Consider the following 461,373-nt stretch of genomic DNA (forward strand, 5'->3'; position numbering starts at 1 on the left):
TTCGAAAAAGTGTTTAACCTCCCTAAAAATCCATGGATAACCAATGGCAGCTCTACCAATCATCATTCCATCTACGCCGTATTCTAATCGCCAGTTGGCAGCTTTTTCTGGGCTATCGATATCGCCATTACCAAAAATTGGAATTTTAATACGTGGATTGCGTTTAATCTCTCTAATCAAAGTCCAATCGGCCTCGCCTTTGTACAATTGTGCTCTAGTTCTGCCGTGAATAGTTAATGCTTGTATACCGATGTCTTGTAGGCGTTCGGCAACTTCTTCAACGTTTTTAGTGTTATCGTCCCAGCCTAAACGTGTTTTTACCGTAACAGGAAGGTGGGTTGCTTTCACAACAGCTTCCGTCATTTTTACCATCTTGTCAATGTCTTGCAAAAGGGCAGATCCCGCACCTCTACAAGCTACATTTTTTACTGGGCAACCGTAGTTAATATCCATCAAATCGGGGCCAGCAAGCGTTGCGATTTCTGTAGCTTCACGCATACTTTCAATATCGCTCCCAAAAATTTGGATACCAATTGGCCTTTCGTACTCAAAAATATCAAGCTTTGCTCTACTTTTTGCCGCAGAGCGAATTAAGCCTTCCGAAGAAATAAACTCCGTGTACATCATGTCTGCTCCACCTTGCTTGCACACATAACGGAAAGGAGGATCGCTCACATCTTCCATCGGTGCCAATAACAAAGGGAACTCTCCCAAATCAATATTTCCTATCTTTACAGACATTTTTCTATCTTCAAAGCCAATTAAAACATTGCAAAGTTACACATAAAAATAAAAATGCTTCAAAGTAGCCCACACAAGCCCGAGAATAGCCCATTTGTACAAATGCTATTTTTAATGTTGTTCGCCATTGGCGGATTAATTGTTTTCGCAATTATTGGAATGGTCTTGGTTTTATTAACCAGTGGATTTGAAGGATTAAGAGCAGCGGCAATGGGCGACTCCAACCATGTATCCTCACTAAAAATCTTGGTAGTGGCGCAACAAATTGGCCTATTTTTAACCCCAGCTATTTTATTGGCTGTAATAGAACGGAAGAAATTAACCAACTTCTATGGTTTTGAAGCCCCAAAAGTTAATTGGTTATTATTAATTGCGGTGCTGTCTGTCTGCTGGATGCCAATTATGGGTTTGTCTATGGAATGGAACCAAAAGATGGTTTTCCCAGAGTTTTTGAAAGGCATAGAAAAGTGGATGAGGACGATGGAAGATTCTGCAGCTAAAACCACCGAAGCCATTTTAAAGATGAGCAACGTTGGAGATCTGTTGGTAAACCTTCTTGTAATTGCAGTAACTCCAGCCATTTGCGAAGAGCTTATTTTTAGAGGAGCCGTACAGCGTACCATCTTCCGTATCAAATCTAATCCACATGTGGCAATTTGGTTATCAGCAGCTATTTTTTCGGCAATACATTTTCAGTTTTACGGTTTCTTGCCACGCTTACTTTTAGGGGCCGCTTTTGGTTATGTTTACTATTTTACCGGAAGCATTTGGTATGCCGTTTTTGCACACTTTTTAAATAATGCGTTTGCCGTTTGCGTAGCGTATTATCTGCAAATGAACAATCAGCCCTACACCAATGCCGAAGATATTGATATGCCTTGGTACGGTTATTTAATTAGTGCGATATTAACCTTAGCTTTGTTCGTACAAATAAGTCAAAAGTTTAAAGTCAAAAGTGAAAAGTCCGATGATGAGCAGTTACAATCTGGAGTTCAAGATAACGCCTAATATGTCTCACATCTCAATATTCACATCTCAAATCTAATCATGAAAACCAGAGCAATTACCGCATTCTTTTTTACTATTGTGATGTTGGGTTCAATCTTTTTAGGGGCCTACACTTTTTCTGCTTTTTACTTGTTGCTGAGTTTGGTGGCCTTGTTAGAGTTTTACAAAATGGTAAAAATAGGAGGGATACGTCCGCACAGAAATATTGGTGTAGCAGTAGCTGCGCTGATATTTTTAACTACGGCTGGCTATCACTTTTTACAATTTGAACTTAAATATTTGTTGCTGATTATTCCTTTGGTTTTTGCGGTGTTTATCGCAGAGTTGTACAAGAAAAACAAAATTCCGTTTGCCAATATTTCTTACACATTCGTGGGATTTATTTATATCACTGTTCCCTTTTGTTTCTTCTACTCTTTAGGTTTTATCATCGATTTTAATACCTACAGTTTCCATTTTCCACTTGCTTTTTTACTGATGCTTTGGGCAAATGATACAGGAGCTTATCTGTTCGGAATGAAGTTAGGCAAGCGTAAACTTTTCGAAAGACATTCGCCTAAAAAATCGTGGGAAGGTTTCTTTGGAGGTGTTTTTACCAGCTTGGTGGTATCGGTTATTTTAGCCTATCAGTTTACAGAAGTAGAACCAATTGTTTGGGCTGGAATGGCAGCAATTATTTCTTGCTTTGGTACACTTGGCGATTTAGTAGAATCGATGTTGAAACGTAGTTTAGATGTGAAAGACTCAGGAAGCTTTTTGCCTGGTCACGGTGGTTTTCTAGATCGTTTTGATGGGTTGTTGATTGCAGCACCAATCGTTTACGTTTATTTGTATTTGTTGATTCATTAGCACAATGAAATTTGTTTTTTTTCTAACTTCCATACTATGCGCTTTGGGCTGTTCCTTAGATAGTATTAAACGAAGGAAGAAACAAAATCATTTTTAAATTCTGAGGTAGAAAAATTTGATAAATTATTAGAAGAAGCTATAATAGAACCCACAGCTGTAATCAATTTAGATACTACCAAAACCTCTTTTTTAGGATTTAAGATTGAAACAAGAATACTCAATGATAAGTTGGTTCTTCTTTTAAATGACGAAAAAATTGACTTCGCTAAATTGGAGACTTTAAATGAAGTTTGGGGAAAAAGGGATAGTTTAAACTTTGGTAACGCTATAAGTCAAATCAAATACTACAAGTATCACAACTTAATGTCTTTTCAATTTGAATATACTCCGTGTACTGGCTTGGGTTGTGGAGTAAATTATCAAATAATCTATAATTTAAAAACTAAGAAAGTCTTTCCTTTTGGAAGGTTTAGAACGGGATTTGATATGGATATTTATAGCTTCGAAAAAAATAAAACTCATTATTTAAGCAAATCTTTTACGGGTAGAAATGCTGAGCTGAGAGATACAATCACCTTTCAAATTTATCAGCTAGATGAAAATGACGGAAAATTCTTAGAAAAGTATTATGCAAAATATTTTTACCAAAATGAAGACTACGAAAAACCAGTTAAGTTCATCAAAAATTGGATAAAAGATTAGGTTAATTACTCGGTCCTTCCTCTTAGCTCTTCGTTAATTTTCTTCAACTGCGATGAAAATATAATCACTAACGGTAAAAATGCGATACCGGTAATGCTTAATGCACTAAAACCTTTTTTAATAGATAGAATTATGCCCGAAGTTGCCATGATAATCATTGAAGCGGCAATAAGTCCTACTGCAAGCTTCATGAGTTTTGCTTTTTTCTTTAATTCTTCTGTAGATAATTTGGTTAAATCTTCTTGTGCCATGTTGCTAAGCTAGTAAATAAATCAAAGCAATCAATTTTCTCTAATAGATTTATGAAAGAAAAGCCACGAATTGCTCGTGGCTTTAGCTGTTAGGTTAAGGTTTCTTTTGATCAACAAACTCAATTTGCTTGCTCAGCTTATTGATTTTTGCTTGTACTTTTTCAATATCCTTTTCAATTTTTTTCTCTTTCCTAGTACTTGCTTCCAATCTTCTGTTAGCTTTCTCTACATTCTTAAGGAGTTTGGCAGTTTCGGCGGCTTGTTTCGCGGTACTATTAGGGTTAGATGCAGAAAACTTGTCAGTTTTTTTGTTTGCTTCTGCATTTAAGCTCTGCACATTCTTTTTCAACTGCGCATTATTCGCTTTTTCTTTTTCTAAATCAATTCTTAATTGATTCCTTTTTGTACTTAATTCTAAGACCTCTTTTCTGGCTTCTAACTTTTGTAATTCAGGCGATTTGGTGGTAGCACATGAGGTTAACAAAAGACCAGCATATAGCAAGGCAGATAATATTACTTTTTTCATATTAGGTGTGTTTTAACCTAGATTTAAACAAAAACTAGACCAAAGGTGTGATAAAAGGTTATTTAATCACTGCCGTTGGCTTTTTGTTGGCATCCAGTGCTACAAAAGTAAAATCGCCGTGTATGGCCAATTCTCTACCTTCGGCGTACATCTGTTCAATGTAAATTTCTACGTTAACCTTTAAACTGGTATTGCCCACATGGGTAACTTTACCAATCAGTTCAACAAACGTTCCGCCGGGAATAGCTTTTTTAAAATCGATACGATCACTACTAACGGTTACCATCACCTGACGGCTAAATCTTGTAGCGGTAATAAAAGCAACTTCATCCATCATGTGCATTGCTGTACCACCAAAAAGGGTATCGTAGTGGTTGGTGGTATTTGGGAATACGGTTTTAAATATACTGGTTTTCGATGCAGCAATTCTTTCTTCTAGGGTCATCTTCAAAGATAGGTTAAAGACTTGCGAAGTTTCGAAAACTTCGCAAGTCTGGGTTAAAAAAATAGATTAATTATTTCTCATGGTTTTTGCTGCCTCCACCATTTCTATCAAGGCTTTCTTGGTTTCATCCCAGCCTCTCGTTTTTAGGCCACAATCTGGGTTTACCCAAAGCTGCTCCCTAGGAATAACCAAAGCTGCTTTTTTCAGCAAATTTACCATTTCGTCTTTGTTGGGAACTCGTGGCGAATGAATATCATAAACACCCGGACCAATCTCGTTTGGATATTTGAAATCGGCAAAGGCGTTTAGCAGTTCCATTTGCGAACGTGAAGTCTCAATGGTAATTACATCGGCATCCATTGCAGAAATGCTATCAATAATGTCATTAAATTCAGAATAGCACATATGCGTATGAATTTGAGTTTCGTCTTTTACGCCACTCGCAGAAATCCTGAAAGCTTTTACTGCCCAGTCTAAATAAGTTTTCCAATCCGCTTTGCGTAAAGGTAAACCTTCTCTTATGGCAGGCTCATCAATTTGGATGATCTTTATTCCAGCTTTTTCCAAATCAACCACTTCATCTCTTATGGCTAGCGCTATTTGATTACAAGTTTCTGAACGAGGCTGATCGTTGCGAACAAATGACCATTGCAGAATAGTTACTGGCCCTGTTAACATTCCTTTCATGTAATTTGATGTCAGAGATTGTGCGTAATTGGTCCATTTTAATGTCATCGCTTCTGGTCTGGTTACGTCGCCGTAGATGATAGGAGGTTTTACACAGCGAGAGCCGTAGCTTTGTACCCAACCGTTCTGAGAAAATGTAAATCCATTCAATTGCTCGCCAAAATATTCTACCATGTCATTGCGTTCAAACTCGCCATGCACCAAAACATCTAAGCCAATTTCTTCTTGCCAACGCACAGCTTTTTCAGTTTCGATAGCTATCAATTGGTCATATTGGGCCTGATTTAGGCTTCCTTTTTTCAATTTTGCCCTCCAGCTTCTCACCTCTGGCGTTTGCGGAAAAGAGCCAATGGTGGTTGTTGCAAAAGCAGGTAGATTTAAAGCATCCTGTTGTAGCTTACGTCGTTTTGTAAAACCATTTAAGCGTTCCGAGTCACTTTGTTTAATGTCATTTATTCTATTTTTTACTTCCACATTGTGGATTAAAGAAGAACTTTTACGACTTTCTTGTGCTGCTTTATTTTGTGCGAGTTCTGCTTTAACAGCAGTTGAGTTTTCTTCGTTTGCTAATCGTTTTAAGGTTGTTAACTCGCCAACTTTTTGTTTAGCAAAAGCCATCCATTGCTTTATTTCTGAAGTTAAAACGGCTTCATTTTTTTCTAATGTTAAATCGCATGGGCTATGCAGCAAAGAGCAAGAAGTGGCAATCCAAACGCGGTCTTTTCCTAAGGTTTTTACAGCACTATTAATGATAGATAGAGAATTTTCAAAATCGTTTTTCCAGATATTTCGTCCATCAATTACACCTAAGGAAAGTATTTTTTCTGTGGAGATTTTACTAAGTACTTCATCCAATTGTTGCGGCGCTCTCACTAAATCTATATGCAATATTTCTACAGGTAAAGCTGTGGCTAATTCCACATTATCTTGCAAAGCACCAAAATAGGTCGCCAATACAAACTTAAGCTCTGGAAAAGCCTTTTTTAATTGTTGATATGCTGATTGATAGGCCTGTTTTTCACTTTCAGATAAGTCTAAGACCAAAAACGGTTCATCAAATTGAACGTGTGTTGCACCTAAAGATTTCAACCTTGTTAAAATATCGATGTAAACTGGAAGCAGGTTTTTAATCAAATCAATTCTATGGAACCCAGCTTCTTTTTCTTTGCCTAAAAGGAGATAGCTAATCTGGCCAATCAATACGGGCTTGGTAATAATTCCTAACTGTTTCGCTTCATAAAACTCATCAATAATTTTGGTAGAAAAAAGGCTGAAAGATTGATTTTTGTAGAATTCGGGAACAATATAATGGTAATTGGTATCAAACCATTTCGTCATTTCCATGGCGATAATATCTAGCCCTTCTTTTTGATAACCTCTCGCCATTGCGAAATAAAGATCTAATTCGCAGTTATCTTGTTTTGTAGCTACTGGGTTGTAACGCTGCGGAATTGCACCAAACATTAAAGAATGGTCTAGCACTTGGTCGTAAAAAGAAAAATCGTTAGATGGAATAAAATCTACACCTAAGTTTTTCTGTAGCTCCCAGTTTTCCTTACGGATGTTTTTTCCCACCTGAAGTACATTTTTGTAACCAGTGGTGCCTGCCCAGTAGCTTTCGCAGGCCTTTTTCAATTCTCTTTGACTACCAATTCGCGGATAGCCTAAAATTTGAGTTTGCATTTTAAAAGGGTTTAAATGAAAAAATTTAAATCCCAACTCTAAGTAATGCCCTGAAATAATTTTTGTGGATAGGAATAGTTAAGCCATAGAGAAAATCTATACGCTAGCTAATCACACCTGACCCATTGTCTTATTTCGCGAAGACATTGTCAATTCGATTGTGGCAGGTCTCCTGACTTATCCCCAGTGCTACCGCCTTCCCATCTCGACCTAAGTCGTAACAGTGGCATTATGGTAACGCTGTTTTCCTAAAAGAAAAGGATTTACAGTTGCGCGACAGCTCATGATTTTCACATGATTCCCTATTAATTCCGATATTACTCGGAAACCATCATCGGTTTGATTTGAAATAAAGTTAAGAACTTACTGAGAGCGAAGTTATGCAATAGCACCGAGGAAATGAAACCTTATTCGCCGAGTGTAACAAATTTAATGAGGTCTTACATCGCTACTTTATCTGTCATATATTTGATATAACCTTCAAACAATAAAACAGTATGATAAAAAGATACTTAAAAAAGGGCGTTTGGATGTTCTTGTTGGCAACTAGTTTCAATGCCGTTGCGCAAGAAGTTCAATCTCCTAAATCGCATTTTGGATTTGATATTGGTGATAATTACCAATTGGCCAATTACACCCAAACCGAAGCTTACTTTAAAAAACTAGCCGCTAGCTCAAAACGAGTAAAGTTGGTTGATATTGGCAAAACCGAAGAGGGTAGAAGCCAGTATATGCTCATTGTGACTTCGCCAGAGAACCACAAAAATTTGGAGAAGTACAAGTCTATTTCGCAAAAATTAGCTAGAGCCGAAGGACTTTCTGAAAAAGATGCCAAAGATCTGGCTCAGCAAGGTAAAGCGGTAGTTTGGATTGATGGCGGCTTACACGCCAACGAAACCGTAGGAGCGCACCAACTCATTCAAACTGCTTATAATTTGATAAGTAGAACTGATGCGGAAACTACCAAGATTTTAGATGAGGTTATTATTTTGATGACGCATGCTAATCCAGATGGACAAGAATTGCAAACCAATTGGTACTTGAGAGAAGCAACGCCTGAGAAGAGATCTTTAGCGGGTTTACCAAGGATGTACCAAAAATATGCAGGTCACGATAACAATCGCGATTTCTTTATGCTGAATTTGAAGGAAACGCAGAACATGGGGCGTCAGTTGTTCATTGAGTGGAACCCGCAAATTATGTACAACCACCACCAATCTGGTCCTGCCGGAACAGTTGTGGCCGGGCCTCCATTCCGTGATCCACATAATTATGTCTTCGATCCAATTATTCTGACAAGTGTAGATGCAGTTGGTGCGGCAATGCACAACCGTTTAAACGTGGAAGACAAGCCCGGCTACACCCAGCGTAATGGTTCTGTTTTCTCTACTTGGTACAATGGTGGTTTAAGAACCACAACATACTTCCATAATATGGTGGGCTTGCTAACAGAAATTGTGGGTAGTCCAACACCAATGGAAATTCCTTTAGTACCATCGCGTTTGTTGCCAAATAGCGATTCTCCAAATCCGGTTACACCGCAAAAATGGTATTTCAAAAGCGCTATAGATTATTCAGTTTCGTTAAATTATGCGGTGCTGAATTACGCACAGCGTTACCACGATGAGTTGTTGTTCAACGTGTATAAAATGGGTAAAAACTCAATCGACAGAGGAAGTAAAGATACTTGGTCTTTCTCGCCTCAAAAGATAGAAGCCATTAATGCGGCGGCAAAGAAAGATAAATCTGATAACTCTGGTGCTTCGAGAAGAGGCATAGATCCGAAATTCTTCGATGAAGTAATGAAAGATCCTAAGTTGCGTGATGCTAGAGGTTATATTATTTCTGCAGATCAGCCAGATTTTACTACTGCAATTCGTTTCTTAAATGCATTGATTAGAACCGGTGTGGTGGTGCAAAAAGCAACCGCTGCATTTACGGTAGAAGGTAAAAAATATCCGGCAGGCTCTTATATCGTGAAAACAGACCAAGCTTTTAGACCACATGTGCTGGATATGTTTGAGCCGCAAGATCACCCGAATGATTTTAAGTATGAAGGTGGGCCTCCAACAGCACCCTATGATGCTGCAGGTTGGACTTTGGCTTATTTAATGAACGTGAAATTCGATCGTATCGTAAACGCTTTTGATGGACCTTTCCAAAAAACAACTTATGGCGAGTTATTAAAAGCTACGCCACAAGCTTTGCCTAGCGCTAGCGGTTATGCATTAAGTGCACAGGCTAATGAGAGCTATTTGGCGGTGAACGAATTATTAAAAGCAAAGGTAGAAGTATTGAGAAATCCTGCTGATGGTTCGTTTTATGTTCCTGCTTCGGCTGCGGCCAAAACTGCCTTAAACAAAGCAGAGCATAATTTTGGCATGAAAGTAACGGCGGCAAGCAAGCCAAAGGGAGCAGTGAAGGTTAAACCATCTCGTATCGCACTTTGGGACACTTACGGCGGCTCAATGCCATCAGGTTGGATCAGGTATATTATGGAGCAATACCATTATGATATTACGGTGGTTTATCCGCCAGATATTGATGCTGGAAAATTGAAAGACCAATATGATGTGTTAATTATGGTTGGTGGTTCTGTGCCTGCACTTACAGCTGATGGTGCAGGAAGAGGATTTAATCCGCCAGTAGTTGAAAACATTCCCGATGAATTTAAAGGCAGAGTGGGTAGAATGACGGCAGAAAAATCTGTTCCTCAATTGAAAGCTTTCTTAGAAAACGGCGGAAATATTGTAGCTATTGGTTCTGCAACAAACTTGGCAGCGCACTTAGGTTTGCCGGTTAAAAATGCCTTACTAACCGCTGATGGCAAACGTTTACCTAACGATAAGTACTATGTTCCAGGAAGTGTGTTGAGTGTGAAAACTGATGCTAAATTAGCGGCAAACTGGGGCTTAGATGAAAATACAGATGTGTATTTTGATAATAGTCCGGTATTTAAAATCACTGACGACAAGGCGAAAGTAAAGCCTTTGGCTTGGTTTGCTACAGACAAACCGTTACGCAGTGGTTGGGCATGGGGACAAGCTTATTTGAAAGATGGTGTAGCTGTATTCGAAGCAGATTATGGCAAAGGAAAGTTATACGCTTTCGGACCAGAAATTACTTTCAGATCGCAAACTCACGGTACATTTAAATGGCTGTTTAATCAGCTGTATAAATAAAGAAACTATATTAGTTTATAGTGTTTGATTTTAACGGGCAGTTCTAGTTTGGGCTGTCCGTTTTTTTCGCACACAATTTTTGTTGTCGTCATTGCGGGGGAACGTGCATATTTTACCTTCCTGAGACTAAGCTTTTTTAACAAGTGCCTACCTTCGTATTATTAAATAGAAAGAAATGAAAATAGAAATATGGTCTGATGTAATGTGTCCTTTTTGTTATATCGGTAAAAGACATTTAGAGCAGGCATTAACAGAACTTCCTTTTAAAGGTGAAGTTGAGATCAATTGGAAAAGCTATCAGTTAAACCCAGAATATAATAACGAAGGAGGTGAAAGTCTTTACGATTACCTTTCTAAAAATAAAGGGATAAGCTTAGAGCAAGCTAAGCAAATGACAACGCAGGTTTCGGCTATGGCAAATAATGTGGGCTTAAATTTAGATTTTGAGACCAGTATTCCAGCCAATTCATTCGATGCACATCGATTAATCCATTTCGCTGCTAGTAAAGGGAAACAAGACTTAGCGGAAGAGCAGTTATTTAAAGCTCATTTCGAACAAGGCAAAAACATTAGTGATAACCATGCGCTTTTAGAAATTGCTTCTTCTTTGGGTTTAGACGTGGAAGAGGCCAAATTTGTTTTAGAAAGCGATGCTTTTACAGAGGAAGTAAGATTTGATATTTATGAAAGTCAACAATTAGGGGTTAGGGGCGTTCCGTTTTTTGTGATGGACAGAAAATACGCACTATCGGGAGCACAGCCTGTAGATGCGTTTAAACAAGCAATTACGCAAAGCTATAATGAATGGAAGGTGGCGCAAGAAAATTCATCCTTAAAAAGCTTAAATACAACGAAGGATAATAGTTGTGATGAAAATGGTTGTGAGATTTAGAGACCGACGTTAATGATTCGTGCCTTGCAATGACGGCAGAATATAAACAAAAAAGGCGATTAGAATTTCTAATCGCCTTTTTTTATCTCTTGCTTCTATTATTTATTCAAAGGAGACAACTTATTTGTGTTTTTAGTCAGCTTCGAAGTTTCCGTTTGCTTCATGAAATCAACCATGATGTTCATGCTTTCATCCTCAATAAAATCAGAAGCCTCTTGTTTAGGTGTTTTTTCGCCTTTCTTAAGCGGTGCTAAACCTTTTTCTGCTCTCACCTGATTTAATCTCGCTAAAGATTTAGCTTCAAGCGCTTCGCGTTCTGCTTTTAATTTAGCTTCATTTAAAGTTACCGAAGTTTCGTTTTCTCTTTTCTTGCTTTCAGCGATATCCTCTTTCAGCATTTTATAATCTAACGATTTAGTCATTCTCTTTTCGTGAAGCTTAATCAAATTTGATTTTACCGCATTTAAATCATAAACCGTAGCATAAGCCGATGGATTTACCACATCGAAAGGTAAAGCAGATGGTTCTGTATCTTCTCCAATTTTATCTAAAGGATAAATTGAAGGGAAATTGATATCAGGAATTACACCTTTATGTTGTGTACTGTTACCGCTAACACGGTAAAACTTAGCCATCGTTAAGTTAATTTGGCCTAACTGAGGCACACCGTTTTTATCTACGATAGTTACTGTAGGCGAGTTAAGATCTTTCTTAGCTGCTTTTTTCTCGTCTTCGTTCTTTTTAAACAATGCAGCCAATTTTTGCAACATCGAAGAGTTCATTAAAGAGTTTAGATCGATAGAAGACTGTACAGTACCTTTTCCATAAGATTGGGTTCCCATTACAATGCCACGACCGTAATCCTGTATCGCACCAGCGAAAATTTCAGATGCTGAAGCACTTAATCGGTCAATCATTACACCTAGAGGACCATCCCAAGTAATTGCATTATCTTCATCTTTATAAACTTTTACGCTATTTCTGTAATCTTTAACCTGTACCACTGGGCCTTTGCCAATAAATAAACCAGAAAGTTCAATAGCTTCATTTAAAGAACCGCCACCGTTTGCTCTAAGGTCAACTACTATAGCATCAACCTTATCCATATTTTTAAGCGTATCGATCAATAAACGAACATCTCTTGTTGTGCTCTTATAATTTGGATCTCCAGCATTTGCTGCCTTAAAATCTGCATAAAAAGCAGGGATTTTGATTACACCAATTTTATAAGGTTTGCCATCGTTCTCCACAGTTTTCACAATCTTTTTCGCAGATTGCTCAGCTAAGATGATCTTCTCTCTCACCAAAGTAATAATTTGTGGTTTAGAAGAAAGTTCTTGTCCCGAAGGAATAACTTTTAAACGAACAGTAGTTCCTTTTGGACCTTTGATTTTAGAAACTGCGTTGTCAATTCTCCAACCGATGATATCCTCAAACTCACCATCGGTACCTTGTGCTACAGCAATAATTTTATCGCCAGCGTTAAGCTTTTTACTTTTAAAAGCAGGGCCTCCAGGCATTACAGAAGCAATTTTAGTTACTTCATTTTCAGATTGTAAAACAGCACCAATACCTTCCAACGAACGAGACATTTCTTGGTTAAAAGCCTCTGCATTACGTGGGTTAAAGTAGTTTGTATGCGGGTCAATGGCTTCGGTAAATGAATCCATCAAAATTTGAAATACATCCTGATTGTTGAATTTTGCTGCTTGCGATTTTAAGTTGGTATAACGCTTGGTTAGCGTTTCAATATTTTTTGCTTCATCTGTGCCCGCAATTTTAAGATTTACCAACTCATATTTCACACGCTTTTTCCAAATTTCATCTAGCTCAGCTTTGTTTTTTGTCCAAGGAAGTTTTTCCCTATCGTAAACATAGGTGTCATTTTGAGTGAAATCGTATTTGTTTTTAATCTGGGAAACAGAAAAATCTACACGCTCGTTATAGCGTTTCAAGTAAACATTAAAAATGTAGAACGGTGCACTAAGGTCACCAATTCTTAAATCGTCGTCCAAGCTGTGTCTATTAGCTTCAAATTCTTTGATATCACTTTCTAAAAAGTAATATTTCGAAGGGTCTAGGGCCTTAATATATCTATCAAAAATAACAGATGATATAGAATCATTCAGCTTTATCTTTTTGTAGTTATAATTCTCAATTAAACCCACCACTTCTTTGGCTACCAAACTTTGTTGTTCGTCTGGTTTTATGTTCGAAATACCATCTACCGGTTTTTGAGCCTTTGGAGAGGCTGTGCAGGCTAACACTGCAGCGGTAAAGGTAATGGCAAATATTCTTTTCAGCATTTCTCTAACTGTTTTAAAATCCATTCTTATAAAATCATTATCCAATATGATACCAATTTCTTAAATAAACAAAAAAGATACAGTTTTAGTCTGTATCTTTTTTGTAAAGATTGTAAAAAGAATGGAATCTATCTTACCAAATTATTTTTCATTGCTAAAACAACAAGCCCCACAATACTTTTCACCTTTGCTTTTTTAAAAATATTCTTACGATGTGTTTCTACCGTTCTCTTACTAATGTTTAAATGTGTAGCAATATCTTGGTTGCTATACTCTTGGGTAATTAAACGAATAATTTCTAATTCGCGAGCACTTAACAGCGCCGCAAGGTTTGTTTTAGGTTTCATGAGAGAGGTTTGTTTAGATGAAAATAGGAAAAGAAAAAACGAAGCTAATACCCAGAAATAGGTATTTTACTAAGGTTTAAACTATCTATCCCTTTTTTATAGCAGTTCTTTCAGCTATGATAGCTCTAGAGCTTTTGATTAGCTGATTGTACTGTACAGTATTGTTATTCTTTGAAAGAAGTTCGGCAGCATTTAGATCTTTAACAGCCAATTGGTAGTCTTTCTTTTTGATTTTAACGGATGCAATGCCCAAAACAGATTCGATGTAGGCATTGTTATCTTTAAGTTGTTGGGCTAAGATACCGTGTTGAGTATAAAACCAAAGTGATTGAGGCAATTTATTGGCAGCAAAATATATTTTGCCCAACTGTTGATAAGCTGACATTTGCCCTGCTTTATTACCAATTCTACTATAATTTTTTAACACTTGTTTTAAAACAATCTGCTCAGCTTCGTTGTAGTTAGAAAGCAGCACGTGAATGTTGCTTAAGCGAATCAACGTTGTGCCGTAACGGTTATATTTCTTGTCTTGTTTGTACTCTTTCGCAGCTTTGTTAAAAGTAACTATGGCAGCATCAAAATCTCCAAAACGTTCAAAACGCTCTGCATCTTCAAAAAACTCGTCGGCAGCGGTACGACTAGAATTGCCTAACACAGCCAAGTTAACAGATAATTGAGGTTGATGGTTTTGATCTGCATTTGGTCCAACAACGTTTTGTGCATTTGCAAAACCAACAGACAGCATTAAGAGCATCGAGAGTGCTGCGAGAGTTGAGCGTGTGAAGATCTCAAGTAGGTAGATTTTTTTCATCTATTTATATTTTCATTGGCTTGGAAACCGTCATGGCTTGGTTTAGGCATCAACATCCAAGACAATTCACTTTACAAAGATATAACTTTTTAAGTTACAATAGCTAAACACCTATTTTTCACACACTTTAGCTCTGTTAAGTTGCCATTTATAATTACATCTCGATGAAAATTTATGGTAATGATGTAACAAATCGTAATTCAAACCATCGAATCATAAAAAACTTAAAGCTATGTTAGTAACCACAACCAATAATGTAGAAGGCAAAAAAGTAGTTAAATACATTGGTCTTGTAACAGGAGAAACAATTATAGGGGCAAACTTTTTTAAAGACATCTTTGCCGGAATTAGAGATATTGTAGGCGGACGCTCAGGCTCGTATGAGCAGGTGTTGCGTGAAGCAAAAAACACCGCAGTTAGCGAAATGCAACAGTATGCTGCGGCAATGGGAGCAAATGCCATCATAGGTGTTGATTTAGATTATGAAACTGTAGGAAGCGGGGGCAGCATGTTAATGGTAACTGCTAGCGGAACTGCGGTTGTTTTAGAAGATTAAACCCCAACCCCTAAAGGGGCTTAGAGACCGAACATAAAAAAGCCCGAGACACTTAAACGATATCTCGGGCTTTATTTTTTGAGTTTTAATCCCGATGCTTCGGGTTTTCAATACATTTAACTTTTATTAGCGTTGCGGCATTTTTGGCATGTTGCGCATCATTTTTGCAGCCGCCGCCGGATTAGAGAACTGCTTCATTACCTTTCTCATATCCTCAAATTGCTTTAAAAGCTTAGTTACATCCTCAACCTTGTTGCCAGAACCTTTTGCAATTCTAACCCTACGGCTTTGTTGTATCATATCTGGATTTTCCTTTTCGTAAGGAGTCATCGACTGGATGATCGACTCAATACCCTTAAAAGCATCATCATCAATATCTACGTTTTTCATCATCTTTCCAACACCAGGTATCATGCCCATCAAATCTTTCATGTTACCCATTTTCTTGATTTGTTGGATCTGACCGTAGAAATCGTTGAAATCGAATTTATTTTTACGGATTTTCTTTTGAAGTTCGGCCGCTTCCTTCTCGTCAAACTGTTGCTGAGCACGCTCTACCAAGGAAACAACGTCACCCATGCCCAAAATACGAGAAGCCATCCTGTCTGGATAGAAAACATCCAAAGCTTCCATTTTCTCGCCAGTACCAATAAACTTAATTGGTTTATCAACTACCGATTTAATAGAAAGTGCCGCACCACCACGAGTATCACCATCTAATTTGGTTAATACTACACCCGTAAAATCTAAACGATCGTTAAATACTTTGGCTGTATTTACCGCATCCTGACCAGTCATCGAATCTACTACGAATAAAATCTCGTGTGGCTTAGTCTGTGCTTTAACCTCCGAAATCTCGTTCATCAAAGCCTCGTCAATAGACAAACGACCGGCAGTATCGACAATGATTACGTTATTGTTATTCTTTTTACCTTCAGCAATACCTTCCAAGGCAATTGCTACAGGATCTTTCGATTCTTTATTAGCGTAAACCGGTACACCAACTTGCTCGCCTAAAACCTGCAATTGGTCAACAGCCGCCGGACGGTAAACGTCGCCAGCAACCATTAACGGTTTTTTGCCTTTGCTCTTTAAGTGCAATGCCAATTTACCAGTGAAAGTAGTTTTACCAGCACCATTTAAACCAGCAATTAATATTACGGTTGGGTTATTTTTAAGATCTAACTCCGTTGCTTCACCACCCATTAAGGCAGAAAGCTCGTCGTTCATAATTTTGGTAAGCAATTGCCCTGGCGAAATGCTGGTCAATACGTTTGAGCCCAAAGCCTTTTCTTTCACCTGATCGGTAAAAGTTTTGGCGGTTTTATAATTTACGTCCGCATCAAGTAAAGCCTTTCTAATCTCTTTCATGGTCTCTGCCACGTTGATTTCGGTAATGCTTCCCTGTCCTTTTAGAACTTTAAACGCCCTGTCTAACTTATCCTGTAAATTTTCAAACATTGCTTGATAATTAAATTTTTAAGATTGCAAAGGTAAGGAAATTTACGATTTTATCCCGTACGTACGGAAACGATTTTAGATTTTTGAGCGCAAGCTGTTGCTTTAAGGTTTTTGAAAAGCAGTAATAGTTAAAATCGGTTTCAATAGTCCCGCTTTACACTGTAGCCCTCGTTCGCTATCGCTGTCTCGGGGCTGCCGTTTCAATCGGGTTTAACTAACTTAAACCTGTGCTAATCGCCAGCTTTGACAAACCTCTGGCAAACGGGATAGAGGTTTGTCAAAGCGGTTTTGCATTATGACTGTTTCCCGCGTCGTCGTCCTCACCAACGTGTAATTCGGAAATGGTTTGCCATTTATTTTTAACCGACGATTTAAACGTGGGCTAGGTAGAAATGAAAAATATTAATCGTTAAATAAAATTCGTTGGCGAGGACGCCAACAAGAGCAAACAGCCTTCTTTCTTGGTGTGCTTTGTGCCTTGGTGGTTATGATAAGATTTAAGCGGCTTTCAATTCTATTTTTCTTAACTAGCCCCGACAGCAGTGGAAATACTTTTTGATGTGCTTCCGTTGAAGTTATGCATACGACTACAAAAAGATTGTAACGAATGGCGGGACTGCGGTTAAATAGGAGCAATGTCCTTGCGCTTCAAATGAATTATCTAGGAAAGGCAAAACTTACACCGAGTGCCAAAGCCTGACTGCTCTGCACTTTTAAATCCATGTCCTTATCGTATAAGATAACACCAGTAAGTGAAACGTTCAAAAAGCGGTTCAGTTTGGCGGTAACCACCACGTCTAAACGATGATCAATCTCACCAAAATCTTCGTAAGGGATGAACATATTGTATTTCGCCTTTAAAATAGTGTTCTTCATGATTTCTTTTTCCAAGTTACTTACTACCTGAAAAGCGAGCTCATTTTTAACTCTTTTTCCAACTTCTACACCAAAGTTTTTAGGGTTAGTTTTGTAAATGGTGGTATCTAAAACGAAAGTTTGACGAGCCGTACCTGTACCAATACGAGTAGAAAATACCTTACTTGGCTTGTACTCGAAACCCATAGATTCTGTTAAATAACCAGGAGCCATAAACCTAGAAAGTAGCTTCGGAATTTCGTTGCCTTGGGCATCTCTACTGTAAGAAAAACCTTTGTCAAACTGCGATTCGAAACTTAAAGAGGCGAAGAAATACCAATTCTTTGATAATTGTACGGCGGCTTTATTATCCCAATAAATACGGTCGTTGGTTTTCTTTTGCAGCTGATCTTTGTTCTTTACCTTTCCATATTGCAAAATAACCTCGCTGGTGTAACTGTAGCTCTCTTTGCTGTACTCTGCTTTATGGTTTAACAATGCACCAATGGCGATAGAGTTGGTACCACCACCTTTCCAGTTATCACTAAATGAAGCTTGATTGGCGTTGATGCCAACGGTAGCTTTTGTTTTCCAGTAGTTAATTTTGGCTTGCACCAAAGCAGGCTTAAGCTCTACCGGTTGGAAAGTGATTGTACCTAGCCTAGATGGCAACGGATTTCGCTTCAACTTGATCTCCATATCTTTTAAGGGAATCGGAACGGTGTCTATTTCTTGGGCAGAAGTAGCAAGGCAAAATCCTGAAATCGCAAAAAGGGTTAGTATTAAACGCTTCATTTTCTACAAAATAACGCAAAATTTTATGAAATATTGATAAGGGAAATAGCTTTGTGCTACAAATGCTACAAAATTAGGGTGTTATTAATTTGAACCAATTATATCTTTTCCGTTTGGATAGGTAATTAAGTTCACACTCGTGTTGATAAGCTTCTTTTTCGAATACGATGTTTAAATAAGCTTTGTAATGAGACCTGTAAATTAGCAGGTTAACTAGGTAATTGAGCAAATAAAACAGATAAAATGGAATTAAGAGCAGTTCCAACTGTTGTTGGTGATGTATTTTCTCGTGATTAATTAATACCGCATCGTTTTTGTAAGCCTTACTTTTAACCAAAATAAAGGGGTAAATAGCCATAGCTGCTGCGGGCAGTTTTTTAAAAACGATAAAAAGTGCCATTACTGTTGATCTATGGTTAGCTTGGGCAAAGTTGGCAAACGAAACATTGATGGGTTACGCTTGTAAGAGGCGTAGCTATTTTTTACGAACTGGATAAACTGGTATTCTGATGCGTTCAACACAAATTGATAAGTTGGGCGGTACTGCGTCATAAAGTCTTGCAGGTTCTCTTCTTTAATGTCAATTAACGCTGAAACATAGTTTGGTCGGTAACGATAGTCAATCACTTCCTCTTTGTAATCCTTTTCGAGGATTTTTTGCAGGTGACGAGCGTTTTTGCCTTCTCTGCTCAATAGGTTATAAATAGCATCGATGCCTAAACCAACGCCGCCCATACCGAGGTTTAGCAAATCTTTACTGCTTCCCTTATCTAGTTTGTATTTGTATTCTTCTAACTTAGATTTATAAAGCTCTTGCGGAGTTTTGGCCTTTCCGTAAATACTAACTTCTTTTAATCGGATACCCATTGAACGCAGCTGAAAAATAATAGCACTTTGTCCGCGGTAAACCACTGTATCCATGGCGTGGCCACTTAATGCAGCAAAAAGGGTGTCACCTAATTTTACAGGTGCAGTAAATTCTCCTTTGGTGTTATTGTAAAAACCTTCGTCAACAGATGAGTTGTAGATGTAAACTTTTGCCAATCGCAGTTTGGTATCTTTATCTACCACAAAACCAGGAACCGTTTTTTGTTGCGCAAACGTGTTTAGGGCACTCAGAAATAATATGGACCAAAGTAGTATTCTCATTAATTAAGCAAAGCTACAATTTATAAAAATTGAGCTATTTATCTTAACATTATTTAACTACCTGCAGTTTTTGCCCAATTTTAATATTATTGTCTGGCAATTGATTGATAGACTTTAGTTCATCTACCGAAATTTTATAGAGCTGACCGATCTTGTACAATGTTTCGCCCTGCAATACTGTATGGAATTTACCGTTTTCTAGACTTGCTGGCGGATCTTTTGGTGCAACGCTAACCGGTGTGTACAATTTCTTTTCGTTGGGGATATTGGCATTGATTTCTTTAAACACCTTATCTTCCCGTGCTAATTTTTCACGCTCACTTTCAGATTGGTCGTACTGGTAGAGCTTGTACTTATCAATAATGTTAATGAGCAGTTCCGGATACCTTGGATTGGTAGCATAACCAGCATTTTTTAAGCCAATTGCCCAATTTCTATAATCGTTTTTGTCTAGCTCGAAAAGTGCCGCATAGCGTTTACGTTTTAAAAATTCCGAATGATCTTTGTAAGATTCCCGAGGATCTTTGTACACTCTAAAGCAATCGTCGCGGTTATCGTCGTCTTTGTAATAAGCTTTGCCTTTCCAGTCTGAGGTACATTTAATGCCGAAATGATTGTTGGCGTATTTGGCCAAATCGCTGCTGCCGCTGCCAGATTCTAAAATGCCCTGTGCCAAGGTGATACTTGCAGGAATACCGAATTTGTTCATTTCTTCTATCGCAATACCCTTAAAGGCATCGATATAAGATAATGTGGTATAAGAAATAGGAGTAGGATTGTCCTTTCTGGCGTTTTTTTCAATTTGCTTGTTGTTTTTACTGTATTGTCTGGTTTTACAAGCGCTGGTAAAAACCATAAAAAAAGCTAAGAAAAGGAGTTGTCTAGTTTTACTCATGTTGCGGCATTAAAGTTTTAGTTTTTGTCCAGGTTTTAAAGCAGATGATTTAAGTCCATTTTTGTTCATCAGTGCTTTTGCGGTTGTTTTGTTTCGCTTGGCTATGATGCTCAAATTGTCTCCCTTTTTTACGGTATAAGTTCTACTGCTTTTCTTTTTAGGTCGATAAACAGGTTTTGGTTCAACAGGTTCTATATAATCTTCTGGACGATTGTCGTATTGAAAAAGTTCGTATTTGTTAATCAGTGCAATTACTTGCGAAGCCCATGTTTTGCTGCGGGCATATCCTCCGCGTTGTATACCTCTTGCCCAAGCTTTAAAATCATATTGGTCATGCTTGTCGAAAAGCGTGTTAAAATGGTTGCGGCTTTTTAAGAAGGTTATGAAATGATTATAAGACGAATCTACCGTTGGAAAATCTCTGTACGCAGAGCGAATTTCGGTGTTGGAATTTTTGCCCTTGAAACCAAAATGGTTTTTGAGGTGACGGGCAATTTTACTTTTTCCTGCTGCAGATTCATGGATGGCTACCCCTAAGATAATGCTAGCCGGAATATGATGTTCTTCCGAAAGGTCTTGTGCAATGTCTGCATATTCTTCGATGTATTCTTCTGTGCTTTGTGCCTTCGCAAAAGAGAAAGCGGTAGCCAGAATAAAGAGAAGTAGAGTTTTTTTCATTGTTAAATTGTTTTATTGTAATGTTAGCAGCGCTAAAATTCAACTGACAATTGCCAACTGACTTATTTTTTCCTGATGACGAACAAGCCATCTCTAACGGGTAAAATCAACTTTTCTACCCTAGTATCTTCATTTATTTTATCGTTAAAAGAACTGATATTCTTTGTGTCTTTGTCTTGTGCGTTGTTTACAATTTTGCCGCTCCACAGTACATTATCTACAATGATTAGTCCACCGGGACGAACTTGATCGAAAATTAAATCGTAGTAAGTTCCATTGTTTTTTTTATCTGCATCGATAAATACCAAATCGAAAGTTTCATTAATTTCTTTTAAACTTTCTTGGGCATCTCCAATGGTGTATTTGATTTTTGAGTTTAACGGAGATTTAGCAAAATTTGCACGCACCATGTCTTCTAACTCGGCGTTAATATCTAAGGTATAAAGCAAGCCGTCTTCGGTTAAACCTTCTGCTAAACACAGCGTAGCATAACCTGTAAAAGTACCAACTTCTAATATCCTTTTAGGGGAAATCATTTTACTGAGCATACTTAAAACCCTGCCTTGGTAATGGCCACTCAACATGCGTGGCATTAGTACTTTGAGATTGGTTTCCCTGTCAATATGTTGCAACAGTTGGCCTTCTGGTTCGCAGTATTTTAATAATAGTTGTTGTAATTCTTCGGTTACCATTGAGCTTATAAACGGTTTTGTTCCATAAAATATTGCAGAATTATTGTTGCAGAGATGGTGTCTACTCTTTCTTTATCTCTTCTGTCTGTTTTTTTCAGCCCACTTTGCATGATAGTTGCATGCGCCATTTTTGAGGTAAAACGTTCATCAACCCAATGCTGCGGGATAGTTGGAAAGCTCTTTTTTAAAATGGTAGAAAATCCTTTAACGTGCTGGTAGCTTTCTGAAGGCGTGCCGTCCATTTGTTTAGGTTCGCCCAGTACAAAAGCATCAACTTGTTCGGTAAGCAAGTATTTTTTGATGAATTCTACCACGTCTTTTGGGTGTATGGTATCTAATCCTGTTGCTATAATTTGCAAAGGGTCGGTAACAGCAATGCCGATACGTTTGATGCCATAATCGAAAGCCATGATACGTGCCATTGGGGCAAAGATAAGGTTTTTACCCCCAACCCCTAAAGGGGAGTTATTTTATTGTGCATTTGCATTCTAAACCCGATTGAAGAGAATGCCGATTTTATCGGCAGCAACGGAAAGCGGGGCTACCGAAAATAGTAGCATTGAAATGGCTTTTCCTAATACAAAAAAAATATTTTTGCAGCATGGTGCAACGTTTTGAAAATCACGTTGTCTTTTAATCAGAACGCTTTAAAGATTTGGAAACAGTTTACATAGACAAGCATGCAGATTTAGTAAACGAATGCCGCAGCGGCAGTCGGAAGGCACAATTTGAGATATACAAGTTGTATGCTACAGCTATGTACAATGTTGCGCTGCGAATTGTGAATGACGACGCGGAAGCTGAAGATGTTTTGCAAGAGGCTTTTTTGGATGCTTTTAATCGCATCGCGGATTTTAGACAGGAAACAACTTTTGGGTTGTGGTTAAAACAAATTGTGATTAACAGGTCTATTAATTATTTGCGGAAGCGAAAAATGGAGATGGTAAGTGTTGATGGGGTAGAAATTGCAGACGAACAAGAGCCAGATTTTGAAGAGACACATTTAAAAGTTGAAGCCATAAAAAGTGCAATGGCCGAACTGCCAGATGGTTATAGAGTGGTGTTGAGTTTATACCTTTTTGAGGGATATGACCACGAAGAGATTGCACATATTTTAAAAATAACAGAGAATACATCGCGTACACAATTTATGCGAGCAAAAAGAAAGTTGAATAGTTTATTAGTAACGAAGGGAGTAGCAAGATGAGCAATAAATTAGAGGGGTTTGTTAGAGACAACAAAAGAGAATTTGAGGCAAAAGGTCCATCGGATGCGTTGTGGAGCAAAATAGAAGCAGAATTAGATAAAAAAAAACCTGCTAAGAAAACCTTTGGCCTATACCAATGGATGAGCGTGGCTGCAATGTTGGTGCTAACTGTTGGGATGTATTTTGGGTATCAGTATAAAAAAATGAATGCCGAAATTATGGTAGCCGATATTAACCCAAAAATGGGCAAAAAGGAAGTAAGGTTTACCAGTTTGATAGAGGAAAAGAGAGACAGTCTACAGGTTTTAGCTGATGCAGACCCAGAACTTTACAAACAGTTTACGGCTGATATGGGCAAACTGGATAAGGATTACCAAGAACTGAAAAAACAACTGCAAACAAGTCCTAATAAAGCTTTAGTGGGCAAAGCGATGATGAAAAATCTGGAAATACAATTACAGATGATTAGTCAGCAGTTATACATTATCAATCAAGTCAATCAATATAAAAAAGAGGAGAACTCTATTTAAGAACTTATTTCTTTCGACGTCGGTTGTAAGGTAATTAAATGGGTTTGCTCTAAAACAAACAAACGGGCAGGAAGCTCAAAAAATTTTAAAGCAAATGAACAAAATCATATTTAGCATATTGGCCTTAGGTTGGGTTTCTATGCAAGCAAATGCACAAGTGGGTGGGACGTTGCCTACGCCATCGACACCTCCAACACCGCAAGTAGAGGCTTATAGTAACAGTACTTCAAGTCATAGCTCGAGGTCTACCGTAACTACACGAACCAGAACTACAAAGAATGGTAAAACCGAAGTTTTTACGGAAAGCTATTCTACATCGAACCCTCAGCAAGGGCAGTACGACGACCCGCAAAAAAGCAAGTCGTTTTCAAAATCGTTTGGAATTGGTAGGGGAGATAAGGTGAACATCTCTAATATTTATGGCAACATTATCTTTAAAACTTGGGAGAAGAACGAAGTAAAAGTTGATGCAGATATTAGAGCCTTTGCAAATTCTGATGACGAGGCGCAGAAGTTACTTGATAATGTATCTATTTCGGCTTCGAAAAATGGAGATGAGGCAACTTTTAAAACGCAGACGGAAGATAAAAATGGAAATTGGTTTAATAGCAACAGAAATGGAAAAAGGTCGAGAAGAGAAATTAAAATTTTCATGACGGTTTATCTGCCTTCGAATGTTGCGCTAACTGCTTCTCAGCAATATGGAAATGTAGAACTGCCAGATTTTTCTGGACCAACATCACTTAAAGTACAGTATGGTAAGATAACTACCGGAGATTTGAACAATGCCAATAATTTTATTTCTGCACAATATACTACTGTTAATTTACAGAATGTAACCAAAGCAACCATCAAGCAGCAGTATGGTAACGGCTTAACAATTGCTTCTGTAGGAGATTTGAATTTGAACGCTCAGTATGCTACAGTACGTATTGGGGATGTGAAAAGAAATGCAAGTATTAGACAGCAATATGGTAATGGTTTAACTATCACATCTGTAGGTGGTAATTTAGATTTAGATGCGCAGTATGCTTCTGTGAAAGTGGGGGCTATTAAAGGCGACGCGGGAATTAAAGTGCAATACGGCAATGGCTTAAATATTGAGCAAGTTGATAACTTAAGCCTTACCTCGCAATACGCAAGTGTAAGAGTTGGTCGGTTGTTGGGTAATTTGACTGCAAAATCTCAATATGGTGGCAGGTTTTCTGTAGAAAAAGTAGAAGCTAGTAGCAGAATAGTTAACGTAGATACTGATTATTTAACCGTGAATTTAGGTTTTGCTTCAAACTATGGCGGTAATTTAAATATAGATACGCATCACGCAAGTTTTAAAACAGGAGAGAACATTAATGCCAAAAGAGTGGGAGATGACGATAGAGGAAGCTCGACCAAGGAATATACTGGTACCATTGGTAGAGGCGGAGCTTCTAATGTAAAGGCGAGTGTGAGGTACAACTCGGTGACTTTAAGGGTTAATTAGAACTAATCAATCATAACAAAAACGGGATGTTCAATTGAGCATCCCGTTTTTTTATGTTATTATATTTTTGCAGGTTCTGCAACTGTTTCTAAAGTGTTATAAACCTGATACAACGCTCTTGGAATGTGGAAACAACCCTTCCATTTGCCACCCTTAGCAGGGATAGAAACTTCGCCTCTGCGGTTTAAATAACCGTACCACTCGCCACCGTTTTCTGCATCTCTGAAATTCTTCCAAGTGTAATCATGAAGTTTCTCGAACCAAACTGCACACTTTTCGTTTTGGGTAATGGCATAACCTTTCGCCATGGTTACCAAAGCTTCTACGTGTACCCACCAAAGTTTCTGGTCCCACTCTAATTGTTGTACCGGATGACCTTTAATGTCTTTGAAGTACAAAATGCCATCATGCTTCTCATCCCAGCCAAATTCTAATGCTGTAAATGCAATTTCAAGCGCTTTGTCAACTAAAGCTTTGTCGTTTTTCCTTACCGCTAAATCCATAATAAACCACATCGCTTCGATAATGTGACCAGGGTTTACCACTCTACCTTCGTAAGAATTAGAGAAGCTTCCATCTTGGTAAACATTCTCCAAAATCAACCCAGTTTGTGGTTGATAAAATACAGACATCACTTCGTGTAAAACCTCGTCAATTAAACCATCAACGGTCGATTTATCTAGCAAGTGCTCTAACTCTAAAGAAAGGTTACACAAAATCATCGGCAAAGAGAAGTTCTTTAAATCTCTGGTGCCAGGAAAACCTTTGCTGTATTTGCCTTTTGGGTTGTTTCTTCTTTCTAAAATTCTGTTGAAAGTCTTTAGCGCAATGTCTGCATCTTCGTTGCTATTGTTGATTTTACAAAGCGCTCCAAAGCCCATCGTAGCGAAGCAATCAGAGAAAATGTTGTAAGGTTGCACCAACGGTTTTCCTTCTTTAGTGAAAGAAAAATACCAATCGCCATTGGCGTCTCTACCATGTTTTCTCATGAAAGAAGCACCTAATTCGGCAATATCTTTCCATTCTTGTTTGGCTTCTACTTTATCAAAAAGCATCGAATACGTCCAAATTTGGCGGCCTTGCAACCATGCAAATTTATCGGTGTCGTAAACATTTCCTTTGGCATCTAAACAGGTAAAATATCCCCCTGCATCTCTATCTAAAGAGTTTTTGCTCCAAAAAGGAACAATCTCATTTAGCAATTCGTTCTTGTATATATCTATGTACTTGTTCATATTATAAAGTCTTTGCGTATTCTTGGTATCTATTGTAAAGGTGTTGTGCTTGTAAATAAGCCGATTGTGGGCTCATAAAGTGAGAGAATTCGAAAGTGATGGCTTTATCGTAACCGGCTTTTCTTGCCGCTTCTAGTTTTAATCTTAGTTTTTCAAATTTGATGGGAAGGAACTTGATAGGCATATCGCGGTCAAAACTTTCTGCGTTGGTCCAGCATTGCAAACCGAATTTGTCTGCCATTTTCTTGTTCACTTCAAAGAAATCTTGCAGCTCGTGGTAATCTACGTGGCCATCTTGAAAAGCAACGGCATCGATAGAACCTTTTAAGCCAGCAAAAATCTCCGACCATTCGTCTTCGTGTTCTTTTAACGACACTGCATTTTCTTTGGTCAAAGTTGCTTCTGCAGCCATTACCGCTTTTTTACCGTCAATCCATGGGGAGATGAACGTTGGCAAACCATTGCTTACGCCTTTGCATTGCAAGCCCAGAGTGTTAAAAGCTTCGGTTGCCCCTTTAGTGCGGCGACTGATTTCCATGCTTAAATACCAACCACCGAAACTTTTGTGATGTCCGTATCTTGCCCATACTTCGTCGATAACGTAGCGATTAGCATCAATTTCGTGCTGTAAATTTCCTGTATCCCAATAATGGCCACTATCGTATAAGCCGAAATAGAACTTCATATCGTGTTCATCCGCCAGTTCTAAATACAGTTCTACCAAATCGATAGGTGGTTCGTAGCAGCCAAATTTATTTTTTAGGTAAACCGATGGATAGGTAATAAACCTGCGATACCCACTTCTAATGAGAATTACAGTGTCAATCCCCATTGCTTTCATGTGCGCAAAGTCCTTCGCCCATTCTTCTCTTCCCCAGTTTTGGTGTGGGATATCGTGAGAAATCTCATCAATAAAAGTTCCCGTTATTCTCATTCTTTTTCTTCTTAATTATGTTGATGAAAGGTTTTTTTGACGAACCCTACAAATACTTTTTATCCTTTAAAAATTTTACCCAGTCGATGTACGCTGCGGCCTTTAAATGCACACCATCCATCGTAAATTCTTGCTTCAATACACCTTTATCATCCTGAAATAACGGACAGATATCGATGTAAGTCACGCCTTCTTCTTCTGCCAATGCCTTAATTTTTTTATTGAGCGCCGGCACCAAAACATTGCGGTCTTTGGTGTAAGCCTCTTTGGTCATGCTTTCGTTAATTGGTAGGCAGCTTTCCACGTAAATTTTCGTGTTTGGCGATTGCTGTTTAATCTTTCTGATGATGCGTTTGTAGTTGTACACACTCACGTCATGAGGCAACTTGCGGAACTGGTCGTTAATGCCATCCATCAAGTAAATTGCTTTTGGTTTTGCAGCTACAATTTCGTCCATCCTTGCTAAAATGCCGAAGGAGTTATCGCCGCCAATGCCTCTATTTACTACCGGATATTTGCTATCTGCCAATAATTCTTGCCACTCGGCTCTTTCGGTAATGCTGTTTCCTAAAAAGATAATGGCGTTTTTAGGTATAGGCGTTTTAGCGAAATACTCCATGCGTTGTTGATAATACCAATTGGCATAATTGCTATCAATTTTTACGGTTTGCGCTTGTGCAGTGCAGAAAAGAGCGGCGGCTATGATAATTAAACTTAACTTCTTCATCCTTAAATAACCTTTAATCGTTTCAATTCCTCAGTCCAGTACACGTAAGAAGCGTGGCGCAAGTGTAAACCGTCTAAGCTCAATTCCTTTTTCATATTTCCTTTTTCGTCAGCAAAGGCTGGATGTAGATTGATGTAAAACACGCCCATTTCTGTGCAAAGCGCTTCTAATTTTTGGTTCAAATCATTGATTTTACTGTTTTTAACCTGAGCGTAAGTGGCTGGCAACATTGCTTCGTTAACCGGCAGCAAGCTTTGCATATACAGCTTGGTTTTCGGCGACTGTGTTTTTACCATCACAATCATGCGTTTGAAGTTGGCCAAGATTACATCATTTGGTGTGCCGCGTTTCATGTCGTTTACACCGCTCAACAAAAATATTTTCTTAGGTTTCGATGCTAGAACTTCATCCAAGCGGGCTAAAATGCCGTAAGTTACATCGCCACTAATTCCTCTGTTAATGATGTTTTTCTTGCGGATAAGCTCCTGCCATTTTCCGCCTTCGGTTAGACTGTTACCTACAAAAGCAATTTCGCCTTTGCGGTTCGGCATCTTTCTAAAAAAATCTAATCGTTGCGTATAGTGGCTGTTTAAATAGCCACTATCTATCGCAACAGTTTCTTGCGCATTCAGCGAATGGGCAGCAACGACTAAGCAAAATGTATAAATCAGTTTCCTCATGTTATTCTTTAATCAATTCTCCCTCGTTGGTATCGTCTGGTTGTTCTTCAGATTTCTTTAAAGGCACAATCCAAGTGGCAATAAAAGCCGGAATTGTTGCAAAAAGCACCCAAATGAAAAAATCTTTGTAACCCAAATAATCACTGATAGGACCGCTAATCATACTGGCCAAAGTGTAACCGAAATAAGTAATAGCGCTACCAAAAGCGTAGTGTGCCATTTGATACTTGCCTGGCGCAATTTGTTGCATGATAAACAAGATGATACCAATGAAACCAAAGCCGTAACCAAAATGCTCGATTGCTACCGAACTGCCAATGATAAACAAGTTGGAGGTTTGCGTAAATGCCAAATAGGCGTAAGTAATAAACGGCAGGTTAAAACAAGCACAAAGCAACAGCAAGGTTTTGCGGTTCAATCCTTTGTTCGAAACAAAGTAGCCAGCAGTTAGGGAACCCAACACGAAAGCAATGGTGCCGTAAATTCCGGTAAGCATTCCTAAAGTAGCTTCGCTAAGTCCCAAGCCCCCAACATCTTTAGCGGCTTTAAAAAAGAGCGGCATAATTTTAATGGCTTGTCCTTCCGCAAAGCGATATAAAACGATGAATAAAATGCCAAACCAAATGTGCTTCTTTCTAAAAAAGCTAGTAATAACGTCGCTTAGCGTTTGCCAAACTTGTGCCGTAGTTTGCACCTGAACTTGCGTTTGTGTTTGCGGCAAAACTTTCTTGTTGTACAAGCCAAGCAAGAACATTACCGCTGCGTAAATCAAAAGGATAGTAGCCCAAGCTTTGGTGTTGCCATAAAGTGGAATAAGGACACCTACTAAAAATACCATCCCGCCGTTGGAGAACAGTTTAGCGAAATTGTAGAACGTTCCTTGCCAACCTACGTATTGCGCTTGGAGTTTATTGCTTAAAGATTGAAGGTACAAACCATCGGCTGCGATATCTTGCGTAGCACCTAAAAAGGCAATCAATAAAAAGACAACTACCGAAGCAGCGAAGAAATTATCTAGAAACAATAAACCAGCCGCAACAGCGAATAGCAAACCGCAGAGTATTTGCGAACCATAGATGTAAAACTTCTTGGTTTTGTAAAGCTCCATAAATGGCCCCCAAAGCGGCTTAAAGCTCCAAGGGAGGATGATAATTCCCGTATAAACGGTAATCTCGGTATCTGAAAAACCCATGTTTTTGTACAAGAGCGATAACAATGTACCGCCTAATACCAAGTTGGGTAAACCCATGGCAAACCACGTGCTCGGTATCCAAAGAATGGGGTTAATATTTTTAGTTTTTGTTGGTTCCACTGTGTGTATATTGATTTGTTAGGTTTTCCAGAAAAATTTAATGCGTGTAAATAGAACGGTAATTAGCGCAACTATACCTGTAAATATAATACCTCTGGTAAAGCCGATGAAGGCACTGGTATTCATTGCATCTAAAAATGTGGAGAGCGTAGTAATTTTTAATAATGGGATGAGCAGTAAATTTCCTGCGGTGTAGGCAATCATCGGGTTTTTACCATTGGCTGCTAAAAAGTTCGTCATCGGTTTTAGGTAACCTAACTTCTCAACTAAACTGAAAGCTAATAAAGTTAGAAACGATAGCCCCGAACAAACAAAATAATAGCTGTAGGTAGAGAAATCCTTTTTAATTCCGCCTTCGTAAGCTTCAAAAAATAAGCCTAATAAAAGTAGATATGCTCCAGCGGAAATCATATTGTTAATGAGTGCGCTTTGTTTTACATCTCTAGCTAGAAGTAATAAAGATGCGCAACCTAAAATGTTAAGCAAAAGGTTTGCTTCTAGGTTTCTAGTAAATAATCCCCATAGGTTTACAAAAACGATGATAACAGCGATTAACGCAATAAGCGACAATACTTTGTTAGGCGCAGTTTCTGGGGTTTCACTTTTACTTTCTTTGATAAACCATTCGCCGGCAAAAGTGCCTGGAATAATGATGAACAGATATTTAAGATAATAGAACTTGTAAATCCAATCGGCGGGAGTGCTGTTAAAAATCAATTCGTTAATGCTACCATCTTCTTTAGATGCCAAAAATATGGCCATTACAAAAGGCAGTACAGCAATTCTCCAAAGTGGTTGCTTACGTGTAAAGTACCAAATCAGCCCACCGAAGAAAGCCATATTAGCTAACACAATGATGATGATATCGCTTTTAGCCAAACTGAAATCGCCGTAGGCAAAAGCATAAAAAGCTAAGAAAGCAACAGCTAAACTAATGCCGATAATTTTTAACGCTGAGGCAATTTTGCTACTCACAAAGGCATTCCAATTACCGTAAATAAGGAATAGACAGGCAAATGCCGCAATAGAGATGAGATGTGTAAATGTGCTTGGTGTTTTTTCCATTACCCAAGCCCTAGCGTGAAAGGTAAAAATTGCGAAAAGCACTAAAAGTGCTAATCGTGTAAACAGTTGTATAAATATCTTATGGAATGGCTCAGCTTCAGCTTTTTTACTTAACGCCAAAGGAATTGCAGCACCCATAGAAAACAAGAAAAACGGGAAAACTAAGTCTACCCATGTAATACCCGGTAAGTTGGGATTAAATACATGGCTTGGCGGAGGTACCTGTGCATGAAACATCCAAGCCGGCATAATTTCGCCAAAAGCAATGCTACTAGAGAGCACCATACAAAGTATGGCAAGCCCTCTAAAAGCATCGAGACTATTTAAACGTTTAGTCATGTTTGGGTAAACCTTTAAAAGTTATTTAACGGTTACTGTAACTTCTCTTACTATTTCTTTAACGTTGCCGTTAAGTGCATTTTTACCAACAAAAGTTACGGTGTAAGTACCAGGCGCATTGAACTTATATTTGTAATTTTTCATTCTGTCTGTGTAAGCTTTTATGTTTGCACTTACATCTGGAGAAACAGAGTTAGGAAATAAAGCTTTTGATACCGCCCAGTCTTCAGATTCTAATAAGGTACTAGCGGGTGCAAAAAACAAAGCTGGATCTGCAGATTGTATAGTCCACTTGTTTACTGTGTTTTTTACATCGATACCTAACCAGCCTGCCGAATTTACATTTGCAATCGGCACAGCTGCCGAAGTGGTTTTGTTGGTTAAATTAAATGCGTGGATACGCCAAGTTCTGCCTCCTAATGCAGCTGTGGTACTGGCTTGCCCTACCCATCTCCATGCAAAGTAAATTGGTTTGCCGCTTACAGGTAAATCAGACAAATCAATATCAGCAGATGGGGTAATTACCCCCAAACCTCCCGCCGCTGCGGTAGAGTAAGTAAAACGATTGGTAATATCTTTCCATGTAGCTGCTGCAATACCAGCCGGAGTGTATACATTATCAAAATCTGTAGAATACATCAAAGCTAAGTTGTTAGCTTGAGTGCCGTATAAAACCCTTGTAGAGATGTTTAAATGCAATTTTCCATCATTAGATTCTAAACGGTTTCTATGGCGATATTCTTTGCCAGCTTCTCCAGAATAAAAGCCAATAATATCTGCATAACCATCAATTTTGAATTCTACAGAATCTGCTACATTATATTCTGTTTTTACAGCAGCAACATTAAAGGTAGGTTCGTCTGGCGTGTCTTTTTTACAAGCGTAAATAGCAGGAATTAAAAGTGCGCCTAGTATATATTTTAATTTATTCATGACGATATTTTTTTGAGTGAATAATTTACCAGCCGTTATTTGGAACGATCAATCTATTTAAGATCAGCTCATTTGCTGGAATGGCGAAAAGCACATCTTTATCCGATACATTTTGCGCAGACTTAGCAGCATACTTGTAAGCATCAGGAGCTCCAGTGGTGATCTCGTTTGCTAATGCTTTCATTTCTTGTACAAATGTTCCCCAACGTATCAAGTCAAATCTTCTTAAGCCTTCGTAACCTAATTCCCAAGATCTTTCATTTCTCACCTTAGTTTGGAAATCTTGTTTTGTTGGCGTGTTTGCCAAGGTTAAGTCGTGGTTTGCAGTTTGTGTATTTGTAAGAACTGCTGTAGCAACAGCGCCAGAACCAGGTCCAGCGAAAGTTACCGTAGGTGCAGAGGTATAACCCGTACCCATATCGGTAATATATACCGCAGTTATTCTTCCAGAAGCGATAGTTGCGGTAGCTTTAGCGCCAGTGCCACCACCTCCTGTAAGGGTTACAGTAGGGATAGCAGTATAACCCGCACCGCCATTGCTAACAGTTACAGATTTTACCAATTCTCCGTTAGTTAAAGTTTTACCGAAAGCACGACGGCGAACTTCGTTGATGGCATCAAAAGCTTTTTGAGAAGGAGTCGAGCCCATTTCATTTTCAGCTTCAGCAAGCATCAATAGTACATCAGAGTATCTTAGTAAAGGAAAATTGATAGTAGTACTTCCGTTAAACTTAGGTGTTGTTGTTTCGTACTCACGACGCCATTTAGCATCGTAACGGTTATAAATTTGTGTTGGCCCGTAACCTACTCTGCCACCATCTGTGCCATAGTAGTAAGGGCTGATATTCCAATCTCTACGTAAATCACCATCTACAAAGCTATGATAGTATCTCTCTGTTGTGTGTTTCGCTCCGTAGCTATATCCAATACTAGCATTTGCACCAATACCATTAATAGAACCTACTGCTCCATCTTCTTCTTGAGTTCCGTTTTTTCTATTGAATTCTGCTTCCCAAAGAGATTCTCTTGTATCGTATTTATCTTGGCACATGTTAATGAAAACCTGAGAATAGCTTGGATTTAAGCTGTGGCCGGCAGCTTTTACCTTCTCTGCCCATTTTACCACTTCTGCATATCTCGTTGCATCGTTAAGTGGTAGGCCAGCCATTTTTAGATTTACACGAGCCAAAATACCCCAAACTACAGACTTTGTAACACGGCCCGCATGTGCGTAGCTAGAGATTGGGTTTACAAGCTCAGCAGCAATTTCCATATCCTTTACAATTTGCTCATAATTGGTTTTGTAAGGGCTATTTGGGAAGTGGGTATCTTGAGGTGTTTTGGTTGAAGCAAGCCTCAAAGGAACGTTTCCCCAATTGCTAGTTAAAATGAAGTGGTAATATGCTCTTAAAAATAAAGCTTCTCCTCTAGCTACTTCTTTTTTAGCAGGATCCATGTTTGCTTTATCGATATTTTCTAAAAGCATATTTGCTCTGTTAATACCATTATAAAATGTAGCCCAAGTGTCAGTAAGTTTGGTGTCTGACGGATTGTAATTGTACAACCCGATGTCTTGTGTCCAAGAAGAAAGTGCAATGAAAGAGTCATCGGCAACATCCATTTCGAAGTATAGGTACCTGCCATAGGTTGCGGTTTTACCCAATACATCGTAAACACCAGTTAAAGCAGCATTAATATCGCTCTCTGTATTATAATAAATTGCGGGCGCTATAAAATCTGCAGGTTTTGTATCTAGGAACTTTTTGCAAGAACTTAGTGCAAAGGCCGATACAAATAATAGAGTTAAAATACGTTTCATCATCTTTATATCTAATTAAATAATGATTAAAAAGTTGTGTTAATACCAAAAGTGATTGTTCTTGCTCTTGGGTAGGCCGAATAATCGAAACCTGGAGTTAATGCGCTATTTCTAACTGATACCTCTGGATCGTAACCAGAATAGCTGGACCAGGTATACAAGTTTTGCGCAGCTACGTAAACTCTACCAGTTTTAAATACTTTAGATCTTTGTACCCATCCAGAAGGTAATGTGTAGCCCAATGAAACTGTTTTTAGCCTCAAGAACGATCCATCTTCAATAATACGAGTTGAATATGCCTTTAAAGATGAACCTCTGCCAGCTGCAACTCCTGGCATATCAGATGTTGGGTTTTCTGGCGACCATCTCGTAGCGTAGCTTGCATATTGGTTGTAACCATATTTGTAAGATGATTCGAACATGATACGGTTAGCGTTAATAATATCGTTGCCATAAGACCATTGAAAGAAAATTCCTAAATCGAAACCTTTGTAGTTGAAATTGTTAGAGAAACCGCCAATGTGTACTGGATTTGGATTTCCAATAACCGTTTTATCTGCTTCAGTAATTTGTCCGTCGCCGTCTAAATCTATATATTTTACGTCTCCAGGTTTAACGTTTGTTCTAGAACCGCCATTAGAAGGCACATTGTTTTTTAAGGTATATACTCCCCCTAGCAAATCAAAATCTTCGTATTTGTAGGTTCCAGCATAAATCAATCCATAGAACTGTGCAATAGGATTATCTAACTTAGCAATGTATCCTGGGATATTTCTCCAATCATCACCCCAACCCTGTGCGGTAAGCAGGTGCAATTGATTGTCAGTTAGTTCTAACACCTTATTGCGGTTAAACGCAATATTAAATGAACTGGTCCAAGTAAAATCTTTAGTTTGTATTGGAGTTCCGCCAATGGTAATTTCTAGACCTTGATTTTGAACCTTTCCAATATTTCTCATCACTCTGTTATATCCAGAACTAGGAGACATGCTCGCGTTTAAAAGAAGATCTTCTGTTGATTTTCTGTATACGTCGATTTGCATAGTTAAGCGTTGCTTGAAAAATCCTAGATCTAAACCTATATCGGTTTGTTTAGTAACTTCCCATTTAAGGGCTGCATTTCCTAACGAAGAGTACATAAGACCTTTACTATCGGCACCACCAAAAGTATAGCTAGGGAAGTTGTTTATAGGATAAAAATCTGGGTTAGCAAAGCTGATGGCTGGATGCGCAGCAAAAGGACTAACCCCATCGTTACCAGTTTCACCATAAGAAATACGAAGCTTTGCGTTAGAGATTGTTTTGATGTTTTTCATGAAACTTTCGTTGTTGATGTTCCAAGCAAAAGCTCCAGAAGGAAAAAAGCCCCATCTGTTCTTTCCAAAGAATTTCGAAGACCCATCTACCCTAGCGCTCATCGTAAGCATATATCTATCGGTGAACTTGTAGTTTGCTCTTCCAATAAAGCCCATAAAAGCACGGTGGTTAGCAGTCATTGCAGTAATGCTAAGTGGGTTTCCTTCATCAAGACCACTAAGCCCAAGACTTTCGTTTGGAAGCAAAACCGCTGTAGCGCCAAATGCCGAGTTATTGCCTTTTTCAAGCGTTAAACCTCCCATTACATCGAAATAATGATTTTTGTTAAAGCGCTTGTTGTAGGTTAGTGTATTGTAGTTTTGGAAGGTAGCATTGTTGAAATAAGTTTGGCTACCATTTACCAAGTAATTGCCTGTAATACCACTTCTAGACATCGAGCCGTTGAAAAGGTCGAAACGCCTTGCTCCTCTATTGATACCAACTGAACTTTTAAATTTTAAGTTGCTCGAAAATGTATACTCAGCAAAAGCGTTAGCGGCTAAGTTTTCTCCAACATTTTCTCTCAGCTCGTTTTTAAGTGTTAATAGTGGGTTAAAAGTAAAGTTAGCTGCTTGCTCTACTTCAGGGTCATTGGCCAAATCTAATAAGTTTACATTTGGATCTACTGCAATTGGTCTAAAAGCCCAAACGCTGAAAAGTAGGTTGATCTCGTTACTAAAATTACCAGTAGAGGTAGGGCTACCATAATTCTTTATGCCAGAATAAGTAGCTGTTAATCCAACTTTTAATTTGTCTGTTACTTCTTGGTCTAATGAGAATTTTCCTATTAGACGGTTAAAGCCAGTGTTTCTCAAAATACCGTCTTGGTTGTTGTATGAAAATGAAGCACTGTACTTTGTTTTCTTTGTACCTCCTGTTAAGCTGATGTAGTGATTTTGCATAGGTGCTACACGTGTCACTTCATTTTCCCAGTTAATCCCTTTAACACCAGCATAGCTCTCTAAAGTCTTATTATCTCTAAAATAGAGACTTTTAGATCTTACAGGGTCAATTTCGTTCTGTAGTTTTACAAACTCATAAGGTGAGAGCGACTCAACTCTTTTAGTGTTTTCTTGCATACCAAACCATCCATTATAGGTAATGGTCGGCGTGCCTTCTTTACCACGTTTTGTGGTAACCATAATTACACCGTTAGCACCTCTAGCTCCAAAGATCGCGGTAGAAGATGCATCTTTAAGAATGCTAATCGACTCGATGTCATTAGGGTCGATGCTATTTAATGGATTAACAGTGGCTGCAGATCCTTCAAGCTGATCAAACATAATCCCGTCAATTACAACCAAAGGAAAGTTACTTTGGGTTACTGAGTTATTACCACGAATAGTAATGTTGATGCTTGATCCTGGCTGTCCTTCGCTTGAGGTTACTTGTACACCCGCTACACGACCAGCTAATGCTTCGTCAAATGATTTCACGGGCGCTTTCTGCAAATCAGAAATGCTTACGGTACCTACAGAACCTGTTAGATCCTTTTTAGTAGTTGTGCCGTAACCGATAACAACCACATCGTTCAGTGTAGAAACACTTGATTTTAACGAAATATTTATAACGTTTCCTGCAACAGCAGCTTCTTTTGTTTCGTAGCCCAAATAGCTAAATAATAATGTATTTGAACCAGCTGGTACGGTAATCTGATACTTACCATCCTTATCAGATACAGTACTCATCTTAGTGCCTTTTATCAACACACTTACACCGGTTAAAATTTCTCCCTGATCGTCTTTTACCGTTCCGCTAACTTTAGTCTGCGCCATTACTGAGGCAGAAAAAGCAAGCATTAGTAAAGCAAGCATGGCGAGAAATCTTCCTTTCATAATCGAAAATCGTTTCTTCATGGTTAAAAAATATTAATTGTTAGGTTGTTTAATTCTTATTTGTTGCTCCAGTAAAATCTATTTCCACATTAAATGGATTTAAGAAATGATCTAAAGCGTGTGCTACCATTCTTCTTGTAAGCATGCTTTCTGGAGTTATATTTTTAAAATTGTTCTGTTTCAGAAAATCGATTACCTGAGTTTCGCTCATGTCTTTTTTACCGATTTCTTTAATTGCACCAGCTAAATAGCTAGCGGTAACTAAATTTCCCGATGGATGTAGTTCGCCGAATGAAGGATAAAAAGATTTCAATCCATTAACGAAATCCCACTCACTAACTGGAAGTTCTGGATAAAACCAAGTTTGATTTGCCCATTTGTAAGAAAGCCCCGTTCCTTTTAAAATTCCTGTAGCTCCAATTTTTTGAATTACTTTGAAAGAAGCGTCGTTAGGCTTAACGTCTATAAAAGGCATCAAATAGGCATTACTTTCTAACAAGGCATTTTGTACCGCTCTGATATTGATATTGGAAGGATCTGTATTGCTTAAGACTGCGGTTGCAGCCAAAGCTCCAGCTGCTTGGCCAATTCCTAAAACTACAGGCTGCAAACGACTAGCGCCATTCACAATATTAGTTACGCTGATACTTTTTTCTGCAATGATTATCCCTTCGGCATTTTTTGGCACCAAAGCACCCAAAGGGATATTGTAAGAAGGCACTTTTATTTTCACAAAATCAATTTGTGGTGCCTCTGGATTTTTAAGATGGTGATGATCTATGGTGTAATCGCCTACAGCAACGCCAGTTCTATAAAGCGAAGTTTTCTGAGCATAAGGAGCGCTAACATCATTCAATGTTAACGTTACTTTTCCATCCAAACGACGCGATTCTCTATGATAAGCAATCATTGGTAATTTATCTGCCGTTGGAAATTCGTCATCGGCTATGCCCAAATTTTTAAAACCAAGCTTGGTTTGCAAATGATAGATGAAACGTAAACTATGCAGTTTTGCTTTTTTCAAAGCTTCTTTGCGTTCAGCATCGCTCATTTCAATAACGTTCATGTAAATGTCGTTACCACATTTTGGCCAATTGATCATGTACTTTCCGTTTGGCAATTTGCCGTAGGTAATCATTTGGCTGCAGTCAATTTTTGGAGTATTGTCATGCGAAGCAGGATCTTGCACATCGCAGCAGCAATCAAATTCCTTCGGGTCGTATCCCGCAGGTTTTTTGATAGTTTTGTTTGCTTTTGCGCCAAAATCCTTTAAAACCACTACATAAGTTAAGTCTTGGACAATGTTATTTGCTTTCTCAGGAGCGTAACTTTCGCCTGTATCGTGACGGCTATCCATACCCACACGGTAAGGAATTTTTAATCTCCCCATCACATCGCCAAGCTCGGTAGCATCGATTACAATCTTCGCTTCAATATTTTGTTTTTTGCCTTTGTTGCTAACTTCGGCTGCCCAAAGCTTGCCATTTTTAGCGATGTTAGTCAACCCACTGTTATACCAAATGGTAATGTTTGGGTGGTTTGCCATGGTTTTTAGTGTCTTATTACCAAACGATGGTTCGAATAAGGTGTTGCTCACCCAGCCAGTTTCTACTGCTTTAGGCCCGCCATAATAATCATAAAGGTGTTGTCTAAATTCGCCCCACAAGCCAGAGGGCATATTGTGATTGCCATCTATTGCCGAAACACCAGCCGACGTAAGCATGCCGCCCAGCCATTCGGTTTCTTCTACAACAAGCACTTTAACGCCCATGCGTGCAGCTTGAACGGCTGCCGTTGTGCCACTGGCACCACCGCCGATAATGAGCACATCTGTTTTATGTGCAACCTGTGCAAATGCTTGACCGCAAGTAATTAGTAAGGAAAAAAGAAGAAGTTTGGTAAAATTCAAATTCATACTCGGTTGTTTTTTGGAGAGGTACGAATTTCTCTCCTATTTATAAGTTAGTAGCACGGTAAATATAAATACTTTTTTAAAAAAATTAATAAGTTTAATTAGTTTTTTAATTTTTTGTGTTTTAAGGTTGGCTAAAATCGATAAAAAAGTGAGGTTATAGTAGGTTAAATGAGATATTATTTTATTTTTGATTTTTAAAATTTCTTAAGAAGATGACATTTTTCGCCGAGTTAAGCAATGAAAACACTACGGGTGTTGCCTATAAAAACCTCACACTAAAGAAGGCTATTGTTGCTTATTTTAGTAAAAATGGCAATTGTACTATCGCAGATTTGTGTGCGGAGCTAGGATTAAGCACGCCTAAAATCAACAATATTTTAAACGAATTAATCAACGAAGGTTTGGTTAAGGATTTTGGTAAATTGCAGTCTAGAGGTGGCAGGAAACCAAATATTTACGGTTTGGTAATGGAGTCGGGTTACTTTCTAGGGGTTGATGTAAAAAAATCGCATATCAATATTGGTCTTACAGATTTGCAGAAGAACCTGGTACATGTAAAAGCTAATATCCCTTACAGTTTAAACAATAGCGAAGAGTCATTAAATCAGCTTTGCGAGCTTATTAATAATTTTATAAAAGAAGCCCCTGTAAAGAGAGAGAAAATTTTAGGAGCAGGATTAAATTTATCAGGACGCATCAACTATTCTACAGGCTATAGTTACAGTTTTTTCCACTTTAATGAAGAGCCGCTTAGCCGAGTGATAGAAAGAAATATCGGCATGCGCATCTTTTTAGAAAATGATTCAAGAGCGATGGCCTTTGGTGAATTTTCGGCTGGAGTAGTTCATGAAGAAGAGAATGTACTTTTTCTAAACATGGATTATGGAATGGGTATCGGTATCATGATTAACAGTCAGCTTTATTACGGTAAGTCTGGCTTTGCTGGAGAGTTTGGTCACATTCCGTTCTTCAACAATGAAATTTTATGTAGCTGCGGTAAAAAAGGATGTTTAGAGACTGAAGTTTCTGGTTGGGCTTTGATAAGGAAGTTTAAAGAGAAATTAGCGGAAGGTTCTACTTCTGTACTTTCTTCTATGCCTGTAGATGAAATAAAGTTGAATGATATTATTGAGGCTGCAATAAAAGACGACGTTTTAGCAATTGAGTTAGTGGCCGAAGTTGGCGAGAGACTAGGAAAAGGCATTGCAGTTTTAATCAATATCTTCAATCCAGAAATGGTGATTTTGGGAGGCAGTTTAGCCGAAACGGGAGAGTATATTCGTTTGCCTATTAAAAGTGCTTTGAACAAGTACTCGTTAAGCTTGGTTAATAACGATACGCAGCTTAAAATGTCGAAATTAGGCGAAAAAGCAGGAGTAATCGGTGCCTGTTTATTAGTGAGGAACCGATTACTCGGGCTAGTTTAAAGTTTTGCTCTTTTCTTAAGTTCAACAATAGGAAGTTTTACTATTCGGCTTTTCTGGGTATCACCTCGATAGCTAACCACTCTTATATTTTTAGCTCCTTTGGGTATAGCAATCGCTTGCCCTTTATATTTTGGGTAAAACTGATCTGGATCGGTATCATCAAAAGCGTAGTAAACCGCAACATCTGGAACTTCGGTATCGATACTTAGCATAACATCTCCATTGTCACCTTTCTTAGCAATTACAATCGGATCGTAAAAATAAGCACTATAGTTGGTGCTATCTAAAGTTAATAAAGGTAGGTGAGTTTCTATTTTTTTAAGAAAGATAGGCCAGTTAACTTTAGCTGTCGTAGACCAAAGGTTTTCGGCCAACGTTAGCCCTCTTGGCCAAGTCATAAATTGTAGTTTACGTTCGTTCGGCACTTGTTCCGTCCACAAACTCCCTTGCCCACCTAATACGTTTTTAACATTAATACCTTCTGGCAGTGGATTAAACTTATAGCTGTTGCTTAATCTATTTACCGTAAAAGGCGCATTTTCTAAATAGGGATCTCCCTGATAAAAATCTAAATAGGTTAAAAAGGCTGGTGTTAAAATCACTTTCTGCCCTGCGTTAGAAGATTTTACAGCACCTTTTTCATCTTTCCAGCTCATTTGTACAATGCCTGTATCTAAGCCTTTTTCTAGTGTTTCATACCAGCCAATTGGTGTTTTGCCTTTAGCTTTAACCATCTTGGCAACGCGATTAACGAAGTAACTTTGTAGCTCATCAACATTTTTAAGACCTTCGTCTTGTATGCGTTTCTGGCAAACTTTGCAATTACTCCAATAGTTTCTGGTTACCTCATCTCCACCAATGTGGATGTATTTAGAAGGAAAAATCTCAGCTAACTCGCCGATAATTTGATCTATTTTGGTATAAGTAGAATCGTTGCCTACACAAACTACGTTGGTTCTTTTTGCATTCCATGGGTCGCCGGCTAAAACCTGCTGTGGCGTTTTGGTACACGAAACTTCTGGATAAGAAGCCACGAAAGCCAAACTATGCCCAGGTAAATCTACCTCTGGAACGATATCCACAAAACGTGTGCTGGCATACTTTACCAAATTCTTGATGTCGTCTTGAGAGTAAAAACCTCCGTAAGTGGCAGCTTCGCTTGGCTCGGGAGCAGGCATTCCACTCCAATAACCAGTTCTAGGCACACGCCACGCACCAACGCTAGTTAACTTAGGCAATTGCTTTATTTCAATCCTCCAACCTTGGTTATCAGTTAAATGCAAATGCAAAACATTCAGCTTGTATTTAGACATTTGATCGATGTATCTTTTCAGCACAGCCTTATCAAAAAAATGTCTGCTTACATCGATCATTAAACCACGCCACTCAAATTTTGGTTCATCAGTAATCATTACTTCTTGAATTTGGTTGCTATTTCCGTTTTGATGATTTAGCCTCACAATTTGCATTAGCGTTTGCCAGCCATAAAACCAACCCGCAGGTTTAGCAGCACTTATTTCAATTTTTTGCTTGCTGACCTGCAACCTATAAGCTTCCTTCCCTAAATCTTTATTTAAAGAAAATTGAATAAAGTTTTTACCGCTTACTTTCGCTGTCGTTTTAACCTCATGTTTTAAGATTTCCGAAAGCTGTTCGCTAAAATTATTAATCAGCGCAGTGTGTTCATCGCCTTTTGGCAACAATAAAGAAATTTGCTTATCGAATTTAAAAATAGAAGTACCCAGCTTTACCGATGATGGCTGTGGTATTAAAGCCAAGTCATTTTTTTGTTGAGCTTTTACAAGTGAAATGGATGTAATGAGTAAAAGCAGTGCGTTAGGTAATGTTTTGGAAAACGATCTCTTGAGCGCTCCCTTGAACGTTTTCGAGAGTGTGTATGAGAGCATATTTTTGAATATTTTCATGGTATTATTTCTTTAGATGTTCTGAAAAGAATTCGAAATGTGTTAAAATAGATTTGCTCCAATAACCACCTGTATGACCTCCAGGCTGGGCAATGTAGGTCGCTTTTATTTTAAGGTCATCGCATTTTTGCCTAAACTGTTTACTGGTGATGTATAAATAGTCTTCGGTTCCAGTATCAAAAATTAGCGCCTTATTTAAGCCTTTGAGTGACTGTAAATTATTTACAGGAGAGTAGTCGTCGTAAAGTTTGTTCTTTTCATCGTAGGTGCCAATTAGGTAAGCAATAGTTGTTTTCCTAAAGGCCGAATAACGAAGGTTCAAAACTCCGGATGTACTTCCTGCGCCAGCAAATAAAGTCGGATGTTTAGTAATCATATACATCGCTCCGAAGCCACCCATACTGGCTCCTGTAATGAAAACCTTACTTTCATCTACTTTGTATTTTTGATTAATGGCAGGCATCAACTCCTCTAAAAAAAAGGATTCATACTGTAAACTATCTTTATTTGGTGAGTTAAGGTACCAGCTCTTCTTTAATCCATCGGGACAAACCACAATAAACTGGTATTGATTAGCCAGTTTTTGCAAGTCGGCTAGTTTGCTCCAGCTTTTGTAGTTGGCATTATGCCCATGCAATAGATAAATAACTGGTAGTTTTTCTAAGGAACTTTGTAGCGGAGTGTAAATAAAAACGGAGTCTGTTCGCTTTAGGTTTTTTTTGGAGGAGATGGTTAGAAGATCTTGAGCATATGTATTAGACACGCTCAAGATCAGTATCGTTAAGATGAGTTTTATAGCCCTCATCACTATGGATTTAAGTCAACCGGAACAAGAATTAAAGGAGTTGGCAAACATGAAGCTCCCGGAGGTGAGTAGGTTAACTTGATGGTTTGTTCTTCGCCATTTCCAGTTGGTTTAAAAACTTGGATCAATACCGCTTCAGGTGCGGCTTTAGTTACCAATTGGTCTTTTGGCAGTTGAATAATTCCTTCGTTAAACTTTCCACCGCTAACTTTCATTGCTGCCGCCATTCCGCTGCACCATTGGTTGTCTGCCGAACGTGAGTTCCAAGTAATTAGCGCTAAACCTTTGCCATCTGTACTTTTCCATTTAAGCTCGATATCGTACATTACGCCGTAGTTACCCGCCAATTTAGCGATTTGACCAGTAGTGCCTTCACGACCGATAATCCAAGGATCAGTTTCGCCATCGGCAACAACTAAAGCAGAAGTTCCGTTTTTTGTATCTATTACCGAAGTGTTGGCTACGTGATAATTGCTCACGCCATAAAGCCCTCTACCAGCACCACTCTTCGTTTTTGGAGGCAATACATTCGTAATTCTTTTCAAAGCATCTTTGCCACTTGTTTTAAGATCTGTTTGTAAAACGGTAATTTCTGCAGGTTGATCTACCAAGAACTCGTAAAAGCCATGCACAAGTTCATCATACTTTACCACATATTGTTCTAGTTTTTCGTCGATAGGAACAGCTTCTCCAGGTTTTACAATACGTACTTCTTCGCTAGGTTGTGCGGCTAAAAATGAGGCTAATCCTTCTTTTCCCAGTTTGAAGTAATTGGTGCTAGGCTTTTGCGTAACGTATTTCAACATCTTGATACGCATTGGAGCCTTGCCCGTGTTTTTAATCATGGCAATAATCTTTCTATCTATCTTTTGAGGCTCTTTAATGCCGTTTACATTATATAGGTAAAAACGAACTGCTCCAGGAACAACACTTTCTTTGAGTGCAATGGCTTCTGGTACTCTAATGTATTCAGGATCGTCGGAGATGATATACTGTGGGCCTGGCGTAGGATATTTTTGATAAGGTATCTGTGTGGTTTTTTCTGTCAAAAATCCATCTAACCTAACTATTGCTCCCTGTTTAGCTTTTAGTAACTCATCATTTTGCGCTTTAGTAAGCTGTTGTGCATAACCATTCGTGCCAACAAAGCAAATGCCCGCAACGAATAGTGTGATCTTGGTCAGTTTCATCATTTTATATTATGGTTTCATTTGTTAATGGAGTGAAGATAGGAAAAAACACTAATTAAAAAAATTTAATAACTAAATATTGATTAAATAAAAATATTATAAACATCCTGTTGTGTTGCCCGGCTTTAATCGCAAGAATTTGAAATGTGTTAAAAAAACAAAGCCCTCCCGAAACTCGGGAAGGCTTTTCAATCAATCAATATTAAAAAGGAGAACCTTTCTAATTACTTTACAATTACGGCACCTTTTGCCATGAAGACAATCTCTTTTTTAGGCTCAGTAATTTTAGCTATTTCTTCTGGAGATTTTTTTGCGTCTTTTGCATAGTGTTGTAGGTCTTCAACAGAAGTAACTTTTCTTTCTGCAAAACCATCAATTACTACTTTTGTGCCAGGAGCCATATCCTTTGGCATAAAAAAGCCATAATCTTTAAATTTTACGAACATAGTTTCTTTGTCAGAAATTTTAACGTTCATGAAGCAACCTTTTTTCTTGCAAACGTTAACTACTTCGCCCTCTACCTTCATTTCTGCTTTGGTCTCTTTGCCTAATTTAGCATTAACCTCATTAGCCGAAATAATATTTCCTTTGGTAACGCCTTCGCCGAAAGATTGACCTTCAACTTTTTCTTGTGCAAAGCCAACAGTTGCCAAGGCACAAAATGCTAAACTTAATATTAATTTTTTCATACTTATAATTTTATCTAGTTGATGATTTGCACAAAGATATTTAAAATCTTTCTAAATAAGATGTGTTCTTCGTCAATCTCTTACAACACCTTTCCGGTATTTGTCCCAATAACGCTTCCACTAGAGTTTCTAGTATATCGTCCGTTGATTATGACATTGCAAGTACCGACAAACTCTATGGTTCCGTTTAAATCGAAATCGCCATTAACAACTAAATTGGTATTTACCAAACGAAGGCGACCGCTGCTGTTAATGCTTAATTTGTTGCTGATCTGTAAGCTGCCGTTATTAATTTCGGCCAATCCATTAACATTGAAGTCGCCGTTTATAGGGTAAATTTCTCCATTTACTTTTGGCAGTAATTTCAGTTTACCATTGCTATTAACTGTAAGTGTGCTCTTGAAGTTTGCACTGCCGACTACCTCTGCAAAAGCATTGATGTTGAACTGCAGGTTAGATACGAAGGCGCCATTCACTAAAAACGCACCTCCGGTATTAATGTTAGCACCGTAGTTTAAAGTAAGGGCACCGCAAAAATCGAATATGGCATTGGTATTAACGTTTAGTCCGGCAATGGTAGTAATGCCAGTTCCAGTAAAATACTCCTTAACACCTGTATTTAAGTTTCTCCACCCATTAGCATCAGATGCTAAAAAATTTCTGTTGCTGCAAGCCACAGTAGAGCTACTGTTAGCAATTGCCGTCATCTTTAAGATTTTCAAGCCGCCTGTACCTGTTGCCACAAAAATTAGGTTGCCACTAGATTTAACGTAGTTGGTTGATGCACCTAAGCTAGCCTTACCTAAAAGCACCAATGTATTCCCTTCTAACTTTGCAACATATAAGCCTGCCGCTCCATTGGCAATGTAAATCAGGTTATTGTTGATAGAAACATTATTCGTAACAATATCTTCAGGGTCTACTCCTGCAATTACTGGAACAGGGATGTTATCAATTAGCGAACCTGTACTGCTCAAATAATTCAATCCCGCTCTTCCTGCCGCATGTAGAAAGTTATCATTTATCGTTTCGATATGCGATGCAGTTTCTGGTAAATCTGTTGCTAAATTAATGGTTTTTGCTATGCTCAAATCACTGGCATTTAAACCCAATATTTGGCCTGGCTTGTTTTTTAATATGAAGATATTACTTCCACTTGCATTGCTCGCCAAAGCCGTAGATCCTGTGATGGCTATAGACTTTTCCTCTTTGAAATCTGAAGGATTAACAACGCTTAATCCACCTTGTGTGCTCGAAACTACATAAATCTTATTGTTTTTAGCCAAGATATTTTTTCCTACAAAGCCTTTAAGCTGTACACGGCCGCTTGTACTTGTCAGTACGCCGTTGCTCAAAGCAATTCTATCTAACACTGCTGGAGCTGTTAATGAAGCATCTTTATCAACGTCGGTAGCTGAGGCTAAATAAACAAAGTTATTGTTGAAAACAACAGATGAAATATCGGTATTAGGCATGATCGCCTGAGAGATTAATCTTGGTTGCGCTTCATTACTTACATCGAAAACGTCGATGCCACCTAAATAGGTTTCGCCACGGGTATTGTAAGAAACGTAAACTTTGTTGCCAGAGAAATCAATATGCGTAGCTTGCAAAGTTTTCCCTTGATGGGTGGGAGCAGCAACCTCGGCGATCAGCTGTAAATTGTATTGACTAAAGTCTTCTCTAAATTCTACCCCTTTTGTACCTACATTCATTAAAGATACCGCAGTATTTGGATAGCTTACCCTCGCATTTAAAGCACTTTCATTATTATTTAAAACAACTTCAGGACCTTTTTTATCTAAAGTTGGCTCTTCTCCGTCTTTTGGTGTTGATTTTTTACAGCCGATGGTGGCTACAGTTAGCGCTATTATACAAACCTTTATTAAGTAATGTTTTTTCATACTGCTGTGTATTCTTTTTTAGAGTAAAGCAAATTTAATGAAAAAGTACAAGGCTCAAAGTTATTTCGCTTTAAATCAGTAGTTTATTTTGTTTTGTATATTTTCTGCCAAAGTGTTTTCGAATTGTTGCAGGAAATGTTTTACTCGTTTTGAGAATGTCGCTTCACGCTTTATCCAAATAATGCCGAAAAAACTTCTTCAATTTTAGCAACGGTAACCAGTTCAATTTTAAACTTATCTTTGTTAATCCCTTTTAGGTTATAACTTGAGATGAATATTTTTTCGAAGCCTAGCTTTTCTGCTTCAGAAATGCGTTGCTCAACTCGGTTAACGGCTCTAATTTCACCAGATAGACCAACCTCGGCAGCAAAGCAAATTTTTGAAGAAACTGGTATATCCTCATGTGAGGAAATGATAGCTGCAACAATAGACAAGTCGATAGCTGGATCTTCCACCTTAATGCCTCCAGCGATATTTAGGAAAACATCTTTAGCGCTTAGACGGAAACCGCATCGCTTTTCGAGTACAGCCAGCAGCATATTCATTCTTTTGGTATCAAAGCCCGTAGCCGAACGCTGAGGAGTACCATAAGCAGAAATACTTACCAATGCCTGCGTTTCTATCACCATAGGTCTGGCGCCTTCAATAGTTGCACCAATGGAGATGCCGCTCAACTCTTCATCACGTTGTGAAAGCAATACTTCCGACGGGTTGGAAACTTCCCTCAGTCCGTTACCATGCATGGCATAAATACCTAATTCTGCAGCTGCGCCGAACCTGTTTTTTATAGAGCGCAATATGCGATAAATATGGTGTCGATCTCCCTCAAATTGCAGTACGGTATCCACCATGTGCTCTAAAATTTTCGGACCGGCAATAGCGCCGTCTTTGGTAATATGACCAATCAAGAAAACTGGAGTAGCGGTTTCTTTGGCAAAACGCAGCAGCTCGGCGGTGCACTCGCGTACCTGTGAGACACTTCCCGGCGTAGATTCGATGTGTGCAGAATGTAAGGTCTGTATCGAATCAATCACCAAAATTTCTGGTACTAACTGCTCCAGCTGTTTAAATATATTTTGGGTTGATGTTTCTGTTAGAATAAAACACTCTGCTTGTGGGGTTTTGGTAATGCGTTCTGCCCGCATTTTAATTTGCTGCTCACTTTCTTCTCCTGAAACATAAAGTACCCTTTTCTGCTTAATATTCAGTGCCAATTGTAGCATTAAGGTTGATTTTCCAATGCCTGGCTCGCCACCAATCAACGTAACCGATCCAGGAACTAAACCTCCGCCTAGCACTCTATCTAACTCAATATCTCCAGTTAAAATTCTTTCTTCAGTAGCGCTTTCAATTTCTTCAAGCTTGCTCGGTTTATTTACTCTTTGAGTACCTCCAGTTGTTGTTTTCCACACAGCAGCGTTTCCTGCAGATGGCTTTTCTACTACCTCTTCTACAAAAGTATTCCATTGGTTACATGAAGGGCATTTGCCCAGCCACTTTGCCGACTCGTAGCCGCAACTCTGACAGAAATATGCTGATTTGATTTTAGCCAAGATATTTTAGATTTTAGATTTACGAATTTAGATTTAATCGTTTGGAAATACTAGGTAAGTTTTAAACAAAGGGTCATAGTTGCAGCAGGACTATTTATCGAAAAAAATCTTATATGCCTTATACGGTCAATATTTTTATCCATATATAAACAAAAAAAGTCCCGATTTGCATCGAGACTTTAGAATTTCTGAGGGTTTACAGCTTAATTTCTTCGTCTTTAGCAGACAAGAAGTGAAACTCTGTTAAGTGATAAGAAGAAGACTCTCTCACCTTTACCCACTGCCCAAATTTGAAGTACCATTTCCATTGTAAGGAAATCAATCCTTTTTTAATAAAGGCTGCTATGTAAGGGTGTACACATAGCGTAATATTTTTTTCATTCTGCTCACGCAGGATATAGGTCATATTGCTTTCAATGTCATCCATTAACACAATACTTGCCTTTATCTCACCAGTTCCGTCGCAGGTAGGACATTTTTCTACCGTTACAATGTTCATTTCTGGCCTTACCCTTTGACGGGTAATTTGTACCAAACCAAATTTGCTAGGAGGCAGAATGGTATGTTTAGCTCTATCCAAAAGCATCAGCTCTCTCAAGTGGTCAAACAATACTTTTCTGTTGGCAGGTTTGTGCATATCGATAAAATCGATGACCACAATACCGCCCATATCTCTTAGCCTTAATTGGCGGGCAATTTCTTTTGCTGCTTCTTTATTAACCTGCAGCGCATTTTCTTCTTGGTTTTCTTTGCTAGCGGTTCTATTTCCACTATTTACGTCTATAACGTGCAAAGCTTCGGTGTGTTCTACCACTAAGTAGGCACCACCGGCCAAGTTCACAGTTTTTCCAAAACCGTTTTTAATTTGTTTTTCAACCCCAAAGTGGTCAAAAATTGGGTCTTTGTGCTTGTAATGTTTTACAATACGTTCCATTTCCGGAGAAATTTCGTGCACATAAGAACGAATGTCTTCAAATAATGCTTGGTCGTTTACATATACGTTGGTGAAATCGGTACTTAAAATATCGCGGATAAGCGTTGATGTCCTATCCATTTCACCCCAAACACGCTTAGCAGGTTCTGTTTCTGGAAGCTTTTTCATAAAGCTCTCCCATTTGGAAATAGAATCAAGTAAGTCTTTTTGTAATTCGGCAACGCCTTTTCCCTCAGAAACTGTTCTAATGATTACCCCAAAATTTTTAGGCTTAATACTTTCGATAATCTTTTTTAAACGATTACGTTCGGTATTACTCTTTATCTTTTTAGAGATGGAAATTACATTAGAAAAAGGAACCAATACGGTGTATCTTCCTGCAATAGAAAGATCTGAACTTAGTCTTGGACCTTTAGTAGAAATGGGTTCTTTGGCAATCTGTACAGGTACCAATAAATTTTTGCTAACAACTTCCGAGATTTTTCCCGCTTTGTTAATGTCAGCTTCTAATTTAAAGTTATCTAGTAAAGTGCCCGGTGTGCCGTTACGTCTAATCTTCGTTAGCTTTATCAAAGATTGAACCTGTGGGCCTAAATCAAAGTAATGCAAAAATGCATCTTTTTCGTAGCCAACATCCACAAACGCAGCGTTTAGGCCGGGCATAATTTTCTTAATGCGGCCTAAATATATATCGCCTACAGCGTAGTTGTTGTTAACGTGTTCTTTGTGAAGCTCAACAAGTTGTTTGTCTTCGATTAAAGCTATGGTTACTCCCGTAGGAGTAGAATCTATTATTAATTCTTTTACCAAAGCTACAGATTTTAAGGCTGTTACGCCTTATTAACACATGGACCAAAAAACTTAGAATCCAAAAGTAAACACCTTTAAAAAAGCATTTACTTTCGGCCATACTATCAAGAAAAATTATTTTTTCTTGTGTCTGTTTTTTCTTAAACGTTTTTTGCGTTTGTGGGTAGCCATTTTATGTCTTTTTCTTTTTTTACCGCTTGGCATAATTTTAAAATTTAAATGTTGTTAATTCTTTTATTTTTTCAACTCAGCTACCTTTTTATCTACGAAACTAGATAAAGTTGGGTTAGCTGCAAGTTTTTTGCTTTGTAAGTAAGCATCAATAGCTTCTTGATTTTTTCCTAAGCTTTCATATGCAAAAGCTAAGTTAAAATAAGCGTCTGGAGTTGCTTTAATGTTTTTAATGATGTCTTGAAAACGAGTAATCGCCTTATCAAATTGACCAGATTTTATCGCAAACATACCTAAGTTCATGTTGGCTTTAAAGTTTTTCGGGTCTTTCTTCACTACGTCCAATAGCATTGTAATACCTGCCATTGGAGCACCACCGCCGTTTACCATTGTAATTCCCATTCCTGTTTTTGCATCTAGGTCTGTAGAATCAATAGCAATGGCTTTTTCATAAGCATGATTTGCTTTTTGCAACATCACAGGTTTAACCAAGCTATCTCTAGTAATATCAAATACTTCTAGAAACTTATCGCCTGCTTTCAACCAGTTTTTTAATGAAGATTCGCCAATAGCAGCATCTTCCAAATAAAATGCACTAGGAACAGATTGTCCTAAATCATCCCATCTTTGAGCCAAAGACTTAGCTTGAATCACCTTCTCTTCGCCTTTTGCTTTTTGATAAGTAGCTTCTAGAGAAGTAAGTTCTTTAGAGGCAGCATTACTAATTAGATTTTTGGCAGTTGCAGATACTTCTTCTATGCTTAAACTAGGAGCTTGCGCTTCTTGTGGCATTTCAGTAGGTGCTGCTTCTTGTTTGGGCTTTAAGCCTTTAATATCTTGGCTAAATAAAAAGCCCACAAGCAATACAATGCCTGCAATAATTACAATTTGTGTTGTGCGTGGGCTTTTCATAACAATCAAATATTAAGCCTCAGCTTTAACTTTTTTAGTGTTGTTTTTTACTTTGTCAACAAATACTTTTGCTGGCTTAAAGCTAGGAACAAAATGCTCTGGAATAATGATGGCTGTGTTTTTAGAGATATTTCTAGCAGTTTTTTGAGCTCTTTTTTTCACTACAAAACTGCCAAAACCTCTTACGTATACATTTTCGCCAGCAATCATGTTGTTTTTGATTACCTTGAAAAATGCCTCTACTGTTTCTTGAACGTCAACTTTCTCGATCCCTGTCTTTGTTGATATTTCAGCAATAATATCTGCCTTAGTCATATTTCTAAAATTAATTAATTATTGTGTGTGTTTTTTAATTACATGTAATTTGGGGTTGCAAAAGTATTGCTTTTTAGTGAGATAGGAAAATAAAAGATGATTTATTTGTGCGTTCAACCATCATCTTAGTGCAACTTTTGCCTTTTTAAACGCTTTTGTTGTACTTTTGGTACAATGTCTTTTCAGTCGGAAATAGTTGCTTGGTACCTAAAAAACAAGAGAGATTTGCCTTGGCGGGGCACTACAGATCCTTATGTGATTTGGTTATCGGAGATTATTCTACAACAAACAAGAGTAGAGCAGGGAATGCCGTATTTCCTTAAATTTCTAGAAAATTTTCCCAACGTTGCCGATTTTGCGAATGCTCCAGAAGAAAGAGTTTTAAAACTTTGGCAGGGTTTAGGCTATTATTCTAGGGGAAGAAACATGTTGTATACTGCGAAATTTATAGTCTCAAATTACAACGGCGTTTTTCCATCAAGCTATGATGAACTTGTTAAATTGAAAGGAATAGGAAATTATACAGCGGCCGCCATTTCCTCGTTTTCTAGCAATGAACGCCGTGCAGTTGTAGACGGAAATGTTTACCGTGTGTTGTCTAGGTATTTTGGAATAGAAGAGGCCATCAATTCAGGTGTTGGAATTAAATTTTTCGCACACTTGGCACAAGATTTAATTGTGGATCAGCAGCCATCAGTTTATAACCAAGCGATAATGGAATTTGGCGCTTTACAATGCAAACCAAAATCTCCACTATGTGCTATTTGCCCTGTGAAAACTGGCTGTTTTGCTTATAAAAGCAACAAAATAGACCTTTTGCCTGTTAAGTTAAAAAAGGTAAAAGTTAAAAAGCGTTGGTTTAATTATTTTGTTGGTGTAACCAATGATGAGATACTTACCAAGCAAAGAAAACCAGGCGATGTTTGGCAACACTTATATGATTTTCCTCTAATCGAGACACAAGAGGAGGTGTCTATCGAAAGTGCGGAGTTCTTATCAGAAGTTGAGAAGCTATTTGGCAATGGTTTAGAGCTAAGGGTTTTAGAAAGTAAAAAACACATACTTACTCACCAAATTATATATGTTCAATTTTTTGCAATAGATAATTATATTGTTAACTTTAATCAAGACGCCGACATTAAATCGGTGAAAATTGAAGCTTTTAAACAATTACCTCATCCTAAAATTATAGGGGATTTTATTGAAAAACATATAGACTAATCAAATATATTTATGTCAGGTATTAACAAAGTAATCTTAGTGGGCCACTTGGGAAAGGACCCCGAAGTTAGGCATTTAGAAGGAGGCGTTACCGTAGCGAGTTTTCCATTAGCCACCTCAGAGACATTTAACAAGGACGGAAAAAGAGTTGAACAAACAGAATGGCACAATATTGTGTTGTGGAGGGGCTTGGCCGAAGTAGCCTCTAAATATCTGCAAAAGGGCAAGCTCGTTTACATTGAAGGCAAATTGCGTACCCGTTCTTTTGAAGATAAGGAGAAAGTAAAGAAGTACGTTACAGAAGTTGTTGCGGAGAATTTCACGATGTTGGGTAGAAAAAGTGATTTTGAACCTGCTCAAAACAATGGAAATTCAACAACAAATAAGATAGAAGATGATTTCTCTACCTCTATAGATGAGACAGGAGATTTGCCATTTTAATCACCCATATAAACTAACTAACTTAAATAGCAAACGAGAAAGCCCCGGACAATTACTGTTCGGGGCTTTCTCGTTTATGTCAAATTTCAGCTGATTTTACTCAACCGTTACAGATTTTGCCAAATTTCTAGGCTGGTCTACATTACAACCTCTCATTACTGCTATATGGTAAGACAATAACTGTAGCGGAATTGTAGCTAAAAGAGGTAAGAATGCTTCGCTAGCGTCAGGTATCTCGATGCAGTAGTCTACCATTTTCTTTACCTCAGTATCGCCTTCAGTAACAATGGCAATTACCTGGCCTTTTCTTGCTTTTACTTCTTGTATGTTACTAATCACTTTTTCATAAGATGAGTTTTTAGTAGCGATAAATACCACCGGCATTTCTTCATCTATCAACGCAATTGGGCCATGTTTCATTTCTGCTGCCGGATATCCTTCTGCATGGATATAAGAAATCTCTTTTAACTTCAAAGCACCTTCTAAAGCTACAGGGAAACCACTGCCGCGACCTAAGAATAAGCAGTTGCTTGCATCCTTAAACTTTGCAGAGACCTCTTTAATGATGTCGTTAGATTGTAGTGCAGTTTGTATTTTATCTGGAATGCAATCTAACTCGGTAAGTAGTTCTGTTAACTTAGAATTGGTAAGTGTGCCTTTTTGTTGTGCCATGTAAAAAGCCATCAACGTAAGTACGGTAACTTGTGCCGTAAATGCTTTGGTAGAAGCTACGCCAATTTCCGGACCTGCGTGCGTATAAACACCAGCATGTGTAATACGAGGAATTGATGCGCCAACAACGTTACAGATTCCAAAAATGGTAGCGCCTTTTTCTTTTGCCATTTCAATAGCGGCCATGGTGTCGGCAGTTTCACCAGATTGTGAGATAGCAATTACCACATCCTTTTCTGTAATAATTGGATTTCTATATCTAAATTCTGAAGCATATTCTACTTCTACGGGGATACGAGCGTATTCCTCAATAAGATACTCGCCAACTAAACCAGCGTGCCATGAAGTACCGCAAGCTACAATGATAATTCTATCAATGTTCTTCAACTTATCTGCAAACTCCTTAATTCCGCCTAATTGTACTTTTCCTTCTTCTGGATAGATCCTTCCTCTCATACAATCGCGGATAGAACGAGGTTGCTCATAAATCTCTTTCAGCATGAAATGTTCGTAGCCACCTTTTTCTAGCATCTCCAGTTTCAATTCTAGTTCTTGGATATATGGAGTTTGCACCACATTATCCAGACGCTTAATTTCTAGCTCGTCTCTTTTCAAGAAAGCAATTTCGTTATCGTTTAGGTAAATTACGTTTTTGGTGTACTCTACAATTGGTGTCGCATCTGAAGCGATAAAGTACTCTCCCTGACCAACGCCAATTACCATCGGACTACCTTTTCTTGCGGCAATTAGCTGGTTTGGATTTTCTTCGTCCATAATTACTATTGCGTAAGCTCCAGTCACCTCATTTAAGGCCAAACGTACCGCTTCGGTAAGATCAATGTTGTTGTTTTGATAGATGTCTTCGATCAGATGAATCAGTACTTCTGTATCTGTATCACTATTGAAAGAATGACCTCTAGAAATGAGCTCTTCTTTTAAGGTTGCATAGTTTTCTATGATGCCATTATGAATGATACTAAGGTTTCCTTTTTGCGAAGTGTGCGGGTGGGAATTTCTGTCTGAGGGTGCGCCGTGAGTGGCCCAGCGGGTGTGCCCCATGCCAATTGAGCCATAAAGATCTTTTCCGGCAGAAAAATCTTCGAGCTCTTTTACCTTCCCTGCTTTCTTATAAATATTTAAATTATCATTGTTAATCAACGCAATTCCGGCGCTGTCATAACCTCTATACTCCAGTCTTTTTAGACCTTTTAATACTATCGGCCAAGCCTCTCTAAAGCCTATATAGCCTACAATTCCACACATAAATTTCGGGGGGTTAAAAAAATAAATCACCCTAAATTATCTTTTTAGGGTGATTTAATCAAACGTTTGCGTGAAATTTAATCTAATTCGATTTCGTATAGTAAATGTTGAGTTTCAAAAGGTTATCTCCGGCTGCGGGATTCTTCTTGAAGCTGCCGATAACTGCACGAGAAGCAGTGTTAAATGAAGGTGAAACTTGAAAAACTGCTGCTGGAGTTACAGCTAAAAAAGTACCATAATCTTCGGTCTTTCCATCTAGCAAATCTTGAATATACGCAGTTATTGAAAATACATAGCGCTTGTTAACCGAGTCGAAATAACCACCGAATGTAGCAGGATTAGCTCTTGGATCCCCAAAAGACGTTTGCCCATCTCCTGCATCGTTATCTGGCAAGTTTTGTCTCTGTCCAGCAATGTCAAATCTGTAAAGGGCTAAGCGAGGTGCAACTCTAAATGGAGCTACATCTGTCCCGCTTCTTAAATCAACAATAAGTTCGGCTTTATTTACCACCATTTTACCAACTTCAGCTTTTAGCTTTTTCAAATAAGGAAAGCTAAGTTTGTTTCTTAATCCGCCAAGAGGTTTCAGGTAGGTGTAACTAAACTGCTGAGTTGCCGGAGCATTTAATTGTGCTTGAACTTCTGTAGAATAGGTGTGTGTAACAGTGGTAGCAACTGGAGCTATCGTATTGCTAACAGGGAAGTTTATAGAAACCGTATCAGTTTGGGTGGCTGTAGTAGCATTTTGTTTTTTGTAATACAAAACCAATCCAGAAGTCGAAACGCTACTAGTTGCATTTGAAAAATTGAAGAACATCATACCTCCGCTGCCCATTGCCGCCGTAGAACTCGGTCTAATTTGTACATGTAAGCCCTTAAATGCCTGTTGAAAATAAGAGTTATATTTCTTAGTTGCAGCAGGCAAAGCAACCACGTTATTAGTGACAAAGCTGTTATTTAGCTTAAGACGAATTTGCGGTGTAACAGTTCTTAAGGTATCTGGCGCCCCTGCAACAACGTCTGTTATTTTATAAGGCGTAGTAGGGAAAACCTTGCCGTTATAGGTGGCCAACAGGCTACTTTCTTTTGCATAGGTTTTAGAACTTAAAAAGGAAGTTTCTTTCGCTAAGTTGTTGCTTAACTGATGAACATCAATATTGTAATTCACAGTACTATCACCATAAAAATCAGAGCTGAAATTCATAACCAAAACCGCCGAGTCAAGAACAGCATTTGTTCCGAAGTCGTATGCGTCATTTGGTAGGTTTACTGCAAGTGCTAAGCTAGCATCTGTAGAGCCCAGTAACGGATCATTAAGATGTCCAAACGGATAACGAGCAAGTCCGCCTGTTGCGGCAGCATCCTCTTGTACGGTTCTAGAAGAAATTGTTGCAGTATCAATCAGGTTGCCCTGAATGGCACTGCCAGGATCTACTTCCAATCCTATGGTAGAAGTACTTTCGCATGAGGCGAAAAGAAAAAGACTTATCAACAGGGTTAATAAGTCTAATTTTAAAAATCTCATATTTATTCTTAAATAAAGCTTTTTATTATGCTATAGAAACCAATTCATCACTAGTAACTTCCTCGTAAAACGAATAGAAGTTGTCGTAATTTTCGGTTAAATTAAAGGCTAAAGTTGGTTTATTAGAATCTTTAACAAATTTTAACACCGCATCATCAACCTTCTCATCAGCAAAAACTACCGCATCAGAGTGGGTAATAGCGCCAATATGTAAACTGTTGCAATCGCCTTCGGTAAAAGCCTTAGTATCGTCAGCAGTCATGTGGTTCATAATCGCCTTCTTGTGGAAATCAGCATTCAGTTTTTCGCCGAAGCAGTTTTCATAAACCGAGTAAACAACCTTAGCATTTTTAAACGTTGGGTCGTTTTTGTAAGTAGTTTTAATATAAGCAGGAACTAGTGCAGTCATCCAACCGTGGCAGTGTACCACATCAGGTGACCAGCCTAATTTCTTAACTGTTTCTAAAGCTCCTTTACAGAAGAAAATTGTTCTTTCGTCGTTATCTGCGTAGAACTTGTTTTCTTTATCCCTAAACACGTACTTTCTGTGGAAATAATCTTCATTGTCCAAGAAATACACTTGCATACGAGCCGCTGGTATAGACGCCACTTTGATGATTAAAGGGTTGTCATTGTCATCAATAATGATGTTCATCCCTGATAATCGGATCACCTCGTGTAACCTGTTTCTTCTTTCGTTAATGTTACCAAACTTCGGCATCAAGATGCGGATTTCGAATCCTTTTTCTTGCATTGCTTGCGGTAATTGGCGGGTAATTTCAGAAATTTTGGTGAGTTCGAGGAAAGGCGACATCTCATGGGTAATAATCAGTAGCTTCGTTTTTGCCATCTCCATATATTATTAAATTACTGTTAATTTAAAGATTATCAAGGGGCAAAGGTACGGAAAATATTAATATTTATCAATATCTTGCTATTACCGCTTTGTAAGTTATGCAGAAATGTACAATTTAGCGGTTTCAAAACACCACAAGATATTGGAAGTAATAACCACCGTTGCTCAACTCGAAAGCTCACTAAAGCCTTTGAAAGCAAAAGGATTAAAAATAGCCTTGGTACCTACTATGGGTGCGCTACATAACGGACACCTTTCGTTAATTGCTGAAGCGCAAAAACAGGCAGATATTGTAGTTTGCAGCATTTTTGTGAACCCCACACAATTTACCGACCCGAAGGATTTGGAGAAATATCCCCGTCCGTTGGAGCATGATATTAAAATGTTGACTGAAGCTGGCTGCAATTTTGTATTTATGCCAGCGGTTAAAGAAATGTATCGTAACTATCCAACACCAGAAAGTTGGGCAATTGATTTAGGAAGCGCAGAATTTGTATTGGAAGGCGAATTTAGAAAAGGACACTACCAAGGCGTTACCCAAATTGTATTTAAGTTGTTCGATGCCGTAAAACCAAATGTAGCTTTCTTTGGTCAAAAAGATTTCCAGCAGGTGCTGATGATTAAGAATATGGTAACCGCACTAAACCTCAATGTGCAGATCGTAACCTGTCCAATTATTCGGGAAGACGACGGTTTGGCCATGAGCTCTAGAAATATCCACCTCAGCAAACCAGATAGGGAGCACTCGTTGGTTTTAAGCAAAGCTTTGTTTTTTATAGAAGAGAATTACAATAAATATACACTTGCAGATTTGTTGGAGCAAGCAAAACATATTATCAACGAAATTCCGGGTGTAGCTTTAGATTATTTGACCATTGCAGATGGCGATACGCTTTTACCTATTGCAGAAAAGGCACATCAAAATACCGTGGCATTGGTAGCGGCAAAAGTTGGCGAAACTAGACTGATAGACAACATAATTATTAATTAGTTTTCTCCTATCGCCTTAGGTATCTAAGAAAACCTGGGGCTTAAATGAGCTAAGGCAGCTTAGGTGGTTTAAATGTGACGTTAAACTGAAAACTGTATAGTGCAAACTGAAAACTTAATCCTTAACTTTGCGCCATGATTATCGAGATTCTAAAATCGAAAATACACCGTGTAAGGGTAACCCAAGCCGAGTTGAACTATGTGGGTAGCATCACTATCGATGAAGATTTAATGGATGCAGCCAACATTATTGCAAATGAGAAAGTGCAAATCGTTAATAATAATAATGGCGAGCGTTTCGAAACGTATGTAATAAAAGGCGAAAGAGGTTCGGGGGCGATATGCTTAAACGGCGCCGCGGCAAGAAGAGTTCAAATTGGCGATATTTTGATCATTATATCTTACGGTTCATTGCCGATAGAAGAGGCTAAGAAATACGAACCAATCTTGGTTTTTCCAGACGACAACAACAGGTTGTTAAAATAAAATTTAAGCTATTTCTTTATAGGCTTCATTTTCATTAGAAAATGTTTGTTGGAGCATTATGGTCTCTCCAGTCCCGCTTTACGCTTCTCCCGATGAACTTATGCAACATGCAAGCATACCTTTGAAAACAATAAAACAGATGCTTAAATCGGGATCCGCTACAATCGGGTTTAACTAATCCAAACCTTTGCATGTAACTAAGTACATCTGTTCGGTGCGAAAGAAAATCTTTGCTACAAAATTGTTATGTTTGCATAGTATTATGTCAAATAATGCTATATTTGACATCAACCAATATACCTTAAAATACTATGCATTTTGAACTGAGCGAAGAGCAGCAAATGATTAGACAAGCTGCTAGGGATTTTGCCCAAAATGAACTGAAACCAGGAGTAATCGAAAGAGATGAGCATCAGAAATTTCCTGCCGAGCAAGTAAAAGCCATGGGCGAACTGGGCTTCTTGGGAATGATGGTTGACCCCAAATATAATGGCGGCGGCATGGATGCAGTGTCTTATGTATTAGTAATGGAAGAACTTTCTAAAATAGATGCCTCCGCTTCTGTGGTTGTCTCGGTAAATAATTCTTTAGTTTGTTACGGTTTGGAACAATACGGTTCCGAAGCGCAAAAAGAAAAATACCTTAAACCGCTAGCGACTGGAGAAAAGATCGGCGCCTTCTGTCTTTCTGAACCAGAAGCTGGTTCTGATGCTACTTCGCAACAAACCACAGCAGAAGATAAAGGGGATTATTACCTGCTAAACGGAACCAAAAACTGGATCACCAATGGAAGTACAGCCAGCACTTATTTGGTAATTGCACAAACTCACAAAGAACTAAAGCATAAAGGCATTAACGTATTTATTGTAGAAAAGGGAACTCCCGGTTTTACCATTGGACCTAAAGAAAATAAATTAGGCATTAGAGGTTCTGATACACACTCGCTAATGTTTAACGACGTAAAAGTGCCAAAGGAAAACCGCATTGGTGAAGATGGCTTTGGCTTCAAATTCGCCATGAAAACCCTAGAAGGGGGAAGAATTGGCATCGCAGCTCAGGCACTAGGCATTGCGGCGGGAGCTTATGAACTAGCCTTGGCCTATTCACAAGAGCGTAAAGCCTTTGGTAAGCCTATTGCAGACCACCAAGCTATTGCCTTTAAACTGGCTGACATGGCTACACAAATTGAAGCGGCCAGGCTATTGGTACACCGAGCGGCTTGGTTAAAAGACCAAGGTTTGCCTTATACTTTAGAAGGTTCTATGGCTAAACTATTTGCCAGTAAGGTTGCTATGGATGTTACTGTAGAAGCCGTGCAAATACATGGTGGCTACGGTTTCGTTAAAGAATATCACGTAGAACGATTAATGCGTGACGCAAAGATTACGCAGATTTATGAGGGAACTTCCGAGATACAGAAGATGGTAATTAGCAGAAGTATTTTAGCGTAATTTAAATACCACCTTAGACACTTAAGAAATCCTAAGTTTTCATTTTGCCAATAGCAGGAGCTCAGGTCCGCATCAGAAAATATCTCAAAGTAATTTTCGATCATATAAGACATATAAGTTCATTTAAGCCTAACGCTAACTTATATATCTTATATGGTTATTTAAGGTGTTTTATCCGAAACCAAAACTAAAGTGAACTCAGGCGTCTAAGGTGATGAGATATTTTTAAACTAAGATTTCTCCATCCCAAATGCAGCATCCAATATCATTTTAATAATGGTAACCACAATAGCTAAAATTGCTGCAGATAAAAATCCAGAGGTGTTAAAGCCTTTCATCCAGCTATCAACCAACAAAATCATCAACACCGAAATAATAAAAGAGACTAAGCCAAGCGTGAGGATGTTTAACGGAAAGGTAAAAAATCTCAACACTAAACCTATTGTAGCGTTAGCAAGAGCCACCAAGATGGCTGCGATAATTGCGCTTCCGTAACCATCTACAGAAACACCAGGAACTAAAAATGCGCCAATCATCATGGCCAAACCCATTAATAGTACTTCAAAAATTAGTTTAATCATAGTAACTTAGTTAAATGTTTAGCAAGATAACATTATTCGCAGCTTGTTGTTTATTTTTTGCTTCCTGTACTTTTAACAAGGAAAAGGATTTAAGCATCGCTTTTTCCAGCGATAGCAGTAAAATTGTTTTCACAGGAATTGAAGAAGCCAATTTATTCCAGCTAAAGCAAGCACTTAACAACAAGGCTGTTGATGCTAATTTAGTCAATATCGTTCAGATAGATGACGACTTCCCTGATAAGGATAAAGATATTGATGGAAAGCTTTCGGTAGTTGGAGCCGACCTGCTTTTTACGCCAGACAGCGCTTTTGTTAAGAATCGCAAATATTTAATTAGAACTGTACTGCAATCATCTTTCGGTAAAACCAGCGATATTTTAAAATCAGATTTGGGGCACAACATTAAGTGGAAAGAAAAAATATTGCGGCGATAGGTTATCTTTGCGCTGCAATCCCCAATAAATGTCAACAAAGCAATCGAGTACTTTTTCTGCCTATCAAAAACTTGTTATTTTTTTACTGGCAGTAACCCAATTTACCGTTATCTTAGATTTTATGGTCATGTCGCCATTGGGCGATATTTTGATGAAGTCGCTAAGCCTAAGCCCAACCGATTTTGGAATTGCAGTTTCGGCTTACGCCTTTAGTGCAGGTCTTTCGGGCCTATTAACCGCTGGCTTTGCAGATAAATTCGATAGAAAAAAGTTGCTACTTTTCTTCTATATCGGTTTTATTTTAGGAACCGCTTTTTGTGGTTTAGCACATACCTACATTCAGTTAGTTGCTGCCAGAATTATTACCGGGCTTTTTGGTGGGGTAATTAGCTCTATATCTATGGCCATAGTTACCGATTTATTTAGTTTGCAACAACGTGGCAGGGTAATGGGCTTTGTGCAAATGGCTTTTGGTGCCAGTCAGGTTTTGGGTGTGCCCATTGGACTTTACCTTGCAAACATTTGGGGTTGGGAAGCGCCTTTTTGGTTGGTAGTTGGCATAGCTATAGTAATTGCCATACTCATCGCCTTTCAATTAAAACCTGTAAAAGAACATCTATTGATCCAAAGAAATAAATCTGCAATTGCACATTTATGGCATACGGTAATCCAGAAGAAACACAGAATTGGCTTTACGTCAACTGCGCTACTTTCTATTGGTGGCTTTATGATGATGCCTTTCGGAAGTGCTTTTGCCATCAACAATTTAGGAATTACCGAAAGTCAGTTGCCGATGTTGTTTATGGTTTCTGGTGTGAGCTCGCTACTTATATTACCAATGGTAGGCAGGCTTAGCGATAAAATAAGCAAGCTGAAAATATTTGCTGTAGCATCTATTTGGATGATGGTGATGTGCGTAATTTATACCAACCTTTCGGTTACGCCATTTATTTGGGTAATGATTTTAAATGTGTTAATGATGGCCGGAATTATGAGCAGAATGATCCCGTCTCAGGCATTAACTAGTGCTATTCCAGAGCCAGAAGATCGTGGAGCTTTTATGAGTATCAACTCTTCGCTACAACAAATTGCGGGCGGTGTTGCTGCTACTGCTTCCGGCTTGATCGTTACGCAGTCTGGTAAAGGACAACCACTACAGCATTACGATATGGTAGCTTACATCATTGTGGTCATTACGATCATCAGTATCTGGTTAATGAGTAGGGTAAGTAAAATTGTAAGAGCTAAAGGAGATAAATTGGCAAGTAGCCCACCAATTTTAGAGCATTAATTTTTTGTTTGCAATAAACCTATTCTCTATCTTCACAACAACTATTTAAAATCATCTAAATTATAAAATGAAGAAATTATTTTTTTTGCTACTCACTGCAGTAGTAATTAACGCAAATGCGCAAAATGCTACTGAACAAACAATAAGCGGTCAACGTTTTCGTATTGCGCTACAAGGAGGCTTTAGTCAGTTGTTAGCAAAAACCTCTGATGCAGTACCTGCTGAGCTTCGAAACCATGTTTCTGAACTAAAATCAGGATATCATTACGGTGGCGATGTAACTTATTTTGTTAGACCAACTTGGGGGTTAGGGTTGAAGTTTAACCAATTTAGGTCTTCAAATAGTACTATGTTTTATGATGAAATGATGATAGCTCAAGGCATTGAAGAAACTAGACTTGTCAATACCTTTATAGGGCCAAGCTTTGCTACAAAGTATGAAAGCCCTAGCCAAAAGCACATGTTTCTTTTTAATTTGGCTATTGGTTATATGGGATACCAAAGTAATACCGGTATGCGAATTGAAACTACAGGGGGCACGGTGGGTTCTGCTTTAGATGCAGGATATGATTATCAGATTACTAAACATTTTGCATTAGGCGCACAGCTATCTATAGTTGGAGGTGTGTTGAGTAAACTTACTTATAAAAGTGGAAATATGTCGGTTACAGAAACTTTGCCAGACAACCAAAAAGAAAGTATGGCTCGCTTAGATGTTTCTTTTGGAGCCCGTTTTAACTTCTAATACATTCACGCTAAGAGTGATTTGATTCTTTAAATTAAAAATATTTTTTTACCTTTGCAGGGCAAAACAAGAAAAGAGGGGACGAGTGTCCCCTCTTTTTATTTAGCAATAATTTATACTATGCAGGTAGAAAAGATAGTTAGAGAGCTGGTAGAAGAAAAAATTGCAGATAGACCAGAGCTGTTTTTGGTAGCTGTGAAAATGTTGCCGAACAATAAGTTAATCATCCATGTTGATGGTGATCAAGGGATAAGTATACAAGATTGTGTGGCCATCAGCAGGCACGTTGGCTTTCATTTAGAAGAGGAGAATACCATTGAAACCGCTTATAATTTAGAAGTTTCTTCTCCCGGCGTTGGCGAGCCCTTGGTGTTAAATAGGCAATACGCAAAGAATATAGGCAGAACCTTGGCTGTAAAATTAGCTGATGGTACTACTAAAGAAGGAAAGCTCACTGAGGTTAATGAAAATCACGTTACCATCGAAGAAGCAGTGAAAGAAAAAGGTAAAAAAGTGCAAATGGTAAGTAGCCAAATTGCATTGAATGATATAACAGAAACAAAGGTTTTAATTTCATTTAAGTAAAAAATGAACAATATTAATTTAATCGATTCTTTTCAAGAGTTTAAAGACTTTAAGAACATCGACCGCCCTACGGTAATTAGCGTGTTGGAAGAGGTGTTTCGTAGTATGTTGCGTAAAAAATACGGAACAGATGAAAACTGCGACGTGATTGTGAACCCAGATAATGGAGATTTGGAGATCTGGAGAACCAGAAAGGTAATGGAAGATGGTTTCTCGGAAGACGACGACCTAGAGATTGAGTTAGCTGAAGTACACCAGTACGATGCTGATTTGGAAGTTGGCGACGATTATATCGAGCAAATTACCTTAGAAAGTTTTGGTCGCAGAGCGATATTAGCTGCTCGCCAAACATTGGTTTCAAAGGTTTTAGAACTGGAGAAAGACGAAATCTTCAAGAAATATAAAGACAGAGTTGGTGAAATTGTAACTGGTGAGGTTTACCAAGTTTGGAAAAAAGAAACTTTGGTATTAGACGACGAAGGAAACGAGTTGTTAATGCCTAAAACAGAACAAATTCCTGCGGATTATTTCAAAAAAGGCGATTCGGTTAAAGCGGTAATTTCTAAAGTAGACATGATTAATGCTACGCCGAAAATTATCATTTCAAGGGTAGCTCCAGAATTTTTACAACGTTTATTCGAATTGGAGGTGCCAGAAATTTTCGACGGTTTAATTACCATCAAGAAAATTGTTCGCGAGCCAGGAGAGCGTGCTAAAGTTGCTGTAGAGTCTTACGACGATAGAATTGATCCAGTAGGTGCTTGTGTGGGTATGAAAGGTTCTCGTATTCACGGTATCGTTAGAGAATTGAAAAACGAAAATATAGATGTAATCAACTTTACGAACAATATTTCGTTATATATACAACGTGCTTTAAGCCCTGCAAAAATCACATCTATTAAATTAGATGATGAAACTAAACGTGCTGCGGTTTACTTAAAGCCAGATCAGGTGTCATTAGCAATTGGTCGTGGTGGTCACAATATTAAATTGGCTGGTAAGTTAACCGGTTATGAAATTGATGTATATCGCGAAGCTGATGAAGAAGATGAGGATGTGGATTTGGAAGAATTCTCAGACGAAATTGAAAGCTGGATTATTGACGAGTTAAAAGCGATTGGTTTAGATACAGCGAAAAGTGTACTAGCGCTTTCTTTAGATGAATTGGTAAAACGTACCGATTTAGAAGAAGAAACAATTAAAGAGGTAGTCGCTATTTTGCAGTCTGAATTTGAATAAGAGCTAGATACTTGAATTAATAAGAATAAACGTTACTTTTGTATAATTAGAAAAAATAGAGGATAATCAATGTCAGACGACAAAACCATAATGTTATTAAAAGCAGCAAAAGAGCTTAACATAGGACTCGCTACCGCGGTAGAATTCCTTGGTAAGAAGGGCTATGCTGTGGATAATAAGCCTAATACCAAGCTTTCGGGCGAGCAATACAATGTCTTGTTGAGAGAGTTTCAAGGAGATAAAATTGTTAAAGAAGAGGCTAACCAAATAGTTATTGGCAAAATTCGTCGCGATGAACCTGAAGTAACAATAGAAAAAACTCCTGAACCTGCGAAGAAAAATCAGGATTTTGAAAGTGAAGGCGTTCTAATTAAGAACCTTAATCAATTTACACCAGCAGAGAAACCTGTAATTGAAAAGCCTGCGGCAGAAAAACCTGCAGAGCCAGTTAAAGAAACTCCAAAGGTTGAAGAAACTAAACCTGCTGATACAACAGAGGAATCTTCTCGTCCTGGAGTTAAGGTAGTGGGTAAAATCAATCTTAATGATTTAAACCCTAAGACACGTCCTGCTAAGAAAGAAGAAGCACCTACGCCTGCACCTGCACCCGCTCCTGTTGTGAAAGAGGAGAAGCCTGTTGCGGAAGCGCCTAAAGTGGAAGAGCAACCTGTTGCTAAGCCCGTAGAGCCTGTTAAAGTAGAAGAAAAAGTTGAAAGCAAGCCTGTAGAGGTAGCTAAACCTGTAGAAGCGCCTGCTGCAAAATCTGTAGAGGCACCGAAAGACGAAGTGATCAAAGCTCGTTCGGTGAAGTTATCTGGTCCAAATATTATTGGTAAAATTGAATTGCCAACTACACCAGATAGAAGAAACCAGCCTGTGGCATCTTCTTCTAGTGACGCTGATGCTAGACGTAAGCGTAAACGCAAGAAAACACCGGGTGCTCCTGGTGCTGGCGGACAGCAACAAGGTCAGCCTGGAACTGGTGCGCAAGGCGGTGGTAACCAACAAGGTGGAGGTCAAAGAACGCCTTATCAAGGTAATCGTCCTGGCGGTGGTCAAGGTGGAGGCTTTCAAGGTAACAGAAATAATAACCGTCCAGGTTATCAAGGAAATAGAAATGCTGCTGGTGGAAATACTCCAAAAGAGGAACCAACAGAAAAGGAAATCCAAGATCAAATCAAGGCAACGCTTGCTCGTTTAAGCGGTGCGGGTAAATCTGGTAAATTTGCACAGAGAGCTAAACTTCGTCGTCAAAAACGTGATGATGTGGCGCTTTCGGCAGAAGAAGCAGCATTAGAGGAAGAATTGCAATCGAAGGTGTTGAAAGTAACGGAATTTGTTACTGCCAACGAATTGGCGAACATGATAGACGTGCCTGTAACCAAAATTATTGGAACTTGTATGAGCTTGGGTATGTTCGTATCAATTAACCAACGTTTAGATGCAGAAACATTAACCATCGTTGCTGATGAGTTTGGTTACGAAATCCAATTCGTAAAACCAGATGAAGAGGAAGATATCAATATTGAGGAGGAAGATTCTGAAGAGAATTTAAGTCCGCGAGTTCCTGTGGTTACCATCATGGGTCACGTAGATCACGGTAAAACTTCATTACTAGATTATATTCGTAAAGCAAATGTGGTAGCTGGAGAAGCAGGTGGTATTACACAGCACATTGGTGCATATAAAGTAACTACCAGTGCCGGAAAAGAAATCACTTTCTTAGATACTCCGGGACACGAGGCCTTTACAGCGATGCGTGCTCGTGGTGCTAAAGTTGCGGATATTGCAATTATTGTAGTAGCTGCCGATGATGCGGTGATGCCACAAACTAAGGAGGCAATTAACCACGCACAAGCGGCGGGTGTTCCTTTAGTATTTGCATTTACTAAAATTGATAAACCAGGAGCAAACTCAGATAGAATTCGCGAGCAGTTATCTGTAATGAATATCTTAGTTGAGGATTGGGGTGGTAAATATCAATCACAAGAAATCTCAGGTAAGAGCGGTTTAAACGTAGACTTACTATTAGATAAAGTATTATTAGAAGCTGAATTATTAGAGTTAAAAGCTAATCCTAACAAACGTGCTACTGGTACTGTGATTGAGGCTACTTTAGATAAAGGACGTGGTATTGTAACTACGGTTTTAGTACAAGGTGGTACTTTAAGAGTTGGAGATCCAATTTTAGCAGGTAGCTACAGTGGTAGAGTAAAAGCATTATTTAACGAACGTGGTGCTAAGGTAAACGAAGCAGGTCCATCTGTACCAGTACAGGTATTGGGTATGCAAGGTGCACCAACTGCAGGAGATAGATTTAATGCTTTAGAAAGTGAAACTGAAGCTAGAGATATTGCGAACAAGCGTTTACAATTAATGCGTGAGCAAGGATTGCGTACGCAGAAACATATCACTTTGGCAGAGATTGGTCGTCGTTTAGCGATTGGTAACTTTAAAGAGTTAAACTTGATCATCAAGGGTGACGTGGATGGTTCTATCGAAGCATTAGCAGATTCATTGTTGAAACTTTCTACTCCGGAGATACAGATCAATGTAATCAGCAAAGCAGTAGGTCAAATTTCAGAAAGTGATGTATTGTTAGCTTCTGCATCTGATGCGATCATTATCGGTTTCCAAGTACGGCCATCAACAGGTGCACGTAAGTTAGCTGAGGCAGAGCAAATCGATATTCGTTTGTACTCAATCATCTACGATGCAATCAATGAGATTAAAGCGGCTATGGAAGGCATGTTGGCACCAGAATTCGAAGAGAAGATTGTTGCTAACGTTGAAATTCGTGAGACGTTCAAAATCACTAAAGTTGGTACTATCGCAGGATGTATGGTATTAGACGGTAAAATCACTAGGAATAGCAAAATCCGTATCGTACGTGATGGTGTGGTAATCTACACAGGTGAATTGGCTTCATTGAAACGTTATAAAGACGATGTGAAAGAGGTTTCTAAGGGTTACGAGTGTGGTCTGAATATCCAAAACTTTAACAATATTGAAGTTGGAGATATTGTAGAAGCTTACGAACAAGTAGAAGTAAAACGTAAATTGTAATTTAATTTACTTAAAATAAAAATTTAAGAGGCTGTAATTGATATCAGCCTCTTTTTTTGTATCATACCGTCAGTTAAAAAAGAAATAAACCAGAAACTTTAATTTTCAATACCTCATGGGACTTAGAACTATAATTGCTGAGAAAATTCGAAAATCTAAAATGTCTAAATTAGAAGTTGAACTACAACGAATTCGCAATTATGAGCAATTCGCAACTGGTTATGCTAACGTATTTGATAGACCATTTAAGTTTAATGACGGGATCAGTTTCGCTGTTACTTACGAGGAGATTTTCATTAATAAAGTATATAATTTTAAATCGCAGCCGAATAAGAAAATTATTTTGGACTGTGGTGCAAATATGGGTCTCAGTGTCCTTTACTTTGCACAAAACTATCCTGAACACCAAATACTAGCTTTCGAGCCAGATACAAAGGTTTTCGAGATACTGAAGGAGAATGTGGCTACATTTGAACTGAAAAATGTTAGCTTGTTTAATAAAGCTGTTTGGGATAAAGAAGAAGTTTTGAAATTTTATACCGATGGCGGTCTGGGAGGGAGGGTAGAATCTTCTTATAAAGAACAAGTTCCAGTAGAAGTAGAAACTGTACGATTGTTAGACTACCTATCGGAAGATGTTGACTTCCTAAAATTGGATATAGAAGGCGCAGAAAATGTGGTACTAAACGATTGCAAATCTAAACTGTCTGCACTTGGTTCCTTTTTCTTTGAATACCACAATGATGTAACCAACCCACAAACGCTACATGAGCTTTTAGATATTGTGAGGAAGGCTGGGTTTCATTATTATATAAAAGAATCTAGTGTAAGGGCTAATCCGTTTAACGATACTTTTTTAATCTGCGAAAGGTTCGATATGGCATTAAATATCTTTTGCTATAAACAATAAAGGTTTATTTCTACCGCTATCCTAGTATTGTTAAATAACATGGTGTGATAGCATTAAGATCGTTTTATGATTTCTATAATAATCGCCTCTGCCGATAAAGAACTATTTAAAAATGTCTCACTCAACATTGCTAGTACGATTGGAACCGAGTATGAGATTATTTCGCTTGATAACTCAAACGGAGAAAAAGGGCTTTGTGACATCTATAACTGGGGTGCCGAACAAGCACGGTTTGAGTATTTATGTTATATGCATGAAGATATCTGTATCGAAACGCAAAATTGGGGAGAGAAAATACTAGATATCTTTGGTAGAAATGAGGATTTTGGCATTATTGGTCTAGCTGGCTGCAAGTATAAATCAGCAGCCCTGTCGGGTTGGGGAGCCGAATATCAACATGAGGACATCGTATTTATTAACTACATTCAAACTTACAAATATGCCAATAAGCCTCGAGAAAGGGTTTACTTTAACCCAACCAACGCTAGCCTAGAAGAAGTTGCAACAGTAGACGGGATGTGGTTTTGCACAAAAAAGAATATTGTTAAACAACATCCTTTTGATGAAAACACGTTTAATGGATTTCATGCTTACGACCTAGATTTTTGTATAAATGTAGGATTGAGATATAAAGTTGGCGTTACTTTTGAAATTCTTATAGATCATTTTTCTGATGGGAATTTCAGTAAAGAATGGTTAGTCGAATCATTAAAGCTACACAGAAAGTGGATAGATGTTTTGCCGATCGATAAGTTAGAAGCCAGCAGCAGCTTACCATCTCAAATAGAAAAAAAGACATTTAAAAAAGCCATTTTACTCTTAATAGATAATGGATATCGTTTAAACGAGATAAACTCTGTTATTTCGCAATATTACAAACATCGTAAAATAAGTCTTAAATCTTATCTTAAACTTACCTTTTTTTCACTGAAGCATTACCGAAAAAGGCAGAGAAAATAAACAATTTATTGCCAAAGGTTTTGGTTTTAAAAACAGAAAATTCAAACATCAAACTTCCTAAAAAGAGTTTCAGCGACAAAAGCTGGGAGAGAAAATATCCTAATAGTTTTTATAGTTTTCTGCCATATTATGCAGGCCAGAAGTCTTGTATTTTTCTATTTCTCTATCTAAATGACCATACTCTTTTGCATAATGCGGACCACATGCGTGTAAGCAATAATGGTCTTTTATAATTCCAGATTTTAGTTTTAGCTTCTTGGCAAATAAACTAGCTATTAGCCCATCTTCGCTTTTAGCCATATTAAGATTGGTAAATAAAAAGCGAAGCTTAATTTTGCTATAATTGCTCTTTTTAAAGCAAGCACACCAGCCTCCTGTGGGTCCAAACTCTATGTGTTTACCATTTCTGGTTTCGGTAGTATAGTGTTCTTCGGTTGGTTTAGCTCCGTTTGTAAGTTCATTTTGAATAACATTTAAAGCTATAAAACCGTAATCAGGAAATTCTTTCAGGTAGTCGATAAATAACTCGCTCAAATTTTCTGGAAAATTTAAGACATCATCATCTACAATTACGATATACTCTCCCTTAGTGACCGAAAACAGCTTTTTGTATGCGTTTAGGCCATAATTCTTCGTCCTCGTAATAATCTTCACGACCGGATTAGTTCGGTATTTCTCCAAAACTTCAGGCGTACGATCAGTAGAGCCGTTATCCATTACGATAACTTCAGATTGGTGAGTTGTACCAATTGCAGGTAGTAATTCAGATAAGCATTTATCAAGGAATTTGTACCTGTTCCAAGTAAGGATTACGAAGCTAATTTTCATGGTTGCTATTAATTGACTTATAAAAACTAATTTTTCTTATCTTATTTAAACGGCTTAACGGTGGTTTTTTTCTGTTTGCGCTAAAGTAGAAAAGTAAATAATAATACTTAAGCATGAAGAAAAATAATTTAAAACCCCGCTCGCCCTTCCTATATGCTTTTAATTGCTTGTAAATCTTTTCAATTTCTCTCTTGTTTTTCAATCCCGGAAAAGTCAGACAATGTTCAATCCAAGGCAGTTCGAAATATAAATCGTCATTTGCGATGATTTCTTTGCGTGGAGATTTTAAACTTAAAGAGTCGGTTACACTAAGGCCATGTTGCCTGTACATCACCAATACATTCGGTACAGCTTTAATTTTGCCAATTGTAGCCGCAACAAATACAATCCACCAGTCGTGATAAAACCCTTCTTTCAAGGGAAAAATGCCTTTCAGCAATGTTTTTTTGAAAAGCATGGTATGCCCTGGAACACAATTTCCGATCACAAAAGGTAGATTAGATTCGCCATCATATACACCATAGTGCTCACTCATTTTTTTATACTTGATCGGCTTATCATTTTCATCAATGAAACAAGAGTCGTGATAGATAAGATCCTTATCTGCAATCTGATCTGCCAATACACTTAGTTTCTCGGGTAACCAAATATCATCTTGATCGCACAAGGCAATTAGATCACCAGAACAAAGTGATATCGCTTTTTCAAAATTTTTAGTAAACCCCAGATTTTTTTCATTCCGATGAACTTTGAAGAAATTATACTTTGCTGCATATTCGTTCAAAATCTCTAGGGTCTGGTCTTGAGAAGCATCATCGGTTATCACAACTTCAATTGGACGATAGGTTTGCGACACCAAGCTATCAAGCTGCTGCTTAAGGTACTTGTCGCCATTATAGGTGCATAATGCGATAGAAATCAAGGGTTTTTCCTCAGATATCATTTAGGTTGCTCTGAATAATTGTTATTTTTGCTTGGACGGTATCGCTTTTAGTCATTAAAGGTTTGCATCTCAATTAACCGATGATACAACCCTTTTTTAGCTAAGAGCTCACTATGGCTGCCCTCTTCTACTACTTCTCCCTTGTCGATAACAACAATGGTATCTGCGTGCTGTATAGTACTTAACCTATGTGCAATCACGATAGAAGTTCTGTTTTGCATTAAATTATTGAGGGCATGCTGAACTAACTTTTCTGATTCTGTATCCAAGGCGGAAGTAGCTTCGTCTAATAGCATAATTGGCGGATTTGCAAGTACTGCTCTAGCAATACAAACACGCTGTCTCTGCCCACCAGACAATTTGTTACCCCTGTCGCCTACGAAAGTTTGATAACCGTCTTCAGCGTTGATAATGAACTCATGGGCGTTCGCTATTTTAGCAGCGTTAATTACTTCTTCTTCTGTAGCATCGGGTTTGCCATAGGCGATATTGTTAAAGATAGTGTCGTTAAACAAAAATGATTCCTGGTTTACGATACCCATCTGATTGCGAAGACTTTCAACGGTTAAATCTCTATAGTCGTGCCCATCAATTTTAATGGTGCCGTTTTTTGGATCGTGAAAACGAGGTAGTAAATCCATTAACGTGCTTTTTCCCCCTCCTGAGGGTCCTACAAGTGCCACTGTTGTCCCTTTTTTAATCTCCAGATTTATATTCTTAAGTACGTCCTTGTCAGCATAAGAGAAACTAACATTTTGTAATGAGATGCTTTGGCTAAAATTTCCCAAAGGTTCTGCTTCAGTTTTATTTGCGAATTCAGGTTTGGTATCTATAAGGTCTAATACTCTTTCGCCTGCTGCGATGCCCGAATGTATACCACTAAAAGAATTTCCTATCGCTTTTGCAGGACGCATTACTTGAGAGAAAATGGCAATGTATGCAATGAAATCAGCCGCAGCTAATGCACTTTCGTCATTGTTTAAAATTAGGGTTCCGCCGTACCAAACTATAAAAGCAACCATTAAAACACCTAAAAACTCTGAAACCGGAGAAGCCAATTGTTGGCGTCGCACCATTTTACGGTTTAAGTTAGAGTAAAAGACGTTCTCATCGTTAAATTTTTCCTTTGTCCGTTCGGTAGCATTAAAGGCTTTGATAATTTTTATTCCCCCAAGAGCTTCATCTAAAAATCCAATCATTTTGGCAAAAGACTCGTGCGCCTCTTTTGCTTGTCTTTTTAACCGTTTTACAATTTTGCTGATGATAAAGCCTGCAATAGGGATGACGATTAATGAAAGTAGGGTAAGCTCAACAGAAATGTTAAACAACAGCACAATGTAGAAGATCAGTTGAAGGGGTTCTTTAAAGACAACTTGAAGCGTATTGGTTACAGTAAACTGCACAACTTGGACATCAGAGGCTACCTTAGATATGATATCGCCTTTGCGTTCATTGTTGAAGTAGCTAATATGTAGGTTCATCACATTGTTAAAGACAGTTCTTCGGAAGTTTAGTAGCGTATGCACCCTGAGGTCTTCCATTGTTCTTTGAGATAAGTATCTAAATATATTAGAAAGTAGAACGGAAATCACAATAACAATACAAACGTAAACCAGTGTGCGCTCTGTACCATTAGAATTGATAGAATTGTTAACGAACTCTCTAAATGTTCCTAAAATATCAAAACCTGAAGACGACTGGGCATCAATGCTACTCATTAATGTCGATTGCTTTGCATTCAATAAGGTTTCAAACAAAGGGGATAAAAGGGCTAGATTCAATGTGCCAAACAGAACCGACAATAGCGTTGCGATAACATAAGGGATCGCAAATTTCTCAATGGGTTTAGCAAATGATAATAATCTAAAATATATTTTCATCTAAATGTATAAGAAAACAAAGTTACGGATTTAAAAAAATCTTCTGTCATTATAATATATTAAAGCATTCTATTACATCTAATTGATTAATTGTGTTTATTTGCCAATATGGTTTCTAGAAATATTGATATCGAGAAATTAGGGAAGGAAATTAATGATGGTAATTTTCTGTCGTTGGCTAGAGCTTTAACACTGGTTGAAAATAACATTCCTCCAGCTGGAGAGTTGTTAAGATGCCTTGCCATAAAAAGCGAAGTTCCAGTAATTGGAATTACAGGACCTCCTGGAGCAGGAAAAAGTACATTAGTGAATGCGATAATAGCGGAGTTTTCTAAGAAAGACAAAAAAATTGCTGTGCTGGCGGTAGATCCAACTTCCCCATTCAATTTCGGGTCGCTGTTGGGAGATAGGATTCGCATGAATAAACACTTCAACAATACAAATGTTTTTATTCGATCCGTTGCTACAAGGGGTTCGTTGGGCGGCATGTCTGCCAAAACGATAGAAATGGTTGACGTGCTTAGATCCGCTAATTTTGATCTCATTATTATTGAAACAGTTGGTGTAGGACAATCTGAAATTGAAGTGGCTGGCTTGGCTGATAAGACAGTTTTAGTTTTGGTGCCGGAAGCTGGAGATGAGATACAGCATATAAAATCTGGCTTGATGGAGGTAGCACAAGCTTTTGTGGTTAACAAGGCAGACAGAGATGGTGCTGATGCTTTTGCAAATAGGCTGAAGAAGATGGTTAATGACCAGCATCAAAAAATTCCGGTGTTTAAAACGGTCGCTGATAAACAATTAGGAATAGACCTGCTTTGTGAATGGATAGAAAACACGAAACCTGAAAATTTCGGAATTGACAAAAACTATCTTTTGGCAGAGCATGCATATAAGCTAATTCAAACAAGACGAATGCTTGGTCTTGATAAAATGGAACTACTACACGAAATTAAACAAAGTAGGTTAGAGGGTAATTTTAACTTGTATAGTTTTATAGAAAAATGGATTTGATGTACTATATTCATTGTATATATTTTAGGACTGATGCTACATAGTGTGTTTTGTACAATACAATATTTTAAACTATTTAGTTAATATTAGAACAGTTGGGCTGTTGTGTTTCAAAGTATTGATTTACAGGTTAAAACCATAGGTTTTAAGAATTATTACTAAAACTGCGTTTGTTTGGAACGGAGTTTGTACAAAGGTTTTGAGATAATAAAAATTTGTTTAATTTTGTAAGACAAAAAATTATACAATAAAATATTTTGTTTAACCTTAAAAAGAAAATTATGAATTATTCTACTTTAAAAAAGGGCGTTGCAGCTTCTTTAGTAGCATTAGTAGGAGTTTCTTCTCTAGCTAGCGCTCAAGATGCACCTGCAACCAACTCTTCTGCCAAGGTATTTGGTGGTAGAGCGCAGTACAGAACTTGGTCATTGGGTGTTAACGCGGGTGTTTTAGCTCCTGTTGTTGTAACTGGTGGCGCTAATGATTTCTCTAACTGGGATGTTAATTTAGGTTATGGTCTTTCTTTGCGTAAGCAATTAGGTCATGCTTTTGGCTTAGAGGGTAATGTTTTCCGTGGTAAAGTTTCTGGACACAACGAAAAAGCTGGTCGTCCGAACGAGAAATTTGAAACTGAGTTACAGTACGCTGTAGATTTAAGAGGTGTTGTAAATGTTGCAACTGTTGACTTCTTACGTCGTGAAAATTCAGTAAACTTCTTCGTAACAGCTGGTTATGGTGTTGCTGCTTACAATCCAATTGTAACTAACAATGCTAACGTAACAACTAACTGGAAAGATGTTAAAGAAGCTACTGGTGGTGATTCTTATGTAAAACAAGCTTATATCCCAGTAGGTGCTGGTATTAAGTTTAAAGTTTCTGATCGTGTATCTTTCAACTTAGCTTATACAATGAACTTTGTTGATGGTGATAACTTCGATGGAACTTATGCTAAAATGCCTTCTAACGATAAATTCTCTTATACTTCAGCTGGTTTAGAATTCTCATTAGGTTCTAAAGCAAAACCAAACTTGGATTGGGTTAACCCATTAGCTATGATGTATGATGAATTGAAAGATCCTTCATTACGTCAAGAAGTTGAGGCTTTGAAAAACCGTGTTGCTAACGTTGAAAAATCAGTTGATGATTTGAAAAAAGATAGCGATGGTGATGGTGTTGCTGATATGTTTGACAAAGAGCCTAATTCAGCTCCAGGTGCTGTAGTTGATGGTTCAGGTCGTACAATCAAATTCCCTGAGCAAGTTGTAAACAACAATAACGCTGGTACTGGTGTTACTGGTTTCGAAACTATCGGTTTTGAATTCAATAGCTCAGTTTTGAAAACAGAATCTTACCCAACTTTAGATAAATTATCTTCAGTATTGCGTGAAAACGGTGGTAAAGTAACAGTTGGAGGTCATGCTTCTAGCGAAGGTACTGCTGCATACAACATGAAGTTATCTAAAGACAGAGCTAACTCTGTTAAAACTTACTTAGTGAACTCTGGCGTTAGCGCTAGCAGTGTAGCTACTAAAGGTTTTGGCGAAACTAAACCAATTGCTTCTAACGATACAGAAGAAGGTCGTATCCAAAACCGTCGTGTTGAAACTTCAAGAAACTAATCTTTCTTAAAAGTATAACATTATAAAAAAAGTCCCGACATAGCGTCGGGACTTTTTTTATATCTAAATTTGTAGAGGTATTTATAGCCATGTTATCCTTACATGGTCAAAAATTTAATCAATCTAAAAAGTTAAAATGAGAAAAGTTATTTATACATCTAATGCTCCAGAACCAATAGGCCCATATAGCCAAGCTATTGTTGCTAACGGTTTCTTATTTGCATCTGGTCAAATTGCTATTAACCCAGAAAACAGCGAATTAAACAACGCTACTTTAGAAGAAGAAACTCATCAAGTAATGCGAAACATTAAAGCCGTTCTAGTAGAGTCGGAGTACGAGTTTGAGCATATCATTAAGACAACTATCTTCTTATCTGATATGTCTTTATTCGCAGAAGTAAATGAAATTTACGGTTCTTATTTTAAAAGCGATTTTCCAGCTAGGGAAACAGTTGCGGTAAAAGGTTTACCTAAAGGAGTTAATGTAGAAATTTCTATCACTGCATTTAAAGGATAATCTTGGTCGCGAGTAAATCAAAATATTTATTTTCTGGAGTTTTATCTGCCATTATTTGGGGTTTCTTTGCCATCCCTTTAAGAAACCTCAAAGCTTATCCTTCGGAGCAGATTTTATATTACCGCATTTTTACTTCGTTAGTGGTAATATGGTTGGCGATATTTTTATTTAGAAGGAAAGAGCTTAAAAAAGATATCGGCTACTTTAAACAAATTACGGCTCGTGAAAAAAGAATAGTATTAAGTCAGGTTATTGGCGCCACCATACTATTGGTGCTCAATTGGTACACTTTCATTTATGCTATCAATAATGTCAGTATCAAATCGGGAGCTTTTGCTTATATGGTTTGCCCGTTGATTACGGCTTTTGGTGGTTTTGTTATACTGAAAGAACATCTTTACAGAATTCAAATTATCGCGTTAGTATTAGCTACGGTTAGTATTCTAATGTTAGCCACTGGTTCACTGGTAGAGGTAACATGGTCGGTGGTTATTGCAGCGCTATATGCATTTTACTTAATCATCCAGCGTAAGATGCAGAACTTAGATAAGCTGAATGTGTTAGCGATACAAATTTCTATTGCAGTATTGTTGATGTTGCCTTTCTTCATCTATCAGCATACAGGCTTACCTATGGAAACTGGCTTTTGGCTGAACATTACTTTAATTGCGGTACTGTTTACGGTTATTCCTTTATTTTTAAGTTTATTCGCCTTGGTGGGCATCCCATCGTCTACCTTGGGCATCATTATTTATATCAATCCTATCATCGCTTTTACGGTAGCTATTATTTATTTCAATGAGAAAATAGACCCGCATCAGTTAATGGCTTATTTGATATTGCTGTTTGCTGTTTTTCTATTTAATTGGAACATGATTAAAGATATGCTTACTTTTAAAAGAAAATAGTACGTTTTGTTCGCATCCAATTTAGAAACACCTCTTGTTTATTTGAAGGGCGTTGGGCCTAAACGAGCCGAGTTGCTACAGAAAGAGCTGGGTGTTTTTACCTACGAACAACTTTTGCATCATTATCCTTTTAGATATATAGATAGAACTCGTTTCTATAAGATTAATGAGCTAAATCCAGAGATGCCTTTGGTGCAGGTGATTGGAAAAATCATGACCAAGGAAACCATTGGGGAGAAACAAAAAAGAAGAATTGTAACAAGATTTGGAGATGAGACAGGAACGATGGAGCTGGTTTGGTTCCAAAGTTTAAAGTGGGTGGAGGAGAATATTTATCGAGGCAATACCTACATCGCCTTTGGCAAACCTAATTTCTTTAACGGCAGCTTTAGTATTTCCCATCCAGATTTAGAACCATATCCAAGACAAACTTCTGGTGGAGTAACAGGCAATTTGACTTTACAGCCAATTTACAATTCTACCGAAAAACTTAAAAAAAGCTTTTTAGATAGTAAGGGAATTCAGAAGCTGATTTATCAAATTCTTGAACTTCATGTGAACGAAGTGAGAGAAACCTTGCCAAAATATATCCTAGAAAAGTATAAGCTGATTGGTAAAAAAGAGGCAATCATTAACATCCATTTTCCTGCAAATACAAATGCATTGCAACAGGCAGAACGCAGGTTAAAGTTTGAAGAGCTTTTCTTTATTCAGCTGCAATTACTTCACAATAAACATCTGCGGAGCTTGAAATTTAAAGGCGCTGTTTTTAGCAACGTGGGTGAGCGAGTAAATAAATTTTATAACGAAATTATCCCTTTTGATTTAACCAATGCACAAAAGCGAGTGGTTAAAGAAATTAGGATTGATACGCAACGCGGCGCCCAAATGAACCGCTTGGTACAAGGCGATGTTGGTAGCGGGAAAACTGTAGTGGCGCTAATGAGTATGCTGTTAGCGAACGATAATGGTTGCCAAGCTTGTATGATGGCCCCAACGGAAATTTTGGCTCGTCAGCACTACGAGTCGCTGGTTAGTATGCTGAAAGGTGAGTTGGTGAATGTGGGGATTTTGACAGGAAGTTCTACGAAGAAACAACGCACCATTTTGCACCAGCAATTGGAAAGTGGTGAAATTGATATTTTGGTGGGTACCCATGCGCTAATTGAAGACAAGGTTCAGTTCAAGAATTTAGGCCTGGTAGTAATAGATGAACAACATCGTTTTGGGGTAGAGCAGCGAGCTAAACTATGGAGAAAGAATGTTGTTCCGCCACATATTTTGGTAATGACTGCCACACCAATTCCAAGAACTTTAGCGATGACTTTATACGGCGATTTGGATGTTTCTATTATAGATGAATTGCCTGCCGGAAGAAAGCCGATTGAAACGCTTCACTTTGTGGAAGGTAGACGGATGCGCATGTTTGGCATGATGAAGGAGGAGATTGCCAAAGGACGACAAGTTTACATTGTTTATCCCTTAATTAAAGAAAGTGAAAAACTAGATTTGCTGCATTTGGAAGCTGGTATTGAGCAGCTGAGTTATCAATTTCATAGGCCTCAATATCAGATTAGTATTGTACATGGCAAACTCAGCAATGCTGATAAAGCTTACGAAATGCAACGTTTTATTGATGGTAAAACTCAAATTATGGTGGCTACTACGGTAATTGAAGTTGGTGTAAATGTGCCAAATGCCTCGGTAATGGTTATAGAAAACGCAGAGCGATTTGGGCTTTCTCAGTTGCACCAATTACGTGGTAGGGTTGGGCGTGGGGCAGAGCAATCTTTTTGTATTTTAATGTCAAAGGATAAGTTAAATCCTACTTCTAAAAAACGATTGGAAACAATGGTGCGCACCAACAATGGTTTCGAAATTTCTGAAATTGATTTGGAGCTGCGTGGCCCTGGAGATATTACTGGAACTATGCAAAGTGGTACGATAGAATTGAAAGTAGCGGATTTAGTTAAAGACCAAGTAATATTGCAAGAGGCGAGGAATACTGTAATAGAGCTGTTGGACAAAGACCCTCACGTAGAAAACCCAGAAAATAGTTTGTTAAAGGGTTTCCTTTCGAAGAAAAATGTGGGTATTAGTTTTGATAAGATTTCTTAGCCGTCGGTTTAAACCGACGGTCATGAATTAAACAAATCCAACTGATTACTCGGTTTCTGTGCTTTTCCAAAAACCGTTCTGCCACCATACTTCCATGAGCTAGCTCTTTCTTCAGCTATCAGTTCGTCAAAGTTTCCATTCGGGATAAAATCTTTTTCTACCCGAGCGGCAATTTGCGAAAGCGATTGTATCGCCTGTGCTTTATCGCTATTTCCAATTTTCGATTTTTGGATAGCATCGTTCAAGGTCTTTATCGTTTCATCGTAAACATCCACAGGAACTGGAAATGGATGTCCATCTTTACCGCCGTTCGCAAACGAAAACCTAGCTGGGTCTTTAAAGCGAGATGGTGCACCGTAAATTACTTCGCTCACTAGCGCTAAAGATTGCAACGTTCGTGGCCCTAATCCTTCTAAAAGTAGTAACTCGTCGAAATTAGAAATATTATTGTTTTGCGCCAGCCAAAGGATTGAGCCCAGTCTTTTTAAATCCACATCTTTTGCTCTCACATCGTGATGTTTGGGCATCACCAATTTGCTAATTTCTGCCAACATTTTCTGCGGCGGTTCCGCTATCATTTCCAACATCGATGTCTTTATCGGCTGTGCTTTTTTATCAGTAAGATTTAAGATTTTACCTTGGTTCTGTCCGTAAATGAAAGTGTGTGGTGCATCTGTGAAAGACTGCACATTTGCCGAATGCCAGTGGTACCTACGAGCGGTAGAGCTGGCGTCGCTCATGCCCTGTTGCACTACCGTCCAATTGCCTTCGGTACTGACAATAAAACTATGTTGGTAAAGCTGAAAGCCATCCTGAATGGCAGTATTATCTACTTTTGCAGAGAGCTTGCTGCTGCGTACCAAGTTATCGCCGTCTAGTCCGTTGAGCTGGGCAAATTTTGTAAGTTCCTTTGGAGTTTCTCTGGAGAGTTTCCCCTTGCCGCCGCAAACATACAAACCAAAAGTAGCTGCATTTGGATTGATGGCTTTTTTCAAAGCGCCCATTACAGAAGTGGTAATTCCCGAAGAATGCCAATCCATGCCCATTACAGCTCCCAAGCTTTGGAACCAAAACGGACTACTCATTCTGCTCAGAAAATCATCCTTGCCTTTATTGGCTAAAATTTGTTCGGTAATTGCCAAACCCAATTTAGCCATCCGTTCTGCTAACCACGGCGGAACGGCTCCATAATGTAAAGGTAAATCGGCAACTCCTGCTCTTTTCATTTACTAACAAATTTAGCAAAATGTTTTTTATAAAGTGCTAATTGAAGGATTTTATATAATTTAGATACGATGAAAGAAGCCAAAAATATAGTTATACCAATTAATGCGGGTATCGTGTTGGTAATAGTGATAATCCTAAATATTTTGGCTTATGGTACAAATGAAGCCAAAGGGATTGGCTATATGTATTTTGCTGTTATTTTTCTTTCAGTCAACGTATTGATTTTAATAATGTTAGCTGTGGCGAGTTTTTTGATGAAGAAAAGAGAGTTAGGGAAAAATTATATTTTCTCTATAATGATTTCATTGGTCATATTCGTTTTGACATTTGTCTCCTTTTGGTTCATAAGTACTATTTAATTACCGCAAAGATTTTGGAAGTTTCCGCAAAGGAGACGAAGCTTCGTACTTCTATTTTAGAATTTTTGCGAGGAACACGAAGTAACTTGCACAGCATTTTGTTAATAGCCCCGACAGAAGTGATATCCTTTTTGTAGTGTCATTTCGACGAGGAACGAGGAGAAATCTGTTTCATAGAAGCAATTAACTTCTAGACCTCTATCTCCGTTCGGAATTACGGAAACAGGACACAAAAAGATTAAACGGATGGCGGGAACAACGTAAAATAGAAGCACAAAATCTGCGCTTCTAAATCTATATATAAAAGTCTTTAATCCTCATCAGTACCCGGAGCAGCACCTGCACCAGTGTATGCACCTTTACGGATAATCGGCATCTTCAAATATTTGTATAACTCATCTAACTGCATCAAGCTGCCGTTGGTTACGTTACCCAGAAAAATCACAACAATATCTTTCTCTAAATCTCGCACATAAATATGGCGGAAACCATGCCACCAACCCGTATGATAAGCAACTCTAGCCTTGCCTTTATCTTCGAACAAGCGCCAGCCGTAGCCATAGTTAAAGTGACCTTTTAAAGGTTTGTTTCTACCTACGTAGGCAGAGTCTAAGCTCGAATTTTTAAGCAATCTTTCATTGCGCAAATATTTGTCGAACAACACCAAGTCATGGATGGTACTGTAAATTCCTTTATCGCCAACCGGACCATCTAAGAAATTTTGAACTACCGAATATCTAAAGCTGTTGCGGTCGTGACCAACCACATCTACTGGAATTTTTTCATACTCCGCTTTAGAATAAACATGGGTGTTTTTCATTCCGGCAGGTTTAAAAACATGTTCCATCATATATTGCGAATAGCGCATTCCGGTAACCTTTTCTACAATGGCGGCCAACACCATATAGTTAGAGTTATTGTAATGAAAAACCCTATCGGGTTTCGTATACGGATTGGGTTTCTTCTCGGCAATTACCTGCATTACCTCTTGGTTAGAAACCCCTTTTTTCATGTTTTTCTTCTCTTTACGCCAAATATCGTCGATGAAGTAAACGTAGTTCATCATGCCGCTGCGGTGTGGCAGTAAAAGCTTAACCGTAATGCTATCGTAAGGGAAATTAGGGAAGAATTTTTTAACATTATCGTTCAAGTTTAGCTTGCCAGTTTCTACCAATTGCATAATTGCCGTGCCGGTAAAAGTTTTGGTAATAGATGCTAATTCAAACTCCGATTTAATTTTTAAGCTATCGCGATGCAGGTAATCTGCCCAACCTTTTGCACCTTGGTAAATGATTTTACCTTTTTTTGCTACCAACACGTTTCCGTTAAAGTTGTACTTTTTGTGCAAATTATTAACAAAATCAGCAATCCACTTGTCCTCTCTTTTCTTGTCGTAAACTAATAAAAGGCTGTCCGCGTTATCGTCCTCGGGCTTTCTAACTTTCTTGTCTTCGGCAACTTTTTTTTCTTTTTCTTCCTTGCTGGTGCAAGCGTTTAACGAAAATATGGATAGGGTTATAGCGGTTAGTAGTATTCTAAATTTCATTGGTGTGTGCAACGTGGTTATAAAAGCTGGAAAATTACGTAATCTTAAAAAGATAACGGCAAAAGAGTTTTAAACATTGTTTTGGGGAAACACAAATTGCTCTTTTTTGAAAAGCAGTGATGGTGGGAATTTTTAACGGCTAGTCCCGCTTTTCGTTAAAACCTTTTTGTTGGTAGTGCTGTTCACGCTTGTCATGCTGAGCTTGTCGAAGCATAAGCAAATTAACCTGCAATCCTTCTCCGCCGACTGGCGGTTCAGGATGACACCTACAAAAGGGTTTCCACTACAATCGGGTTTAAAACCGAAAAACCAGTGCCTACCACAACATAACAAACCGCCTAAAGCTGTTGCAAAGCCAGCTTCACCACTTCTTTGTTAGGTTTCGAAATAGGAATTTTCTCTCCTGAAGTTAAAAGCAACACGCCACCATCTTCTTTAAGCCAACTCTTCACAAACTTTGGGTTTACCAAATGACTTTGGTGGGTTCTCAAGAAACCCTTCGGAGTTAATAAATCTGAATAGCCTTTTAATGGTTTAGAAACGAGTACCTTTTCATTATTTGACAGATGAAAAATGGTATAATTGTTATCAGCTTCGCATCTGACTATTTCCTCATATTCAATATATCTTGTTTCATTATTTAACGAAAGAACTATTCGAGAAGGAGAGAAGCGGAAATTTTCGTCATTTATTAACTCGTTATCCGTGTTGTTTGTTCTATTGCTTATGGACTGGAAAATGCTTCTAATAATTTTGTATGATAAATAACCTATGCCAATTAAGAAAGCGAACGGTATGATAATCTGCATGATTGCAGTTTGCCATATCTCCTGATGTGACATCTTTAAATTAATTATCATAAATACTATTAGCGATAGCCAAAGTATTATTCTGATAAGTGTTGGACGGCTTATTTTCATCTTTTTTAGTTACGGACTAAGCTAATGAATGTTGATTGTAAAAAAAGCGACAAATGCTATTTAGCTGTTTTCGAAGAGGATTTTTTATGCTTCAACAAGTATCTCGAATTACAAAAGGTCATTAAAATAATAGTAAACCGCCTAAAGCTGTTGCAAAGCCTGTTTTACCAAGTCTTTGCGACCTTCGCGTATCTTTTTAACCTTTGCGTTGAAAAAATGACCGCAAATAAATCGCAAAGAACGCAAAGGTTTTCGCTTATGGGGAGCAAGCTTTGACAAACCTCTAGCGAACGGGATAAAGGTTTGTCAAAGCTCATAGTAGCACATATTGGTGTCAATTAAACCCGATGAAAGTGATAATACTTTTTTGATGGTGTCATCCTAAGCGCAGCGAAGGATTGTAAGTTAATTTGCTTATGCTTCGATAAACTCAACATGACACAAGGCAGTGATGGCGGAACACAAAAAAGATTAAAACGAACAGCGGGGCTACCCTTTCCAAAGCACCACTTGCAATGTTTTTCTAATGTTTATGTAACGTTTCTAAATATATTTCCTTTACGAGGCAAAAAGGTTAAATTTGGGGCAAAAATAATTTTCAAATACCATGAGTTTTAGAATAGAACACGATACCATGGGTGAGGTACAAGTACCTGCCGACAAATATTGGGGAGCGCAAACTGAACGCTCTAGAAACAATTTCAAAATTGGACCAGAGGCGTCGATGCCTAAAGAAATTATCCATGCTTTTGGCTACTTAAAAAAGGCTGCAGCATTGGCAAATAACGAATTAGGCGTACTTTCTAAAGATAAAACCGACTTAATTGCTAAAGCTTGCGACGAAGTAATTGCTGGACAATTAGACGACCAATTTCCGTTGGTGATTTGGCAAACTGGTTCGGGTACGCAAAGTAACATGAACGGTAACGAGGTAATTGCTAACCGCGGTCACGTAATTGGCGGTGGCGCGCTTTCAGATGATAAAAAATCGTTACACCCAAATGATGATGTGAATAAATCGCAATCATCTAACGATACTTACCCAACTGCAATGCACATTGCGGCTTACAAACAAGCTGTTGAGGTTACAATCCCAGGTTTACAGAAATTGAGAAACACTTTAGCTAGCAAAGCTGAAGGTTGGGGCGATATCGTAAAAACTGGTCGTACGCACTTTATGGATGCTACGCCTTTGACTGTGAAACAAGAATTTTCTGGTTATGTACAGCAAATTGACAATGGTTTAAGAGCTATCAACAATGCGTTGGAGATGATTAAAGAATTAGCGCTTGGCGGAACTGCTGTAGGTACGGGCTTAAATACGCCTGCAGGTTACGATGTTTTGGTAGCTCAGAAAATCGCTGATTTAACTGGCTTGCCTTTCGTAACTGCTCCAAATAAATTTGAAGCTTTGGCTGCTCACGATGCTATGGTTGAGCTTTCGGGTGCTTACAAAAGAGTGTCTGTTTCGCTAATGAAAATCGCTAACGATATCCGTATGTTAAGTTCTGGCCCTCGTTGTGGTATTGGCGAAATCATCATTCCTGATAACGAGCCAGGTTCGTCGATTATGCCGGGTAAAGTGAACCCTACGCAGCCAGAAGCATTGACAATGGTTTGCGCACAGGTAATGGGTAACGATGTTGCGGTAAGTATTGGTGCAAGTAACGGTCATTTCGAGCTGAACGTTTTTAAACCTGTAATTGCGGCCAACGTGTTGCAAAGCGGTCGTTTAATTGGCGATGCTTGTGTGTCTTTCAACGATAAATGTGCTGAGGGAATTGAGCCAAACCGTCCGGTAATTCAGCAACACATGGAAAACTCATTGATGTTGGTTACTGCTTTGAACCCTCACATTGGTTACGAAAATGCTGCTAAAATTGCTAAAAAAGCACATAAAGAGAATAAAACATTAAGAGAAGCTGCTATTGAAACTGGTTTGCTAACCGACGAGCAATTTACCGCTTGGGTTAAACCAGAAGAAATGGTGGGCAGCTTAAAATAAGGTTTTTTGAAAAGCAGGGCTGGTGGCTTCGATGTTCGTCAGTCCCGCTTTTCGTTACAATCTTTTTGTTTGTTCTGCCAATTAACTTTGTCATGCTGAGCCTGTCGAAGCGTAAGCAAATTAACAAACAGTGTCGAACAAAAAGTATTACCACTACAATCGGGTTTAGTAAATAACTGCTAGAGAAATATGAAGCGTTAAAATGAGTGAATTATTAAAAACAGTATTTTATAGCTTAACGTTGATAATTACACCGCTTGGTATGTTTATAGCAACTTGTATCTACATTTCTAAAAAAGTAAAAGCAGACTCCATACTTTTATTTATTGGTTCTCTTGTTGGTTTAATGGTTTCTGTAATTAGCGTAGTTGTAGTCCCATACTTAATGCGTTCTGGAAGTTATTCTTCTCTAGAAGTTCAAAAAATATATATGGCAATTGGTGTTGTTAGTTTTTTTGGAGGAATTTGCTTCGTTGTAGGCTTTTTTATGTTGATAATAGACGCGATAAAAAGTAAAAGAACAAATCAAAATGGCTTTCCCGATAGTAATATATTATCATAATGCAGTTTATTAAGGAGGTAAAATCATACAGGAATATCCAACCAAAAAAGGTGTTCAATTTTGGAGCTTTATTCATTTTTCTGTGTCTATTATTTGCATTAAGCTGTAGTCGCTTACCTAACGTACAAGGTAAAGGAGAAACTTTTTTGCAAGGTGTTTGGATGCAAGATAGCATCCCAAACAAAGAAAAATTAAAGTCGTACACCCAGCACCATTTTAAATTTAGCTGCGATTCTTTTTACGTAGACTACGTTACTCATTCTAAAGTGAATTACTATAATGAAGAGTGCTTTAATAACGGAGTTTGGAAAGAGTATGCGAAAGGAACTTATCAAGTAAGAAACGATACACTGATATTGGTGGGCGATTTTACCAAAGCAAATTACCGACAAAAGGTTTCGGGTTGCTATAGAAATGGACATTTTATCAGTAACTTTAAATTGAAGTCGTGGAGTGCAGAACAGTTACAATTGGAGAATTTAAGCGACCAAACTGACGTTACACTTAATTTAAAAGAAAAAATACCTTGCGTACAGAAGGCTCTTTAAGCGTTTTACTTCATGGCGATGCACAAATGAAAAACAATATTTAAACAGAATGAAAAACTTAAAAAAATTAATCTTGGCTTGTGCCTTTATTTATGCACCAATTGCGGCTAACGCTTGGGGCGTTTTAGGCCACCGCATTGTAGGCGAAATTGCTGATAGCTATTTAACACCAAATGCTCGCAAATCTATCAAACAGATTTTAGGAAATGAAACTTTGGCCATGAGCGCTAACTGGGCAGATTTTATTAAATCGGATACGAGCTACAGATATTTGAACAATTGGCACTATGTAAACTTGCCAGAAGGTTTAGATAAAGGAGGTTTGAGCAATTTCTTGGATGGTTTTAAGGAAGCAAACATCTACAGCAAATCCAACGAAATGATTGCTTTGCTAAAAGATCCAAAAACACCAGCAGACAAGAAAGTTTTCGCAATGCGTTTATTGGTTCACCTAATTGGTGATATGCACCAGCCAATGCACACGGCCAGGAAAGAAGATTTAGGCGGCAACAGAATTTCTGTAATGTGGTTTGGTTCAAAATCTAACTTGCACAGAGTTTGGGACGAGCAGTTAATCGATTTCCAACAATTAAGCTATACGGAATATACTAAAGCCATTAACTTTGCTACACCGCAACAATTAACCGAGTGGAACAAAGCCAGCTTGAAAGATTGTGTTTTCGAGTCGTACGAAATATGCAACAAAATCTATGCAACGGGCATTAAAAGCGATGATAAATTAAGCTACAACTACAACTTCGATTGGATTGAAACATTAAATAGCCAGTTGTTAAAAGGCGGTGTGCGTTTAGCAAAAATATTGAACGAGATTTATAAGTAATCCGTTAATTGTTTGAATTGATAAATTGTTTAATTGCTCGGGTTTGACGACTAGTCTTTGCTCTTTAATCCTTTATCCTTAATCTGCGAATGAAAATCCTCATGGTTTGCTTAGGTAATATTTGTCGTTCGCCGCTAGCGCATGGCATGTTGCAACATTTGGCCGACCAAGAAAATTTAGGTTGGCAGGTGCACAGTGCGGGCACGGGAAATTGGCATGTTGGTAATCCGCCAGATAGAAGAAGCGTTTTAGCTGCCCGTAATTTAGGTTATGATATTGGTGCACAAAGAGCAAGGCATTTCAATGCAAGTTTCTTCGACGAGTATAATCACATCTTAGTGATGGATAGAAACAACTTAAGCGATGTACTGCAATTGGCAGAAACGCAAGAACATCGGGATAAAGTAAAGCTGTTTCTTGCAGATGATGAAGTTACAGATCCTTATTACGACAACGATTTATTTGATCCGGTAAGCAGACAAGTGGAGCTGCGATGTAAAGAAATATTAGAGGAGCTACGTGGTTAGCTCCTTTTTATTTAATGAAGTTTAGTTCTATTTACTTATTTAGCTCGCCGCCGCTGGGCTCTTACTTTTTGACCGCAAAAAGTAACAAAAACTCTCGGTTGCTTATTTTTCTTTCAAAGTAAATGCTTCGGCTTATTGCTGCAACCCGAAAAATAAGAGACCGAAAATTAGCTGAACGTAGAAATTTTGCGGCTATCGCCCTAAAGCAAAAATCTTAACCAAACTACATTATACTAATACCGCGTTAGCATCACTTGGATTTTCATTCTTACCCAACGTTGCAACACTCGCCAATGTACTAGCGGCAATTTCTGTTAATGCTTCTTCCGTAAAAAATGCTTGGTGTCCAGTTACCAAAACATTAGGAAAACTCATTAATCGTTGGATATCATCATCGCCAATAATACTTCCAGAAAGGTCTTTGAAGAATAGCTTTTCCTCTTGCTCGTACACGTCAATTCCTAGTCCTAAAATATGTCCAGTTTTTAAAGCTTCTATCGCATCTTTTGTGTTTATCAACGCACCACGGCTGGTATTGATAAGCGTAACATTTTTCTTCATTTCTGCCAAGCTAGCCTCATTAATCAAGTATCTGTTGTCTTCTGTCAAGGGGCAATGTAAAGAAATAATATCACTGGTTTTAATCGTCTCGTTAAATGAAACGTAAGTTACACCTAATTTCTTTAGTTCCTCATTTTCATAGGGGTCGAAAGCTATAACTTTACAGCCAAAGCCTAACATGATTTTACAAAAGGCAGCACCAATTTTACCTGTTCCAATTACGCCAACAGTTTTTTGGTAGAGATTAAATCCCATCAAGCCATTTAAAGAAAAATTTTGCTCTCTGGTTCTATTGTAGGCTTTATGTGTTTTTCGGTTCAGCGTTAGTAACATTGCCACCGCATGTTCGGCAACTGCTTCTGGAGAATAAGCCGGCACTCTGCATAATCTTAATCCATGTTTTTTAACCGCATCTAAATCAACATTGTTAAAACCGGCACAGCGCAATGCGATAATTTTTATACCTTTTTCGGCAAGCGTAGCAATTACCTCGGCAGTAAGTTTATCGTTTACGAAAACACATACAGCATCAAAAGTGTTTTTTTTTATCGCATCTACAATGTGTGGCCCTAGGTGTGTTTCCCAGAATTCTAGTTCAAATCCATAAGTTTTGTTGCTTGTTTCAAAAAATTGACGGTCGTAAGGTTTGGCGGAGAAAAATAAAATCTTCATGTGCTCAAAATACAAAAATTAATTATCCCCTGGTTGATAATTCGGTACGTTTTTGTTGCGTAAGATAGATGTAATTAAACATACAGTAAGTTGCTATTGCACCGAAACTATGCCATAAGAAATGTGTTCCGAAACTTGCCCACTCCCATTTATCCGCTATGCGAAAAGTAAGCGCAAAAGCAAAAGACAGCAATGCAAAACCAACCCATTTTCCTGCTTTCCATTTGGTGTAAATAAGGTGAATTAATACTGGAACTAAAACCAACAATGCCATCATTGCATAATTAATATTGATGAAAAGATGTGCGTTTTCTGCGCTAAGTAAATCTCTAAGTGCAAATTGCAATCCGGCGTAGCCGAAAACCATTAAAACAGCATAATACCAACGGGTGCTTTGTACTAAAAAATAAATGCCAGCAGATACGCAAAGTAGCATAATAGGTAGCCAATCCATCATTATAAAAACTGACCATTGCCTAAGCGAGTGATAAACTGTACCGCCAATACCACCAATATAAAGCAAAATTATACAGTAGGTTAAAAACGGATTTGCCTTAAAATTTCCCTTAATTTTGATAGTCCAAAATATAGCAATGAATAAGAAAAATACTGCGGTTATAGCATTAAGTGGCTCAGGAAAAAGTTGAGCCATATTTGTTTCAGTATAGAGTATTCCGCCATCTGGAGGGAGTTGGTTAATAGACATGATTTACTTTTTCTTCTTAAAACGTGAAGGTAATTGTTTTTGTTTTAGCTTAACTTTATGCTTCTGTTAAAACTAAAGTAACCACATAGACATATAGTTTTGCTATTTAAGTTTATTGTAAAGCTAGGTGTCTATGTGGTTAAAATCTAAAACAAAACAAACATGACAAAACCAAAGCTATTTATGATTTTGCTGGGCTGTAAACCACAAGGCAGACATACCGAACAACACGATATTTTCTTCGCTATTGCAAATGAAGTGAAAGAATTGGTGTCTGCAATTAATGACTTCTGGCCAGAAGCAAATGGTAAAATTCATTTAGATGCTTACCGGATTGTAAATAATGTTAATGGTTATAAAGTAGAAGTTGTAGAGAGAAACAGCAAAGCTGATGCTGCAAATCGCTTATTCTTTATGAATTTGGGAGGATATCAAACTAATGTTTTTGAAGAGCTACATTATAAAATGCTGATGGTAGCTGATGAGAAATCCATAGCTATTAAAAATGCTAAAGAAAGCGAATTCTTTACACAATATTTTAGTCCGCATATTGATGATAAATATGGTGTAGATGTGGATGATGTTTTTGAAATTGAAGATGTGCTGCCAAAGGAGATGAAAGCTAAGTATCAACTCGTATTTACATCAACGGATGGTTTGCCAGAAGATGAGATTGTATTAGGTTATATGCCTATCAGTAAATTGTAGCCTTATTTTATAAGAAAGCGGTCAATGCATCCACATTGAGCCCGCTAAAACTATAAGGAATTAAGAAGTGCTTGTTAACAACCCAAACATAATTCCTGTAAGTACAATTTTTTGCAAAGTATCGGTAAAAAGCTGACATCTGTCGTCCGTTGACTTTGTCATTAAATATTCACAACTTTTTAGAAGGGTAATTGTTGCTTTTTTACTTCTTAAATTGCATCAAAAACAACAACATGTCATTACTTTTTTCCCCAATAAAAATTAAAAAGATCACCTTAAAAAATCGCATTGTAGTTTCTCCAATGTGCGAGTATTCTTCTGTAGATGGTTTCGCCAACAATTGGCATTTGGTGCATTTGGGCAGTAGAGCCGTTGGTGGTGCGGGTCTCGTGATTACAGAAGCTACGGCTGTATCGCCAGAAGGCAGAATTTCTATTGTAGATTTGGGTATCTGGAAAGATGAGCAAAAAGACAAGTTAAAGGAAATTGTTGATTTCATCCATGAAAATGGTTCTGTGGCTGGTATCCAACTGGCACATGCAGGTAGGAAGGCCAGTTTTGATATCCCTTGGGAAAACCCTGCGCAAGTTGATAATGAAAAGGGCGGTTGGGATACAGTTGCCCCAAGCGCTATTCAATTTAACCCGAAAGATAAAATGCCTATCGCTTTAGATAAAGCTGGAATTGAAAAAGTGAAAGCAGATTTTAAAGCAGCTACAAAAAGAGCTTTGGAAGTTGGCTTTAAAGTAGTAGAAGTTCATGCGGCCCATGGTTATTTGCTGCACCAGTTTTTATCGCCATTAAGCAACCAACGTAACGATGAGTACGGTGGAAGTTTTGAAAACCGTATAAGGTTGGTACTAGAAGTAGTTGAGGCTGTTCAAGAAGTTTGGCCACAAGAAAACCCCTTGTTTGTGCGTATATCTGCGACAGATTGGGTTAATGGTGGGTGGAATGCAGAAGAGTCTGTTGCGCTTTCGAAGATTTTGAAAGAGAAAGGAGTAGATGTAATTGATACTTCTACTGGTGGTTTGGCTAGAGAACAACAAATTCCGGTTGCGCCAAATTACCAAGTTGGTTTCGCAGAACAGATCAAAAAGGAAGCTGGTATTTTAACAGGTGCTGTAGGTTTAATTACAGAAGCAGAACAGGCAGAACTTATTTTGCAGAATGAAGAAGCAGATTTGATATTTCTTGCCAGAGAACTGCTCAGAAATCCTTATTTCCCGTTGCAAGCAGCAAAACAATTGGGCGATGATGTAAAATGGCCAGTACAATATGAGCGAGCTAAGTAACATTCTTATACAGAGTGAATTTTAACAATGCAGCTATTTTGTAAAGAATGAAGTTTTTCTATCTTTATAATGCCAAATGTTAAACGTATATGCTTTATAGAGGATTCCTATTAATCCTGTTTTATATCTCACTTTTTGCAACTGAAGCTGCTGCACAAAAAAGAAAAACCACTAGTTTTTTCTTCGATACCGATTTAAGCGTGTTGGATGACAAACAGAAGGAAGCTTTTGCACAGTTTGTAAGTGAAATGGAGGCTGAAGAGATTGTATCTATTTCGATACTCGGTTATTGCGATGACAGGGGGCGAAAGGGGTATAACGATACGCTTTCTGTAAATAGAGCAAACTATGTTAAAGACTTGCTGCACCAACGAGGAATTAATACGGATAAAGTTAAATTACTTACTGGCAATGGAAAAGTAGATCTTGCAGCGCAGAATAATGTAAACGAGCAAAGGGCTTACAATAGAAGGGTAGATTTGGTGATTGGTTATGTGAAAAGAAAGTTTGCTACCGATAACTCTATTTTATCAGATACACTAAAAGTTGGTGATAAAATCATTCTAGAAAATATTCTATTTGAAAACAGTAGGTCGGTACTTTTAGAAGAATCTATTCCAGTTTTGGAAAGGATAACTAATATCATTAAAGAGAAAAAACAGTACAATATTGCCATATTAGGCCATATTTGTTGCAATCCACCGGGTAGAGATGTTAAAGATTTCGAAACTGGAGATTATAACCTATCGCAAGCCAGGGCAAAAATTATCTACGATTACCTCATCTATAAAGGTGTAGACAAAAAAAGATTGACTTATAAGGGCATGATGGCAAATTTCCCGTTAGGAAAGGGCGAGAAGAACGACAGAAGGGTTGAATTGCAGATAACGGGTATCAATACTAAATAAAGAATTTTAAAACCTTTTGATAAACCTCTTAGTTTAAACTTTGGGGTTTTTATCTTTTATTAGCAATTTGATTTTTACTTTTGGAGCGAGCTTCATCGCTTGTTAATACATTTTAAATATAATAACATGTTTGATAAATTAATGGCTGCACAAGGCAAGGCCGAAGAAATTAAGAAAAGATTAGATACCATTTCTGTATTTGGTGAGGTAGAAGGTGGTGCAATTAAGGTTACTGCTACCGCAAATAAGGCAATTACTGCTATTGCAATTACCGATGAATTTTATGAAAAAGCTGACAAAGAAGAATTAGAGGAATTGCTACAAGCTGCGGTTAACAAGGCTTTGGCGCAGGCTGAGCAAGTGAGTGCTGTTGAAATGCAAGCCGCTACTAAAGACATGTTGGGCGGATTAGGCGGTCTGTTTGGCAGTTAAGCCTTTTTAGACCGAAGACCAAAGCTGAAAGATTAATAGCTTTATAATAAACCGAATTACCATATCTCAAAGAAATGAAATACACATACTACGGGCAGTCATGCTTTTTATTAGAAACATCATCTGCAAAACTTTTATTCGATCCTTTTATTAGCGGAAATCCATTAGCGAAAAATATTGATATCGCTAAAATTGAAGCTGATTATATTTTGGTAAGTCATGGTCATGCCGACCACGTGGCAGATTTGGTAGACATTGCTAAAAGAACTAACGCTAAAGTAATCTGTATGCCAGAAATAGCTGGGTGGTTGCAAAAGCAGGGCGTAACCAATATCCATGATATGAACATTGGCAAGTTTAAGTTCGATTTTGGAACGGTGCGTATGGTTACGGCAACACACTCTAGCAGTTTGCCAGATGGTTCTTATGGCGGTAATCCTGCTGGATTTGTTCTAGATGTGGATGATAAACAGATTTATTTTGCTGGAGATACAGGCTTGACTTTAGAAATGAAACTTTTGGCCGAACTGTACCAATTAGAATACGCGATTTTACCAATTGGTGGTAATTATACCATGGATGCAAGTGACGCCGCAATAGCTGCAGAATACGTGAACTGCAATAAAGTAATTGGGGTACATTATGATTCTTTTCCAGTAATTGAGATTGATAAATACACTGCTGTTGAAGTATTTAAAAGAGCACAAAAACAATTGTTATTGCCTACAATTGGCGAAACGATAGAATTGTAACCAATAAAGGAATTTAGTTAGACTTGCGAAGTTTTTTAACGGCAAAGCCCTCATCTTTACCGTTAAAATGATAGTATACAAAAGTTAAACTTTTGTAAGTGTTAAATAAAAAAGTCCCGACATTACGTCGGGACTTTCTTTTTGTCAGTTAGCCTTTCTTTTTAGCGGCTGTTTTGTTTGCTTTATATCTCATATCGGCAGTGCCGTCTTTCTTCTTGGGTCCTGCTACAACAACTTTCTTAGCTTTATTTTCTTTGTAACGCATATCTGGTGTACCATCGGCTTTAAGCTTTGCGCTTGTAGATTTAGTTTTTGTTGTTACTGTAGTTTTTTTAGGGGTTTGCTTTACTGTTGTTGTGGTTTGTGCAAATGTGCTGCTTAAGCCAAATAGGGCAATGGCAGCTAGAGTTAATAGTTTTTTCATGTATGTAGTTTTGTGTTAATAACGATGTAATATACAGAATGTTATCTGTTTAGAGAGAATTTAATTGGGATATTATATCGCACATTCACTACTTCGCCAAACATTTTGCCTGGCATCCAATCTGGAGACAGCTCAAGCACCCGCATTGCTTCTATTGCGAGCTCATTATTAGGAGATCTTTCGATATTCACATCCTCTACATCACCATTTTTCTTTACACTAAAACTAAGGATTACCGTACCTTGAATGCCTTGTTTGGCAGATTGAGATGGATACTTAATTTCTGAAGAGAGATATCTATAGAAATCTCTTAAACCACCTTTGTAAGTTGGTGGAGAAAATAAATCTTCATATTTAAGTTCCCCTCCATTTTTATCATAATACTTACTAATTATTTTCTTGCCGGTCTCATCGTAGCTTTCTTCTCCCGCTATTTTACCCTCTTTGTAAATATATGTCCAGCTGCCAGATTTTTTGCCGTTAGTGAAGTTTCCCTCTTCCCTATTGCCATACCAATATTGGGTGAATTTACCGTCTAGCTTTCCATAGGTGTAGTTTTCAACTTTCTGTATCTCGCCACCATCGGTAATATAGGTAATCCATTCGCCGTGTCTATGGCCTTTGTCGTAGTCTCCTTTTTCTTTAAGCTTGCCTTTAACAAATTTTGTATATGCGCCTTTTCGCACTGTTAGCTCTATGTCTTCAAAGCTAATCACCTCCTGAAGAATGTCTTTTCGGTCGTAAAACGAAACTTGGTAAAAATTGCCTTCACGTTTAATTACCGGCCGCCATTTAGAACGCACAGGGTCTTTGGTGTACATTGGGCTATTGTAAACCAAAGTTGTATCTTGCTGCGAATTATTGCGGTCGGTATTTTGAGCAAAGCCGATTTTTGCTATTGCTAATAATAGGATAAGCGTTAATTTTTTCATTTTTAATTTTTGTTGAGGCGCAAAATATTGCGCCTGTACGTATTTATTTTTTGTTAGTGCGCCTCTAGCCAATTCACACCTTCACCGATTTCTATCTCAATTGGTACTTCGGTTTTTATGGCCGTTTTCATTCTATGGGTGATGATTTCTTTCACCGCTTCTTTTTCGCTTTTAATTACATCAAACACCAACTCATCATGCACCTGCATGGTCATTTTAGATTGTAATTTTTGAGCTGCCATATCTTTATGGATGTTGATCATCGCAATTTTGATCATATCTGCCGCCGAACCTTGAATTGGAGCATTTATAGCATTTCGCTCTGCGTAACCTCTAACGGTCATGTTTGCCGAGTTGATGTCTCTTAAATACCTACGGCGGCCCATAATAGTTTCTACATAACCGTTTTCACGAGCAAAATTCATGGTATCACTCATATAGTTTTTAATGCCTGGATATTGAATGAAATATTGCTCAATGATTTCAGCCGCTTCTTTACGAGGAATATTCAAATTCTGCGATAAACCAAATGCCGATTGACCGTAAATAATACCGAAGTTCACAGCTTTTGCATTTCTACGTTGGTTAGAAGTCACTTCGTCTATACCAATTCCGTAAACTTTGGCTGCCGTAGCGGTGTGAATATCAATGCCGTTTAAAAAGGCATCTAACATGTTTGTTTCCTTGCTAATTTCCGCAATAATCCTCAACTCAATTTGTGAATAATCGGCAGATAAAAGGATGTGATTTTCATCTCTCGCAATGAAAGCTTTTCTTACTTCCCTGCCTCTATCGGTTTTAATAGGGATATTCTGCAAGTTAGGATTGTTAGAGCTCAATCTGCCAGTTGCGGCAACCGCCTGATTGTAACTCGTGTGTACTCTGCCCGTTCTCGGATTTACTAACAAAGGCAATGCATCAACATAAGTAGATTTCAGTTTCTGCATCTGGCGGAAATCCAAAATATCCTGAACGATATCACTTTTACTAGCCAATGCAGTTAAAACATCTTCGCCAGTTTGATATTGGCCAGTTTTGGTTTTTTTCGCCTTTGGATCTAATTTTAGATGGTCAAAAAGAACTTCCCCTAATTGCTTCGGTGAAGCCAAATTGAATTTCAGTCCTGCTTTTTCGTAAACACTTAATTCTGCTTTCGAAATTTCTTCCTGTAGTTGCGCCGAATAAGTGGCTAAAGTTTCAGCATCAATTCTAACGCCTTCCTTCTCCATATCCGCCAGTACATAAATCAAAGGGTTTTCAATTTCTGTAGCAAGTTTCGTGGCATTTCTCTCCAACAACATCGGTTCAAAAATATTCGCTAGTTGCAGGGTTACATCGGCATCTTCTGCCGCATAATCAATAACCTTTTCTACAGGAACGTCTTTCATGTTCAACTGACCTTTTCCTTTAGCGCCAATTAACGAAGTGATAGAAATTGGTGTATAGCCTAAATAATTCTCCGAAAGCACGTCCATGCCATGTCTGGTATCAGGATCTATCAGGTAATGTGCCAACATCGTGTCAAATAGCTCACCTTTCACGTTAATGTCGTACCATTTAAGCACCAACATATCGTACTTAATATTCTGACCAATCTTAACGATATGCTCGCTTTCAAAAACAGGTCGAAAGTCTTCTAAAATCGCTTGGGTTTCTTCTTTATTTTGAGGCGTTGGAATGTAATATCCCTTCCCAGCTTCAACTGAAAATGATAGACCTACCAAATCCACAAAATTAGCATCGGTTCCTGTCGTTTCGGTATCAAAAGAAATCCGATTTTGTTGCAATAGTAAAGCAATTAGTTCTTTCCTGGCTTCGGGAGTGTTAACTAAATGATATTCGTGTGGAGTGTTATCTATATTTTTAGCATCAATCGGCGTGTCAAATAGTGAAGGTTGATTTTCAATTTCTTTTGTAGCTACCGCATTTCCGAACAGATCTTGCTGACCATTAGATTTGCCTTCGTTTACACTAAAAGCATCGCCAAATACACGTTTGCCAATGGTTCTAAATTCTAACTCGGCAAACAAAGGTTCTAACAATTCTTTACTTGGTTCTTCGAGTAATAATTGTTGTTCGTTAAACTCTACTGGGACATTTAAAATAATAGTTGCCAGTTTTTTAGAAATCAATCCTTGTTCTGCGAAGTTTTCTACGTTCTCTTTTTGCTTTCCTTTCAGTTCGTGGCTGTTGGCAATAATATTCTCCATGCTGCCATATTGCTTAATTAAGGCTTTCGCAGTTTTTTCTCCAATTCCAGGAATTCCAGGAATATTATCTACAGCATCGCCCCATAAACCTAAAATATCTATTACCTGCAAAACGTTTTCAATTTCCCATTTGGCCAAAACCTCTGGAACGCCTAAAATTTCCATTTCATTGCCCATACGAGCAGGTTTGTAAATGAAAATATTGTCAGAAACTAGTTGTGCAAAATCCTTATCTGGTGTCATGCAATACACTTGGAAACCCGCTTTTTCGCCTTCCTTGGCTAGCGTTCCAATAATATCATCAGCCTCGTAACCATCCTTGGTAATTACAGGGATATTAAAGCCTTCTATTAACCTAAAAATATAAGGGATAGCTTTCGATAAATCTTCGGGCATTGCCTCACGATGAGCTTTATAGGCTTCGAATTCCGTATGTCTTTCTGTAGGAGCATCGGTATCGAAAACTACTGCAATATGTGTAGGTTTTTCCTTTTTTAGTACTTCTAGCAGTGTGTTTGTAAAACCCATAACAGCCGAAGTATTAACACCTGTTGATGTGAAACGAGGATTTTTGCTTAGTGCAAAATGCGCTCGGTAGATTAGCGCCATTCCGTCTAAAAGGAAAAGTTTTTTGTTGCTCATATTTATAGTTTAAATGGTCATTTCTCTTTACTGTCACCGACTGAAAGGAGAAATCTTTTCAACTTTGGGTAAAGTTAATATCTATCAATGATGTTTTAAGGCTTTTTAACAAAACATCATCCAAAAATTTACGTTATTTGTTTTCATGAGAAAATCAGTATTCTTTTTTATATTCTTTTTTGTTGCTGTTGCTGTATTTGCGCAAGATGCAGTGTTAATTAGCGAAGGTAATTTTGTGCGTGGCGAAATTAAGGGCACCAATTACGAATCTGTTTTTATCCAATTGGAAGAGCAGGGTTTAAAGGAATACAAAGCAAAGGATATCAGATCATTTTTATGGAATGGCGATACCTACGAGAGTAAGCCCTACATTGTTGGTAAGAAAGCAGTAGTTAAGTTCTTTAAATTGGTAGAAAGCGGAAAAGTAAATCTATATGCCGTAGGCGGAACATCGGGTGTTGACGAACCTGTGCAGCCTCGTGCAAAAGCCCGTCCAACTTTTGGAGTTGGTATGGGAACTGGTGGCGGAATGGGCGGTGGCATGGGTGGCGGTGTAAGTATTAACCTTGGTGGTAATCGTGGGGGCGATGTCGAAAGACCAGCTGGAGCACCCCCAAAAGCTAAAGTTTTCTACTTTATCGAAAAACCAGGAACAGGACCTATGCAAGAAATTGCTGCAGATGGCTCTAGAACAGCCGCTACTAAAAACTTGCTGTTAGCTAAACTTACTGGCGATGAAGGCTTAACTGAGAGCATTAAAGCAACCGAGTTTTTTGATGAAAAAATGCTGATTGCTTTAGTGAAGTCGTATAATGAGTCGGTGAAGTAATTTGAGAACGTTGAGACTTACCAAGTTTCAAAAATTCAGTAAGTATTAATTCCCTCTTAACGTCTTAATGTTCATCTCCTATCCGAATGTCCTAAGCTTTTATCAAGACAAGCAATATCTCTTACTAGTTGCTTCAATTCTTTAATTTCTGGAAAGCGGTTTTCCATTTTTCTATCAAAAATCAACTTATCATTCACAGAAATTAGAAATGTGCCATTCGTTTCACTGGGTTTTAGTGTTACACCACCAAGTTCTTCAGAGAATGTCGTCAACAGTTCTTGAGCAAAGTAGGCAGAACGCAATAGCCATCCGCACTTTGGACAATATTCTATAGTAACAGAAGGCTTGTTCATTATCATAATTTCTTAGTGATCTTTGCGTCTTGGTGGTTGATGAGATTATTTCTTTAAGTCATCCCAAAACTCTACAGCTCTGCGGTAATGAGGGATAACAATGGAGCCTCCAACCAAGTTCGCGATCATAAATATTTCGTTCATTTCATCATCACTAACGCCTTCGTTGTAGCATTTTTCTAGGTGATATTTAATGCAGTCATCGCATCTTAAAACCATCGAAGCTACTAAGCCCAACATTTCCTTAGTCTTTACATTTAATGCGCCATCTGCGTAAGAAGTAGTATCTAGCGCAAAAAAGCGTTTAATGTTGGTGTTTGCTGTTTCCATTACACGCTCATTCATTTTAGAGCGATAATCGTTAAATTCTTCTACTAATTTTCCCATTTTAAAAAATGATTAAGTGTTGAATGATTAATATGCGATAATATCATCGGACTTCTGACTTTATAATTCCTGCAAAGGATCCCAAAACACCTGCTTAAAATTCTTTACTTTATCATTAATTACCGTAATGCCTTCTTTTTCCAGTAGTTCCTGCATCAATGTTGGTGGCGAAAAATGAAACCGGCCAGTTAGTAATCCGCTACTGTTTACAATTCTATGCGCAGGTACTTTCGGACTAGCTTGCCCTGCGTAAGCCATTGCATGTCCCACCATTCTCGATGAATTAGCAACGCCTAAAGCTTTGGCTATAGCACCATAAGAAGTTACCCTTCCTTTGGGAACTAACCTTGCCACTTCAAAAACCTGTTCGTAGAAATTTGTGTCCATTTCAAGTTGAATTTCTCATCATTGCGAGGCACAAAGCAATCTTAAAGCAAATAGCTATCTTCATGAGATTGCTTCGTGCCTGGCAATGACGGCTTTGTTCTAACCAAACGAAAACTGAATATAGTTAATGTTTTTATCCTTTTTAAGGTAAATGCGTTCGTAATGTGTTTTGATAGAAAGCACTTCATCCGCTAAATCAGATTGATATAGATGATCAGTGTCTTTATGTGTAACCAAACCATGTTCTGCTACCTTTTCTTTGGTATAGCCGTACAGGCCATCGTTATCGGTTTTCAGATTGATTTTACCTCCATCCACCAATAGAATTTTATACTTCGATAAGAAATTTGGTGAAGTTAAACGTTTCTTTTCTCTGCTTATTTGAGGCTGCGGATCTGCAAAAGTGATCCAGATTTCGTCGATCTCTTTCTCTCCAAAGTACTCTATTAAATCTTCAATCTGAATGCGAAGAAAAGCAAGGTTTGGAATTCCCTCATCTACACCTGTTCTAGCTCCACGCCAAATTCTATTTCCTTTTAGGTCAACACCGATAAAGTTTTTCTCAGGAAAAAGCCTGGCTAAGCCAACTGAATATTCGCCTTTTCCGCAAGCTAGCTCTAAAACAATAGGGTTTTCATTCTTGAAATGCGCTGCCGCCCATTTACCTTTCAGTACTTTGGCTTCATCTAATTGATATACATTCGGAAAAGTGTCTATTTCCGCAAATTTTCTGAGTTTATCTTTTCCCACTACTACAAATTAAAGTACAAAAGTAAGATTTAATTAGCTATTCCGTTATTTATATCAAGTAACTAATCGAGCAAAAGGCTATCTAATGCTAGAGATTTAACTTTTCCTTAAGATATAAATGCTTTCATTCTATTTAACTTGCGAAAAAATTACTGGAAACGTAGGGGTATGTTCTTTTTTCGTTGTCATACTTCAAATTACCATTAATTAATACACAAATAAATTCCGATACGTAAATGACATCTAATCTCTTTAAGCTGATCTTATTTTTATTCAGCTTTATTGTACTAAGCAGCTCAAATTCATCAGCTCAACAAACTTTTAAAATTTCTGGCAAGGTAAAATCGGCTGAAAGCCAAATAGAGGCGGCAACCATCAACATTGTTGAAGCTAAACGCAATGTGATGGCAGATAGCTTGGGCAATTATGAAGTAGAACTAAAGGCGGGAAACTACACCTTCATCATCAGTGCTGTGGGCATGACCACCTTGACAAAAAAACTAAAGGTGTCCAAAAATCAAACTCTTAATTTCGAATTAGAAGACAGCGCCAATAACCTCGATGAAATTGTAATTTCTACTGCCAGAGACGATCGCAGTTTGGCAAGTCCGCAAATGGGCGCAGAGCGATTGAGTATGAAAACGATCAAAAATATTCCGCTTATTTTCGGCGAACGCGATGTCTTGAAAGCTATTCAACTCCTGCCGGGAATAAAATCTGCTGGCGAAGGCGGCGCTGGTATTTATGTTCGGGGCGGTTCGGCAGATCAAAACTTGGTGCTGATGGACGATGTACCCGTTTACAATGCCGCACACTTGTTGGGTTTCTTCTCCACTTTTAATCCAGATGCGGTAGAAGACATTACCGTGTACAAAACCGGAATGCCTTCGCAATTTGGTGGCAGGCTTTCATCAGTGTTAGACATTAAAATGCGCCAAGGCAATACTGATAAATTCTCTGCTTCTGGCGGTATTGGTTTAATCTCTTCGAAACTTACTTTAGAAGGTCCAATTCAGAAAAATAAATCATCTTTTATTATTTCTGGTAGAAGAACTTACGTAGATGCACTTTTGAGGCTTTCGCCCGATAGCGCCATCAACCAGAACACCATGTACTTTTACGATGTGAACGGAAAAGCTGATTTCCAGTTGGGAGAGAAAGATAAGCTGAGCTTTAGCGGTTATTTAGGTAGTGATAAGTTGGGTTTAGCAAAAACTTTTGGCTTAAGCTGGGGTAATGGCATTGCAAGTGCGCAGTGGCGACATATATTTTCTAACAAGCTGAGCTCAACAACCACTGGTTCTTTCACGAGCTATCAGAATAAAATTGAAGTAAATACAGGCATAGACAACGTTCGTATTTTCTCGCAGTTAAAAGATTGGGGCTTGAAACAGAATTTCTTCTGGCAGGCTTCAGATAACAACCTAATTAAGTTCGGGTTCAACTCTATTCACCATACAGTAACTCCGGGCGAGGTAACTTCGCAAGGTCAATCGAGCTTTAATGATGTGAATTACCAAGAGAAATTTTCTTGGGAAAATGCGGTTTTCGCATCAAGCGACTGGCAGGCTTCAGAAAAACTGAACATTGGTTTCGGATTGCGATTAACCAGCTTTAGTGTACTTGGTGGTGGTGATTTTCTAACGGTTGATCCGGAGGGGAGTATCATTAATTCAACTTACTACAAGAAAGGTGAGTTTGTGAAAACCTATCTCAACCTGGAACCTCGTTTATCGTTAAGCTATTTGCTAAACCAAGAAAGTTCTGTGAAGGCGTCGTACGTAAGGAACGCACAGAATATGCATATGATCTCTAACTCGACTTCTAGTCGCCCGAGCGATAAATGGTTGCCAAGTTCGTTGATGGTAAAACCCGAAATATCAGACCAAGTTGCGGTAGGCTATTACCGTAATTTGTTCGAAAATGCTTTTGAGTTAAACGTAGAGACCTATTACAAAACCCTAGATAACCAGATTGACTACAGAGACGGAGCTGAAACATTTAATTCTGATAATATTGAAACGCAACTGCTTTATGGTATAGGAAGAGCCTACGGTTTAGAAATGTTATTTAAGAAAAAGAAGGGTGATTTTACCGGATGGTTGAGCTACACACTCTCTAAAACAGAACGAAAAATAGATGGAATTAATGGCGGCAATTGGTACAATGCCCGTCAAGATAGAACGCATGAATTGGCTTTGGTAGGTTCTTACCAACTCAATGAAAAATGGAGCCTTAGTGCATCGTGGATTTATTACACTGGCGATGCCATCACGTTTCCGGTAGGGAAATACAATATGGATGGACAGGTTTTCTTTTACTACACAGATAGAAACACTTACCGAATGCCATCTTACCATAGGTTAGATTTAGGAGCCAACCTTCAATTGAAAAAGAGAAAGAATTACAGTTCAGAACTTTCTTTCAGTTTGTACAATGCCTATGGTAGAAAAAATGCCTACTCAATCAACTTCCGAGAGGCAGAAAACGATCCGAGTAGAACCGAGATTGTTCGTACTACTTTGTTTCAATGGTTGCCTTCAATATCTTATAATTTCAAATTTTAATAGCTGATACTCATGACAAATTTTAAATATATCGCAGGTCTTTTTTTATTGGTAATTGGATTTTCTTCCTGCGAAGAAGTGATTGATCTGGAGTTAAAAAATGCGCCAGAGAAATACGTAATAGAGGCTTCAATAACTGATCAAGCTGGCGGTGCGAGGGTTGTTATAAGTAAAACCAAAACCTATAACAGCACCAACGATTTTGAAGGTGTGCCCAACGCTTTGGTACAAATTGAACATGCTTCGGGAATGAATAGCCAACTAATTGAAATGCCAAAAGGTGTTTACACTAGCCCAAACTTAAGGGGAGCGCCGGGAATGCCTTACAAGCTTAAAATATCTGTTGATGGACAAACTTTTACGTCAACTTGCGTAATGCCAGCCATTGTGCCGTTGGAAGATGTTTATCAATTTGAGTTAAACTTATTTGATGGACCAAGGTTGTTTACTCATGTGAAATATACCGATCCAATCGGAGTGAAAAACTTTTATCGCTTCAAAGAGTATAAAAATGGCGTTTACACTAGGGCTATCATTGTATCTAACGATGAATTCAGTGATGGAAAAACCGTAAATCAAACTATATTCCCTTACGAGTTTACTGAAGAAAGTAAACTGAAAAAAGGCGATAGAATAAAATTGGAATTCTCAACGATCGAAGAGTCCGTGTATAAATATTGGTTTAGTGTAGATAACGGCGCACAGGGAGGTGGCGATAGTGCGGCACCAGCCAATCCAGTAAGTAATATTAAAGGCGGTGCTATCGGCTACTTCAGTGCACATACAATACAGTCAAAAGAATATACGGTGCAGTAGTTTATTTAAACCATTAAGGGCATAAGTTCTTAATGGTTTAATTCTTCTTTTTCAAAGTTATTGTCTAAATTTATAGCTAAATAGTGTTGATATCAATTTTAGCTATATGACCTTAGTTCAACTCGAATATATTGTTGCCGTAGATACTTACAGAAGTTTTGTTAGTGCTGCCGAAAAATGCTTTGTTACCCAGCCAACACTGAGTATGCAGGTACAAAAGCTCGAAGAATTTCTTAACGTGAAGATTTTTGATAGGAGCAAGCAACCTGTGACGCCTACCGAAATTGGATCTCAAATTATTGAGCAAGCTCGAATTGTTTTACAGGAGAATAGCAAGATCAAGGAAATCATCAGTAATCAAGAGCAAGATATTACAGGCGAGCTTAAAATTGGTATTATTCCAACCATTGCACCCTATTTGTTGCCAGAGGTTATTGCTTCAATGTTAGGGAAATATCCAGACTTAAAGCTGCTAATTTGGGAATACACTACCGAAGACATCATACATCATTTAAAAACAGGTGTAATAGATTGTGGTATTTTGGCCACGCCTTTGGTTGATGCTAATATTGCCGAGCAACCTTTGTACTATGAAACTTTTGTTGGCTATGTAAGTAAAAACAGTAAGCTCTACAAAAAGAAAACCATCGATGCAGAAGATTTCGAGGAAGAGAACATCTGGTTACTAAATGAAGGCCACTGTATGCGTTCGCAGGTGTTGAACATTTGTAGATCTACCAAAAACAACAAGCTACAAGCCTTAACTTACAACACTGGTAGCGTAGAAACTTTAATTAGAATGGTGGATGTAAATGATGGTACAACCTTATTGCCAGAACTTTCGCTACACGATTTAAATACGAAGCAGTTAAACAAAGTGCGTTACTTTAAATCTCCAGAACCCGTACGCGAAATTAGTTTGGTAACACATAAAAGCTTTGTGAAAAAGAAGATGCTAAATGCTTTGAAAGAGGAAGTTTTAGCGCTTATTCCAAAAGGGATGAAGAATAGGAAAAAGAAAGATATAGTTGGGATTTAGGACTTAACCTTCTGCTGTCTCGATTTTTTTACCATTCCGGCTCCATTCGCTCCAAGAACCTACATAAAGTTTAGGGATTGCTATGCCAGCGTAATCCAATGCCAATAAGGTGTGGCAGGCGGTCACTCCAGATCCGCAATGCACAATAATCTGGTCTGATTTCATTTTTCCGAATGCTTTCTCGTACTTGCTTTTTAATTGCTGCGGTTTAAGAAACAATCCATTTTCATCTAAATTTTCTGTAAAAGGGATATTCTTAGCTCCGGGAATATGGCCAGCAATTAAATCTATTGGTTCTGTTAAACCGTCAAATCTTTCTTTATCTCTAACATCAATAATCAAATAACTTGGGTTTTGTGATGCTGTTTCTACTTCACTAATTAGCACTGTTGGTAAGTGCCATTTCTCCAATTTGTAAGCTTCGTTCGCTTTTTGCGGAGTTGTTACAACTGAACTTAAGGGAATGTTTGACTTCTTTGCTTCGGCTAAACCACCGTTTAGCACTTGAACGTTTTGATGTCCAACTGATTTCAACATCCACCAAAATCTTGCTGCCGCGTTAGAACCATTTTTATCATCGTAAATCACCACGTGACTGTCTTTGGAAATTCCTAATTCTGTTATCTTCTTTGCAAAGCCTTCGACGGTAGGTAAGGTATGTCTACCTCCGTTTGAAAAATCTTCCTTAATTTGTGCTAATTGAGAATTCAAGTCGATAAAAATTGCACCGGCTATATGTTCGGCTTCATAATTAGTTCGAGCATTTTTACCATTGCTCACATCAAAAATCATCACATTACTATTTTCTAAAATTTTAGAAAGCGCTATAGCTTCAATAACTGGTGAAATTTTCATTGTGCTTGATTAATCCTCGAATTACTACTAAATCTATTTCGAAGATAATTCTTTAAGATAAAAAACACGACAGTTTGCAACAAAGTCCTTACTTGTGCAGTCTTATATAAAAATCACCCGTTTGGGGTGATTTTTTACCAATGTAAATATGATTATTTTGTTTGGAGATGTTAACTAGGCAATTATGTGTTTTTATTTTTATCCTTGCTCTGCCAAAATTGCTTTGGTCTCAAAACTATAATTTTACCAATTACAATCTAAAAGAAGGTTTACCGCAGTCGCAGGTAAGCACTATTTATCAGGCAAAAGATCGCACACTTTGGTTAGGTAGCTTTGGCGGCGTTAGCAATTTCGACGGTCTTACTTTTAAATCCTTTACCAAAGCCGATGGATTATTGTCGAACAATGTTGGTTGTATCTTGGAAGACAGCAAAGGCCAAATTTGGGTAGGAACCGATAATGGAATCAATCTTATTCACCATGGCAAGGTTACGAAAGTAGTTGAGGGGATTGATGTTTATAGTTTGCAAACGGACCTACAGGGAAACATCTGGGGTTTATCCAATCGAAAATTGTTTAAGCTTCAACAAAATAAAGTTGTATTCGTGAATGTGGCTGATGGAGAGTCTGTTACTTGCTTAAATAAAGATAAACAAGGAAACTTACATGTGTTTGTTAGGCGGGTGGGTGTTTTCAAATTAGAAAAAAGTAAATGGATACCGCATGCTGTTTTTCCAGCCGATGCTGCAAATAATTATGTGGTTAAATTGCTTTTTGATCATAAGGATGCCGATAAGTTTTATTTAGCCACCATCAGAAACGGCGTGTTCGCTTCAACAAATGGAAATGTGACCTCATTATTTTATAAACCAGATGTAGAAAGCTACTTTGATATTGCGCAAGATGCCGACGGAAGTATTTGGGTAGCTACCCAAAAAGGTGCATATCTGCTTAAAGCTGGGCAAATCCCCATAATTTTTAATGAGCAAAATGGGCTGAAAACAAACAGAGTTAATGTTGTGCTTAAAGATGTAGAGAACAATATTTGGCTTTCGAGTTTTGGCGATGGTATTTTTAGATACGAAGGTGATGCTTTTATAAAGTACGATAGATTTAAAGGGCGAGATTTAGCTTATCCGGTTAGTGGTATAGCAATGGACAAACAACGGAAGCTCTGGGTTTCTACTTTCAATAAAGGTTTGTATCGTTTTGATGGCGAGAATATCACCCAACCCGAAGCTGAAAAAATCAGAGATAAACACCTTTATTTCGTAACAGCAGATCGAGATAGCAATATTCTCGTATCTCTACAAAATGAAGGACTTTGGAAGTACAACGGAGCAACTTTTACACAAATGCCCTTTACCAAAGGCACAAATATTGCCGCTCTGGCTCAAGATGAAGCTAGGAATTTCTATTTAGGTGAGATAAATGCTGTTACCTATTTGGCAAAAAATAGATTAGAGAAAATAATTGGCTTTAAAGGCTGGGTTTCTTGTTTATTCCATCATCGTAAAGATAGTGTTATCCTCGGCACTTCTTCTGGCGTTTACCTCATAAAAAATCAAAAAATAGATAGCCAGTTTACAATTAACGAACTGAAAAATGCTTACGTAACAGGAGTTGTAAAAAATAAAAATGTATTGTTTTTCTGTACCATTGGCGATGGATTAGTCAGCTATGATATCAAAACTAAAACTGTAAAACGCTATTTAAATGCTGATGGTTTAAGCTCTAACGACATCTACAGCGCAACGTTTGATCAACATGGAACTTTATGGTTAGGTACTGGCAGAGGTATAAATAAACTTAAATACAATGCAGCGGCTCAACGCTATCAAATAATTAAAGGGAATTCTCCTGTCGTAGAAGCGAACCAAAATGCAATGATCAGCTTTCAGGATGATATTCTAGTGGGCACTACAACTGGAGTTGTATTGTGTAACACCAAGTTGTTAAGAGAGAAACAAGCTGCGCCGGCTATCTTCATTAAGGCTGTACATATCGTCGATAGAAAAACTAATGAAAAAAAGATTGCATTAAATTCATCGTTAGAAAAGTTGCCAGTAGTCAATCTTAAACATTCCCAAAACCACATTACTATCAATTACAAAGGCATTAGTCTCGCTAATCCGCAGTATGTGTTGTACCGTTATTATTTGCAAGGGTTTGATAAGGATTTTGGCGAACAGGTTTCTGGCACCCAAGCAGAATATTTTGCACTTCCTCCGGGCAATTACACATTTAAAGTTTTTGCAGAAGTAAATGGTGAAAAATCTAGAACAGTAACTTTCTCTTTTGTGATTGATCCACCCTTTTATGCAACCTCATGGTTTAAAGTATTGGCATTTATCGTTATTGTTTTACTGATTTGGGCAACGGTTTACATCATCCTTAATACAAAAGAACGAGCTAGAAAACGGAGAGAAGCTATAAAGTTAGAGGAACAGGCGAAAATTAGAAAACAAACCGCCGAAGACTTTCATGATGATATTGGCAACAAACTCACTAGAATAAATGTGCTTTCAGAAATTTTGGACAAAAAGATTGATGGCCAGCAAGAAGAGCAAAAAGAACTAGTTAGGTTGATTAAGGAAAATGCAGGTTTCTTGTACACTGGAACCAAAGATGTGTTGTGGGCTTTAGATCCGCAGAGCGATAATGTCTACGAAATCATGCAACATATTAGAAATTTTGGCATCGACTTATTTCAGCATACGCAAATCACTTTTCACATGGACGGGTTTGATGAGAGGTATACGAAGTGGAAGATGTCTATGGAGCAAAATCGGAATTTAACGTTAATTGTTAAAGAAATATTGACGAACATATTGAAGCATGCAGGTGCTAAAAACGTAAATATTTTTGTTTTTGAGGAAGAAAATCAAACGCTTAAAATTGAGGTGCTTGATGACGGTAAAGGTTTTGAAATGGATGCCACTGGCAATGGTCGGGGATTACAGAATATAAGAAACAGGAGCCAACGTATTCATGCAAATTTAGAAATGGTAACGAAGTTAGGTGAAGGAACCAAAGTATCTATCTCTAACATAAAACCTATCAGGATATGACAAATCAGCTACGAATTGTAATTATTGAAGACGACGAAGTATTGAGAAAGGGCTACGAAATGTTGCTTTCTGATAAGGAAGATTTCTTAATTGTAAATACCTACGGATCTTTTGATTTAGCAAGGAAGCAATTAAAAGCAGATGCGCCGCAGGTAATCCTTTTGGATATAAATATGCCAGGAACTAACGGTTTGCAGGCTATCCCAGAAATTAAGAAAACATTGCCGCATGCTTATGTTATCATTTTAACGGTGTTCGACTCTCCAGAAACGGTTTTTGAAGCATTAAATATGGGTGCCGATGGTTATTTGACTAAAAATTCGAATACAGAAAAAATTACGGAAGCCATTAAGGATGTTTGCAACGGTGGCGGCGTAATGAGCATGAATGTGGCTCGCATTGTGATGCAGTCCTTTCAAAAAAATCTAAATTCTCCCTTAACGAAAAGAGAAACCGAAATTCTACAACGTATTGCCACGGGTCAAACCAAGATCCAAATTGCTAACGATTTGTTTATAGATCAAAATACGGTGCGTAGTCATGTGAAGAATATTTATATCAAACTAGATGTAAATTCGAAGGCCGATGCTATAAAAACCGCCAAGCAAAACCGTTTTATTTAACTGAATGTGCTAAAATCACCCAAAAAGGGTGATATGCCGAGTTCTTTCTGCAACTAATTTTATATCACACAATTAGAAACAGGAATGAAAGAGGTTATAGCCGAGAGTTTTTATGTTAAGGTAGGCAATTTAAGCAAAGCACTAACATTTTTTAGCGATGTACTGGAAATGCACATCGAGCCATTCGATGCCCAAACATATGTCGCTACTTCAAAAGATGAGGTATCTGTCTTTCTGTCGGAAAAACAGGATGACAAACAAACCAAACAGATTTACTTGACTACCGCAGATTGCATTGAGCAATACTGTCTTTTAAAAGCTAAAGGTTTGGTTTTTGAGCAGTCTCCTTCTTATCAGCCACAAGGTTTAATGGCAGCATTTACTGATGAATATGAAAATCATTACTATTTGGTTGAACCTCGTAAATACAACGATTAGCATTAACACAGATGAGATACGTAAAGGAATTGAGTAATAGGAACAAGATTGTAAGCGAACATACTTGCAAGTCGTTCTACAAGCCTTCAGATCGAGAAGCTTACACCTTAAAATTTGTGTTTGCAGGCGAGGAAAAATGTACGGTTAACAAAAGAAATATCAGCATATTTCCCGATAGTTTTATTGTGTTCAATCACGGAACAGACTATAACACTACCATCGATTCGATAACTCCTGTTAACACCTTAGCCTTAGCTTTTGATGCCGGTTTTGTAAAGGACTTTAGCAACACTTACCAGCTAAGTGATGAAAATCTTTTGGATGGAAAATCACAGAGCGCACCATTATTTTTAGAAACTTTGTATCCGTTTGTTGGGGATATGAGATACAATGTTCTGCATTTAAAAAGCCAAATAGATAAAGGTTTGGATAACGAAATGCTTATCAACGAATATCTACATCATTGTTTACTGAACTACTATGGGATTTATCACAAAGAAATAACCCAGAAGGTAAATAAACTGAGTTTCATCAAGACAAAAACTAAAGAAGAAATTATAAAAAGGTTGGTGCTGGCCAAAGAATACATCAATAGCAATTACAATACAGATGTTTCTTTAGACGATATTTCTGCGTATTGCTGCCTTTCAGTAAATCATTTATTACGCACTTTTAAGGAAGCTTATGGAATTAGTCCATATCAGTATTTAATGCAGTTGAGAATTAATAGAGCTAAGCATCTTTTAAAAACTACCGATTATCCTTTAGGAGAAATTGTAGGCCTAATTGGTTTCGAGAACACCAGCTCTTTTATCAGGTTATTCAAAAATTCGGTGTGTATGACGCCATCGAAATTTAGAAAAGAAGCTTATGCTTAAAATCAATAATAAAAGGTGTTTTGCGCATATTTTTATAAATAATGGCATGCTACCTTTGACATAGGTAAAACGGACAAATTTTGTAGAAGGGATTTTAGCCGTTAGTTAATAATTAATTAAAAGCAAACACCAGGATTGGCAGTTTGCTTTTTTTGTTTGTGCGCATTGGCAAAAAGGTGCTTTTCGCACATTTTGTGGAATTGCCTTGCTCTTTCTTTGTGTTTGAAGACTTCCCGATTTTGAAATCTGGGTTAGTCTTAGAAATCTTATTCATTAACTAACCATTAAATTATGAAACAAAAATTACTATTATTAGTGATTACCGTTTTGTCTTTTTTTGCTGCAAATGCACAAAATAGAACAATAACGGGCAAAGTTTTAGATGCTGCCGACGGCTTACCGCTACCGGGAGTTTCTATCAGAGCAAAGGGGACTTCCCAATTTGCACAAACAACAAATCAAGGTACTTTTTCTATTTCGGTACCTGCAAATGTACAAAGCCTCGTGTTTAGCTTTATTGGCTATAAAGAGCAAGAAGTTAAAATTACTGGAAATACCGTAAATGTAGACTTGGCATCGGAAGCTAAAAGTTTAAGCGAGGTTGTGGTTGTTGCCTACGGTCAATCGACTAGGGAAGCAATTACAGGCGCCGTAACTACTTTGGGTGCAAAAGATTTAGAGAAAAGACCTATCACTAACGCTTTTGCGGCATTAGAAGGTCTTGCTCCGGGTATCCAAGTAAACAATACAGAAGGGCAACCAGGTTCTGAGCCTGCTGTTCGTATCCGTGGATTTTCATCTGTTTCTACCAACGCCGGTTCTAATAGCCCACTATATGTAATAGATGGCGTGCCTTTCGGTGGTAATGTATCAGATATTAACCCTAATGATATTGAGAGTATTTCGGTACTTAAGGATGCTTCTGCTTCATCACTATACGGAAATAGAGCATCGAACGGTGTAATCATTATCACTACAAAAAAGGGGACAAAAGGCGCAGGAAGTCTTAATGTAACATCTAATCAAGGTTTTTACAGCAGAGGTATTGCAGAATACCAAAAGTTAGATCCTAAACAATACATGGAAGCGATGTGGATGGGCTTCAAGAACAACTTGATGTCTACAAACCCAACTACTTACCCAACAGAAGCTGCTGCGGGAGCTAGGGCAAGCAACAATTTAATTGCAGATTACCTAAAGCTGAATATCTTTAATAAACCAAGCACTCAGTTATTTGATGCCAACGGTAAAATGGTTGCGGATGCTTCAATTTTGCCTGGTTATGTAGATGATTTGGATTGGTTTACTTTCGAGAGAACTGGACATCGTCAAGATTATAACTTTAACGCCCGTACCGCAACAGACAAAAGTAGTTTGTTCTTCTCATCTGGCTACTTGGACGAAAAAGGTTATATGAAGATGTCTGATTATAAAAGGCTTACCGGTCGTGTTAATGGAGATTTTACTCCAAAAACTTGGCTTAAGGCAGGTTTTAATTTATCAGGATCGCACCAAAAGTCAAACTTCTTGTCGGCAACTTCAGGAAGCGCAGGCTCATTCATTAATCCATATAACTTCGCTAGAAACATAGCGCCAATATATCCAGTGCATTTGCATGACCTAGCCACTGGTGAGTATATTTTAGGTGCTGACGGCCAGAGACTGTATGACGATGGTATCTTATCACGCAACCAGTATGCTGGTCGTCATACCATTTGGGAAAATGAACTTGACAGAAATTTCGATTTTAGAAATACCCTAAATGGACAGGGATATTTCGATGTGAAATTTTTGAGAGATTTTACCTTCACCGTAAAAGGAGATTTGAATGTAAGAAACAACGAAGAGCATGTGTATGACAATGCAATTATTGGCGATGGCGCAGGTGTTAAAGGCCGAGCATACAGAACGCTTTATCGTTACAAAAACTACACCTTACAGCAATTGTTAGATTGGAACAAGTCGTTTGGCAAACATAACCTAGATTTATTGGCCGGACACGAGAACTTCTATTACAACTATAATTACATCAACGGTTCTAAAAATACAGAAACCTTTGCGGGTAAAACTGAGTGGATCAACTTTACCAATATTGCTACCCTTACCGATTATCAAGTAGATTACCGTACGGAAGGTTTTTTCACCAGAGCACGTTACAACTACAACAATAAGTACTACGCTGATGCTTCATTTAGAAGAGACGGAACTTCTAGATTTTCTCGTGCTTCTCGTTGGGGTAACTTCTGGTCTGTTGGTGGTTCGTGGATCATCTCTAAAGAAGATTTCCTAAGTCCGTATGCTAACAGTATCGCTAACTTAAAATTAAGAGCATCTTATGGTGAAGTTGGTAATGATGCGGCTGCAGGCTACTATGCTTACATGGCATTGTACACATTGAGACAAAATGCAAATCAATCGGCACTTACCATTGGGCAAAATCCTAACGAAGATCTGATTTGGGAAACTTCTTCATCTTCAAACGTTGCTTTAGAAGGTCGTTTGTTCAAAAGAGCAAACTTCGTGGTAGAATATTTCGATAAACGTTCTAAGAATTTATTGTTTGATGTAAGCTTGCCATTCTCGGCAGGTGGTACAGCTACTACATCTGCACAGGCTGTAATTACCAAAAACATCGGTTCTATTTCTAACAGAGGTTTAGAGGTAAGTTTTGATGTGGATGTGGTTAAAAGCAGTGCTTTCAATTGGAATGTTGGCGCCAATGCAACTTGGATGACCAACAAAATATTGGAACTGCCAGCAGAGAACAGACAAAATGGTATTGTTTCGGGCTTGTTTAAAAGAATGGAAGGAAGAAGTATTTACGATTTCTGGACTTATCAATACGTAGGTGTAGACCAAATGACGGGTAATTCACTTTATTTGCCAGATACAGAAAACTATAATGTTAACGGTTCGGCGCCAGGTAAAGGTGCTATTCCAGCGGCAAACTTGATTGAAATAAATGGTCAATATTATACCAACTACAACACTTATGCGAAGAGAGATTTCAGCGGCAGCGCTATTCCAAAAGTATTCGGAAGTTTCAATACTTTATTAAACTACAAGGATTTCTCATTATCAGGTTTGTTTACTTACGCTATAGGTGGTAAAACCTACGATTATTCTTATCAAGCTTTAATGTCGATGTCTGGTGCAGTAAGTACTTTACATAGTGATGTGATGAAATCTTGGAATGGCGTACCGGCTGGCATGACAGCAACATCGTCAAATCGTATCGACCTTAATGGAACACCAATTCTTGATTTCTCTAGAAACGATAGAACTAATGGTACATCAACCAGATTTTTACAAGACGGTTCTTACCTTGTAGTTAAAAACATCGCTTTGGGCTACAAATTACCTAAGTCTTTATTGAGCAGATTAGACCTAAGTTCGGTAAGTGTAAATGTAGCGGTAGAGAACTTGGCTACTTTCACCAAGCTACAAGGCATGAACCCGCAACAAGCCTTTAATGGCGTACACGATAATGCCTACGTAACACCACGTACGGTATCTTTTGGAATTAACATTGGCTTATAAAAAAGGAAAAAGATGAAAAATTTAAAATATAAATTACTAGCACTTGGCATGGTGTTGCTAATGGCGTCTTGTGAAAAAGAATACCTAGATACTGCGCCAACCAATGCAACAGGCTCAAAAACTGTTTTCGAAACTACTCAAAATGCAGCTTATGCGGTTAATGGTATAGCAAAGCTGATGTCTAGCCAATACTTGCAAAGTCAAGGGTTTAATGGCGAGGGCACTATTAAAATGTGGTATGGTAACTATCCGGGTAACCATTTTGTGGTAGATCTTTCTGGATGGGCGCCAATCATCAATAGTGAATTTAACGAAAGTGTAAATAGTGCTTATTTGTACTACCCTTGGTACTATTACTACATGTTAATTGGTAATGCAAACGCTATTATTTTGAATGTTGATGGCGCAAGCGGTCCAGAAACTGACAAACAATGGATTAAGGCGCAGGCTTTAACTTACAGAGCTTACTCTTATATGATGTTGGCGCAGCTTTACTGTAACCGTTGGTCTGATTCTAACAATGGCGCAGCCGATGGTTTGGTGTTACGTAAAGATCTTTCAACTGGTGATTTGGCAAGATCAACCATGTTAGAAACGTATAATTCAATTTACGACGATTTAAACCAAGCACTTGCTTTATACACTGCATCTGGTAAATCGCGAACTGCCGCTTACCAAATGAATAGCAACGTTGCTTATGCCGTTTACGCTAGGGCAGCCTTAAATAGACAAGATTATCCAACAGCAGAAGCTAATGCAGTGAAAGCAAGAGCTGGTTTCCCATTAATGACGGTAGCGGAATACAACGCTGGGTTCTGTAATCCTAACCAAGAGTGGATTTGGAGTACTTATGGTGCTTCTGACGAGAACATTCAGTTCTATTCTTATTTTGCTTATATCGCTTATAATTCAAGTGCTGGTGCTGTAAGATCTACGCCTAAGTTAATCAGCAGAGAGCTTTATAATGCTATACCTACCACAGATATTAGAAGGAATTTATTTTTAGATCCAACAGGATATACTTATAACACTTCTACAGGTAGGGCAGCAGCAACCGACGGTACTTTGCGTAATAGAGCTTTTGCAGTGCGTCCATTGATTAGAGCAGATGCTACTCCTTATGCTTACATGCAGTTTAAAATTGCAGCAAACGACTTACCGGGTGTAGGTCATATGAACAATTTTAGATCTTCGGAAATGTTGTTGATAGAAGCTGAAGCTAAATATTTCCAAAACAAACCAGCTACAGAAGTACAGGCTTTGTTAACTGCACTAACAAGAACTAGCGGAAGAGATGCTGCGTATACAAGTACTCAAACAGGTACGGCTTTACTGGCTGAGATTAAAAAATATCGTGCTATTGAGCTTTGGGGCGAAGGTTTTGATTGGTTTGATGCGAAACGCTGGGGCGACAACATCTCTAGGAAAACCTATGCTAACGGTGGTAATTTCATAACGGCATTAGCCAAAACTTTTACGCCAGCAGAAAACAACAAATGGACTTGGAAACTTCCATTAAGAGAAACCGATTTCAACAAGCTTGCTTTTTAATTTCAGGTTGTAAAGTAATAACGAAACCCCGTAGTTTTTACTGCGGGGTTTTTCTTTACGATGTATTCTCACAATTCTGTTACTCAGTGCTATAGGTGTTTTTTGCATATAATTTCACAGTAATTAGGCCGAGATTTAATCATAAAACATACAAAAATTATGAAACGTAAATTCTTGGCGATTTTAATACTAGGTATCAGTATCGCAAACAACATCTTCGCAACCGAAAAACCTGTAAAGAGTTATCAAAAAGTAATCGATGGATTTGTGTCGAGCTTTTTAAATAACGACCATAAATTATTGAAGGGTTTATTAAGTGATGATGCAATGTATTCTTTTAACAGGGATGTGCGGGTAGTGAAACACGGAGCTACCGCAGTTGTTAACGAGATGAGAAAGAGTGGTAATATTACAATGCAAAATTGCGATGTGAAATCGCAAATTATAACAGCTACAGATGCTTTGGTAATGGCTGAGGTAGATATTAGCTTTGAGGCAGTAGACAACAAGCAGAAAAATTATATTGTGCTAGAAAGAAGTAAGGATGGCGAATGGAAAATCACAAACGTGTATAAATTCTATATGAGTGGTAAGGACGATATTAAAGAAAAGAAAAATATCGCCGTTTAGGATAGTTCAGCAAATTACTTTCTTTTACTGAAGAAGTTAACTTTAATCGAACAAGCAATTGCAATAAGAAAAGAACCCAAGGTGATGATATCTATCGTAGTATCGGGAATGTCTTTTCCTGTAAGCTTATCGAGATAATATTTTACAAAAGAATTGGGCAGATTAGTCTCGCCCAATTTTTCTTTAACCTGCCATTGCCAGTCGGTAATAGGGCAATAGCCGATGCCATACCAAATACCTAAAACTAGCCAGCAAAATAAAGTGATGCCTGCAATATAGAGGTGGATTTTTCTAGTTTTTGGCCAAATCCAAGCGAAAAGGTTTGCTCCAATAATGAGCAGGTGTATAATGGTATAGAAATAATCTAAGAGCTGTAAACTCACGGTTGTCCCGCTTTTACCGATTTTAAACCTTCAATGCCAACAATTTTTTCTTCCTCTTCCCCTTTTTTCTTCTTCTTTTTCTTTTTAGGGTCGATACCTGCCAAACGCTCTTCTACCACTTTATCATACTCTAAAGCTTGTTCAGGTTTTAAAACTGCTTTAATGTTTTTATTGGTTTCATTGTTTAAACGATAAAGCTTAGTTACTTCCTCGTCGTTATAACCAGTAGCTTGCTGTTTTTTCATCAAAGCTACCTGCTCTTTAGCCATGTTGTAGGCATAATTGTAGATTACACCTTTTTGTGTAGCGGTAAGCTTTAAGCGAGTTTCTAACTCATCTACATTTTTCTTTGCTAATTCTTCTGGTGTTGGCATTTTAGGTTGTGCCAATGCAGCAATTGCAATTGTCGTAAAAAGGAAAAGAGCAGATAAAAACTTTCTCATTGTCGAATAATTTTTGAACCTGCAATTTAAGAAAAATTTATAAAATGGATAATTTGAATTAGTTAGCATCAAAAACGGCTTTCCATTTTGGCTTTGGTTCGGGAGCTTTAAATAAGTATACAATGGCAATTACGTTTAATATAAGTTGCCCGAAATTTACTAACGCAATTGTTGGATACATCATAGCTGCAAAAGGAATTGAAAAAAGGCCAAATACTGAAAAAACTAGAAGAACATATTTTAACCAAGTAGTTTCTGTTTTTGCCATTATCCCAAAAATGATGGTAACCGCTGTTGATACAACGGCGCCAAAAGTAGAAATTTCATTATCTATGGAGGTGCCGATGTAAAAGTTAAGTAAGCCTAGTACGCCAGAAGAAAAAATTATATTGGAAGCGAGAGTGTAGTATTTTTGCCCGTCTAGTTTCACTTCCGGCGTAAGCGCAGTTTCTATATACGCTTTTTGTTCTTCTGAAAATTCGTAGCCTCTTTTTGTAAGGATTTCCACTGCATATTCAATGGCGTCGGTGACGTAACCTTTGTTAGGTTTAAGGTAGTCTTCGAGTTCTTTGTCGGTTTTTTGAAGCAGCAGGTTTTTGTTTACTCTCATGTGGAGGTTAATTTAGCGATGGACCAAATTAAGCAAAAATGTACATTTCTAAGGGAGGATTTTTGTAAAATAAACCCGATTGAAGTGGTTATACTTTTTGATGCGTCATTTCGAACGCAGAGAGAAATCTATAAGTTAGGTGCATCAATGAAACAGATTTCTCTCTGCGTTCGAAATGACGTAGAACGGAACACAAAAAGATAAAAACGAAAAGCGGGACTATCGTTTCCGACGCCCCGCTTCTATTGATTTTCTAAAAAGAAAATTGAATTATTTACCTAGTGCTTAACAGCTACTATAACGCTTTCTTGTAACGTTCAGCTACTGCATCCCAGTTTACTACGTTCCAAATTGCCGCTAAATAATCAGGGCGTTTGTTTTGGTATTTTAAGTAGTAAGCGTGCTCCCAAACGTCGATACCGAAAATAGGCGTACCTTTTACTTCAGCAACATCCATTAATGGGTTATCTTGGTTTGGCGTAGAAGAAACTACCAATTTCTTGTCTGCACCTACAGAAAGCCAAGCCCAACCAGAACCAAAACGAGTTGCACCCGCATCTTGGATTTTAGTTTTGAACTCTGCGAAAGAACCGAAAGCTTCGTCGATTGCTTTAGCTAAATCGCCAGTTGGCTCGCCGCCTTTATTTGGGCCTAAAACTGTCCAGAACAATGAGTGGTTATAGTGACCACCGCCGTTGTTGCGTACTGCAGCAGGGTATTTAGAGATGTTTTTAACGATATCTTCGATGCTATTGTTAGCCTCTGGTTTACCTTCTAAAGCTTTGTTTAAATTGGTAACATAAGCTTGGTGGTGTTTTCCATGGTGAATTTCCATGGTTGCTTTGTCGATATGTGGTTCTAATGCGTCTGTTGCGTATGCTAACGCTGGTAATTCAAAAGCCATAATGTATATGATTTAAGGGTTATTTAAAATGTTATCTCTACAAATATAACAGAGATAGGTTAAGTTTTATTCAATTGTTTGTCAACTTTGTTTGCGTTTATTGATAAAAAACGCTGACATGAGGCTGCCGCACTCATCTGACAAAACACCTCCAATTAACAACGTTTTGGGATGTAAAAGGTTTTGCCCTACTTTGGTGAAGCCTCGTTTTTCTTCCTTTGCACCATAAACTATTCTACTAATTTGTGTCCAATAGCTTGCTCCTGCACACATTACGCAAGGTTCTATGGTGACGTACAAGGTGCAATCTTTTAAATATTTGCCGCCTAAAGTTTGTGCTGCTGCCGTAAAAGCCTGCATTTCGGCGTGTGCAGTTACGTCGTTTAATTGCTCGGTGAGGTTGTGTCCGCGACCAATTACTTTACCTTTGCAGACCACAATGGCGCCGATGGGAATTTCTTGTGCATCGTAGGCTTTTTTTGCTTCGTTTAAAGCCAAACGCATGTAGTGTTCGTCTTCTTGCTGCGGGTTGGCGTTTTCTTCGAAATTATAGAAGGACATTCGGGTTAATCGTTTAACTGTTTAAATTGGTTAATTGTGAGCATATATCATCGGACTTACGGACTAAAAACTTCCTGACTAAATCAACTTACTTCCGTTCGGTACTTTTCTTTCTACGGTGCTTAGTACAATATCTCCGTTTTCATCGGCGAAGCCTGTAACTAAAAACTCGCTCATAAACTTACCAATTTGCTTTTTAGGAAAGTTAACTACGCCGATGATTTGTCTGCCAATTAATTCTTCTAAAGTGTAATGTTTGGTGATTTGTGCACTGCTCATTTTAATGCCCAGTTCTCCAAAATCTACTTTTACTTTATAGGCTGGTTTTCTGGCTTCGGGATATTCGAAAGCTTCTATAATGGTGCCTACTCTTAGTTCTACTTTTTCAAAATCGTTCCATGTGATTTCTTCCATTTTGTAAAAATAATATTAAACCACTAAGACACGAAGTACACAAGGGTTTATTTTAAGAGTACAGCTTCTAAATTACTTATTTCTTAGTGCTCTTGGTGTCTTAGTGGTTATAGGACTAGTTTTTAGTACATTTGCAAAATGGTAGAAATCAAGCTAAAAAAAGGAAAAGAAAAAGCAGTTTATCAACGTCATCCTTGGGTGTTTTCTGGTGCATTAGATAAAGTGAAAGGGAAGCCCGAAAATGGAGATGTAGTACGTTTGGTAGATGCAAGTGGAGATTTTTTAGCCTATGGATATTACAACGACCAATCTCGTGTAGCTGTGAGGCTCATTGAATGGAATGAAGAAGTGGAGATTAATGCCGGTTGGTACGAGCAAAAAATTAAAACTGCCATTGCCGGAAGAGCGCATTTGTTAGCCGATAAGGAAACTACTGCCACTCGCTTAATTTTTAGCGAAGCTGATTTTTTACCTGGTTTAATTGTAGACCACTATGCTGATTTCCTTTCTGTACAGATTTTAAGTTCTGGAATTGAAAAAGCGAAAGACGTTATCATTGCTGCTTTAGTTAAGATTTTACAACCCAAAGGGATTTTCGATAGAAGTGATGCCACTGCTCGTACCCACGAAGGTATTACGGCAGAAAATGGCTTGCTTTGGGGCGAAACTCCAGAAGAGTTCATCGAAGTAAAAGAGAACGGTATCAAATACCATATTAATATTGCTGAAGGGCAAAAGTCTGGCTTTTACTGTGACCAACGTGATAATAGAAGCATTTTAGCAAGTTATACCAAAGGTAAATCTGTACTGGATTGCTTTAGCTACAGTGGTGGTTTCAGTTTGAACGCTTTTGCGCAAGGAGCAGCAGAAGTGACTTCTGTTGATAGCTCGGCATTGGCCATAGAAACTTTAAAGCAAAACATCGACCTTAATAAATTTGATGCAAGTAAACACATAGCCATCCAAAGCGATGTAAACAAACAGCTCCGTCAGTTTAATGATGAAGGCAAAAAGTTTGATGTGGTGGTGTTAGACCCACCGAAATATGCGCCTTCTCGTTCTGCTTTAGATAGAGCTGCAAGAGCTTACAAAGATTTAAACCGTCGCGGTCTGTTGTTGTTAGAAAGCGGAGGTTTGTTGGCTACTTTTTCTTGTTCTGGAGCAGTAGATATCGACACCTTTAAAAATATCATTGCTTGGGCAGCTTTAGATGCAGGTAAGGAAGTCCAAATCATCAAGCAGTTTTGCCAACCAGAAGACCATCCCGTAAGGTTATCTTTTCCAGAAGGAGAATATTTGAAAGGGCTACTGGTAAGGGTAGTTTAATATTTTCAAATAATGCTAACTATTTTTCTAATTTGTTGTTTACAAACCAACAAATAGAAAAACCCATGCTTCTTGTTAACAACATTCGCCTAAGTAGAATTGTCAGAAATACTTGGCACGTAGATTTAATTATGATTGCGTCTTGTATGGGCGCTTATTTTATTCGCGAATATCTCATCGCGTATCACTTTTCTATTCCAACTATTATTCCTACCGTTTTAGGTACTGCTATTGCGTTCTTCATTGGTTTTAACAATAATCAAGCTTACGATAGATGGTGGGAAGCTAGAAAAGTTTGGGGTGGTTTGGTAAACGATTCGCGTTCGTTTGCCCGGAGCTTATTAAGCTATGTGCCACAAAGTGATGAAAATAAAGAGATTACGCAACGAATGATACGAAGACACATTGCCTTTTTATATGCACTAAAAGCAAATTTACGTGGTACTGTAGATTTAATTTATGTGAAATATTTGGATGATGCGGAACGTGCTGAAATAGAAAAGCACAACAATTTGCATAATGCGATCCTATTAAAACAGTCGGAAGATTTGGAAAAGCTATCTAGAAGTGAAGCCATTGACGGTTTCAAGTTTATTCAAATTAATGAGATGTTAGTTAGGTTTAGCGACGAAATGGGGATGAGCGAACGTATTAAAAATACTGTTTTCCCAACTACCTATAGCTATTTAACCAAAGTATTTATTTGGTTGTTTGTGGTTACTTTTACCTTAGTAATTAGTCAGGAAATGGGTGTTTGGTCTATTTTTATGGGCTGGATGATCGGTTTTGTTTTCGTGTCTACACAAATTAACGGGATGAACTTAGTTGACCCTTTCGAGAACAATGTTGCAGGTATTCCACTAAACCAAATTACCAGAACTATTGAAATTAACCTTTTACAGATGATGGGTGAGAAAGATACACCGCCACCAATTACCCCTATTAATGATGAATATGTGCTGTAAGAAGTAGCCAAGAAAAGCCAAAAAGCCCAACGAAATCAATTCGCTGGGCTTTAATAGTGTTGCTTGATTTCAAAAGCTCTTCTAAAGTGTAAAACTTTATCAATACTTAAAGCTAGTCCATTAAGGGCTAAAAAGCAACATTTTATGAATTTAAATAAACATTCCGCCAGAAACCTCTAATCTTTGTGCGTTCACCCAACGTCCTTCTTCCGAGCAAAGGAACGCTACTACACCGCCAATATCATCTGGCAGGCCAACTCTTCCTAATGCTGTGTTGGCTGCAATACCTTGGTTCATTTGTTCATTATCCCTAACAACGCCGCCTGCAAAATCTGTTTCAATTGCTCCTGGAGCTACTGCATTTACGGCAATTCCTCGTGAGCCTAACTCTTTTGCCAAGTATTTGGTGAGTACTTCAATGGCGCCTTTCATAGCTGCATACGCACTATAACCAGGCAAAGAGAACCTACTTAAACCAGTAGATATATTGATTATCCTACCACCATCAGCAATAGTGCCTAATAATTTCTGGGTTAAAAAGTAAACACCTTTAAAGTGAATGTTTGTAAGCAAATCGAATTGTTCTTCTGTAGTGCTAGTAAATGGCGCATGGATTCCGATACCAGCGTTATTGATTAGGAAATCGAAGTTTGACCTGTTCCACTTTTCGTTTAAGGTAGATGCCAATGTTGTAGCAAAAGCATCAAATCCTTTTACTTCGCCAACATTTAACTGAAGTGCTACAGCTCTTTGTCCTGCGGCTTGTATGGCACTAACCACTTCGTCGGCTTCTGCTTTATTGCTATTGTAGGTTATAATTACGTCATTGCCCTTTTTAGCTAAAGCAAGTGCCATATTTCTGCCCAAACCACGGCTTCCGCCAGTTATTAAAGCTATTTGTTGTGTTTCCATCGTTTTGTGTCTTTTTAATTAGAAACAAATATCAGCAGGAAGCTAGCTTCAAAAATGGTGACAGTTTAAGTATTTTGATCAAGTTGCTTTCTAAATTGGCGGGGTGTTATACCTTCGAAAGACTTGAAAAACTTGGTAAAATTGGTTGGCTCGTTAAAGGTTAGCTTGTAGCTAATTTCGTTGATAGGTTTATCAGTTTCACTCAGCATTTTCTTTGCCTCTTCCATTACGCGTTGTTCGGCAAAGTGGCAAGGAGAATAACCTGTAGTTAATTTGATGGTATTGCTAAAGTGCGTAGGATGGATGAACAGGTGCGCTGCAAAATCTTTGATGTGGTACATTTGCTCAGTTCTGCCACTTAAAATATCGTCGATATGCTTTTCTAGCAATGCAAAAAAATCCTTGGTAATTTCTTCTTTGCGGGTAAGTAGTTTTTTAGGGATTGGCATTTGCTTATTTACATTTTTAGTGAGAGAAGAAACATATTACAGCTAGTAATTGATACGCTTTAAGATTTTTCATTAGCTTGTTATTGCTTTTCAATGGTATTCAAGGCTGCTATACAGGTGCTTCGTAAACTCGCAATGACAACAACAGAAACTTAAGCTTCATCTGCTTCGTAGCCTACAAAATTCCAATTTCCTTTGGAATCTTTCTCGTAACTTACTTTGTAATTAGAAGATGGTGGAATAGTAAAATGAAAGCTCAGCGTAGTTTCTTCCAGATTTTTTGGAATGAAGTGCTTAACAATAGAGTTTGCCGTTGCTTCTATTTGCTCTTTTGAATGTTGCTTTGCCATAAAATGCTATTGTTCTTCCTTAAAATAAAGCTTATAACAGTTCATTCCTTTTTCTGCGTCGTATTCCTTTTCTATGAGCTCTTTATTGCCGTGAATGTAAACGTGAAAGTTCTTATCTAATTTAAGGATACTCTTGAAATCTTTGGCTTGTTTTTTAACTGCTGCATCAGAAATGTCAAAAGTGTCGGCAATCTGCGTATCAAACTCTTCTTCGTAAGATTGCTTGTAGTTTTTAAAGAGTTCAATCCCTTCTTCGTTGGCAATTACCTCATTGGCAAACTCATCCATATCAAAGGTTTCTTTTTCCTTAAAATATTTCATAGAACGGTTCAATAAGTCAATCTTATCCGTTTTCTCTACATCAAATTCTTGATCTAACTTTTCAGTAACGAAGTTTTTGTAAACATCCATTACGTTTTGCGTTTTGTTAAAGTTATCGTTCCTTATCTTAAGCATCAAAAACTGATCTTTCCAATAAGCAGCATCTGAGGTACGGCTTGTATTATCTACAACCACAACTTTATAGCCTTCTGCTGCTTCGGTTTTAAAAATTAAACAGCCTTTATCTAATTTATTAATGTTGATGCCTTGTTGCTCGTAACTAATGCCGAATCCTTTTTCTTCAGGATAAACCTTGATATAACTTTCTTTACTTTCTGAGCGAAAAATACCGATAACATCGTGCAAATCGCCTTCGATTTGAACATTTTCGAAATAACCTACATACAATTCGCCGCCTTTAACTTTTGGATGGTCTGCCACCTCAAAAAGATAGGTTGCCATGTTTTTGCTGTTTTCATGGAATGTTTCGCCGTGTGCAAAAATTTCTGCTGCAAGGCGGTAAATTTCGTTCGAATTTAAATCGTTGTTGGAGTGCGTAAAGCGATAAACTTCGTTCACTTTTTGAAAAGGAGAAAGAAAGAATTGCTTTAACAATTGATTAAGCATTTCATCGTCTATGTGCATAGAGCTGTCGGAAAGCGCATAATACTCTTCGTTTGTCTTATTGCCAACATGATGCACAGAAAGCTCTGCTAAATTCGATTCGAAAAAAGATACCATAAAATTGAATTGAGCAGCAAAGGTATTAATAAAGTCTAAAGCTAAAAGCAGAAAGACCAAAGTTTAGCAAGTTGAAATACTGAGGTTTTAAGAAGCATTTGCAAAGGGAAGGATGCTGAACGAGTTGACTTTGTTAGTTAAACCTTATTGTAGTGTAAATACTTTTTGTTGCGTCATTTCGAACGCAGTGAGAAATCTGTTATATAGAAGCAATTAACTTTGAGATTTCTCACTGCGTTCGAAATGACGGCAAGAGATAAACAAAAAGATTGAAACGAAAAGAAGGGCTATCGTTTCCGAAGCCCTTCTGACAATGTTTTTCTAAAAAATCTATTTTGTTTCTTCTTCTGTTGGGGTGTTGCGGAGTTTAACCGGGTCGCGGTCGTTTCGCTTCATCCTTAGGTTAAGCATTTCTACCAATACGGAGAATGCCATTGCAAAATAGATATATCCTTTCGGGATGTGTTGGTCTAAACCTTCGGCCAATAACGATACGCCGATAAGCAATAGGAACGATAATGCCAACATTTTAACCGTTGGGTGTTTGTTCACGAAATTGCTAATGGCACCTGCGGAAACCATCATCACAATTACGGCAATTACAACGGCTGCAATCATGATCTCGATGTGATCTGCCATACCAACGGCAGTAATTACCGAATCGAGTGAGAATACAATATCTAAAATGAGAATTTGTAAGATCACACCGCTGAAAGAGTGCACCTTTACTTTTCCTTCATTTTCTTGCTCTCCTTCTAACTTATTGTGTATCTCGTGGGTGCTTTTATAGATTAGGAAAAGACCTCCGATGAGCAAGATTAAATCTCTACCGGATATGGCTAATTTCTCTAACCATTCTGGGTTGGTGATGCCAATCCAATCGCCGATATTGAATAACGGAGCGGTGAGTCTCATGATCCAACTTAAAGACATTAATAGCAAAACACGGGTAATCATGGCTAATGCCAAACCTAGTTGTCGTGCTTTTTTTTGTTGGTGTTGTGGAAGTTTTCCGGCTAAAATAGAGATGAAAACGATGTTGTCAATCCCTAAAACAATTTCTAAAACTGTTAGTGTGAGTAGTGATATCCAAGCCTCTGGACTACTTAAGAATTCCATAAATAATTTCTAAAATATAAGATCGAAGATAAAACAAAAAAGGGAAGCTTTTGCTTCCCCTTTGGTGAAATATTTTTTGTGTTTAAATAAATAGCGCAGAAACGGCATCTACTGTAGGCGAGGTTTTTAAGCCTAATAATTTTGCGTATTGAACTGCGGTTAGTACGCCTTTCATTTTAGAAAGCATACCAGAGTTTAAGCCGCTTAATTTTGAAGTGTAAGCGCTTGCATTTGTAGTAGCTAACGATGATAAGCCTGCCTTGCTTTTTAAATAGCTGGTAACGATAGAAGATACTTGCGGCTTTTGTGTGTTAGTTAGGCTTAGTGCCGAGTTTAACGTAGTAGCAATTTTAGATGCTTGTGAAGCATAGTTGCTAGCGGTTGTTGTTACTGTTTTTGCTGCCTGATTGTTGGCCGTTGTAGCTGTTTTTGTAGCTTGATTAAGTTTTGATGTTAAACTTGTTTGTGCAAATGCTGTGGTTGCACCTAGTGCAATAGCGAGAGTTAAGATGGTTTTTTTCATTGATGATGATTCTTTGTTTTTTAAGGTAAATATAAAAATTTAATAGAAAGGATGACCCTAGGCCACCCTTCCATTTTGTTTAACCCCTTCCGGGTCTACCGCTGCCCTCGCCTCGGCTAGATCTTCCTGAGCTTTCTCCTGATCTACTGCTAGAACCAGATGATTGCTGTGGTCGTTGTTGCGAACGCTCTACACGCTCAGTTCTTTGTGGTTGCTGACGCTCCATTGTCCTTTGTGGAGGTGCAGATTGTTGCACTCTACCTTCTGATGATGAAGAACGAGAAGGAATATTTTCACTACTACGCTCTCTCCCTCTTCCAAAACGGTCGTTACGCTCTATACGCTCTTGGTTGGTTGGAGGAGTTGTTGAACTTCCTCTGTTCTCAGTACCACGATTATTTTGTTCGTTCGTAGTTACAGTTCCTCTATCTCTAGATCTTCCAAAGATAGAACCGCTATCGTTTCCTGCACGCTCTCTGCTTTCTCTACTAGGCATCGTTACGTCTGTGTTACGTTGTGTACGCTCCCCACGTTCTGTGCGCTCTCCACGACCAGTATTGTTATTGTCGTTGCCTCTGCTGCCAAATCTATCGCTTCTGCCATTATTATTGGTAGTGTAAGAGCCATTATCAGTACCTCGTCCGCTTCTACTTGCTGGACTGGTTCTTTCAATCCTATCTCTAGTGATACTACCTCTTACTGCTTCTCTTGGTGCAGCTTTGGCGTTGTCGCTACCTCTACTTGGGCGTGGCGCATAAACATTAACAGTATTGTTTTCAATTCTATTGCCACCTGTTCTGTTGGTTCTAGAAACATTGTAAACAGTTACGTTTTGGTTTGTTGCCCTTCTTACATCGTCAATCCTCGGGCCACTATAATACGTTCTGTTGTTGCGAACATAAGTATTGTTAATGATTACCGTGTTTTGGATATAAACTCTGTTTCTACCACTGTAGTAACGTGGATAGCTGTTGTAATAAATGTGGCCGCTTGGTATAAAGTTCCAGCAATAATCTGGGGTTACATAACGGCGTCCAATATTAATGTTGATGTTAATGCTTGGTCCCATTGGTGCCCAACCGTAGTATCCGCCACCACTTCTCCAATCTACCCAAGCTGGTCCCCAAGTAGTATCTGGTAACCAAACCCAGTTGTTGTACCTGTTATACATCCAACGGCCATAGTGGAAAGGTGCCCATCCCCACTCGTAGTTTGATACCCAAGTGTTACCATACTCTGTCATAGCCCAACGACCATTGCTGTAATAAGGCCTAAAGTCGGCTTGGTCTACATCTGGTCGCCAAACGTAGCCGTACTCTGGATCGTTGATCCAAGTGCCATAAGGCGATAACTCGTCGTAGAATGTTTGCAAAGAAACATCATCGTACTGTGCTTTTGCGCTCTGTGTGGTTCCGGTGAGGAGGAGCAAAAGCCCGAGCATCATTGCCGGAAATTTGATCAAGGTTTTCATGTCTGTGTGTTTTAAATATTTATAATTAACCTAACGTTGTGTATATATCAATTTAAAATCCAAATTGTGTTATAGAACGTTAAACGCCCTTAATGCCACAATAAAGTTGCGTGTTTAGTATAATTAACGTAAGTTTCGCCAATGAAGTGTAGATTTCTGTATTGAAATTATGTCATTTATGAGAATTGGCAGAACTAAATTTGATACAGTTTCGAGTCTAACAAAACAATTGTTGCACTTCGTTGTTTTTGAAAATTTTAATTTTGTTCATGCAAAAAGGTACACTTTTTCTAGTTCCAGTTCCGTTGGCAGATAATGCCGCTCATAAATCGTTTACGCCATATTTGGTAGATACCATTAATAGTATCCATACCTATATTGTAGAGAACGAAAAAACAGCCCGTAAATTTTTAAAGGAAGCTGGTTTGAAAATTCCACAAAGTGAATTGGTAATCCACGATTATGGTAAGCATAAAAGAGGAAGCTCCTTAGCGCCGTTCTTTAAGGAGTTAAATGAAGGGAAAAATGTAGGCTTAATGAGCGAAGCTGGTTGCCCAGGAGTAGCAGATCCAGGAGCAGAAATTGTAGCAGAGGCGCATCGTAGAAATATTAAAGTGGTGCCTTTGGTTGGACCTAACGCAATGTTGCAGGCGCTAATGTCATCTGGTTTTAGTGGACAGAGTTATGCTTTCACCGGATATTTGCCAATTGATAAAGGAGATAGAGTAAAGCGAATTAAGGATTTAGAACAGCTTTCGCAACGTTATAGGCAAACGCAACTTTTTATGGAAACTCCTTTTAGAAATAACCATTTATTCGAGGATATTTTGAAGAACTGTCAGCCAACTACGCAGTTGTGCGTAGCTTGTAATATTAATGCCGAAGATGAGTATATCAAAACATTACCCATCAGCCTTTGGCAAAAAGAGAAAATAGACTTGCATAAAAAGCCTACTGTGTTTTTGATTTACAAAGGAAAATAATCTCATAAAAAAAGCTCTTAATGTGAATTAGGAGCTTAAATTTCTTTTTTGAAGATAAACATTTAATAAGTTTCGCTGTCTGGCGGAATACCATAGTCTACAAAATTTACATCAGCTTTTTTTCTTTTAGAAGTTAGCGACGTAAATAACGATTTTGCTTTACTAAAAAGACCAGTTATACTTTCGGCATCTAAAGATTTTCCAACCTTGCCAGAAACCAAAGCCGCCAAACTTTTGGTCAAAAAGCCAGAGCCTCTGAATACAGTTTTATTCAAGAAAAGCGGCAATAGAAACGACATGATCGTGCCGCTTATATTTGTCTTTTCGTCAAACTTTGTCAAGCTTTGCGGATTCAGAAAATTCTTAATTAGGTTTATAGGAGAAAACTGCTTGATATAAGTTTTTGCATCTTCCTTTAGCTGTGTTTCTTTTAGCTGATAATCTACTTTAACACGGCTAATTTCTATTTCTAATTCTGCCAAGGATTTTATGTCTTTATGCCTCATCGTCTTTATCTGCTATTTTATTAAAGTATTTCCTAATAAACATATTCACCAAAATCTTCTCTATAATATTATCCTTGGTAAGGAAAACGATAATGGATAAAAGCAAGTAAATACCAGCCACGCAACCGAAACCTGCTACCAAACTGCCAAAAACCTCTGCGAGATATAAAGCAAGTGTAATAGTGCCAAGCAAAAAGGCCAAAAGGAAACAAACTACAACTACCGTATTGGTAATTAGGTCGGCAAATAATTTAGAACCCTTCTTCACCGATTTTAAATGGATATAATCTAAACGACTATCCACATAACTTTTAGCATCGGCTACGAGCTCTTCAATATTTTTTTCTTTTTTTTCTTCCATTACCGTTTATTAGAGGTGTCTTACACGTGTTCTACTTCGTCAGAATATTCTTGTTCTACGTCGCGAAGTTTACCTTTGATAGAGTTAACCACTTTGTCTTTTAAGCTACTTAAATTGTTAATTTCATCTGCAGCTCTGTCTTTAATCGAGTCGCCAAAATCTTTCAAAGATTGACCTAGCTTGTCGCGAGTGTCAGTACCTTTATCAGGTGCAAACAGTATTCCTAATGCTGCTCCTGCAGCTAAGCCTGCTAATAAGGCTACTACTACTTTCGAGTTATCGCTCATGTTTTTATAGTTTTATGTTAAAAAATGAAAAGTTATCTAAACTATACTGTTTAAACTACCTAAAAATAAAAATTGTTTTAAGTTTTTGTTTTTTATCTAAACATCGTCTTCCTTCAAACCGAATATCCCAATATAGTTAAAAAAAGAGCCTTAACAAACCAAAAACAAATATTACTCCGATTTTGAGTTAAATTTTAGAAACAGATTATTTTACTATAAATACAAAGGCAGGTGAAGTCACCTGCCTTTAGATCTTTCGATGTTTGTTTATACGGTAATTGGTATTAACTAGTTTCTGTAAAAAGGGTTTTATTGAGCTAAATTAATCGATAGGCAGTTGCACTACAAATAAGCTTCCGTTATCTTGCGGTTTAAAGACAATATTACCATTGTGAGCTAATAGGGTTCTTTCAGCTTCTGTTAAACCTAAACCTTCTGCATCTTTCTTGGTTGTAAAAAACGGTTCAAAGATTTGATGTTCTAACTCTTGATTGATGCCTTTACCATTATCTTCAATGAGTATAGAGTAAAATCCACTATCGTTGATACTGCTAATATTCAGTACTTTTGGATAGTTTTCCATGCCTTCTACCGCATTTTTTAGAATGTTAACCAAAGCTTTTTTGATTTGCTTTTTATCGATAGATAGGTATACCTCTGAAGGAAGTAAATGTTTCTCCAGCACGATCCGGTGTCCTAATATTAAATCGCTGATTTCTGCCAGAGCCTCTTCAATAACTTGATTAATGCCAATTTTTTGAGTAGAGATAGGCTTGTTCTCCGTGCTCTCAATGAAATTGCGGGTAAGCTGATTGATGTCGTCTATGTTGTTCTTTATCGTCTCCAGGTTCGATTGAAGATTTTCGTTGTAAGCCAAACTCTCGTCGGTGGTAAGGTCATATAAAACCAAGTTAATGGTTGATAACGGATTTCTTATTTCCTCTGCAAAGCCTTTTGCGATATGTTCTGAGATAGAGAACTTGCTTTCGTGTATGAACTTAGTTTCTTGGTGCTTACGGTGTGTAAGATCGTGGATAATGGTATGATAAACTTCTACCATATTTTGCGGATCTATCTGCAAAAAAGAAGATAGACTACAAAAATAAACCTGTCCTTTGTTCGACACCATCTGACATTCGAAATCGCTCACAGCGCCTTTGGTCTCTAATTCTTGAATGAAATTTTCACGATCTTCTTGTGTGTAGAATAAACTTCTATCGTTAAGTTCTAACATTTCTTTGATGTGGTAACCAAAAAATTGTAGGCCAGCTTTGTTGATATCGTGTATTTTACCGGTATAATCAGAAATTAAGATAGGTTCTTTCGCTTTGTCGAAAATGATCTTGAATTTATTTTCACTTTCTTTTAAGGCCTTTAAAGTTTCGCTTTGTTTTAGCGCATAGCGGATGCTGCGGTCTAAAGTGTCGGGCTCAATTCTATCTTTGATCAGATAGTCTGCCGCACCAACATTCATCGCCTCTTCATCAATTTTATAATCGCCTTTGCCTGTTAGAATAATGATGGGTTCTTTGATGCCCGAAAGTACGGCTTCATTAACCAATTCAACACCGGTGTGTTTGCCCAATCTATAATCTACCAAATATATATCGAACTGATGTTTTAACACGGCATTAATGCCTTTCTCAAACGTGTCTATCCAAGTAAGTTCATATCTTTCGGCTCCATTTATACGATTAAAAACATCTTTGGTGATGATATAGTCATCTTCATCATCATCAATTAATAAAACCTTTATTTTGTTCATATTTTTACATTAGGTTAAAGCCATTTGCTTGCCATATTGATAGTGATATTCACCAAATCTTTAAAAGAAGCTGGTTTGGTAAAAAACTGATCTGCGCCAAGTTCCATTACCGAGTCGATATCTTCTTTATTCTTCGTTGTAGATAGCACTACTAATGGTATGTTTTTGGTCTGATCGCTTTTTCGGAGTTCTTTAATTACTCCTCTACCATCTAACACTGGCATATTTAAATCTATAACTACCAAATTAGGCATTTCATTATCAAGCAATAATTTTTGTATATGTTCTATCAATAATTTTCCGTTGTTTAAAAAGGTGACTGAGTTCTGGTTAATTTCTGAAAAAGCATCTTTAAGCATCAAAGCATCATCAGGGTCGTCTTCGGCAATTAAAATAAGTGGGTGCATTTTTGTCATGGAGCCGCGTTAGGTTTAAGGGGTAAAACGATAAAAAATGAAGCTCCTTCGCCTTCTTTACTTTTTGCGAAGATAAAGCCAGAGTGGTTTTCTACAATTTTCTTGCAGATGGCCAACCCAATGCCAGTTCCTTTATATTCTGTTCTTGCGTGTAAGCGCTGAAATAGATCGAAAATTTTGCCGGCATAGCTCTCGTCGAAGCCAATACCGTTGTCGGTAATTTTAACCACACAATAAGTCGAGCCCTGGGAAATTCCTGTTATTGGAATAGCGCTTCCCAATAATGTTTGTGAAGAAATATCTATTGCTGGCTGTGTATCTGGTTTGGTGAATTTTAAAGAGTTACTAATGATATTTTGGAACACTTGAGCTAGTTGTGCGGCAATTCCGTCTACCTCTTCACTTACCGATAACGAAATTTTGGCATTGGCGGTTTCTATGGTATAATCTAGATCGTGCAATACTTTTGTGAGCAATTCATTAAGGTTGATTTTGTGAAATTCTTTGGCCTCTCGGGTAACCTTTGAAAAGGCAAGAAGGTCGTCAATCAAAATCTGCATTCGCTCTGCAGCGTTTTGCATCCTTTCTATGTAATCTTGTCCCTCTTCGTTGATATGCTCGGTAAATCTGGTTTTTAATCGATCGCCAAACGCTCTAATTTTTCTTAACGGTTCCTGTAAATCATGCGAAGCCACATAAGCGAACTGCTCTAGATCTTTGTTTGAAACATTTAGTTCGTTTATCTTTTCTTCAAGCTTCCTTTGCGTTTCTTTTAGCTGCGTAACATCTTGCGTATTTCCTAAATAAGAATAACCATCGCCAATTTCGTCTTCTTTAAACTTCGCCGTGGTAGAAACATGCCTTATTTCGCCATTTGGCCTAATAATTCTATAGTTAGCTTTGAATGATGTTTTACTCGACCTGGCTTCGGCAAATACTCTCTTGAGCTCTACAGCATCTTCCTGGTGCACAAAACCGAAATAAGAATTAATGGTGACAACGGTAGAGTGCGGTAGGTAGCCATGGATGTTGAACATCTCATCAGACCAGAACATGTACTCGTTTTTAGAGTGCCATTCCCAGCTGCCGTTATTAGAAACTGCTTCACCTTCACGTAGCAAAGTTTCATTTTTCCTCAGCTTAAGTGTGGCTTCTTTAAGTTCGGTAATGTCTTGGATGGTGCCTACCAATTTGTGCTCTTTACCTGCAAAGTAGCCTTGATTTAACACATATCTTTTTTCGCCATTAGGCTGAATAATTTGATATTCTGCAGCAAAAGATGTTTTATTCTTAACCGCATTAGATAATTCTTTGCTTAATTTTTGGTTGTATTCTGGTACAATTACCTTCTCCGCAATAGCATGTGTTGGTTGAAACGAATTACCTTCGAAGCCGTAAATTCGGTACAATTCGTCAGACCATTTGTAGGAATTTGTTTTGATATCGAGCTCCCAACTACCCAGCTTAGAGATTTTTTCTGCATTTGCTAACAAGCCTTCTCGTTCTATTAAGTTTGCCGTTAACGCCTGTTTTTCCCTTACTTCCACATCTAATTTGGCAATAATACGTTGCTCGTTTCTAACCGTTTCTACATAGTTAAGGATAATACCTGTTAGAGGAACCAAATAGCTAATAAAACGGAGGTAGTGCGCTGCATTAAAATAAGTATCGAACGCATTGGTACTCAAAGCCATAAATAACTGAGCTAACAGAAGCGGCGCAATACTTAAAATAAGCAGTTTTGAAAAGATACTATGAAAACGAAGCATAAATTTAGGCAAAAAGAAGGCTGCCCAAACAAATAGTAGAATTAATGGAAGGAAAGAAAATAAATCGATTTGAACTACTTTGTCAAACACTAATTTGTGCTGTAAAATGGCATCAGTGTTTGCAATGATTAGCACACAGGTGATACCGGCAAAAAAGCAAAAAATGGCAGTTCTCCATAAAATTTCACGTTTTTGCTCTAAACTACGCAGGTTTTTAGATTTTATTCTGAGGTAAACGAAAGTACCGATCAATAACGTTAGTGAATAAAACATCCTGTTAATCCACCAAATGAAATATAGCGTGCCCGAGGCATTGGCAAAGCCGTTCGCGTTTTCATTTAAAATCAATAGGTAGTAAACGTCTAGAATAGCAGAAATGAAAAGCGTAATGCCAAAAAGTGTGATCGTTAACTCTTTTCTGATGTTATAATCTATCATGGCTAGTACGCCCGTAAATAACGCTGCGGCTATACCAAAAGTGGTCCAAACACTTGTGTAAAAATTAGTGTTTAGGTTAAAAAAAAGAACCTTCTCCGAAACATTTCCAAAGGCAATATCTAAAACCACAGAAAGTAATGGAGCTATGCAAAGCAACATTACAATCCATAATATTTTTTTAGAAATATTGTAGCGGTTTTTAAACCGAGAAGGCCCAGATTTTTTAAATAGATTGAGCACTGTTATTTATTGTCGAGGTCAATTGCTTTCATCTTATTGTAAAGAGTTTTCCTGTCAATATTTAAAATTTTGGCGGCTTTTGTTTTATTGAAATTTACTTCTCTTAGTACTTTAAGGATGGTCTCATACTCTGCCTCAAGAGCCGCATTTTTCAAATCTCTAGGTTTGTTGCGCTCTGTGTTTTCTGCGGATGCTGAAGCAAAACTATTTAATGCCGGTGCTTTAGCATATGTAGAAATTTCTAGGGGAAGTGCCTTAAGCTGAATTTCATCAGTTTCTGTAAGTAGTGTTGCCCTGCGAACTACATTCTTCAACTCTCTAACATTTCCTGGCCAGTTGTAGGTTAAAAAACAATCTACTACCTCTTCAGAAAAACCTTTGATGTTTTTATTTAACTCCTGATTGGCCAACTGTAAGAAACTTTCTGCAAACGCTAAAATATCTTTGCCTCTTTGGCTTATAGGAGGTAGATTAATCAAAAACTCGTTAAAGCGGTGATAAAGATCCTCTCTAAATCTGCCTTTGGAAATGGCATCTTGAAGATTTTCATTAGTTGCTACAATAATCCTTACGTCTAAATCAATCTCTTTGGTACTTCCAATACGTTTAATTTTGCGTTCTTGAACCGTTCTTAATAGGGCCGCTTGAATATCGTAAGATAGATTTCCAACCTCATCTAAAAATAGAGTTCCGCCATTTGCCATTTCGAAATGACCAATTTTGGTATATAAGGCGCCCGTAAACGATCCTTTTTCGTGACCAAAAAATTCGCTTCCGGCTAATTCTTTAGTTAATGAACCGCAATCCATAGCCACAAAAGGTTTGTCTTTTCTAGGGCTGTTTAAGTGAATAGCTTTAGCTACAGATTCTTTACCTGTGCCGCTATCTCCCATTAAAATAACACTGTAAGCTGTAGGTGCAACTAACAAAATCTGTTTCATCAAATCTTTAGAAGCTCCGCTTTGCCCAATCACAAACTCATCGGTGAAAGTGTAATTTCCTTTACCTGTTTTGGGTTTATCTTGGCCGCTTGCTGTTTCTACTTCTGGTGTACTTTCATTTAAAGCAATTTGTGTTTCAATCGCTTTGTTGATCGTGTTTAAGATCTCATCAGGATATAACGGCTTTGTGATATAATCATAAGCACCAAGCTTGATTAACTCCACAGCCAATTTAATATCAGAATAGCCAGTAATAATAATTACGCCAGTTTTTGGATAGCTTTCTTTGATTTTAACGAGCATTTCTTTACCATCGGTGTCCTCCAACCGGTAATCGCAAAGCACTAAATCAAAGTGATCTTTAGAAAGATATTCCATCGCAGAGCTGCCACTTGTTGCACTGGTTACATCGAAAGAATTTCTTGTTAAAAATTTTGAAAGCAGTAATCCGATATTTATCTCATCGTCAACTATTAATATTTTCTTCATACAATTACTTAACGTACGTTATAATAGCTAAAATATACAAAAAAAAGCGAATGGGAAATTTTTTCTACACTTTTTTACAAAAGGTAAACGTAAAGGGAGTAAAGCGATGGATATCACCTCATGGAATAGATTTTAAGCCCCTTTGAATTCTGCCCTTCGCTTTTCTAAAAAAGCAGTAGTGCCTTCTTTGAAATCGTCGGTATTGAAACAGTTGCCAAATTCGTCAATCTCTGTTTGGTAGCCATCTGCTTTTGGATTAAAGCCCGCATTTACTGCTCTTATTGCACTTGCCAACGCTAATGGTGCTCTAGATTTTATTTTTTCTATCAATTCATCGGCCTTTGCTAACAAATCGCTTTGCGCAACAACGTGATTTACCAAACCGATTTGAAGTGCTTTTTCTGCGGTAATCATATCTGCAGTGAAAATCATTTCGAAAGCTAAGCCTTTGCCCACCAATTGTGCTAAGCGTTGTGTACCTCCGTATCCTGGAATTAAACCTAAAGTAACCTCTGGCAAACCAAGTTTAGCATTTTCGCTGGCAATTCTAATATGACAGGCCATTACTAATTCTAAACCTCCGCCCAACGCAAAACCGTTAATAGCTGCAATTACAGGCTTTGTTGAGTTTTCGATAGCATTAAACACATTGTCGTGCCCGTCTTTAGCCAATTGCTTACCCTCTTCGAGATTGTAGTTCTGAAATTCGGAAATATCAGCACCAGCAACAAAAGCTTTTTCACCAGCACCTGTAATTAAAATTGCCTTAACTTTTTTATCACTTTGCGCTGAAGCAATTGCGGCAGACAGTTCTGTTAGTACCTCTTTGTTTAGTGCGTTAAGTTTTTGCGGACGATTAATCGTGATTTTTAAAGTGCCGCTGTTCAATTCTGCTAATATCTGCTGATAATTCATGATCGTTAAAAATTTCGGTGTGCTACCACCCAGTTTTCAATATAGGTTACAATGTCTTTCATTGTTGTGCCCGGAGGAAAAAGCTGTCCTACACCAATTTCCTGTAGTTTTTTCATGTCGGCATCTGGAATGATCCCTCCTCCAGTAACTAAAACATCGGTAAGCCCTTTTTGCTTCATAATTTCTATCACTTTTGGAAAAACAGTCATGTGTGCACCTGATAGAATAGAAATTCCTATCGCATCAACGTCTTCCTGTAAGGCAGTGTTTACCACCATTTCGGGTGTCTGCCTTAGGCCAGTGTAAATTACTTCCATGCCAGCATCACGAAGAGAAGTAGCAATTACTTTCGCTCCTCTATCGTGGCCATCTAAGCCTACTTTAGCTACAAGAACCCTGATGGGCCCATTTAAAGTTTTGTTCATATTTGGTGTACTTGACAAATGTAAATGTAGTAAAATTTTGAATTGCTGAATTGTTAGATGGTTTTATTACTGTAATTTGTAAAGTGCCCAACTGGAACTAACACTGATTTCTGAACACTTTAAAATACCCTAAATTTGGTTAACTTTGAGGTTTAAATAACACAATTATATGAGCGAGGAAAAATCATTAAACTTTATAGAAGAAATTATAGAGAATGATTTAAAAAGTGGAAAGTACGAAACGTTGGTAACACGTTTTCCGCCAGAACCAAACGGTTATTTGCACATTGGCCATGCAAAGGCAATTTGCTTAAACTTTGGTTTAACGCAGAAATACGGAGGTTACACCAATCTAAGATTTGATAATACCAATCCAGTTACTGAAAAAACCGAATATGTAAACAGCCAGCAGGAAGATATCCAATGGTTAGGTTTTCAGTGGAAAAACGAGTTGTACGCATCTGACTATTTCGATACTTTGCACGGATATGCTGTACAGTTAATTGAAAAAGGGCTTGCTTATGTAGATGAGAGCACAGCTGAAGAAATTGCGGCTCAAAAAGGTACACCAACCGAACCTGGTACTCCAAACAAATACAGAGATAGAAGCATTGAAGAGAATTTGGAGCTTTTTGCCAAAATGAAAGCTGGTGAGTTTGAAGACGGTGCTTGTATTTTACGTGCAAAAATCGATATGGCTAGCACCAATATGTTGATGCGTGATCCGATTATTTATCGTATCAAATATGCGCACCACCACCGTACTGGAGATGCTTGGTGTATTTATCCGATGTACGATTTTGCTCATGGACAAAGCGATAGCATCGAAAATATCACTCACTCTATCTGTACTTTGGAGTATGTTTCGCACAGAGAATTATACGATTGGTTCATCGCCCAGTTGGGTATTTTCCCATCTAAACAATACGAATTTGCACGTTTAAATCTTACCTACACGGTAATGAGTAAGCGCAAGTTGTTGCAATTGGTTAACGAAGGCTTGGTTTCTGGTTGGGATGACCCGAGAATGCCTACAATTAGCGGCTTGAGAAGAAGAGGTTACACGCCAGAAAGTATCAGAGAGTTTTGCGAGCGCATTGGTATTGCCAAAAGAGAGAATTTAATTGAGCTGAGCTTGTTAGAGTTCTGTATCCGTGAGGATTTGAATAAGAAAGCGACCAGAGCAATGGCGGTTCTAGACCCAATTAAATTGGTAATTACTAACTACGAGGGTGATGGTGAGATCCTAATTGGAGAAAACAACCCAGAAGCAGAAGATAAAGGTGGTACAAGAGAAATTCCTTTCAGTAAAGAACTTTGGATAGAACGTGAAGACTTTATGGAAGAGCCTGCTAAAAAATGGTTCCGTTTGGCGCCAGGAGCAATGGCTCGTTTAAAGTTTGCTTACATTGTGAAGTGCGATAACTTTGTGAAAGATGCCGATGGAAATGTGACTGAAATTCACTGTACTTATTTCCCAGAGTCGAAAAGTGGTAGCGATACCAGCGGACTTACCGTTAAAGGAACTATCCATTGGGTAAGTACTAAACACGCGAAGACTGCAGAGGTAAGATTGTACGACCGTTTATTCAGCGTAGTTTCTCCCGATGCAGAAGAAGGCGATTTTAAAGATTACTTAAATCCTAATAGTAAAGAAGTTTTGAGCAATGTTTACATCGAACCTGCTTTAGCTGATGCTACTTTAGGGACAGGTTATCAGTTTATCCGCAAAGGTTACTTCTGTTTAGATAAAGACAGTACAGCAGATCATTTGGTATTTAACCGAGTGGTTTCGTTAAAAGACGGCTGGAAAGGATAAGAAGATTTACGATTGACGAGTTACGATTTTAGATTTATACATCAGCCCAATCGTAATTCGTAAGTCTAAAATCGTAATTATTTATAAAGACTTTTCTTATCCATAAAATCAATTACAGCATCCGGTACTAAAAACTGGATGCTTTTTTCTTGCTTAATCGCATTGCGGATAAATGTTGAAGAAATATCCATTTGAGGAGTTTCTGTAACGGTTACAGACGGATGGTTTTCCCATTCGCTCAAGTCAATTCCTGGTCTTGGATAAACAAACAATTGATGATTTTCGAGTAAAAGCTCGTAGTTCTTCCACTTTTTGAAGGAAGATAAATTATCAGCACCCATAATCAAAGCAAACTCCTTTTCTGGAAATTTCTCCTTCAAATGAGTTAAAGTATCAATAGTGTAAGATGGCTGTGGTAACTTAAATTCGATATCGCTAACCTTTAAATGAGGTGCATTTTCTGTAGCTAAACGAGCCATTTCTAGGCGGTCGTACATATCTGCCAAGCCACTTTTTAGCTTTAAAGGATTATGCGGAGATACCACAAACCAAACTTCTTTCAAGTCGGTATAGGTAGCCATGTAATTGGCAATTACCAAGTGCCCAATGTGAATGGGGTTAAAGGAACCGAAAAATAAGCCAATCATTTTATAAAACTATATCGTCTTTGCGAGGTATGAAGCAATTTTTTTTGTCATTCCGACGATAGGAGGAATCTGTTAGATCTGTTCTAAATGCAAACAGATTCTTCGCTGCGCTCAGAATGACAGAGCGCTTTAAGATTGCTTCGTACCTCGCAATGACGAACTATTAAAAAACTGCTAACTTTTCAAAAAATTTCCAACCAATTCCTCCGCCTCAGCGCAAGCTGTTTTCAGTTCAAAATTCTTTAGAATTACATCAAATTTATCAGCGTAAGACAACTCCTTTTCCGCTTTTGCATAACGCTCTTGCAGCTTTTCTTCGCTATCAGTTCCTCTGCCAGCCAAACGCTCTTTTAATACTTCTAAAGATGGTGGCTGCACGAAAATCGCCAAAGCATCTTCTTCAAATTTACGTTTCAAACGCAAACCACCTTCCACGTCAATATCAAAAATCACATGTTTGCCTTCGTCCCAAATGCGTTGAATTTCCGAACGTAGAGTGCCGTAGAAAGTACCGCTGTAAACCTCTTCAAATTCAACAAACTCTTGGTGGGCAACTTTATGTAAAAACTCTTCCTTGCTAATAAAATAGTAATCCTTTTCGTTAGTTTCGTCGCCACGCAACTCTCTCGTAGTTGCCGAAATCGAGAAACTTAAGTTGTTATACTTGCTCAACAAGTGTTTTACGATAGTCGTTTTGCCAGCACCAGATGGAGCCGAAAATATAATGAGTTTGCCTTGCATAATATGTGTTTTGCGTTGGGCGTTCTGCGTTGGGCGCTTATCGCCTAACGCTTGTCGCTACAACACATTCAATAACTGTTCTTTAATTTTTTCTAATTCTTCTTTCATGCCTACCACCAACTGCTGTATTTGTGCATCGTTAGCTTTGGCGCCCATCGTATTAATTTCCCTGCCAATTTCCTGAGAAATAAAACCAAGTTTTTTACCATTCGCATCTCTATCTTTCAACGTAGTGATAAAGTAATCGCAATGGCTTTTTAAACGTGTTTGCTCTTCGGTAATATCCAACTTGTCTATGTAGTAGATCAACTCTTGCTCAAACCTATTCTGATCGTAATTTACCTTGCCAACCGTATCTTCTAAAAACTGCGTTAAACGAGCCTTTATATTCGGAATTCTTTGCGGCGCCAACGTTTCAACTTCCGCAAAAAAACTCATTATGTTTTTAATACGTAGCTCTAAATCTGCTTTCAACACCTTTCCTTCATCTTCTCTAAATTGATGGAAGCTCTTCAACGCTTTCTGGAAAGTGCCTTCTAAAACTGCCCATTCGCTCTCGCTAGCCTCTTCGTCGGTATAGGTAATCACTTCTGGTAAAGCCAAAACCGATGGTAAAAGGTTGTCAATATTTGCACCTAAACTCTTGTTAACCTCAACTAGTTGCGTATAATATTTTTTCAGCAAAGTTTCATTAATCGAAGCCCCTTTTTGAGCCTCTTCGCTACGCTCTACTGTGATGGCAATACTCACTTTGCCACGCTCAATTTCCTTATTGCAAAGGTTGCGCAAGTATAATTCTTTATCAGAAAATGTTCTAGGGATTTTTAAACCCAGTTCTAAAAACTTCGAGTTTAACGATTTTATCTCTACAGAAAACTTCACACTTTCGTGATCCGCAGAAGCCAAGCCAAAGCCGGTCATTGATTTTATCATGTGCAAAGATAGTAAAAAGGATTTTAGCTGAAAGGCGTAAGACTTAAGGTTTTGGATATAGTCGATTATTTGAAAAGGTAAGCTAGTAATTCTTGGCTACTTCAGTCCTGCTGTCCATTATAGCCTTCATACTTCGGGGCTGCCATTTCCATCAGGTTTAATTAACGAAAACCTTTACTAAGAACTCAAACCTAAATTAATGTTTTGTTCATTGTGCAATTTTGTAAATCTTCTCGACGAACATTTCTAACATCTAAATACTAACTATTCTGAATAATCGCCTCCTCCATCATTTTATAAACCTGCCTTTTTAACGCAGGCACATCATCCATACTTAAGCCACTTACCGAAACCTCGGGTAGTAAAATAGTCCTTATTAATCCAGGTCTAGCTTTCAAGGGGGCTTTTCGTGGCAACAATTTCCTGTTGTTAATCATCACAAATGGAATAATTGGCGTCTGTGTTTCTATCGCAATGCGAAAAGCACCATCATAAAAATCTGCCAGTGGTTTTTCCGTTTGGTTCATGGTACCCTCAGCAAAAATTAGCACAGATTGCCCGTTCGCAATATCCTTCTTTAAAGCGGTTACAGATATTTCCCTACTTTCCTTGCTACTGCGATCAATTAAAACCACAATACGTTTATAGATCAAACCAAATACCGGCACTTTGGTAATTTCTACTTTCCCAAGTGCGCTAAAATACTGTGGAATACTAATGCAAACGGCTACAGCATCTAAATAAGAGCCATGGTTGCCCACATAAATATGCGATTTCGATCTATCAACTTTAGATTTGTTTCGGGTAGCAATCCAAAAAAAGCTGAGTGCACTAAATAACCATGCCCAAACCCTCAGTACAGTTAAAATTGCTCTTTTGCCAATTTTAGGCGGCAGAATTGCAGAGAAAATTAACACAAAGGGTAGTGCCACGAACATCAGCGTGATAAAGATGATAGCAGCATAGCACAGAAAAACAGCAGATAAAAACCTTGTCATCAATTAACCTTTTTTAACTTACCACAAACAAAACATTTGTTAAGTTTACAAATTAATAAACTACGTTACAATGCGTTACAAAGCAAAGCTGATATTTCCTTTAATTTCCGTCCTAATTTTTATGGGCAAGGTCTGTTATGCGCAAACGGAATTCAATCTAACTGGCGTAGTTTTCGAAAATCAAACCAAAGTTCGAATTGCTTTAGCCGAGATTAAAAACAAACGCTCAGGATTTTCTACAGGTAGCAACGATTTAGGGATTTTTTATATTAAAGCTATCGTTGGAGATACTTTATTGGTTACCAAAAGAAACTTTAGCGATTTGCAAGTGATAGTTAAAGACAACAAAGATCTGGTACTTCTTCTTAATAAGGGAGCCACAATGCTAAATGAAGTTGTAGTAACTGGTCAAACTAAAAAGCAAGCTCTTGAAGAAATGAGAAAGGATTATAGAGCGAAAGGATCATTTTACGGAGGCAAGCCACCTCTTGCACTACTGAATCCTTTTGGAGGAAGTCCTTTAACTTTCTTTTATGAGCTTTTCGGCAAAACTCCAAAACAAGCTCGTAGGTTTAACCGAATGTATCAAAATGAGATGCAAGACAGTCGGGTAGATCAGCTTTTCAACAAAACCACAATTAACCAGCAAGTTGGATTGGAAGGCAAAGCGCTAGAAGATTTTCTAGTTAATTACAGACCTAGCTACGAACAAGCGAAGAATTGGAATACTTACGATGCTATAAAATGGATTAATGAATCGTATAAGAAATACAGTGATACCGCAGGGAAAGTTAAAAGTAGCAACTAGAAAGTTTAATCGTGTAATTAACCAGTTATCAGCTTAAATACTCAAAGCTTCGCAAGCTTTTTCAGCCGCCAACTTTTCAGCATTTTTCTTGTTGTAATCTCTACCTATACCGAAGTTTTCGTTGCCAATCATCACTTTAACAGTAAATAATTTAGCACTTTCGCCTTCTCCGTTTTCTACCACATCAAAAGTAATTTCTTTACCCTGACGTTGGCACCACTCAATTAAGCGGCTTTTAAAATTGGTTTCGGTAATTTCTAAGTGATGAATATCTACATAAGGTTTAATAATGCGTTTTAAGATCAGGTTCTTGGTAAAATCATAACCTTTATCTAAATAAATAGCACCAATTAATGCTTCGAAAGCATCACCATACATAGAATGGTGTTTAGATTGGAAGTTTACTGTTTTTTGGTCGAAGACAATCAATTCATCAAAACCCATTTTGCGAGCTAACTGATTTAAATTAGCACGGTTTACTATTTTAGAACGCATTTCTGTTAAGAAGCCTTCCTCTTTATAAGGGTAGCTTTTGAAAAGCAATTCTGCCACTACAGAGCCTAAAATAGCATCACCTAAAAACTCAAGCCTTTCATTGCTACTTCTGCTGCCATTCTTTAAAAGTTTAGCCACAGAGCGATGCCTAAACGCCATTTTATAAAGCGCAATGTTTCCTGGTACAAAACCGAGCACATTTTTAAGCTTCTTTACGAACTGCTTATTAGGCGAAAGATATAGTTTATAAATGCTAAACAAAGACATCAACTAGCAACACAAATTTAAGTTTAGGAAAAAGCATTTGTGTAAATATACAGCACAAACCCTTTAAACCGTAAAATTTTGGCTTATTCTTCGTATTTCTTGAAAACTACAGACGCATTGTGCCCACCAAAACCAAAAGTATTACTTAATGCTGCTCTAACAGTACGTTTCTGAGCTTTGTTAAAAGTAAAGTTCAATTTCGGGTCAAACTCAGGATCGTCTGTAAAGTGGTTGATTGTTGGAGGTACCAAATCATTCTGTATAGCAAGAATGGTAGCCATCGCTTCAATCGCACCCGCCGCTCCAAGTAAGTGGCCTGTCATAGATTTGGTAGAGCTGATGTTTAGGTTATAAGCATCTTCCCCAAATAAATCTACGATCGCTTTAGCCTCCTGTACGTCTCCAAGTGGAGTAGAAGTTCCGTGAACGTTAATGTAGTCGATTTGATTGGTTTCTAAACCTGCATCTGCTAATGCATTGGTCATAACCATTTTAGCACCTAATCCTTCTGGATGCGGGGCTGTAATGTGATGTGCATCTGCACTCATACCACCACCCACAATTTCAGCATAGATTTTAGCACCACGAGCTTTTGCGTGTTCTAATTCTTCTAAAATAATGGTGCCGGCACCTTCTCCCGCAACAAAGCCATCGCGGTCTTTATCGAACGGACGAGAAGCGGTTGTAGGGTCATCATTACGTGTAGATAAAGCATGCATTGCGTTAAAACCACCCATGCCCGCTTCGTTAATAATCGCTTCAGAACCACCACTGATAATAATATCAGCCATGCCTAAACGAATATAGTTGAAAGCATCAATCATCGCATTGGTTGATGATGCACAAGCAGAAACGGTGGCAAAGTTTGGCCCACGCAATCCATACTTGATAGAGATATGCCCTGGAGCAATATCAACAATCATTTTAGGGATAAAGAAAGGGTTGTATCTAGGCGTACCATCACCAGTGGCAAAGTTAGAAACTTCGTCCATGAAAGTTTTCAGACCGCCAATTCCTGCGCCCCATATTACACCGATGCGGTTTGTGTCTAATTTAGAGAAATCATATCCTCCATCTTTAACAGCCTCCTCGGTTGCAACTAATGCGTACTGCACAAACGGATCCAACTTACGAGCTTCTTTTCTATCCAAATGATCTTCTGGATTGAAGTTTTTTACTTCGCAAGCGAACTTTGTTTTGAATTTTTCAGTATTAAAACTCTTGATTGGCGCAGCGCCGCTCACACCATTTGTTAAAGCTTCCCAAAATTCGGGAACACTATTTCCAATTGGAGTGAGCGCACCCAACCCAGTAACTACTACTCTTTTTAATCCCATTTATAAGTATTGTACAGAAAAAGTATTTCTACTTAACGTTTTTTTCTAAATAAGCAATTGCTTGACCTACAGTACCGATAGTTTCAGCTTGATCATCAGGAATAGCTACATTGAATTCTTTTTCGAACTCCATGATTAACTCTACAGTGTCTAATGAATCAGCACCTAAGTCGTTTGTGAAAGACGCTTCTGGCGTAACTTCACTTTCATCAACACCTAGTTTTTCTACGATAATAGCCTTAACTCTTGAAGCAATATCAGACATAATTTTATAATTTAATGGTTAAATAATTCTGTGCAAAGAAAAATAAATTCTAACACATTTCAAATGTTTTTATTTCTCTATCATTTTTCGGCTCTTAAAAAGCCAAAGTAAAATTAGTTTTATAATTTCGTAATTCTAATAAAAAAATACATTTTGAACAAAACTTATTTAAAACTATCTCTAGATCTAGATTTTGTCTTGATTGCCATTACAGCATCGTTGAAAGACTATGTTTTGTGTCACAAGATAAACAACAATTTAGGTTTTGAGTTTTGCAAAGTTGACGACCACGAAGTTTATTTTAACACAGATGAGGCGCCGCTGGCCTTTTCTAAATATTATTTTTTCGTAGAAGAGGGAGAGCGTGAATACTACTTGGTAAGCAACAGAAATAGTGATGGTTTTTTAGTGCCAGAAATGAACAAGGTTGATTTTTTTATGGTTATTCACCAATATATCGATAAGGAAGACCTTGGTTTTATCATCAGTAATCTTAACAAAATACCTGATATACAGGTGGCTGCGCAGATAGATGTAAAGAAATTAAAGTCGAAAGAAAATTTGGTAATGTAAATTTTATAATCGTTAGTGTAGTAAATACACTATATTTGAATATCAAATCAAACGGAATAGTATAATCAGCGCTTAAGCAAATTCGCGTTCAGTGGTTTTGTTTAGGCTTAATAACAAGATAATTTTAATGAAACCTTTTCATTCAAGAACTAAAATCGTAGCCACTTTGGGTCCAGCATCGGCAAAGCCAGATGTATTGTATAGCATGTTTAACGCAGGTTTAGATGTTTGCCGTTTAAACTTTTCACACGGTTCTCAAGCAGATCACCAAGCAGTTATTGATACCATTAGAGATATCAATAAAAAGCATAAATACAATGTTGGCATCTTAGCCGATTTACAAGGTCCTAAAATTAGGATCGGTATGGTTAAAGATGGTGGAATTAACCTAGTTAATGGCAGCAAAACGACTATTACTACACAAGAGTGCATTGGTAGTGAAGACCGTATTTACATTACTTATGAGAATTTCCCGAAAGATGTAAAAGCAGGTGAAATTATCCTTTTGGATGATGGTAAATTGCAAATGCGTGTGCTTGAGACCAACTATAAAGACGAAGTAATTTGCGAGGTGGTGCACGGTGGCATCTTAACTTCAAGAAAAGGTGTTAACTTACCAAATACGAAAGTTTCTATTCCTTCTTTAACACCAGAAGATAGAAAAAACCTAGATTTTGTATTAGAAAGCGATGTGGAGTGGATTGGTCTTTCATTTGTTCGTAACGCAGCTGATATTGTTGAGCTTAAGGACGTAATTAGAGAAAGAGGAAAAACAGCAAGAGTTGTTGCTAAAATCGAAAAACCAGAAGCAATTGCTAATATCGACGAAATTATTGCGGTAACAGATGCGGTAATGGTTGCTCGTGGAGATCTAGGGGTAGAAATGCCAATGGAGGAAGTTCCTTTGTTGCAAAAAATGATTGTAAACAAGTGTAGAGCAGCTTCTAAACCAGTTATTATCGCTACTCAGATGTTAGAGAGCATGATTACTACGCCTCGTCCGACTCGTGCTGAGGTAAATGACGTAGCAAACTCGGTACTTGATGGTGCTGATGCAGTGATGTTGAGCGGTGAAACTTCAGTTGGAGAATTTCCTTTGATCGTTATTGAAACGATGCAGAAAATCGTTAACAATATTGAAGAAAATAATTATCCTTTCCACTCAGATAAGTTCTTAAAACCAAAATCTGATAGCTTTTTAGGTGATGCAGTATGCGATTCGGCTTGTTTCTTAGCTAAACAAACAGATGCTGTAGGTATTGTAACGATGACTTCAAGCGGATATACTGCTTTCGAAGTAGCTAGTCACCGCCCAGAGGCACCGATTTTTACTTTTACTAGTAATGAGAGCCTGTTAAATACCTTGAGTTTAGTTTGGGGTGTTAGAGGTTTCTTCTACGATAAATTTGAAAGTACAGATAGAACAATAGAAGAGGTTAACGATGTTCTGAAGAAGAAAAAATTAGTTAAAAAAGGAGATGTTGTAATTAACACTGCAGCAGTTCCTTTAGAAAAAAGAAGCAGGACTAATACAGTAAAGGTTACCGTAATAGAATAAAAGTTTCTTACTTATAGACTTGAGCCCTGTATTTATTTAATGCAGGGCTTTTTTATGAGTAATTTATGCAATAATAGGTCGAAATAAATTACGGTATTTAAATTTGGGAGTAATGTTTACGGTTAAATCAAAATAGTAGAGGCGGCAAAGGTGAAGAAAAGACCAAATATGCCCCAAAATACGAGCCTTAATTCATATAAATCGTCATTATCTGGTTTAAATTTTTTCGCAAAGTAAAAAGTTGCGATAGCTAATACGTATAAAGTGAGAGCCGTTTCCATATCTGCTTGTAAGTGCTTGATTATGTGAGACGAAGATAGTTAATTTGTATCTGCATCGGTCGAATTACTTCCCAACATTTTGCAAGTTTTGAATAAATAAGTTAATATCATTTGTTATGAAAGACAGCATAAAAACATTTTATCCTAAGACAAAGCAAGAATGGCGTCAATGGTTGTTGGAAAATCATCAATCGGAGGATTCGATTTGGCTTTTATCGTACAAGAAAAAATCAGGGAAACCTGGAATAGACTGGAGCGATGCTGTTGATGAAGCGCTTTGTTTCGGCTGGATTGATGGAATGCGGAAATCTGTGGATGAGGAAAGTTTCGTTCAGTTTGTTTGTAAGAGGAAGCCTAAAAGCGGGTGGTCTAAAATCAATAAAGAAAAAATTGAGCGTTTAATTGCCGATGGTTTAATGACCGAAGCTGGCTTTAAAAGTATTGAAATTGCCAAGCAAAATGGTTCGTGGAGTCTATTAGACGAAATAGAAGAATTGACCGTGCCGCAAGAATTAGCAAAAGCCTTTGAGGCAAATCCTGGTGCTGAAGCGTTTTTCAACTCCTTGAGCAAATCTGTGAAGAAGATGATGCTGCACTGGGTAGTCTCTGCCAAGCGACCAGAAACCAAATTAAACCGGGCTAATGAAATTGCCGAAAACACAGCGCAGGGTAAAAAGCCGAAGCAATTTTAAATCAAATCCTGTATTATTGTTAATACGATGTTTGCGATTGAGCAAAGTCCATTATTTTAGTTGTTTATTTCAATTTAAATGAAAAAATCAATACTAACCATTAGTGCTATTTTAACCGTTTTTACTTTGAAAGCACAAAACAAAGCTTTAACCGAAGCAGATTACGCTAGAGCAGAACAGTTTCTTGGCTATAACATCGAATCTTTTGTTGATGAAGGTGCAAGCAGACCAATTTGGGCAGGCAACAAGTTTTGGTATTTAAGTAAAGCTGATAAAGGAAACCAGTTTTTATTGGTAGATCCTTCAGCTAAAACTAAATCTCCACTTTTTGATCATCAGCAGTTAGCTGCCGAACTTGGTAAGGCAATCGGAAAAACATTTGATGCAGCAAAATTACCATTTCAAAATTTGGCTTACGATGCAAAAACCGAAACCATCAGGTTTGCAACCGGTGAACAAGCTTGGAGTTATCATATTAAAACGAATGCCCTTACCGAGAGTAAGGAAAATAGACGTGAGCAAATGCGTGGAAGAATGGGTGGCATTCCCGAATCAATATCGCCCGATGGCAAAAAAGCGGTTTTCATCAAAGACTGGAATCTCTGGGTAAAGGATATTGCATCTAAAAAAGAAACGCAATTAACTTTCGACGGTGTTAAAGATTACGGCTACGCCACCGATAACGCAGGCTGGACAACCAGTGCAAGAGCTGTGGTAAAATGGTCGCCAGATTCTAAAAAAGTAGCCACTTACCAGCAAGACGAACGCCATCTAAAAGATATGTACTTGGTGACAACAAACGTAGGTTCTCCAACTTTAAAAGCTTGGAAATATCCTTTGCCGGGCGATAAGGAAATTGCCAAATTACGTAGGGTAGTGATCGATGTAGAAAATGCTAAGGTTGTTAATTTGCAAATTTCCTTAGATGAACATAGAAGCTCGTTAAGCGATGATATTAAAGATGGTGGCGAATTGGCTGATGTAGATTGGAATGCTGACGGAAGTGAGTTCGCATTTTTATCGACCTCGAGAGATCATAAAATTTCTAAGCTGCAAATTGCGAATGCTACTACCGGCGCAGTTAGAGATGTTTTTATAGAAACGGTGAAAACCCATTTTGAATCGGGTGTGAGATCTATCAATTGGCGTTACCTTCCTAAAACGAATGAAATTTTATGGTATTCTGAGCGTGATAATTGGGGACATTTATATTTGTATGATGCCAAAACAGGTAAGGTAAAAAATCAAATTACTAAAGGAGATTGGCTAGTTGGTAGATTGTTAGAGGTTGATGAGAAAAATAGACAGCTCTATTTTACGGGATATGGTCGTGAGCAAGGAAATCCTTACTTTTCTTATTTGTATAAGATTGGTTTTGACGGAAAAGGCTTAACGCTATTGACACCAGATTTAGGAAATCATCAAACATCGTTTTCTCCAGATTTCAAATTTATTATAGATACTTATTCGCAACCAAATGTGCCAGGCATTACTGTTTTAAGAGATATTAAAGGCAAGAAAATTGAAGAGTTGGGTAGAACGGACGTTTCTAGATTGCAAGCAAAAGGTTGGAAAGCTCCAGATGTAGTTAAATTGATTGCAGCAGATGGTAAGACAGATATTTATGGTTTGGTTTTCACGCCAACAAAAACGGAAGCGGGCAAAAAATATCCAGTGGTTAATTACATTTATCCTGGTCCGCAGGGCGGAAGTGTGGGCAGCTGGTCTTTTGCAGCAACAAGAGGAGATCATCAGGCTTTAGCCGAGCTTGGCTTTATTGTGGTGCTAATAGAGGGAACGAGCAATCCTATGCGTTCTAAGAGTTACCACGATATGAATTACGGTAACATGGGCGAAAATACTTTGCCAGATCAAATTGCGGGCATTAAGCAGTTGGCAGAAAAATATCCGATAGATATTGATAAAGTTGGAATGTGGGGACACTCGGGTGGTGGTTTTGCAACTGCAGCGGCTTTGTTCCGTTATCCCGATTTCTTTAAAGTTGGTGTTTCTCAAGCTGGCAACCACGATAATAGAAACTACGAAGACGATTGGGGCGAGCGTTACAATGGTTTGCTAGAAAATTCTGATTACGAAGCGCAGGCTAACCAAACTCATGCTAAAAACCTAAAAGGAAAACTGATGTTGGCCCACGGAATGATGGATAACAACGTGCCTCCTTATAATGTGTATTTGGTAATTGACGCTTTAAACAAAGCCAATAAAGATTACGATTTGGTGCTTTTTCCGCATAGTGGTCACGGATTTGGAGCGTATAACCCGTATATGATGCGTCGTCGTTGGGATTATTTTGTAAAGCACTTGCAAGGCGCAGAAACTCCGAAAGAATACAGTTTAAGAGGAGCTAATCAGGAACAGAAATAGATATGTTAGACTTACGAAGTTTTAAAACGGCGCAGCCCTCAACTTTACCTTGAAAATAATATAAGATAAAAGTTAAACTTCGTAAGTCTTCAAAATTTATTTATTTCTCCTTTACCGCCACTACCATTTTTTCGGTAACTAACTGTGTGTTTTTGTTGCCAAACGAATTTCTGATGTAGTTCATTACGTCGGCAATTTCATCATCAGCAAAACCAGAGGGTGGCATGGCATTGTTATAATCAACGCCGTTCACTTTTATTGGGCCTTTCATGCCGAACTTAACAGCATGGATAGACTTTTCAGGATATTTCGTTAAAAAATCAGCTTTTGCTAAAGGAGGAAATGTTCCTTTTACACCCTCGCCATTGGCCAAGTGGCAGGTAATGCAGCTTTCTTTATAAAGTTCTTTGCCTCTAGCTATGCTTTTGTTCAGCTCGTCTTGGTTGTTTGACAAGAAAGCTAGAGCATAGATAGCTCCACAGCTAATAATTGATATGATTTTCATTTGATGAATGTTGCCGTCATCCTGAATTTGTTTCAGGATCTGTTAGCTAATACTGAAATAATTTACATTGTATCTTTCCGCTTCGCTAAAGGTCAGCATGGCGATGCGATTACTTTCTTAAGATTTCGGACTAATTTTAACGATAGAACCGTTGCTTTCCACTACCACATAAATATTGCCATCTGGGCCTTGTTTAACATCTCGCACTCTTCCTATTTTATCAAAGATGATTTCCTTTTTAACTACTTTGTTTCCTTTAATAACTAAGTGCTCTAGGTTTTGGAATTTCAATGAACCAACCAACAAATCTCCGTTCCAATCCTTAAACTTCGGACTGTTTACAAATGTCATTCCACAGGGAGCAATAGAAGGTTTCCAATAAATAACGGGCTGTTCTAAGCCTGCAGCTTCAGTTTTATCAGAGATGATAGAGTTATCGTAGTCAATTCCGTAAGTAATTAAAGGCCAGCCATAGTTTTTGCCTTTTTCAACAATATTTAGCTCATCGCCACCTTGCGGTCCGTGCTCGTGCGCCCAAATTGTTCCTGTAGTTGGGTGCATTACCAAACCTTGCGGATTTCTATGTCCATAGCTCCAAATTTCTGGTAAAGCATCTTTAGTTTTCACAAATGGATTGTCGGTTGGGATTTTTCCATCCTCATGCAAACGAACCATTTTGCCTTGTGCTTTGCTCAAATTTTGTGAATTTTCTTTTTGTCCGCGTTCGCCCAACGATAAAAAAACATGCCCTTTATTATCGAATAATATTTTGCCGCCAAAGTGAACGCCGCCTCTTACATTCGGACTAGCCTTGTATAAATGTTCAATGTTGGTTAATTGATGCCCGTCTAATTTAGCTCGCATCAATGCAGTATTGGCGCCATTATCATCACCAGCTTCCCCTTCTTTTTTAGGAGAAGAATAACTGATATAAATCCACCCGTTTTCTTTATAGTTTGGATGAAGTACCACATCTAACAAACCGCCTTGGCCACGGTAGTAAACTTTCGGAATGCCAGTCACTTCCTGTGGGTCTAAAGTTCCTCCTTTTACAATTCGGAGCTTCCCACTTCTTTCAGTTACCAAAACTCTTCCATCAGGCAAGAAAGCCATCGCCCATGGCATATTTAAACCAGTTACAATAGTTTCCGATTTTAGATTTTTTTCGGTCACATCTGTATCGTTAGAAGAAATATTGCAATGGCTCATTAATAAACCAGAAGCAGCTACAACCGCTAACATTAATAACATTTTTAAAGGCAGCTTAGAGAATTGAAGTTTCATATATTGATAATGATATTTTCAGTTGTGATATGGAATAGCCAAGTTGTCTTAATGTTTGTTAGCATTGTGGGAAACATGGCAATTTCATAAACGATAATTTTTCCTAAAGATATTAAATTAGGATATAGATAGTTCGATGTAAAAAGAGCTTTACAAAAAAGGCATGGAAACTATCCATGCCTTTTTATTTTATTGACCGCGTTTGCGCTCATTGTCTTTATTAGACGTTTGGTCTGACCGTTGACCACCAGCGTTGGTGATACCGTTCATCCGCTTTGCTTGTTTCGTGTCGTGATGCGCTCTATCAGCTATTGTGTTATTGTGCATTGAGCCGTTATTTTTTGGAAGATCTGTATTTTTCATGATTTCTAAATTTTAGGTGATTAAAAAATAGGTTTACAGAAATAACCCTAGAACTTCCCATTTGGTTTTGATAAAAATAAAAACGCTCCCGATAATCATTATCGGGAGCGTTTCGATCTATGTTGAAACCGTTAAACGGTTAGAATTTTAAACCCAATCCAACTTGGAAGACTTGATTTTTAAATTCTGGAGTGTTACGTTCTCCATTTTCATTTGTCTTTTGGAAATCTAAGGCATAGCGACCAAAAATTCCAACTTTATCATTTACATCGAACCTTGCGCCAATAACACCAGCAAGAATACTCTTTTTAAAACGATCCGATTCATTTTCAATAATCTCTTGTTCTGCATTAACGATGCCTTCAAATTTATTTTTCGTAGACATTAAGAATGATACCTGTGGACCAGCTACAAGATTTAAACCCTCAGCTAATTTAATACTAGCTAAAATTGGCACGTCTATAAAGTGGGTTGTTTGTGTAAATGAACCTCCTAAAGTTTCTGCTTTATAACCTTTAGTAGAGTACAAAAGCTCTGGTGTGAAAGCCAAGTTTTCCAATAATTTAATATCTAACGTAACACCAGCATTAAAACCTACAAGATAATCAGTGTTAAAATTATTATTGCCGTCGTCTTTAATAATGTTCGAAAAGTTGGCACCACCTTTAACTCCGAATCTAATTAAACTATTTGTTGATTGAGCGTTTGCTGTAAGACCCGTAACGAACAAGCCTAATGCTAGGATAAGTATCTTTTTCATCTTTTTATATTTATTTTTTTAATGAATTAGCTTTCAAGTTTTGATGATAAGCTTCTTCTTTTCTGGATAAGCGCTATCAAATAAATGTGCCAAATCGGAAATTGGCAGGCCCCAAAAACATCTACTTACACCTTTTTTGTGTGTATAAATGGCAGATTTTTAGCGAATTATTTTTTTTGAAGCACAACTAATGAGAGCAAAGATTTAATATTTAAAGTGTATCAAATTTAATACAATGCTGTTTCAAAATGTGGCTGTCGTGTACAATTTACACAGCTTCTTAAAAATCTAACAACAAATAATTGGCAAGAACGAATTGATTCCGCATCTTTAAAGGATTTTCCGCAATAAACTGCAATTGCAGAGAAGAACAACCAAAATTTTCAACACAAAATGAACAAGAAATTTCTTTACGCATTTGGTATCATTTCCGTTTTAGCAATAGGAAAATCGAATGCGCAACAACAACCATCTTATCTAGATTTATTAAAGCAGCAACCAGTTTGGGTAGATTCTGTATTTAATAAACTAAGTACTAAACATAAAATTGCGCAGCTGTTTTTTGTAAGAGCGCATACCAATTTGAGCAAAGCTTATCAAGATTCTGTTGGTAAAGTAATTAAAAGAGAAAAGTTAGGCGGTGTGGTTTTCTTTCAGGGTGGCCCTGTTAGACAAGCCGTTTTAACCAACAAATATCAAAGTAAATCTAAAATTCCATTAATCATTTCTATTGATGGCGAATGGGGTTTGGGAATGCGTTTAGACAGTACTATTTCCTATCCTTATCAAATGGCTTTAGGCGCTGTACAAAACAAAGAATTATTGTACAAAATGGGTTTAGAGGTTGCTAAAGACTTCAAAAGATTAGGTGTTCACATGAATTTGGCACCAGATGTAGATGTAAACAACAACGCCAAAAATCCGGTAATTAACTTCCGTTCTTTCGGTGAAAATAAATACAACGTAGCCGAAAAAAGCGCTGCTTATTTGAAAGGTATGCAAGAAGGTGGTTTGTTAACCAGCATCAAGCACTTCCCTGGTCACGGCGATACCGATGTGGATTCGCACTATGATTTGCCGCAATTGAAATTTACGAAAGAGCGTTTAGATACTTTAGAGCTTTATCCATTTAAAGAACTGATTAAACAAGGCGCTGCGGGTGTAATGATTGCGCATATGAACATTCCGTCTTTAGATGCAACGCCAAATATGCCATCAACTTTGTCTAAACCAATTGTTACCGATTTGTTGAAAAATGAATTGGGCTTTAAAGGTTTAATCATTTCTGATGCCATGGACATGAAAGGCGTAACCAAATTTTACAAAGATGGAGAAGCCGAGGTAATGGGCCTAATTGCCGGAAACGACATTTTGGAGCTGGCACATGATACCAAAGTTGCGGTTAAGAAAGTAAAACAAGCCATTAAAGATGAGCGAATTAGCATGGAGCGTATTGACGAAAGCGTTAAAAAAGTGCTTACGGCAAAATATTGGGCTGGCTTAAATGTTAAACCTCAAATTGATGAGAATAATGTTGTGGAAGACTTGAACAGACCAGAAAGTCAGGCTTTAGTGCAACAACTGGCCGATGCTAGTATGACTTTGCTGAAAAGCCGCGATGGTATTGCTAGCCTAACTCCAAAAAAGAGAACGGTAATTATTAATGTAGGCACCGGACAGGCAACAACGTTCCAAAATGAAATTGTAAGTACTTACAAAAATTCAATTTCTTTCAACGTAGAGAGAAACGCTAATGCAGCCGTGGTTGCCAATGTAATTAAGCAAATTGAAGGCGACGACCAAATCATTTTAGCTATTGTAGATAGCAGAACTCGCCCTGGAAATAACATTCCTTTGAGTAAAGATGCGAAAGATTTGATTACCACTTTAGCTGCTAGAAATGCAATGGTAGCATTTTTTGCCAACCCATACAACTTGGCGAACTTGCCAGGAATTGAAATGGCCAGGTCAATTGTGGTAGCTTACCAAAAAGAAGATTTTATGCAAAAAGCTGCAGCTGCAGTATTTACAAAGAAACTAGTACCAACAGGTAAATTGCCAATTACGGTAAATGGTTTCTTCAAATACGGCGACGGATTGTAGAAATTTGAAATAATTAGAAAAGCGTTCAGTTTTAACTGGACGCTTTTTTTTTGAAGCGCAATTTTCCTGCTACTATGTCCCGAAAGTCCCGCTTTCCGTTTCAATCTTTTTGTTAAAACAACTGCTATTTATACTTGTCATGTTGAGCTCGTCGAAACATCTGGTTATTAATACAAAATCCTTCGACAAGCTCAGGATGACACGAACAAAAAGTATTGCCACTGCAATCGGGGCTATTTAACTTAAGCTTTGTACAAACCATTCCCATTCTTGTAGCAATGTTAATATACCGTCATTGCCAGCTCGACTGGCAATCGTAATGCGCTTAATGGGTTCTCTTCATTTTTAACCACAAAGACACGAAAAACACAAAGTTGAATTAGAAAGCATTATTCCGCTCTTGTTGGCGGGGACGCCAACGAGTTTGCCGAGAGATATTGTTAACCTAACACTGCTTATTAATTTAGTTAAGGTACACGTTGGCGGGGACGCCAACGTGAGAAGGGAAAGGTTTATTTTATAGCCCACTATTTTAATCGTGGATTAGATGTGTTTTAGGGAAATTTTAAGGTTTGCACCTAGATTTTTTGATAGGAGCACAGTTTTATGTTAGCTAAACCCGACCGAAGGGGAAAGCCCACAGTCCCGATTTTTCATCGGGGCGAGGACTTGAACCGAAGGGTGGGACTTTCGGAACCGATTAAAACAGAAACTGCTTTTCAAAAAAAATCCCGCTCTTATGTGAACGGGATTAAATTATTTCGCAAAGCTTGGGTTGACCGCTTTGTAAGTCCAATTCTTTAAAAAATCCGTAATCAGTTTAGCACTGTGTCCTTTTCCTTCTTCTAAATACGCTGAGTTTTGAATGTGAAGCACTTCGCCGTTGCCATCTAAAATCAAAAACACCGGAAAACCGAAACGGCCTGGGTTTTTAAGTTTCTTCAACACTGCTTCGTTTTTATTTTCTGGACTGTAGTTCACTTTTACAGTTTCAAAATTTGTAGATAGGTAGTTTTTTAACTCTGGAGTTTCTTCTACCAAATTGTGAAAACGAATACACCAAACGCACCAATTTCCGCCTACTTGTACAAAAACGTGCTTGTTTTCTTTCTTAGCTTTTGCTGCAGCGGCATTAATATCTGCTTGTGCATTTGCAGCTGGGTTGTAAATTTTAACGCCAACACTCTCGGCTGTCGGTTGGGTTTGTGCAAAGCTTGTAACGCTAATGCTTATAGTTATTAAAAGAAACAGAAATCTCTTCATCATTTTAATTTAAATAAATATTTGCTGCAAAGATACGCCTTTTAAGAATAGTCTACTGTTTTTGTAGGGTAAAATTTTGATGAGCCAATTCCCTATCTTTGTGCTAAATGAGCATGTTTTTAGATATCCATACCCATCGAACTAAACAAGAGCTGGGAGTTGTTGCTATTCAGAGTATTTCTTTATCGGAAAGTACTTTTTTAGCAATGCCGAAGACCAAACCTATTTCAATTGGTATTCACCCTTGGTATGGAAAATTGGAAGAATTGCCCAAAAATATGAAGTATTTGAATGTGTTGGCCCGACAGGAAAATGTAAAACTGATTGGCGAGTGCGGTTTAGATAAGCTGAAAGGGGAAACCATGGAAAGCCAGCTAGAAATGCTCGAAACACAAATTTCTTTAGCGGAAGAATTGCAAAAACCTTTAATTCTGCATTGCGTAAGAGCATTTGATGAATTGATTGCATTGAAAAAACGTTTACAACCTACTGTTCCAATGATTATCCACGGTTTCAATAAAAAACACGAAATGGCGCAGCAGTTGGTTAATCAAGGGTTTTATTTGTCATTTGGTGCTGCTGTTTTGCAATCTACGGAAGTAGCTTTGGCTTTAGAAAAAACAGATGCTCCATTATTTTTAGAAACCGATGAAGCTGAGGTTGATATCAAGGAGATTTATACCAAAGTGGCTGAAATAAAGAAAATATCCGTTGATGAACTGAAAGATGTTATTTTTGCCAACTGGAAGAAAATTGGTTTATAGTTGTTTGGTTGTTGGTTTTTTAGGCCTGCTCAACTTTTTACTTTTCACTTTATACTTTTAACTTTTAAGATGTCTGATTTAGCTTGGTTATCGCGTTCTGCATTATTGGTGGGCAACGAAGGAATTGATTTGTTGCAGCAAAAACACGTATTGGTGATTGGATTGGGTGGTGTAGGTTCTTTTGCCGCAGAATTTATTTGTCGCTCTGGCGTTGGCGAAATGACCATTGTAGATGGTGATGTGGTTGACCCGAGTAACAGAAACAGACAATTGCCGGCTCTGGCTACCAATCATGGTGTTAGCAAAGCTGAAATTATGAAGGAGCGTTTGTTGGCGATTAACCCTGAGCTGAAATTACATGTAGTGCAAGATTTCTTAACGCCGCAAAGATGTCGGGAAATTCTTACCACTAAGTTCGATTATGTGATGGATTGTATCGACAGTATCACCCCAAAAGTAACTTTGCTTTCTACGGCTTTACAGTTCAATTTACCTATTGTAAGCTCTATGGGCGCTGGTGGAAAATTAGACCCAACCAAACTTCGTACAACTTACTTGCCAGATACCTATCAGTGTGTTTTTGCACAATATGTACGCAAGCGCTTAAAAAAGTTGGGTAACGCAAGTTCAATTAAAGCCGTGTTTTCTATAGAAGAAGTAATGAAAGAGTCGCTGATTATGACCGATGGTTCTAATTTCAAGCGCTCTGCCTACGGTACCATTTCTTATTTGCCTGCTGCTTTTGGTGGCGTTTGTGCATCGGTAGTGATTAGAGATTTGCTGGGTTACAAAGTGGATATCGAGAAACGTCCAGAGCGTATTAGCAAAAAATCAATCGCTAAATCGAAAAAGAAGGAACCGAAGAAATCTTAAAACTTTCTTGTTTGAAGTAACTTTTATTTCTGATGTGGCTCATTTTTCATAAGCCATGCTTGCGCTAATTTGGCACTATGCAAAATCAGATGATACGAGTTACAAAAGAGTTTACTTTCGACATGGCGCATGCGCTTTTTAATTACGATGGACCTTGCAAAAACATCCACGGACATACTTATCGTTTACAGGTTACAGTTTCGGGTTACGCCAATCAAGACCCGCAGAACATAAAATGTGGAATGTTGATAGATTTTGGTCAGCTCAAACAAATCGTTATCGAAAAAATCATCGATAAATATGACCACGCTTTGGTACTTAATGAGGCTGTTCCTGCATCTTTGAGGGCAAGTTGTTATGCCATTTCTGAGAAGGTTCATTTCGTTGCTTTTCAACCTACTTGTGAAAATTTATTGCTTGACATGAAGTTCTGTTTACAAACTGCGTTTGAACACGATGGCTTTATCTTACAGACAATTCGCTTATACGAAACTCCAACTTCGTGGGCAGAATGGTGTAAAGAAGACCAGCCTAAAGCGTTTCAATAAGTTTGTTGATTGGAGGAGTTTGGTTAACTTCACTCCATGGCTGTAAAACCACTCAAAATATTACAAGCATCGGCGGGCTCGGGGAAAACCTTTAGCTTGGCGGCGCATTACCTTACCCTACTTTTTAGCGGCGAGAATAAATACCGGGAAATTTTAGCGGTAACCTTTACCAACAAGGCTACGGAAGAAATGAAAACCCGTATCCTCGAGGTGCTGAAAGGTTTTGCCATGGGCGATACTTCTAAAAAAATCGATGACTACAGGCAAATCGTTTTGGCGGCTCATCCTGGACTTAATGCAGAAGATTTAAAGCTCAAAGCGGACAAGGTCTATCGTAAAATCTTGCATGACTACAGTCGTTTTGCGGTGAGTACCATTGATGGTTTTGTGCAAAAAGTAATTAGAGGTTTTGCGTTTGAATTGGGTTTAGATAGCGGTTACAGCTTAGAAATGAATACCGAAAAGGTAAAAAAAGAGCTGACTAGCAAGCTGGAAAAACTACTTGACGAGAAAGACAATCTTTTGCAATGGGTAGTGGCTTTGGCATTAGACCGCATCAGCAACAATAAATCGTGGAATTACAATGCTGAACTGTTAAAGTTAGTTGGCGAGGTTTTTAAAGACCAGTTTAAAACATTTGAGCTTGCCATCGCAAGTTTCGGCACAGAAAATACTGATGAAGTTTTCAAAAAATATATCGATTTCTCAAAAAGTTTCATCAAGAAATTTGAAACGGATATCAACGAACTTGCGGAGAATGCTTTCGCAATTATAGAAGTTAGCGGTTTTAGTGCTGATGATTTTAAGGGGAAAAGTCGCTCGCCTTTGCTGAAATTTAGAAGCATCATGAGTGGTAATTTTGCCGATGTAGAGAAGGTGCTAAAGTTAATGGATGATGAAGAAAATTGGTTTCCAAAAGGAAAAGCTAATGAACTTTACGATGATATCAACCCTGTTTTACATAAAATTGATGCGGCTTATACTAATGGAATTGCCGATTATATCTTGGCAAAATCATTCATCAAAAATGGTTATTTCTTGCGCTTAATGCAGGAAATAGCGGTATTGTTAGCTCAATATCGAGAAGAGAATGAAACTTTGCTTATCAGCGATGCTCAAAAATTATTGAATGGAATTGCTGAGGATGCTGGAGAAAATCCCTCTTTTATTTGGGAGAAAATGGGCAATCGCTATGGTAATTTCCTCTTCGATGAATTTCAGGATACCTCTGCAAACCAATGGAATAGCTTTAAAGCTCTCGTGAACAATGCCATTGCCACACACGATGGAAAACTAAATGACCATTTGATTGTAGGCGATGCAAAACAGTCGATTTACAGATGGCGAGATGGTGATTACAAACTGCTCCATCAGAAGGCAGCAGCAGATTTGGGTGAACACAATGTACTTCCAGACCAACTAGAAGCAAACTACCGAAGTACCGAAGAGGTTGTAAAATTCAACAATGAATTGTACCCAAAATTAGCGGAGCTACTGCAAAACAAAATCAACGGAGAAATTCCTGCAGAAGATGAACTGCTGAACGGTTTTTGGAACGATGAACGTAATCAATATGGTGATATTATTACTAAAATTTACGATGGTGTTGCACAGCAAACACATCCAAAAACAACAGCAGGCGGCGTTATTAAAATCAAAAAAATAGAATTTGAAAAGCCAAAAGCCAGTATTGATGGGATTGTAGAAACCATAATTACAGACACTGAGCCTGAAAATAAAAAGGAAGCATCACTTATCGAAATGCTGAAGGAAGTTAGGCTATTGCTCGATGAGAAGGGCTATCAGCAACGAGAAATCGGTGTTTTGGTGCGCTCTAATTCTGAAGCTACCGAAGTGGTAAATGCCTTAATGGCGGCAGGTTTGGATGTGATATCAGGCGAAGCCTTAAAAATAGCCAGCAGCACAGCCATTAAGTTAATTGTAAATGTGCTGAGGTTGTTGGTGGTTAGTCCGTCTAATTCTGCTTTGTACAAGGCAAATTGCATCGCTTTGTATGCACAACTCCATGAAAATGCAATTAACGGCGACTATTATTTCGACTTAAAAGATACACCGATAGAAAAACTGAAGCATGTTTTACCGAGCGATTTTTGTGATAATTACAAAGCTTGGTTGGGCTTACCAGTTTCGGAGCTGATAGAGAAAATAATTACTGCATTTGGCTTAGATAATTATCAAAAAAATGGCATCAATCCGTTTTTGCCATACCTTTTAGCTTTTAGAGATTTAACCAATAGAGCGTCAAAACAAGGTGAAAAAGGTATCTCTTCGTTCTTGAATTGGTGGGAAGAAGAAGGACAGAATAAGAACTTGCCGTCGCCAGAAACTGCTAATGCCATACAGGTAATGACCATTCACAAATCTAAAGGATTAGCCTTTAGAGCGGTGTTTATTCCGTTTTGCGATTGGCCATTGGGCGGAAAAGCAAACAGTACTTTTTGGGTGCCTGTAGACGAAACACCTTACGCCGATTTGCAAAGTATCCCGCTACAATTTAGTAGTCAGTTAAAAGGTTCTAGCGTAACTAAATATTATTTGGAAGAACTTTTAATGGACTATATGGATGCGCTAAACAGCCTTTATGTAGCAACTACTAGGGCAAAAGATTACATCTACATCTCTTTTCCTAGTAAGAAAAAACCTTCGTTAAGCCATGTGGGCGATGCCGTTTTTAATGCCTATGTCGAAGATTTCGAAAATACTGATGAAATTCAAATCGGTAGTTTCTCTACAAAGGGCGATGGTATCGAAAGTTTTGATGCGCTGAACTTAACTACTTATCCAACCACTTCACGCTTGGAAGAGGTTTACGAAGAAGCCGAAAATCGACCGCAACGCTACATCGATAACATCACAAAATCTGGTAAAAAAGGGAGTAATTTACACGCAATATTGGCAGAGGTAAACAAGGTTGATGAAGCTGCCGGAGTAATTGACCACTTAATTTTAGAAGGCTTGATACTGGAAGAGGAACGAGCGGACTATGCACAGCAAGTAGCCGATGTTTTATCGCACCCAGAACTGAGTGCATTGCTAAGCCAAAATGCTAATCAAATCAACGAAAAATCAATTATTGGAATTGATGGAAAAACTTACCGTCCAGATAAATTGGTGCTCAACGGCAAGCAGGTTTCTATCATCGATTATAAATTTACGGCAGAAGAAAGTCAAAATCATGTGGCGCAAATTGTAAACTATAAAAATTTGATAGAAGCTATGGGCTATGAAAACGTAAAGCCGTATTTGTTTTATGCGACATTGAGTAAGCTGAAAGTTATATAAACCTTGTCATCCCGAGGTACCGAGGGATCTCTGTTTGAGATTCTTCGCTGCGCTCTGAATGACAGCACAATGAATAAAATGACCCCATTTTTAAAAGAAGTTGCCGAAGATTTAGTTGCCAAGTTTGGGCAAAATTTGCAAGATTGTGCGATTGTTTTTAACAACAAACGACCAGTGTCTTACTTACAGAAGCACTTGGCAGATATTTACCAAAAGCCATTTTGGAGCCCAACATTTTTCACTGTTCAAGAGTTTTTTGCAGAAGCGACGAGCTTTAAAATTGCCGACCACTACACACAGTTCTTTACGTTGTACGATTGTTATATCGAGCTGCTAAAAAATGAAGGTTCGGATAAATTACCCTCAATTGCTAAATTTCATAATATTGCTAAAATTATTCTGGGCGATTTTACCCAAATAGATAATGATTTAGTAGATGCTGAAAAATTATTTACGGAACTAGAAGACATTGCCATAATCAACCAGCAGTTTGATTTTCTAACGCCCGAACAAAAGGAATTTTTATCACAGTTTTGGCAGTCGTACTCTGAAGGTAAGTACAAAAAACAGCAAGAGCTTTTTATCAAAATGTGGCACAGGATGCCGGTACTTTATCGCAATTTTCATGAGAGATTAGCCAATAGCGGTTTCACCACAATGGCAAGGTTGTATAAAAGCATTGCCGATGGCAAAAACGATATAGATTTTACTGCAAAATATACCGGCGGGAAATTGGTTTTTATCGGCTTTAATGCGCTCAGCAAAGCTGAAGCAAAAACATTTAAACGTTGGCAGGAAGAAGAGAAGGCTGTTTTTTATTTCGATGTAGATAGTTACTATTTGGAAGATGAAATGCAGGAAGCCGGTCTTTTCCTCCGCAGAAATTTGAATAAAATAGGCTTAAAAAATCAATTGAGTAATGAGCTGAGTTCCATTAAATCTTCGCAACGCGATGTTAATGTGTACAAAGTGCAAGGACAAACGGCACAGGCAAAAATTGTAAATGAGTTGTTAGCAAATGAGAAGGAACAAATTTTAGCTCAGCAACCTGTAAATACTGCGATAATTTTAGCAGATGAAAGTTTGTTAATTCCTGTATTGCAAACCATTCCAGCGAAAATAGAAGATAAAAAAGTAGACGTTAACATTACAATGGGTTTTGGGCTAACAAACTCATCTTTATACGGATTGGCTGATTTATGGCTGAGCGTACAATCTGAAGTAAATGCAAAAAAAACTGTTCAGTACCAAACAGCAATAGCATTTTTATCGCACCCTTTAATTGGAATTAGCGATGTAATGCGCCCGAAGATTATCGATGCTTTAATTAAAGAGCAGTTGATAGAAATTCCCTACGGTCGCTTAACCAGACAAGGTGGTTTATTCGCTTCTTTTTTCGAGCCAATTCAATCATCCGCTGATGCGGTAAAAACCTTAATTGAGGTGTTAGATTATGTTTTGCAACGAGAATTAGCAGCAAGAAATCTGAAGAAAATCGATGCAGAATTGTTCGGTAAAACCATGCAGGAATTAAATAGACTGCAAGATACACTGCAACATCACATTGATAAATATCACAAAGACATCGAGCTGAGTTTTGTACTTTCTCTTATCCAAAAATCGTTAAGCGCAATTGCTGTTCCACTAGAAGGCGACCCTTTAAACGGCATCCAAATTATGGGTTTGCTAGAAAGCAGAAACTTGAATTTCGACAGGGTAATAATTCTCGGCTTAAATGAAGGCATTGTTCCGCAAGCATCAACGGGAACTACTTTTATTCCAGATAGTTTAAGACGAGCGTATGGTCTGCCTGTACTTGAAAATCAAGATGCAATTTCTGCCTATATGTTTTATCGATTGATACAGCGAACAAAAAATATAGATTTTGTCTATAATAGTCTAACGGATGAGAGTAACAGTGGCGAACCATCTCGTTTTATCAAGCAATTAGAATACGAAAGCGGCTTTAATTTTCATCATAAAGAGCTGCAATTGGCAGTGAAAACCGAGTTGAAAAGAGAAGAGGTTGTAGTCAAATCCGAAAAGGTACAGCAGGTTTTAAATAAGTATTTATCAGGTCAGAAGTATCTTTCTGCATCAGCTTTAACCACTTACATTACCAACCCAATTGATTTCTTTTATAAGTATGTAGCAGGAATTGAAGAGCCGAAAGAGATAGAAGAAACCGTAGAAGCATACAAACTAGGGTTAATTTTGCACTACGCTATGGAACATTTTTACGAGCAACTCCGTCTAGAAAGCTCGGAGATTACGGCAGAACGAATTAAAGCCAAGCGAAAGGATATTCCTAAACTAATTATTGAAGGTTTTGCAGATTGCCTTTATGGAAAAAACGACGGTGAGCCTCCTGCGCAAAGGCTTGCAGGCGTTAAAAAATTAGCCAGTACCTTAAAGCTAAATGGCATGGAGAAGGTGATTTTTGCTATCGTAGAAGAATACATCGGCATTATTTTAAAGCAAGATATGGAAGATGCTCCGTTTACTTTGGTAGGCTTGGAGTATAAAGAGAAAATCGATTTCGAATTGGATATTAATGGTGCGAAAAGGCAGGTTAAACTTTACGGCGTTATAGATAGGGTTGATTTAAAGGATGGCGTTTATAGAATTGTAGATTATAAAACTGGTGGCGACCAGCTGAAATATTCTACTATTGAAGAGTGTTTCGATACAGATTGCAGCAACATTAATAAAGCACTGGTACAGACACTTTTTTATACCTACGTGTATGAGCAAACTTCTAAAAATGAGCACGTAGAACCAAATTTATACATCGTGAAAACCATGAGTAAAGATGGAGTAAGTTTTAATGGAAAGGCAGGCCTACTTAAAGGAGAAACACTTTCGTTAGAAAAGCAAGTTTTTTTAAATGCGATGCGTAATAAGCTACAAGAATTGTTCAACTATGATATTCCTTTTAGAGCGAGTACTGTGCCAGCTAATTATAGTTATTCTATTTATAAGACTTTGTTTGGGGTATAGAATGTGGCTAAAGCCAATTTGTTTGTATTCTTTATCCGTTGGCTGAAGCCAACGGCAATGAAATTTAGGCGCTTCAAAATTGAATTGTTTAAAAAGTTCAGCAGTTTGTCAAATTGATAGCAAATACTTATTGCCTTATTTTGGCTAAAGCCCAGGGCAATAAGTGTTATACATCAAATAATGGGTTAAGAAATTCATCCGCTTAGTTTTAATAGAGATTATTTGTCTTAGCAGGTTTAACTATTCATTGCCGTCAGCTTTAGCTGACGGTTTGAAAGAAATATTGTAAAGGCTTTAGCCACATTTTGTACATCCAAAGCAAGAAATTCACTACCTTGATAATGCCAAAATGAAAAACTATGTCATATATCAGAATGTGGGTGCATTTAGTATTTGCCACCAAAAATAGAGAGCCATTATTGTCTAAAGAAATCATGTATAAAATTCAAAAACACATCATAAAAAACTGTGAAGAAAAATCAATTTATTTGCGAGCCATCAATGGCTACATAGACCACATTCATTGTCTTATATCGTTGGGAAGAGAACAAAGCATTGCAAAAGTTGCTCAACTCATAAAAGGAGAATCCTCTTTTTGGATTAATAAACATCAACTAACTAAAACTCAATTTATGTGGCAAGATGACTATTTTGCAGTTTCTGTAAGCGAATCGGTATTACCCAAAGTAATTGCATATATAGAGAACCAAGAACAACATCATGCCATGAAATCATTTGATGATGAAGTAAAAGAATTTGAGAAAAGATATGGATTCGATATTTCCAGTAAGTAAAGTAGCGTTATTCATTCCTGTTTGCTTCAGCTAACGGAGATAAAACCGAGCAGAAATTAAGCCAACAAAAAACCGTAAATTAACCTATGTTAGACCTAAACTTTCATCCCTTTCCAGAATTAAAAACCAAGCGTTTGTTATTGAGGCAAGTACTGCCAACAGATGTTGATGCCGTTATGAAAATTAGAGGCAATGAAGAAGCGATGCGTTATATTCCAAGGCCTCGAGCGAAAACTACGGAAGATGCATTGGCAGTAATAGAAATGCTAACCAACGGAATTAACGAAGGCAAATCCATCAATTGGGCAATTACGAATATCAAAAACCCATCAGAAATTTACGGAATTATGGGTTATGTCAATTTCTATCCAGAACTAAGCAAGGCAGAAATTGGTTACATGCTACATCCAGATTACTGGGGTAAAGGTTACGTACCGGAGGGAATTTTGGAAGTAGAAAAGTTCGGTTTCGAGCAAATCAACCTGCAAGCTATTGAAGCCAAAATAGACCCACGTAACGATAACTCTAGGAAAATCCTGCAAAGAAATAATTATCAGTTTGATAGATTGGTGCAAAAAGAAATGGTTTTTCTAGAAGAAGAATTAGATTCGGAATATTATATCAAAAATAGAACTCCCTAGATTATTGGAGGCATCATAATAACCTCTTTAATGAGCTCACCATCTTTGTTTCTTTTAGTCAATTTAATTGAGAAAGATAGGAGATCTTCATACTCACGTCTTGTTGCAATTAAGATATAATCTTCTGTTCCTAGTACTTTTGCATCACCATTTTCTAATATTTGAAAACCAAGGTCTTCAATAGAACTTCTTAAAAAGTTATGATAGGTATCTTCATCAAAGAAGATATAACTGACAGATTTATATGCTTCACCCATTTGCATTAGTGAAACAACTTCTGATTTATCTGTTCGTATAGGCTTGACCCATATACAATTCTCATCATTATAACTTTGCAATACAAATCCATCTTCAACGAAATAATTCTTCGCTTCTGACAATGAAGGAGTATTAATTAGAAAGAGTAGTTTTTCAATTGAAACCATAGATAGCGTCTGACTTACGTAAAGATAAAACCTTATATTTATGTATCAAATAAATCAGCTATGCTACAAACTGCAGTACCCATTCTCGCCTCGCTAAACGCCGAAGAAACCATCAAGTTCTACACTGAAAAGCTAGGCTTTACCTTCCACAACAATTGGGATGGCTACCTCATTTTTAGTAAAGATGAAATTGAAATACATTTGTGGCCAACTACAGATGAAGAAGTTCCAAAAGCTACAGGATGCTATGTGAGGGTGACAGAGGTAGACGAACTCTTTGCAACCTACAAAGAACAAAGCGTTGTTCATCCCAATGGATTATTAAAAGATATGCCTTGGGGCATGCGGCAGTTCTCTATTTTAGATAACAATGGCAATATCATCCATTTTGGAGAACGCATTGGAGAGGATTAAAAACGCTATTTCAGATTTTCATTTGGCAAATCAAACATTTCAAAACATTTTCTATTGCTTACAAGGCAATTATAATATTACAATTACGAGCTTTTCTAACCTTTGCAAAGCAATAAACTAAATATTATATTTGCCTTCGTTAATTTTCAACAAAACAATGAGAGAAATCCAATTCAGAGAAGCATTACGCGAAGCATTGAGCGAAGAAATGCGCAAAGACGAGAACGTTTTCATGATGGGCGAGGAAGTTGCGCAATATAATGGTGCCTATAAAGTTAGTCAAGGTATGTTAGATGAGTTTGGCGACAAACGTATCATCGATACACCAATTGCCGAGCTAGGTTTTGCAGGTATCGGAATTGGAGCTGCGATGAACGGTCTAAAACCAATCGTTGAGTTCATGACTTTCAACTTCTCATTAGTAGCAATCGATCAAATCATCAACTCGGCAGCAAAAATGTTGTCAATGAGTGGTGGTCAGTTTTCAGTGCCAATGGTTTTCCGTGGACCAACTGGTAACGCAGGTCAATTAGGTGCACAACACTCACAAAACTTCGAAAACTGGTACGCAAACTGTCCAGGTTTAAAAGTGGTTGTTCCAGCTACACCTTACGATGCTAAGGGCTTATTAAAACAAGCTATCTTAGATCCAGATCCGGTAATTTTCATGGAATCTGAGGTAATGTACGGCGATAAAGGCGATGTTCCTGCAGAAGAATATTACTTAGAAATTGGTAAAGCTAACGTGGTTAAAGAAGGTACAGATGTAACTATCGTAACTTTCGGTAAAATGTTAACCCGTGTGGTAAATCCAGCTGCCGAAGAATTAGCAAAAGATGGTATCAATGCAGAAGTGATCGATTTACGTACTGTTCGTCCAATCGACTACGCAACAATCATCAACTCTGTGAAGAAAACTAACCGTTTGGTAATTGTAGAAGAAGCTTGGCCATTGGCGTCTATCTCTTCAGAGATTACTTTCAACGTACAGAAAAATGCATTCGATCACTTAGATGCGCCAATTTTGCGTGTTACTTGTCAAGATGTGCCACTTCCATACGCACCAACTTTAATTGCTGCAAGTTTACCAAACGCAGAGAAAGTTGTGAAAGCGGTAAAAGAAGTAATGTACGTTACCAAATAAAAAACTTTTCTACTAGTTCGGCTAGTAAAACATATCAAATCCCGTTCTGCAAAGAGCGGGATTTTTTGTTTTTAGAAAAGCAGGTTTCGGTAGCACTTCGGTTACGAAAGTCCCGCTTTTCGTTATAATCTTTTTGTATACCGTTTTCCGTCATTTCGAACATCGTGAGAAATCTAAAAACTATGCTTCTAGCTAACAGATTTCTCCTCGTTCCTCGTCGAAATGACGCAACAAAAAGTATTACCACTTCAATCGGGTTTAAAAACCTAAAACCTTTGCGTTCTTTGCGTAGCTCTTTCCTTTCTTTGCGGTAATTAAACGCAAAGGTTTTGAAGTATTCACCAAGAACGCAAAGCCTACTGTTGTGAAAAACTTTGTCAATCTTATGGACATAAATTCTTAAACTCACTTTCATGCCTAAAATCACTAAACCAACTGTAATTCCTCATTAATAAAAACCCTATCTCCAGTTAATATTGCTTCATTAAATAACATAACAACATGAGAAAAATATTAACCATCCTCCTATTCTCAGGACTATCAATTAACGGTTTTGCACAACAAAAAGGCGACTTGAGAATGCGTCTACGTGCTACAGCAGTAATTCCACAAGAAAGTGCAGACATTAGTGTAATTAAAGGCAATGTAGATATTTCCAGTACAGTAATTCCAGAACTAGATTTCACTTATTTCCTAGTTAAAAACTTCTCTGCCAATTTAATATTGGGTACAACCAAACACGAAGTGAGCGCCATAAACACCGCTTTAGGAAATGTAGACTTAGGCAAAGTGTGGTTATTGCCCCCAACTTTAACATTCGCTTACCACATGCCAGTAAGCGCACAGGTACAGCCTTATGTTGGCGCCGGAGTTAACTACACCATTTTTTATGGCGTTAAAAACGGCCCGGCTATTGCAGAAACATCTTATAAAAACGCTTTCGCACCAGCTTTGCAGTTAGGTGTAGATTTCGATATCAGCAGAAAGTTATTCTTAAACTTCGATGTAAAGAAACTTTGGCTAAGCACAGATGCAACGGTAACAACCATTCCAAGTGTGGCTGGCGGCGCTACTGTAGTTGCCGATACAAAAATAGACCCTTGGTTATGCAGTTTCGGTATCGGAATTAAATTATAGTCTAATCAAACCAAATATAGGCCTCATGTTTATTTAAGCATGGGGCTTTTTTAATGGATTTAAGAATGAACTTGTGATGTGGATACAATTAATTAAATTGCAATCAAACAGCATCTCATGGAACTCAAAGACGTAAAAATTTCTCGTAAGAAACCCATATTTCCAGTAAGTGAAAACTTGCATAAATATTTACGCACCTATCAACGTGATGCTCGTTTGCCCATTAAATACGAAGACTTGAAAGCCTTTACAGAAAGTTTTCCAATTATGGATAAAGATGGAAAAGACACGCTTTGGGAAAGCCCAATTTATGCACAGGGCCAAATTGAAGAACTTCATAATGGCTTAAAAGTTATTTATGCTAAGTTGAAAGCATCAGGTAATTTACGTATTGTAGAACACAAGTACATCGATAGAATTGACTATTGTACTTTCGGAAATACGCATCCATTTCGCATTAGAATTGTAAACCGTTTAAACGATGTTTATGACTATTTCTACGTCAAAAAAGCAGACTCTTCAAGAATTTACGGACTGGAATTGGAAGAGGTTTTATCGCCAAACCAAGTCAATTATTTGGTAGATGAAGATACCATGATTGAAGAGCATATTGTCGGTTTGCCTGGCGATGTATTTAACAAAGGAAAAATCCACCAAGACGACTTTAACCCAACTCGTATAGCTAAGGAGTTTGTGAAGTTTAATGAACGCTGCCTAGTGACCTTGCTAGGAGATATGCGTTCTTACAACTTCGTGGTGCAAATTACTCCAGATTTTGATGATATTCAATTCCGTATTCGAGCCATAGATTTTGACCAGCAGTTTTACGAGGGAAATATCAAAGTTTATATGCCGCAGTTTTTCAAGGAGAACTTTGCTTTGGTAAAGTTATGTATGGAACATCTTACCGAAAAAACGGTACAACAATACAAACAGGAAGAACTTTCGTCAATTGTACACAGAGTAAGAAGTGAACGCCATCGTCTAGCCGATTTAAGAGATGTTTCTAGCAAAGAGCAACTCACCACGCCAGAAAATATACTTAAGTTAAAACGAAGTATGGCTGAATATTATAAAGATCCTGCTTATAAAGAGTGCGAGAATATGACAGATATCATTGAGCTTAATTTGAAGAATATCATTAGGCAGGTGAAATTATAACTTTGTCATTCTAAGAACAGCGAAGACCGCGAAACAGCTATATAGTAAGTCTATTTTAGATTCCTCGTGCCTCGGAATGACAAAGTTTGTTTGTTAAGCATGCTGCTCTTCATGCACACCTTCTGCAAATTCCTCTACCATTTTATCATTAAAAGCGGGCAAATCTTCTGGACTGCGGCTCGTTACCAAACCTTGATCAACTACTACTTCTTCGTCTACCCAATTGGCACCTGCATTCATCAAGTCTTTCTTAATCGAACTGTAAGAAGTCAAAGTTCTTCCTTCAACAACTTCCGCATCAATTAAAGTTTGCGGCCCGTGACAGATAGCTGCTACAGGTTTTCCTTTTTTAAAGAAATCTCTCACAAAAGCAACTGCATTTTCGTTTCCTCTCAAAGCATCTGGATTAATTACACCTCCAGGAAGTAACAAACCATCGAAATCGTTGACGTTTACTTCTTCTACAACATTATCAACAGAAATTTCTTTGCTCCACTCGTGGTCTTTCATTCCTTTAATGCTGCCTTTTTTAGAAGAGATGATTTGCACATTAGCGCCTTCTTCCTTTAACCTATTTAGAGGTTCAAATAATTCTGACTCTTCGAAGCCACTCTCTGATAGAATGGCGATGTTTTTATTGCTTAACTTTCCCATTTTCTTTATGTATTTAATAAAACAATCTTATTAAATACAAGAGTTTTGAAAGGATTGTTTTGGGAAATCTTTATTGCTTCGTCATTGCGAGGAGGAACGATAAATAATTCTTAATCATTCGTTCTTTTATGCTTCAAGAAATAAAAGCCCAAATTAAAAGCAATTACGATATGGTTAATCACGTTAGCTACAAAACCATAGTAATGGCTAAATATTTTAAAGCGTTCTTTTAGGCTTTCGCGATGTTTTTGTTTGCTCATGCCGCCAACCAGGTATTTGGCAACGTACAAATGTGTATTCACAATGTTTGATGCCTTTTTTGCAATCTTAATAATCCAATCAATGTCTGCGCTGTATTTATATTTTAAATCGTAAGGTTCGGTTAAGCTACGTTTAATGTATATCGCCTGGTGGCTAATGCTCATGCCATATTTGAAACTGCGCCAGTTAAATGTTTCAGGAGCTTGATGTCTACGTTGCCCTAAACTATTCCAGTTTTCATCGTACATTTCAGTCTCACCATAGTAAATATCTGCATTTGCTGCAGTCGCAAAAACCTTTTCTACGGTGTCTAGTTCGTAGATTTCATCTCCAGAATTCATGAACAATACATAATCGCCAGTAGCTAGCGCTAAACCTTTGTTCATCGCATCGTAAATACCTTTATCTTTTTCCGAAATTAGCTTTGCTATACGGTTTTCGTACTTCTTGATGATGTTTAAAGTTCCATCTGTAGATGCGCCGTCTATTACTAAGTATTCGATATTTTTATAGCTCTGGTTAAGCACCGAAAGCATAGTGCGTTCGATATCTTTTGCATTGTTATATACGATAGTAATTACAGACAGTTTGGGAAGCATAATGCAAGTTTAAGGATTAGTAGGGAAATTTCTTGCTTAGTAGCGACGAAAACCGTTACTTCGGCATGTCATCCAGCAACTTCAAATACAATGCTGCATGTTGTTCAGCAATTACAATAGGAGCGAATGTACTTAGCACCGTTCTTCTAGCTTCTTTTTGTACTTCCTCTTTTTGCTCGTGCAGGAACACCCATTCAATGCCATCAGCTAAATCTGAAGCATCTTCATATCGGGCTAAGTAGCCGTTTTGCAAATGCTTTACCATATCTGGAATGCCACCTGTGGTAAAAGCAATTACCGGCGTGGCGCAGGCTAAACTTTCCATCACTGTATTGGGTAGGTTATCTTCTAAAGATGGTGTAATAAAAGCATCCGCTGCTGCGTAACATTTAGCTAAATGTTCATCTTTATTGATGGTTCCCAGGAAAGTGGTTTTGAAAGGAAATTTAGGGATGTTCTTTTCATCCTTATTACCAAAAATAACTAACTCTATTTGTTCGTTAGGAATTTCTGGTCGACGGGAAAGTTCAAATAAAGCATCTATTAAATATTGTGTGCCTTTGTGTTTATCATTTTTTGACGGCATAAAACCGCTCATCAACACAAACTTTTCTGGCGCTATCTTTAATATTTTCTTTGCCTCTGCTTTTACGTAAGGTTTAAAAACATCTACCTCAATGGTGTTAGGGATAACTGATGTATGGCGTAAACCCAACAAGCTACTTTCTTTTACTGATTTTGCCATCCAATTACTCGGGGCAACAATATGAAAATTGACTTCAGAGTAGGCCTTTTGTTTACGTTTCCAAGTTTGGTGCGAAATATCTTTTGGTCCACTCATTTTTAACAACGGGCAGTTACCGCATTGACGATGAAAGTTCTCACAACTGTAGCGTACATGGCAACCACCTGTAAATGCATTGCTATCATGGAAAGTCCATACAATGGGTTTTTCCAATTCATCAAGCTCTGCTAAAAACTTCGGACTTAAAAAACCATGGTTAATCCAATGTATATGGATTACATCAGCCTCTTGAACTAATTTATTTTTGAGCAGACTTTTGCCAAACCATTGCAGAGAAAATGGAGTTTTTACTTCTGCTTTTGAAAAAGCTTTAGCCAAATATCGCTCTGACATGATATTGAAAACCGCCTTAGCTTTGGCAATTGGGCTTTTACTTAAATTGTAGATGCTCGGATCATTTCCGAACTGGTAGTACACTAACACTTTAGAATCGATGCCAATGCTGTTTAGCGCATCGCTTAACCGTAAGCAAGCCCTTCCGGCACCGCCATTTCCATCGTATGTGTTTAGGTGTACTACTTTCAAATCAACCAAAAATACATTTTATTATAAAATTGTTCAACTGTCAGATTGCTTTATTGTTAGGATTATAGCAATTTAGCAGTCCGATAATTGGATGAAGCAAAATGGCAAACTTATTAACCGATAGAGATTTTTGGGTAAAATACTGGGAAAGCAAAACCGATTTGTCGGTGGAAATTCCACAAAATTATTTGTTTCATCAGCAATTAAGTGATGTCGTAAAACGAGATAAGATAAAAACCGCAATAGAGTTGGGAGGTTTTCCGGGGTATTATGCTGTTTTTTTGAAGAAGTATTTGAAGCTAGATGTGACGTTGTTGGATTATTTCGTTCATGAGCCAATTACACATCAGTTACTGCAAACTAATGATTTAGCGACCGATGATATCGATATCATTGAAACAGATTTGTTCAATTATCAGCCAGAAAAACAATATGATTTAGTATTAAGCTGTGGTTTAATCGAACACTTTAATGATACTGCAGACATCATCAACAGGCACATCCAGTTTTTAAAACCCGGAGGAACGTTGTTCATTACTTTGCCAAATTTTAAAGCGCTTAATGGTTGGTTCCAAAGGAACTTTGATAAAGAGAATTACGATAAGCACAATATCGATTGCATGGACCCAGCTTTGCTGAAAAGCATTGTGGAGAAAGCAGGTTTAAACGTTATCCAATCTCGATATTATGGTGGATTTAGTTTATGGTTAGAGAACGAGAAAGAAAAATCTGCGGCAGTAAGGTTGTTTAAGAAAGCAACTTGGTTTGTAGGGAAAGTATTTACTAAATTAGTTCCTTTCGAAAGCAAGCAACTATCGCCTTATATTTTGATAGAAGCGAAGAAAAACTAATTTAACTTTTCGTTAATGAAACGTTTAATTCTAGTCCAGAGGCTGCCTTTTCTGTTTGCCAAGAAACCTTTTATAGCTTGGTAGGCAGTTTGGTTTTCTATTATCTCAGTAGGAAATTGTGTAATTGGTTTTGGGTTAATGATGACGTTATAAATATCATTAATTCCAGAGTGTACGCCAGTTCCATCGTGGCCGATGTTGTTTACTAAAGATTGAGATGGGTTTAACGTTAAACCACCCCTTAGAAAGATAGAAGCATACCATCGAATAGCCCAAGAATTATTTCTTTTGTTCTTGAAGTCTTGCATCTGCTTCCAAAAATTCATGGTGCCTTCAATCGAAAATTCGTTAATTTTCTGATGGTCAAATTGCTTTATTAAGGTGTTGATATTTGGTTCGAAGTGTTGCCATGCTCGTTGCCAAGTTGCCCATCCCCAGCTAGTAGCTGCTCTGTAGAAGAAACTTTCAGGTAGATTTTCTTCCTTTAAGTGATACATGTAAGCACCAATATGCATTACTTTTTCTTCATCGCGATAGCGGTTTAGGGCTTCATTGAAATAGGTTAATGTATGTGGTGAACTTACTAAATCGTCCTCAAATACAATGACCTGCCCATAGTTTTGATTTAGCTGTGTTACTCCTTCAATAACCGAGTTTGCCAAACCTTTGTTGGTTTTGCTTTCAATAATTTTTACTGACTTGAAACCTTCTATAGTTTTGATGAAATTTCGCACTTCGTTAACTTTATCTTCATCGCTCTGCGTTTTGGCGCCGTCAGAGAAAATGTACAAACGACTATCTGTTGCAAGCAAATTTTGTTGTAAAAATTTAATGGTGCGCTCGGTATGTTGAGGACGATTGTAAACGAATAAAGCTATTGGAGCAAGGTTTTGCATAGCCAAAAGTACTGTTAATTTACGATTTTATAAACCATTGACAACAATCGAAGACTGTCGTCATTGCGAGGTACGAAGCAATCTTACAACTGTCGCTATTAATGCTTTAAGATTGCTTCGTACCTCGCAATGACGGAGATAAACCTAAAAGATTTTAATCTCCTGCGCTGATTTTTGAACTAAAACAGTATAGGCATTTGCTAACTCTTCTTCTTTTTTCTTGCCAAGTAGCTTCCCTAAAATGTTTTTCGTTTTGTATTCTAGCTTCACCTTTAACTCTTTAACGATAGATTTTTTAACCTTACGGTTAACGTAATCATTGAAGAGTGTAACTTCTGGAGTAATAATTGATGATTTGTCGGCTAAAATTTCGAAACCTTCACTTCTCAATAGATAACGTAGTAATGTAGGTGTATACATGTTGATATGCCCATAGGCCAAAAAATGAGCCAAGCGTTTATCTACATCAAACTTGTAATCTCTGGGAACTTCTATTACGACATGTTTTGCCACACGCTTTAACTCTCTAATTAATAACCTTTCATGCTCTACGTGTTCTAATACATGAGCCAAAATAATTAAATCGAAGCTATCATCAGGATAGGGGATTTTATAGCCATCAAATACTTGGACTTCTTTAAGATTTTTTAAGCCTCTCTCTTTTATTTTCTCAACACCAGACTCTGCAATTTCCAAGGCATAGATTTCTGGCGCAAAATTCCATTCATTTAAAAAGTGGAGGATGCTACCATCGCCAGCACCTACTTCAAGTACCTTTTGAGGACTTATGCCTTTACAGACATCAACAATGTTCTGTGCTTTATATTTTGCGCCCAACATACGCCAAGCAACATCGTTGTTGGTGTAGAAATCTTGATAGGCGGTTTGAAACTCGTTGTTTAACATAGGATATAAATATAGCAACTATCTTAAAATAGTAACACTACCTGTATATCTCGTTTTAGATTTATTTGCAAGGTCTAAGATATAATAATAGCTTCCTAGTGGTAAGGGTTTACCAGAAAAAATCCCATCCCAAGGTGTAATAAAATTATCATTTTGAAAGACTTGCTGCCCATATCTGTTGAAGATTTGAACTTTTGTACCTACGTAGTCAGAGATGTTTCTAATTACCCATTGGTCGTTTTTCCCATCGCCGTTGGGAGAAAAAACATTTGGGATAAAGATTTCTTTTAGTACCACAACTTTTACACTTGCCTCAGCTGAACAACCGCCTGGTCCGGTTACGGTTAATGTATATTCTGTTGTAGACTCTGGGCTGGCTTTTGGATTTTTAATGTTCGGATTGTCTAATCCCATTTTTGGAAACCAACTATAGCTAACTACGTTTTCGCTCACTTCGGGGTTTAAAGTTTTTGGCCCATCGTTTTCTATTACTAGATTTTCTCCGAGCCTGACCGTAGGTAACGCATTTACTGTTATTTTAATCTTATTACTTATGAAAGCAACGCTGCACGGCGTAGAGCCTGTAATTTCGCAGTAAATCTCATCATTATTTTGTAAGCCGGCGGCGGTGTAGTTTTCTGTGCTTGCAGCTTGAGTACCATTTTTAAACCATTTAAAAGTTGGATTTGTACCAGCATCAGCGTAGTTAGGTGTAAATCTGATGATATCACCAGCACAAATGTTGTTGGTTGATGCGGAAATATTTAAACGCGGTACAGTATTAGGATTTACAGTTATCGTTTTTTGTAAGGTGGAGATACAACCATTAGCATCGGTAATGGTTATGTTATAGGTGCCACTTGCAGTAAATGTATTACTTGCCTGATTTGGCGTACTGCCGCCGTCCCATCGGTAAGTTACACCACCGCTAGCCGTAAGCGTTACGCTGTTGCAACCAACATCATTTCCGTTAATAGCGGTTTGTCCAGCGCCAATGGTAACGTTTTTTGACATGGTAGTTGTACATCCATTTGCGCCGGTTACGATAACCGAGTAGGTGCCGCTAGATGTAAAGGTATTGCTTGCTTGGTTGGGGGTTGTTCCGCCGCTCCATTGGTAAGAGATGCCGCCTGTGGCAGTGAGTGAGCTGGTGTTACTACAGGCAATACTGTTGTCAATGATGGAAACTATCGGAGCGTTGTTGACCGTTACTGTCTTATTTATTAATTGGGTACACCCGTCGGCACTAGTAACCGTAACAGAATAGTTTCCACTACTTCTAAATGTATTAGTCGCTGCATTAGGACTATCTCCTGCATTCCAAAGATAGGATGCACCTCCCGAGGCAGTTAAAGTTACCACTTCACAGCTACTTGTATTGCCAGTGACATTTGCAAAGGTTGACGAAAGCGTTACTTGTTTAGAAGCTGAGGTTTTGCAACCGTTAGCATCCGTTACCGTTACGATGTAAGTGCCAGATGTAGTAAACTTATTTGTCGCTTGGTTTGGTGTTAGTCCACCATTCCATTGGTAAGAAACGCCACCAGAGGCGGTAAGTGTTGCTTCGGTACAGCCCTTTACTTCGGCAATGCTAATTGGAAACGGTGGAGGTCTAAGACCCCAAGTAATATTCGTGTAGTTTTCTGGTGTAGTAGAGTTTACAGTAACGCAGTCTAAATCCCCAGGAAACATCACTATGGCGTATCCTTCAATCCCAGTTAAAGAATAGCTGTCATGAAATTGCATACCTCCCCCGTCAAAAAGTACTACATAAGGTTTGGAGAAGCTAAGCCGAGAAGCGGTTCCATTGCTGGCGCCTAAAGAAGAGAGCAATAAAACGGGATTGGTAACTGTTTTCGAAAAACACATCTCGGTAGTACCTCCGGCTCCGGCCGACCACATTGTTTTTGGTACAGTTCTATTAGGAATAGGAGATGGATAAGCATTAAATCGAGAATGGTTATAGATATCTGGAGTGGAGGAAAAATCAAAATTAGACGTCATACTAATACTAATGTTTTCGCTTCCATTAACTACCGTCCCGGTAGCAGATCGTCCGTTAAAATTGCTCCAACTTGCCCAATTAATATTGCTGCAAGCGTCAAAAAGCATCTTTTTTTCAAGCGCAGATGTCCAAAGTGAATAAAATGATAATAAGATGAAAAGAAGAGCAGAGCGTTTATTCATCAGATTAGATATCTAAGCAGTTTTCTTTTTTATAAAAAATGGAAGTGGCTTTGTTATAAAATAACCCTGGAGATATACCTGAAAAGGATAGTTCTTTAAATCCTTTATCAGCGAGGAAAAGCCTGGCGTCATTATATTCTTTGCGCTCAGAGTCGTCTAAGACAAGCACCCCTTTTTCTGTTAAAGCATCTACACTATATTTACAACAATTAACACGGTCTCTGCCATCAACAATAATTAAATCAAACTTCTCATTAAGCAACTTTGCTTTCTGGCTGTATTCGCCATTTGTTTCTAGCTTGGTGAAAATCATTTCTGCATTGGCGGCTTTTTCATTTACTATCTTTTTGTACCAAGCTTCATCATGTTCAACGGAAACCACACGCTTCACGTTTTTAGCATAGAATAAAGTAGAATTTCCAGATCCGTATTCGAATATCGTGAGGCTTTTGTTTAATCGGCCTTTAATGAAATCGATAAAAGAGTAGGTAACCCATGGAATAGGCTGATTGTTAGCATCAACAGCTTGGTGATTGTCAAACGCAGTGAACCAACCAATTGAGGCTAAATAACCTTTGTGACCGTATGATAAAAGCGCAGCTAGACGCTTAGGTTTAGCTATTAGAGTTGCTAGTGCTTTAATTTTACTCAAAGTTTAGAGATTTTTTGAAAAAGTGTAATCAAAAATAAGGATTTTAACGTTGCTATTTGATGCTTGTTTTATAAAACAAAGTAAATAAAAGTTTTCCTACAAAAGATTATATTTGATTCATGAAAATCAAGATTATTGCAAGCGCCTTTTTCCTTTTATTAAGCTTAGGCTGTAAAAAGAAAAATATACAATTAGTTGCCACTGATAATTGGCAACTACAACCCGGTCAAGGCATAGATATTGGTGTTGGTGCAGACGGTTCCGTATATATGATTGGCATAAATGAGGTTTCGGTTACGGGGGGCAATAGTATTAACAAATGGGATGGAGATAGCTGGGTTGCTTTAGTCGGCCCAACTGGTGTTGGTTATGCGGCGAAAAGAATCGCCGTTGATGCGCAGGGCAATCCGTGGGTAGTAAATAAATCTAATTTGATATTTAAATATAATGGAACAACTTTTGACTTAATGCCTGGTGAAGGTACCGATATTGGTGTTGGTGCCGATGGCTCTGTATATATGGTTGGCGTAAATGAGGTTTCGGTTACTGGAGGTAATAGCATTAACAAATGGAATGGAAATAGCTGGGTTGCTTTAGTCGGTCCGACTGGTGTTGGTTATGCGGCGAAAAGAATCGCCGTTGATGCGCAGGGCAATCCATGGGTAGTAAATAAATCTAATTTAATATTCAAATATAATGGAGTAACTTTTGATTTAATACCAGGCCAAGGGACGGATATAGGTGTTGGAGCCGATGGCTCTGTGTATGTGGTTGGGGTAGATGAGGTTTCGGCGACTGGAGGATATGGCATTAGTAAATGGAACAAAAGCAAGTGGGATAATTTACCTAATTGTGCAGCTACTAACATTAGTGTTAATCCACAGGGAAAACCTTGGGTTGTGAATAAGTCGAACTATATCTATAATAAGTTAAATTAGCTATTGTTTTTTGCTGCGAATAAATTAAACTTTCGAATTAGTGTAACCAAAAATAATGATTTTAACATCATCAAGCCTTGCTTTCGAGTTTTCGGAATAAATAATATTATAAATGTAGCTGTAAAGTATGCAATTACCGTGGCAATCGCAGTTCCCATCATTCCCATAGGAGGAATTAAGATGAAATTTAAGACGATATTAATTACAGCTCCAACACCAGTACGAACGAAAGTAAGTTTGTTGAAACCCTCGGCGATCAAAAACTGTCCGCTAGCCACCCCTAAAAAGACAAACAAGCTTCCCCAAACGTGAACAGCCAAAACTGGTGCTGCACTTGCGAATTCAGGTTTAAATGATTTATAGATGATGGGTGAGGCGAACGTGATGAATATGGCAAAGGCCAAACTAAGCCAAACCATTAAATCGAACAGGTTTTGCAAACGTTTTTGATAACGTGCCGGGTCGTCTCTCCGGGCATTTAAAATTGCGGGAAAAAGTGAGGTAACAATAGCTACAGGTACAAAATTTAGTGCCTCGCTAAACATCACGACAGTGGCGTAAGCACCAGCTTCATTAGCTCCATTTGGTAGCAGTTCTTTAAGCATAATGGTATCAATTCTCATGTAAATAGAAACCATTAAACCAGAAATAATGAGGGGCCAAGATAGATTGAGTAGTTTCTTAGCTAAAACCTGGTCGTAACTCCAATTGAATATACTACGGCCTTTACGTTGGTACATCAACCAATAGCCTATCGATAACAATAGGATATCAAAAACGGCAGCATAAACGAAATAGAGTAGCGGAGAGGAAAGCTGAATTAGCGTAATTTTTACAGCCGCAGAAATGAGGTTGCCCACAATCTGCACCTGCATAATGTACTTCGATTTCACCTCCGACTGGAAATAAGAATCTACGACAGTTAATGACTGAAATAGCCCTGTGAACGATAGAATAAAAATGAAGTAATAAGGAACATCAGATAGGGGAAATAACTTCCAAGCTACAAAAATTGCAGGTATGCAAAGCAACCCCGCCATCAGCTTTAAAAGGAAGGAGGTGCCCAATATCCGATCTCGTTTATCTGGATATTGATGTAGTTCCTTTACAATAAAACTATCTAAACCGAGACCAGCGATAGAAGCAAATAAAAACACATACGCAGTAGAAGTATTTAAAATACCATTATTGTAGGTGAGCAGATAGTTTGCAACCAAAATGCTCACCACCATTTTTATGGCCATGCTGCCTACACGACCGAACATTAAAAGTCCAGTGTTTTTAAAGTACTTGTTTAGTGCATCTTGGTCGAAACCTTTAATATGCGGCAGCTTCATCTACGCAGAAGTATTATATTAACTTAACGGAGCACCTACAGGCTTAGCGCAGTCATGTCCTGGTTGGCCGTGTGCCGGATTTAATTTTTGTGCACTAGACGGTTGTGCAGCAACAGGCTCTGGTGCTGCGGGGGCATTAGGAGCAGGTGCAGCAGATTGCTGAGTGGTATTTTTCTGCTTCAATGGTGCACCTACAGGTAAGGCACAGTCATGACCGGGCTTGCCATGCTCTGGGTTGGTCAATAAACCTGCTTGGCTATCTGTAGTTGGTGTGGGAGTGGCTTGTAAACCAGATAATCCACCTTGTGTAGCAGCTGGTGTTTGTGTAGCTGTATTAGTTTTATTGTTATTGCAGGCTGCAAATAAGCCTACTAAGGTAATTGCATATAAAATCTTTCTCATGTCAAATAAATTTCGGGCAATATCGGCAAATTTTGTGCTATTGCTTGTAACTATTTTCGATACGTTTAAGCTGTTTCAAATGATGTTTCAAGTGAATTTCGATAAAGCGTAGCCACTGTTTAGCGTTTAAGTACCCCAGCACGGGATGTTTGACCTTGATTTTCGGATCAGCATCTTTTATTTTGGGGTAGATTTGCATCAGCTGTAATTCAAAATCTGTGATAAATTGCTGAGCTGCCGCAGTACTAATTTTCTTTACCCTCACTGCAATTTTTGGAGGTGCTTTGTAATTTCTTCCTGGTGGAAGCGAGCCCCAAAATAAGATTAATTTCACAACAAATGCGGTAGGTTTTTGCTCTCCATTGCCCTGAATACAATTATTTAAAGCCATTAACGAAAGCAAACTCGAATCGAAGATGTGGGAATATACCTCACTGTAACTCCAACCTCCGATGGGCGGTTCCGTTTGGAAATTTACAACACTAAGTTGATCTAATGCTTGCCTGTAATTTTCTGCTACGTTAAGAACGGAATGGTATACTTTTTCAACCTTCATAAGCGAAAATAACGTCTAGGTCAGCAAAATCGTTTAAATTTTTATTAAAAATAATGCAGTAGCTCTTCTAAATGATGAATTTGTTGTACTACATCATCAGGTTTTTGAGCTTTAAGCGGATTAAAGAAGATCGCTTTTATACCAAAGTTTTGTGCGCCGTAAACATCAGCCTCTAAACTATCACCAATCATAATGCTTTCCTGCTTGTGTGCCTGCGCTAAATTTAAAGCGTATTCAAAAATGGCTTTGTCGGGCTTGTTTACACCCACATCTTCAGAAATTACCACATTTTTAAAATACGGATTAAGGTTTGATACTTGCATTTTGGTAAGCACAGCCTCTTTAAATCCATTAGAGATGATGTGTAAGTGGTATTTGTTTTGAAGATAAGTAAGCACTTTTTCGGCACTTTCGAAAAGGTTTGTTTTGGTTGGGCCCATCGCCACATAATCGTCCTCAAATTTGGCAGGGATCAGCTCTGGTTGCAAGCCCAAATCTAAAAAGGTTTTGCGGAAACGTTCTTCTCTAAGCGCCTGTTTGGTGATTTTGCCTAAATGATATTGCGCCCAAAGTTGGTGGTTATTTACCGTGTAAGTAGCAATAAAATCTTCCGCAGAACTTAAGCCCAGCTCATTCAATTTATAGCTTTCGTAAAGCTCCATTAAAGTTTCTTGAGCGTTACGGTCAAAATCCCAAATGGTATGGTCAAGGTCGAAGAAAATGTGCTTAATCAAAATGTAAAGTTGAAATGTTTTAACGTTGTAAAGTTACAAATTATAAGTAAGCCGATACTTTAGTTTGAAGTTCTTCTATCAATTCTTCATCCATATATTGATATTCGTCTGGAATATTTAGAACAATAATTTTCTGTCTATCTAATTCGTTTCCAAATTTTTGTTCAATGAGCTGACGATGTTTTTTCTCCATTACGAAAATTAGCTCCGCCCAATCAATATGCTTTTGGTTAATTTTTATTCTAGCAGATGACGATGTGCCGGCAGATTTTGCAACAATAAAATCATGGTTTTTATAAATGGTTTCTGCTGTTGCACTTCTCCATTCATTTCTGCTACAGACAAAAAGTATTTTCATTGATTAGAATTACTGCTTCGCCCCATAAGCTAAATCTCCCGCATCGCCTAAACCCGGTACAATATAACTTTTGCTAGTCATCTCATCATCAATTGCACCCAACCATAAATCTGCTTTTGGCAAATTTGCTCTAACGTGCTTCACGCCTTCGGCGCTTGCGATAGCTGACACGATATGTAGTTTTTCAATTTTATAGGAGTTGATGAGTTCCTTTGCACAAAGTACGATACTCAAACCTGTAGCCAGCATCGGATCAGCAAGAATTACTGTTTTTCCTTCCAAATCTGGTGCAGAAATATGTTCCATTTGTATGATGAAATCGCCATTCTTTTTTGTTTTACGATAAGCTGTAATAAACGCAGATTCTGCCTGGTCAAAAACGCTTAACAAGCCTTGGTGCATTGGCAAGCCAGCTCTTAAAATAGTTGCCAAAACTGGCTGTTGTTCTAAAACTGAACTTGTAGCAATGCCCAGTGGGGTTTGTGTTTCAACCTCCTTATACTTTAAGGTTTTGCTGATCTCGTAAGCGAAGAAAGCACCTAAACGCTCCATATTTTTACGGAAGCGCATGGAATCTTTCTGTATTTGTTCATCCCTTATTTCGGCAACAAAAGTGCGGGCTATAGAATTGTTTTTGCTTAGGTCGTATATCATCTTATAAATTTACGATTTTAGATCATAAACCATCTCAGGCATTCCAGAAAACGTTAAAATTGTGATCTATTTCAGATTACTTAGCAACAGCTAATGCTAACATTTGCTCATAAACTTCTTTCCAACCTCTCCAATGCCCCGTTTCTGATAAACTTTCATTGTGCCACAGCGAGTAGAAAGTTCCGTCTACCATTTTTACGTTTTCTAATAGCTCGGTAACCAGTATTAACGCTTGTTTGGGCTGTAGTTTCAGATATTTTAGAAGCGTAGAATCCATTACTGCAAACGGATGTACTTTAAGGTGCGATTGTTTTTCCAGTTGCAAATCGTACCAAAAGAAAGGTGTGCAAGTGCCTGCTCTAAATCCAACTTGCGAAGCGTAGCCCATGGTATAATCATGGTTGATACCTTCTTTAATCAACTGTAGATAGGTTTTTGGAATTTGCAGTTTAAGGTAATGTTGCCTAGAAATATCTATCGTTTTGCCTAAAACGGCATCTAGCAAAGCCTTTTCTTCTTTAAGTTTGATAACATTACTGTTAGAAGCATAAGAAGGATGAATTCCCACTTTAGCCACTTTAGCGGTGTCTTTAATTAATTGTTGCAACAACTCATCATTCGGATGGATATTTACGTCGTGTGCTCTGTCGCCTTTTAACGAAAGCAGAAAGAAGAAGATTGTATTTAATTGATGCTTTTCATGTAATTGATGCAGGTATTCGTAGGTATCAAAGGGATCTTTTTTCTTCCCCAAACCTGTACTTATAATGTTAGTTAGCCTTTCGGTATCGCCTATGGCAATTGCCCTAATAAAACGTGCAGTATTTTTGATGATACCGCTAGATTTAAAGTGATATGCTCTATCAATATCTATAGTTGGAATAAATTCAAACTTCCGGCTTCCAAAATGAATACTGCCTAGCTTGTTGAGCAACAAGTTTTTCAAAATCATTGCCCATTGGTCTATTACTGGAGTTTTTAATAAACCAAGTTCGTACTGTAAACTCTTTTCGGAAGGGAACCTTAAATGTTCGTCGGGCGTGTAAGGTAAATATTCTTCGTATCTGCTTAATAAGTAGAAAGATGCAGCAAATATATCAAAAGGCAATGCGCTGTTTTCAACAGAAAAGGGAACCTTGTCATTTCCAAAATCTGTGATAGCTAAATCTTGTTCAGCAATATTGTTCTTAAGTAAAAGTCCGTTCGCTTTAAAGAACAGTTCATTGCTCAAAGGCTTTTCTGCATAACTGAATTTTGGCCCATTGTACGTGATGAACTGATTGGAAACACTGGTGAATTCAAAATCGCATCGCAATACTTCCCTAAAAATAAAATTGAAAATGTATTTGATACGTGGGGTAACTTGTGGACTATAAACGAGAAGCTGCATATTTACTAAGTTAAATAATTATGCCTTTAAACATAGCAGTTTTAGAAAATTTCGAAGCTACTAAAACGCATTAAAAAACTCGAACAAGTTCACATTACCATCAATATTTAACTTCTTTCGTAATCGATAACGACCAATTTCAACGCCGCGGGGCGATATCTTCATCAGCTTTGCGATCTCTTTTGTAGATAGATTCATCTTCAAATAAGCAGAAAGGCGAAGCTCGTTACTAGTGATGGCAGGATATGCCTCCTTTAAATGTTTTAGGAAATCGACGTGAACCTTGTCAAAATGTACGGTGAACTGTTCCCAGCTTTCGTCAGATTTTTCCTCTGCATTTAACAATCTGATAATTTTGTTAAAATCTGCCGAATAGGTATCGTCTTTGATCTCTTTTTTCAGTTTGAATAGCTCGCCTTTAATCTTCGACATTAAATCAGCCTTTTGCACCAAGTGCATGGTATTCGAAGCTAATTCGGTGTTTTTGGTTTCTATTTCCAGCTCTAGTTTTTCGTTTTTAAGCTTGATAATTTCCTTGTCCGATTTATCAATCTCAAGCTGGTGCATATATTGTGTATGCTCTTGTTCTCTTTGGAAAGCAATCCGCTGATTAATAATTTTGCGATGTTGCCTTTTATAAACGATGTACATGATCCCAAAAAACATCAACATATAGATAATGTATGCCACAATGCTCTGATACCAGGGTGGGAAAACGGTAAATTCGTAGGTAGCGGCAATAGATTCGTTACCTAAATTGTCTACCGTCTTTACCATAAAGGTGTAGTTGCCGCCAGGCAAATTGGTATAGTCTTTTTCAGTCTTTTTATCTAGTGGCGACCAATTTTCGTCGAATCCTTTTAGGTAACAAGTATAAAACGTGTTTGCGCTATTTTTGGTAAACGTAGAAGAATACTCGAAATGGAATGAATTTAAAGCATGCTTCATTTTTGGAATTACCTTTTGCGATGCATCTTCATTAATATCTCCAAAATAACCGCCAAAAAGCAAACTATCTGCTTTCCCAGATGCTTTCACTAAACTAATCCTTACTTGCTGTTTACCATATTTTGCAAGGTATTTTTCGAAATTTAGATGGTAAAATCCTTTCTGGGCACCAATAATAATATTGTTTTTATTGATGATGTTGATATGCTCAAAACCACCCAAAGTTTTTCCGTTAAGCTCGGTGATGTAGAGCAGTTCATAAGCATTGCCCTTACGCTGTGCAACACCTAATTTCTTTTCTTCGATAAACCAAATGTTACCTTCTGCATCGTCCTTTAAATAGCGTATATATTTATTCCCAAAAATTGGATTGAAAAGGCTTGAGGGTTCAAAACGATCTTGTTGAGCATTGTACTCGTAAACACCTTTTTCGGTACCCACAACAATTTTATTTTTAACAAAGTAAATATGATTGTTGAATGTAGATGGTAAACCTTTTTTATGGGTGTAAAGCTGCACTTTAGTTGTGTGTAAATTGGAGGTTGCTATTTTGTAGACACCTTTATAAGGATGCGATACCCAAATATTGTTGCCTTCTGCAAGTACGAAACGAGCAGATTCGCTAAAATTGCCAATGTTTGAAATTAATTGTAGCCTTTGGTTAATGTCTTCAAAAACAGAAATGCCGTCATAATTACCCGAAAGCAAAAAGCGCCTATTGGTTGTTGGCTGTGGGAAATTCAGAAAGTTCCAATATCCTTTTCCAGTAGTAATAGGAACAGGTTTGTCGTCAATTATTTCGAAAGCACCTTCATGCCTACCAAGCAGAAGCTTTCCATTCACCACATTCATGCCCCACGACTGCCCAGAGGCGTTAGCTATAGCATTAAAATTGCTTTGCGCAAGGCTAATGTCAGTAACATTTCCTAACGGAAGTTTGTAAACTCCATTAGATAAGCCAACGTATAAACTGTTATTGTGAAGAACTGAAGTATGCCCGCTTGCATTATCAAAAACAGGGGGATTAATGTGTTTAATGGCATTACTATTTGCAATAAAGCTGATACCATCTGCAAGTCCAAGCCAAATATTGGCGTTTTTATCGCTGTACAAACTTAAAACAGAGCTGTTTTGTATACCCGAACTCTTGTTGAGTTGGTAAAGCTGTTTTCCACTTTTTTCAAAAAGATAGAAGCCTTTATCTAAGGTGCCAATACCTATTAAATTATTGTTAACGATACAGGTATTGGTGATGTTTGAGAGATAGCTAATGTTTTTGACTGGCTGCATTTGTTGGTTGTGCAGTAGGAGTAAGCCTTGCCACATGGTTCCAACCAAAATACTGTCTTTGCCATATTGTGCCATAGAGCTAATGGATAAATCTGCTGGTAGTGGATGGCTTACTGCTGGTTCCCAGCGGTCTACGTTAAGTTTTAGCAAGCCCTTAGCCTTGTCGTGAGCAATAATTTGTTGATTTCCCATGCCCATATAAAGCCATCCAGCTTCTGATTTAAATACGCTAATTTTATTGTTCTTCCACCTATAAATTCCGTTTGCTGCTCTGAAAAAAGTGGCATCTGCTGTAGAATGCACGTTCCAGATATCTGCAAAAGATCTATATGCTTCTGGAATTTTATTCTTTAGGCTATGGAAAACCAATCTTCCGCTTAAATCTGGGGCAAAATAGCCGAAGTCGCCCTGCCCGCCTGCATATATCTTATTGTCGTTGCCGATTTTAATAGACCTTACAATGGTTTTGTTGGGCAATGGATATATTTTCCAGCGGCTGCCATCAAAAGTTAGTAATCCCTCATCATTGGCAAAATACAAAACGCCATTACGGTCTTGTTGGATATCCCAATTGTGACTGCCGCCGCCATAACTTGTGTTATAGTAGTTAATAATGTCTGGCATACCTATCGGATTTTGAGTAAATCCAAATAGAGGTAGAGAAAAAAAGAGTAAGGCTAATATTTGGTTTTTCATTAACAAACTAAAAGTAGGTAAATTCTCGCTTTCTTCAAATGTTGTAGGTATAATCTGTGCTGTTGTGTTATTTTAAGCGGTTTTGATGTAGTTTTGTAGGGGTTAAAAATTTGGATGTCGAGGATTATTAGCGATAATTTTACATCAATTAACCGATTAACCAAATATTAAAAAGTATGAACAACAAGTCTTTTGTAAGGCATCATTGTCTTTTACTGTTGGCATTAATTACTCTTTTCAACTTCGGCTGTAAAGATGAAGATTATACCAGCAAACTCGGAACTCCTGCCACAGCAGCCTTTAAGGTAACCAAAGTTGCAGGCAAAGTAAACACCTACCTATTAGAAAGTACATCTCAAAACGCTTACCGTTACCAATGGGATTTCGGACAGAACGAAGGCCTTAAATCTGCTGGCGCAAGCACAGAAGCTTATTTTATTTCTAAAGGCACTTACAACGTGAAATTGTATGCTTATGGAGAGGGTGGCTACGACATCGCTACGCAACCTATAGTGGTAGATCAAGATGATTTTACGCCGACACTGAACGATGCGACCTATAAACTTCTAACAGCGCACAGTTGGAAATTAGACGCAAGTTCGGCTGCACCAATTATTGTTGGTACAGAAAATAATCCAGGTGAATATTATGGCGGTGGTGCTTTAGCTCCTTGTCAGGTAGATGATGACTATACTTTCTCATTTGCCAACAATGCTTTTAAACTTACTTACAAAGCAAACGGACAAACTTTACACAGCGGCAATTGCGGAAGTGATAGATCTTATGAATCTGCCTTCACCTTTAGCAAAACTGTAGTAGGTGCGGGTATTGCAAGCATCACTATTCCGGGGAATGCACCTGATAGATTTATCGGAATTACAGATCCTTCTTCTAATAATTATCGTATTATTTCTATTTCTGCTACAGAGATGGTTTTACGTTCTGGAAAACCTGGAGATGTGGTACACCAAATGCGTTTCGTTAAGAAGTAATTAGCTTATTTTTAATTAAAGCCAAATATAAATATGAAAAGAATTCGACTATTGATCGTATTACTGGTTTCTTTTGCCTTACAGAACGTGTATGCCCAGAGCATCACAGTTTCTGGTGTGGTTAAAGATGGACTAGGTAAGGAAATTCCGGGTGTTTCTGTGCTCATCAAAGGCACCACCAATGGAGTTGCAACTACAGCCGATGGTAAGTATTCCATCACCGTGCCTAAAGCAGGTACAACTATTGTTTTCTCATTTATCGGGATGACAACCCAAGAGTTTATCGTTACAAAATCTGAAACTATTAATATTACTATGGACGATGCTGCCAACACCTTAAACGACGTGGTTGTAGTGGGTTTTGGTACACAAAAACGTAGTAACGTAACAGGCTCTGTAGCTACTGTAAATAACAAGCAATTGGTACAAACACCAGTTGGCGATTTGAGTAATGCACTTGCCGGTCGTACCCCAGGTGTAATTACCAAACAACCTTCTGGAGAGCCTGGAGCAGATGGTACGCAAATCTTCATCAGAGGTAACTCTACTTTTGGTGGCGGCAGCATGGAGCCATTATTCGTAATTGATGGTGTGGTTCGTTCTGGACGTGATTTCGGACAAATGGATCCGAACGAGATTGAAAGTGTGAGTATCTTAAAAGATGCATCTTCGGCCGCAATTTTCGGTGTTAAAGGTGCAAATGGTGTGGTTTTGGTAACCACTAAACGTGGTAAAGCTGGTCAGTTAAGCGCTAACTATTCTTTCAACTACGGTTTTTCACAAGTAACCAGATTACCGAATGCATTAGGTTCTTACGAATATGCAACTTTGTATAACGAAGCAAAGCTAAATGATAACCCTGTCGCTACGCCCGAGTTTTCTTTAGAGCGTTTAGAGGCGTTTAGAAATGGAACAGATCCTGATGCGAATCCAAATACCGATTGGATGGATTTAGTACTTGGTGGCACGGCTCCAAGAATGCAGCACAACCTTTCATTATCAGGCGGTAGCGAAAAAATCAAGTATTTTACTTCTTTCGGTTACCTTAACGAAGATGGTTTATACAGTTCATTAAACTATAACAGATACAACGTTAGAAGTAATATTGATATCCAAGCAACATCTACCACAAAAATTTCTGTAGACTTAGCGGGAAGACTTGAAAATAAATTATCTCCGCCAGCAAGTGTAGATAATATTTTTGAGCACACAATGCGTAACCCACCAGTACAACCAGCTAGGTTTTCTAACGGTTTACTAGCGGCGCCAGGTGTATACCCAAATCCTTTGGCATTAATTAGCGAAGAAAGTGGATATAACAGAAACTCAGCTAACTTTTTCATGAGCAACTTCCAAGTGGTACAACAAATTCCAGGTGTAGAAGGCTTATCAATTAAAGGGGTTTTAGCATTCGATAGAAACTTTAATCATAATAAAACGTGGAACCAGTGGGTGCCGCTTTATGCTAGAGCTAACGACGGAACTTACACCATCAATGCACAATCAAAATCATCTCTTTCTAAAGGATATGGCGAAGGGCAAAGCACCGAGTTACAAGGTCATATCAACTACGACAGAAGATTTGGGAAACACGGTATTTCGGCATTAGCCTTAGTATTGCAAAAACAAAATCAAGGTACTGGAATTTATGGTGCTAGAAACTCTTACGAAAGTTCTGCTTTGCAAATCTTGAATTTTGGGCCAGCTTTAAATGAAGTTTTAAGTGATGGTGAGGATAAAACTGCTTTGCGTAGTGCGGCCTTCCGTGTAAACTACGATTTTGACGGCAAGTACCTTTTCCAAGCGAGTTTAAGACGTGATGAGTCGGAGAACTTTGCACCGAGCGAAAGAGTAGGTTACTTCCCTGCGTTTTCTGCTGGTTGGTTGTTAACTAGAGAAAGCTTTATGCAAAACGTAAAGTTTGTTGATTTCTTGAAGTTAAAAGCATCTTATGGTACTTTAGGTAGCGATCGTATTCCTAGCCGTTTCGGTTACTACAACCGTTACAATTTAGTGCCAAATGTTTATCCTTTCGGAGGAAATTTTGTTACAGGTTTAACTCCTGGCGCTATCGCAAACGAAAATTTAACTTGGGAAACTTCGGTAAAAATGGATGCGGGTTTAGAAGCTAAATTCTTCAAAAATCAGTTGAGTGTAGATTTCACTGTGTTTAAGGAAAGAAGAAAAGATATTTTAGCTACTCGTGCACTTTCTGTACCATTAAGCTTTGGTGCTGCATTGCCAGCCGAAAACTTTGGTATTGTAGACAATCAAGGTTTGGAGTTGATTTTAAATCACAATAAGCAATTATCTAGCAATTTCTCATACTTTATTGGCGGTAACTTTACTTACGCTAAAAATAAAATTGTGGAGGCAGCCGAAGCTTCTAATATTCCAGATTACAGACGTATTACAGGAAGACCAAACGGCGGAATTTTTGGATATAAAGCAGTTGGTATTTTTAGAGACGCGGCAGATTATGCAGCTTCGCCTAAACATAGCGCATACCTAAACTCTACTGGTCCTGGCGATATCAAATATCAAGATATCAATGGTGATGGAATTATCAACGATGACGATATTACTTATTTAGGCAACGGTACACTACCTCAAATTCTTTACGGTATTAATGGTGGTGTAAACTTTAAAGGTTTCGAGTTAAACTTCTTATTGCAAGGAGCGGCACAATCTCAACAATTATTTACGCAAAATGCGGCTTGGGCATTTCATAACAGTGGGCGTGTAAATGCAGAATGGTTAGATAGATGGACACCAAATCGTCCTGATGCACCATTGCCTCGTTTAACACTAAACACTAACGGTAATAACTATTTAGTAAGCAGCTTCTGGGTACAAAACTCAAGCTATATCAGGTTAAAGAATGTGGAGTTTGCCTATACTGTAAAACACAGGTTACTATCTAAAATTGGCGCAAACAACATCAGACTTTATGCACAAGGGCAAAACTTGTTTACCATTACCGATTTGATCAACCTAGATCCAGAAAATACGAATGGTATTGGTAGATATTATCCGCAACAAAAGACTTACACTTTTGGAGTTAACGTACAGTTCTAACCAATGGTTGATATGATTACTATTAAAAGAAAAGAAATGAACAAAAGATATAAATGGTTAGTCGGCGTAATGGTAGTTACGTTTACAACTTTCTCATGTAAAAAAGACCTGTTAGATATAAAACCAATTGATTTCGTGTCTGATGTAGCCGTTTTTCAGGATATCACACTTACCAATCAGTTTGTGAATGATATCTACGGTTCAATGCTAAGCGGTTTCGAACGTAGAGATTTTGGTTACGATCAAGACTGGGCACGTGGTTTTGCTAATTTGGATATGATGACTGACGATATCGAAGGTCATAACGATTTGCCGATGAACCGAGTTCAGGAAGGTGATTTAAACCCGAATTTCTCGATGGGGACACAGCTTTGGGCAGTTAACTATTCGTTAATTAGAAAAGCGAATACTCTTATTGCACGTATTGATGGTGTACCCACTACAAATACAGCGTTGAAAGATCGTTTAAAGGCAGAAACTAAGTTTTTAAGAGCTTTTGCTTACGCTGATTTAGTGAAGTCGTTTGGTGGTGTGCCATTAATTACCACAGAACAAAACGCAACTGATGATTTAGAGGTGCCAAGAAATACTTATGATGAGTGTGTGGCTTTCATCATCAAAGAATGTGATGAAGCTGCGGCGGTGTTGTTGCCATCTTATCCAGATGCTGCCGAGTTGGGTAGAGCTACTAAAGGTGCTGCGTTGGCATTAAAAGCTAGAGTTTTATTGTACCATGCAAGTCCGTTAAATAACCCTAACAACATCATTACACGTTGGGATGATGCAGCAAAAGCGGCACAACAAGTAATGGCACTTGCTCCAGCAACTTATGACATTCATCCAGATTACTACCAGTTGTTTATGACTAAGGCTGGAAATAAAGAGGTAATTTTTGCAAAGAAATTTGCTCGTCCTCACCGTACCCACCAAAGTGCACACATGTTGCATATGAGCTTTACGCCAACAGGTTGGGGTGGTTGGGGCGCTTTCCACGCTACGCAAAATTTGGTAGACGCTTTTGAAATGAAAACTACAGGTTTGCGTCCAGATGAAGCTGGTTCTGGGTACGATCCGCAAAATCCATATGCTAATCGTGATAATCGTTTAGATAGAGCGATGCTGATGAATGGCTCACAATTTAAAGGCATTACGGTAGAAACTTTCCAAAGTGCAGACTTAAGCGCTCACCCAGATGGAAATGCCAACGGGCGTACCAATGGTGATAGAACTAAAACTGGTTATGGCTTACGTAAATTTATCGACGATAAAAATATGACCGCCGATGCAGTTTATCAAGGTGGCGATAACGATTGGATTTACATGCGTTACGCAGAGGTTTTATTAAACTATGCTGAAGCTAAGAACGAATTCAGCGGGCCAGATGGTACAGTTTACGATGCTTTAGACAAAGTTCGTAACAGAGGCGGTTTGCCACCGTTGACGAGAAACTTCTCGCAGGTTACACTGAGAGAGAAAATCCGTAACGAACGTAGAGTTGAGCTTTGTTTCGAAGAGCACCGTGTGTATGACGTAAGACGTTGGAAAACTGGAATGACTTATTTCAACGGACCTGTTTATAGAATGAACGTGGTTAAAAATGCTAATGGTTCTATCACTTACACCAAAGCAGTTTTAGAAAACAGAGTTTATAAGGAGAGTTACAATTTGTTTCCAATTCCTCAAATTGAGAGGGAGAGAAACAGAAAGCTAACCCCTAATCCATAATAATTAATAATGATTTAGCACTTGTTCGCAAGGTAATAACTACGAACAAGTGCTTTTAAAGTACAGGCTTATACCCTGATGATATGCAAAAAATAATCAAAGGCATAGTAACGCTACTCGTTGTGCTCGGAAATAATGTTTTCGCGGTAGACAGTACGGCTCCTGCCAACCCAAATACGGCCATTAAAGTAGAAGTTAGAAGGTCTGAAAAAGGTTTTGAACTGCTAAGAGGTGGGAAGCCTTATTATATTAAAGGTGCTGGGGGTACTTCCTACTACAATCGTGTAGCTGCTTACGGAGGAAATTCTGTACGTACGTGGAGTACCAACAATGCCAAAAGCATTCTCGATTCTGCACAAAAAAACGGACTTACGGTAATGATGGGTTTGCCTGTCACCCCAGAACGTCATGGTTTTAACTACGATGATGCTGCTGCGGTTAAAAAGCAGTTCGAGAAAGTTAAAGCAGAAGTGTTGAAATATAAAGACCATCCAGCTTTGCTAAGTTGGGGCATTGGTAACGAACTCAACCTATCTTACAAAAATCCAAAAGTTTGGGAGGCTGTAAACGATATCGCGAAGATGATCCACGAGCTTGATCCAAACCATCCAGCTACTACTGTATTGGCGGGCATCAATCAAAAGGAAATCGACCAGATCAAAGCTACAGCTACGGCGATAGATATTTTAGCGATTAATACTTATGGAGGCTTAGCAGAATTACCAGCTAAAGTTAAATCTGTTGGTTGGACAGGACCTTATATCGTTACAGAGTGGGGGCCAACTGGACACTGGGAAGGTTTGCAAACCGAATGGAATGCGCCTGTGGAAGAAACAAGCAGCGAAAAAGCGGCAGTGTATTTCAACCGTTACAACTACGGAATTGATAGAGATAAAGCTAATTGTTTGGGTTCCTACGTTTTCTTATGGGGACAAAAGCAGGAAAGAACGCCAACTTGGTACGGGCTTTTTACTTCAAGAGGTGAAGAAAGTGAAGTGGTAGATGTAATGCAATACCTGTGGACTGGTACTCTTCCGAAAAATAAAGCACCACATATTTATGGCTTTGTACTAAATAAACAGAAATCGAACCAGAGTGTTATTTTAAAGCCAAATACAAATTACGAGGCAGAGGTTACAGCTTTCGATCCAGATAAAGACCAGTTAAAATACAGATGGGAATTATTGCCCGAAGCAACTAAAGTAGGTGAAGGCGGCGACCACGAGGATAAACCAGAAACTGTAAAAATGAACTTCAAGGATCTTGGCAATGGAAAAATCAACGTTACTGCTCCAGCTGTATCAGGTGCTTATCGTTTATTTGTTTATGTAGAAGACGGAAAAAACAAAGTGGCAACTGCTAACATCCCATTTTTTGTAAAGTAAAATACCGAACCGATTAGATTTGTGAACTTAAACCCGAGAAAATGAAGACATACACATTATTGTTTAGAACTTGTATCATGGCACTTTTTGTACTAACCATGAGCATGAGCTGCAAAAAGGAGGCGAAGGCCGCCGAGCCAACAGATTTACAATTAACAGCAAACGTTAGTAGCGATGGTTCGGGAAGGGTAGATTTTGTAGCGACAGCAAATAATGCAGATCGTTATTTGTTTTCTTTTGGCCAAGCTACAAACGAAAGCATCCGTTCTAACGATGGCAAAGCTTATACTATCTACGCAGAAGGAGGAACTTACACTGTAAAAGTAACAGCGTATTCGGCAAGTAATAAGTCTATTGAGCTTACAAAACAAGTTACCGTAGAAAAGAATGAAGTAATAGATAACAGTGGTTACATCTCGCCAGAAACTTATCCGGGTATGACCTTGGTTTGGCAAGACGAGTTTAATGGTAGTGCTTTAGATACAAAGTTTTGGAATTTTGAAGAAGGCAACGGAACGGAAGGCTGGGGTAACTGGGAGCTGCAATACTACCGTAAAGAAAACACAAGAGTGCACAACGGTTACTTAACCATTACCGCAAAAAAAGAATCCTTCGGTGGAAAAGAATATACCTCGTCAAGATTAACTACAGAAGCGAAAAAAGATTTTCTTTATGGTCGTATCGAAATGAGAGCGAAGCTACCTAAAGGACAAGGGATTTGGCCAGCATTTTGGGCTTTGGGTGCAAACATTCGTACTACACCTTGGCCATTCTCAGGAGAAATTGATATCATGGAAATGGTTGGCGGTGGTCCAGGAAAGGATAACACCCTTCACGGTACAGTGCATTACGAAGATGGCGGTCACAAATACATTGGCGGTTCTACTACTTTAAAATCTGGCGACTTTTACGATAAATTCCATGTGTTCTCTATCGTTTGGACAACCAACTCGATTAAGTGGTATCTCGATAACGAAGAGTTTTACACTTTCGATACTACTGGAGCAAATAAAGACGAGTTTAGAAAGCCTTACTTCCTTTTGCTTAATCTAGCCGTTGGCGGAAATTGGCCAGGTGCACCAAATACAAGCACCGTATTTCCGCAAAGGTACATTATAGATTATGTTAGAGTTTTTCAATAGAACTATCTTCATCCGTTAGTTAATAGATTGTTTGAATAAGCCCCGATTTATCGGGGTTTTTTGTTTGCTGGTAGAGACGCAAAATTTTGCGTCTGTACGTAGGAGAATATTAGTGATCAAATAATGAAATAGGCATATTCATCATCATAATCCATTCCTCAATTAGTATATCTCAGAAGTTAAAATAAAGAGTGCAAAAACTTCTGTCCTATAATTTAGGTTAATCCCTAAACCGTATCTTTGTAATAATGAAGTTCAAACTCATCTCTGATTATAAACCTACTGGCGACCAGCCCACTGCAATAAAGCAATTGGTAGAAGGTGTAAATGCTGCCGAACACTATCAAACCTTATTGGGTGTAACGGGTTCGGGTAAAACGTTTACCGTAGCCAACGTAATTGAGCAAACGCAAAAGCCTACGCTAATTCTTAGCCATAACAAAACTTTGGCAGCGCAGTTGTACGGCGAAATGAAGCAATTTTTCCCTGAAAATGCGGTAAACTATTTTGTTTCCTACTACGATTATTATCAGCCAGAGGCTTACATGCCCACTACAAATACCTACATCGAGAAGGATTTACAAATCAACGAAGAGATAGAAAAGCTACGTTTACGCTCTACTTCTTCACTGATTTCTGGACGTAGAGATGTGATCATTGTTTCCTCGATTTCTTGTATTTACGGTATGGGAAATCCAGATGATTTCTCTAAATCTGTTTATCGTTTTGGTGTGGGTACAAGAGTGAGTAGAAATGCTTTTTTACACCATCTGGTGGAAATTTTATATGCTCGTACCATCAACGATTTTAAACGTGGAACTTTCCGTGTAAAAGGCGATACGGTAGATATTTATCCAGCTTACATGGATCACGCTTATCGTATTTCCTTTTTTGGAGATGATATCGAAGAGCTATCAGCCATTGACCCGGTAACTGGAAAAACGATAGAAAAACTGGAAGATATATCTATTTATCCTGCTAACCTTTTCGTAACGCCAAAAGACAGATTTAACCAATCCATTTGGGGTATACAGGAAGAATTGGAAGTTCGTAAAAACCAACTTTTAGGAGATGGACTTAACCTTGAAGCCAAACGTTTGGAAGAGCGTGTAAACTTCGATATCGAGATGATGAAAGAGCTGGGCTACTGTTCTGGAATTGAGAACTATTCTCGTTTTTTCGATGGTCGTTCGCCAGGAATGCGCCCTTTCTGTTTGCTAGATTATTTTCCAGATGACTACTTGATGGTGATTGACGAAAGTCACGTAACGGTGCCGCAAATTAGGGCAATGTACGGTGGTGATAGATCTAGAAAACTATCGTTGGTAGAATATGGTTTCCGTTTGCCATCGGCATTGGATAACCGTCCACTAAACTTCGAAGAATTTGAACGTTTAGCACCGCAAACCATTTATGTAAGCGCCACCCCAGCAGATTACGAACTACAAAAATCTGAAGGTGTGGTAATTGAACAGGTAATTAGACCAACGGGTTTGCTAGACCCAATCATTGAAATCCGCCCTGCGATAAACCAAGTAGATGATTTATTGGACGAAATTGATAAAACCATTAAACAGGGCGATCGTGTTTTAGTAACCACGCTAACCAAACGCATGGCCGAAGAGTTGACCAAATACATGGACAGGTTGAATATCAAGTGTCGTTACATTCACTCGGAAGTGAAAACTTTAGAGCGTGTAGAGATTTTACGTGGCCTGCGTTTAGGAGAGTTTGATGTATTGATTGGTATTAACTTACTACGTGAAGGTTTGGATTTGCCGGAAGTAAGTTTCGTAGCAATTTTAGATGCAGATAAAGAAGGTTTCTTACGTTCGGATAGGGCTTTAATTCAAACTATAGGCCGTGCAGCTCGTAATGATAGAGGGCGTGTAATTATGTACGCCGATGATATTACCGAGTCTATGGAGCGCACCATTAGCGAAACCAACCGACGCAGGGAAAAGCAAATTGCTTATAATTTAGAACATGGCATTATACCTAAAACGGTAGGTAAATCTAAGGAAGAAATTATGGAGCAAACTTCTGTATTGGAGGTTTCCGAAAAACAAAAAGCTAGAGCAAAAGCTTATGTAGAAGTTGATGAAGTAAGCATAGCAGCAGATCCAGTAGTGCAATATATGACTAAGCCAGAACTACAAAAAGCACTAGACAAATCTCGTAAAGAAATGCAAAAAGCAGCTAAAGAAATGGATTTCTTATTGGCCGCCCGTCTACGTGATGAAATGTTTGCTTTAGAGAAGGTGTTTGAGGAGAGGTTTGGGAAATAGGTAATAAGTTTTAGGTTGTAAGTTAAACGTTTGACTTGCCGCCTAACCTAATGAACCAGTTCAACAAATGGCAAATGAACTAATTTTATGCAAGGACAAAATAGAAACGAAATTTACCCAGGTTTAGAAGTGGGTATCATCCTTAAAAAAGACCAAAGAAGTGGAAACGTAACCTATGGTGTGGTAGAAAAACTTCTCACTTCTTCCGCATTTCATTCCAGAGGGATAAAAGTACGCTTAGAAGATGGACAAATTGGTAGGGTTTGTGAGATTGTTGAAGAAGGTTAATCTAAGTTTCTTGTAACAAATAAATAGACCTTAACCTGAATTGTAATGAAATTGCAATGAAAATCGTTATTTGAAACAAATAACTAGAGGCAAAGTCTATATTTGTAACAACAGTATTTATATGGGATTTCTGATAAAATTTATATTCATCACAATAATTGTACTCTGGATAATCAGGTTATTGATTAGACTTATATTCCCTGCTGTAATAAGAAATGCTTTTGGTAATATGCAACAGCAAGCTCAACAGCAGCAGCAACAACAAAGACCTAGTCGTCCAGAAGGTACTATTTCTATAGACCACATGCCTAAAAAAGAAAAACGAAAAGGCAACGCCGATAATTTGGGTGAATTTGTAGATTACGAAGAAGTAAAGTAATCTAATTCATTTCTCGTTTTGGCGATAACCACTTTCTAATTGGCAAATCGTAAAATTTCATGGCTAAATAAGCAATAATAATTTGTCCTATGATTAAAGATGGGATAACCCAAGCCAAGGTTTGATGGTTGGGTTGCGCCTGTGCATAATAATTGCCGAATGCCCAAAGTACAAAGTAGTGCGTAATGTAAAGCGGGTAAGAAAGCTGACCTGATAATCTGCAAATACCTTGATGCGATGGGTTTAAAGCTGCTCCTGCTCCCAAAGAAACTAAAAATGGGAAATAAACAACAATCACTAAAGGTTCTGTAAGCCAATTCCAATTATCATTGTAAGGCACAAAAAATGCTAAGGCTAGCAAAACTGCCAATAAAGGAAAACCTAATTTGTTTTTGATAATAGCTTGATAACGGAATACGCACATCCCTGCTAAAAATGAGAAAGCTACTCTCACTCCGCCATCCCAAAAATTACTTCCGGCCCAACCTCCGCTAATATTACCAGTGGATTTGGAAACGTAGAAAAGTACAGCAGCTGCTACAATTGCCAATACTAACAACCAAATTCTTTTTAAGCGTTGCAATACCAATGCGTAAACAATATTTGCTACGTATTCCCAAAAAAGTGTCCAAGCTGGGGCGTTTAAGCCAAAGTTGTTAAAAGCTCTTTCGGCAATTATTGGGTAAGGTATCATTAAGATTGATGCAAAAAATAACAAAGCCAGTTTTCCTGTGCTGTAAGCTTCTACTTGGTTGCCAAAAGGGTCGAAGATGAACCCGAGTAAACCTAATATGGTACCTAAAACTACCAGCGGATGCAACCTCACTAACCTTTGTTTGAAGAAGGTTTTCAATCCCATTTGTGGTAGCCTGTCATCGTAAGCGTAGGCAACTACAAAACCTGATAGGCAGAAGAAAAAATCTACCGCTAAATAAGCATGTGCAATTAAATCGTCGGGATGCGGCGTGTACATTTCTATGAAGTGGAAAATAACTACGCCAAGTGCGGCAACACCACGTAAGCCATCTAAAATTTCGAAATGTGTTTTGGATTTAAGTACTGAAGGAGAAGAAAGGTTGCTCATTTGGTTTTGCTAAAGTTCAAGATTAAGCATTTTGCTTGGTTTGAGCAAGGGTTTAGTGTACGTACGTTGTTACATAAACCCGATTGAAGTGGAAATACTTTTTGTTGGCTGTCACCCTGAGCTTGTCGAAGGGTTGGTGATAAAATGGTAGATGCTTCGACAGGCTCAGCATGACAGGAGTTAACGGCAGTGCCAACAAAAAGATTTTAACGGAAAGCGGGGCTACCCGTTCAAAAAAGCCTATAACGCTGCTTTTCAAAAATAGCTAAATAAAATAACGATGCCTTAACAATCAGTTAATTAGCGTTGGAGACTTTTGTAAAAGTTAATTATCATACTATGCTTGAACTGTTTTTAATTGTGTGTCTGGTTCTTTTTGTAGCGTTTTTCTTTAGTCCTTACGAGTTAACCGTTGGCGAAGACGAAGATTAATTATACTGTCTGCAAAAATTTGCGCTTTCTGCTAGGAAGGCCGGTCTTTTTTGTCTCTAAAATTAGCTTATGGAGAAAAGAAATGTAGAAATCGTGGTGATTTCTGATGTGCATTTGGGCACCTATGGTTGTCATGCCAAAGAATTGTTGAAATATCTGAAAAGCATTAAGCCAAAAACGTTAATCCTAAACGGAGATATTATTGATATTTGGCAGTTCAGCAAGCGTTATTGGCCAGAAACGCACATGAAAATTCTGCGAAAACTGATGAAATTTGTAGTAGAAGGTGTAAATGTGTATTACCTAACGGGAAACCACGATGAGCTTTTGCGCAAGTTTGCAGATATGCATTTGGGCTCGTTCCATATCCAAAACAAGCTTATTTTAGAAATTGATGGCAAGAAAGCATGGTTTTTTCATGGTGATATTTTTGATGTAACCATGCAGCATTCTAAATGGTTGGCGAAGTTGGGCGCTATTGGTTACGATACTTTAATTTTGCTGAACAGTGTGGTAAATTCGATGCTTACTTTTTTTGGTAAGGAGAAAATGAGTTTCTCGAAAAAGATTAAGGCGAAGTTTAAGGATGCGGTAAAATTCATCAATAGTTTTGAGGAAACTGCTGCCGAATTGGCTATCGAAAATGGTTATCAGTACGTAGTTTGCGGGCATATTCATCAGCCAGAAAAGCGCAATATTTTAGCAGAAGAAGGCGAAGTTTTGTACTTGAATAGTGGCGATTGGGTAGAGAATTTAACTGCTTTAGAATACAACGCTGGGAATTGGGAGATTTTTAAATACGAAGCGCAAAACTTCGTGAAAGATGAAGTAGAACAAGGCGAACTTTCTGACGGAGATGACTTGACTGGAAAGCTGGATGTGAACATTTTATTGCAGAAAATTAAGTTAGAAATTGCTTAAAACTGATAGACTTAACTACCACGTTGGCGGGGACGCCAACATAAGCATTATCTCTTGTTGGCGTCCCCGCCAATAAGCATAATTTAATACGCACTCATTAAAAAAAAATACTTCGATTTTTAAACAGTTTCTGAATACTGCAGAAAAATATAGATATTAGAACCCGAATGAAAATACTTTACGCCATACAGGGAACGGGCAACGGACATGTGAGCAGAGCAAGGGAAATAGTTCCGCTTTTACAGCAGCATGGCGAGGTAGATTTACTGATTTCTGGTACACAGGTGGATGTGAAATTGGCTCAAGAAATTAAGTACAACTTTCATGGCTTCAGCTTCATTTTTGGAAAGAAAGGTGGTGTAGACCACTACAAAACTTGGAAAAACATGAACCTTTTTCAGTTCAAAAAAGACATGAATGCCATTCCGCTACGTGATTACAACCTCATTTTAAACGATTTTGAACCTATTTCTGCATGGGCTTGCCGACTGCAGGGAATAGAAAGTGTGTCGCTAAGTCATCAGGCATCTTTTAAATCGAAGAAAGTTCCGAGACCTAAAACGGTGGATTGGGGTAAGTTGATTTTAAGTAGATACGCACCAACTACATATCATATTGGTTTCCATTTTGATAGATATGACGATTTTATTTACAAGCCTGTAATTAGAAGTGAAATCAGACAGTTGTCGCCAAGTAACTTAGGGCACTACACGGTTTACTTGCCAGCAATTGATGATAAGGATTTGGTGAGTGTGCTGAAACAAATTCCGCAAGTGCGTTGGGAGGTTTTTTCTAAGCACACCAAAATAGCTTATGCAGATGGTAACGTTTTTGTAGAACCGATAAACAACGAAAAGTTTAACCAAAGCATGGCAAGTTGCGAAGGCGTTTTTACTGGCGGTGGTTTTGAGGGGCCGGCAGAAGCTTTGCATTTAGGTAAAAAGCTTTTGGTTGCGCCAATGCGTTTTCAATATGAGCAGCAATGTAATGCCTATGCTTTAAAACAGTTCGGCTTGCCTGTAATTTGGGGAAGTAACCACAATTGGGTGCCAATTTTGAAAGATTTTGTTGCCAATCCACAAGAACACAAATTCGATTTTCCAGACGAAACGGCTGCAATTATTGCGCATACCGTAAATACTTTTGCCAGATAAATTTCTTTACTTTGTTGCAAACTTGCAATTAAAACAATACGATTTAGCAGGTTTTACGTTTAACAAAGATGATTAATCAGTTTCGAAGTTTACATCCACTTAACTTAGCCTTGCTGGTAGCGTATACCATTTTTATGCGTATGGCGATTTTTTTTCACCTGCCATCAGAGCTTAACTTTGAAATTTTAGAATCTTACACCAAGCTTTTTATCAATATCCCAAATGATGCGCTATCTGCAGAAGCGAATGTTTTCTTCGCAACAGTAATTGCATTGGTACAGGCGCTCATCTTCAATCGCATTGTAAACAATCACGGTTTGTTGGCAAAACCAACATATTTGCCAGCCTTATTGTATGTAACAGGAACGAGTTTATTTTTGCAATTCTTGGTACTAAGCCCAGCACTAATCTGTAATTTTTTAATCATCATCATCATAGATAAATTCTTGAAGCTTTCAAAAACGGCAAGTGCCATGAGCATTATGTTCGATGTTGGAATGCTGATTGCTATTGGAACATTAATTTACTTTCCGTTCATTTTACTGCTGTTAATGTTGTGGTTAAGTTTGCTCATGTATCGCCCTTTTAACTGGCGTGAATGGATTTCTGGCATTATCGGGTTTTTAACCATTTTTATGTTTGTCGCCGTGTTTTATTATTGGAACAATAGTATCGACCGTTTTATTGACATTTGGCAGCCGTTAACCAACAAATTCCCTGTTAACTTACAGATTAACTATGATGATTATCTAGTGCTTATCCCGGTAGGTTTAATTATGATTTTAGCGGTAATTCAGCTAAGAGATAATTTCTTTAGAAGCTTCATCAGTACACGTAAGGCATTTCAAATGCTGTTCTTCATGTTTGTGGTAAGTATCTTTAGCTTTTACGCTAAAAGAGGCGTTACTGTTTCACATTTTATGCTGTGCGTACCTCCAGGAGCTGTTTTACTGGCCTACTATTTTTCTAACGCTAAAAAGCGATGGTTTTACGAAACTATGTTTGCCATTCTGGTAATTTGTATTCAATACTTTTTGTTTGTTTAGGTGATTTGCCACAGCAGCACAAATCTATTTGGCTATAAATTCAGATGTAGCCGTCTAGGGGATGTTATGATTAAATATTTCTAAAGATAAAAAACGATTAAATCTGTGTATCCGTGGCTAATATTGTAGACTAAACATTGCCCCTTTAACCTTTTTTAACAAATTGATACCTCGAAACTTGCCAAAGATTAATAGCTTTGTGGCATGAAACTGATAGTGATGTTTCTTCCTATTCGTAATTTGTTGTTTGGTAAGGTAAATATTGAATGCGTAATCTGGTCATAGATATTGGCAATACCTATAGTAAAATAGCAGTCTTTGAGCAAAAAGAACTCATTAATTTCCTACAGCTTAAAAAACTAGAAGAGAAAGACCTCTTAAAACTCATTACCGAATATCAGATAGAAAATTCGACGGTTTCTAGCGTAAGCAACGAAATAAGCGACCTCGAAACATTACTAAAAGAACATACCCAGTATACGCGGTTCAATACCGAAATAATGGGCAACATAAAAAGCCATTACGAAAGCCCCACAACTTTGGGTTTAGATAGATGGGCAAAAGTAATTGCAGCACATTGCTTATATCAAGGCAATAATACTTTGATGATTGATGCTGGCACCTGCATTACCTACGATGTGTTGACAGCCAATAATGAATACTTCGGCGGAAGTATAAGTTTAGGCTTGAATATGCGTTTTAAGGCTTTGAACCATTACACAGGTCGCTTGCCATTAATAGATTGGGGTAGGGAGCAAGAACATATTGAAGAGGGAAGCAATACCCAGAATGCTATTAAACGAGGTGTATTGCAAGGGGCGCTTAACGAAATAGAAGGATTTATTGCCATAGAGCATAAAAGAAATAAAGATTTAAAGGTAGTTTTAACCGGGGGCGATTCGCTTTTTTTGACCAAGCAATTAAAAAATAGCATATTTGCCGCCCAGATTACTCACGAACCATATTTGGTTTTAAAAGGCTTGAATGAAGTTATTACATTATAAAATGAACAATAAAATTAAGTGCGTATATGTTGCTACGCTATCAATGCTAACGATGTCGTTAGGGGTTTTTGCGCAAACAACAGTACAATCTCCATACTCTAAATTTGGCTTAGGTAATCTAAGAGGCTCTGTTTTACCTCAGCAAAGAGGTATGGGAGGTATCTCTACGGGTGTTTTTAGATCTAGCTACATTAACAACATCAATATGCAAAATCCAGCATCTTACGCTGGTATAGGTCTTACCACTTTAGATATTGGTATGACTGGAAGCTCAACACAACTAAAAACGAATAATTTAAGCGAGCGTAGTTTCAATGCATCACTAAGTCATGTAGCTATGGCATTTCCACTTACTACAAAATCTGCAGTTAGTATCGGTATTTTACCATATTCAGAGCTAGGATACGATTTTAGAAATTCTGCAACTTTAGGAACTGGTACAAGCGCAAAATCTGTAGATTACTTATACAAAGGCGAAGGAGGTTTGTCAAAAGCGTATCTAGGTTACGGCATCCAATTTGGCGATCACTTTAGAGTTGGCGCAAATGCCGAATATCTTTTTGGAAATTTGATACAAAGTGCATCTACTGAGTTTGTAAATGATCCTGGTGCAATTAATTCTCGCGATCAGGTTAAAAACAGTATCTACGGACTTAATTACAGTTATGGTGCACAATACGATTTTCGTTTAGGCAATAGAACTTCTTTAGTTTTAGGATACTCTGGATCTTCTGGTTCGAAGTTAAATTCGGAGAAAAGCCAATACACTACCATTTATACCAAAGATGCGCAAGGAAACGAACGCTCTGCTCTAGATACATTGAGCTTTACAGAAAATGGAAAAACAGGGTTGAAAATGCCTTTATTACATTCATTTGGCTTTACTGTAAACAAGGAGAACAAATGGTTGATTGGAGCTGATTACCGCATGGGAAAATGGTCTGAAACTACCATCGATAACGTGAACCAAGGTCTTCAAGATACTTATGGTGTATCTGTTGGCGGTCAGTTTACGCCAGATATCACTGCGATTAACGGTTATTTCAAAAGAGTTGATTACCGTTTAGGCTTTACTTACGATAAAACCTACATTAGAATGGCTAACGAAGATGTAAAACAAACCGCAGTTACTTTTGGTTTAGGATTGCCTCTTCAGTCTGGTTATGCAAGATCTTCATTCTACAAAATGAACGTTTCTGCAGAGATTGGTAGTCGTGGAAAAATCACAAATAGTTTAATTCAAGAGCGCTATGTAAACTTTCACCTAAGCTTCTTATTAAACGACAGATGGTTCCAAAGGTTTAGATTTGATTAATAGGCTTAAGCAAAAAGCAATAGGACTAAATAAGTATAACGTTGAAATTGGCAAAATTGAAAATTAGCGGTAACACCTTTACAGGCGAAAATTTTAGCTTGCCAGCTTTACTTCTTAGTCTTCAGTCTTTAGCCTTTGGTCTTGTTACTTTTACCTTTCTTCTTTCTTCATGCGGTGGCGATGACTTGAAAAAAGTTTCCTCCATTGCGGCTAATAAAGTGACTTTAACAAAAGATCGTACTTACGGCGTAGAGATTGTTTACAGTGATTCTGCAAAAGTAAAAGCGAAAGGCTATGCGCCCATTTTAGATAAAGTAACTCCTTCTGCTGGTGCTGCTTACAGTGAAATGCCTAATGGCGTTAAAATCTATTTCTTAGATGATTTCCTAAAAAATAAAGGAACCATAACTTCAAACTACGCAATCAATAAAGAAGTGGAAAAAATCACCATCTTCCGTAAAAATGTAGTGGTAGTAACAGACAACATGACATTTACCACAGAAGAACTTACTTGGGATGAAAATAAACGTCTTTACACATCGCCAGCTGGTACGGTAACTACAAAAGATGGGAATGTGCTCAACGGAACTAGTTTTTCTGCCCCACAAGATTTCAGCACTTACAGCATTACAATGCCTTCTGGCCAGGGCTATGTTGATAATGGAAAACTGCCTCAGTAGGCACTAATTTTAAGCTTCTATCTTCCTAGTTTTCAACTTAAAAAACAATTGAAATTTAATATTTTCTAATTTGTTTCAAATTTGTATCTTGCGCCCTCTTAAAATAAAATTTTAATATAGAATAATATGGGTATAATGACATTCTTGCGTAACCGTGCAGGGCTTATCTTAATTGGAGCAATAGGTTTCGCAATTGTAGCATTTTTAATTGGAGACGTTTTTACTACCGGACAATCTTTTTTAAGTGCGTCTAGAACAACAGTAGGATCTATTGACGGGGAAGACATAAAGTACGAACAATTTAACACAAAGGTAGAGCAAACTTCTGCTCAGTTTAAGCAACAGTATGGCGGCGTTATGAACGCTCAAATGCAAGCTATGGCAGTAGATCAAGCTTGGCAGTCGGAAATTGCAAACATCGTTTTAGGTAAAGAATTTGATCGTGTAGGCTTAACAGTTTCTGCAGACGAACTTTTCGATCTAATCCAAGGCAAAACTCCTAGCCCATTAATTACACAGTATTTCGGTAATCCACAAACTGGTGAGTTTGATAGAGCTGCTGTAATGACTTCTCTTAAGTCTAGAAATACAAATCCTCAATTGGCTCAGCAATGGTTAATGCTTGAAGAGGAAATCGAAAAACAAGCGCTGCAACAAAAATATACCAAATTGGTAAGTAGCTCTGTTTACGTTTCTAGTTTAGAAGCTAATGATGAGTACATCAACCGTAATAAATTGGTTAATTTCAAATATGTAAACTTAGATTACAGCTCTATTCTTGATGCGAATGTGAAGTTAGAAGATGCTGATTACAAAGCTTACTATGATGAAAACAAAAAACGTTTTGATAATGCTCAAGAAACAAGAGATTTCCAATATGTAGCTTTCAGTATTCAGCCAACTGCAGCTGATAGCGCAATTGTAAAAACTCAAGTAGAAAAATTAGCTGCGGATTTTAAAACTACGCCAAACGATTCGTTATTCTCTGCTAATAACTCTGATGTTAAAATCCCTTACACTTATCTTTCTAAAGGTAAATTAGATCCAGCAGTAGATTCGGTAATTTTCAACTATCCAGTTGGAAGTTTCTACGGGCCTAAGTTCTCTGGAAATTCTTACAAATTAGCGAAAGTTGTAGATAGCCGTTTCTCTCCAGATTCGGTTAAAGCAAGCCATATCTTAATTAACCCAGCTCAAGTTGGTGGAGATGATAAAGCATTTAAACTTGCAGATTCTTTAAAAGATTTAGCGCAAGGCGGAAGTAGTTTCGCTGAGCTAGCTAAAAAATATAGCGTAGATGGTTCTAAAGATCAAGGTGGCGATTTAGGTACTTTTGCCCGTGGTGCAATGGTTCCTGAGTTCGAAAATGCTGCTTTCAATGCTAAAACTGGCGATATCAAAGTGGTAAGATCACAATTTGGTATCCACGTAATTAAAGTTGAAAAACAAGTTGGTTCATCTAAAGTGGTTAAGTTAGCTTACATCGAGAAAAGCTTAGTGCCTAGTCAAAAAACAAGAGATGCCGCTTACAAAAAAGCAACTACTTTCTTAAACGAAGTAAAATCTGATAATTTCAGTGCTTTAGCTCAAAAACAAGGCTATACAGTTGGTATTGCTGATAGAATTACAGCTACACAAGGTTATGCTCCAGGCTTAGATAATCCTCGTCAGTTAATTAGAGATGGATACGAAGCAGATAAAGGTGATGTGTTAGCGCAAGTTTACACCATGGATAATGCTTACGTAGTAGCGCAAGTAACGTCTGTAAAACCTAAAGGACAATTGTCTTTAGAAGATGTGAAGAAGCAAATCGAGCCTCAGGTATTGAATGCTAAAAAAGCAAAAATGTTAACTGAGAAGTTTGACAAAGCTTTAGCCGGTACTTCAAGTATCGATGCTGTAGCTCAAAAATTAGGAAAAACAGCAACACCAGTTCAAAACATGGTATTTGCTAACCCAATTATTCCTGGCTTATCACAAGAAAACAAAGTAGTTGGTACTGTGTTCGGTTCGCAAGTAGGTAAACTTTCAAAAGCTATTGCTGGCGACAGAGGTGTTTACGCATTTGTTGTAGAAGGATTTACTAATCCAGCTCCACTAGCTAATACATTTAAACAAAAAGAAAGTATGTTGATGAACATTAGTCAACGTGCTCTAGGTAACGCTTTCCAAGCATTACAAGAAAAAGCTGATATAAAAGACAATAGGGTGAAATTCTATTAATCTTATTTACTTAATTTTGTAACCGTCCTTGCATAAAGCTTGGACGGTTTTTTGTTGTATGGAAATCGTCATTGCGAGGAACGAAGCAATCTTAAAGCGAGAGTTTCAACACTTTTAGTTACTTTGTAAGATTGCTTTGGTCTTCGCAATGACAGCACACACATAGTAGTAGTTATGGATATTCAAGAAAACATTGTTAACAAAGTAGCGGCAAGTGGATTAATTACCTTTAATCTCGAAGATCATTTAGAGAAAGGTGAACGCTTTTTGTATGATATAAAAGATAACCTTTTTCATGGCTTGATGCTTAGAGAGAAAGATTTTAGAGAATTTGTTAAGACGCACGATTGGACGCAGTATCAGGGTAAAAACATTGCTATTACTTGCACTGCAGACGCAATTGTGCCTACTTGGGCTTATATGTTACTGGCTAATAAAATGAAGCCTTACGCTAACGAAGTGGTGTTTGGCAATCTTGATGTGCTAGATACCGTACTTTTCTCTAAAGCCCTCTCAAAAATTAATTTAGATGATTATGCAGGTGAAAGAGTGGTAGTAAAGGGCTGCGCAAACCCACAAATCCCAGTGTCTGCTTATGTAGAAATTACGGCCTTACTTACTCCGGTAGTTAAAAGTATCATGTATGGCGAGCCATGCTCTACTGTGCCAATCTATAAAAGAAAAGATTAGAATTTGTACATTTAGATTTTACTAGAAAGTTTAAAATTTAACAAATGTTAACACCTGCACTTCTACCAATGCAAAATTTTGGATTGCTTTTTGTTTTAGTTAACGTATGAGAAAGTTAGCGTTAATAATTGGCTTAATCGCAATCGGACAATTCGGAATTGCTCAAGAGCTTCCTTTGAAAAAAGAAGTTGCTTTTAAAGAAGGAGAGGTGCTTACCTATAAGTTGAAGTACGGTTTTATCACAGCAGCAGAAGCAACCATAAAAGTTTTGCCTTCTGATATGAAATTCGATGGTAAGCCGACTTACAGATTACAAGTTGACGCTCGGACCTCAGGAACATTTGATGTGTTTTATAAAGTTCGTGATCACTACGATTCGTACATAGATAAAGAGGAACTTACGCCTTACTTCTATCAAGAAGATGTTAGGGAAGCTAAATATCGCCGACAAGACAAAGCACGTTTTTATCAAGATACTAAAAAGGTAGTAGCCAATACGGGAACTTATACAGCTCCCACTACACAAACTTTTGATTTGGTATCTGCTTATTATTTTGCCCGCAGTTTAGATATCAGTAAGCTAAAAATCAATGATACCTTTAAACTAAATTATTTTTTAGGGGATGAAATTTCAGCGCTGGAAATCCAATATGTAGGTAAAGAAGTAATAAAGTCTAAGCTTGGAAATATTAACTGTCTAAAATTTAGTCCTTCTATTAAACCCGGACGTATTTTTAAAAAGGATAGTAAGTTGTACCTTTGGATCACCGATGATGGCAACCGCGTGCCTGTAAAAGCACAAGTAGAGATTTTGGTAGGTTCAGTAACGATGGAGCTAAAATCTGCCGAGGGGTTAAAGTATCCTATCGGTAAAGGTTAATTTGTTAACTGCTGCAACAGTCTAATTTTACAGGTAGCGATTAACCGATTACACAATTCAAATGATTAACCATAAAAATGATAGAAGTTCAAAGTGCCTTAGTACATGAAGATCTGATTAATGAAGATTTTGTATGTAATTTAAGCAAGTGTAAGGGGATTTGTTGTATTGAGGGTGATTCAGGTGCGCCTCTTGAACAATCAGAAAAAGCAATTTTAGAGGAAATATATCCGAAAATAAAGCATCTGCTAGCACCTAAAGGCATCGCGGCCATTGAAGAATATGGTACGTCTGTAGTGGATCTAGATGGTGATTTAACTACTCCTTGTGTAGATGGCAATAAAGAATGTGCATATGTGACCTTTGAAAATGGCATCACTAAATGTGCCATAGAAAAAGCTTACGAAGAAGGAATTGTTGACTGGAAAAAACCAATTTCTTGTCATTTATATCCCATTAGGATAACTCAATACCCAGAATTTGAGGTGCTAAATTACGATAGATGGCACATCTGTAAGGATGCTTGTTCTTTCGGAAGAGAGTTAAAGGTGCCTGTTTATAAGTTTCTTAAAGATCCATTAATTAGAAAGTACGGTGCAGATTGGTACACTGAACTCGAAGAGAATATTGCAAACAATTCCTAAGTAATTTTATCTTTCCCGAACATATTCTTTAAAAGCGTAGTGTTAATACGTAGTTTCTTATATTTTTGTAAGAAACAAGAAAGATTTCGCTTTGAAAAAGATATTAATCACTGGAGGTGCAGGTTTCATTGGCTCTCATGTAGTAAGAAGGTTTGTAAATAATTATCCAAATTATCAGATTGTTAACCTAGATAAATTAACTTATGCGGGTAATTTAGCTAATTTGAAAGATATAGAGGATAAGCCTAATTACAGTTTTGTTAAGTTGGATATAGCCGATGCAGCAGCCATCAACGAGCTATTTAAGGCCGAAAATTTTGATGCTGTTATACACTTAGCAGCAGAAAGTCATGTAGATCGTTCTATTTCTGATCCTACTGCTTTCGTAATCACGAATGTTATTGGTACAGTAAACCTCTTAAATGCAGCTAGAGAGTATTGGAAGGGAGATTATGATAAAAAGAGATTTTATCATATTAGTACCGACGAGGTTTACGGAGCTTTGGGCGAGACTGGAATGTTCACCGAAACCACAGCTTACGATCCGCATAGTCCTTACTCTGCATCGAAAGCAAGCTCAGATCATTTTGTGAGAGCTTATCATGATACTTATGGCTTGGATTGCGTGATTTCTAACTGTTCAAACAATTATGGATCACATCATTTTCCTGAGAAATTAATCCCTTTGGCTATCAATAATATTAAGAATAATAAACCTGTACCTGTTTATGGTAAAGGTGAAAATGTTAGAGATTGGCTTTGGGTAGAGGATCATGCAAGAGCTATCGATGTTATTTTTCATCAAGCAAAAACTGGTGAAACCTATAACATTGGCGGACATAATGAGTGGAAGAATATCGATTTAATTCATCTGCTTTGCAAAATTATGGACAAGAAATTAGGTCGTGAAGCAGGTGAGTCGGCAAAACTAATCACATTCGTTACCGACAGAGCAGGCCATGACTTACGTTATGCTATCGATTCTACAAAGCTACAAAAGAAGTTAAATTGGGTGCCAAGTTTGCAATTCGAAGAAGGCTTAGAAAAAACCGTCGATTGGTATTTGTCCAATGAAGAGTGGTTAAGCAACGTTACTTCAGGTAATTATCAGTCGTATTACGAAAAGCAATACAATAATTAACCGATGGCTAAAGTACTAGTAATAGGCGCAGGAGGTCAGCTGGGGCAATGTATCAAAAAGATTGTTGCACATAGAAATATTGCTGATGTAATTTTTCCAGAGGAAGGTGCTGCAAACATCTTAAATATAGCAGATTTAATGGTTCTTTTTAATCAGGAAAAACCAGCTTACGTAATTAATTGTGCTGCCTACACTGCTGTAGATAAAGCTGAAGACGAGGTCGATATCGCTAAAGCAGTAAATGAAACTGGTGCAAGAAATTTGGCACAGTTATGTAAGTTACATCAGGCTACGCTAATCCATATTTCTACTGATTTTGTATTTGAAGGCAATGAAATAAAGTTATTGAAGGAAGACGATGTAGCGAAACCCATCAACGTATACGGCATAACAAAGTTAGATGGTGAATTAGCCATTGTTGAAGAGCTAGATCAATATATCATTCTTCGTACCAGCTGGTTGTACTCTGAGTTTGCTAATAACTACGTAAAAACCATGCTGAAATTGGGTGCAGAGCGTGATGAATTAAATATCATTGCAGATCAAGTTGGCACGCCTACGTATGCTATCGATTTAGCTAATACTATTTTCGATATCATTCAAAACCCTGAAAAGAAATACGGAATTTATCATTTCAGTAACGAAGGTGTAACTTCTTGGTACGATTTTGCCAAAGCGATTTTTGATTACAGCGGGACTAAAGTAAACGTAAATCCAATACCTACAAGCGCTTATCCTACAAAAGCTAAGCGTCCACATTTTTCGGTAATGGATAAGAGTAAGATAAAAGCAGATTATAACATAACCATACCTTATTGGATGGATAGTTTAGCAAATTGCATTAACGAATTGAAGTTGATGACAAATGGCTAATTTCCCCCAATGAACTAATGAACTGAATATGAAAGGAATTATATTAGCTGGCGGAAGCGGCACCAGATTGCATCCATTAACCTTGGCTTGCAGCAAGCAAATGATGCCTGTGTACGATAAGCCAATGATTTACTATCCGCTATCAACATTAATGTTAGCTGGTATAAACGAAATTTTGATAATTTCAACGCCACACGATTTGCCTAATTTTCAAAAACTATTAGGAGATGGCGAAAATTTAGGTTGCAAGTTCAGTTACGCAGTACAGCCAGAACCAAATGGATTAGCGCAAGCTTTTGTAATTGGTGAAGAGTTTATTGGTCAAGATAAGGTTGCTCTGGTTTTGGGCGATAATATTTTTTACGGCGATGGAATGGCAAAATTGTTGCAAAGCAGCGCCGATCCAGAAGGAGGGGTTGTTTTTGCCTATCAGGTATCAGATCCTGAAAGGTATGGTGTGGTAGAGTTCGATGCAGCCAACAAGGTAATTTCTATCGAAGAAAAACCTACGCAACCAAAATCAGATTATGCTGTTCCAGGATTGTATTTTTATGATAATGATGTTGTGGAAATTGCAAAAAATATCAAGCCATCGCCTCGTGGTGAGTATGAAATTACCGATGTAAATAAAGTTTACTTAGAACGCGGTAAGCTAAAAGTGGGCGTTTTAAGTAGAGGCACAGCTTGGTTGGATACCGGAACTTTCGCCTCATTAATGCAAGCTGGTCAATTCGTTCAAATCATTGAAGAAAGACAGGGCTTGAAAATTGGTTGCATTGAAGAAATTGCCTACAGAATGGGCTATATCACTGCTGATCAGTTGAGAGAAATTGCTAAGCCACTCGTAAAAAGTGGTTATGGCGAGTATCTATTAAAAATTGCGAAGTAAGAGATATAAATTTTGTCATTCTGAGGGACGAGGAATCTGTGATGTAGTTTAATAGATTCTTCGCTATGCTCAGAATGACAATTGCTTAATTATCTCTCTCCAACTTGCTGTCTCCACATGGCGTAGTACAAGCCCTTTTCTTCCACTAAATCTTCATGTTTGCCTTGTTCAATAATCTGCCCTTTTTCTAGCACATAAATTCTGTCCGCATGGCGGATGGTCGACAAACGATGTGCAATCAATATGGTGATTTGCTCGCTTAATTTAGAAACATCTTTAATTGTGGCAGTTATTTCTTCTTCAGTAATTGAATCGAGAGAAGAAGTTGCTTCATCAAATACTAATATGTCTGGATTACGTAGCAATGCTCTAGCAATCGATAGGCGCTGTTTTTCACCGCCGGAAACCTTTACCCCACCTTCTCCAATTACGCTGTCTAAACCTTTATCGGCTCTGGCCAGTAAAGTATGGCATGCCGCCTGGCGAAGTACTTTCAAACATTCATCATCGGTAGCATTTGGTTTAACGAATTGTAGATTTTCTCTGATTGTACCGGAAAATAACTGCGTGTCTTGCGTTACAAAACCAATTTTTTCCCTTAGGTGGTCTAGGTTAATCTCTTTACCAGAAATGCTGTTGTAAAGTACATTTCCTTCTACAGGCTGATAAAGTCCTACCAACAATTTAACTAAGGTCGTTTTTCCAGAGCCAGAAGGACCAACAAAAGCAATTGTTTCGCCTTTACTTACACTAAAATTGATATGGTTTAGGGCATTCGTTTTTCCGGTTAGGTGTTTGAAACTGATATCATCGAAGGTTAACTGCTCTATTTTTCGTAGTGGCTTTGGGTTGTCTGGTTTTTTATCGATAGGAGTACTTAAAATGTCTTTAAATCTTCCAAGTGACACTTCTGCTTCTCGCCAAGTTAAAATTACATTTCCGAGCTCCTGAAGTGGGCCAAATAAGAAAAAGGAATAAAATAGGAATGAGAAGTATTGACCAGGCGAAATGGTATTGTCGAAAATAAGCACCAATAGTACAACAACCATTATGCTGCGTACTAAATTTACCGTAGTTCCTTGTACAAAGCTCATGCTACGTACATATTTCACTTTTCTTAATTCTAAACCTAAGATTTTGTAGGTGGTTTTGTTTAGCCTTTCAATTTCTTGATTAGCCAGGCCTAAACTTTTCACTAACTCAATATTCCTTAACGACTCAGTTGTAGAACCAGCTAATGCGGTGGTTTCCGCTACAATTGACTTTTGAATAGTCTTTATCTTTTTGCTTAAAAACCAGCTAATAAAAGCAATAATTGGAATAGAAGCCACATAAACTAAGGTTACTTTGTAGCTTACAGAAAGTGAATAGACAATAACGAAAATCATCCCCACTAAACTGATGAATATGATACTGATAAAAGAAGTAATAAACTTTTCGCAATCTACCCTTACTTTTTGCAAAATCCCTAAGGTTTCGCCACTTCGTTGGTCTTCAAATACTTGATAAGGAAGTTCTAAGGAGTGCTTTAATCCATCAGCATACATTTTGGCGCCAACTTTTTGTACGATAATGTTGGTAAAATAATCTTGAAAGTTTTTCGCAATCCTAGATACCATTGCTGCGCCAATAGCCAAGCCTACCAAGCCAAGTACTCCCCAAATATATGCTGAGCGGTCAAGTAGATCCTTTCTTTCTATAAATCGATCTACGATTTGACCGGTAAAATAAGGGTCCATTAATGAGAAACCGATATTTATTGCGGCTAAAAATAAGGCAAGCACCACCACCCACTTGTGTGTTTTTAGATACTCGAGTAATAAATTCATTTTTGTTTTGTGATTTTGGAATGCAAAAATAGAAAAAGGGAAGCTAGCAAAACTAACTTCCCTTTTATATTACAATTCAACGATATTGCTAATCGTTTAGACTGTCATGATATCTTTTTCTTTCAACTCAGAAAGTTTATCAACTTTAAGGATATAAGCATCTGTAACCTTCTGTACTTCGGCTTCTCCGGTTTTAATTTCATCATCAGAAACACTTTCTGCTTTCAGTTTTTTAATCTTTTCGTTCGCATCTTTACGGATGTTACGAATTGCAATTTTACCTTTTTCAGCTTCTTCCTTCGCTTTTTTCGCTAAGTCTTTTCTACGCTCTTCAGTTAAAGGTGGTACAACCAAACGAATAATACTGCCATCGTTTTGTGGATTGATACCAATGTTAGCCTCCATAATAGCTCTTTCGATAGGAACCAACATGTTTTTTTCCCAAGGTTGTACAGTAATGGTACGTGCGTCTGGAGTACCTAATGCCGCAACCTGAGATAACAGGGTAGGCGAACCATAATATTCAACAGTAATGCCGTCTAACATTCCTACAGCAGCTTTTCCAGCTCTAATCTTTGTAAGTTCCGATTCGCAATGCGCAATGGCTTTATCCATCGTGGCTTGCGCATCAGTTATTTGTTTCTTTATGAGGTCATTCATTGTTCTGTGATTTTATACAAATATAAAATAATGCTTATCAATTAGCCTTTTACCAAAGTGCCAATTTCTTCTCCTTGTGCAATTTTCATGAAGTTTCCGGCTTTATTCATATCGAAAACGATAATTGGCAAATGATTTTCTTCGCAAAGCGTAAAAGCTGTCATATCCATTACGTTAAGGTCTTTCGCATAAACTTCTTTAAACGATAATGTTTGATATTTAGTTGCATTAGGATCCTTTTCTGGATCAGCAGTATAAATGCCATCTACACGGGTTCCTTTCAATACCACATCGGCGTTAATTTCAATAGCTCTTAATGCCGCGGCCGAATCAGTAGTAAAGTATGGATTTCCTGTGCCTGCACCGAAAATTACGATACGCCCTTTTTCTAGGTGACGAACAGCTCTTCTTCTTACGAAAGGCTCGCAAATTTGTTCCATTTTAATAGCGGAAAGTAAGCGGGTCTTTAAACCAACTTTCTCCAGGGCATCTTGCAAGGCCATGCTGTTAATTACGGTAGCCAACATGCCCATATAATCCGCTTGTGCTCTGTCCATCCCAGATTTTTCAGCGCTTAAACCTCTAAATATGTTTCCTCCGCCTATTACAATCGCTATTTCCAGACCTTGGTCATGTACAGCTTTAATATCTTCAGCATATTGCTTAACTCTTTCGTTATCAATGCCATATTGCTTTTCGCCCATTAGCGATTCGCCGCTCAGTTTGAGGAGGATCCGTTTATACTTCATAAAAGACAAAATTATCAAGTTTTTTTAATTGATGGTGCTTTAATTGCGTTTAATTTCTTCGCCTTTGAAAAATACTTGCTCAATATTCAATTGTTCATTCAAAATCACAAAGTTGGCCTCAGCGTTAACACTTAATTGCCCTATTTCGTTTTCTTTTTTGATCAGCTTTGCTGGATAGTAAGTTGCCATGTTAATTGCATCTGCTAAAGAGATGTCACAATGTGTAACACAATTTTTAATAGATTGTAGCATTGTCATTGCCGAGCCTGACAACGTCCCGTCTGGCATTACAAATTTTCCATCTACAGCAACGTGCTGATAGGGGCCAGTGTTACATTCTGTAACAGCATCAGTAATGATAAACAAACGTTCTTTCATTACTTTAGCGGCAACATTCACCACTTCAAAATCAACGTGTAGACCATCTACAATGATACTTGACATTGCTGTTGGATGATTGAATACTGCCGTTGGAATACCTGGAGCACGATGTTGCAATGCCGACATAGCATTGAATAAGTGTGTAGTAGTTTGGATACCTTGATTGTAAGCTTTAGTAGCTTGTTCAAAAGTTGCGCTGCTGTGCCCTAAAGATACCACAACATCATGGTCTAGTAAGTATTGAATTACTTCATCATCTTGTAGTTCTGGCGCTAAAGTCATCATTTTTATCGTGCCATCACTAAAATCCAATAATGATTTTATTTCATCCAAACTGGCTTTGCGAATATATTCTTTTACGTGCGCTCCTCTTTTTTCGGGATTAAGAAAAGGACCTTCTAAATGCAAACCCAAACAATTTCTAGCTTCTTTACGATATTCCTTAATTACAGAAATACATTGGTTAAAAACTTTCGGAGTATTGGTTGCTAAACAAATTAGAAAACCTGTGGTACCTTCCTGCAACAACTGATCTTCAATTATTCGAATATTTTCGATCGATGGGTCGGCGGAAAACAACTTACCTGCTGCGCCATAGATTTGTAAGTCTACGAAACTTGGTAATAAGTAGTTCTTTTTTGCATCTATAGTTGCATATCCATTTGGGATAGTTTCATTGGTGAAATCTATTATTTTACCGTCGTTAATTAAGACAGTTTGATCAACAATTAAGTTATTTCCTCTAAAAAAGCGACTGTTGGTTATAGCAATCATAGTTCGTATGGCAATGATTTTTAAGCGTTTAAAAACATAAAAACAGAATTATTTTATCCAGTTTTATTAAAACGATTTGTAAATTCCTAGAATATTTGAATAACATGAGCAAGAAAGCAAAAAGGAATATTCTCCACTCAACACCAAATTTACAAGAAAAACCTATTGATTACAGCAACATTATAGTAACAATAATTATTACGCTTTACTTACTTATAGAATGCGTACCGCAGGTACAAATCCAAGACCAAATGGGCATGCATTGGTTGTTATTGTCTATTTTAAATGGTGTTTCCCTATTATATATTTTTAAAAACCAAGTTGTGTTTAATCAGGCAAGATTAACTACGTTTTTTAGAAGTGGTATTTCGCTTCTGTATCTATTGTTTTTTGCAATTGCAGGTATTTCATTTTTAGTGGCACTAAATACTACAGAAAGTTTGGTGGTGTATAATCGATTGTTCTCATCCATATTGGCATTTTTTATCATCGGTACTTTACTACTTCATAAGCTTCATTTGCTTAAGAATATAGCCTTAGTTATAACGATAATTACTTTATTGCAGAGCTTTGGAGCGGTAACTCAATTTTACAAAGCTGTAAACAGCATGCCAATTGATGCTTTGATAACTAGCTTGAAGGGTAATACAGGAAACAAAAATATATTTGCGGCGGCATTTATGATGAAGCTACCCTTTATAATTTATTGTGTTTTTACACGCGAAGCATTTTTAAAATATATTGCTATTTTGGCGTTAGTGCTATGTTTTTTTGCTGTGTTTTTAATAAATGCAAGAGCTGCTTTTATAAGCTTAATTATAGAACTTACCATTGCATTAACAGTTATTGGATATATGTATTGGAAAGAAAAACTGTTAAAAAGATATTTAACAACAGGTTCTTTCATTATTGCTTCGTTGTTATTTGCTTTTTTTGTGAGTCAAAACAGCTTAAGGAAGGCTACTGAGAACACGACTACTGAATTTGGTACCCTTGGTTCAAGGTTAGGTACGCTAACTGAGCAAAATACGGCCGAATCTAACATCAGATTAGCTTATTGGAAAAAATCTGCTGCACTAATTGAGAAAAATCCTTTTATAGGTGTGGGATACGGCAATTGGAAACTCTACACACCTTTATACACAAATACATTATTAGACGATAATGTGTTCTCTAAGCATCCTCATAATGATTTTATTGAAATTGCTGGCGAAACCGGTATACCTAATACCCTCGTTTACTTTTCTATATTCGTAGTAGGCCTATTTATAACTATAAAAATTTTACTTTCTAAACAATCATTAGATAGAAAAATGATTGCAATAATTGCGTTTATTGCAATGTGCGGTTATTTTATCGACGCCTTTTTTAACTTCCCAGCAGAGCGACCTAATATTCAAGTTTTGTTTGCCTTAGCATTGGCAATAGTGCTTAGTAGTTGGTTGGCTGGTAAAGAAATTACCAATAACGGAACAAATAAAAGGTTTATTAAATGGGGCTGTTTAACGGCAATTTTGATGTCTGCAGGCAGTACGTATGTACATGCAATGGTTTTCAAGTCTTCGCAAGCGCAATACAAAGTAGATAATGATTTGGCAGCTATTGACAATATTCCCGATGCGATGCCTAAATATAAATTTAGTGAGGTTGATAAAATGTTGCCCAATTTTCCAAATATTGGAGAAAACTCTGAAACAATGGGTTATAAGAAAGCTAAGTATTTAGAAAGGGAAAAAAGATACGATGAAGCAATTAAATTATTGGATAGCGTACATCACCAAATGCCATATTTAGCTTATGGAGATTATTTAAAGTGTAATATTTACTTACAAGAAAAGAAATTAGATAGCGCCTACAAGTATGGTAAAAAGGCAGCTTATGCTAAGCCTAGACATTTTTACTATTACCGGATGGCAAGTTATTTGGCGATGGCGCACAAAGATGGAAAAGAGGTGCAAAAATTATACAATCAATATAGTAAGTATCGCAAAGAACAACAGGCATATTCGTATTACGCTCAGTCGTTATTTTATAGCGCTTACAATAAAATGGAAGTTAAAAAGATTGTAGATGAAGGTTTAAGACTTTATCCATCAGACACAACTATGTTAGCACTAAAATCTTACTTGCCATAGTTTGGTTGGCAGTTTGCAACCACAAGGATCGGCAATAATTGAGGTTTTACAAACCCGTCCCAAATAACCATCGGGAGTAGCGTAAATACTTTTTTGTTTTATTTTCTCATCCGATAGTTGTCGTATCTGAGCGTAGCGAAGAATTTGTTGTGTTTACCTCCGTCTCAAATAGATCCCTCTAAACTGGGGATGACAAGTAGATCACAAAATGAGATTTGAACAAAAGCTGGGCGAATGCTCGTATAAAAAGGAGATTGATTTTTAATAATGCGTGAGAAGATATCTCTCCACTTGTCGATAACGAATACCCTGTAAAACAAAAAGTCCCGATAAATCGAGACTTTTTTAATATTTGAAAAGGGCTAATTAAGCACCTAATTGTACACGTTTGAAAGCCGTTACAGTTAATCCTTTAGCAGTGTTGTCTAAGAATTTACGAACGTCCATAGAACCGTCTTTAACAAACTCTTGGTTTAACAAAGTACTGTCTTTGTAGAATTTGTTCAATTTACCAGCAGCAATTTTCTCAACCATTTCTTCTGGTTTGCCTTCTTGACGAATCACGTCTTTAGCAATTTCGATTTCACGCTCAATAGTAGCTGGATCAACACCATCTTTATCAACAGCAACTGGGTTCATAGCAGCAATTTGCATTGCAACATCTTTACCAGCATCAGTAATATCTGCACCGTTAGCACCTTCAAATACTACTAAAACACCCATTTTACCGTTAGAGTGAATGTAAGAAACAATTTTCTCACCTGTAATATTTGCGTACTCTTGGATAACGATTTTCTCGCCAATTTTACCAGTTAACTCAGTGATAGTTTCAGCAACTGTACGACCATCTTCTAAAGCAATTGCTGATAATTCTTCAGCAGTAGCAGGGTTGTTAGCAACTGCCGCAGCTAAAACAGCTTGAGCTAGGTTACGGAAATCTTCAACTTTAGATACTGGTTCAGTTTCACAAGCTAAAGCAACTAATTTACCATTAGTGCCATCTGCTGAAACAGCGATTGATACAAGACCTTCAGAAGTAGCGTTACCAGAACGGGCAGCCGATACTTTTTGACCTTTTTTACGCAATAAATCAACTGCAGCTTCGAAATCGCCGTTTGCTTCGATTAATGCTTTTTTGCAATCCATCATGCCGGCACCTGTTTGTTGACGTAATTTGTTTACATCTGCCGCAGAAATTTGTACTGTAGACATCTTTAAAAATTTTATAAGTTTTTTTAAATGTTAAGAGTTGTAAGTTATCGCTTGCGGGACTAATCCCATCACACGAAACCTACAACTCAAAACTATAATTTTTATTAAGCTTCTGTGTTATCTTCTGATGAAGTTTCTGCTTCAACAGCTTCTTTCTTAGCTTTTTTAGCAGGCGCCTCAGGAGCGTCAGCAGCAGCTTTAGCAGCTACAGCTTCTTTTTCAGCTTCGTCATCTTTCTCACGCTTGCGCTCATCTAAACCTTCTTCAATAGCTTTAACAATAATGTCAGTAATCAAAGAGATTGATTTTGTAGCATCATCATTAGCTGGAATAGGGAAATCGATGTTAGAAGGATCAGAGTTCGTATCAACCATTGCAAAAGTTGGAATGTTTAATTTCAAAGCCTCAGCAACAGCGATGTGCTCTTTCTTCACGTCAATTAAGAAGATAGCCGCAGGTAAACGGTTCAAATCAGCAATACCACCTAAAAGGTTTTCTAATTTGATACGCTCACGTTGGATCATCAAACGCTCTTTCTTAGAAAGAATAGCATAAGTACCATCTTTAGTCATCTTGTCGATGTTAGCCATCTTCTTGATTGACTTACGTACAGTAGCGAAGTTAGTTAACATACCGCCTAACCAACGCTCGGTTACGAAAGGCATGTTTACTTTTTTAGCTTGTTCTGCTACAATTTCTTTAGCTTGTTTCTTAGTAGCTACAAATAAGATCTTACGACCAGATTTTACGATTTGTTTAATCGCCGAAGCAGCTTCTTCAGTTTTAGCTAAAGTTTTGTTTAAATCTATAATGTGGATACCATTACGCTCCATGAAAATGTAAGGAGCCATTTTTGGATTCCATTTGCGGGTAAGGTGGCCAAAGTGTACACCTGCATCCAATAAGTCTTGATATGTTGTTCTTGCCATTGTATTGTCTCCTTAAGATTAACGTTTACTGAATTGGAATCTCTTACGAGCTTTCGCACGTCCTGGTTTCTTACGCTCAACCATACGCATATCACGGGTTACTAAGCCCTTAGCACGTAAAGCAGATTTTTTATCAGCATCTAATTCAACAATAGCTTTAGCAATTGCTAAACGAACAGCCTCAGCTTGTCCTTTAACACCACCACCAGCTACGTTTACTTTAACATCATATTTACCAGCAACTTCCGCAACTTCGAAAGATTGGTTAACGATATATTGTAAAGGTAGGGTTGGGAAATATACTTTATAATCTTTACCGTTCACGGTAATAGCGCCGTTGCCGTCTTGTAAATAGATACGAGCAACCGCTGTTTTTCTTCTACCAGAAGTATTTGTTGTTGACATTTCTTTTCTCGTTTAATTAAAGTTTAATAGTTTTTGGCGATTGTGCCGCATGAGGATGCTCTGAACCAGCATAAACAAATAAATTAGTGTATAATTTTTTGCCTAATTTGGTTTTAGGAAGCATACCACGTACTGCTTTCTCAACAACACGTTGTGGGTGTTTTTCCAATAACTCTTTCGGAGAAATGAAGCGTTGACCACCTGGATATCCAGTGTAACGAACATAAGTCTTGTCAGCTAACTTGTTTCCGGTTAACTTAATTTTGTCTGCATTAATAACAATAACGTTATCACCGCAGTCTACGTGTGGGGTATACTCAGGCTTGTTCTTACCTCTAATAATCATTGCGATTTTAGAAGACAAGCGCCCCAAAATCTCTCCTTCAGCATCAACTACAACCCATTGTTTGTTAACGGTTTTAGCATTCGCAGAGACAGTTTTGTAACTTAACGTATTCACTTGCTTTTATTTAATTTGTTAAAAAATATATAATTCCCCAGTTTTTTAGGGACTGCAAAGATAGGGAGAAAACTTTAAATACCAAATAGTTGGAGTGAAAAAGTTTTTAGAAGGATCTGGGTTGTAAAGTAAAAGGTCTAGAGTTTAAGGTTTTTGAAAAGCAGTTGCGGTGGTTCTTTGGTTGCGCAAGCCCCGCTTTCCGTTGTAATCTTTTGCCGTGATCGTCATTGCGAGAAACGGAGCAATCTCAAGCAAAAGTATTTCCACTTCAATCGGGTTTGGAATGCAAAACCTACATCAACTTCGCCAATCTTCTAAACAAATAGTACAGTTAAGATTGATAAAGTTCAAAGATTTAGCTGCGCTTTCTTTTAGTTCTCCACTAAGGTCGAAAGGACGGAAGATGCTCCTACTTCAGCTTATCAACAATCTCCGCTGAAGTTAATTTCTGCTGCTCGCCACTTGCCATATCTTTAAGCGTAAGCTGCCCACTTTGCATTTCTTCTTCGCCAATTAAAACTACAAAAGGAATGTTTTTAGCATCCGCATAGCTCATTTGCTTTTTAAGCTTCGCTGATGCTGGATAAAGTTCACTTGCAATGTTAGCTTCTCTTAACTGTTGTAGCAACGGCAAAGCGTATAATTCTGCAGCTTCATCGAAATTGCTAATTAATACCTTTGTGCCTTGTTGTGCCGAAGTAGGGAAGAGGTTCAGTTCTTCCAAAACATCGTAAATACGATCAGCTCCGAAAGAAATACCCACGCCAGTTAAATCTTTTAAGCCGAACATGCTGGTCAAGTCATCGTAACGACCGCCGCCGCCGATGCTGCCCATAGCAACTTCGTTAGTTTTAACTTCGAAAATACAACCGGTATAGTAGTTTAAACCACGGGCTAGGGTAATATCAAGTTCGATAACAGTTGTCAGTTTTGAGTTTTGAGTTGTCAGTTTGGAAACATAGTTGAAAACAGTTTCAATTTCTTCGATGCCTTTTAAGCCAGTTTGTGAAGTTGCTAAAACAGATTTTAGACTTGCTAGTTTTTCAACGTTAGAACCTTCCAACAAAATTACTGGTTTAAGTTTTTCGATATCTGCTTCGGTAAAACCACGCTCCAAAAGCTCCTTACTTACACCATCTAAGCCAATTTTATCTAGCTTATCGATAGCAACAGTCATATCAACAATTAACTCAGGTTTGCCAATTATTTCGGCAATTCCGCTTAATATTTTGCGGTTGTTAATTTTTATATCGAAGTCTTTTAAACCTAAGTTTGTTAAGGCTTCGTGATAAATCAGTACAAACTCTGCTTCGTTTAATAGGGAAGAAGAACCAACTACATCAGCATCACATTGGTAAAACTCACGGTAACGACCTTTTTGTGGTCTATCTGCACGCCAAACCGGTTGTACTTGAAAACGCTTAAAAGGAAAAGCAATTTCACTTTGGTGCATTACTACGTAACGAGCAAAAGGTACTGTTAAATCGTAACGAAGGGCTTTTTCTGAAATTTTTGAAATAGTAGCATTTGAGTTTTTAGAAGCTAGTAATTGCTCATCAACTTTAGCTAAATAATCTCCAGAATTAAGGATTTTGAAGATCAATTTATCGCCTTCATCGCCGTATTTGCCAGTTAAGGTTTGCAGATTTTCCATACTTGGTGTTTGTATTTCTGCGTAGCCATATTTCTTGAAAACCGTTTTAATAGTATCATAAATATAGTTGCGTTTCACCATTTCTACTGGCGAAAAATCTCTTGTTCCTTTTGGTAAACTCGGCTTAGTTACTGACATAGCCGCAAAAGTACAAAAAAGATTAAAGCGTAATAGCGCAGCGCCCGCCAAGTTTCAAAAAAGCAGGTTTATTTAGCAATTAAAAATAATTAGAGCCTATGTGTTTAATCGGCTAAATGAAGATTAACGTGTACAATATTTAGGTAGATTTAATGTTAATTAAGTTTTTAAAACAATATCAATTTATCTAATTATGAAAATGAACAAGTTTTTGTTTGCAATGATGCTTTCGGCTTCTATAGCTGTGGTGAGTTGCAAACCTAAAGATGCAGACGTAAAGGCTGCCGTTGAAAAAAGTATTGCTGCTAATGCTGCACTTGCAGGCGTGGTAGTAGATGTTAAGGATGGCGTTGCCACGCTTAGCGGAGAAATAAAAAATGAGGCAGATAAGGCAGCAGCCGAAGCTTTGGTAAAAGGAATTAAAGGCGTGAAATCTGTAACGGATAATATCACCGTTGCAGCGGCAGCTACTAGTGTTCCAGTAATTAACGCGGCAGACGAAGCTATTTCTGCAGGCTTACGTGATTTAACCAAAGACCTTTCTACAGTGAAGTATGCTGTTAAGGATGGTGTAATTACTTTGACGGGAGAAATTTCGAAAGCAAAAAACGTAGCTTTTACACAAGCATACATGGCTTTGAAACCAGCAAAGGTGGAAAGAACAGGTTTAATTGTTAAATAATTGATTTTTTGAAAGAATAAAATGGCATTACAAGATAAATACAAACAATTAACTGATGCAGCCTTAGCTGCTGGAATTAACGATTTAAAGGTTGTTGAGCAAGGCGGTGTTTTACATATTGATGGTACTGCTCCAAGTGGTGCTGTAAAAGACCAACTTTGGGATATTTTTGGACATATTGACCCGAATTTTGCTACAGGCGATTTAATTTTAAACGTTAATGTATCTACCAGTGCGGCGGTAACGAAAGTACAGGTAACTACGGAAAGTTCTAATTTGAATATCCGTAAAGGTCCGGGGACAGACCAGCCAATTGTAGGTAAAGCTGCACATGGCGAAGTGATTACTTTGGTAAGTCAAAGTAGTGCACAGTGGTGGTTAGTACGTACAGATGATGGTGAAGAAGGTTATGCGTTTACGCAGTATTTAACTCCTGTAGGGTAGTTAATAATTGACATTATATGTTTAAAAAAGCTTCCGTTTTTCGGGAGCTTTTTTTATATGTAGTGTTTTTAACTTTTGAAGCATCAAAAGTTGCAAAAATGCTTGTCAATCCCTCTATGTGCCTCTTCACATACCTTAGCTCATCAAAAAAAAGGAGCGCTTCGTTTTGTTTGGAGAGTGCTTCTTGAAAATTTGTGCTAAATGAGCACAAAACCACTTCGTTTAAGGCTTGGTATTGCTGCTTTAACTGTTGTGCTATTTTTTTTGATTTTGGCTGGCACTGGGGATTGACGTTCGCTATTGGCAATGGCAGTGGACGGTTGAAAGGGGGTTTTTAGCGAGACGCTAAAGTATCATGAACAGGTTTGGGTGTACTAAACCCGATTGAAGTGGAAATACTTTTTGTTGGTGTCATCCTGAGCATAGCGAAGGATCTCCGAGTTAGAGCACCAAAGAAATAGATTCCTCGTTCCTCGGAATGACAGGTTGACTAAAACAAAAAGATTTTAACGGAAAGCGGGACTAACGTAAATAGTAGTACTAGCCCTTGCTTTTCTAATTATTTTAAGAAAATTTTATAGATATCGAAAGCTAAACAGATGATGCCAATTGCTACAAATATGTACCAATGTTTTTTGAAATAACCATTAACCATTTCTTTGGTTTCTACTTCTTTTTCGTGGGCATATTTAAAATAGAAGCCCAGCCCGATTAAGGCAATGGATGAAAGTAAACTGAAAATTAACTCTGAACTCATTGTGATGTGATATAAAAAAGGCTTCCAAATTTTGGAAGCCTTTGTATTTGTTTATCCTGCGACAAGCTTCCCGTTGCTACGGGACAGGCGAGGATGACAGTTTTTTATTACTATGCTAATAACGTAACCGGAGCTTCTAACAATTGCTTTAACGTTTGTAAGAAAGCTGCACCAGTTGCGCCGTCTACTACACGGTGGTCGCAACCTAAAGTTAATTTCATTACGTTTCCAGGAACTACGGCACCATTTTTAACTACAGGAACTGCTTGGATAGCACCTACAGATAAGATAGCTCCGTCTGGAGAGTTGATGATTGACGTAAACTCATCGATACCGAACATACCTAAGTTAGATACGGTAAAAGTTGAACCTTCCCAATCTGATGGCTGTAATTTCTTAGCTTTTGCTTTAGCACCGTACTCTTTAACCTCTGCAGAAATATGAGATAAAGATTTGCCATCAGCAAAACGCACTACAGGAACCAATAAACCATCTTCAACAGCCATAGCTACACCAATGTTAGTATGCTCGTTGAAACGGATTTTATCGCCACCCCATGATGAATTAACAGCTGGGTGTTTTTTCAATGCTACAGCAACCGCTTTAATCACGATATCGTTGAAAGACACTTTTACAGGCGCAACAGTGTTGATTTGCGTACGAGCCGCCATTGCGTTATCCATATCAATACTAATGGTTAAGTAGAAATGTGGAGCTGTAAATAAACTTTCGCCCAAACGTTTTGCAATTACTTTACGCATTTGCGAAACTGGTTTCTCAGTATATTTTTCTTCGCCAACATAAGTTGGGATTACTGGAGCAGCTGCAGCTTTTTCAGATGAAGCAGCAGGAGCCTCAGCTTTAGCAGGAGCAGCCGAAGGTTTAAAGTTCTCGATATCTTTCTTAATGATACGACCACCTTCTGCACTACCAGCAACTTGTGCTAAATCAATTCCTTTATCTTTTGCAATTTTCTTAGCCAAAGGCGATGCAATGATACGACCACCGTTCGAGTTAGAAACAACTTGCGCTTTTTCTTCTTCTTTTGGTGCATCAGCAGTTTTGCTTTCTGCTTTAGGCTCTTCCTTGCTTTCTGATTTTGCAGCAGCAGGAGCATCGCCACCAGCTAAAATTGCACTTACGTCAGTTCCTTCTGGACCAACGATAGCAATAATGCCGTTTACTTTAGCAGCTTCGCCTTTTTGTACACCAACGTGTAATAAAGTTCCAGTTGCATAACCCATAACTTCCATAGTCGCTTTATCAGTTTCTACGTCAGCTAAAATGTCGTCATCTTTAACTTTATCACCTACTTTTTTATGCCATTCAGCAATTACGCCTTCAGTCATGGTATCGCTTAACAAAGGCATACGGATTACCGTAATTCCTTTAGCAGAAAGTTCTGCCTCGCTTAAACCACCACCTTGAGCCGGAGCTGCTTCTGATTTTTCTTCTTTTTTCTCTTCTGCTTTAGGTGCTTCTGCTTTTGCAGCGCCACCAGTTTCAGCTTCTAACGCAGCTTTGTAATCTTCGCCTTCTTTACCAACCACTGCCATTACAGCATCAATTGGAACCGCTTGACCTTCTTCTACGCCAATATATAATAAAGTGCCATCCCAATATGAATCCATGTCCATAGTTGCTTTGTCTGTTTCAACTTCTGCTAAAACATCGCCACTTTTAATTTTATCGCCTACCTTTTTGTGCCACTTCGCCAAAACCCCTTCGGTCATGGTGTCGCTCATTTTAGGCATCTTAATTACTTCAGCCATCTATATATCTTTATTTGAATGCTTGTCTTAAAAATTAAACTTGTTGATAAGGATAGTTCTTGTCAACGTAGATATCGTCAAACAACTCTTCTGGTTGTGGCCAAGGAGACTCTTCAGCAAATTTCACTGACTCATCAACAATACCTTTTACCTTTTCTTCAATTTCGGTAATCCAAGCCTCATCAGCATATTTTTCTTTAAGGATAACCTCTCTTACTTGCTCAATTGGATCTTTTGCTTTGTACTCTTCCAACTCCTCTTTAGTACGATATTTAGCTGGATCTGACATTGAGTGACCTCTGTAGCGGTAAGTTCTCATTTCTAAGAAAGTTGGTCCTTCGCCAGCACGAGCACGTTGAATCGCTTCGTCCATTGCGTTGTGTACAGCAACTGGATCCATACCATCAACTGGTGCACATGGCATATCAAAACCTAAACCAATTTTGTAGATGTCCATCATGTTAGTAGTACGCTCTACCGAAGTACCCATTGCATAACCGTTGTTCTCACAAACAAAAACTACTGGAAGTTTCCACAACATTGCCATGTTGAATGACTCGTTTAAAGCTCCCTGACGAACAGCGCCATCGCCCATGTAGCAGATATTTACGTTGTTAGTACCTTTATATTTCTCTGCGAAGGCGATACCAGCACCTAGGGGCATTTGACCACCTACAATACCGTGACCACCGTAAAAATCGTGCTCTTTGCTGAAAATGTGCATTGAACCACCTTTACCTTTAGAACAGCCTGTTACTTTACCGTACATTTCGGCCATGATGCTATTCGCACTCATTCCTAAAGCTAAACCATGAGCGTGATCTCTATATGAAGTAATCATTGAATCGCCTTTTTGCATTGCTGAGATAGCGCCCGCAACTACGGCCTCTTGACCAATGTATAAATGGCAAAAACCTCTGATTTTTTGTTGACCGTAAAGTTGACCAGTTTTTTCTTCGAACTTGCGCATCAGCAACATCGATTCAAACCACTTCAAATAGGTATCTTTATTAATTTCTACTGCACTCATGTTTTGATGATAAATTTTTATTTACGAGAGCAAATCTAATTTATTTTCTTGGATTTTTGTATATCTACTAATGTAAAAACATCATGAAGCACTAATTAAACTTGCTGTTGTACTGCTTTTTATACCGTTTTTAAAAATGGTAAATTTTACGCTATTCGTTTTGTGTTGATTTGCAAAAACTCAAAGGCTTTCAAAACAGAAATTTAATTTTGTGTTAAATTGTTTTAGCCTAATTTTTAACTTCGATGCTTGCACGAATATTTTTAATCGTAAAAATGTTAAAAAAATGGAATGTTAACGGTGGGCTGAATACGCAAAATGTTAATAACTTAAAATTTTTAACATTTTAAGTTTGGATAAAACAATGTGAAGCTTTAATTTTGTGGCGCTAACAATAAGCCCCCGTGGTTGACCGTTAAGTGTAAGTGTTGTTTACCCAAACTTAATTGTATAACATGATTAAAAAGTTTTTGTTTTCTACGTTAATCGTTCTCTCAGCTTTTTCGGTAACATTTGCCCAGAGCAAAACCAAAGAAGCTGCTAAAGTAGAAGATCCAGACAATTTAGCTTCGCAATATTTCTCGCAAGTAATGGGTGTTGCAGTAGATGCAACTTCAAACCTAAAATTATATAAGTTTATTTACGAATGGATTGGTACTCCTTACCGTTTTGGTGGCAACACAAAAAGAGGTATTGATTGCTCTGCATTTACGAAAGCCATTTACGATAAAGTTTTTAACACAAATATTCTCCGTAACTCTCGTGATATTTTTAGCATGGTAAATCCATTGTCTAAAGATGAGCTAAAAGAAGGCGATTTGGTTTTCTTCAAAATTAAAAGCCGCAGTATTTCTCACGTTGGTGTTTATTTAGGTGAAAATCGTTTTGCACACGCATCTAGCTCTAGAGGTGTTGTAATTAGTAACTTGAACGAGCCATACTATAACCGCTATTTTTATAAAGGTGGTAGAATTATTGAGCCAGGTGAAGGCGGAATTGTAGAATAATCGGAATTGCGATTTTAAGATATTAAATTTATCCTCTCCATTTTGGGGAGGATTTTTTTTGGAATATGATGAAGAAAATTTTTGGATTGCTTGTTGGAGTAGTGGTAATGTATTTGATGTTGAGCTGTCAGAACAAACCAATTGAAAGTAAGCAAGTAACTAAAGCCGATACACCAACGGTTAGAAAACTGAAAGATACCATTAGTGTTGTTGCCGTAGGCGATATCATGCTAGGCTCTGCTTTTCCAAGCAAATTGAACTTGCCACCAGATGATGCGATAGACAGTTTCAAGGAAGTAGATACTTTTTTAAAAGGTGATGTTGTATTTGGCAATCTAGAAGGATGTTTTCTAAATTCGGGAAACTCTTCAAAGTGCAAAGGCATTAATCCAAACAATTGCTATGCCTTCCGAATGCCAGATCGCTACGCTGGTATATTTAAGAAAGCTGGATTTAATGTGCTAAGTGTAGCCAATAACCACGTTGGCGATTTCAACAATCGTGGTCGAAAAAACACAGCTAAGATTTTAGATTCCTTGCAAATCAGCTATGCTGGACAGTTGGACAAACCTTTTGATTTATTTGCGATAGACAGTGTAAAATATGCTTTTGTAGCTTTTGCGCCCAACGAGAACACCGTTGATATTAGGAAAATTGACAGCGCTAAATTATTGGTTAAGAAATTAAAAGAACAGGCGGATATTGTAATTGTATCTTTTCATGGTGGCGGCGAAGGGGCAAGGTTTGAGCATGTAACTCGTAAAACTGAAATCTTCTACAAAGAAAATCGTGGTAATGTCTACGCTTTTTCTCATGGAGTGATAGATGCTGGTGCTGATGTGGTTTTAGGACACGGGCCGCATGTAACTAGAGCAGTTGAAGTTTACAAGAACAAATTTATAGCCTACAGTTTAGGTAATTTCTGCACTTACGGCATGTTCAGTTTGAAAGGACCTAATGGCATTGCTCCGCTACTTCAAATCAAATTAAATTCCAAAGGCGATTTTCTTTATGCAGATGTTGTTTCTGTAAAACAGGATAAAATTAATAGATTAACTGTAGACAAAACTCAGGCTGCGTTCCAAAAAATCAAATCATTAACCGATGTTGATTTTAAAGGTCATGGGTTAAAATTTGAGAACAATAGAATATCCTTAAATGAAGAATAAATTAGCCATACATTACATAATTGCTATAGCAGCTTTTACGATAGTTATTGGAGCTGCATATAAGCTATATCAAGATCAAACACAGTTTAGGTCCTTATTGCTCATTATTGTAGCTTGTTTAATTGTGGGTTTTGGGCAAATTTTCATTATCCGACAGAAGAAGAGATCTGGCTCTTAAGCTACATCTTTGGTGTTCTTCACTAATCCAATTCCCGACATAAAGAAAATCAACCCGATGATACCGACTACAATGAGTTCTCGGTTGCCTACGTTATGATTTACAAAACCCCAACCTGCGTAGATTAAACCTATAATACCTAGTATGGTTAATATGGTTCCAAAAGTCCGTTTTACATTCATGATTATTAATTAATTCAACTAATAACACGTTAGGTAAAATTTTGTTTCGAACGCCACCTGCCCAATTTTAAGATGGGTTCAAAATATCATCTAAAACCCTAGTTCCGAACGGGAAATTTCCAAATTCACTAATGATTAACTTCTTTTTTCCGTAAGGTTTAATGCTTTGGTAAGGCGCATACACTGACGGGGTGTTGGCGAGTTGAGTTTTACCTTCGTGATATATAGGTGGTGTAATCCAAGCCTCATTAGGATAAATTGCTTTTTTGTAGCCAAATAACCCCCAAGTTTTTATTTGCAATGCATTATCTGCGAGTAGTGTGATGGTGAGCACGTATCTGTTATGTAGAAAATAACAAATGGATAAGAACATTAGGCTAGAAAATATTGTCATTCCAATTTGAAATAACCTACCTTTTAAAACTGAGCCGAACTCGCTAATCAATTCTTGATTGTTCATTAGACTAAGCATATAAACAGTAAATATGATTATTGAAAAGCAGAGGATACTAACTCCCCAGATTTTAAGCAAATCCTGTTCCGCATTAAAAATAATATCTCCTGGCTTAACACTAAGCGCTTTTCTATGTAGCGTCCAAATTTCGTCTTTCAGCTCTTTTTGTGCTACTTTTTCCTGTTGCTTTTTACGTTGTAAATATTGCCGGTGTTCTTCTTTACTCCGCTTTTTCGAAGAATTGTCTTTCATAAAGGTAAAATGTGCGATGTTGAAATTTTGGCATGAGGTTTTCTGCTATTTCATCCAACTTTGTTTGCAGTTTGTACAATATTCGTATAGGTAAACGGTTGTTGCTTCTTGCGGCTTAATTTCAGTTCGTTTACTCAGCAGTTGATTACTTCCGTACTCCAACAGTTCTTCGTAAACCAGCTCTCCACGAGCAAAGCCTGTAATTTTTACGATTTGGCCTTTGCTATTGTACTGCCAGTTGGTAACAAATTGTTTTTCCTTCTCTTGCGAGTAATGTGTTTCTTGCGCTAGTTGCCCTTTAGTGTTGTAAGTATAATCGTACCAGCCACGAGGCACATCAATCGGTTTACCATTTTCATCGGGCACTCTTACTTTAATGTTGGCTTTTATCACTTTTCCAAGCTTGTTGTAAACGTAGGTATAAGTGCTGGGGTCTATTTCTATAATCGATTTTTTAAGCAATCTGCCATTGTCGTTGTAAGTGTAACTCACTTTGTAATTTTCTTCACTTAGGTGATTGTTCACGTTTTCAAGACTTAATCTTTTATTAGCATATTTATAACTGGTTTCTGCAATCGTAACGCTATCGCCAGTAGCATTTATGCCTTTTTCGTATAGTGCTACAGGTAGTCCTTGAGCTCCGTATTCGAGTACCCTATTTAGTGTTTTTCCGTTAAAGGCGATCATATATTCGTGACATATTTTTGCTTGAGCTGTAGTATTTCTGACATAATCTGCCTTTGTAGGCGGAAATGGGTAATGATAAAACTGTGCATTAGCAATTAAACACGAAAAAGTTAAAACATAGGTGAGGAGATATTTCATAAGTTAAGTTTATATAAAAATAAATATAAGTATTGGCAGATAGCTCCGTGGATTTGGGTATTTTTAGAAACAAAAGCTCTATTTATCCTAATGCTGATTATTTTTTAGTATCATTGGGTATCAAACTCAAATGATATGGATTACATTGGCTACGGCGTATTGGCATTTGCGCTAATTATTCTTTTCAGTTCTTTCGTAACTGTTAAACAAGGTACAATTGCAGTGATCACAATTTTTGGCAAGTACCAAAGGTTATTACGCCCGGGGCTAAGCTTAAAAATTCCATTAATTGAGGTAATTCACTCTAGAATTTCTATTCAAAATCGTTCGGTCGAGCTTTCTTTTCAAGCGGTAACACAAGATCAGGCTAATGTGTATTTTAAGGCAATGTTGCTTTATTCCGTACTTAACCACGATGAGGAAACCATCAAGAACGTAGCCTTCAAATTCGTAGATTCGAATAACTTGATGCAGGCGTTAATTCGTACGATCGAAGGTTCAATTCGTGCTTATGTAGCTACTCAAAAGCAAGCAAATGTATTGGCGCAACGTAATGAAATTGTTGAACACGTAAAACATCAAATAGATCAGGTATTAGAGAGTTGGGGATACCACTTACAAGATTTGCAGTTAAATGACATCACTTTTGATGAAGAGATTATGCGCTCGATGAGTAGGGTAGTGGCTTCTAATAACTTAAAAGCTGCTGCAGAAAACGAAGGTCAGGCCTTGTTAATTACCAAAACTAAAGGCGCAGAAGCTGATGGTAATGCCATTAAAATTGCTGCTACTGCAGAACGTGAAGCCGCACAACTACGTGGACAGGGTATTGCCCTATTTAGAGAGGAAGTAGCAAAAGGTATGACCAATGCTGCTCATGAAATGCAGCAAGCCAATTTAGATACTTCTGTAATTCTATTCACCATGTGGACAGAAGCCATTAAACAATTTGCGGAATACAGCGAAGGCAATGTGATTTTCTTAGACGGTAGCACCGATGGAATGAACAACACCATGAAGCAAATGATGGCGATGCAAATGGCGCAGAAAAACTCTGTAGAGAAGAAATAGTAAAAATTTGGTTAACTGGTTAATTATTTAAATTGGTTAATTGTTTAAACTGGTTAATCGGTTAACTGATTACTGCAAACTGAGAACTGCCAACTGCAAACTGACTACAGATCTATCCTCAAGTTAATCGTTTCAATTGCTTTAGCTTCTTCGCCAGTTGGCGATATATTGTAAGCACGTAGAATAAACTGATCCGAATTAAGGATTTCCAGTTCTGTGCGCCAACCCCAAGGTTCGGGCATTTCGCTATTGCTATATTGTCCGGTTACCGAAAAACCTTTGCTGGTTTCATGTCCTTCAGAGAACATGATGCCGGTACCCATGTGAAAGCTATCTATCCAACTGCAAACGCATTTTCCATTGCCTAAATCGAAGCCCCAAACCATTAAGCCTTCATGAGATTTCCCGTTAATTATACCCCTATATTCGTAGCGGATAAAGCGTTTATTAAGCAGGGCAATGATTTTACTGCTGGTTGGTGATTCATCTGCCAGTACATCTTTCTCAAACCATGTACGTGTACGACCATCCCAATTGCCAACTAAACTAAGCAGGCGCAAATGTGGGCCGCTTTCCTTTGATAAATCGAATTTACTCTTGCTCATTAATCTAAGATATAAATTAATTGTTCGATTGTGAAATTGTGGTAATAGGTTAATCGTTTGAACTGTTTAATCGGTTAACTGTAAATTGCTAACTGAACTTTTTACTTTTCACTTTTTACCTTTAACTTAGAAGCCATGTCGTCACATCATATTGTAAAAGAGAAGCAGGAGCCAGCTTTATATATCCACGAATTTGGAGATTTTAACGAAGAATATTTGGGTCAGCTTTTAGAATGGAGCCCTACTTTAATTGTACTTGCTAGTCAGTATGAAAAGGTGGTTTCTTTAGATGTTAAGGTCGATATTGTCATTGGTAATCTCGAAGCAGGCGTAGAACTTCAAGAGAATATCCGGATGATACCGATGCAAAAAGATGGTATAGCTGATGCGATGGAGTTTTTGGTGAAAGAGAAATATCCAGCGGTAAATGTAATTAGTAAAATCAACAGCTTTGATGATTTGACCTGTTATTTGCCAGATATCAACTTGGTGCTCTTTACAGATGAGGCTAAGCATTATGCTATTAAAGACGGTTTTAGTGTTTGGAAACCTGCAGGCACGGTATTCTTAATTGATATCATCGCTTATTTTGAAGCAGACAATTTGATGCAGCAAGATGAACGTGAATTTGTAGTAGTAGAAGATGGTTTGGTGTCGTTCCGTTTTCAAGCACCGTATCTGTTTATTGGAGAAGTTTTGGGTTAATTGTTTGAACTGGTTAATCGGTTAACTGAAAACTGGCAACTGAAAATTATAAAGATGATTTACCTAAGAAAAGCTAACGAAGAAGATTTACCGATTATTAGAGCAATAGCCGAGCAAACTTGGCCAACTGCCTATGGCGATATTATTTCGCAGGAGCAGATTACGTTCATGCTGGAAAAGATGTACAACAAAGGCGAATTGCTTGGTCAAATGTTACAAGGACATCATTTCATTATTGCATCTGAACTAAATGAAGATGTGGGTTTTGCTGGATTTTCCGCCGTTAATTTAGAGACCAAAACTTTCAAGCTACATAAATTATATGTGCTGCCAAAAATGCACGGTAAGGGTGTGGGTAAAATCTTGATGAACGAAGTAGTAAGCCTCGTAAAATCGCAAGGTGGTGAGTTTTTACAGCTTAACGTAAATAGGAATAATAAAGCCAAAGATTTCTACGAAAAAGCTGGCTTCAAAATTAAAGAAACCGTTGACCTAGATATTGGCAACGGTTTCTATATGAATGATTATGTGATGGAGAAGGAGCTTTAGGAATTGTTTATTCTAAATTTTTCTTATTCAATTTTTGTGATTTTAGTAAGTTCTATATTTGTAGAGAAAGCGTCCACAGTTTCGGGTAATACTTCTATTCTGCCACTAAAACTAACTTTCATACTTTCTCCTATTTTAAGAGATGGGTATTTCGTTGTTGGGAAATTACATACCCTTAACGGAAGATAGGTCTGACTTAAATTATGGTCTACTATAAAATAACCGTCAGTATGTATATTTAAACTACTAAGCTTGTCAGTGTAAATTAAGCTAGCGAGTTTGTCTTCTACAGTTAAAATTTCTTTAGCTGTTAAATTACATTTTTGTAATTCAGTAGTTTCTTCAGTTTTTTGACAGCTTTGAGTAACTCCAAGAGTGGATAATAACAGAAGAATTAAAGGTTTTAAAATAAAGTTTTTCATAATTATTAATTTGAATGTTGAATTAAGTTCCGAATGTTGGCGAACATCTTGAGGTATTCATATTTAGTGCAATTATCTATAATTGGAATTTCCAGATATTTGGGAGGGTTGCGGAGCGGAAACGAGAGGATAGAGCTTTAAGTTGTGTAATCTAAATTAAGTAAAGGTTTTTAAAAATCAAGCAGTTATGGCTTTTTTGAGTGCGATTTCTCAAAAGACTACCTCCAAAGCAAAAGAAACCGTTGACCTTGATATTGCCCCCCCTCTGGTTTAAGTGTTCTGAAAGACCACTTAAACCTTTCTTGAAACCGAGGTCTCCAGACCGAAATGTCTTTCTGTATTATTTTTCAAAGTAGAGCAATTTCAACACCTCTATTTTATGGCTTCACTTGTGTTGTATTTCCAGACTAAGTCTTCGGTTTTTATTTTGGATTTAAGTGACCGCTGAAAAGCGAACACTTAAGCCAGTTGGGGTAAATTAAAATTTATTTCTGTAGATGAATTTGAAAACCGATGCTCACTTGCATTCCATTTTGTTTTGAAACAGTATTATTTTCGCTAAATCTTATTGTTTCTTTGGTGCTGTAATAACCTACCAAAAACTCTAAACCTACACTGCTGTTAAAATAAATAACTGATCCTGCGGCTACGTTAAAGGTGTTGCTATTGCCTTTATTAGGTTTAAACCAAAAAGAGCCATATTGGTAGCTTAATTCGGAAAGGATATTATACTGCTTATCTTTTTCCAAAAAATATAACCTGGCAAATGGACCTAATAAAAACCTATTTTCATTAGCAAATATACCCTGACTTTGCCGTTCTTTTCTCTTTGTATAACTGGATTTAATACCTAGGGCAAATTTATCCGCAAGAAAGTACCCAACATTTGGTGAAACACTAATATTAAGCCGATCAGCAGAATAAGAACTGTAAAGACTTGTATATTCAACTTTTTAAGCCAACAGGTTTCCGGTTCCGCCTACCAGCCATACGCCCTTGTCGAGCTGTGCAGATGCATTTATTACCAAAAATATAAAAACTAGTGTAACAAGTTTTTTCATAAAATTTTGTTTAAAGAGGTTATAGATTAGGTTTTTTAAAGGAGATAAATTACATAATGCTTTTAATATACCTCAGTAATTCGCTAAAAAACAGCATGTTTACGAGGGCTAGGCGTTTTCATAAACTTAAATGGCTTAAAAGGTTAATTTAATTGAGAAAGAGACTAAGTGTAGACAAAAACGGAGAGCTACAGCGAGGATAGATTTTTAGCTTGTTTAAGCTAAACTAACTATAAGTTTTTAAAAATCAATGAATTATAGCTTTTTGGAGTGTGGTTTCTTGGAAAACTGGCTTTAAAATAAAAGAAACCGTTAACCTAGATATTGGCAACGGTTTCTATATGAATGATTATGTAATGGAGAGGGAGCTAAACTAACTAATAGATTTCTCCTCATTCTTCATCGAAATGACGAAATTAAACTACTTCAACTTCGGTATTCTGCTTGGCGTATCAGCTCCGCTAATAATGCTAACCGCACTTTTTGCAATGGCTTTAATGGTTGATAGAATATTTTCTACATCCAATGTTTTGTACTCATCTGTAACTTGGTGATAATGAGGATCAGAATCTATTTGATCTGTACTTATCGTATGTGCAGGAACGCCCAAAGCAGCTAATGTCGCATTGTCGCTTCTGTAGAATAACTGTTGCTCTTTGTACGGATCTGGATGGAACATAAACTCAGTTCCCTGTAGATTTTTTTGTAAGATCGTTCCCAAATCAGATTTATCATAACCAGTAATGAAAGCCGTGTTTTTACCAAACTTGCTATCTTTTCCAATCATTTCGATGTTAAACATGGCCACTACTTCATCTGGGTTTAATTGTTCAGAGAAATATTTAGAACCTAACATCCCCAGCTCCTCACCTGTAAAAGCCACAAAGATTAAAGTACGTTCGTTCTTATTCAGTTTTTTGTAGTATTTGGCCAAAGCGATTACCGCCGAAGTTCCCGATGCGTCATCGTCGGCACCGTTCATGATGCTATCGCCATTTTTAGGGGCAACAATACCCATGTGATCGTAGTGACCAGAGAAAATAACCAACTCCTTAGCTTTAGATTTGCCAGGGATTACGCCAGCAACATTAAATAAAGGCATTTTGGTAACCGAATTTTTTAATTCTACGGTAAAAGTACTAGCGTTTTCTTTATCTAATACAAAAACTACCGCCGGATTTTTATCGCTTTTCAAATCAGCTTCGTCTAAAATTGCTTCTCTGCCAACCATTCCCTTTATGCGTTTAAAAGCATCTACAAACTTCATATCTACCAATACCAATTGTCTTTTTCCGCTGCGGGCTAAGGTTCTAAATTGGCTGATAAAATCTTTGCTCTCATCTAACTTGATCCAGCCATCGCTGTTGCTTTGGTCAAATGAAAGGTTTTCTGATTTGTTACCGTACACTAAAACATTTTCATCAGCAATTACTTGTCCATCAATTGTTACTTTAGTAGAAACAGGCTTAAGTTGATATTTATAGAAAGTTTGGCGATAGCCTTTTTGTCCGTCTAGTGGTTTTAAGCCAATTGCAGTAAATTCTTTTTCTATAAAAGTTGCCGCTTTCTCGATGCCAGGTGTAAACGTACGACGTCCTTGCATATCATCACTTGCTAATGTTTTAATCAAGTGATCTACGTAATCTTTAGTGATAATTTTATCGATGTTTTGGGCTTTTGCCGTTAGTGAGGCAACTGCTAATCCGATAGCGAATATGGTTTTCTTCATTTTTATAATTTTAGATATTGGTATTCAGATTTTATTTCCCGCGGATTGCAATCGCAGATTTTTATTCTCGTTATAGTACTTATTTAACTGCACTCTCTAGCCATTTATCTCTAAAGGTTTTCATTGCTGGTGTTAAAGTTGCGCCAGTGTTTTCAATTGGCAGCAGTTCTAACGTTGGGTTTTCAACGAAGGTTAGCTTGGTTGTTCTTTCCACGCCTTTTCGACTGTAAGTTAGTTCAATTGTTTCACCTGGTTGATGTTTTTCTACAACAACGTCGAAATCTTTGGCAGTTTTGATATCAACACCATCAGCTTTTAAAATCACATCATTGAGATCTAAACCAGCGGCGTAAGCAGGTGTGCCGACTAAAGTAGCAGGCACGGTTAGTTTGCCTTCACTCTCGTTCCAACGACTGATGCCACTGAAAGCTTTTCCTGCTTTTTCTTTACGTAAAACTAGTCCGGCTTTTAGGAATAGTGATGCATAATCTTCCTTATTGGTTGAGTAGATAAATTCTTTGAAAAATTTGGAAGCAAAAGTTGGATTTTTAGTTAAGCTGCCCAATGATTTCTCTAAATCTGGGATGGTATAGGCAATTTCTGGCTTTCCGTAGGTTTTCCAAAGTGCTTTCATATAATCGTCTAAACTCAGGTTAAAATCACTTCTCAAACGTAAATCTAATGCTAAGGCCACTGCTGCACCGTAAGTATAGTAAGAAGTGAAAATGTTTTGCTGATTAGTTTGATCTACAGCTACACCAGCATCTGCAAAAACAGCGTACCTACTTGCTTGTATAGGTGAAAAGTTCTTGGCGCCTGGAGAATTGCTAACTGCATTTACCAATCCATTTAATGTTCTCGTAATACTTTCTAAGGTTCTGAAGCCTGCTCTTTTTAAGGTTAAATTGCCGTAATATTGGGTAAAACCTTCTGCAAACCAAAGTTCGTCACTAACATTGGAGTGGGTGAAATTAAAAGGTTCTAAGGTTTTAGGGCGTAAACGTTCTACATTCCAAGCGTGAAAAAACTCATGTGAAAAAGTGCCCAGCAAATTACTTTCGTTTCCACCAATTTTTGGGGTACGTTGTACAATTACAGTCGAGTTTCGGTGTTCCATGCCATCGCCAGCGTAACTTGGATGCACACAATGCAAAAAGTAGTAGTGCCCAAAATCAAAATTAGGAAGTTCTCCGAATATGGCTTTCTGCTCATCCACTACTTTTTTAAGCATATTAGCATAATTAAAAACACTCATTTCGTCATCGTCAGAATGTGCCATTAAGTGGATGGTTTGTATTTTGCCATCGCTGTTTTTAACCTCGAAACTTGCCGCTTGGTAGGCCGATATTTCTATTGGGCTATCCATAAAATATTGGAAATCTTTGGCATGATACACACCGTTGCCCAAAGGTTTCAGTTGTGTAGCTACTTTCCAATCGGCTTTGCCGTTATAGTTAAATTTAACGGTTCTTGCACGTCTGTCCATCTCCACTGGGAAAGCAAAAACTGCTGGAATATTCATGTGAGCATGAGTTTCGTCGAAACCAGCATAAGTACCATCAATCCAATTTCCAAAAAGGGTGTAGGTAATTTTAACCTTGCTGCTCGGTTTGGCAATTTCAAAAACATCGCCAGCTGGCTGCTTTAAAGCTAGGGCTTTTCCATTGGCATCGAAAGCTTTTAGGCGATAAGCATTTTTGCCGAACTCGTGTGTAGCGTATCTGCCCGGAGATGAACGAGCAAAACGAACCCGTAGTGGAACATTTGTTGGTACGTTCGGAATAGTCATGCTGATTTCTGCTTCGTGATGCACGGCATTTGGAAAGCTAACTTCGTAACTGATTTCTTGCTGTGCCTTTAGGTTCACTGCAGCACCAACAAGAAGTGCTGCTAGGATATAATTCTTCATTTGCCTAAGTTTAGGATATGAAGTTAATACTTCGACTGTAAATATTCTGATTTGTGAGCATTTTATTACGGTGGAACTGATAAAAAGCTTTGTTTTCAAGTTCGTAGCTCACAAAAAAAGCCCATCGATTGATAGGCTTTCCATTTCAGTAGTTTCGTTTATTATTTTCGTACCAACTTAATTGACATCGTTTTTGCTTCCTTGCCATCTTTGGTGTCGTACATTTCCATTAGCTGGTTGTTGTCATCTATGATAGTAAAGACTTCTCTAAAAGGAATTTGTTTTCCAGAGACTGCATCTGTTGCGGTACCTTTAAAAATCATTGTTTTCTTGGCTTCGGTAAAGGTGCCTTCCGAATACATTAAGCCAGTTCCCATATTGTCTATCCAAGTGCTGATGTATACTTTTCTAGAATTATCGAAAGCGATGGTATTCATTCCTTCAAACGGCATTCCGTTCATATCTCCTTTGTAGGTAGATTGTTGATACCTATCTCCCAACACCATTTTGGTTTCTGCTTTAATGCCCGGACTGGTAGAAGCTACTGAACCATCAGGTGCATAAAATGAAATTGCAGCTTCCCAATTGCCTACAGATTTGCTTAGCATTTGATGTTCGTTGCCAGGTTTCATATAAGTTTCCCAAGCTTTCATCATTGCCGCAGAGTCTACGGGTTTAGCAATGGTGTCGGTATTTACTACGGTAGTATCTACCACAGTACTGTCTGAGGTATTGTCTTTTTTTTCAGTGTTGCAGGCGGTAAAAAACAATACCGATAAACCTGCAGCTAACATTGATTTTTTCATGTTTTTAGGGTGATATTTAGTTGATTGTTATGTGATTAACATCAAATATAAAGCTTTGTTTGGAAAAGGGATGGCTAAAGGTCATCCGGTTTAAAGCCGATTCGTTTTCTAGGCTCTGCTTGCTTATCAATGAGTTTGTCTAGATAGCTAAAAACGAGTTCGATGTTCTTGTCGTGATTTTGTAGGTGTTTTTTGATATCGGTTATCTCGAGTTTAATTTCAGTATGCTCGCTGAGTAAATTTCTTAATCGCGTAAATATCCTAACAATTTGAATGTTTACTTGTACCGCTTGCGGACTGTTGAGTACACTAGAAAGCATGAGTACGCCGTGTTCGGTAAAAACGTTCGGTAAATATTGCCGCCCTCCTCGTCCTATTTTTGAGGTAACAAATTGTGACCTCAAAGATTTCCATTCAAATTCACTTAAACGAAACATAAAATCTTCAGGAAATCTTTCCGTATTTCGTTTGATCGCCTGATTTAAAGTTTTTGTTTCGACACCGTAAAGTTATGCCAAATCGCTATCTAGCATTACTTTTTGATTTATAATCTCGTAAATTTTGTTGACTACAATATCATCTGATATGGAAGTGAATAGTTGTTTGGCTGTCATAGGTAAACCAAATATACAAATATTTTGAGGTCGCAATTTGCGACTTCAAAATTACTCCCCACGCAGCTCGTCAACTCGCTGTTGCGCCCTAATTCCTACACGAGTATCTTGTATCTGGTCCGCTACTGTAATTTCCATATCTCGGTCTTTGTCAGATAAGTGCATCTGAACTTTTTCCGCGTTTTCAACGGCGTGATCATAAGAACCTCTAGCACTCATCAGTTTTACAAAAACAGGCAAACACTCAAAGAATATAAAAAGCAAACCTATAAAGGTAACCGCCATAGCTGTGTTAAAATCCTTTGACCCATCAGCATTAAAGCTCAGTTGCCCCAAAGCCCAATTTCTATCAGCAAAACCAGCAATGTTTGCCAAACTATCTAACTGTTTAGAAGTAAAAAGCTTTTCGCTCATTAGCCCGTCGAACTGTTTGCGGCCATCCACAAATTTTTCCATCTGCCTAACGTCGGCAGTAAGCGTATCAAGGTTTTGTTCCCGTTGTTTAAGTTCGGCTTCCTTTCGTTTAGCGTAAGGGCCGTATCCCATTACGCCAGAAGTTTCGGTAGTCTTATTACCAAAAATCTCGTAGTTCAACTTTTGTCTGTCACTTTTAATTGCAGCGGCTAGCGAGTCGCGTTGCGCTTTCAAGTCATTCAGCTTACCAATTTCAATGGTATATTTTTTGTCGAAGGCTTTGTTTAAAGTATCAATTTTTGAACGCTGACCGTTCAAATAGCTTACTTTCAGCTTCTCTTTAATTTCTTTGTCGAAAATTTTCAATTCTAATGGTCGTGAAATCACAATACCGATCATAACGGCAAGCAAAATACGAGGAGTTGCCTGCAGTAGCTGTTTCTTGCTACTCGCATTTTTGTCTAAACTACCAACAATGTAGCGGTCCATATTAAAGATGGCTAATCCCCAAATAAGACCAAAGAATATCGAGAATAGCCAAGCAAAATCTCCCCCCTTAAAAACAAAATACATGGCATAACCGCCAGATAAAGCTGCAAAAAGGCCCGTAAAGAAAATGGTAGCCCCAATACCTATGTATTTATTATGATCTGTTGGATGTTTTTCTAACGTTGAAATATGAGCGCCAGAACAAAACCAGAGGAAGCGAGAAATGCTATTCATTGTTAACCAGATTAAAATATCTATAGTTAAACGACTGGTAATCTCAAATGTTACAGTTGTAAGAAAATTAATATGTGGGCTGGTTAAAGCGTACCAGAAAAGTAAAAATCCCGTGGTAACATTGTACTTAAATTAATTAATGCCGTAATTCGTATCTTTGATAAAAACCTTTAGAAATGAAAGAAGTTACAGTACAAGACTTAAAACAAAAAATAGATAATAACGAGCCTTTTCAATTAATTGATGTTAGAGAGACTTTCGAATATGAAACCTCTAATTTAGATGGTTTGAATATCCCTTTGGGTGGTATTTTAATTGAAGCTGATAAAATTGATAGAGATAAACCTGTAATTGTGCAGTGTCGTAGCGGTAAACGTAGTGCGGCAGCTATTATGCAATTAGAGCAAGTGCATGGTTTTGATAATTTACACAATTTAAAGGGTGGTATTTTAGCTTGGCAAGAAGCTTTTGATCCGAATATGCCAGTATATTAAGTTTTGAATGAGAAAATGACAAGATGATTGAATAGAGCACTTCATCACCTAGTCATTTTCTCATTTAATTATTCAAAAAAAATGAAGAAAAAGATATTCTTAAATGCCTTTTACAATTTGGCAATGATACTTTGTATTATTGGCGCATTTTGGGCATATGAAAACAAAAGTCCGCTTATTTCTATTTTCCTAGTGGCTGTGCTAGCTGCTTTTCTGTTCTTTAAGGTAAAATTGATTAAAGAACTGAACAAAGAATTTAGACAAGGACCTCCGAAAAAATAAGCAGAAAAGCCATCAGATTTTGATGGCTTTTCTGCTTATTCTAAAGTTCTATTTCTTCAAGTTCGTAATTGATTTGTTTAAGGTACTTCACTGCTGGTACAAGTCCTTCATCATTCCCTTTTTCTAGTATTTCTGAAGCCAAGGTTACCAAATCTTTAAGAGGTATTTTAAAAATATGGCTTAATTCATAGAGTCTTTGTATGTCTATACTTACCCTACCATTTTCTATGTTGGCCATAGTTTCTACAGTAATATTTAGCTGTTTAGCTACAAATTCTTGGGTGTAACTAAGGTGCTTCCTAAAAGCCTTAATTACTTGTCCAGTTGCTTTTTTCATTATTTCATAGGTTATATAGAGCTAAAATAACAGATTTTTTATTTTAGTTATCACACCTTTACCCTAAATATTTTGTAGGGTATTTTTTGAGCAAATGTTTTTGGGAATACCTTTGAAAGGTAGATACAACTATTGAGAAAATGATCGCATAATCAAATGCCTATGAAAAGCAGCAATTTTAAATTGCTCTATCAGTAGTAACAGATATTTAATTTTAACATTGGACTTAAATAAATGTCGAGGAATAACAACATACTATAAAATCAATTAGAAATAAAGCTAGGTAATTTTAGCATGTTAGTAATGTTTTAGAACTGATTTAGTCCGTTGTAATAGAGCTAAATCAGCTGTTAAGTTCTTTTTGTTACCCAAACAAACCTTCCTTAATTCCCGTCAATCCCAAGCCTGGTAAATTGTTTAAAATGTATTTGCCATCAACAAATTTAGGTTGTGCAAACGGGTTGTTAACGGTTAGGAAAGGACCATCTAAATCTGCCCAATCGCAAAGTGGTGCTAAATGAACTCCTGCTAAAGTTGCAATAGAAGTCTCGCTCATACAACCAATTAAAACCTTCATGCCCAGTTGGCGAGCTTTTAGAATAGTTTGGTGACCTTCGTACATTCCTGTGCTTTTCATCAGCTTAATGTTAATGCCATGGTATGCGCCTTTCAAGCTGTCCAAATCTTTTAAGCGTTGCATTGCCTCATCAGCTAACAACGGAATTGGACTGCGTTCGGTTAGCCAAGCATTGCCATCCAAATCATGTTTGTCCATTGGTTGTTCAATTAAAACCACGCCTTGGTTGTGCAGCCAGTAAATTAAATCAATGGCTTTAGCTCTATCATTCCAGCCTTGGTTGGCATCAACATATAAAGGTACATCGGTAACACTGCGGATGGTTTCAATAATCTCTTTGTCGTTATCTCTGCCAAGTTTTACCTTAATTACTTTGAAGTCTCTAGCATCTTCCAGTTTTTTGCGTAAAACTTCGGGTGTGTCAATACCAATGGTAAAAGAAGTTACGGGCATTTTGTTAGGGTCGGCACCATAAATTTCGTAGCAAGGTTTATCCTGAAGCTTACCATTTAAATCGTTAAGTGCAATATCAATGGCAGCTTTAATGGCGGGATTTCCAGGAGCAAGACTATCTAAATATTCAATAAGTGCGGCAAAGTCAAAAGGGAATACAAAACGGTTCCAGTCAACCTTCTTCAAAAAAGCGTTTGCGGTCTCGTAACTTTCGCCCATGTAAGGCACCATACTTGCCTCGCCATAGCCAGTTTTTCCTTCGTAATCAACTTTTAAAAGAAGTAAAGGTGTACTAGTTCTGGTAAATTTTGCAATCGAAAAAGCATGTTTCAATTCTAAGTCGAACTCCTTGCAACTAATTTTCATTTTATATCGTCTAAATCATTAAAAGGTTTAATAGCCTTGCGCTATATTTGCAAAACGCTCTTACGCTCTCACGCTAAATTTACGGCCATGAATACGATTTCAAGATTACGGTATTTTCTTTACTTATCCATACTTTTTGTTGGATGTACCACAGGAAAAAATGCATTACAAAAAGGCGATTACGATGCTGCGGTTTCTAAAGCTGTAGACCGCTTGAGAAGTTCGCCACAAAATAAGGAAGCAACGCAAGTGCTACCCGTTGCTTTTGATTTAGCACTGAAAACACATTTGAGAAAAATCGATGAAGCAAAGGTTTCGGCCGATGCCCTAAAATGGGAAAGTATTTTATATCGCTACCAAAGGATCAACCAACTCAGTGATGAAGTGAACGCTTGTCCAACCTGCTTAACCTTAGTGCCAAATCCACCTAAGTATGTAAAGGAGTTTGAAGATTCTAAGTATCAGGCTGCCGAAGCTCGTTATTTGCTAGGCGAGAGAGCATTGAGGGAGAACAACCGTCAAAGTGCAAAAGTAGCTTACAACCATTTTCTTAAAGCTGAAAGTTTGTATCCATCTTTAAGAGGTGTGAAGGAAAAAATTGAAGATGCTTATTGGGCTGCAGTTTTGAAAGTGGTAGTGCAGCCAGCCATCATCAATAGCAACACCTATAGGTTAAGTAACGACTATTTTCAACAGCAAGTAGCTAATTATTTAGCCACTTACAGGGGAAATACCTTTGTGCGCTTTTACACCGAGCAAGAGGCTAATAAACAAAAAGTTAGACCCGATCAGCTGGTAGAACTACATTTTGATGATTTCATTGTTGGGCAAACCTACGTAAAAGAGCGTGTAGAGAAGTTGCAAAAAGACAGCGTAGTGATTGGTGAGAATAGACGTGGGAAAATTTATGGAACAGTAAAAGCCACCTACAGCGTTTTCGAAAAACAGGTTTCTTCTTCGGGCTTGTTAAATGTCGCGATAGTTGATCTGAGCACTAATAAATTGCTGCAAAACAGAAAGCTTCCTGGAACCTACGTTTGGGTAGACAGTTGGGCATCTTTTAGGGGTGATGAGAGAGCACTGAGTAATCAGCAATATGCGCTAACCAGAAAAAGAGAGGTAATGCCGCCGCCGCCCGGAAATTTGTTCGTTGAGTTTACCAAGCCTATTTATGCACAGCTGGTAGATCAAATTTCGACTTTCTATAGTAGGTACTAGATTAGAGAATAATCAAGTCCTAGATTCCAATTACACAAAATCTTGAAAGCAGGGCTATGTGCTCTGATGAAATATTTCTCAAATTTTAAAATTTAACTGCTTCAACTACAAGCGCAAACGTTGCCAAAAGACTATTTTAATTAGAACGTTTCTAAATTGTCGATTTGTCGTTTTTTTGTAAGTTTTATTCCTCATAAGTTTTCATATTTTAGATAACTTTGCACACTAGTAATATAAATAAACAATCTAATGAGTAGTTTAAGTAAAGCTTTTACGTCGTCTATAGGTAAGAAGTTTGTAATGGGATTAACGGGTCTGTTTTTGATTTCGTTTCTTATTGTTCACGTATCTATAAATGCACTAATTTTTTTAAATGATGGTGGAGAGACCTTCAATGTAGCGGCCGATTTTATGGCGCACAACATTGTAATCCGTATCATGGAAGTTGGATTATTCTTAGGAATTATCTTGCACATTGTTCAGGCGATTATGTTAACGTCGCAAAATAATGCGGCAAGACCTGAGAAATATGCCTACAACAAGCCGCAGGCTAATAGTAAATGGTATTCTCGTAGCATGGGTTTACTGGGTACATTAATTTTGATGTTCTTGGTATTACACCTTTATCACTTCTGGTGGCCTACAAAAGTGTCTGTTTATACACACCAAGAGCATAACACTTTCCAAAACATTGTGATGATTTTCCAAGAAGAATGGGTGGTTGCTGTTTATGTTTTGGGTGTAATTTCTTTAGGATATCACTTGTTACACGGTTTTCAATCGTCTTTTCAAACGATGGGCTGGAACCACAAAAAATGGACACCAGTTGTAAAAACAGTAGGCGTATGGTTCTCAATCATTGTTCCTATCATTTTTGCATTAATGCCAATCGCAATCTATTTTGGTTGGGTTAGCTAAACCGAAACGTTTAATTAAAAGGATTAAGTAAATGTCGAAATTAAATTCAAATATCCCTGCGGGCGAATTGACCCAAAAGTGGACAAAATATAAGTCTTCTATTCCATTGGTTAACCCAGCGAATAAAAGAAGTTTAGAGGTAATTGTAGTGGGTTCTGGTTTAGCGGGTGCTTCTGCAGCGGCTACATTAGCAGAAATGGGCTACAAAGTAAAATGTTTTTGCTTCCAAGATTCACCTCGTAGAGCGCACTCTATTGCGGCTCAAGGTGGTATCAATGCTGCAAAAAACTATCAAAATGATGGTGATAGTACTTACCGTTTGTTCTACGATACCATTAAAGGTGGAGATTATAGAGCACGCGAAGCGAACGTACACCGTTTAGCTGAGGTAAGTGCAAACATTATCGACCAATGTGTGGCTCAAGGTGTGCCTTTAGCTCGTGAATATGGTGGTTTGTTAGATAACCGTTCATTCGGTGGTACACAAGTTCAACGTACATTTTACGCAGCAGGTCAAACTGGTCAGCAGTTATTGTTGGGTGCTTACTCAGCGTTAGAGCGTCAGGTTGGTATGGGTAAAGTACAAATGTACACTCGTCACGAAATGCTTGATGTTGTAGTGATTGATGGCAAAGCTCGTGGTATTATTGCTCGTAACCTAATTACAGGCGAGTTAGAGCGTCATTTCGGTCATGCAGTGGTTTTAGGTACTGGTGGTTACGGAAACGTATTCTACTTGTCTACCAATGCGATGGGAAGTAACGTTACTGCAGCTTGGAAAGTACACAAAAAAGGAGCTTTCTTTGCTAACCCTTGTTACACGCAAATTCACCCTACTTGTATCCCAGTTTCTGGAGATCACCAATCGAAATTAACCTTGATGTCGGAGTCGTTGCGTAACGATGGTCGTATTTGGGTTCCTAAAAAGAAAGATGACACTCGTAAAGCTTCGGATATTCCTGAAGACGAAAGAGATTATTATTTAGAGCGTCGTTACCCTGCTTTTGGTAACTTGGTACCTCGTGATGTGGCTTCTCGTGCAGCTAAAGAGCGTTGCGATGCTGGTTACGGTGTAGGTAGTTCTAAATTGGCGGTATACTTGGATTTCAAAGCAAATACGGAGCGTTATGGTCGTATCGAAGCTTCAAAAGCTGGTAACCATAATCCTGACAAGGAAACTTGTATGCGTTTAGGAACTGCAGTTATCAAAGAGAAATACGGTAACTTGTTCGATATGTATGCGCAAATTACTGGTGAAAATCCTTACGAAACACCAATGCGTATTTACCCAGCAGTACACTATACCATGGGTGGTGTTTGGGTTGATTATGATTTAATGACAACCATTCCTGGATTGTACTGTACTGGTGAAGCTAACTTCTCAGACCACGGTGCTAACCGTTTAGGTGCATCTGCATTAATGCAAGGTTTGGCAGATGGATATTTCGTATTGCCTTACACTATCGGTTCTTATTTATCTAAAGAGATTGCAACTAAGCCAATTCCTACAGACCACCCTGCGTTTGTGGAGGCTGAAAATGAAGTAAAAGCAACTATCGATAAGTTCTTAAGCATTAACGGAACTAAATCTGTAGACCATTTCCACAAAAGATTAGGCCACATCATGTGGGAAAAATGTGGTATGGCTCGTAATGCAGCAGGATTAACTCAAGCAATCAAAGAAATTCAGGATTTACGTAAAGAGTTCTGGGCTGAAGTTAAAGTTCCAGGTTCGGCAGATGAATTTAACCCTGAGTTAGAAAAAGCACACCGCGTAGCAGATTTTATTGAGTTAGGTGAATTGATGTGTAAAGACGCCCTTAACAGAGAAGAAAGCTGTGGCGGTCACTTTAGAGAGGAACACCAAACCGAAGAAGGCGAGGCTAAACGTGATGACGAAAACTTCGCATACGTTGCTGCTTGGGAATACAAAGGCGTAAGTGAATTCGAATTGCACAAAGAAGAATTGAACTACGAGAACATTAAGGTTGCACAAAGAAATTATAAATAGTAGCAGAGATGAGTACAGGAAACATGAATTTAACGCTACAAGTTTGGCGTCAAAAAAATAGCAAATCAGCAGGTAAATTGGTTGATTATAAGCTTTCCGAGATTTCTCCAGACATGTCTTTCTTAGAGATGTTTGACGTTTTAAACGAACAACTAATTAACAAAGGTGAAGAGCCGGTTGTATTTGACCACGATTGTAGAGAAGGTATCTGCGGTATGTGTTCAATGTTCATCAACGGGCAACCTCACGGACCAAAAGACTTGGTAACTACTTGCCAGTTGCATATGCGTTCGTTCAAAGATGGTGACACGATTGTTGTTGAGCCTTGGAGAGCAAAAGCATTCCCAGTAATCAAAGATTTAGCTGTAGATCGTTCTGCTTTCGACCGTATCATTGCTTCTGGTGGTTTCGTATCGGTAAACACTGGTAACGCACAAGATGCAAACGCACTGCCTATCCCTAAAGCTAAAGCAGATGCTGCTTTCGAAGCTGCTGCTTGTATTGGTTGTGGTGCGTGTGTGGCTACTTGTAAAAATGCTTCGGCAATGCTTTTCGTTTCGGCAAAAGTATCTCAGTTGGCTTTATTGCCACAAGGTCAGCCAGAACGTTACCGTCGTGTACAAAGCATGGTAGCTCAAATGGACGAAGAAGGTTTCGGTAACTGTACCAACACTGGTGCTTGCGAGGCTGAATGTCCAAAAGGTATCTCGCTAGAGAACATCGCTCGTATGAACAGAGATTATTTATCTGCAAAATTCATTAGCGAAGAGGAAGTATAAGTTTAATACAATTCTACCTTTGTCAAACTTAGTAAATGATGCAAATAAGTTTGACAAAGTTTTTAATATCAATCCCCAAATCTTTAATTAGGCTTGGGGATTTTTTGTTTTTTGTAGTTTGCAGTAACGCTCCCGTCATTCCCGCGTAGGCGGGAATCGTAAAGCAATTAATAGGAATATCTAACTTATTAAGATTCCCGCCTACGCGGGAATGACTACCAGGAGCAGTCGAAATGACCGACGATTTACGTTCACCACAAACAATAGCTCTAACTTTTCTCAAAAACCTTAAAACATTCTTTCCATCCCATCGTTTTTAAATTAATAAAAGACATTAATTATGACAAAGCAAACAAAAATATTAGGTGGTGTATTAGCTGGAATAGCTTTAGGCGCAGTAGTGGCGATGGTATTATCATCGGATAAGAATAGCGACATGAAAGATAAAGTTGGAGATTGGTTCTGCGACTTATTCGATAAATCTAAAGATAAATTAGCTGGTGTTGCCGATATGGTAAAAGAACAAGCAGAAAGAATAAAAGCATAATTGTGTTGCAATTCGTCATGCTGAATTTATTTCAGCATCAGTTTTAACAGACGACACATTATTTAAAAAGGGCATTTCCGTATCTTTGACACATGGATATTTATGGAAATGCCCTTTTAGATTTTCACCAATCCGGCAAGGCGGAAATTTTATGGCTTCACAATTCTTACGACGAACCTGAGGAAATGCCAATTGAGGTTTTCTTTCGTGGTGAAGATGATATGCCCGAAATTGAGCTTAAAGCATTAGGTCTTTGCAGAGGGAAAGTGCTTGATGTTGGCGCCGGTGTAGGTAGTCATGCGCTACTACTCGATAAAAAGAAGGTTGATGTAACCGCCATAGATATCTCTCCAATTGCAGTTCAAATTATGCAAGAGCGAGGTGTAAAAAATCCGCAATTACAAGATTTTTTCCAAATAAAGGAAAAGTACGACACCTTACTGTTTTTGATGAATGGGATTGGTTTAACTGGAACTTTACAAGGTTTTGAAGACTTCTTAGAAACCGCTAAACAAATCTTAAACCCGAAAGGTCAGTTACTTTTCGACAGTTCGGATATTTCTTATCTATACGATGATATGCCGATGCCGACTAATCAATATTTTGGCGAAATCAGTTATTGCTACGAATATAAAAATGAAAAAGGAAATTGGTTTAATTGGCTATACATAGACCCAACCACACTGCAGCGTTTAAGCAAACAGCATGGCTGGAATTGTAAGATTGTTTATGTGGACGAGCAAGACCAATATTTGGCTCAATTAACTTTGTAATTGAACTTAAAACTTTGTGTCAGGCTGAGCTTGTCGAAGCGTATGCAACAACACTTCGACAAGCTCAGTGTGACAACGTGCGGATTACGCCCTTTCTTCCCAAACTTGCGTTAAATGCACAATAGTTTCTACAGCTTTTATCATATCTTGTACAGCAACCCATTCTTGTTTACCATGAAATGCGTGTCCGCCAGTAAAAATGTTTGGACATGGCAAACCCATAAAAGATAAACGTGAACCATCGGTACCGCCTCTAATGCTACGGGTGATTGGGTTAAGACCTGCTCTTTTCAATGCCTCAATGCCATTTTCCATAATTTGTGGGTATTTGTCCAACACCTCTTTCATATTACGGTATTGCTCCTTAATAGTCAATGTGTAACTCGATTTTGGATAGGCTTTCATTACTTCCTTCACGATACCATCTAAAGTTTCGCCGTGAGCTTTTAACAAATCATTATCAAAATCACGAAGAATGAAGCTAGCCTCTGCTTGCTCGGCAGTTCCACTCATCCCCACTGGATGAATAAACCCTTCTTTTTGCGAAGTACTTTCTGCACTTAATCGATCCTTTGGCAATGCGCTAATCACATCTGCTAAAATCTTAATGGCACTTTCCATCTTTCCTTTGGCAAAGCCTGGATGTGCACTTACACCGTTAATCACCAATTTGGCGCCATCGGCAGAGAAAGTTTCATCTTCTATCGAACCTAGTGTTTCACCATCAATTGTGTAGGCAAACTCAGCGCCTAATTTTTTCAAATCAGCTTTATCTACTCCCCTGCCAATTTCTTCGTCAGGTGTAAATAGTATCTTAATAGTTCCATGTTTAATTTGAGGATTTTGAACTAGATAAGTAGCTGCTTCCATAATTTCGGCAACACCGGCTTTGTTATCTGCACCTAATAGAGTTAGGCCACTTGCAGTGATGATATCGTTGCCAATTTGGTTCTTCAAATCTCTGTGCTCCGAAAGTCTCAAGACAATATTATTATCATCTGGCAGCACTAAATCTTCTCCCTGATAATTTTTATGAACAATTGGTTTTACATTCTCGCCACTGCTATCTGGAGAAGTATCCATGTGTGAGCAGAAACAAATTACCGGAACCGTTTTGTCGGTAGTCGCTGGAATTGTGGCATAAACATAGCCATGTTCATCTAAATGAGCATCATTTATACCAATTGCCAGTAATTCTTCCACCAATATCTTTCCTAGATTTTTCTGTTTAGATGTTGAAGGAGTAGTTGGTGAAGACGCGTCAGATTGGGTATCTATTTTTACGTATTTCATAAACCTCTCAGCTACAGAAATACCATTAATTTGAATATTTTGCATAAATTCAAAGATATTGTTTATTTTTTTGAATAAAGATTATACTTTTGTATAGCAAGCACTTAATTTATAATAACTTGAAAAAACGTTACTTCGCTCTAATACTTGTATTCTTTACGGTTTCAGCATTTGGTCAATCAAATTTTTATAGATTAAGTTTAGGCGCTAGTGCCGGTGGCAATTACACTTTTGCGGATGTAAAAGGAAAGCCTGCTTACGGAGGTGCGGTCAATTTAGATTATCATTTCACTCCATTTATCACCGCAGGTTTAGAAGCTCAGATGGGTTTGCTAAAAGGTGGCGATAGAAACAAAGATCATCTAAAAGAATTTACCAACGCCTACCAAGCATTTATGGTTAATGCCAAGTTTAGAGCGGGTGAGTTTACGGATTTTTATTACAGCGACTTCTTAAACTATACGAAAGGTTTTTACCTGGGTACAGGCGTTGGGATGATTAAAAACAACATGAATGAGATTGTTAGGGTGAAGACCAACCCAGATGGAACTCTTTATCCGTTCCCAGGTAAAGATGTAAGTTCTGGCCTTATTGTTCCCATTAATGTTGGTATAGATTTTTATCTGCCTGATGGATGGGGCGACATAAGATATATCTTTAACATCAACTACCAGGCAAACTGGACTTTTGGAGAAGGTCTTGACGGTTATGATGACACGCAAACTATCCGTAGAAATATTGGTAGTGCTCCAGATATCTACAACTTTTTGTCTATTGGATTTAAATACACTTTTGGTCCTAAAGGATTAACTGGGAAATCAATTAGATAATCTTTCGAAAATTTAGGATACAATCCGGTTCTTCTAAAAACAAAAGCTATTTTTATATCTAAATCATTAACTGATGAGGATATTTCTGTTACTAACTTTTGTTTTTACCTATATGAATGCTTTTGCGCAACTCACTTCCTACGAAAAAAGTGGTAAAAAAGCTACTGCTACTTACGATGAAGCAATTGCTCATTATCAACAATTAGCAAAGAACCATCCCAGTCAGGCTAAGCTGCTGACTTACGGACAAACCGATTTCGGCAAACCACTACATGTGTTGGTATTGAGTAAGAGCGGAATATTCGAGCCTGCTCAAATTAAAGCGGCAGATAAGCGAGTTCTACTCATTAACAACGGAATTCACCCTGGAGAACCAGAAGGCATTGATGCCAGCATGATGCTAGCAAGAGATTTGCTACAACAAAAAAGTCTGCCACAAAACCTAGTAATCTGCATCATTCCGGTTTATAACATCGATGGCAGCTTTAACCGAACAAGCACCTCAAGAGCTAATCAAAACGGCCCACAGGCTTACGGTTTTAGGGGTAACAGTAGAAACTACGACCTTAACCGTGACTTTATTAAAACAGACTCTAAAAACTCTGCTACTTTTCAAGAGATATTCAATACATGGAAACCCGAAATTTTTGTAGATACCCATACGAGTAACGGTGCAGATTATCAGTACACCATGACTTTGATACCTACACAAAAGGATAAGTTGAACGCAACTTTGGCAGGTTATCTTACCAAAACCATGCTGCCCTACCTGTATTCGGAAATGAAGACCAAGGGATTTGAATTAATCCCTTACGTAAATTCTGTCAAAGAAATTCCTGATAATGGCATTAGTGGTTTTATGGAAATTCCTAGATATAGCACTGGTTATGCGGCGTTGCACAACACCATCGGCTTTATGCCAGAAACGCACATGCTGAAGCCTTATGACAAACGTGTAGAATCTACTTATAAGCTATTGCAAACTTATATCAACATTGTTGAAAGAGACGCCAAAATAATTGGTGAAAATAAAGCAAAGGCTGATGACGCTGTTGCCAACCAAAAAACTTTTACCCTAGATTGGAAGCTGAATAGAGAAAAATTTGATGAAATTGAGTTTAAAGGCTTTGCTGCAAAATACAAGCCTAGCGAAGTAAGTGGCTTGGATAGATTATATTACGATCGCAATGAACCCTACAATAAAACCATTAAACAGTGGAATGATTTTGAGCCGGCACTTCGTGTTGATAAGCCTATTGCGTATATCATTCCAAAAGCTTGGGACAAAGTGATAAGATTACTAAAATTGAACAATGTAAAGGTAAACGAGCTGAAAAGTGATGTGAAACTTGAAACGGAAATGTACTATATCGTTGATATGAAGACTGCTCAACGACCTTTTGAAGGGCATTATTTGCATTCGGCAGTTAAGGTTGAACCGAGAACACAAACTATTAATTTTTACACTGGAGACTACGTGGTTTATGTTAATCAGAAAACTAACAGGTACATCGTAGAAACCCTAGAACCGCAGGCTCCCGATTCGTTTTTTAATTGGAATTTCTTCGATTCGATCTTAGGTCAGAAGGAACATTTCTCATCTTACATATTTGAGGACACCGCCGCAGAATTATTGGAGAAAAATCCATCCTTAAAACAAAAATTAAAGGATGAAAAAACTAAAAACACCGAAGTGACGAAAAGTGCTTATGCGCAATTAGAGTTTATTTATAAAAATTCTGATTATTTTGAGCCAACTTTTATGCGCTACCCAATTGGGAGGTTGGTAAAAGATATAAAACTAGATATTAAATAACTATGCTATTAGAATACTGGAATGCTATGCCTGTAGCTTCAATCATTTTTGTTTTTACTTTAATTACCAGCATTTACGCTTTCAACAATCCGCAGTTATTAAGCAAGTTCATATTCCATCCCTACTCGGTAAGTAAAGGCTATAGAATTTATACGTTTGTTACAAGCGGACTGATACATGCAAACTGGATGCACTTGTTCTTTAACATGTTTACTTTTTATTTCTTTGCCTTTAAGCTAGAAGTAATGATTGGACATTGGCAATTTGGCCTGCTCTATTTTTTAGGTCTAATTTTAAGTGATATTCCTTCATTAATTAAGCACAAAGAAAATTATGGTTACCATAGTTTGGGAGCTTCGGGAGCAATAAGTGCTGTGCTGTTTAGTTATATTTTGTTTGAGCCAACTACACTTTTATTAGTGATGTTTATTCCGATGCCTGCTATTTTGTTCGCTGTGCTTTACTTATATTATTCTTGGTACATGGCAAAAAACGGGCAAGATAATATTGGACACGATGCACACTTTTTTGGAGCTTTAACCGGACTAGTATTCACTGTCATCTTTGTTCCCAACATTATCCCTAGTTTTATTGAAAAACTTACATTAGGTATTCAGTACCTAATTGGTAGCAGGTAAAAAAGGCTGCTCAAAAAAGCTTAACGGCGCTTTAGGATCTTTAATGATTTCGAATAAAGTTAGTTCATAAGGCTTCCAAAAGTTTTCTAGCACCTGGCCGTAGGTTTTATGCTGCCATTCGTCGAACAACGGTTTATTTTGGATACCACGCAGCGGCATTGGATCAATATAAGCTACGCCGTTAGCTTCGATCACATTATATTCTGGCAAGCGATTGAACAAATAGGTAGAGTAAAAGAAACGTGCGGCCAATTCCTCAAACTGTTGGTCGGTTAAGGGCTTGTCTTTGATGAAATCTAACAGTTGTTGATGATATCTTTTATTAGTGCCATTATCTTGCAAACAAGCTACAATACCAAAATCTTTAAATTTTAAAGAGAAGATCAAAGTATTGATTTCGTCCCTGAAGCTAAACCCTGTTTCGACATTTTCTAGTGGAACAACAACGATAGACCAAGGTATAAACTCCTCGAACTCTACTTCCTTGAAGATGCTTTGCAGCATTAAATGCAAGTTGCCGAACTTGTGCATCAAACCCTGCGACATGTTCATTCCATCACCACTTAATTGGTTTAAACGAATAGCGCCCTGCATTTCGATATACAAAAAACTGTACATCAATTTACCTACCCATTGAAAAAGCTCTACCTCTGGCAGAGCCGACACGCCTTTATATCCTTGCTCAAATGCAGTTTCAATTTTCTGCTCTAATGGCAAAATAGCTTCGGTGTAAATTTCGGCACTTGCAGGAACTACCAAGCTTTTGTAGCTTCTAATGCTCTCGTCTAGCAATTTTATAGCTTCATCGCCAGTAAGGTTTGCCATATTTAACAACCAATCTGGGAGTACTCGGATAGCCAAAGGCGATGTTGGATTGCCACTTAAGAAACATTTATCGTTCCTAAAATCGAAAGTTTTGAAGGGGTTATAAAGGCTATTGTTCATTGCTGCAATATTAGCGATTATTACGGTTGGAGGAATTGTTTTATTGTCATATTGTTTACTTACACATTAAGAATAAACCAACGCCGTCATTTCGGCCGTAGTGGGGAAATCCTGCGTGGTTTACCGCTTGGCTCAGATCAGCATCTGTTTTACGAGATAAATCCTAGGCAAACTTTGTCAATTTTATCAGCATTTTCTGAAAGAAGATCGACAAAAATAGGCTATACCGATTAAGTACAATTTGGTTTTCCCTCTATTTAACAATACTTTTATACTATTATTAAAAACATCAATTGGATTTTAAAGAATTTGGATTTAATGCGGAGCTTTTAGAAGGCCTGCTAGCAATGGGCTTCAAAAATGCTACTCCAATACAGCAACAGGCGCTCCCGATAATTACAGCAGGTAAAGATTTAATTGCCTGTGCTCAAACCGGTACAGGTAAAACAGGTGCTTTTTTACTGCCTATCATGAACCTACTTACCAGCAAGCACGATCGCCACAACAGTGTGCTTATTTTAACACCAACCAGAGAGTTGGCACAACAAATAGATTTACAGGTAGAAGCACTTTCTTACTTCACAAACATCAGTTCCTTAACGGTTTTTGGTGGCGGCGATGGCGTAGCTTACGAGCAACAAAAACGCTCAATGCGAGAAGGTGTAGACATTATTATTGCTACTCCGGGAAGATTAATCTCTCACTTGGCTTCTGGCGTGCTCAAAATGGATAAGCTAGAACATTTAGTACTAGATGAAGCAGATAGAATGTTAGATATGGGTTTCTACGATGACATTATGAAAATTGTAGGCTATCTGCCCAAAAAACGCCAAACCGTGATGTTTTCGGCTACTATGCCTCCGAAAATTAGAAAACTGGCAAGTACACTTTTGAATGAGCCAGAGCAAATCAGCCTTGCTATTTCTAAACCAGCCGAAGGAATTAACCAACAGGTTTATCTAATTCACGACGACCAAAAAGTCCCTTTGTTAACCGAAATGCTAAAATCGGCAACTTACAACCGCATCATTGTATTCGCAGGTCGCAAGGAAAAGGTAAAAGAGCTTGGAAAAGTATTTAAAAAATTAGGTTTAAAAGCAGCAGCATTTCATAGCGATTTAGAACAAAAGGAACGCGAAGCCATTATGCTCGATTTTAAAAACGATAAACTGAACGTGCTCATTGGTACCGATGTTTTGAGTCGTGGTATAGATGTAACTGGAATTGATTTGGTAATTAATTACGACGCACCGCAAGACCCTGAAGATTATATCCACAGAATTGGAAGAACGGCAAGAGCAGCCACTACTGGTACTGCAATTACCTTGGTTAATGGAAAAGACAAACGTCGTTTAGCAAATATCGAAAAGCTAATTGAGCGCCAAATTGAAAGAATGCCTTTGCCAGAACATTTAGGCGAGGCGCCAAAAGATGAACCTGTAGGAGAGAAGAAGTCTTTTAAAAAGAAGAAGAAGTTTTTTAAGAAGAAACCTAAACCACAGGGAGCAGCTCCAGCGAAAGCTGAGTAAGATTTGTCTAACGTCATTTCGACGAGGAACGAGGAGAAATCTAATATTAAGCTTAAGAATTAAAAGACAAAATCTGAGATTTAACTTTCGTTGATTTTCAATTCTCTCTGCGTTCGAAATGACGCAAGGGTTTTTGTTTTAGGCTATAGATAGAGAATGTTTTAAAGTTTTTAGCTAAATTTCTTACCTTTAAAAAATGCAGAACCTTCCACCATTAGCCGAAAGATTACGCCCAAAAAACTTGGATGAATACGTAGGGCAGAAGCATTTGGTGGGCGAAGGTGCGGTGCTGCGCAAAGCGATTGAAAGCGGTCGTATACCATCCATGATTTTCTGGGGACCTCCAGGCGTTGGAAAAACTACCTTAGCCACTATCATTTCTCAAAACTTAGACCGACCTTTTTTTGCATTAAGTGCTATTAACTCTGGCGTAAAAGATGTCCGCGAAGTCATTGACAAAGCTGCAGCGTTAAAGGGTGGTTTCATGGGGATGCCGGTACTTTTCATCGACGAGATACATCGTTTCAGTAAATCACAGCAAGATAGTTTGTTGGGGGCTGTAGAACGAGGTGTGGTTACACTAATTGGCGCAACTACAGAAAACCCAAGCTTCGAAGTCATATCAGCTTTGCTTTCTCGCTGCCAAGTTTACATTCTCCAAAATTTAACGGAAGAAGAATTGGTGGGCTTATTAAACACAGCCATCACAAAAGATGAAATTCTTTCAAAAAAGAAAATAAAGATTAAAGAACATGAAGCTTTAATCCGTTTAAGTGGTGGCGATGCTAGGAAGTTGCTTAACGTTTTAGAAATTGCGATTAACGGCATTGGCGGAGATAAAATTGAGCTGACCAACGAAAACGTGTTAGCCCATGCACAGCAAAATCTTGCACTGTACGACAAAGCTGGCGAACAACACTACGATATCATTTCAGCATTTATCAAATCCATCCGCGGTAGCGACCCAAACGGGGCAGTTTACTGGTTGGCGAGGATGATTGAAGGCGGTGAAGACCCGCTGTTTATTGCCCGTAGGTTAGTGATTTTAGCATCGGAAGATATCGGCAACGCCAACCCCAATGCACTGTTATTAGCAAACAATTGTTTCCAAGCGGTTAACGTAATTGGTTTTCCCGAAAGTCGTATAATTCTTTCGCAATGCGTAACTTACATGGCATCGTCAGTAAAAAGTAATGCCTCTTATATGGCTATAAACCATGCTCAAGCTTTAGTAAAAGAAACTGGAGATTTGCCAGTTCCACTGCATTTGCGTAATGCGCCAACAAAGTTGATGAAAAACATTGGCTATGGTGCTGACTATAAATATTCTCACGCTTATGATGGTAACTTCGAAGCGCAAGAATATCTACCGGAAAAACTAAGTGGTACTAAGCTTTACGACCCTGGTAAAAATCCGGCAGAAGAAAAAATGAGAGAAAAATTGAAACAAAACTGGAAGGACAAATACAAATACTAATATGCTGAGTACTTTTTTATCACATCAATGGAAATCTTTTTGGCGCAGTAGAAATAAGGCAGGCAGTATTGCCGCTCAAATTGTACTGGGTTTTTTTATGTTGTATTTTTTGGTTGTAGCCATAGGCATTGGTTTTTGGATGACAACATTAATCGATAAATTCATGCCAGGAATTAATCCTGCGGTAGTGTTTAACGGTTTAATTCTGTATTATTTCTTGCTCGATTTAGCAATTAGAATACAGATGCAAGACCTGCCTACTTTAAGCGTAGTGCCTTACCTACATCTAAAGATTTCTAGAAAAACGATTGTCAATTTCTTAAATCTAAAATCGCTTGTTTCATTCTTCAATATCCTTCCGATTTTTATCTTTTTCCCATTTATATTTATCAATATTAGCGCTTCGGCAGGTGCAATTGGCGTTTTAGCGTATTTGGTCTCAATTATTGGACTTGCTGTTTTTAATAACTTTTTGGTGCTGTATATTAAACGCAAGGCCATTAACAACGTTGCAGTTTTTGCCGCAGGCATTGTAGTTATTCTTGGCTTGGCGGCTTCAGATTATTATGGCTTTATCTCCATCAGAGATTTCTCTAATCTTGCTTTTCAGAATGTAGCAAAATATCCTTTTTTGGCACTCATATTTCCAGTAGCCGCTTTTGCTGTTTATTACATGAACTTCAAATTTTTGGAAGCTAATTTATACACCGAAGAACTGAGTACCAAAGACGATAAAAAAGTAAGCACCGATTATCCTTTCCTTAATAATTTTGGCAAAGTTGGAGAGTTGGCGGCTTTAGAATTGAAACTTATTTTAAGACACAAGCGCTCTAGAAGTTCGGTGATTATGGGCTTCCTGTTTTTATGCTATGGTTTCTTTTTCTACCGCATGCCTTTAATTGCTGGTAACGAGTTCGGTAAAATGTTGTTTGCTGCGGTATTCATGACGGGTATCACCATATCAGTTTACGGGCAGTTTATGTACGCTTGGCAAAGCTCACATTTTGATGGTCTGCTGTCTAACAAAATTAATTACAAAGATTTTATCAAGGCTAAGTTTTTGCTTTTTACCATTAGTAGCACGCTAATTACTGTGCTTTCTAGTTTTTATGGTTTTATGAGCTACAAACTCTTGATACTACATGCAGCTGCGTATATTTATAATTTGGGCGTGGGTACTGTAGTAGTGCTTTACTTCGCCAATTTTAATTATAAGAGGTTAGATATTACGGCTAGTGCAAGTTTCAATTGGCAAGGTGTTGGCGCTACGCAATGGCTTTTAGGTCTTCCATTACTTTTACTTCCATTAATTATATATGTACCATTCGGTATTTTAAACCTGCCTTATTGGGGTTTAGCTACCATCGCATTTTTGGGCTTGGTAGGTTTATTAATGCGTAATTTTTGGGTAGATGTAATTGTTAGAAAATTTGAGAAACAACGTTATAAAATAGCCGAAGGCTTTAGAGAATAAGAAATGATAGAAGTTAAGAATTTAGTAAAAAACTATGGCGGTCGTACTGTAGTTGATATTGACCACTTAAATATTAGAGCTGGCGAAACAATTGGTTTGGTTGGAAATAACGGTGCGGGCAAAACCACATTCTTTAGAATGCTTTTGGATTTGATACGTCCTGATAGTGGAGAAATTTTATCGAAAGATATCAACGTCGCCAACAGTTCGCAATGGAAAGACTATACCGCTTCTTATTTGGATGAAGGTTTCTTAATTGATTACCTTACACCCGAGGAATATTTCACTTTCATTGGCAGTCTGCACGGATTAAGCGTTGCCCATGTGAGCGATTACTTGAGACAATACGAAGAGTTTTTCAATGGGGAGATATTAAGTAGAGGTAAATACATCAGAGATTTCTCTAAAGGAAACCAAAATAAAGTTGGTATTGCAGCAGCGTTAATGCAAAAACCGGAATTATTGATTTTAGACGAACCTTTTGCAAACCTGGATCCAACTACACAAATAAGATTAAAATCATTAGTAAAAAACTTAAGCACTACACAGCGTTTAACCACGTTTATTTCTAGCCACGATTTAAATCACGTTACCGATGTATGCAACAGAATTATCTTGTTAGAAAAAGGCAAGGTGATTAAAGATTTCTATACCGATGAAAATTCGCTGAAAGAATTGGAAGCCTATTTCTCAGAGTAGTTGTTGTATAAAAATATAGTCAATTGGGTTTTTTGTTTTGGCTAAACAAAACTAACCGCAAGTTAGATTGTTTTTGTAAGTAGATGTTTTTTACAACTATCAGGAATATTTTGAGGGGTTGTGTAAAATTGGCATTACCTTTGCCAACACATTTATCAACATTATAATAAACGAAATAAGAACATGATGACTACAAAATTCAAGACAGCAACTGTCGCTATAGCTTTATCGGTAGGTGCAATGACTTTTCAAAGCTGCGATAGCTTAAACAATACTCAAAAAGGTGCAGGTATTGGCGCTGCTGCTGGTGGCGTGGTAGGTGCCTTAATTGGTAAAAAAGCAGGTAACACTGCTGTAGGTGCTGTAATTGGTGCTGCTGTGGGTGGTACTGCAGGTGGTTTCATTGGTAAAAGAATGGATAAGCAAGCAGCTGAAATTAAACAAGCAATTCCAGGTGCAGAAGTTATTCGTGAAGGTGAAGGTATCATTGTAAGATTTGATAGCGGTATCCTTTTCGATTTTAACAAAACCGATTTGAAAGATGCAGCTAAAACTAATATTCAATCATTAGCTTCTTCATTAAACCAATACCCAGGAACTGATGTGAAAGTTTATGGTCATACAGATAATATTGGTACTGCTGCGGTAAACCAAACTGTATCTGAGAAAAGAGCTGCTGCGGTTAAAACTTATGCAGTTTCTCAAGGTGTGCCAGCATCACGTTTAGTTACAGCAGGTAAAGGTTTTAACGAACCAATTGCTGATAACTCAACAGAAGCAGGTCGTGCAGCAAACCGTAGGGTAGAAATTGTAATTGTTGCTAACGAGCAATTGAAAAAAGAAGCTCAAGAAAAAGCAGGATAATCCAAAATTATCTCACAAAATAGAAAGTCCCGATTTAACGTCGGGACTTTTTTTATTCGTAGATATCTGCAAAGTAACTGATGGCCAAAGATCTTAAAAGCATTTCTTGCTCAAGACCGGCATAGGCGGGAATAGGTTTTACCAATTTCCAATGTGGCCAACCATCCTGATCTAGCGCTTCCAGTTCGTAAAAACCCATCTCGCTCAACAAACGACAAGTAGCAATATGCATTAATTCCTCTTTCTGTCTTTTGCTGAATTTCCCTGGTCCCTTACCTAACTCTTGTACACCAATTAAAAATAATATCACTTTTAAATCGGGAGTTTCCGAATCAAAATCTTGCGCTATTTTTTCTTGCAGCTCTTTCCATTTGATATTGATTTCTGCTGGAGTCATGCTGCAAATATACAGCTTTAGTATTTAGTCTTTGGTCTTTCACCTCCGTTCTTTTAGCTTTGTAATATGAGTTCGAAAATAAATGTAGGCTTAATGGCTTACGGTATGTCTGGTAAGGTGTTTCATGCACCTTTTATTCATTTAAATGATGGATTTAATTTTGTAGCAGTTACCGAACGCAGCAAAAAACAAGCTGTTCAAGATTACCCCAGCGTAAAAAGTTATGATACAATTGATGAATTAATTGCTGATGATACCATCGATCTCATTATCATTAACACGCCAAATTATACGCATTACGAATATGCTAAAAAGTGCCTCGAAGCAGGTAAGCATATTTTAGTTGAAAAACCTTTCACGGCAACCGTGGCTCAGGCTAAAGAATTGTTTGCTTTAGCAAAAGAAGTTGGTAAAAAAGCATTGGTCTATCAGAATAGAAGATTTGACAGTGGTTTTAAAATCACCAAAGAAATTATAGAAAGTGGAAAGTTGGGGAATTTAACTGAGGTTTATTTCCGATTTGATAGATACAGAAACGAGATTGGACCGAAGTTTTTTAAAGAAGATAGTGCTTATGAAGCGAGTGGACTACAATATGATTTGGGGCCACATCTGTTAGACCAAGCCATCGCATTATTTGGAAAGCCAGTGCATTTTTATAAGGTGCTAGCCAACAACAGAGAAAATAGCAAAGTAGATGATTATTTCTTCATCCATCTTTCTTACCCAAATAATTTGAACGTGTACTTAACGGCTACGCTTTTGGCTGCCGATATTCCGCCTGCTTTTGTAGTCAATGGTTCATCGGGGGCATTCTCTAAAAATCATGGTGATGTACAGGAAAGCCAATTGTTAAAAGGAATGAAACCATCTGACGAAGGCTATGGAATTGAAATTGCTGCTGATGCGGCTAAACTAACTTTGGTAACAGCAGATGGCGAAAGAGAAATCGACACGTTGAAATCGCCGCAAGGTAACTATGGAGATTTGTTCGAAGCGGTTTACCAAACTATTGCGAATGGTGTAGCTTATCCAATTACTGAAGAAGATATTATTGCTCAATTGGAAATTTTAGAGCATAAATAGTATCCTTCACATAGCCTTAATACTGGCTGTTTAATGCGTTAACATTTACATTCTAGTTTTGCGTAACATAATAAAGCAAAATGAAACAACATGATATCAAATAAAAACTAAATCATGAAAGCTTCATAACTGCTAAAAACTAGATAAAGTAAATGAAAAAAGTAATTATTAGAAGTATCCTATTCGCCTCTCTAACCTCTTCATCAGTATTTGCGCAAAACATTAAAGGCATTGTTTATCATGATGAAAATAGCAACGGAAAGAGAGAACGCAAAGAAGTTGGATTAGCAGGTGTAGCGGTTAGTAACGGTGTAGAAGTGGTTAAAACTGATGCTAAAGGTAGCTACACTTTGCCAAAACGCGAATCGCAGGTGATTTTCGTCATCAAGCCAAGCGGTTATCAGTCGCCATTGAACGAAAATAACCAACCTACAAGTTATTACATTCACAAACCGAACGGTTCTCCTTCTGATTTTAAATATGCGGGCAGCAAGCCAACAGGCGCTTTACCGGCAAGTCTAGATTTTCCTTTAATTAAAAAAGAGGAGAGTGATGAATTTAAAGTTTTGGTTTTCGGAGATCCACAGCCATACACACAGCAGGAAGTAGATTTTTTTGAGAAGGATATAGTTGATGAGGTAGCGGGAATTAAAAATGTAGCTTTTGGTTTAAGTTTGGGAGATTTAGTTGGTGATGATTTAAGCCTGCACAATCCTTACATTAAAGCGGTTAAGAAAGTTGGATTGCCATGGTATAATTTGATGGGCAACCACGATATGAACTACGATGCAAAAGTTGACAGCCTTTCTGACGAGACTTTCGAAGCTAATTTTGGTCCTGCCAATTACTCGTTAAACTATGGGAAAGTGCACTTTATTGTGTTGGATAATATCTTGTATCCGGACCCAAGAGATGGCAAAGGCTATTGGGGTGGTTTTAGAGAAGACCAGTTGAAGTTCATCGAGAACGATTTGAAACATGTAAGTAAAGATCATTTAATTGTTCTTGCTTTTCATATCCCTCTATTAAACGGCGGCGACGACAAAGAAGGAAATGCATTTCGCTTAAAAGATAGAAATCGTTTATTCGAGTTGTTAAAAGATTATCCTCACACACTTTCTATGTCCGCACATACGCATTTGCAACGTCAGAACTTTTATGGCAAAGCCGATGGTTGGTTGCAAGCAAAACCACACCATGAGTACAATGCAGGTACAACTTCTGGCGATTGGTATTCTGGTGAGTTGAAATCTAATGGAACGCCAAGCTCAACAATGCGTGATGGTACACCTAAGGGTTATGCATTTTTAAATCTAAAAGGAAACCAGTATTCTATTGATTATAAAGTTGCGGGAAAAGATGCGGCTTATCAAATGGAAGTGTTTTTGCCGAAAGTTGTAGAGAAGCGTAAAAACACATCTGCAGGTATTTTTGTAAACTTTTTTATGGGCGCCAAAGGCGATAAAGTAACGTATTCAGTAGACGGCGGTAAATGGAACAACATGACTTACATGGAAGCCATGGACCCAGCGTTTTTAAGTACTTTGTTTAAGTTCGACCAGTCTAAAGAGTTATTATCTGGCAGAAGACCCTCAAATGCGGAGACAAGTACACACTTATGGAGAGGTAATATTCCAGCTAACTTAGCTGCAGGCGAGCATCAAATTGAAGTTAAAGCTGTAGACCGTTACGGAAAAGTTTCTACACAAAAAGTAAGTTATACTATTGTAGAAAGAAAGTAAGATAAAAACCCTAATAAGTCGTCATTTCGACGAAGTGTGAGGAGTAATCTAGCATATTCTATTAAACTAAATGCTAGATTGCTCTTCGTCATACTTCCGCATCGAAATGACGCTTTTATTTGCGGTAGTGGCTTTAGTCAAAGCATATCGTTACTCACTTGGTAATTTTAAAGTCGAAATAAAAACACTTTTACAATAAAAATCACGCTTTAGTATATTAATCGAAATTCGATACGGTTACTTCCCGCTCGGTATAAATTATTTATACTTTTGAGCACCAAATGGAATTGATATGACCGTGTACGAAGTAGGCGTTAGTAGGCTAACTATTTCCGCTATTCAAGAAATTATACAATCATCGCAAAATATTGCTTTATCGGCTATTGCTGTAGAGAAAATTGCCAAATGCAGAGCTTATTTGGATGATAAAATGAGCAAAACCGAAGAACCGATTTACGGGATAAACACAGGTTTTGGCTATCTGCAAAATGTTAAGGTGGAAGCGGATAAACTTACCCAACTTCAGCATAATCTATTGTTATCACACGCTTGTGGAACGGGGCAAGAAGTGCCAAAATCAATTGTAAAGTTAATGCTATTGCTCAAAATTCAATCTTTGAGTTACGGACATTCTGCAATTGCTTTAACTACGGTACAACGTTTGGTGGATTTCTATAACCACGATATTTTGCCTGTGGTTTATACACAAGGTTCTTTGGGTGCATCTGGTGATTTGGCTCCGTTGGCGCACTTGGCAATTCCACTAATTGGCGAGGGGGAAGTTTGGTACAAGAAGCAAAAAATCAGCGCTGCGGAATTATACCAGCAATTGGGTTGGCAACCTTTAACGCTGCAAAGCAAGGAAGGTTTAGCGCTAATTAACGGCACGCAGTTTATGAGTGCTTACGGTGTATATTGCTTATTAAAAGCACAACACTTGTTGGCATGGGCCGATGGAATTGCTGCTACTGCTATCGATGCTTTTGATTGCAGAATTGACCCATTTTTGAACTTAAGCCATGTTATTCGTCCGCATAAAGGGCAGTTGCAAACGGCAGAAAACATAAAAAATTGGCTGGAGGGAAGTGAGTTGATTGTACAGGAAGGCAAGCAGACACAAGACCCTTATTCGTTCCGTTGTGTGCCGCAAGTGCATGGTGCTAGTAAGGATAGCATGGCCTACATTCAATCTGTTTTTGAGACTGAAATCAATTCCGTAACGGATAATCCGAACGTATTTCCAGAGGTAGATTTGATTATCTCCGCAGGGAATTTCCACGGGCAACCATTGGCATTAACCTTAGATTTTCTGTGTTTGGCCTTGGCCGAAATTGGTTCTATCTCAGAACGCAGAACTTTCCAATTGATTTCTGGAACTAGAGGGTTGCCACCATTTTTGGTAAAAAACGCAGGCTTAAATTCTGGCTTGATGATTACCCAATACACCGCAGCTTCTATAGCCAGTGAGAACAAACAATTGTGTACACCGGCTTCGGTAGATAGTATTGTAAGTAGCAACGGACAAGAAGACCATGTGAGTATGGGTGCTAATGCAGCCACCAAATGTTTGCGTGTTGTAGAAAATGTGGAGCGAATTCTGGCTATCGAACTAATTACTGCCACCCAAGCTTTAGAGCTGAGAAGACCGCTAAAATCATCTCCAAAAATTGAAAAACTATTGATGGATTTTAGAGCGGTAGTTAGCTTTAACGAAGCAGATAGATTGTTGGCGAATGATATTCAGAAAAGCGTGGGGTTTATTAAAGCAAATCGAGTTTAAAATTTTTGTCATTCCGAGGAATCTAATAAACAGATTCCTCGGAATGACAGCTTAATGATGTCTACAACGGCACGCTAATTCCAAAACTTACATTACGACCAGGGTTGTAAATGTTAGCCAACTTGTAACGACTTAAATGGTTGTAATAAAGCTTATTGGTTAAGTTCTGTCCAGTAACCCAAACATTTAACTTACCTCTTTTAGTTTTAAACGAAGTACCAATTCCAGCATCAAATAAGGTGTAGCCAGCGGTTTCTGTTTCAAAAGCATCAATTCTGTCTTGCTTAAAAACGTTGGTTAAACCTACTTTAATAAAGCTGTCATTTAACCCTTTAACAGTAGGTTCAAAACGGATTTCGTTATTTAAACTTGCTGCGGGAATAAACGGTAATGGTGAATTCGTGGCTTTGTTAGTGCCTTTTACATAAGCAAAAGTATTTTCGAAGTGCAAAGCTTTTACCAAGTGGAAATCTACGGAAGCCTCGCCACCTACAAGACTTGCATCTGTTTGTAAGAAACGATAAACAGGGTAAGTTTCTGTAGCTCCAGAGTGATGGTCTTCCGCATCAATTGTTTCGCCATTCAGGTTGCTTAAATAAATGTAATCGTAGATTTTATTGCTGTAGGCATTTAATCCAAAAGTGACGTTTTCAGCTTGGTAAGTTAAGCCCAAATCGAACTGCAAACTAGTTTCCTGTTTTAGGTTGCTGTTACCAATTTCGTATCTAAAAGTACCATGATGCACACCATTTGCGCCTAATTCTGCAATGTTTGGCGCTCTAAATCCAGAACCAATATTTCCTTTTAGGTTTAAGTTTTTAGCGATATCAAATGCAAAACCCAAAGAACCTGTGAAGTTCGAAAAGCTGTTGTCAAAAGCATTAAAGATTTGGTGTTGGTGGTCGTCATGTGCTTCGAACAAATCCTTGCCATCAATTTTTTTGTAGTCGTAACGTACACCAGCATTAATAGCACCGTTTTCGAAATTGCGTTTCAAATAAGCAAAAGCACCAATGTTATTGCTGTTATAATCGGGCACTAAAAACTCTTCGCCGCTGTTTCTGTTGGTTTGGTACATACCCTGTAAACCAATAGTTGGTTCCCATGTTCCGTTGTTAGCAAAAGAGTATTTCACATCATAGGTGTAAGAATTCAAGCCTAAATTTAAACCTGGCTCATCTTTAGCTTCTTCAAACTCTTTCCTAATGTTACGCTGAAAAGCGAAGGTAGATTTTAACTGTCCGCCGCCAAGCAATACGTTACTATTTAAAGCTGCACGGTAATGATTGATGTTTTGAAACGGCAAATTCAATGACCTCGATTTTGCATCGCTTTTACTGATAATATTTCCTTGTTCGTCCAAAAAAAATCCATCCTCATTCGGGCCATCTTCTACTAAACCGATGTTTGTGGCAAAGCGAGATAAACTCAAATGTGTATAACCCCAAGTTTTGTTCAAACCTAACATCGCACTCGTATTAATCTCGTTAAAACCAGCGTTCGGCACAATTTGATTTTTGTAGCCAAAGCCGTAAGCATTTTTATAAGACACACGACCGCGATAAACAAAACCATTGGTATTGCCTTGCATCATTAAAGACGATGCCGTTAAACCACCGTTAGTATTGTAGTTGGTGGTAAAATTACCGTTGTAAGTTCCTTCGGCAGGCACTAAATCATCAATGATGTTAATTACACCACCCAAAGCATCAGAACCGTAAAGCAAACTTGCCGGGCCTTTCAATACTTCGATACGAGCAGCAGAAAATTGGTCGACTTGCACACCGTGTTCATCGCCCCATTGCTGACCTTCTTCTCTTGCGCCATCAACCATGGTTAAAACGCGGTTGTAGCCCAAACCTCTTATGGTAGGTTTCGAAATTGCACCGCCAGTAGTTACCTGTGCTACACCTGGAATTTTGGCAATGGCGTCTACCAAATTGGTAGCGGCAGATTGCGCCAGTTTATCTCGGCTAACCGATACCACAGCCAAACTATTGGTTTTGTTGTTGGCACTAAATGGAGTTCCGGTAATTACCACTTCGGCACTCTCAATTACTGAGGGTTCTAAAGCAAAGCTGATGTCTTGCTGTGCCGATAAGTCAATCAGTTTTGAGGAAGTTTTGTAACCTAAATAACGAACTTCTAACAAGAATTTTCCTTTTGAAGGTACATTATTGAACGTAAATTCGCCATTGGCGTTGGTGCTAGTGCTAGCTTTTAAATCAGAAATATATAATGTTGCGCCAGCTAAGGGCTCTTGTGTTGAGGCATCGACAACCTTACCTTTAATGCTAACTAAATTATTAGCGAAGGTATTTAGAGACAGCAAAATGCCAAAAACAGTTACTAAAAGTTGTAACCTTTTCATAAACGAAAAATATAATAAAGTGGTTAAACCCACTTACGTAAAACGATGGATGATTAATAGAAATTCCTTCATCGCCTGTTGGCAAAAAAAGATTTAAAAGGGAATAGGTAGATTTATTGATTTGCTGGCGGACCGCGTAAGCAGCTGGCGATAATTTCTGTAAATGAATTGCCAGCTAATGAAAATTCATTTTCAACAATGTTTGCTTTGAGATAAACTACATAATCAAGAAAATCTGAAACGAAATTTTTCTCGAAATGTGCTTTACAAACTAAACAATTATCGGAAGATGTATGGACGTGTACCGTATGTGTACAGTTTTTTTCCTTTACAATTGTTATTTCTTCGTGATGATGCAAAGCGCTCCACGGCGTAATAGCTAGTGAAAAAACCGCTAGAATTACAACTGCAAAGATTTGTTTTAAGAAATGACGTTTCTTCGTCTGCATCGTGCTACAAAATTAAGCAATTATTAATTATTCGTTACATTTGAAATTGTAACAATGAGGGTGTTTTAGATTTTAGAATTACGATTTTAGATTTCTATGACATGCAATTCATTGATTAAAATAAACCACCTATAAGTCTTAGATTTTCTAAGGTGTCTTAGGTGGTAAATAAAATGCATAACCAAAATATATGAACCTGAAAGAAAGTCAAACACCGCATGGAAGTACCTTAAATTGTAAAGGATGGGTACAGGAAGCGGCATTGAGAATGTTGTTGAATAATCTAGACCCAGCCGTTGCCGAAAGACCAGAAGATTTAATTGTGTACGGTGGAAGAGGGAAAGCTGCAAGAAATAAAGAGGCATTGGAGCTCATCATCAAAGCATTGAAAAACTTAGAGGATGATGAAACTTTGCTTATCCAATCAGGAAAACCTGTGGGAGTTTTGCCAACGCACAAAGATGCGCCTAGAGTGCTGATTTCCAATTCACAATTGGTGCCAAAATGGGCTACACAGCAACATTTCGATGAGTTGGAAGATAAAGGTTTAATGATGTACGGACAGATGACCGCTGGTTCGTGGATTTACATTGGCTCGCAGGGAATTGTGCAGGGAACTTACGAAACCTATGCTGCTTTGGCCAAAAAGCATTTTGATGGAAATTTGAAAGGCAAGCTAAATGTAACCGCTGGTTTGGGCGGAATGGGTGGCGCACAACCTTTGGCCATTACCATGAATGAAGGTGTTTGCCTGGCGGCGGATGTGGAAGAATGGCGCATTCAAAAACGTTTGGAAACGAGATATATTGACGAAATAGCTTATGATATTGATGAAGCGATTGATAAGGCATTACAGTATAAGGCAGAAGAAAAAGCAGTTTCTATTGGTGTAGTTTGTAATGCTGTAGAATTATTACAGCGATTGATTGATAGAAATATTACGCCTGATACTTTAACTGACCAAACTTCGGCTCACGACCCTTTGATTGGTTATTTTCCAGAGGGATTAACAGTTGCAGAAGCTGCGGAACTGCGTGAAAGAAATCCAGAAGAATATACAAAACGAAGCTATGCTACAATGGCGAAGCACGTAGAACAGATGTTGGAGCTACAAAAACGTGGAGCAATTACATTCGATTATGGGAATAATTTACGTGGCCGTGCATTGGAAGTGGGTGTGAAGAATGCCTTCGATTTTCCAGGGTTTGTGCCGGCTTACGTTCGACCGTTGTTTTGTGAAGGAAAAGGTCCTTTCCGTTGGGCGGCTTTAAGTGGCGACCCTCAGGATATTTACGAAACTGACAAAGTGATTTTGGAACTATTTCCAGAAAACGAAAGTTTGAAAAGATGGATTACGATGGCGCAAGAACGCATTGCTTTTCAAGGTTTGCCAGCCAGAATTTGTTGGTTAGGGCAGGGCGATAGAGAAAAAGCAGGATTGGCTTTTAATAAATTGGTGGCCGAAGGTAAGGTGAAAGCGCCTATTGTTATTGGTCGCGACCATTTAGATACAGGTTCTGTTGCCTCGCCAAATAGAGAAACAGAAGCGATGTTAGATGGTTCGGATGCTGTTGCAGATTGGCCAATTTTAAATGCACTAATTAACACTGCTGGTGGCGCAAGTTGGGTTTCGTTGCATCACGGTGGTGGTGTGGGCATTGGTTATTCTATCCACGCAGGGATGGTAATTGTAGCCGATGGAACCGAAGACGCAGCTAGTAGATTAAAGCGAGTGCTGCATAATGACCCAGCAATGGGCGTTATCCGTCACGCAGATGCTGGTTATGATATTGCAAAAGATACGCTAAGAAAACATAGGTTGGGATTGTAGTTTTTTGCCACAGATGCACAGATAAATATTGATTTTCTTCTTTAAATAAGGATAAAATATCTGTGCATCTGTGGCTAATTCAATAAAATGTTAAAACAAATTTTACTCGTAGGTTTAGGTGGAGCGATAGGAAGTATTTTTCGCTTTTTAACATCATCATTGATGACCAGATATCCGCTAAACGGCTTTCCTTTAGGGACATTTATGGCTAATGTTTTAGGTTGTTTTATACTTGGAATATGCGTTGGTGTTTTCGGGAAAAATCCAACAGAAAATGAAAATTTGAGATTGCTTTTTGTCACAGGTTTTTGTGGTGGATATACGACTTTCTCTACTTTTGCAGCAGAGAATATCCAAATGTTGCAACAACAAAATTATATGATGTTGGCAACTTACACCTTGGTAAGCTTATTGGTGGGGTTTTTAGCGGTGGCTATTGGCTTAAGCTTGGGCAAAGCTTGGTGAAATTAAATTGAAAAATCCTAAAATTTAGGTATTACTTCATTCCTAAAATATCTGTATATTCGAACCCATGCAACACCATAATTTCGACGTAGATATCGTCATCCCTTCATCAAAACAAAAAGTAAAAATTACAGCAGAAGCTATTGAGGTAAATCAGACCCGTATTGCTTGTAACGATGTAGCTGCCGTTAAATATGGCGTGTCGTTAATTGGCCCTGCTAAGAAACCTACTAAGAAAAAATATATCATTGATGTGAAAGCAAAAGATGGTAAATCGGTAAGTGTACAGTTTGAAAGCAGTAAGGTTGAAGAACTTTTAGAGGAAGACCATACCTATTACTATGTGATGTCGGGTTTGTGGCAATATGTGAAAAAGCACTTGGTTAATGAATTTATTGATAAGCTAAACAACCAGGAAAAATTAGAAGTTGGTGCTGCAAAATTCGATTATCAAGGTTTCGAAGTGTCTTACAAAACTTGGTTTTTAGGTAAAACGAAAACAGTTATTTTGCCTTGGAGCCAAATCAAATATTTCTTGGATAAAGGTGTTTTGCATGTGCAAGATATGTATGATAAGAAAAAGAATATCAACGTGAGTTTACATAATGATTGGAATGCGGTGGTTTTAAATACCTTGTTGCATTACCTATTGCAAGAGCATAGGAAAGAGAAATTAGAAAAAGGCGAGAAGATCTAGTTTCAATTTAGAAGAAATGAAAACCTGAGCAAGTCTCGGGTTTTTTATTTTAGCCACTAGGAGCAGGCTTTTGTTAGCTAACCCTGATTGAAGTGGAAATCCTTTTTGGTATTGCCATCCTGAGCTTGTCGAAGGATTGATTGTTAGTTTGCAGACGCTTCGACAACGTCAGCTAGACACTAGGTAGTAGTTGCGCTCGCAAAAAGATTGGAATGCAAAGCGGGACTACAGCTAAAGAAGAACCACAGGTTTTAGCGTTCTCTTAATCAAATCGTTTGATTCGTTAATCTATTTTGTATTTTTGCAGCATGTCGACACAAACCAAGGAAGAAACCTTTACGCTGGAGGAAATTTTAACCTCGCTGAAAACGGTTCATCGTTTAATTCTTTGGAATGATGATGTAAATACCTTTGAGCATGTAATTTGGTGTATGATGAAATACCTGGACTACAGCGAAACGCAAGCAGAAAAAATTGCTTGGGAAGTACATAACAAAGGTAAGTGCGCAGTATTAGAAGGCTCTTTTACCGAGATGGAAGTATACCGAAAAATTTTGCAACAAGAGGGTTTAACCGTTACTGTTGATTAGTTTTCTCCAGATATTGATCTAACTTTTTCTTAGCTGTTTGACGCACTTTTTCTTTGAAGGAGTTAGTCCAACCGAGTAAAAAACCGCCTGCTCCAAAAGCTTGTTTTGCCCATTTGTAAAAATCGAAACTGTCGGTGTGTTTCACTATTTTACCGTTCTCGATCTCAAATTCTGCATTTATTTTATTGATGACTTTTTTGCCGGTAGCACTGAAAGTATAGTGCGCCTCCCAGTAAGCAGTTACTTTGTTGCCGTCTTCTTTGATGTTGCCAAAGGTCATGGCCATATCTTTACTACTCGAAATCAACATTTGCCACATTGCCCTAACTTGTTTTGCATCTAGATTTCGAAATACTGAATCGTTAAAAGTAGCATTGTCGGCGTAGCTTTCTTGCATGGTTTTATAGTCCTTTTGCTGAAAAGCGGCATAAAATTGCTGTATCAGTTGTTCGTTAGCTGTCATGATTTCGAGTTTGGATTTTTAAATTTAGCAAAACAATTAACCTTACAAAAACATTAGTTTGATACTGGATGATTATCTTTAGGGAAATCTAAATCATCTGATAAATTTAATTCATAAAAAATGAAAAGACACGCAACCGCCTTGTGGAATGGCACAGGCAAAGAAGGCAAAGGTACTTTAACTACGCAAAGCACAACTTTACAGGATACGCAATATTCTTTCAAAAGCAGATTTGAAGAAGGTACTGGCACAAACCCTGAAGAATTGGTAGCTGCAGCACACGCTGGATGTTTCAGTATGAAATTGAGTTTCAACATTTCTGCAGAAAATATTACTCCAGAAAGCATCGAAACTAAAGCGACAGTAAACTTAAACCCAGAAAAAGGTGCGATTGATAATATCCACTTGGTAGTGAAAGTAAAAGCAGAGGGTTTATCTCAAGAAAAATTTGACGAATTGGTTGCTGATGCAAAAGCGAATTGCCCAATTTCGAAGTTATTGGATACTGAGATTACTTTAGAGTCTGAGTTACTGTAATTGTTAATTAGCCACAGATGCACAGATAAGATATACAATAAGGAAATAATTATCTGTACATCTGTGGCTAAAATCATTTAAACCTTATCCTACTCTTATCCCTTAACTTCTTTTAACTAAAAACAACGTTGATTTTTTACAAAAAATAGTACATTTGGTTTTCAAGCATATTATTGATTACCAACGGTACACATGAAGAAGTTTTTTTTATTATCTGCCTTTTTATTTCTAGCCTTAACTAGTTTCTCTCAAAATATTTTTAGTCTTTTCGGCAAAGCCAATACTTTTTTCGATCTTTTTGCTGCTGGCAAATTTGAAGAAGCGCATGGTTATTTCTCTGAAGAAGGCAAAACCAAAATTACTGCCGAAAACCTAAAACAGTTTTGGACCAACATGGAGACGAGATTAGGCAAGGTAAAATCAATAGATGCTTCTGGTAGTCGTGCGCAAGGCGAATATTATGCGGTTACGGTAAGTGGCGAGTTCCAATACGACAAGCAAGATTTCATTTTGTTATTCGATAAAACGGAGAAATTGGTAGGTATGCACTTGCCTCCAAAAGCAATTACCTACAGAGCGCCGGGTTATGCAGATAGCACACTTTACAAAGAAAAATCTACCTACATCGAGTGGCCCGGGCATCAATTAGCGGCGGTAGTTACTACTCCAAAAGATGGCAACAGTTTTCCAATTGTTGTTTTAGTTCATGGTTCTGGCCCTAACGATATGGACGAAACCATCGGCCCAAACAAGCCCTTTAAAGATATCGCTGCTGGTTTAGCGGTTAACGGCATAGCTTCTGTCAGATACGTAAAGCGTACGGTAATTTACCCTCAAGAATTTGGTAAAGCTTATACTGTTAAGGAGGAAGTTTTGGATGATGCTTTACAAGCAATTGCGTTGGCAAAGACTGTTGTAGGTGTAGATCTAAAACAAGTTTATGTACTTGGCCACAGTTTAGGCGGTATGTTAGCGCCTCGAATTGCTACCCTAGCTCCAGATTTAAAAGGTATAATTTTAGCGGCGGCTCCGGCTAGAAGCCTACCAGATATTATCATTGAGCAGAATAAATACATGGTATCGCAAATTAAAGATACCTCTGCAGTGATGCAAAAGAACTTGGCAGATGCCATCACAGAAATTGAAAGGGCTAAAATTACTAAAGTTGGTAAAATGAAGCCAGACTCTATTATTCTAGGTTTGCCAGTAAGCTATTGGGCAGATTTAAATAGCTACAATCAGGTAGAAACGGCTAAGAAATTGAAGCAACGCATCTTCGTTATTCAAGGTGGTTACGATTTTCAGGTTACAGAAACTGATTTCAATTTGTGGAAAGATGCTTTAAGTGCTAACAGCAATGTGAGTTTCAAACTTTACCCAGATTTTAACCATTTGTTTAGTCAACAAGAGGCAAAAGGGAATGCAACGCAGTACCAAAAGCCTAGCAATGTAGAGCAGCGAACCATAGAGGATTTAGCAAATTGGATTAAGGAGCTTTAGAGCCTAGTGTCATACTGAACTTTCCGATTTATCGGAAAGCTCAGTATGACAAAGCTATTTAAAGTTCTGTGGTTTCCATCCACTCAAACCAGTTTTGCACTTTAAAATCGTAATCTAATTTACTTACGTTGATAGAATTGATTTGCTTCCATTCTAACAGCTCATCTTTAAACGCAGGTTTTTCCATTTCAGAAACCTCACATAAAGCCGTGTAATATGCTTCTCTAGTTGGATGATGTGGCGACACACCATGATAAACACCTCCGAAGTTCTGCGTTTCCAACAATTGCAAACAAAGACCGATACAATCATCCAAAGTAATTAAGTTGATGGGTGCTTTTCCGTTGGGTATATCGGCTCTACCAGCAAAAAACTTAGCTAAATTTCTGCCTGGGCCAATTAATCCCGCAAAGCGGATGATGGTTGTGTTAAACTGTGGATAAGCTTCCCAAAGATTTTCAGCTTCGAGTAATGATTTTCCAGCATTGCTCTCTGGTTTAGGGACTGAATTTTCATCAACCTCAAAATTTCCATCCTCAAAAACACCAGTAGAACTGATAAATACAACCTGTTTTACATTCACCGCAGCATCAGCGATGCTTTTTAATTTGTCAGGATAAGACGACGCACTTTCCGTTTTCGCTTTTGGTGGTACGTTCACAAAAAGCACATCAGCATCAAAAAAACTAGATGGCAAATTTGCAGCTTCGTTCAGGTTAATCTGATAAGGTTCAATGCCTTCAGTTTGTAATCTATCCAACTTATCTACACTAGTAGTAGAACCCTTAACCCTAAAACCTTTTGCAACCAATTCCTTCGCAAAGGGCAGTCCAAACCAACCGCAACCTAAAATACTAACAGTCTTTATCTCCATTTGTACGCAAAATAACATTTACGCCACAGATGCACAGATACTTTTGAGATTAAATCTGTGTATCTGTGGCTAATTAACAAAACGATGATAAACTGTAAGGAATTTAATCAGTAATTTTATCGCACAACAACAATCAAATAAAGATGAAATCAATTAAACTCATTTTAGTACTTTTTGTACTGGTTACCTTGGGCGAAAACCTACAGGCGCAAGGTTTAAAAATGCCTCAAGCAAGTACAACTCAAACCGTTTCTCAGGCTTTTGGCTTAGGTAAAATCGATTTAACTTATGCTCGTCCTAGCATGAAAGGCCGTAAAATTTTTGGTGCTTTAGAGCCTTTTGATAAGGTTTGGCGTACTGGCGCTAACTCTGCAACTGTAATTAAATTCTCTGATGCAGTTAAAATTGAAGGTAAAGATTTAGCGGCTGGCGAATATGCATTATTTACTATTCCAGGTAAAACCGAGTGGACTATCATCTTAAATAAAGGCACTAAAGAATGGGGTTCTTACACTTACAGCGAAGCAAATGATGTGCTACGTGTAAAAGTTAAACCTACTACCTTAAAAGATAAAGTAGAAACTTTCACTATCCAGTTTGCGAACATCAGCGACACAGCTGCAGATTTACAGTTATCTTGGGAAAACACTTTGGTAAACGTAAAATTAACTACTTCTGTTGATGAGCGTGTGATGGCTAACATTGCCGAAGCAATGAAAGGCGATAAAAAACCTTATTTTCAAGCTGCGCAGTACTATTACACCAACGGCAAAGACCTAAAAACTGCTTTAGAGTGGATGAACGAAGCCGATAAACAAATGACGGACGCTCCTTGGGCAAAACTTTGGAAAGCTAAAGTTCAGTTAAAAATGGGCGATAAAGTTGGTGCTGCAAAAACAGCAAAAGAAGGTTTGGAGATTGCTACAAGAATTAAAAACGAAGAGTATGTTCGTTTAAATACGCAGTTGATTGAGCAAACTAAGAAATAATACTTGTCGTCATTTCGACCGACTGTAAGGAGTGGAGAAATCTTTGAATAAGGTTTCTCCATTTTTTTTACCTCAGGTTTTTCAATTTTTGTAAAGCAATGTCATTACTACTATTTACGCTAGTCCCGCTTTCGCTCATAGTCCTCACCCTTCGATAAACTCAGGGCTCCGGGCTAATCCGCTCAATCGGGTTTGGAGAACAAAGGCTTGCAGAACATTTCATCTTTCCGTCATTGCGAAGTACGAAACAATCCTAAAGCGCCATACAATTGTAGTAAGATTGCTTCGTACCTCACAATGACGATATGGTTGTAGACCTACCTAAACCACTGGCGCAGCCTCAACTGCCTTCTCCTTTATCAACTTCTGCAAAATGTAAGCGATAATTACCACCGCCAAACAACCAATTACATTAAGCCATAAGTAAGCAACAACATCCGCGAAACCTAAGGCACAAACAATGGCTTCGGCTAAAATAGCAGCATAAAATACCGCCTTGCTTTGTACATTTTTAAGATAGAAGGCCACTAAAAACACGCCCAAAATAGTTCCGTAAATAAACGAACCTAAAATGTTCACTGCTTCTATCAGGTTTCCAATTTTGCTGGTAAACAAAGCCATAATGATACAAACCACTCCCCATAAAACAGTCGCCCACCTCGATGCATTTACATAAGCGCCATCGCTACCAGTTTTGTTAAAAATGCGCTTATAAATATCCACTACTGTGGTAGAAGCCAATGAATTAAGCGCACTAGCCGTTGAGCCCATCGATGCTAAGAAGATAATCGCAATCAACAATCCAATCAATCCCTTTGGCAAGTATTCGGTTACGAAACTGAGGAAAATATAGTTGTTGTCGTTCGTAGAAGCATTGGCATCATTTTTCTTCATTAGGTTAGTTAACTCTTCTCGAATTACTTTTCCATCTTCATCAGCTTGCTTTACCAAAATACGCTGTTGGTCAATTAAAGCTTGGTTATCTTGCGACAAAGCCACATCTAATTTCTCAACTTCTAGCTTCTTCTTTTCAAAGAGCTGGTCATGTTTCGTCTGTATTTGAGCTAGTTCAGCCTTGTACTCGCTTTTTTCGAGCTTATTTAATTCGTAGCTATTGAAAAATAAAGGTGCTTTATTATACTGATAAAACGTAAATACCAACACGCCAATCAGCAAAATTAAAAACTGCATTGGGATTTTAACCAGGCCGTTCATCAACAAACCCAATCGGCTTTGCCCAACAGAAGAGCCTGTTAAATATCTTCCCACCTGACTTTGGTCGGTACCGAAGTAAGACAATTGCAAGAAGAAACCACCAATAATACCGCTCCAAACATTATACGGGTTGGTCCAGCTGAAATCAAAATCTATGGCATTGGTTCTACCCATTTTTCCAGCAATGCTGATAGCTTTTCCAAAACCTACGCTTTCTGGCAAGAGATGCACCACCATTATTCCCGCAGCAAACAAACCACAAAAGATGATGGTCATTTGTAGCAACTGCGTATAAGATACTGCTTTTGTGCCACCAAAAACCGTGTAAAAAATCACCAATCCACCCATAAATAAAGTGGTGTAGGTAACGCTAATATTTAGAATGGTAGAAAGAATAATTGCAGGTGCGTAAATGGTAATTCCAGTAGATAAACCACGCTGAATTAAGAACAGAAAGGCGGTTAAAGCACGAGTTTTAAAATCGAAACGTTGCTCTAAATATTCGTAAGCGGTGTACACCTTCAACCTGTGAAAAATAGGTACAAAAGTGATACACAAAACAATCATCGCCAATGGCAAACCAAAATAGAACTGCACAAAACTCATTCCCGATGAATAAGCCAAACCTGGTGCAGAAAGAAAAGTAATTGCACTAGCTTGCGTGGCCATCACCGAAAGGCAAACGGTGTACCAAGGCATGCTCTGTCCGCCTAATAAATAGGCATCCATGCTCTTCGTCCCACGACTTTTATAAACGCCGTAACCTACAATTCCCAACAGGGTTAACAGTAAAACCGCCCAATCTATATTGCTCATTGGAAATATTTAGTAAAAGCATAAAACAAAGCGATTAATACCACCAACCAAAAGATGAGGAGGTAATAAAACTGTTTCCAGGTTTTTACGAATGGGGGTAGTTCATTTGGGTTTTCTTGCATGGTTGTATTTTTAAGTCTCGTCTTTTCGACTGGAGCGTAGCGGAATGGAGAAATCTTTAATACATATCCAAAGATTTCTCGGCTTCACTGCGTTTCGCTCGAAATGACGGGTTGCTATTTCGATAGTAAATTCGCAAACAAACGATAGGCTCCAGGTACACCCGCTGGCAACTGTCTAAAAAACGATAAAGAAGTATAAACAAACTTCCCTTTACCGTAATTAGCAACCAGCAACGAACCATCATTGGCAGCTTCGCCTGTATCATTCATTCTTAAAATCGTTTCATATTTCGGGTCAATATCATCTGCAAAATATAAGCCTCGCTCTTGTACCCAACCCTCAAAATCTTTCTCGGTAATCTTATTTGGAGCATTTAACGCTGCATGATTAGGTTTAGTAAAAGTAACTTTCGCATCTTCTTCGGTTACTCGTTTATTTACCAATCTAAAAGGATATGGACCAAAATCAGAAGACTTTAATCCATTATTAACATTGTACTGCGCTAACACAACACCGCCATTTTTCACGTAATCCATCAGCTTTGCTTGAACACTTTTAGCTTCCTCATTTACGTTGAAAAACCTTACGCCAATAACAATAGCGTCATAGCTTGATAGGTTATTTAAGAGTACTTGCGACGCATTTAAATGTGTTACTTCATAGCCAACTTGCTGTAAAGCATTACTCACCAAATCTCCTGCACCATCAATGTAAGCCACACGTTTACCAGCTATTTTCAAATCTGCCACTTCTAATTTTGCAGTCGCATTTGGAAATAAATTGATATCAGGAATATGGTCGTAACGAATAGTTCTAAGACCTTTACTTTCTGTTTCGCCAGCAATTTTTACTTGTAAAGTTAGCACAGCTGATGTTGAATTTGCAGCTGGTGTAATCGTAAACACCGTCAATTGCCCATCGCCTTTTTGCGCAAATTTAAAGCTAATTTTCTCTGGATTACTTTTCCATCCGGCAGGTAAAACTGGCACCAATTCTCCTGTTACATTTTTGCTGAAGCTTTTCAAATTTATTTCTATCGCCTTTGGCTGACCATTTACAAACAGATAAGCTTGGTCGCTCAAAGTTGCCGTAACTTTTGGTGCAATTACCAAAGGTTGGTATTGCTCGCCCTTAATTGGGTCGGTAGCCTTGAAAAGAATTGGTAAGCTTACATTAATCAATTCGCCAGCTATATCTACATCCAATTTTGCTTCCAAAGTGTTGGGATTTTCTGGATAACCTACATCGCTTTGCTTATCAACAATATAATAACCTATTGGATGATTTTTTTGAAGATAGTAAGGCTGTGTAATATCCTTTTCATTAGCTACCAAACGATGTGAGATTGTAGAAATTTTATTGTTTTGCAAAGCAATTGTTTGTGCAGCGGCTAGGTAATTAATTTTCGGCGCAGTTTCTCCATCTCTAAAAATAGCACTTACCGTGAACGGAACTTCATCGCCAACGGCATAACTCTGTTGGTTGGTTACTGCCTCTGCCCAAAAACCAGCGCAAGCTAAAATCATTTCATCCAGTAATTGATGCTTGAAACCTTTCTCGTTGGCAGTGAGCTTTCTCAATTTCAACAGGTTGGGCAAACTAGCCGAAGGTTTGTTAATGTTGAATTGCTGTTGTATCTCTTTCAACAGGTTTGCAATTTCATTATTAGTCACTTCGATGGTTATTCCATCAAACAATGTTGCTTTTGCAGGTTCTCCTGCGGTATGACTAAAGTATTCAAAGGCTTCTCCTCTTTGCAAAGTAGAACCAAAACCTTGGCTTTTGTGATTGGTACGACTGATAGCCGCAATTTCGCCATAATTTCTACCTAATAACGGATTGTAAATACCTACGTTAATTTTCAGTTGGTCGGGTGCGGTTGTATTGTTGTTACCGAAGTTGTAAGTGTTCCATAAAATTCGCTTCGCCTGCCACACAGACACTCCATTTTTCAGTTGTTCTGGAAACCTTTTGGCATCAGCCGCAGCTACAAAAGCTTCTCTTGCAATAATTGCCGAAGCAGCGTGATGTCCATGTCCAGCTCTGGTATCTTCCGGAAAGCGAGTAATGATTACATCTGGCTTGAACTTGCGGATTACCCAAACAGCATCAGCTAAAATCTGTTCTTTGCCCCAAATTTTGAAGGTTTCATCAGATGTTTTAGAGAAACCGAAATCGTTCGCTCTGCTGAAAAACTGCTCAGCACCGTCCACTTTTCTAGCGGCCAAAAGTTCTTGTGTTCTTATCTGCCCAAGCAATTCGGCTTGCTCGTTTCCTATTAAATTCTGACCTCCATCGCCTCTGGTTAACGATAAATAAGCTGTTCTTACTTTTGCTTCTTTGGCTAAGTAAGCGAGCAATCTTGTATTTTCGTCGTCGGGATGTGCCGCAATATAAAGTACGCTACCTTTTACCGAAAGACTTGCAATACCTTGAGCTATTTCTGCTGCATTGAGAGCGTTAAGTGTATTTAATTGCGTTCGCTGCGCTTTAACGAGACATGGCAATAGCAAAGCAGCAAGAAAAAATGTCTTGATGTTCATTATGGAATGGTTGTCGGGCTAAATTAGTTAATTTTTGTAAAAGGCTTCGGAAATGGAACATTGTTTGCGTAACAATTTGCTTAACACACAACACTAATTACACTAAAATGAAACAATTAATTTTCGCCTGCTTTGTCATCCTAAGTTTAGGGTCATGCGGCATTAATAAACAAGCACAACAAATAAAGGCTTTAGAGCAATGCGATTATCGCCTTACCGACGCTACTAATATCACTATTGCTGGTGCAGATGTAAAGAAAATCATCCAAAGCGGTGCTACTTCTTCAGTGAATTTTCCGGGCTTAGCTTTAGGCTTGTTAAGGAAAGATATTCCGCTTAGAGCAAAGCTGAATTTAGAAATTACCAACCCTTCAAATGCTTTAGCGGCTATCAACAACTTCGATTATATTGTACTAATTAACCGACAAGAAGTTTTTAATGGTTCGGTTGACCAAAGCGTAAGTATTGGTGCTGGGCAAACCACACAAGTGCCAGTACAAGTAAATGCCAACATCTATAAATTCTTAACAGATAATAAGATGATAGATGATATTGGAACTTTTATCAGTGGAGCAACGAATGGTTCAGAGAAAAAAGGTTTGGTCACTTTAAAAATCCGTCCGTCTATTAAAGTAGGTGGCGGTTTGGTGAAATATCCTGGTTACATCACGATAGATAAAGAAGTAAGCAGCAAGATTTTATTATAGAAATTATTTATACTTCGGCGGGTGGGGACACCCACCGATAGGGCGTCGCTAATGTTTGGTGTCCTCACCAAACACATTCTTAAAATAGACAAACCGCATGAGATTACTTATGCGGTTTTTTTTATGGGAAGATGATATGATGATAAACTGATTTTTTAGTTTAAACTATTTATTTAGTTTTGTGCAACATTTTAAAAGCCGCTGCGTCTCTTGAGTAAAATCAAACAAATGAAAAAACTTCTACTACTTTTCGTTACACTTCTTACTCAACAACTTTTATTTGCACAAAAAGGAACCGTAAGCGGAACTTTATTAGACAGCGTTAATAAAAAAACTACCCTGAATTTCGCGACTATTTCTGTTTTTAAAGGAGCTGATACTGTTTTACACACCTACAAGCTTTCAGACGATAAGGGCATTTTCAAAATCAACAACTTAGAAATTGGAACTAAGTATCGTTTAGTCATAAATGCTTGGATGTACAACGTGGTTCGTAAAGAAGTTACGTTAGACGCATCTCAAGCCAATCTAAACTTTGGCAACATCTATCTCTCAGAAAAAACAAACACACTAAATGAAGTTGTCATACTATCTGAACAACCTCCAATTATTGTTAGAAAAGATACCATCGAATTTAACGCTGCGTCTTTTAAAACTTTACCGAGTGCGGTGGTAGAAGATTTATTAAGGAAGCTGCCAGGAGTTACCATTGATGGCGATGGAGGAATTTTGGTAAATGGCAAATCGGTAAGTAGAATTTTAGTAGATGGCAAAGAGTTCTTCGGCGGCGACCAACAAATTGCAACGAAGAACCTGCCAGCAAACATCATCGATAAAGTGCAACTGACCGACGACCCAGAAGCAAAACGTAGAGACCCTGATATTGTGGCGGGTAACATTCCTCAAATTATCAACCTAAAACTTAAAAAAGCAATTAAAAGTGGTGCTTTTGGTAAACTTTATGCAGGCGGTGGACCAAAGGAATTATTCGAAGCTGGTGGTATCATGAGTTTCTTTAGGGATACCACTCAAGTAAGTGTGCTGGGTTACGGAAACAATGCCAACAAACCAGGGTTCAGCATTTCTGATGTAATGCGAATTGGCGGAATGCAAAGGTCTGGAGTTAACTCTACGTCCATTAACTCTGAGGGCGGCTTTAGTTTAAATGGAATTTCGTTTGGAGGAGGTATGAACGGAGGTATAACGCAATCTGGAGGTGCCGGTGCAAATTTCAATACGCTTACCAAAAAAGGCGTAAAAATTAATGGAAAGTACTTTTTAGGCTATAGCGATAACTTTATCGATTCGCAAACCGACGTAGACCAAACCTTGGCACAAAGAAGGTTGTTCATTAACACTAGCTCGCAGCAAACCAACAGAAATTACAGTCATAATTTTGGCGGAAGAATTGAAGCCAAGCTAGACAGTTTAACCAAATTAACTATTGAACCTACTGTTTCAATAGGTATCTCTAATAACCGCGGCGCATTAAGAACCAACACTTATAACACACAACTTTTATTAGAAAGTGATGGCGATAACAACTCTAGAGTAAAAGGTAGAAATACAGATATGAATTTAAGCACTAGCCTTTGGAAAGACTTTAAAAAAGCTGGACGTTCATTAAACCTTACCTTAAATGTTTCGCAAAGGGAAAACCTCACAGATACATACAATCTTAACGAAAGTAATTTCTATATCCCCCAAAATCCAAGCGAATATTTAGACCAATGGCGTGATAACAATATTGGCTATTTCAACATCAACTTAAATGCAAATTACAGCGAACCTATTAGCAAGTCGTTAAGTTTAAACATTGCTAGTAACGCCAACTATATCGATAATGAAAATGCGTTATCAACCTTTGTTAAAAACCCTAATAACCAGGCTTATGATATTGCAGTACCAAATTTGAGCGAAACTGTAAATCAAAGTGGCTTTAAAACCAACAACCGCCTAAGCTTAAGGTGGAAAGTGAACAAAGATTTGAACATTCAGCCCGGCTTCGTATTCAACACCATCGATTTAACCAACGAATTTGCAAATAACCAAGGTTTCGAACAGCATTTTCAGTTTTTTGCACCACAGTTAACCATCAGATACAAAAGTCTAAATTTCAGCTACTCGCCGTCGTTTAGAGAAGCTCCTGTAACTTACCTACAGCCTGTTGCTAACAACACTAATCCGTTTTTTATCCAAAATGGTAATCCGAATTTAAGACCATCTAAAACACACCAAGTAAACATGAATTTGTATAAATACGATACTCAAAAAACACTGAGCTATAATTTATACTTAGGTGGTAGCGTGCAAAACGACGGCGTAATTATGTCTAGAACCGTTAGCGATGGCGGTGTGCAGACTACCACACCCGTAAACCAAGATGGTATTTGGCAGTTCCATAGCAACGGTAATTTGTCGAAAGAATTTAAAGGCACCAGAAAACAATTTACCATCAGCACGGGCTATTGGGGTAATTATAACCAAAGCTATGTAATTGTAAACGATGTGAATAGTAAGAGTAGAATTATCAATGGCGGTCCAAGGCTTGGCGCTAGAATAAACCTTAACGATAAATTCGAATTTGGAGAAACCTACAGTTTTGGCTTCAACAAAAGTTATTACGAAAGCGATTTCTTCAGAGATTTAAATTATTACAACCACAGTAGCGATACAGAAATGATTATCCGTTTCCCTAAAAAAGTGGTTTGGGAAACCAACTATCGCCTACAGCATAACACGCAAACCCTTAACGGGCAAAACAACACCATGAGTTTTTGGAACGCTGCTGTTACTTTTCTTTTCCTAAAAAACGACCGCTTGCAATTGAAATGCAGCTTCAACGATATTCTGAATACCAATAACAGACGTTACGTCTACATCACCGAAAATACCGCTAGAGATTTGCGAGTGAACAATATTGGTAGGCACGGGCTCTTTACCCTCACTTACAACATCCAAAATTTTGGAGGCAAAGTTGGCGGAAAAGACACCATGTTTAGGTTCTAGCAGGGTTAATAGTTAATTAAGCAAGGCCGTGGATGCGGCCTTTTTTATTTTGAAAATTTCCGTATTCAGCATTTCGGTAACGATAGCCCTGCTGTTCGCTATTATTCCCGATAAAAATCGGGATATAACCGCTGCCATCAGGTTTAATTAACAAAAATCCCTGCTTAAAACACAATTGCGTTATCCCTTTCCAAAATTTTTGGGGTAGGTCGTGAATTAAATTTAACTGGGATAGATGTTGTTGATGTAGGTTTTTCATTAATTTAGTTACTATCAACCTTTGAAATAATGTCCGAAAAATTCAAAAATAAATACCGAATCCCATCGGTTCGTGCTTGGTGGTGGAATTACGGTGCAAACGCTGCATATTTCATTACCATCTGCACAAAAGATAGAATCCATTATTTTGGAAATGTGGTTAATGGTGAAATGAATCTATCTGCTATTGGAAAAATTGCCCAAAAATGTTGGCAGGATATCCCGCAACATTTTCCATTTGTGCTATTGGATGAATTTGTGGTGATGCCCAACCATATCCAGGGGATTATCATAATTGATAAAATGGATATTGATTTGCATCCTGTCGTACAGACGCAAAATTTTGCGTCTCCTGATGATATTCTATCTTGCTATTCAAATGACATGCAAAATATTTTATCTCTTGATTTACCCAAAGAGACACAAAATTTTGTGTCTCTACAGGATAATGCTGAAAACAAATTTGGACCACAATCACGAAATATGGGATCCATTATTCGCGGATTTAAAATTGGCGTTACGAAAATTGGCCGTGAAATAAACCCAAATTTTGCATGGCAACCAAAATATTACGACCACATTATTCGAAACCAAAATGCACATGAAAATATCGTAAATTACATTAGGAACAATCCATTTAACTGGGAAAAGGATAAATTCTTTAAATAGAGAATTACAAAATCTCGTTATGCAATGAACTGATTCCAAACTTAGTGCACAAAGTCTTGTTTTCTTTTAGTCAATTGTTTGTCATTCCCGTACGGACGGGATAAAATCGGAAATTAACCTATCTTTGTATATCAAACCGCCTATTATGTACAGTTCAAAAATTGCCGGCATCGGACATTATGTTCCAAAAAATGTATATACCAACAACGATTTATCGCGTTTCATGGAAACCAATGACGAATGGATACAAGAACGTACAGGCATAAAGGAGCGTCGCTTCGCAGATCGGTACGAAGAAACGACTACCACAATGGGCATCGAAGCCGCTAAAGTTGCCATGGAGCGAGCAGGTGTTACTAAAGACGATATCGATTTTATCATCTTCGCTACGTTAAGTCCAGATTACTATTTTCCTGGTTGTGGTGTTTTGCTGCAACGCGAAATGGGGATGAAGGAAATAGGTGCTTTAGATATTCGTAACCAATGTTCGGGCTTTGTATATGCACTTTCAGTTGCAGATCAGTTTATTAAAACTGGCATGTACAAAAACATATTAGTGGTAGGCAGCGAGAAACATTCCTTTGCAATGGATTTTGATACCCGCAGTCGTAACGTATCGGTTATTTTTGGGGATGGCGCAGGTGCAGCGGTTTTGCAACGAGCAGAAAAAGAAGGACAAGGAATTTTAAGCACACATTTACATAGTGACGGTGCCGATGCAGAGATTTTAGCAATGCATTATCCAGGAGCTCACGCCAATAAATGGTTAAAAGACAAGCCTGGTTTTCCAGACCAAGAGTTAGGAGGACTTTTCATTACTACCGAACAAATTGAAAGTGGTGCGGCATTACCTTACATGGATGGGCCAGCGGTTTTCAAAAAAGCAGTGGTTAAGTTTCCGGAAGTTATTAAAGAAGCATTAGCGGCAAATAATTATACCGCACAAGATATTGATTTGTTGGTGCCACATCAGGCGAATTTGCGTATCAGTCAATATGTGCAACAGTTGCTCGGTTTAGCTGACGACAAAGTATTCAACAACATTCAAAAATACGGCAACACCACAGCGGCATCTGTGCCAATAGCGTTAAGCGAGGCTTGGGAAGCTGGAAAAGTAAAAGATGGCGATTTAATTTGCCTAGCAGCATTTGGCTCTGGTTTTACTTGGGCAAGTGCTTTAATAAAATGGTAATTTGATTTACGAGTTTAGATTTACGAATTACGATTGTAAGTTTGCGTTCTTAACGGTTTGTGCTTAACAATCTAAATACTGGAATCTAAAACAAATACTAACAATGTTCAAAATAGGAGACTACGTTCGTTTCATCGACGAAAAGAGAGAAGGATATATTACTAAAGAAATTGACGATATCACTGTTGGTGTAACAGATACGGATGGTTTTGAAATTCCAGTGGCTAAAAGCAATTTAACTTATGTGCACGGGCATCACGCCAATGCGGATACAGCGAACAATGCGATGCCTGCGCAACAGGTAGATGAAAAGTTTGTAGAAGATGGGATATTTTTGGCAGTTGCCGAAGACAACAAGGCTTCTGTAGTGGCTCATTTCACTTTGGTAAATAGAACTTCTTATCAGTTATTGTTATCTTTAAAAACAGAAAAGGCAGGTATTTACAAAGGCGAATTTGCTGGAGTGATACAGCCTAAAAGTAGCGTACAGGTTTATACAGCCAACCTCGGTGATTTAGATAACTGGCCTAATTTTACATTTCAAACTTTGTTCTTTTCATCTGGTAACGTGAAGCCCAAAGCTTCTTTACAGGTAGAAAAGCGTTTCAAATCAAAGGATTTTAGTGGGGCTAAAAATCAAATTACAGAAATTAATAAATATGGCTGGTTGCTTAGGTTAGATGAACCTACTCTCGTAATTGATGCACAAAAATTGAAGGAAAGTTTCTTCAATGTAAAGGAAGATAAACCGAAAGTTGCCAAGCCACAACAGGAAGTAGATTTACATATCGAAAAGCTGAGAGACGACCATCATTTCTTATCACAAAGTGAGATACTCAATGTGCAATTAGCACAATTTCAAAAAACTTTAGATGCTGCCATAGTCCACCAAATACCATCCATTGTAATTATTCACGGGGTAGGTAATGGCACTTTACGCGACCAAATTCATAAAACAATCAGCAAACATCCGCAGGTACGTACCTTTATGGATGCCAAAAAAGAAAAGTTTGGTTATGGTGCTACAGAGGTGATTTTTAAGGTTTAGGGACTGCCAGCGTATTGCCGTAAAACGAATTTAGGCTTTTAATTAAATTGTCATTGACAATTCCATTTTTAGTGGAAAGTTGATAACCCATTTCATTTAATAGGTGATAACCTTCTTTAAGTAATTGAAGATTGTGAAATTCGATAATTAAGATTGGTTTAAAGGTTTTGATAGTAGATGTTGCACCTTTTAAGAATTGTATTTCAGCTCTTTCTATATCAACTTTTATAAGGTTAGGAGGACTTTGTACATGTTCTGGTAGATATTCGTCTAAGCTCTCGGTGATACATTTTTCCACCTTTTCCGTTTCATAACCCTCACGGTCTAAAGTGCCCATCATGGTTTCTCCAATATAGATATCTATTTCCTCTTTTTTATTGGATAATCCAATGGGATGAATTTTAACAACACTTGACAACTTGTTTGCATCGACAGTTTTTTCAAGAAAGTTTTTTGCAACGCTTTGTAGCAGTTCGAAAGCATGTACTTTTCCATTATTACCCACTAGCTTAGCAAACAATAAGCTAGTATAACCAATATGAGCACCTACATCGTAAACTGTATCTCCTTTTTTGATGTATTTTTTTGCAATTTCTGCCACCCACGTTTCATCGAAGCCAAACATCATTCTTGGAGATATTTGAAAGGTCGTAAATAATTTCATTCCCTTAATTGGTCCAAATGGAATGGTGTAAAATTTCGGCTTGCTACTGAAAAACGAAGAAATAAGCCTCTTAATAAAATGAACCATTTTAACTTCCCTTAGCGCCTCTAGTCATTTGCTCCAACATATCCCACATTTCTGAAGGTATTGCTTCTAATCCATTCATTTGACCAGCGCCTTGTAACCATTCGCCACCGTCAATAGTAATCACTTCGCCATTGATGTAATTGGAAAAATCGCTCACTAAAAAAGCAGATAAATTGGCCAGTTCCTGATGGTCGCCCACACGTTTCAATGGTACACGGTTTTTAAAATCGAATTTTTCAGCTAGGTCTCCAGGAAGCAATCTATCCCAAGCGCCTTTAGTTGGAAAAGGCCCTGGAGCAATGGCGTTAGTTCTAATTCCGTACTTGCCCCATTCTACCGCTAGAGAGCGTGTTAATGCCAATACACCGCCTTTTGCACAAGCCGATGGAACTACATAGGCAGAACCCGTGAAAGCATAAGTGGTCACGATGTTCAGTACACTTGCAGGTTGCTTTTCCTTAATCCAGTGCTTGCCGAACGCTAAAGTGCAGTTTACAGTGCCTTTCAATACAATATCAATAATACTTGAGAAAGCGTTTGCCGATAAGCGTTCGGTAGGAGAGATGAAGTTTCCTGCTGCATTGTTCACTAAAACATCAACGCTTCCAAATTTTGCTAGCGTTTCTGCAAGTACATTTTCAACCTGTGCGTTATCTCTAACATCACATTGTACGGCTAAAACTTTACCGCCTGTGTCGGCTTCCATTTCTTGAGCTGTCTTTTGCAGAACTTCTAACTTACGACTGGTAATTACCAAATTAGCACCTAGCTTTAAGAAGTAAGTGCCCATCGCTTTGCCTAAGCCTGTTCCGCCACCGGTAACTACAATGGTTTTTCCTTTTAGGGCATCGTCTTTTAACATTGGTTGATTGTACATAAGATTTGAGTATTGAGATGTGAGATATGAGGACCTTGCTTCAGAGGTAAGAAGGTCAACAATTCAGCAATAAAACAATTTAACAATTAAGATTTTGGCTTCTGCAATCCGTCTATCAATGATTTTAAAATAGCCCTCGTACTTGGTGACCACCATTGTTTCAGCATGATTTCTAAATCTTCGCTTTGGTCGCCGCTGGTTGCAGCAATGATGCCTTTTCGCAAGTTCAATTTGCTTTGCTGCCAAGTGTTTGCTTCAAAGGCCATATATTTTCGCACTTTTCTTTCAGCAGCAGTCATGATGCTTTCTGGTTTTACTACATCATCTACTAAACCAACATTTAATGCTTCCTCTGGTGAAAACAATTTGCCTTCTAATAAGTTACGATAAGCATTAGCTTGGCCTAACCAAAAAGAGTACAACGAAAAAATACTGTTAGGAACGATAATCCCTACAGGTACTTCATTTAATCCGATAATGTATTTGCCTTCTGCCATTACTCTTGCATCGCAGGCTAGTGCAATTACGCAACCACCAGCAGGACTATGGCCATTGATTGCGGCTACTAAAGGTTTCTTGAATGCAGTAATTTTCGCACTGAAGTTAAGGAACAAGTGCCAAAAGCTCTTAGCTTCTTCCTCATTGTAGTGATAAAGCTCAATTAAATCTAAACCTGCAGAAAAGAAATTTTCTCGTCCAGTAATTACCACTCCACCAATGTTATCATCATTTTCGATGTTATGTAGCATATCACTCAATTCCGTAACCATTTCTCGGTTTAACGAATTGGATTTGCCTCGATTTAAAGTGATAATGGCAAGTTTGTCTTTTACAGATGTGGAAATTGTATTCATACCTCTTAGCTCTACGTTTATATTCTTATAAAGCTAAGAGGTTTGGATTTATTATGCAAGCATAAAATTGATAAGCTCTTATTTTACTTCGTAAGTGAGTACTTTTCTTCCGAGGTTTCCATCCGCATTTATGCCTTCGATTGTAATTTTGTAAAATCCTGGAACGGTGAGATTAGTATATTTTATCACCGCTTTGCCTTCCTTGTCAGTAATTATATTGGGATTCCAAAAGATGGTTTTACTTGTATTTTTCTGAATAGGATTATTTTCTTTTTTGCCGAAATCTGGAATTGCTGAAAAGCCTTGAGAGGTAAACAAAAGAGGCCGACCGCCAGCAGTAGAGTGTTGATTTTTTTTATTACGATCTCCTCGTTTGGTTGTAACGATAATTAAGCCCCCTGATGCGCCATAAATGGCGGAATATGCAGCAGATTTTAAAACTTCTAGACTTTCGATGTCATCTATAGATACATTCGTAATATTTTCAGCAGATGTTTCAACGCCATCTAACATAATCTTAACCGGGCTAGGACTTGACAGCATGCCCCCTTCATCTAGACTGCTTACATTTCTTCTTAAATAATATTTTAGTTCGCTCGTATCTTGGCCAACACGTTGTAATGAGGGTACATGAATATCTATAAAATGTGGTAGCGACATCGATTTCTCCATATCTTCCGCATTAAATATATGATCGGCCATACCTGGGCCATTCATATTTGAAGATCTAGGGGATGCTTTGTTGACATTGCCAACAATTTCTACCTGTTTAAGTGTATTGGTTTTTGTAGCGAAACTAGGTGTTTGTGCTTTCGGTATAATTGCCTGCTTGGTGGTAGTGTCGGTAGTCGAAACTATATTTTTCAAACTTTGATATGCTTCAATATCTGCTATGTTATCGACGGTGTCTAGAGAGATAATATACTGTCCCTTGGCTTTAATTGCAAATTGGGTAGCATCTAAAAAATGAGGGAGAGAAAAAGAAAAGCGACCATCATCGTTAGTAACGGTGTCCATTGTAATAAAGGGTGCTGTAATGGAATATAGGGATAAAGGGATTTTTTTAGCTGCTTTTTTATCTTGCTCTACTTTTCCACTTATTTCCAATCCTTTTTCTGCTTTATACTTAATGTCAAGATTAGGATTATGTTTTCTTGTGACATTGCTAAGCACAATTTCGTCATTTTTTTTCCAATCATTAGTCAGACTAATTTTCTGATTTTCGTTTATGTCTAGATCTGAGCCTAAAAGTAAATTGTTAAAAATATTTGGACTGTTTGTTGAAAATGCCTTGTCGTTGTAATTGATGCTTATAGATAAACTACCCTGCGACGCTACATTACCTTGATGTGAAAATAATGGTATCGACATTTCTTCTGAAGGTTTATAGGTAGCTTTTAGTTCGTCGATATTTATTGAAAGTACATTTTTTGGGTTGTCAACAAATACAGGTCTTTCACATAAAATTCCATGTTTTGGAGAGTTGATAGTAAGGATTACAATTCCAGACGGGATACTGCCGATAGGAAGATTTAGTAATGCCGCAGGTTTATTTGATGCTAATTTGTTGGATAAGATGACCTCGCCGTTTCTCTTTAAATCCATGCTAAGTTCTTCAGTTCCGATTAAATCTGGACTTAAATGTATTCGCATAGAAATTCTAGCTGTATCAATATCTCTAACGCTAATTTGTACGCCAGAGCTTACCACTTCAGGTAAAGTGAAAGTTTTTGTTTGACCGTTTGAGAGCACTAATTGAGAAGAATAGACTTCGCCGCTTTTAGCTGTTAAATAAAAATGACTAAGGCGTCCATCTGTAATTTGAAAGGTTGCTATTTCATTTTTATTTTGGTCAATTACGGAACCTTTAGCATTTGCAACGTGATGTGAAGCTTTTACTACTACTTTCTGTGGAATGCCGTCTAATAATTTTCCGCTTTCCGGATAAAAAGATAATTCAAGCGGTTCTGTTACTTTCTCTTCTATTTTTTTATGAGGTACGAGCGGCAAATTGAAGAAAAAAGACGATTTATCATTTCTCATCCAGCGTGTATACGCTCTAAGGCGATAGCTGCTGTTGGGCTTTAAGTCTGCCGTTTTAAACATACCCCAACAAACGCCGCTCTGTAAAGCTAATTTAAGTTGTTTGTGGAGACCAACGCTTTCTTCAATAAGATCGACATAAAGCACCCCGCTAGTATTGGTGGGTAAATTGTCTGAAGAAACAACGTAAGCTTTAAACCACACTTCATCGCCTATGGTGTAATCCGTTTTATCTAAATGTAAGTATACTTTCTCAGGCAGATAATGGGTGTCAGATTCTCTAATTTGAGTTTTCGGCTGTACGGTATTTTGAGCCACTGAGGACATTACCAGAAAAACAATTAAGAACACCGTAGTTGTAAAAAGCTTTCGAGCCATGGTACTGTTATTTTACTTCATAATTTAACACTTTTCTTGCTAAACTTCCATTCACATCAATTCCTTCAACTACTATGCGATAAACTCCAGGTACATCGGTATTGAAATAACTGATTTTTGCTTTCCCGTTAGCATCACTCACCATTTGTGGCTCCCAGAAAACGGTTGTTCTTAAGTCGGGTCTACTATCTGGTTTTACATCATATTTTGGCGAGTAAAATTCTCTAACAACACTAAGTCCTTTTGGCGTAAAGTTAATTAAGCCTGGGGTGTAAGTATTTACTGACCTTGCTCCGTCACCACGCTTAGTGTTAATTACAATAACCCCCGAACCACCCTGCATACCATAAATAGCAGTAGTTGCAATGCTTTTCAAGATTTCTACAGTTTCTATATCCTGTACAACAATTTCATCTAAATTAAAATCTTCGCCACCTAAATTCATCCCATCAACTATTATAGCCATTGGGCTTTGGCTGCCTCTAGCGAAAGCTTGACCATTTCTGATTTGCACACCTGCAATACGTCCCTGCAAATATTGTGAAAGCGAGAAAGCTGTCTCTAAATCTTTGGCAGTAAATACAGCATCGGCATTGCCAGCGCCACCCAAGTTAGAAGTATTGTAGGTAGGTTTCCGTTTCTCTACAATATTAACAGCATCTAACAAAATCGTTCTATTTAATAAACCTCGTTTGGTTTGGTCGTCAAAATATTTGCTGCTTTCTTGTAGGTAAGCGGCCAAGGCTTGATTTACATTTACCTCAATATCGCCAGTATTTGGGTTTTTACTAGTGACCATTCCAGGTACTTTATCCATCACAATATCTACAAACTTCCTGTCCTTCTCTGTACGGGCTTGGACCACAAATTTGGTGCTATCCAAAAACTCGATATCGAAATTGAAACGTCCTTTGTCATCTGTCAAGGTATCGGTCATGAAAAATCCGCCAGTAAATGAAACAAGTGATACTTTACCTTTCACCACAGGTTTGCCACTTCTGGTTACCGTTCCACTAACCTGCAATTTTTTCTCTACCGGAAACTTTGGAGGTGTTTCTACTCCACTGTTAATTTGTTGCCAATCAATTTTTCTCCAGCCTTGCGTAAGTAAAAGATTGTCTAAATCGAATCTTGTATTTCTGTCGTTGTTAAGGAAATAATAGTTTGGTTTTTCAACGTAGCCAACCAAATCAGAGGTTAGCAATAGCTTGGTGAGGATGTTGGTTTCATTCTCAGGATCTGGTTTTACAGCAGCTATATTGGTAATTGCGACAGAAAAACTGCCTTGCACCGGTTTACCACTATTGCTAGCCGCCAGAGATAGGTCTACTTTTTCTCGCTTGCCATAGCTGGCCTTTAAATTTTCTGGTTGCACGTCAATTTTGTCGTGCAAATTATTTACAAATACTATACGCTCATTCAAAGGAATAAACGTTGAAGATAAAAGCGAAAGCTGTACAATGCCCGATGGCAAACTATCTTTTGGTACAGTTAAAGCAACTACCTGCTTGGTAGAAGCAACCTTGGTTGAAAAATAGACAACACCATTGTGCTGCGCAAGTAAGTGGTATTCTTCTTTGTTCAAAAGATCTTCAGTAAAATAAACTTTGATAGACATTTTGGTGCTATCTAGATTACTGACAGAAAGCACACGTCCACTTTTTTCTGCAACAGGCAGGCTTACTGTTTTCTTAGTTCCATCTGCAAAAGTTAAATTCGCTTTGTAGGTTTGTCCAGCAGTTGGGTTTAAGAAGAAGGATCCCATTCCCAGCTTATTGGTTTCTAATTTTGAAATCTCGGTGCCCTCGTTATTAACGATCATACCGTTAGTCAATTCTCCCAATCCGTTGCTATTTACCGATTTGATGGCTACTTTGTTCGGTAGGCCCTCAACCAACTTACCGCCTTCAGGGAAAAATTGTACATCTACTTCTTTTGAAGTGGTTTTTAACGGGATTTCTTTGCTTACTACCTGTTTGTTGGGCAAAGTGATGTTGGCAATAATTTGACCGCTTTTTAAAGCATCTGGTTGTTTGTTTACCGTTTCAATGGTAATTTCTCCTTGTGCATTGGTGGTACCTTTTCCTCTTTCTACCGTCTTGTTGTTTAATTTAACTTCGTAGTTTACTTGTGTACTGGTGTAAGGGATATTTTGTTTATCGGTAAACTGAATAGTGGTAATAACTTTTTGCTGGTTGTTTTCGGAGCTAACTACATTGCTAGATTTTGTAAAAACCTTATTTGCCCACGAGTTTCCTATTTTAATGGTTTTATCGAAGAAGAAATTTTCTCCCGCGTTTCGCATCCATTGTGTGTAAGCCCTCACTCGATAATTTCCTTCGCTAAGCGAATCGGTAAGTTTAAAATCTCCCCACGTAATACCGCTTTTCATTGGGAGCTTTAATTGTTTGGTTACCGAGTCTTTTTCGTTAATTAGCTCTACATAAAGCATACCACTAATGGTTGACGGTAAGCCTGTTTTAGCATTGATGGTATAGGCTTTAAACCAGATATCATCGCCTATGGCATAATAGGGCTTATCCATATGCAGATAAACTTTTTCTTGGGCATTTTTGCTGGTTAGCTCATCAAGTTTCTTGGTAAAATTGCTAAGGTTAGCATCTTGCGCTTTTAGTGCAGAAGCGCCAACTAAGCTCATAAATACAGTGCCTAACACAGCGAGTGCTAAGCGTTTTGAAAGCGTAATATTTTTAATTTTCATTTGTCTGTGTATTTAGTTTGCCAATTTAAGCGTGCTTCTTGAATGTCTTTTTTGTTGATATATTGGCAATTAACACCTCAAGTTACAAAAAGCAAGTTCTAAATTGTAAACTATAGACTATTATTTTAGTTACAAGGTTCAAAAAGACTTAAAAAATGTTTTTCCACATCATGCTCTCTACTGGACGGGTGGTTTTGTGGTTGTATTTGGCATTAGTTTTAGTGTTGTAAAGGTTGGCAATTTCGCCGTCTACTTTAAAGTAAATCAGCTGTCCAATAGGCATGCCCGCGTAAATACGTACTGGTTGTGCGCAAGAAATTTCCAATGTCCAAGTATTGCAAAAGCCAACATCGCCTTTGCCAGCCGTTGCATGAATATCAATTCCTAGTCTTCCTGTACTACTTTTCCCTTCTAAAAACGGGATATGTTCATGTGTTTCCGTATATTCTACTGTAACGCCTAGATATAAGGTTCCTGGCTGTAATACAAAACCTTCTTTCGGAATTTCGAAATGTTCTATTTTGTTATGTGCTTTGGCATCTAAAACACGGTCTTTGTAGGTTGCTAAGTATTTGCCCAAGTGTACGTCGTAAGAGTTGGTGCCTAAACATTCTGGTTTAAAAGGTTCTATAATGATGGCGCCTTTGTCTATCTCTTCAAGTATCCGTTTGTCCGATAATATCATTTTTAAGTTTTTTGGACTAAATTATGATTAATTTAAGATACTTTTGCATTGATTTTCTAATTAGAGGATGCCCGTAGTTTTTGATTTAAAAATTGATGAACATACCGAACTTGCGGTATGGAAAATTGAAGAGAGCCACAACCAATTGATGTCTGGTCTTCAGCTTAAACAGCACGAACTCGAAAAAATCGATTCTTTTAAGAGCGAAAAACGAGCCTTGCAGTGGTTGAGCACTCGTTTGCTACTCCGTACCATGCTAAATACCAGAGAATATATCGATTGCCAAATGGACGATCATGGTAAACCGTACCTGGTAAATTATGATTATCATATTTCATTGAGCCACTCTTATGATTATGCTGCCGTGATGATTAGTAGGGATGCTGATAAAAAGGTTGGTTTAGATATGGAGATGATTAAGCATAAGATAAAATTGGTTAGACATAAATTTCTATCGGATGTAGAGTTGGCCCAAAAACAGATTGGCGATAACATAAATGGTTTGTACGTGTGTTGGTGTGCAAAAGAGGCAATTTATAAATGGCACGGACGAAAAGAACTGGAATTTAAACGAGATATCCATATCAAGCCATTTAAACTAAGGGACGAAGGCGATTTAACTGCTTTGGTTAATTTGCCAGAAGGTACAAAGGAGCTGGAAGTAAACTACTTTAAAACCGAAGACGGCTATATGTTGGGTTATGTGATAGGATAGTAAATAGTTTATAGACGATAGTTTATCATCAATTGACCATTAAACTATTAACCATCAACAAAACAATGAACAAAAAAGTAAAATATATAGATTGGGGCTTAACTGATTATCAGGAAGCGTGGGATAAGCAGGAAGCTGTTTTTAATGAAACTGTTGCGTTAAAGACGAAGAACAGAACCGAAAATACAGCTGTAGAAACACCCAATTATTTGATTTTTAATGAGCATAGGCACGTTTATACCTTAGGGAAAAGTGGTAAGCCCGAAAATTTGTTGCTAGATGAGCAAGGACTGAAAGATAAAGAAGCAACTTACTATAAAATCAATAGAGGTGGCGATATTACCTATCATGGCCCAGGGCAAATTGTGGGTTACCCGATACTAGATCTAGATAACTTTTTTACTGATATACACCTGTATTTGCGCACTTTGGAAGAAGCTGTTATTCTTACATTGGCCGATTACGGCATTGCAGCTGGTAGATATGAAGGTTATACTGGTGTTTGGTTGGATGCAGATAACGAAAAGGCCCGAAAAATTTGTGCTATGGGTGTGCGTTGCAGTCGCTGGGTAACTATGCATGGCTTTGCTTTTAATGTAAATGCAGATTTAGCTTACTTTAAGAATATCGTGCCTTGCGGTATCGATGATAAAGATGTAACTTCTATGCAGCGAGAATTGGGCAAACCATTAGATATGGATGAAGTGAAAGCAAAGCTGAAAGGCCACATTGCCAAACTTTTCGCCATGGAACTGATTTAACACCAACAGCTCTAAAGCTAAGCTGCGTTACTTAAATTCATTATCTTGCGTTAATCTATTAGCGCGACAATGAAAATTCTTTTAACATTTCTGTTTCTACCTTTATGTGCCTTCGCTCAAATTAAAATAGAAGGTAAAGTAATTAATGCTGCAACCAAACAGCCAATCCCCTATGTAAATTTGGAAAGCTTTAAGTACAAAATGGGTACACAAAGTAATCAAGATGGTGAATTTACGTTCGAGCTCCCTCAAGGCAAAACTTCAGATACTATCAAAATCTCATGTGTAGGCTACTCGGCCAAGTATATTACGAACTTAAAGTCGAGTGCAGCAACTGTTTACGAACTTCTTCCAGCATCAATCACTTTAAGCGAAGTAGTGATTAAAAAAGGCAAAACTGTTTTAAAAGAGGTTGGGGTTTTAGAAAAAACAGGCAGTAATTTCAATCCTTTTAATGAACGACTTCGTAGGTCGGGAGTTCAAACGGCTGTTTTGATGAAGAATGAAGAAAAAGGTGCAGGAATAGTTAAAAGTGTTCATTTTTTTATAGGTAGGCATAAATACAATGCACCTTTTAGAGTAAGATTGTACGATAATGAAAAAGGCTTTCCAGGCAATGATCTTTTAGGGAAAAGCCTAGAACTAGTTGCTACAAATAAAAATGCTTGGAATGAGTTCGATATTTCTGAATATCAAGTTAAAATTCCTAAAAAAGGTTTTTATGTAGCTATAGAATGGCTTGCTAATGAAAAGTTTGCTTCTGTAAGCAATACTTTTCGTGAAGTAGTTGATGTGAATGGTAAGAAAAAGAAAATACCTAAACCCTTCACTTACTATGGCCCTGAGGTTGCCCATAGAATAGATTCGTCATATGGGTTAACCTATCGGAAATTTCTAGGAACTGATTGGTTTTTACATAGAGCAGGTGTTGTACCCAAAGATGGCGATCGAAGTAAAACTGGTTTCGCAGACATATTGGTAAAATCGAGCATTGAAATTATCGAATAATTTAAACGATTTAGTGCTAAGAAAAATATTTACGTAACATTTTGATATTTAGGCATAAGTGCTAACTTTATCTTAACTAAATCAAAAACTAAAAAACACTAAATTATGGATTATTCATCTGATTACTCTTCAGGAGGAGCAGGCATTTTGGCAGGCATTTTAGGAACTCTATTAATTATTTCTTTAGTACCTTCTATATTTTATCTGGTGGGCATGTGGAAAACATTTGAAAAAGCAGGCAAACCAGGCTGGGCAGCACTTATTCCAATCTACAACATCTATATTATGATAGAAATTGTGGGTAAGCCAAGCATTTGGTTGTTATGGTGCCTTCTACCTTGCGTTAACATTGTTTTTTCAATTTGGCTTATTAACCTTGTAAGCAAAAGTTTTGGTAAGGAAGAGGGTTTTACTGTTGGCTTGGTTTTGTTAGGATTTATTTTCTGGCCTATACTAGGTTTCGGTAGCGCAAAATATATTGGACCATCTGCAGCAGAGGCACAACAAGGTCGCTTTGGTAATGGCTTTGGAAATCCAAACGATCCATTTAATCAACCACCGCAAAATCAGTTTTAATTGCTGTTAAGTTTAAATATCTTTAAAATATCCGCTTTGCTTATGTTGCGCAGAGCGGATATTTTTTTGCTGCCCTGTCCATTTAAGTATCTGTTCGGTTTCGACTGTCCAGGTTGTGGATTTCAGCGCTCGGTAATTGCTTTGCTTCAAGGGAATCTATATCAAAGTTTCCAACTTTACCCGCCAACAGTTCCGTTTCTAATTAGCTTGATCGCTGGTCTTGGTGCTTGGTTTTTCAAATCTAATCAGGAGGCGAAATGGCTTAAGGCGATGTATTTTTTTACCGGTTTTGTTATTGTGTTCAGCTATATTTACAAAATGCTATTTCAGCGTGTGCATTAATTATGGCTAACAAAAAAACTTATTTGGCATTAGGCGATTCTTACACCATTGGTGAAGCTGTAGAGCATGAAGAATCTTTTCCTTTTCAGTTAACGCGGTTGTTAAACGATACGGGGCATCAATTTGAGCAACCCAAAGTAATTGCCAAAACAGGGTGGACAACCGACGAGCTTCGACACGCCATTCAACAGGAGCAGATTACCGAAACCTTTGATTTGGTAACTTTGTTAATTGGTGTAAATAACCAATATCGTGGTTATTCGCAAGAAACCTATAGGGCAGAATTTGCCGAGTTGTTGGAAACAGCCATCAGCTTTGCTGCGGGTAAAAAGGAGAATGTTTATGTGGTTTCTATTCCAGACTGGGGCGTAACCGAGTTTGCCAAAAATAGCGGCAGAGATTTGAAAACCATCAGCGACGAGATCGACGCCTTTAACCGTATTAACGAGCAGGAAACTGAAGCGCAAAATGTAATTTATGTAAATATCACTCCAGGATCGAGGCAGGCCATAAAAAAGCAAAACCTTATTGCTGGCGACGGACTTCATCCCTCTGGGAAAATGTATGCAGAATGGGCTACGTTAATTGCCGAAAAGATCCGTTAGACAATTAGATCTTCATTCTGTAAAGCCCATTTTAGTAAAGCATTATTCTCATCCACCAAGTTTAGTTTGCGGCAAATCTTGTGGCGGTAATTTTTAATAGTATACGGACTTAAATACAGTATCTCTGCAATTTGTTTAGTGGTTTGCCCTTTTAAAATCAACCTTACAATAGCTAATTCTATATGGTTAATAGGTAGTGAGTTACTGGTTCGTTCACCAAATTTGGTTTGTAAGGCGATGGTGTTTTCCACTAATTTAATTGCGGTGTAAATCTTAGTTTCATCTACAGGTTTTACAATGTAGTTGAGAGGTTTGGTGGCCAGTGCTCTCTCAATGGTTGCTTTAGATTGATAAGACGTGATGTAAATCGTCCCAAATCCATAGGTTTGCTGTAATTCACTAATGATTTGGATGCCGTCTTCCTGTTCATTTAAGTTGATGTCGCAAAGTACCAAATGCGGCAAAAAGTCTTTCATCACTCCCTTTACCTCATTCAAATTGATGGCGAGGGCGGTACTACAGTTGAAGTTGGCCTTCAATTGTTGCTCAATAAATCGTGCAATAATAATCTCGTCTTCTATAATCAGTATCCTCATTTATGCCTATTTAGGAAAGTTGAAAGTGTAAGTCAAGCCCTCATTATCGGTTACCTCTACTGCTCCTTTCAATTGCCGAGTGAGGTCGTTAATTAAAGAAAGACCAAAACCATTATTGGTAGCATTTTTAATTCCTATGCCGTTGTCGCTATAGTTCAAAAACCAATGTTTGCTTTTTGAAGAAACGCTAATATTAATTTTGGGCGATTGATGGGCAGCAAAGGCATGTTTAAAGGAATTGGTGATCAGTTCAGAAACAATAAGCCCAAGCGATAACCCGGTTTTAGAATCTAAAATCAGTTGGTCATCTATAGCTAAGTCAATTTCCACATTCTGTTTATCGAGAAACATACGCTTAGAGTGTGCGGCAATTTCTGAAATAAACTCTTTTAAGGATGTGCTGTTAGGCTTAGCATCAATCAAAGGATTTAGACTGTCGTTAACTAACATCATGGCCTTAATTCTAGCTATGTTGTCTTTCAGCACATGTAATGTTGATGGTTCTGCAACTGAGCTTAGCTGTAGGCTATTTAAGCTGTAAAGTAATTGTAGGTTGTTTTTTACGCGATGGTTCAGTTCGTTCATCAGCGTTTCAATGTGCTGATTTCGTTGATTTAGCTGTTCTGTTCTCGAAGCTACGCTGCTTTCTAAAATCTCATTCTGATGTTTCTGAAGCAGATTGAGTTCATTCAGGTAGTGCATCTTGTCTTTTTCGTTCTTTCTCAATCGAGCGTTTAATCCGGTAAGAAATATCAGTACTACGCTAATGGAAATAACTTTTGATGCTATTGGCGTTAATAAATACAGTTTTTCGCCCCAAATGCTAATCGTTATGTTAAAGAAAATAGTGGTAGAAAAGTATAAGACTAAACCGTAAGCCAAATAACGCTCTTGTTTATCGAGTTGTTTCCAAAGCTTACAGACCGTGTAACTTGCGTAAGTAATTGGTATAAATGAGAATAGGATGTTGATTTTTGTGCTAAGTTTATAATTTAGGGTGAAATAATTGATTAAAAATGAAATAACTGAAATTGCTACAATTGCTATAATTAATGCCTTGCAATACTTGTATAGTTGTTGGTTTTTTGTTTTGATATTCCATGAATCGATAATGAGAAGAAAGAGGCCAATTAAGCCTATATGCAAGAAGGTTTGTATGCCAAGCCAACTGTTTTGAGGATGGTTAGGGAAAAACCAATCGATAAGGTATCTGCTTAAGGCGATGTCGTAAAAATAGAATCCCAATGCAAAAAGTGCCAGCCACAAGTAAGGTCGATACTTTGTAGAAAGCCACGAAAGCAACACGTACAAAATAAGTAGAACAGAGGCTCCCTGTAACCACAGATCTATGAGTTCACTTTTTGCCTTTGCTTCCAAGAAATCATTTTTATTGCTCAATTGAAAGTCTAGAATTGGTTCATATTTCTTTACATGCGTACTCTTTATTAGCAGTTGATAAGTAACATCTTTTGCTAGATCTACCGAAAAATGAAAACGACTATCTGTTGAATGGATTTCTCTCAAAGGCCTAAATGCTCCGGCTTTGCGGTGGATTAGCGGCGCATTTGGAGTATCGGCACGTAAATAAAGTTCTGCAAAAGTTAGATGCCTAAAAGATACAACCGCTTCTGTATTGGCGCCAGCTTTAAAAGTGGTTGAAAGCCAAAAAGTATTATCGGGTTTAATAGGTTTAAACTGATCGGTCTGTTGAAATTGATGAGAATTTGCCAGTAACGCATCCGCATGGAATAAATTATTCGAATCTTCTAAAATCCTGAAATGTGTTTTGAGTTGAAGCTGGTCGTGATGGTGAAATTCGAACTTGTGTTGAGCTTTCGCCAATGTTGTGAACAAACAAAGGCCAAACGAGAGTAACAGCTTGAAGATAAAAAAGTTATTGCGCATTAACGAAGGGATTCTATCAAGTAATTCCTTGTTTTTCGCAGTATAGAGTGCTTAAAGTTACATTTTTTATTCGCCAACATCCTAAAATGAAGAACAAAATCATTTTCAAATAGAACCCTGGGGTCTATTTTATGGGGAGGTATGTGTGGGTATTTTTGGGCTTTTTATGTACTTATTTCCTCAAATTATTTTTATGATTAAAAAGCATCCATTCATTCCGTCTTCTGCCACTCAATTTCAACGCATTTAAAGCAGAAATATTACATCAAATAAAGATATTTTAAAATAAAAGTTAAACCAATCAAATAGATATGAAGATAATGTTACTCAAAAAAACCTACCTTTTATTAACCCTTTTACTGGCGCTCGGTCTCAGTATGCAATCGCAAGCACAAAGCTTAAAACTTTCTGCAAAGATTGTAGCAAGCGATAGAGATAAAGATGATTGGTTTAGCTACAATAGTGTTGATATTAGTGGCAATTATGCAATTTCGGGAGCCTATACAGAAAGCCACAATGTAGCTGGAGGTGCAGAACTATTACGAGCGGGGTCGGCATACATTTTCGAAAAAGAGAATGGTGTTTGGAGCCAAAAACAAAAACTTGTGGCGAGTGATCGGGCTGTAAATAATAGATTTGGTCATGCTACGAGCATGAGCGGAAATGTTGCAGCAATTAGTGCAACAGCATCCGCAAGTGGCTTAGGAGCCGTTTATATCTTTGAAAGAGGCGATAATGGTGTCTGGAATCAGAAACATAAAATTGTAGGCTTAGTTGCTGGTGGCTACTCTTTTGGTGAGAAAATCAAGCTAAAAGGAGATAGATTATTTATTGCCGATCGTAATAATAAAACGAATGCTACCGGCGGTGCTACTGTTGATGGTGCTGGTGCAATTTTCGTTTTTGAGAAGCAGCCTAATGGCACCTGGGCACAACAACAAAAAATTGTACCGAGCGATAGAACGGTAAATGCTTATTTTGGAGAGGTTTTCGATGTTGACGGAGATCGTTTAGTAGTTGGAAAAGAAAAGGAAACTAAAGATTTGCAAGGCGCCAATGAGTTTGTTAATGCTGGGGCGGTATATGTTTTTGAACGAGGTAACGATGCTAAATGGACACAGAAATTAAAGTTTGTCGGACCTGCCGCTGATAGGACTACGCAGCTGTATTTTGGGAGGAAAGTAGCTCTGAAAGGTAACACCTTAGTGATTACAGCAATTGGTGGAAAATCAGATGATGGAAAACCATATCTAAACTACGCCGGTATTTGCTATATCTATCAGAGAGATGAAAATGGTGTCTGGAATTATCATAGCAAAATATTTGCTGAAGATAGAGAGGCACAAGAATATTTTGGAGAGGCGCTCGCTTTCGATGGAACTCACATAGTTGTAGGTGCTCGTAGCGAGGGAGATACACAATCAATGGGAGGTTTTCCTTTTCCGGGAACGTCTAAACAGTATGGAGCTGCTTACTTCTTTGCAAAAAATACCGAGGGGAAATATATCCAAAAACAAAAAATAGTTGCCACTACAAGAACAGAACTTCAAATGTTTGGAGCGGACTTGGCAATGGACGGGGGCAACGTTATTATAGGTTGTTACAGAGATGACACTGATGCCAATGGCCTAAATTCAAAAGCCTTAGCTGGTTCTGCGTATTTATATGATATTGAAATTCCAGCGCCGGTTATAGACCATACCAATGCTTTTATCACCACTTGGGATACGGATAAATTGCCTACCGGATACGCTGTTTCTTTTAATACCACAGGAACTAATTATGAATACTATTGGGAGAAAATAGGCGATGAGGCAAATGCCAACTCAGGTACGTATTTAGTAAATACTAATGCTGTAAGTCTCGTACTTCCACAATTTGCACATGGTACAGGCGCCTACAAACTATATATTAAGCCTGGAAATGGCACTTTCACTGGATTTCAAACCTATGGACACGCAGGGCAGGCAAAAGGATTAACTGCGGTAGATAGTTGGGGAGATATAGCTTGGACAAATTTAATGGGAGCATTTTTAGCTGCAGAAAATTTAACTTCGTTGCCAACAAATGCACCGAATTTAAGCCAAATCACCGATCTGTCGTGGATGTTCACTGGCGCAAGTTTGTTTAATCAATCAATTAGCCACTGGGATGTGAGCAAGGTAGCCAACATGTCTAACATGTTTCTTTCTGCATCGGCTTTTAACCAAGATTTAGGTGCTTGGAATTTAACTTCAGTTGCAAATATGCAGAGGATGTTAAATGGATCCAAATTAAGCAGCACTAACTACGGGCTTACTTTAAAAGGCTGGGCAGAAAGTGCCAATACGCCTAACAATATAATCTTTGGTGCCGTAGGTTTAACCTACCCTGCTAGTTCGCTTCAATACCGCAACGTATTAACCAATAATAAAAATTGGACTATTGATGATGGTGGAGTACTTCCCGTTACTGTTGTAAACTTTAATGCTAGCTTAACAGCAAGCGCCGTAGATCTAAAGTGGACAACCGCTTCGGAAAAAGACAATAACGAATTTATACTAAGCCGCTCGGCAGATGGCAAAACATTTAAAGAATTGACAAGAATAAAAGGTGCGGGAAATTCTAATGAGAACAAAAATTATTTTTATACAGATCGCAATCCGTTAAACGGTATTAACTATTATCAACTAGCACAGCTGGACAATGATGGCCAGTTGAATATTGTAGGGGATGAGGTTGTTAACTTTAAAATTTCATCTGCATCTGTCAAAGTTTTCCCTAATCCTACTGTTCGTGAAATCAACGTTTCTATCCCATCAGAATTTGGAAAAACAGCCGATGTTAGCATTCTAGATATCACTGGTAAAACATTGCACACAGAAAAACTGACCTTGTTACAAGGCGTAGCAAACCATAAACTGAACAACACGCAGTTACCTACTGGTACTTACATCATTAAAGTAAAAGGCGAGCAGAAAACGGAAAGTCTGAAGGTTTTAGTTAAATAAAATCCTATTATTTAATACTCAAAAAAGCGAAGCCTAAAAACTTCGCTTTTTTATTTAAACCGCTCTCGAGGTTAAATAAATATAGTCCGAAGAAACAGTTTTTAAAAATTGCATTTCATTCATCCCCTCTGGGATAGCAATCGCCAAATGCCCTGATACTTTTGCTGCCATTTGGTAAATCAATTGTGTGTTATGGGTAGTGTAATAAGTTCGCACTACTTCGTGGATAAGTTCAATATCGGCATCGCTTAACATGGTTACATTCCCAAACATTGGCACATATTCTTCGCTTTCAAATGGATGAAAAGCGATGTGTTCCATCTTAGTGGCAGGAACTGTTCTAATCAAGGTTGTTCCGGCAACCAAGTCGCCTATACGTTGTTTTTTCTCTGATACCGCAACGCAAATAAAGCCCAACATATTTGCAGTTAGGGTAAAATCAACAATTCTAAAAACCCAGCGAATAAAATACTGACCGATGCTTGCTTGTCCTCCATCTAAGCTTACCACTTTAATTTTTAGTAACTTTTTGCCCAAACTCTGCCCGTTAAAAATCACTTCGCAGAGTAAATCGTAAAATACATAACATACTGCAAATATGATTACCAGGATTACAATTGAGCTATTTTTGAGGGTGCTTTCTATTCCAATAATGGCCAAAGCAATCATTGCAACAAAATAGATAACCATAAACATGGCGAAGTCTAAGAGATATGCCGCCACTCTTTCGCCTAAACCGGCTACCGGATAATCTATTTCTACGTGTTGGCTAGTGTTAATTTTGATGGTTTCCATTATGTCAAATATAAAAATTATAGCCACAGATGCACAGATAATTGTTTTTAAAGAAACAGATTTTATCACAAAGGAGAAATATATTTTTAATTGTAAATCTGTGCATCTGTGGCTAATTTAAAACTTGCGGTGATTTTTTATTGTAGCTTAAGATTTTTGTTTTATTTTAACCAAAAATATCTCCGGAAACAGAAATAGCTATGAAAGAAGCGCTCTTTGTAAAGCAAAATGCTGAAAAGTGGAAGAATTACGAGGCGCTGAAAACAGATAGTCCAGATGAGCTTGCACAGCGTTTTGTAGATATCACCAACGATTTGGCTTATGCTAAGACTTTTTACCCCAAGTCTAAAACTACGGCATACCTAAACGGTTTGGCTTCTGTTTTACATCAGGCAATTTATAAGAATAAAAAAGAGGAGAAGGGCAGGTTTTTTAGGTATTGGAAATTAGAATTACCTCTGCTTTTTTATACCTATCGCAAACAAATTCTTTACTCGTTTATTTTCTTTGTATTGGCAATGAGCATAGGTGCTTTATCTGCCAAATACGATGATCGTTTTGTGCGTTTAATTTTAGGTGATGAATATGTAAACATGACCAACGAAAACATTGCCAAAGGAGATCCTTTTGGAGTGTATAAAAAGAAAAACGAATTTGCGATGTTCTTTCGTATTGCAGCAAATAATACTTGGGTTTCTTTTGTGATGTTTGTAAGTGGTGCTTTGTTTTCTATCGGACCAGTATTTTATCTGTTGCGTAATGGAATAATGGTAGGCGCTTTTGAGTACTACTTTTTCAGTAAAGGTTTGGGCGCAGATTCTATCCTTGTAATTTGGATACACGGAACCTTAGAAATACTATCCATTGTTGTAGTAGGCGGTGCAGGCTTAGTGCTGGGGCATGGCTTATTGTTTCCCAAAACTTATACTCGTTTAGAAGCTTTTAAAAGAAGCGGTAAGGATGCTACAAAGATTGCAGTGGGTATTATTCCGATTATTTTGTTGGCTGCTTTTGTAGAAGGATTTGTTACTCGATATACGGAAATGCCCATCTGGTTAAGTATATCAATATTAGCAACATCATTAGCATTTATGGTGTGGTATGTTGTCATTTATCCATATCAGTTAGCTAAAAGAATAGCCGCACAACCTCAACCTAATTCAAATAATTTATAATGAAGGATAAAGTAGAATTCAAACAAGTAAGGGATTTTGAAGGAATAATATCAGGTACACTTTTATTTATCAAACAGAATATCAAAGCCCTCTTAAAAACCTTCTTTTTACTTTGTGGGTTTTTCATCTTCGGCGGAATGATCTCCAACGTGTTTATGGAACTTCATATTTTAGATGTAGGCCAAGGTTCTAATTACCGTACAAGTATTTGGAGTTATATGGTTGGATGGCGCTATCTTTTAGTGATCGTATTTAGCATATTGAACTACACAGCAATGACTACGTCGGTACTTAGTTTTGTTGCTTTGTATATTGCAAAAGGCAATGTAGCGCCAACTGTAGAAGAGGTTTGGAGTTACTTTAAATATTACTTCTTTAGGGTAATGTTAAGTGTAATTTTAATTTACATTATGTGGGTAATTTGTACTGTGTTATGTCTAGTTCCTGGAATTTACGTTACCCCAGCGTTCTCTATTTTGTTAGCAGTGATGATTTTAGAAAACGCAGACTTTAGCTCTAGTTTTAGCAGGGCCTTTGCATTAGTGAAACAAAACTGGTGGATTACCTTCGCAACAATATTTGTAGTAAGTATTATTACTGTGGTTTTTATGATGGTGATATATGCTCCTGCCTTAATTTTAACAATGGTTAGTGCTTTTACTCAGGGAGACATAAAAATTTTAAAAAGTTACCAGATCGTTACAGCTATTTCACAATCGCTATCGCAAGTGTTTATGATTATACCCTTAGTCTCGATGGCGTTTATATACTATAATTTGGCGGAGCGAAAAGAAAGTCAAGGTTTAATGGGTCGAATTGAGGATTTTGGAAAATCAACTGCTCCTGTAACACATCCAGACGAAGATTATTAATATGCGATTACTGCTCTTAGCTGTTTTGTTGTTTTTTTCGGTGAATTTGCTGGCACAGCAACCACCTAGGCTAATTGTGCGTAAACCCGTAAGCGACTCTGTTGCCCTAAAATTAGATAGCAGTAAAACCCAAGTTCGTGAGTTTGATAATGAAGCTATTCAAAAATATAAGGCAGAAAAGGAATTTCAATATGGTGATGAAGAACCCAAAGGCTTAAACTGGTGGCAACGGTTTTGGCGAAATTTCTGGAGTTGGATAGACAGACTTTTTGGAGAAAGACAGGCTACTAACACAAAACCGTCTGTTTGGCCATTAATAATAAAATACACCACTATTGTAATCTGTATAGGTTTAATTGTGTTTGCTATTTTTAAGTTGGCAGGAGTAGATTTAAAATTCTTAACAGGAAAATCTAAAACTGTGGATGTACCTTACGACGAAAGTTTGGAGAATATCCATGAAATCAGTTTTGATGACGAGATTGAAAACACACTTCAAAATGGGAATTACCGTTTGGCAGTGCGTCTTCTCTATCTGCAAACTTTAAAGAATTTGAGCGATAAAGGTGTGATTGATTGGTTGCCGAATAAAACCAATTTAGCTTATGTAAAAGAAGTACAAAAGGAAGCCGCTTACGATAATTTTGCTAACCTCACCTACCAATTTGAATACATTTGGTATGGCGATTTTAACATCGATAAAGCTACTTTTGGTCAAATACAGCAGTCTTTTCAACAATTTAATGCAGCGGTAAAATGAGTGGATTGAAAAGATATATGATTTTTGGAGCGCTGTTATTAGTGTTTTATCTCGTTGCGCAATACACCAAACCTGTTGATGTAAATTGGGCCACAACTTATTTACCCGAGGATAAAATCCCTTTTGGCACATACATTTTGCGCAACCATGCCAAAGAAATTTTTCCTAAAGCAGCGCAAAAGGTTTACAAAACTGATATTTATGGTACCTTAAAAAATACACCAGAGGATAGTTCAAATTATTTCATCATCGCATCTAATTTAAATGTGAAAGAGCTCGATTTTAAAGAGATGCGAAAGTACATGGAAGCTGGAAATCATGTCTTTATTGCTGCTTTTCAAATGAATGGTGCTTTAGCAGATTCGCTGAAAATTGAACTAGGTTCTGATTTTGATTTTCAGAATAAAACCAAATATCCAATCAACTTTACATCGCCGTATTTGAAGCGAGATATGGATTATTATTTCGAGAAAGGAATTGCTGCACAATATTTTAGCAGATTGGATAGAAAAAGGGCTATTGTACTAGGTAGAAAATATGATCAACATCCAAACTTAATTCAGTATCGATTTGGTAAAGGGAGTTTGTTGTTGTGTCCAAACCCGCAACTGTTTACCAATTACAGTTTGCTAAACGAAAATGGCGCAGATTATGTGTCAAAGGTATTCTCTTATCTGCCGCAGGCTAACACCATTATTTGGGATGAATATTATACCCAACCAGTGGCGAACAGTCAATCCGTTTTACGGGTATTATTTAGTTACGATGAATTGCGTTGGGCTTATTATTTAGCGATTATTGGGTTGGTAGTTTTTGTGTTTTATGAAATGAAACGCAGACAAAGAATTATCCCAATTCTGAATCCTTTGAAAAACAGTGCGGTAGAATTTGCACAGACTGTAGGCAGAGTATACTATCAACAGCGCAATCACCATGATATTCTTGAGAAAAAGGCTAATTATTTTTTAGAATATTTGAGAAACAAGTATCGCCTTAAAACAACAGAATTAGACCAAGAATTTGTAGCTACTCTGATAAAAATTACAAGCATTGATGCAACACTTATAGAGCAATTGATTGCTTATATTAACGCTATTGACAAAATGGATCGAAGCACGAAAATAACCGATCAGTACTTAATCGAATTCAATAAATTAATAGAGCAGTTTTATAAACTAGATAGATAAACTTCGCAACTAACTTCTTTTAGGAGTTGGGGGTTAATAAAATTATGACATGGAACAAGAAATGTTTAACCAACGCACCGATTTAAGTCAGCTTAACCAAGCGGTAGAGCAAATTAGGCAGCAATTGGGCAAAATAATTGTAGGGCAAACAGAAACAATTGATTTGTTGATTGCTGGTTTGCTAGCCAACGGACATTTGCTATTGGAAGGTGTACCAGGGGTTGCAAAAACTTTGAGTGCGAAATTGGTTGCTAAAAGCATTGCAGCCACATTTTCGCGTATTCAATTTACACCAGATTTAATGCCTTCTGATGTTTTAGGTACAGCGGTATTTAGTCCAAAAACTGCAGAATTTCAATTTAGGCAAGGACCAATTTTTGGAAACATCATTTTGGTAGATGAGATTAACCGTGCACCTGCAAAAACGCAATCGGCATTGTTTGAAGCAATGGAAGAACGCCAAGTTACAGTTGATGGAACGACCTACAAACTAGAGGAGCCTTTTATGGTGCTGGCAACACAAAATCCGGTAGAGCAGGAAGGAACTTACCGTTTGCCAGAAGCACAATTAGACCGTTTTCTGTTTAAGGTCGAAATTAAGTATCCTTCTTTAGAAGAAGAGATTGAGATTTTAACGCAGCAACACCAGCAAGATACGCAGCATCAGTTAGAGGAAATAAAACCCGTGTTAAGTATTGCACAAATTACTGCTTTAAGAGCAACAATAAAAGCATTGTTTGTTGAGCCTAAATTGTTGGCCTATGCAGCACAGATAGTTCACGAAACTCGGCAAAACAAAGCTTTGTATTTAGGTGCTTCGCCTAGGGCTTCTTTAGCGTTAATTAACAGTGCAAAAGCAATTGCAGCTATAGCTGGGAGAGATTTTGTAACACCAGATGATATCATTAAAGTAGCAACTCCTGTGTTGGCGCATAGAGTAATGCTTAGTCCAGAAAAAGAGATGGAAGGTTTAACCACCGCAGATATTATTAGCCAGATTATTAAGAAAATAGAGGTGCCGAGGTAGTTACTCTCGCAATGATGGCAATAGTGAATAATGAAAAAACTATTTAGAAAATTCTATACCAATCTGTTTCTCGAAAACAGACTTTTCATTGCACTGGGCGCTTGCTCGGCCTTGTTTCTTTTTGCCTTCTTTTTACCCATCTTGGGCGATATCCCCTACATCGCCTTTGGTGTTTTAGTACTATTGTTTTTGGTTGATATTTATTTGCTTCATTCTTCAAAAAAAGCAGTTTTTTTACGAAGAGATGTGCCAGAACGATTGAGTAACGGAGATGATAATGAACTGAAAATCTATCTTGAAAACTTCTATCCTTTCCAGGTATCGATAGGTATTATTGATGAAATTCCTTTCCAGTTCCAGAAACGTGATTTATGGTTTAATACCACGCTAAAGACAAAAGAGCAAAAAATCATCAATTACTTTTTACGCCCAACCAAACGTGGTGAGTATGACTTCGGTTTTACCAGATTGTTTGTGAAATCTCCATTGGGTTTGGTGAGTAGGAGGTTTAACATCGCTGGTGCGGGGATGGTGCCAGTTTATCCTTCTTTTTTGAAATTAAGAGAATACGAATTGATGGCCATTTCCAATCGTTTAACCGATGTTGGGATTAAGAAAATTCGAAGAGTAGGGCATAGCATGGAGTTTGATCAGGTGAAAAGCTACGTAGCTGGCGATGATTTTAGAACCATTAACTGGAAAGCTACTGCCCGTAGATCCGATTTGATGGTGAACACCTACACCGAAGAACGTTCGCAGCATATCTATTGCGTTATTGATAAATCGAGGGCGATGAAAATGCCTTTCGAAGGAATGAGTTTGTTAGATTATGCCATCAACGCCAGTTTAATTCTATCAAGTGTAGCTTTAATTAAGCAAGATAAAGCGGGGCTGATTACCATTGCCGAAAAAACGAAAAATGTAGTGCTGGCAGATAGAAGGCCGACGCAGCTGAACAAAATTATGGAAGTGCTCTACAAAGAGAAAACCCGTTATCTCGAAACAGATATGGAAGCGCTTTTTGTGAGTTTACGTTCGGCTTTAAAACAACGCAGTTTAGTGGTTTTCTTTACCAACTTCGAAAGCATGTCGGCACTAGAAAGACAGTTGCCTTACCTTAAACGTATTGCTAAATATCACTTGTTGTTGGTAGTGTTTTTCGAGAATACTACTTTGAGAACTTTAAGCGATGACGATGCGAAAGACGTAGAAGGCATTTACATTAAAACCATTGCCGAAAAGTTCGCTTATGAAAAGCGTCTGATGGTAAAGGAACTGACCAAGCATGGTATTTTAAGTTTGCTTACGGCACCGCAAAACCTAACGGTTAATGTGGTAAATAGATATTTGGCGATTAAAGCAAGGCAACAATTGTAGAGACACAAAATGTGGAGACGCAATATTTTGCGTCTTTACAAGACAGTTTATATCAATTCCAACATTTCTACCGCCTCGTCAATATTGGCTATATTATCAAAAGAGATACGCAAGCTATCTTTCACTTCCTTCAAATTACACAAACGTGGATGCAATTGAGCAAAAGCTAGAACTCTATTAAAGGTTTCCGAATCGAAAAACTTGGATTGCTTATCGCTCACAAAATAACCTCGCAACACATTCTTTTTATAACTCACTTTTTCGAAACCTAAACGCTTGGCAATCCATTGTAAACGAACAACTTTAAGCATGGCCAAAACTTGCGATGGCACGGGGCCAAAACGGTCTTTCATGCGCAACTCAAAAGCTGCAATTTGTTGTTCTGTTTCTAATTTAGAAATTTCGGTGTAAAGATTATATCGCTCGGTAATATTCGTTATGTAACTATCCGGAATGTGCATTTCTACATCGGTATCTACCTGCGTAAAACTTACATAAGGACGTTCAGGTTGGTCTTTAAACAAATCTTTAAACTCGTCATCCTTCAATTCCTGTATGGCTTCGTCCAAAATTTTGTTGTACATCTCAAAACCAATTTCCGCAATAAATCCACTTTGTTCGCCACCTAAAAGATTACCGCTACCGCGAATATCCAAATCACGCATAGCGATGTTGAAACCACTGCCCAAATCAGAAAACTCTTCGATAGCACTTAAACGTTTGCGGGCCTCATCCGTTAGGGTAGACAAAGGCAAACTCAATAAATAACAGAAAGCCTTTTTGTTAGAACGCCCCACACGACCACGCATTTGGTGCAAATCGCTTAAGCCAAACATGTGCGAATGGTTAATGATAATCGTATTGGCGTTCGGCACATCTAAACCTGTTTCGATAATAGTTGTAGCTACCAAAACATCCGTTTCTCCATTAATAAAATCCAGCATCACATCTTCCAGAGCATCACCCTCTAGTTGTCCGTGGGCAATACCAATTTTTGCTGTCGGAACTAAAGTTTGTATCAGTCCTGCTAACTGCTTTAAGTCTTGTACACGGTTATGCACAAAGAAAACCTGCCCGCCACGATCTAATTCAAATTGTACTGCTTCTTGTAGCAATTTATCGTTAAAAACATGTAACTCGGTAGTTACTGGTTGCCTGTTAGGTGGTGGTGTATTAATGATGGACAAATCTCTTGCGCCCATTAACGAGAAGTGCAGAGTACGTGGAATTGGTGTTGCGGTTAGTGTTAAAGTGTCGATACTTACCCGCAAAGCACGAAGTTTTTCTTTGGCTGCAACACCAAATTTCTGCTCTTCGTCAATTACCATTAAGCCAAGGTCTTTAAACTTTACATCCTTGCTTAATAAACGATGTGTACCGATAATAATGTCGATTTTCCCTTGCGCCAACTTCTCCAAACTTTCTTTAACCTGTTTCGAAGTTTTAAAACGATTGATATAATCTACCGTACAGGGGAAATCCTTTAATCTAGAAGAGAAAGTTTTGAAATGCTGTAGCGCTAAAATAGTAGTAGGAACCAAAATAGCTACTTGTTTTCCATTAGCCACCGCCTTAAAAGCCGCACGAAGCGCAACCTCGGTTTTACCAAAACCCACGTCTCCACAAACCAAGCGGTCCATAGGGTGGGGCGCTTCCATATCCCGTTTTACATCGGTGGTAGCTTTCATTTGATCTGGAGTATCCTCGTAAATAAACGAAGCTTCCAGTTCGGTATCTAAATAGCTATCGGGAGCGAAAGCCGTACCCACTTGTGCCTTACGCATGGCATAAAGCTTAATCAAGTCTCGGGCTATGTCCTTAACTTTTTTTTTAGTGCTTTTTTTTAGCTTGTCCCAGGCTTCGGTGCCCAGTTTGTTCATTTTTGGCGGTGTGCCATCCTTCCCGCTATATTTCGCAATGCGATTTAAGGAGTTGATGTTCACATAAAGCAAATCATTATCGGCGTATACCAAACGGATCATTTCCTGCATTTTTCCGTTAGTTTCTACTTTTTCTAGACCTGCATATTTGCCGATACCGTGGTCAATGTGGGTTACAAAATCACCAGGTTTTAAATCTCTCAGCTCTTTTAAAGTAATGGCCTGACTGCGCTGATAACCTTTTTTAAGTTGGTATTTATAGAAACGATCAAAAATTTGATGATCGGTATAAAAAGCTACTTTCTGTGTAAAATCTACAAAGCCTTCACGTAAAGGAACGTGAATTGGAATAAACTTAACGGTTTTATCAATATCGTCTAAAATGGCATATAAACGTTCAATCTGTTTAGCCGAATTACTGAAGATGAAATTGTTTACACCCTGTTTTTCGTTTTCCTTAAAATTATGGATGAGGAGATTGAAATCTTTGTTGAACGATGGCTGTGGTTTAGTATCAAAATTAAAAACTTGATCGGTTTCGTAAAAGAATTGCTTTCCAAATTCTACTAAGGTAAAATCATGAAATAAATCTCCTAACATTTTCTCATCAGAGAAAGCAAATTTTGGATCTAACCAATTTGGGTTTGCCTGTTTTTCTGCAGCTGAAAGTGCCTTCCAAAGTTCGGTTGCTTTTTTATATCCAGATTTAACAATATCGACTGTAAAAGCAACATCTTTAAACCATAATTGGGTATCTTTTTCAATATAATCTAGCAGGCTGATGTTGCTTTCGGTTAAAAACTTAGCTTGTACGTTTGGTACAATGGTTAGGTTTTTAACATCGTCTACAGAAAGCTGACTTTCAATTTCAAAAGTTCGGATTGTTTCTACTTCGTCTCCAAAAAACTCGATACGGTAAGGTAAATCGTGTGAGAACGAGAAGATATCTACAATACCACCGCGAATAGAGAACTGCCCAGGTTCATAAACAAATTCAGAACGTTCGAAATCGTATTCGAATAAAAATTCATTAATAAAATCGATGCCTAACTTGGCACCTACATTAATTTCTAAGGTATTTTTCTCTAATACGCTGCGGTCAATTACTTTTTCGGCAAGTGCTTCTGGGTAAGTAACTACAATTTGTCCGTATTCGCTTTGATGATTAAGCTCATTTAAGACTTCGGCACGAGCCAAAACATTAGAAGTGTCTACTTGTGTAAATTCGAAAGGCTTGCGGAACGATGAGGGAAAAAGCAAAATCTCCTTACCTAAAATGCTTTCTAAATCGGAAGAAAAATAAGCAGCTTCCTCACGGTTAGGCAATACAAAAAGTTGGGGTTTGTGCTGTAAAAAATAGGTGGTAAGCGCAATTACGGCATCAGAAGAACCTACCAATCCTTTGATCTGAGTTTTGCTTTTGCTGTTGTTCAGCGATTTTGCGATGGCAAGAACTCGTTGGTCGGTCTTAAATCTATTAATTAAATCTCTAACGTTCACTAGTCAAAGATACGGAATGTAATATTGTTCTATGGTTAAATTGTGAAATTGTTGGGATGATATTAGGCTTGACATTTAAACTTTTTCATCCTGTTAATTGAAGGCTGATAACTGTAAAGTGTCAATTGGTCGGTTTTTATTTCCCGTTTGTCGAATACGCTTTAAAAGAAGTAACAATAAACCTAATATTGCTTCTAATTAATAAACAACAAAGAAACGGTGATAAGCAAAGTTGGAAAATATGTAGAAATTGTTTTTTGGGTTTTGGCGCTAACGTTATTGGCCACCGCTAATCCTCACGAACATCATTTCACCTTATGCCCACTAGCAAATTTAGGTTTCGATTGGTGTCCGGGATGTGGTTTAGGTAGATCAATAACGGCCATCTTTAATGCTGATTTTTATGCAAGTTTTAGGCATCATTGGTTTGGCGTTCCAGCCTTGCTCATTATCCTTTACCGCATTTATCAGTTGGGTAAACAATTAATTATTAAACAAAGAAATTATTTAAAATATAAGGAGATTTAGCCATGTTCGATCAAAATTTTATGTCATTGCCAGGGATTAGCCCTCAAGAATATTCTTACTTACAATCTGCAACTCAAGGATTGAATGAGCAACAGTTACGCACTTTCTTAATGATTTACTCAGGAAAGCGTAAAAATCCAAGCGATATGCTGTTGTTCTGTATCATAGGTTTGTTCCTAGTACCAGGTCTGCAACGTTTCATCGTTGGACAAATAGGAATGGGTATCTTGTATTTCTTCACCATCGGTTTATGTTTCATCGGTTCAATTGTTGACATCGTAAACCACAAACAGTTAACCTTTGAATACAACCAGAAAATGGTTTTCGAAAGTATGCAAATGGTGAGAATGAGCAACTTTTAACCCCAACCCCTAAAGGGGAGAGTTATATTATACAACATACAAATATCAAATCCCTATGGGCTAAAAACCTGTAGGGATTTTTTGTTTTAAAATCATGTCTAAGGTTTTCTAAGGTGGTGAAAATTGTATCAAAACGTTTAAATCAGCTTAGGTACCTAAGCTCATTTTTTTGTTTGGTTTGATAAACATTAAGATATTAAAGATAATAAGAACTTAACTAAACTTAATTTCTTAATGTTTTATAATTGCGCATCAATTCATCAGTTAACCAATTTCAACAATTAACCTTATTTTTACCTCATGAAGCTATCCGAAATAACCAACTTCCTCGAAGCCTTAGCACCGCTTAACTACCAGGAAGATTATGACAATGCAGGGTTGATTGTGGGTCATCCGAACGATGAAATTCATGCGGCCCTAGTTTCTCTAGATTGTACTGAGCAAATTGTAGATGAGGCTATCGAAAAGAATTGCAATCTGATTATTTCCCATCATCCCATCGTGTTTAAGGGCTTGAAAAAACTGAATGGGAAAAATTATGTGGAGCGGACTGTTTTAAAAGCCATCAAAAATAACATCGCATTATATGCTATTCATACCAATTTAGATAGTGTGCACAATGGAGTAAACGCCGAAATTTGCAAACGATTAGGGGTAATAGATACAAAAACCTTAGTCCCAAAATCGGGTATTCTGAAGAAACTGGTTACCTTTTGCGAACATAAAGACGCGGAAAATCTACGTAATGCTTTGTTCAATGCGGGTGCAGGTAACATCAGTAATTACAATGAATGCAGTTTCAATTTAGAAGGGACTGGAACATTTAAAGGTAACGAGCAATCGAACCCCACTTTAGGTCAGCCTAATGTTCGCGAATATGCCAAAGAAACCCGTATCGAGGTGATCTTTAAAGCACAAGATGAACGTCAGATTTTAGCTGCAATGTTTCAAAACCATCCTTACGAAGAGGTGGCTTACGATATTTATGCATTAGAAAATAAATTGCAAAGTGTTGGATCTGGTATGATTGGCGAACTAGTCGAAGGTTTGGCAGGCCAAGATTTTCTTCGCTTGGTGAAGAACAATATGCAGGCAAAAGTGTTGAGACATACAAATATCCTCGATAGAGAAATAAAGAAAGTTGCAGTTTGTGGCGGCTCGGGTAGCTTTTTGCTAAAGAATGCTATTGCGGCAGGGGCCGATGCCTTTGTAACTGCCGATTTTAAATACCACGAATTTTTCGACGCCGAGGATAAAATCATGATTGTAGACATCGGACATTTTGAAAGTGAACAATTTACATCTAATTTGTTGATAGATAATATTCAAGAAAAATTTCCTAACTTTGCAATCCGTTTAACGGAGCATAACACAAACCCCATAAATTATTTCATTTAATGGAACAAACAGTAGAGCAAAAGCTAAAGGCTTTATACGAATTACAAAACTTACACACCAAAATTGATAAAATACGCCAAATTAGAGGCGAGTTGCCAATTGAGGTTGCCGATTTAGAAGATGAGGTAGCTGGTTTGGAAACCCGTATACAAAAGATAAAAGGAGAGTTGGATGATACGGAAGATGCAATTGTAAATCGTAAAAACATGATCAAAGAGGCTCAAACTTTGATTAAAAAATATGATGCGCAACTTAAAGATGTAAAGAATAACCGTGAGTACGATGCGTTGAATAAAGAAATTGAAATTCAAAACTTAGATATTCAGGTAAGCGAGAAAAAAATCAAAGAATTTGGTTTTGATATCAATAGCAAAACAGAAATTTTTGAAAAAGCGCAAAGCAACATCGACTTAAGAAAAGGCGATTTAGAAGCTAAGAAAACTGAATTAGAAACCATTACTGCTGAGACTGAAAAAGAAGAGCAAGAGTTGGTGAAAAAAGCAGAAAAAGCACAAGAAAATATCGAAGAGCGTTTGTTGTTTGCTTACAACAGGTTAAGAAAAAATGCGGTGAATGGTTTAGCTGTAGTAACCATCGAGAGAGATTCTTGTTCTGGTTGTTTCAACAAAATACCACCTCAACGTCAATTAGATATCCGTCAGCGTAAAAAAGTAATTGTTTGCGAGCACTGCGGACGTATCTTGGTTGATGAGGCTTTAACGCAAGAATTGGCTGAAGCTTAAGAGTACACAACCAACCAAATATAAAATTGAAAAACCCCGAAGTGATTCGGGGTTTTTTTATGACAAAATTTAATCGTTACCTATCGGAGCACTGAAAGAGCCATTTTCTACAGTAATTGTTTGCAGTGTGGTTAGTCCAGAGCCAATTACTAAAACTCCTGAGAATTTACCTTCTACATGAGTGTTATTCTGCTTGGTAATTTCTAACTCAAAAACATCGTTCCAAACGGTCTGCCTGCTAGCACTAAAGTTTTTTTGAACGTTTCCTTCCATAAAGTGGTAGGTGCTTAAGATAGAGAAGCGGGTATTGTCGTCTAAGGTGTATCTGCCAACAGGCACTCTGTTACCTTCTTCATTTATTACGGTAATGCTAAGTGCTTCGCCGCTGGCCGTTATGCCAGTAATTTCCAAGAAGGCTCCTCCCTCCATCCATCTGGCTCTAACATTGTTGAAAATGTGATCCTTTGAACCAATTTTGGCTTTCAAATGTACACCACCTTCATTATTGGTATCGTCATCGTCTTTACTGCAACCAGTAAAAGTTAAAGAGGTTATTGCCGCGACCAGTAACATTAGTAAAGGTCTTTTAAGCTGTTGTATCTGCATATTCTTCCGATTAAAGATTTCTAATTAAATAGTAAAACCTAAAACACTACTTTTGTTTTAATAAGACGAATTTTGCTGATGATTTATTGCCTTGGCAAACAATGTGTGTTGGTTAAGTGAAATTGAATGGCGCCAGAAATGTAGCCAACTCTAAAACAAGTCGGAAATAATTACGTTATATAGCTTTGCTTTTGCTAAATTTTAATATACCATTGAAAATACTTCGCCTACCATTTATATTCCTCATCACTTTACTGCCATTTGCGGCATCGGCCAATTTCGATTTTAATGCCAATTGTCTAAAAGCCTATCAAAGTATTTTCGAGCTCAAATTAAATACGGCAAAGGCCTTAATTGCAGCAGAGAAGAAAGCTCGTCCGCAAAATTCTATTGTACCGCTGTTAGAAAATTATGTAGATTATTTTTACTTGCTCACCAACGAAAGCAAGACAGAGTTCGATAGATTGGAAGCCAATAAATCTGCAAGGCTAGATCAAATTAGCAAAGATGACAAGAACTCGCCCTACTATTTATATGCGCAGGCCGAAATTAATCTACAATGGGCTTTGATTCGTTCTCGTTATGGTGCTTATTTTGCCGCTTCGAGAGAAATCAACAGAGCCAACAGTTTGCTGAAAGACAACCAAAAAAAATTCCCAAGTTTTCACTTAAATACCAAGGGTATAGGCTTAATTAACGTCGTAATTGGTGCACTGCCAGATGGTTTTATGAAATCAGCACTTTCTACCTTTGGCGTAAAAGGCGATGTGCAGACAGGCTTAAGTCAGTTGGATAAACTAGCAGATAATTTACCAAAATCAACCTACGAACCTTTCTACGAGGAAGTGATTTTCTATTATGCTTATATCCTTTCCGATGTTGCCAAACATCCACAAGCTTATGCTAAAACTATGAAGTATACGGCTCGTATCGCAGATAGTAGTTTGTTAAAGAGTTATATGCAAGCCTATGTTTGTGCACGTAATGGAAAAAATGATCAAGCTATAGAAATATTAGAAAGTCGCCCGAAGGGTAATGTTTACCAGCCATTTGCTTATCTAGATTACCTTTTGGGCGTAGTGCGTTTAAACAAACTCGACTTAAAGGCAACTGCAAATTTCGAGCATTTTTTACAAGTGAATAAGGGCATAAACTACATCAAAGATTCTTATCTGCATTTGGCTTGGGCTTCGCTGTTAAGTGGCGACAGTTCGGGTTACAATTCCTTCATCAGTAAAACAAAAAACGCCGGTGCTACCTACGCAGATAAAGATAAACAGGCGCTAAACGAAGCTAATTCACCTACACCCCACCTTGCTTTGTTAAAAGCAAGATTACTATACGATGGCGGATATCTTAACCGTGCATTAGAAGCCCTAAATGATCACAAAATAGACGATTTTAAATCTGCCAAAGATAAAGCTGAGTTTGCTTACCGACTTGGACGTGTAAACGACGATTTGGGTCGAGACGATGCTGCGCTTTCCAATTATCAAACGGCTATCAACTTGGGCAAGGGAACAAAGTACTATTATGCGCCAAAAGCTGCAGTATTGATGGGAAATATTTACGAAAAGAAGAAGAATTTCCCTAAAGCAAAAGCTTACTTTAACCTAGCGGTAGGCATGAAAGATCACGAATACAAAAATAGCATCGAAAACGAAGCTAAGCAGGGCTTGAAAAGAATAAGTGGATAGCTCATCGTTCACATGCGCTAAAGTTTGTTGAAAAGCAATTTCACAAGTTCTTCGCTTACAGCAGTCCCGCTTTCACTTCAAGTCCGCACTCGTTACACTCGCTTGCGTGCTTTTCGTTCAATCGGGTTTAGCTAACTCATTTGAGTGCTAATTACTCAGATTACCTTTAAGACTGCTAACCTGTCCAACTTTCCCGATCCAAACTGCGGTAATGTATTGCCTCCGCCAAATGTTCCATATCAATTTGCTCACTGCCGGCTAAATCGGCGATGGTGCGGGCTACTTTCAAAATTCTGTCATAGGCCCGGGCAGATAAGCCGAGTTTTTCCATCGCTTGCTTAATTAAACCCCTGCCCACCTCGTCTATCACACAAATTTTCCTCACCATGTTAGCGCTCATCTGTGCGTTGGCGTGTACACCTTCCATTTCTGTAAAGCGTTTGTCTTGTATTTCTCTTGCTTTAATTACCCGTCCCCTAATTGAACTGCTTTTTTCCGCAGGACGAGATGATGACAGTTCCGAAAAATTAACTGGCGTAACTTCTACATGCAAATCTATACGATCTAGCAATGGCCCAGATATTTTGCTCAGATACTTTTGTACTACTCCTGGTCCACAAACACAATCTTTCTCCGGGTGATTAAAGAAACCGCAAGGGCAAGGATTCATCGAAGCCACCAACATAAAACTAGCTGGATATTCTACTGAAAACTTAGCCCTCGAGATACTCACCTTTCTGTCCTCCAAAGGCTGTCGCATCACTTCTAGAACGGTGCGTTTAAACTCGGGCAGTTCATCCAAAAACAACACACCATTATGCGCCAAAGATATTTCTCCCGGTTGGGGATGCATGCCGCCGCCAACCAAAGCTACATCGCTAATCGTATGGTGCGGGTCGCGGTAAGGTCTTTCTGTCATCAATGCATTTGATGAAGATAAGCGACCTGCTACTGAATAAATTTTGGTGCTTTCTAATGCTTCGAGCAAGTTTAATGGTGGTAAAATGGTAGGTAACCTTTTGGCTAACATGGTCTTTCCTGCTCCTGGTGGGCCAATCAAAATCACATTGTGGCCGCCTGCAGCCGCAATCTCCAAAGCCCGCTTAATATTTTCCTGACCTTTTACGTCAGAAAAATCTTGCTCGTAACTGCTGATTTGCTTGTAAAACTCTTTCCTGGTATCTATTTGTACTGGCTGCGGAACATCTTTTCCTGCAAAAAAGTTGATGACATCTAATAAAGTTTCCATGCCGTAAACATCCAGATCGTTTACAATGCCAGCTTCGTTAGCATTCACATTTGGTAGTATTAGGCCTTTAAAACCTTCCTTTCTGGCTTGTATGGCAATAGGTAAGGCACCTTTAATGCTTTGCAAACCGCCATCGAGTGACAATTCACCCATAATCACGTAGTCGGCTATTTTATCTGCGTCAATTTGTCCTGAAGCCGCTAAAATCCCGATGGCAATGGTTAAATCGTAAGCCGATCCTTCCTTTCTAATATCGGCTGGAGCCAAATTAACGAGTATTTTTTGTCGGGGCATGTGATAACCCGATATACGAATGGCGCTTTCAACACGGTGCTGGCTTTCCTTAACGGCATTGTCTGGCAAACCCACCATGTAATAGCTACTGCCGGCGCCAATATTTACTTCAATGGTAATCGTAATAGCGTCCACGCCGTATACAGCGCTGCCATAGGTTTTTACTAACATAGGTAGATAGATGTTTTTCAGTTTCAATTTATGAATTTTTCTGAAAAACAAAAAGCCAGCGTTTTTAAACACTGGCTTTCCTTTGTAATTTTAACCGTATTACAACGATAAGATCTCCGCTAGCTTCATCCAAGCTGGGGTAACTTGCGTAGCATCAATATGTTTAATGGCTTTAGAAAACGGCGTAAACACAATCTCTTTGTTCACTTGTCCAATCATTATTTTCGATTTGCCTTCTAGCAAGCCTTCCACAGCTGCAACACCCAAGCGACTAGCCAAAACACGGTCGGCACACGAAGGGCTACCTCCACGTTGGATATGTCCTAAAACAGAAACCCTAATGTCATGATGAGGGAACCTCTCTTTTAAAACTTCACCAACATTATATGCGCCACCAGCTTCGTCACCTTCGGCCACTACAATAATTTTAGATGCTTTGTCTTTACGACCATGCTCAATGCGATGGATTAAGTCGGCAATTTCTGTTTTAGCTTCTGGAATAAGAATAGCTTCTGCTCCAACGCCAATACCACTTCTTAAAGCAATTAAACCAGAGTCTCTGCCCATCACTTCTACAATAAACAACCTATCGTGAGACTCGGCTGTGTCCCTAATTTTATCTACTGCGTTTACAACAGTGTTGATAGCCGTATCGTAGCCAATAGTTAAATCGGTTCCTTCTAAATCGTTATCTATCGTGCCTGGAAGTCCAATAATTGGGAAATCGTATTCACGAGAGAAAACCTCGGCGCCGGTAAAAGTTCCATCTCCACCAATTACCACTAAAGCATCAATACCACTATCTAATAAATTCTGATGTGCTTTTGCTCTTCCTTCCGGAGTTCTAAATTCGTCGCAGCGGGCAGTTTTTAAAATTGTACCCCCACGTTGAATAATGTTCGCTACAGATTTACCATCCATTGGGATAAAATCGGCATTGATTAAACCATCGTAGCCTCTTAAAACGCCTGTAACTTTCAATTTGTAGTATAAACTACCTCTAACAACGGCTCTAATGGCGGCATTCATTCCAGGAGAATCGCCTCCCGATGTAAGCACGCCTATATTTTGTATCTTGGTCATTTTGCTAAATTAAACTTATCTACGCCACTTTGCAAAAATGCGGCATACTCTTTGGCATTAAATATGGCACCTTGCGCAGGTACAAGCGGGTTTAGTTGGTGATCTACAAGCACGTAGTAAGGCTGAGAATTGGCGCCATATTTAGTAGCTTGAAAATCTTGGTTCCACCTGCCTAGATCATTCGTTTCTCCTTTTAGATATTTTGAATAATGTACTTTATCGGCAGGCATTTTAACTTTTCTTTCATCAACATAAAGTTGGATTAAAATATATTCATCTCTGATGATTTTCCCTACTGCATCATCTATCCAAATATCATCTTCCATTTTTCTACAGTTTACACAAGTCCAGCCTGTAAAATCTAACATAATAGGCTTACCAACCGATTTTGCATAAGCAACACCCTCATCTAAATCGAAAAACACATTAAAGCCATGTGGTGCTGGTAATACATCGCCATGCTTTACCTGTTTTGGAAAATCAAGAGATGCTGTTGATGCCGCTGCACCTTTATGTTCTCGGAGAATAAAATCTTGAGTGTGCATAGGCGGCGCAAGGCCACTTAAAACTTTTAATGGAGCTCCCCATAAACCGGGTACCATATACACAGCGAATGAAAGCGAAAGAATAGCTAGCATTAGTCGGGGTACACTGATGTAAGGGAGGTCGCTATCGTGCGAAAATTTGAGCTTGCCTAATAAGTAGAAGCCCATCATTGCAAAAATTACGATCCATAGTACTAGGAAAATTTCTCTATCAAACCATTCCCAGTGCCAAACTAGATCTGCTGATGATAAAAATTTCAGAGCTAACGCTAGTTCTAGGAAACCTAAGCATACTTTTACGCTATTTAGCCATCCGCCAGATTTAGGCATGCTGTTTAAAAAGCCAGGGAAAATTGCCGACAAAGTAAATGGTAAAGCTAAGGCTAAAGCGAAGCCGAACATGCCAACGGCTGGAGCTAAAATTTCACCTTTGGCACTAGCTTGTACTAACAGTGTACCAATAATTGGTCCTGTACAAGAAAAAGATACCAAAGCTAAAGAAGCCGCCATGAAGAAAATGCCACCTAAACCGCTACTGTTATCTGCTTTTTTATCAATTTTATTAACGAAAGAACTTGGTAAGGTAATTTCAAATGCACCAAAGAAGGAGAATGCAAAAAAGACAAGCAATAGGAAAAACAAGATGTTGAAGATACCGCTGCTGCTTAGCTCGTTTAGCATTGAAGATCCGAATGCTAAAGTGATGATTAGGCCTACAGCTACGTAAATAACAATAATAGAAAGTCCGTAAATAACAGCTTTCATAATGCCTTTCTGTCTACTTTCGGCTCGTTTGGTAAAGTAGCTTACTGTTAATGGCACCATTGGAAATATGCAAGGCATCAGGAATGCTAAAAAGCCTCCTAAAAGTCCTTCAATAAAGGTTTGCCATAAAGTTTTCGTTTTATTATCGGCATCGGCAGCCGTGGTAACTTTATCATCCGTTTTTACTGAATCTGCTGCTTTTGCAACGGCAGTATCGGGTTTAATATTGTTGGCTACACTGTCTTCTTTTGAGCCAATGGTGGTGAATTCAATCTCACCCATATCAACGGTGGTAGTGTCTTCCTGCGTTTGCCGAGCACTTGCCTGGTCGATATTAAATACCGTGAAAAGTGCTAATAAAAGCACCCATGATAAGTTTAGTTTCTTCATTTGTGTGTTGTGTGAAGCCGTGAAATTAGCGATAATTTTCTATTTATCAGGTCAGTTGCACATCATAAAGCAGTACGTCAAACTATTGGAATTTTAAACGGAACTTCCTCGGCGGGTAAACAGCTTTTATCGCTGCAAGCCATAAACTCTAAAACACCACTTACTACAACCTTTGGTTTAAGCAGTTTTATCTTTTGCTTAAATACCACTTCATTCTCGAAATAACTCAGTTTTCTTTGAAGTACTTTATCGAATTTAGTGACTGGCTTTGGTGCTAGAGTTTTTCCAATTAGACGGTAAGAAGATGATGGTATAAAACTGAAGCTTGTTTTTGTTGGCCCTTCGGAAACTTGCATTGCGTAAATATGCCAACCACGTGCGACCGTAGCCTTGATATAAACTTCTGCTTCTTGCTTATTTATTTTCTTTGCAAAATACGACCATTTCACGGGTTTATGTAGCTGTGCGAAGGTAGTGCCGCTAGATAAAAGTAAAATAAAAAGTAAGAGTTTCTTCATGCGCAAATCAAAATGAAAGAGGAAGTAATGTCAGCCACTCTTCCTCTTCAATCAGTTCTATTTTACAGGAATGCTGAAACTTACCTCGCTAGGCGGTAAACATTGTTTATCATCACAAACCATAAACTCTACTTTGCCTTTTACAGTAGTAGCGCCTTTGTTCAATTTTATTTTTTGGGTGAAAACAACCTCGTCTTCGAAATAGCTTACATCCATTTTAAAAACCTTTTCATATTTAGTGATAGGTTTTGGTTCTGTCGTTTTACCTACCAAACTGAAATCTTTTGAAGGGGTAAACGAAAATTCAGTTTTGTTTGGACCTCCTGGTTTCAAGTTTTGAGAGTAAAGATGCCAATTAGGTTCAATATTAGCCTTGATGTAAAGCGTAGCTTCATTTTTTCCGGGAGTTTTTTTAGCTGCGTACTGCCAAGTTACCGGGTTTTCTAATTGGGCAAATGCACTAATGGTTGTCATTACCACCATTGCAATAATTAAAGTGATTTTTTTCATGTGTTATATAAGTTAGTTAGTCAAAATTCAATTTAAATAAAAGCGACTTCTTTAAAGCCAAATTCTAGCGTTTTTCCATCTAAAGGTTTAATTTTCAGTAAACCCTCGTTGCTTATCCCTTCTATTACCCCTTCAAAAACCTTACCACCTGCGGTGTAACTCGCAACTTGGTTAAGTCTGTAGAGCTTACTAACGTACAGATCTTTTAAGTTAGCATACTTGCCTGCACGCAATTTAAGATAAAGCTGTTCAATTTGCGTGCAAATCTCATTTAAAAGCGCCATTAAATTTACATCTTGTTGTAAAATTTGCGATATAGATATTGATTTGAGTTTTAAATCGCCTTCAAAATCTATCTGATTAATATTTAAACCTATGCCAATAATGCTGTGTTTAATATTACTGCCAACAATAACGTTCTCTATTAAAATGCCGCCAACTTTCCTATTTTCAACATAAATGTCGTTTGGCCATTTGATGCTTAGCCCAACAGGCAAATACCTCAGTAAAACATTGTTTAAAGCAACTGAAACTGCTATGTTCAATAAAAATTGTTCTGTAGCTTTGAGGAAATTTGGCCTTAACAACAAACTGAAGGTCAAATTTTTTCCAGCTTCTGCAATCCACTCGTTATTCATTTGTCCTCTGCCTGCAAATTGGTGGTCTGCCATAATTACAGTACCTTCAGCTAGTGGCTCGGAATTTGAAGCTAGCTTCTTTAGATAATTATTGGTAGAATCAACCGCTGATAATTTGATAAGATTTTGACCAACAAATAATGTTGAAAAAGTGTTATTTTGCAAGAGTTGATTTTTATAATTTGTTGAAGACCAAAATTAATTTTTTTAATGGTAAAAAAGAAAAATGCCAACCTTTCTACATACCTATCTGAAATAGCCGTACACGGTATTCAGGAAAAAAAAGGGAACGATATTGTGCGATTGGATTTAAGGGAACTGAGCAGTTCGGTTTCCGATTTTTTTGTAATCTGTAATGCAGATTCTTCTACCCAAGTGAAGGCAATAGCCGATAGCGTAGAGGAAGAAGTCTACAAACTAACCCAAACCCATCCTTGGAAAAAAGAAGGACAAGACCACGCCGAATGGATCATTTTAGACTATTTGGACGTTGTAGTACATATTTTTAGAACCGAAAAACGTGATTTTTACGGCATAGAAGATTTATGGGGCGATGCCGAAGCTACCACATTCAAGAGTGCATAACCCCTCAAAACATTTAATTAACATGACACAAGAGAACAATCCTAACGATAAGCAAAAGCCTTCTAAACGACTGCCTAACATCCCTAAAAGACCTCAAAAAACACCTAAGTTTAATATTTTTTGGGTTTATGCCGCCATTATTGTAGCGCTTATTGCTGTTAATTTTTTATTTAATTCTGATACAGCAAAGCCAATTAGCTATAAAACTTTTGAAGAGGAAATGCTTATTCCTGGCGATGTACAGAAATTGGTTACCTACAAGGCAGACGATGTTTTAAAGGTTGAAGTTTATTTAAAAGAGAATAAGAAAGAAGACCCGAAATATAAAAAGTACAAAGGTAGAACGGGATTTGGAAAAGAAACAGGACCTATTGCGGTGTTTAATGAAGCTTCTGCCGATATGTTGGCTAAAAAGTTGGAGAAATCTCAAGCTAACATTCCGCTAGAAAATCAAGTTCCTGTAGAAACAGAATCAAGATCTAATGCTTGGGCTGGAGTTTTCTTGAACATCATCCTTCCATTGTTATTGTTCGCAGGTTTATGGATTTTCATGATGCGTCGCATGAGCGGTGGCGGCGGTGGCGGTGGCGGCCAGATCTTCAATATTGGAAAATCTAAGGCTACTTTGTTCGATAAAGAAAGTCAAGTAAACATTACGTTTAACGATGTTGCTGGTTTAACTGAGGCTAAACAAGAGGTAATGGAGATAGTAGATTTCCTTAAAAACCCTAAAAAATATACCAATTTGGGAGGTAAAATTCCTAAAGGTGCGCTATTGGTAGGCTCGCCAGGTACAGGTAAAACCTTATTGGCAAAAGCGGTGGCAGGCGAAGCACAAGTGCCATTTTTCTCACTTTCAGGTTCTGATTTTGTGGAAATGTTTGTGGGTGTAGGTGCTTCTCGTGTACGTGATTTGTTCAGGCAAGCCAAGGATAAAGCGCCATGTATCATCTTTATTGATGAGATTGACGCTATTGGTAGGGCTAGAGGCAAGGGCAATATGATGGGTGGTAACGATGAGCGTGAAAATACCCTGAACCAATTGTTAGTTGAAATGGATGGTTTTGGAACAGATACGGGTATCATTATCATGGCCGCGACTAACAGAGCTGATGTGTTGGATAATGCTTTGTTAAGACCAGGCCGTTTTGACAGACAGATCTATGTTGATATGCCAGACATTAACGAGCGTAAAGAAATATTTGGTGTACACTTAAAACCAATTAAGTTAGAAGATAATATCGATATCAATTTCTTGGCAAAACAAACTCCAGGTTTCTCTGGTGCTGATATTGCCAATCTTTGTAACGAAGCGGCGTTAATTGCGGCGAGAAAAGGTCACGAATCGGTAACTAAACAAGATTTCTTAGATGCCGTGGATAGAATTATCGGTGGTTTAGAAAAGAAAAATAAAATCATCACTAAAGAAGAGAAAAGAGCAATTGCTTTCCACGAAGCGGGTCATGCTACGGTTTCTTGGTTGTTGCCGCATGCGCATCCTTTAATTAAGGTAACTATTGTTCCTCGTGGACAATCGTTAGGTGCAGCTTGGTATTTGCCAGAAGAAAGAAGTATTACCACTACAGAGCAAATTTTAGATGAAATGTGTGCTACAATGGGTGGTAGAGCTGCAGAAAAAATTACCTTCAATAAAATTAGTACTGGTGCATTAAGCGATTTAGAAAAAGTAACTAAGCAAGCTTATGCAATGGTTTCTATGTATGGTTTAAATGATAAGTTAGGTAACATTTCTTATTACGATTCTCGTGGTCAGGAAAGTTTTACCAAACCTTATTCTGAAGCCACAGCTAGAATTATTGACGAAGAGGCTAGTAAAATTATTGAAGAGCAATACCAAAGAGCATTGCAAATTTTGACTGACAACCAAGAGAATTTAGGTAAGTTGGCAGAAAAGCTATTAACATCTGAAGTAATCTTCAAAGAAGACTTAGAAGAAATTTTCGGAAAACGTCCATCTGACAGTGAAACAACCGAGTTGCTGGCAGAAAATGTTCCTGCAGAAGAATTGGTGATTGAACCTACTCCGATAGCAGAAAATAAGGACATTCCTGATAACGAAAATAAAGGCGTTAGCCACTAAGATTTTATCCCGAGGTAACTCGGGATTTTTTTTGCTCGAACACTATCATATCTTTGCAGAAATGAAAGACAATATCACGCCGAAGGAACTTATGCTAAAAAAGATAAGAAAAGCGCTACTAGAAAAGCGTGACAACCCTTATCCAAATTTAGAGGAAAGTCCTTTATATCAACAGAACGAAGAGGAGCTGGAGATTTTGTTTGCAGAGCAATTAACTGCTGTGGCTGGTAATTTTATCTTCTGTGAAAACGGTGTCGATTTCGTTGAGAACATCCTTGATTTGGCGGATAAATATAAATGGCGTAAAATTTACTGTTGGGAACCTGAACTACAGGCTTTACTTAGTGCTTACGAGTTTCCATTTTACCAGACCGATAAAGATTTTGAACAAGCTGAAGTTGGTATTACTACCTGCGAAGCACTGGTTGCGAGAAATGGTTCGGTAATGGTAAGTAACCAAAATGCAGCTGGAAGAAGGTTGAGTATTTTTCCCCATCATCATATTGTGATTGCAAGAACCGGACAATTAGTACTCGATCTAAAAGATGCTTTTCAATTGCTGAAAAACAAATATGGCAATCAAATCCCATCTATGATTAGCAATATAACAGGGCCAAGTCGTACTGCCGATATCGAGAAAACTTTAGTGTTAGGTGCACACGGCCCTAAAGAACTTTTTGTGTTTTTAATTGATGATTTTTCTTAAAGTATTTTGTTCTATCGCATAACAGTGTTACATTTATACTAAATACCAAACTGGTTTAAAGTAAATACTACTGTTTATATGAACAAAATTCAATCGGTAATTACCGGTACAGGGAGTTATATTCCCAAAAATGTCATCTCTGGAAAACATTTTCTTACCAACACTTTTTTTGATGGCGGGGTTAAAATTGATAAGGAGAACGAGGAGATCATTCAAAAGTTTGCCGATATCACAGAAATCAACGAAAGACGATACATCAGCGACAATCAGCTTAACCACGATATTGGCACAATAGCAGCGCAACTCGCAATTGAAGACGCGGGCGTTGATAAAGAGACATTAGACTATATTTTATTCTGCCACAACTTCGGCGATGTAAAAGCTGGTAGCAACAGGGTTGATATGCTGCCTGCACTAGCAGCTAAAGTGAAGGTTCAATTAGGCATTGCCAACCCAGATTGTGTGGCTTTCGATATCATTTTCGGCTGTCCAGGTTGGGTGCAGGGGATGATCCAGGCAGATTATTTAATTAGATCTGGCGATGCCAAAAAAGTGCTGATTATTGGTGCTGAAACCCTTTCAAGAATTGTTGATTCGCACGACCGCGATAGTATGATTTTCGCTGATGGCGCAGGTGCGACTATTTTAGAGGCCAAGTCAACTGACGATAATACGGGAATTTTAGCTCACAAAGCGCAAACTCACGCTAGTCATGCAGATATGCTGATTATGGGCGGCAGTAGTAACCCAGAAGAAGTGAATGGCAATGCCTATATCAAAATGAAAGGACGTAAACTTTATGAGTTTGCTGTAATTACAGTTCCACAATTGGTAAAACAAGCAATTGATAAATCTGGGGTTGATATCAAACAAATCAAAATGGTTTTCATTCACCAGGCTAATGGTAAAATGGATCATGCCATTATGAAACGTTTGTTTAAGCTTTATGGCGAAGATACCGTTCCTGAAAAGTTAGTACCAATGACAATCTCTTGGTTGGGTAACAGCTCGGTTGCTACAGTACCTACACTGATAGATCTGGTATTAAAAAACAAAGTTGATGGTTACCAAATCCAAAAAGGAGATCATGCTGTTTTTGCTTCTGTAGGTGCAGGAATGCACATCAATGCGATAGTTTATAAGTTTTAGGGAAAGATAATAGTTCTAGGTGGGTGTTGATCATTCGCCTAGAATAACGATGCGGTATTGCCACCTAAAAGCAATCGCTTTACTTTAAAAAGTACCTTTCTATAATATTTCCAATATCTTCTACCTCATCGTTCTCTTCAATCACCGGTTCATCGGTTTTATAATCGATACGAACCCACTTTTTGCCATTAAGTTTGGTAATGAGTAGATATTCTTCTGCCATTTTGAAAATGGTAAAGGTGTTGTCTTCTTCGGCAACTACTTCGTAAATAGCACCTCGAAGTTTGAACTGAAAACTATCTTCCATTGCTACAATTCCTCTTCGTAATCCTCGTCTTCATCTTCTTCTGGCAGCTCTTTGTAAGCTTCAATCAATTTGCCCAAAGCACTTACTTCTTCGTCTGCTTCAAAAACTGGCGTACCTGTTTCTCCATCAAATTTAATCCACTGTTCTCCATCATCTTTCTGGATTTGAAGATATTCCTTTCCATCTTTATAGATGGTGTAGGTTTCTTCTCCCTCTGGGAAAACGGCGTAATTGATGTTATTAAGTTCTAAATCGAAAGGCTGCATATAAGTTGTAGGTTATAAGTAATAAGTTTTAAGTTATGCCAAAAGGTCTCTAATATCATCTTTTGATAAAGATTTAAAGAAACTTTCTTCTGTTGTAATCAACGAGCTAGCTAAAGATTTCTTACGACGTTGCAAAGCCAAAATCTTCTCTTCCACTGTATCTTTAGAGATGAATTTATAGATAAAAACCTTTTTCTCCTGACCAATACGATGTGTACGGTCAATCGCTTGTTGCTCTACCGCTGGGTTCCACCATGGGTCTAAAATAAAAACGTAATCTGCTTGTGTTAAATTCAAACCAACACCACCAGCTTTTATCGAGATTAAGAAAACACGTAAATCTTCATTCTGCTGGAAATCTGCCACAATTTCGCCTCTATTTCTGGTGCCACCGTCTAAGTAAGCATAGCTGATTTGTTCCTTTTCCAGATGCTTTCTAAAAATATCTAAGTGCTTCACAAACTGGGAGAAAATTAAAACCTTGTGCCCACCTTTTAGCACGTTATCCAGGGTGTGCATCACGTTTTCGAACTTCCCAGAGTCTGAGGCATATTCCTCATCAATCATTACCGGATGGTTGGCCAACTGGCGCAAAGCCGTTAATCCCTGCAAAATTTGGATTTGCTTTTTGGCGTAAGTGCCGTTATCCATGCTGCTCAGCAAATCGTTACGGTAAGCCGATTTTGTCTTTTCGTAATAAGCCGCTTGGTCCTCACTCATATCGCAATAGAAAATATGCTCCGTTTTAGGTGGCAACTCCGACGCTACCTGTTCCTTCGTTCTACGCAATACAAAAGGCTTGATGATAGCTTGCAGTTTCTTCGCTTTTTCTTCATCCTTGCGCTTTTCAATGGCCTGCACATACTCCTCGTTAAAGAAAGCTTGTGTGCCCAACAATCCCGGATTTAAGAAAGTCAACTGCGTCCATAAATCGCTTACCGAGTTTTCTATAGGCGTACCACTAAGCACCAATTTATGTCTCGATTTTAGCATCCGCACTGCTTTAAAAGACTTAGAGGATGGATTTTTAATGTTCTGACTTTCATCGAGAATGATGTAGTTGAAGTAAAATCCCTGCAATAAATCTGCATCTACACGGGTAACACCATAAGTGGTCACAACCACATCGTATTTGTCGAAACGGGCAACATCTTTATTTCTGTTAGTGCCAGTATGAGATAATATTTTTAAAGATGGCGTAAACTTCTTCGCCTCGTTAAGCCAGTTGTAAATTAAAGAAGTAGGCATCACAATTAGCGAAGTGCTGTGCGTATTTTGCTGCACATCTTCCTCCTTCATTTTTTGCAACATGGCCAATGTTTGGATGGTTTTACCCAAACCCATATCATCAGCCAAGCAGCCACCAAAATTATATTCACGCAAAAAGCTAAACCAATTGTAGCCTGCCTTTTGGTAATGACGCAAATCGCCTTTAAAATTTTGTGGCATGGCAAAATCAGCGATGTCTTCAAAATCGTTAAGCTTTTGCAGCTTGCGGTCTAAAGTTACATTGGCAATGCTATCTTCTGCCAAATCGTTAATTAAACCAAGATGGAACTTTTTAAGCTTCAAATTTTTACCAGCATCAGCTAAGCTAAACAAGCTGCTGTATTGCGTAAACCACTTTTCTGGAATTACAGCAATATCGCCATCTGGCAAAACAAACTCCCTTTTTTTATGAAGGATATGTTGTTTTAACGAAATAAAAGGAATTGGGTGGATGCCGAAATACACAATGGCGTTAATGTCGAACCAATCATTATCTTCCTTAATTTCGAAATCAATTTTATTGCTGCCCAACACAAAACGTTTGGCACTGTTGGCTTGCTCCACAGCAAAACCTTGCTCTTTTAAAATATCAATATGCTCGTTTACCCAGCTGATAATGGCATAAGAAGCATCGTGGTTTTCACTTAAAGTTGGCAACTCTAAATGATGAAAAAGCGCACTTACTTTCTTCAAACCCAAGCCTGTTAAAAAACTGAACTGTTGTTTTTCCCAATCTATATTTCGTTTTACACGGTGGAAAGTATAGTCTGGATTGTCTGCATTGCCATCCTTTGTTAGACGAACGGTAACCTTGTGCTCGTTGCCCATGGCAAAAGAATATTCGCCATACTTAAAATAAAGCTGTATTTGCGAAACCCCATTCTCTACATAAATTACCTTAATGGTTGCTTTTGGCTCGTACTTTTCTGTCTTAATTTCGAAACCTTCTGCGTAAACGTGGTACTTCTCAATTAGCGGCGCCACAAACTTTTCGAAGTAAGTTTCTTCCGTAGCTTTTGGTATGGTTATGTATCTTTTATTGAGAAAAGGCGTAAGTTTTTTGCCTTCAAAATCTTGCTCGAAGAAATACATCACGTCATTTAACAGCAACCAAGCTGGCTGATTGCAAATCACTTGCGCTTCCTTAAACATGAAATCGATGCGTAAACCTTGGTATTTAATGGTTGGAAAATAACGCGTTTCTACTTCATTTCTGCGGAAGTGAAACAAAATAGTAGCAGCTTCGGTAGCCAATTCTATCTTGCGTTCTGCAGGCCAGCCGTCTTTGTCCATCAGGTACAAACCGCCCTTGGTTTTTAGCACCTCTAAAACCTCTACCAGCTTCTTTTCTATCTTTGGACGTACGCTGTCGTAAAATTTCTGGTCGTATATTTTGCTGAAAAACTCGAAAGGTCTAACTACTTTTTTGTGGTACTTTTTAATGATGAAATCTTGTTCGGTTTCATCCAAAATTTTGATGAGCTTAAAATCTAAATCTGTAAGGTGTTTAGCAAACTCTTGTGCTGTATGCGTAAACAAACGCTGGTAGGTAAGCGAGAAATCGCCCTGCGGATTTAGCTGAACAATGTGCGGCTCAATTAAATAGCCCAGATAATCGTGTTTGCATAATGAATACACGATTTGACAGGGTGCTGAACTATTTACTCGTAACATTGCTTAAAGGAAAAATTTATTAAAAGGTACGCTGATAAAAATTTCTAAACTTACAGCAAATACTTGTTTTTTCAAAGCAAAAGCAAAAAACGATGTTTGATTTTTATAGCGCTTAAATTATTTGAAAAGCAAGGCTGGTGCTGCTATTTTTCGTTCATCCCGCCATTCGCTTTACTTGGGGCAAACACACAGGTTTGCCCCAACGTGCTCGCTGCTGTCGGGTTTAATTTACAACCGTTTGCGCAGAAGAACCGCGTCAATCTTGCCCACCATATTGTATATAAGGTTTACAAAGTTCAAATGTCTTCGCGTTCTTTGCGAAAACTTCCCAAAACTTTGCGGTTATTATTTTAAACGCAAAGAAAATAAGAGTTACGCAGAGAACGCAAAGCTGATTTGAAAACATTGCAAGTTGTTCCTAATTTCAGAAGCTTTTGTTAATTAAACCCGATTGAAGTGGATGCCGATTTAAGCATCTGTTTTTATTGTTTTAAAGTATGCTTGCTTGTTGCACAGGTTCATCGGCAGTAACAAAAAGCGGGGCTGCATTTGCCAAGAAATACTGACATTCTTTTCCTAAAAACTCAACATCTACACTAAAATCTTTAAAAAACTGGTGCCCGTTGGTCGAAAAATTACAGGCGTTGGTCTAGGGTTAACTGCTTGTGGTATAAAACGCCGATAAGTGCTGAAACGTTTTCGATTTGGTGTCGTCTTATATTCGAAAACATCCTGAATAGGTTGACAATTAACAGAAAATCAAAAAGATAAAAATATTAAGATTATGAAAACTTCTATTAAAAATTTATTCGTGGTAGCATTAGGTTTAGTAACAATGACTACTTCTGCATTCGCAACTGACAGCATTAAAGAGAATGCAAAAAACAGTGCAAGCGCTAACAAAGTAACCATCTTAAACGAGGTAAAAAACATCAACAAAATTGTAGCAACTGGTAACGTTGAAGTATTTGTGGTGCAGGCGCCAACAGAAAGTGTAAAAGTGTACGATAGCTACTATTCGAAAAATGCTTTGGTACAGCAAAAAGATGGTGTGTTGCGCATCAGTTCTTTCGAAAAGGAGCCTTTATCGGTAACGGTTTATGTACGCAACATCTCGGCTATTGAGGCTAGCGAAAATGCAACGGTAAAAACCTACGGAAAAATTAACTTCTTAAGCTTAGACGTATTGTTGAAAGATAAGGCTACGGCAGAAATTAATGCCAACACGGTGAACCTTTTCACTTCGGTAAATGACCAAGCGAGCTTAAAGTTAAGCGGTTCTACAGAAGAGCACTTTGCTTTGATGGGCACATCGGCAAAAATGACTACAGGTAACTTTGTTGCAGGTACATCGGATGTGAAATCTATTGCTCCAACTTACAGAGCACAAACAAAAGTAGTTGCAAATACTTTAGAGGCAATTGCTGCAAATGATGCAATGATTTTAGGAAAATAAAATCCGCTCCCGTAATAGGGCTCTACATAAATGTAAAAGGCAGTTCAATTGGTGGATTGCCTTTTTGTTTGTAATATAGACTTACGAAGTTTGCGAAACTTCGTAAGTCTTTTATTTAAGTCCCCTTTAGGGGATTTAGGGGTTGGTTACAAATCAAATTTTATACCCTGCGCCAATGGCAAAGTATTCGAGTAATTAATGGTGTTTGTTTGTCTGCGCATGTAACCTTTCCAAGCATCAGAACCACTTTCTCTACCGCCGCCAGTTTCTTTCTCGCCACCAAAAGCACCGCCAATTTCAGCACCAGAAGTACCGATATTTACGTTAGCAATACCGCAATCAGAACCTTGAGCAGAAAGGAATTGCTCTGCTTCACGCAAGTTCAAGGTCATAATAGCAGATGACAAACCTTGCGGTACACCGTTCTGTAACGCAATAGCTTCCTCTAAATCGTTGTACTTAATTAAGTAAAGGATTGGAGCAAAAGTTTCGTGCTGTACAATTTCAAAGTGGTTTTCAACCTCGGCAATGCAAGGTTTTACGTAACAGCCAGAACTGTATTCGCGACCTTCTAACACACCACCTTCTACTACAAATCTGCCGCCTTCTGCCTTACATTTTTCAATAGAAGCGAGGTAAGCTCTAACTGCATCTTTGTCAATCAGCGGACCTACGTGGTTATTTTGGTCTAACGGATTGCCAATACGCAGCTGTCCGTAAGCTTTTACCAATTTTGCTTTGAAAGTTTCGTACACACTCTCGTGGATAATTAACCTACGTGTGCTGGTGCAACGTTGTCCGGCAGTACCTACAGCGCCAAAAACAGCGCCAATTAACGACATATCTAAATCGGCATCTTTTGAGATGATAATGGCGTTGTTACCACCTAATTCTAAAATGGTTTTGCCTAAACGGTTGGCCACTTGCATGGCTACTGCCTTACCCATTCTGGTAGAACCTGTGGCAGAAACTAAAGGCACACGAGTATCGGCGCTCATTAATTTTCCTATTTCGGCATCGCCGATGATTAAGTTAGAAACTCCTTCTGGGATATCATTTGCAGCAAAAACTTCTTCCGCTATGCGCTGACAAGCGATTGCTGTAATTGGTGTTTTTTCTGATGGTTTCCACACGCAAACATTGCCGCAAACCCAAGCTAAGGCTGCATTCCAAGCCCAAACCGCAACAGGGAAGTTAAAAGCAGAAATAATGCCTACCACACCTAGTGGGTGCCATTGTTCGTACATGCGGTGGTTTGGTCTTTCGCTGTGCATGGTTAAACCATATAATTGACGCGATAAACCTACTGCAAAATCGCAGATGTCAATCATTTCCTGTACTTCGCCCAAACCTTCTTGCAAGCTTTTGCCCATTTCGTAAGAAACCAACGTGCCCAAAGCAGTTTTTTGTTTTCTTAACGCATCGCCAAACTGACGTACAATTTCGCCACGTTTAGGCGCAGGAATTTTGTTCCAATATTTATAGGCGTCTTGCGCAGTGCTGATGACGTGTTCATATTCTTCTAACGAAGCTGCAAAAACAGATGAAATTTTTTCTCCATCAACCGGCGACATGCTGTGAATGTGCTCGCCATCTGCTGTGTGGCTCCATTTGCTTCCGGTGCTATATGAAGGGTTAAATCCGGCAATGCCTAATTGTGCTAATACTGAACTGATATCTGGTTTCATAATACTATATTTTAATCGGATGTATACAAATCAACAAAAAATAAGATGATTTCTTTCCTTAAATTGTATAAAAGTAAGTAATATCGATGTTGATTTTACCATGAAGGAATTAAGAAAACATTAAGACTTCTTAATTAACCTTAACTCCTTTAATGTTTCAAAACTAATTACAATTTTCCTTCCGTCTCGTGTCTATTAAATAAACGATTTTCCAGCTATCGCCAACTTTAACCAACTGAAATGAATTTACGCCACAATGGCTAAACTTTTCTCCAATGTAGAATTTATAGTCTGTCCATACGCTGGCCAAATTTGCATCTACCAAGATTTTAGTAAACACAATTCTCTCATCGTAAATTTCTGGATGAGGTTTGGCAATGCTTGCTACGAATGAGTTCAAATCGGAACCTTTTACTACCGCATTTCCATCTTTTGTTTTGCCAATGGTTTGCAAAATCGCCCCTTGGTTAAAAGCTCCTCTAACTAATGTGCTGTCCGATTTCCGCATACCATCAAACAGTTGGTTGATGGTTTTTTTGATTGCTTCTTCTTCATTGTTTTGTGCAAAAGCTGCTGTGGTTGTGGCGCAAATTAATAGCGCTAACAATATTTTCAATTTATTCATGACTTTGATGTTACCTTTTTAAAACTAAATATATCGAAATTTGTAATAAGTTAAGAAGACCCCCTGCCAAGCGGTCGCAAACGCATCCACATCCAAACCTGCCTAAATCTTTTATTTTGAAACATTTGAATAGTGTAGTGTTTGTATGTTGATAATTATTTTATCGCCTTGTTTAAGAATTAACGTAAACTTATAATGTAAAACTAAGCAACAGGGCTGTTCTTTTAATATTCAAAAACATGGAAGAAGAATTTGAATTTGATTTTAATGAAGATGCGCAACATTCTGTAGAACGTTATGAAGAGATGATCCGTAATGAGGATCAGTATTTTTTTGATGCGCAAGCTTTTGAATATATCATAGATAACTATATTGAAAAGAACGATCCCGTAAAGGCATTAGAGGTAATTGATTTTGCAGTAAGTCAACATCCCTATGCGGCGGTTTTCTTAATTAAACAGGCACAGCTGTTATTGTTTACCAATGAGGTAGATAGAGCTTTTGCTGCTTTGGAAAAGGCCGAAATGTTAGAGGCTTCGGAAGCAGATATCTATGTGCTACGAGGTAATATCTACCAAAATATGGACCGCCATGCAGAAGCGCTAGAAAATTATGAAAAGGCACTTACACTGGCTGAAACTACCGATGAAATTTTATTGCAGATTGCCTATGTGTATCAAAATATGCACGATTATGAGAATGCAATAGTTTACATCAAGCGCAGCTTAGAACAAAACATGGAGAATAAAGACGGGCTTTACGAGCTTGCTTTTTGTTACGATATTTTGGATAAGCAGGAAGAAAGTATCCAGTTTTACCAGGAATATATTGATAGCGACCCTTATTCTTATGCTGCATGGTACAATTTGGCAAATTCTTTTCATAAGCTAGAACTTTACGAAAAATCTATCGATGCCTATGATTATGCGATTTTGATTAAGGAGAATTTCTCATCAGCGTATTTTAATAAAGGTAATGCCTTAGTGCAGTTAGATAAGTACGAAGAGGCTATTGAAGTTTACAAACAAACTTTTGAATACGAACCGCCTAATGCCGACACTTATTGCGCTATTGGCGAATGTTATGAGAAGCTGGAGCAAATGGACGAAGCAAGGTCTTATTACAAGAAATCTGTAAAAATGGATCCCAAGATGGCAGATGCTTGGTTCGGAATTGGTGTAACTTTGAACTTCGAGGAGCGATATTTCGAGTCGCTGCATTTCTATAAAAAAGCCTTAGATCTTGATGATGAGAATGCTGATTTCTGGTTTGCAGTAGCAGATTCGTATTACAAATTAGGTCAGATAGATGAATCTATTGAGGCTTATTACAAAGTACTAGAGTTCAATCCGGTTGATGTAGAAGCTTGGCTAGATTTTTCTACTGTGTTGTACGAACAGGGGAGGTTGTTGGAGGCCTCTGAAACGATGTTGGATGCCATCAAAAATAATCCAGATGCAGCAGAATTATATTACAGAATGGTTGCTTATATGTTTGCTTTGGGTAAAGGTCAGGAAGGTATAGATTACTTGGAAACAGCCTTGGCGATTGATCCAGATAAGCACTACATCTTGTTCGAATATTTGCCACAATTGTCAAATAACAGCACAATTGTGACAATAATCAGTAAATACATCAAATAAAAAGCAAAACTTAACATTTGTTGGTGCATAAAAGAAGGCGGAGTTTTTTAACTTTGCGCCGATAAATCTTTGCTCGATAGGTTAGTTGATTGAAAACTTTCTTGTTCGACAGTAAGGGACCATCTATTCGATGGGATACAATAACAAATTTAGATGAATTATATTTTAAACGACATTCCTGAACGTACAAGCAAGCCACGCCAAAAGGGATTAACCATGGTAATGGACAAAGGCTTAAGTTTAAGGCAGGTTGAAGATTTTATAGAAGTAGCTGGCGTACATACTGATATTGTAAAATTGGGCTGGGCAACTTCTTACGTTACCCCAAATTTAAAAGAGAAATTGGCTTTATACCGTAGTGCTGGTATTCCGGTTTATTTTGGAGGTACGTTATTTGAAGCATTTGCTATTCGAAATCAGTTTGAAGATTACCAAAGAGTTTTAGATAAGTTTGGGATGGAATTTGCTGAAGTTTCAGATGGTTCTATGGACATTGTTCACGAAGAAAAATGTGAATACATTGCTAAATTAGCCAAACAAGTTACTGTAATTTCTGAGGTAGGTTCTAAAGATGCAACCAAGATTTTTGCACCATATAAATGGATCCAATTGATGAAAGCTGAAATTGAAGCTGGATCTTGGAAGGTAATTGCTGAAGCAAGAGAAGGTGGAAATGTTGGTATTTATCGTGGTACAGGCGAAGTGAGAGAAGGTTTGGTAGATGAAATTTTAACGCAAATTCCAGATGAGCGTATCATTTGGGAAGCACCACAAAAAGAGCAGCAAGTTTGGTTTATCAAGTTAATTGGTACCAATGTAAACTTGGGTAATATTGCGCCAGCAGAAGTAATTCCTTTAGAAACTATACGTTTGGGTTTACGTGGCGATACTTTTGATTATTTTTTAAATAAATAATAACAGATTTTTAACAATCCGTACTTAACCAGTATGGATTGTTGTGCTTTTACGATATGAGAACTTTTGGTTTAATAGGCTTTCCGCTTTCCGCATCTTTTTCGAAGCAATATTTTGCAGATAAATTTAAAGACGAGCAGATCATAGATTGCAAATACGAGCTGCATCCAATACCACAGGCAAAAGAGGTACTCGATTTAATTGAGGCAGATCCTTTGCTTTGCGGCTTAAATGTGACTATTCCGCATAAAGTGAGTGTAATGCCTTACATTGATGAACTAGACGATGCAGCTGAAAAAATTGGTGCTGTAAACTGCATTTCAATCGATCAGTCTGGAGAAAAACCACTGTTAAAGGGATATAACACCGATGTTTATGGATTTGAAGTCTCGTTAAAGCCTTTGTTAAAGCCACATCATACCAAAGCGCTAATTTTTGGCGATGGCGGCGCAGCAATGGCAGTAAAGTATGTTTTCAATCAACTGAATATTCCTTTCATTTCGGTAGTAAGAAATGCACAGCCTAATGCAGTGTTGTACTCTAGCGTAACCAAAGAAGTTTTAGAAGAGTACACCATTTTAGTGAACACTACGCCGTTGGGTATGTTCCCGAACGTAGATTCGTTTCCACCAATTCCATATCAGCATTTAAATGAACAACATTTAGCTTACGATTTGGTTTACAACCCAGAAGAAACGGCTTTTTTAACCAAAGTAAAAGCGCAAGGAGGAACCATAAAAAATGGTTTGGAAATGCTACATTTACAAGCAGAGCGTTCTTGGGATATTTGGAATGCCCCAAGTCCTTAAGCGGCGCTAATGGCTATATTGTTAAATTGCTTTATTGTTTCACTGTGAACTGGAAACTGAAAACTATTTTTTGCTTGATCTTATCCATAGCGCTATTATCGGCCTGTGGCGGCGAAAAAGTGGCTACGCCTAAGCCTAAAGGTTATTTCCGTATCAATTTTCCAGAAAAGAAATATCAGTCTTTTAATGATGGATGTGCGTATAGTTTTAGTTATCCAACTTATGCGCAACTAACGGATGATTTTGATAAAAATGCAGCACCTTGCTGGAAGAATTTGAATTTCAAGCAATTTAATGGTGTACTACACATCACTTATTACGATGTTTTTTCGCTAAAAGCCTATAACGAAATGACGGAGAATGCTCGTAGTTTAGCCATGAAACACACCATCAAGGCCGATGCTATCGATCAGCGTATCATCAACTATCCTGATAAGAAAGTTTACGGAATTTATTACAGCATCGCTGGAAATACTGCTTCTTCAGTTCAGTTTTTCCTAACGGATAGTGTAAACCATTATCTGCGTGGTGCGTTATATTTCAACGAACGTCCACAATACGATTCTATTCAGCCAGTAGTTAAATTTATTAAACAAGATATCGATAAGCTGATAGAGACCTTTCAGTGGAAGAAATAGCCTCTCTAAATCTCCCAAAAGGAAGACTTTTAATTTGACTATTAGTCGTAACTCGTAAATCTAAAATCGTAAATCAGATGATTAATTTAAAGCTTTTCACCTTCAACCCCTACCAAGAAAATACTTACGTTTTGTTTGATGAAACAGGCGAATGCGTAATCATAGATCCAGGAATGTACGAAGGACACGAACAAAATAAGTTAGTGAATTTCATTACAGAAAAAGGCTTGAAACCTGTTTTACTATTAAACACACATTGTCATATAGACCACGTATTGGGTAATAAATTCGTTTTCGATCAATGGGGATTAAAGCCTCAATTTCATAAAGGCGAATTACCGTTGTTGCATCGAGTAGTAAGTTATGCACCGCAAATGGGTTTCCAGTACGAAGTTTCGCCAGAGCCAGAAATATTTTTGGAAGAAACAGGTACAGTTTCATTCGGTAACAGCCAGCTAGAATTGATTTTTGCGCCAGGTCATTCGCCTGCACACTTGTGTTTTTATGCTAAACAAGAGAACTTTCTAATTGGTGGCGATGTATTGTTTTTCCGTAGCATTGGTCGCACAGATTTACCTGGTGGTAACCATCAGCAATTGATAGAAAGCATAAAAACTAACGTTTTTGCATTGCCAGATGATTGTGAGGTTTTCCCGGGTCACGGACCGAGTACAACCATTGGGTACGAAAAAGTGAATAATCCGTTTTTGGTGGGGTAGAAGAAGCCTTGCGAAGGTTACGTAGTTAAAATTTTAGAGTCTATTAGACAATCTTCCACCATTAAACCCTCCGCCTTTTTCCCTATCTTTGCCCGTAGTGAACACCGCCTTTTACATAGCTCGCAGATATCTCTTTGCAAAGAAATCAACCAATGCCATTAATATCATTTCGGCAATATCTATGTTGGGTGTAATGGTCGGTAGTGCTGCTTTGGTCATTATCCTCTCCGTATTTAACGGGTTTGAGGAAATGGTGCTCAAGATGTTCAATAGTATTACCCCGCAAATTTTGGTTGCGCCAGCTCAAGGCAAAACCTTTGATCCGAATACAGCCTATTTTAATCAGTTAAAAAAAGACGAAAAAATCTATTCCTTTACCGAAGTTCTGGCAGAAAATGCTTTGGTAAGATATGGTGAAAAGCAAACACCGGCAATTGTAAAAGGGGTAAGCAGCGATTTTCTCAAAAATAGAAGCTTAGACACCATTGTGGTAGATGGAGTTTTTGTCTTGGAGAACAAGGTTGCGCAGCCACAAGCGGTACTAGGTTCGGCCTTGCAAGCTTTTTTGGATACCAACCCTGCCGATCCGTTTGAGCAGTTGCAAATCTATTCTCCTAAAAAAGGTGCCACAGGTAGTTCAGTCAACCCAATGGATGATTTTACCATGTTGAGTATATCGCCTGCAGGTATTTTTGAGATACAGCAAGATTTTGATAACCTTTTAATCGTTCCTCTAGATTTTGCCCGCGAACTACTTGGCGAGCCAACCAACGTATCGGGTATAGAAATAAATGTACAGCCTGGGGTAGATGTAGAAAAGTTGAAACAAGAGATGTCCGAAAATTTGGGCACTAATTATATCGTAAAAAACAGGATCGAGCAAAATCAAGCTTTGTATAATCTTTTGGGTTCCGAAAAATGGATGGTGTACATCATTCTCACCTTTATTTTAATCATCGCAATTTTTAACATCATTGGCTCGTTAACCATGTTAGTAATCGATAAGCAAAAAGATATATCGGTGCTCAGTAGCCTTGGTGCTGGTAAACAGTTAATTAGAAGAATTTTTTTAGCCGAAGGTATGATGATAACACTTACAGGTTGTATCTTTGGGGTGTTAACAGCATTGATTTTTTGCTTGCTACAACAGCGTTTTGGCTGGGTAAAAATGGGAGATGCCAATTTTATGTTCTCTAATGCTTACCCAATTGCGCTAAAATGGAAAGATTTTGTGCTAGTTTTTGTCACCGTTAGCTTTTTTTCTTTTATAGCTGCGGGTTTGGCATCAAATTTAAGTGTTAAAAAGATAGATCGTATTAATAATGATCTTTAAGCCTATGTATACCAATAAAAATTTAGTTTGTGTGTTGTTGTTAGCTGTAAGTTTGCTATGGGCATGCGGCAACAATAAAAATGCGGAAGAAGATAAAGGTAAATCTGTAACTCTAAAAGGCTTATACAGCTTTGGTCCAGAGGTAAAATCATTTACCGACTGCGATGAGGGCCGTGAATATTGGGTTGCAGACAGTGCCAAAAATCTAGAGCTAGAATACACCAACCTAGGTTTCGAAAAACCATATACGCCTGTTTACATAGAAGTAGAAGCGCATTTGGTTAAGTCAGATACATCTACGGTAACTGGTGGCTACGATTCTACTATGGTAGTTACAAAAGTAATCAAACTGCTAAAGGACATTCCAGAAGGACCGTGTAACCAGTAGGCAGTTTTCAGTGACCAGTTACTAGGAGTTGGGGATTAGTTTTTTGAAAAGCGATAGTTCTGCTACTATTTATTGCAGTCCCGCTTTACGTTACAATCTTTTTGTAGGCAGTAATATTCACACTTGTCATGCTGAGCTTGTCGAAGCATCTACTTGTTAACCTACAACCCTTCGACGGGCTCAGGGTGACACCCACAAAAAGTATTTCCACTTCAATCGGGTTTAATTAACGCAGGTTCTGAAATTCAATTAAAGTTTGCGCTACAGCGGATTTGCAATTAATCTTTGTTCCTTGCTCCCTAATCCAGAACGTATAAACTTTTCGTAATGGCTGGTATCACTCCGTTTTTAGTAGCAATTTCAAACAGCGTATCAATCGCTTTGCGGCCTTCTGCACCTAAGTCTACCGAATATTGATTTACATACAGCTCAATGTGCTTGTACATCACTTCCTCTTCCATGGCTTGCGCATGCTCACGTATAAAATCAATCCCCGATTTTGGATTTTCAAAAGCAAATTCTACCGATTTTCTAACTAAACGATTTACTTTTTCTTGAACTTCTAAAGGCAAATTTCTATTCACCACAATTCCTCCCAACGGAATAGCACAACCAGAAAATTCTTCCCAGTAAGCACCTAAATCCATCACTTTGTGTAAACCTTTAGCTTGGTACGTAAAACGATTTTCGTGGATAATTAAACCCAAATCAATTTCATCGTTTAACAGCGCATTTTCAATATCAGAAAACACCGTTTCTTGCTTATCAACAAGTTGTGGATATGCAACACCTAGTAAGAAATTAGCTGTAGTATATTTGCCGGGAATGGCAGTTTTTAGTTTACAGTTTGTAGTTTTCAGCTCGCTTTCAATTCGCTCGATATTTTCTTTTTTGCAAATCAACAACGGACCAACACCAAAACCTAAAGCACTGCCTGCATTTAGCAAAGCGTACTTTTCGGCAACATAAGCAAAAGCGTGGAAACTCAGCTTAGTAATATCTAGCTCGCCACGTAATGCCTTTTGGTTTAAAGTTTCTACATCATCAAAAAAAACCTTAAAGCTTAAGCCTTCAGTATCTATTTTTCCATGAATAAGGGCATCAAAAATAAAAGTATCGTTAGGGCAGGGCGAAAAACCAAGTGTCAATTCCATGCGGCAAATTTATGGCTAGCAATTTAAACTATGGTCATTAGGAGTTCAAAGTTTTTAGAAAAGAGATTAACCAATCGTTCAGGTTTTTTACAGCTAAGCCAATTTGCCAACTTTCTCTATTTCTTGGTTCTACATAGTTGGAAATACTGCGCACTTGTAAAGCGGGGATATTGACATTGCTAGCTGCGTAAAAAACAGCCGCTCCTTCCATACTTTCTGTTTGTGGGTAGTAAAGTGCTGTGGTTTTCTCAATACTTTGGGCATTGCCATGCACCTTGTTTACCGTGATGCCTTTTACTTTTTTAAATTCCAATTCCGCATTTGCTGATGAAGAAAATTTGTTTTCGCCAAAGCCAAGTTGTGGTAAAGAAATGAAATTTCCGTGGTCTTCTGCACCAAGTTCAGCGAAAGTATCTTCTGCAATTTCGACTACTTCGCCCAATTGGATTTCTCTGTCGAAACTTCCAGCAATTCCAACGTTAAGCACTAAATGGTAGTTGCTATTTAATTTTCGTCCTAGTGCAAATGCAGTTGCTACCATGCCTACACCAGTAATCAATACATCAAAATTTTCTGTTTTGATGAAATTGCTAGGCTTTAAATTAAAGTGTGCTAAAGTTGGCGCAATTTCGGCTTCGGTGGCGGCTACTACTAGGATTTTCATAGTGCTAATTAACGATAATTTTTTGGTTGTTTGTAGGGTTGTTTTTTTAGTGTTTAGCACTGTTGTTTGTGTGCTAAACCCGATTGAAGTGTTATACTTTTTGTTCGTCATTTCGAACGTAGAGAGAAATCTGTTGCATAGAAGCATTTGACTTTGGGATTTCTCTCTACGTTCGAAATGACGGTGAACGGAACACAAAAAGATTTTAACGAAAAGCGGGACTAACGCTGCCATGAAATACTACTATTGCTTTTCAAAAAATAATGCAACACCCAATTTTTTGCTTCTTCGAATATGAAACCTTCGCCTCTCGACTTTATACTGTATATTTGCACTTTATTTTGAAAAAATGATTTATATCACACGTAGAGAAGGTTTCAACGCTGCACACAAATTGGCTAGACCAGATTGGACAGAAGATGAAAATACGGCGGTTTTTGGCAAGTGCGCTAACCCGAATTGGCATGGACATAACTATCAATTATATGTAACGGTTAAAGGAGAAGTTAATCCAGAAACTGGCTTTTTGGTAGATTTAAAGTGGTTAAAACAAGTAATCAATACGCATGTAATTGATAAAGTAGACCACAGAAATTTGAACCTAGATGTTGATTTTATGAAAGGTAAATTGGCATCGACAGAGAATTTAGCTATTGCTATTTGGGATATCTTGAAGCCACATGTTAACGAAAGTGGCGCTGAATTGCATTGTATTAAAATTTACGAAACTGATAACAACTACGTCGAGTATTTCGGCTAAGCGCATCTAAATATGGGACACAATCACGACCACGATGATGAGGAATTATTGGGCTATCAGAAGATAGAACGATATGATGAGGATAAAATTAATGGTGTTGCAGTACACTACAAAGATATTTTAACGCAATTGGGAGAAGACCCGGAGCGTGAAGGTTTAGTTAAAACACCTGAACGTGTGGCTAAAGCTTTGCAATATTTAACCCATGGTTACGATATTAAACCTGAAGAAATTTTGCGTTCGGCAATGTTTAGGGAAGATTATAGCCAAATGGTGGTAGTGAAGGATATCGAGGTTTTCTCGATGTGCGAGCACCACATGTTACCGTTTTTCGGGAAAGCGCACATCGCTTATATTCCTAACGGCCACATTGTTGGCTTGAGTAAAATTCCTCGTGTGGTTGATGCTTTTGCCCGCAGATTACAGGTGCAAGAACGTTTAACTAACGAAATTAGAGATTGTATTCAGGACACTTTAAACCCAGCAGGTGTTGCTGTGGTGATGGAATGTAAGCACTTGTGTATGGCCATGCGTGGGGTGCAGAAACAAAATTCTGTAACTACTACATCGGCTTTTACTGGTGGATTTTTGAATAACGATAAAACCCGTGCAGAGTTTTTAAGGTTGATTACGGCAAATTTGCACTAAGATGGCTAAAAACCTTAATTATTATAACGACAAATATGATGAGCTCACGTACAGATCTTCTAATAGTGTTAAGAGGTTTGTGCATCAAAAGCGTTTTCTAGATATTGTTGACGTTATTGTACTAAACGAAGGTGATAAGGTTTTTGATTTTGGAACAGGAACTGGAATGTTTCTGGTACTGCTTAGTGAAAAATACCCAAATAACGAGATGGTTGGTTCAGATCCTGCTGATGTTATGGTTCAACAGGCAGAGGCCAATACAGCTGGGTTTAGAAACATAAAAATTGTAACTAATATAGATGCAGTAAACAATAAATTTAACGTCATTACTTGTTTAGAAGTGTTAGAGCACTTTCATCCTCTAGAGCAAGAAAAGAAGTTAAATAGCTTGATCTCTTTGTTGGAAAAAAACGGGACTTTAATCATTTCTGTCCCTGTTGAGCATGGAGTTGTAGGTTTTTTTAAATCTATTTATAGGCTATCTAAGGGATATATTTCCATAAAAAGAATGAAAGATATCTTTAAGACTATTATGGGGGTTGCTTATCGCAAGCATAGTTTGGTATACGACTCGTCACACTACGGTTATAGTTTGTTAAACTTCGAAAAAATTGTAAAAAATATAAAAGGAGCAAAAGTTACCTCTAATTACTCCCCAATGAAGTTTGGAGGAGCTGTTCTTAATTCTCAAAAGAATTTTATAATTAAATTTAATTAAATGAAAGCATATATTTTTCCAGGGCAAGGTGCCCAGTTTGTAGGCATGGGCAAGGACTTGTACGAAAACAGTCCGCTGGCTAAAGAGCTCTTTGAAAAAGCGAATGAAATTATTGGTTTCCGCATTAGCGATATCATGTTTGACGGTACAGACGAAGAATTGAAACAGACTAACGTTACACAACCTGCAATTTTCTTGCATTCGGTAATTTTAGCAAAAGTTTTAGGCGATGATTTTAAGCCAGAAATGGTTGCGGGTCACTCCTTAGGTGAATTTTCTGCTTTGGTTTCGGCAAATGCTTTGTCATTTGAAGATGGTTTGAAATTGGTAATTGCTCGAGCTAATGCAATGCAAAAAGCTTGCGAAATACAACCATCAACAATGGCTGCTATTTTAGGTTTGGCTGATGAGGTTGTGGAGCAAATTTGTGCTGGAATTGATGAAGTAGTTGTTCCTGCAAATTACAATTGCCCAGGTCAGTTGGTAATTTCTGGTAGCATTGAGGGTATTGATAAAGCTTGTGAGCAATTAACTGCTGCAGGTGCAAAAAGAGCATTGAAGTTGAATGTTGGTGGTGCTTTCCACTCTCCTTTAATGGAGCCAGCAAAAGTAGAATTGCAAGCTGCTATTGAAGCTACCGAAATTAACGCACCAGTTTGCCCAATTTACCAAAACGTAAATGCACAGCCAACTAGCGACCCAGCGGTAATTAAAACAAACCTAATTGCACAATTAACTGGCGTTGTTAAATGGACACAAACTGCAACGAATATGATTGCTGACGGTGGTAATGATTTTGTGGAAGTTGGACCGGGCAACGTATTGCAGGGTTTGGTGAAGAAAGTGAGTAGAGAAGTACAAACTAGTAGCGCAAGCATCGCCTAGTTTTTCGAAATAATTATTGGGGCTGTTTAAAAGCAATTAACCCAACGTTAGAGAGCGTTAGAAAAAGTTTAAAAGATGCACAACATCATAACTTTTTCTGTGTTTATACGTTGGAAATTAAGATTTTGCTTTTTAGACAGCCCCATTTCTGTATATTTATATTTTAAAATCGCTAAACGTTGAGTACAGGGTTAAAAATTAGATTGTTGATGTTACTGTTAGGTATATGCTGTTTCGTAACGGCGATATCTCTGCGTAAATCAATAACTAAAAAAGACCTGCTGCAACATGAGGCCAACCAATTACAGGAAAATTTATTAGTCAGAGAGCGGATCATTTACGATTACCTAACCATTCCGCAAAAATTAGAAGATTTAAAAAAGTTTAGTGTAGACGAGGGACTTTCGAACGGTTTTATCAACACCTACAGAGCTAACGGAATAAATGTTTTAGTTTACAGGAATAAGCAGTTAGAATATTGGAGTACTTACAGGGCATTCCCAGCAAATATCGATCGTTTAAAAGATGGAACTTCCTTTGTTTTGCTGTCTAATGGTTATTATGAACTGATAAAGAAAACTGTTGGGGAATACGTTTTCGTATTTTTGGTAACGGTTAAGTCTCAATATACAATAGAAAACCAATACCTTAAAAATGAAATCTGGCCGGGGTTATTTGACAAGAAGACACTTGAAATAGCCTCGTTTACGGATAAGGAAACTACCGAGATATTCAGCTTGAACAAAGAATATCTTTTCAATGTAAAGCTGAGCAATAACTATGTTCATAATATTTACACCAATTTGCAACTTTGGCTCTGGATAGTTGGTGTTGTTTTCGTGAGCTTATTTGTAAACTCTTGTGGTTTAGCTTTGGCTAGAAACGGGAAGGTATTGGGCGGTACTTTGCTCGTTGCGTTTTACTTTATTGCATTACGCCTCACCGATTTAAAATTCTTTTGGTTTAACCATCAGTTCGACCTTAAAATATTCGACCCTAGTATTTATGCAGAGAGCGATTTTCTGCCGTCATTAGGCGATTTATTGCTAAATGTGCTGGCCTTTACCTGCATCTTTATATTCATTTATGCTCATCGTAAGCTTTATGTCTTACCTAACTGGATAGCTAAGAACAAGGTTTCAAACTATGTTCTTTTAATCGTTTTTATTCTATTATTATCGGGAATTGGGTTTCTAACAGAAGACTTATTTTTCGGTGTAGTTTACTATTCCAAAATTGATTTTAACATCAGTAACATCATTAACTTAGGATGGGTAAGTTGGCTGAGCATTATAATTCTTTGTTTGGTTTGGCTGAACATTTACCTGCTAATTAGCTCAATGATGGCGCTAAGCAGCCAGTTGGTAGTTAGTACTCAAAAAAAGTTATACCTATTTCTAGCGTTAGTATTAGCCTACACCATTTATAAGTTAACTCAAAATTACACGGTTTTTTATCTTATTTATGCGTTGCTGATTTTCATGGTGGCCTATCATCACCATTTGGAAAAAAATAAACTTTCTATCTCTATAATGGCCGTTATTTTCCTTTGCATGGCCACTATTACTTCTATCAAATATATTCGATTTGAAGATGTGAAAGAGCGAAGTATTCGATCGGGTATTGCTAAGAAGCTGATGTACGATGACGATCCTAAGGTGATGAACGCCATAGAGTTATTGGAGCACGGTTTAACGGTAGATTCGCAGATTGTTAGTTATTTCAAACAGCCTTTACTTACCCAAACCTCAAATTTTCATAATTACATCTCGAAAAATTATTTAGATGGTTACTTATCGAGGTTCGAATACAAAGTTTTTGAATACAATGATCAAAACCAGTCTTTAAAAAGTGGCGAAAGTTTGCCCATTACAAAATATAGGAATTTAGTAAGATACGGCGCTGTAAAAACACAACAAGCTAACTATTTTTATCGCGTAAACGATACCTTCGGGTTTCAAAGTTACTTTGGTATCATCCCAATTTTTGATGGAGCTAATCTGTTAGGTACCATGGTAGTAGAACTTACTTCTAGGCCTTACGATTACAATAGCTTTTTCCCCGATTTACTGATTGACGGAAAGCTCAAGAGTGATGAAGATCTGAGTAAATATTCTCTGGCATTTTATAAAGAAAATCAGCTTTTTGGTCAATCTGGAAAATATGTTTACCCGATGGTAAATACCGACTTTAAAGGCGAGAGAGATAACATCACTTTTATAAACGAATATAGCGAGAATGCAAACTACAGTCATGCAGTTTATAAGCCTGCAAATAGTCGTTTAATTGTACTTAGTATTGAGAAGGTCGATTTCACAGTTCGTTTGGCTACGCTATCCTTCTTCTTCCTTATTTTTATCATTTTTGGTGTATTCACCTACATTGTAACTTGGTTGGCGGTAAATATTAGCGATAACCGTGGTGGGATATTTAACATCAATCGATATTTGATGATTAACGCCAATAAAATCCTTTACAAAACACGTATCCAGTTTTCTATTGTGCTTTCGGTGGTTGCAACTTTAATCATTGTAGGTTGGACTACTTTTTTCAATATCAGACATCAGTATTTAGAGCAACAAAAAGATCAGGTTAGGGATAAGATCAGAAAGGTGCAATTAGCTTACGAAAAACATATTGCCTTGGCGGGAACGATTAGCAATAATAGCGAGGCGCAATTTGAGTTTAATCAATTTGCTGAGGTAAATGGCGTGTACCTAAACCTATATGATATTGATGGCGATTTACATCTTACTTCATTGCCGAAGTTATACGATTTAGGAATTATTGGACGTAAGATGGGACCCTTGGCTTTTTCTCAAATTGCGGTACAGCAGAAATCTGAATTTATTAATCCGATAGAAAGAATTGGAGATTTCAGCTACGCTGCAGCATATGCGCCAATCAGAAATGCAGAGAACCAAACCGTTGCTTACCTAAGTGTACCTTACTATTCTAACGAGGCCGATTATCAAGCTAAAATTGGACTTTTTATCAATACCTTGATTAATATTTATGCGCTAGTTTTTGTGTTGATTGGTGTGCTAGCGGTATTTTTAGCTAATCAGATTACCAGCCCTCTAACGTTTATTCAAGAAAATATCCGTAGAACTAAACTTGGCCAAATAAACCAACCTTTGGTTTGGCACCGAACAGATGAAATTGGGGTGTTAATTAAAGAGTACAATAAAATGATTGCTGAGCTCGAGATTAGTGCGAACAAACTGGCTCGTAGCGAGCGAGAAAGTGCTTGGCGTGAAATGGCGAAACAGGTGGCGCATGAAATTAAAAATCCTTTAACGCCGCTTAAATTGGGCGTGCAGTTGTTGGAGAAATCTTGGAAAGAGCAGGACCCTAACTTTGAGAAGAAGTTTGCAAGTTTCAGTAAATCATTTGTTGAGCAGATTGATAGCTTGGCGGCCATAGCATCAGAGTTTTCTAACTTCGCTAAAATGCCTGATACGAAACTGGAACATATCCAGCTGTTGCCAATTATTGAACAAGCCAAAGAAGTGTTTAATTCAATGGATCATGTAGAAATCCATATCTTGAATAGAACCAATACCGAAATAGTGATTTTGGGCGATAAAGATCAATTGCTACGTTCGTTTAATAACTTGCTTAAAAATGCAATAGAAGCAGCAGATGGCAAGGAGAAGTGTGTAATCAAAATTCATATCGCTAATGACGAAAAGCAGGTTTTTGTTGAGGTTGAAGATAATGGTAAGGGCATAGATCCGAGCTTGCATAGCAGTATTTTCAGGGCAAACTTTACTACCAAATCTTCGGGTACTGGTTTGGGCTTAGCTTTCGTAAAACAGGCCATAGAAAATGCTGGCGGTAAAGTAGAATTTACTTCGGTATTAAACAATGGAACCATCTTCTATCTTACTTTTCCATTGGTGTAATGATGTTTAGGTTTAGCCTCATATCGCTTTTAGTGATTTTGGTAAATACTGGATTAAAAGCACAGCTGACGACTAATCAGCGTATTAAAAAAATCGTTACTACAAAAAGTGAAATCTCCTTAGATAGTTTAAGTATTGTACCTGAAACATTCGCTGTAAAGTACGATGAAAGCTTAAATGCTGATACTTCTCTATATCGCATAGATTATGCGAAGGCAACCTTTTTATGGAAAGGGGCAACAGGCGTTTCGCTGACTCTAAGCTACAAGGTATTCCCGATACTTTTTTCGAAAAGCTATTTTCACAAGGATGTGAAGCAACTGGAAAATCTGGCTATCGATAATAGTAGTTTCTACGTGTACAAGCCGCCAGCTGCAGAGAATACCCTTTTTTCTATGAAAGGTCTAAACAAAAGCGGAAGTATCTCCAGAGGAATTATGTTTGGCAACAATCAAAATCTTTCTGTCAACTCGAACATGGTTTTACAGATGTCGGGGAAAATTGCAAATGATATCGAAATCTTAGCAGCCATTTCTGACGATAATTTGCCCATCCAACCGGAAGGAAATACACAACAACTGAACGAATTTGACCGTGTTTTTGTGCAGATTAAAAGAGATAGCACCATACTTACTGCCGGAGATTACGAACTGAAACGCCCAGATAGCTATTTCATGAATTTCTACAAGCGTACGCAAGGCGCCATGATTAGCCACGATTTTAAAACTGCAAACGGCATCAGTTATAGCACTACGGTTGCTGCTGCTGTAGCCAAAGGGCGTTCGGCCAGAAATTTAATTATTGGTCAAGAAGGTAACCAAGGCCCATATCGTTTAACTGGAAATAATGGAGAAACGTATATTGTAGTGATTGCAGGAACAGAAAGGGTTTTTATTGATGGAGTGCCTTTGGTTCGTGGTCAGGACAACGACTACATCATCGATTACAATACTGCAGAAATCACCTTTACTGCGAAGCAAATCATCAATCTCAATAGCCGTATTTCTGTAGAATTTGAGTATTCGGATAAAAATTATTCTCGTTCACTTACTTACTTAAATCAAAGGATAGCGACAGAAAAACTGGCATTTCGATTAAATTATTACAACGAAAAGGACAATCGGAACCAGCCTTTTTTGCAGACGCTAAACGATGAACAAAAGCAGTTCATGTCTACCTTAGACCGTAACATTACCCAAGCTTACTATCCGAATGTTACGGAGGTTGAGTTTAACGAGAATGAAATTTTATATGAACGTTTAACGTCTGTAGGCGGCATTGAATATTATCGATATACTACAGATCCTGCTTTAGCCAAATATCGGGTTGGCTTTTCTTATATTGGCGAAGGGCGTGGGAATTACCGTATCAACAGCCAATCGGCGGCTAATGGTAAAGTTTACGAATTTGTAGAGCCCGTTGGCGGACAAATGCAAGGGAGCTACGAGCCGATTACTTTATTAATTACGCCCAAGCAACAGCAATTGATAACCATTGGAGCAGATTTTAAACCGAAGAAACAAACGCTTTTCAGTTCGGAATTTGCCATTAGCAACAACAACGTTAACCTGTTTGCAGATAAGAGCAATGCGAATTTAACGGGGCATGGTTTAAAGTTAGAGGCACTGCATCCTTTCTTATTAAACGATAAAGGCTTGAAGTTAAACACCACTGCCAATTACGAATATGTAAGCAGAACATTTAAGCCAATAGAGCGATATAGAACGGTAGAATTTAATCGTGATTTTAACTTAGATGTTGTTACTGCAGAGGCAACTGAACACCTTTTCTCGGCGGGTTTGCAGTTGTATAAAAAGGAAAATCAGAATATCGGTTATATGCTCAACACGTTCACTAGAGAGGGGCAATATCAAGGTTATTTGCACAAGGTAAATGCGTTGTATAAAGCTGGTAAATATGGTTTGCGTTACGATGGTAGTTTATTGAATTCAAGCGCTACTGCCAATGATGGAACTTTCTTTAAACATTATTTAGATGCCAACCGTGAGGTTTTTAATCTCGTAGCTGGATTTGTTTTTGAGCAACAGCGAAACGTCACGACAGACAACCAAACAGAATTGCTGACAGGTAACAGTTTATCCTATCATATTTATAAGTTCTATTTGCAAAGCCTGGCATCGCAAAGCAATAGATATAAAATAGATTACAGTTTTAGACAAGACCAATTGCCACGTGGCGCAGAGTTACTCAACAGCTCGCATTCGCAAAGCGTTAATGTAGGGATAGATTTAACTAAAAATGTAAATTCTAGACTAAGTTTAACAGCGGGTTACCGTAAAACTGGATATGAAAATAATTTTGCCGCTGTAAATAACGATGAAAGTTTGGTAGGAAGATTGGACTACAATCTTAATGCGCTGAAAGGTTTTATCAATTCTTCGGTTTATTACGAAGTAGGTAACGGACAAGAGCCCAGGAGGGAAATTACCTATCTGGAAGTTTTGCCGGGACAAGGCGTTTACGCTTGGAACGACTATAACGGCAATGGCATTAAAGAGCTAAATGAGTTTGAGATTTCTCGGTTTCCAGACCAAGCAAGGTACATTCGTATTTTTACCGCTGGAACCGAATATGTACGCACCAATTTCACAGGTGTAAATCAAAGTATTAGAATTACACCTAGCGCTATCTTAAAAGGTAACAAAGGTTTTCAGAAATTTGTTGGCCGATTTACCAACCAGCTGTCTTATAAAATAGATAGAAAGATTTTGGCTAGCAATGGCTTAGAAGTTTACAATCCATTCCATACGGGTATAGATGCGGCAAATCTAATTTCATTAAGTTCTTTTTTGAGGAATACACTTTTCTTCAATCGTAACAACCCAAAATTTGGGGTAGATTTTAATTACTTGGCCGATGGCGGTAAGAGCTTTTTGAGCAATGGTTTCGATAGTCGTAAGCGTAATGAACGAGGTTTACGGATTAGAACATCGCCAGTAAAAAGCACCAACATTAATTTAACGCTTAATCAAGGTGGTAAGAATTATAGCTCAGAGTTGTTTGCACAAAGAAACTACCGCATTAATTATTTTGAACTATTACCCGAACTCAACTATCAATTTAGCACAGATTTAAGGTTAACTTTTGCAGGTGTTTATGGGAACCAACAAAATGCTAGTGAATTTGGCGGCGAGAAAAATCAAAATGTAACGTTTACTACCGAAACTCGCTACAATGTGTTAAAGAAAGGCGTGTTGACTGGCAAGGTGAGTTACATCAACAACAAATTTACGGGAGAGAGTAACAGCACTATTGGTTATGAAATGCTCTCAGGTTTGCAAATTGGCAATAACTATACCTGGGGTTTAGGTTTGCAACGAACTATTGGCAATGGCATACAACTTAATGTAAGCTACGAAGGGCGTAAATCGCCTGCGGTAAATGTGGTGCATACGGGGAATATGCAGGTACGAGCGTATTTTTAGGCTGATATCTCGTCATTGCGAAGAGGAACGATGAAGCAATCTTACCTCTCTAACGTAACCCGATAATAGCTTTAAGATTGCTTCATACCTCGCAATGACGACAAACCTACTTACCTTGCTTATTGTAACTCATCATCCAGTTTACACCAAATTTATCGGTTAACATTCCGAAGTAATCTCCCCAGAACGTATCCATGAGTGGCATTGTAATTTGCCCACCCGAACTTAGAAAATTAAAAATACGGTCGGCTTCGTCTCTGCTAGCCGCAGAAATAGAAACTGAAAAATTGTTGCCTTGTTTGAAAGTTGGAGCCCATTCGGCACCTACATCGCTGCCCATTAAAACAGAACTACCAATAGGTAGAGACACGTGCATTACTTTATCCTTATCAGTTTCTGGTACCTTGTAATCATCGCTCGATGGCATCTCGCCAAAGCGACCAATGTAAGTGAATTCGCCACCAAATACAGATTTGTAAAAATTGAAAGCTTCCTCACAATTTCCGTTGAAATTTAGATAGGTGTTTGTTGTTGTCATAAGATTTAATTTTGGTTACCTAAACTTATGGAAATAAAACCGTAAAAATGTTAGCAAAGATTTAAATTTCTATTAAACTATGACAGGCTGGGAATGAGAAATGCTTCTGCCGTCTTTAAATAGCCCCGATTGAAGCGAACACGTATCCCGATTTTATCGGGAGAAGTAAAGCGAAAAGCGGGACGACAAAAAAATAGCAGCACAAAAACTGCGCTGCTAAAAAATCTTAAGATTAAAAACGGCTTACTTAAATTCGCTCGTTGTATGGAAACTGATATCCGGATAATCCCGTTTCGTCATATCAATCATGAAATCGTTGTCTGATAAAAACACAGGATTACCCTCTTTATCGGTTCCAATATGCTGTTGCTTGCGTTTCACAAACTCATCCAGTTTCTTTCTATCATCGGAAGTTACCCAACGCGAACGGCTATAAGTTAACGTACGGAAACGACATTTTGCGCCATATTCATGCTCCAAACGGAAGTTAATTACCTCGAACTGTAACTCGCCCACAGCACCAATTACCTTACGGTTACCCGGTTGCATCACAAAAAGTTGTGCAACACCTTCGTCGGTTAATTGCTCAATACCTTTCTCCAACTGTTTGGTGCGCATCGGGTCCATGTTTTCTACCTCCTTGAAAATAGCAGGCGAGAAACTTGGGATGCCCTTGAACTGCAATTTTTCGCCTTCCGTCAAAGTATCGCCAATTTTGAAGTTACCGCTATCGTACAAGCCAACCACGTCACCAGGCCAAGCTTCTTCAACTAAACTTTTCTCGTTGGCCATAAAATCCATAGGGTTAGCGAACTTCATTTTCTTATCCTGGCGGGTGTGGTAGTAGAATTTATTACGCTCAAACTTGCCCGAACAGATACGCAAAAAGGCAATTCTATCACGGTGTTTTGGGTCTAAGTTGGCATGGATTTTAAATACAAAACCACTGAAATTTTTCTCTTCTACCAACACATCACGCTCTTCTGCTTCGCGGTGTCTCGGACTAGGCGCAATCTCAATAAACGTATCTAAAAGCTCCTTAATACCGAAGTTATTGATGGCCGAACCGAAAAATACAGGGGCCAACAAACCTTCTTTGTACAGAGAAATATCTAAATCGCCATACACGCCATTTACCAATTCAGTTTCGTCTTTTAAGCCCGCAACTTCCTTTTCTTGTAGATAGTCAAGCAAAGCATCATCGTTTAAATCGTTAACTTTTACTACAGAATCGGTAACTTTTGTTTTATCCGAATGGAAAAGATTTAACTGATTATGATAAATACTGTAAACGCCTTTAAATGTATGTCCCTGTCCAATAGGCCAAGATTGTGGGCACAAACTGATGTTTAATTTCTGTTCAATTTCATCTAACAAATCGAACGCTTCCTTACCCTCACGGTCCATTTTGTTAACGAAAATAATTACCGGAGTGTTACGCATTCTACAAACCGACATCAATTTCTCGGTTTGTTCCTCCACACCTTTCACACAGTCAACTACTAAAACCACGCTATCTACTGCCGAAAGTGTACGGTAAGTATCTTCCGCAAAATCCTTGTGACCAGGTGTATCTAAAATGTTGATACGCTTGCCGCTGTACTCGAAACCCATTACCGATGTAGCCACAGAAATACCACGTTGACGCTCAATTTCCATAAAATCGGACGTATTGCTTTGGTTCGCCTTGTTTCGTTTTACGGCACCTGCGGTATTAATCGCACCACCAAAAAGCAAAAACTTCTCAGTAAGTGTGGTTTTTCCCGCATCGGGGTGACTAATAATAGCAAATGTCTTTCTTTTCTCTATTTCTGGGTGTAGCATAAATTTTGGGTTATGGCAATAGCGTAATCTAGGCTATAAAAACCTAAGAGCGTTGAAATCGAATAATTTAACTGCGCAATGCTTCATCGAGCGGCAAAGGTACATAAAAAGCATGACGCTAAAAAACGAGTGTAATGTTTGTTTTCGAAAAGCAATTGTAGTGGTTCTTCGGTTCCGAAAGTCCCGCTTTCAGTCCAATCTTTTTGTGTCCTGTTGCCGTCATTTCGAACGCAGAGAGAAATCTCAAAGCTAAGTGCTACTATTTAACAGATTTCTCCTCATACTTCGTCGAAATGACGCATCAAAAAGTATTTCCCTTCAATCGGGTTTAATTAAGAAGCTGTTGTGCTCGCAAACTTGGCAACTTCCTGCTAAGTCGCATATTACTTTAGTTAATTTGCTAAGTTTCGGTAAAATAGCACTGTTTCTAGCGAAGAGCGGTCGTCAATCCTCAGTGCCAGCCAAATCAAAAAAACAGAAGCACAAAGTGGCGAATGGCAATACCAAACCTAAAACGCAGTGGTTTTGTGTCCAAATCGCTCAAACTTTCATTTAGAAGTGGCTAACAAAACGAAGTGCCACTGTTTTTTTGATGAGCGGGAGATTGTGAGAAGGCACATAGCGGGATTGACAGGCATTTTTGTAAACTTTTGATGCTTCAAAAGTTGAATGCTCTATACTAGTGCATGCCTTCGTGCTTGCTAAAATAAAATCTGATTTAAGCACACGCGGCACGCGTACGCCAGCGGAGGTACCTCTTTATTTCTTTGCGGTTAATTCACCGCGAAGGTTTTATAAGTCTTCGTAAAGTTTCGCAAAGGGTTTAATATTTTACAATTTAATAAGTCTTTGCTACAATCGTTGGCGGGGACGCCAACAAGAGCGGTAGATGTGTTTACAATTCAACTTTGTGTTCTTTCCCGAAGTATCGGGATAAATTGTGACTTGGTGGTTTAATAAAATATCAATCAATCTCGTATATTAGAGTTTAAAACCAACTTACTATGATTATTTTAGGAATTATCGCTGTTGTTGTATTGCTAATTGGTATTGGCATTTACAACTCTCTTATTGGAAAGAAAAACCAAGTAACTAACGCATTTTCTGCTATAGATGTAATGCTTAAAAAACGTTACGACCTTATCCCAAATTTGGTAGAAACCATTAAGCAATACATGACTTACGAAAGCGAAACGCTAACCAAAATTACCCAGATGCGTACACAATCCGCTGCGGAAAATATTAGCGATGCAGAAAAAGTACAGCTAGACCAGCAACTAAGCACCGCCGTTAGAGGTGTAATGGTTAACGTAGAAAACTATCCAGATTTAAAGGCAAATACAAACTTCCTTAACCTGCAAAGCACTTGGACAGAAAGCGAAGAGCAAATTGCTGCTGCCCGTAGAACTTACAACTCGGCGGTAACTACATATAATAACGCAGTGATGATGTTCCCGAGTAGTATTTTCGCTGGTATGTTGGGTTATCAAACTATGCCAGTTTTAGAAACACCAGCCGAAGAACGTAAAAACATTAGCGCAAAAGAATTATTCAATAACTAATGCAGTTACATAGTCAGCCAGAAATGGTTTCAGTTTTTAACGAACTGGAAACGTCACGACTGCACATAGCCAAGCAACATTCCAGAGCTTATTGGAGCATGGGCATTGGTGCGGCATGTTTGCTCGCTGCTTTTCTGTTCGGATTAATAGAAGTAGGCGTGGTGCTGGTTATTATTGGCGTAATTACTGGTTTTATTATGCTGGCATTAGTAGGTAGTAAAACCAGTGCCTACAAGCTCGATTTTAAGCATAAAGTGATTGGTGCAGCATTAAAACATTTGGGTGATGACCTACAAATTGTTCCACAATCGGGAATTAGCGAAAGAGATTTTATGGATAGCCGCTTGTTCTCGCAAACGCCCGACCGCTATAAAACGGAAGATTTAGTACACGGGAAGATTGACAAAACGCAAATCCACTTTGCTGAAGTACATGCCGAATACAAAACTGAAACCCGCACCAAAAACGGGAAGCAAACACATTGGCATGATATCTTTAAAGGCATTATTTTCTGTGCAGATTTTAACAAACATTTTAGTAACATCACGGTAGTGAAGCCTAAAGGTTTTGGTGGTGCTTTTGGTAAATGGTTTTCTCAAAATGTATTCGGTAATAAGAATATCGTTGAACTTGAGAATGTAGAATTCGATAAAATGTTCATCACCGAAAGTGGCGACCAAGTTGAAGCTCGCTACATTTTAACGCCATCCTTAATGGAAAAGCTATTGGAGCTGAACCAATATGCAAATTCTACTATCTCCATTTCATTCATTTGGTCTAACGTTTATATTGCTTTTCCATTAAACCATAATTACTTCGAAGCGCCAATTTTTAAATCGCTGCTTAATGCAGAGGTTTTAGAGAAGGATTTGAATATGTTGCGCTTAATGCGGCATGTAGTAGAAGAACTGGATTTGAATACTAGAATTTGGACGAAGGAGTGATGGAGCACAAAGCCAACAATCCTAATCTACTACCGATACTCGAGCAACTGGAAATTGCTAGAAAAAGAGTGGCAAACCAATATATTTTAGGATATAGTTTTATGTGTCTAGGCATAATTCTAGCCGTGATATTCATTAGTTTGGGTCTTTTCGGAATAGGTGTCACGCTATTTTTCTTATGCCCATTTGTGGGATTTATTATTTTGTTGCTCGTTGATGATAAGGAAAGCCAATATAAGTTAGATTTCAAACAGAATATTATCGCAAGCATTGTTGAAGGTGACGACAGTAATTTGCGAATAGATCCAAATTCGGGAATCGGACCTAGAGATTTTGTAGAAAGTTTTTTGTTTTCCAAAAAGCCCGATCTTTACAAGACTGAAGATTTAGTTTATGGGCATATTGGTAAAACAACGGTTCATTTTGCTGAAGTAGGTGCGCAGGCTGTCTATGAAGGAGAACATAGTCGTATTTTTGACGGGATAATTTTTTGTGCAAGTTTTAACAAACATTTTAACGGACTTACCTTGGTTAAACCTAGACCATATACAAATAGCTTAAGCAGGTGGATAAGTCAAAATCTGTTAACTGATAATAAAGTAGTAGATCTAGAAAATGCTGATTTCAATCAAACCTTTTTTACGCAGACTAGTGATCAGGTAGAAGCTCGTTACATTCTAACGCCATCGTTAATGGAGAGGCTATTGGAGCTAAACCATTATGCCGACTCAACCATTTCTGTATCTTTCGTTTGGTCTAATGTTTATATCGCTTTCCCATTAAATCATAATTATTTCGAGGCTCCAATTTTTAAATCGTTGCTTAATGCAGAGGTTTTGGAGAAGGATTTGAATATGCTTAGGTTAATGTATAACGTGGTAGAAGAACTGGATTTGAACACGAGGATTTGGACGAAGGAATAAATGGTAGGCTTGCTATTTTAGACTTACGAAGTTTCAAAAACTTCGTAAGTCTTCTAAGCGCTTAGAACAGGTTTTTGTTAAATAGACCTGATTGCAGCGGAAATACTTTTTGATGCGTCATACTTCTGCATTTGCTCTTCAAAAAAAATAGATTTACTTCGTAGCTGCTTCGCGGTCTTCGCTACGCTCTGAATGACAACATAATAAAAAAGTCCCTTAACATTACGCTAAGGGACTTGACTTTATATTCTTTAAGCTTTGGACTTTTCGCTTTCAGCTTACTTCGACAAATACATCGATTTATCTTTCACTAGCTTCAAGAAGTAAGGATCTTCCAAATCTTTGATAAAGCGGATCGCTTCGCCTGTAGATTTCATTTCTGGCCCCAATTCTTTAGTGATCTCTGGGAATTTATTATGAGAGAAAACAGGCTCCTTAATTGCAAATCCTTTAAGTTTACGCTCGATGTTAAAATCTTTCAATTTATTTACGCCTAACATTACTCTAGCAGCAATGTTGATGTAAGGAACATCATAAGCTTTAGCGATGAAAGGCACGGTACGAGAAGCACGTGGATTAGCTTCAATTACATACACCTTCTCATCTTTAACTGCAAACTGGATGTTTAATAAACCAATTACATTTAAAGCTTTCGCAATTTTCTTCGAGTAATTTTCCATGTCGGCAATTACCTTGTCAGATAAACTGAACGGAGGTAAAACCGCACTTGAATCTCCAGAGTGGATACCCGCAGGCTCAATGTGCTCCATTAAACCAACAATGTGTACGTCGGTTCCATCGCAGATTGAGTCAGATTCAGTTTCTTCTGCTCTGTCTAAGAAGTGGTCAATTAAAACACGGTTACCTGGAAGATCACCTAATAATTTAACTACCGCACTTTCCAAGTCTTCATCGTTGATTACGATACTCATGCCTTGTCCACCTAATACATAACTAGGGCGAACTAATACTGGATAACCTACTTCGTTAGCTACTTTGATCGCTTCCTCAGCATTTTCGGCAACACCATATTTTGGATAAGGAATGTCTAAATCTTTCAATAAGTCTGAGAAACTACCACGATCTTCTGCTTTATCCATATCCTCGTAAGAAGTACCGATAATGCGGATGTTATTTTCGTGAAGCTTTTCAGCCATTTTTAAAGCAGTTTGACCACCTAATTGAACGATAACACCAATTGGGTTTTCAAGATCGATAATTTCACGTACGTGCTCCCAGAATACAGGCTCGAAATAAAGTTTATCGGCCATGTTAAAATCTGTACTTACCGTCTCTGGGTTACAGTTAATCATGATAGCCTCGAAACCATTTTCTTTTGCTGCCAATAATCCGTGAACGCAAGAGTAATCAAACTCAATACCTTGACCGATACGGTTAGGTCCTGAACCTAAAACAATCACTTTCTTTCTGTCAGAAACTACAGATTCATTAGTGCCTAACTCATCGCCATCAGACAAAACTTCTCCAGATACTAAAGAAATTTGTTGAGGAGCCTCTTCGAAAGTAGAGTAGAAGTAAGGAGTTTGTGCAGCAAATTCGGCAGCACAAGTATCCACCATTTTGTAAACTCTTCTAATGTTAAGTTCTTTACGGCGGTTATAAACTTCGTCTTCTGTAACGTTACCTAAAACGTAAGCAATTTGTATGTCAGAGAAACCTTTTTGCTTTAAGTTGAAGAAGAAATCTCTAGGGATATTAGTTAACGAGTAGCGTTTTAACTCTGTTTCTAAAGCTACTAACTCTTGAATTTGATTTAAAAACCACTTGTCAATCTTGGTTACCTTGCGGATAGATTCTAGTGGCACACCCATACTCATCGCATCTTTAATTAAGAACAGACGGTTCCAGCTTGGGTGCTGTAAACCATGCATAATTTCTTCGATATCGCGTTTTTGACGACCATCTGCACCGATGCCAGCACGGCCAATCTCTAAACTCTGACAAGCTTTTTGCAATGCCTCGATAAAGTTACGACCAATGGCCATTACCTCGCCTACAGCTTTCATCTGTAAACCAAGTTCCATATTTGCACCTTTAAATTTATCGAAGTTAAAGCGAGGGATTTTTACAATTACGTAATCTAAAGTCGGCTCAAAGTAAGCTGAAGTAGTTTTTGTAATTTGATTTTCGATTTCATCTAAGTTGTAACCGATTGCCAATTTAGCTGCAATTTTAGCAATCGGATATCCAGTTGCTTTACTTGCTAAGGCTGATGAACGAGATACACGTGGGTTAATCTCGATAGCAATGATTTCATCATTATCAGGATTTACCGAGAATTGTACATTACAACCGCCTGCGAAATTACCGATAGCACGCATCATTTTGATGGCTTGGTTACGCATTTCTTGGTAGCAACGGTCTGATAAAGTCATTGCAGGAGCAACAGTAATCGAGTCTCCAGTGTGGATGCCCATTGGATCAAAGTTCTCGATAGAACAGATGATGATTACATTATCGTTGCTATCTCTCAATAACTCTAACTCATATTCTTTCCAGCCTAAAACTGCTTGCTCTACCAAAACCTCGTGGGTTGGCGAAGCTTCTAAACCGCGTTTAAGTGCTGCGTCAAAATCTTCTTTTTTGTGCACAAAGCCACCGCCGTAACCACCAAGTGTGTACGAAGGACGAATTACCAATGGAAAGCCAATTTCTTGTGCTGCTTCCTTACCTTCTAGAAATGAATTGGCAATTTTTGAAGTCGCTACACCAACACCAATATCTACCATTAACTGGCGGAAAGACTCTCTGTTTTCAGTCTTATCAATAGCGGCAACATCTACCCCAATAATCCTAACATTGTGTTTTTTCCATAAACCTCTTTCCTCAGCATCCACGCAAAGGTTCAATGCAGTTTGTCCACCCATGGTAGGTAAAACCGCATCAATAGTAGGTAAGTTAGGGTTGTTTTTGTGTTCAACTAAAATCTCCTCAATCGATTCGAGTGTTAGAGGTTTTAAATAAACGTGGTCACCAATTACCTTGTCGGTCATAATGGTAGCCGGATTAGAGTTAATGATCGAAACTTTAACTCCTTCTTCTTTTAAAGAAAGTGCGGCTTGAGAACCAGAGTAGTCAAATTCGCAGGCTTGTCCGATAATAATGGGGCCAGATCCGATAATCAATACTGAATTGATGGAAGTGTCTTTAGGCATGTGGGGTTTTTAAAAAAGTCTAAAGTGATAGTCTAACTGACCGATAGCTGGGAGAATTCCTCTTGCTATGAACTGAAAATCCCAACTGCTCTGTCGGGATGCAAAGATACAATTTGATACTCAATTTTCGGGCTATTATTTTAAAAAATATTGAGGCTTTTTTGCCAATGATTATTCTTTGAAGTAGTTAGTTGCTTTATGCAGTGAAATACATTGAAAACAACTTGTAGTTGTAGCTGTTTAGATAAGCAGTGTGTTAATTAAAAAGATATAAAATGAAAACAAAATACTTAGGACTATTGGCGTTATCTGCTTTGCTCTTTGAAGCGTGTAACAGTGCGAACAAATCGGATAAAACAGCTGATACAGTACATACTGCCGAAACAGGAGTGGATACTTTAAATCTACCAGCACCCGACACCACGGCATCAAAGAACAATTTTAGTAAAGTTATAGATTGGCCAGCTAATAAAATGCCAGTAGCACCAGCTGGATTTGTAGTCAGCAAATTCGCTGATGGGATGAAAAGCCCTAGAAATATCGTAGTTGCTCCCAACGGGGATATTTTGGTGGCACTTTCAAATTCTGAACGCAGCACCAAAGAAGCTGTAGCAAATGCAATTTCTGGTAAAGCAAAGTCGGAAGTTGGTGGAAAGAGTGTGAATACCATTATGTTGTTTAGAGATAGCAACCAAGATGGTAAGCCTGAACTGACAACAACATTCCTTTCCGGCTTAAACCAACCTTACGGGATGGCTTTTATCGGCAATTCATTTTATGTAGCTAACACCGATGGTTTGTGGATGTTCCCATATAAATCTGGCGATACCAAAATTACTGGTGCAGGGAAGAAAATTCTAGACCTCCCAGCTGGCGGTTACAACAACCACTGGACTAGAAATCTTATAGTCAACAAGGCGAAAAATAAAATCTATATTTCTGTAGGCTCTGGTAGTAACGTTGGCGAGAATGGTATGGAGCACGAGGTAAGGAGAGCTGCAATTTTAGAGGTAAATCCAGATGGTACTGGCGAAAGAATTTTTGCAAGTGGCTTACGTAACCCAGTAGGGATGGATTGGGCACCAGTAACCAATATGTTGTGGACAGCCGTAAACGAAAGAGATGGCTTGGGCGATGAATTAGTGCCAGATTATATCACCAGCGTTAAAGAGGGTGGTTTCTATGGTTGGCCTTATGCTTATTTTGGCCAACATGAAGATCCGAGATTAAAAGGTGTAAATCCAGAATTGGTAAAGAAAACTATAGTGCCTGATGTTGCTGTTGGTTCTCACACGGCATCTCTTGGATTGGCATTTTACACTAATAACAAATTTCCAGCTAAGTATCAGGGCGGTGCTTTTATTGGTCAGCATGGCTCTTGGAATAGGTCTGAGCTTACAGGGTATAAAGTTGCTTTCGTACCATTTAAAGATGGCAAGGCAACTGGGCCAATGCAGGATTTTTTAACAGGTTTTATTGCTGATGCTTCAAAAAGTGAAGTTTATGGAAGACCAGTAGGCGTGGTAGTGACACCAGACGGCGCTTTGTTAGTCGCAGATGACGTAAGTGGCGTAATTTGGCGTGTTGCAGCGAAGTGATTTAATTAACTCGCTGATAACGAGCTGTGTTTTGTGTGTCTGTTTTTTTGTACACTGTATGTTTTATAGGCCTAATTGTGTGCTGTTAGAATTAATATGGATGTAACAAAGACAGTGAATATGGACGATATGGCAAACTACTGAGTATAGGATAGTGTCCATTAAACACGATGATAAGCGATAGAAGGTCATGTTATCGTCACGAAAAGGTTGTTTTAAATTTATTGGCAGAAAAGTTGTAATAAAAGAAAACAATTGAAGTTAATTAGATGTTGTTGTTACAGATTGGATGATTGATACAACATTAAAATTTAATAATTGATCTAAAGCATCCTCGCAAGAGGGTATTCTTCATAAATAGTTTGTTTGGTTTATTTTCCGGTAGGGGTTGTTCCCTACCGGAATTCTTTTTTATAGACCTTTTGGTTAGCCACAGATGCACAGATTCTTCCCCATAATATATTTTGTGATGTTGCCCCCCCCTTGACTGATAAAGATTAAGGATTTGTAATGGTGTAAAATTTATCGTTCTGAGATAGAAATTAAATCTGTGCATCTGTGGCTAAAAGAAAAATACAATCTATATTTGATTAATGTTTTTACTAGAGGCCAATATTTGGTATCAATTCATTCAGCAGCTTCAGCAAACTTCTTGGTTAGAGTGGTTGGGTTTTGCGAGTACCATTGTATGTATTTATTTAGCTGCCAAAGAGAGCATTTGGAATTGGCCAATCTCTATTCTTAGTATTGTTGTTAGTGCTATTCTCTATTTCGAAAGTCATTTGTTTGGTGATTTCGCTTTGCAATTTTACTTTCTTTTCACCGCATTTTATGGTTGGTGGTTCTGGATTAAAAATAAACGAGAAGACGAGAAACCGGTAGTTTCTATTAATATTGGTCACTGGTTTCTTATCCTTTTTGCAATTGCTCTGCTAACTGGAATGCTCGGTTATTTCTTAGATAAATACACGCCAACCAATGTACCTTACGAAGATGGATTTTGTACCGCAGTAAGTTTTGTTGCGCAAATAATGTTAACTAGAAAAATACTCGAGAACTGGATTTTGTGGATTATTGTAGACATTTGTTATGTGCCTTTGTTAATGTATAAAAACTTAAATGTTTATGCACTTTTGTATGCCATTTTAGTGGCCATTGCAATTAAGGGATATTTAGATTGGAGAAAAACTTACCGTGAACAAGAGCGAAGAGAATCTAACAAAGCAAATTAAGAAGATAGCTGTGGTTGGTCCAGAAAGTACTGGCAAATCAACAATGGCTACATTATTAGCCAAGTATTATCAAGTGCCTTGGGTGCCAGAATATGCTCGCTATTATTGTGAAAAGTTAACAGCGCCTTGTACTTTGCAAGATGAAGTGAACATGTTTCATGGACAGTACGCCTTAGAGCAGTCTGTTTTGGCAATGACTGAAACCGATTTTATCATTTGTGACACTACGTTTTTAACGGTGAAGATCTGGAGCGATGCGTTCTTTGGAGAAACGCCACAAATTGTACTAAATGCACTGACAACAAATCCATACGATTTTTATGTATTGTTAGATATAGATTTGCCTTGGCAGGATGATCCTTTAAGAGATTTTCCTAACCAGCGTGAGCACTTTATGCAGGTTTGGCATCAAGAATTGAAGGCGCTCAGCGCAAATTACAAAGTGGTATCGGGAATAGGGGAAGAACGCTTTGAAAATGCTGTGGAGGCAATCGATGAGTTTTTGTTGAGTGTTGTTTAAAAAAGAATCCTCAATTTGTCGTCATTGCGAGGTACGAAGCAATCTTTCATGTCTTTAATTAAGTATTACTTACGTTATATTTAAGATTGCTTCGTACCTCGATAAGCAAAGAAAAAGGCAGCTAATCAAAATTAGCTGCCTTTTTTTATTTTTAAAAGTCTTCGTTAAATAAAGAAACTCAAGATGTAGTATAATATTGCTGCTAAAGCTGCTGAAACTGGGATTGTTAAAACCCAAGCCCATACCAATTTAACAGTTACTCCCCATTTTACCGCTGACGTCCCTTTGGTTAAACCTGAACCGATAATAGATCCAGTAATGGTGTGTGTAGTACTTACTGGAATTTTCAAGTGCTCGGTGAAGTATAAGGTTAAAGCACCTGCTGTTTCTGCTGTTACACCCTCAAAAGGAGTTACTTTCGTGATTTTAGAACCCATCGTTTTTACGATTTTCCAACCGCCACTTAAAGTTCCTACTGAGATTGCGGTATAACACGCTAGTGGAATCCAAGCAGGCATTTGAGCTGCAACATCATCGCCAGCAGCATCTTTATAAGGTAATACAACATGCAACCAATCTGGCATGCTAGCCATGGTAACACCTTCTTGATGTACATACACTAAAATTGCCGCAGCAATAATACCCATTACCTTCTGCGAATCGTTACCACCGTGCCCCAAACTGAAAGCTGCAGATGATAATAGTTGCATTTTTCTAAGCCATTTAGTAGACTGATGATGGCTCAAGAAGCTAAAAATCAAACAGAATGAACTAATAGTTAGGATGATAAATGCTACCAAAAACCATTTGATATTATGTGACTCGAATACTACACTCCAAAATTCAGACTCGAAACGTGGTTTGTGGATCTTATCATAAGGCACCATTTGAAAGTAGACAAATAATACCGTTGCTATCATTAATGAAATGGTGAAAAGTTTTGGCCAAATGCTTCTTTTTGCAGAATGTAGTAACCAAGCTGAAATAGCATAAGATACAATCGCTCCAATAAGTGGTGCTAATACGATAAATCCAACGATTACCAAAACGCCTGTTGGCATTTCTCCTGCTTTACCTTCTTTATACCAGTTCACTACATCTAACCCAGCGTGAGCAATTGCTGCACCAGCAAAACCACCAATTAAAGTGTGCGAAGAACTAGAAGGGATACCAAACCACCAGGTTAGTAAATTCCAAATAATGGCGGCGATAATACCCGCTAATATAACCGTAAGGTTAATAGACATGGTGTCGGCTGTTTTGGCAACGGTATCAGCAACGCCAAAACCAAATACCCAATACGCCAAAAAGTTAAAAAATGCAGCCCATACAACAGCTTGAAAAGGTGAAAGTACCTTTGTAGCTACAATGGTTGCAATTGCATTAGCAGCATCATGAAATCCATTGATATAATCAAAGATTAGCGCTAAAACAATAATTAAAATCAGTATGGTCATCATGGTTTTACGCGTTTTTAACCAAGATAGATTCTAGCACGTTGGCAGCATCTTCACATTTATCTGTAGCAATTTCAAGCGTTTGTAGCACTTCTTTCTGCTTAATTAATTCAATCGCATTAGTTTCAAACTCAAATAAACGAGCGATAGCTAAATTACAAGTGTAATCTGCTTGGTTTTCTGCACTGTTAATTCTAACACAAGCATCAGCAATTACTCTAATATTTTTAAAGCTTCTTAGCTCTTTAATCGCTTTTTCAAGGTCTGTACACATTTCCACAAGCAATTCTGCAAGCTTAACCATTGGTTCGCCAATGTTGGTTACATTGTATAGTTCAATGTTTCCAGCAGATGCATGGATATAATCAGCAATATCATCAATTGCACTAGCTAGCGAGTGGATGTCCTCTCTGTCAAACGGTGTGATGAAATTCTTGCTTAATTCAATGAAGATGGTGTGGGTAATGTCATCACCAACATGCTCAAGGCGTTCTACCTCTTTAATGGCTTCTTTTCTTTTTTCGATGTCTTCTGCAGTAACCACAACTAAAAGTGTTTCTGCGATTTTCCTAACATTACTTCCTGCTTGCTCAAATAATGGCTGGAATTTTTTGTCTTTAGGTGTAAAGAAGCTAAATATATTGCTCATACTCGTATTTAAATATGATGCAAAAGTAAAACCGCAATGTTAAGTTAATGTTAACTTTGACGACAATTTTACTTGTTTGTTAATTCATAACGAATTGTAGGTTAGTAAAATGCCTTCTATCAATGTTAAATGACGAAAATGGCGAATTATTTTTTACCGTAGCCTAACAATGGCTCATTACTTTTCTGCAATGTAAAGGCAAAAGTAGTTCCAATGTTTGGGGTGCTACGTACAGAAATGGTCTGTTGGTGGGCTTCCAAAATGTGTTTTACAATGGCTAAGCCTAAACCTGTGCCTCCCTCTTTTCTAGAACGATGTGAATCTATTCTGTAGAAACGTTCGAACAAGCGAGGCAAATGTTTTTCCTCAATACCCATGCCGTCATCCGTCACTTCAATTAGATATTGGTCATGCAATTCGAAAATCTTTATTGAGGTAGAGCCATTTTCCTTTCCGTATTTAATAGAGTTTTGGATAAGATTAATCATCACCTGCCTTATTTTTTCTCTATCTGCCTGTACCATAGTTGGCGCAGTATATTTATCCTTAAAAATGAATTTAGTTTTATTTGAAGCTGCCTTATCTTCCAAAATCTCTAAAACCTCTTTAATAAGTGGAACGATATCGAAACGAAGATAGTTGATTGGAATTTCGCCTGTTTCTAATTTCGAGATCGAATCTAAATCCTTAATTAAATAACTAAGGCGTTCTATATTGTTTTCAGCTTTCTTTAAAAATCTAACTGCCATTTCAGGATCGTCAACAATACAATCTTGCAGCGTTTCAATATAACCTTGTATGGCAAATAACGGCGTTTTAAACTCGTGTGAAACATTTGAAAGAAATTCTCTTCTAAATTGTTCCTGCTTTTTTAACAGTTCAATTTCCTTCTTTTTTTCGCCAGCCCATTCCTCTACTTCTTGTTGTACATCATTTATGGGGTCTGAGCTAACATATTCGCCAAGCGCTTCTTTTAAGTCCTTACCTAACTTTAAACTATGAATTTGCTTGTAAATAAGCTTGATTTTGCTGTAGATATATCTTTCTAATAAATAATAAAATACTAAAAAGCTTGTGCCAAACGATACCCCAAAAGATATGAGCAAATAGTACCAACTTTGTTGAAAGTGATAATTCACTAAACCAATGGATAAACCCACGGCTAACGCTGTGATAAAAACCAGTACACTAAATTTCATCTATTTTGTGGTATAATACCGCTAAATTACACCTAATAAGTTAAGATAATGTTAAGTACTACTTATAATTTCTCTGTAAGATACTTCCAATAGCGTTTTGGTACATGCTGTGTATGCAATTTTGTGTTTTTTCGGGCAACAATGTTCGTGCTCTTAAAATAGTCTTTCCATAAATCAGCGTAAAGCATTTCTTGTTCATCCAGCATGTGCTGATTAGATTTTTTCAATAAATTAATGTCGATATCCATTTCGATTTCTTCAACAGTTTCTAGATTGTAGAAAATGCCATAGTGCCTTTTGATGTCATAAATGATCCATTGTTGGTCGGCATAGCGGTTTTTAAAATGGTTAATCAGTAGCGGGATAACGTTGAAATCTGGATCGATGCCACAGTAAAATAAACCATCTGCAGTTTTTTGGAAACGGATAAAAGCCTCCATTCTATGTTTTTCTCGTTCTACCTTTCTTGCCGTTTGTGCAATATTTAAGACATGGGCATTGCCATAATTTTTTTCGGCACCTGCCTGATTTTGAAAAATGTAAATGCAAAAATCAAAAATTTCTTGATGCATTTCTGGAATTTCCGACAGATATGCACAATACAGGTTTCTCATCCAACGCCTGTCTAACCGTTTGGTTAAACCTTGCCAAACTCGATCAGCCTTGGTTCTGTCTGTTAAAACCTCAAAAGCTGTAGTAAAAGCATCTGGCTGATATTTTTGTTTGCTCACAACTGTGACTGCGCCAGGTTTTCTTTCAAACCATTCGAAAACTGCAGTGAGCAATCCTTCTAAACTGCCATCGAAAATGTAAATCATAATATTTGAAACATTAAGAAGTGAAGAGGAGTTACTTGATCATTCTTAATTACTTCATGTTTAAAACAGTAAAAGCTGATTATTTGCCGTTTTCAAATATTTACTCTGGCTTTCCGCTAAAATAAACCCTTTAATTTCGTGGCTTTGAAAGTCTTTCAATTGATAGGGGCTATCGGCACAAGTAATAAAATGCTTAGCTCTGTTATAAGCAATTCCAATTTTTTTTAACTGATGGATATAAAGCCTTCCGAATTTACGAGCTTGCACGATCTTCTGAGCCGAGCCCACTCCAATTCCTGGTACCCGTAAAATCATCTGATAATCTGCGGTATTAATGTCAATAGGAAAGTGTTGCATATTTCGCAGCGCCCAACTTAATTTTGGATCAATATCAGTATCTAGATGCGGGTTAGCATCATTAAGCAGTTCCCGAACATCGAAACCATAAAAACGCATTAGCCAATCGGTTTGGTAAAGTCTGTTTTCTCGCAACAAAGGTGGTTGGGTGCCTAAAATTGGCATTCTGCTATCATTACTAATTGGAATATAACCCGAGTAATAAACCCGTTTTAACGAAAAACTTTTGTAGAAATTCGCTGCAGTGTACATAATTTCCTTGTCGGTTTCGGGAGTTGCGCCAATTACCATCTGTGTGCTTTGTCCTGCAGGCACAAATTTGGGTACACTTTTAATCAGTTTCTTTTCTTCCTTAAATTGAATGATCTGATTTTTGACGAAGTCTAGCGGTTTAATCACATCTTGATGGCTTTTCTCGGGAGCTAAAAGTTTTAAGCCAGTTTCTGTAGGCATTTCTAAGTTAATGCTCATCCTGTCGGCATAAAAGCCGGCCTCTGTTATTAGTTCGTCACTAGCACCTGGAATTGTTTTCAGATGGATGTATCCATTGTAGTTTTCTTCTAATCGCAACTTTTTAACCACCCTAAGCAAGCGCTCCATGGTAAAATCTGCATTTTTGAAAATGCCCGAGCTTAAGAACAATCCCTCGATATAGTTTCTGCGATAAAAATTCATAGTCAATTCTACCACTTCATCTACAGTGAAGGCAGCACGTTCAATATCGTTGCTTCTACGGGAAACGCAATAGGCGCAATCGAAAATACAATGGTTAGTTAATAAGATTTTCAGTAGCGACACACATCGTCCATCTTCTGTATAGGTGTGGCAAATGCCAGATTGATGCCCATTTCCAACACCTTTATTCGTATTTTTTCTATCGCTGCCACTCGATGAACATGAAACATCATACTTCGCCGCATCGGCTAGTATATTTAGCTTTTCCCTTAATCTCTCAGACATATCAACCTAATTTACTAACAAATATAGTAAATTGGCTAATATTTTTAGTTTATTTTTTACCTTCCCATTCTTGATAAAATTGATCAAGGTAGATGAGCATGAAATCGTGACGCTGCTGTGCCATCTGTTTGCCCATATTCGTTTTCATCAAATCTTTTAATAACAAAAGCTTCTCGTAAAAATGATTGATGGTTGGAGCTGTGGTATTTTTATACTCCTCCTTTGTCATTTGTTGGTTTATCTTAATTTCTGGATCGTATAGCACCCTATTCTTAAAACCTCCATAGGTAAAGGCTCTTGCAATGCCAATGGCGCCAATAGCATCAAGCCTATCTGCATCTTGTACAACATTTAGCTCTTTTGAAAAATAGTTGATTTCTCCCAAGCTCGCTTTATAAGAAAGATTTTTGATGATGAGCTTTACTTCGTTGATGATGTTGGTTTCAACTCCAATGCTTTCTAAAAGGTCTCCAGCTTTCTGCGGACCAATCTCTTCATCGCCGCCATTAAATTTGCTGTCTGCAATGTCGTGCAACAAAGCCGCTAAAGCCACAGTCAAATCATTGGCCTTTTCGCTAGCGTTAATATGTTGGGCTGTTTTGTAAACACGTTCTATGTGGAACCAATCATGCCCTGCTTCGGCATTGGTTAAGGTTTTTTTAACAAAGTTGATGGTTTGATCTATGATATGTTGCATGCCACGAATTTAGCCAATTTTCATTCTGTCAATGATAGTAGCATTGTAAAAATGTGAACTAAGTTTGCGCAAAAAAAATGCTCAGCCTCTAAATTGAGACTGAGCATTTTAATACACTATCGCTAACTAATATTAAATATTAAGCTCTCTTTGATATAATTAATTCGTGTGTGTCTACGTCTAGCAGTTTTGCGATGTGAAATAATCGATCTAGAGTAATTTTGCTATAGCCTAACTCAATTTTGCTGTAAGCATTTTGAGAAATTCCGATTTTAGAGGCTAAATACTCTTGAGAAAAGTTTTTGTATTCACGTACTTTTCTAATTTTTAATGCGATGCGTTGCATCTCTTTTTTATATGTTTCGTTCATCATGTAGGTAGTTAGTGTACTTAAAGCTAAGCAAATACTTTGCCAATTACAACTTTTTGAATTAGCACCTATACGATTACAACTTTTTATATGATTATTTAATCGTAGATAAAAAATGAGCTATCGCCGATCCTCAAAAAATGGCTCTATACATTAATGAGAACAATTTTTTGGAGTAAGTAGAAAATGACTTAAAAAGTTATTGGTTATAATAGAAATTGAAAATGTGTGGAAAATATGTAACGCAAGCGTATAATTACGTCTACTAAATATTAATATAATCCCCAATCGTCCACAATATCATCTTTCTGAAAAAATGATACCCAAGTTTTAAAAAGTGCTTTAAACTTTTCCAGTTCGGTTATAACGATATCTTTATCAGCTTTGCTGCACTGCTCATAAAGGTGTGCTGCTTTAACTTGGGTTTCGAGTTCTATGGCATTTGTTCTAATGATCGAAGCATTTTCCATTCGAATGATGTAGATATCGCCACCTTCGGCACCAATAATTTTAGGGGCTAACATAAGGGCGTTCTGTAGAATCAGTTCTTTGGTACTCTCTGCCATTTCACCTTTTAGTGTTTCGGAGAAAATAGTAGCATACTTATAAACTTCTCTAGCTTGATTGTAGAGATTTTTAGCGCTCTGGTATCGAGGATTGTTTTTCCAATCTTCTCCAGATTCTTCATTTCTGAAGCGCTTAAAATCATCCCATTCGGGCAAGCTGTGAAATTTATCGATATCCATTATTAATTTCTTTGCGGGCGCTCACTTTCTGGTCGTCTGCTGCCATCGTATAATTCATACGTCAACATTCTGCAATCTAGCTTGCCGTTATAAAACTCGATTTTGGCATCGGCTTTTAAGCCAATCTTTTTTGCTAAATCTGGATTTCCAGTAAAAATATAACCATGATATCCTTTACAGTGCGTTTTCATAAAATCGCCCATGCGTTTATAGGTGAACTCCAATTTGCTGTGCGTTCCTAATCTTTCTCCGTACTCTGGGTTGAAAACCACCACACCTTTTCCTCCTTCTGGTACAGGTGTTTCTGCAAAATCACATACTTCGAACTGGATGATTTGGTCTACACCAGCTGTCTTTGCATTTTTTCTACTTACTTCTACTGCATCTTCAGAAAGGTCGGTAGCAATAATTTGTAAGTCTATGTTTTTAACTACCTGATCTTTCAATATCCTTCGCTCTGCAAAAAAGACTTCCTCATCATAGCCTATAATATGCATGAAACCATAGTTCATACGATACAATCCCGGTCGGCGGTTTGTAGCAATTAGTGCAGCCTCAATGGCCAAAGTTCCCGAACCACACATTGGGTTAATGAAGGGAGATTTCTTATCCCAAGATGTAGCCATTACCACGCTTGCTGCAAGCGCTTCGAGCATTGGTGCTTTGCCTGGAATTTTCCTGTAGCCGTGTTTACTTAGGGTTTCGCCACTGGTATCAATAAAAATATCAGCATCATTATCTTTCCAATATAAATGTACCACAGCTTTATTAGCATCAGAGCCTGTATTAGGACGGATGCCTTTTTTATCCTTAATTCTATCTACAATAGCATCCTTTACTTTTAAGTTTGCGAATAATGGCGTGGTGATAAATGGATTATCTACGTTAGATGTTACGGAGAAATATCCTGAAAAATCTAACAATTCTTCCCACTCTAAAGCTACTAACGCAGTATAAAGTTCTTCTGGATTTTTTGCTTTAAAACTCTTAAGGCTATATAAAATCTGACTTGCGCATCGCAAGTTTAAATTAAGTTTAATACACTCACTAAGCGTAATGTTAAGTTCAACGCCAGTAGGGAAGGCCCTTACGATGGTATAGCCCAGCTCTTCTACTTCAGCTTGCAAATAAGTTGATAGTCTTTTATTACAGGTTATGATAACCTTGCTCTTGGTGTGGAAAACTTGTGTCATATGATTTGCGAAGTTATCAATAAAAATATAGAGATTTGGATGGAAGAGAAATAATATAGTACAGACATGGAAATTAAAGGTAAGGTGCACGAAGTAGGTGCAGTACAACAAGTAAGTGAAACGTTTAAAAAACGTGATTTGATTATAGAATATGCTGAGAACCCGACTTATCCAGAATATATCAGATTTGAGGCATTGCAAGATAAAACGGCTTTACTTGATAGCTTGAAAGCTGGTGACGAAGTGGAAGTTTCTTTTAACCTACGTGGTCGTCCTTGGACTAATAAAGAAGGTGTAACTTCTTACTTTAACAGTTTAGTGGTTTGGCGTATTACTGCTTTAGCTAATACCGCTGGAGCCCCTGCAGCTGCCCCTCAATATGCAGCCCCTGCTGATGTAAGCACCGCTGCTGGTGAAGACGATGATTTACCATTCTAATAAGCTCTCTAAGGAACGCTCTCTAAAATCGCTTTTTAAGAAAACACTTTATAATTTGAAGCCGTTTAGTTTATAACTGAACGGCTTTTTTGCGTTGGCATAAGTTAAAAAGTGTTAAAGCATAGCCGCTTTTCTTATTGTCTTCGTTAACTTTGGATAAGTAGGAATGAAAAAGAGGAGCCTTTGGATCATAACCGCTTTAATGACCTTTGCGTTGTTAGGCGTTTTTGTAATGCAGATGTATTACATCAGGGAATCGTACAATCTAAAATCACAGCTTTTTGAGCAAAATGTAAATCAGGCCCTAACTGCGGTTGTCAATAAAATTCAAAAGAAAAACGTAATTAGCCGTATTAACAGGAAAGATGTTGAGTTTAAGGAATTGGAAGTAAGCAACATTAGGACTAAAACGGATAGTATTGTTGCTTTTAAAGAGCGTTATAAAGAAAGTAAAGTGCGTAGGTTGTTAAAACATCAGCAGCAAATTTTAGGATATCTGAATTTTCAGGACAGTATTATTAACGCAAACTATCTCCAGCCTCAGATTATTAGTGAAGAAGATTACGCTATTTTGTCTAATCCGAAACCTAATGATAATACTTTAACATACAATATTAATGAGGTAAGAACAAAGGACGGTAAAATTGTAAGTCGGCAATTTTCTTCTAGTTTTACGAAGAAACGTCCAGTTATTAAACTCGATAAGCTGCCTGATTCTATTATCTACCTTGCAATTAGTCCAGTTGATTTGAGGCCGCAATTTATAACTCTCCCGTCGGTAGATCCGGAATTGCGAATGCGATTTAAGATCGAAGAAGCAAATGCAGAGCACAGATATAAAATGGAGCTCGAAAGGCTTTACGCAGATACGGTTAACATATTTGAAAATAGAAGAGATGTGATGCTATTGCAAGATGTGGCAAAGGAAATGGCTAACAAAGATGTTTCGTTGGAAGATAGAATGCCAAGCCAGGAAACTGTAGATACTTTGATTAAGAAGGAACTGTTGAGTAAAAACATCGATCTGGATTATCAGTATTGGGTAACTCCATCTAAAAGTACTGGCAAAATTATTTATCAAAATGTTTCGCAAGCTATAGGTGAAACGCTGCCTAAAAACACATTCAGTAAGGTCATTTTCAGTAATAACTTAATGATCAAAGATCCAGGAATGTTATATGTGAGTTTCCCTAATAAGAACTCGCTTATCTTTAATACGATGTTTGCGATGTTGGCTTCTTCGGTAGGTTTGCTGTTGGTACTGGTTTCAATTTTCGCTTACACCATTTACGCTATCATCCGCCAGAAAAAGCTTTCTGAAATGAAAACCGACTTCATTAACAACATGACACATGAGTTTAAAACTCCTGTAGCAACCATCATGATTGCCAGCGAAGCTTTAAAAGACCCAGATTTAACACCAGATAAAGCTAGGGTAAATCGTTTGGCAGGTATTATTTACGATGAGAATGTACGTCTAGGTAATCATATTGAGCGGGTGTTAAGTGTTGCTAAGCTCGATAAAAAAGAATTAAAACTAGAGCGTAATCCAGTGGCAATGAACGAGCTGATTTCTGTGGTAGTAGATAGTATGAGTTTGCAACTGCAGAAGAAAGACGCTGAGCTATCGCTAGAGCTTGCTGCCAACCCTGATGTTGTAATTGGTGACGAACTGCATTTATCAAATTTAGTTTACAACCTGATTGACAATGCCAATAAGTATAGTCCTGAGAAACCGATAATAGCAATTAAAACCAAGAACTATGCAAATGGGGTTTGTATTGAGGTGAGCGATAAAGGAATTGGGATGACCAAAGAGCAAACCAAAAGGATATTTGATCAGTTTTATAGAGTGCCTACCGGAAATTTACACGATGTGAAGGGCTTCGGTTTAGGGCTAAGCTATGTACACGATATTATAGAGCAAATGAATGGAGCCATCAAGGTGAATAGTGAGAAAGATAATGGCACCACTTTTTTAATCTATTTACCATTTAAATTAAGCAATTGATATGAAGAAAATACTGTTGGTTGAAGACGATCCGAATTTAGGCTTATTGCTACAAGATTATTTGCAGATAAAAGGAAACTTTGAAGTGGTGTTGTGCACCGATGGTGAAGAAGGTTTAAAGGCTTTTGGGAAACAGGCTTTCGATATTTGCATATTAGATGTGATGATGCCGAAAAAAGATGGGTTTACTTTGGGTAAAGAAATCAGGAAAATTGATCAACAGGTGCCGATTATTTTTGCAACAGCAAAGTCGATGATGGAAGATAAATCACTAGCCTATGATTTAGGTGGCGATGATTATATCACTAAACCATTTCGAATTGAAGAACTGTTATTACGTATCAATGCTTTGCTAAAAAGAGCTTCTGCAGCTCAGCAACCTTCGCAAGAAGAAGATATTAAACAATTTGAAATTGGCGGTTACACTTTTGACTATACCACCCAGCTTATTCATTACAATGGTGCTCAGCAAAAACTTTCTACCAAAGAAGCAGAGCTTTTGCGCTTGCTGTGTTTAAAAAAGAATAGCGTACTTACCAGAGAAGAAGCATTGATTAGCATTTGGCACGACGATAACTATTTCAATGGTCGTAGCATGGATGTGTTTCTAAGCAAGTTGCGTAAGTACTTGAAAGAAGACCCGAGTGTTGAAATCATCAATGTTCATGGTAAAGGGTATAAGTTGGTAGTGAATTGATAGTTTTTGGTTAATCGGTTAACTGTGTAATTGGTTAATTGATTTCCCTTAGAACCGTAAAATAAAAATCGGTTAACCGCTAGTTAAAGCAGGTAACCGATTTTTCAGTTTAAAGAGTTAAACTCTTTAAAGCATTGTCCATTTAAAGGTTTGCTGTGCAGTTTTTCCCCAACCTTTCAGCGCTCCTTTTAAAATATCAAACAGTTGTTTGTTGTTTACAGCCTTTCCTTTAGTAGGAATTTTGAGCTTGTCTTCGCTAACAGGTACATCAGTTACGGAGGTGGCAAACCAAGTTACATGCTCGTGTGGTAAGGCTAAGCCTAAAATCATTCCAGGCAAACCGGTAAACGATTCAGGGCCACCACTAACGGCAATTTCCTCAGTGTAAAAAGCAACAACATAAACCGAATCCATCACTAAGGCATTTGCTCTACGGCAATTGTAACCAGCTACATTTCTAAATTCATCGGTAATTTTCCAGTTGATTTTTCTGGTGCTATCGCTTACCATATAAGTCTCATCGTAAACTTTCTTCTGTGTTTTGCTGGTTCCCGTAGTTAAATCAGTTAAGACGTTGTTGGCTTGCTGAAATTGGATAAGGTTAGAAAACCAAGCGTTAGATGTCACAATAACATCCTCTTCTGGTAAAAATGCAGTTTTATCGTTCGAGAAATGGAGTTTGCTTTTTGCGGTTTTAAACTGGGGATTGTTTTTTTGATAGTTTTCGAACATTTGTAAGTAGAAATTATCTTCGCCCCATATTTTAATCTGCTCTTTAATTAGTGCATAAGCGTTCACTCTTTTTTCGAACTCTATAGTTCCCTGAGTTACAAAACGAGCATGTTGTGCATTTGAGTTAAACGTAACTATCAACAAATATGCACTTATGATATATTTTAAAGTCTTCATTTTTTTAGAGAATTAAATTTAGTTTGCTTTTGGTGCTCCGCCGCCCATTTTATTGAAATCCCAAATTAGAGAGAACATAAAGTAACGAGCGATGTTGTTGAAACTAGTTTGGGTAATCAAGTTTGTAGTTGCCGATCTTCTGAAGCCAACATTTTGATTCAACAAGTCGTTAGCGCTAAGCATTACCTTGAAGCTTTCTTCCTTAAAGAATGCTTTAGTTATCGATGCGTTAATTAGCAAACGTTCGAAACTTTCGTTAAATGCTGCAGAACTAGGTTGGTAATTGTATTCAGAATTTGATTGGATAGATACTTTTCCAGGTAATTTAGCGCTTAAGTAAAGGTTACCGCGGTAGCCCCAACCTTTGTTGTTAATAGCCTTTTGCAGTGATGCTTCTTGAGCATTATAACTAGGGCCAAATGATAGGTAAAGCTGTTTTTTCTCGCCGTAACTGTTTATGCTTAATGAAGGGCTGTAGGCTTGGCTATTCGTAATGTTTAAGTCACCATTTACATAGTTATAAAAGCGAGAGCCGTTAACATCAAGGTTGAAGCCAAGATTAATATTTCCTAAAGAAGGTACTTTTCTAGAGTAACTGACATAAGCGAAATAGTTAAATGGAAGCTCGTCGTCTAAGTTCACAGATTTGAAAGTTGTTTTACCGCCTTCATCAATTGTGTTATTGCTTACAATTTGGTTGTTGGTAAAATTGAAACTTCCGCTTACATAGAAATTCTGATTGGTTATCACTTTGTAAGTGTTGTACCTGATGTTAAACCTGTTGTTATAAGCAGGTCTAAGCTGATCATTACCTTCTACAATATTTAAAGGGTCATCATTTACTCTAACTGGTTGTAATTGATTTACAGAAGGCTGAGTGTTTGATCCATTGTAGCTTACGCTGAACGATTTTTGCGCCGAAAATCTGTACTGATATGATGCTTGTGGCAGCCAATTGATAAAATTACGTTTAAAACGTGAGTTCGTATAAACCTCGGTTTGATCGAAGTTGATAAAACTGGTTTTGGTACCAACGTTCACAATGGTTTTGCCTTTTTTGTAGTTGAAAATTGCACCAACTTGATTTAGTAATTGGTCGGCATGGAAGTTGTTACTGAACTCTGTATTAAACTGGTCGTAAACGTTTGAAGGCGAAGCGTCGTAAGTAACTCGATCTGCTTTATTGGTAGTGTAAGTTAAACCGTAGTTGGCAACAAGACTTAAAAACTTGCTTAAAGGTTCGTTGTATGTAATGTTCGACGATAGTCTATTCGTTAAAATTTTGTTTTCTTTAAGCTGGTCGATGTTTTCACTGTCCTTAGCTGTGCCGTCTTCATTGAAAAACTCATTATCTGCCCTTAAGAAACCTTGACTAGTTGTCTTGTTATAAGACTGGCTAAGATTAACCGAATAGTTTCTTCCAGCCTTTTTTAGTTTTTTAGTGTAGAAAGCGCTTAAATTAAATAACTGCTGTTTGCTTTCGTTGTCTGTATTTCTGAAAGATGTATTTAGTAAAGAGTTGTCACCTCGTCTACTTTCCGCCTGTGTGGTCGAATTACTTTCCGAATTTCTCAAGGTTCCATCAATTACCACCTTCAAATTTGCACTTGTATCTAGTTTGATATTGTAAGTAGCATCAATTTTTTGCCTGAACATATCGTTTTCGGTAGTCTCGCCGCTAAGGGTTGTATAAACATCTGTTGGTAGCGTTTGCTGTCTTAAAATGTTTTTTCGAAGGTCAACATTCAATGAACCCGCTTTATAATTGGTATTGATACTTTCTTTATCCTTATTCCATTTGTTTTCGTAGTGTACGCCGCCGTTATGTGCAATTGGAATACCCTCGCCCCAATACCTACCACCGCCATCTAGTTCGTCTCCGCTCGACATAAAAATCATTCCATCATCAGTAACTTGCATTGCACCGCTGGTACCGTACTTATCAGCATCGTCCCAGTTTAAGCCAGTTTTACCAGTATTACTCGATGTAAAATAAGCCGCAATCTTTTCCTTATTCTTAAACTTATTGATCATGGCTTGGATTTGGTAAAAATCATCGGTGCCGTAACCAGCATCTACCTTGCCGAAATAACCTTGCTTCTTATCTTCTTTTAGTACAATGTTTAATGTTTGTGCTTTTTGTCCGTCGTCTACACCAGTAAACGCAGCTTGATCGCTAGATTTTTCAAATAATTGTACTTTATCAACCATATCGGCCCTCAAGTTTTTGGTCACTAGGGTTGGATCGTCTCCGAAAAACTCTTCGCCATCAACCAGAACCTTTTCTACCGTTTTTCCTTGTGCAGTGATTTTTCCTTGTGCATCAACCGTTACACCAGGGAACTTCTTCAATAAATCTTCTACACGATCATTAGGTTGTATTTTGTAGGCAGCGGCGTTAAATTCGGTGGTGTCTCCCTTAATTTTGATAGCAGCAGCCTGACCTTTAATGATTACCTCATTCAGTAGTTTAGCCTTAGTTTTCATGTCAATCGCATTAAAATCGATTGAATTATTAGCGGAATCTAAACTAAACTTATTTACAAAATCTGCGTATTCCGGGTAAGTAACTAAAAGAATGAAATCGCCCTTTTTCATATTCTGAAAAGAGAAGTTTCCATCTTTAGCTGCTCTAGTGAATTTATAGAGCGTAGAGTCTTTAGCGTTTAACACACTAACGGTAGCATTATGTAATTTGACATTGGAAGAGATATCTATAATAGCTCCCTTTACCGAATTGCTTTGAGAAAATGCTGAATAAGAAAACAGCAGGGCTGCTATAAGCGAGAGTAACGTTCTTTTCATTTAGTTAATGTTTGGTATGCGCTAAAGATATAAACTAAAATGTTAGTTGACAACTAAAAATGCGTTATTTAACATTTTTAACACAGTTTTAACATTTAGCAATTTTTATTATTAGACGAAAACAGTTCAAGTTTGTTGCATTCTCTTTTTGGGTAATTTGCAAAATAGCGAAGGATATGTCTTACTTTTGTTTAATTCGCTTTAACAAAATAAATTGATTTGGAAGAGAACGAACATCTACAACCTGCCGAACTTGCTGCCAGATTTATTAACCATACCTCCAGACATATTTTCTTAACAGGAAAAGCTGGAACAGGAAAAACTACGTTTTTACGAAACATAATTACCAAAACTCATAAGAAAGCGGTAATTGTGGCGCCAACTGGTATTGCTGCAATTAACGCTGCTGGAGTTACGATACATTCCTTGTTTCAATTGCCATTTGGTGCTTTTGTGCCACGAATTATTGCTGGACAAGAATTGCCATCGGGAGTTCCTTACAATACACCAAAAAGTATAGTGAGGCATTTGAGCATGAACTCGGTTAAGCGTAGAATTTTGCTTGACTTAGAGCTGCTGGTGATTGATGAAGTGAGTATGCTTCGTGCAGATTTACTTGATGCCATCGACTTTGTTTTACGTTACGTGCGTAAAAGCAATGAGTTTTTTGGGGGCGTGCAAGTGCTTTTTATTGGTGATTTGTACCAGCTGCCGCCAGTAGTAAGAAACCAAGAACAGGAAATTTTAGGTAAGTTTTACCAAAGTGCTTTTTTCTTCGATGCTTTGTGCTTGAAGGCAAATCCACCAATTTATATTGAGCTAGATAAAATCTACCGCCAATCAGACCCAACCTTTGTAGATTTATTGAACAATTTACGCAATAACATGGCAACCGAGCAAGACATCGCTCTGCTAAAGAGCCATTATAAAGAAAATTACAAGCCAGATTTAAACGACAATTACATTACGTTAACTACGCACAACAGCAAAGCTGATACGATGAACCGTAATAGCTTGAAGGAGCTGAAAGGTAAATCTTATTTCTACAATGCTACTATCGAAAAAGAGTTCTCAGAAAGTGCTTATCCGATAGAAAAAACCTTGGAATTAAAGATTGGTGCGCAGGTGATGTTCATCAAAAATGACCCAAAAGGAGAGCAAAGATTTTTTAATGGGAAGCTGGCGGTAGTTACCGATTTAAAGAGCGACTATATTGAAGTTAGGCCCGAAGGAAGTAGATATCCAATTGTTTTAGAGCAATACAGTTGGAAAAATATCAAGTACACTACCAACAAAAACACTAATGAAATTGAAGAAGAAGAAATTGGTACGTTTACGCATTATCCTTTGAAATTGGCGTGGGCAATTACGGTGCATAAAAGTCAGGGTTTAACTTTTGATAGGGCAATTGTAGATATTGGAGATGCCTTTGCACCGGGACAAATTTATGTGGCACTATCGCGATTGCGTTCTTTGGATGGTTTGATTTTAACATCGCATTTGAATAATAGGGGAATGAAAGCCGACCAAAATGTGGCTTATTATTCTCGAACTAAGGAACAACAGGAAAGTTTAGTTACCCAAATTACCAAAGAAGCTGATGCTTTTGTGAAGCAATCTTTGTTGCAAGCCTTCGATTTTACTTTGTTGGATAATTTTGTTTATGAGCACGTGTTCAGCTATAGTAAGGATGAAAAGCGTTCGGTTAAGCAGACGCATTTACCTTGGGCAGTGAAATTGCAACAAGAATTGATGGCGGCAAAAGTACATTCCGATAAGTTCCTGAAACAAATTGACCGAATGTTGGTGCTAGGCGAAACTGCAGATTTGAAACCTTTGATAGAACGCACCGAAGCAGCAAGCAATTATTTCAGTCCGATTTTAGTGGCACAGAGCGAAGCTGTTTTTGAACATATTGAAAACGTAAAACAGCAGAAGCAAACCAAAGAATATTTACACGAACTGATAGATTTAGAAGCGATGTTTTACGAGCAGTTCAAAAAGATTGTTCGTGCAAAAGCGATGTTGAGCGCAAAAGCAGAAGGTGTGGAAATTACAAAGGAAGAATTGCATCAACTGTATGGTTTTGCCAAACGCGAAGAGCAAATGTCGAAAGCTCGTAGCTTGCCAGATAAAAGCGAATTGGAACAGCATAAAGACGAGTTTAGACCAAGAGTAAGAACGAAAGAAAAAACGGAAAAAGTTCCCAAAATAGATACTAAGGAAGTTACGCTAGCTTTATTTAACGAAGGCAAAACGCCAACTGAAATTGCCGCAGAGCGAAAAATGACGAAAGGAACTATTGAAGGGCATTTGGCTCATTACATTGTGCAGAACCAAATTAGTGCAGATAAGGTATTGGCTAAGCATAAATTAGAAGTATTGCTAAAAGCTATCCGAGAATTGAAAAGCATAAAGCTTAACGAAGTCCGTGACCATGTTGGCAAGTCTTATGATTTTGGCGAGATAAAGATTGCAATTGCAGCATTTGTGGCGGAAGGCGAGTAGGTCTTCGGCAGTTCGTCATTCATCTTTGCAAGGATGGCAAGTTTAACATTGCAAAGCGCAATAAACGCCATACCGTCATTTCGACGATAGGAGAAATCTAGCAACTTCTGAGTTAATCGTTAGATTTCTCCGCTCGCTTCGCTGCGGTCGAAATGACGTGATGCCTAAAAACAAAAAAGCCCCAAGCAATTGCTCGAGGCTTCAAATTATAATAGGGAATGTTTGCGCTATTCTTTCCAGCCGCCACCTAAAGCACGATACAAATTCACAATTGCTTGCAACTTTTGTAATTTATCGTTAACGCCATTCAGCTGTGCTTGCAATAAACTCTGCTCAGAAGTCAACACATCTGTGTAGTTGGTTGCAGAGCTAAACTTTAGCAATTCTTCGGTGTAGTTTACAGCCTTTTCTAAGGAAGCTATTTGTTTCGCTCTCGAGGTTTCTTTATCAACTGCAGCTTGATATGCGAATAAGGCATTTGATACTTCAGAACCAGCAGTTAATACCGATTTTTGAAAACCATAAAAAGCTTCCTGTTGTGCTGCTTTAGCCGATGTTAACCTAGCTTTATTTTGACCTTTATTAAAAATTGGCTGCGTTAAACCACCAATGAAACTGTAAAAAATTGAGTTATTAAAAAAATTCTCTAATCTTAAAGTAGATAAACCACCATTTGCCGTCAAAGTCAATTGAGGATAAAAATAGGTTTTCGCCAAATTGGTGTTTTCAAAAGCAACCCTAAAAGCCAGTTCCGCTTGTTGCACATCTGGGCGATTTTTTAGCAGTTGCGATGAAATACCTACCTGCAAATCTTTATAACCCTGCTGCGTATCTAACGTACTTCTGGTTACTGCACCTGCACCTTTGCCCAATAAAAGATTTAAAGCGTTTTCTGTCTCTCTAATACTTCTTTTTAAATCTGGAATAGTTACCTCAGCTGCATATTGGTTGGCCTCACTTTGCACAACTGCCGCACCATTTACAATTCCCGCTTCTTTTAACGCTTTAATTGCTTCTACGTTTTTTACACGACTAGCTAGAGTTTGCTCCGTGATTTTCAACTGCAAATCTAAGGCTAGTAAAGTATAATAATTGGTAGCAATAGAACTAATCAATTGTGTTTGTACAGCACGTTTGGCTGCATCGGTTTGTAGGTACGAAGCCAATGCCGAACGTTTAGCGCTCCCTAATTTACCCCAAACATCAATTTCCCAACTAGTGCTTAGTTGTGCTCTGTATAATTGGGTTTCCAAAGGGATGTTAATAGTTGGCGGTAAGTTCAAAGCCGCTCTAGATTGCTTGTTGTCAGCCGCAGATAAATCCAAATTTAAGCTAGGTAAAAAAGCAACTTTGCTTAAGCGTAAGTTCGCTTCTGCGCTTTTCATTCTTTCTATCGAGCTTTTTAAATCTAAATTGTTTTCAATCGCTTCCTTAATTAACACTTGTAATTGGGGGTCGTTAAACAAAGTTGATGTAGGTAAATCTGCAATAGAAGTGGTGTCCGTACTCGCCACGTCTCTATACAATCCTTCCGCTTTTAATGCTTCGGGGGTTTTATATTTTTGAGTAACACAAGCTCCCAAACTTAAGAGTAAGAAACCTGTGATGAATATCGATATTTTATGATTTCGTGTCATTTTCAATAGCTAAAATTAATCTTCAGGAGTGTCTGATTTATCGAAGTTTAAGTGCGTTTGTCTATCCATTACACTTTCATCATAAGGAGATTTACTGCTCACTTTTTCTTGTAAAGTTTGGAAAACGATAAACAGAACTGGGATAATGAAAACCCCGAAAATAGTTCCGATTAACATACCACCAACTGCACCAGTACCAATAGAAGTATTACCTGCAGCACCTACACCGCTCGATAACATCAACGGTAAAAGTCCCAAAATGAAAGCGAATGAAGTCATCAGAATTGGTCTTAACCTCGCAGTTGCTCCTTCTAACGCAGCTTGCAAAATCGTCATTCCTTTTCTTCTTCGCTCTGCGGCAAACTCTACAATTAGAATGGCATTTTTAGCCAATAAACCAATTAGCATGATAAGTGTAATCTGGGTGTAGATGTTGTTATCGATGCCAAAAATCTTATCGAAAATAAATACACCTGCTAAACCTACCGGAAGTGATAAAATTACCGCCAATGGTAACACATAACTTTCGTACTGTGCACAAAGTAGGAAGTAAACAAATATCAAACAGAGCATGAAAATAAATACAGTCTGGCTTCCTGCAGATTGCTCTTCACGAGACAAACCAGAGAATTCGTATCCATATCCCTGTGGTAAAATCTTAGCTGCCTCTTCTTCTACAGCTTTCAAAGCATCACCAGAACTAAAGCCAGGCTTAGGGTTTCCGGTTACGGCAATTGAAGTGTAAAGGTTAAACCTCGAAATGGCTTGCGGTCCGTAAACTCTTTCGGTAGAAATGAAACCAGAAATTGGCGCCATTGTGCCACTTGGCGTACGTACGTAAACAGAGTTTAAACTTTCTAAGTTACCACGATATTGTGGGTCTGCTTGATAAACTACTCGATATTGCTTTCCAAATTTGTTGAAGTTAGATGCGTAAACACCTCCATAGTAACCTTGCATTACGCTCATTACATCGTTCACATTTAAACCTGCTTGTTTAATTTTAGCCACGTTGGCTGTAATTAAGTATTGCGGGAAATTCGGGTTAAACGAAGTTGCTGCGTATTGTATTTCCGGACGTTTACTCAGCGCCGCTAAAAACTCATTACTTATTCTAGAGAAATCGGCAATTGTACCACCAGTTTTATCTTGTAACTGGAACTCAAAACCACCACCTGTACCAAAACCCTGAATTGTTGGAGGCGCAAAGAAGATAATTTTTGCTTCCTTGATATTAGCAGTTTTTGCAAATAGCTCGCCGATGATAGTTTTTACGTCACGTTTACGGTCATCCCATGGTTTTAAACGGGCAATTACCATTCCGTACGAACTACCAGAACCACTAATCATTGCTCTACCAATTACCTTAAGTGTTAATCTTACTTCTGGAACACTTGCAACAATACTGTCAATTTTAGTGATTACCTCGTTAGTTCTCTCTTGCGAAGTACCTGGAGGCAGGGAAATATCTGACATAATTGAACCTAAATCTTCGTTTGGTACGAAACCTTTAGGTGTAGTATTCATGGCCCAAACCAACGCTACAACGAATGCTAATAAACCTAATCCAGCTACCCATTTTTTCTTGGCGAGGAAGTAAACCGAACCTTTGTATTTGCGGGTCATGGTATCGAAAGAAGTATTGAAAGCTGCATAAAAGCGCTTCATAAATCCTTTCTTCTCGCCGTGGTCATCTTTGTGTGGCTTCAATAATAAAGCACATAAAGCCGGACTTAAAGTTAATGCGTTAATTGCGGATAAAATAATGGCGATTGCGAGCGTTAAACCGAATTGCTTATAAAATACACCCGATGAACCGCTGATAAAACTCACTGGAACGAATACCGCAGCCATTACTAGCGTGATGGAAATGATAGCTCCCGTAATTTCTTCCATCGCATCTTGCGTAGCTTTTCTGGCCGATTTATAACCTTTGTCTAGCTTCGCATGGACGGCCTCGACGACTACAATGGCATCATCTACCACAATACCGATGGCGAGTACGAGTGCAAATAACGTCAATAAGTTGATGGTAAAACCGAATAAACTTAGAAAGAAAAATGTACCTACAATTGCAACAGGTACTGAAATAGCCGGAATTAATGTCGATTTAAAATCCTGAAGGAAAATAAATACCACGATAAATACCAAGATAAATGCTTCGACCAAAGTGTGTAATACCTTTTCGATAGAGGCATCTAAGAAGTCGTTTACGTTGGTTAAGATATCATATTTTACACCGCTAGGAAAATCAGCGCTTGCTGCTTTTACAGCCTTCAAAGCGCCATCAATTACTTCTTTTGCATTTGAACCAGCGGTTTGGTTTACCATAAAACCTAAACCAGGTTTCTTATTAAAGCTAATAGAACTGGCGTAACTTTGTGCGCCCATTTCTATACGGGCAACATCTTTCAATTTTAAAACTTGTCCGTTTTGGGCTGTTCTAATAATAATATCCTCAAATTGGGTTTCGTCTTTTAACCTACCAGTATATTTTAACGTGTATTGAAACGACTCTGCGGCTTGCTCTCCCAATTGTCCTGGAGCAGCCTCAATGTTTTGGTCGGCTAATGCCGCACTAACATCACTTGGAATTAACCCGTAAGCTGCCATTACATCTGGCTTCAACCAAATACGCATGGTATAAATCGACTGTCCAAAAGCAGCCACATCTCCCACACCAGTTACCCTTTTAATTTGAGGGATGATGTTGATTTCAGCATAGTTTTGTAAGAACTTTTGGTCGTAGGCTGGGTCATCACTATAAAGCGAGAAAATCAATACGTTACTGGCCTGTCTCTTCGCAGTAATTACACCCGCACGAGTTACTTCGGCAGGTAATAAACTGGTGGCACGAGCCACACGATTTTGTACGTTTACCGCAGCTAAATCTGGATTTGTACCCAGTTTAAAGTTAACAGTAATTGTTGCCGAACCATCGTTACCAGCAGAAGAAGTCATGTAGGTCATGTCTTCTACACCATTAATTTGTTCTTCTAGCGGAACCACTACGCTACTCATTACCACATCGGCATTGGCACCTTGGTACGAGGCAGAAACTTGTACCGTTGGCGGCGCAATTTCAGGATATTGTGAAACAGGCAAGGTAATAATTCCCAGTACCCCTAAAATCAAAATGATGATGGAGATTACTGTAGAAAGTACAGGCCTGTCGATAAATTTTTTAAACATGAGAATTTGTTGGAATGTTTGAAAATTGAAATGTTGAAACGTTGCGAACTTTACAACATTTCAACCTTACAACAAAAAATAACTATTTATTCTTAGCCTCGGCAAATACAGAGTCCGCGGGTTTTGCTTGTGGCTTAATCTTATCGCCATCTTTTAAAGAAGCAAATCCTTCTAATACAATTTTATCACCGCTTTTTAGACCCTTGGTTACCACGAAGTAATTTCCTTTGGTTAACTGCATAATTTCAATATTGGTAGTTTTTACACCTGCAGTATCGTTAACTAGATAAACAAATTTTTTCCCTTGGATATCGGTAGTAGATTTTTGAGGAACCAATAAAGCATTTTCTATGTTTTGCGGAATGCGGATAGAGGCACTAGAACCCGAGCGTAACAAACCGTTCGGATTTGGAAACGTAGCTCTTAAACTCGAAGCACCTGTTTGAGTGTTGATTTGTCCGCTAACAGTTTCGATTTTACCTTTTTCTGCGTAAACAGTTCCATCAGCCAAAACCAAAGTTACACTAGGAATTTGTTTGATTTTGTCTGCTAACGTACGTCCTTTGGTATTTCTCGAAATTTCTAACAGCTGCTTTTCATTCAATGAGAAATAAGCATAAACTTTACTGATGCTAGAAACTGTTGTTAATGGCTCTTGGCTAGTACTGCTTACCAATGCACCTACTTTATAAGGTATAGTGCCAATTACGCCATTAGCCGGACTAGTTACAACCGTATAACCTAAGTTTACTTTTGCATTTACCAATGCAGCTTTAGCTTGTGCTAAATTTGCTTTCCTGCTAGTTAAAGTTAGCGCAGCAGCTTCTAAATCGAACTTACTGATGATATCTTTTTCTACCAATGGTTTGGTTTTGTTGTATTGTAATTGCGCCGCACTAACTTCGGCTTCTGCGCTACTAATTGCAGCTTGTGCTGTTCTTACAGCCTGCTCATATTGTGGTGCGTTAATGGCGAATAAAGGTTGTCCCTGTCTTACGGTTGCACCTTCATCTACGTAAATTTTTTCGATAAAGCCATCAATTTTTGGTCTGATGTCTACGTTTTGTTGACCTTCTAAGGTAGCTGGATAGTCGCTTTCTAAGGTAGTGTTAAAAGCATCTATCTGCACAACAGGGTAATTTTGCGGGCCAGCAGGAGGTCCACCTGCTTTTGGATCTTTACCACCCGAACTGCATGACGCCATAAATAGGGCTGCAATACCCGTTAGCGATAAATAAATTGAGGATTGTTTCATTATATGTATGTTGTATTGAAGGTTCTAACTGAAAATTTGTTCTAAGATGATTTGCTTTCTTTCCGCAATAAGTTCACTGTATTTTTCTTTCGGAATATCCAGTAGTTTTTGATACAAAGGCATCATAATTACGGGGAAAGATATCAATGAGGTTAAATTGAAAACAAATTGGATGGGTTCGTATTTTTTAATCGTACCTTTTTCCATTTCGACTTCAATTTCTTTCAAAAAGTGATGTAGGGCAGCGCTTTTCTTTTTTTCTTTTAAGGCGAAGTTTTTACTACAAATTTCGGTAATCAAAAATGATTCGCGATAAGGGTATTTTTGAAGTTCTTTCATGTGAACATCTATGAAAAGTCCCAGCTTTTCTTTAAAAGAGGTATTTCCATAAATAACGTCATCTAACTGAGATTTGAGACTATCTACAGCTTCGCGATATACCGTTTGGAAAAGTAAATCTCTAGAGCGGAAATAATAATTGATGAGCGAACGATTAACGCCAGCTGCATCTGCAATTTCTTGCGTAGTAGCATGCAGATAACCTTTGCTGAAGAATAGCTCTTTCGCTGTTTGTTTAATAAGTTCTTCCTTATTCAAAATTGATTAACTTTTTTGTTTAACAAAATTGTTAAACAGCAAAAGTAGTTTCAAGTTCGATTTTCAAAGTCAGAGAAATCTCATTTAAGTGAATGAAAGAATTTTGTTACAAAAGCCTTGGTGTCTTAGCGGATAAGCTGTAAATTTTATAAAAAAAGGTTTAGTGAGTATTGTATTCCTCTATTATCTTAATCAAATTTTTGATACTAGTCTTATTTTCTTCGATATATCTCTTTGCAATTACTTCGTTGTCATTTAGTAATTCGTGTAAAGCATCTCTTTGCTTATTGCTCCTTCCAAAAATGCCATAAAATGAATTGTTTTTTATTTCGAAAAAATGGATACCGTTTTTCGTAGCGAAATAGGAAACATTAGCAACAGTGCCTGTTTGTACAACATACTCGTAAACGTGTATCTTACCCTTAACTAAGGCGGGAAGTAAGCTGTATTTCTCCTTTTCCAGAGATCGGTTTACTCGGTGAAAAGTTTTATCCTTTTTTGCTTTATAATAACCAAGAATTTGAGCTGCTTTAAACTTTGTTTCTTGTTTATCGCTAGCTGTTTTAAAAATTACCCTAGCATAGTTGTCGGTAATAACACTTCCATAAATGGTATCACGCGAAAGTGTAATGATGTAGTCGTTTTGTGCAAATGCTACTCTGCTGAAAAGTATTAAAATAGCGATTGTGATGATGTTTTTCAAAATCAAATTTTTAAGTGGGAAAAAGTTATTTAAATTTTAATTTCTCCCTCAAAAACTTTTTCTGCAGGGCCGCACAAGAAAACATCGGTAAACTTCTCGCCATCATAACTGAAATTGATTTCGATATTTCCACCTAATACCACAACAGGCGTTACCACCTGACCAATTTGGTTCTGCTTTTTTGCCATTGCCATAGCTACCGCTGTAACACCAGTACCGCAGGCATAAGTTTCATCTTCAACGCCACGCTCAAAAGTGCGCACAAATAAATGATCAGGTTTTTTCTCTACAAAATTTACGTTAATACCTTCTGTTTTGTAGGTTTCGTTGTTACGGATGTTGTAACCTTCGGTATAAACATCCATCGTTTCTAAACCAGCAACTTCTTTTACGTAGTGCGGCGAACCTGTATTTAAAACGAAAGCATCTGCATCTAAATTGATGGTGTCTACATCTATCATTTGCAATTCTACCCAGTTGCCTTCCGCTGAAATTTTGGCATAATGTGGCCCATCAACTGCCAAAAAATTAGTCTCTGTGTCAAAAATTCCTAAATGCTTAGCAAAGGCTACAATACATCTGCCTCCGTTGCCGCACATGCTACCAATCTTACCATCAGCATTGTGGTACACCATCTCAAAATCGTAGTTATCGCTATTTAACAAAAACATCAAACCATCAGCACCAACACCAAACCTGCGATCGCAAAGATGCGCTACAGCCTTTGTATCAATATTTTTAGTGGAATTTTCTCTGCCATCAATCAATACAAAATCATTTCCTGCGCCTTGGTATTTATGAAATTTAATGTTCATGTCTTATATCTGCTTTGCTTGTAACAATTGTGAGCCAAAAAAAGTCAATAGGCTGTTAGGGTGCCTTTTAACATTTTTTAACACGGGTTTAGACGTTAATGTGATACAAATATCGTTCATATGGTATTAAATTTGAATAATTGAAGCGTAAAAAGTATTCAGAAAAATAACACACATTAGAATATAATAGATATGACAATGAAAAAAATAGGATTAATTGTATTGGCAGCGTCGTTTTTAGGTGGTGCAGCAGCAATTGGCGCCTATAAATTATTAGAGCGCCCTAGTGATAGTTTTACATTGGCCGACAGACAGAAGACCATGTTTGCGAGCAACGTTACTGGTGTTTCATCGGCCGGAGCACCTGACTTTGTACAGGCTGCAGCAGCGGTTTCTCCTGCGGTGGTACACATTAAAACTACGTACCAAGGTAAATCGAGCAGAGGCGGTGGCGGAATGGAAGATATGTTCGAACAGTTCTTTGGTTTTGGCGGTGGTGGTCGTGCTCAGCGTCAACCACAGGCAGCTTCTGGTTCGGGTGTAATTTTAACTTCAGATGGTTACATTGTTACCAACAACCACGTAGTAGATAAGGCAGATAAAATTGAAGTGATTTTGTCTAACAGACGCAAAGCTACCGCAAAGGTAATTGGTAAAGATCCAAATACAGATTTGGCCTTAATTAAGGTTGATGTAGACAATTTACCTTTCGTTAAAATGGGTAACTCAGATAACGTACAAGTAGGTGAGTGGGTATTAGCGGTAGGTTTCCCACTAGATTTACAAACTACAGTTACTGCTGGTATTGTAAGTGCTAAGGCTCGTAACATCGGTATCTTAAACCGCGGTAACAGCATGATGACCGAAGAAGAGTACGAAGAATTTAGACGAACTGGTCAAAAACCAACTAGAACTAATAATTCTATTGAATCGTTTATTCAAACAGATGCAGCAATTAACCCAGGTAACAGCGGTGGTGCTTTAGTGAATGCAGCGGGCGAATTAGTGGGTATCAATGCCGCAATTGCATCACAAAGTGGAAGAAACGAAGGTTACGGTTTTGCTATTCCGGTAAACTTGGCGAAGAAAATTTTAGAAGATTTCAAGAAATTCGGATCGGTTAAACGCGGTTACATTGGTGTAAACTTTGTTGCCTTAGATGCTGATGTAGCTGAAGAATTGAAAATTAAGGAAAACACAGGTTTATACGTGAGTGATGTTTCTCCAGAAGGTGCGGCAGCAGCAGCAGGTATTAAACAAGGTGATATCATTAAAAAAGTTGAAGGTGTAGCAATTTACGATTCGCCTGATTTGCAGGAGCGTATTGGTCGTATGAGCCCTGGAGATAAAGTAGCATTAACGGTGTTGAAGGCTGATGGTTCTACTAAAAATATGAACATCACACTTAAGGGCGAGAGTTCGGTAAAATTAGCTGCAAATAGCGAGAGTAAAGCTACAGGTGCTAGCATTGCTAAATTGGGAGCAAGTTTTGCACCAGCAACTGCGGCACAAAAAGCAAAGTATGGCATTAAGAGTGGTGTGGTGGTTACCAATGTAGTTCCAAATCAGATGTTCGATTATTGGGGTGCTAAAAAAGGCTGGATCATTACCAAAATTAATGGTACAGATGTAAATAGCGCAGCTGATATTGAAAAGGCATTGCCAACTTCTAGAGACGGAAGAACAACCATTGCTGGTATCAGCGACGAGGGTTCGTTTACATTTTCGTTTAACGGAAACTAATTACAACACACATATATTTTAAAAGGGTCCCGATTTTATTGGGACCTTTTTTATGGTTTTACTTTACCACAATTATGTTTTTAGAAGCGCAGTTTCAGTGGTGCTCGTTTTCGTTAGTCCCGCTTTTCGCTTCTCCCGATGAAACCTGTGCAACAAGCAAGCATACCTTAAAAACAATAAATACAGATGCTTAAATCGGGATCCGCTACAATCGGGGCTATTTTAGGAAAACCTACGTAAACCAAACCCGATTGAAACGGCGTACTTTTTTGGTGCAGCTACTTTGAAATTCCGCATATTTTGAACAAAAAAGACAAAGTGTAAAGCGGGACTAACGTTAATAGTAACACCAATTGGGCTTTTCTAATAAATAATAAGAAACAAAAAAAGCACCCAAATTTTGGATGCTTTTAATGCTGTATTTTTAGTTTAATTCTTCACTACTTTCTTCACCGCAGTACCGTTGTTGCCGCTCAAAGTCAGCAGGTACACGCCTTTGGCAAAGCTGTCGACGTTAACAGATGTTACCTCATCGTTTAAGTTAAAGCTGGCTAAAATTTTGCCGCTTAAATCACTTAGTGTTGCTTTTTGATAAAGTTTAGCTTGGTTTTGTATCTTAAGCACTGTAGTAACAGGGTTCGGGTAAATTACCACATCTTCGCCGTCAATTTTGAAGTTGGCTACAATTACTCTTTCAAGTTTAACAATGTTATCAAAATCTACTTGTTGCAGTTTGTAATACGCCCTTCCCAATAATGGAGACTTGTCTGTAAAAGTGTAATTCTGTAGCGTGCTGCTGTTGCCAACGCCACTAATGTTAGCCAAACTTGTAAAGTCTGTGCCGTTTGCCGACCTCGATAATCTAAACTCTTTATTGTTTACTTCGCTGCTTGTGCTCCAATTTAAAGCAATTGAATTGCTGTTTATTTGATGTGAGAAATTTACCAATTGGATAGGCAACACTGGATTAACGTAGTTAGCTACTGTTACACCGTTTGTTGCATCGGCAATTGAAGTCGCCTCTCCTGAGCCAGCATTCCAACGGTCGGCAGCTGCCAAATTATAGGTATGGTTACTTACCGAAGAAGTTCCGTCCTTGTTAAGCACGTTGGCAAGAGAAGTTTTATCGGCATTGCTTAAATTAAGTGTAAAAGTGGTGCTATTTGTAATTTCTACGTTTGGCGTAGTTTGCAAAGTGTAGGTAAGGTTATTTTCTCCAGTAAAGGTAAATTTACTTGCATCAATGTCGTTTGTTACTCCATTAATTTTATAAAAGTTAGTTCCTTTAACCACTAAAGCACCAGTTTGACCATCGTAAGTTGCGCTGGTAATAGTTGGTGCGGCAACATCTGTAACTGTTAGGGCAATAGTTGTTTGTTCAGTATTAACAGAACCATCTTCTCCTGCTGCCCAGCCTGTAGCTACAGCCAAATTGTAGGTAGTGTTACCTGTTGAGCTGTTGCCGTTCTTATTAATCAGTGAATTTAATGCGGTTTGGTCGTTAGCACTTAAAGTCACAGAAAAAGCAGTAGGGCTTGAAATATCTACGTTTGTGGCGGTCAAAGTGCTAGTTGTTCCACCTTCTGCGGTAATTGTAAGTTTGTTAGCTACAATGTCGTTATCGGTACCTACTAATGTTAAAAAGTTAGTTCCAGTAACAGCTAGTGATTTATTATTTGCATTGTATGTAGCGCTGGTAATTACTGGTTTTTGTGGAGTAATTGATACAGCGCTAGATTTAGCACTTTCATTAAAATTATTATCTACAGATGAGATAACGAAATAATACAGTGTGCCCGAGGTTAACCCAGTTATCTGTGCAGTGGTAGTGCCTTTAGCAACTGATGCCATTAAGGTAGTTGGGTTATTGGTTGTACCTCCGTAAATCTCGTAACCGTTAAAGTCTGACTCAACGTTTTCGTCCCAGCTTAGGTTTACTTTAGAACCTCCGGTGAAACTAAGGGCTTGTAAGCCAGTTGGCACCGCTGGTGGAGTAACGTCATCAGGCGTTAATTTAAGTAGCCTGCTTCCTGCTGAGCCATTATCGCCATCTATAGCATAAACACTATTATCGTGAGCCGTTATTCCGTAAGCTAGATATGGATAACCTGCAGAAAATGTTGCCGAGTAAAACTCAACAGCTGGACCTACTCCGTTGGTATATTTGTATAACTTGTAGTCGGTTCCCGGAGTCTCAATTGCATAAAGATTGTTAAAATGGTCAATAAATAAAGCAGAGGTATAATTGGTGTTGTTCAAAACTGTTGGAGAGTAAACAATACCGTCAGATGTGGTAAGCTTAACTATGCCACCTTTTTTACTTGTTCCTCCATCTTTATTAAATGCTGTATTGAAATAAATAGTCCCATTTGAAGCCACAGAGATACTTGTAGGGAGTGTAAAGTCTCCGCCAGCATCTATCCCTTGGTGTATAACTGTACTTGTACTGTTTATGTTCTGAGGAGTGTCGTATCTCCTTATATCGTATTTTTCTGTAGTTCCATTATATTCTAATACATAGAGCCTATTCTGGCTATCAAATGATATGCCTGTAAAATATCGGCCTGTTTGCACTACAGTAGCAGCGTAGCTATTGTTTGCGTCTAAATGTGTAATTGTACCTTCAGAGCCGTTAAGGTCTGAAGAAAAGTAAATATCTCCGTTACTGGCAACTGCTAAACCATAAGGTAAGTCGAAAGCATTGCCAACAATGTTTTGGTAAATTACAGTGGCTACTCCCGTACCATTCGTATATTTTACAATTTCGTATTTATCTGCTTCTTGAAAACGAGTAGTATAAATATTACCACTAGCATCCTTCGCCAATGCAGCATTTTGCATTCCAGTTTCTAGATTACTTGCCGTATACTGAGCGAAAACCGTACTGCTCACAAGAACAAACAGTAGTACCAATTTTAATTTTAAGTAGAATTTTTTCATAATTTCTATACTGAGATATATGGATTAAGCCATCCACTTTGCGTATTTTCTATTACTTCTGTGGTATCAAAACCAAATGCAGTTTCTGATGCCAAAATGGTTTGTAGTGTTCTTGGTTTTGCCGTTTGTATTTTTACAATATCAATTGGATGATAAGCATTGATGCCCATTGTTTGATGCCCAATTAAACCCCGCGGCCCTTCAACCCCTTTTTTATTTAATTGATATACAGCTTCTGCCGCATCTCCTTTTATTAATTGTGGTAACATTTGAGCTAATGCCAAACCAGCTTCGTAACCCATCATGGCAAAAACATTAGCGTCTTGTTTGCCAAAATCTTCAAATTGCTTTACAAAGGCTTTATTGCTTTTGCTCTGCATATCTCTATGCCAAGAGCGGGCACTGTACATTTTAATGTTCATGTCTTCTACCTCAAATAAAGCTTCGCTATAGGCCATGTTTTCTACCACTACTAAGGGTATGGTATCGTAAAACTTAGATTGCCGCCACTGCCATAAAAACTGATTGGCCATTTTGCCCGAAAATATGGCATGTACAAAGTTTGGTGTTTCCTTTTCTAGTCCCTCAAAAAACGGAGCTAAATTTAATTGTTGAGTGTTAGCATAAGCTTCAGGTAAAACGAAACTGTTTACCCCAGTAGAACCTGCTGCTGCGGCACCTTCAATAAAAGAGCTACTTAAGTTAAAACCAGCTTCGTATATAGGCATTACCAACTGCCCCGCTGGACCAAACTCTTTTACTGCCCAGTTACCCAAAGCATACTGGCTTTGCCACAAATTCATAGACAGACTATAAACGTTTTCTCCCGTAGTTGCTGCCGATGGAATGTATTCTCCAAAATCTAAGAAAAAGCCTAGCTTGTTAAAGTTTTGTAACATTGGCTTTAGTTCTTCTATCACTTGGATGTTTACCATGCCCATTAGCACATCAACTCCTTCAAAAAAGATAAGTCGTTTAGCTTCTTCTACGCATTTATTCCTTTCGCCATTGCCTACGTAAGAGGGAACGAAATTAAATTGGCTGGCTGCAATCTTGTTTTTAGTCAAGGCACAGGCAATGCCCGCCATGGTATGTTGCCCGTAAAATGGATACATACCAGAGTAGGGTAATAAAAAGCCTATTTTTAACTGACGGTTCACTATAGTTTAGTTTCTTGATGGGAAAATACCTTGAGTGGCAATACAGTAATTCATGGCTAGATAAGGTTGTATAATGTCAATCGGTTGGCCGACTCCAGCCGGATGCGTATTTCCAGATACAGTATTACTACCTGCCATTGATTTAATATTAGCTGTATTAGTTGTACCATTAGGTAATGTTGGTGTAGCGACAGTAGGGGTTGCATAGGTTTTTAAAGTTGTTGCATTTGGACCAGAGCCAATTTTAGGACTTAATGCCAAATAATTATTTTCTGGAGTGGTTGCATCACCTGCTACTATTGCACCTTGCGGAGTTGATATTATGCCCTGTGCAGAATGTATATGCGGAGGCAGGTTACTAGTAAGTATTGACGTTCTTTCCGTGCCGCCAGCTTGTCCTATACTATAATTACTAGTTCCTGGGCTTTGCCCTTGTCCAATTGCAACTCTACCTTGTAAATTTGGTAGTGCAAAAGTTTGTATGCCGTTGCCACCATACATAGTGCCTAGCAGCGAAAATAGCGCACTATTTTGTTGTATTGATAATAATTGCCCAGAACAAGCCATCCAACCTCTAGGGGCAAAGTTAAAGCCAAAAGCGGCTATCATACCTAAGAATGCATCCATAATTATAAATTTTTAGTGTTAAATAATTGATTGTTTGATTTAAATCCCAACTGCATTAAGTTGGTTATGCGTTGCGCATCTTTGGTAGCGCTAATTAAAACTTCTTGTTTTTCTGTATTTCTGTAACTCCAAGCAGTAACATTATTTGGGTTTTCTCCCGCACCAACTATTACATCTACATGAGCTGTGGTTTGTGCTAGTATCAGGTTGTTTATCTTATCGCCTTTTATAAAACCTAAGTCGGCTAAACAGATTACCTTATCGCAATTTTGCTGAGTTTTTAAAAATTTAGCAACCTTATTTAATGCTGTAATAGGGTCTTGATAGCTAATTTCTGAATGGCTTGTTTTTGCCCCAATGCCAGTAATGCCAATTTTAGTGTTACCACTATAGACAATAATATAAGGCGAAATTTGAGACTGCAGCTTTTCGTCTTTAAAAGTATAGTTGCAATTCACAAAGTTACATGAACTAGCACTTAGTATCTTTGATATATGCTGTGTACTGAGCTTGTTTTTGTTCCAGCTAAAATTAACTGCGTGGTAGTTAGCTCTGCTTAAATCGAAGGTTAAATCTGCAAAATGGTTGGTATTGGCTATACTTCCAGAAAATAGATTGATACTACCCATCTCAAAATTTTTGATGGCTTGACGAGATTTTACAATGTGCTCCACATTTGAAGTGGACAATAAATTGAGTGTATTAGCGTTACTTTTGGTGTAAATAACTTTTGTGGCTTTAGCAACGTTGCTGATGCCCGATGCAAATAACACCGAGCTGCCCAGTATAAATTGCGCCTTTAGGAACGACCTTCGTGTGTCCATAAGTAATGAAATTAGTATATGTTATTTGTGTTTATCGCTAATGCGTAATTAAAGCTAGCTACAAAAAGCAATAGCTAAAAACTTTTGGGGGTGGACAAAAAGGGGACAAATGCAATTCGTCTTGTTAAGTGCAAGAAAATCAGCATGTTGATTTTTGTCTTTTAGAGCCGCTAGCTCTGAGATAATTTGGGTGGAGATGTAGTTCCTATAGAGAAAAAAGTTCTGCGTTAATTTCCTCTACAATTTTCAGGAGTGATTTTTTGCTTGTATCTACCCTAAATGTATCGGTATTTGGTTCATCAAATCGCTGATTAACTCCGGTGAGGTTAGCCAAATATGCTGGGTCGTTTGGAGACAACATCGCCCTTCGATATAAACCTTTTGTATCTCTTTTTTTTAGGGTAGCTAAATCACACTTGATGTAAACAAGTTCGGCTCCGCATTCATTTTTCAATATTATTCTAGTTTCATGAAACGGATTAATTGCCGAAATGATAATAAAGTCGTAATCAGCTTTTGCTGCGTTTACAAAATTTGCCATACGTCTGATATTCTCCAGCCTGTCTGCATTAGAAAAACCTAGGTCTGTAGCATATTTACTTCTAAACTCATCTCCATCAACAATAAGTACTCTTAGGTTTTCTTTTGACCATTGCTCGGCTAGTGCATTGGCAATAGTAGTTTTGCCAGCTCCAGATAGTCCTGTAAACTGAATTACTTTAGTCATAGCTAGATTTTATCTGTTGAAACAGCTTTACATAGTTTTCAGATAAACTGCTATTTTTAATGGAATAGCTAATTTCTTCATCACCACTAAAACCAAGCGAAGCATCTTTACTATGTTTTGTAGTTCTTGCTATCGAATTTTCTTGAATTTGACTTTGCGCTAGAACCTTTCCCCAAAAATGGCTAAGCATCTCTTTTACACCAAAACTATAATCGTAGAAATAATTTAACGGGTGTTTCTGCTGTATCACCGCTAAGTTCTTCTTATAAAACTCGTCAATTACCAGTTCGGTATAATGGTTAAAATCTTCGTAATGTTCTGCGGCTATTTCAATGTTTAACAGTAACGGATTGATGTAATTTGGTATGGCATGTATTCCTCTTTTTTTAATATGAGAGGTAATGATCGCATGAGGTTCTCTGGTTAGAAAATAAAAAGGTGTTTCTGGAAACCAGTTACGCAGTTGCTCGTAACAGTGAATATGCCAGCTGTCTAATTTAATAACGTATTGTTGATATCCGTTTGTTCGGTCTTGCCCGTACCACGCCATTGTTTGTTTGAATACCTTTTCAATGTCGTTGTTGGAAATGTGAGCATCCCACTCTTTCATTCTTAGTATTTGATCAAAAATTGGTGCTTCGGGAACAACAATATTGGCATTGTCCGCAGATAATGCTTGTGAAAGCAATGTAGATCCACATCTAGATACGTGAAAAACGAAAGAACTAATTTGGATAGACTTCAACGGGATTTTCAAATCAAATAAAGTATCCAGACCTGTACAAGAAATATACCTGCTCGACTGTTTTTTGCTTTTTAATAAACTAATGGTTTCATCAAAAAATGGTTCGTTGAAATGGTGCTCGCCTGCAAAAATCCACAAACACGTCCATGAACCGTCCTCGAATTTTAGATCGTAAGGTAGCCAGCAACTTAACTCAGATTCCATACGCTGCTTTTAGGTTCTCAATCAGGTGATTGGCAGTTTCAGTTTGGTGGGTTTCTAGTTGTGCAATTACCATCCTAGCTTCTTCTATCGACATTTTTGTCTCTTCAACCTGATAACCGTATCGTTCGAAAAGTTGATCGCTCCATTCATTACGCAGACAATCTATTACTAAATGGATTCTAACAGTATCTCCACCATTTTTTACGCTATGTTCTTTGGAAAAATCCATATACCAACAAGTTCCAGGTACCAACTTATGGTTTTCATTCTCTACAATAAAATCGACTTCATTATTTGTTAAAATGGGGATGTGTAAGCGAAAATTCCCATCTTCATAACTACAGCCCGGATCTTTGTGCGGCTTAATTTCACTTCCTGGATACAGGGCTAAAAACCTGACAGTTTCCTTTTCGCATTTCCAATCGGTTAATATTGATTTGATGTAAGGTAGTTCTTCTAAAAGCGGCGTGTCTTTAAATGGCTGGTTTGTGTAGTTAGAGTAAATATCCGAAGAAGAGCCAGAAGCCGATCTAAGAGAAATGCTTTTCCAATCGCCATTGTAGTCTTTGCTGTTGAAATGACTTGCCCAATTGCTTTTTAATGCAATTTGAAGTTCTTGTTCCAGAATAGAAACATCGTAAACGCTGTCGAATTTAATTGCGGCCAAAATGAGAAAGCTGTTGGGTTAAATAATCAAGTCGATTTGCTAAATTAGGCAAGTCTTTAGACAATTTACATCTTAATTTTTATAAACGCTCAAATTCCTTTGATGAATACTACTTTCGAAGCTTTCCCTTTTTTAGGCTTTTATCGCTCCAAAAGAAATCCTACTGCCCAAAATTTGCAAGAAGATGTTGATTTTCAAACGGCAGAAAAATTTTTCTTAAATACCTTCGAAATAGGTTTATTTGAAGTTTATGAGTTTTTATATCAACATTGTAAAGATGATTTACAATTTGAGAACTGGCTGGTAGATTTAAAAGGTAGAGATTTTTATGAAAGAAAGCGAGACTTGTTTAATGATTGGTACGAAAATAAGCGAGAAGAAATTAATGAACTTTCTGATACTGATGTTTTAAGCAAAGAGGAATTAAGTTTTTGGGAGACAAATGGCTATTTACAGCTAAGCGATTTTATCTCAACAGAAGATTGCGATGATGTGGTTTCGCTAATTTGTGAAACGTTAGGCGTTAATTTAGAACAGCAAGAGACTTGGTACCCACAACACGAGATGTTGCAAGGTTTGATGTTGCAGCTTTATCAAGGGGCGCCAATAGAAAAAATTAGAAACAACGATAAACTTTTTGCTGTGTTTGCACAATTGTACCGTAATACACAATTGGTTGCTAATTGCGAAAAGGTAAGTTACAATCCGCCAGAAACGAGTAGTTTTCATTTTATGGGAAGTCCGCTACATTGGGATATTGACTTCGGAAAAGGTCCACAATATTACATACAGGGTTTAGTGTATTTGAACGATGTGCCTGTAGATAGAGGCACATTTTCTTTAGTCCCTGGTTTTCATAAAAAAATAAACAATGTTTTAGAGGGCAATAACCCCGAAGCGGCTATGGAAAAAGTAAGGGAGACAGAAAAAGTTGAATATTTAGCTGGTAAAAAAGGAGACCTAATTCTTTGGCTACAATCTTTGCCTCATGCTGCAAGTGCTAATCGTTCTGATATGCCAAGGTTTGTGCAGTACGTGAGTTTTATGGAGATTTAACGAAGCTGAAAAAACAAAAAAAGCATCCTGAATTTGGATGCTTTTTGATAGAATTTTAACCTATTTATGCTGTGCCTGCCCTACGCGGATAGCCCACTCACAGGACTTTTTTGTCTTTTCCTAAACGACCTTCGTTTCAGTATAACAAGCTAGCGAAAAATTGGTTTCATTCCTTTAAATTTTTATTAACAAATCAACAAATTTGTGAATTACTTCTTGGTGTCGGCGTAACCGAATACTTTTTGAAGCAAACCTGTTGAGCGTGCACTAATGTTGTCTCTAATTTTTAACTCCTCTTGCGCCACCTGAACAAACATTCCTTCTATTGCTTTTTCTGCAACGTATTGTGTTAAATTGGTGTTTACAGGTTTTACCAATGGAATTTTATTATAGGCTGCTGCGGCATCTGTCCAATATTTGGTAGCACCAACTTTGCTTAAACTATTACTAATTACAGGAGAAAATTTTTCCATCAGCTGTGCTGTAGTTACTCTTTTAAAGTAAGAAGTAGCCGCATCTTTATTTCCTAAAAGGATGTTAGTTGCATCTGCAATGGTCATTTGCTTAATGGCATTTACAAAAATTGGCTTTGCTTCTTTAGCCGCATCTTCTGCTGCACGGTTTAAGCTTAAAATCACATTGTCAGCCAATGAATTTAAACCTACGCTGCGCAAAGTTTTCTCTACCTTTTGTGCTTCCGTGGGGAATAAAATTTTGATAGCCATATTTCCCAAAAAACCATCCTTCGCAGAAAGCCTATCTGCACCAGCGGATGTACCAATTTCCAAAGCTTGTTTTAAGCCGTTGCTAATCTCTAAACTGCTCGGGGTTCCCATAGCACCGGTAGCCACCTGACCTAAAATATTACCTAATTTGCCTTGGCTTTGTGCATCGCAACTGCTAAGTGAAATGCTAGCCGCCGCCAACAAAAATAATCCTGTTTTTTTCATAAAGTATTGTAATTATGCTAGGGGCAAGGATTATTTATCCCCACCCACTGTAGCAAAATTACGCAAATCTTTTGCCAATAGCTGTGCCGATTTAGCTATTTTAACATATTCAGCTCGGTACCCTTCTTTGTCTACACCTTTTGCACCATCGGCCAAAGCAATAGCTTGTTCAAAGGTGCTATCTTGTACAAATTCCGATTGGCGTAGTAACATGCCAAACATAGCCACCGATGCAGAGAATCTAAAGTTGTCGCTAGTTTTGTTCAGCTTATCCTGATAGCTATCTACCACTGGTTTTTGAAGCAATTTACTGCTGTCGCCATCTGGTTGTTTGTAGCGCATTTTAACGGTAAGCATTTCATTAGTGTTGCTAGATGATGGAGAATTTTTGAGAACGTTCTTAGGAACATCTTGATATTTGAGCGCATCAACACTTTTGATAAACTTACTTTCTACACCAACAGGAATAATTTCGTAAAGTGCCGTAACGGTATGACCAGCACCCATTTCACCTGCATCTTTTTTGTCGTCGTTAAAATCTTCGTTGTTTAACAAGCGGTTTTCATAGCCGATTAAACGGTAGGCCTGTACTTTCGCTGGGTTAAATTCAATTTGTAACTTCACATCTTTAGCAACAGTAAAAAGTGTTCCGCCAAATTCATTAATCAATACTTTTCTAGCTTCGCTGATGTTATCGATATAAGCATAATTACCATTGCCTTTATTCGCTAGAACTTCCATTTTGCTGTCTTTGTAATTGCCCATGCCAAAACCAAGAACAGTTAAGAAAACACCACTTTTACGTTTTTCTTCTATCAAGGTTTGCATATCGCCATCACTGCTGGCGCCTACGTTAAAGTCGCCATCTGTTGCTAGAATGATACGATTATTACCTCCTTTGATGAAATTCTCAGTTGCTACTTTGTAAGCCAGCTTAATACCTGCACCACCAGCGGTAGAGCCACCAGCACTCAATTTGTTCAAAGCTTCTTTAATCGCTTGCTTGTTATCTCCAGAGGTTGATGGTAAAACCAAGCCAGAGTTACCAGCGTACACTACAATGGCAACTTTATCTTGGTCGCGTAAATTATCGGTAAGTAGACGTAGGGAACTCACTAACAAAGGCAATTTATTGGGCGATTCCATTGAGCCAGAAACATCGATTAAGAAAACCAAGTTAGATGGCGGCAATTTCTCCGTTGGGATGTTTTTTGCTTTTAAGCCAATGTGTACCAAACGATGTTGATTGTTCCAAGGAGCTGTGCCAATTTCTGTAACAATATTTACTGGGTCATCGCCTTTTGGTTGTGCGTAGCTGTAATCGAAATAGTTAATCATTTCTTCGATACGTACTGCATCTTTTGGAGGCAAGCCACCGTTATTAATGAACCTACGCATATTACTGTAGGAAGCGGCATCAACATCTATAGAAAATGTTGAAAGTGGGTCGTTAGATACTTTCTTGAAAGCATTTTCAGTAATGTGTGCATAGTTTTCTGTGTTTTGTGGAGCTTGATAAAAGTGCCTTCCATTGCCTGTTGCCATGATACTTTTGTTTGCTGAAATACCTACAACCCTACCCGCTAAAGCTTCTGCTACTGGTGGAGCAACCATAACCATATCTTTCATCACGATAGGTCGTTTTTCATTTTTGGCAGATTTTGATTTCGTAACCACAACCTCACTTAAAACCTTGTCGTCGTCTTTAAGATCGATATTGATTATATTCGATTTTCCTATCATAACCTTTTTGGTTTGGAAGCCTAAATTCATGACTAGCAGATGCGTGTCGGTAGCCGGAATCACAATTTTATATTTTCCGTTTTTATCAGCTGATATGGAAGTTTTACTGGGCAAGCTTCTAACCGTTGCGCCTGGCAAGGCTAAGCCATCAGCTGTGCTAGTTATGATACCAGAAATTTCTCTGGTTGGGTTGGTTTTATATCCCAAAAATAGGACTAAAACGATAATTGAGGTGAGTAATGTTTTCATTGTTTAGAATTTTATATGATTAACTCCTGAATAAATAATTTGTCGCTTAGGTATCCTTAATGTCCTCGGCGAATTTTAATAATACGTTTAATGATAAAGTACAAGCCAAACATGATGATGAGGTAAGGCCAAATGCTCACTGCCCATAGCATAAAATCTACAATAGATTGCCAGCCTTGATTAAGTGCCACTTTTGTTCTGGTTAAGAAACCAGTCTTTGGTTGTTCGATGTATTCTTTGTCTTTATATAAATTGATATTGAGCGTACTGAATGCAACTTGGTCGGCTAAATATTTTAATCGCCCTTGTTGACTGTCAATTTCCTCTTCAAGTGTTCTGATGTTCTCTTGTATGGCTAAAATATCTTTAACTGTTGCGGCTTTGGCCAGTATTTGTTTGTAACGCTGTAGATATTCGCGTTTGGTGGTCAAACGAGTTTCTGTATCCACGTATTCTTCGGTAACATCTCTAGCTTGTATATTCTTAAGTGTTATTTCGTCCTTTCCGTTTTCTACTTCCGCTAGCAGTTTCTCAAAATTTATGGCAGGGATACGAATTTTAAGGATGTAAGAAATGGTTTGTTCGTTATTCTGTAAATCTTCACCTTCATAGTAAGCGTTCAATTTTTTTAGCAATTGGTCAATTCTTTTTTTGCTATCGCTGATGTTTCGGCTCTTCACCGTCATACTGCCATCTTTAATGATTTTCTGTTTATTGATAGCAATTTGAGGATTTGCAGACGGTGCATTGGTTTCCACTCGGTTATCTTCATGTTTCGAAGATAGAGCGGGAGACATCATTTTTACCGTAGACGCTTCTTCAGCCACAGCTTCGGTAACAATCATCTGGTCTACTGCATCAGATCTGTTTTCTTGTTGATTACTACAAGCACTCAGCGTAAAAACTGTGCAGTAAACTATTAATTGAGGTATTTTCATATCCTAAGGTTTTTTGGTGATGTTGTTTTATTCGAAAATCTTTTTCGGTCTAATAACTTATCGACTTTTGGACTTATCGTTTAAGGGTAGATGTAGCTATCCATAATTTTCCATACCCGTCTCGAAAAATATTTTTATACTTGAAGAAATTTAGGAATTCCGAGACGTTTGAAGTTTATCAAAAATACATCTAGAGTTGGGGAGAATGCGGCGCAAGACGATCTCTCGCTAGTTGCAGCTTACCAAGAAAGCGGCGATTTAGAAGTATTAGGTACGCTTTATAACAGATATATGCACTTAGTTTTTGGTGTTTGCTTCAACTATTTTAAGGATGAAGAGCAAAGCAAGGATGCGGTAATGCAAATTTTTGAAGAACTGGTGAAGAAACTTCGTGTACATCAGGTGCAGAATTTTAAAAGCTGGCTGCATGTACTCACGCGAAATCATTGTTTAATGGCCTTGCGCAAGTCGAGCAAAAATCCAACGGTAAGTATTGAAGATAATTTTGTGGAAAATGATGAGTTCGTGCATCTTGATATCGACAACACAAAAGAAACACAGCTTACCATCATGGAAAAGTGTATGGAAACCCTTTCGGAAGAACAACGAAAAAGCGTAGATTTATTCTATCTACAAGAAAAATGCTATAAAGAAGTTGCCGATATTACAGGTTACGATATGCTGAAAGTGAAAAGCTATATCCAGAATGGAAAGCGCAATTTGAAAATTTGTATTGAAAAGAACAGTGGGCAATAACGAATGGTTAGATATTGATGTACTTGACGATTACCTAGAAGGTAAACTCGATCCTAGTACGATGCATAAGGTTGAGCGAATTTCGCTCGAAGATCCTTTTGTTGCCCAAGCTCTAGCCGGATTAACAGAAGCTAAAAAGCGTACTCAAACACTTTCTTTATTACAAAAACAACTGCAAGAACGCATAGCCGAAAAGCCAGTTGAACGCAAAATGTGGCGTATTACTTCGTTGCGACTAAGTATTGCTGCAACTGCTGCAGTAGTATTTATTGTAGTTAGCGTGTTATTTTTAATGCGTGAAAATCAGCGAAAAATTCAGACTGAGTTGGCATCACAGAATAAAGCCGTAGAGGTAGATTTAAAGCCAAATGCAGTGGCTGTTGCCCCAATAGATACTTTATCGAAAACAGCTCCAGAAGCATTGCTAGATCAAAAGAAGGTAACGCAAGCTTTAGACAATACCCTGTCAAACAATGGCCAAGCTATCGCTAAAAATAAAGCTGTTCAAGAGGAAGCTGTAGCAGCATCTGTTTTACAGGAAAAGCAGTTTAAATCTGCACGACTTAAGCAGGAGAGTTATCAAAGACAAGCTACTGTAATTGGTCCACCGATTGCTGCGCCAACGTCGCCAGTGCAGGTTTTGGAGAATAAGGTAGATGGTATCCAAGTGAAAACAGATCCTTATGCGAGATCTGTTAAAGGTACGGTATATGATATTGCTGGCAGACCACTATCTGGTGCCGATGTAAAAATGGTGGGTAACGATATTAGGGCAATTACGAATGTGAGCGGCGAATTTACTTTGCCGATAGATAAAGATAGTAACAAGGTAACCTTAGAAGTTGCTTCACTTGGTTTTGCCAAGAAAAACATACAAGCCAATACGAATGAGAAATTGAATATTCGTTTGGAAGAAAGTAATAGCGCTTTAAACGAGGTTGTGGTAACCGAATATGGAAAACGAAAAGCGGTGGTACTTAAAGATGAACCATTTATCGGTACTCCTAAAAATGGATGGAAGGCTTACAGCGAATATCTAGCTAAAGAAAATAAGCTTTATGTTGATGGCTCTAAAGTGGTAATGCTAAGCTTTATTGTTCTACCTGATGGTACTCCTAGTGATATTAAAGTGATAATGTCGGTTGGGAAAACGATGGATGATGAGGCTATAAGGTTATTGAAGAATGGCAGCAAGTGGAATTATCCAGCAGGCGTAAATAAAACTACTGCAATCAGCATCAAATTCTAAGATGTACAAAGTCGGTAAATTCCTAGAAGAGGATCTTGATAAGCTAATTCCATTTATGCAGGCTCATCCTTTTGCGATAGTAATTGGAGTCAACCAAAATATTCCATCTGCAACACAAATACCTTTACAAATTAAACAAGACGGTGATGTCGTTAAGCTCATTGGGCATGTGATGAAAAAAACGGATCATCACGAGGCTTTTGTGGCAAACGAAAATGTGTTGGCACTATTTCATGGTGCACATGCTTATGTGAGTGCATCAGTTTATGAAAATCCTGCATCAGCATCTACTTGGAATTATAGTTCGGTACATGCCAAAGGAAACATTCGATTATTGGATAATGAAGAAACTAAGGCAGTAATTAAAGAACTTACTGATCAATACGAGGCGAATGACAGTCCAGCGGCTTTTCATCAAATGTCTGATGAATATATCGATCATCATTTAAAAGCCATAGCAGGTTTCGAAATTACCGTTACTTCTTTGGAAGGGGTTTTTAAACTAAGCCAAAATCATCCGCAAGTTAACCAAGAAAGCATTGTTAATCATTTGTCGCAGAGCGATGATGTGCAGGCGCAGGAAGTAGCGAAGCAGATGAAAGAAAATTGTTAGATTGTTTCATTGTTCAATTGGTTTAAAATTTTCCGCTGATTTACACTGATTTCTTCCGCAGATATTCGCTGATTCTACAGGCGAACTTTATACTTTTACTTTCGACTTTTAAACTTAGCCTAACATTCCGGCAAGCTAATCGGCACTTTTGTCGCCAAACCACCATCAGAAGTTTCTTTGTATTTGGCGTTCATATCTAAGGCTGTTTCCCACATGGTATTTACCACTGCATCTAGGCTTACTTTTGCCTTATCGGGATTACTTTGTAAAGCCAACTGACTTGCGGTAATGGCTTTAATTGCGCCCATGGTATTACGTTCGATACAAGGGATTTGAACTAAGCCCCCGATAGGGTCGCAGGTTAGACCTAGGTGGTGTTCCATTGCTATTTCTGCTGCCATAAGCACTTGGCGTTGCGAACCACCCAAACATTCGGTTAAAGCCGCTGCCGCCATTGCCGATGATACACCGATTTCTGCCTGACAACCACCCATCGCTGCGGAAATAGTAGCTCCTTTTTTGAAGATACTGCCAATTTCGCTTGCACAAGCTATAAATTGAATGATTTTATCTTCGGTGTAGCCATCGCAAAAAGTGATGAAATATTGTAAAACGGCTGGAATTACACCCGAAGCGCCATTAGTTGGTGCAGTTACTACACGTCCAAACGCTGCGTTTTCTTCGTTCACTGCCAAGGCAAAACAGCTTACCCAGTCTAGAATATAATTGAAACCCATACCGCCATTGCGAATAGCCATCATCCAACTCTCGTAATCGGTGTAGGTTTGCTTGCCTATTAAACGTTGGTTTAATTTTGCAGCCCTACGTGCAACATCTAATCCACCAGGTAAAAACCCAGCAGTATGGCAGCCTCTGTAGATACATTCTTTGATCACTTTGTAATGTTGCAGAATGCCTTTTTTGGTTTCTGCTTCTGGTCGCCAAGCGGCTTCGTTTTCCATTACAATTTCGCTTACTTTTAAGCCAGTGGTTAAGCACCAATGTAAAAGTTCGCTGGCTTTCTCTACCGGAAATGGTAGTTCCACTTGTTCTTTCTCTGAACTATCTTGCCCTTCCTTTACCACAAAACCGCCGCCTATGCTGTAATAAGTTTCAGAAATGGCTTTTCCAGTGGATAGAAACGCTTGAAAAGTAACCGCATTGGGATGAAAAGGAAGGCTTTCAGCAAAAAGAAAAATCAGATCATCCTCATAAGAGAAGTTGATTTTAGAGTGGCCTGCTAACGTTAGCTTTTGCTCAGTTTTAATTTGAGCAACTGTACTATCAATGGCATTTACATCAAAAGTAACAGGATCGCCACCGGCCAAGCCTAATAAAATGGCAATATCAGTTCCGTGCCCTTTGCCTGTTTTAGCTAAAGATCCGTATAAAAGAATTTTTACTTGTTCTACATCTGTCAACACACTTTGTGCAGCTAAACTATTGGTAAATTGCTGCGCAGCTCGCCAAGGGCCAAGCGTATGTGAACTCGAAGGTCCTATTCCTATCTTAAATATATCGAAAACTGAAATTTGTTCATTAGGCATAATACAAAGCTACGATTGTTTTGTGATTTTCGGCTGCTAGTGTTATAATTACTACTTTTATAATATATGAGTTTAAAATCGACATTTTCGTTTCTTCTTACTATCTCTTGGCTAACAACACTTGGGCAAACAATTAATGAGATACAGCAAAAAATGTCTCATCCTTCGGATCTGCCTATACAGCGTTTTGTGATTAATTTCTCGAAAAATATTAATGGTGTTGCGTTAAATTATAAGGATATTAAAAGTGTGACGTCCGAAAAGTTAAAGGAAGTAGAAAATGTTGAATTTCTAGAATTGGGATTTGAAAATCAGTCGCAGTTAAATGAACTGGTAAGCTTTCTTAATAGTTTTAAGAACTTGAAATATTTAAGTTTTACCTACGATGATTACTTCTCAAAAGAAAGCACTAATGAAATTGTAGTACCAAAAGAGATAGCTAATTTCGACAAACTTATAGCCGTTAAGTTCGCAGGGAAATGGAAAGTAAATTTCCAAAAAAGCTTCGAAACGCTTAAAAATCTGCCTAAACTTTCTTACTATCTATTCAATGATGAAATACCTAAAGAACTTTTAATGCTAAACGTAAAAGGAATTTCTTTGTATAGTGAGAAGAAGGTTGAGGTATCAAAGTGGTTATTCGAGTTGAAAAACTTAGAAACGTTGTCTATTAACATGAAGTTATTCGCATCTAGGGAATTTCGTTATGTAGACTATACCAAAGTTTTAAGCAATATTTCTACACTTCCAGTTTTAAAAAGCTTATACATTAGTGGACTGCATAATTTTGATGAAACCACTGCGAAAATCAAAGTCCCTTTGCTGGAAGAATTGTCGGTATCTAGTGGCGATGTTAAAAAGCAAGCAGCTTTTTTTGAGTTCATCGGTAATCTTACAAATTTAAAAGCATTAAGCTTGAGGGATATTAAATACGATACTTTGAAAAGAGATCTGCTGAAACTCAAAAAGCTTAAATCACTTAACCTTCGTGGAACCTACAGGCAAGATTTGTTGATAGATTTTGAACTTAAGGATCTAAGTACATTAACCTCTCTTAGTGTCAGTAATTTTTCAAATATAAGGAACTTCAATGCTTTCCCTCCTAAAACTCAGAGCCTCTCACTGTCGGGAAATAGATTAACCCAATTCCCCATTGGCATAACTCAACTTAAGGGCTTGAAGAAACTAGAATTACGTTATAATTCAATTGATAGTTTACCGCCAAACATCGGCAAGTTAAAAAATCTAAGCTATTTAGGTTTAGAGTCTAATCAACTGAAATATCTTCCCAGCAGCATTGGGAAATTAAGTCGGCTAGAGATTATGCTTTTGAAGGCAAATCCACTTAAGGCGTTGCTAGCAAATATTGGAGGCTTAACTAGACTAAAAAAGCTCGATTTAAGTTTCTGCGATTTGACTGCATTGCCTAATACATTTCCTCAATTGCAGTCTTTAAAGAAATTAGATGCTTCTTTTAATTTTATAACTTCTTTGCCGGATGGATTCTACAAGCTAAAGTCACTCGACTCTTTAAGTTTAGCTAAAAATGCAATAAATGTATTACCAAAAGAAATCGGACAATTAGAAAATTTACGCTACTTTAATCTGGTTTCCAATAACATAAAAGAACTTCCAGAAGATTTTGGAAAATTAAAGAAATTAGAAGAACTTAATTTGTCAGGTAATGATCTCGTTAGACTTCCTGGTTCTATTAATGAGCTTTCATCTATACAGATTTTATATCTAAGTAGCGGTCAGAAAAAAAGTGAAGGAAAAGTCAAAGACCCATCTCGAGAAATATATCGAACAGATTCACCTTATGCTGCAAGCGGAGGCGGTATAAATAGATTCACCACATTGCCAGCAGATTTGAGCCAATGGACAAAATTAAAGAAAATTGGGCTTAACAATTTAACTTCATTGGATAATGAGGCCTTGCTGGCTTTACAAACAATTCGCTCTAAAGGTTACAGTATAGAATTTGAAAATGGGAATATCACTCAATTGCCTACAGATGGTTGGGGGGAATTTAACGTTGGCGTTCTAAATCTGCGTAATAATAGAATACAGGAATTACCGAAAGATATTGTGAATGCGCCATTTTTAACATCGTATAATTTTAATCAAAATCGTCTTCCGTCTAAGCCAGTTAACCAGAATTCTTATGCAGCGAACAAATATGAAAAGCTAATCTGGTTTAGCGATTTTGGCTTAATAGCAGACAAAGACTTGCCTAAGACAGATTCGATGGCATTGGCATATATAGAGAAAAGTTCGACACATTTTTATAGAAAGGAATATGCTCAATCTTTAAAAAGTGCCAAGGATGCTAAGCTTATTAACGCCGATCTTGCTGAAGCAAAATTAATTCTCAACAATATTGGCGAAGCCCAATTTTTCACCGCAGATTACAAAGGAGCTATAGAAAGTTTCAATAAAGCCATATTAAGGGACACCGCTGGCAAAGTAAGAATAATGAATTTTGTAAGGCCAGATTTTACTTACAGAGCTGAAAGTTACCTTAAGTTGGGCGATACCTTAAAAGCAATAGATGATTATAAAGTGCTAGCGGAAAAGTTTAATGAAGATAATTGGGGAGACATTGCACTTCTTTATAAATTAATTGGTGATGATAAAAGTGCAGCAAAGAGCTTTAAAAGTGGTGTAGTACAATATCGTAGTTATATAGAAGCGGGTAAAAAATCGAAATATCGTGATGTTGAACTTAAGCAATTAGCTTTGTTGGAGCTCCTAATTATAGCGGAAGACTTTAAAGCAGCAAATGAACTTGCTAGTGAAGTAAAGACAGAAATTAAAGACAAGGGAAACAAAGTGTTGTTCGATTATTTAGAAGCTTGTGCCAAAATTGGATTCGGGAAAGCTGTAAATTTGGACGAAATTAGAAGCATTATAAAAAATGGAAAAAATGATGTGCAGAGGTGGAGCTATGAGCTGTTTTTTAAATGGCTTAGTGATACAAAGACTGCTAAAACTAAAGTAACACTGATGCGGGAGCTAACGGATTTAATTAAACCAGCCTATTAGTTGCATAGCTTAAAAATCAAACTCAATAATGCTGCCGTCTTGTAGCATCGCTTCTACAAATTCATGGTGTTTTTGTGGGCTGCCAATGGCGTCCCAGGTGCCAGTGATGATGCCATTAGCCAATTGATGTTTGCCGCGGCTTGCTTTAAGTTTATACTTTTTAAAGATAAGTTCGTAGTTGTCTAAATCTTTATTCTGATATTTCTTTACGATACGATAAGTACGTCTAGTAAAACGGCGATCAGCGATGTTTTCTACGTAAGGGAAAACTAATAAAGACAGCAGTACCACAGCGGTTACACCAATGGCTTGGATAAAATAACCTGAACCAACGGCCATACCGATAGCGGCTACAATCCAAATTACACAGGCGGTGGTTAAGCCTTTTACACGGTTTTCTTCTTTAAAAATTACGCCTGCACCTAAAAAACCAATTCCAGTTACAATGTTAGATGCAATACGGTCGTGACTGCTATCGCCAATTTTAACGGAAAGTACCGTAAACAAAGCAGAACCCAAGCCAATCATAATCATGGTTTTTAAGCCTGCCGATTTGCTGCGGTATTCGCGTTCTGCACCTATTAGGCCACAAAGTAAAATGGCCAGCAAAAACTTGTTTACTTCCGCAATGGTAAGGAATTGATTTCTATCGCCTAGGATTTCCCACATGGGTTAAATGTATAAAGTAAAAAGTTAAAAGTGAAAAGTTTTTTATGCAGTAAACCTGAGAGGTTTAAAAATATGGAACTTTTTAAAATAGACGCTCAGCTGTCCCCCTTTGGAGGGGGTAGGGGGAGGATTTTTGTTAAGTTAGAAGGAGAGCGATTGGCAAAGAACTGGATGCAGTTCTGGCTTAGTTAACTAGCCCGGATTGAAGCGGATCCCGATTTTTCATCGGGAGCAGCGGAAAGCCGGACTTTCGGGAGCTAGTAGCAGGGAAGGTGCGCTTCAAACCCCTAAATCCCCTAAAGGAACTTTTTCCTGCTAAGCGCAAAAACAAAGAAATCCCTCAAAACTTTCGCCTTGAGGGATTTTTTATCCTTCGACAAGCTCAGCATGACACCTGGCAAGTCGCTTTTATTAGTCCCCTTTAGGGGATTTAAGGGTTTACATCATGCCGCCCATGCCGCCGCCCATTGGTGGGTGCGAGTGACCTGCATCTGCTGCTTCTGGCTCGTCTGCTAATACTACCTCAGTAGTTAACAACATTGCCGCAATTGAAGCTGCGTTTTCTAAAGCTACACGAGATACTTTAGTTGGGTCGATAACACCAGCACCAATTAAGTTCTCATAAACATCAGTACGAGCATTGTAACCGAAATCTGCAGTACCTTCTTTTACTTTTTGTACCACGATAGAACCTTCGATACCTGCGTTTTCACAGATTTGACGCAATGGCTCTTCGATAGCACGTTTCACGATTGCGATACCAGTAGTTTCGTCTTCGTTGCTACCTTTTAAGTCAGCTAATGAAGCTACCGCACGGATGAAAGCAACACCACCACCAGCAACAATACCTTCTTCTACAGCAGCACGAGTTGCGTGTAAAGCATCATCAACACGGTCTTTTTTCTCTTTCATCTCAACTTCTGATGCAGCACCTACGTAAAGTACAGCAACACCACCAGAAAGTTTAGCTAAACGCTCTTGTAATTTTTCTTTATCGTAGTCAGATGTAGTAGTCTCAATTTGAGCTTTAATTTGTCCAACACGAGCTTTGATATCTTCTGACTGACCAGCACCGTTAATTACAGTAGTGTTGTCTTTATCGATTACTACTTTTTCTGCAGTACCTAAGTAAGTTAAATCAGCGTTTTCTAATTTATAACCTCTTTCTTCAGAAATTACGATACCACCAGTTAAGATAGCGATGTCTTCTAACATTGCTTTTCTTCTGTCGCCAAAACCTGGAGCTTTAACAGCAGCAACTTTCAGCGAACCACGAATTTTGTTAACTACCAAAGTAGCTAAAGCTTCGCCATCTAAATCTTCTGCAATAATTAAAAGTGGCTTACCAGTTTGAACAGTTTTTTCCAATACTGGCAACAATTCTTTCATGTTGCTAATTTTCTTATCGTAAATTAAAATGTAAGGAGAGTCTAACTCAGCTTCCATTTTATCTGCGTTGGTTACAAAGTATGGAGAAAGGTAACCTCTGTCGAATTGCATACCTTCTACAGTTTTTACTTCTGTTTCGGTACCTTTTGCTTCTTCTACAGTAATTACACCATCTTTACCAACTTTTTGCATTGCTTCTGCAATTAGAGAACCAATTACCTCATCGTTGTTTGCAGAGATAGACGCAACTTGTTTAATTTTGTTGTTGTCTTCGCCTACAGTTTGCGATTGAGTTTTTAAGTTAGCTACTACAGCAACAACTGCTTTATCGATACCACGTTTCAAATCCATTGGATTTGCACCAGCAGCTACGTTTTTAATACCAGCAGCAACAATTGCTTGCGCTAATACAGTAGCAGTTGTAGTTCCGTCACCTGCAATATCAGCAGTTTTAGAAGCCACTTCTTTTACCATTTGAGCACCCATGTTTTCAATTGGGTCTTTCAAATCAATTTCTTTAGCTACCGTCACACCATCTTTAGTGATAGCTGGTGAGCCAAATTTCTTATCAATAATTACGTTACGTCCTTTTGGACCTAAAGTTACTTTTACTGCATTCGCTAAAGTGTCTACACCTTTTTTCAGTGCGTCACGAGCTTCAACGTTATATCTTACTTGTTTTGCCATTGTTATTTACGATTTTAGATTTACGAGTTACGAATAACCCAAATCTTTAAACTTTTTACTTTTAACTTAAGATTATCCGATTACAGCGTAGATATCGCTTTCACGCATAATTAAATATTCTTTTCCTTCGTGAGATACGTCAGTACCAGCAAATTTGCCATAAAGCACTACGTCACCAACTTTTACAGTCATTGGTTCATCTTTTTTACCAGCACCAACAGCAACTACAGTTCCTTGTTGAGGTTTTTCTTTAGCAGTATCAGGGATATAGATACCAGAAGCTGTTTTTTCTTCGGCAGGCGCAGCTTCTACTACGATTCTGTCTCCAATTGGTTTTAAATTTAAAGCCATAACTCTAATAATATTTATTTTGATTTAAAATTTTTAATATAATACTTTACCGTTATCAGTTATTATGCCAACGGCTTTTAGCTTGACAAATTTTCACGGCTTTGTCAGTTGGCTCAAATATAGTTTAAGTTTTGGTGTCAGACTGACAGGGAAACTACCCGTTTTTTATAATATAGGTTTTGATTTTTTGAAGCGCAATTGTAGTATTCCATAGCAGCGTTAGTCCCGCTTTACACTCCAAGTCCGCACTCGCTTCTCTCGTTTGCGGGCTTTTCGTTTCAATCGGGGCTAGTCAACCACTGGTAGTTTGCATATGCTGAGGTATATAGGTGGCACGTTTACTCCAGCAAGGTTTTGAAACTTCTTAAGTCTGTTCGGTATCCTATACAACAAAGGCTTTGCAATATCGCAAAGCCTTTGTTGTATCTTTCCTATTCTTTTAGTGCTTTCTTAGAGTAGCTTCTTCCTTACTGTGATAAGTTTGGCCATTAATAGTTGTTTTATCCTCGCTAGACATCACAAATTCATTTTTAGAGTTCCATTTTATCGTATTAGTGTAAGTCAGCCCATTTTCATTCAAGGTAATTGAGTTATTTGTTGCCGTGAATGTACCGCTCCCTTCTAATTTTCCATTCTCGTAAAAGCTGCATTTGTTGCCTTCAAATACCACATACATTTCGCCAACATTAAATGTTTCATTACTTTCATGAGACATAACGTTGTTTATATGTTCTGTGGAATATCTCTTAATCAAGTCCCAACGTCCTTTAAGCTTGTCTTCAGGATCTTTCTTGCAGGCAGTTAGCGATGTAACCACGATAAATAAGATTAGTAGCGTTTTTTTCATTCTTAATAGTTTTTTTGACAAAGGTATTAATGCCAAGGATAGTTCGCAATACTTAAAGTTAAGTACTTGATTAATTCCTAGCAAAGCTTCCAAAGCTAATCCCAAAAAAGAACGAAGTTTTTAAAACTTCTTAAGTTTACTGAGAAGTGTTTTTAACTCAGCAAGGCTAAAAACAAAAAAGCCACGCAGTTTCGATTGCGTAGCTTTTCATCTAAAATTTTTATTATCGTTAATTTTTTCTCAATGTCATCTCATTTTTATAAAGATAGGTTTGTCCATTGTCGCTATAGCTATCTTCAGAGGTCATCACAAATTCACTTTTAGAATTCCATCTTAGCTGCATAGTGTCACTATCACCATCGCCATCTTTTAACGTGATAGAATTTTCGTTGGCGGTAAAGGTGCCTTCATCTTCCAAATCGCCATCTTCATAGGTTTTATAAGTGTTGCCACTAAAAACTACGTATAGCTCTCCAGTTTTGAAGGTTTCAGTTTCCTCACTTACTTTGGTGCCGTTCAGTGTTTGAACATTGTATTGTTTAACCAAATCCCATCTACCTTCAAGGTTTCCTTCTTTGTCTTTTTTACATGCAGTTAGTGATGCCACTGCTACAAATAAAATTAGTAATGTTTTTTTCATTCCTTTATTTTTTTTAACAAAGGTATTTGGTGCACAAAAGCTATACAATACCTAAAAATGAGTAATTATAAATTATTTTTTTGCAAAGCTTCCAAATCTGATACCGAAAAAGAAATCAGCTTGTTTAGCATCGCTTAGTACGGCTGTAATTGCACTTCCAGATCCAAAAAATACAGGGCCTAATTTAACAGCCAAACCAGCATTTACATTGGTCAATTCGTTATAACTTATTGGTAAAAATAGACCGAGCGTCTTTGTTTCGATACGTGGCGTAGCTGTAAATGAATTATAATACCTGCTATTAAATGGTGTAGCAGCATCAGATTTTGTCAAATTCATATTAGCTGCAGCATTTACGTACAAACCTTTAAACACTTTGTAGTCTACATCTAAGTTAAACATGGTAGGCAAGCTCACACTGTAGTTGTTTCCTGAAGTATTTAATGGTGTAAAGTACTGTGGTTTGCTGTCAAAGTAATCTTTCATTCCATCTATAGGCTGGTTGGAAAGTTCTTTTAAATTGAGTGCTTCTGCTCCTGTAATATCCAATTTATAGCCACCAGAATTATTTCGGTTTTTCTCGTATTTAATAGCGCCAATGTCGGTTAACGAAGCACCAATACGCAACTTATACTGACTGCCTCTTCTACTAGAGCCTTCTTTTTGGTCGGGTCTAAATTCGTACACAAAACCTAAATCGAAACCAAAACCAGTGCTTTTAAATTGAGAAAGTTCCGAAGGTTCAAAATTATCTAACGAAACGCCAGCAGTTCCTAATTCTAATCCACCAGTAGCATCTCTCAAATAAACATCGTCTGTAGTTGGGTCTTGCGTTAAGGTAGCTTTAAGCTTGTTGATGTTTACATAGGCATTGGCTACTCCGGCTAAATATTTTGCGGTAACACCTGCTTTAACAGCGTGGTTACCTCTTTCGTAAATTACTCTGCCGTAAGTTGCGCCTATCTCTGCCCATGCATTGGCAGTTACTCGCATATCTTGGTTAGAATTGATACTGTAAGGAAAAGTGGCGTCGTCGCTGCCATCAGCTAGTTGTTTACCCAATGTGCCATCTAAATCATAAGCATTTAGCATTACTCTTGCACGGCTGGTGATAGCGATGCCGCTTTTCTTGTTAATGCCGAGCATGAATGAGATAGGTTTAATGTCTGTAGTAACTAAAGCGCTAGACGGGCGATTTGCATTCCCAACCAACTGATCAAAAGCTGAGTCTGTTTCTGTTAAGTTTTTGATATTTTTTAGGTTGTATGTCGCATTGTTGTTGCCAATGCCAACGCCAAAAGAGAACAGGCTCACGTCCCAACTATAATTGTTTTGTGCCACGTTAGCTGGGTTGCCGTATACGCCGAGTACACCGTTGTAGTTGCTGGTTTTAAAGCCTGGTAAATCTTGTGCGAAAGCGCCTGTAGTCAGGCAGCAAAATGCCACCATCAAAAAATTAGATTTCTTCATTTTTGGTAATTCAATAGTTTGATTGCCAAAGATAAAGTGCCTCTTAAAATTGGTAAATACCTATTACTAGGTATTTAAAGAGGTTATAGGAGTAGGTTATGTCATAAAAAACTCCTTGGCGGTTAACCAAGGAGCTACATTTATATTCGCTTTGATTAAAGCTTATTTCTTAGTTGTATCTGCAGGAGCAGGAGTTGCAGCAGGTGCTGTAGCCTTAGGCAAAGCACTTCCAATAGGAGATGGAGCTGCCGCTTTGTTAATGTGCTCATCAATTTTTGAACCTGTTGAGCCACCTGTGTTGCCAGATTTGCTCATTGCAGTAATTGCTAAAGAAAACACTACAATTAGTGCTAATAATACCCAAGTTCCTTTTTCTAGTACATCGCCGGTACGTTGTACACCAAACATATTGCTGCTTGCACCGCCAGTAGCTAAACCGCCACCTTTAGGGTTTTGGATTAAAATGAAAAAGGCCAATGCAACACATGCAATCACCAATAAAACGATAAGTAGGGTAGTCGCCATTTCTATATAATATTTTAAATTTTCTTTTCTAAAGATTGGATAAGGTCGGCAAAGTAACCACTTTTTTCTGGAAATTTCAAACTTAATTTTTGATAAGTATCTATTGCCTTGTGGTAAAGTGTTTGTTCGATATAAATTTGAGCTAAAGTTTCAGACACTAAATCATTAGAATCTTCTGCGCTTTTCTTTGCTTTGTTTTCGTTATTGATCTGGTTTGGTGGCAGTGCTTTAATCTGTGGATCATTCTTGATGAACGTATCAATTATTGTACTTTCTTTGGTTGGCGCTGCTGTTTGTGAATTTGTATCTGCTTCATGCTCGGGTTCGAATGGAGCCTGTATGTGAAAAATGTTTTCTACATATTGTTGCTGCAAATCTTGTGCTGGTGCTGTTGGTTTGTTGGTAGATACAAATGGTCTAAAAATTTGTTCGTGATCTTTACGGGTTTTAGCCAGCCACCATAAAAATGTGAACGGTAGCTGATCGTCATCGTATTTACTTACAATATTTTCTTTTGCAGAAAAGGTAAAATCTGGAACTGTAGATGTATGAAGTTCTGATTTTGTAAGCTGTTCTTCATCTATTTCTTCTTCAACTTGCTCGGAGCTAAAATTAGGGTCGAAAGCAAAGAAATTGGCCGATGCAAATGTTTCTACTTCTATTAAATCTGGTTCTTTTGTTGCAAAGCTAGATCCAGTAGGTTCTTCCACTTCAGTAAGTAATTCTTCTGAGCTGATGAGTTCTTCAGAATGCTCAACCTCCGTCTTAACCTCATATGCCTCGCTGGTATCTTCTTCGTGCGAACGCTCTTCTATTTCTTCAACTAAAGCAATTGCTTCAACACTATTTTCTTCTTCGTCTTCTACTTCAATTTGACTACTTGCAATTTGCGGCGTAACCAATTCTGTGATTTCCTCGAAAGTTTCTTGCTCGTCTGCTTCAACAGTAGTTTGCGGTTCTTCCTGTGGCTGTTCAGCAGCTTCGCAAACCTTAATGATCTCACTTTCTAAAGGTGCAAGGTTTTCAATCTCTGGAACAGCGAAATGATGAGTTGATGGTTTTCCTGCTTCGACCGAAACAGTCTCTACTACCTCAATTTCCTGTGCAATTTCTGCTTCTGGTAAATCATCTACAGCAATGATCTCGTTAGGTAGCGGCGCTAAATTCTCAATTTCTGGCGCATCTTTAACCGTATTTTCGCTAGTTGCTAAAGTTTCAATTTCTTCATCTTTTACCACCTCGCCTAAATCAATTGAAATTTCTAAATCACTAATCCAAGTAGGGTTAGTAATGATATTGATTTCATCGTTATTGGTTAGCGTTTGTGGCTCGTGCAACAGCCTATGTAAGATACTGCCATTGTTATAAAGTGCTGCTAAAGTGAGTGCTTGCTGTTGTTTTTCACTACCATTACTGGCTTTTGCCAACAATAAATAGAGCGGCTGATAATATGGATAAGTTTCAATAAGGTTTTGCAAAAAGGGGATATGTTCTTGCCCAGCCAAGCTAGGTTTGGCGAGTAACTTATCCAATTGTTGCTTCGTCTCAATATTCAACTCCATTGCGCTAAGTTAGTAATTGCAATACATTATTTCCCTACCATTGCGCAAAAGCACGGTTAAAAATGTTTTCCGTAAGCTTATTATTCACCTCTTTAATCAATGCTGGCTCTTGGCTCTGCAAGCTTCCCGTTAGCGTAAAATCTTGAAATTGAGTAAAGCTTTCCTTAAAACTTGACTTTACTTTTCCTGTATCCATATTATTCGTATAGGTAACCTCCACGGTAATGCTTAAACGGTTACCTCCAGCCGTTGGACGGTTGTTATCTCCAAAAGCAATAGGAGTGATAGAATAAGCAGTAATACGACCTTCCATAATGGCATCGGCCTCGTTTTGAGTTATGCTAAACCTACTTTGAGTACGTATCCTCTCTTTTAATGCTTCCGTAAAAGATTGCGCCAAGGTTGGTACTACTAATGGTGCTACATTCTCAAAAAAACGAACATTTATAGTTTTTATATTGACTGCAATAGGTGGGTTCATTCTATAGCTACAGCCTGCAAATGCCAAAAAGATGGCCAACAGTAAAAATATCTTCTTCATTTATTTAAAGATTTAGCTCTTTTATTTTTCTATAAAGTGTACGTTCCGAAATGCCTAATTCTTGTGCAGCAAATTTACGTTTACCCTTATGTTTTTTCAACGCCTTTTTTATTAAATCAGATTCCTTATCTATTAGCGATAACGATTCTTCCACTTCTTCCGCATCGTGGGCAAAGTTATAATCGTTAGGTATGTTTTGCGAAGGATGCTTGATGGTTAACGTTGGTTCGGCAGAATGATTGTCCAAATCTACATCTTGGTAAAGTTGGTTAATAAACTGCGGGTTGTCGGCAATTACGTGTGCAGTGTTTCCGCCATTTTGGATAATCTCTGCCACTAACTTTTTCAAATCCATCATATCCTTTTTCATGTCAAACAACACTTTATAAAGAATATCACGTTCCGAAAAATCTTCTTTGCTAGAGGTGTTTATCGCCATTGGCAAATTGTTACTTTGCTCATTAGGGATATAGGCCAGCAAAGCCTGCGCATGTACGTTTCTGTCTTTTTCTAGTACGCAAATCTGCTCTGCAATGTTCTTCAGTTGACGCACATTGCCCGGCCAGCTATAGTTAGATAGCATTTGTATAGCATCTGGTTCTAACTGAACACTCGGACTGCGGTATTTATCGCTAAAATCTGCAGCAAATTTTCTAAACAACAAGTAAACATCTTCCTTACGCTCTCTCAATGGTGGAATACGCAAAGGAACGGTGTTTAAACGATAGTACAAATCTTCACGGAATTTGCCTTTTTTAACGCTGTCATAAACATCAACGTTGGTTGCGGCAATAATACGAACATCCGTTTTTTGAACCTTCGAAGAACCTACTCTTAAATATTCGCCACTTTCTAAAATACGTAGCAAACGTGCCTGTGTTCCCAAAGGAAGCTCGGCAACTTCATCTAAAAAAATGGTGCCGCCATTTGCTACCTCAAAATATCCTTTTCTAGCTTCGTGAGCACCAGTAAATGAACCTTTTTCGTGACCAAATAACTCCGAGTCAATGGTTCCTTCTGGAATAGCACCACAGTTTACCGCAATAAAAGCACCGTGTTTACGAGCACTTAATTGGTGGATGATATGTGAAAAAACCTCCTTACCACTGCCGCTTTCGCCGGTAATTAAAACCGACATATCAGTAGGGGAAACTTGGCTCGCTGTATCTATCGCTCGGTTCAATAAAGGCGAGTTGCCAATAATTCCGAAACGTTGTTTTATACTTTGTGTATCCATTATTAGTATCTAGTACTTAATATCAAGTATCAAGACTTGAAATGTTTATCTCTATTTGCTGTCCTATTTTGTCAAAGGATTTGAAAAGCAAATTCAGTTTTTCATAGGCTGCGAAAGCCCTGCTATCCGTTTTACTTCGCTACGCTCGTGCCCACTACTATCAGGTTTAGCTTGCAAAGCCTGTTTCCCAAACACCCAATCAATCCAAAACTAATCAGCCACACGGCCAATTAACGTAGCCGATGTGCAACGCTCAATATAAACGTTCGCATATTCTCCTGGTTTTACATTATCAGTAACTGGGAAAACTACCATCGCATTCTCGTCATTACGGCCTCTATATTCCTTGTCAGATTTTTTAGAAAATCCTTCGATTAAAACTCTTACCGTTTTACCAACAAATTCCTCTAAACAAGCCAATGAATCTTCTTGTTGTTTTTTAAAGATTTCTGCCAAACGACGAGCTTTTACATCTTCAGGGATATCATCTGCATATTTACGAGCAGCTAAAGTTCCTGGTCGCTCAGAGTAAGAGAAAGTATATGCAAAATTGTACTTCGCATAATGCATAATGCTCAGCGTATCTTGGTGCTCTTCTTCAGTTTCAGTACAAAAACCAGCAATAATATCAGAAGAAATGGCGCAACCTGGAATAATACGACGGATCGCATCAATTCTGTTCATGTACCATTCTCTGGTATACGTTCTGTTCATTAAAGCTAAAACTCTGCTGTTGCCAGACTGAACAGGCAAGTGTATGTAGTTACAAATGTTATCGTATTTAGCGATGGTGTAAAGTACCTCGTCGGTAATATCTTTAGGGTGCGAGGTAGAAAAACGAACCCTTAAATCAGGATGAATTTCTGCAACCATTGCCAACAGTTGCGCAAAGTTTACAGAACCTTCTGAGTGCTCTTTAATTAAAGCTGAAGGTAAATCTGTTTTGTTGCTCAAGGCTTCCAATAAAGCATCACCAGTTAAGGTGTTCATTTCGTCTTTGGTGTCGTCAGCAATTTTCTTTTCAGGCACAGCCGAACTCCACAAGTATGAATCTACATTTTGACCTAACAAAGTAACCTCACGGTAACCGTTTTCATAAAGTTCTTTTGCTTCTTTCAGAATTGAGAATGGATCTCTACTACGTTCTCTTCCTCTAGTAAACGGAACCACGCAGAAAGAACACATATTGTCGCAACCACGCATAATGGTTACAAAAGCCGTAATTCCATTGGTATTTAAACGCACCGGACTTACATCTGCGTAGGTTTCTTCACGAGATAAAATTACGTTAACCGCTTTATGGCCGTCCTCAACTTGGTTAATTAATTTTGGTAAATCACGATAAGCATCTGGACCAACTACCACGTCTACCAACTTCTCTTCTTCCAAAAATTTAGCTTTTAAACGCTCGGCCATACAGCCCAAAACACCAACTACCAATTTCGGATTTCTACGTTTTTCTACCCCAAATTGCGACAGTCTGTTGCGTACACGTTGTTCCGCATTTTCTCTGATAGAACAAGTGTTAATGAAAATCACGTCTGCACTTTGGTAGTCGCTAGTGGTTTCAAAACCAGTTTCAGAAAGAATAGAGGCTACAATTTCACTGTCAGCAAAATTCATTTGGCAACCATAACTTTCTATGTAAAGCTTTTTACCATCGCCATTTTTTCCTTCTAACAACAATGCTTCCCCTTGTCGGGTTTCGTCGTGTGTTTTATCCTGAAGCTTAAAATCTATCATCAAAAAATATAATTTACGGGCTTCAAAAGTACAAAAATTAAATGATAAATGACAGAATGGCAGTAATTTTACAATCGGTTTATGAATGTAAAACAATAACACCCTTGTTTTTGTCTTTATGGTTACGAACAGAAATCTTATGAGCAAAAATATATTCTACCGTAAACGTAAATTTTGGTATTGGTTTGGTGGCATCTTAGGTGCGCTTATCTTAATTTTAGGTGTTGCAGCGCTGATTTTAAGTGCTAAATGGAAACCAACTTTAACCACTAAAATTAAAGAAGGCGTAAGTAACGCTTCCAATGGTTTGTATCATGTAGATTTTCAAGATATTCGCTTGAATTTGTTAACTGGAACCGCGGTTTTGGATAGCATTAAATTAACGCCAGATACGAACGTTTTTAACCAATTGCGAGAGAAAAAACTAGCGCCAACGCATTTGTTCCGTATTAAATTAGCTCATTTGAAAATTTCTAGAGTAGGCATTTTAAATGCTTATTTCAAAAAGAAAGTGGCGCTTAGTGCAATTGTTTTGGATCATCCATCTATTGATATGATTTACCACAAAGTACCTAAGCGACCAGATACCGTAAAATATGAAAGAACTTTATATCAGCAAATTTCAAAGTCGCTAAAGTCTATTTCTGTTGGTACAATTAAAGTGATAGATGCTGATTTTGATTATTATAATGGCAAGCGAAAACTCAATGCCATCAAGCACCTTTCAATAAATGTAAAAGATGTTTTGATTGATTCTGCTGCACAATTTGATACTACAAGAGTATTTCACAGTAAGAATATTGGCTTCGAATTATTGGGCTATCAATCTGAGACAAAGGATAAATTGTACACCTTAAAATTGGATACGTTAAGAGGTTCTATAACCGGGAAAGATTTGGAAGTTAGAGGCTTTAAAATGGAACCTAAATATCCAAAGATTGAATTTAGTAGAAAATATAGCGTACAAAAAGATCGCTATGATTTAGATTTCAAGAAAATTAGCCTTTCGGGGATAGATTATGTTGGGCTAAACAATAATGGGGAACTTTTCGTCAAAGCGATTAACCTTGGCCCGGCACAGGTTAATGTGTTTATGAACAGGGAATTGCCACCTTCCAGATTGGATAAATCAGCAAATTTCCCACACATGGCGCTCAAGCGTCTGCCTATTCCAACTATTGTTGAGCAGCTAAACATTGCAAAAGTGAACGTCGCTTATGGCGAATACAATCCAAAAACAATGGAGATCGGAACAGTGAAGTTAGATGGCTTAAATGGCAAAATCACCAATTTGACTAATGATAGTTCTAGATTAGCCAAGCAGAACCACGCCTATGCAGATCTAAATACCTACGTAATGGGAGCTGCAAAGCTAAACGTGAAAATTGATTTTCATCTGGCTTCAAATAATGGAGCGTTCAGTTACAAAGGCAAGGTAGGCGGGTTTAATTTAAAAGCGCTTAACGCCATTTCTAAACCTTTGGGACAAATTGAATTGGAAAGTGGTCAAGTCACATCAGCAAGCTTCGATATCTCTGCCAACAGCGCTGGGTCTAAAGGCGTGGTGTATTTCTACTACAAAGATTTAAAAATTAAAATGCTCGGCGAAGACAGCGAAGGCAAGGAGAAAAAGAAAGGTCTGTTGTCGTTTTTAGCAAATACAATTTTAATTAAAGATGATAATATTCCTGGTGAAAAAGGAAGGTTTGCAAACGTAACGCATGAGCGAGAACCACAAGCTTCGTTTTTCAATATTATGTGGAAGTCTGTTTTTAAAGGCATGAGAGAAGTTGTGGGTATTGGTGTTGTACCGATGAAAAAAATGGAGCAACCGAAGAAGAAGTAAGCTGTCAGCTTGTAGCCAAAATCTTATTCAATCATCAGAATTTACTTACTCCAAATTTCGCTAAATTCTGTATCTTGTGATTAAATAAACCAGCTCCAAACGCCAATGCCAAAATTTATATCCAAGCATAAAAGAAAATTAAAATGGATTTCTGGCGTGTTAATGGTTTTGGTGGTGGTTATTGCTGCTATTGCATGGTACGTTTCTGGAAAAATTAAGCCATTTGTGCAGCGAGAGCTGGGAGCGGTGGTTAACAAAGCAACCAATGGCCTGTATCACATCAGTTTTAACAAAGTGAATGTTAATCCATTATTTGGTAATGCATCGCTAACCGAAGTGAACTTAACAGCAGATACCAATGTTTACCGAAGGTTGGTGCAGGAAAAAAAAGCACCGAACAATCTGTATCAAATCAAGCTCAAAAAACTGAGTATTAAAAAGTTTCATCTTGTTAAGGCTTATTTTGATAGACAACTTGAAATAGACTTGCTGTTGTTTGATAATCCTTGTATTACGATGGTTAATAAATCTTTGAAATTTAACGAGGATAAATTGCCACAGCCAGAAAAATCGCCCTACGATTATATCAAGAGCATGTTTAGTGCGCTGCACGTGAAAACAATCGATTTTAAGAATGCTAGTTTTAAGTATGTAGATAACAATAATGCGAAGCCGGATATCGATACCATTTCGAACATCACCATCACCCTAAAAGATTGGCTGATAGATGCTACATCTGCAAAAGATAAAAGTAGGTTTTACCTATTGAAAGATGCTTACGTTTATTTGAATAACTACACCTATGCCACGCCTGATAGCATGTACTACATTAAGGCAAGCCAGTTCGAGTTTAGTGCTTCTGAAAAAAAGCTCAACATCAAAGAATTTGCTTTAGAGCCACGTTATTCGGAGCAGGAATTTGCCAAAGTAGGAGGCTACGCTCGGGATCGTTACTCGTTGAAACTTAATAACATCGATTTCTACGGAATTAATTTGTTTTCGTACATCAAAAATAGAGAAGTGCTTGCAGAGGAAATGAATATTGCCAATGGAAATTTATCGGTGTTTAATGATAATTCATATCCCAAGCTACTGAAGGATAAAACTGGTCGATTTCCACATCAATTGTTGCAAAAAATAAATATTCCTATCACCATTAAAAAAATAAATCTGAATAAATTGGATATCAGCTATGCTGAGTTTGATGCAAAAAGTGGACAGCGGGGGAGAATTGGTTTTAACAACACATCTGGTGTAATTAGCAACGTGACGAACGAACCTAAGTACAAAAAAATAAACCCAGTAATTGAGGCGAACTTAGAAAGCTATTTGATGGGACAGGGGAAGCTAAATGTTGGTTTTAAGTTTAATGTAGCTGCTCCCAAAGCAGATTTTTCATATCAGGGCAGGTTGCTAAATATGGATGGTAGGCAACTGAATTACATCACCAGGCCTTTAGCAATGTTGCAAATTAAAAGTTGTTTAGTGCGCAGTTTTGCATTTGATATTAAAGCAAATAATGAGTTAGCTACCGGAAAAGTGGAGTTTGTTTACAACGATTTGTCGTTGGGTTTAATGAAGAAACATGAAGGTGGAGAACGGTTAAAACGATTGGGAATTTTATCGCTTTTAGCTAATGCAATGGTCATTTATTCTGACAACCCTTCTGATGATGGTAAGTTTACCATAGCGCCCATCAACTATCAGCGGCAGCCCACAGGCTCTTTCTTCAGTTTTATTTGGAAGACGTTATTTCAAGGGGTTAAATATAGCGTTGGTTTTACACCTAAAAAAGAGGCCGAGATCAAAAGTTATGTGAATCGTTTTGAAAATATGAAAGACGAACGCGAAAAACGGAAGTTACGACGTGAAATGAGGAGATTAGAGCGTTCTAGAAATCGTTAAGATGACGATGCAAAAAGCCCCGAATTAAATCCGAGGCTTTTAGTTTTTTATGTTGGAATGTGATTAAGAAATCACCCAGTTCCATCCAAAAGTATCAGGAGCTAAACCATATTTAATATCGTTTAACTTCTTAGCAATACTGTTCGAAACGTTTCTCGAAGCAACATCAGTTAAGGTGTAAGTTTTACCTTCGTACCCAATTTCACCGATATGAGTAACTGTAGCGGCAGTACCAGCAGCAAATGCTTCTGTTAACTTGCCGTTTTCAATACCTTCGATGATTTCTTTAACAGATAATCTTCTTTCTTCTACTTCTACACCGTCAGCTTTCGCTAATTGAATAATTGTATCTCTAGTTACGCCATCTAAAACTGTAGTTCTAACCGCTGGAGTTACTAATTTGCCATCAATTACGAACATCAAGTTTGCAGTTCCAGCTTCCTCAATAAACTCATGCGTTTGTGCATCAGTCCAAATTAATTGGTCGAAACCTTCTTTTCTAGCTACTTCAAATGGATATAATGAACGAGCGTAGTTACCTGCTGTTTTAGCGTAACCCACACCACCATCATCAGCTCTTGTGAATTCAGTTTCTACTTTTACTCTTAAAGCTTTGTTGTAATATTTACCAGTTGGCGTAGTTAAAACTGCAAAAGTATAACTATCTGATGGTCTAACGCCCAAATAAGGATCAGTAGCATACATTACTGGTCTGATATATAATGCATAATCTTCTTGGTTAGGCACCCATTTCTCATCAACATTGATTAGGGCAGCCATACCTTGCATAAAAATTTCTTCAGGAACTTCGGCCATTGCCATTCTTCTTGCCGATTTATTAAAACGCAGGAAGTTTTTGTCAGCTCTGAAGATGCTGATTTTACCATCAGGTAGTCTGTAGGCTTTAATACCTTCGAAAATAGCTTGTCCGTAATGTAGCGCAGAAATTGCTGGGCTCATCGGGATTGGGCCATAAGGAACTACTCTTGGGTTTTTCCATACACCATCCTCATAGTCACACAAAAACATGTGGTCGGTAAACACTTTACCGAATGGTAACTCTGAAAAATCAGTAACTGTAAGGCGAGTTTGCTCAACCTTGGTTACTTTGATGTCTAATGTTTCGGTCATTTTATAATGATTTTATACAAGCTTTTGCTCTCTTTTTGAGATAAAAGCTCTTTTAATTTGCTGCAAAAGTACTAAAAATCATTGTTTTTTAGCTTCTTACAAAGAAATTAATGTTTGTTTTTGAGTGTCTGCAGCACACTAAGTACCCATCCTTTTCCCCATTCTTCCATCTGTTCTTCAGTCCATAAAAATGGATAGAAAATTCTTTTTTGGAAACGCGGAGGCAGGTATTTCTGCCAGTTTGTTCCGCCAGTTGCTGCAATATCTACAGGGTCTTTTTCTAGATAACGCACCGCGGATTTGTAATGCGATAAAGGCCATTCCACATTCACGTACAAATCAAGTTTACGTAGTTCTTCTGCAAGTAAAGTCACATCTTCTCCTTTCGCTTCCAATTGTTTGTAGAGCGATGCAAAGTTGGTATGCTCACGTTCCTTTGCCAGCGCTAAAAACTGTGCAGCGTATTTATTGATGAACTGTTTCAAGGTTAAAGTTTGCTTCCCGCTTGCTAATTCTGTAGCGCCAGCTTTCCAATAGATGTATTCGAATTTCTCTTCGATGCTAGCATTGGTCAACTCTTCTCGTTTGCTTTTATCTACCAATTGGGTGAAATCAGTTGCAGAGATTTCAATCATTCTGTACTGCCCACTTTGGAAACCACTTGCTGGCAACAACGACATCCGAAATTTCAAAAACTGCTCCTTTTCCATGCCGTTCACCATTACTTCGAAAGAGGTAGTTAAAGCATTGAAATAAGCATTAATTCTTTTCACACGTTCGGTGAAGAATTTTGCATTTAGATTTTGATGCTCGGCAATTTGCTTGCATTCGTGTAACGAAAGCTTGAAATAAAGCTCCGTAATTTGGTGGTACATGATAAAGATTTCCTCATCAGGAAAGGGAGTTTTTGGGCTTTGCAAGCTTAGCAAAGTATCCAAGTGAATGTAATCCCAATAAGTGAGGAAGTCTGCATATAAAAGGCCGTCTAGGTAAGAGACCATATCTTGTCCCATGGCTTCATACTTTTCTTGAAGCAGGGCTAATTTTTCTTTAATCTGTGGAGTAAGTTCCATTTGTTTTGTCTTTAAATTAATAACTGAGAACGAAGATTGTCTTGGTTCCGCGGTCTAAAAATTAAGACAAAAACTAGCTGGGCCTATCGATAATAAGCGTAAAATTAGAAACCCGTATGCACGATGATAAAGTCATTTGAAACTTTTTATAGTCGTTTTGTCATTCTGAGCGCAGCGAAGAATCTAGTAAGCTAAATAGATTCCTCGTTCCTCGGAATGACAAAACGCTTAAAGGATTTAAATCCTAAATTTAGTACAATACCCTAAACTTAATTGTATGCTCAATCTTTTTTAACGATTTAAACAATTGCTTATCGTATTCAGTATTGATATCTGTAATTGCATAGCCGATAGTGGCGTTAGTCATTAAAAACTGCCCAACAATATTGATGTTATGCTTAGCAAAAATTGTATTGATTTGCGCCATAATACCAGGAACGTTCTTGTGGATGTGTATCAATCGGTGCGATTTATCGATAGCCGGCAATTGCAAATTAGGGAAGTTGCTGCTCAAATAAGTAGCACCTTTGTTCATGAAATCTGCTACACGTTTTGGAATAAATAGCGAATTACGTGGGTTCGATTTCGGGTCATCGAAAACTACAATACCCATTTCGTTACAAGTTTGGAAAGAGAACTTGTTCCTCGCATTTCCTAAATAACCAATGGTTTTCAGTTTAACTGCTCTTTTTAGTTTTTCTTCTTCAATTTTTTCGCCATCAGCTAAAAGCATCATGCCTACGTCGCCAACGTATTTTTCTTCAAACTCTGTTTTGTGTCGAATAGAAAATCCATCCTTTTTCAAGAAAGCAATCGTATCTGCAGGAACATCGCCAATTACCAAACATAAAATTCTGTTTTTAGGATAAGATATCGCCCTCGGCAAATTATTGACGTATAAGAACTCGTCGAAGCTTGGCGTTACGTGGTCTGCTTTGGTAACGATGCTTTCTCTAGCAATGTTTTCTGTAAAAGCGTAGAATTTTTTAATCAAGCCGCTTTCTCGTAATTGGTAGTCAGAATAACCATCGCCAATGCCGTATAAATCGCCTTGCAAATTCAATTGGTGCATCAGTTTTACCTTTCCACCTTCTTCACTTAGCGGATTGGCATGGTCGTAATCTATGATTTTTCCATCACCTGTGGTTACAAAAGTGTTGGCGTAAATGTTTTCTTTTTTAATGTGATATTGACTAACCACTGGTGTGATAAACTCCTTAAATCCGCCAGAAACAATTAAAACTTCATCAGCATGTTTTTTAAAGAAATCCGCATTGCGGGAAAAAGATTTAGATACTTTTTTCTTTAAATGTTTGATGAGTTTTTGCAAATCGTCTTCATTCGCATCAAGCAATTTTACACGTTGTGCCAAGCTTTCCGAAAATGACAATTTGCCCTCCATCGCTAAATTGGTGTAATCTTCAATTTTTTGATAAATCGCTTCGCGGTCTGGATGTTTGGCCAAAGAAATTCGAGCTAACTCATCTAAGGCTTCTACTTGGGTAAACGTGCTGTCAAAATCGATGATGTAAAAGTTCTGTTGCTTCATTATTTAAGTGCATTGCAAACTTCAGCGATGCTTTGGTTTAGTGGTTTAAATTTAAAGTTGAAGGTGTCGATTATCTTTTGATTGGTATAATAACTCAAGTTGAAACTGCTGCGGGCAGCGTCTTTGGTTAAAGCGGCAGGCTTTCCTGTAAATAGCGATGCAAATTTTGCAGCTCGCCAAGCAATGCTTAACATCCAGCGTTTTGCTTCTGTTGTAGGTGCTTTAATATCAAAACCTTTCGCAATTTGGGCGAAGAAATCTTTGTAATGCAGGTTCTCAGCGCTTAAAGTATATCGTTCTTCGGTAATACCGCTTTCCATTAATAAAATCATGCATTTGGCAACATCTTCTACGTCTACAATTCCCGTAGCACCATCTGTGTAGAATTTCAAACCATCCTTTACCAGTTTGAAAATAGCGCCACTGCCATTAAAGCCTGCATTTTTGCCAATAATTACAGCCGGATTTACAATCACAGCATCCAATCCTTCTGCAATACCACGCCAAACCTCCATTTCGCCTTGATATTTAGAAATGGCATAATTGTGCGCTTTCGGGTCATAATCCCAGAAATGTTTCTCAGAAATTAGTTCATCCTTTTTAGGAAAACCTAAGGCTGCGATGGAGCTTACATGGAGCAGACGAGCATTGTTTTCTATGCATAAATGCACAATGTTAGCTGTGCCTTCAATGTTGATTTTTAAAAGTTTTGCTTTGTCTTTCGGGTCGAATGAAACTGTAGCCGCACAGTGGTAAACTTTGGTAATGCCTTCAAAAGCATCGGCTAAATCTTCAGGTTCGTTAATATCTGCGATGTGCCAAGAAACTAACGTATTGTCTTCTAGCAAAGCCGGAATTTTAGAGCTGCTTCGCCTAATGGCTCGAACCGAGATGTTTTGGTCCGTAAGCTGTTTCACTAATTCTGCCCCTAAAAAACCTGTAGCGCCTGTAACAAGTATCATTGTTATTTCTAAAGATTACCAGTTTAAACACAAAATTTAAAAATGCGCTTAATATATGCGCCCAAAAATAGATATTTGAGGTCAGAAATTTAAATAGCTTTATGACTTTATCAGATTTTTTTTCTCCAATAGATACGGAAAAATTCACGCCTAGAAATGGTTTTTTAACAAGCCAGCTTGGGATGAAGGTAGAGTTTTACACTGATGCCTTTCCAGATTTGGAAGAAGAAAAGTATGATTTGGCTATTATTGGCGTCAAAGATGATAGGGGAGCAGTGAATAATAACGGCTGTTCTTTAGCACCAGATTACTTTCGTGAACAATTTTATTTGCTAAATGAAGGACAAGTACCAACTAAAATCATCGATTTAGGAAATATTATTGCTGGTCAGGAGGTTTCTGATACATATTTTGCATTAAAAACAGTGGTTGCCGAGTTGGTGAAGTTGGATATTGTACCCATTATTATTGGCGGTGGACAGGATTTAACTTATGCGCAATACATGGGCTACGAAAGTTTAGAGCAGAAAGTAGATTTGTTAGTGGTTGATAACCGTTTTGATTTAGAACAAGACGAGACGGAAGGCGTAGCTACTACTTCTCAAAGTTATTTGACTAAGATTTTCTTTCATCAACCTAATTATCTGTTCAATTTTAGCAATATGGGTTATCAAACTTATTTTGTTAACCAAGATAGTTTGCGAGTGATGGATAAGCTGTATTTCGATGTACACCGTTTGGGCGAATTCGTTTCTGATTTATCAGTTTCGGAACCTGTAATCCGCAATGCGAACATGGTAAGTTTTGATATGGGCGCTATTCGTTCTAGCGATGCTTGTGGCAATACGAACATGGTTCCTAACGGTTTTTATGGCGAAGATGCTTGTAGAATTTCACGTTATGCGGGAATGAGCGATAAGTTAACTTCGATTGGTTTCTACGAATTTAATCCTGCTTTTGATAAAGGCGGACAAACGGCAATGCTGCTTTCGCAAATGGTGTGGTATTTTGTAGATGGTTATTATAGCCGTAAGAAGGATTTTCCGTTAACTCCGAAATCTCAATATATTATTTACAGAGCCAGCGTTAATGATGGCGCTACAGAGGTGAATTTCGTGAAAAGTAAGAAATCTGACCGCTGGTGGATGCAAGTACCTTATCCTGCAAATGGCTCTAAAAATGAGCGTTTTCACCTAGTGCCTTGTAAATACGATGATTACAATACAGCAGTAAAAGGTGAAATGCCAGACTTGTGGTGGCGTACCTATCAAAAACTAACTTAATAGTTACAATAGTTGTAGGAGTTATTCGTATATTTGAGTAACAACTTATATCACTAAAAAGTGGGTTTTCAATAACGACCCTATTAACCTAAAACATAATGAAAAAAATAATTCTTTCAGCCGTGTTGCTATCTCCTTTAGCATTAATGGCTCAATTAAATTTTACTGTAAAAGGTAAGGTTGGCAGTTTAAATGCTCCAGCAAAAGCATATTTAGCTTATAGCAATAAAATAGCTGATTCGGCAGAAATTAAAGACGGAGCTTTCGAATTTAAAGGTGCTGTGCCAGGAATTACACAGGCTTCTATTCGTGTAAAGCACGATGCAGCTCCTGTTGATCCAAAGAAAAGAGTGCCTGCTGATGTGCTCTCTTTTTATTTAGAGTCTGGAACTATAAATATTGCAGCTGCCGACTCGATTAAAAAGGCGTCAGTTACGGGTTCGAAAGTAAATGATGATAACGCAAAATTAAAAGCTGCCTTAAAACCAGTTAATGATAAAGTGGCGGTATTGATGAAAGAGTACGGCACTTATACAGCAGAACAAAAAAAGGATGAAGCATTTATGAAACCTTTTATGGACAGGTATAATGCGACAACTTCAGAGTCGGACCCAATCTATAAAAAGTTTGCGGAAGAAAACAGAAGCTCATTTATTGGTTTAATGGCTTTCAGAAATTTTATGGGCGTAGATTTCGACCCTAAAGTAATGGAGGTAGAATTTAAAAAATTCGGACCTGAACTTAGAGCTACCAGTTTAGGTAAAAACATTGAAAGTTCAATTGAAGGGGCTAAGAAAACCCAAATTGGTATAGTGGCAGCAGATTTTACTCAGAATGATGCTGATGGCAAACCTGTAAAACTATCTGATTTTAAAGGTAAATATGTGTTAGTTGATTTTTGGGCTGCTTGGTGTGGGCCTTGTAGACAAGAAAATCCTAATGTTGTAGCGGCTTACAATAAATTTAAAGATAAGAATTTTACAGTTTTAGGTGTTTCTTTAGATGGAATGACTGATAAAACGAGAACTTCAAAAGAAGACTGGTTAAAGGCAATAGAGAATGACAAGTTAACTTGGACACATGTTTCTGACTTAAAAGGCTGGGATAACGAAGTTTCTAAAGGTTTTGGTGTGCAAAGTATTCCTTTCAGTATGTTGATTGATCCTAACGGTAAAATTATTGCAAAGAACTTAAGAGGCGAAGCTTTACACACTAAATTGGCTGAAATCTTAGAAAAGAAAACTAAATAAAATTCTGTTTAGTATCATAAAAAAATCCCCGATCTGCATACAGGTCGGGGATTTTTTTATGATATTTCTTTAAGCTAAATCACTATTCCTAAAACAATAAATACAACGCCAACAAAAGAAATCAGGAATGCTGGTTTCCCGAATAGCAAACCTAAAACTAAGCCCGCTACAATAAGGAATGCACCAATCCAGATGTAGCTAAATGAGTTTACTTTAGAGCTGTGTGTAATTTTAGCTACTTCTTTGTTGTCGCTTTCTGCTTTAATGGTAGTAATAGTTTCGTCGCCAACCTGTGTAACAGTTTTTGTTACGTTAACATCAGGTATTTTGGCGTTTTCTTTTTCCTTTTTTGATGTATGCTTATCTTCTATAGGTTTTTGAACAGATTTTGGTTGTTCTTTAACTATTGTAGATTTATTTTGAGCAATCTTTGTTTCAAGGGTAGGCTTACTTTTTTGAACGGGAACACTCTTTGTAGCCTCCACTTTCGGTTTTTCAACTGCAGGTTTTGTTCGTAAAGTGGTTTTAGGTGTTTCTGCAACTATTTTTTCTGTGGGTTTGATGCGCTGCTTTACAGTAGTGCTTTTTTCGGAAATTTCAGTAGCCTTTGTTTTCTGCTTTGTCGCTGGTTTGCTTACTACTTTTGGTATATTATCGGCAGGTACTTGCACAATTTCCTTTTGTGGAGCAATTTCTTTAGCTGTAACCACAATTGTAACTCTTTTAGGTTCCTCCTGTTGTTGCGAGAAACCCGAAAAAGAAAGCAGCAGTAAGCCCGCGAAAAGGATCACGCCATAAAAAAAACTATTTCGGTTATCAGTCAAGCTACAGTTTTATTGGTTCTGTTATTAACAAAAAAATATGCCAATTAACCACTATAGGTTTTATGATGTTAAAAATCCCGACCAGAACTATCATAATAGCGCTAGGCGGGATGTGGATAATCGCACCTTGTAATTACAAGTTTACGAATAAATGTTGATAAGTGAGAAATTTTTACCTCGATATGAGATTAAATGAGGTCGAAACCTATATCCTCGCGGAAATATTTACCATCGAAATAAATTCTTGCAGCATCTGCAGTGGCGCATTGTAAGGCTTCAAACTGCGTATCTTTTACGCTGCTAATTGCTAGTACTCTGCCGCCGTTAGTTTTCACAATGCCACCTTCTAGCGCAGTTCCTGCATGAAAAGCGTACGAATCTCTGATGTTTTCCAGTCCTGAAATTGCTTTGCCTTTTTCGTATTCGCCAGGATATCCGCCAGCAACAATAACTACTGTTGCCGCACTTTTAGAGCTAATCTTGATTTCGTAATTGCCTAGTTGTTTATTTGCACTGGCTAGGAAAAGTTCAACCAAATCATTTTCAATTCTCAATAGTACGCTTTCAGTTTCAGGATCGCCCATACGAGCATTGTATTCGATCACATAAGGCTCTTCGCCCACTTTAATCAATCCGAAGAAAATAAAGCCTGTATAATCTATGCCCTCACTAGCCAAGCCGTTTACAGTTGGTTTAATAATGCGTTCTTCAATTTTATTTAGAAATTCTGCATTAGCAAATGGTACCGGAGAAACCGAGCCCATGCCGCCAGTGTTTAATCCTGTATCACCTTGACCAATACGTTTGTAATCTTTTGCTTCAGGTAAAATCACATAATCTTTACCATCACTTAATACGAAAACAGAAAGCTCAATGCCTGTCAAAAACTCTTCAACCACTACTGTAGAACCTGCATTTCCGAATTTTCCACCTAACATTAATTGAAGCTCGTCTTGTGCTTCTTTGTTATTGTCGATAATTAAAACGCCTTTTCCTGCCGCCAAACCATCAGCTTTTAAAACAATTGGCGTAGCATGGTCGGCTAAATAAGCTAATCCTTCTTGTAAAGTTTCGTTAGTAAAAGATTTTGATTTTGCCGTAGGGATGTTGTGGCGCTCCATAAACTGCTTAGAAAAGTCCTTGCTGCCTTCTAAGATGGCACCTTCTTTTTTAGGGCCAATTACAGGAATGTGGGCCAGCGCTTCATCATTAGCAAAAAAATCATGAATACCTAAAACCAAAGGCTCTTCGGGGCCAACAACCAATAAATCTACCTGTTCTTTTAAAGCAAGCGCTTTTACCGCTTCAAAATCATTTGGATTGATGTTTACATTCTTGCCGTAGTTTGCTGTGCCAGCATTTCCAGGCGCAATAAAAAGGTTAGTGCATTTTTCAGATTGGCTTAGTTTCCAGGCAAAAGCACACTCTCTTCCGCCAGAACCGATAAGTAAGATATTCATACAGCAAAGATATTGCTTTCTGCTTACCTATGTGATAAAATCTAAAATAAGATATAGCTTGTTTGCGGTAAAAGTTCGATAGTAAGCAGCATTGCGTTATCACTTAGTGCTTCAATTTCAACTTTTTCTGTGGCCGACAAAGCAATGCCGTCACGGTTGTTCAGCATTCGTCCATCAATTTCAAAGGTGCCAGCTAAAACAAAGCAATACAATGTAGATGACGAACTAATCGCATATTTACTTTGGCCTCTGCCTTTATATCGGCCAATGCCAATTTTGAAAGTTAAAGATGCCGATGTGATAGTTTGTAAATGATTGGGCTGCGATAGATCAATATTTAAAATTGCTAATGAACGTTGAGGAATTTCATCGCTTTTTAAAGCAACCATCAAATAGTTGATCGTTTCTTCTTGGTATCGATTTTTTAGTTGGATGTATGCGTTTTTGTCCAGGTACGCTAAAAGGCTTTTACCAACTTCAACTAGTGTTTCGTTTTTCTGTTCGTCTATGTAGCTGATGTTGCCGCTTATTGGTACAATGAATATATAGCCTTGCTGGCGGGTGTAGAAATTAAAGTCTGAATTTGGGTTTAGCGTATCGTCGTGAATTGCATATAAATTGCCTATAGCTTCTTTTGCCGGATTTTGGAGGCCTTCAAAATTGAAAGTGCTGTATCGTTTAATTCGATCGCTTTCAATAATGCTTCTCTGGTTCGAGAGGAATATTTTACCCTGAGAAATGGTATTCATTTTATTGTTGGTTTTATTTTGAGAGTTAATTAATGAAGCTTAGTGCTTCGGTTATTGTCTTCATTTTTGATGATAGAAAGTGTGCTTGCCAAAAACGCAAAAAGGAAAACAACGTTAAGCGTTAGGATGATGCCTTTATAAGTTACATCCTCATGTGAGCTCAGGTTGTTTTGCGTATTAGTGCTAACTTCCAGGGTGTTACTGGCGAAAATAATTGAAATTACAAGTAGAATTCCGCATAGCGATGTTAACCGTCTTTTAGCAGTTAGAGAAGAGAGGGTTGAGGTTAATTGGCTGCTTGATAAGTTCTTTCTTTCCATAATAACAAGGTTGTTAAAACACTTGTCAAAGATGTGGCGAATAATTAGCCGTGGAAAGGATGTGTCGGTTAATGGTTACTTTGTGCCGACAGAAGTATTCGTAATAGTTGTATTCGATTTAAGCGTTTTTCCATTCATCTACGAAAGAAGCATAAGAATCGCTAATTGGCAGCAAGGTTCCAGTGCTTAGCTGCGCTTTTCTGTTGGCTACAGATTGTACTTCTTTTACCGATACTACATAACTGCGGTGTATCCTTCTAAACTTTGCTGTTGGGAGTTTGTCTATCACCTTTTTTAAAGTAGTTAAGGTTAATATCATTTTGCCGTTATTGAGATGGATTTTCACATAATCTTCCATGCTCTCTAAATAAACAATTTCCCTAACCTCTACTTTGATCAGCTTATATTCGGAATATACAAAAAGATGCTCGTTAGGTACATCAGTATCTTTTTGGTTTTTGTAGCCTTGATAGTCGACCGCTTTTAGTACAGCTTTCTTAAACCTTTGTAAGTCTATAGGTTTCAGTAAATAATCAATAGCATTAAGCTCGAAGCCTTCAAAAGCAAAACCTTTATGTGCTGTGGTAAAAATTACCATCGGTTTTACGGCAAGCGAATGATATAGCTCTATTCCAGACACCTCCGGCATATCTACATCTAAAAAAAGTAGATCTACGGTGTGTTTGCTTAAATATTCTACTGCGGCAATAGCATCTTCAAATACACGAAGCAAAGTGAGGTTTTCGATAGCTTCGATATAGTTTTTAGTTAAAGCCAATGCTAAAGGATCATCATCTATTGCTACACATCTTAATTTTTCCATTACGCCAGATAAATAGTTAATCAGTCTTAAAATTGGTGTTTTCCGTATGCAGAACTATGCGTGCTGTTTGCCAAATTACTATTTTAAGACGTTTTTTGCTACTCTTATTACATTTTATATCAAATACATCAAACAAGTGACCTTTGTTTTTGTTCGATAAACTTTTAGGGTTCATTTATTTAGTCGTTAATTAAAACAGAATTCGATGGTAAATCAAATTTCGGTTTATAAAAGAATAAAACTAGATTTGCCGCAACAATGAGGCATTTAGTTACCATATCTTTAGTGTTTTTTAGTCTTTCGCACTTGGCCAAGGTCGACCGTGTGGATGGGCTACGCTATTTAACGGAAAGATATTGTGCTAAAGCACAAACTACCTCTGAGCAAACTTCTATACGCTCTATACAAGATTTACAAGATCTCCCTCATTTCATTCTTTCTAATAATCAGTTGAGTGCTATTGGTGTAATATCCAGTAAGAACTGCTCAAAATATACCATTACCGATCAGCCGCTGCTATATGCCGCTGAATTGGAAAATCCACGAAATAATAGTCCCTAGTTAGCTGTCTTGCTATCGATTTTATCGTAAACTGCAAAAAATAAATCAGTACAAAGCCAAGTTGTCATAGTAATAGGCTATGGCTTGGTTGTTGTGAATTGATTTACGATTTCGGATTTACGAATTACGAGTGTTGGGTGAACGAAATAGACGTTATTGGAAACAATTTGTCAATTAAAGTTTAGCCAACAATTCAACAACAGAACAATTTAACAATAAAATAATACCAATAAAATGTTAGGATTTTTAGCCAAGATATTTGGAAGCAAGTCGGAAAGAGATATCAAGGCATTACAGCCAATCGTTGTTCAAATCAACGAAGAATATGCAAAGTTAACCTCATTAAGTAATGATGAATTGCGAAATAAAACTATCGAATTTAAAGAAACTATAGCAACAGCTTTAGCTACTATTGATGGTAAAATTGCAGACTTAAAAACACAAGCAGAAAGCCCAGAACTTTCTTTAACAGAGAAAACAAACCTTTATGATGAGGTTGATGCTTTAGGTAAAGAACGCAATGTAGAACTAGAAAAAGTTTTACAACAAATCTTGCCTCAAGCTTTTGCTGTAGTAAAAGAAACTTCTCGTCGCTTAAGTGAAAACGAAAACTTAGAAGTAACCGCTACACCATTTGATAGAGAAATTGCCGCTAGAAAAAGCAATGTAAAAATTGTTGGCGATAAAGCGCTATGGGCTAATAAGTGGGAAGCTTCGGGTACAGAGGTAAACTGGAACATGGTACACTACGATGTACAGTTGATTGGTGGTATGGTGCTAAATGGTGGTAAAATTGCGGAAATGGCTACTGGTGAGGGTAAAACCTTGGTAAGTACCTTGCCTGCATATTTAAATGCATTAGCTGGTCAAGGGGTGCACATTGTAACAGTGAACGATTACCTTGCCCGTCGTGATAGTGAGTGGAATGGTCCTTTGTTCGAGTTCCATGGTTTAAGTGTAGATTGTATCGATAAACATCAACCAAACTCTGAAGAACGTAGAAAAGCTTACTTAGCAGATATTACTTATGGAACCAATAACGAATTTGGTTTCGATTACCTGCGTGACAATATGTCGCAAACGCCAGAGCAGTTGGTGCAGCGTAAATTGCACTTTGCCATGGTAGATGAGGTCGATTCAGTTTTAATTGATGATGCCCGTACACCATTGATTATTTCTGGTCCAGTTCCTTTTGGAGATCAACACGAATTCCACGAGTTAAAGCCTCGTATCGAGCGTTTGGTAAATGCACAGAAAACCTTTGTGCAATCTGCTTTAAATTCTGCGAAGAGCTTAATCAACAGCGGTAATGTTGGTACAGAAGAAGGTGAAGGTGGTTTAGCGTTATTGCGTGCCCACCGTGGTTTGCCTAAAAACAAAGCTTTAATTAAGTTTTTAAGTGAAGGTAGCAACAAACAAACGTTGCTGAAGACTGAGAACCACTATATGGCAGATCAGTCTAAAAATATGCCTAAAGTAGATGCCGAGTTGTATTTTCATATTGATGAGAAAAACAATCAGGTAGAATTAACTGAAAAAGGTATCGAATTAATTACCCAGCAGGGTGAAGATCCAAGTTTCTTCGTATTGCCAGACGTAGGTACAGAAATTGCTGAAATTGAAAAATCTAGCGCAAGCAGCGAAGAAAAAATTGCAAATAAAGATGCTTTAATGCGTGATTACGCTGTGAAAGCAGAACGTGTTCACTCTATCAACCAATTGTTAAAAGCATATACTTTATTTGAAAATGATGTAGAGTATATTGTTGATGAAGGGAAGATCAAGATTGTAGATGAGCAAACTGGCCGTATCATGGAAGGTCGTCGTTATTCTGATGGTTTGCACCAAGCAATCGAAGCTAAAGAGAATGTGAAAGTAGAAGATGCTTCACAAACTTATGCTACGGTTACTTTACAGAATTATTTCCGTATGTACCACAAACTTTGCGGTATGACGGGTACGGCTACTACAGAAGCAGGCGAGTTCTGGTCTATCTATAAGTTAGATGTGGTAGAAATTCCTACTAATAGAGTAATTTCAAGAATAGATGCTCAAGATTATGTATATCGTACTGTAAGAGAGAAATTTAATGCAGTAGCAGAAGAAATCGTGAAGTTAACCGAGGCTGGTCGTCCAGTATTGGTGGGTACAACTTCGGTAGAGATTTCTGAGTTGCTAAGTCGTATGTTGAAATTACGTGGCATTAAGCACAACGTATTAAATGCGAAGATGCACCAAAGGGAGGCTGATATCGTTGCAGAAGCAGGCCAACCAGGGCAGGTAACTATTGCTACCAACATGGCTGGTCGTGGTACGGATATTAAGTTAGGCCCTGGTGTTAAAGAAGCTGGAGGTTTGGCAATTATCGGTACAGAACGTCACGAGTCTCGTCGTGTAGACAGACAGTTACGTGGTCGTGCTGGTCGTCAGGGAGACCCAGGTACTTCTCAATTCTTCGTATCGTTAGAAGATAACCTGATGCGTTTGTTCGGTTCAGAGCGTATCTCTAACATCATGGTAAGAATGGGTATCGAAGAAGGAGAGGTAATCCAACACTCAATGATTACCAATTCTATCGAAAGAGCACAGAAAAAAGTAGAAGAAAATAACTTTGGAGTTCGTAAACGTTTGTTAGAGTATGATGACGTGATGAACTCGCAACGTTCTGTAATTTATGCTAAACGTAGAAACGCTTTATTCGGCGATCGTTTAGACGTAGATATGAACAACATGATTTTCGACGTTGCGGAAGATATCGTTACCGAATACAAAGAAAGTAGCAATTATGAAGGCTTTAAGTTGGAAGTAATTAAAAACTTCTCGGTAGATACTGAAATTGCTGAGCAGGATTTCAACAGTAAGAAAATTCAAGCCTTAACTGAGACATTGTTCGAAGAAGTAACTAATTTCTACACTCGTAAATCTGATGCGATTGTTACGCAAGCAATGCCAGTTTTGAAACAGGTTTTCGAAGATAGAGGTGACATGATTGAACAGATTGTGGTTCCATTTACCGACGGTATCCGTCAAATCCAAGTTCCGGTAGAGTTGAAAAAAGCTATCGAGAATAACGGAAGAGAGATCACTAAAGCTTTCGAGAAAACAATTATTTTGGCTTTAATTGACGATAGTTGGAAAGAGCATTTGCGTGAAATGGATGAGTTGAAGCAATCTGTGCAAAACGCCGTTTACGAGCAAAAAGACCCATTGATTATCTATAAAATGGAAGCTTTCAACTTGTTCAAAGGCATGTTGAGCATCGTGAACAAAGAGGTGGTGAGCTTCTTGTTTAAGGGAGGAATTCCGATGCAGCAAGAGCCAGAGCAAGTAAGAGAAGCAGTTGCTCCAAAACCTCAGCCAAAGTTACAAACTACAAAGCAAGAGTATGGCGATCAACATTCTGATTTAGATTTAGTAGGCGATACTCGCGAACCGCAACCTTTGCAACCCATTAGAAAAGAAGCAACGGTGGGTAGAAACGAACCTTGCCCTTGTGGAAGTGGCAAGAAGTTTAAGAACTGCCACGGAGCGAATGCGTAAACACTAGGCTTAATTTTTAGAAACCTCGCAAGTTTTAAATATAAAATCCCCTAGCTTTTGCGAGCTAGGGGATTTTTGTATATCTGAAAAGCGGTTTGGTAAACTGAAGCTTAGTTTACTTTAGTAATTACGAGGTTTGCCCCAGCACCGCCGTCAAGACTAACTGCTCCGAGCAATCCATAAAGCTGTAGACTTAGTGTATCTCCAGCAGCTAGATCTATTATAGCTTCTGCATACATTCTGGATTGAGCTTGAGAAGAAGAAAGGTTTAATGAATTAACTGGCGTACCATTTAGCATTATCCTAGAAGATGCTAATAAAGATTGAGTTAATCTTATAGCATAACTTATTTTGTACGTTCCACTGTTGTTACAGGTAAAAGTAGTACTGACGCCGTTTGTAGAAAATCCTTGTAATAGTTGTCCGTTGCCTAGAGGAATATTTGTGCCGCCCAAAACAACGGCTATTGTTGATCCACTTGTATTCGCGGCATTGGCGTAATATTGGGTGCCGCCGCCGGTTGGTGTAGCCCAAGTACCATCACCTCTTAAGTAAGTGGAAGCGCTAGGTGTTCCAGTAACGTTTAATTTTGAAAGAGCAATTGCCGCAGCAGGACTTATATCAACATTAACTATGGTCCCATCAAAAATTTTAGCAGATGTTACGGTTCCATCTAACACCTTACTTGTACTTATTGCACCAGCGACAAGATCTCCGTTTTTAATGCTGTTTGTCAAATTTAATTTGCTATACTCGATGGCGGCGTTAGAGGCTATTTTTGCATTAGTGATGTCGCCATCTCCAATAGTTGCGGTTGCTCCTGCAGGGCCTTGGGCACCTGTTGCTCCCTGAGGGCCTACTATCCCTTGAAGACCAGTAGCACCAGTAGCTCCTTGTGGGCCCACTGCTCCTGTTGCTCCTTGAGGTCCCGCTACGCCTTGAATTCCCTGTGGGCCTTGTGGTCCAATTGCTCCTGTATCGCCCTTGGCGCCTAATAATATCCAGTTTTTAGCGCTTGGTGTTCCTTGATTAAAATAGAAACCTGTGGTGCCGTCGGTTTGATAAACTAACAGGCCAGTTGCAGGAGAGGCGATGAGATTACGCTGTGCAGCGGTCATTCTTGGAATTAACATTCCTTTTTCAGTGCTTTTTACATCCAACATAGCGCTGTTGTCGGGAGCAGAAGCATCTTTATTGATACCGACATTTTGTGCTTTTGTAAAAATGGCTGTGCAGATTAATGCAGTGAGTAGAGATAATTTAAGTTTCATATTTAATTTCTTATAAATTTAATAGTTTGGGAATTAGATGGTTGTGTTAGCTTAAGGTAATAGCTGCCACGAGGTAGCGTAGACACATCAATAGAAAAGTTGTTTAGCCCCTTTGAAGTTGACAACTGTTTAACGATTTCTATTTTTCCGATTACAGAAATAACCTGTAAGCTTGTTTGTGCCGTATGATCAGAATAAAACGTACCATTTAGGTTGCCGCTTGTAGGGTTGGGATAAATAGACAATAGCTGTTGATCGGTGAGGCTAAATTTAACCATAACCGCAAGTGAAGGCGTTATGGTGCCGTCGTAGTCTACGCCAACAATACGGTAGTAGTTGGCGCCAATTAGCGGATTTTTATCAAATGACTGATAAAGGTTGTCTTTTTTTAAAGAGCTCAAAGAAGTTACTTTAGCAATCTCTCTGAAAGATTTCCCATCGCTGCTCTTTTCAACCAAAAAATGACTTACACCAATCTCGTTAATTGTGTTCCAGCTTAATGCCACTCCGTTTACTACTGGCTTTCCACTAACGTAAATACTAGAAATTGGAAGAGTGGTAAAATTGGTAGCAAGCGTAAACCTGTTTAACGATGAGCGGCTAGTCGTCCCGGCTTCGTTTGTACTAGTGTTTAATGTTGTATTAGAAGGTTTTACCCAAGTGCTACCGCCATCAGACGAGCTTAAAAAAAGCAGTTGGTTCTCTGAGAGTCCATTTAACTCCGCATCTAGATAATTGATTTTTACCGTTGCATCAAGGTTTGTGTTGTTGCTCGGTGTAACATCATAAAAACGTTTGATTGACACATTTGAGCCATTGGTTAAGGCGTAGTTTCCTCGCTTAATAATAGTGCTGCCTAGGTTTGCTGTACAGGTTAAGCTAATGCCAAGATTGCCGGGATTTGCATCAGACGGAGCGTTCAGGGTGGCCTCGCTAATGATTGTGCCTGCGGAACCGGTAATGTGATTGCTTTCGTTTTCGCCATTTAAAATTCCAGTAGTGCCCAGGTTTAAATCAAAACTGTTTAAATCTAACTTCCCGCTAGTAAGCTTAAGTGTGCCTGTTACTGCAAAATTGCTGAGCAAGTTTACGAAAGCACCAGTAGTTTTGGCGAGGGTTAAATTTTTAATGGAACTGGCCGAAGAAATAGTGCTTGTAGCGTTGCCGGTGAGTATGGTTTGCCCATCACCCGTAATTGCGGTATTACCTTGGTTTAAGCCTATGTCGTTGAGTACAAGATTGGCCCCAGAGGTAATGACTACATTAGCGCCATTTTCGACCTTTAACTGTGCTAATGCTTGGCTACCAAGCATTAACAGGCCTATGAGAGGCGCATAAAGATGTTTCATAACGTTAATTTGAGTATTTTTTTGCGCAAAATAGGGAAAATTTTACTTAAAGTGTGTAATTTATTGCTTTATTGTGTTGATGAATTCGTTTGCTCTGAAAAGTCTTAGTTACTTGTATCCTAATTTAATAATCCCGATTTTTGCAAACTCATTGTCGTTGATCTCGTTATTATAACAACCAGTTTGGTTAAAATGTCGAGAAACAATTTAAACCTAAATGAAAGTACTGTTAATTATAATTTCTGTTTTACTAGGCTCACAAGCTTTTGCGCAAACCAAAGGAGAGGTAATTGTTGTGCAAGATCCTTTAATAGACAGTTTAATTGCCAAACGAATAGAACTAAATAGAGCAAGACCTACTGCGACTAATCCGACAGGTTCGACCATTGTATCTTCAATGGGTTATCGAGTACAAATTTACTATGGATCGGATAGGAGGGAAGTTTTTTCGCAACAGGCTCAATTTAAATCTAGTTTCCCAAAGCTAAATACATATATCACTTATAAAGAACCTAATTACTATTTACGGGTAGGCGATTACCGGACAAGATTAGAGGCCCAAAAGTTCTTGAACGAACTGCGGCCAAATTATCCAACACTGTTTATTTTTAGAGAGAAGATAAACGCACCGATTTTAGATTAAAGTTTAATCGTAGAACTGTTTAATCGTTTAACTGTTGAAGAACGCTACGATTAACCAGTTAACCAAATCAACAGTTAACCTAACTAAACATGAAACAAAAAATACAAGACCTAGCTGCTCAAATTTTTAACGAAGTGGTAGGTTTTCGTCAACATATACATGCTAACCCAGAACTTTCTTTTCACGAATACGAAACATCAAAGTTCGTAAAAGATAAGCTAACAAGCTGGGGAATTCCTTTTACAGAAATGGCCAATACAGGCGTAGTTGGCTTAATTACAGGAGCAAAAGCGTCAGATCAAGTCATTGCTTTGCGTGCCGATATGGACGCTTTGCCCATTACGGAAGACAATGATAAGCCTTACAAATCGAAAAATGAAGGTGTAATGCATGCCTGTGGACATGATGTACACACTTCATCGTTATTGGGTACTGCGTATATTCTTAACCAATTGAAAGAGGAATTTGGTGGAACCATCAAGCTGGTTTTTCAACCTGCGGAGGAGTTATTGCCAGGCGGTGCCAGCATCATGATTAAAGAAGGTGTGTTAGAAAACCCGAAGCCACATGCGATGGTTGGTCAGCACGTTTTACCGATGATGGAAGTTGGAAAAGTAGGTTTCCGTTCGGGAATTTACATGGCCTCAACCGATGAACTTTACGTAACCGTAACTGGAAAAGGTGGTCATGGAGCACAGCCACACCAAAATATCGATCCTGTGGTGATTACTGCACATATCATAGTAGCACTGCAGCAAATTGTAAGTCGCAATGCAGATCCTCGTTTGCCTTCGGTGCTTTCTTTTGGAAAAGTAACTGCCAACGGAGCTACGAATATCATTCCCAACGAAGTAAAACTGCAAGGTACTTTTAGAACTTTAAACGAAGACTGGAGAAATGAAGCGCACCGTTTGATGAAGAAAATGGCGGAGGGAATTGCGGAAAGTATGGGCGGAAGTTGTGATTTTGATATTCACAGAGGTTATCCTTTTCTAATTAACGAAGAGAAGCTAACAAACAATGCGAAAGCCTTGGCACAAGACTATTTGGGTGCAGAAAACGTTGTAGATTTAGATATTTGGATGGCTGCCGAAGATTTTGCATACTATTCGCAGGTAACTAATGCGTGTTTCTATCGTTTGGGTACAGGAAATCCAGCAAAAGATACCATGCATTCGGTACATACGCCAAAGTTTGATATTGACGAGGATGCTTTAAAAACGTCAACGGGTTTAATGGCTTATATCGCTTTGAAACAATTAGGGAATTAGAGGTTAATAGTTTGTCTGGTTAATCGGTTAATTGTTAAGAATATCTGCTGTTTAAATTAGACTGTGGGAGTCAGGCTGAGCTTGTCGAAGCCTTTAAAGAAATAAAAATGAAAAATCTTTGCATAATTGCGCTGTCATTGTTGTTTTTTGCGAGTGCTAACGCTCAGCAAATACCTCGTTTTAATCCAGATACATTAAAAACGATAACACTTGATTCGGTAGTAAACATTAAAGCGAAACGCCTAAATGTAGAGACATTCATTAATGCCATTATCAACGATACCAGCTTCTATGAAGCGTTTCGTAACATGAAAAAATATACTTTCATTGCCGAAAACCGTGTATTCACTTAT

The 461,373-nt window shown here is 38.0% G+C and carries 412 protein-coding genes, 1 pseudogene and 1 riboswitch (2 of these 414 running past the window's edge); of the genes and pseudogenes, 194 read left to right on the top strand and 219 right to left on the bottom strand.

The genetic code is table 11. The features are described from left to right. On the bottom strand, positions 1 to 741 hold the 5' portion of the coding sequence (gene dusB, locus AC23ME_RS02215) for a tRNA dihydrouridine synthase DusB (protein ID WP_487726114.1). Its footprint begins 267 nt before the window's first position; the window shows 741 of its 1,008 coding nt (coding positions 1-741); the start codon lies at positions 739 to 741; its stop codon lies beyond the left edge, outside the window. A 54-nt stretch (positions 742 to 795) separates the two neighbouring features. On the opposite strand from dusB, the gene AC23ME_RS02220 reads away from it, so the two are divergent. The 3 genes from AC23ME_RS02220 (at position 796) to AC23ME_RS02230 (ending at position 3,300) form a co-directional block, all read left to right on the top strand. Then, complete coding sequence (locus AC23ME_RS02220) at positions 796 to 1,749, top strand: CPBP family glutamic-type intramembrane protease (RefSeq protein ID WP_487726115.1); 954 nt, start codon at positions 796 to 798, stop codon at positions 1,747 to 1,749. Between the two features lie 39 nt (positions 1,750 to 1,788). After that, a complete protein-coding gene (locus tag AC23ME_RS02225; RefSeq protein ID WP_487726116.1) occupies positions 1,789 to 2,598 on the top strand; it encodes a phosphatidate cytidylyltransferase in 810 nt (269 codons plus the stop codon). A 363-nt stretch (positions 2,599 to 2,961) separates the two neighbouring features. Next, positions 2,962 to 3,300, top strand: coding sequence for a hypothetical protein (locus tag AC23ME_RS02230; RefSeq protein WP_487726117.1), 339 nt, complete (start codon positions 2,962 to 2,964; stop codon positions 3,298 to 3,300). Positions 3,301 to 3,305: 5 nt separating this feature from the next. Here the strand turns inward: AC23ME_RS02230 and AC23ME_RS02235 are convergent, their stop codons facing one another. From AC23ME_RS02235 to metE, 4 genes are all read right to left on the bottom strand, one after another. After that, positions 3,306 to 3,551, bottom strand: a complete 246-nt coding sequence (locus tag AC23ME_RS02235) for a hypothetical protein (RefSeq protein WP_487726118.1) — start codon at positions 3,549 to 3,551, stop codon at positions 3,306 to 3,308. Positions 3,552 to 3,645: 94 nt separating this feature from the next. After that, entirely contained in the window at positions 3,646 to 4,077 is a 432-nt protein-coding gene (locus AC23ME_RS02240) for a hypothetical protein (RefSeq protein WP_487726119.1), read from the bottom strand. A gap of 58 nt (positions 4,078 to 4,135) precedes the next feature. Continuing rightward, complete coding sequence (locus AC23ME_RS02245; RefSeq protein ID WP_487726120.1) at positions 4,136 to 4,522, bottom strand: acyl-CoA thioesterase; 387 nt, start codon at positions 4,520 to 4,522, stop codon at positions 4,136 to 4,138. 66 nt (positions 4,523 to 4,588) lie between these two features. Then, positions 4,589 to 6,892, bottom strand: coding sequence for a 5-methyltetrahydropteroyltriglutamate--homocysteine S-methyltransferase (gene metE, locus AC23ME_RS02250; RefSeq protein ID WP_487726121.1), 2,304 nt, complete (start codon positions 6,890 to 6,892; stop codon positions 4,589 to 4,591). A gap of 145 nt (positions 6,893 to 7,037) precedes the next feature. Next, a riboswitch (cobalamin riboswitch) is annotated at positions 7,038 to 7,240 on the bottom strand. A 149-nt stretch (positions 7,241 to 7,389) separates the two neighbouring features. Here metE and AC23ME_RS02255 point away from each other — a divergent pair. Together AC23ME_RS02255 and AC23ME_RS02260 are read left to right on the top strand one after the other, a co-directional pair. Continuing rightward, positions 7,390 to 10,074 carry a M14 family metallopeptidase gene (locus AC23ME_RS02255; protein WP_487726122.1) on the top strand — a complete coding sequence of 895 codons (2,685 nt, stop codon included), beginning with the start codon at positions 7,390 to 7,392 and terminating at the stop codon, positions 10,072 to 10,074. Between the two features lie 175 nt (positions 10,075 to 10,249). Then, a complete protein-coding gene (locus AC23ME_RS02260) occupies positions 10,250 to 10,966 on the top strand; it encodes a DsbA family oxidoreductase (RefSeq protein ID WP_487726123.1) in 717 nt (238 codons plus the stop codon). A gap of 98 nt (positions 10,967 to 11,064) precedes the next feature. Here the strand turns inward: AC23ME_RS02260 and AC23ME_RS02265 are convergent, their stop codons facing one another. From AC23ME_RS02265 to AC23ME_RS02275, 3 genes are all read right to left on the bottom strand, one after another. Beyond that, the gene (locus AC23ME_RS02265) at positions 11,065 to 13,272 is read right to left on the bottom strand and encodes a carboxy terminal-processing peptidase (RefSeq protein WP_487726124.1); all 2,208 of its coding nucleotides are present in this window, start codon (positions 13,270 to 13,272) and stop codon (positions 11,065 to 11,067) included. Positions 13,273 to 13,400: 128 nt separating this feature from the next. Further along, complete coding sequence (locus AC23ME_RS02270) at positions 13,401 to 13,619, bottom strand: response regulator transcription factor (RefSeq protein WP_487726125.1); 219 nt, start codon at positions 13,617 to 13,619, stop codon at positions 13,401 to 13,403. Between the two features lie 85 nt (positions 13,620 to 13,704). Beyond that, positions 13,705 to 14,430, bottom strand: a complete 726-nt coding sequence (locus AC23ME_RS02275; protein ID WP_487726126.1) for a tetratricopeptide repeat protein — start codon at positions 14,428 to 14,430, stop codon at positions 13,705 to 13,707. A gap of 232 nt (positions 14,431 to 14,662) precedes the next feature. On the opposite strand from AC23ME_RS02275, the gene AC23ME_RS02280 reads away from it, so the two are divergent. Continuing rightward, on the top strand, positions 14,663 to 14,986 hold the full coding sequence (locus AC23ME_RS02280; RefSeq protein WP_308849876.1) for a YbjQ family protein: 324 nt from the start codon (positions 14,663 to 14,665) through the stop codon (positions 14,984 to 14,986). Between the two features lie 126 nt (positions 14,987 to 15,112). Here the strand turns inward: AC23ME_RS02280 and ffh are convergent, their stop codons facing one another. From ffh to ruvX, 8 genes are all read right to left on the bottom strand, one after another. Continuing rightward, positions 15,113 to 16,447, bottom strand: a complete 1,335-nt coding sequence (gene ffh, locus AC23ME_RS02285; protein WP_487726127.1) for a signal recognition particle protein — start codon at positions 16,445 to 16,447, stop codon at positions 15,113 to 15,115. Between the two features lie 657 nt (positions 16,448 to 17,104). Further along, complete coding sequence (locus AC23ME_RS02290) at positions 17,105 to 18,097, bottom strand: DUF3078 domain-containing protein (RefSeq protein ID WP_487726128.1); 993 nt, start codon at positions 18,095 to 18,097, stop codon at positions 17,105 to 17,107. A gap of 73 nt (positions 18,098 to 18,170) precedes the next feature. Further along, positions 18,171 to 18,497, bottom strand: coding sequence for a hypothetical protein (locus AC23ME_RS02295; RefSeq protein WP_487726129.1), 327 nt, complete (start codon positions 18,495 to 18,497; stop codon positions 18,171 to 18,173). Next, positions 18,497 to 19,246, bottom strand: a complete 750-nt coding sequence (locus AC23ME_RS02300) for a hypothetical protein (RefSeq protein WP_487726130.1) — start codon at positions 19,244 to 19,246, stop codon at positions 18,497 to 18,499. The genes AC23ME_RS02295 and AC23ME_RS02300 overlap by 1 nt, the downstream gene beginning before the upstream one ends. Before the next feature lie 49 nt (positions 19,247 to 19,295). Further along, the gene (locus AC23ME_RS02305; RefSeq protein WP_487726131.1) at positions 19,296 to 20,141 is read right to left on the bottom strand and encodes a glucosaminidase domain-containing protein; all 846 of its coding nucleotides are present in this window, start codon (positions 20,139 to 20,141) and stop codon (positions 19,296 to 19,298) included. Positions 20,142 to 20,150: 9 nt separating this feature from the next. Beyond that, positions 20,151 to 20,819, bottom strand: a complete 669-nt coding sequence (locus AC23ME_RS02310; protein ID WP_487726132.1) for a glucosaminidase domain and LysM peptidoglycan-binding domain-containing protein — start codon at positions 20,817 to 20,819, stop codon at positions 20,151 to 20,153. Between the two features lie 62 nt (positions 20,820 to 20,881). Continuing rightward, positions 20,882 to 21,511, bottom strand: a complete 630-nt coding sequence (locus AC23ME_RS02315) for an O-methyltransferase (protein WP_487726133.1) — start codon at positions 21,509 to 21,511, stop codon at positions 20,882 to 20,884. Between the two features lie 5 nt (positions 21,512 to 21,516). Continuing rightward, complete coding sequence (ruvX, locus tag AC23ME_RS02320; protein ID WP_487726134.1) at positions 21,517 to 21,933, bottom strand: Holliday junction resolvase RuvX; 417 nt, start codon at positions 21,931 to 21,933, stop codon at positions 21,517 to 21,519. 233 nt (positions 21,934 to 22,166) lie between these two features. Here ruvX and AC23ME_RS02325 point away from each other — a divergent pair, with 233 nt between their 5' ends. From AC23ME_RS02325 to AC23ME_RS02335, 3 genes are all read left to right on the top strand, one after another. Continuing rightward, positions 22,167 to 22,718, top strand: a complete 552-nt coding sequence (locus AC23ME_RS02325) for an RNA polymerase sigma factor (protein ID WP_487726135.1) — start codon at positions 22,167 to 22,169, stop codon at positions 22,716 to 22,718. Then, positions 22,715 to 23,248: a hypothetical protein gene (locus tag AC23ME_RS02330; protein WP_487726136.1), complete on the top strand. Its 534-nt coding sequence runs from the start codon at positions 22,715 to 22,717 to the stop codon at positions 23,246 to 23,248. The genes AC23ME_RS02325 and AC23ME_RS02330 overlap by 4 nt, the downstream gene beginning before the upstream one ends. Positions 23,249 to 23,342: 94 nt before the next feature. Continuing rightward, positions 23,343 to 24,728: a hypothetical protein gene (locus AC23ME_RS02335; RefSeq protein WP_487726137.1), complete on the top strand. Its 1,386-nt coding sequence runs from the start codon at positions 23,343 to 23,345 to the stop codon at positions 24,726 to 24,728. Between the two features lie 59 nt (positions 24,729 to 24,787). Here the strand turns inward: AC23ME_RS02335 and AC23ME_RS02340 are convergent, their stop codons facing one another. From AC23ME_RS02340 to AC23ME_RS02385, 10 genes are read right to left on the bottom strand one after another with little or no spacing between them, the layout of a single operon-like run. Further along, positions 24,788 to 25,963, bottom strand: coding sequence for a n-acyl-d-glucosamine 2-epimerase (locus tag AC23ME_RS02340; protein WP_487726138.1), 1,176 nt, complete (start codon positions 25,961 to 25,963; stop codon positions 24,788 to 24,790). Position 25,964: 1 nt separating this feature from the next. Further along, entirely contained in the window at positions 25,965 to 26,897 is a 933-nt protein-coding gene (locus AC23ME_RS02345; RefSeq protein WP_097133408.1) for a DUF4434 domain-containing protein, read from the bottom strand. 46 nt (positions 26,898 to 26,943) lie between these two features. Then, complete coding sequence (locus AC23ME_RS02350) at positions 26,944 to 27,624, bottom strand: GDSL-type esterase/lipase family protein (RefSeq protein WP_487726139.1); 681 nt, start codon at positions 27,622 to 27,624, stop codon at positions 26,944 to 26,946. Between the two features lie 2 nt (positions 27,625 to 27,626). Continuing rightward, positions 27,627 to 28,304, bottom strand: coding sequence for a GDSL-type esterase/lipase family protein (locus AC23ME_RS02355; RefSeq protein WP_487726140.1), 678 nt, complete (start codon positions 28,302 to 28,304; stop codon positions 27,627 to 27,629). Between the two features lies 1 nt (position 28,305). Continuing rightward, positions 28,306 to 29,616, bottom strand: coding sequence for an MFS transporter (locus tag AC23ME_RS02360; protein WP_487726141.1), 1,311 nt, complete (start codon positions 29,614 to 29,616; stop codon positions 28,306 to 28,308). Between the two features lie 18 nt (positions 29,617 to 29,634). Next, positions 29,635 to 31,020 (bottom strand): DUF5009 domain-containing protein, encoded by a 1,386-nt coding sequence (locus AC23ME_RS02365; RefSeq protein ID WP_487726142.1) that lies wholly within the window; start codon positions 31,018 to 31,020, stop codon positions 29,635 to 29,637. Positions 31,021 to 31,041: 21 nt separating this feature from the next. Further along, on the bottom strand, positions 31,042 to 31,953 hold the full coding sequence (locus tag AC23ME_RS02370) for a DUF5017 domain-containing protein (RefSeq protein WP_487726143.1): 912 nt from the start codon (positions 31,951 to 31,953) through the stop codon (positions 31,042 to 31,044). 25 nt (positions 31,954 to 31,978) lie between these two features. Further along, positions 31,979 to 33,775 (bottom strand): RagB/SusD family nutrient uptake outer membrane protein, encoded by a 1,797-nt coding sequence (locus AC23ME_RS02375; protein ID WP_487726144.1) that lies wholly within the window; start codon positions 33,773 to 33,775, stop codon positions 31,979 to 31,981. Between the two features lie 23 nt (positions 33,776 to 33,798). Continuing rightward, on the bottom strand, positions 33,799 to 36,984 hold the full coding sequence (locus tag AC23ME_RS02380) for a SusC/RagA family TonB-linked outer membrane protein (RefSeq protein ID WP_487726145.1): 3,186 nt from the start codon (positions 36,982 to 36,984) through the stop codon (positions 33,799 to 33,801). Between the two features lie 28 nt (positions 36,985 to 37,012). Beyond that, positions 37,013 to 38,878, bottom strand: a complete 1,866-nt coding sequence (locus AC23ME_RS02385) for an FAD-dependent oxidoreductase (RefSeq protein WP_487726146.1) — start codon at positions 38,876 to 38,878, stop codon at positions 37,013 to 37,015. A 212-nt stretch (positions 38,879 to 39,090) separates the two neighbouring features. Here AC23ME_RS02385 and AC23ME_RS02390 point away from each other — a divergent pair, with 212 nt between their 5' ends. After that, complete coding sequence (locus tag AC23ME_RS02390; protein ID WP_487726147.1) at positions 39,091 to 40,305, top strand: ROK family transcriptional regulator; 1,215 nt, start codon at positions 39,091 to 39,093, stop codon at positions 40,303 to 40,305. Here the strand turns inward: AC23ME_RS02390 and AC23ME_RS02395 are convergent. The 9 genes from AC23ME_RS02395 to AC23ME_RS02435 form a co-directional block, all read right to left on the bottom strand. Next, on the bottom strand, positions 40,302 to 42,230 hold the full coding sequence (locus AC23ME_RS02395; RefSeq protein WP_487726148.1) for a beta-N-acetylhexosaminidase: 1,929 nt from the start codon (positions 42,228 to 42,230) through the stop codon (positions 40,302 to 40,304). The two genes, AC23ME_RS02390 and AC23ME_RS02395, sit on opposite strands and share 4 nt — an antisense overlap. A gap of 4 nt (positions 42,231 to 42,234) precedes the next feature. After that, positions 42,235 to 43,035, bottom strand: coding sequence for an alpha/beta hydrolase (locus AC23ME_RS02400; RefSeq protein WP_487726149.1), 801 nt, complete (start codon positions 43,033 to 43,035; stop codon positions 42,235 to 42,237). Between the two features lie 2 nt (positions 43,036 to 43,037). Next, the gene (locus AC23ME_RS02405) at positions 43,038 to 44,228 is read right to left on the bottom strand and encodes a copper amine oxidase (protein WP_487726150.1); all 1,191 of its coding nucleotides are present in this window, start codon (positions 44,226 to 44,228) and stop codon (positions 43,038 to 43,040) included. Between the two features lie 221 nt (positions 44,229 to 44,449). Continuing rightward, positions 44,450 to 44,914, bottom strand: coding sequence for a DUF4920 domain-containing protein (locus AC23ME_RS02410; protein WP_487726151.1), 465 nt, complete (start codon positions 44,912 to 44,914; stop codon positions 44,450 to 44,452). 80 nt (positions 44,915 to 44,994) lie between these two features. Next, a complete protein-coding gene (locus AC23ME_RS02415; RefSeq protein WP_487726152.1) occupies positions 44,995 to 46,818 on the bottom strand; it encodes an LVIVD repeat-containing protein in 1,824 nt (607 codons plus the stop codon). Positions 46,819 to 46,988: 170 nt separating this feature from the next. Beyond that, complete coding sequence (radA, locus tag AC23ME_RS02420) at positions 46,989 to 48,371, bottom strand: DNA repair protein RadA (protein ID WP_487726153.1); 1,383 nt, start codon at positions 48,369 to 48,371, stop codon at positions 46,989 to 46,991. 196 nt (positions 48,372 to 48,567) lie between these two features. Beyond that, positions 48,568 to 50,115 (bottom strand): Rne/Rng family ribonuclease, encoded by a 1,548-nt coding sequence (locus AC23ME_RS02425; protein WP_487726154.1) that lies wholly within the window; start codon positions 50,113 to 50,115, stop codon positions 48,568 to 48,570. Between the two features lie 234 nt (positions 50,116 to 50,349). Next, complete coding sequence (locus AC23ME_RS02430; protein ID WP_487726155.1) at positions 50,350 to 51,198, bottom strand: tetratricopeptide repeat protein; 849 nt, start codon at positions 51,196 to 51,198, stop codon at positions 50,350 to 50,352. A 12-nt stretch (positions 51,199 to 51,210) separates the two neighbouring features. After that, positions 51,211 to 51,513 (bottom strand): HU family DNA-binding protein, encoded by a 303-nt coding sequence (locus AC23ME_RS02435; protein WP_487726156.1) that lies wholly within the window; start codon positions 51,511 to 51,513, stop codon positions 51,211 to 51,213. A 174-nt stretch (positions 51,514 to 51,687) separates the two neighbouring features. On the opposite strand from AC23ME_RS02435, the gene mutY reads away from it, so the two are divergent. Together mutY and AC23ME_RS02445 are read left to right on the top strand one after the other, a co-directional pair. Next, positions 51,688 to 52,734 (top strand): A/G-specific adenine glycosylase, encoded by a 1,047-nt coding sequence (gene mutY / locus AC23ME_RS02440; RefSeq protein WP_487726157.1) that lies wholly within the window; start codon positions 51,688 to 51,690, stop codon positions 52,732 to 52,734. Between the two features lie 12 nt (positions 52,735 to 52,746). Continuing rightward, positions 52,747 to 53,175 (top strand): single-stranded DNA-binding protein, encoded by a 429-nt coding sequence (locus AC23ME_RS02445; RefSeq protein ID WP_487726158.1) that lies wholly within the window; start codon positions 52,747 to 52,749, stop codon positions 53,173 to 53,175. 96 nt (positions 53,176 to 53,271) lie between these two features. On the opposite strand, the gene glmS is transcribed toward AC23ME_RS02445, so the two are convergent. The 3 genes from glmS to AC23ME_RS02460 all read right to left on the bottom strand — a co-directional run bounded on the left by glmS (position 53,272) and on the right by AC23ME_RS02460 (position 57,485). Beyond that, positions 53,272 to 55,110 (bottom strand): glutamine--fructose-6-phosphate transaminase (isomerizing), encoded by a 1,839-nt coding sequence (glmS, locus tag AC23ME_RS02450; protein ID WP_487726159.1) that lies wholly within the window; start codon positions 55,108 to 55,110, stop codon positions 53,272 to 53,274. Between the two features lie 82 nt (positions 55,111 to 55,192). Then, positions 55,193 to 56,635: a DUF4270 domain-containing protein gene (locus AC23ME_RS02455; RefSeq protein WP_487726160.1), complete on the bottom strand. Its 1,443-nt coding sequence runs from the start codon at positions 56,633 to 56,635 to the stop codon at positions 55,193 to 55,195. Between the two features lie 25 nt (positions 56,636 to 56,660). Continuing rightward, positions 56,661 to 57,485: a glycogen/starch synthase gene (locus tag AC23ME_RS02460; RefSeq protein ID WP_487726161.1), complete on the bottom strand. Its 825-nt coding sequence runs from the start codon at positions 57,483 to 57,485 to the stop codon at positions 56,661 to 56,663. A gap of 148 nt (positions 57,486 to 57,633) precedes the next feature. Between AC23ME_RS02460 and panC the strand changes: the two genes are divergently transcribed. The 3 genes from panC (at position 57,634) to AC23ME_RS02475 (ending at position 60,418) form a co-directional block, all read left to right on the top strand. Next, positions 57,634 to 58,482, top strand: coding sequence for a pantoate--beta-alanine ligase (gene panC, locus AC23ME_RS02465; protein ID WP_487726162.1), 849 nt, complete (start codon positions 57,634 to 57,636; stop codon positions 58,480 to 58,482). Positions 58,483 to 58,616: 134 nt separating this feature from the next. Beyond that, complete coding sequence (gene panD / locus AC23ME_RS02470) at positions 58,617 to 58,967, top strand: aspartate 1-decarboxylase (protein WP_097133386.1); 351 nt, start codon at positions 58,617 to 58,619, stop codon at positions 58,965 to 58,967. Positions 58,968 to 59,278: 311 nt separating this feature from the next. Next, entirely contained in the window at positions 59,279 to 60,418 is a 1,140-nt protein-coding gene (locus AC23ME_RS02475; RefSeq protein ID WP_487726163.1) for an acyl-CoA dehydrogenase, read from the top strand. 230 nt (positions 60,419 to 60,648) lie between these two features. Here AC23ME_RS02475 and AC23ME_RS02480 read toward each other — a convergent pair whose 3' ends face one another. After that, positions 60,649 to 60,996 (bottom strand): phage holin family protein, encoded by a 348-nt coding sequence (locus tag AC23ME_RS02480; protein ID WP_487726737.1) that lies wholly within the window; start codon positions 60,994 to 60,996, stop codon positions 60,649 to 60,651. A gap of 17 nt (positions 60,997 to 61,013) precedes the next feature. On the opposite strand from AC23ME_RS02480, the gene AC23ME_RS02485 reads away from it, so the two are divergent. The 8 genes from AC23ME_RS02485 (at position 61,014) to AC23ME_RS02520 (ending at position 70,229) form a co-directional block, all read left to right on the top strand. Then, positions 61,014 to 61,433, top strand: a complete 420-nt coding sequence (locus AC23ME_RS02485) for a hypothetical protein (RefSeq protein WP_487726164.1) — start codon at positions 61,014 to 61,016, stop codon at positions 61,431 to 61,433. A gap of 28 nt (positions 61,434 to 61,461) precedes the next feature. Then, entirely contained in the window at positions 61,462 to 62,724 is a 1,263-nt protein-coding gene (locus AC23ME_RS02490; protein ID WP_487726165.1) for an MFS transporter, read from the top strand. Positions 62,725 to 62,791: 67 nt separating this feature from the next. After that, a complete protein-coding gene (locus tag AC23ME_RS02495; protein WP_487726166.1) occupies positions 62,792 to 63,469 on the top strand; it encodes an outer membrane beta-barrel protein in 678 nt (225 codons plus the stop codon). Between the two features lie 120 nt (positions 63,470 to 63,589). Beyond that, positions 63,590 to 64,054: a ribosome assembly cofactor RimP gene (rimP, locus tag AC23ME_RS02500; protein WP_487726167.1), complete on the top strand. Its 465-nt coding sequence runs from the start codon at positions 63,590 to 63,592 to the stop codon at positions 64,052 to 64,054. A 3-nt stretch (positions 64,055 to 64,057) separates the two neighbouring features. Continuing rightward, on the top strand, positions 64,058 to 65,293 hold the full coding sequence (gene nusA, locus AC23ME_RS02505; RefSeq protein WP_308849836.1) for a transcription termination factor NusA: 1,236 nt from the start codon (positions 64,058 to 64,060) through the stop codon (positions 65,291 to 65,293). Between the two features lie 69 nt (positions 65,294 to 65,362). After that, positions 65,363 to 68,359 carry a translation initiation factor IF-2 gene (infB, locus tag AC23ME_RS02510; protein WP_487726168.1) on the top strand — a complete coding sequence of 999 codons (2,997 nt, stop codon included), beginning with the start codon at positions 65,363 to 65,365 and terminating at the stop codon, positions 68,357 to 68,359. 160 nt (positions 68,360 to 68,519) lie between these two features. Then, positions 68,520 to 69,269, top strand: coding sequence for an FkbM family methyltransferase (locus tag AC23ME_RS02515; RefSeq protein ID WP_487726169.1), 750 nt, complete (start codon positions 68,520 to 68,522; stop codon positions 69,267 to 69,269). 66 nt (positions 69,270 to 69,335) lie between these two features. After that, positions 69,336 to 70,229 carry a glycosyltransferase gene (locus AC23ME_RS02520; RefSeq protein ID WP_487726170.1) on the top strand — a complete coding sequence of 298 codons (894 nt, stop codon included), beginning with the start codon at positions 69,336 to 69,338 and terminating at the stop codon, positions 70,227 to 70,229. Positions 70,230 to 70,328: 99 nt separating this feature from the next. Here the strand turns inward: AC23ME_RS02520 and AC23ME_RS02525 are convergent, their stop codons facing one another. Genes AC23ME_RS02525 through AC23ME_RS02535 form a run of 3 tightly spaced genes read right to left on the bottom strand, consistent with a single transcriptional unit; the run spans position 70,329 to position 73,880 of the window. Next, positions 70,329 to 71,057 (bottom strand): glycosyltransferase family 2 protein, encoded by a 729-nt coding sequence (locus AC23ME_RS02525; protein WP_487726171.1) that lies wholly within the window; start codon positions 71,055 to 71,057, stop codon positions 70,329 to 70,331. Continuing rightward, on the bottom strand, positions 71,047 to 72,000 hold the full coding sequence (locus AC23ME_RS02530) for a glycosyltransferase family 2 protein (protein WP_487726172.1): 954 nt from the start codon (positions 71,998 to 72,000) through the stop codon (positions 71,047 to 71,049). Before AC23ME_RS02530 ends, AC23ME_RS02525 begins: the two co-directional genes overlap by 11 nt. A 47-nt stretch (positions 72,001 to 72,047) precedes the next feature. Continuing rightward, complete coding sequence (locus AC23ME_RS02535; protein ID WP_487726173.1) at positions 72,048 to 73,880, bottom strand: ABC transporter ATP-binding protein; 1,833 nt, start codon at positions 73,878 to 73,880, stop codon at positions 72,048 to 72,050. Positions 73,881 to 73,988: 108 nt separating this feature from the next. On the opposite strand from AC23ME_RS02535, the gene meaB reads away from it, so the two are divergent. From meaB to recG, 5 genes are all read left to right on the top strand, one after another. Next, positions 73,989 to 74,894, top strand: coding sequence for a methylmalonyl Co-A mutase-associated GTPase MeaB (gene meaB, locus AC23ME_RS02540; RefSeq protein ID WP_487726174.1), 906 nt, complete (start codon positions 73,989 to 73,991; stop codon positions 74,892 to 74,894). Positions 74,895 to 75,175: 281 nt separating this feature from the next. After that, positions 75,176 to 76,513, top strand: a complete 1,338-nt coding sequence (locus tag AC23ME_RS02545; protein ID WP_487726175.1) for an OmpA family protein — start codon at positions 75,176 to 75,178, stop codon at positions 76,511 to 76,513. A gap of 136 nt (positions 76,514 to 76,649) precedes the next feature. Further along, positions 76,650 to 77,030, top strand: coding sequence for a RidA family protein (locus tag AC23ME_RS02550; protein WP_487726176.1), 381 nt, complete (start codon positions 76,650 to 76,652; stop codon positions 77,028 to 77,030). Between the two features lie 2 nt (positions 77,031 to 77,032). Further along, the gene (locus AC23ME_RS02555) at positions 77,033 to 77,938 is read left to right on the top strand and encodes an EamA family transporter (RefSeq protein WP_487726177.1); all 906 of its coding nucleotides are present in this window, start codon (positions 77,033 to 77,035) and stop codon (positions 77,936 to 77,938) included. Positions 77,939 to 77,944: 6 nt separating this feature from the next. Next, positions 77,945 to 80,056: an ATP-dependent DNA helicase RecG gene (recG, locus tag AC23ME_RS02560; protein ID WP_487726178.1), complete on the top strand. Its 2,112-nt coding sequence runs from the start codon at positions 77,945 to 77,947 to the stop codon at positions 80,054 to 80,056. Positions 80,057 to 80,076: 20 nt separating this feature from the next. On the opposite strand, the gene AC23ME_RS02565 is transcribed toward recG, so the two are convergent. Continuing rightward, entirely contained in the window at positions 80,077 to 81,282 is a 1,206-nt protein-coding gene (locus AC23ME_RS02565; protein ID WP_487726179.1) for a DUF763 domain-containing protein, read from the bottom strand. 69 nt (positions 81,283 to 81,351) lie between these two features. Between AC23ME_RS02565 and AC23ME_RS02570 the strand changes: the two genes are divergently transcribed. Then, positions 81,352 to 81,642, top strand: a complete 291-nt coding sequence (locus AC23ME_RS02570) for a hypothetical protein (RefSeq protein ID WP_487726180.1) — start codon at positions 81,352 to 81,354, stop codon at positions 81,640 to 81,642. A 310-nt stretch (positions 81,643 to 81,952) separates the two neighbouring features. Here the strand turns inward: AC23ME_RS02570 and AC23ME_RS02575 are convergent, their stop codons facing one another. Further along, positions 81,953 to 83,188, bottom strand: coding sequence for a serine hydrolase domain-containing protein (locus AC23ME_RS02575; protein ID WP_487726181.1), 1,236 nt, complete (start codon positions 83,186 to 83,188; stop codon positions 81,953 to 81,955). 338 nt (positions 83,189 to 83,526) lie between these two features. Next, on the bottom strand, positions 83,527 to 84,048 hold the full coding sequence (locus tag AC23ME_RS02580) for a LytR/AlgR family response regulator transcription factor (RefSeq protein WP_487726182.1): 522 nt from the start codon (positions 84,046 to 84,048) through the stop codon (positions 83,527 to 83,529). A 667-nt stretch (positions 84,049 to 84,715) separates the two neighbouring features. On the opposite strand from AC23ME_RS02580, the gene fumC reads away from it, so the two are divergent. The 5 genes from fumC (at position 84,716) to AC23ME_RS02605 (ending at position 88,591) form a co-directional block, all read left to right on the top strand. Further along, entirely contained in the window at positions 84,716 to 86,113 is a 1,398-nt protein-coding gene (gene fumC / locus AC23ME_RS02585; protein ID WP_487726183.1) for a class II fumarate hydratase, read from the top strand. Between the two features lie 202 nt (positions 86,114 to 86,315). Then, positions 86,316 to 86,675, top strand: coding sequence for a hypothetical protein (locus AC23ME_RS02590; protein ID WP_487726184.1), 360 nt, complete (start codon positions 86,316 to 86,318; stop codon positions 86,673 to 86,675). Beyond that, the gene (locus tag AC23ME_RS02595; protein WP_487726185.1) at positions 86,675 to 87,223 is read left to right on the top strand and encodes a fumarate hydratase; all 549 of its coding nucleotides are present in this window, start codon (positions 86,675 to 86,677) and stop codon (positions 87,221 to 87,223) included. Before AC23ME_RS02590 ends, AC23ME_RS02595 begins: the two co-directional genes overlap by 1 nt. Before the next feature lie 49 nt (positions 87,224 to 87,272). Further along, positions 87,273 to 88,064, top strand: coding sequence for a S1/P1 nuclease (locus AC23ME_RS02600; RefSeq protein ID WP_487726186.1), 792 nt, complete (start codon positions 87,273 to 87,275; stop codon positions 88,062 to 88,064). Between the two features lie 89 nt (positions 88,065 to 88,153). Further along, positions 88,154 to 88,591 carry a low molecular weight protein-tyrosine-phosphatase gene (locus AC23ME_RS02605; protein ID WP_487726187.1) on the top strand — a complete coding sequence of 146 codons (438 nt, stop codon included), beginning with the start codon at positions 88,154 to 88,156 and terminating at the stop codon, positions 88,589 to 88,591. Between the two features lie 228 nt (positions 88,592 to 88,819). Here AC23ME_RS02605 and AC23ME_RS02610 read toward each other — a convergent pair whose 3' ends face one another. Next, the gene (locus AC23ME_RS02610) at positions 88,820 to 89,824 is read right to left on the bottom strand and encodes a 2-hydroxyacid dehydrogenase (RefSeq protein WP_487726188.1); all 1,005 of its coding nucleotides are present in this window, start codon (positions 89,822 to 89,824) and stop codon (positions 88,820 to 88,822) included. A gap of 22 nt (positions 89,825 to 89,846) precedes the next feature. Further along, complete coding sequence (locus AC23ME_RS02615; RefSeq protein ID WP_487726189.1) at positions 89,847 to 90,530, bottom strand: hypothetical protein; 684 nt, start codon at positions 90,528 to 90,530, stop codon at positions 89,847 to 89,849. 162 nt (positions 90,531 to 90,692) lie between these two features. Here AC23ME_RS02615 and AC23ME_RS02620 point away from each other — a divergent pair, with 162 nt between their 5' ends. The 5 genes from AC23ME_RS02620 (at position 90,693) to AC23ME_RS02640 (ending at position 94,625) form a co-directional block, all read left to right on the top strand. Continuing rightward, positions 90,693 to 91,238 carry a DUF1543 domain-containing protein gene (locus tag AC23ME_RS02620; protein ID WP_487726190.1) on the top strand — a complete coding sequence of 182 codons (546 nt, stop codon included), beginning with the start codon at positions 90,693 to 90,695 and terminating at the stop codon, positions 91,236 to 91,238. A 233-nt stretch (positions 91,239 to 91,471) separates the two neighbouring features. Beyond that, a complete protein-coding gene (namA, locus tag AC23ME_RS02625; RefSeq protein ID WP_487726191.1) occupies positions 91,472 to 92,533 on the top strand; it encodes an NADPH dehydrogenase NamA in 1,062 nt (353 codons plus the stop codon). An 89-nt stretch (positions 92,534 to 92,622) separates the two neighbouring features. Beyond that, positions 92,623 to 93,441 (top strand): OmpA family protein, encoded by an 819-nt coding sequence (locus AC23ME_RS02630; protein ID WP_487726192.1) that lies wholly within the window; start codon positions 92,623 to 92,625, stop codon positions 93,439 to 93,441. A gap of 126 nt (positions 93,442 to 93,567) precedes the next feature. Next, entirely contained in the window at positions 93,568 to 93,873 is a 306-nt protein-coding gene (locus AC23ME_RS02635) for a YbaB/EbfC family nucleoid-associated protein (RefSeq protein ID WP_487726193.1), read from the top strand. A 74-nt stretch (positions 93,874 to 93,947) separates the two neighbouring features. Continuing rightward, the gene (locus AC23ME_RS02640) at positions 93,948 to 94,625 is read left to right on the top strand and encodes a metal-dependent hydrolase (RefSeq protein WP_487726194.1); all 678 of its coding nucleotides are present in this window, start codon (positions 93,948 to 93,950) and stop codon (positions 94,623 to 94,625) included. Between the two features lie 148 nt (positions 94,626 to 94,773). On the opposite strand, the gene AC23ME_RS02645 is transcribed toward AC23ME_RS02640, so the two are convergent. The 3 genes from AC23ME_RS02645 to polA are packed head-to-tail and all read right to left on the bottom strand — an operon-like array spanning position 94,774 to position 98,833. Next, positions 94,774 to 95,049 carry a hypothetical protein gene (locus AC23ME_RS02645; RefSeq protein WP_487726195.1) on the bottom strand — a complete coding sequence of 92 codons (276 nt, stop codon included), beginning with the start codon at positions 95,047 to 95,049 and terminating at the stop codon, positions 94,774 to 94,776. Positions 95,050 to 95,090: 41 nt separating this feature from the next. Beyond that, a complete protein-coding gene (locus AC23ME_RS02650; RefSeq protein WP_487726196.1) occupies positions 95,091 to 95,981 on the bottom strand; it encodes a TonB family protein in 891 nt (296 codons plus the stop codon). Positions 95,982 to 96,034: 53 nt separating this feature from the next. After that, on the bottom strand, positions 96,035 to 98,833 hold the full coding sequence (polA, locus tag AC23ME_RS02655; protein WP_487726197.1) for a DNA polymerase I: 2,799 nt from the start codon (positions 98,831 to 98,833) through the stop codon (positions 96,035 to 96,037). A gap of 145 nt (positions 98,834 to 98,978) precedes the next feature. Between polA and AC23ME_RS02660 the strand changes: the two genes are divergently transcribed. After that, positions 98,979 to 99,662, top strand: coding sequence for a hypothetical protein (locus AC23ME_RS02660; RefSeq protein WP_487726198.1), 684 nt, complete (start codon positions 98,979 to 98,981; stop codon positions 99,660 to 99,662). A 71-nt stretch (positions 99,663 to 99,733) separates the two neighbouring features. On the opposite strand, the gene AC23ME_RS02665 is transcribed toward AC23ME_RS02660, so the two are convergent. The 4 genes from AC23ME_RS02665 to trmB all read right to left on the bottom strand — a co-directional run bounded on the left by AC23ME_RS02665 (position 99,734) and on the right by trmB (position 101,539). After that, the gene (locus AC23ME_RS02665; protein ID WP_487726199.1) at positions 99,734 to 100,015 is read right to left on the bottom strand and encodes an Rdx family protein; all 282 of its coding nucleotides are present in this window, start codon (positions 100,013 to 100,015) and stop codon (positions 99,734 to 99,736) included. 45 nt (positions 100,016 to 100,060) lie between these two features. Next, positions 100,061 to 100,402 carry a carboxymuconolactone decarboxylase family protein gene (locus tag AC23ME_RS02670; protein WP_487726200.1) on the bottom strand — a complete coding sequence of 114 codons (342 nt, stop codon included), beginning with the start codon at positions 100,400 to 100,402 and terminating at the stop codon, positions 100,061 to 100,063. A gap of 60 nt (positions 100,403 to 100,462) precedes the next feature. Beyond that, positions 100,463 to 100,789: an MGMT family protein gene (locus tag AC23ME_RS02675; RefSeq protein ID WP_487726201.1), complete on the bottom strand. Its 327-nt coding sequence runs from the start codon at positions 100,787 to 100,789 to the stop codon at positions 100,463 to 100,465. A 99-nt stretch (positions 100,790 to 100,888) separates the two neighbouring features. Then, positions 100,889 to 101,539: a tRNA (guanosine(46)-N7)-methyltransferase TrmB gene (trmB, locus tag AC23ME_RS02680; RefSeq protein ID WP_487726202.1), complete on the bottom strand. Its 651-nt coding sequence runs from the start codon at positions 101,537 to 101,539 to the stop codon at positions 100,889 to 100,891. Positions 101,540 to 101,775: 236 nt separating this feature from the next. Between trmB and AC23ME_RS02685 the strand changes: the two genes are divergently transcribed. The 3 genes from AC23ME_RS02685 to AC23ME_RS02695 all read left to right on the top strand — a co-directional run bounded on the left by AC23ME_RS02685 (position 101,776) and on the right by AC23ME_RS02695 (position 105,961). After that, complete coding sequence (locus AC23ME_RS02685) at positions 101,776 to 104,106, top strand: TonB-dependent receptor (RefSeq protein ID WP_487726203.1); 2,331 nt, start codon at positions 101,776 to 101,778, stop codon at positions 104,104 to 104,106. Positions 104,107 to 104,118: 12 nt separating this feature from the next. Continuing rightward, the gene (locus AC23ME_RS02690) at positions 104,119 to 104,922 is read left to right on the top strand and encodes a DUF4249 domain-containing protein (protein WP_487726204.1); all 804 of its coding nucleotides are present in this window, start codon (positions 104,119 to 104,121) and stop codon (positions 104,920 to 104,922) included. A gap of 106 nt (positions 104,923 to 105,028) precedes the next feature. Next, on the top strand, positions 105,029 to 105,961 hold the full coding sequence (locus AC23ME_RS02695) for a LysR substrate-binding domain-containing protein (RefSeq protein ID WP_487726205.1): 933 nt from the start codon (positions 105,029 to 105,031) through the stop codon (positions 105,959 to 105,961). Between the two features lie 3 nt (positions 105,962 to 105,964). Here the strand turns inward: AC23ME_RS02695 and AC23ME_RS02700 are convergent, their stop codons facing one another. After that, positions 105,965 to 106,816 (bottom strand): sulfurtransferase, encoded by an 852-nt coding sequence (locus AC23ME_RS02700; RefSeq protein WP_487726206.1) that lies wholly within the window; start codon positions 106,814 to 106,816, stop codon positions 105,965 to 105,967. Positions 106,817 to 107,034: 218 nt separating this feature from the next. Between AC23ME_RS02700 and AC23ME_RS02705 the strand changes: the two genes are divergently transcribed. The 7 genes from AC23ME_RS02705 to AC23ME_RS02735 all read left to right on the top strand — a co-directional run bounded on the left by AC23ME_RS02705 (position 107,035) and on the right by AC23ME_RS02735 (position 117,547). Further along, positions 107,035 to 109,887: a ligand-binding sensor domain-containing protein gene (locus AC23ME_RS02705; protein WP_487726207.1), complete on the top strand. Its 2,853-nt coding sequence runs from the start codon at positions 107,035 to 107,037 to the stop codon at positions 109,885 to 109,887. Next, a complete protein-coding gene (locus tag AC23ME_RS02710; RefSeq protein ID WP_487726208.1) occupies positions 109,884 to 110,510 on the top strand; it encodes a response regulator in 627 nt (208 codons plus the stop codon). The genes AC23ME_RS02705 and AC23ME_RS02710 overlap by 4 nt, the downstream gene beginning before the upstream one ends. 84 nt (positions 110,511 to 110,594) lie before the next feature. Next, the gene (locus AC23ME_RS02715; RefSeq protein WP_487726209.1) at positions 110,595 to 110,948 is read left to right on the top strand and encodes a VOC family protein; all 354 of its coding nucleotides are present in this window, start codon (positions 110,595 to 110,597) and stop codon (positions 110,946 to 110,948) included. 11 nt (positions 110,949 to 110,959) lie between these two features. Further along, positions 110,960 to 111,826 carry a helix-turn-helix domain-containing protein gene (locus tag AC23ME_RS02720; RefSeq protein WP_487726210.1) on the top strand — a complete coding sequence of 289 codons (867 nt, stop codon included), beginning with the start codon at positions 110,960 to 110,962 and terminating at the stop codon, positions 111,824 to 111,826. Between the two features lie 291 nt (positions 111,827 to 112,117). After that, entirely contained in the window at positions 112,118 to 115,366 is a 3,249-nt protein-coding gene (locus tag AC23ME_RS02725; RefSeq protein WP_487726211.1) for a SusC/RagA family TonB-linked outer membrane protein, read from the top strand. 12 nt (positions 115,367 to 115,378) lie between these two features. Beyond that, positions 115,379 to 116,917 carry a RagB/SusD family nutrient uptake outer membrane protein gene (locus AC23ME_RS02730; protein WP_487726212.1) on the top strand — a complete coding sequence of 513 codons (1,539 nt, stop codon included), beginning with the start codon at positions 115,379 to 115,381 and terminating at the stop codon, positions 116,915 to 116,917. 159 nt (positions 116,918 to 117,076) lie between these two features. Beyond that, positions 117,077 to 117,547 carry a hypothetical protein gene (locus tag AC23ME_RS02735; protein WP_487726213.1) on the top strand — a complete coding sequence of 157 codons (471 nt, stop codon included), beginning with the start codon at positions 117,077 to 117,079 and terminating at the stop codon, positions 117,545 to 117,547. A 14-nt stretch (positions 117,548 to 117,561) separates the two neighbouring features. On the opposite strand, the gene AC23ME_RS02740 is transcribed toward AC23ME_RS02735, so the two are convergent. The 6 genes from AC23ME_RS02740 to AC23ME_RS02765 all read right to left on the bottom strand — a co-directional run bounded on the left by AC23ME_RS02740 (position 117,562) and on the right by AC23ME_RS02765 (position 120,862). Next, positions 117,562 to 117,930: a DUF2784 domain-containing protein gene (locus tag AC23ME_RS02740; protein WP_487726214.1), complete on the bottom strand. Its 369-nt coding sequence runs from the start codon at positions 117,928 to 117,930 to the stop codon at positions 117,562 to 117,564. Next, entirely contained in the window at positions 117,927 to 118,373 is a 447-nt protein-coding gene (locus tag AC23ME_RS02745; RefSeq protein ID WP_487726215.1) for a hypothetical protein, read from the bottom strand. The genes AC23ME_RS02740 and AC23ME_RS02745 overlap by 4 nt, the downstream gene beginning before the upstream one ends. A gap of 58 nt (positions 118,374 to 118,431) precedes the next feature. Beyond that, positions 118,432 to 118,983, bottom strand: a complete 552-nt coding sequence (locus tag AC23ME_RS02750; RefSeq protein ID WP_487726216.1) for a hypothetical protein — start codon at positions 118,981 to 118,983, stop codon at positions 118,432 to 118,434. A 295-nt stretch (positions 118,984 to 119,278) separates the two neighbouring features. Then, positions 119,279 to 119,887, bottom strand: coding sequence for a superoxide dismutase (locus AC23ME_RS02755; RefSeq protein WP_487726217.1), 609 nt, complete (start codon positions 119,885 to 119,887; stop codon positions 119,279 to 119,281). 81 nt (positions 119,888 to 119,968) lie between these two features. Then, a complete protein-coding gene (locus tag AC23ME_RS02760) occupies positions 119,969 to 120,448 on the bottom strand; it encodes a nucleoside deaminase (RefSeq protein WP_487726218.1) in 480 nt (159 codons plus the stop codon). Positions 120,449 to 120,526: 78 nt separating this feature from the next. Beyond that, on the bottom strand, positions 120,527 to 120,862 hold the full coding sequence (locus AC23ME_RS02765; RefSeq protein ID WP_097133316.1) for a tRNA-binding protein: 336 nt from the start codon (positions 120,860 to 120,862) through the stop codon (positions 120,527 to 120,529). A gap of 138 nt (positions 120,863 to 121,000) precedes the next feature. On the opposite strand from AC23ME_RS02765, the gene AC23ME_RS02770 reads away from it, so the two are divergent. Beyond that, positions 121,001 to 122,188, top strand: a complete 1,188-nt coding sequence (locus AC23ME_RS02770; protein ID WP_487726219.1) for a class I SAM-dependent rRNA methyltransferase — start codon at positions 121,001 to 121,003, stop codon at positions 122,186 to 122,188. Positions 122,189 to 122,253: 65 nt separating this feature from the next. Then, positions 122,254 to 123,153 carry a bestrophin family protein gene (locus tag AC23ME_RS02775; protein ID WP_487726220.1) on the top strand — a complete coding sequence of 300 codons (900 nt, stop codon included), beginning with the start codon at positions 122,254 to 122,256 and terminating at the stop codon, positions 123,151 to 123,153. A gap of 150 nt (positions 123,154 to 123,303) precedes the next feature. Here the strand turns inward: AC23ME_RS02775 and AC23ME_RS02780 are convergent, their stop codons facing one another. The 7 genes from AC23ME_RS02780 to AC23ME_RS02810 all read right to left on the bottom strand — a co-directional run bounded on the left by AC23ME_RS02780 (position 123,304) and on the right by AC23ME_RS02810 (position 129,039). Next, a complete protein-coding gene (locus AC23ME_RS02780) occupies positions 123,304 to 124,065 on the bottom strand; it encodes an SDR family oxidoreductase (RefSeq protein WP_487726221.1) in 762 nt (253 codons plus the stop codon). 65 nt (positions 124,066 to 124,130) lie between these two features. Then, a complete protein-coding gene (locus tag AC23ME_RS02785) occupies positions 124,131 to 124,514 on the bottom strand; it encodes a helix-turn-helix domain-containing protein (protein ID WP_487726222.1) in 384 nt (127 codons plus the stop codon). A 152-nt stretch (positions 124,515 to 124,666) separates the two neighbouring features. Further along, on the bottom strand, positions 124,667 to 124,864 hold the full coding sequence (locus tag AC23ME_RS02790; protein WP_487726223.1) for a hypothetical protein: 198 nt from the start codon (positions 124,862 to 124,864) through the stop codon (positions 124,667 to 124,669). Between the two features lie 6 nt (positions 124,865 to 124,870). Further along, complete coding sequence (locus tag AC23ME_RS02795) at positions 124,871 to 125,926, bottom strand: nucleoid-associated protein (RefSeq protein WP_487726224.1); 1,056 nt, start codon at positions 125,924 to 125,926, stop codon at positions 124,871 to 124,873. A 330-nt stretch (positions 125,927 to 126,256) separates the two neighbouring features. Further along, positions 126,257 to 127,045 carry a TerC family protein gene (locus tag AC23ME_RS02800; protein ID WP_487726225.1) on the bottom strand — a complete coding sequence of 263 codons (789 nt, stop codon included), beginning with the start codon at positions 127,043 to 127,045 and terminating at the stop codon, positions 126,257 to 126,259. A gap of 82 nt (positions 127,046 to 127,127) precedes the next feature. After that, positions 127,128 to 127,568, bottom strand: coding sequence for a hypothetical protein (locus AC23ME_RS02805; RefSeq protein WP_487726226.1), 441 nt, complete (start codon positions 127,566 to 127,568; stop codon positions 127,128 to 127,130). A 79-nt stretch (positions 127,569 to 127,647) separates the two neighbouring features. Continuing rightward, entirely contained in the window at positions 127,648 to 129,039 is a 1,392-nt protein-coding gene (locus tag AC23ME_RS02810) for a DUF6600 domain-containing protein (protein ID WP_487726227.1), read from the bottom strand. A 269-nt stretch (positions 129,040 to 129,308) separates the two neighbouring features. On the opposite strand from AC23ME_RS02810, the gene AC23ME_RS02815 reads away from it, so the two are divergent. After that, positions 129,309 to 130,022: an SAM-dependent methyltransferase gene (locus AC23ME_RS02815; RefSeq protein ID WP_487726228.1), complete on the top strand. Its 714-nt coding sequence runs from the start codon at positions 129,309 to 129,311 to the stop codon at positions 130,020 to 130,022. A gap of 62 nt (positions 130,023 to 130,084) precedes the next feature. On the opposite strand, the gene AC23ME_RS02820 is transcribed toward AC23ME_RS02815, so the two are convergent. The 9 genes from AC23ME_RS02820 to AC23ME_RS02860 form a co-directional block, all read right to left on the bottom strand. Further along, positions 130,085 to 130,528 carry a hypothetical protein gene (locus AC23ME_RS02820; RefSeq protein WP_487726229.1) on the bottom strand — a complete coding sequence of 148 codons (444 nt, stop codon included), beginning with the start codon at positions 130,526 to 130,528 and terminating at the stop codon, positions 130,085 to 130,087. Then, entirely contained in the window at positions 130,518 to 130,889 is a 372-nt protein-coding gene (locus AC23ME_RS02825; RefSeq protein ID WP_487726230.1) for a phage holin family protein, read from the bottom strand. Before AC23ME_RS02825 ends, AC23ME_RS02820 begins: the two co-directional genes overlap by 11 nt. Before the next feature lie 20 nt (positions 130,890 to 130,909). Beyond that, positions 130,910 to 131,176, bottom strand: a complete 267-nt coding sequence (locus AC23ME_RS02830) for a YtxH domain-containing protein (protein WP_308851343.1) — start codon at positions 131,174 to 131,176, stop codon at positions 130,910 to 130,912. A gap of 322 nt (positions 131,177 to 131,498) precedes the next feature. Further along, positions 131,499 to 132,941: a two-component system sensor histidine kinase NtrB gene (locus tag AC23ME_RS02835; protein WP_487726231.1), complete on the bottom strand. Its 1,443-nt coding sequence runs from the start codon at positions 132,939 to 132,941 to the stop codon at positions 131,499 to 131,501. A 14-nt stretch (positions 132,942 to 132,955) separates the two neighbouring features. Beyond that, on the bottom strand, positions 132,956 to 133,357 hold the full coding sequence (locus AC23ME_RS02840; protein ID WP_487726232.1) for a response regulator: 402 nt from the start codon (positions 133,355 to 133,357) through the stop codon (positions 132,956 to 132,958). Then, positions 133,354 to 135,723 carry a PAS domain-containing protein gene (locus AC23ME_RS02845; protein ID WP_487726233.1) on the bottom strand — a complete coding sequence of 790 codons (2,370 nt, stop codon included), beginning with the start codon at positions 135,721 to 135,723 and terminating at the stop codon, positions 133,354 to 133,356. The genes AC23ME_RS02840 and AC23ME_RS02845 overlap by 4 nt, the downstream gene beginning before the upstream one ends. Before the next feature lie 83 nt (positions 135,724 to 135,806). Further along, positions 135,807 to 137,234, bottom strand: a complete 1,428-nt coding sequence (locus tag AC23ME_RS02850) for a sigma-54-dependent transcriptional regulator (RefSeq protein WP_487726234.1) — start codon at positions 137,232 to 137,234, stop codon at positions 135,807 to 135,809. Between the two features lie 132 nt (positions 137,235 to 137,366). Then, the gene (locus AC23ME_RS02855; protein ID WP_487726235.1) at positions 137,367 to 138,149 is read right to left on the bottom strand and encodes an enoyl-CoA hydratase/isomerase family protein; all 783 of its coding nucleotides are present in this window, start codon (positions 138,147 to 138,149) and stop codon (positions 137,367 to 137,369) included. A gap of 5 nt (positions 138,150 to 138,154) precedes the next feature. Then, positions 138,155 to 138,574 carry a cobalamin B12-binding domain-containing protein gene (locus AC23ME_RS02860; protein WP_487726236.1) on the bottom strand — a complete coding sequence of 140 codons (420 nt, stop codon included), beginning with the start codon at positions 138,572 to 138,574 and terminating at the stop codon, positions 138,155 to 138,157. 169 nt (positions 138,575 to 138,743) lie between these two features. Between AC23ME_RS02860 and AC23ME_RS02865 the strand changes: the two genes are divergently transcribed. Then, positions 138,744 to 140,393: a glutamine--tRNA ligase/YqeY domain fusion protein gene (locus AC23ME_RS02865; RefSeq protein WP_487726237.1), complete on the top strand. Its 1,650-nt coding sequence runs from the start codon at positions 138,744 to 138,746 to the stop codon at positions 140,391 to 140,393. Between the two features lie 77 nt (positions 140,394 to 140,470). Here the strand turns inward: AC23ME_RS02865 and nadD are convergent, their stop codons facing one another. From nadD to AC23ME_RS02885, 4 genes are all read right to left on the bottom strand, one after another. After that, a complete protein-coding gene (gene nadD / locus AC23ME_RS02870) occupies positions 140,471 to 141,040 on the bottom strand; it encodes a nicotinate (nicotinamide) nucleotide adenylyltransferase (RefSeq protein WP_487726238.1) in 570 nt (189 codons plus the stop codon). A 174-nt stretch (positions 141,041 to 141,214) separates the two neighbouring features. Further along, complete coding sequence (gene gmk, locus AC23ME_RS02875) at positions 141,215 to 141,781, bottom strand: guanylate kinase (RefSeq protein ID WP_487726239.1); 567 nt, start codon at positions 141,779 to 141,781, stop codon at positions 141,215 to 141,217. A 57-nt stretch (positions 141,782 to 141,838) separates the two neighbouring features. Beyond that, the gene (locus AC23ME_RS02880; protein WP_487726738.1) at positions 141,839 to 142,702 is read right to left on the bottom strand and encodes a YicC/YloC family endoribonuclease; all 864 of its coding nucleotides are present in this window, start codon (positions 142,700 to 142,702) and stop codon (positions 141,839 to 141,841) included. 272 nt (positions 142,703 to 142,974) lie between these two features. After that, entirely contained in the window at positions 142,975 to 143,712 is a 738-nt protein-coding gene (locus AC23ME_RS02885; protein ID WP_487726240.1) for a lysophospholipid acyltransferase family protein, read from the bottom strand. Positions 143,713 to 143,782: 70 nt separating this feature from the next. Between AC23ME_RS02885 and AC23ME_RS02890 the strand changes: the two genes are divergently transcribed. Further along, the gene (locus AC23ME_RS02890; protein ID WP_487726241.1) at positions 143,783 to 144,520 is read left to right on the top strand and encodes a peptidase associated/transthyretin-like domain-containing protein; all 738 of its coding nucleotides are present in this window, start codon (positions 143,783 to 143,785) and stop codon (positions 144,518 to 144,520) included. Positions 144,521 to 144,553: 33 nt separating this feature from the next. Here AC23ME_RS02890 and rnc read toward each other — a convergent pair whose 3' ends face one another. From rnc to AC23ME_RS02905, 3 genes are all read right to left on the bottom strand, one after another. Beyond that, on the bottom strand, positions 144,554 to 145,282 hold the full coding sequence (gene rnc / locus AC23ME_RS02895) for a ribonuclease III (protein ID WP_487726242.1): 729 nt from the start codon (positions 145,280 to 145,282) through the stop codon (positions 144,554 to 144,556). Positions 145,283 to 145,365: 83 nt separating this feature from the next. After that, positions 145,366 to 146,619 carry a beta-ketoacyl-ACP synthase II gene (gene fabF, locus AC23ME_RS02900; RefSeq protein WP_487726243.1) on the bottom strand — a complete coding sequence of 418 codons (1,254 nt, stop codon included), beginning with the start codon at positions 146,617 to 146,619 and terminating at the stop codon, positions 145,366 to 145,368. Positions 146,620 to 146,647: 28 nt separating this feature from the next. Next, positions 146,648 to 146,884, bottom strand: coding sequence for an acyl carrier protein (locus AC23ME_RS02905; protein WP_008508386.1), 237 nt, complete (start codon positions 146,882 to 146,884; stop codon positions 146,648 to 146,650). A 153-nt stretch (positions 146,885 to 147,037) separates the two neighbouring features. On the opposite strand from AC23ME_RS02905, the gene AC23ME_RS02910 reads away from it, so the two are divergent. Both AC23ME_RS02910 and pyk read left to right on the top strand, forming a co-directional pair. Continuing rightward, on the top strand, positions 147,038 to 147,457 hold the full coding sequence (locus AC23ME_RS02910) for an IPExxxVDY family protein (RefSeq protein ID WP_487726244.1): 420 nt from the start codon (positions 147,038 to 147,040) through the stop codon (positions 147,455 to 147,457). 127 nt (positions 147,458 to 147,584) lie between these two features. Next, positions 147,585 to 149,015: a pyruvate kinase gene (pyk, locus tag AC23ME_RS02915; protein ID WP_487726245.1), complete on the top strand. Its 1,431-nt coding sequence runs from the start codon at positions 147,585 to 147,587 to the stop codon at positions 149,013 to 149,015. Between the two features lie 122 nt (positions 149,016 to 149,137). Here pyk and AC23ME_RS02920 read toward each other — a convergent pair whose 3' ends face one another. After that, on the bottom strand, positions 149,138 to 149,296 hold the full coding sequence (locus AC23ME_RS02920) for a hypothetical protein (RefSeq protein WP_487726246.1): 159 nt from the start codon (positions 149,294 to 149,296) through the stop codon (positions 149,138 to 149,140). Positions 149,297 to 149,412: 116 nt separating this feature from the next. Between AC23ME_RS02920 and AC23ME_RS02925 the strand changes: the two genes are divergently transcribed. Beyond that, positions 149,413 to 149,988, top strand: a complete 576-nt coding sequence (locus AC23ME_RS02925) for a YdeI/OmpD-associated family protein (protein ID WP_487726247.1) — start codon at positions 149,413 to 149,415, stop codon at positions 149,986 to 149,988. A gap of 78 nt (positions 149,989 to 150,066) precedes the next feature. Continuing rightward, positions 150,067 to 152,373 carry a S9 family peptidase gene (locus tag AC23ME_RS02930; RefSeq protein WP_487726248.1) on the top strand — a complete coding sequence of 769 codons (2,307 nt, stop codon included), beginning with the start codon at positions 150,067 to 150,069 and terminating at the stop codon, positions 152,371 to 152,373. A gap of 100 nt (positions 152,374 to 152,473) precedes the next feature. Here AC23ME_RS02930 and AC23ME_RS02935 read toward each other — a convergent pair whose 3' ends face one another. The 4 genes from AC23ME_RS02935 to AC23ME_RS02950 all read right to left on the bottom strand — a co-directional run bounded on the left by AC23ME_RS02935 (position 152,474) and on the right by AC23ME_RS02950 (position 155,285). Next, positions 152,474 to 152,878 carry a c-type cytochrome gene (locus AC23ME_RS02935; protein ID WP_487726249.1) on the bottom strand — a complete coding sequence of 135 codons (405 nt, stop codon included), beginning with the start codon at positions 152,876 to 152,878 and terminating at the stop codon, positions 152,474 to 152,476. Positions 152,879 to 152,995: 117 nt separating this feature from the next. Beyond that, entirely contained in the window at positions 152,996 to 154,120 is a 1,125-nt protein-coding gene (locus tag AC23ME_RS02940) for a PQQ-dependent sugar dehydrogenase (RefSeq protein ID WP_487726250.1), read from the bottom strand. Between the two features lie 231 nt (positions 154,121 to 154,351). Then, positions 154,352 to 154,525 carry a hypothetical protein gene (locus tag AC23ME_RS02945; protein WP_487726251.1) on the bottom strand — a complete coding sequence of 58 codons (174 nt, stop codon included), beginning with the start codon at positions 154,523 to 154,525 and terminating at the stop codon, positions 154,352 to 154,354. A 139-nt stretch (positions 154,526 to 154,664) separates the two neighbouring features. Next, a complete protein-coding gene (locus AC23ME_RS02950; RefSeq protein WP_487726252.1) occupies positions 154,665 to 155,285 on the bottom strand; it encodes a porin family protein in 621 nt (206 codons plus the stop codon). A gap of 393 nt (positions 155,286 to 155,678) precedes the next feature. Here AC23ME_RS02950 and AC23ME_RS02955 point away from each other — a divergent pair, with 393 nt between their 5' ends. Then, complete coding sequence (locus AC23ME_RS02955) at positions 155,679 to 157,388, top strand: glycoside hydrolase family 3 protein (RefSeq protein ID WP_487726253.1); 1,710 nt, start codon at positions 155,679 to 155,681, stop codon at positions 157,386 to 157,388. A 756-nt stretch (positions 157,389 to 158,144) separates the two neighbouring features. Here AC23ME_RS02955 and AC23ME_RS02960 read toward each other — a convergent pair. After that, positions 158,145 to 158,654: a thioredoxin family protein gene (locus AC23ME_RS02960; RefSeq protein WP_487726254.1), complete on the bottom strand. Its 510-nt coding sequence runs from the start codon at positions 158,652 to 158,654 to the stop codon at positions 158,145 to 158,147. Positions 158,655 to 158,758: 104 nt separating this feature from the next. Here AC23ME_RS02960 and AC23ME_RS02965 point away from each other — a divergent pair, with 104 nt between their 5' ends. The 7 genes from AC23ME_RS02965 (at position 158,759) to AC23ME_RS02995 (ending at position 168,574) form a co-directional block, all read left to right on the top strand. Continuing rightward, positions 158,759 to 159,415: a TatD family hydrolase gene (locus tag AC23ME_RS02965; protein ID WP_487726255.1), complete on the top strand. Its 657-nt coding sequence runs from the start codon at positions 158,759 to 158,761 to the stop codon at positions 159,413 to 159,415. A 69-nt stretch (positions 159,416 to 159,484) separates the two neighbouring features. Then, positions 159,485 to 160,288 (top strand): tRNA threonylcarbamoyladenosine dehydratase, encoded by an 804-nt coding sequence (locus AC23ME_RS02970; RefSeq protein ID WP_487726256.1) that lies wholly within the window; start codon positions 159,485 to 159,487, stop codon positions 160,286 to 160,288. An 89-nt stretch (positions 160,289 to 160,377) separates the two neighbouring features. Then, positions 160,378 to 160,836: a 6-pyruvoyl trahydropterin synthase family protein gene (locus AC23ME_RS02975; RefSeq protein ID WP_487726257.1), complete on the top strand. Its 459-nt coding sequence runs from the start codon at positions 160,378 to 160,380 to the stop codon at positions 160,834 to 160,836. A 36-nt stretch (positions 160,837 to 160,872) separates the two neighbouring features. Further along, on the top strand, positions 160,873 to 164,139 hold the full coding sequence (locus AC23ME_RS02980; protein ID WP_487726258.1) for a UvrD-helicase domain-containing protein: 3,267 nt from the start codon (positions 160,873 to 160,875) through the stop codon (positions 164,137 to 164,139). Between the two features lie 69 nt (positions 164,140 to 164,208). Next, positions 164,209 to 167,139 carry a PD-(D/E)XK nuclease family protein gene (locus AC23ME_RS02985; RefSeq protein ID WP_487726259.1) on the top strand — a complete coding sequence of 977 codons (2,931 nt, stop codon included), beginning with the start codon at positions 164,209 to 164,211 and terminating at the stop codon, positions 167,137 to 167,139. 359 nt (positions 167,140 to 167,498) lie between these two features. Then, on the top strand, positions 167,499 to 167,933 hold the full coding sequence (gene tnpA, locus AC23ME_RS02990) for an IS200/IS605 family transposase (RefSeq protein WP_487726260.1): 435 nt from the start codon (positions 167,499 to 167,501) through the stop codon (positions 167,931 to 167,933). 86 nt (positions 167,934 to 168,019) lie between these two features. Beyond that, positions 168,020 to 168,574 carry a GNAT family N-acetyltransferase gene (locus tag AC23ME_RS02995; RefSeq protein WP_487726261.1) on the top strand — a complete coding sequence of 185 codons (555 nt, stop codon included), beginning with the start codon at positions 168,020 to 168,022 and terminating at the stop codon, positions 168,572 to 168,574. On the opposite strand, the gene AC23ME_RS03000 is transcribed toward AC23ME_RS02995, so the two are convergent. Then, entirely contained in the window at positions 168,571 to 168,954 is a 384-nt protein-coding gene (locus tag AC23ME_RS03000) for a hypothetical protein (RefSeq protein WP_487726262.1), read from the bottom strand. The genes AC23ME_RS02995 and AC23ME_RS03000 overlap by 4 nt on opposite strands. Before the next feature lie 105 nt (positions 168,955 to 169,059). On the opposite strand from AC23ME_RS03000, the gene AC23ME_RS03005 reads away from it, so the two are divergent. The 4 genes from AC23ME_RS03005 (at position 169,060) to AC23ME_RS03020 (ending at position 172,855) form a co-directional block, all read left to right on the top strand. After that, a complete protein-coding gene (locus AC23ME_RS03005; protein ID WP_487726263.1) occupies positions 169,060 to 169,413 on the top strand; it encodes a bleomycin resistance protein in 354 nt (117 codons plus the stop codon). A 157-nt stretch (positions 169,414 to 169,570) separates the two neighbouring features. Then, positions 169,571 to 170,557 carry a pyruvate dehydrogenase complex E1 component subunit beta gene (locus AC23ME_RS03010; protein WP_487726264.1) on the top strand — a complete coding sequence of 329 codons (987 nt, stop codon included), beginning with the start codon at positions 169,571 to 169,573 and terminating at the stop codon, positions 170,555 to 170,557. Between the two features lie 501 nt (positions 170,558 to 171,058). Then, positions 171,059 to 171,694 carry an OmpW/AlkL family protein gene (locus AC23ME_RS03015; RefSeq protein WP_487726265.1) on the top strand — a complete coding sequence of 212 codons (636 nt, stop codon included), beginning with the start codon at positions 171,059 to 171,061 and terminating at the stop codon, positions 171,692 to 171,694. Positions 171,695 to 171,811: 117 nt separating this feature from the next. Next, entirely contained in the window at positions 171,812 to 172,855 is a 1,044-nt protein-coding gene (locus AC23ME_RS03020) for a hypothetical protein (protein WP_487726266.1), read from the top strand. A 93-nt stretch (positions 172,856 to 172,948) separates the two neighbouring features. Here the strand turns inward: AC23ME_RS03020 and AC23ME_RS03025 are convergent, their stop codons facing one another. The 3 genes from AC23ME_RS03025 to AC23ME_RS03035 form a co-directional block, all read right to left on the bottom strand. Then, positions 172,949 to 173,509: a type 1 glutamine amidotransferase domain-containing protein gene (locus AC23ME_RS03025; protein WP_487726267.1), complete on the bottom strand. Its 561-nt coding sequence runs from the start codon at positions 173,507 to 173,509 to the stop codon at positions 172,949 to 172,951. 110 nt (positions 173,510 to 173,619) lie between these two features. Next, entirely contained in the window at positions 173,620 to 174,369 is a 750-nt protein-coding gene (locus AC23ME_RS03030) for a glycosyltransferase family 2 protein (RefSeq protein WP_487726268.1), read from the bottom strand. Between the two features lie 55 nt (positions 174,370 to 174,424). Further along, on the bottom strand, positions 174,425 to 175,699 hold the full coding sequence (locus AC23ME_RS03035) for a glycosyltransferase (RefSeq protein ID WP_487726269.1): 1,275 nt from the start codon (positions 175,697 to 175,699) through the stop codon (positions 174,425 to 174,427). 101 nt (positions 175,700 to 175,800) lie between these two features. Here AC23ME_RS03035 and AC23ME_RS03040 point away from each other — a divergent pair, with 101 nt between their 5' ends. Next, positions 175,801 to 176,550, top strand: coding sequence for a class I SAM-dependent methyltransferase (locus tag AC23ME_RS03040; RefSeq protein WP_487726270.1), 750 nt, complete (start codon positions 175,801 to 175,803; stop codon positions 176,548 to 176,550). Here AC23ME_RS03040 and AC23ME_RS03045 read toward each other — a convergent pair. The 4 genes from AC23ME_RS03045 to AC23ME_RS03060 all read right to left on the bottom strand — a co-directional run bounded on the left by AC23ME_RS03045 (position 176,547) and on the right by AC23ME_RS03060 (position 181,191). Further along, positions 176,547 to 177,446 carry a glycosyltransferase gene (locus AC23ME_RS03045; RefSeq protein ID WP_487726271.1) on the bottom strand — a complete coding sequence of 300 codons (900 nt, stop codon included), beginning with the start codon at positions 177,444 to 177,446 and terminating at the stop codon, positions 176,547 to 176,549. The genes AC23ME_RS03040 and AC23ME_RS03045 overlap by 4 nt on opposite strands. A gap of 144 nt (positions 177,447 to 177,590) precedes the next feature. Continuing rightward, positions 177,591 to 178,352, bottom strand: a complete 762-nt coding sequence (locus AC23ME_RS03050) for a class I SAM-dependent methyltransferase (protein ID WP_487726272.1) — start codon at positions 178,350 to 178,352, stop codon at positions 177,591 to 177,593. A gap of 18 nt (positions 178,353 to 178,370) precedes the next feature. Further along, positions 178,371 to 180,539 (bottom strand): T9SS type B sorting domain-containing protein, encoded by a 2,169-nt coding sequence (locus AC23ME_RS03055; RefSeq protein WP_487726273.1) that lies wholly within the window; start codon positions 180,537 to 180,539, stop codon positions 178,371 to 178,373. Positions 180,540 to 180,543: 4 nt separating this feature from the next. Next, the gene (locus AC23ME_RS03060; RefSeq protein ID WP_487726274.1) at positions 180,544 to 181,191 is read right to left on the bottom strand and encodes a class I SAM-dependent methyltransferase; all 648 of its coding nucleotides are present in this window, start codon (positions 181,189 to 181,191) and stop codon (positions 180,544 to 180,546) included. A gap of 119 nt (positions 181,192 to 181,310) precedes the next feature. Here AC23ME_RS03060 and AC23ME_RS03065 point away from each other — a divergent pair, with 119 nt between their 5' ends. Next, positions 181,311 to 182,129, top strand: coding sequence for a hypothetical protein (locus AC23ME_RS03065; protein ID WP_487726275.1), 819 nt, complete (start codon positions 181,311 to 181,313; stop codon positions 182,127 to 182,129). Here AC23ME_RS03065 and AC23ME_RS03070 read toward each other — a convergent pair. The 8 genes from AC23ME_RS03070 to AC23ME_RS03105 all read right to left on the bottom strand — a co-directional run bounded on the left by AC23ME_RS03070 (position 182,126) and on the right by AC23ME_RS03105 (position 190,422). After that, positions 182,126 to 183,466 carry a flippase gene (locus tag AC23ME_RS03070; RefSeq protein WP_487726276.1) on the bottom strand — a complete coding sequence of 447 codons (1,341 nt, stop codon included), beginning with the start codon at positions 183,464 to 183,466 and terminating at the stop codon, positions 182,126 to 182,128. The genes AC23ME_RS03065 and AC23ME_RS03070 overlap by 4 nt on opposite strands. Before the next feature lie 18 nt (positions 183,467 to 183,484). Next, complete coding sequence (locus tag AC23ME_RS03075; protein ID WP_487726277.1) at positions 183,485 to 183,868, bottom strand: hypothetical protein; 384 nt, start codon at positions 183,866 to 183,868, stop codon at positions 183,485 to 183,487. A gap of 37 nt (positions 183,869 to 183,905) precedes the next feature. After that, a complete protein-coding gene (locus AC23ME_RS03080) occupies positions 183,906 to 184,424 on the bottom strand; it encodes a DinB family protein (RefSeq protein WP_487726278.1) in 519 nt (172 codons plus the stop codon). Between the two features lie 44 nt (positions 184,425 to 184,468). Then, complete coding sequence (locus AC23ME_RS03085) at positions 184,469 to 185,158, bottom strand: YjjG family noncanonical pyrimidine nucleotidase (protein ID WP_487726279.1); 690 nt, start codon at positions 185,156 to 185,158, stop codon at positions 184,469 to 184,471. A 40-nt stretch (positions 185,159 to 185,198) separates the two neighbouring features. Next, positions 185,199 to 185,516 carry a low molecular weight protein tyrosine phosphatase family protein gene (locus AC23ME_RS03090; protein ID WP_487726280.1) on the bottom strand — a complete coding sequence of 106 codons (318 nt, stop codon included), beginning with the start codon at positions 185,514 to 185,516 and terminating at the stop codon, positions 185,199 to 185,201. 9 nt (positions 185,517 to 185,525) lie between these two features. Continuing rightward, on the bottom strand, positions 185,526 to 186,170 hold the full coding sequence (upp, locus tag AC23ME_RS03095; protein ID WP_487726281.1) for a uracil phosphoribosyltransferase: 645 nt from the start codon (positions 186,168 to 186,170) through the stop codon (positions 185,526 to 185,528). Between the two features lie 76 nt (positions 186,171 to 186,246). Further along, entirely contained in the window at positions 186,247 to 187,560 is a 1,314-nt protein-coding gene (locus AC23ME_RS03100; RefSeq protein WP_487726282.1) for a polysaccharide deacetylase family protein, read from the bottom strand. 60 nt (positions 187,561 to 187,620) lie between these two features. Beyond that, on the bottom strand, positions 187,621 to 190,422 hold the full coding sequence (locus AC23ME_RS03105) for a triple tyrosine motif-containing protein (RefSeq protein ID WP_487726283.1): 2,802 nt from the start codon (positions 190,420 to 190,422) through the stop codon (positions 187,621 to 187,623). Between the two features lie 248 nt (positions 190,423 to 190,670). On the opposite strand from AC23ME_RS03105, the gene AC23ME_RS03110 reads away from it, so the two are divergent. The 8 genes from AC23ME_RS03110 (at position 190,671) to AC23ME_RS03145 (ending at position 201,771) form a co-directional block, all read left to right on the top strand. Continuing rightward, the gene (locus AC23ME_RS03110; protein ID WP_487726284.1) at positions 190,671 to 191,486 is read left to right on the top strand and encodes a hypothetical protein; all 816 of its coding nucleotides are present in this window, start codon (positions 190,671 to 190,673) and stop codon (positions 191,484 to 191,486) included. Between the two features lie 33 nt (positions 191,487 to 191,519). Next, the gene (locus AC23ME_RS03115; protein ID WP_487726285.1) at positions 191,520 to 194,564 is read left to right on the top strand and encodes a SusC/RagA family TonB-linked outer membrane protein; all 3,045 of its coding nucleotides are present in this window, start codon (positions 191,520 to 191,522) and stop codon (positions 194,562 to 194,564) included. A 12-nt stretch (positions 194,565 to 194,576) separates the two neighbouring features. Next, positions 194,577 to 196,289: a RagB/SusD family nutrient uptake outer membrane protein gene (locus AC23ME_RS03120; protein WP_487726286.1), complete on the top strand. Its 1,713-nt coding sequence runs from the start codon at positions 194,577 to 194,579 to the stop codon at positions 196,287 to 196,289. Positions 196,290 to 196,372: 83 nt separating this feature from the next. After that, positions 196,373 to 197,674, top strand: coding sequence for a glycoside hydrolase family 2 TIM barrel-domain containing protein (locus AC23ME_RS03125; RefSeq protein ID WP_487726287.1), 1,302 nt, complete (start codon positions 196,373 to 196,375; stop codon positions 197,672 to 197,674). Positions 197,675 to 197,715: 41 nt separating this feature from the next. After that, on the top strand, positions 197,716 to 198,816 hold the full coding sequence (locus AC23ME_RS03130) for a glycoside hydrolase family 16 protein (protein ID WP_487726288.1): 1,101 nt from the start codon (positions 197,716 to 197,718) through the stop codon (positions 198,814 to 198,816). 248 nt (positions 198,817 to 199,064) lie between these two features. Continuing rightward, positions 199,065 to 201,104 carry an excinuclease ABC subunit UvrB gene (uvrB, locus tag AC23ME_RS03135; RefSeq protein WP_487726289.1) on the top strand — a complete coding sequence of 680 codons (2,040 nt, stop codon included), beginning with the start codon at positions 199,065 to 199,067 and terminating at the stop codon, positions 201,102 to 201,104. A gap of 87 nt (positions 201,105 to 201,191) precedes the next feature. After that, positions 201,192 to 201,392: a YwbE family protein gene (locus tag AC23ME_RS03140; protein ID WP_487726290.1), complete on the top strand. Its 201-nt coding sequence runs from the start codon at positions 201,192 to 201,194 to the stop codon at positions 201,390 to 201,392. Between the two features lie 121 nt (positions 201,393 to 201,513). Beyond that, positions 201,514 to 201,771 (top strand): DUF4834 family protein, encoded by a 258-nt coding sequence (locus tag AC23ME_RS03145; RefSeq protein ID WP_487726291.1) that lies wholly within the window; start codon positions 201,514 to 201,516, stop codon positions 201,769 to 201,771. 1 nt (position 201,772) lies between these two features. Here AC23ME_RS03145 and AC23ME_RS03150 read toward each other — a convergent pair whose 3' ends face one another. Then, positions 201,773 to 202,855 carry an acyltransferase family protein gene (locus AC23ME_RS03150; RefSeq protein WP_487726292.1) on the bottom strand — a complete coding sequence of 361 codons (1,083 nt, stop codon included), beginning with the start codon at positions 202,853 to 202,855 and terminating at the stop codon, positions 201,773 to 201,775. Between the two features lie 501 nt (positions 202,856 to 203,356). Between AC23ME_RS03150 and AC23ME_RS03155 the strand changes: the two genes are divergently transcribed. The 13 genes from AC23ME_RS03155 to rfbA all read left to right on the top strand — a co-directional run bounded on the left by AC23ME_RS03155 (position 203,357) and on the right by rfbA (position 216,747). Next, a complete protein-coding gene (locus AC23ME_RS03155) occupies positions 203,357 to 204,208 on the top strand; it encodes a UDP-2,3-diacylglucosamine diphosphatase (RefSeq protein WP_487726293.1) in 852 nt (283 codons plus the stop codon). A 167-nt stretch (positions 204,209 to 204,375) separates the two neighbouring features. Continuing rightward, positions 204,376 to 205,362 carry a glycosyltransferase family protein gene (locus AC23ME_RS03160; RefSeq protein WP_487726294.1) on the top strand — a complete coding sequence of 329 codons (987 nt, stop codon included), beginning with the start codon at positions 204,376 to 204,378 and terminating at the stop codon, positions 205,360 to 205,362. Positions 205,363 to 205,430: 68 nt separating this feature from the next. After that, a complete protein-coding gene (locus tag AC23ME_RS03165; protein WP_487726295.1) occupies positions 205,431 to 206,408 on the top strand; it encodes a DUF6427 family protein in 978 nt (325 codons plus the stop codon). A gap of 266 nt (positions 206,409 to 206,674) precedes the next feature. After that, on the top strand, positions 206,675 to 207,412 hold the full coding sequence (locus AC23ME_RS03170; RefSeq protein ID WP_487726296.1) for a type III pantothenate kinase: 738 nt from the start codon (positions 206,675 to 206,677) through the stop codon (positions 207,410 to 207,412). After that, positions 207,393 to 208,727 carry a BamG family beta-barrel-assembly machinery protein gene (bamG, locus tag AC23ME_RS03175; RefSeq protein ID WP_487726297.1) on the top strand — a complete coding sequence of 445 codons (1,335 nt, stop codon included), beginning with the start codon at positions 207,393 to 207,395 and terminating at the stop codon, positions 208,725 to 208,727. The genes AC23ME_RS03170 and bamG overlap by 20 nt, the downstream gene beginning before the upstream one ends. 41 nt (positions 208,728 to 208,768) lie before the next feature. Then, on the top strand, positions 208,769 to 209,407 hold the full coding sequence (locus AC23ME_RS03180) for a hypothetical protein (protein ID WP_487726298.1): 639 nt from the start codon (positions 208,769 to 208,771) through the stop codon (positions 209,405 to 209,407). Positions 209,408 to 209,533: 126 nt separating this feature from the next. Beyond that, the gene (locus tag AC23ME_RS03185) at positions 209,534 to 211,630 is read left to right on the top strand and encodes a peptidylprolyl isomerase (RefSeq protein ID WP_487726299.1); all 2,097 of its coding nucleotides are present in this window, start codon (positions 209,534 to 209,536) and stop codon (positions 211,628 to 211,630) included. Between the two features lie 174 nt (positions 211,631 to 211,804). Further along, positions 211,805 to 212,320, top strand: a complete 516-nt coding sequence (locus AC23ME_RS03190; protein WP_487726300.1) for a DUF2480 family protein — start codon at positions 211,805 to 211,807, stop codon at positions 212,318 to 212,320. Positions 212,321 to 212,426: 106 nt separating this feature from the next. Then, a complete protein-coding gene (locus tag AC23ME_RS03195; protein WP_487726301.1) occupies positions 212,427 to 213,200 on the top strand; it encodes a DUF3108 domain-containing protein in 774 nt (257 codons plus the stop codon). 77 nt (positions 213,201 to 213,277) lie between these two features. Next, positions 213,278 to 213,844: a DUF3109 family protein gene (locus tag AC23ME_RS03200; RefSeq protein WP_487726302.1), complete on the top strand. Its 567-nt coding sequence runs from the start codon at positions 213,278 to 213,280 to the stop codon at positions 213,842 to 213,844. Positions 213,845 to 213,935: 91 nt separating this feature from the next. Then, the gene (rfbB, locus tag AC23ME_RS03205; protein WP_487726303.1) at positions 213,936 to 214,985 is read left to right on the top strand and encodes a dTDP-glucose 4,6-dehydratase; all 1,050 of its coding nucleotides are present in this window, start codon (positions 213,936 to 213,938) and stop codon (positions 214,983 to 214,985) included. A 3-nt stretch (positions 214,986 to 214,988) separates the two neighbouring features. After that, entirely contained in the window at positions 214,989 to 215,858 is an 870-nt protein-coding gene (gene rfbD / locus AC23ME_RS03210; RefSeq protein WP_487726304.1) for a dTDP-4-dehydrorhamnose reductase, read from the top strand. A 28-nt stretch (positions 215,859 to 215,886) separates the two neighbouring features. Further along, positions 215,887 to 216,747 carry a glucose-1-phosphate thymidylyltransferase RfbA gene (gene rfbA, locus AC23ME_RS03215; RefSeq protein WP_487726305.1) on the top strand — a complete coding sequence of 287 codons (861 nt, stop codon included), beginning with the start codon at positions 215,887 to 215,889 and terminating at the stop codon, positions 216,745 to 216,747. A gap of 89 nt (positions 216,748 to 216,836) precedes the next feature. Here the strand turns inward: rfbA and AC23ME_RS03220 are convergent, their stop codons facing one another. The 4 genes from AC23ME_RS03220 to nagA all read right to left on the bottom strand — a co-directional run bounded on the left by AC23ME_RS03220 (position 216,837) and on the right by nagA (position 221,140). Then, positions 216,837 to 218,576: an ABC transporter ATP-binding protein gene (locus tag AC23ME_RS03220; RefSeq protein WP_487726306.1), complete on the bottom strand. Its 1,740-nt coding sequence runs from the start codon at positions 218,574 to 218,576 to the stop codon at positions 216,837 to 216,839. A 96-nt stretch (positions 218,577 to 218,672) separates the two neighbouring features. Beyond that, complete coding sequence (gene frr, locus AC23ME_RS03225) at positions 218,673 to 219,236, bottom strand: ribosome recycling factor (RefSeq protein ID WP_487726307.1); 564 nt, start codon at positions 219,234 to 219,236, stop codon at positions 218,673 to 218,675. A gap of 41 nt (positions 219,237 to 219,277) precedes the next feature. Then, positions 219,278 to 219,985, bottom strand: coding sequence for a UMP kinase (gene pyrH, locus AC23ME_RS03230; protein ID WP_487726308.1), 708 nt, complete (start codon positions 219,983 to 219,985; stop codon positions 219,278 to 219,280). A 39-nt stretch (positions 219,986 to 220,024) separates the two neighbouring features. Then, a complete protein-coding gene (nagA, locus tag AC23ME_RS03235; protein WP_487726309.1) occupies positions 220,025 to 221,140 on the bottom strand; it encodes an N-acetylglucosamine-6-phosphate deacetylase in 1,116 nt (371 codons plus the stop codon). A 104-nt stretch (positions 221,141 to 221,244) separates the two neighbouring features. Here nagA and AC23ME_RS03240 point away from each other — a divergent pair, with 104 nt between their 5' ends. Beyond that, a complete protein-coding gene (locus AC23ME_RS03240; RefSeq protein WP_487726310.1) occupies positions 221,245 to 223,275 on the top strand; it encodes an O-antigen ligase family protein in 2,031 nt (676 codons plus the stop codon). Positions 223,276 to 223,641: 366 nt separating this feature from the next. Here the strand turns inward: AC23ME_RS03240 and tsf are convergent, their stop codons facing one another. The 5 genes from tsf to hisS form a co-directional block, all read right to left on the bottom strand. Further along, positions 223,642 to 224,487: a translation elongation factor Ts gene (tsf, locus tag AC23ME_RS03245; RefSeq protein WP_487726311.1), complete on the bottom strand. Its 846-nt coding sequence runs from the start codon at positions 224,485 to 224,487 to the stop codon at positions 223,642 to 223,644. A 104-nt stretch (positions 224,488 to 224,591) separates the two neighbouring features. Then, complete coding sequence (gene rpsB, locus AC23ME_RS03250) at positions 224,592 to 225,416, bottom strand: 30S ribosomal protein S2 (RefSeq protein WP_308848714.1); 825 nt, start codon at positions 225,414 to 225,416, stop codon at positions 224,592 to 224,594. 18 nt (positions 225,417 to 225,434) lie between these two features. Further along, the gene (gene rpsI / locus AC23ME_RS03255) at positions 225,435 to 225,821 is read right to left on the bottom strand and encodes a 30S ribosomal protein S9 (RefSeq protein WP_308848713.1); all 387 of its coding nucleotides are present in this window, start codon (positions 225,819 to 225,821) and stop codon (positions 225,435 to 225,437) included. Positions 225,822 to 225,837: 16 nt separating this feature from the next. Further along, positions 225,838 to 226,281 carry a 50S ribosomal protein L13 gene (rplM, locus tag AC23ME_RS03260; RefSeq protein WP_487726312.1) on the bottom strand — a complete coding sequence of 148 codons (444 nt, stop codon included), beginning with the start codon at positions 226,279 to 226,281 and terminating at the stop codon, positions 225,838 to 225,840. A gap of 409 nt (positions 226,282 to 226,690) precedes the next feature. Further along, a complete protein-coding gene (gene hisS, locus AC23ME_RS03265; protein ID WP_487726313.1) occupies positions 226,691 to 228,073 on the bottom strand; it encodes a histidine--tRNA ligase in 1,383 nt (460 codons plus the stop codon). A gap of 199 nt (positions 228,074 to 228,272) precedes the next feature. Here hisS and AC23ME_RS03270 point away from each other — a divergent pair, with 199 nt between their 5' ends. Then, positions 228,273 to 228,755, top strand: a complete 483-nt coding sequence (locus AC23ME_RS03270; RefSeq protein ID WP_487726314.1) for a BON domain-containing protein — start codon at positions 228,273 to 228,275, stop codon at positions 228,753 to 228,755. Positions 228,756 to 228,776: 21 nt separating this feature from the next. Next, entirely contained in the window at positions 228,777 to 229,199 is a 423-nt protein-coding gene (locus AC23ME_RS03275; protein WP_487726315.1) for an SH3 domain-containing protein, read from the top strand. Between the two features lie 559 nt (positions 229,200 to 229,758). Here the strand turns inward: AC23ME_RS03275 and AC23ME_RS03280 are convergent. The 3 genes from AC23ME_RS03280 to pdhA all read right to left on the bottom strand — a co-directional run bounded on the left by AC23ME_RS03280 (position 229,759) and on the right by pdhA (position 232,758). Further along, positions 229,759 to 229,956 carry a hypothetical protein gene (locus tag AC23ME_RS03280; RefSeq protein ID WP_487726316.1) on the bottom strand — a complete coding sequence of 66 codons (198 nt, stop codon included), beginning with the start codon at positions 229,954 to 229,956 and terminating at the stop codon, positions 229,759 to 229,761. 110 nt (positions 229,957 to 230,066) lie between these two features. Continuing rightward, positions 230,067 to 231,728: a dihydrolipoyl dehydrogenase family protein gene (locus AC23ME_RS03285; RefSeq protein WP_487726317.1), complete on the bottom strand. Its 1,662-nt coding sequence runs from the start codon at positions 231,726 to 231,728 to the stop codon at positions 230,067 to 230,069. Positions 231,729 to 231,762: 34 nt separating this feature from the next. Further along, positions 231,763 to 232,758 carry a pyruvate dehydrogenase (acetyl-transferring) E1 component subunit alpha gene (gene pdhA, locus AC23ME_RS03290; protein WP_138722266.1) on the bottom strand — a complete coding sequence of 332 codons (996 nt, stop codon included), beginning with the start codon at positions 232,756 to 232,758 and terminating at the stop codon, positions 231,763 to 231,765. A gap of 455 nt (positions 232,759 to 233,213) precedes the next feature. Here pdhA and AC23ME_RS03295 point away from each other — a divergent pair, with 455 nt between their 5' ends. Together AC23ME_RS03295 and AC23ME_RS03300 are read left to right on the top strand one after the other, a co-directional pair. Beyond that, positions 233,214 to 233,765, top strand: a complete 552-nt coding sequence (locus AC23ME_RS03295) for a C40 family peptidase (protein WP_487726318.1) — start codon at positions 233,214 to 233,216, stop codon at positions 233,763 to 233,765. Between the two features lie 65 nt (positions 233,766 to 233,830). Then, complete coding sequence (locus AC23ME_RS03300) at positions 233,831 to 234,934, top strand: CapA family protein (protein WP_487726319.1); 1,104 nt, start codon at positions 233,831 to 233,833, stop codon at positions 234,932 to 234,934. A gap of 174 nt (positions 234,935 to 235,108) precedes the next feature. On the opposite strand, the gene AC23ME_RS03305 is transcribed toward AC23ME_RS03300, so the two are convergent. The 3 genes from AC23ME_RS03305 to AC23ME_RS03315 all read right to left on the bottom strand — a co-directional run bounded on the left by AC23ME_RS03305 (position 235,109) and on the right by AC23ME_RS03315 (position 236,825). Further along, the gene (locus AC23ME_RS03305) at positions 235,109 to 235,294 is read right to left on the bottom strand and encodes a hypothetical protein (protein WP_308848702.1); all 186 of its coding nucleotides are present in this window, start codon (positions 235,292 to 235,294) and stop codon (positions 235,109 to 235,111) included. 67 nt (positions 235,295 to 235,361) lie between these two features. After that, on the bottom strand, positions 235,362 to 236,000 hold the full coding sequence (locus AC23ME_RS03310; RefSeq protein ID WP_487726320.1) for a hypothetical protein: 639 nt from the start codon (positions 235,998 to 236,000) through the stop codon (positions 235,362 to 235,364). Between the two features lie 45 nt (positions 236,001 to 236,045). Further along, complete coding sequence (locus tag AC23ME_RS03315; RefSeq protein ID WP_487726321.1) at positions 236,046 to 236,825, bottom strand: hypothetical protein; 780 nt, start codon at positions 236,823 to 236,825, stop codon at positions 236,046 to 236,048. A 135-nt stretch (positions 236,826 to 236,960) separates the two neighbouring features. Between AC23ME_RS03315 and AC23ME_RS03320 the strand changes: the two genes are divergently transcribed. Then, positions 236,961 to 237,896, top strand: a complete 936-nt coding sequence (locus tag AC23ME_RS03320; RefSeq protein WP_487726322.1) for an SPFH domain-containing protein — start codon at positions 236,961 to 236,963, stop codon at positions 237,894 to 237,896. 104 nt (positions 237,897 to 238,000) lie between these two features. Here AC23ME_RS03320 and AC23ME_RS03325 read toward each other — a convergent pair whose 3' ends face one another. Beyond that, on the bottom strand, positions 238,001 to 238,501 hold the full coding sequence (locus tag AC23ME_RS03325; protein WP_487726323.1) for a DUF1579 family protein: 501 nt from the start codon (positions 238,499 to 238,501) through the stop codon (positions 238,001 to 238,003). A gap of 135 nt (positions 238,502 to 238,636) precedes the next feature. Here AC23ME_RS03325 and AC23ME_RS03330 point away from each other — a divergent pair, with 135 nt between their 5' ends. Both AC23ME_RS03330 and AC23ME_RS03335 read left to right on the top strand, forming a co-directional pair. Continuing rightward, positions 238,637 to 239,206, top strand: a complete 570-nt coding sequence (locus AC23ME_RS03330; protein WP_487726324.1) for a thiamine pyrophosphokinase — start codon at positions 238,637 to 238,639, stop codon at positions 239,204 to 239,206. Between the two features lie 54 nt (positions 239,207 to 239,260). Further along, complete coding sequence (locus tag AC23ME_RS03335; RefSeq protein WP_487726325.1) at positions 239,261 to 239,755, top strand: N-acetyltransferase family protein; 495 nt, start codon at positions 239,261 to 239,263, stop codon at positions 239,753 to 239,755. Positions 239,756 to 239,778: 23 nt separating this feature from the next. On the opposite strand, the gene AC23ME_RS03340 is transcribed toward AC23ME_RS03335, so the two are convergent. The 7 genes and pseudogenes from AC23ME_RS03340 to AC23ME_RS03370 all read right to left on the bottom strand — a co-directional run bounded on the left by AC23ME_RS03340 (position 239,779) and on the right by AC23ME_RS03370 (position 247,433). Then, entirely contained in the window at positions 239,779 to 240,177 is a 399-nt protein-coding gene (locus tag AC23ME_RS03340) for a hypothetical protein (protein WP_487726326.1), read from the bottom strand. Between the two features lie 485 nt (positions 240,178 to 240,662). Continuing rightward, complete coding sequence (locus tag AC23ME_RS03345; RefSeq protein WP_487726327.1) at positions 240,663 to 240,926, bottom strand: hypothetical protein; 264 nt, start codon at positions 240,924 to 240,926, stop codon at positions 240,663 to 240,665. A gap of 733 nt (positions 240,927 to 241,659) precedes the next feature. Beyond that, positions 241,660 to 242,967, bottom strand: a complete 1,308-nt coding sequence (locus AC23ME_RS03350) for a M20/M25/M40 family metallo-hydrolase (RefSeq protein ID WP_487726328.1) — start codon at positions 242,965 to 242,967, stop codon at positions 241,660 to 241,662. Positions 242,968 to 243,046: 79 nt separating this feature from the next. Next, positions 243,047 to 244,876 (bottom strand): M61 family metallopeptidase, encoded by a 1,830-nt coding sequence (locus tag AC23ME_RS03355; RefSeq protein ID WP_487726329.1) that lies wholly within the window; start codon positions 244,874 to 244,876, stop codon positions 243,047 to 243,049. A gap of 161 nt (positions 244,877 to 245,037) precedes the next feature. Beyond that, positions 245,038 to 245,682, bottom strand: a complete 645-nt coding sequence (locus tag AC23ME_RS03360; RefSeq protein WP_487726330.1) for a DUF1579 domain-containing protein — start codon at positions 245,680 to 245,682, stop codon at positions 245,038 to 245,040. 74 nt (positions 245,683 to 245,756) lie between these two features. Next, a pseudogene (locus AC23ME_RS03365) lies at positions 245,757 to 246,179 on the bottom strand (ORF6N domain-containing protein); the annotation flags it as partial. Between the two features lie 168 nt (positions 246,180 to 246,347). Then, entirely contained in the window at positions 246,348 to 247,433 is a 1,086-nt protein-coding gene (locus AC23ME_RS03370) for a DUF4407 domain-containing protein (protein ID WP_487726331.1), read from the bottom strand. A gap of 176 nt (positions 247,434 to 247,609) precedes the next feature. On the opposite strand from AC23ME_RS03370, the gene AC23ME_RS03375 reads away from it, so the two are divergent. Further along, positions 247,610 to 247,927 carry a rhodanese-like domain-containing protein gene (locus tag AC23ME_RS03375; protein WP_097133211.1) on the top strand — a complete coding sequence of 106 codons (318 nt, stop codon included), beginning with the start codon at positions 247,610 to 247,612 and terminating at the stop codon, positions 247,925 to 247,927. Between the two features lie 81 nt (positions 247,928 to 248,008). Continuing rightward, entirely contained in the window at positions 248,009 to 248,209 is a 201-nt protein-coding gene (locus tag AC23ME_RS03380; protein WP_487726332.1) for a DUF6358 family protein, read from the top strand. A 40-nt stretch (positions 248,210 to 248,249) separates the two neighbouring features. On the opposite strand, the gene AC23ME_RS03385 is transcribed toward AC23ME_RS03380, so the two are convergent. Together AC23ME_RS03385 and AC23ME_RS03390 are read right to left on the bottom strand one after the other, a co-directional pair. After that, positions 248,250 to 248,546 (bottom strand): helix-turn-helix transcriptional regulator, encoded by a 297-nt coding sequence (locus AC23ME_RS03385; RefSeq protein ID WP_487726333.1) that lies wholly within the window; start codon positions 248,544 to 248,546, stop codon positions 248,250 to 248,252. 364 nt (positions 248,547 to 248,910) lie between these two features. Next, the gene (locus tag AC23ME_RS03390; RefSeq protein ID WP_487726334.1) at positions 248,911 to 249,942 is read right to left on the bottom strand and encodes a dipeptide epimerase; all 1,032 of its coding nucleotides are present in this window, start codon (positions 249,940 to 249,942) and stop codon (positions 248,911 to 248,913) included. An 87-nt stretch (positions 249,943 to 250,029) separates the two neighbouring features. Between AC23ME_RS03390 and AC23ME_RS03395 the strand changes: the two genes are divergently transcribed. The 6 genes from AC23ME_RS03395 to AC23ME_RS03420 all read left to right on the top strand — a co-directional run bounded on the left by AC23ME_RS03395 (position 250,030) and on the right by AC23ME_RS03420 (position 256,188). Next, positions 250,030 to 251,160 (top strand): hypothetical protein, encoded by a 1,131-nt coding sequence (locus AC23ME_RS03395; protein ID WP_487726335.1) that lies wholly within the window; start codon positions 250,030 to 250,032, stop codon positions 251,158 to 251,160. 249 nt (positions 251,161 to 251,409) lie between these two features. Then, positions 251,410 to 252,078: a succinate dehydrogenase cytochrome b subunit gene (locus AC23ME_RS03400; RefSeq protein WP_308848675.1), complete on the top strand. Its 669-nt coding sequence runs from the start codon at positions 251,410 to 251,412 to the stop codon at positions 252,076 to 252,078. A gap of 31 nt (positions 252,079 to 252,109) precedes the next feature. Beyond that, positions 252,110 to 254,089, top strand: a complete 1,980-nt coding sequence (locus AC23ME_RS03405) for a fumarate reductase/succinate dehydrogenase flavoprotein subunit (protein WP_487726336.1) — start codon at positions 252,110 to 252,112, stop codon at positions 254,087 to 254,089. 8 nt (positions 254,090 to 254,097) lie between these two features. Beyond that, a complete protein-coding gene (locus AC23ME_RS03410) occupies positions 254,098 to 254,868 on the top strand; it encodes a succinate dehydrogenase/fumarate reductase iron-sulfur subunit (protein WP_487726337.1) in 771 nt (256 codons plus the stop codon). Positions 254,869 to 255,208: 340 nt separating this feature from the next. After that, positions 255,209 to 255,415, top strand: a complete 207-nt coding sequence (locus AC23ME_RS03415; protein WP_487726338.1) for a YtxH domain-containing protein — start codon at positions 255,209 to 255,211, stop codon at positions 255,413 to 255,415. A 92-nt stretch (positions 255,416 to 255,507) separates the two neighbouring features. Continuing rightward, complete coding sequence (locus AC23ME_RS03420; RefSeq protein WP_487726339.1) at positions 255,508 to 256,188, top strand: class I SAM-dependent methyltransferase; 681 nt, start codon at positions 255,508 to 255,510, stop codon at positions 256,186 to 256,188. An 84-nt stretch (positions 256,189 to 256,272) separates the two neighbouring features. Here AC23ME_RS03420 and pepT read toward each other — a convergent pair whose 3' ends face one another. Then, positions 256,273 to 257,526 (bottom strand): peptidase T, encoded by a 1,254-nt coding sequence (gene pepT, locus AC23ME_RS03425; RefSeq protein ID WP_487726340.1) that lies wholly within the window; start codon positions 257,524 to 257,526, stop codon positions 256,273 to 256,275. Between the two features lie 74 nt (positions 257,527 to 257,600). On the opposite strand from pepT, the gene AC23ME_RS03430 reads away from it, so the two are divergent. From AC23ME_RS03430 to AC23ME_RS03440, 3 genes are all read left to right on the top strand, one after another. Continuing rightward, positions 257,601 to 258,311 (top strand): hypothetical protein, encoded by a 711-nt coding sequence (locus AC23ME_RS03430; RefSeq protein WP_487726341.1) that lies wholly within the window; start codon positions 257,601 to 257,603, stop codon positions 258,309 to 258,311. Positions 258,312 to 258,384: 73 nt separating this feature from the next. Continuing rightward, entirely contained in the window at positions 258,385 to 260,127 is a 1,743-nt protein-coding gene (locus AC23ME_RS03435) for a M14 family metallopeptidase (RefSeq protein ID WP_487726342.1), read from the top strand. A gap of 2 nt (positions 260,128 to 260,129) precedes the next feature. Beyond that, positions 260,130 to 260,765, top strand: coding sequence for a rhomboid family intramembrane serine protease (locus tag AC23ME_RS03440; RefSeq protein ID WP_487726343.1), 636 nt, complete (start codon positions 260,130 to 260,132; stop codon positions 260,763 to 260,765). On the opposite strand, the gene AC23ME_RS03445 is transcribed toward AC23ME_RS03440, so the two are convergent. Beyond that, the gene (locus AC23ME_RS03445) at positions 260,748 to 261,710 is read right to left on the bottom strand and encodes a hypothetical protein (RefSeq protein ID WP_487726344.1); all 963 of its coding nucleotides are present in this window, start codon (positions 261,708 to 261,710) and stop codon (positions 260,748 to 260,750) included. The two genes, AC23ME_RS03440 and AC23ME_RS03445, sit on opposite strands and share 18 nt — an antisense overlap. 293 nt (positions 261,711 to 262,003) lie before the next feature. On the opposite strand from AC23ME_RS03445, the gene AC23ME_RS03450 reads away from it, so the two are divergent. The 5 genes from AC23ME_RS03450 to AC23ME_RS03470 all read left to right on the top strand — a co-directional run bounded on the left by AC23ME_RS03450 (position 262,004) and on the right by AC23ME_RS03470 (position 267,753). Then, complete coding sequence (locus AC23ME_RS03450; RefSeq protein ID WP_487726345.1) at positions 262,004 to 263,239, top strand: DEAD/DEAH box helicase; 1,236 nt, start codon at positions 262,004 to 262,006, stop codon at positions 263,237 to 263,239. A gap of 196 nt (positions 263,240 to 263,435) precedes the next feature. Then, positions 263,436 to 264,716 carry a replication-associated recombination protein A gene (locus AC23ME_RS03455; protein WP_487726346.1) on the top strand — a complete coding sequence of 427 codons (1,281 nt, stop codon included), beginning with the start codon at positions 263,436 to 263,438 and terminating at the stop codon, positions 264,714 to 264,716. Between the two features lies 1 nt (position 264,717). Continuing rightward, complete coding sequence (locus tag AC23ME_RS03460) at positions 264,718 to 266,190, top strand: DUF5687 family protein (RefSeq protein WP_487726347.1); 1,473 nt, start codon at positions 264,718 to 264,720, stop codon at positions 266,188 to 266,190. A gap of 3 nt (positions 266,191 to 266,193) precedes the next feature. Beyond that, entirely contained in the window at positions 266,194 to 266,889 is a 696-nt protein-coding gene (locus AC23ME_RS03465) for an ABC transporter ATP-binding protein (protein ID WP_487726348.1), read from the top strand. A 183-nt stretch (positions 266,890 to 267,072) separates the two neighbouring features. Then, on the top strand, positions 267,073 to 267,753 hold the full coding sequence (locus tag AC23ME_RS03470; protein WP_487726349.1) for a YiaD family glycine zipper/OmpA-like lipoprotein: 681 nt from the start codon (positions 267,073 to 267,075) through the stop codon (positions 267,751 to 267,753). Between the two features lie 52 nt (positions 267,754 to 267,805). Here the strand turns inward: AC23ME_RS03470 and AC23ME_RS03475 are convergent, their stop codons facing one another. Beyond that, positions 267,806 to 268,150 (bottom strand): hypothetical protein, encoded by a 345-nt coding sequence (locus AC23ME_RS03475; RefSeq protein WP_487726350.1) that lies wholly within the window; start codon positions 268,148 to 268,150, stop codon positions 267,806 to 267,808. 66 nt (positions 268,151 to 268,216) lie between these two features. On the opposite strand from AC23ME_RS03475, the gene AC23ME_RS03480 reads away from it, so the two are divergent. From AC23ME_RS03480 to hutH, 3 genes are all read left to right on the top strand, one after another. Continuing rightward, positions 268,217 to 269,236, top strand: a complete 1,020-nt coding sequence (locus AC23ME_RS03480; RefSeq protein WP_487726351.1) for a Gfo/Idh/MocA family oxidoreductase — start codon at positions 268,217 to 268,219, stop codon at positions 269,234 to 269,236. Positions 269,237 to 269,388: 152 nt separating this feature from the next. Beyond that, entirely contained in the window at positions 269,389 to 270,978 is a 1,590-nt protein-coding gene (locus AC23ME_RS03485) for a calcineurin-like phosphoesterase C-terminal domain-containing protein (RefSeq protein WP_487726352.1), read from the top strand. Between the two features lie 292 nt (positions 270,979 to 271,270). Beyond that, positions 271,271 to 272,758: a histidine ammonia-lyase gene (gene hutH, locus AC23ME_RS03490; protein ID WP_487726353.1), complete on the top strand. Its 1,488-nt coding sequence runs from the start codon at positions 271,271 to 271,273 to the stop codon at positions 272,756 to 272,758. A gap of 61 nt (positions 272,759 to 272,819) precedes the next feature. On the opposite strand, the gene AC23ME_RS03495 is transcribed toward hutH, so the two are convergent. Continuing rightward, a complete protein-coding gene (locus AC23ME_RS03495) occupies positions 272,820 to 275,129 on the bottom strand; it encodes a TonB-dependent receptor (protein ID WP_487726354.1) in 2,310 nt (769 codons plus the stop codon). A 113-nt stretch (positions 275,130 to 275,242) separates the two neighbouring features. Continuing rightward, on the bottom strand, positions 275,243 to 275,578 hold the full coding sequence (locus tag AC23ME_RS03500) for a hypothetical protein (RefSeq protein WP_487726355.1): 336 nt from the start codon (positions 275,576 to 275,578) through the stop codon (positions 275,243 to 275,245). 190 nt (positions 275,579 to 275,768) lie between these two features. On the opposite strand from AC23ME_RS03500, the gene hutU reads away from it, so the two are divergent. From hutU to AC23ME_RS03520, 4 genes are all read left to right on the top strand, one after another. Then, positions 275,769 to 277,409, top strand: coding sequence for a urocanate hydratase (gene hutU, locus AC23ME_RS03505; RefSeq protein ID WP_487726356.1), 1,641 nt, complete (start codon positions 275,769 to 275,771; stop codon positions 277,407 to 277,409). Between the two features lie 87 nt (positions 277,410 to 277,496). Next, positions 277,497 to 277,874 (top strand): fluoride efflux transporter CrcB, encoded by a 378-nt coding sequence (gene crcB, locus AC23ME_RS03510; protein ID WP_487726357.1) that lies wholly within the window; start codon positions 277,497 to 277,499, stop codon positions 277,872 to 277,874. Positions 277,875 to 277,941: 67 nt separating this feature from the next. Further along, a complete protein-coding gene (locus AC23ME_RS03515; RefSeq protein WP_487726358.1) occupies positions 277,942 to 278,571 on the top strand; it encodes a hypothetical protein in 630 nt (209 codons plus the stop codon). A gap of 308 nt (positions 278,572 to 278,879) precedes the next feature. Continuing rightward, positions 278,880 to 279,161: an ATP-dependent Clp protease adaptor ClpS gene (locus AC23ME_RS03520; protein ID WP_487726359.1), complete on the top strand. Its 282-nt coding sequence runs from the start codon at positions 278,880 to 278,882 to the stop codon at positions 279,159 to 279,161. Here AC23ME_RS03520 and AC23ME_RS03525 read toward each other — a convergent pair. Continuing rightward, positions 279,148 to 279,624, bottom strand: a complete 477-nt coding sequence (locus tag AC23ME_RS03525; protein WP_487726360.1) for a nuclear transport factor 2 family protein — start codon at positions 279,622 to 279,624, stop codon at positions 279,148 to 279,150. The two genes, AC23ME_RS03520 and AC23ME_RS03525, sit on opposite strands and share 14 nt — an antisense overlap. Before the next feature lie 120 nt (positions 279,625 to 279,744). Between AC23ME_RS03525 and AC23ME_RS03530 the strand changes: the two genes are divergently transcribed. Both AC23ME_RS03530 and AC23ME_RS03535 read left to right on the top strand, forming a co-directional pair. Continuing rightward, complete coding sequence (locus AC23ME_RS03530) at positions 279,745 to 280,161, top strand: OsmC family peroxiredoxin (RefSeq protein WP_487726361.1); 417 nt, start codon at positions 279,745 to 279,747, stop codon at positions 280,159 to 280,161. A gap of 192 nt (positions 280,162 to 280,353) precedes the next feature. Beyond that, the gene (locus tag AC23ME_RS03535) at positions 280,354 to 281,661 is read left to right on the top strand and encodes a DUF3887 domain-containing protein (protein ID WP_487726362.1); all 1,308 of its coding nucleotides are present in this window, start codon (positions 280,354 to 280,356) and stop codon (positions 281,659 to 281,661) included. 58 nt (positions 281,662 to 281,719) lie between these two features. Here AC23ME_RS03535 and AC23ME_RS03540 read toward each other — a convergent pair whose 3' ends face one another. After that, positions 281,720 to 282,535 carry an SDR family oxidoreductase gene (locus AC23ME_RS03540; RefSeq protein ID WP_487726363.1) on the bottom strand — a complete coding sequence of 272 codons (816 nt, stop codon included), beginning with the start codon at positions 282,533 to 282,535 and terminating at the stop codon, positions 281,720 to 281,722. Between the two features lie 143 nt (positions 282,536 to 282,678). On the opposite strand from AC23ME_RS03540, the gene AC23ME_RS03545 reads away from it, so the two are divergent. Continuing rightward, on the top strand, positions 282,679 to 283,524 hold the full coding sequence (locus AC23ME_RS03545) for a DUF2911 domain-containing protein (protein ID WP_487726364.1): 846 nt from the start codon (positions 282,679 to 282,681) through the stop codon (positions 283,522 to 283,524). Positions 283,525 to 283,845: 321 nt separating this feature from the next. Here the strand turns inward: AC23ME_RS03545 and AC23ME_RS03550 are convergent, their stop codons facing one another. Continuing rightward, the gene (locus AC23ME_RS03550; RefSeq protein ID WP_487726365.1) at positions 283,846 to 285,555 is read right to left on the bottom strand and encodes a sodium:solute symporter family protein; all 1,710 of its coding nucleotides are present in this window, start codon (positions 285,553 to 285,555) and stop codon (positions 283,846 to 283,848) included. A 236-nt stretch (positions 285,556 to 285,791) separates the two neighbouring features. Then, positions 285,792 to 288,221, bottom strand: a complete 2,430-nt coding sequence (locus AC23ME_RS03555; protein WP_487726366.1) for a PIG-L family deacetylase — start codon at positions 288,219 to 288,221, stop codon at positions 285,792 to 285,794. A 107-nt stretch (positions 288,222 to 288,328) separates the two neighbouring features. Between AC23ME_RS03555 and AC23ME_RS03560 the strand changes: the two genes are divergently transcribed. Both AC23ME_RS03560 and AC23ME_RS03565 read left to right on the top strand, forming a co-directional pair. Next, positions 288,329 to 288,928 carry a hypothetical protein gene (locus AC23ME_RS03560; protein WP_487726367.1) on the top strand — a complete coding sequence of 200 codons (600 nt, stop codon included), beginning with the start codon at positions 288,329 to 288,331 and terminating at the stop codon, positions 288,926 to 288,928. A gap of 228 nt (positions 288,929 to 289,156) precedes the next feature. After that, positions 289,157 to 291,937, top strand: coding sequence for an outer membrane beta-barrel protein (locus tag AC23ME_RS03565; RefSeq protein ID WP_487726368.1), 2,781 nt, complete (start codon positions 289,157 to 289,159; stop codon positions 291,935 to 291,937). Positions 291,938 to 291,953: 16 nt separating this feature from the next. On the opposite strand, the gene AC23ME_RS03570 is transcribed toward AC23ME_RS03565, so the two are convergent. Then, positions 291,954 to 292,196 (bottom strand): hypothetical protein, encoded by a 243-nt coding sequence (locus tag AC23ME_RS03570; protein WP_487726369.1) that lies wholly within the window; start codon positions 292,194 to 292,196, stop codon positions 291,954 to 291,956. A 29-nt stretch (positions 292,197 to 292,225) separates the two neighbouring features. Between AC23ME_RS03570 and AC23ME_RS03575 the strand changes: the two genes are divergently transcribed. The 3 genes from AC23ME_RS03575 to AC23ME_RS03585 all read left to right on the top strand — a co-directional run bounded on the left by AC23ME_RS03575 (position 292,226) and on the right by AC23ME_RS03585 (position 295,104). Next, complete coding sequence (locus AC23ME_RS03575) at positions 292,226 to 292,864, top strand: transposase (RefSeq protein WP_487726370.1); 639 nt, start codon at positions 292,226 to 292,228, stop codon at positions 292,862 to 292,864. A gap of 145 nt (positions 292,865 to 293,009) precedes the next feature. Next, on the top strand, positions 293,010 to 294,056 hold the full coding sequence (locus AC23ME_RS03580; protein WP_487726371.1) for a 3-oxoacyl-ACP synthase III family protein: 1,047 nt from the start codon (positions 293,010 to 293,012) through the stop codon (positions 294,054 to 294,056). Positions 294,057 to 294,159: 103 nt separating this feature from the next. Next, positions 294,160 to 295,104: a Smr/MutS family protein gene (locus AC23ME_RS03585; protein ID WP_487726372.1), complete on the top strand. Its 945-nt coding sequence runs from the start codon at positions 294,160 to 294,162 to the stop codon at positions 295,102 to 295,104. Here the strand turns inward: AC23ME_RS03585 and AC23ME_RS03590 are convergent. The 6 genes from AC23ME_RS03590 to dcd all read right to left on the bottom strand — a co-directional run bounded on the left by AC23ME_RS03590 (position 295,094) and on the right by dcd (position 303,414). Next, positions 295,094 to 295,768: an FkbM family methyltransferase gene (locus tag AC23ME_RS03590; RefSeq protein ID WP_487726373.1), complete on the bottom strand. Its 675-nt coding sequence runs from the start codon at positions 295,766 to 295,768 to the stop codon at positions 295,094 to 295,096. The genes AC23ME_RS03585 and AC23ME_RS03590 overlap by 11 nt on opposite strands. An 88-nt stretch (positions 295,769 to 295,856) precedes the next feature. Continuing rightward, a complete protein-coding gene (locus AC23ME_RS03595) occupies positions 295,857 to 296,732 on the bottom strand; it encodes an SDR family oxidoreductase (RefSeq protein ID WP_487726374.1) in 876 nt (291 codons plus the stop codon). 86 nt (positions 296,733 to 296,818) lie between these two features. After that, the gene (locus AC23ME_RS03600) at positions 296,819 to 297,586 is read right to left on the bottom strand and encodes an enoyl-CoA hydratase/isomerase family protein (protein WP_487726375.1); all 768 of its coding nucleotides are present in this window, start codon (positions 297,584 to 297,586) and stop codon (positions 296,819 to 296,821) included. A gap of 78 nt (positions 297,587 to 297,664) precedes the next feature. Then, positions 297,665 to 300,007, bottom strand: coding sequence for a TonB-dependent receptor plug domain-containing protein (locus AC23ME_RS03605; protein WP_487726376.1), 2,343 nt, complete (start codon positions 300,005 to 300,007; stop codon positions 297,665 to 297,667). A 7-nt stretch (positions 300,008 to 300,014) separates the two neighbouring features. Further along, positions 300,015 to 302,729: a TonB-dependent receptor plug domain-containing protein gene (locus AC23ME_RS03610; RefSeq protein WP_487726377.1), complete on the bottom strand. Its 2,715-nt coding sequence runs from the start codon at positions 302,727 to 302,729 to the stop codon at positions 300,015 to 300,017. 148 nt (positions 302,730 to 302,877) lie between these two features. After that, the gene (gene dcd / locus AC23ME_RS03615; RefSeq protein ID WP_487726378.1) at positions 302,878 to 303,414 is read right to left on the bottom strand and encodes a dCTP deaminase; all 537 of its coding nucleotides are present in this window, start codon (positions 303,412 to 303,414) and stop codon (positions 302,878 to 302,880) included. 67 nt (positions 303,415 to 303,481) lie between these two features. On the opposite strand from dcd, the gene AC23ME_RS03620 reads away from it, so the two are divergent. The 6 genes from AC23ME_RS03620 to AC23ME_RS03645 all read left to right on the top strand — a co-directional run bounded on the left by AC23ME_RS03620 (position 303,482) and on the right by AC23ME_RS03645 (position 307,421). After that, the gene (locus tag AC23ME_RS03620; protein ID WP_487726379.1) at positions 303,482 to 304,129 is read left to right on the top strand and encodes a 4'-phosphopantetheinyl transferase family protein; all 648 of its coding nucleotides are present in this window, start codon (positions 303,482 to 303,484) and stop codon (positions 304,127 to 304,129) included. A 65-nt stretch (positions 304,130 to 304,194) separates the two neighbouring features. Continuing rightward, entirely contained in the window at positions 304,195 to 304,890 is a 696-nt protein-coding gene (gene lipB, locus AC23ME_RS03625) for a lipoyl(octanoyl) transferase LipB (protein WP_487726380.1), read from the top strand. A 69-nt stretch (positions 304,891 to 304,959) separates the two neighbouring features. Next, entirely contained in the window at positions 304,960 to 305,898 is a 939-nt protein-coding gene (locus AC23ME_RS03630; RefSeq protein WP_487726381.1) for a carboxypeptidase-like regulatory domain-containing protein, read from the top strand. Positions 305,899 to 306,003: 105 nt separating this feature from the next. Next, entirely contained in the window at positions 306,004 to 306,474 is a 471-nt protein-coding gene (locus tag AC23ME_RS03635) for a DUF5684 domain-containing protein (RefSeq protein ID WP_487726382.1), read from the top strand. 42 nt (positions 306,475 to 306,516) lie between these two features. Continuing rightward, positions 306,517 to 306,816 (top strand): DUF2752 domain-containing protein, encoded by a 300-nt coding sequence (locus tag AC23ME_RS03640; protein ID WP_487726383.1) that lies wholly within the window; start codon positions 306,517 to 306,519, stop codon positions 306,814 to 306,816. A 2-nt stretch (positions 306,817 to 306,818) separates the two neighbouring features. Next, the gene (locus AC23ME_RS03645) at positions 306,819 to 307,421 is read left to right on the top strand and encodes an SGNH/GDSL hydrolase family protein (RefSeq protein ID WP_487726384.1); all 603 of its coding nucleotides are present in this window, start codon (positions 306,819 to 306,821) and stop codon (positions 307,419 to 307,421) included. On the opposite strand, the gene AC23ME_RS03650 is transcribed toward AC23ME_RS03645, so the two are convergent. Further along, on the bottom strand, positions 307,418 to 308,017 hold the full coding sequence (locus AC23ME_RS03650) for a response regulator transcription factor (protein WP_487726385.1): 600 nt from the start codon (positions 308,015 to 308,017) through the stop codon (positions 307,418 to 307,420). The genes AC23ME_RS03645 and AC23ME_RS03650 overlap by 4 nt on opposite strands. A 6-nt stretch (positions 308,018 to 308,023) precedes the next feature. Further along, on the bottom strand, positions 308,024 to 309,859 hold the full coding sequence (locus tag AC23ME_RS03655; RefSeq protein WP_487726386.1) for a 7TM diverse intracellular signaling domain-containing protein: 1,836 nt from the start codon (positions 309,857 to 309,859) through the stop codon (positions 308,024 to 308,026). 374 nt (positions 309,860 to 310,233) lie between these two features. Here AC23ME_RS03655 and AC23ME_RS03660 point away from each other — a divergent pair, with 374 nt between their 5' ends. Continuing rightward, positions 310,234 to 312,912 carry a BspA family leucine-rich repeat surface protein gene (locus AC23ME_RS03660; protein WP_487726387.1) on the top strand — a complete coding sequence of 893 codons (2,679 nt, stop codon included), beginning with the start codon at positions 310,234 to 310,236 and terminating at the stop codon, positions 312,910 to 312,912. 54 nt (positions 312,913 to 312,966) lie between these two features. Here the strand turns inward: AC23ME_RS03660 and AC23ME_RS03665 are convergent, their stop codons facing one another. Continuing rightward, positions 312,967 to 313,707, bottom strand: a complete 741-nt coding sequence (locus tag AC23ME_RS03665; RefSeq protein ID WP_487726388.1) for an RDD family protein — start codon at positions 313,705 to 313,707, stop codon at positions 312,967 to 312,969. Between the two features lie 200 nt (positions 313,708 to 313,907). Here AC23ME_RS03665 and AC23ME_RS03670 point away from each other — a divergent pair, with 200 nt between their 5' ends. Genes AC23ME_RS03670 through AC23ME_RS03695 form a run of 6 tightly spaced genes read left to right on the top strand, consistent with a single transcriptional unit; the run spans position 313,908 to position 320,105 of the window. After that, positions 313,908 to 314,882, top strand: coding sequence for a stage II sporulation protein M (locus tag AC23ME_RS03670; protein ID WP_487726389.1), 975 nt, complete (start codon positions 313,908 to 313,910; stop codon positions 314,880 to 314,882). After that, positions 314,882 to 315,754 carry a hypothetical protein gene (locus AC23ME_RS03675; protein ID WP_487726390.1) on the top strand — a complete coding sequence of 291 codons (873 nt, stop codon included), beginning with the start codon at positions 314,882 to 314,884 and terminating at the stop codon, positions 315,752 to 315,754. Before AC23ME_RS03670 ends, AC23ME_RS03675 begins: the two co-directional genes overlap by 1 nt. A 1-nt stretch (position 315,755) precedes the next feature. Beyond that, entirely contained in the window at positions 315,756 to 316,514 is a 759-nt protein-coding gene (locus tag AC23ME_RS03680) for a DUF4129 domain-containing protein (RefSeq protein WP_487726391.1), read from the top strand. Continuing rightward, entirely contained in the window at positions 316,511 to 317,701 is a 1,191-nt protein-coding gene (locus AC23ME_RS03685) for a DUF4350 domain-containing protein (RefSeq protein WP_487726392.1), read from the top strand. Before AC23ME_RS03680 ends, AC23ME_RS03685 begins: the two co-directional genes overlap by 4 nt. A 49-nt stretch (positions 317,702 to 317,750) precedes the next feature. After that, a complete protein-coding gene (locus AC23ME_RS03690; RefSeq protein WP_487726393.1) occupies positions 317,751 to 318,728 on the top strand; it encodes an AAA family ATPase in 978 nt (325 codons plus the stop codon). Positions 318,729 to 318,758: 30 nt separating this feature from the next. Continuing rightward, the gene (locus tag AC23ME_RS03695; protein ID WP_487726394.1) at positions 318,759 to 320,105 is read left to right on the top strand and encodes a DUF58 domain-containing protein; all 1,347 of its coding nucleotides are present in this window, start codon (positions 318,759 to 318,761) and stop codon (positions 320,103 to 320,105) included. Positions 320,106 to 320,152: 47 nt separating this feature from the next. Here AC23ME_RS03695 and mfd read toward each other — a convergent pair whose 3' ends face one another. Next, on the bottom strand, positions 320,153 to 323,485 hold the full coding sequence (gene mfd, locus AC23ME_RS03700; RefSeq protein WP_487726395.1) for a transcription-repair coupling factor: 3,333 nt from the start codon (positions 323,483 to 323,485) through the stop codon (positions 320,153 to 320,155). A gap of 219 nt (positions 323,486 to 323,704) precedes the next feature. On the opposite strand from mfd, the gene AC23ME_RS03705 reads away from it, so the two are divergent. From AC23ME_RS03705 to AC23ME_RS03720, 4 genes are all read left to right on the top strand, one after another. Next, positions 323,705 to 324,013, top strand: coding sequence for a DUF2752 domain-containing protein (locus tag AC23ME_RS03705; RefSeq protein WP_487726396.1), 309 nt, complete (start codon positions 323,705 to 323,707; stop codon positions 324,011 to 324,013). 2 nt (positions 324,014 to 324,015) lie between these two features. Continuing rightward, positions 324,016 to 324,375: an NINE protein gene (locus tag AC23ME_RS03710; protein WP_487726397.1), complete on the top strand. Its 360-nt coding sequence runs from the start codon at positions 324,016 to 324,018 to the stop codon at positions 324,373 to 324,375. A gap of 300 nt (positions 324,376 to 324,675) precedes the next feature. Next, positions 324,676 to 325,773: a Nif3-like dinuclear metal center hexameric protein gene (locus AC23ME_RS03715; protein WP_487726398.1), complete on the top strand. Its 1,098-nt coding sequence runs from the start codon at positions 324,676 to 324,678 to the stop codon at positions 325,771 to 325,773. Then, the gene (locus tag AC23ME_RS03720) at positions 325,773 to 326,516 is read left to right on the top strand and encodes a zinc ribbon domain-containing protein (RefSeq protein WP_487726399.1); all 744 of its coding nucleotides are present in this window, start codon (positions 325,773 to 325,775) and stop codon (positions 326,514 to 326,516) included. The genes AC23ME_RS03715 and AC23ME_RS03720 overlap by 1 nt, the downstream gene beginning before the upstream one ends. A 69-nt stretch (positions 326,517 to 326,585) precedes the next feature. Here the strand turns inward: AC23ME_RS03720 and AC23ME_RS03725 are convergent, their stop codons facing one another. Then, a complete protein-coding gene (locus AC23ME_RS03725; protein WP_487726400.1) occupies positions 326,586 to 327,122 on the bottom strand; it encodes a hypothetical protein in 537 nt (178 codons plus the stop codon). A 212-nt stretch (positions 327,123 to 327,334) separates the two neighbouring features. On the opposite strand from AC23ME_RS03725, the gene AC23ME_RS03730 reads away from it, so the two are divergent. Beyond that, positions 327,335 to 328,819, top strand: coding sequence for a tetratricopeptide repeat protein (locus AC23ME_RS03730; protein ID WP_487726401.1), 1,485 nt, complete (start codon positions 327,335 to 327,337; stop codon positions 328,817 to 328,819). Positions 328,820 to 328,994: 175 nt separating this feature from the next. Here AC23ME_RS03730 and AC23ME_RS03735 read toward each other — a convergent pair whose 3' ends face one another. The 6 genes from AC23ME_RS03735 to AC23ME_RS03760 form a co-directional block, all read right to left on the bottom strand. Beyond that, on the bottom strand, positions 328,995 to 330,533 hold the full coding sequence (locus AC23ME_RS03735; RefSeq protein WP_487726402.1) for a YifB family Mg chelatase-like AAA ATPase: 1,539 nt from the start codon (positions 330,531 to 330,533) through the stop codon (positions 328,995 to 328,997). Positions 330,534 to 330,632: 99 nt separating this feature from the next. Beyond that, positions 330,633 to 331,616, bottom strand: coding sequence for a 6-phosphofructokinase (gene pfkA / locus AC23ME_RS03740; RefSeq protein ID WP_487726403.1), 984 nt, complete (start codon positions 331,614 to 331,616; stop codon positions 330,633 to 330,635). Beyond that, entirely contained in the window at positions 331,613 to 333,316 is a 1,704-nt protein-coding gene (locus AC23ME_RS03745) for a protein-disulfide reductase DsbD family protein (RefSeq protein WP_487726404.1), read from the bottom strand. Before AC23ME_RS03745 ends, pfkA begins: the two co-directional genes overlap by 4 nt. A 77-nt stretch (positions 333,317 to 333,393) precedes the next feature. After that, a complete protein-coding gene (locus AC23ME_RS03750; protein WP_487726405.1) occupies positions 333,394 to 333,834 on the bottom strand; it encodes a protein-disulfide reductase DsbD domain-containing protein in 441 nt (146 codons plus the stop codon). A gap of 57 nt (positions 333,835 to 333,891) precedes the next feature. Then, positions 333,892 to 334,344: a protein-disulfide reductase DsbD N-terminal domain-containing protein gene (locus AC23ME_RS03755; RefSeq protein ID WP_487726406.1), complete on the bottom strand. Its 453-nt coding sequence runs from the start codon at positions 334,342 to 334,344 to the stop codon at positions 333,892 to 333,894. 32 nt (positions 334,345 to 334,376) lie between these two features. After that, the gene (locus tag AC23ME_RS03760; protein ID WP_487726407.1) at positions 334,377 to 335,147 is read right to left on the bottom strand and encodes a biotin--[acetyl-CoA-carboxylase] ligase; all 771 of its coding nucleotides are present in this window, start codon (positions 335,145 to 335,147) and stop codon (positions 334,377 to 334,379) included. Between the two features lie 45 nt (positions 335,148 to 335,192). Here AC23ME_RS03760 and rsfS point away from each other — a divergent pair, with 45 nt between their 5' ends. The 4 genes from rsfS to AC23ME_RS03780 all read left to right on the top strand — a co-directional run bounded on the left by rsfS (position 335,193) and on the right by AC23ME_RS03780 (position 339,523). Next, positions 335,193 to 335,567 (top strand): ribosome silencing factor, encoded by a 375-nt coding sequence (gene rsfS / locus AC23ME_RS03765; protein WP_308848597.1) that lies wholly within the window; start codon positions 335,193 to 335,195, stop codon positions 335,565 to 335,567. A gap of 22 nt (positions 335,568 to 335,589) precedes the next feature. Further along, positions 335,590 to 337,668, top strand: a complete 2,079-nt coding sequence (gene ftsH, locus AC23ME_RS03770) for an ATP-dependent zinc metalloprotease FtsH (protein ID WP_487726408.1) — start codon at positions 335,590 to 335,592, stop codon at positions 337,666 to 337,668. A 61-nt stretch (positions 337,669 to 337,729) separates the two neighbouring features. After that, positions 337,730 to 338,374: a LutC/YkgG family protein gene (locus AC23ME_RS03775; protein WP_308848595.1), complete on the top strand. Its 645-nt coding sequence runs from the start codon at positions 337,730 to 337,732 to the stop codon at positions 338,372 to 338,374. A 78-nt stretch (positions 338,375 to 338,452) separates the two neighbouring features. Continuing rightward, positions 338,453 to 339,523 carry a 3-oxoacyl-ACP synthase III family protein gene (locus AC23ME_RS03780; protein ID WP_487726409.1) on the top strand — a complete coding sequence of 357 codons (1,071 nt, stop codon included), beginning with the start codon at positions 338,453 to 338,455 and terminating at the stop codon, positions 339,521 to 339,523. 79 nt (positions 339,524 to 339,602) lie between these two features. Here AC23ME_RS03780 and AC23ME_RS03785 read toward each other — a convergent pair whose 3' ends face one another. The 3 genes from AC23ME_RS03785 to AC23ME_RS03795 are packed head-to-tail and all read right to left on the bottom strand — an operon-like array spanning position 339,603 to position 343,039. Next, complete coding sequence (locus tag AC23ME_RS03785; RefSeq protein ID WP_487726410.1) at positions 339,603 to 339,830, bottom strand: hypothetical protein; 228 nt, start codon at positions 339,828 to 339,830, stop codon at positions 339,603 to 339,605. Positions 339,831 to 339,832: 2 nt separating this feature from the next. Continuing rightward, positions 339,833 to 340,096, bottom strand: coding sequence for a hypothetical protein (locus AC23ME_RS03790; RefSeq protein ID WP_487726411.1), 264 nt, complete (start codon positions 340,094 to 340,096; stop codon positions 339,833 to 339,835). A 33-nt stretch (positions 340,097 to 340,129) separates the two neighbouring features. Next, positions 340,130 to 343,039, bottom strand: a complete 2,910-nt coding sequence (locus AC23ME_RS03795; protein WP_487726412.1) for a DEAD/DEAH box helicase — start codon at positions 343,037 to 343,039, stop codon at positions 340,130 to 340,132. A 784-nt stretch (positions 343,040 to 343,823) separates the two neighbouring features. Between AC23ME_RS03795 and AC23ME_RS03800 the strand changes: the two genes are divergently transcribed. Continuing rightward, the gene (locus AC23ME_RS03800) at positions 343,824 to 344,495 is read left to right on the top strand and encodes a GIN domain-containing protein (protein WP_487726413.1); all 672 of its coding nucleotides are present in this window, start codon (positions 343,824 to 343,826) and stop codon (positions 344,493 to 344,495) included. Between the two features lie 146 nt (positions 344,496 to 344,641). Here the strand turns inward: AC23ME_RS03800 and amaB are convergent, their stop codons facing one another. After that, complete coding sequence (amaB, locus tag AC23ME_RS03805; protein ID WP_487726414.1) at positions 344,642 to 346,183, bottom strand: L-piperidine-6-carboxylate dehydrogenase; 1,542 nt, start codon at positions 346,181 to 346,183, stop codon at positions 344,642 to 344,644. Positions 346,184 to 346,346: 163 nt separating this feature from the next. Beyond that, positions 346,347 to 346,808, bottom strand: a complete 462-nt coding sequence (locus AC23ME_RS03810) for a nuclear transport factor 2 family protein (protein WP_487726415.1) — start codon at positions 346,806 to 346,808, stop codon at positions 346,347 to 346,349. Positions 346,809 to 347,047: 239 nt separating this feature from the next. Between AC23ME_RS03810 and AC23ME_RS03815 the strand changes: the two genes are divergently transcribed. The 7 genes from AC23ME_RS03815 (at position 347,048) to AC23ME_RS03845 (ending at position 353,253) form a co-directional block, all read left to right on the top strand. Next, positions 347,048 to 348,451 (top strand): tetratricopeptide repeat protein, encoded by a 1,404-nt coding sequence (locus AC23ME_RS03815; RefSeq protein ID WP_487726416.1) that lies wholly within the window; start codon positions 347,048 to 347,050, stop codon positions 348,449 to 348,451. Positions 348,452 to 348,604: 153 nt separating this feature from the next. Beyond that, positions 348,605 to 349,366 (top strand): phosphosulfolactate synthase, encoded by a 762-nt coding sequence (locus tag AC23ME_RS03820; protein ID WP_487726417.1) that lies wholly within the window; start codon positions 348,605 to 348,607, stop codon positions 349,364 to 349,366. A gap of 56 nt (positions 349,367 to 349,422) precedes the next feature. After that, entirely contained in the window at positions 349,423 to 350,175 is a 753-nt protein-coding gene (locus tag AC23ME_RS03825) for a shikimate dehydrogenase family protein (protein WP_487726418.1), read from the top strand. A 65-nt stretch (positions 350,176 to 350,240) separates the two neighbouring features. Then, positions 350,241 to 350,813 (top strand): gliding motility lipoprotein GldD, encoded by a 573-nt coding sequence (gene gldD / locus AC23ME_RS03830; RefSeq protein ID WP_487726739.1) that lies wholly within the window; start codon positions 350,241 to 350,243, stop codon positions 350,811 to 350,813. A gap of 77 nt (positions 350,814 to 350,890) precedes the next feature. Next, on the top strand, positions 350,891 to 351,532 hold the full coding sequence (locus AC23ME_RS03835) for an MBL fold metallo-hydrolase (RefSeq protein WP_487726419.1): 642 nt from the start codon (positions 350,891 to 350,893) through the stop codon (positions 351,530 to 351,532). Positions 351,533 to 351,629: 97 nt separating this feature from the next. Continuing rightward, the gene (locus tag AC23ME_RS03840; RefSeq protein WP_487726420.1) at positions 351,630 to 352,865 is read left to right on the top strand and encodes an ABC transporter permease; all 1,236 of its coding nucleotides are present in this window, start codon (positions 351,630 to 351,632) and stop codon (positions 352,863 to 352,865) included. A gap of 4 nt (positions 352,866 to 352,869) precedes the next feature. Continuing rightward, positions 352,870 to 353,253 carry a hypothetical protein gene (locus AC23ME_RS03845; RefSeq protein ID WP_487726421.1) on the top strand — a complete coding sequence of 128 codons (384 nt, stop codon included), beginning with the start codon at positions 352,870 to 352,872 and terminating at the stop codon, positions 353,251 to 353,253. 299 nt (positions 353,254 to 353,552) lie between these two features. Here AC23ME_RS03845 and AC23ME_RS03850 read toward each other — a convergent pair whose 3' ends face one another. Then, positions 353,553 to 354,407 (bottom strand): menaquinone biosynthesis family protein, encoded by an 855-nt coding sequence (locus AC23ME_RS03850; RefSeq protein ID WP_487726422.1) that lies wholly within the window; start codon positions 354,405 to 354,407, stop codon positions 353,553 to 353,555. A 37-nt stretch (positions 354,408 to 354,444) separates the two neighbouring features. Then, entirely contained in the window at positions 354,445 to 355,071 is a 627-nt protein-coding gene (gene mqnB, locus AC23ME_RS03855; RefSeq protein WP_487726423.1) for a futalosine hydrolase, read from the bottom strand. Positions 355,072 to 355,420: 349 nt separating this feature from the next. On the opposite strand from mqnB, the gene AC23ME_RS03860 reads away from it, so the two are divergent. From AC23ME_RS03860 to AC23ME_RS03885, 6 genes are all read left to right on the top strand, one after another. After that, complete coding sequence (locus AC23ME_RS03860) at positions 355,421 to 355,831, top strand: 6-pyruvoyl trahydropterin synthase family protein (RefSeq protein WP_487726424.1); 411 nt, start codon at positions 355,421 to 355,423, stop codon at positions 355,829 to 355,831. 12 nt (positions 355,832 to 355,843) lie between these two features. Continuing rightward, a complete protein-coding gene (folE, locus tag AC23ME_RS03865; protein ID WP_487726425.1) occupies positions 355,844 to 356,479 on the top strand; it encodes a GTP cyclohydrolase I FolE in 636 nt (211 codons plus the stop codon). Position 356,480: 1 nt separating this feature from the next. Continuing rightward, positions 356,481 to 357,197, top strand: coding sequence for a class I SAM-dependent methyltransferase (locus tag AC23ME_RS03870; protein ID WP_487726426.1), 717 nt, complete (start codon positions 356,481 to 356,483; stop codon positions 357,195 to 357,197). After that, a complete protein-coding gene (fabD, locus tag AC23ME_RS03875; protein ID WP_487726427.1) occupies positions 357,198 to 358,082 on the top strand; it encodes an ACP S-malonyltransferase in 885 nt (294 codons plus the stop codon). It abuts the gene before it with no gap. 179 nt (positions 358,083 to 358,261) lie between these two features. Beyond that, positions 358,262 to 361,990 carry a sensor histidine kinase gene (locus AC23ME_RS03880; protein ID WP_487726428.1) on the top strand — a complete coding sequence of 1,243 codons (3,729 nt, stop codon included), beginning with the start codon at positions 358,262 to 358,264 and terminating at the stop codon, positions 361,988 to 361,990. Beyond that, on the top strand, positions 361,990 to 365,436 hold the full coding sequence (locus AC23ME_RS03885) for a hypothetical protein (protein ID WP_487726429.1): 3,447 nt from the start codon (positions 361,990 to 361,992) through the stop codon (positions 365,434 to 365,436). Before AC23ME_RS03880 ends, AC23ME_RS03885 begins: the two co-directional genes overlap by 1 nt. Positions 365,437 to 365,542: 106 nt before the next feature. Here AC23ME_RS03885 and AC23ME_RS03890 read toward each other — a convergent pair whose 3' ends face one another. Next, positions 365,543 to 365,974 carry a VOC family protein gene (locus AC23ME_RS03890; protein ID WP_487726430.1) on the bottom strand — a complete coding sequence of 144 codons (432 nt, stop codon included), beginning with the start codon at positions 365,972 to 365,974 and terminating at the stop codon, positions 365,543 to 365,545. A 243-nt stretch (positions 365,975 to 366,217) separates the two neighbouring features. Continuing rightward, a complete protein-coding gene (locus AC23ME_RS03895; RefSeq protein WP_487726431.1) occupies positions 366,218 to 367,798 on the bottom strand; it encodes a peptide chain release factor 3 in 1,581 nt (526 codons plus the stop codon). A 1,004-nt stretch (positions 367,799 to 368,802) separates the two neighbouring features. On the opposite strand from AC23ME_RS03895, the gene AC23ME_RS03900 reads away from it, so the two are divergent. From AC23ME_RS03900 to AC23ME_RS03910, 3 genes are all read left to right on the top strand, one after another. Then, positions 368,803 to 369,360 (top strand): LemA family protein, encoded by a 558-nt coding sequence (locus AC23ME_RS03900; RefSeq protein WP_487726432.1) that lies wholly within the window; start codon positions 368,803 to 368,805, stop codon positions 369,358 to 369,360. Then, on the top strand, positions 369,360 to 370,304 hold the full coding sequence (locus AC23ME_RS03905; RefSeq protein ID WP_487726433.1) for a DUF3137 domain-containing protein: 945 nt from the start codon (positions 369,360 to 369,362) through the stop codon (positions 370,302 to 370,304). Before AC23ME_RS03900 ends, AC23ME_RS03905 begins: the two co-directional genes overlap by 1 nt. Before the next feature lie 188 nt (positions 370,305 to 370,492). After that, positions 370,493 to 371,227 (top strand): DUF3137 domain-containing protein, encoded by a 735-nt coding sequence (locus AC23ME_RS03910; RefSeq protein WP_487726434.1) that lies wholly within the window; start codon positions 370,493 to 370,495, stop codon positions 371,225 to 371,227. Between the two features lie 278 nt (positions 371,228 to 371,505). Here AC23ME_RS03910 and carB read toward each other — a convergent pair whose 3' ends face one another. After that, entirely contained in the window at positions 371,506 to 374,403 is a 2,898-nt protein-coding gene (gene carB, locus AC23ME_RS03915; protein WP_487726435.1) for a carbamoyl-phosphate synthase large subunit, read from the bottom strand. 275 nt (positions 374,404 to 374,678) lie between these two features. Between carB and AC23ME_RS03920 the strand changes: the two genes are divergently transcribed. From AC23ME_RS03920 to AC23ME_RS03930, 3 genes are all read left to right on the top strand, one after another. Next, positions 374,679 to 376,001 carry a PQQ-dependent sugar dehydrogenase gene (locus AC23ME_RS03920; protein WP_487726436.1) on the top strand — a complete coding sequence of 441 codons (1,323 nt, stop codon included), beginning with the start codon at positions 374,679 to 374,681 and terminating at the stop codon, positions 375,999 to 376,001. Between the two features lie 593 nt (positions 376,002 to 376,594). Beyond that, complete coding sequence (pnuC, locus tag AC23ME_RS03925; RefSeq protein ID WP_487726437.1) at positions 376,595 to 377,233, top strand: nicotinamide riboside transporter PnuC; 639 nt, start codon at positions 376,595 to 376,597, stop codon at positions 377,231 to 377,233. Further along, positions 377,229 to 377,753 (top strand): AAA family ATPase, encoded by a 525-nt coding sequence (locus tag AC23ME_RS03930; protein ID WP_487726740.1) that lies wholly within the window; start codon positions 377,229 to 377,231, stop codon positions 377,751 to 377,753. The genes pnuC and AC23ME_RS03930 overlap by 5 nt, the downstream gene beginning before the upstream one ends. 164 nt (positions 377,754 to 377,917) lie before the next feature. Here AC23ME_RS03930 and AC23ME_RS03935 read toward each other — a convergent pair whose 3' ends face one another. The 9 genes from AC23ME_RS03935 to AC23ME_RS03975 all read right to left on the bottom strand — a co-directional run bounded on the left by AC23ME_RS03935 (position 377,918) and on the right by AC23ME_RS03975 (position 386,199). Further along, on the bottom strand, positions 377,918 to 379,213 hold the full coding sequence (locus tag AC23ME_RS03935; RefSeq protein ID WP_487726438.1) for an anion permease: 1,296 nt from the start codon (positions 379,211 to 379,213) through the stop codon (positions 377,918 to 377,920). Between the two features lie 4 nt (positions 379,214 to 379,217). Beyond that, positions 379,218 to 379,859, bottom strand: coding sequence for a DUF47 domain-containing protein (locus tag AC23ME_RS03940; protein WP_308849301.1), 642 nt, complete (start codon positions 379,857 to 379,859; stop codon positions 379,218 to 379,220). Between the two features lie 146 nt (positions 379,860 to 380,005). Beyond that, complete coding sequence (locus AC23ME_RS03945; RefSeq protein WP_487726439.1) at positions 380,006 to 381,058, bottom strand: sensor histidine kinase; 1,053 nt, start codon at positions 381,056 to 381,058, stop codon at positions 380,006 to 380,008. A 62-nt stretch (positions 381,059 to 381,120) separates the two neighbouring features. Then, a complete protein-coding gene (locus AC23ME_RS03950) occupies positions 381,121 to 381,876 on the bottom strand; it encodes a TIGR03915 family putative DNA repair protein (protein ID WP_487726440.1) in 756 nt (251 codons plus the stop codon). A 60-nt stretch (positions 381,877 to 381,936) separates the two neighbouring features. Further along, positions 381,937 to 383,193 carry a putative DNA modification/repair radical SAM protein gene (locus tag AC23ME_RS03955; protein WP_487726441.1) on the bottom strand — a complete coding sequence of 419 codons (1,257 nt, stop codon included), beginning with the start codon at positions 383,191 to 383,193 and terminating at the stop codon, positions 381,937 to 381,939. A gap of 49 nt (positions 383,194 to 383,242) precedes the next feature. Beyond that, a complete protein-coding gene (locus tag AC23ME_RS03960) occupies positions 383,243 to 383,890 on the bottom strand; it encodes an HD domain-containing protein (protein WP_487726442.1) in 648 nt (215 codons plus the stop codon). Between the two features lie 139 nt (positions 383,891 to 384,029). After that, positions 384,030 to 384,263, bottom strand: a complete 234-nt coding sequence (locus AC23ME_RS03965) for a helix-turn-helix domain-containing protein (protein ID WP_487726443.1) — start codon at positions 384,261 to 384,263, stop codon at positions 384,030 to 384,032. Positions 384,264 to 384,532: 269 nt separating this feature from the next. After that, complete coding sequence (locus AC23ME_RS03970; protein WP_487726444.1) at positions 384,533 to 385,006, bottom strand: hypothetical protein; 474 nt, start codon at positions 385,004 to 385,006, stop codon at positions 384,533 to 384,535. 2 nt (positions 385,007 to 385,008) lie between these two features. Continuing rightward, complete coding sequence (locus AC23ME_RS03975; RefSeq protein ID WP_487726445.1) at positions 385,009 to 386,199, bottom strand: THUMP domain-containing class I SAM-dependent RNA methyltransferase; 1,191 nt, start codon at positions 386,197 to 386,199, stop codon at positions 385,009 to 385,011. Positions 386,200 to 386,265: 66 nt separating this feature from the next. Here AC23ME_RS03975 and AC23ME_RS03980 point away from each other — a divergent pair, with 66 nt between their 5' ends. From AC23ME_RS03980 to AC23ME_RS03990, 3 genes are all read left to right on the top strand, one after another. After that, on the top strand, positions 386,266 to 386,637 hold the full coding sequence (locus AC23ME_RS03980) for a DUF3127 domain-containing protein (protein WP_487726446.1): 372 nt from the start codon (positions 386,266 to 386,268) through the stop codon (positions 386,635 to 386,637). 166 nt (positions 386,638 to 386,803) lie between these two features. Beyond that, on the top strand, positions 386,804 to 388,648 hold the full coding sequence (locus AC23ME_RS03985) for a sensor histidine kinase (RefSeq protein ID WP_487726447.1): 1,845 nt from the start codon (positions 386,804 to 386,806) through the stop codon (positions 388,646 to 388,648). Position 388,649: 1 nt separating this feature from the next. Beyond that, a complete protein-coding gene (locus tag AC23ME_RS03990) occupies positions 388,650 to 389,345 on the top strand; it encodes a response regulator transcription factor (RefSeq protein WP_487726448.1) in 696 nt (231 codons plus the stop codon). A 126-nt stretch (positions 389,346 to 389,471) separates the two neighbouring features. Here the strand turns inward: AC23ME_RS03990 and AC23ME_RS03995 are convergent, their stop codons facing one another. Then, a complete protein-coding gene (locus AC23ME_RS03995; protein ID WP_487726449.1) occupies positions 389,472 to 390,254 on the bottom strand; it encodes a GLPGLI family protein in 783 nt (260 codons plus the stop codon). Between the two features lie 18 nt (positions 390,255 to 390,272). Next, on the bottom strand, positions 390,273 to 393,059 hold the full coding sequence (locus tag AC23ME_RS04000) for an outer membrane beta-barrel family protein (protein WP_487726450.1): 2,787 nt from the start codon (positions 393,057 to 393,059) through the stop codon (positions 390,273 to 390,275). 219 nt (positions 393,060 to 393,278) lie between these two features. Between AC23ME_RS04000 and AC23ME_RS04005 the strand changes: the two genes are divergently transcribed. Further along, positions 393,279 to 395,567 carry a helix-turn-helix domain-containing protein gene (locus tag AC23ME_RS04005; protein WP_487726451.1) on the top strand — a complete coding sequence of 763 codons (2,289 nt, stop codon included), beginning with the start codon at positions 393,279 to 393,281 and terminating at the stop codon, positions 395,565 to 395,567. Positions 395,568 to 395,794: 227 nt separating this feature from the next. On the opposite strand, the gene AC23ME_RS04010 is transcribed toward AC23ME_RS04005, so the two are convergent. The 6 genes from AC23ME_RS04010 to dapF all read right to left on the bottom strand — a co-directional run bounded on the left by AC23ME_RS04010 (position 395,795) and on the right by dapF (position 403,766). Then, the gene (locus tag AC23ME_RS04010; RefSeq protein WP_487726452.1) at positions 395,795 to 397,204 is read right to left on the bottom strand and encodes an efflux transporter outer membrane subunit; all 1,410 of its coding nucleotides are present in this window, start codon (positions 397,202 to 397,204) and stop codon (positions 395,795 to 395,797) included. Positions 397,205 to 397,219: 15 nt separating this feature from the next. Next, positions 397,220 to 400,396, bottom strand: coding sequence for an efflux RND transporter permease subunit (locus AC23ME_RS04015; protein WP_487726453.1), 3,177 nt, complete (start codon positions 400,394 to 400,396; stop codon positions 397,220 to 397,222). Positions 400,397 to 400,478: 82 nt separating this feature from the next. Then, positions 400,479 to 401,651, bottom strand: a complete 1,173-nt coding sequence (locus tag AC23ME_RS04020) for an efflux RND transporter periplasmic adaptor subunit (protein ID WP_487726454.1) — start codon at positions 401,649 to 401,651, stop codon at positions 400,479 to 400,481. 24 nt (positions 401,652 to 401,675) lie between these two features. Beyond that, positions 401,676 to 402,248, bottom strand: a complete 573-nt coding sequence (locus tag AC23ME_RS04025) for a TetR/AcrR family transcriptional regulator (RefSeq protein WP_487726455.1) — start codon at positions 402,246 to 402,248, stop codon at positions 401,676 to 401,678. 160 nt (positions 402,249 to 402,408) lie between these two features. Next, entirely contained in the window at positions 402,409 to 402,951 is a 543-nt protein-coding gene (locus tag AC23ME_RS04030) for a hypothetical protein (RefSeq protein ID WP_487726456.1), read from the bottom strand. 29 nt (positions 402,952 to 402,980) lie between these two features. Continuing rightward, positions 402,981 to 403,766 carry a diaminopimelate epimerase gene (gene dapF, locus AC23ME_RS04035; protein ID WP_487726457.1) on the bottom strand — a complete coding sequence of 262 codons (786 nt, stop codon included), beginning with the start codon at positions 403,764 to 403,766 and terminating at the stop codon, positions 402,981 to 402,983. Positions 403,767 to 403,964: 198 nt separating this feature from the next. Here dapF and AC23ME_RS04040 point away from each other — a divergent pair, with 198 nt between their 5' ends. Further along, entirely contained in the window at positions 403,965 to 405,509 is a 1,545-nt protein-coding gene (locus AC23ME_RS04040) for a trypsin-like peptidase domain-containing protein (protein ID WP_487726458.1), read from the top strand. A 429-nt stretch (positions 405,510 to 405,938) separates the two neighbouring features. Here the strand turns inward: AC23ME_RS04040 and AC23ME_RS04045 are convergent, their stop codons facing one another. From AC23ME_RS04045 to AC23ME_RS04075, 7 genes are all read right to left on the bottom strand, one after another. Further along, entirely contained in the window at positions 405,939 to 408,449 is a 2,511-nt protein-coding gene (locus AC23ME_RS04045; protein ID WP_487726459.1) for a T9SS type A sorting domain-containing protein, read from the bottom strand. 5 nt (positions 408,450 to 408,454) lie between these two features. Further along, positions 408,455 to 409,609 (bottom strand): ABC transporter substrate-binding protein, encoded by a 1,155-nt coding sequence (locus tag AC23ME_RS04050; protein WP_487726460.1) that lies wholly within the window; start codon positions 409,607 to 409,609, stop codon positions 408,455 to 408,457. Between the two features lie 6 nt (positions 409,610 to 409,615). Beyond that, positions 409,616 to 410,236 (bottom strand): phage tail protein, encoded by a 621-nt coding sequence (locus AC23ME_RS04055; RefSeq protein WP_487726461.1) that lies wholly within the window; start codon positions 410,234 to 410,236, stop codon positions 409,616 to 409,618. Positions 410,237 to 410,238: 2 nt separating this feature from the next. Then, positions 410,239 to 411,060, bottom strand: coding sequence for a hypothetical protein (locus AC23ME_RS04060; protein ID WP_487726462.1), 822 nt, complete (start codon positions 411,058 to 411,060; stop codon positions 410,239 to 410,241). A 205-nt stretch (positions 411,061 to 411,265) separates the two neighbouring features. Next, positions 411,266 to 411,787: an adenylyl-sulfate kinase gene (locus AC23ME_RS04065; RefSeq protein ID WP_487726463.1), complete on the bottom strand. Its 522-nt coding sequence runs from the start codon at positions 411,785 to 411,787 to the stop codon at positions 411,266 to 411,268. Continuing rightward, complete coding sequence (locus tag AC23ME_RS04070; RefSeq protein ID WP_487726464.1) at positions 411,780 to 412,736, bottom strand: hypothetical protein; 957 nt, start codon at positions 412,734 to 412,736, stop codon at positions 411,780 to 411,782. Before AC23ME_RS04070 ends, AC23ME_RS04065 begins: the two co-directional genes overlap by 8 nt. Next, entirely contained in the window at positions 412,726 to 413,403 is a 678-nt protein-coding gene (locus AC23ME_RS04075) for an aspartyl/asparaginyl beta-hydroxylase domain-containing protein (RefSeq protein ID WP_487726465.1), read from the bottom strand. Before AC23ME_RS04075 ends, AC23ME_RS04070 begins: the two co-directional genes overlap by 11 nt. A 102-nt stretch (positions 413,404 to 413,505) precedes the next feature. Between AC23ME_RS04075 and AC23ME_RS04080 the strand changes: the two genes are divergently transcribed. Then, complete coding sequence (locus tag AC23ME_RS04080) at positions 413,506 to 414,459, top strand: phytanoyl-CoA dioxygenase family protein (RefSeq protein ID WP_487726466.1); 954 nt, start codon at positions 413,506 to 413,508, stop codon at positions 414,457 to 414,459. Positions 414,460 to 414,668: 209 nt separating this feature from the next. On the opposite strand, the gene AC23ME_RS04085 is transcribed toward AC23ME_RS04080, so the two are convergent. Genes AC23ME_RS04085 through AC23ME_RS04095 form a run of 3 tightly spaced genes read right to left on the bottom strand, consistent with a single transcriptional unit; the run spans position 414,669 to position 418,339 of the window. Further along, on the bottom strand, positions 414,669 to 415,409 hold the full coding sequence (locus AC23ME_RS04085; protein WP_487726467.1) for a DUF4197 domain-containing protein: 741 nt from the start codon (positions 415,407 to 415,409) through the stop codon (positions 414,669 to 414,671). A 30-nt stretch (positions 415,410 to 415,439) separates the two neighbouring features. Continuing rightward, positions 415,440 to 417,401: a YfbK domain-containing protein gene (locus tag AC23ME_RS04090; protein ID WP_487726468.1), complete on the bottom strand. Its 1,962-nt coding sequence runs from the start codon at positions 417,399 to 417,401 to the stop codon at positions 415,440 to 415,442. Positions 417,402 to 417,457: 56 nt separating this feature from the next. Then, positions 417,458 to 418,339, bottom strand: coding sequence for a DUF4349 domain-containing protein (locus AC23ME_RS04095; protein WP_487726469.1), 882 nt, complete (start codon positions 418,337 to 418,339; stop codon positions 417,458 to 417,460). A gap of 168 nt (positions 418,340 to 418,507) precedes the next feature. Here AC23ME_RS04095 and AC23ME_RS04100 point away from each other — a divergent pair, with 168 nt between their 5' ends. From AC23ME_RS04100 to AC23ME_RS04110, 3 genes are read left to right on the top strand one after another with little or no spacing between them, the layout of a single operon-like run. Then, the gene (locus tag AC23ME_RS04100) at positions 418,508 to 419,095 is read left to right on the top strand and encodes an RNA polymerase sigma factor (RefSeq protein ID WP_487726470.1); all 588 of its coding nucleotides are present in this window, start codon (positions 418,508 to 418,510) and stop codon (positions 419,093 to 419,095) included. Next, positions 419,073 to 420,344 (top strand): carboxypeptidase-like regulatory domain-containing protein, encoded by a 1,272-nt coding sequence (locus AC23ME_RS04105; protein WP_487726471.1) that lies wholly within the window; start codon positions 419,073 to 419,075, stop codon positions 420,342 to 420,344. Before AC23ME_RS04100 ends, AC23ME_RS04105 begins: the two co-directional genes overlap by 23 nt. Before the next feature lies 1 nt (position 420,345). Further along, positions 420,346 to 420,957 carry an FMN-binding negative transcriptional regulator gene (locus tag AC23ME_RS04110; RefSeq protein ID WP_487726472.1) on the top strand — a complete coding sequence of 204 codons (612 nt, stop codon included), beginning with the start codon at positions 420,346 to 420,348 and terminating at the stop codon, positions 420,955 to 420,957. Between the two features lie 119 nt (positions 420,958 to 421,076). Here AC23ME_RS04110 and AC23ME_RS04115 read toward each other — a convergent pair whose 3' ends face one another. After that, positions 421,077 to 422,504 (bottom strand): L-serine ammonia-lyase, encoded by a 1,428-nt coding sequence (locus tag AC23ME_RS04115; RefSeq protein WP_487726473.1) that lies wholly within the window; start codon positions 422,502 to 422,504, stop codon positions 421,077 to 421,079. Positions 422,505 to 423,149: 645 nt separating this feature from the next. Between AC23ME_RS04115 and AC23ME_RS04120 the strand changes: the two genes are divergently transcribed. After that, positions 423,150 to 425,549, top strand: coding sequence for a leucine-rich repeat domain-containing protein (locus tag AC23ME_RS04120; protein WP_487726474.1), 2,400 nt, complete (start codon positions 423,150 to 423,152; stop codon positions 425,547 to 425,549). Between the two features lie 9 nt (positions 425,550 to 425,558). Here AC23ME_RS04120 and AC23ME_RS04125 read toward each other — a convergent pair whose 3' ends face one another. From AC23ME_RS04125 to AC23ME_RS04175, 11 genes are all read right to left on the bottom strand, one after another. After that, positions 425,559 to 426,218: an MgtC/SapB family protein gene (locus AC23ME_RS04125; RefSeq protein ID WP_487726475.1), complete on the bottom strand. Its 660-nt coding sequence runs from the start codon at positions 426,216 to 426,218 to the stop codon at positions 425,559 to 425,561. Between the two features lie 438 nt (positions 426,219 to 426,656). After that, positions 426,657 to 428,294: a chaperonin GroEL gene (groL, locus tag AC23ME_RS04130; RefSeq protein ID WP_487726476.1), complete on the bottom strand. Its 1,638-nt coding sequence runs from the start codon at positions 428,292 to 428,294 to the stop codon at positions 426,657 to 426,659. A 72-nt stretch (positions 428,295 to 428,366) separates the two neighbouring features. Next, the gene (locus AC23ME_RS04135) at positions 428,367 to 428,645 is read right to left on the bottom strand and encodes a co-chaperone GroES (RefSeq protein WP_487726477.1); all 279 of its coding nucleotides are present in this window, start codon (positions 428,643 to 428,645) and stop codon (positions 428,367 to 428,369) included. A gap of 439 nt (positions 428,646 to 429,084) precedes the next feature. Then, positions 429,085 to 429,492 carry a hypothetical protein gene (locus AC23ME_RS04140; RefSeq protein WP_487726478.1) on the bottom strand — a complete coding sequence of 136 codons (408 nt, stop codon included), beginning with the start codon at positions 429,490 to 429,492 and terminating at the stop codon, positions 429,085 to 429,087. 229 nt (positions 429,493 to 429,721) lie between these two features. Further along, positions 429,722 to 430,132 (bottom strand): hypothetical protein, encoded by a 411-nt coding sequence (locus AC23ME_RS04145; RefSeq protein WP_487726479.1) that lies wholly within the window; start codon positions 430,130 to 430,132, stop codon positions 429,722 to 429,724. 72 nt (positions 430,133 to 430,204) lie between these two features. Then, a complete protein-coding gene (locus AC23ME_RS04150; RefSeq protein ID WP_487726480.1) occupies positions 430,205 to 431,602 on the bottom strand; it encodes a DUF5723 family protein in 1,398 nt (465 codons plus the stop codon). A 162-nt stretch (positions 431,603 to 431,764) separates the two neighbouring features. Further along, the gene (gene secG / locus AC23ME_RS04155; protein WP_487726481.1) at positions 431,765 to 432,127 is read right to left on the bottom strand and encodes a preprotein translocase subunit SecG; all 363 of its coding nucleotides are present in this window, start codon (positions 432,125 to 432,127) and stop codon (positions 431,765 to 431,767) included. 14 nt (positions 432,128 to 432,141) lie between these two features. Then, on the bottom strand, positions 432,142 to 433,689 hold the full coding sequence (locus AC23ME_RS04160) for a hypothetical protein (protein ID WP_487726482.1): 1,548 nt from the start codon (positions 433,687 to 433,689) through the stop codon (positions 432,142 to 432,144). A 34-nt stretch (positions 433,690 to 433,723) separates the two neighbouring features. Further along, complete coding sequence (locus tag AC23ME_RS04165) at positions 433,724 to 434,230, bottom strand: LptE family protein (protein WP_487726483.1); 507 nt, start codon at positions 434,228 to 434,230, stop codon at positions 433,724 to 433,726. Between the two features lie 4 nt (positions 434,231 to 434,234). Continuing rightward, the gene (locus AC23ME_RS04170) at positions 434,235 to 435,467 is read right to left on the bottom strand and encodes a sigma-54 interaction domain-containing protein (RefSeq protein WP_487726484.1); all 1,233 of its coding nucleotides are present in this window, start codon (positions 435,465 to 435,467) and stop codon (positions 434,235 to 434,237) included. Between the two features lie 210 nt (positions 435,468 to 435,677). Continuing rightward, positions 435,678 to 437,210, bottom strand: coding sequence for a MiaB/RimO family radical SAM methylthiotransferase (locus AC23ME_RS04175; RefSeq protein WP_487726485.1), 1,533 nt, complete (start codon positions 437,208 to 437,210; stop codon positions 435,678 to 435,680). 139 nt (positions 437,211 to 437,349) lie between these two features. On the opposite strand from AC23ME_RS04175, the gene AC23ME_RS04180 reads away from it, so the two are divergent. Both AC23ME_RS04180 and AC23ME_RS04185 read left to right on the top strand, forming a co-directional pair. Beyond that, a complete protein-coding gene (locus AC23ME_RS04180; RefSeq protein ID WP_487726486.1) occupies positions 437,350 to 439,056 on the top strand; it encodes an AsmA family protein in 1,707 nt (568 codons plus the stop codon). Positions 439,057 to 439,161: 105 nt separating this feature from the next. Beyond that, complete coding sequence (locus tag AC23ME_RS04185) at positions 439,162 to 440,961, top strand: hypothetical protein (RefSeq protein ID WP_487726487.1); 1,800 nt, start codon at positions 439,162 to 439,164, stop codon at positions 440,959 to 440,961. A gap of 63 nt (positions 440,962 to 441,024) precedes the next feature. Here AC23ME_RS04185 and AC23ME_RS04190 read toward each other — a convergent pair whose 3' ends face one another. From AC23ME_RS04190 to AC23ME_RS04205, 4 genes are all read right to left on the bottom strand, one after another. Then, positions 441,025 to 442,092: a branched-chain amino acid aminotransferase gene (locus tag AC23ME_RS04190; RefSeq protein WP_487726488.1), complete on the bottom strand. Its 1,068-nt coding sequence runs from the start codon at positions 442,090 to 442,092 to the stop codon at positions 441,025 to 441,027. A gap of 107 nt (positions 442,093 to 442,199) precedes the next feature. After that, positions 442,200 to 443,165 carry a tryptophan 2,3-dioxygenase family protein gene (locus AC23ME_RS04195; RefSeq protein ID WP_487726489.1) on the bottom strand — a complete coding sequence of 322 codons (966 nt, stop codon included), beginning with the start codon at positions 443,163 to 443,165 and terminating at the stop codon, positions 442,200 to 442,202. Positions 443,166 to 443,415: 250 nt separating this feature from the next. After that, the gene (locus AC23ME_RS04200) at positions 443,416 to 444,714 is read right to left on the bottom strand and encodes an HAD family hydrolase (RefSeq protein ID WP_487726490.1); all 1,299 of its coding nucleotides are present in this window, start codon (positions 444,712 to 444,714) and stop codon (positions 443,416 to 443,418) included. Further along, complete coding sequence (locus AC23ME_RS04205; protein ID WP_487726491.1) at positions 444,714 to 445,676, bottom strand: NAD-dependent epimerase/dehydratase family protein; 963 nt, start codon at positions 445,674 to 445,676, stop codon at positions 444,714 to 444,716. Before AC23ME_RS04205 ends, AC23ME_RS04200 begins: the two co-directional genes overlap by 1 nt. Before the next feature lie 101 nt (positions 445,677 to 445,777). On the opposite strand from AC23ME_RS04205, the gene AC23ME_RS04210 reads away from it, so the two are divergent. Both AC23ME_RS04210 and AC23ME_RS04215 read left to right on the top strand, forming a co-directional pair. Next, a complete protein-coding gene (locus AC23ME_RS04210) occupies positions 445,778 to 446,959 on the top strand; it encodes a formimidoylglutamase (protein WP_487726492.1) in 1,182 nt (393 codons plus the stop codon). A gap of 98 nt (positions 446,960 to 447,057) precedes the next feature. Beyond that, positions 447,058 to 448,209 (top strand): redoxin domain-containing protein, encoded by a 1,152-nt coding sequence (locus AC23ME_RS04215; protein WP_487726493.1) that lies wholly within the window; start codon positions 447,058 to 447,060, stop codon positions 448,207 to 448,209. A gap of 74 nt (positions 448,210 to 448,283) precedes the next feature. Here AC23ME_RS04215 and AC23ME_RS04220 read toward each other — a convergent pair whose 3' ends face one another. The 5 genes from AC23ME_RS04220 to AC23ME_RS04240 form a co-directional block, all read right to left on the bottom strand. Then, a complete protein-coding gene (locus AC23ME_RS04220; RefSeq protein WP_487726494.1) occupies positions 448,284 to 449,033 on the bottom strand; it encodes a hypothetical protein in 750 nt (249 codons plus the stop codon). Positions 449,034 to 449,221: 188 nt separating this feature from the next. Continuing rightward, positions 449,222 to 450,493 (bottom strand): phosphoribosylamine--glycine ligase, encoded by a 1,272-nt coding sequence (purD, locus tag AC23ME_RS04225; protein ID WP_487726495.1) that lies wholly within the window; start codon positions 450,491 to 450,493, stop codon positions 449,222 to 449,224. Positions 450,494 to 450,534: 41 nt separating this feature from the next. Beyond that, positions 450,535 to 451,242, bottom strand: a complete 708-nt coding sequence (locus AC23ME_RS04230; RefSeq protein ID WP_487726496.1) for a pirin family protein — start codon at positions 451,240 to 451,242, stop codon at positions 450,535 to 450,537. Positions 451,243 to 451,271: 29 nt separating this feature from the next. Then, the gene (locus tag AC23ME_RS04235) at positions 451,272 to 451,562 is read right to left on the bottom strand and encodes a hypothetical protein (protein ID WP_487726497.1); all 291 of its coding nucleotides are present in this window, start codon (positions 451,560 to 451,562) and stop codon (positions 451,272 to 451,274) included. Positions 451,563 to 451,680: 118 nt separating this feature from the next. Then, complete coding sequence (locus AC23ME_RS04240) at positions 451,681 to 452,385, bottom strand: LytR/AlgR family response regulator transcription factor (protein WP_487726498.1); 705 nt, start codon at positions 452,383 to 452,385, stop codon at positions 451,681 to 451,683. Positions 452,386 to 452,643: 258 nt separating this feature from the next. On the opposite strand from AC23ME_RS04240, the gene AC23ME_RS04245 reads away from it, so the two are divergent. Both AC23ME_RS04245 and secA read left to right on the top strand, forming a co-directional pair. Beyond that, positions 452,644 to 452,946, top strand: coding sequence for a hypothetical protein (locus AC23ME_RS04245; RefSeq protein ID WP_487726499.1), 303 nt, complete (start codon positions 452,644 to 452,646; stop codon positions 452,944 to 452,946). Positions 452,947 to 453,180: 234 nt separating this feature from the next. Next, a complete protein-coding gene (gene secA / locus AC23ME_RS04250) occupies positions 453,181 to 456,486 on the top strand; it encodes a preprotein translocase subunit SecA (protein ID WP_487726500.1) in 3,306 nt (1,101 codons plus the stop codon). Between the two features lie 110 nt (positions 456,487 to 456,596). Here secA and AC23ME_RS04255 read toward each other — a convergent pair whose 3' ends face one another. Together AC23ME_RS04255 and AC23ME_RS04260 are read right to left on the bottom strand one after the other, a co-directional pair. Continuing rightward, positions 456,597 to 457,757, bottom strand: coding sequence for a BclA C-terminal domain-containing protein (locus AC23ME_RS04255; RefSeq protein ID WP_487726501.1), 1,161 nt, complete (start codon positions 457,755 to 457,757; stop codon positions 456,597 to 456,599). Positions 457,758 to 457,759: 2 nt separating this feature from the next. Then, positions 457,760 to 459,106, bottom strand: a complete 1,347-nt coding sequence (locus tag AC23ME_RS04260) for a T9SS type A sorting domain-containing protein (RefSeq protein WP_487726502.1) — start codon at positions 459,104 to 459,106, stop codon at positions 457,760 to 457,762. Between the two features lie 217 nt (positions 459,107 to 459,323). On the opposite strand from AC23ME_RS04260, the gene AC23ME_RS04265 reads away from it, so the two are divergent. The 3 genes from AC23ME_RS04265 to AC23ME_RS04275 form a co-directional block, all read left to right on the top strand. Beyond that, positions 459,324 to 459,749 carry an SPOR domain-containing protein gene (locus AC23ME_RS04265; RefSeq protein WP_487726503.1) on the top strand — a complete coding sequence of 142 codons (426 nt, stop codon included), beginning with the start codon at positions 459,324 to 459,326 and terminating at the stop codon, positions 459,747 to 459,749. Between the two features lie 89 nt (positions 459,750 to 459,838). Next, positions 459,839 to 461,020, top strand: a complete 1,182-nt coding sequence (locus AC23ME_RS04270) for a M20 metallopeptidase family protein (RefSeq protein ID WP_487726504.1) — start codon at positions 459,839 to 459,841, stop codon at positions 461,018 to 461,020. Between the two features lie 107 nt (positions 461,021 to 461,127). Beyond that, on the top strand, positions 461,128 to 461,373 hold the start of the coding sequence (locus tag AC23ME_RS04275) for a hypothetical protein (RefSeq protein WP_487726505.1). Its footprint extends 705 nt past the window's final position; only the first 246 of its 951 coding nucleotides appear in the window; the start codon lies at positions 461,128 to 461,130; its stop codon lies beyond the right edge, outside the window.

This window comes from Pedobacter sp. T50_32, assembly GCF_057652195.1.

Bases quoted from the DNA above. Each gene is read 5' to 3' on its own strand.
- mqnB (WP_487726423.1), bottom strand. From the start codon at position 355,071: ATGAAAATCCTAGTAGTAGCCGCCACCGAAGCCGAAATTGCGCCAACT.
- AC23ME_RS03635 (WP_487726382.1), top strand. From the start codon at position 306,004: ATGGATTATTCATCTGATTACTCTTCAGGAGGAGCAGGCATTTTGGCA.
- AC23ME_RS03415 (WP_487726338.1), top strand. From the start codon at position 255,209: ATGACAAAGCAAACAAAAATATTAGGTGGTGTATTAGCTGGAATAGCT.
- AC23ME_RS02605 (WP_487726187.1), top strand. From the start codon at position 88,154: ATGAAAATCCTCATGGTTTGCTTAGGTAATATTTGTCGTTCGCCGCTA.
- AC23ME_RS03800 (WP_487726413.1), top strand. From the start codon at position 343,824: ATGAAAACTTCTATTAAAAATTTATTCGTGGTAGCATTAGGTTTAGTA.
- AC23ME_RS03445 (WP_487726344.1), bottom strand. From the start codon at position 261,710: ATGAACAATAGCCTTTATAACCCCTTCAAAACTTTCGATTTTAGGAAC.
- AC23ME_RS02835 (WP_487726231.1), bottom strand. From the start codon at position 132,941: ATGAACAAAATAAAGGTTTTATTAATTGATGATGATGAAGATGACTAT.
- AC23ME_RS03695 (WP_487726394.1), top strand. From the start codon at position 318,759: ATGAAAAAACTATTTAGAAAATTCTATACCAATCTGTTTCTCGAAAAC.
- AC23ME_RS02645 (WP_487726195.1), bottom strand. From the start codon at position 95,049: ATGAAAAAACTATTAACTCTAGCTGCCATTGCCCTATTTGGCTTAAGC.
- AC23ME_RS02460 (WP_487726161.1), bottom strand. From the start codon at position 57,485: ATGGCAAAAACGAAGCTACTGATTATTACCCATGAGATGTCGCCTTTC.
- AC23ME_RS02795 (WP_487726224.1), bottom strand. From the start codon at position 125,926: ATGGTATCTTTTTTCGAATCGAATTTAGCAGAGCTTTCTGTGCATCAT.
- AC23ME_RS02225 (WP_487726116.1), top strand. From the start codon at position 1,789: ATGAAAACCAGAGCAATTACCGCATTCTTTTTTACTATTGTGATGTTG.
- AC23ME_RS04090 (WP_487726468.1), bottom strand. From the start codon at position 417,401: ATGAAAACATTACTCACCTCAATTATCGTTTTAGTCCTATTTTTGGGA.
- AC23ME_RS03745 (WP_487726404.1), bottom strand. From the start codon at position 333,316: ATGAAGAAACTAAACTTATCATGGGTGCTTTTATTAGCACTTTTCACG.
- AC23ME_RS03660 (WP_487726387.1), top strand. From the start codon at position 310,234: ATGAAGATAATGTTACTCAAAAAAACCTACCTTTTATTAACCCTTTTA.
- AC23ME_RS03390 (WP_487726334.1), bottom strand. From the start codon at position 249,942: ATGAAAATTAGTTGCAAGGAGTTCGACTTAGAATTGAAACATGCTTTT.
- AC23ME_RS03935 (WP_487726438.1), bottom strand. From the start codon at position 379,213: ATGATGACCATACTGATTTTAATTATTGTTTTAGCGCTAATCTTTGAT.
- AC23ME_RS03825 (WP_487726418.1), top strand. From the start codon at position 349,423: ATGAGAACTTTTGGTTTAATAGGCTTTCCGCTTTCCGCATCTTTTTCG.
- AC23ME_RS03645 (WP_487726384.1), top strand. From the start codon at position 306,819: ATGGCTAACAAAAAAACTTATTTGGCATTAGGCGATTCTTACACCATT.
- AC23ME_RS03835 (WP_487726419.1), top strand. From the start codon at position 350,891: ATGATTAATTTAAAGCTTTTCACCTTCAACCCCTACCAAGAAAATACT.
- AC23ME_RS03040 (WP_487726270.1), top strand. From the start codon at position 175,801: ATGGCAAACTTATTAACCGATAGAGATTTTTGGGTAAAATACTGGGAA.
- AC23ME_RS02755 (WP_487726217.1), bottom strand. From the start codon at position 119,887: ATGGCTTTTGAATTACCAGCGTTAGCATACGCAACAGACGCATTAGAA.
- AC23ME_RS04055 (WP_487726461.1), bottom strand. From the start codon at position 410,236: ATGGATGCATTCTTAGGTATGATAGCCGCTTTTGGCTTTAACTTTGCC.
- AC23ME_RS02610 (WP_487726188.1), bottom strand. From the start codon at position 89,824: ATGAAGATTTTATTTTTCTCCGCCAAACCTTACGACCGTCAATTTTTT.
- AC23ME_RS02340 (WP_487726138.1), bottom strand. From the start codon at position 25,963: ATGAACAAGTACATAGATATATACAAGAACGAATTGCTAAATGAGATT.
- AC23ME_RS03795 (WP_487726412.1), bottom strand. From the start codon at position 343,039: ATGTTACGAGTAAATAGTTCAGCACCCTGTCAAATCGTGTATTCATTA.
- AC23ME_RS03435 (WP_487726342.1), top strand. From the start codon at position 258,385: ATGAGGATATTTCTGTTACTAACTTTTGTTTTTACCTATATGAATGCT.
- frr (WP_487726307.1), bottom strand. From the start codon at position 219,236: ATGAATGACCTCATAAAGAAACAAATAACTGATGCGCAAGCCACGATG.
- AC23ME_RS03685 (WP_487726392.1), top strand. From the start codon at position 316,511: ATGAGTGGATTGAAAAGATATATGATTTTTGGAGCGCTGTTATTAGTG.
- rpsB (WP_308848714.1), bottom strand. From the start codon at position 225,416: ATGGCAAGAACAACATATCAAGACTTATTGGATGCAGGTGTACACTTT.
- AC23ME_RS02235 (WP_487726118.1), bottom strand. From the start codon at position 3,551: ATGGCACAAGAAGATTTAACCAAATTATCTACAGAAGAATTAAAGAAA.
- AC23ME_RS03455 (WP_487726346.1), top strand. From the start codon at position 263,436: ATGCAGAACCTTCCACCATTAGCCGAAAGATTACGCCCAAAAAACTTG.
- AC23ME_RS04175 (WP_487726485.1), bottom strand. From the start codon at position 437,210: ATGATAGATTTTAAGCTTCAGGATAAAACACACGACGAAACCCGACAA.
- AC23ME_RS04040 (WP_487726458.1), top strand. From the start codon at position 403,965: ATGAAAAAAATAGGATTAATTGTATTGGCAGCGTCGTTTTTAGGTGGT.
- AC23ME_RS03305 (WP_308848702.1), bottom strand. From the start codon at position 235,294: ATGAATGTAAAACGGACTTTTGGAACCATATTAACCATACTAGGTATT.
- AC23ME_RS03110 (WP_487726284.1), top strand. From the start codon at position 190,671: ATGAACAACAAGTCTTTTGTAAGGCATCATTGTCTTTTACTGTTGGCA.
- AC23ME_RS03145 (WP_487726291.1), top strand. From the start codon at position 201,514: ATGGGATTTCTGATAAAATTTATATTCATCACAATAATTGTACTCTGG.
- AC23ME_RS03990 (WP_487726448.1), top strand. From the start codon at position 388,650: ATGAAGAAAATACTGTTGGTTGAAGACGATCCGAATTTAGGCTTATTG.
- tsf (WP_487726311.1), bottom strand. From the start codon at position 224,487: ATGTCTACAGTACAAATTTCTGCGGCAGATGTAAACAAATTACGTCAA.
- AC23ME_RS04195 (WP_487726489.1), bottom strand. From the start codon at position 443,165: ATGGAACTTACTCCACAGATTAAAGAAAAATTAGCCCTGCTTCAAGAA.
- AC23ME_RS02230 (WP_487726117.1), top strand. From the start codon at position 2,962: ATGTCTTTTCAATTTGAATATACTCCGTGTACTGGCTTGGGTTGTGGA.
- AC23ME_RS02435 (WP_487726156.1), bottom strand. From the start codon at position 51,513: ATGACTAAGGCAGATATTATTGCTGAAATATCAACAAAGACAGGGATC.
- hutH (WP_487726353.1), top strand. From the start codon at position 271,271: ATGACCGTGTACGAAGTAGGCGTTAGTAGGCTAACTATTTCCGCTATT.
- AC23ME_RS02330 (WP_487726136.1), top strand. From the start codon at position 22,715: ATGAGCAATAAATTAGAGGGGTTTGTTAGAGACAACAAAAGAGAATTT.
- AC23ME_RS04125 (WP_487726475.1), bottom strand. From the start codon at position 426,218: ATGTGGGAAATCCTAGGCGATAGAAATCAATTCCTTACCATTGCGGAA.
- dapF (WP_487726457.1), bottom strand. From the start codon at position 403,766: ATGAACATTAAATTTCATAAATACCAAGGCGCAGGAAATGATTTTGTA.
- AC23ME_RS02675 (WP_487726201.1), bottom strand. From the start codon at position 100,789: ATGGACACAAATTTCTACGAACAGGTTTTTGAAGTGGCAAGGTTAGTT.
- AC23ME_RS03650 (WP_487726385.1), bottom strand. From the start codon at position 308,017: ATGAGGATACTGATTATAGAAGACGAGATTATTATTGCACGATTTATT.
- AC23ME_RS03200 (WP_487726302.1), top strand. From the start codon at position 213,278: ATGATAGAAGTTCAAAGTGCCTTAGTACATGAAGATCTGATTAATGAA.
- AC23ME_RS02830 (WP_308851343.1), bottom strand. From the start codon at position 131,176: ATGAGCGATAACTCGAAAGTAGTAGTAGCCTTATTAGCAGGCTTAGCT.
- AC23ME_RS03065 (WP_487726275.1), top strand. From the start codon at position 181,311: ATGAAAATCAAGATTATTGCAAGCGCCTTTTTCCTTTTATTAAGCTTA.
- AC23ME_RS02845 (WP_487726233.1), bottom strand. From the start codon at position 135,723: ATGTTGCTTTGCATAGCTCCATTACTTTCTGTGGTTTTAGATATTGCC.
- AC23ME_RS03100 (WP_487726282.1), bottom strand. From the start codon at position 187,560: ATGCAGCTTCTCGTTTATAGTCCACAAGTTACCCCACGTATCAAATAC.
- AC23ME_RS02685 (WP_487726203.1), top strand. From the start codon at position 101,776: ATGACATCTAATCTCTTTAAGCTGATCTTATTTTTATTCAGCTTTATT.
- AC23ME_RS03170 (WP_487726296.1), top strand. From the start codon at position 206,675: ATGCGTAATCTGGTCATAGATATTGGCAATACCTATAGTAAAATAGCA.
- AC23ME_RS02570 (WP_487726180.1), top strand. From the start codon at position 81,352: ATGAAAGAAGCCAAAAATATAGTTATACCAATTAATGCGGGTATCGTG.
- AC23ME_RS02770 (WP_487726219.1), top strand. From the start codon at position 121,001: ATGGTAGAAATCAAGCTAAAAAAAGGAAAAGAAAAAGCAGTTTATCAA.
- amaB (WP_487726414.1), bottom strand. From the start codon at position 346,183: ATGAAACCAGATATCAGTTCAGTATTAGCACAATTAGGCATTGCCGGA.
- AC23ME_RS02600 (WP_487726186.1), top strand. From the start codon at position 87,273: ATGAAAAACTTAAAAAAATTAATCTTGGCTTGTGCCTTTATTTATGCA.
- AC23ME_RS03535 (WP_487726362.1), top strand. From the start codon at position 280,354: ATGAAGAAGTTTTTTTTATTATCTGCCTTTTTATTTCTAGCCTTAACT.
- AC23ME_RS02945 (WP_487726251.1), bottom strand. From the start codon at position 154,525: ATGAAAAATACAGATCTTCCAAAAAATAACGGCTCAATGCACAATAAC.
- AC23ME_RS02260 (WP_487726123.1), top strand. From the start codon at position 10,250: ATGAAAATAGAAATATGGTCTGATGTAATGTGTCCTTTTTGTTATATC.
- AC23ME_RS04185 (WP_487726487.1), top strand. From the start codon at position 439,162: ATGCCAAAATTTATATCCAAGCATAAAAGAAAATTAAAATGGATTTCT.
- rnc (WP_487726242.1), bottom strand. From the start codon at position 145,282: ATGTCTTTGTTTAGCATTTATAAACTATATCTTTCGCCTAATAAGCAG.
- AC23ME_RS04235 (WP_487726497.1), bottom strand. From the start codon at position 451,562: ATGGAAAGAAAGAACTTATCAAGCAGCCAATTAACCTCAACCCTCTCT.
- AC23ME_RS04115 (WP_487726473.1), bottom strand. From the start codon at position 422,504: ATGCCTAATGAACAAATTTCAGTTTTCGATATATTTAAGATAGGAATA.
- AC23ME_RS03850 (WP_487726422.1), bottom strand. From the start codon at position 354,407: ATGGAATTGACACTTGGTTTTTCGCCCTGCCCTAACGATACTTTTATT.
- AC23ME_RS03885 (WP_487726429.1), top strand. From the start codon at position 361,990: ATGATGTTTAGGTTTAGCCTCATATCGCTTTTAGTGATTTTGGTAAAT.
- AC23ME_RS03300 (WP_487726319.1), top strand. From the start codon at position 233,831: ATGATGAAGAAAATTTTTGGATTGCTTGTTGGAGTAGTGGTAATGTAT.
- AC23ME_RS02515 (WP_487726169.1), top strand. From the start codon at position 68,520: ATGTCTAAATTAGAAGTTGAACTACAACGAATTCGCAATTATGAGCAA.
- AC23ME_RS02575 (WP_487726181.1), bottom strand. From the start codon at position 83,188: ATGAAATTTAGAATACTACTAACCGCTATAACCCTATCCATATTTTCG.
- AC23ME_RS03675 (WP_487726390.1), top strand. From the start codon at position 314,882: ATGAAGGATAAAGTAGAATTCAAACAAGTAAGGGATTTTGAAGGAATA.
- AC23ME_RS02400 (WP_487726149.1), bottom strand. From the start codon at position 43,035: ATGAGGGCTATAAAACTCATCTTAACGATACTGATCTTGAGCGTGTCT.
- AC23ME_RS02805 (WP_487726226.1), bottom strand. From the start codon at position 127,568: ATGAAAAAAACCATCTTAACTCTCGCTATTGCACTAGGTGCAACCACA.
- AC23ME_RS03860 (WP_487726424.1), top strand. From the start codon at position 355,421: ATGATTTATATCACACGTAGAGAAGGTTTCAACGCTGCACACAAATTG.
- AC23ME_RS03355 (WP_487726329.1), bottom strand. From the start codon at position 244,876: ATGAAGAATTATATCCTAGCAGCACTTCTTGTTGGTGCTGCAGTGAAC.
- AC23ME_RS03410 (WP_487726337.1), top strand. From the start codon at position 254,098: ATGAGTACAGGAAACATGAATTTAACGCTACAAGTTTGGCGTCAAAAA.
- meaB (WP_487726174.1), top strand. From the start codon at position 73,989: ATGGTTTCTAGAAATATTGATATCGAGAAATTAGGGAAGGAAATTAAT.
- AC23ME_RS04200 (WP_487726490.1), bottom strand. From the start codon at position 444,714: ATGAAGCAACAGAACTTTTACATCATCGATTTTGACAGCACGTTTACC.
- AC23ME_RS04060 (WP_487726462.1), bottom strand. From the start codon at position 411,060: ATGGACACACGAAGGTCGTTCCTAAAGGCGCAATTTATACTGGGCAGC.
- AC23ME_RS02565 (WP_487726179.1), bottom strand. From the start codon at position 81,282: ATGAAAAGAGCAGGAGTTGCCGATTTACCTTTACATTATGGAGCCGTT.
- AC23ME_RS03570 (WP_487726369.1), bottom strand. From the start codon at position 292,196: ATGAAAAACCTACATCAACAACATCTATCCCAGTTAAATTTAATTCAC.
- AC23ME_RS03360 (WP_487726330.1), bottom strand. From the start codon at position 245,682: ATGAAAAAATCAATGTTAGCTGCAGGTTTATCGGTATTGTTTTTTACC.
- AC23ME_RS03045 (WP_487726271.1), bottom strand. From the start codon at position 177,446: ATGCAAAACCTTGCTCCAATAGCTTTATTCGTTTACAATCGTCCTCAA.
- AC23ME_RS03420 (WP_487726339.1), top strand. From the start codon at position 255,508: ATGGATATTTATGGAAATGCCCTTTTAGATTTTCACCAATCCGGCAAG.
- AC23ME_RS02370 (WP_487726143.1), bottom strand. From the start codon at position 31,953: ATGAATAAATTAAAATATATACTAGGCGCACTTTTAATTCCTGCTATT.
- rpsI (WP_308848713.1), bottom strand. From the start codon at position 225,821: ATGTCAACAACAAATACTTCTGGTAGAAGAAAAACAGCGGTTGCTCGT.
- nusA (WP_308849836.1), top strand. From the start codon at position 64,058: ATGAACAATATTAATTTAATCGATTCTTTTCAAGAGTTTAAAGACTTT.
- AC23ME_RS03780 (WP_487726409.1), top strand. From the start codon at position 338,453: ATGAACAAAATTCAATCGGTAATTACCGGTACAGGGAGTTATATTCCC.
- AC23ME_RS03945 (WP_487726439.1), bottom strand. From the start codon at position 381,058: ATGAAATTTAGTGTACTGGTTTTTATCACAGCGTTAGCCGTGGGTTTA.
- AC23ME_RS04170 (WP_487726484.1), bottom strand. From the start codon at position 435,467: ATGGATACACAAAGTATAAAACAACGTTTCGGAATTATTGGCAACTCG.
- AC23ME_RS02760 (WP_487726218.1), bottom strand. From the start codon at position 120,448: ATGTCCTTCTATAATTTCGAAGAAAACGCCAACCCGCAGCAAGAAGAC.
- nadD (WP_487726238.1), bottom strand. From the start codon at position 141,040: ATGATTGGCTTATTTTTCGGTTCCTTTAACCCCATTCACATTGGGCAC.
- upp (WP_487726281.1), bottom strand. From the start codon at position 186,170: ATGATATACGACCTAAGCAAAAACAATTCTATAGCCCGCACTTTTGTT.
- AC23ME_RS02720 (WP_487726210.1), top strand. From the start codon at position 110,960: ATGAGATACGTAAAGGAATTGAGTAATAGGAACAAGATTGTAAGCGAA.
- AC23ME_RS02410 (WP_487726151.1), bottom strand. From the start codon at position 44,914: ATGAAAAAATTAATATTAAGTTTAGCATTTTGTGCCTTGGCAACTGTT.
- AC23ME_RS04205 (WP_487726491.1), bottom strand. From the start codon at position 445,676: ATGATACTTGTTACAGGCGCTACAGGTTTTTTAGGGGCAGAATTAGTG.
- AC23ME_RS03400 (WP_308848675.1), top strand. From the start codon at position 251,410: ATGAGTAGTTTAAGTAAAGCTTTTACGTCGTCTATAGGTAAGAAGTTT.
- AC23ME_RS02630 (WP_487726192.1), top strand. From the start codon at position 92,623: ATGCTTTATAGAGGATTCCTATTAATCCTGTTTTATATCTCACTTTTT.
- fumC (WP_487726183.1), top strand. From the start codon at position 84,716: ATGAGTTTTAGAATAGAACACGATACCATGGGTGAGGTACAAGTACCT.
- AC23ME_RS04095 (WP_487726469.1), bottom strand. From the start codon at position 418,339: ATGAAAATACCTCAATTAATAGTTTACTGCACAGTTTTTACGCTGAGT.
- AC23ME_RS02455 (WP_487726160.1), bottom strand. From the start codon at position 56,635: ATGAGATTTTTAAAATTAGACTTATTAACCCTGTTGATAAGTCTTTTT.
- AC23ME_RS02495 (WP_487726166.1), top strand. From the start codon at position 62,792: ATGAAGAAATTATTTTTTTTGCTACTCACTGCAGTAGTAATTAACGCA.
- AC23ME_RS02815 (WP_487726228.1), top strand. From the start codon at position 129,309: ATGCAAAAAGGTACACTTTTTCTAGTTCCAGTTCCGTTGGCAGATAAT.
- AC23ME_RS02620 (WP_487726190.1), top strand. From the start codon at position 90,693: ATGACAAAACCAAAGCTATTTATGATTTTGCTGGGCTGTAAACCACAA.
- AC23ME_RS04015 (WP_487726453.1), bottom strand. From the start codon at position 400,396: ATGTTTAAAAAATTTATCGACAGGCCTGTACTTTCTACAGTAATCTCC.
- AC23ME_RS03405 (WP_487726336.1), top strand. From the start codon at position 252,110: ATGTCGAAATTAAATTCAAATATCCCTGCGGGCGAATTGACCCAAAAG.
- AC23ME_RS03460 (WP_487726347.1), top strand. From the start codon at position 264,718: ATGCTGAGTACTTTTTTATCACATCAATGGAAATCTTTTTGGCGCAGT.
- AC23ME_RS02355 (WP_487726140.1), bottom strand. From the start codon at position 28,304: ATGAGGAAACTGATTTATACATTTTGCTTAGTCGTTGCTGCCCATTCG.
- hisS (WP_487726313.1), bottom strand. From the start codon at position 228,073: ATGTCAGTAACTAAGCCGAGTTTACCAAAAGGAACAAGAGATTTTTCG.
- folE (WP_487726425.1), top strand. From the start codon at position 355,844: ATGGGACACAATCACGACCACGATGATGAGGAATTATTGGGCTATCAG.
- AC23ME_RS02730 (WP_487726212.1), top strand. From the start codon at position 115,379: ATGAAAAATTTAAAATATAAATTACTAGCACTTGGCATGGTGTTGCTA.
- AC23ME_RS03815 (WP_487726416.1), top strand. From the start codon at position 347,048: ATGGAAGAAGAATTTGAATTTGATTTTAATGAAGATGCGCAACATTCT.
- AC23ME_RS02335 (WP_487726137.1), top strand. From the start codon at position 23,343: ATGAACAAAATCATATTTAGCATATTGGCCTTAGGTTGGGTTTCTATG.
- AC23ME_RS02790 (WP_487726223.1), bottom strand. From the start codon at position 124,864: ATGGCAAAGCAACATTCAAAAGAGCAAATAGAAGCAACGGCAAACTCT.
- AC23ME_RS04110 (WP_487726472.1), top strand. From the start codon at position 420,346: ATGTACAAAGTCGGTAAATTCCTAGAAGAGGATCTTGATAAGCTAATT.
- AC23ME_RS03165 (WP_487726295.1), top strand. From the start codon at position 205,431: ATGATTAATCAGTTTCGAAGTTTACATCCACTTAACTTAGCCTTGCTG.
- AC23ME_RS02920 (WP_487726246.1), bottom strand. From the start codon at position 149,296: ATGGAAACGGCTCTCACTTTATACGTATTAGCTATCGCAACTTTTTAC.
- AC23ME_RS02975 (WP_487726257.1), top strand. From the start codon at position 160,378: ATGATACGAGTTACAAAAGAGTTTACTTTCGACATGGCGCATGCGCTT.
- AC23ME_RS03485 (WP_487726352.1), top strand. From the start codon at position 269,389: ATGAAAAAAGTAATTATTAGAAGTATCCTATTCGCCTCTCTAACCTCT.
- AC23ME_RS03895 (WP_487726431.1), bottom strand. From the start codon at position 367,798: ATGCTACACCCAGAAATAGAGAAAAGAAAGACATTTGCTATTATTAGT.
- AC23ME_RS02300 (WP_487726130.1), bottom strand. From the start codon at position 19,246: ATGAGAATACTACTTTGGTCCATATTATTTCTGAGTGCCCTAAACACG.
- AC23ME_RS02520 (WP_487726170.1), top strand. From the start codon at position 69,336: ATGATTTCTATAATAATCGCCTCTGCCGATAAAGAACTATTTAAAAAT.
- AC23ME_RS02960 (WP_487726254.1), bottom strand. From the start codon at position 158,654: ATGATGAAGAGATTTCTGTTTCTTTTAATAACTATAAGCATTAGCGTT.
- AC23ME_RS03140 (WP_487726290.1), top strand. From the start codon at position 201,192: ATGCAAGGACAAAATAGAAACGAAATTTACCCAGGTTTAGAAGTGGGT.
- AC23ME_RS03565 (WP_487726368.1), top strand. From the start codon at position 289,157: ATGAAAAAACTTCTACTACTTTTCGTTACACTTCTTACTCAACAACTT.
- metE (WP_487726121.1), bottom strand. From the start codon at position 6,892: ATGCAAACTCAAATTTTAGGCTATCCGCGAATTGGTAGTCAAAGAGAA.
- AC23ME_RS03320 (WP_487726322.1), top strand. From the start codon at position 236,961: ATGGATTACATTGGCTACGGCGTATTGGCATTTGCGCTAATTATTCTT.
- AC23ME_RS03515 (WP_487726358.1), top strand. From the start codon at position 277,942: ATGCAACACCATAATTTCGACGTAGATATCGTCATCCCTTCATCAAAA.
- AC23ME_RS02865 (WP_487726237.1), top strand. From the start codon at position 138,744: ATGAGCGAGGAAAAATCATTAAACTTTATAGAAGAAATTATAGAGAAT.
- AC23ME_RS04180 (WP_487726486.1), top strand. From the start codon at position 437,350: ATGAGCAAAAATATATTCTACCGTAAACGTAAATTTTGGTATTGGTTT.
- groL (WP_487726476.1), bottom strand. From the start codon at position 428,294: ATGGCAAAACAAGTAAGATATAACGTTGAAGCTCGTGACGCACTGAAA.
- AC23ME_RS03275 (WP_487726315.1), top strand. From the start codon at position 228,777: ATGGCATTACAAGATAAATACAAACAATTAACTGATGCAGCCTTAGCT.
- AC23ME_RS03735 (WP_487726402.1), bottom strand. From the start codon at position 330,533: ATGTTAGTAAAAACCTATGGCAGCGCTGTATACGGCGTGGACGCTATT.
- AC23ME_RS02305 (WP_487726131.1), bottom strand. From the start codon at position 20,141: ATGAGTAAAACTAGACAACTCCTTTTCTTAGCTTTTTTTATGGTTTTT.
- AC23ME_RS03050 (WP_487726272.1), bottom strand. From the start codon at position 178,352: ATGTTAAACAACGAGTTTCAAACCGCCTATCAAGATTTCTACACCAAC.
- AC23ME_RS03190 (WP_487726300.1), top strand. From the start codon at position 211,805: ATGGATATTCAAGAAAACATTGTTAACAAAGTAGCGGCAAGTGGATTA.
- AC23ME_RS03950 (WP_487726440.1), bottom strand. From the start codon at position 381,876: ATGATTTACATTTTCGATGGCAGTTTAGAAGGATTGCTCACTGCAGTT.
- infB (WP_487726168.1), top strand. From the start codon at position 65,363: ATGTCAGACGACAAAACCATAATGTTATTAAAAGCAGCAAAAGAGCTT.
- AC23ME_RS02735 (WP_487726213.1), top strand. From the start codon at position 117,077: ATGAAACGTAAATTCTTGGCGATTTTAATACTAGGTATCAGTATCGCA.
- AC23ME_RS02275 (WP_487726126.1), bottom strand. From the start codon at position 14,430: ATGAAAAAAATCTACCTACTTGAGATCTTCACACGCTCAACTCTCGCA.
- AC23ME_RS03220 (WP_487726306.1), bottom strand. From the start codon at position 218,576: ATGAATTTATTACTCGAGTATCTAAAAACACACAAGTGGGTGGTGGTG.
- mutY (WP_487726157.1), top strand. From the start codon at position 51,688: ATGTCTTTTCAGTCGGAAATAGTTGCTTGGTACCTAAAAAACAAGAGA.
- pyk (WP_487726245.1), top strand. From the start codon at position 147,585: ATGAAACCTTTTCATTCAAGAACTAAAATCGTAGCCACTTTGGGTCCA.
- AC23ME_RS03560 (WP_487726367.1), top strand. From the start codon at position 288,329: ATGAAACAATTAATTTTCGCCTGCTTTGTCATCCTAAGTTTAGGGTCA.
- AC23ME_RS04265 (WP_487726503.1), top strand. From the start codon at position 459,324: ATGAAAGTACTGTTAATTATAATTTCTGTTTTACTAGGCTCACAAGCT.
- AC23ME_RS02315 (WP_487726133.1), bottom strand. From the start codon at position 21,511: ATGGTAACCGAAGAATTACAACAACTATTATTAAAATACTGCGAACCA.
- AC23ME_RS02295 (WP_487726129.1), bottom strand. From the start codon at position 18,497: ATGGCACTTTTTATCGTTTTTAAAAAACTGCCCGCAGCAGCTATGGCT.
- AC23ME_RS03550 (WP_487726365.1), bottom strand. From the start codon at position 285,555: ATGAGCAATATAGATTGGGCGGTTTTACTGTTAACCCTGTTGGGAATT.
- AC23ME_RS03620 (WP_487726379.1), top strand. From the start codon at position 303,482: ATGCCCGTAGTTTTTGATTTAAAAATTGATGAACATACCGAACTTGCG.
- AC23ME_RS02255 (WP_487726122.1), top strand. From the start codon at position 7,390: ATGATAAAAAGATACTTAAAAAAGGGCGTTTGGATGTTCTTGTTGGCA.
- AC23ME_RS03015 (WP_487726265.1), top strand. From the start codon at position 171,059: ATGAGAAAAATATTAACCATCCTCCTATTCTCAGGACTATCAATTAAC.
- AC23ME_RS03900 (WP_487726432.1), top strand. From the start codon at position 368,803: ATGATTATTTTAGGAATTATCGCTGTTGTTGTATTGCTAATTGGTATT.
- AC23ME_RS03715 (WP_487726398.1), top strand. From the start codon at position 324,676: ATGAAGCTATCCGAAATAACCAACTTCCTCGAAGCCTTAGCACCGCTT.
- AC23ME_RS03130 (WP_487726288.1), top strand. From the start codon at position 197,716: ATGAAGACATACACATTATTGTTTAGAACTTGTATCATGGCACTTTTT.
- AC23ME_RS02345 (WP_097133408.1), bottom strand. From the start codon at position 26,897: ATGAGAATAACGGGAACTTTTATTGATGAGATTTCTCACGATATCCCA.
- AC23ME_RS02240 (WP_487726119.1), bottom strand. From the start codon at position 4,077: ATGAAAAAAGTAATATTATCTGCCTTGCTATATGCTGGTCTTTTGTTA.
- AC23ME_RS02905 (WP_008508386.1), bottom strand. From the start codon at position 146,884: ATGTCTGATATTGCTTCAAGAGTTAAGGCTATTATCGTAGAAAAACTA.
- AC23ME_RS02580 (WP_487726182.1), bottom strand. From the start codon at position 84,048: ATGATAATTAATTTAAAGATGTCACATCAGGAGATATGGCAAACTGCA.
- AC23ME_RS02695 (WP_487726205.1), top strand. From the start codon at position 105,029: ATGACCTTAGTTCAACTCGAATATATTGTTGCCGTAGATACTTACAGA.
- AC23ME_RS02980 (WP_487726258.1), top strand. From the start codon at position 160,873: ATGGCTGTAAAACCACTCAAAATATTACAAGCATCGGCGGGCTCGGGG.
- AC23ME_RS03540 (WP_487726363.1), bottom strand. From the start codon at position 282,535: ATGGAGATAAAGACTGTTAGTATTTTAGGTTGCGGTTGGTTTGGACTG.
- rfbD (WP_487726304.1), top strand. From the start codon at position 214,989: ATGGCTAAAGTACTAGTAATAGGCGCAGGAGGTCAGCTGGGGCAATGT.
- purD (WP_487726495.1), bottom strand. From the start codon at position 450,493: ATGAATATCTTACTTATCGGTTCTGGCGGAAGAGAGTGTGCTTTTGCC.
- AC23ME_RS02280 (WP_308849876.1), top strand. From the start codon at position 14,663: ATGTTAGTAACCACAACCAATAATGTAGAAGGCAAAAAAGTAGTTAAA.
- AC23ME_RS02860 (WP_487726236.1), bottom strand. From the start codon at position 138,574: ATGAACAAAACTTTAAATGGGCCCATCAGGGTTCTTGTAGCTAAAGTA.
- AC23ME_RS04210 (WP_487726492.1), top strand. From the start codon at position 445,778: ATGACTTTATCAGATTTTTTTTCTCCAATAGATACGGAAAAATTCACG.
- AC23ME_RS03710 (WP_487726397.1), top strand. From the start codon at position 324,016: ATGTTCGATCAAAATTTTATGTCATTGCCAGGGATTAGCCCTCAAGAA.
- AC23ME_RS02955 (WP_487726253.1), top strand. From the start codon at position 155,679: ATGAACAAGAAATTTCTTTACGCATTTGGTATCATTTCCGTTTTAGCA.
- AC23ME_RS04150 (WP_487726480.1), bottom strand. From the start codon at position 431,602: ATGAAGAAATCTAATTTTTTGATGGTGGCATTTTGCTGCCTGACTACA.
- AC23ME_RS04160 (WP_487726482.1), bottom strand. From the start codon at position 433,689: ATGGAGTTGAATATTGAGACGAAGCAACAATTGGATAAGTTACTCGCC.
- AC23ME_RS03105 (WP_487726283.1), bottom strand. From the start codon at position 190,422: ATGCCAGACATTATTAACTACTATAACACAAGTTATGGCGGCGGCAGT.
- rsfS (WP_308848597.1), top strand. From the start codon at position 335,193: ATGGTAAAAAAGAAAAATGCCAACCTTTCTACATACCTATCTGAAATA.
- AC23ME_RS04085 (WP_487726467.1), bottom strand. From the start codon at position 415,409: ATGAAAAAAACAGGATTATTTTTGTTGGCGGCGGCTAGCATTTCACTT.
- AC23ME_RS03955 (WP_487726441.1), bottom strand. From the start codon at position 383,193: ATGTCTGAGAGATTAAGGGAAAAGCTAAATATACTAGCCGATGCGGCG.
- pdhA (WP_138722266.1), bottom strand. From the start codon at position 232,758: ATGAGTGCAGTAGAAATTAATAAAGATACCTATTTGAAGTGGTTTGAA.
- AC23ME_RS03075 (WP_487726277.1), bottom strand. From the start codon at position 183,868: ATGAGAAAGATTTTATATGCAATTACCTTAGTAGGCTTATTTGCAGCC.
- AC23ME_RS03335 (WP_487726325.1), top strand. From the start codon at position 239,261: ATGATTTACCTAAGAAAAGCTAACGAAGAAGATTTACCGATTATTAGA.
- AC23ME_RS03575 (WP_487726370.1), top strand. From the start codon at position 292,226: ATGTCCGAAAAATTCAAAAATAAATACCGAATCCCATCGGTTCGTGCT.
- AC23ME_RS02490 (WP_487726165.1), top strand. From the start codon at position 61,462: ATGTCAACAAAGCAATCGAGTACTTTTTCTGCCTATCAAAAACTTGTT.
- AC23ME_RS03590 (WP_487726373.1), bottom strand. From the start codon at position 295,768: ATGAAATTATTTACGACCTTTCAAATATCTCCAAGAATGATGTTTGGC.
- bamG (WP_487726297.1), top strand. From the start codon at position 207,393: ATGAAGTTATTACATTATAAAATGAACAATAAAATTAAGTGCGTATAT.
- AC23ME_RS02780 (WP_487726221.1), bottom strand. From the start codon at position 124,065: ATGGAAACACAACAAATAGCTTTAATAACTGGCGGAAGCCGTGGTTTG.
- AC23ME_RS04135 (WP_487726477.1), bottom strand. From the start codon at position 428,645: ATGGCTTTAAATTTAAAACCAATTGGAGACAGAATCGTAGTAGAAGCT.
- AC23ME_RS03115 (WP_487726285.1), top strand. From the start codon at position 191,520: ATGAAAAGAATTCGACTATTGATCGTATTACTGGTTTCTTTTGCCTTA.
- AC23ME_RS03810 (WP_487726415.1), bottom strand. From the start codon at position 346,808: ATGAATAAATTGAAAATATTGTTAGCGCTATTAATTTGCGCCACAACC.
- tnpA (WP_487726260.1), top strand. From the start codon at position 167,499: ATGTCATATATCAGAATGTGGGTGCATTTAGTATTTGCCACCAAAAAT.
- AC23ME_RS03980 (WP_487726446.1), top strand. From the start codon at position 386,266: ATGGAAATTAAAGGTAAGGTGCACGAAGTAGGTGCAGTACAACAAGTA.
- AC23ME_RS03025 (WP_487726267.1), bottom strand. From the start codon at position 173,509: ATGGGAAAGTTAAGCAATAAAAACATCGCCATTCTATCAGAGAGTGGC.
- lipB (WP_487726380.1), top strand. From the start codon at position 304,195: ATGAACAAAAAAGTAAAATATATAGATTGGGGCTTAACTGATTATCAG.
- AC23ME_RS03465 (WP_487726348.1), top strand. From the start codon at position 266,194: ATGATAGAAGTTAAGAATTTAGTAAAAAACTATGGCGGTCGTACTGTA.
- AC23ME_RS02810 (WP_487726227.1), bottom strand. From the start codon at position 129,039: ATGAAAACCTTGATCAAATTTCCGGCAATGATGCTCGGGCTTTTGCTC.
- uvrB (WP_487726289.1), top strand. From the start codon at position 199,065: ATGAAGTTCAAACTCATCTCTGATTATAAACCTACTGGCGACCAGCCC.
- AC23ME_RS03020 (WP_487726266.1), top strand. From the start codon at position 171,812: ATGGAACTCAAAGACGTAAAAATTTCTCGTAAGAAACCCATATTTCCA.
- AC23ME_RS03555 (WP_487726366.1), bottom strand. From the start codon at position 288,221: ATGAACATCAAGACATTTTTTCTTGCTGCTTTGCTATTGCCATGTCTC.
- AC23ME_RS03530 (WP_487726361.1), top strand. From the start codon at position 279,745: ATGAAAAGACACGCAACCGCCTTGTGGAATGGCACAGGCAAAGAAGGC.
- AC23ME_RS02665 (WP_487726199.1), bottom strand. From the start codon at position 100,015: ATGAACAAGCCTTCTGTTACTATAGAATATTGTCCAAAGTGCGGATGG.
- dcd (WP_487726378.1), bottom strand. From the start codon at position 303,414: ATGATATTATCGGACAAACGGATACTTGAAGAGATAGACAAAGGCGCC.
- polA (WP_487726197.1), bottom strand. From the start codon at position 98,833: ATGAGCAACAAAAAACTTTTCCTTTTAGACGGAATGGCGCTAATCTAC.
- AC23ME_RS02475 (WP_487726163.1), top strand. From the start codon at position 59,279: ATGCATTTTGAACTGAGCGAAGAGCAGCAAATGATTAGACAAGCTGCT.
- ftsH (WP_487726408.1), top strand. From the start codon at position 335,590: ATGACACAAGAGAACAATCCTAACGATAAGCAAAAGCCTTCTAAACGA.
- ffh (WP_487726127.1), bottom strand. From the start codon at position 16,447: ATGTTTGAAAATTTACAGGATAAGTTAGACAGGGCGTTTAAAGTTCTA.
- pnuC (WP_487726437.1), top strand. From the start codon at position 376,595: ATGTTTTTACTAGAGGCCAATATTTGGTATCAATTCATTCAGCAGCTT.
- AC23ME_RS04020 (WP_487726454.1), bottom strand. From the start codon at position 401,651: ATGAAACAATCCTCAATTTATTTATCGCTAACGGGTATTGCAGCCCTA.
- AC23ME_RS02615 (WP_487726189.1), bottom strand. From the start codon at position 90,530: ATGTCTATTAACCAACTCCCTCCAGATGGCGGAATACTCTATACTGAA.
- AC23ME_RS02965 (WP_487726255.1), top strand. From the start codon at position 158,759: ATGAGCATGTTTTTAGATATCCATACCCATCGAACTAAACAAGAGCTG.
- AC23ME_RS02890 (WP_487726241.1), top strand. From the start codon at position 143,783: ATGCGTTACAAAGCAAAGCTGATATTTCCTTTAATTTCCGTCCTAATT.
- AC23ME_RS02800 (WP_487726225.1), bottom strand. From the start codon at position 127,045: ATGGAATTCTTAAGTAGTCCAGAGGCTTGGATATCACTACTCACACTA.
- AC23ME_RS03960 (WP_487726442.1), bottom strand. From the start codon at position 383,890: ATGCAACATATCATAGATCAAACCATCAACTTTGTTAAAAAAACCTTA.
- AC23ME_RS02670 (WP_487726200.1), bottom strand. From the start codon at position 100,402: ATGGGAAAATTAGTAGAAGAATTTAACGATTATCGCTCTAAAATGAAT.
- AC23ME_RS03270 (WP_487726314.1), top strand. From the start codon at position 228,273: ATGAACAAGTTTTTGTTTGCAATGATGCTTTCGGCTTCTATAGCTGTG.
- AC23ME_RS04065 (WP_487726463.1), bottom strand. From the start codon at position 411,787: ATGACTAAAGTAATTCAGTTTACAGGACTATCTGGAGCTGGCAAAACT.
- AC23ME_RS03090 (WP_487726280.1), bottom strand. From the start codon at position 185,516: ATGAAAATACTTTTTGTCTGTAGCAGAAATGAATGGAGAAGTGCAACA.
- AC23ME_RS03605 (WP_487726376.1), bottom strand. From the start codon at position 300,007: ATGGCTCGAAAGCTTTTTACAACTACGGTGTTCTTAATTGTTTTTCTG.
- AC23ME_RS03545 (WP_487726364.1), top strand. From the start codon at position 282,679: ATGAAATCAATTAAACTCATTTTAGTACTTTTTGTACTGGTTACCTTG.
- AC23ME_RS03600 (WP_487726375.1), bottom strand. From the start codon at position 297,586: ATGAATACAATTTCCACATCTGTAAAAGACAAACTTGCCATTATCACT.
- glmS (WP_487726159.1), bottom strand. From the start codon at position 55,110: ATGTGTGGAATTGTAGGCTATATAGGCTTTAGAGAGGCTTGGCCGATA.
- AC23ME_RS02765 (WP_097133316.1), bottom strand. From the start codon at position 120,862: ATGGAAGAAATCACATGGAACGATTTTGAAAAAGTAGAACTAAGAGTA.
- AC23ME_RS03890 (WP_487726430.1), bottom strand. From the start codon at position 365,974: ATGACAACAACAAACACCTATCTAAATTTCAACGGAAATTGTGAGGAA.
- AC23ME_RS04140 (WP_487726478.1), bottom strand. From the start codon at position 429,492: ATGAAAAAAACGCTACTAATCTTATTTATCGTGGTTACATCGCTAACT.
- pyrH (WP_487726308.1), bottom strand. From the start codon at position 219,985: ATGAAGTATAAACGGATCCTCCTCAAACTGAGCGGCGAATCGCTAATG.
- AC23ME_RS02935 (WP_487726249.1), bottom strand. From the start codon at position 152,878: ATGAAAATCATATCAATTATTAGCTGTGGAGCTATCTATGCTCTAGCT.
- AC23ME_RS02725 (WP_487726211.1), top strand. From the start codon at position 112,118: ATGAAACAAAAATTACTATTATTAGTGATTACCGTTTTGTCTTTTTTT.
- AC23ME_RS02880 (WP_487726738.1), bottom strand. From the start codon at position 142,702: ATGACCGGCTTTGGCTTGGCTTCTGCGGATCACGAAAGTGTGAAGTTT.
- AC23ME_RS03995 (WP_487726449.1), bottom strand. From the start codon at position 390,254: ATGAAGACTTTAAAATATATCATAAGTGCATATTTGTTGATAGTTACG.
- AC23ME_RS03030 (WP_487726268.1), bottom strand. From the start codon at position 174,369: ATGCTTCCCAAACTGTCTGTAATTACTATCGTATATAACAATGCAAAA.
- AC23ME_RS04080 (WP_487726466.1), top strand. From the start codon at position 413,506: ATGAATACTACTTTCGAAGCTTTCCCTTTTTTAGGCTTTTATCGCTCC.
- AC23ME_RS03690 (WP_487726393.1), top strand. From the start codon at position 317,751: ATGGAACAAGAAATGTTTAACCAACGCACCGATTTAAGTCAGCTTAAC.
- carB (WP_487726435.1), bottom strand. From the start codon at position 374,403: ATGCCTAAAGACACTTCCATCAATTCAGTATTGATTATCGGATCTGGC.
- AC23ME_RS04260 (WP_487726502.1), bottom strand. From the start codon at position 459,106: ATGAAACATCTTTATGCGCCTCTCATAGGCCTGTTAATGCTTGGTAGC.
- AC23ME_RS03940 (WP_308849301.1), bottom strand. From the start codon at position 379,859: ATGAGCAATATATTTAGCTTCTTTACACCTAAAGACAAAAAATTCCAG.
- AC23ME_RS03125 (WP_487726287.1), top strand. From the start codon at position 196,373: ATGCAAAAAATAATCAAAGGCATAGTAACGCTACTCGTTGTGCTCGGA.
- AC23ME_RS03520 (WP_487726359.1), top strand. From the start codon at position 278,880: ATGTCGACACAAACCAAGGAAGAAACCTTTACGCTGGAGGAAATTTTA.
- AC23ME_RS02550 (WP_487726176.1), top strand. From the start codon at position 76,650: ATGAGAAAAGTTATTTATACATCTAATGCTCCAGAACCAATAGGCCCA.
- AC23ME_RS03975 (WP_487726445.1), bottom strand. From the start codon at position 386,199: ATGACACAAGTTTTCCACACCAAGAGCAAGGTTATCATAACCTGTAAT.
- crcB (WP_487726357.1), top strand. From the start codon at position 277,497: ATGTTAAAACAAATTTTACTCGTAGGTTTAGGTGGAGCGATAGGAAGT.
- AC23ME_RS03475 (WP_487726350.1), bottom strand. From the start codon at position 268,150: ATGACTCCAGCAGAAATCAATATCAAATGGAAAGAGCTGCAAGAAAAA.
- AC23ME_RS03295 (WP_487726318.1), top strand. From the start codon at position 233,214: ATGATTAAAAAGTTTTTGTTTTCTACGTTAATCGTTCTCTCAGCTTTT.
- AC23ME_RS02925 (WP_487726247.1), top strand. From the start codon at position 149,413: ATGAAAGACAGCATAAAAACATTTTATCCTAAGACAAAGCAAGAATGG.
- AC23ME_RS02390 (WP_487726147.1), top strand. From the start codon at position 39,091: ATGACATTTTTCGCCGAGTTAAGCAATGAAAACACTACGGGTGTTGCC.
- AC23ME_RS03240 (WP_487726310.1), top strand. From the start codon at position 221,245: ATGAGCAAGAAAGCAAAAAGGAATATTCTCCACTCAACACCAAATTTA.
- AC23ME_RS02270 (WP_487726125.1), bottom strand. From the start codon at position 13,619: ATGAAACCTAAAACAAACCTTGCGGCGCTGTTAAGTGCTCGCGAATTA.
- AC23ME_RS03965 (WP_487726443.1), bottom strand. From the start codon at position 384,263: ATGATGAACGAAACATATAAAAAAGAGATGCAACGCATCGCATTAAAA.
- rfbA (WP_487726305.1), top strand. From the start codon at position 215,887: ATGAAAGGAATTATATTAGCTGGCGGAAGCGGCACCAGATTGCATCCA.
- AC23ME_RS03920 (WP_487726436.1), top strand. From the start codon at position 374,679: ATGAAAACAAAATACTTAGGACTATTGGCGTTATCTGCTTTGCTCTTT.
- AC23ME_RS03005 (WP_487726263.1), top strand. From the start codon at position 169,060: ATGCTACAAACTGCAGTACCCATTCTCGCCTCGCTAAACGCCGAAGAA.
- ruvX (WP_487726134.1), bottom strand. From the start codon at position 21,933: ATGGCACGTATCATGGCTTTCGATTATGGCATCAAACGTATCGGCATT.
- AC23ME_RS02395 (WP_487726148.1), bottom strand. From the start codon at position 42,230: ATGAAAATATTCAAAAATATGCTCTCATACACACTCTCGAAAACGTTC.
- AC23ME_RS03070 (WP_487726276.1), bottom strand. From the start codon at position 183,466: ATGAAGCTGCCGCATATTAAAGGTTTCGACCAAGATGCACTAAACAAG.
- AC23ME_RS04070 (WP_487726464.1), bottom strand. From the start codon at position 412,736: ATGGAATCTGAGTTAAGTTGCTGGCTACCTTACGATCTAAAATTCGAG.
- AC23ME_RS03970 (WP_487726444.1), bottom strand. From the start codon at position 385,006: ATGGATATCGATAAATTTCACAGCTTGCCCGAATGGGATGATTTTAAG.
- AC23ME_RS02265 (WP_487726124.1), bottom strand. From the start codon at position 13,272: ATGCTGAAAAGAATATTTGCCATTACCTTTACCGCTGCAGTGTTAGCC.
- AC23ME_RS02855 (WP_487726235.1), bottom strand. From the start codon at position 138,149: ATGAATTATCAGCAGATATTAGCAGAATTGAACAGCGGCACTTTAAAA.
- AC23ME_RS03340 (WP_487726326.1), bottom strand. From the start codon at position 240,177: ATGAAAAACTTTATTTTAAAACCTTTAATTCTTCTGTTATTATCCACT.
- AC23ME_RS03310 (WP_487726320.1), bottom strand. From the start codon at position 236,000: ATGAAAGACAATTCTTCGAAAAAGCGGAGTAAAGAAGAACACCGGCAA.
- AC23ME_RS04215 (WP_487726493.1), top strand. From the start codon at position 447,058: ATGAAAAAAATAATTCTTTCAGCCGTGTTGCTATCTCCTTTAGCATTA.
- AC23ME_RS04045 (WP_487726459.1), bottom strand. From the start codon at position 408,449: ATGAAAAAATTCTACTTAAAATTAAAATTGGTACTACTGTTTGTTCTT.
- AC23ME_RS03640 (WP_487726383.1), top strand. From the start codon at position 306,517: ATGTTGCGCAGAGCGGATATTTTTTTGCTGCCCTGTCCATTTAAGTAT.
- AC23ME_RS02525 (WP_487726171.1), bottom strand. From the start codon at position 71,057: ATGAAAATTAGCTTCGTAATCCTTACTTGGAACAGGTACAAATTCCTT.
- AC23ME_RS03665 (WP_487726388.1), bottom strand. From the start codon at position 313,707: ATGGAAACCATCAAAATTAACACTAGCCAACACGTAGAAATAGATTAT.
- fabD (WP_487726427.1), top strand. From the start codon at position 357,198: ATGAAAGCATATATTTTTCCAGGGCAAGGTGCCCAGTTTGTAGGCATG.
- AC23ME_RS04000 (WP_487726450.1), bottom strand. From the start codon at position 393,059: ATGAAAAGAACGTTACTCTCGCTTATAGCAGCCCTGCTGTTTTCTTAT.
- AC23ME_RS03325 (WP_487726323.1), bottom strand. From the start codon at position 238,501: ATGAGCAAGAGTAAATTCGATTTATCAAAGGAAAGCGGCCCACATTTG.
- AC23ME_RS02430 (WP_487726155.1), bottom strand. From the start codon at position 51,198: ATGAAAAGCCCACGCACAACACAAATTGTAATTATTGCAGGCATTGTA.
- AC23ME_RS04270 (WP_487726504.1), top strand. From the start codon at position 459,839: ATGAAACAAAAAATACAAGACCTAGCTGCTCAAATTTTTAACGAAGTG.
- AC23ME_RS02940 (WP_487726250.1), bottom strand. From the start codon at position 154,120: ATGTTAGCGGTTGTAGCTGCTTCTGGTTTATTAATGAGCCATTGCAAT.
- AC23ME_RS02950 (WP_487726252.1), bottom strand. From the start codon at position 155,285: ATGAAAAAGATACTTATCCTAGCATTAGGCTTGTTCGTTACGGGTCTT.
- AC23ME_RS03160 (WP_487726294.1), top strand. From the start codon at position 204,376: ATGAAAATACTTTACGCCATACAGGGAACGGGCAACGGACATGTGAGC.
- pepT (WP_487726340.1), bottom strand. From the start codon at position 257,526: ATGCAAAATATTCAAATTAATGGTATTTCTGTAGCTGAGAGGTTTATG.
- AC23ME_RS02445 (WP_487726158.1), top strand. From the start codon at position 52,747: ATGTCAGGTATTAACAAAGTAATCTTAGTGGGCCACTTGGGAAAGGAC.
- AC23ME_RS03155 (WP_487726293.1), top strand. From the start codon at position 203,357: ATGGAGAAAAGAAATGTAGAAATCGTGGTGATTTCTGATGTGCATTTG.
- AC23ME_RS02820 (WP_487726229.1), bottom strand. From the start codon at position 130,528: ATGAGGCATAAAGACATAAAATCCTTGGCAGAATTAGAAATAGAAATT.
- AC23ME_RS03820 (WP_487726417.1), top strand. From the start codon at position 348,605: ATGAATTATATTTTAAACGACATTCCTGAACGTACAAGCAAGCCACGC.
- AC23ME_RS02380 (WP_487726145.1), bottom strand. From the start codon at position 36,984: ATGAAGAAACGATTTTCGATTATGAAAGGAAGATTTCTCGCCATGCTT.
- AC23ME_RS03480 (WP_487726351.1), top strand. From the start codon at position 268,217: ATGAGTTCGAAAATAAATGTAGGCTTAATGGCTTACGGTATGTCTGGT.
- AC23ME_RS03315 (WP_487726321.1), bottom strand. From the start codon at position 236,825: ATGAAATATCTCCTCACCTATGTTTTAACTTTTTCGTGTTTAATTGCT.
- AC23ME_RS03580 (WP_487726371.1), top strand. From the start codon at position 293,010: ATGTACAGTTCAAAAATTGCCGGCATCGGACATTATGTTCCAAAAAAT.
- AC23ME_RS03470 (WP_487726349.1), top strand. From the start codon at position 267,073: ATGATGACTACAAAATTCAAGACAGCAACTGTCGCTATAGCTTTATCG.
- AC23ME_RS02840 (WP_487726232.1), bottom strand. From the start codon at position 133,357: ATGACAAAAATGCACCCACTTATTTTAATTGCCGAAGACGACCCTGAT.
- secA (WP_487726500.1), top strand. From the start codon at position 453,181: ATGTTAGGATTTTTAGCCAAGATATTTGGAAGCAAGTCGGAAAGAGAT.
- AC23ME_RS03440 (WP_487726343.1), top strand. From the start codon at position 260,130: ATGCTATTAGAATACTGGAATGCTATGCCTGTAGCTTCAATCATTTTT.
- AC23ME_RS03725 (WP_487726400.1), bottom strand. From the start codon at position 327,122: ATGCAGATACAACAGCTTAAAAGACCTTTACTAATGTTACTGGTCGCG.
- AC23ME_RS03370 (WP_487726331.1), bottom strand. From the start codon at position 247,433: ATGAATAGCATTTCTCGCTTCCTCTGGTTTTGTTCTGGCGCTCATATT.
- AC23ME_RS02700 (WP_487726206.1), bottom strand. From the start codon at position 106,816: ATGAAAATTTCACCAGTTATTGAAGCTATAGCGCTTTCTAAAATTTTA.
- AC23ME_RS02750 (WP_487726216.1), bottom strand. From the start codon at position 118,983: ATGAGAGTAAACAAAAACCTGCTGCTTCAAAAAACCGACAAAGAACTC.
- AC23ME_RS03120 (WP_487726286.1), top strand. From the start codon at position 194,577: ATGATTACTATTAAAAGAAAAGAAATGAACAAAAGATATAAATGGTTA.
- AC23ME_RS02640 (WP_487726194.1), top strand. From the start codon at position 93,948: ATGAAATACACATACTACGGGCAGTCATGCTTTTTATTAGAAACATCA.
- AC23ME_RS02530 (WP_487726172.1), bottom strand. From the start codon at position 72,000: ATGATATCTGAGGAAAAACCCTTGATTTCTATCGCATTATGCACCTAT.
- AC23ME_RS03330 (WP_487726324.1), top strand. From the start codon at position 238,637: ATGTCGTCACATCATATTGTAAAAGAGAAGCAGGAGCCAGCTTTATAT.
- AC23ME_RS03010 (WP_487726264.1), top strand. From the start codon at position 169,571: ATGAGAGAAATCCAATTCAGAGAAGCATTACGCGAAGCATTGAGCGAA.
- pfkA (WP_487726403.1), bottom strand. From the start codon at position 331,616: ATGACCAAGATACAAAATATAGGCGTGCTTACATCGGGAGGCGATTCT.
- AC23ME_RS02995 (WP_487726261.1), top strand. From the start codon at position 168,020: ATGTTAGACCTAAACTTTCATCCCTTTCCAGAATTAAAAACCAAGCGT.
- AC23ME_RS02850 (WP_487726234.1), bottom strand. From the start codon at position 137,234: ATGAAGAAAATATTAATAGTTGACGATGAGATAAATATCGGATTACTG.
- AC23ME_RS04165 (WP_487726483.1), bottom strand. From the start codon at position 434,230: ATGAAGAAGATATTTTTACTGTTGGCCATCTTTTTGGCATTTGCAGGC.
- namA (WP_487726191.1), top strand. From the start codon at position 91,472: ATGTCATTACTTTTTTCCCCAATAAAAATTAAAAAGATCACCTTAAAA.
- AC23ME_RS03595 (WP_487726374.1), bottom strand. From the start codon at position 296,732: ATGTACAATCAACCAATGTTAAAAGACGATGCCCTAAAAGGAAAAACC.
- AC23ME_RS02970 (WP_487726256.1), top strand. From the start codon at position 159,485: ATGTCTGATTTAGCTTGGTTATCGCGTTCTGCATTATTGGTGGGCAAC.
- AC23ME_RS02885 (WP_487726240.1), bottom strand. From the start codon at position 143,712: ATGACAAGGTTTTTATCTGCTGTTTTTCTGTGCTATGCTGCTATCATC.
- panD (WP_097133386.1), top strand. From the start codon at position 58,617: ATGATTATCGAGATTCTAAAATCGAAAATACACCGTGTAAGGGTAACC.
- AC23ME_RS02745 (WP_487726215.1), bottom strand. From the start codon at position 118,373: ATGAGAAAGTTTTTATCTGCTCTTTTCCTTTTTACGACAATTGCAATT.
- AC23ME_RS03775 (WP_308848595.1), top strand. From the start codon at position 337,730: ATGAAAGACAATATCACGCCGAAGGAACTTATGCTAAAAAAGATAAGA.
- AC23ME_RS02690 (WP_487726204.1), top strand. From the start codon at position 104,119: ATGACAAATTTTAAATATATCGCAGGTCTTTTTTTATTGGTAATTGGA.
- AC23ME_RS03280 (WP_487726316.1), bottom strand. From the start codon at position 229,956: ATGAGTTCAGAGTTAATTTTCAGTTTACTTTCATCCATTGCCTTAATC.
- AC23ME_RS02290 (WP_487726128.1), bottom strand. From the start codon at position 18,097: ATGAAGCGTTTAATACTAACCCTTTTTGCGATTTCAGGATTTTGCCTT.
- AC23ME_RS03630 (WP_487726381.1), top strand. From the start codon at position 304,960: ATGAAAATTCTTTTAACATTTCTGTTTCTACCTTTATGTGCCTTCGCT.
- AC23ME_RS03755 (WP_487726406.1), bottom strand. From the start codon at position 334,344: ATGAAAAAAATCACTTTAATTATTGCAATGGTGGTAATGACAACCATT.
- AC23ME_RS03905 (WP_487726433.1), top strand. From the start codon at position 369,360: ATGCAGTTACATAGTCAGCCAGAAATGGTTTCAGTTTTTAACGAACTG.
- AC23ME_RS04240 (WP_487726498.1), bottom strand. From the start codon at position 452,385: ATGGAAAAATTAAGATGTGTAGCAATAGATGATGATCCTTTAGCATTG.
- AC23ME_RS03385 (WP_487726333.1), bottom strand. From the start codon at position 248,546: ATGAAAAAAGCAACTGGACAAGTAATTAAGGCTTTTAGGAAGCACCTT.
- AC23ME_RS03750 (WP_487726405.1), bottom strand. From the start codon at position 333,834: ATGAAGAAACTCTTACTTTTTATTTTACTTTTATCTAGCGGCACTACC.
- AC23ME_RS02775 (WP_487726220.1), top strand. From the start codon at position 122,254: ATGCTTCTTGTTAACAACATTCGCCTAAGTAGAATTGTCAGAAATACT.
- AC23ME_RS03285 (WP_487726317.1), bottom strand. From the start codon at position 231,728: ATGGCTGAAGTAATTAAGATGCCTAAAATGAGCGACACCATGACCGAA.
- AC23ME_RS03395 (WP_487726335.1), top strand. From the start codon at position 250,030: ATGAATACGATTTCAAGATTACGGTATTTTCTTTACTTATCCATACTT.
- AC23ME_RS03380 (WP_487726332.1), top strand. From the start codon at position 248,009: ATGAAGAAAAAGATATTCTTAAATGCCTTTTACAATTTGGCAATGATA.
- hutU (WP_487726356.1), top strand. From the start codon at position 275,769: ATGAACCTGAAAGAAAGTCAAACACCGCATGGAAGTACCTTAAATTGT.
- AC23ME_RS03195 (WP_487726301.1), top strand. From the start codon at position 212,427: ATGAGAAAGTTAGCGTTAATAATTGGCTTAATCGCAATCGGACAATTC.
- AC23ME_RS02595 (WP_487726185.1), top strand. From the start codon at position 86,675: ATGCAGTTTATTAAGGAGGTAAAATCATACAGGAATATCCAACCAAAA.
- AC23ME_RS02375 (WP_487726144.1), bottom strand. From the start codon at position 33,775: ATGATGAAACGTATTTTAACTCTATTATTTGTATCGGCCTTTGCACTA.
- AC23ME_RS02650 (WP_487726196.1), bottom strand. From the start codon at position 95,981: ATGAAAAAATTAACGCTTATCCTATTATTAGCAATAGCAAAAATCGGC.
- AC23ME_RS02930 (WP_487726248.1), top strand. From the start codon at position 150,067: ATGAAAAAATCAATACTAACCATTAGTGCTATTTTAACCGTTTTTACT.
- AC23ME_RS02660 (WP_487726198.1), top strand. From the start codon at position 98,979: ATGAGAAAATCAGTATTCTTTTTTATATTCTTTTTTGTTGCTGTTGCT.
- AC23ME_RS02385 (WP_487726146.1), bottom strand. From the start codon at position 38,878: ATGAATTTGAATTTTACCAAACTTCTTCTTTTTTCCTTACTAATTACT.
- AC23ME_RS02535 (WP_487726173.1), bottom strand. From the start codon at position 73,880: ATGAAAATATATTTTAGATTATTATCATTTGCTAAACCCATTGAGAAA.
- AC23ME_RS02635 (WP_487726193.1), top strand. From the start codon at position 93,568: ATGTTTGATAAATTAATGGCTGCACAAGGCAAGGCCGAAGAAATTAAG.
- AC23ME_RS02545 (WP_487726175.1), top strand. From the start codon at position 75,176: ATGAATTATTCTACTTTAAAAAAGGGCGTTGCAGCTTCTTTAGTAGCA.
- AC23ME_RS03870 (WP_487726426.1), top strand. From the start codon at position 356,481: ATGGCTAAAAACCTTAATTATTATAACGACAAATATGATGAGCTCACG.
- AC23ME_RS03785 (WP_487726410.1), bottom strand. From the start codon at position 339,830: ATGGAAGATAGTTTTCAGTTCAAACTTCGAGGTGCTATTTACGAAGTA.
- AC23ME_RS02245 (WP_487726120.1), bottom strand. From the start codon at position 4,522: ATGACCCTAGAAGAAAGAATTGCTGCATCGAAAACCAGTATATTTAAA.
- gmk (WP_487726239.1), bottom strand. From the start codon at position 141,781: ATGCAAGGCAAACTCATTATATTTTCGGCTCCATCTGGTGCTGGCAAA.
- secG (WP_487726481.1), bottom strand. From the start codon at position 432,127: ATGGCGACTACCCTACTTATCGTTTTATTGGTGATTGCATGTGTTGCA.
- AC23ME_RS02310 (WP_487726132.1), bottom strand. From the start codon at position 20,819: ATGAAAAAAACTCTACTTCTCTTTATTCTGGCTACCGCTTTCTCTTTT.
- AC23ME_RS02415 (WP_487726152.1), bottom strand. From the start codon at position 46,818: ATGAAAAAACATTACTTAATAAAGGTTTGTATAATAGCGCTAACTGTA.
- AC23ME_RS03680 (WP_487726391.1), top strand. From the start codon at position 315,756: ATGCGATTACTGCTCTTAGCTGTTTTGTTGTTTTTTTCGGTGAATTTG.
- AC23ME_RS02985 (WP_487726259.1), top strand. From the start codon at position 164,209: ATGAATAAAATGACCCCATTTTTAAAAGAAGTTGCCGAAGATTTAGTT.
- AC23ME_RS03720 (WP_487726399.1), top strand. From the start codon at position 325,773: ATGGAACAAACAGTAGAGCAAAAGCTAAAGGCTTTATACGAATTACAA.
- AC23ME_RS02350 (WP_487726139.1), bottom strand. From the start codon at position 27,624: ATGAAGAAGTTAAGTTTAATTATCATAGCCGCCGCTCTTTTCTGCACT.
- AC23ME_RS03845 (WP_487726421.1), top strand. From the start codon at position 352,870: ATGTATACCAATAAAAATTTAGTTTGTGTGTTGTTGTTAGCTGTAAGT.
- AC23ME_RS03350 (WP_487726328.1), bottom strand. From the start codon at position 242,967: ATGAAGAAAACCATATTCGCTATCGGATTAGCAGTTGCCTCACTAACG.
- AC23ME_RS04010 (WP_487726452.1), bottom strand. From the start codon at position 397,204: ATGACACGAAATCATAAAATATCGATATTCATCACAGGTTTCTTACTC.
- AC23ME_RS03790 (WP_487726411.1), bottom strand. From the start codon at position 340,096: ATGCAGCCTTTCGATTTAGAACTTAATAACATCAATTACGCCGTTTTC.
- AC23ME_RS03585 (WP_487726372.1), top strand. From the start codon at position 294,160: ATGTTCAAAATAGGAGACTACGTTCGTTTCATCGACGAAAAGAGAGAA.
- AC23ME_RS02785 (WP_487726222.1), bottom strand. From the start codon at position 124,514: ATGCCAATCCCTAAAAAACTACTTACCCGCAAAGAAGAAATTACCAAG.
- rimP (WP_487726167.1), top strand. From the start codon at position 63,590: ATGCAGGTAGAAAAGATAGTTAGAGAGCTGGTAGAAGAAAAAATTGCA.
- AC23ME_RS03150 (WP_487726292.1), bottom strand. From the start codon at position 202,855: ATGAGCAACCTTTCTTCTCCTTCAGTACTTAAATCCAAAACACATTTC.
- AC23ME_RS02365 (WP_487726142.1), bottom strand. From the start codon at position 31,020: ATGACTAAACGTTTAAATAGTCTCGATGCTTTTAGAGGGCTTGCCATA.
- AC23ME_RS04230 (WP_487726496.1), bottom strand. From the start codon at position 451,242: ATGAATACCATTTCTCAGGGTAAAATATTCCTCTCGAACCAGAGAAGC.
- AC23ME_RS04145 (WP_487726479.1), bottom strand. From the start codon at position 430,132: ATGAAAAAAACATTACTAATTTTATTTGTAGCAGTGGCATCACTAACT.
- AC23ME_RS02715 (WP_487726209.1), top strand. From the start codon at position 110,595: ATGAAAGAGGTTATAGCCGAGAGTTTTTATGTTAAGGTAGGCAATTTA.
- AC23ME_RS02485 (WP_487726164.1), top strand. From the start codon at position 61,014: ATGTTTAGCAAGATAACATTATTCGCAGCTTGTTGTTTATTTTTTGCT.
- AC23ME_RS03185 (WP_487726299.1), top strand. From the start codon at position 209,534: ATGGGTATAATGACATTCTTGCGTAACCGTGCAGGGCTTATCTTAATT.
- AC23ME_RS04245 (WP_487726499.1), top strand. From the start codon at position 452,644: ATGAGGCATTTAGTTACCATATCTTTAGTGTTTTTTAGTCTTTCGCAC.
- AC23ME_RS02710 (WP_487726208.1), top strand. From the start codon at position 109,884: ATGACAAATCAGCTACGAATTGTAATTATTGAAGACGACGAAGTATTG.
- AC23ME_RS03500 (WP_487726355.1), bottom strand. From the start codon at position 275,578: ATGCAGACGAAGAAACGTCATTTCTTAAAACAAATCTTTGCAGTTGTA.
- AC23ME_RS02405 (WP_487726150.1), bottom strand. From the start codon at position 44,228: ATGATGAAACTGACCAAGATCACACTATTCGTTGCGGGCATTTGCTTT.
- AC23ME_RS02220 (WP_487726115.1), top strand. From the start codon at position 796: ATGCTTCAAAGTAGCCCACACAAGCCCGAGAATAGCCCATTTGTACAA.
- AC23ME_RS04190 (WP_487726488.1), bottom strand. From the start codon at position 442,092: ATGACCGAAACATTAGACATCAAAGTAACCAAGGTTGAGCAAACTCGC.
- nagA (WP_487726309.1), bottom strand. From the start codon at position 221,140: ATGATTGCTATAACCAACAGTCGCTTTTTTAGAGGAAATAACTTAATT.
- AC23ME_RS03375 (WP_097133211.1), top strand. From the start codon at position 247,610: ATGAAAGAAGTTACAGTACAAGACTTAAAACAAAAAATAGATAATAAC.
- AC23ME_RS03080 (WP_487726278.1), bottom strand. From the start codon at position 184,424: ATGAAGGTTGAAAAAGTATACCATTCCGTTCTTAACGTAGCAGAAAAT.
- AC23ME_RS04255 (WP_487726501.1), bottom strand. From the start codon at position 457,757: ATGAAACTTAAATTATCTCTACTCACTGCATTAATCTGCACAGCCATT.
- AC23ME_RS03525 (WP_487726360.1), bottom strand. From the start codon at position 279,624: ATGACAGCTAACGAACAACTGATACAGCAATTTTATGCCGCTTTTCAG.
- AC23ME_RS03610 (WP_487726377.1), bottom strand. From the start codon at position 302,729: ATGAAAATTAAAAATATTACGCTTTCAAAACGCTTAGCACTCGCTGTG.
- AC23ME_RS03495 (WP_487726354.1), bottom strand. From the start codon at position 275,129: ATGAAAAGGTTACAACTTTTAGTAACTGTTTTTGGCATTTTGCTGTCT.
- fabF (WP_487726243.1), bottom strand. From the start codon at position 146,619: ATGGGATTAAAAAGAGTAGTAGTTACTGGGTTGGGTGCGCTCACTCCA.
- AC23ME_RS03670 (WP_487726389.1), top strand. From the start codon at position 313,908: ATGAAAGAAGCGCTCTTTGTAAAGCAAAATGCTGAAAAGTGGAAGAAT.
- AC23ME_RS02825 (WP_487726230.1), bottom strand. From the start codon at position 130,889: ATGGAAGAAAAAAAAGAAAAAAATATTGAAGAGCTCGTAGCCGATGCT.
- AC23ME_RS03055 (WP_487726273.1), bottom strand. From the start codon at position 180,539: ATGAATAAACGCTCTGCTCTTCTTTTCATCTTATTATCATTTTATTCA.
- AC23ME_RS03985 (WP_487726447.1), top strand. From the start codon at position 386,804: ATGAAAAAGAGGAGCCTTTGGATCATAACCGCTTTAATGACCTTTGCG.
- AC23ME_RS02590 (WP_487726184.1), top strand. From the start codon at position 86,316: ATGAGTGAATTATTAAAAACAGTATTTTATAGCTTAACGTTGATAATT.